This is a genomic window from Phyllobacterium myrsinacearum (assembly GCF_002980555.1).
GTDB classification, from domain to species: Bacteria; Pseudomonadota; Alphaproteobacteria; order Rhizobiales; family Rhizobiaceae; genus Phyllobacterium; species Phyllobacterium myrsinacearum.
Window position 1 is genome coordinate 453,636 of sequence record NZ_PVBT01000003.1, and the last position, 328,685, is coordinate 782,320.

A 328,685-nucleotide genomic window follows, 5' to 3' on the forward strand; every position below is an offset into this window, starting at 1 on the left:
CGAGGTCGAGGTCTATACGACACGGCCCGATACACTGTTCGGTGCCTCGTTCCTGGCTATTGCTGCGGATCATCCACTGGCGAAAAAAGCGGCGGAGAACAATCCTGCCCTGGCTGAATTCAACGATGAATGCCGCCGGGCGGGTACATCTCTGGCTGCGCTGGAAACGGCGGAGAAGCGGGGTTTCGACACGGGCCTGCGCGTCAAGCATCCTCTCGACGAGACCTGGACCCTGCCGGTCTATGTCGCCAATTTCGTGTTGATGGACTACGGCACGGGCGCGATTTTCGGCTGTCCGTCCGGCGATCAGCGCGATCTGGATTTTGCCAACAAGTATGGCCTGCCTGTCGTGGCTGTTGTCATGCCGGAAGATGGCGATGCGGCCACATTCCAGATCACCGAAACCGCTTACGTCGATGACGGCGTGATGATCAATTCCCGCTTCCTCGATGGGCTGTCCCCGGCAGCGGCCTTTGACGAGGTTGCCAAGCGGCTGGAAAGCCAGTCGATCGGCGGGCGCCCGCAGGGCGAACGCAAGGTGAATTTCCGCTTGCGTGACTGGGGCATCTCGCGCCAGCGTTACTGGGGCTGTCCGATCCCGATGATCCATTGCGATGATTGCGGCGTCGTTCCGGTTCCCAAGGCGGACCTGCCGGTGAAGCTGCCGGATGACGTCGAATTCGATCGTCCCGGCAATCCGCTCGACCGGCATCCCACGTGGCGGCATGTCAATTGCCCGCAATGCGGCAAGGCTGCCCGGCGTGAAACCGACACGATGGATACATTCGTCGATTCGTCCTGGTATTTTGCCCGTTTCACGGCGCCGTGGGAGAACGAGCCGACCGATCCGAAAGTGGCCAATCACTGGCTGCCGGTCGACCAGTATATCGGTGGTATCGAGCATGCGATCCTGCATCTGCTCTATTCGCGCTTCTTCACCCGCGCGATGAAAGTTGTCGGGCATCTCGATATCAGTGAACCGTTCAAGGGACTGTTCACCCAGGGCATGGTCGTGCACGAGACCTACCGGCTTGGCACGGGGGCCAATGGCAGCTGGGTCACGCCGGCCGAAGTCCGGCTGGAGGAAAGCGACGGCAAGCGCCGGGCGGTTCTGATTGCAACCGGCGACGAGGTTGAAATCGGCTCGATCGAGAAAATGTCGAAGTCGAAGAAGAACGTCGTCGACCCCGATGACATCATCGCGTCCTACGGCGCCGATACCGCACGCTGGTTCATGCTGTCGGATTCGCCGCCCGAGCGCGACGTGATCTGGACGGAAGCAGGAGCCGAGGGCGCGCACCGTTTTGTCCAGCGTGTCTGGCGTCTGATTTCCGAAGCAGCGCCCGTCCTGCAGGGGGCGACGGCTGCTCCTGCCTTCGACGGCGATGCGGCGGCAATTTCCAAGGCGGCCCACCGGACGGTCAAGGCCGTTGGCGAAGACATCGAGAAGCTCGCTTTCAACAAGGCTGTTGCGCGCCTCTACGAACTCGTCAATGTGCTGGCTGCTCCCTTGCAGAAGATCGGCGAAGCCGATGCGGCAACCATCGCTGCCTGCCGGGAAGCAACGGATATGCTGATTGCCATGATCGCGCCGATGATGCCGCATCTGGCCGAGGAGTGCTGGAAGGCCCTCAAAGGCAGCGGTTTCATTGCTGACAAGGCCTGGCCGCACTACAACGACGCCCTGATCGTCGAGAACACCGTCACGATGCCGGTACAGATAAACGGCAAGAAGCGGGGTGATTTGACAATTGCCCGCGATGCGGATCAATTGACGGTCGAAAAGGCCGCTCTCGAACTTGATTTTGTCAAGGTGGTGTTGAACGGTAATCCGCCGAAGAAAGTCATTATCGTACCGCAGAGGATCATCAATGTCGTTGCCTGATCGTTTCCAGCCGATGTCCGGCTCCAAGCGTTTGCTGTCCGCGTGCGTTCTCGGCATGGCTCTGATCGCTGGCGGCTGCCAGGTTCGCCCGCTCTATTCCGATCCGGGTCCGGTCGCCGGAGCAGGCGCTGGCGTAAGCGGCAGCGTGCAGTCGAAACTTGCCACCATCGCCATTGCGGAAGTGGGCACGCGCGAAGCACAGCAGGTGCGCAACAATCTGATCTTCATGTTCAATCATGGAGCCGGGCAGCCTGCGAATGCCGCCTATACGCTGCAACTCGGTGTCAGCTACCAGGATCTGTCGCTTGCACTTATCCAGAACGCAACCAACGACAAATCCGGTCAGCCGACCGCCGGTTCGATGCGCATGACAGGCAGCTATACGCTGACGCGTATTGCGGACGGCAAGGTCGTTGGCAAGGGCACCCGTCTTGTGACGGCCGACTACGATGCACCCAGACAGCGCTACGCCGTTCTGCGGGCGCAGCGCGATGCGATCAACCGGGCGGCACGGGAAGTTGCAGAGGCGTTGAATCTCAGCGTCGCACAGGACATGTCCAAGCTCTAAGGACATGACGGGGCGGTCCCCATGCGTCTGATTTCCCTCTCGGCGGCCGGTTACCGGTCGCTGCAATCGATCCGGCTGGATATGCGCCAGCTTGCCGTGTTCGTTGGCGAGAACGGTGTCGGAAAATCCAACCTTTACCGCGCCATGCAGATGATCAAGGCGGCGGCTGAGGGGACACTCTCCTATGAAATAGCCCGTGAAGGCGGCATGCAATCGGCATTGTGGACCGGCAAGCGCAAACCCGGTCCGGTGCGCATGGTTTTCAGCGCCTCTTTTGACGATGACGAGGAAGCGATTCGGACCGGGCATGCGGTGCGCACGGGATTTGCGCCAACTTACAGCATCGAGATCGGATTGCGGCCTCCGGTTGCGGCAGGCTTTGCCTTTGAACCGCAGATCAAGGAAGAAAGTCTGACAATCGATTCCGGCCGCCGGCCGGTCGAGATGATGGGCCGCAAGGGCCCGGCGGTTTTTGCCCGCGATGATAGCGGCCGGCGAATTGAGCATCCGGTGCGCTTGCTTGATTCGGAAACCGCTTTGGCGGCGCTCGGCAATGCGGGGCGATATCCCGAAATCGGAGATTTGCGCGCCACGATTATGGGATGGCGGTTCTATCACGGCTTCCGCACGGACCGCGATTCGCCGGTCAGGCAGCCTGCTCTCGCAATTACCGCGCCGATGCTGGACGAAGACGGCCGGAATCTGGCTGCCGTTTTCGCCACACTGGTGCATATCCGCGGGGATACCGTTGATCTCGACCATTGCATCGCATCGGCCCTCGGCGGTGCGGTGCTTGATGTGCCGGTTCCCGGTGAAACCGCGACATTCGGCTTGCGGCTGCCGGAATTCCCGCAGCGGATCTTCCGGCCCGAAGAGCTTTCGGACGGGCAGATCCGGTTTCTCGCTCTGGCAGGCGCGCTGTTGTCCTACCGCCTGCCACGGCTTATCGCGCTGAATGAGCCGGAGACCAGCCTGCACCCGTCCATGCTTCCCGCCCTGGCGGAAATGATTGCCAATGCGGCGGAACGGACGCAGGTCTGGGTGGTCACCCATTCACGTATCCTTGCCGACGAGATAGAGGCGCGGACCGGGGCGCGGGCATTGACGGTGGTGCGAGACCACGGCGCAACGGTCATCAAGGGAATGCGCCTGTCCGGCAGCTATGCCGATGATGACGATTGAACTTCGTCCGCTCCCGCTTTCCGCGTGGATGCGCTGCCGGAAGAAATAATTTTCTCCGGCGGGCGGAAACTTGGCAGATCGTAACTCTACAATTCGAGTAGAGATGACCAGAGTTGGAACAGGATTGTTTCAACAGGTCAGGATCACCGATGTTCACCCGCCGTCATTTCCTTGCTGCAACCACTGTTCTTTTCAGTCTCGGGGCGTTTGCTTCCGCCCGCGCGGAGGATCTGAAGATCACCATCGGCTATCAAACGGTGGTCGAGCCGTCCAAGGTGCCACAGGCGGATGGTGCCTATGAAAAGGCCACCTCTGCCAAAATCGACTGGCGGAAATTCGATTCCGGCGCGGACGTTATTGCCGCCGTTGCTTCGGGTTCGGTTGATATCGGCTATGTCGGGTCTAGTCCGCTCGCCGCCGCTGCCAGCCGCGAGCTGCCGATCCAGACCATTCTCGTTGTCGGTCTCATCGGCGAATCGGAAGCGCTGGTCGCCCGCAATGGCTCCAATGTCGATACCATCGCTGATCTGGCCGGAAAGAAAGTCGCCGTTCCCTTTGTGTCGACGACGCATTACAGCCTGCTTGCCGCTTTGAAGCATGAAGGCGTCGATTCAAAGTCAGTCAACATTCTCAACCTGCGTCCGCCGGAGATCGCCGCGGCCTGGGAGCGCGGTGATACCGATGCGGCCTATGTGTGGGATCCGGCGCTTGGCCAGATCAGGACCAGCGGAAAAATCATCGTGGATTCCTCGAAGGTGGCGCAGTGGGGTGCGCCGACATTTGACGCATGGATCGTCCGCACGGAATTTGCCGAAAAACATCCGGACGCCGTCCGCGATTTCGTCAAGGTGACCGGGGCGGCCTATGCCGATTATCTGGCAAAGCCGGATGCGTGGTCCGCATCGTCGCCGCAGGCCGGAAAGATCAGCCGCCTGACGGGAGCAAAGGCCGATGACGTGCCGCTTCTGTTGAAGGGGTATGTTTTCCCGGCGCTGAGCGAACAGGCATCCTCCAGGTTCCTCGGCGGCGATACGGTCAAGGCCATCGCGGCCACATCGCAATTTCTGAAGGAGCAGGGAAAGATCGACGCTGTCCTTCCCGACTACTCGAAATATGCAACGGCAAAATTCGTGGAGGCGGCGCTCGCATCGAACTGAGTTCGTAACCTTGTAATGCGGGGGTGTTCATGTGTTCTTTCCGGTCTTCGGGGTTCCCTCTCCCCCGGAGGCCGGGAAGACCGTGAACGCCGCCGTTCAACCGGTGGATTTATGGCACATCTCTTTCTCGATCATGTCTCTGTGCACTATGACGGTCAGGCGCAGCCTGCAGTCACCCAGACCAGCATTTCCGTCAGATCAGGCGATTTCGTTGTTCTGGTTGGCCGGTCCGGCTGCGGCAAGACCACCTTGCTCAACGCCGCGGCCGGATTGGTGCCGCCAACCGGAGGAACGGTGACCGTGGATGGAAAGACCATCACGGCGCCCGGTGCCGATCGGGCTGTGGTCTTCCAGAACGACGCGCTGTTTCCCTGGTTGAACGTGCGGGACAATGTCAGCTTCGCCCTGACGCTGCGCGGTGTGCCTTTACGGGAAAGAGACGCTGCTGCGGTCCGCCTGCTGGAGCGCGTCAAGCTGGATGGCATCGGCGGCAAGGCGATCTGGGAATTGTCGGGCGGCATGCGCCAGCGGATTGGCCTTGCCCGGGCGCTTGCGGCGGAACCGGATTTCCTGTTGATGGATGAGCCGCTGGGTGCGCTCGACGCCTTGACGCGCGAGCGCATGCAGACCCTGCTTCTCGATATCTGGGCCGCCAACGCCGTCGGTGTTCTCATGGTAACCCATGGCATTGACGAAGCACTGCTGCTGGCGACGCGCATCGTCGTGCTGGCGCCGGGTCCGGGCCGGGTTGTCAGGGAGATCGAGGCTGGTTTTGGCCGCCGCTATGCCGGCGGTGAGCCGGTCCGGTCGATCAAGGCTGACCCGGCATTCAATCAAGCCCGTGCCGAGCTCGAAGATTCCATTCTTGAAGGGGAGGCGGCATGACACTCTCTGTTGAGATCAGCCGGGATGTTGCCGTTGAAAACGCCGCGGAGCGGCCCGGCGGCAAAAGGGCAAAGCCTTCAGCGAAACAGCTGGCCCGTATTGCCAGTGCGCTAACCATTGCCGGCCTGCTGCTTGTCTGGATTGCCGCGGCGCATTTCAAACTGGTTTCTCCGGTTTTTCTGCCCGCACCCTCGGCGGTGCTGTGGAAGTTCTATTCCGTCGCAACCAATGGCTTTGTCGACGCCACGCTGTGGCAGCACCTGCTCGCGAGCCTGCTGCGCGTGTTCGCGGCCCTGCTGCTTGCGCTCATTGTCGCTGTTCCCGCTGGCATTGCCATTGGTGTCAGTGCCATAGGACGCGGTATTTTCGATCCCATCATCGAATTTATCCGGCCCATCCCGCCGCTGGCCTATCTGCCGCTGGTCATTATCTGGTTCGGTATAGGCGAGCCATCCAAGATACTGGTGATTGCCATTGCCATGCTGGCGCCGATTGCCATTTCTACCGCTGCCGGTGTGAAAGGCGCTTCGCTTGACCGGATCAATGCGGCGCGCGCCCTCGGCGCCACGCGTGCGCAGGTCGTCCGCCACGTGATTCTGCCAAGTGCACTTCCCTCCATCCTGACCGGCTTGCGCATTGCGCTTGGAGCGGGATGGTCGACGCTGGTTGCGGCGGAACTGGTGGCTGCCACGCGCGGTCTCGGCTTCATGATCCAGTCGGCGGCGCAGTTCCTGGTAACGGATGTCGTCATCATGGGCATTTTCATCATCGCCATCGTCGCATTCATCCTGGAAATCGGGATCAGGCGGCTGGAGCGTATGGTGGTGCCCTGGGCCGGGCGGGAATAGACAACGTCTGCAGCTCGATGGTCTTGCGGCGGGGAATCGCCCGGCCTTTGCTTCCGCCTGCGCAACGCCGAGAAAACCAATCCGCATGCGGTCTGTTATACGAAATATATTTTCTCTATAGAAATAGTCGAGTTGAATAGCATTGGGGCCATTCCCGATCACGGGAGGGCCCCAATGCTATTCCGGTGACGCTCTCCCAAACCACAGAATTGCGAGAGCCCATGCCTAACCTGACGCGCAGACTATTTGCTGCTCTTGTCCTTGCAGCAACGGCTGTTGCGGCAACGGCTTCCTACGCCGCCGAGCCGCTGCAGGAGTACAAGATCGGCTTCCAGAAGACGAGCCTACCGGTCATTGCCCAGCAGCAGAAGGTGATTGAAAAGGTCCTGGAACCCAAGGGTATCAAGGTCAAATGGGTCGAGTTTACAGCCGGACCGCCCCTGGTCGAGGCGCTGAATGTCGGCAGCATCGATGTCGGATGGGTCGGCGATGCCCCACCGATTTTCGGGCAGTCCGCGGGTTCGGCCATTGTCTATGTCGCCGCCCTGCCATCCAACGGCAAAGGCGAGGCGATTTTTGTCAAGCCGGGTTCCGCCGTCCAGTCATTGGCCGATCTGAAGGGCAGGAAAGTCGGCGTCGGCAAGGGAACCAGCGCGCATAATCTGCTGGTCGCTGCGCTTGAGAAAGCCCATATCGGCTATGACGAGATTACCCCGGTTTATCTGAGCCCGGCGGATGCCGCAGCGGCTTTTGCCAGCGACAAGATCGACGCATGGGCGGTCTGGGATCCGTTCTTTGCCATTGCCGAGACGCGCTATCAGCCGCGCATCCTCGCGCGCTCCAGCGACGTGCTGGACGTCAACACCTATTTTCTGGCCAATCGCGGCTTCGCCGCTGCGCATCCGGATGTGGTGACAACAACCATCGATGCCTTGAAGCAAGCGGCCGCATGGGCCGAGGCGAACAAGGACAAGGTGGCAGCGGCACTGCATGAGGTCACCGGCGTTCCGCTCGAGGCGCAGACCATTGCCGCCAACCGGTCGGTGTTCGGCATCTTCCCGATCACACCAGAGATCGTCGCGCATCAGCAGGAGACGGCGGACAGGTTCTTCAAGCTGAAGCTGATCCCCAAAGCCATCAGGATTTCCGATGCCGTCTGGACGGCCCCCGGCAACTGAACGGAACAACCGGAATGCGGAGATCGACCCGCACCATGGAAAGAACTGGAACCACACCATGACGCAGCCAGCAAATGCCACGCAAGCCCCGCTTGATTTCTTCTGGTTCATTCCCACCCATGGGGACGGAACCTATCTCGGTTCGGAAACACAGCAGCGGCCGCCTGAATTTGCCTATTTCAAGGAGATTGCCCAGGCCGTCGACCGGTTGGGTTTTCCCGGCGTGCTGCTGCCGACGGGCCAAAGCTGCGAGGATTCCTGGATTACCGCGACCGGTCTTGCCGCCCATACGGAACGGCTGAAGTTTCTGGTGGCGCTGCGTCCCGGCATCGTTTCTCCGGTCTTTGCCGCCCGGCAGACAGCCGCGCTCGACCGGCTCAGCAATGGGCGCCTGCTGCTCAATGTCGTGGTCGGCGGCAACCCGACGGAACTTGCAGGCGATGGCGTCTTCCTGCCGCACGATCAGCGCTACGAACAGGCAGCCGAGTTCCTGAAAATCTGGCAGGGTTTGGTGACGGGCGAGACCGTCGATTTTGAAGGCAGGCATTACCGGGTTCAGGGCGGGCGGCTCGATCTGCTGCCGGTGCAGACGCCGCCTCCGCTTTACTTTGGCGGTTCGTCCGATGCTGGTCAGGATCTGGCTGCCGAGCAGGTGGACATGTACCTCACCTGGGGCGAGCCGGTGGCGCAGGTCGCCGAGAAGATCGAGCGGGCGCGCAAGAAGGCAGCGCTCAAGGGCCGCACGCTGCGGTTCGGCATAAGGCTGCATTTCATCGTCCGCGAAACCGAAGACGAGGCCTGGGCCGCGGCGGACAGGCTGATCAGCCGTGTGACCGACGCGCAGATCGAGATCGCACAGCAGCGCTTCCTCAAGGAAATGGATTCCGTCGGCCAGCGCCGCATGGCAGAGCTGCATGGCGGACGCCGTGACAGGCTGCTTGTCGGCCCCAATCTGTGGGCGGGCGTCGGACTGGTTCGCGGCGGGGCGGGCACCGCCCTTGTCGGCAGTCCGGAAAGCATTGCTGCACGCATCCGCGAATATCAGGACGTGGGTATCGATACGGTGATCGGTTCCGGTTATCCGCATCTTGAAGAGGCCTACCGCGTTGCCGAATTGCTGTTTCCGCAGCTGGGACTGGGCGGACGGAAGAATACGCTCCGCCAGGAGATCGCCAACGAGTTTGCCGTTGGTTTCCACGGCGCCAAACGGCTGCAGGCGTCCTCGTGAGCAGGGCGCTTCAATCCATTGGCCGCAGCGCCATAGGCTGGCTGCTTCCGGCCCTGCTGCTTGTCGGGTGGGAGATTGCGTCGCGCGCCGGTGTCATCTCGGCCAATGTCCTGCCAGCGCCCTCTGCCGTGGGGGCGGCTTTCTGGAAACTGCTTCTGTCAGGCGAACTTTTGGAAAATATCCGCATATCGACACTGCGTGCGTTGAGCGGCTTCGTTGTGGGCGGCGCCATCGGTTTTGGTCTTGGTCTTGCCAATGGCCTCTCCGCGCTCAGCCGCGGCCTCACCGATACCACCATCCAGATGATCCGCAATATCCCGCATCTGGCCCTCATCCCGCTGGTGATCCTGTGGTTCGGCATCGATGAGGAAGCAAAACTGTTTCTGGTGGCGCTCGGGGTTTTCTTCCCGATCTACATCAACACGCTCCTCGGCATTCAGGGTGTCGATCCGCAGTTGGTCGAAATGGGCCGCATCTACGGCATGTCCCGCTCGCAATTGTTCACGCGGGTTATCCTGCCGGGCGCCCTGCCATCGATTTTCGTCGGGCTGCGCTATGCGCTGGGGATCATGTGGCTGACGCTGATCGTGGCCGAGACGATCTCCGCCTCCTCCGGCCTTGGCTATATGGCCATGCAGGCGCGGGAGTTCCTGCTGATCGATGTGGTTGTCCTGTCAATTCTCATCTATGCGCTTCTTGGAAAACTCGCCGATGCCCTGGCGCGTTCGCTTGAGCGGCTTTCCCTGCAATGGCATCCCGCCTTTCAAAACGTGTGAGGAACGACGATGACCGCAGCAACCGTCACCGCCCGCCAATCCTTTGTTGAAACCACGGCCCGCGCAACCGTAACGGCACGCAAGATTGCGTTTTCGTTCCGTAACGTTACCAAACGATTCGGCGACAAGACCGTGTTGCAGGGCATCGACCTTGACGTGCATGACGGCCAGTTCGTTGCCGTTATCGGCAAGAGCGGCTGCGGAAAGAGCACATTGCTGCGGCTTTTGGCCGGGCTCGACAGGCCGACATCCGGCGAACTCGTTCACGCCGGCGAAACCGGGGATCAGAAGCGCACGCGCATCATGTTCCAAGAGCCGCGCCTCCTGCCGTGGGCGCGGGTAGGTGCCAATGTGGATGTCGGGTTGACCGGCATCGCCAGAGGGGCCGAGGTCCGGCAGAAGAGCCTCGATATCCTTGCGGAGGTGGGACTTGCCGATCGCAGCGAAGAGTGGCCTTCAGTGCTGTCGGGCGGGCAGCGTCAACGCGTGGCCCTGGCCCGGGCGCTGGTCGGGCATCCCCGCATTCTGGCGTTGGATGAGCCGCTTGGGGCGCTGGATGCCCTGACCCGCATTGAAATGCAGCAATTGCTGGAACGCATCTGGCTCGACAAGAAATTCACAGCGGTGCTGGTGACGCACGATGTGGCGGAAGCCGTTGCGCTGGCGGACCGTGTTGTCGTGATCGACAGCGGCCGGATTGCACTTGATCTGGCCATTCCAATGGAGCGGCCGCGGCGGCATGCCTCGCCGGAGCTTGCCTTTTTCGAGCGCCAGATCCTGGACCAGCTTTATCAGCAAAAAACACCTTGAAGTTGAATGCACCGGGATAGACAATCCGGTTGCATAGGGAGACCCTGGCTATGAGCGCCTTACCCAAAACCGATACGCTGCCGACCCTCGACTTCCGGCGGTATCACGATCCTGCGGAGCAGGAAGCGTTCTTTGAGGACTTGCGCCATGCGGCACGAACCTATGGCTTTTTCTATCTGAGCGGTCACGGCGTTTCCGAGCAGCTGCAAAGGGATATCGTTGCTGTTTCCAAGCGGTTCTTTGCCTTGCCGGAGGCGGACAAGGTCGCCGTTGACATGGCCAACTCCCCGCATTTTCGCGGCTACACCCGCGCCGGCTGGGAACGGACCAGGGGAGAGGCGGACTGGCGTGAACAATTTGACGTGGGCGCGGAGCGGGCCGTCATCCGGCAGGATGCGACAACGCCGCCGTGGTCGCGGCTGCAGGGCCCCAATCAATGGCCGGATAGCCTGCCCGGCCTCAAATCCACCGTGCTGGAATGGCAGGGCGAACTGACGCGCATTGCCATCGAGCTGCTGCAGGCCTTTGCCATTGCGCTCGGGCAGGACAAGGATGTTTTCGGGCCGATCTACGAAAAGGCGCCCAATCAGCACCTGAAGATCATCCGCTATCCCGGCCGCGATGCCACCGGCAGCGATCAAGGGGTTGGTGCGCACAAGGACAGCGGCTTTCTGACCCTGCTGCTGCAGGATGTGCAGGGCGGTTTGCAGGTGGAAAGGGATGGCGGCTGGATCGATGCCACACCGGTTCCGGGAACCTTCACCATCAATATCGGTGAAATCCTGGAACTGGCGTCGAATGGCTATCTCAAGGCGACCGTGCACCGCGTCGTCTCGCCGCCGTCGGGCAAGGACAGGCTGTCGGTGGCGTTCTTCTTCGGCGCCGATCTCAATGCCAACGTGCCATTGCTGACACTGCCGGATGATCTTGCGCATGAGGCGGGCGGTGCCGATGCAGACCCCGACAATCCGCTGTTCCGGGAAGTCGGGCGCAATTATCTGAAAGGCCGCCTGCGCTCGCATCCGGATGTTGCGCAGCGCCATCACGCCGATCTGCTTTGAGGCAGCCTCAAAAGCAGATCGCCCGCTGGTGTTAAGTCAGCGGGCGATTTTGTAAATATGATCCAACCGGATCAGGCGATCTTCTGACCGGTCTTGGCCCAGTCGGCGAGGAAGGTCTCGAGGCCCTTGTCGGTCAGCGGATGCTTGACCAGCGCCTTCAATGTTGCCGGCGGGATGGTGGCAACGTCAGCACCGATCAGTGCGGCTTCCTTGACGTGGTTGATCGTGCGGATTGAAGCCGCCAGGATTTCCGTCTTGTAGTCGTAATTGTCATAGATCGTGCGGATTTCGGCGATCAGGTCCATGCCGTTGATGCCGATATCATCGATGCGGCCGATGAACGGCGAGATGAATGTCGCACCGGCCTTGGCGGCGAGCAGCGCCTGGGTGGCGGAGAAGCACAGCGTGACATTGACCATATGGCCATCGGAGGTGAGCGCCTTACAGGCCTTCAGGCCGTCGAGTGTCAGCGGAACCTTGATGCAGATATTCTTGGCGATCTTGGAAAGAACCGCCGCTTCCTTCATCATCTGCTCATATTCGACAGCGGCAACCTCTGCGGAAACCGGGCCGTCAACGATGCTGCAGATTTCCTTGGTAACGTCCAGGATACTGCGACCGGATTTAAGGATCAGCGATGGGTTGGTGGTCACGCCGTCGAGCAATCCGAGATCATTCAGTTCGCGGATATCCTTAACATCGGCAGTATCGACAAAAAATTTCATTGGAGCAGTCCTCCTTAAATGGGGCTAAAGGGATGGTGTCCCGGAAAAGTGGCTTTTCTTTAAACGAAAGCCGCGCCAAGGTCACGAGGTTATGAAGCAAGATTCGCCTTCCGCGCAAAAAATTGTTCCAGTGCTCGTGCCCTTGCCGGCAGCGAAACCTTACAGCTATTCCGTGCCTGATGGAATGGATGTGAAAGCCGGCTCAATTGTTCGTGTTCCCCTTGGTCCCCGCGAGGTTGCAGGCATTGTAACCGAAGGCGCGACCGATTCGGTCGACGCGAAAAAGCTGCGGCCGATCTCGGAGCTTTTCGATTGTCCGCCGGTCGACAACGGCATGATGCGCTTCATGCGCTGGGCCGCCGATTACACGATCTCGCCGCCGGGCATGGTGGCCCGGATGATCCTGCGCGTGCCCGCAGCCTTCGATCCCGAGCCGCCGGTGCCGGGGTTGCGGTTTTCCGGCCAGCAGCCCGAACGGATGACCGGTGCGCGCTCGCGCGTGCTTGAACTGGCCGGGGATGGTCTTGCCTGGACACGCACCGGCCTTGCCCACGCGGCAGGTGTTTCGGCAACGGTGATCGATGGGCTTTCGGCGCAGGGCGTGTTCGAGGAGGTGATGATCCCGGCGCGGCCTGTCGTTGCGCCGCCGGATCCGGACTATGCGCCGGCCGAGCTCTCCGGCGACCAGGCCGATGCGGCAAGACAGCTCGTGGACGCAGTTGCGTCGCGCGGGTTCTCCGTGTCCCTGCTGGATGGTGTGACGGGTTCGGGCAAGACGGAAGTCTATTTCGAAGCGGTGGCCACGGCGATCGAGCAGGGAAAGCAAGTGCTGATCCTTTTGCCGGAAATTGCCCTGACACAGCAGTTCCTCGAGCGTTTCCACGATCGTTTCGGCTCAAAGCCGGCGGAATGGCATTCCGATCTCGCCCCGAAGACGCGCGAGCGTGTCTGGCGGCAGGTGATGGAAGGCCAGGTGCGGGTTGTTGCGGGTGCGCGCTCGGCGCTGTTCCTGCCGTTTCAGGATCTGGGTCTGATCATTGTGGATGAGGAGCATGATCCGGCCTACAAGCAGGAGGACCGCGTTTTCTACAACGCCCGCGACATGGCGGTGGTTCGCGGCCATATCGGCGGCTTTCCCGTCATCCTGGCTTCCGCCACGCCGTCAGTCGAAAGCCAGGTCAATGCCCTGCAGGGACGCTATACCCGCATCCGTCTGACCGGGCGTTATGCGGAAGCGGCAATGCCGGACCTGAAAGCCATCGACATGCGCCGTTCGCCGCCGCGCCCCGGCGGCTTCTTGTCGCCGGCTCTGGTCGAGGCGATGAACCAGACCTTGCAGCGCAAGGAACAGTCGCTGCTGTTTCTCAACCGCCGCGGTTATGCGCCCCTGACCCTGTGCCGGGTGTGCGGCCATCGTTTTCAATGCCCCTGCTGTTCCAGCTGGCTGGTCGAGCACCGGTTCCGCGGCCAGCTCGTCTGCCATCAATGCGGCCATCATGAACCGCGGCCGGAGGCCTGCCCATCCTGTGGCACGCTGGATCACCTCGTTGCCTGCGGCCCGGGTGTCGAGCGCATAGCCGAGGAGGTGGAAAAAACCTTTCCCGATGCGCGGATCATTGTCCTGTCATCCGATCTGATGGGTGTGAAACGGTTGCGCCTGGAACTGGATGCCATTGCACGCGGCGAGGCGGATATCGTTATCGGCACGCAGCTCGTCGCCAAGGGGCACAATTTCCCCAATATGACGCTGGTGGGCGTTGTCGATGCGGATCTGGGGCTCGCCAATGGCGACCCGCGGGCGGCGGAGCGGACATTCCAGCTGCTGAGCCAGGTGACGGGCCGTGCGGGCCGCACCGGCAAGAAAAGCGTGGGCCTGCTGCAAACCTATCAGCCGGATCACCCTGTCATGCGCGCCATTGTTTCCGGCGATGCGGAGGCCTTCTATACGCGCGAAATCGAGGAGCGGGAACGATCCGGCCTGCCGCCCTATGGCAGGCTCGGCGCGCTTATTATTTCAGCGGGAACACGAGCGGAAGCGGAAAACCATGCGCGTGCATTGCGCCGTGCGGCGCCGCATTCATCCGAGATCAATGTTCTGGGTCCTGCCGAGGCGCCGCTTGCCCTTATCCGCGGGCGCCATCGTTTCCGGCTGCTGATCCATGGAACGCGCAAGGCCGATATCCAGAATTTCATTCGCGCCATTTTAAGCGCCGGACCAAAAGAGCGTGGATCAGTGCGCGTGCAGATTGATATCGACCCGCAAAGCTTTCTATAAGCAAACAGCGGAAATGGTTAACGCAGCGGGGACGCGAAAATGATGGAATTGTATTGGCCAGCCAGCCAGGGCGAATGGATCGCCTGGAGTTCTGCCGCCGTTACGGTTGTCTTCGGCCTGATCATGTTTTTTGCGCCCCGCATAGCCTTCCGGATTCTGCGCCTGCAAACCGTGCAGGCGCATCCCGAAGCGCTGTCGGAATCACGGGCAACCATGGCGGGCTTCTATCTGGGGCTTGGTCTTTGCGCCCTTGTCTTTGCGCAGCCCTTCCTCTGGATCGCGCTGGGCGTGTCCTGGGGGTTCACGGTTTTCGGCCGTCTGATTTCGATGATGTCGGACCGCGGCAATACGCTTTACAACTGGATTTCCGTTCTCATCGAACTGGCGCTGGCAGCCGGTCCCTTGCTTTTTGCCTTCGGCTTTATCACCTAGTTCGCGCGCCTAATAGTTGAGTAGTCTATTCATAAAATAGCGGCTGCGGCAATTCTGACGCCAGTTTTCGCGGATTCGCGTGTTGCGACTCCTGCTTCTCTATGCTAGACGGCATTCAAATCTCGTCGGGGGCAGTTTCAGGGTTGTTTCCAGGGCGATAAAAAAATCAATAATGCCAAAGATTTGACCGAAAATTCCTTTTGGTTTCCCGATTTTTGGCTTCAACGCAGAGAGCTTGTCGTTCGTGGCAGAAACTTCGTCGCTCATATCCGGTGTTGCCCAGCGTTATGCGGGTTCGCTGTTCGACCTCGCGCTGGAAGCAAAATCAGTCGCTGATGTAGAAAAGAATCTGGGCCAGTTTGAGGCTCTCGTCAATGGCAGCGCCGATTTGAGGCGTCTGATCGAGAGCCCGGTTTTCTCCGCGGAAGATCAGGTCAAGGCCATTTCGGCGATTCTCGCCAAGGCCAAGATCGGCGGCCTCGTCGCCAACTTCCTGCGCGTCGTGGCAACGAACCGCCGTCTGTTCGCGGTGCCTTCCATGATCCAGGCATTCCGCAACATCGCTGCCGAGAATCGCGGCGAGGTTTCGGCCGATGTTACTTCTGCGCACGCCCTGACGGCAGCGCAGCAAACTGAATTGAAGGCCACGCTGAAAAGCGTCGCCGGCAAGGACGTGACAATCAATGTCACTGTTGATCCGTCGATCCTTGGTGGTCTCATCGTCAAGTTGGGGTCCCGCCAGATCGACACTTCACTTCGCACAAAACTTTCTTCGCTTAAGCTTGCACTGAAAGAGGTCGGCTGATGGACATCCGCGCCGCGGAAATTTCCGCAATCCTGAAAGAGCAAATCAAGAATTTCGGCAAGGAGGCAGAAGTCTCCGAAGTCGGTCAGGTTCTGTCCGTCGGTGACGGTATTGCTCGTGTATATGGTCTGGACAATGTTCAGGCTGGTGAAATGGTCGAGTTCCCGGACGGTACCCGTGGCATGGCCCTGAACCTGGAAAGCGACAACGTTGGTGTCGTTATTTTCGGTTCGGACCGTGACATCAAGGAAGGCGACATCGTCAAGCGCACAGGCGCTATCGTTGACGTTCCTGTCGGCAAGGAATTGCTCGGCCGCGTCGTTGACGCGCTCGGCAATCCGATTGACGGCAAGGGCCCGATCAAGGCGAAGCAGCGTTCGCGCGTTGACGTCAAGGCGCCCGGCATCATCCCGCGCAAGTCGGTGCATGAGCCGATGTCGACAGGCCTCAAGGCCATCGATGCCCTGATCCCGGTTGGCCGCGGCCAGCGCGAGCTGGTGATCGGCGATCGTCAGACCGGCAAGACCGCGATCATTCTCGATACGTTCCTCAACCAGAAGCCTGCACACGATGCGGGCAATGAAAAGGATCGTCTGTATTGCGTTTACGTTGCTATCGGTCAGAAGCGTTCGACCGTTGCACAGTTCGTGAAGATCCTTGAAGAGCGCGGCGCGCTTGAATATTCGATCGTTGTTGCTGCCACCGCTTCCGATCCCGCACCGATGCAGTATCTTGCACCGTTTGCCGGTTGCGCGATGGGTGAATATTTCCGCGACAACGGCATGCACGCGCTGATCGGCTATGACGATCTGTCCAAGCAGGCTGTGGCTTACCGCCAGATGTCGCTGCTGCTGCGCCGCCCGCCAGGCCGTGAAGCTTATCCCGGCGACGTTTTCTACCTGCACTCCCGCCTTCTCGAGCGTTCGGCCAAGCTGAACGACGAAAACGGCGCTGGCTCGCTGACCGCATTGCCGGTCATCGAAACTCAGGCAAACGACGTTTCCGCCTATATTCCGACCAACGTGATTTCGATCACCGACGGCCAGATTTTCCTCGAAACCAACCTGTTCTATCAGGGTATCCGTCCGGCTGTTAACGTCGGTCTGTCGGTGTCCCGCGTTGGTTCGTCCGCGCAGATCAAGGCGATGAAGCAGGTTGCCGGTTCGATCAAGGGCGAGCTGTCGCAGTACCGCGAAATGGCGGCTTTTGCGCAGTTCGGTTCCGATCTCGATGCGTCGACACAGCGTCTTCTCAACCGCGGTGCACGTCTGACCGAACTTCTGAAGCAGCCGCAGTTCTCGCCGCTGAAGACCGAAGAGCAGGTCGCCGTGATTTTCGCTGGCGTCAATGGTTATCTCGACAAGCTTGCGGTCAATCAGGTTGGCAAGTTCGAACAGGGTCTGCTGACCTGGATGCGCACCGAGAACAAGGATGTTCTCGATGTCATCGCCAAGGAAAAGCAGATCAGCGACGATACCAAGGGCAAGCTGAAAGCTGCAATTGACGCTTTCGCCAAGTCTTTCGCATAACCACTGACGGGATGAACGGATGCCTTCGTTAAAGGATCTGAGAAACCGGATCGCCTCGGTTAAGGCGACGCAGAAGATCACCAAAGCGATGCAGATGGTCGCTGCGGCGAAGCTGCGTCGCGCGCAGGAAGCTGCGGAAGCCGCGCGTCCCTACTCGCAGCGCATGGCTGCGGTACTGGCCAACATCGCCGCCAATGTGGATGGCGATGATGCGCCCGTGCTGATGAGCGGAACCGGCAAGGACGATGTGCATCTGCTCATCGTCTGCACGTCCGAGCGCGGCCTTTGCGGTGGTTTCAATTCGCAGATCGCCCGCCTGGCCCGCGAACATGCGCGCCGCCTGCTGGCGGACGGCAAGACAGTGAAGATCATTACTGTCGGCAAGAAGGGTGCGGATATCCTGCGCCGCGATCTTGGCAAGCACATCATCGAGCATGTTGACCTGCGTGAAGTCAAACAGGTCGGGTTTGTCAATGCGGACGCGATCGGCCACAGGATCATCGCTCTTTACAACGAAGGCGCGTTTGACGTCGCCACGCTGTTCTATTCGGAATTCAAGTCGGTGATTTCGCAGATTCCGACTGCCCAGCAGCTGATTCCCGCAACCGCCATCGGCGATGCCGAACCGGAAACGGCCGGCGATGCGGTTTATGAATATGAGCCGGATCCGGCATCCATTCTTGGTGACCTGATCCCGCGCAATATTTCCGTCCAGGTTTTCCGCGCTCTCCTCGAAAACGCGGCATCGGAACAGGGTGCGCGCATGTCCGCCATGGACAACGCAACCCGCAATGCCGGTGACATGATCAACAAGCTGACAATGTCGTACAACCGCCAGCGTCAGGCTCAGATCACCAAAGAACTGATCGAAATCATTTCGGGCGCGGAAGCGCTCTAATCGCGAAGGTAAGGATCGATGGCAAAAGCAGCGACCCCGAAAACACCCGCAGCCGCCAAGGCAGCTGCACCCAAGGCAGCGGCTGCCAAAGCCGCCGCTCCGAAGGCTGAGGCAAAGGCTGCTGCTCCTGCAGCAAAGACCGCCAAGGCAGCGGCAACGCCCAAGACGACCCTGAAGGCAACCGGTGCAGCCGGTCACGTCAGCCAGGTCATCGGCGCCGTTGTCGACGTTCATTTCGAAGGCGAGCTGCCAAAGATCCTGAACGCGCTGGAAACCGACAATCTTGGCAATCGCCTTGTTCTGGAAGTTGCCCAGCATCTCGGTGAAAACACTGTCCGCACGATCGCCATGGACTCGACCGAAGGTCTGGTTCGCGGTCAGCCCGTGTACGACACCGGTTCTGCGATCATGGTTCCGGTCGGCGAAGCAACGCTCGGCCGTATCATGAACGTTATCGGTGAGCCGGTTGACGAAGCCGGCCCGATCAAGACGAAGCTGACCCGCGCTATCCACCAGGAGGCTCCGGCATATGTCGAGCAGTCGACGGAAGCCCAGATCCTGGTGACCGGCATCAAGGTTATCGATCTGCTCGCGCCTTATGCGCGCGGCGGCAAGATCGGCCTGTTCGGCGGCGCCGGCGTCGGCAAGACGGTTCTGATCATGGAACTGATCAACAACGTGGCCAAGGCGCACGGCGGTTACTCGGTGTTTGCCGGCGTGGGTGAACGTACCCGCGAAGGCAACGACCTCTATCACGAAATGATCGAATCCGGCGTGAACAAGGCCGGTGGCGGTGAAGGCTCCAAGGCCGCACTGGTTTACGGTCAGATGAACGAGCCGCCAGGTGCCCGCGCCCGCGTTGCGCTTTCCGGTCTGACGGTTGCGGAGCATTTCCGCGATGAAGGCCAGGACGTTCTGTTCTTCGTGGACAACATTTTCCGCTTCACGCAGGCCGGTTCGGAACTGTCGGCTCTCTTGGGCCGTATCCCGTCCGCCGTGGGTTATCAGCCGACGCTGGCGACTGACATGGGCGCGATGCAGGAACGCATCACCACGACGCACAAGGGCTCGATCACATCCGTGCAGGCCATTTACGTGCCCGCCGACGATTTGACCGACCCGGCGCCAGCGACATCCTTCGCGCATCTGGATGCGACGACGAACCTCAACCGTGCGATCTCTGAAAAGGGTATTTATCCGGCTGTGGATCCGCTCGACTCGACATCGCGCATGCTCGATCCGCTGATCGTCGGCGACGAACATTACCAGATTGCCCGTCAGGTTCAGTCGATCCTGCAGCGCTACAAGTCCCTGCAGGACATCATCGCCATTCTCGGCATGGACGAACTGTCGGAAGAAGACAAGATCACGGTCGCCCGCGCCCGCAAGATCGAACGCTTCCTGTCGCAGCCGTTCTTCGTTGCTGAAATCTTCACCGGTTCGCCGGGTAAGCTGGTCGATCTGGCTGACACCATCAAGGGCTTTAAGGGCCTTTGCAATGGTGACTACGATCACCTGCCGGAAGCAGCGTTCTACATGGTCGGCTCGATTGACGAGGCGATTGAAAAGGCACAGCGTCTGGCAGCGGAAGCTGCCTGATCTGAAACATAATGGCGGGCTCCGGCCCGCCCTTTCTTGTCAAGGCCATCCCTTCTATCAGGTCAATGACCGCAGGAATTGAGTGAATATCATGGCAGAAGCCTTCCATTTTGAACTCGTGTCACCAGAGCGTCTGCTCCTCTCGGAACAAGTCACCGAAGTTGTGGTTCCGGGTACGGAAGGCTACATGACCGTGATGGCCCACCACGCGCCGCTGATGGCGACCGTCAAGCCGGGCGTCGTGACGGTCAAGACGCCGGATGGCAAGCCGGACAGCTATGTCGTGTTCGGCGGTTTCGTCGATGTGACGCCGGAAGGCTGCACGCTCCTCGCGGAATCGGCGGTACATGTCACCGATATAAAGGCTGATGAACTTCAGAACCGCATCAAGGACGCCCGCGAAGATTTCGAAGACGCCACGACACGGGAACAGAAGGCCAAGGCCGAAGATCTTCTCGGCCAGCTGACGACGCTGCAGGAAGCCATCAAGGCAGCCTGACCGGTTTCAAATCATTGATACTGACGAAAGCGGGCCTTTGGTCCGCTTTTTTGTTGTTGCGTGTGCACTTGATCAGCAGATCAGCCCGCCAGATGCTTGAATGCGGCGACAACCTGCTCATAGACGTTGCGCTTGAACGGCACGATAAGGTCCGGCAGCTCGGCCATCGGCTTCCATGCCCACGCGTCGAATTCAGCGGTGTGGCCGCCGGGAGGCGGGTTGATCGCAATCTCGCTTTCATCGCCGGTAAATTCATAGGCGAACCACTTTTGCGTCTGGCCGCGATACTTTCCCTTCAGGGCAATTCCGACGAGTGCGGGCGGCAGGTCATAATTGATCCAGTTCGGCGCCTCAGCCAGCAGGGATACGGTTTTCATGCCCGTTTCCTCGTAGAGCTCGCGCCGTGCTGCGATTTGCGCATCTTCGCCCTTGTCGATGCCACCCTGGGGCATTTGCCATAGCTGGGTTGAACCCTCCATTTCATCATTGGGGATGACGATGCGATGGCCCGCCCAGACGAGTTTATCGGCGTTGAGCACCATGATGCCGACGCAGGGCCGGTAGGGGAGTGTCTCGGGGTCGACATGTTTCTTGCTCATGCGAATACTCCGCTGGATGAGGGGATGCTGGTGGTGCCTAACCCTTTTCAGGATCGCGGACAAGAGCGGAAACCGGCACGATCTCGATGCCGCGGGTCTTGGCCTCGTTGGTCCAGGCGGCCACGGCATCCACGGTCACGCTGAAGGCCGAACCGGTGCCGATCGCCGTGCCTTTGGCCCGGGCAATCCGCTCCAGCTCATCCAGCTTCTTGAGGATGCTGCCCCGGTCCTGCGTGCCGTCAATCAGCACATCGGCGGCGGCAAAGGGCGTTCCCTGCTGGCTGGCGATGGTGTCGGCCTGGCTGCGGGCAGAACTGCCGTCATCGAGATAGAGCAGCCCGCGTTTCGCGATGTCCTGCATGACAGGCGTCATGGCCTTGGCATCGGCGGTGAAGCGGGCTCCCATGTAATTTATGATGCCGGTATAATTGGTGATGCGGCCCATGGCCTTGTGCAGATTATCCAGTGTCTCTGTAGCGGGCGCATCGACCGTCAAGGTGTTGCGGCCGGGATTGACCCGCGGGTAGTCGAAGGGCTCAAGCGGCACCTGCATCAGCAATTCATGGCCATTCTGGCGGGCTGTCTGCATCCAGCGGATCAGGCTGTTGCCTTCGGGAGCAAAAGCCAGCGTCACTTCCGCAGGGAGCGCCGCGATTGCCTGTTGCGTGCCGGTCTGGGACATGCCGAGCCCGCCAATGACGAGAGCGATCCGCGCGCCGCGGGCGCCCGACCATGACCGGGCATAGACATCGAGCGGCCGCCGTCCGTCCGGCCCGATGACCGGCAGGGAGCCCAGCGCAGTTGTCTCAAGCAGATCCCGGTCGGGGATGTGGGCGGTCAGCGGATTCTGGGTCACCCTGGCGGGATCGCCCACGACGATGATTTTCGGGCCGCCGGGACTGGTGATGACATTGCCCTGCGTAACGCCGCTTGCCGGTGTCTTGGCTGCTGGCAGTGCCGTCTCGACCGGTGGGGGCGGAGCCAGGGCGGCCTGTTTGGGCTTCTCCATCTCCGGAGGCGGATTGCGAAATCCATGGTTGCTGGTCCATGAGATCAGCAGAGCAGCGGCGCCGACGCCCAGCACGGCACCGGCGGGCAGAAGCCAGCCCGCACCAGTCTTCGGTTTTTCCTTGGGCCGTTTGCTGTTCTGTCCCAGCGGCCTGTTGATGTCGGAATTCACGCGCTTTGGCCGATGAGAAGAATGAAACGGACGGGATAGCCGGTGTGGAATGAAAGGGGGACCAGGTGTGTAAGCGCCAGCCTGATCCCCCTTGTCATCTCAGTTCGGTACGCCCTTGGACGGATCTGCCGGGAATGCCGCATTGGCCTGTTCGCCGCGCAGCAGTTTCAGGGCTTCGATCAGCTGCAGGTCGTCCTTCGGATCCGGCGGGACATAGGCGATCGAGCCCGATCCTTCCGCATCCTCCTGAACGCCCTTGATATGGCCCTTCAGGCTGGATTCGCTCATCGGCTCGGCCCGGCCCTTCAGATCGTCCGGCAGCGGCTGTTCGACCGCGATATCCGGCACGATGCCCTTGCCCTGGATCGACTTGCCTGCCGGGGTGTAATACAGCGCCGTCGTCAGCCGCAGCGCGCCGTTCTCGCCCAGCGGAATGATCGTCTGCACCGAGCCCTTGCCGAAGGACCGCGTGCCCAGCACCGTCGCCCGGCGATGGTCCTGCAATGCGCCGGCGACAATCTCCGATGCGCTGGCGGAACCGCCATTGATCATGACGATCATCGGCTTGCCATTGATCAGATCGCCCGGACGGGCATCGAAGCGGGTGATGTCCTGCGGATCGCGGCCGCGGGTCGAGACGATCTCGCCCTTGTCGAGGAAGGCGTCGGAGACGGCAACCGCTTGGTCCAGCAGGCCGCCGGGGTTAAGGCGCAGATCGAGCACAAAGCCCTTGAGCTTGTCGGCGGGAACCTTGCTCTGAATGTCCTTGATCGCCTTCTGCAGGTCTTCGAAGGTCTGTTCGGTGAAGGAAATGACCCTGACATAACCGACATCGTTCTCGACGCGGTATTTGACGGCCTTTACCTTGACGACATCGCGCACGATGGTCAGCTTGATCGGCTTGTCGGCGCCCTGGCGGATCAGGGTCAGCTCGATGGGAGTGTTGACATCGCCGCGCATCTTGTCGACGGCATCGTTCAGCGTCAGGCCGCGAACCTCGGTCCCGTCGATCTGCGAGATGTAGTCGCCAGCCAGAACACCCGCCTTGGAGGCAGGGGTGTCTTCGATGGGGGCAATGACTTTCACAAGCTCATTTTCCATGGTGACTTCAATGCCGAGGCCGCCAAACTCGCCCTTGGTCTGCACACGCATGTCCTGGGCCTGGTCGGCATTCATGTAGGACGAATGCGGATCGAGCGATGTCAGCATGCCGTTGATGGCGCTTTCGATCAGCTTCTTGTCATCCGGCGGCGTGACATACTGGTTGCGCACGCGCTCGAAAATGTCGCCGAAAATCGACAACTGCTTGTATGTGTCACTGCCCGCAGCTTCTGCAACGGTTGTGGGCAGTGCACCCTGCACAACCACCATTGCCGTCGCGCCCAACAGGGCTCCGGCCATGAGAAGCGTTAACCTACGTATCATTTGTGGTCCTTCCAGCGAGCCTATCCGCCCACCAGGGAGCGGGATTAACAGGTTTTGTATCTTTTCGGAACTCAATGTAAAGCATTGGCGCTCCATTTCCCAACTGAACGGTGCCGGTACTCGCTACGAGTTGCTCGTTCATCACACCGACCGGCTCTCCCGCCAAAACAAACTGATTCTGCGAAACATTGATTCTCTTCATTCCCGCCAACACAACATGATAGCCATTGCCGGCATCGAGGATCAAGAGTTGGCCATAGGAGCGAAAGGCGCCGGCATAGAGCACCACGGCGTCCGTCGGCGCGGTAATTGTCGCGCCCGCCGGAGTTTCCAGCGTGTCGCCCTGCAGCACTCCGCCCAGTCCGTCATCGTCGCCAAAATGCCGGACCAGTTTTCCGGCGCCCGGCATGGGCAGATGCCCCTTCAGCGAGGCAAAGTTCACCTTGGCCGACAGGCGTTCCTGGTTGGAGGCAAAATTGTCGGCCCGCTCCTTGCTGGCTGCAAGCTTCTGTTCTTCCTGCTGATTTGCGGCGCTGGCGGCTTTGCGCGCCTCTTCCATGTCCTGTTCCATGGAGGCGATCAATTCGCGCAGCGATGTCGCGCGCCGGGCCAGATCTTCCGCCCGCTGCTGTTCGGCCTTGCGTGTTTCCTCGGATGTTGTCTGCAGTTTCTGCTTCTCGGCCAGAAGCAGATCGAGGCGCTTCTTTTCCTCCGCTTGTCCTGACAGGGAGGCGGTCAGGCGGGTTTGTTCATCGCCAATCGATGTCCTGATCCGCGAGAGTTCCTTGAGGTCGGCAATCAGGACCTCCGTCTGCTCGCGCATTTCCGGAACAACAGCGCCCAGCAGGACGGCGCTGCGCACCGACGCAAGGGCATCGTCGGGGCGAACGAGGATGGCGGGGGGTGGGTTGAGCCCCATGCGCTGCAAGGCGGCAAGGACCTCGGCGAGCGCCGCGCGCCGTCCTTTGAGAGAGAGCTTTATTCCGTCTTCCCGCTCGCGCAGATCGGTGAGCTTGTCGCCGATGGCAGCTATATCTTCCGTCAGTTTTTTCTCGGTCTTGGCCGACTGGATCAGCGCAGCCGTCAGGGTGGTCTGATCCTTCTTCAGATCGGCAATTTCCTTGTCGAGGGAAGCCACCTTATCAGCGGACAGGCCTATCTGGCCCGTGAGTTCGTCGAGCTGCCGGATGGTGTCAGCGCGTTTTGCATCGACCGCTTCCTGCGCATGTACCGGCGAAGCGCAGGCAACCATCAGAACAAGCAGGCCGGTGCGCATGCCGGAACACTTGTTTGGACGAATGGTTGCACCTGAAAGCCGAAAACGCATATGCGGACCGAAATGAATTAAGATTAGAGCCCGACAATAGGAAGACTTCGATTAATGAACTATTAACCATAGGGCATCCATGCGGGATATTCGCGCGATGCTATCATTTTAGTGCCAATCGGGATGGCGGAATTACGACCTCAGCTTCACTCTTGCGTGAAATCGCGGCAGGAACAGCCTGCATCGGGTGACGTGGCTTCGGTTTGGCGCGAACATTTGTTTTGCTTTCTCCTTTTGAGTGCTATGGGAACGGGCAGAGAACGTATCGAACGTCCTGACGCGTTGCGCAGATGCAATGATATTTCGAAGCTGACCGGAATGACCGGATTCAGATCGCAATGCGGCAGGTTCACCTTGGTTTCTGGATTTTTCAAATGACCGATCTGTCAGTCGTAATTCCTGCCTATAATGAATCCGGAAACATCGGCGCCCTTGTCACCGAGATCAATCAGGCCCTCTTGGGCACTGCCAGCTATGAGATACTGATCATCGATGACGGCTCGAGCGACGGCTCGGCCGAAGAAGCGCTGAATGCCGGCCGCCACGTTCGCGTGCTGCGGCATGAGAAGCGTACCGGTAAATCCAGGGCGCTGATCAGCGGCTTTCAGGCCGCGAGGGGGCAATGGATTGCGACGCTGGACGGTGACGGGCAGAACAACCCGCTGGACCTGGCGCGCCTTTGGCCGCGCATTGCGCAATCCCAGCCTGTGCTGTTTGCCGGGGTCCGGAAGCGCCGCAATGACGGGGTCGTGAAGCTGCTGACGTCGAAATCCGCCAATTTCATCCGCAGGCGTCTTCTCAGGGACAATTGCCGGGATGCGGGATGCGGCTTCAAAGTCCTGCCTGCGTCCGTGGCAAGAGGATTGCCCTACTTCGACAACATGCACCGTTTTCTTCCGGCTCTCTCGATCCGGGCCGGTCTGACCGTCGTCGAAGTCGATGTGGAGGACCGTCCGCGGCTGGCCGGCGTCTCCAAATACGGGTTCTTTGATCGCGCTGCGGTTGCGTTTCTCGACACTGTCGGTGTTTTCTGGCTTATCCGCCGGTACTCTGATCCGGCAGGGGTAAGCGAGATGAATAACGCTGAAAGCTGAACGTCCTTATCTGGCCGTTGAAATTTCTCATTGGGCTGTCGACCCGGGTCATGGGGCCGGTTGCCGTCGCGTCCAGGGGCAGGAGTTCGAGCGCTTCTTTGTCCGGAGCATCGCCTCCCTCCCAGACAAGGACGATATCATCGGCCTTGCCGTTTGCCGGCGGCCAATGGAGCTGCACGGCGATGTTGGCGGCATCATCCTGCCGCTTGGACGCCAACCGTGCCGGGGCCGCGTTCTGCGCGCGAATGGCATTGGCAACCGCATCGAATGGTATTGACAGGCGATCGTCACCGAACAGCAGCACGATAGCGAAGGCAAGGGGCGCCAAGACGTAGAATCCGGCGGATATGATCAGCAGGTTTCGCGCGCCATGCTTTTGCGGGAAGTAAAGCGCCAGCAAAATGGCGGTCGGCGCCAGAATGGGCGCCATGTAACGCTCCGCCACCGAATGGTAGTCGGCAAAAAAGACAATCAAGCCGAAGGCCGTCAAGCCAAGCACGACAGTGCGGAACAGGACTTTCCTGACATCCGTGTCGCCATCCGGAACCGGCTTCGGAGCGTCCTGCAGGCGGCCAATCAGGAAAATCACAAGAGCCGGGCCTGACCAGAGGAAGGTCGAGATGAAGAGGCTGAGAAGGCCGTCCACTCCAAACCAGGGAATATCAAACGGCTGAAGCATCGGGATCAGATGATTGAGTTTGGCCATCCGTCCGGCGGTTGCAGCCAAAGGCGCGTTCAACGAGGCCCAGGCCACGGGTGCCATGGCAAGAATGAAAATGCCAAGGGATATCAAGGCGGGCTTGCAGAAAATCTGGCGGCGAATGGCCCTGTTGAGGGCGCACGCAATCAGGAAGCTGAACAGGAACATGAAGAAGTTGTACTTTGCCAGCCCGCCAATGGCGGCCCATATGCCAAGCCAGACATAGGCGCTGTATCCCCGTCCCGACCGGATGAGGGCCAAGGCATGGATCGTCCCGATGGATGCGACAATCACCAAAAGCGTGTGTGCCGTTGTCTGGATCGACATCCAGACAATCTGTGGCAGAAGAGCGGATGCCGCCAAGGCCAACACACCGGCCCGGTCGCCGCCCAGCCGGCGTGCCGTGTCGAATGAAAGCCAGTGATAGAGGCCGAGCAGGCACAGGCGGACCAGAACCGTGGCAACCAGCCAGTTCCAGCCGGTAAGTTCAAGCGCCACCCGCACCAGCCAATTGTAAAGCGGCGGATGCGAGTTGCCGTAAATCCAGGAAAAATCAACCAATCCGACGAACTGGGCTTCATCGATGTCGAGAAAGGGCGACAGGGCCAGCCTGAGCGCGATCAGGGCCAGCGTATAGCAGAGTATTGCAAGGGGGATTCGCCGGGCGAGATAGGTCCAGTTGATCATCGGGCCGTCCAGTTTCAACGCTGCATGGAATCGAGAGTTGGATGCAACCTGAGCGTCAATTTCACATGTGTCGTATCCCACTACAACCAAGTGCCCGTTGCCGCAATGCTACAAATTTCCAATGGGGAATCGCGCCAATGAATAAGGCCGCCGGGTTGATGCCGGCGGCCTTTCACGCATTCAAATTGTTGTGACTACGCCCTGCGAAGCAGGCCTGCGATCAGGGAAATGACCAGGAGCGCGAGGAACACAAAGAAAATAATCTTGGCTATCCCGACCGAAGCCCCGGCTATTCCGCCAAAGCCAAGTGCACCTGCCACAAGGGCAATAATGAGAAACACAACCGCATAGTATAACATTCTATTCTCCCTATCCTGTTGCATTCACAACGATCTGGGAGTGCCTTTGTTCCCTGCGGAAACCGGAATGAATGCTTTGCCGGCTCTTATGCCTTCGCCTTGCTGCTTTCCTTGAAGAACAGCGCCTGCGTGATCAGGGCTTTCACCATGTCAGGGTTGAAGGGCTTGGTGACAAGGAATGTCGGTTCAGGCCGTTCGCCGGTCAGGAGCCGCTCGGGAAACGCCGTAATGAAGATCACGGGAACCGCATCCTGGCTCAGGATGTTGTTGACCGCATCGATGCCGGAACTGCCATCGGCGAGCTGAATATCGGCAAGAATCATGCTCGGATGTGTTTCTGCGTAGAGTTTGACGGCCTCGTCGCGGGTACGCGCGATACCGACAACCCGATGACCCAGGCTTTCCACCATGTGTTCAATGTCCATGGCGATCAGCGGCTCATCCTCGATGATCATGATATCGGTGGCGATCTGCTTGGAAATGCCGACAGAAGCCTCGTCGAGAAGGGTATAAAGCTCCTGCTCGTCTATATCGAGAATATCGAGGGTTTCAGCCTGGCTGAAGCCTTCAAGGCTGATGAGAAGGAAGGCCTGGCGCGCGCGGGGGGCGATGGCGGTCAGGTTTGCCGCCGCATGCTTTTCCCAGCCAAATTCCGATTGCAGCTCAAGCGGGCGGACATTGACCGAATTGAAGTGCTTGATCAGCAGTTTGTAGAGGCTGACGCGGTCAGATGTGGTTTCAGGAAAAAGGGAGACATCGCTGATGAGGATTTCGAGCGTCGCGGCTACATAAGCATCGCCTGACGATTGCGACCCGGTAATGGCGCGGGCAAAGCGGCGAAGATAGGGCAGATGTGGAGCGATCCGAGTGGACAATGACATTATGGTGATTTCCCGTTCCCGTTTGGGCATTGAAGACAAGTGGTCCGATTCTGACATTTGCATCGCTTTGATACAGACCATTCAGGCAAATGTCAGAATCAAAGGACCACCAGTTAGTTTATGTTTCTAGTGGAACTTTGAATTTGACATTCGCGTGCCCTACGTCATGTCAAATGGGATGCGAATGTCAAATTCGTTCCACTAGTACGAACCAAAACACTTTGGCGAAAAAAAAGTTCCCTGGCATGGAACTTTTCCTTCTCTAAAGGATTATCGACATTAATGTGCCTGCCAAAAGCTTTTGCGACGACCGACCAGCAAAGATAGTAGTAATGAACGCCAACAAAAGTCTCTCAGACGGCTCCGAAAAGGGTCGTGTCCGCCGCCGCGACGTCAGAAACGCGGAATCAGAAATCGGTTTGAAGCTGCGTGCGCTCTATGCCTCCGTACAGGAGGAGGAAATCCCGGCGCGTTTCCTGGACCTTCTGGAAAAGCTCGACGAAGCTGAACGCAACCATGCTCAGTCGTCAAAATAACAGGCGGTCGAATGGTACATGAATCCCCTGACTTCAAGAGAAATCTGATTGCGTCCCTGCCGAAGCTGCGCGCATTCGCAGTATCGCTGATCGGCAATCCTGACCGTGCGGATGATCTCGTTCAGGACACGATCATGAAAGCCTGGGCCAAACAGGATTCATTTGAAGCCGGCACCAACATAAAGGCCTGGCTGTTTACGATCCTGCGCAATGAGTTTTACAGCCAGATGCGCAAGCGCGGGCGCGAAGTGCAGGATTCGGACGGCATTTTCACCGAACAGCTGTCGGTGCATCCCTCGCAATACGGCTCGCTCGATCTGCAGGATTTCCGCAAGGCCCTGGAAAAGCTGCCGGACGACCAGCGCGAGGCCATCATTCTCGTCGGTGCGTCCGGGTTTTCCTACGAAGAGGCCGCCGATATCTGTGGATGCGCCGTTGGAACGATCAAGAGCCGCGTCAGCCGGGCAAGAACGCGATTGCAGGAACTCCTCGATGTCCAGGGCGAGGTCGATTACGGCCCCGACTCGATTGCCACGCAGGTAACGTCAAACAAATTCGCCTGATGCACCATCTTCTTTTGCCGGCGGCATCCTCTGCGCCATCCTGGCCGATGCAGCGGCGACGGCCTGCAGGATATGAGTCTTGCCATAGGGTTTCAAAACCACGGGAACATCGGCGAAGCCGGCAATGCCGCTCCTTTGCTGATCATAGGCGGTGGCAAAGACAACCGGAATGCCCCGCTGCAGCAAAAGATTTGCGGCGTCCAGCGATGACGCGCCCCGCGCCTTGACTTCGAGAATGGCGATATCGCATGGCGGCTGGCTCTCAATCCAGAATAGAAGTTCGGCAACGGTTGAGACGAGGTGGACGGATTTCGCACCGCATTCCTCGGCAATGCGTTCCAACTCCAGCCCGATCAGATATTCGTCCTCCAGAACCAGAAGTCGCTTGCCGGTCAATTCCATATCAACTGCTCCCAAAAGCAGTGCTTATGCGCTGAACGGAATTGGGTGTCATTTAACTATGACATGTCGAATGCGAAGAATTGTCGGGTATTTCAACCGTGCCATGCTAGCGTGTTCAACAACTCACAATTGAGAAATCAGATGAAAACAACGACGGCATCAGCGGTACGGCAGTTTCCCTGTGAGAAATGTCCCTTGCAGGAGTTTGCGCATTTCCAGCGGCACGAGAAGGACGAACTGGAGTTTTTGTCCGGTTTCAAGACGGGCGAACTGGTTGCCGATGCCGGCACCACATTCCTGGTTGAAGGCGCCAACAGTGCGCATCTTTTCACGGTCCTGTCCGGTTGGGCGTTTCGCTACAAGACGCTGGAAGACGGCCGCCGGCAAATTCTCAACTACGTGCTGCCGGGGGACCTCATCGGATTGCAGGGATCGCTGATGAAGGAGATGCAGCACTCGATCGAAGCCATGTCACCGGTCATCCTGTGTGTTTTCCAGCGCGACAAGCTTCCCAATCTCTTCCGTACCTTTCCCAGTCTTGCCTATGACATCACCTGGCTGGCTTCCCGCGAGGAACAGATGCTGGACGAAATCCTGCTCAGTGTCGGGCGCCGAACGGCGCTGGAACGTGCGGCCTATCTGTTTGCCTTCATCTTTCAGCGTGCCAAGTCAGTCGGCATGGTCAAGGACGACAAACTGTTCGTTCCGCTCAAGCAACAGCACGTTGCCGATACGCTTGGCCTGTCCATCGTGCATACGAACAAGACGCTCAAGAAACTTGCAGCACGCGGTGCGTTGCGCTGGGTCGACCGGGGATGCGAAGTTCTCGATGAAGCAGTCCTTCTGGATATATCGGGATGGCAAGGTTTGCCGAAGGTGCCAAGACCCTTTATCTAATTTCTATATGTCGGGCCGAGCAGAAGAGGCCCGTTGTGGCAGGAGCGGTGCAGTTGGTGCAGTGGCGTAGAATTTTGGCGGGTTTTTCGGAGAGACCTGGGCGCGGGCTGGCCATCATCATTTCGCTTGCGCTGATCATCACTGCCGCGATGTCGACGGTCATCCTGACCCGCGGCTTCAACAATCAAATGGACGATGTCGTCGCCACCTACCGCGTCCGGGAGCAGGCGGATGGTACGCTCGCGCTGCTGAACGAAGCGCATACGAGCCAACGCGGGTATCTCCTGACGCAAAACCCGGCCTTCCTTGATCTCTACCACGCGGCGGCGTCCCATCTGGCGGAATCGCTGAATACGCTGAACGAGATGACGAGAGGCAATCCCCGCCAGCAGGCCATCGTCAGCCAAATTCAGGATTTGGCGAAGCAGAAGCAGCAAAAAGTCGAAGCCGCCATATCGATGTCCCTTGCCGGAAACAACAGCGACGCTCTGGCTTCTCTCGGTCCTGATTTCGGCATCGGCCAGATGGACGAAATCAAAAAGACCATCAACAGTTTCCTGGGTGAAGAGGACCGCCGGCTGATTGCGCGCAACATTGCCATGGACAAGTTGCGCTTCTGGCTGACTATCGCCTCGATCTTCTCGCTCGCAGGCGCGCTGATCCTTGCCTATATCCTTGCCAGCCGCACCAAGCGCTATGTGCGCAAGCTGACGGAAGGCCAATCGACGTTGCTTTCTGAAAAATCGCAGTTGGAAGAGATGGTTCAATTGCGCACCGCCGAACTTGAAAAGGCCATGCTGGTCGCCAAGCGGGAGAGGGCACGCGTGGAAACGCTCCTGCAGGATTCCGATCACCGCATCGGCAATTCACTGGCGACCGTGTCATCGCTTCTTGGTATCCAGATGCGCGGCGTTTCGTCAGATGAAATCCGGGTGGCTCTCGGTGCCGCCCGTGATCGAATTCAGACGATTTCGTCGGCGCACCGCCGCCTCCGGCTGGGAAAGGACCATGAAACCGTTCGGGCTGATGAGTATTTGCCGGAGATTATCGCCGACATCAAGGAATCCCACCTTCATGACCGGAATATCCGGATCGAAGCGCATTTCGAGCCGATTGATCTGAGCTCCCGGGATGCCACAACCCTTGGTATCATCATCGGCGAGTTGACCATGAACGCGATCAAGCACGCCTTTCCGCATAATCGTGCCGGGCTCATTGAAATAAGCCTCCTGCACGATGCCAATGGTGTCATTGCCCTCACCATTGCGGATGATGGAATTGGTATCCAGAAAAAACTCCACAAGCGGGCATCGGGTCTGGGTTCGATGATCGTCGCGCAGCTCTGTCAGCAATTTGGCGGCGCAGTGGCCTATGCCGCCAAAGATGGCGGCGGCACGGTCGTAACGGTGACGTTCCCCTCCCTCCAAAGCGCCGCTGCGGCGGAAAATGCGAAGGCGGAAAACGAATGAGCCGCAGTCAGAGTGTTGCCGCCCCGGTTTCCGGCATGTCGGCATTCAGCTGTTCCAGCGCAAGTTCGATGTCGCGCAAATTCCGGGTGAAACCGTCCTCGTTGTCCATCCCGCCTTCCGTCGCCGCGCGTTGCAATCCCCTGGCTTCGCTGAGCAGGTCGCGGAGTTTTTCGATTTTCGCGGGTCTGTCCAGACTATTGTCCGATAGAATGTCCTTCGCTTCACGCATAGACTTCTCCTTTGCATTCTTCACGCAACAGAAACGGCGAGGGCTATTAAATGTTCCAGATGGGGAACAAAGGGGTATGCGTTGCGTTGATAATCGAAGCTGTTTTAACGTTCAGAGTAAGGACGGCTCGATGAGGGGCGTCATGCGACTATGAAGTCAGACCACATTTCAGAAAACATGTCAGAATTTCTGTCGGAACCGGCTCGCCTGGATGCCCTGTCAGCGGTAAGCAATCTTGAAATACACTCGGATGGCGAGCTTCAGGGATTGGCCTCTCTGGCGTTGTCGTTTTCGAACGCCGATGTTGCGGTGATTGTGGCGGTTGGCGAGACGCAGGGACGGATACTGGCGCAGGCCGGAAACGCGCCGGGGGGAATGTCCGATTTCTGGGTATTCGGCGCGGAAGCGCTGGTTCTGCCGGCGGGGGATGTGTTGGTCGTTCCCGATGTGATGGCCGACAAGCGCTTCTCCGGGCAGGCGGCAGGTTTGGCCGGGAACACTGTGCGGTTTGTTGCGGCCGTGCCCGTCGACATCGGCGGCGCGCGCGTTGCTGCGCTTGTCATCGCCGCGGCAGCGCCCGGGCCAACGGCAGGAGAACTGCTGCAATCACAGTTGAAACAGGTGGCCAGGCTTGCCGGGTCTTTCCTTAAACTGCAGTGTGATGCGCAAAGCCATGTTCGGTCCATTGAAACCCTCAACAGGGATGAACTGCGCAACGACATGGCGCTGGAGGTCGGCAATGTCGGCAGCTGGGTCTGGGACCTGAAGACAGGAAAATTCACCGGCAACAAGATGGCCTATTCCATGCTCGGCCTGAGCGATGACAAGCCGATAAGCGGCGAAGATGTTTTCCGTGCCATGCATCCGGATGATTTTCCGCTGATGAAATCGGCATTCACCCGCGCCTTGGCACACGATCAGGACTATGTCGGCGAATTTCGCGCCGCGTCTTCCGGCCAATGGCTGCTGGGGCGCGGCCGTATTTTCGAGCGGGATGCCGCCGGCAAGCCGCTCGTCGCTGTTGGCGTCAACATCGATATCACCAGCACGCGAAATGCGGCCGAGAAAACCCGCCTGTTGCTGCGGGAATTGAATCACCGGGTCAAGAATACGCTGGCCATGCTGCAATCGCTGGCGCGGCAGACATTGAACCGGACCTCCGATCCGGCGGAATTCATGGAGGCTTTCTCCGGCCGGCTGCGGGCGATCTCCGAAGCGCATACGCTTTTGTCCGATCGTGAATGGAGCGGCATCAGTCTCGTTGACCTGATCACCAAGCAGGTCGAGCCCTATGCGATCTATGATCCGGCCCAGGTCGTGCTGGAAGGCGAGGACATGATTCTGCCGCCCGATCACGCCTTGGGACTCGGCATCGCCTTGCACGAACTTGCCACCAATGCGGCCAAGCACGGTGCGCTGTCCTCCGCGCGCGGGAGGGTCCGCGTGTCATGGCAGACGGAAACCGGGCTCGATGAATCGCGGGTGGTCATTCACTGGGTGGAATCCGATGGCCCCCGTGTCACGCCTCCTGCCGCCCGCGGGCTTGGAGAACGGCTGATCGAGCGCAGCCTGGACAAGGTTCTGTCGAGCAGCGTCCGTTTGAGTTATCCCGAAACCGGCATGGAAGTGCTGATTTCGATGCCGATCAAGGAAGGGTCAGCCGCCGTCGTTGGATGAAGGCTTCTTCCTGGTGAGCAGCGAAAGCCCGGCAAAGGCGATGACCGGCACGGCGAGCATCAGCAATCCGCGCGATTTCAGGACGGTTGGCGCGGCGGCAAGTGCGGCAACGGTCAGCAGGGTCGATGTGTCGACCTTTGACCGCTCGCGCTGCCGTTTGTGGGCGACCGTTTCAGAAATTTTCATGGCGATATAGGCCAGAAGCGCAAGGACGATGGCGCCGCCGGCCAGGATCAGGGCCGCGTGCAGGCTGCCGATATGCTGCGCGAGCGCGATGTAGCCCGCGACAAGCAGGAAGACGCCGGCGATCGCCAGCAGAATACCGATCAGCGCAACGAAGACCGCACGGCGCTTTGCCCGGCTCACAGCGGAACCGAGCTCTCCAGAAACGGCACTGGACAGAAGGGGGGCCAGCAGTTTCAGCATGTCAACGGCGGGCGATCAGAGCCAGAAGAAATCCTACACCCGCAGCCACGGCAACGGTTGTCAGGGGATTTTCGCGTACGGTCTCCGTCAGCTGATCCTCAAGCGCCTTGGCCTGAGACCGGATTTCGTCCAGGGCGTCTTCGCCGCGTGCCCTGGCATGTTCAAAGGTCGAGGATGCGTTGCTGCTTGCCTCCTTGGCCGAGGTCTTGCCAATCTTGGCGAGTGTCGCCGCAATGTTCGCAATGTCCTCTTTCAAAGCGGCAACCTGCGCTTGCAGATCCGGGTTGGATTCCGTTGCATCGTCCACGGCTTTGCGAACTTTCGAAGAAACTGACGCCATTAAAGCAACTCCTTGAGAAATATAAGTTTCATAGCAATGGAAACGCCCGGCATGCGGTTTGGTTCCACCGGAAGGTGCAGACCGCTGCCCCTGCAGCAGCCTCTCCCGATATTGGGCTGCAAACGCCGTTATTCGGCACTGCCGCGCAGCAGGATTTTCTCGCTGTCGGCCTTGTAGGCTTCCTCGCTATAGGCGGGGTGGGCTTGCAGCTGCTGTTTCGTAAAGGGTGTGTAGACGGCGATCTTGCCATCCTTGTCAGACAGAAGATCAAGATTCTCGATTGAAATGGCGATGGGTTTCTTGCCCAGTCCCAGGAAGCCGCCCACGTCCACGACGAACGCTTCCACCTGTCCATCGGGGGTCATCAATGCGTCACCCACGGACCCAAGTGTCTCATCGTCCGAACCATAGACGGTCGTGCCGATCAGCTTCTCCGCGCTGACGGCGGTGGCCGGTACCGCTTTCAACCCGTCACGCGCGCCCGCCGTGGCCTCAGGTGCTGGCTTTGCGGGCACGGGAGCCGGCTTCAGAACATCCGACGCTGTATTCCGGTTGAGCAAAACCGACCCGTCAAAGGCAGGCGCCTTTTCCAGCTCGTCCTTGCTGGCGGCGATCACCAGCCAACGCGTACCGTCTGCGCGGTCTGCCCAGGCGAGGTCATGCAATCCAACCGCCACATCTTTCTCACCGATACCGACAAATCCGCCGACGCCGATGATTGCCGCCTCGGCCGTGCCATTGGTGTCAAGCACCAGATCCTTGACATTGCCGATCGAAACGGAATCGTCCTTGGCCCCGTTGTAGACTTTCTGGCCGATCAGTCCGGAAGCCAGGATTTGCCCGGACGCGGATTTGAGATAGCGCTCGGCATTGGCTGCCGGCTTTACCGCGTCGTGGAAGATGCCGTGCGTTGCCGTTGAACCCGGTTCCTGGGCCTGAGCAAAGGTGGATGCCGCAAGGACAGTGATCAAAGCGGTGGCTATCAAGAGACGTTTGGTCATGCGAATATGATTCCTGTACAATATTGTGATGTGAAAACAGTGCCTTGAACATTCCCAGCTAGGAGAGATAGCCGAGGAACCAGAGAATGAGGATGATCGGTATTGGCAGGCCGATAAGCCAAAGCAAGACTCCACGCAGCATAGTGTGTTGATCCTTTCGTCGGGTCTGATGCAAGCAATCAGAGTTCAAATTGTTCCATTAGATGCGGCCCAGAAGCAGCAGAATGAGCAGAATCGCCAAGACAATTCCCAGCAAACCTGAGGGGCCATAACCCCATGCCCGCGAGTGGGGCCAGCTCGGAAAAACGCCGATCAGCGCCAGTATCAGAATAATGATCAGGATGGTGGTCACCGGCATTCTCTGCTTGTCTCCTTTGAGCGGTCCGATGCATTGAAAACTTCCGATATCGATTTTTGTTCCGGCCACTGCGGCGTTTCCGTGCCGCGCGATGCAGCGGGAAGGGACAGGGCGCCTTGCGTTCACCGGTCCCGCCAGGCCGCATGCAACCAAATTCAGCCGGCTTCGTTTCAGTGCGTGACTGAACGGAGAGGGACTTTGATGAATTTGAAGAAGCGGACTTGCCATGCCTTCTGAGACTGTGAGGGAGGTGTCGCCGCGCGCCGTCGAGCGCGTCAGTCAAAAATCAATTTATGCGCCTGCGCCCGCCGATGACGGGCGAATGCAGTTCCCGCCCATCATTGTGGCCATTGCGGTCGTCGCAGCGCTTTACTTTGCCCGGGATATTTTTGTTCCGCTCGCGCTTGCGCTGCTTTTGACCTTTGCCTTGTCGCCGCTGGTCACGCAGCTTCACCGCTTTGGTGTGCCGAAGATTCTGTCGGTTGTCAGCGTGGTGCTCACCGCCTTTATCGCCATATTCCTGTTTGCCACCATTGTGGTCGGTCAGTTGACGGTTCTGGCGCAGAACCTGCCGAGCTATCAGTACAACATTGAGGCCAAGATCAGGACGATCAAGGATGCACAGTCCGGCAACGGTATTTTTGACCGTGGCGCGCGCATGTTCAAACGGCTCAACGAAGAAATCGGCCGTTCCGATGAAGTGGAGCGGTTTCCCGCACGAGACGGCGCAGAGGCGCAGGCGCAACACCCTCCAGAAAACGTCGCGCCGGACAATCAGGCAGGAAGCCCGTCACCCTTGGGCAAAGACAATCCGGACAAGCCTGTTCCGGTTGAAATCCGCAATCCGGCGCCTGATCCCCTGCAAGTGCTGCAAACCGTTGCCGCGCCTTTAATCCAGCCGTTGGCAACGATTGGCATTGTCGTGGTGTTTGTCATCTTCATGCTGCTGCGGCGCGAAGATCTGCGCGACCGTTTCATCCGGCTTGTCGGCGCCAGCGATATTCACCGCACCACCACGGCCTTGCACGATGCGGGAAAGCGGGTCGGGCAGTACCTCCTGATGCAGCTGGTGATCAATATCTGCTTTGGTGTTCCGATCGGCATCGGTCTTTGGCTGATTGGTATTCCCAACCCGATGCTGTGGGGCCTTCTGGCCATTGCCCTGCGTTTTGTCCCCTATATCGGACCATTCATTGCCGCATCTTTCCCGCTCATGCTGGCGCTGGCGGTCGATCCCGGCTGGATGCTGTTGCTGTGGACCGCGGCCTTGTTCATTGTTCTCGAACTGATCAGCAACAATGTCATGGAGCCGGTGCTTTATGGCTCGAGGACGGGCCTCTCGCCGGTTGCCATCCTGCTTGCGGCCATTGTCTGGACCTGGATATGGGGGCCCATCGGGCTGCTGCTTTCCACGCCGCTGACGGTCTGCCTTGTCGTGCTCGGGCGTCACGTGCCGCGCTTCGAATTCCTGGATGTGCTGCTCGGCAACGAACCCGTCTTGTCGCCGCAGCAACAGCTTTACCAGCGGCTGCTGTCGGGCGACCCTGATGAAGCGACGGAAAAAGCGGAAGACTATCTGCAGTCGTCGGCAATCGCTGACTACTACGCATCGGTTGCTGTTCCTGCCCTGTCTCTCGCCGAGCATGACCGGGGGCGCGGTGTGCTGGATGCTCCGCGTCGCAGCCGGGTGGCGCAGAGCATGATGCGCCTTGTGGAAAATCTCTCGGAACATCAGGACGTGGAAGGGGAGGACGGTGAAGATCAGGTTGAACCGGCAAAGAGCAAGCGCAGCAAGAGCGAAGGGCCAAGGACGATCATTTCCGCGGGCGGGCGGGGCGATCTCGACGACGCGGCGGCGGTGATCATTGGCGATATCCTGGAGCGGCGTGACTTCGAGGTTCGCGACATCACGCATGACGAACTGGAAGCTGTGAATATCGCCAAGCTCGATCTCGCGGATGCGGATGCGATCTATATCAGCTATCTCAACATGTCCTCGGTGGCCCATGCGCGCTATCTCGTGCGCCGCATTCGCAGGCGGAATGCGCGCATCAAGATCATCGTCGGATTCTGGGCCGACGATGCGGGCGGCATCGATGGTGAAAAGATCGTTGGATCAAGCCGGAACTGTCATTTCGCCTCAACCGTCGAGGCGGCGATCAAACATGTCGCCGGGTGACATCTGCGCCATCCGGGAAAGCTTTTCCATTGGCGGGAACCAAGACGACTCTGTCACGTTTCACAAAAGCTGGCCACACGTTGACCGGCACGTTCAGAACCCGGTGCCTGTTCCCCCGTGGGCACCGGGTTTTCGCTTGGATTCACAAAATTATCCTTTTAATTCAATATTTTGAATTTATCCGGTTTCACGGGAACCGTAGATGTCATCGGCCGTTTACCTCGGGTGAGTGAACTTTGAAGGAGTGTACCGATGGGTAGCACAGGTGACAAGATTTCCGGGCTCGCCAACAAGGCGGCGGGCAATATCAAGCAGGCTGCCGGCAAGGCAACGGGTTCCCGGAAGCTGCAGGCTGAAGGCAAGGCCCAGGAACTGAAGGGCGATGCCCAGCAGATGAAGGGCAAGGCCAAGGATGCGGTGAAGAAGGTGGTTGACCGCGCCTGATTGTGTTCCATGGCTGAAATTGGGACCGGCTCGTCATCGAGCCGGTTGCTTTTTGGGCCATGACCGGTGGTTCCGGACTGCAATCCAAATTCGTGGTTTGGGCCAAAGGAGTGGTGTGATATCTTGTTTTTTCGCAACCTTCTCCGCCGCCAGCAGTTTTGACTGGTGATATACAGGAGGAAAGCATGAGCCAACGTGCGATTGATTTCGTCAACCACTGGATAGAGGCCAATGTTCATGCCACGCGTCCGGCGGACATGGCCCATCATGATCCAAGGCCCAAGCAACTGGTCGGCAAATGCACCGCTGCAGCGGAAGCCGCCGGTATTTCAAGGGAAGAGATTCTGGACGGATTGGGCGACCTGGAAATTTGCATGATCGCCGCCATCGACCGGGCTGCCCTGGCCGCAGAGCGCAAACGCGCCTAGGCAGGATAGGCTCTAATGAAAATCCCGGGATTTTGGCAGAATCCGGACCTTGCGCGGATGACGGGCTCTCGGCTGATCGGGGACCGGATGGACCACTTCATCGGCATGCGATACCGGCATGGGCGGCAATTGTTCCGAAAGACGATAGAGATCGGCCGTGCGGTCAATCAGTTTGCGGGCAACGATATGCGTGACATTATCGCTGCTCTGGACCGTTCCCTCGATCAGGATAAGGCGGGAACTCATCACTTCCTTGCGGTACGCCGCCATTGTCTTCGACCAGACGATGATATTGGCAATGCCGGTTTCATCCTCGATCGTCATGAAGACAACGCCTTTGGCGCTGCCCGGCCTTTGGCGGACCGTGACCACGCCGGCAAGCTTGACGCGCCTGTTGCTGGCCAGCGCTGTGGCTTGCCTGCAGGTTAAGGCACCTTCGCCGGCCAGCATGTCCCGCAAAAACTGCAGGGGATGGCCCTTGAGCGAAAGCCGGAGGGATTCATAGTCGGCAATGACATGTTCTGCCATCTGCATAGGCGGCAGCCGTGTCTCCGCTTCCATCGCAAGCTCGTTGGTTTCAGCAATCTGGAAGAGTGGCAAGGTTGTATTGTCGGGAAATCTGCGCACGGCCCACAATGCTTCGCGCCGGTCAATGGCGAGGGAACGAAACGCATCCGCATCGGCGAGCAGGACAAAGGCGCGGCGCTCCAGTCGCGTCAGGCGGCGAACCTCTTCAATGTCCGCATAGGGTTTTTTCCGCTTTGCGCAAATTTCGTCGGCCCAGGCTTTCGAAAAGCCGTCGACCTGCCGAAAGCCCATGCGCATGGCAGGATTTCCGTGGCTTTTCTTTTCCAGCGTGTTGTCCCATTCGCTGAAATTGACATCGACAGGACGCACGTCGACATCGTGCTCGCGTGCGTCGCGGATGATCTGGGCCGGGGCATAAAAACCCATGGGCTGCGAATTGAGGAGGGCAGCAGCAAACACTTCCGGATGGTGGTATTTGATCCAGGAGGAAACGTAGACGAGAATGGCAAAACTCGCCGCATGGCTCTCCGGAAAACCATATTCCCCGAAACCTTTGATCTGGTTGAAGCAGTTTTCGGCAAAGCTGCGCTCATAGCCGCGGCGCACCATGCCCTCGACCATCTGCTCCTGCATCTTGTGAATGGTACCGCGATTGCGGAAGGTTGCCATGGCACTGCGAAGTTTGTTGGCCTCATCGGGGGTGAAACCCGCCGCTTCAATGGCAATGCGCATGGCCTGTTCCTGAAACAGGGGAACGCCCAATGTTTTAATCAGAACATTTTTCAGTTCATCCTTGTCGCCATATTTGGGAGAAGGCGATGGGTAATCGACATTCTCGATGCCTTTGCGCCGCCGCAAATAGGGATGCACCATGTCACCTTGTATCGGCCCTGGGCGCACGATGGCGACCTCGATGACCAGGTCGTAAAACTCCTGCGGGCGCAGGCGTGGCAGCATGTTCATCTGGGCACGGCTTTCCACCTGAAACACCCCAAGGGAGTCCGCCGCGCACAGCATGTCGTAGACCTTCAGATCGCCTTGCGGGACAGTCGCAAGTTCTAAGCGCTCGCCCTCCTTATGCAGATGAATGAGATCAAAAGCCTTGCGGATGCATGTCAGCATGCCGAGTGACAGCACATCGACCTTCATGATCCGCAGCGTATCGATATCGTCCTTGTCCCATTCGATGAAGGAACGGTCCTCCATGGCCGCAGGTCCGATGGGAACGGTTTCGTCAAGCCGCTCCCGTGTCAGGACGAAGCCGCCGACATGCTGCGAGAGATGGCGCGGAAAACCGAGCAGTTCCGTCGCCAGTTTGACGGCGCGGCGGATCATGATGTTGTCGGGGTCAAGACCCGCCTGCCGCACATGCTGCCGGTCAACGGTGGAGCCCCAGCTGCCCCAGACCGTGTTGGCAAGCGCAGCCGTCACATCTTCGGTCAGCCCCAGGGCCTTGCCAACATCGCGGATGGCGCTGCGCGGGCGGTAGCTGATCACGGTCGCGACGATGGCCGCACGGTCGCGGCCGTAGCGGCCGTAAACCCATTGCATGATTTCCTCGCGCCGTTCGTGCTCGAAATCGACATCGATATCGGGCGGTTCCTTGCGCTCGGCCGAGAGAAAGCGTTCGAACAGCGCATTGCCGTTCGTCGGATCGACAGCGGTGATGTGCAGGCAATAGCAGACGGCAGAGTTGGCGGATGAACCCCGGCCCTGGCACAGGATGTTCTGCGACCGCGCATAGGTGACGATATCATGCACCGTCAGGAAATACGGCGCATATCCCAAAGTTCCGATCAGCGTCAGTTCCTTGTTCAGAAGGTCGCGAACCATTTCAGGAATGCCGTCGGGATACCGTTTCGCCGCCCCCTTCCATGTCTCGTCGGCGAGGTGCTGCTGCGGGGTCTTGCCGGGGGGCACCGGCTCATCGGGATAATGGTATTGCAGTTCACCAAGGGAGAAGGTGACGGGCGCGGTGAAACAGCGGATTTCCGCAAGGGCGGATGGAAAATGCCGGAAAAGATGCTGCATTTCTTCAGCCGATTTCAGATGCCTTTCCGCGTTCTTCTCCAGTCTGCGCCCAGCCGTATCAATGGTGACATGGTCGCGGATGCAGGTCAGCACATCCTGCAGCGGACGGCGGGAGGCGGTGTGGTAGAGCACATTGTTGATCGCCAGCAGCGGAACACCGGCCGTGGCGGCGATGCGCTCCAGCTTTTCGCCATGGCGCCGGTCAGCGCCGTCATAGGACATGGCAAGACCAAGCCAGATGCAATCAGGTGCAACGACGCCTAGTTTTTTCAGTACAGGTCCGAGATTTTCATCCGGCTGTCCTGATGGCATGACCACCGTCTGGAAATCCTTGGCGCGGAAAAGGAAATCCTCCAGCACCAGATGGCACTCGCCCTTGATCCCCGCCCGCGTCTTCCCCTCGCTCAAAAGGCGGCACAGCTGCCCGTAGGCCGGGCGGTCGCGCGGATAGACGACCAGATCGGGCGTGCCGTCGATGAACATCAGCCGGCAGCCGATAAAGAGATTGAGCTTTATCCCCTGCTCCTGCGTCAGTTCCTGATGCGCCTTATAGGCCCGCACCACCCCGGCAAGCGTGTTGCGGTCGGCGATGCCTATGCCCTCAAGGCCGAGCAATGCCGCTGCCTGCACCAATTCCTCCGGCTGCGAAGCGCCTTCGAGAAAGGAGAAATTGCTGGTGACGGCAAGTTCCGTATAGCCGGGCATCAGGCAAAAAGCCCATGCAGGTACCAGCGCGGCGTGGTCTGGCCGCGCTCATACAGGCCTTCGCGAAAGACCCAGAAACGGTGCCCCCGGTTGTCTTCGAGGCGGTAATAATCCCGTGTCAGGGCCCCGGCATGTTCCCGCCACCATTCCGGCGCGATGCGCTCCGGCCCTTCGGCGAGGACGATAGTGTGCCGGACCCGCCGCCAGACGAATTGTGCCGGGGCGCCATCGGGAATTCCCGCCGTCGTTTCAATCTGTTCCGGCGGCTGGAACAGCCGGACCGGACGCTCGGGCGGCTCGCCCGGGTGCTGAACGGGCGCCCATTCGACCGGCGGATTTGCGGCGGTGTGAACAGCCGGTTCCAATGAAACGGCGCGCTCGGGAATATGTGTGTCGACGGGATGCGGGCGCAGGACCCGCCCTGTCCCGAGACGGATCGACAGGCGGTCAATCAGCCCGCCAATCTCCTCGGTTTCCTGAACCGTGCTGTCGAGGCTTTTCTGGATGGTTTGGGTTCGCTCGGCCCGCACTGCCGCAAGACGGATGATGTCAAAACCGTAACCGGCATCAAGCGGTTCGGCGAGTGTGGAAAGCCGCTCCTTCAACAGCCTGAACAGGGTTTTGGTGTCGGTCAGCGGCCGTCCGGCCTGAATGCCGATCCGCCTGACCTCGCCATCGACACGGAAGAACGAAGCCTCGACTTCCCGCGCGCCCTCGACACGCTGCTGCAATTGCCGGAAAAGTTCGTCGCCAAGTGCATGCAGCACCCGCTCAACGCTGTCCATGACAATCAAGGGTTCGGCCATGCGCCGCTCGACCATGCAGGCGGGTACGACGCACCGGGGGGAGATCGGGTGGTGCGCATATCCGAAAAGAGCGTCGAGGCGCTCGACCAGCCCGGCGCCGAAACGCGCGGCAAGGGCCGCACGGGGAAGCACTTCGACATCGCCGATGGTGCGCAGCCCGGCTCTCTTCAATCCGGCCAGATGAACATCTTCGATCTCGAGGCTGACGAGACGCAAGCGGCGCAGTTTTTGTGTGAGCGCGGAATCCTCGATCACGTCTCCCGCCGAATGACGTGCGAAAGCATGGGCCGCCGCCGCATTGCCTGTAATGGCCGAGCGGACCACCACGCCATGCTGGCTCAGGCGCTGGTGGATATCCCGGCGCAACTGATGCTCGTCACCGAAGAGATGCACGCAGCCGGTGATGTCGAGCATAAGCCCGTCGGCACCGTCAAGCGCGACCAGCGGCGTATAGCGGTCGCACCAGTCGGCCAGTTTTTCCAAAAGGGCGGCGTCCTTGCGCGGAGACGCGAAGGCGATGTCGAGATTTTCGAACTGCGCCCGGGCGTCGGTCAAGGCCATGGTCTTGAACAGGCCGGCCTTGGCGGCGCGTTCGTCAAGGGCTGTCAGGCGCAAGGCATTGGCAACCTTGTCAACGACAATCAGAAACTGGCCGGACTCAGCCCGTTGCGGATTTTCGCGTTTGAGGCGGTCGGTGGGCAGGTGTGGAAACCACAGCGCCAGAAACCGGTTCGATCTGTCTGAAAACATGATTGTCACTCTCCCATTGCAGGATCCAATGGCCCGTCATGCCCTGCCTGTTGCGTATAAGGGTGGCGTCAAACACCGGGTGACCCGGCGCATTGGCGCCGCTCGACCGCGACGCGTTCGAGCGGATCATCCAGCGGGTCACAGCGGAATTGTCGATTGGAATGGCGCCGAGCCGCAGCAGGAAGGCGGGCACGCCCGTCTGCTGGGCGGTCAGCAGCAATTTGCGCGTGGCTGTCAGGTCAAGGCATTTCGGATTGCTCCACGGTGCTATGATGACGGCGCCCGTTCCGCGGATGCCAAGGCTGTCTGAGGCAGCTTTCAGCACATCCTGCGGCGACGAACAGCGCACGATGACGAGCCGCTGCGGATCAAGACCGAGATGGTTCAGCCCCGGCGCATAGGGAAAACCATGTTCCTGCGCGGCAAAATCCTCTTCGAGCCAGACAATGGGGCTCTGGTCACTGGACGAACGCAAGGCTAAGGCGATGACGAAGCCGGTCGCTGCGCCCGCATCGTGCATTTGCGCTGCAAAGACCTCATGCAGCGCGCCGCGCTGTAGTCCCTTGCCCAGCACCTTGTCGATGCTTCTGTCGCCGAAACCAAAAGCACTGCGCGGCGCCTGCGCTTCCAGCGCATTCCGCTCGCTTAAAGACGCGATATCGCGCCGCAACGCCGTAAGGTTGACGGTTGTCACCACGGTTTCCCCTGAATGTTCATGATATGTTCTATTATGGAATCCATTCGGCCAAAGAGTCAAGCGGAGTCCGAAGAGGGACGTATTGGGGGTCAGCGGTCGATGCGCGTGGAGAGGATGATGGACGAAATGGTGCGCTCCACGCCTTCCAGGGCACCGATCCGGTCCAGCAATGTGTCAAGTTCGTTGATGGACGGCGCTTCCAGGATGACGATCATGTCGTATTGCCCGCTGACAGAATGCAGGGTCCGCACCCAGGCGATTTCGCGCAATGCCGCTTCGACCCGCTTGGCAAATTTCGGCAGGGCCGTGACCAGCACATGCGCCTTGACCAGATCCCGCTCATATTCGGGGGAAAGCAGCACGCTGTAGCCGCGAATCATGCCGCGCTTTTCCAGCCGCTCGATACGGCTTTGCACGGTGGTGCGCGACACGCCGAGCTTGCGGGCGAGGTCGGCGGTCGAGGCGCGGGCGTTCTCGCGCAGCAGGGAAAGCAGGGCGTGGTCGGCATCTGTCAGCATAATGTCAAACTCATACGGCATATTGTAAAAAAATGGTCGTAATATCGTCAGTTTACACGCTTCATTTCGACGAGCAAGCCTGCGAAAATCTTTATAACTTTTTTATATCCAAGGGGAATCACATGAAAGAGATCGTCATCGTCGGTGCAGGCAAAATCGGCGGAACAATCGCCAACCTGCTCGCAAACACCGGAGATTACCGCGTAACGGTCGTCGACCGCGCCCAGGCACAGCTTGATGCCCTGGATGTTTCCCCGCTCGTCGTTACCCGCTGCATCGAGATTGCTGAAGAAGGCGCGCTTGAAAAGGTTCTCGCCGGCAAATTCGCCGTGCTCAGCGCCGCTCCCTTCCACCTGACAACGCGCATTGCACAAGCCGCTGCGTCGTCGGGCGTGCATTATCTCGACCTGACCGAGGATGTTGCCAGCACCCGTATCGTCAAGCAGCTTGCGGCCACGGCAAAGACGGCCTTCATTCCCCAGTGCGGTCTGGCCCCGGGCTTCATCTCGATTGTCGCCAATGATCTGGCCAAGCGCTTCGATACGCTGGAAAGCGTGCGCATGCGCGTCGGTGCGTTGCCGCAGTACCCGTCCAATGCGCTCAACTACAACCTGACCTGGAGCACGGACGGTGTCATCAACGAATATTGCGAGCCTTGCGAAGCCATTGTCGACGGCGAACTGACGGAAGTGCCGCCGCTGGAAGAGCGCGAGGAATTCTCGCTCGACGGCGTAACCTACGAGGCTTTCAACACCTCGGGCGGTCTCGGCACCCTGTGCGAAACGCTGCTCGGCAAGGTCCGCACACTGAACTACCGCACGATCCGCTATCCCGGCCATGCCGCCATCATGAAGGCCCTGCTCAATGATCTTGGCCTGCGGGACCGCCGCGATGTGTTCAAGGACATCCTGGAAAACGCCCTGCCTTCGACCATGCAGGACGTCGTGGTGATTTTCGTCACGGTCAGCGGCCGCAAGAAGGGCCGCCTCTTGCAGGAAACCTATGCCAACAAGGTCTATAGCGGCCATATCGGCGACGTGCTGTACAGCGGCATCCAGATCACCACGGCATCGGCCATCTGCGCCGTTCTCGACATGCTGGCCAATGGCGACCTGCCGCAGCAGGGCTTCCTCAAACAGGAGGATATCGCGCTTGATGCCTTCCTCGCCAACCGTTTCGGCAAGGCCTATGCCCAGAGCGAAACAGCGGGACGCCTCGTCGCCTGATCGTTCCGCTCGTCGGCTAACCGTTAAAACAACGCGCCGGATCCCGTATCCGGCGCGTTTTTGTTGCAGGTTTCGTCCATTTCCTTGCCTTGCGCTTCCGGAATCCGGGTGGTAGCGTTTTGAAAACATGTGAAAACAGTGAACATCACGCGGCTCACCAGGGCGTTTCTATGTCTTGCTGAACGGGAGGTGATGCCGGGAGGATGACAATGGAACGGCGTGAATTTCTGGTGGGCGCAGCCGCCCTGTCGGTGCTGGCGGCATCGAACACGGGACTGATGGCACAGACAGGCGGAGCGCTGGAAAAGACCAGCCTGACGCTGGGTGTCGGCGGAAAACCGCTCCTCTATTATCTCCCGCTGACCATTGCCGAGCGCCGCGGCTTTTTCAAGGATGCCGGTCTGGATGTGACGATCAACGATTTCGGCGGCGGGGCAAAATCCCTGCAGGCGCTGGTGGGCGGCTCCGTCGACGTGGTAACCGGTGCCTACGAGCACACGATCCGCATGCAGGCGAAGGGGCAGGATGTGCGTGCGCTGTGCGAACTCGGGCGTTTCCCGGCCATCGTCATTGCCGTGCGCAAGGAACTGGCCGACAAGGTCAAATCTCCCGCCGATTTCACCGGCCTGAAACTTGGCGTCACGGCTCCCGGTTCATCGACGGCCCTGACGATCCAATACGCCATGGTAAAGGCGGGTCTGAAGGCCAGCGATGCGCCGCTGATCGGCATTGGCGGCGGTGCCAGCGCTGTCGCTGCGATCAAGCAGGGCCAGGTGGATGTGATTGCGCATCTCGATCCCGTCATTGCCAAGCTCGAGGCCGATGGCGATATCAAAATCCTCATCGATACGCGCACCGAGGAAGGTACGCGCGCCCTGTTCGGCGGCTCCAATCCGGCGGCGGTGCTCTATGTGAAGAAGGACTTTGCCGACGCGAACCCCAACACCTCAAAGGCGCTGGTGGGTGTTTTCGTCAAAACACTGAAATGGCTGCACAGCGCCACGCCGGAAGAGATCGCCGACAGTGTTCCCGCCGAGTATCAGCTAGGTGACAAGCCGCTGTACATCAAGGCCATTGCCAATTCGCTGCCGACCTATTCGCTGGACGGTGTCCTGCCCATGGAAGGCATGCAGTCCGTTCTCAACACGCTGAAAATCCTCGATCCCGAATTCGCCAATGCGACGATTGACCTTGCCGCGACCTATGATGACCGTTTCATCAAGGGGTGAGGCATAAGGGCCAATGATCATTGCACGGAAGACCACACGGGACCTGAACGAGGCCGAGGATGTCAACGCCGTTGAGCTGAGCGGCATCCATATTGCGTTCCCCCTGCAGGGCGGCGGCACCTATGAGGCGGTCGGTGAAACGAATCTCGTGGTCAGCGACCGGGAGTTCGTGGCGATTGTCGGTCCCACCGGCTGCGGGAAATCGACACTGCTCAATGCGACGGCGGGTCTTCTCAAGCCGGCGCAGGGACAGGTCCGCACGTTTGCCAAGCCGCTGTCGGGCTTGAACAAGCATGCGGGCTATCTCTTCCAGCAGGATTCGCTCATGCCCTGGAAGACCGCGATCGACAATGTGGCCATCGGGCTGGAGGTGGCGGGCACGCCGCGCCGCGACGCCCTGGAGCAGGCGCGTGTCTGGCTCGGTAAAGTGGGACTGGCGGCCTTCGCCGACCGCTATCCGCACATGCTGTCGGGCGGCCAGCGCAAGCGCGTCGGACTGGCGCAGGTGCTGATCCGTCATCCCAAAATATTGCTCATGGATGAGCCGTTCGGGCCGCTCGATGCCCAGACACGGCTGATCATGGGCGATCTCCTGCTCGATCTGTGGTCGGCGGACCGCAAGGCGGTGATGTTCGTCACCCACGATCTCGATGAGGCCATCGGTCTTGCCGACCGGGTGATCATCATGTCGGCGGGGCCGTCATCCCGTATCATCGGCAATTACACGATCCCGCTGGCGCGGCCGCGCAACATGGCCGACATCAAGTCCGAACCGCAGTTCCATGACGTGCACCGGGAAATCTGGAATGCCCTGAAAGAGGAAGTCCTGAAGGGTTACCGGCAGTCCGAAGAGGTTCGGCCATGAACCGACTAACGCTCATCAGCCTTCAGATTCTCGTGGCGGTTGTCACTCTGGTCTTCTGGCACATCGCCTCGACGACAACCCTGATCGGCAATCCGAAAACCATCAGCTTTTTCTTTGCCGAACCTCTCGCAGTCGGCAAGCGCATGGTCCAGTGGTTCATGGAAGGATCGATCTGGTACCACCTCGGCATCACGCTGACCGAGGCGGCGCTTGCCTTCATCATCGGTTCGCTGGGCGGCGTGATCATCGGGTTCTGGTTTGCCCGCAAGCCCTTGCTCGCCGCGGTGTTCGATCCCTATGTCAAGGCGGCCAATGCCCTGCCGCGCGTCGTGCTCGCGCCGATCTTTGCGCTTTGGCTGGGGCTTGGCATCTGGTCCAAGGTGGCGCTGGGCGTGACGCTGGTGTTCTTCATCGTCTTCTTCAATGTCTATCAGGGCGTCAAGGAAGTCAGTCCCGCGGTTCTTTCCAACGCCCGCATGCTCGGCATGAACGAGCGGCAGCTCTTGCGGCACGTCTACATGCCGTCGGCCCTCTCATGGATGTTCTCGTCGCTGCACACATCGGTGGGTTTCGCCGTGGTCGGTGCGGTGGTGGGCGAATATCTGGGCTCGGCCGCCGGGCTCGGCTACCTCATCCACGAGGCCGAGAGCGTGTTCGATGTCACCGGTGTTTTTGCCGGCATGTTCGTGCTGATGGGCTTTGTCATTCTCGTGGACTGGCTGGTGACGCTGGTCGAAAACAGGCTGCTCGTCTGGCGGCCCAGGACCTCGGTTATTTCAAGCAGATAGGCGGCCGCCACCGGCATTCCGGCGGCGGTCTCCGCATTCAGATGGCCGTCAGATCCGCTCCGCGCGTCTCCTTCGACAGAAGCACGCAGATAATGCCCGGAATGACCATGACTGCCGCGTAGATGATGACCGCATGCGGCGTGCCGGTTGCGTTGAGGAGCAGCGTCGCAATCAGCGGCGCAACAGAGCCACCGACCACCGAGGCGACCTGATAGCTGATGGACATGGCGGAATAGCGCACATGGGTCGGAAACAGCTCCGTAAAGAACGGCGCCATGCTGCCGACGATAATGCCGTGGAATGTCAGGGTGAGCAGGGTTGCCTGCAGGACCAGACGCGGATCGGCGCCGTGCGGCAGGCTGAACAGATAGGCACCTGCGCCAAGGCCGCCAACCAGTCCCAGCAGCATCAATGGCTTGCGGCCAAACCGATCCGAGGCATAGGCTGCGGCCATGATGACGATGACTTCAAGGATCGAGCCCCAGAACAGAGCGCCCACGCCGACGGACCGCGCCAGCCCGAGGAACTGGACGGTGAGAACGAGAAAGAAGGTCGTGAACAGATAGAACAGGGTGTTTTCGGCTGTTTTGACCAGAAACACCTGACCCATCGGCTTGCTGAAATGTTTGAAGGCTTCCGACAGGGGCGCGGCTGGCACGGCTTTGCGCTTTTCGACCAGCTCGATGAAGGCTGGGGATTCCTCCACTTTGCGGCGCATCCAGAAGCCAAGGACAACCAGAACGATCGAGAACAGGAACGGCAGGCGCCATGCCCAGTCGACAAACGCCTGCTCGCCGAAGCGCAGGGTCAGGAAGCTGATCGTGGCTGCGGCGAGCACGTTGGCCGCAGGGCCGCCGATCATCGGGAAACTGGTCCAGAAGCCACGCTGCTTGCCCGGCATGGACTCGGCGACGATGAGCAGTGCTCCCGTGGCTTCGCCGCCGACGGCAATCCCCTGGAAAATGCGCAGCAGCACCAGCAAGGCGGGTGCCAGAACGCCAACCGAGGCATAGGTCGGCAACAGGCCCATGGCAAAGGTCGACCCGCCCATCATGGCGAGGCTGACCACAAGCGCATTCTTGCGGCCGATACGGTCACCTAGCACGCCGAAAATGATGCCGCCAAGCGGGCGGGCAATAAAACCGATGGCAAAGGTGCTCAGGCCCAGCAGAATGCCGATTGCCGGATCCGCGGTCGGGAAAAACGCCTTGTCGAAAACCAGCACCGCGCAGGTGGCGAAAACAAAGAAGTCGTACCACTCGATGATGGTGCCCACCGCGCTGGCGAAAAGCAGCCGCGCGCGTTTTGCGAATCCGTCCTGAGCCATGAATTTTCCTCCCATTGGCATGATTGACCCCGGGAGGCGTTCTACTGGCTCATTTTGTAACCATCAACGCATGCGTTTCAGCTGTCTCAGGCCCATTCTCCCCGGCGCATGACCGGAACTGTACTGCCGTCTGCATGGACGCCATCCACATCGATCTCGCCCGATCCGATCATCCAGTCGATATGAATGAGGCTCTTGTTGCCGCCGCGTGCCGCAACCTCCTCGGCCGACAGCTTGTCGCCATTGACGAAGCATTTGGAATAGCACTGGCCGAGCGCGATATGGCTCGCGGCATTTTCATCAAACAGGGTGTTGAAGAAGAGAAGGCCCGATGCCGAGATTGGCGAGGAATGCGGCACCAGCGCCACTTCGCCCAGACGCCGTGCCCCGTCATCGGTGTTCAGCACCTTGTTGAACACCTCTTCGCCGCGAGAAGCCTTGGCCTCGACGATCCTGCCGCCTTCGAAACGCACCGAGATATCCTCGATCAGCGTGCCCTGATGGGACAGAGGCTTTGTGCTGGAGACATGGCCGTCCACACGCAGGGCGTGCGGCGTGGTGAACACCTCTTCCGTCGGAATGTTCGGGTTGCAGGTGATGCCGTTCTTGGCGGTCGAGGCGCCACCCTGCCACCGGTGCTCGTCGGCAAGACCGACAACCAGATCGGTGCCGGGGCCCTTGAAGTGCAGGGAGGCGAAGTTGAGGCCATTCAGCCATTCGCGGCGTTTGGCAAGCACGGCATTGTGTTCCCGCCATGCGGTGACGGGATCGTCAATGTCCACGCGCGACGCGGCAAAGATGGCGTCTGCCAATTTGGCAACCGCTGCGTCTTCGGAAAGATCCGGGAAAACCTGCTTCGCCCAGGATGGATTCGGATACGAAACGATGTTCCAGTTGACGTCGAAACCGGCAATTTTCTCCAGTGCCGGCTGATAGGCCTTGGAGGTTGCCCGGTTGGCGCGGGCCACCTTTTCCGGGTCTTCCGCCGAAAGCAGCATCGGATTGTCACCGGCAATGGCAAGCCGCGCGGTGTTGGATGAAAAAGCCTTGGCCATTCCCTCGAAGAGCCATGTGGCGGCATGGTCGAAACTCTCCAGCGGCGCATGACGATAGCGCGCCAGTGTTGCTTCTTCGTCCGCATAGAAGGAGGTGACCAGACCGGCACCCGCCTTGTAGGCGTGCTCGGTGATGCGGCGTACCAGCGGCAGTGCGGCCAGCGGTGCTGTTATCAGGAGGTCCTGCCCCGCTTGCAGCTGCAGGCCGATTTTGACGGCAACTTCAGCCAGGCGGTCAAGCTTGACGGGATCAACGATATTGGTCTTTGCGGATGTGGTCATGGCGGTTCCAGAGTGACAACGGAATGGAGAACGGGAGATAAGGCGGGGTCGCGCAATAGTCTGCTTCCCCGCCTGCCGGATCAATCCTCGTGGATCAGGCTGTGGTCACGGCTGTCACGCATCTTGATGTAGACGATCAGCGACAGGCCGATCATGATGGTGACATACCAGAAGAACCAGGTTTCGTGGCCCATCTGCTTGAACTTCAACGCCACCCATTCGGCAGTGCCGCCGAAGATCGTGTTGGCAAGCGCATAGGGCAGGGCAACACCGAGCGCCCGGATATGCGCGGGGAAAAGCTCGGCCTTCACCACGGCGTTGATGGAGGTGTAGCCGGTGACGATCAGGAGACCGGCCAGCGACAGAGCAAAGGCGACGTAGGGGCTGGTGGTGACGGCCAGCGTGGAGAAGATGAGGTATGTGAAGAGGACGCCGAGAATGCCGAAGCCGACCATCAGCGGCTTGCGGCCGATCCTGTCCGAGAGAGCCCCGGCAATGGGCTGGCACAGCATGAAGATCAGCAGGGCGAGTGCGGTGATTTCGCTCGACGATTCCTTGCTGAAGCCGGAGGTGTTGACGAGGAATTTCTGCAGGTATGTGGTGTAGGCATAGAAGGCGAGCGTACCGCCGGATGTCAGTGCCAGAACGGTGAAGGCTTCTTTCGGATAGTGCCGGAACAGGGCAAAGCCGCTGGATTTCGGCTTGTCATCATTCTTGGCATTGTGAAAGGACTGGGTTTCGGCAAGGCCGCGGCGAATGTAGAAAACCGCGATGGCCAGGAAACCGCCAATGGCGAAAGGAATGCGCCAGCCCCATGCGCCGAGCTGCTCGGGCGTGAGAATGCGCTGCAGGATAAGCAGGACCACAAGGGCAACGAGCTGTCCGGAAATCAGCGTCACGTACTGGAAGCTCGAATAGAAACCGCGACGGTTCTTGCCGGCCATCTCGCTCAGATAGGTTGCGCTGGCGCCATATTCGCCGCCGACACTCAGGCCCTGCAGCAGGCGTGCGATGACCAGAAGCGTCGGTGCCAGCAGGCCGATTGTCGCGTAACCCGGTGTGATGGCGATCAGCAGGGAGCCAAGGCACATCAGCGTTACGGACAGGGTAAGGCCCGCCTTGCGGCCCTTGCGATCGGCATAGATGCCCATGACCCAGGCCCCGATCGGGCGCATCAGGAAGCCGACGGCGAAGACGGCTGCGGCGCTCAGGAGCTCGGCGGTCTGGTTGCCGGAAGGGAAAAAGACAGGCGCAAAGTAAAGCGTGAAAGCGGCATAGACATACCAGTCATACCACTCGACAAGATTGCCCGCCGATCCGCCGATGATGGATTTCAGTCGGGTTTTAACGTCGGGTGCAACGGCAATGGGTGCGGTTTCGGCAATATCGCTCATGAAAATTCCTACCTATGATTGTGGCTGACCGTCTGCGCGGCGCTGATTTCCGGCATGGCGTTTCTTCGGTGTGAAACAGGGACTCCCTGCCTCCAAGTCTTAGGGCAGCCCCGGCCAGAATTCAAATCCTTATCTGCCCGGCCGATTTTGACGCGATCCGCTGACGTGCACCTGCACCAAAGCGTGATCGAAACGAGCGGAAAATTGCCATGATCCGGGAACTCCCTCGGGGCAGTGCCGTTTTCATGGTGGGAAAGGCGCAATGCATCACAGGTTTTGCGCGCATTCCGTCATTTGCCCGCAACAATCCTCAGGAGAAGAAGATGGATCTCAACAGACGCGATATGCTCGTCCTTTCGGGCACCGTGGCAGCCGCAACCCTCTTTGCCCCGGCCATTCAGGCGCATGCCGCCGCCCCTTTCAAGCTGCCGGAACTGCCCTATGCCGAAGACGCCCTGGCGCCTGTCATCTCCGCGCGCACCGTCGGGCTGCATTATGACAAGCACCATGCGGGTTATTTCAAGAAGCTGAACACCCTGGTGGAAAAGACGCCCTATGCCGACCTTTCCCTTGAAGAGGTGGTGGTGCGGGCGAAGAAAGACGGCAATGCGCCGGTCTTCAACAATGCGGCGCAGGCCTGGAATCACAATCTGTACTGGCAGCAATTCCAGGGCGGCTCCGCGCCAGCCAAGGGTGCCTTCGCCGCAGCCGCAGAAAGCGGTTTTGGCGGGATCGATGGCTTGAAGAAGAAGATTGTTGCCGAAGCAGACAATGTGTTCGGGACAGGCTGGGTCTGGCTGGTCAGGGATGGTGACAAGATTGCCGTGACGGGCATGAAAGACGCCGGCGATCCGCTGGCCGAAGGCGGGAAGGCCGTGCTTGGCATCGATGTGTGGGAGCACGCCTATTATCTCGACTATGAAAACCGCCGCGCCGAACATGTGGCGGCGGTTCTCGACAAGCTGGTTAACTGGCAGTTCGTTTCCGACCGGTTCGACGCCTGATCCGGCTGTTTGCCGCGATGGCGCGGAGCCTAGCCGAAATTCGGCACGCGGATGTAATGTTCGAGCGGGCTGATGCGCCCTTGCGGTTCGCCGTCCTGCCCGTCGTCATCCGCCGTTTCCTGCGCCAGCGCCGCATCCTTCTCCAGGCGCGCCTCGCGGATTTCCTTCTCCGAGCTTTCGCCCATGCACAGGGCGCCAAGCAGGATCATGCGTGCCTTGCTGGCGAGGCCGGAATGGTCTTCATCCAGGGCGATATCGAGAATAACCCGGCTGAAATCGGTTGGCTCCAGCGCCTCTTCGGCGGTGGGGCGGATGCGATCGCGCCGCTGATTTTCCGCATCGATGAGCCTGTAGAGTTTTTCGCGCAGGTCCGCACCGACGTTTTCATATTGGGCTGCAAGGCCCGGCGCGGCCGCGGCAAGCTTCTGCTTTTGCCGTTCCCGGTGCCGTTTCTGTCTCTCTGCGTTGGATAGTGCCATGGGTATGTCTGTGCCGTAACGAACGCGAATCACTCGCATGAACTTGATAGGGGTGTGTGCCCCAACGGGCAACATTATGGTCACGTAACACACAGACTGTGGATAACAATCGTTACGATGGCGTGGGTTACGTAACGCGGCGGCGTTACGGCGGCGGCCCAATGCCGTAACGCCCGTGCCGGAACCGCAAGAACATGGTGGCGTTCTGTAACGTGCGGGGTTAGGGATATTGCACGATAAGGTTGCAGACCTGTCGGCCTGAATGAATGGAATTGTGAATGGAAACCAAGGCCAATTATCTTGTGGTCAGTATTTTCACCCTGCTGGTGAGTGCGCTGGCCTTTGGCTTTGTCTATTGGATCGAGCGCTTGGGCGACACGCGGCCCACGGCAATGCTGGAGATCCGCATTCCCGGTTCCGTCACGGGGCTGGCCGTGAAAAGCCAGGTCCTGTTCAATGGCTTGAAGGTTGGCGAGGTGACCCGGCTTTTCATCGATGCGAGCAATCCCGATGTAGTGATCGCCCAGACGCAGATCGATGCAACCACGCCGATCACGCGCTCGACCCAGGCGGAACTGGCTTTCGTCCTTTTGACCGGACAGGCCTATATCGAGCTGAAGGGCGGCAAGAGCTACGAACCGAAGCTGCTCGAAGAAGCCGAAAAGGAAGATACGGTCGCGCGGATCGATATCGACCCGTCATCCCTGAAAACCCTTGTCCAGACCGTACAGGATGTATTGCAGCGCGTGGATCGCGCCATGGATGCCACCGAAAATTATCTGGACGAGATGAAAGGGCCGGCGCTCGACCGGGCGCACGAAGCCAAGGCGTTCACCCAGCAGCTTGCCGACAGCACCGATATGATCAACCGTTACGGACAGCGGGCGCAGGATGTGCAAGCCGTCATAAAGGATGCGCGCGAAACCATGTCGCGGATCAACGAGGCCTCCGTCAAGGTTGACGATGCGCTGACGAAACTGAACAGGGAACTCTCCGACGACAAGGGCAGCACGGTCGCCAATATCCGCGAACAGCTGCAATCCTATCGCGATACGGCCGACAGCTTGCAGGCCCGGCTGGCGCCGATCCTGAAAACGCTGGGAACCTATACCGGTGAGAAACTGCGCAATGCGCAAAAATTCATTTCCGACAGCCGCCGCTCGGTCGAGACCATCGAACGGGCGATTTCCACCTTCGACAGCAATCCGCGGGAAACGTTGTTCGGCGGGGAGAGCAAGGTTCCGGAATATAGCGGACGGCGCTGACCCCTTGGCCGCCACCGGCCAGGCGCCCAAGGTAGTGCTCGACACACCGGCATTCGATGGATAGCGTTGCAACCCTGTAGGGGGACATGATGCGGTTGAGTGTGATCGGTACAGGACTTGTGATTGCGGCGCTTGCAGGCTGCACAACGCCATCCGGCGGTAGGGGCGGCGATACCGGGCTTGTGGCGGATGTCAGGTAACTCGTGACAACCTCTTATCAATGCCAGAATGCGCTTGGCCGCGAGCCGCATTACTCCGCCATCGAAAGCAGCGAGACCATCCTCAAGGCGCTCGGCCGTTCGCCTGAAGAGGCTGACCGGACCGTTCGCGGCTGGCTGAAGGGGCTGATCGCATCGCCCAAACAGCCAACGGATATGGATCGCAAATCATGCAAGGATACATTGCTGAAGCTGGCGGAAAAAGTCAGGGTTGAATTCGAGGCGCGCAAAGCTGGGGGATGACGCATGGGGGAACCGGAACCGCAGCAATCCGGGGCGCTGTCTCCGGTACAGTTTGTTCTGGTGCTTGTGTTTGCCGCCGGTGTGAGTTCGGTTCTGTTTTACCCGGCAATGTTTCTGCTGGGCCGCATCATTGGCCTGTTCCGGGCGGCGGGTTAACCGCCCCCATGCCAAAACGGTCTTGACGCGCTGCGGACATCTTCGCGTAATCCCCATAGTGTATGGTGCCGTGCCTATGGAGGCTTCATAATGGCTCGCATGTCCGGCATGTTTTTAATTGTTTTGTTTTTCATTGCGCTCGTTTCATTCGAAATTCTCAAGAAGGAGCAGATCGCCGGTTCGGGGCATGTCGTTGCCAAGACCATCGATATCGAGACATTCGATGGGATTACCCTGCAAGGCATCGGCAATGTCCAGGTGAAGCAGGGGGATGTCGAGGCGCTCATTGTCACGACGGATGACAATATCCTGCCTTTGCTTGATATCGGCGTGAAAGGCGACGATCTCGTGCTTGGCATCCGCGGCAGGATCGAAATCGTGCCGTCGAAGACGGTTACCTACGACATTACGGTCAAGGACCTCAGCCGGGTCACATTGTCCGGTTCGGGCAGCATCCACGCCGGCGCATTCAAGGGCAGCATGGTGAAAATCGATCTCTCCGGCTCAGGCGATATCCATTTTGACGCGCTGAGCGCCGATCAGATTCTGCCCCGGGTGACCGGTTCGGGCAGCGTGAAACTGGACAATATAGCGGCCGGCAATGTCGATGCCGCGATCACCGGTTCGGGGCAGATCAGCCTTGGCGGCAAGGCACAGATACAGGATCTCGATCTGGATGGTTCAGGTGCCTATAACAATGGCGATCTGGCCACCGATGCAACCAAGGTGGATATTTCAGGCAGCGGCAGCGCCCTGGTCCAGGCGAAGAACACGCTGGATATTTCCGTGAACGGCAGCGGCAAGGTGGAGTATTACGGCCAGCCGGCGGTCAAACAGCGCGGCCATGGCTCAATGCGCGTCACGCCGCTCGGGGAGAGGTAGGCATTTCGACGTTTGCGTGGATGTGGTTGATTTGTCCGGCGATACCGATGGCACTGAAGTCGGAGACCGGTTTCCGGGAAAGTAATGGCGGAGAGGGAGGGATTTGAACCCCCGATGGAGTTGCCCCCATGCCGCATTTCGAGTGCGGTGCTTTCAACCACTCAGCCACCTCTCCGCGTAAAAGCCCCCGTCATGAACAGAGACCTGATAAAGCCGGGATGTTCTCCCAGCCGGTGCCGCGATGTCCCGAAGGACTTGGCTTGAGCGTGCGACGCGCTAGATAGCGGGCAAAGCGCAAGGATACAAGAGCAATTTTGCGTTAAATTTCTTGACTCTCGCATAATCCTCACCTTATAAGCGCCCGACGACTGGCGTGGGGGATTCTCCGCGCCGTTTGTTTTTGAGTCCGGGTGCCCATATCCGCAAGGGGTTGCAGGCATCTTTCGATTAATATGTCACGACTGACAAAAAGACGGTTAGCGCCCTTCAAACGGCAAAAAACCGAACCGAACGCCGAAAGGGCATAAAATGTTCGCAGTCATCAAGACCGGTGGTAAGCAGTATCGCGTTGCCGCCAATGACCTCCTGAAGGTCGAAAAAGTTGCCGGCAATGCTGGCGACATCGTTGAATTTGCCGAAGTTCTGATGGTTGGCGTCGGTGCAGACGCTACGATCGGTGCTCCGACCGTTGGCGGCGCGCTGGTCACAGCCGAAGTCGTCGAGCAGGGCCGGGCACGCAAGGTCATCGCTTTCAAGAAGCGTCGTCGCCAGAACTCCAAGCGTACACGCGGTCATCGTCAGGAACTGACGACGATCCGGATCGCCGAGATCCTGACGGGTGGTGCCAAGCCTTCGAAGACTGCCGCTGAAAAGCCGGTCAACAAGAAGCCTGCTCCGAAGGCGGAAGCTGCCGCTGCGGAAGCAACCGAGACTAAAGCCGCACCGAAAGCCAAAGCTGCGCCGAAGAAGGCCGCTGCCAAGGCCGAAAAGCCCGCTTCGGGCGAGTAAGAACAGGTTTAAAGGAGCAATCCCATGGCACACAAAAAAGCTGGTGGTTCGTCGCGCAACGGTCGTGATTCCGAATCAAAGCGCCTTGGCGTGAAGAAGTTTGGCGGCGAGCGCGTGCTTGCTGGCAACATCCTCGTGCGTCAACGCGGCACCAAATGGCATGCGGGCGTCAATGTTGGCGTTGGCAAGGATCATACCCTCTTCGCACTTGAAGCCGGTGTTGTATCTTTCCGTACCAAAGCCAACGGCCGTAGTTTCGTGTCGATCGTGAACCCGATCGCCGAAGCAGCAGAATAGCTGGTCCTGCTTGAAGCACCGGCGTCCCCATCGGACCCGGTGACTGGCATCCAAGCCAAGAGATCAAAGGGGAGATGGGGTTTCACCCATCTCCCTTTTCGCATCTGGAGGATAGCAAAATGGTTGCCGAATTACTGGAAGACGATGAAGACAGGCTGGATCTGATAGACTGTCCGGTCCTCGTGACCGAACGCCTGGTCCTGCGCGCGCCGCACACCGAGGACGTTGACGCAATTGCCCGTCTCGCCGACAATCCCCGTGTGGCGGAAATGCTGTCCCGCATGCCCCATCCCTACACGCAGGATCATGCGGTGGACTTCGTGCGCCGCGCCAATGCGGGCGAGATCGGCAAATGCGTCTACGCGATTACCCTTGCACAATCCGGCACCTTCATCGGCTGCTGCGGCATCAATTACCGCCGCAGCCAGGATGTGCGGATGAGCGAGCCCCGCAAGGATGAGCTGGAAATCGGCTATTGGCTGGGCGAACCCTATTGGGGCAAGGGCTATGCAACGGAAACCGCGCATGCGCTGGTGGATCTTGTGTTCCGCGCCACGCAGGTGGAAAAGCTGCACGCGTCGTGCCGCGTCTCCAACATCGGTTCGCGCCGCGTGCTTTACAAGAGCGGATTCCAGTATGCCAATACCGGCATGATGGATTCGCTTGCCGCAGGCAATGTGCCGGTCGAGCGCTATATGCTGGATCGGCGGACATGGATCGGGCTTCGCAGCTGGAACGCCTAGGCGGCCCTATGCCAATCCACCCTGGTGGTCATCTGATGCGGTTTGCTGCGCTTCCGGTGCTCATGGACGAAAATGTCCACTGCGCTCCGGTTCTCGTAAACCGCATCATCTGCCTCACCAGGATGAATTCTCAAAAGGCCGCTGATGTCGATCTGGCCAGTTTTCTTCCCGCGCATTTTCCTGTAATGGCTCGGGGCATCAAAAAGGACTGAACTTCCATGAAATTTCTCGATCAGGCGAAAGTCTATATCCGCTCCGGCGATGGTGGTGCCGGCTCGGTATCGTTCCGCCGCGAAAAATTTCTGGAATTCGGCGGTCCCGATGGCGGCGATGGCGGGCGCGGCGGCGATGTCTGGGCCGAGGCCGTGGACGGTCTCAACACGCTGATCGACTATCGCTACCAGCAGCATTTCAAGGCCAAGACCGGCATGCACGGCATGGGCCGCAACATGACGGGCGGCAAGGGTGCCGACGTCGTGCTCAAGGTTCCCGTGGGAACGCAGATTTTCGAAGACGACAACGAAACCCTGATTTACGATTTTACTGCCGTCGGCCAGCGCTACCGTCTTGCCAAGGGGGGCAATGGCGGTTTCGGCAATCTGCACTTCAAGACATCGACCAACCAGGCGCCGCGCCGTGCCAATCCGGGGCTGGAGGGCGAAGAGCGCAATCTGTGGCTGCGGCTGAAACTGATTGCCGATGCCGGACTTTTGGGCAAGCCGAATGCCGGCAAGTCGACTTTTCTCGCCAGCGTGACGGCGGCCAAGCCGAAAATCGCCGATTATCCCTTTACGACCCTGCATCCGAATCTGGGTGTTGCCCGCGTCGATGCGCGCGAATTCGTCATTGCCGATATTCCGGGATTGATTGAAGGGGCGCATGAAGGCGTCGGTATCGGTGACCGGTTCCTTGGCCATGTCGAGCGCACGCGGGTTCTCCTGCATCTGGTTTCGGCGCAGGAAGAAAATGTGGCCGAGGCCTACAAGACCGTGCGCACGGAGCTTGAAGCCTATGGCCACGGGCTCGCCGACAAGCTGGAGATCGTCGCGCTGAGCCAGATCGATACGCTGGATGCGGCGGCGCGCAAAAAGAAGGTGACCGCACTGAAAAAGGCTGCGGGCCGCGAACCGATGCTCTTGTCTTCGGTCAGCCGCGAGGGTGTCGAGCAGGTGCTGCGGGCCTTGTCTGCGATTATCCTTGAATCGCGCCAGTCAGAGGCCCCGGTAGAGGTCGATACCCGCTTCAAATATTGAGTGCATCATGTCCGTGCAGAATGAGTTTGAATTTTTCACCCCCCTCTGTCCTGCCGGACATCTCCCCCACAAGGGGGGAGATCAGCTTTCATTACTGCCTCGATCCGTTCTGCGGCACTGCAAAGCAAGCGAGAATGTTGATGCCGATGTGATCTCCCCCCTTGTGGGGGAGATGGGCGGCAGCCCAGAGGGGGGTATATGAACAATACTCTCAAACTCTCCGCCTATCGGCGGATCGTGGTCAAGATCGGTTCGGCGTTGCTGGTGGACCGCTCCAAGGGGCTGAAGCGCGACTGGCTGGAAAGCCTCGGTGCCGACGTGGCGCGGCTTGTGCAGGCGGGTGTCGAGGTGATGATCGTCTCCTCCGGCGCCATCGCCCTCGGGCGGACGGTGCTCGGATTGCCGAAAGGCGCGCTGCGGCTGGAGGAAAGCCAGGCTGCGGCTGCGGCGGGCCAGATCGAGCTTGCCAAAGCCTATTCCGAGGTGCTGGGCGGGCATCAGCTGCGTGCTGGCCAGATCCTGCTTACCCTGTCCGACACCGAGGAACGCCGTCGCTATCTCAATGCCCGCGCCACGGTTGGCACCCTGCTGCGGCTCAAGGCTGTGCCCGTCATCAATGAGAATGACACCGTGGCGACCACGGAAATCCGCTATGGTGACAATGACCGGCTTGCCGCGCGGGTGGCGACAATGATGGGAGCGGATCTTCTGATTCTTCTGTCCGACATTGACGGGCTCTATACCGCCCCGCCGCATCAGAACCCCGATGCGCTGTTCCTGCCGGTTGTCGACGCCATCACCCCCGACATCGAAGCCATGGCCGGTGCGGCTGCGTCGGAATATTCGCGCGGCGGCATGAAGACCAAGCTCGATGCCGGCAAGATTGCCAATGCGGCGGGCACGGCGATGATCATTGCTTCCGGCACGCGCATGCATCCGCTTGCTGCCATCGATGCGGGTGAACGGTCGACGCTGTTCAGGCCGAGCCTCAATCCGGTGAATGCATGGAAGACCTGGATTTCGGGCAATCTCGAGCCAGCCGGGCGGCTGGTGATCGACGAGGGTGCGCTGACGGCGCTCAAATCCGGCAAATCGCTTCTGGCTGCCGGTGTCCGTGACGTGGCCGGCCAGTTCACCCGCGGCGATACGGTTGCAGTGGTCGGCCCGGATGGACGCGAAGCCGCGCGCGGCCTTGTTGCCTATGATGCCGCAGATGCCGTAAGAATTGCAGGGCGCAAGACCAATGAGATTGCCGCGATCCTCGGTTACGATGCCCGGTCGGCGATGATTCACCGGGATGATCTGGTTGTACGCGCAGCAAAACGTGCTGCGAAGGAGTGAGAAATGCTGGGACGGGTCGAACCGATTGACGACATTGCTGAATTGATGGCCGGAATCGGCCGCAAAGCCCGTGCCGCAGCCCAGCCCCTGTCCATCGCTTCGCCGGAACAGAAAATGATCGCACTGATCGCCATGGCGGATGCGGTGGATCGCCGTGCTGCGGAGATTCTGGAGGCCAACCGGCAGGATATGGCCGATGGCGAAAAGGCCGGGATGGCCGCCTCCCTGCTCGACCGGCTGAAACTCGATACCGGCCGTATTGCCGCGATCTCGGAAAGCATCCGCACCATTGCCGCCCTCAAGGACCCGGTCGGCGACATCATTGCGGAATGGGACCGCCCCAACGGCCTGCATATTGAGCGCGTGCGTACGCCGCTCGGTGTTATCGGCGTGATTTACGAAAGCCGCCCGAACGTAACAGCCGATGCGGGTGCCCTTTGCCTGAAGTCGGGCAATGCCGTCATCCTGCGCGGCGGTTCGGATTCCGCCCACTCCTCCCGCGCCATCCATGCGGCGCTGGCCGAAGGGCTCGAAGCGGCGGATTTGCCTGCGGACGCCATCCAGCTCATCCCGGTGACGGACCGTGCCGCGGTCGGCGAAATGCTGAAGGGGCTGGACGGCAATCTCGACGTCATTATTCCGCGCGGCGGCAAGAGCCTTGTGGCCCGGGTGCAGGCGGAAGCGCGCGTGCCGGTCTTTGCCCATCTCGAAGGCCTCTGCCATGTCTATGTCGACGCCTCCGCTGATCTCGACATGGCGCGCCGGATTATCGTCAATGCCAAGATGCGCCGGACCGGCGTCTGCGGTTCGGCCGAGACACTGCTGCTCGACCGGCTGATCGCCCCTGCGCGTCTTTTGCCGCTGCTTGAGGATCTGCATGCGGCAGGCTGCGAAATTCGCGGTGATGCTTCGGTCGTCCAGCTGTTTGTCGCGGCAAAACCGGCGACGGAGGAAGACTGGTCGACGGAATATCTCGATGCCATCATATCCGTGAAGTTGGTTGACGGCATTGGCGACGCGATCGCGCATATCAATCGCTATTCGTCCCACCATACGGAAGCGGTGATTGCCGAGGACGTGCATGTGGTCGAGCGGTTCTTCAATGAGATCGACTCTGCCATCCTCTTGCACAATGCCTCGACGCAGTTTGCCGATGGCGGCGAATTCGGCATGGGCGCGGAAATCGGCATCGCGACGGGCAAGATGCACGCGCGAGGCCCCGTGGGGGTGGAGCAATTGACATCCTTCAAATACCGCGTTCGCGGCAATGGCCAGACCCGCCCGTGACATCCATCGATGCGTTACGTCACGATTTTCCCGGCGTGAGCGATGCGCATCTGCGCATGCCTTTCGTTGAAAAGGGCATGACCGTCGGGCTGTTTGGCGGATCGTTCAATCCGCCCCATGCCGGCCACGCGCTGGTGGCGGAAATCTCGCTGCGCCGGCTGCAGCTCGACCAGCTCTGGTGGATTGTCACGCCGGGTAATCCGTTGAAGGACACACGCCATCTGGCGCCTCTGGCGGAACGGCTGAAATTGTGCGAACAGCAAGTGCATGACCCGCGCATCAAGGTAACGGCGTTTGAAGCCGCCTATAATGTGCGGTATACCGCCGATACGCTGGCTTTGATCAAGGCACGCAATCCGGGTGTGCATTTTGTCTGGATCATGGGGGCGGACAATCTTGCCGATTTTCACCGCTGGCAGCGCTGGCAGAAGATTGCCATGACGTTTCCCATCGCGGTGATCGACCGGCCCGGTTCGACCCTGGCATTTCTCTCGTCGCGCATGGCTAAGACGTTTGACTATGCCCGCTTCGACGAGGATGACGCGCCGCTGCTGGCACGGGCACCCGCGCCAGCCTGGACGTTCATCCATGGCCCGCGCTCATCGCTGTCATCGACGGCGATACGCAACGGAGCCGTAAAACGGCAGAAATGAAAACGTGAACAAAGGCCGTGCCGCGACGTCTTGAAAGTGTCATGCGACTCTGCCTATCTTAATAACGTGCAGCAAGATTAAAGGCTGCGGCGCGTTGTTCTTATTGGAAAGGAAATACACTGAGAACAGCAATTCAGAAGAAGGATGCCTTGGCACCTTCAACGGCGGAGATGAACGGTGCGACTTCCGTTTCTCTTGCCCTCCAGACAGTCCTTGCCAGTCTCGACGACTCCAAGGCTGAAAAAATTGTCCCCATCGATCTTCGCGGAAAATCTGTCATCGGCGACCATATGGTCATCGCATCGGGCCGCTCACACCGTCACGTAACGGCGGTGGCCGATCAGCTCCTGCGTGCGCTGAAGGAAAGCGGTCACGGAAACAATGCGAAGGTTGAAGGTCTTTCCAGCGGTGACTGGGTGCTGATCGACACGGGCGATATCATCATCCATATTTTCCGTCCTGAAGTGCGTGAGTTCTACAACATCGAAAAGATGTGGCAGTCTCCCGAACTTGACGGGGAAACCGTACACTAGAGCAAGGTGTGCCGTTACGGCACACGGAGCCTGGTGTAAGAAAGTTCTGACGGATCGGAGTATCCCGGCATAACGCCAGCGGGATGCTTCGGGCGGCTGGCTGATATGGACCGGTCAAGCGCCGGAGAGTGCTCTTCGCGCCGGGTGACAAAGGACTGGACGTGCCATGCGTATCACCGTTTTTGCCGTGGGCCGGATGAAATCTGGCCCCGAACGGGAACTGGCAGACCGCTATTTCGACCGGTTGAAGAAAACCGGTTCGCCGCTTGGTCTCGAATTCAACGCCGTCACCGAAATCACCGAAAGCCGCGCCCAGCAGCCGGACCTGCGCAAACAGGAAGAGTCCGCCAAAGTGCTGGAAGCGCTGGATCAGGGCGGTGTGCTCGTTCTTCTCGACGAGCGCGGCAAGACCATGCCATCGGAAGACTTCGCCCATGCAATCGCGCGGTTTCGTGACGATGGCAAGCGCCAGCTGCTCCTGGCAATCGGCGGGCCTGACGGCCACGATGCTGATTTAAGAAAGCGCGCCGATCTCGTGCTGGCGCTTGGCGCCATGACCTGGCCGCACCAGATTGTCCGGATTCTCGTGGCGGAACAGCTTTACCGCGCGACTACGATCCTTTCCGGGCACCCGTATCACCGGGTGTGAGGTGTTTTCGCCACCTCCGGCCGGAGATGGCGAAAAACGGGACCCTTAATGCCGATCAATAATCGTCCGGCTGGTAGTAGCGGTCATCGCGGTATTCACGCCGGTAGTCGCGGCGGGGATAGCGGTCATCCCGCCAGCGCGGACGGTCGTCGCGGTCCCGCCAGCGCGGACGCTCGGCACTGTCGGCAAAGACCGCCGAGCAGCCCTTGTCCACCCAGATGGTGCCGCGGCTGAAGCCCCAGCTCTGGCCGGGAATGCAGGCCGAACCCGAAAGCTGCCTGATGATCCGCGGCCGGCGCATGTCGGTCTCGCATTCATTGTAACGGAAGCTGCGCGATTCGCATCTGATGGGCCGTTCCTGCGCCTGTGCGGCTGGAACCGTTACGAACTGCATACCCCCCAGGGTTACAGCCATGGCTAGTATATATCGGTACATTTTCCCTCTCCGATATGATGACAACACGCTGAAAGCGCATGTGTTCAAGGCGCAATTGTGGTGTTTGTTCCGCGCCCGTCAATCACATTTCCACCATTGCCTGTTATGCTTTGTCAGGTGAATCGTCCAGTCTCGCCGTTGACGAGATCGGAGATGAAGCTGGAGACCGCCGTGATGCGGCGCAGGGTGCGCACCGATTCATGATAGGCAAGCCAATAGGACCGGTGAATTGTGCGTTCCGGCAGGACCGGCACGAGGTCGGGATACTCCCGTGCGATGAATGTATGCAGGATACCAATGCCCGCCCCCGCCTTCACCGCTTCCACCTGTCCGATGGCACTGGAAATCTCGAAAGCGGGACGCCATTCGCGGGTGATTTCGGGCGCATAGTTCAGCGAAGGGCTGATGACCAGATCGTCGACATAACCGACCAGCCGGTGTTTCGGCAGATCGTCGATACTGCGCGGTGCCGCGCGTTCAGCGAGATAGGACCGGCTGGCGTAGAGGCAAAGGGTGTAGTCAACGAGCTTTTTCGCCACGAGACGCCCCTGATCGGGCCGGTCGACCGTAATGGCTATGTCAGCCTCGCGCCGCGACAGCGAGAAGGAACGGGGGACCGGAACAAGCTGAATCTTGAGGTCGGGATAGCGGGCGGTGAGGGTGGCAAGGCGCGGCGCGAGGAAGGAGACGCCGAAACCGTCCGGCGCGCCAATGCGCACCGAGCCGGAAATGGACACATCGGCGTCGCCAAGCGAGGAGCGGATCGACAGCATTTCAGCCTCCATGCGCTCGGCCGACAGGAGGAATTCTTCACCGGCATGGGTCAGCTCGCAGCCATTGGTGCGGCGGGTCAGCAGCTTGGTGTTGATGTCATTCTCCAGCGCCGTCAGACGGCGCGCCACGGTCGCGTGATTGACGCCAAGCCGCTTGGCTGCGCCGAGTATTTGACCCGAACGCGCCACAGCCAGAAAAATCCGCACATCGTCCCAGTTCATTCGTTGGCCTCCTCCCCGATTCGTACTTCAATTTTTGCACAACGGATACGCTTTTGCTCGGCTTGCAATAAAAAATTTGAAGCGTGATGATGGGGTAACGAAATTCAGTCAATCCCAGGGAGGTTGCTCGCAATGCGTGAAGTCGGACATTTTATCGGTGGCAAGCATGTCGCCGGAACAAGCGGTCGCACGGCCGAAATTTTCCAGCCCATGGACGGCACCGTTCAGGGCCGCGTGGCGCTGGCAACCCCCAATGAAGTGCGCGCAGCCATTGCCAATGCCAAGGCGGCACAGCCGGCCTGGGCTGCAACCAACCCGCAGCGCCGTGCGCGCGTCTTGCGCAAGTTCCTTGATCTCGTCGAAGCCGAATACGACTCGCTTGCCGAACTTCTGGCGCGCGAGCACGGCAAGACCATTCCCGATGCCAAGGGCGATATCCAGCGCGGTCTGGAAGTGGTCGAGGTTTGCCTCGGCTCGGCCCACATGCTCAAGGGCGAGTTCACCGACAATGCCGGTACGGGCATTGATGTTTACTCCATGCGCCAGCCGCTCGGCGTCGTTGCCGGTATCACCCCGTTCAATTTCCCGGCGATGATCCCGCTGTGGAAGGCCGGTCCGGCGATTGCGTCGGGCAATGCCTTCATTCTGAAGCCATCCGAGCGCGATCCGGGCGTGCCGATGCGTCTGGCCGAACTCTTCATCGAAGCCGGCCTGCCGGCAGGCATCTTCAACGTCGTCAATGGCGACAAGGAAGCTGTCGACACCATTCTGGATGATCCGGATATCAAGGCTGTCGGCTTCGTCGGTTCGACACCGATTGCCCAGTACATCTATTCGCGCGCCACGGCCAACGGCAAGCGTGCCCAGTGCTTCGGCGGTGCCAAGAACCACATGATCATCATGCCCGATGCCGACATGGACCAGACGGTCGACGCCCTGATCGGCGCCGGTTACGGTTCGGCCGGCGAGCGCTGCATGGCGATCTCCGTTGCCGTTCCCGTCGGCAAGGACACCGCAGACCGTCTCGTCGAGCGCCTGATCCCGCGGGTTGAAAGCCTCAAGGTTGGCCCGTCCACCGATATGACGGCGGATTACGGTCCCGTGGTGACCCAGCAGGCACTGGATCGCATCAAGGGCTATGTCGATCTCGGCGTGAAGGAAGGCGCGAAGCTCGTCGTCGATGGCCGCGGCTTCAAGATGCAGGGCTATGAGAATGGCTACTACATGGGGGGCTGCCTGTTCGATCACGTCACCCCTGACATGCGCATCTACAAGGAAGAAATTTTTGGTCCGGTTCTCGGCATTGTCCGCGCCGACACCTATGAGGATGCGATCCGTCTGCCGAACGAACACGAATACGGCAATGGCGTTGCGATCTTCACCCGTGACGGCGATGCTGCCCGGGATTTTGCCTCGCGCGTTCAGGTTGGCATGGTTGGCATCAATGTGCCCATTCCGGTGCCGATCGCCTATTACACCTTCGGCGGCTGGAAGGGCTCCGGCTTCGGCGATCTGAACCAGCATGGCCCGGATGCCTTCCGCTTCTACACCAAGACCAAGACCGTCACCTCGCGCTGGCCGTCGGGCGTCAAGAACGGGGCCGAGTTCGTCATTCCGACGATGAAGTAAATCGCTTTGAGCTTTGAAATCGCCGTCCGGTTCCGCACCGGGCGGCGATTTTCTTTTGGGCCGAACGGGCTTACGGAGCCATTGTCCTGAGATAGCCGATCAGCCGGGTTGCCTCGTCGGCGGCTTTGCCGGGTTCGCGGGCGATGATCGCCTTGATCAGCGCCGTATGCGCCCCGGCCGATTGCTCCAGGCTGCCGGGCCGCTGCAGCCGGAACCAGAAGCGGCGACTATGGGTTTGCAGCGGGGAGGCGAGACGGGCGGCGTAGGGGTTTTCCGCCGCCTGCCCGAGCACCGTATCGAAAATCTTGTCGGCGTTGAGAAAGCCGATCACATCGTTGCCGGAGCGTGCAGCCATCATCGCATCGGAGGCTGCCTTCAATCGCTCATGGTGCAGGGATGCACCATAGAGCGCCGCATCGCGCGCAAGAACCCGCTCGACACCCTCGCGCGCGTCGAGAACCCTGGAAAAATCCTGGGGATTGAGCGCGGCAATGGCAATGCCGGAACGGGGACGGATTTCCATCAAGCCTTCCCAGGCCAGCTTCTGCACCGCTTCGCGCACCGGCGTGCGGCCCATATTGGTCACATCGGTGAGGGTGCGCTCATTGACGACCGCGCCAGGCTCAAGCTTCAGCGTGACGATCATCTCTTCGATCTGGCGATAGGCCAGCTCCGCGAGACTTTCGCCCGTCTGGGCCATGGTGTGGACTGCGGTTTGATCCATCAGACAAACTTTCTATTCAAGGCAATTGACAGCCACACGCTCTACAGATATATTTCTGATATATCAAGAAGGAGAAGAGACATGTGGTCAGGCGTTTTCCCTGCTGTTACAACCAAATTCACTGAAGATGATAAACTCGATCACACGGAAATGGAACGTTGCTTCTCGCTCCTGATGGATGCGGGTTGCGATGGTTTGATTGTTGCAGGTTCGCTCGGCGAAGGCCCGATGCTGAGCCACGAGGAAAAACTCGCAGTGCTGAAGACGGCGCAGGGCGTTGCCAAGGGCAAGCCCGTGCTTCTGACCATCAATGAAGCGGCAACCCGCGATGGCGCTGCGCTCGCGCAGCAAGCTGCCAAGGCTGGCGCTGATGGCCTGATGCTGGTTCCAAGCCCGATCTATCACACGGATCCGGAAGAAACGGTCACCACCCTGAAGGCCGTTGCCGCTGCCGGCGATCTGCCCGTCATGATCTATTCGAACCGCATCGCCTATCGCGTCGATGTGACCAGCGAAATCCTGGCGGAACTTGCATCCGACAAGCACTTTGTGGCGATCAAGGAGTCGTCCGACGATGTGCGCCGCACCACCGATATCATCAATACTTTCGGCAAGCGTTACGACCTCTTCACCGGCGTCGACAACCTCGCCTTCGAAGCATTGACCGCCGGTGCCATCGGCTGGGTCGCCGGGCTGGTCACGGCCTTCCCGAAAGAGACGGTTGCGATCTACAAGCTCATCGGTGCCGGCCGCTATGCCGAAGCGCTGGATATCTATCGCTGGTTCCGCCCCTTGCTTGACCTCGATGTCTCCACCTATCTTGTGCAGAACATCAAACTGGCGGAAGTCCATGAAATCGGAACCAATGATCGCGTGCGCCTGCCGCGCCAGCCATTGCGCGGCGACCGCCGGGCGGCTGTCGACAAGATCGTCAGGGATGCCATGGCATCGCGGCCGAAACTGCCTGTTCTCTGAGGCTGCGCCATGAGTGCCGGTCCGGAAAAGCATGATGTTGTCATTGTCGGCGCCGGTATCATTGGCGTCGCCATCGCGGCTTTTCTGGGCGAAGCCGGGCGCAGGGTTCTGGTAATCGATCACCAGGGCATCTGCGAAGGAACGAGCTCCGGCAATGCCGGGGCCCTGGCTTTTTCCGACATATTGCCGATGGCCTCGAAAGGGGTCATGGCCAAGGTTCCGGGCTGGCTGATGGACCCGCTCGGGCCGTTCACCATCCGGCCGTCCTACCTTCCCAGGCTGGCGCCGTGGCTTTACCGGTTCTGGCGCGCCAGCCGGCCGGACGTGCTGGAACACACCACGGTGGCGCAGGGCGCGATGATGCGCCTCGCCGAGCCGGAAATGCTGGATCTGATGCAGCGTGCCGGTATCCGCCACATGGTGCGCGAGGATGGTTCGCTGGAACTTTACGAGAGCGAGCATGAGCTCAATCTCGGCCTGCCCGGCTGGGCGGCGCGGGAGAGGGCGGGCATTGCCTTCGAACATTTGCGCGGCGACGCGCTGGCTGCCTGTCAGCCAGGCCTCGCCCGCCGCTTTGTCGCCGGAACCTTCGTTCCGGGATGGAAGACGGTCAGCGATCCCAAACATGTGGGCAAAGGGCTGTGGGCCCATGCGGAAAAACTGGGGGCCCGCTTCGAACGTGCAGAGGTTGTTTCCGTTGGCGCGAACGATATGGGCGGTACAGTCAGGCTTGCGGATGGGCGGACACTCGACACCGGCAAGCTCATTCTCGCTGCGGGCGCCTGGTCACACCGTCTGGCGCTGCATCTCGGTGACCGCATCCCGCTGGATACGGAGCGCGGCTACAACACCACCTTGCCCGCCGGGGCCTTTGATCTGAAACGCCAGCTGATTTTCTCCGGTTATGGATTTGTTGTAACGCCGCTCGAAACCGGCGTGCGCGTCGGCGGAGCCGTCGAACTGGGCGGTCTCGACTTGCCCCCCAATTTCAAGCGTTCGGACGTCATGCTGCAGAAAGCCAAGACCTTCCTGCCGGACCTTGATATTTTAGGCGGGAAGCAATGGATGGGGTATCGTCCGTCGATGCCCGATTCGCTGCCGGTTATCGGCTATTCCCGGCAAAGCAAAAATGTTCTCTATGCCTTTGGCCATGGACATCTGGGCTTGACCCAGTCCGCCGCCACGGGCCGGCTGATCTGCGATCTCATCGAGGGCCGGCGGCCATCGATCCCGATCGATCCCTTCAATCCGCAACGCTTTTAGGACCCTGTAACATCATGGCGCGTCATTCCTTCTTCTGTGTCGACGGTCACACCTGTGGCAATCCGGTACGCCTCGTGGCGGGGGGAGGGCCAAACCTCACCGGCTCGACCATGATGGAAAAACGCGCGCATTTCCTGCGCGAATTCGACTGGATCCGCACCGGCCTGATGTTCGAGCCGCGCGGCCACGACATGATGTCCGGTTCCATTCTCTATCCGCCGACCCGCGCGGATTGCGATGTGGCGGTGCTGTTCATCGAAACGTCGGGCTGTCTGCCCATGTGCGGCCACGGCACCATCGGCACCGTGACGATGGCGATTGAACACGGCCTGATAACCCCGAAGACACCAGGCATATTGAGGCTTGATACCCCGGCCGGTCTGGTGGTCGCGGAGTACACGCAGGAAGGCCAGTATGTCACCAGCGTGCGCATCACCAATGTTCCGGCGTTTCTCTATGCGGAAGGGCTGGAAGTGGAATGCCCGGATCTCGGGACACTGCATGTGGATGTTGCCTATGGCGGCAATTTCTACGCAATCGTCGATCCGCAGAAGAATTTCCGGGATATGGCGGACTACCGGGCGCTCGATCTTATTGGCTGGAGCCCGGTTCTGCGCGAACGTCTGAATGAACGCTATACGTTCCAGCACCCGGAAAAGCCCGATATCAACATACTCAGCCATATCCTGTGGACCGGAGCGCCAACCAAGCCGGAAGCACATGCGCGCAATGCCGTGTTCTACGGTGACAAGGCGATTGACCGCTCCCCCTGTGGAACGGGTACATCGGCCCGCATGGCGCAACTGACGGCAAAGGGAGAATTGAAGCCCGGAGACGACTTCGTGCATGAATCCATCATCGGCTCGCTGTTCCATGGCCGGGTGGAATCAGCCACCCATGTCGGGGACCGCGATGCAATAATACCCTCGGTTGCAGGGTGGGCGCGGATGACCGGTTACAGCACGATCTTCATCGATGACCGCGATCCCTTCGCTCACGGATTTGTGGTCAAGTGAGCCGCGCCTGGCTTGTTCCGACAATAAGGCGAAGATAGGCAATTCGGTTAAATCAGCGGCATTTGCCGTAAATTTCGTCAAGAATTGACGAAAATTTGGTGAAAAAATTCGCACGGAGTATGCAAGCAAATGTGATGCCGCTGTTTGTGCTAAAAAAGCTGTTGCTTTCTTTAACGCAGACGTTACGTGTAAAGAAGTTGGGGTAAACGGGAACCGGATAAAAAAACCGGATAAGAAACTTCCCAATGAAAATGAGGGGTATCGTTGCGATGGAGTACTTCATCCAGCAATCGATCAACGGTCTGACACTCGGTTCAATCTACGGACTGATCGCAATCGGCTATACGATGGTCTACGGGATCATCGGCATGATCAACTTCGCCCATGGCGACGTTTTCATGCTTGGCGCGTTCATGGCGATGATCGTTTTTCTTGCTTTAACCACATTTATCGGCGGTGTGCCTGTTGTGCTGGCGCTGCTTCTGATGATGCTTGTCGCCATGCTGCTGACCGGGCTTTGGAGCTGGACAATCGAACGGCTTGCCTACCGGCCGCTGCGCGGATCGTTCCGCCTTGCGCCGTTGATCACGGCGATCGGCATGTCGATTGCGCTGTCCAATTTCGTGCAGGTCACACAGGGCCCGCGCAACAAGCCGATCCCGCCGCTCGTCAATGGCGGTGTGACAATCTACGGCACGGGCATCACCATTGCCTACAAGCAGATGGTGATCGTTATCGTCACCGCGATCCTGCTTGCCGCATTCTGGTATCTGGTCAACCGTACCACGCTCGGGCGTGCCCAGCGTTCCTGTGAGCAGGACCGCAAGATGGCCGCGCTTCTCGGCATCGACGTGGACAAGACGATTTCCATGACCTTCGTCATGGGCGCCATGCTCGCCGCGGTCGCCGGAACGCTCTACCTCATGTTCTATGGCGTCATCTCCTTCACCGATGGTTTTACGCCCGGGGTCAAGGCGTTTACGGCCGCGGTGCTCGGGGGTATCGGCTCATTGCCCGGTGCGGTGGTCGGCGGTCTGCTGATCGGGCTGATCGAGGCCCTGTGGTCGGCCTATTTCTCCATCGATTACAAGGATGTGGCTGCATTTTCGATCCTCGCAATCGTTCTGATCTTCCTGCCCTCCGGCATTCTTGGTCGGCCCGAAGTCGAAAAGGTTTGAGCTTATGGCTGATATCCAATCTTCAGGACAGGATTCCGTCTACGCCAAAGCCGCCAAGGAAGCGGTGTTTGCCGGAATCATCGCGTTCGGCCTGTTCTTTCTCGTCGTTGGTTTCCGCACCGACCAGAACATCAACAATGAGCTGGTTCTCGTTCAGCGCTGGGGCCTGCTGGCGATCTTCGTGGCGGTGGCTGCCATCGGACGCTTCATCTTTGCAGCCTTCATAACGCCGTCGCGGGAACAGGCGAAGCTGGCCAAGAGCAAGGCGCCAGCCGCGGCCAAGGTTGACCGCCGTTCGCTCAAGGCAGCGGTATCGCGGTTCGGTCTTGCCCTGCTTTTCATCTACCCCTTCGTCGTCATCCTGATCCTGGCGCTGATCCAGTTCGCGGTAACCGGGCAATGGTCGTTCCAGAGCGGCGTGCAGGGCTCGCTCAAATATGTCGACAATTTCGGCATCCAGATCCTGATCTATGTCATGCTGGCATGGGGCCTGAACATCGTCGTGGGGCTCGCCGGCCTGCTTGATCTTGGCTATGTCGCCTTCTATGCGGTCGGTGCCTATTCCTACGCGCTGCTTTCCGCCCATTTCGGCCTGTCGTTCTGGCTGCTCCTGCCGATGGCCGGCATCTTTGCTGCCATGTGGGGCATTGTGCTGGGCTTTCCGGTCCTGCGGCTGCGGGGCGACTATCTTGCCATCGTCACGCTGGCTTTTGGTGAGATCATCCGTCTCGTGCTGATCAACTGGACCGTGGTGACCAAGGGCACGTTCGGTATCTCCGGTATTGCCAAGGCGACCCTGTTCGGCATTCCGTTCACGCCGGGTCCCACCGGTTTTGCCGCCATGTTCGGCCTGCCGAACTCCGGCGTCTACTACAAGATTTTCCTCTATTATCTCATTCTGTTCCTGGCTCTGCTGACGGCCTGGGTGACGATCCGCCTGCGCCGCATGCCGATTGGCCGCGCCTGGGAAGCGCTGCGCGAGGATGAGATTGCCTGCCGGTCCCTGGGCATCAACACGACGACCACCAAGCTGACGGCTTTTGCCACCGGCGCGATGTTCGGCGGGTTTGCCGGATCGTTCTTTGCCGCCCGCCAGGGTTTTGTCAGTCCCGAGTCCTTCGTGTTCCTCGAATCGGCAATCATTCTTGCCATCGTCGTGCTCGGCGGCATGGGCTCGCTCATCGGTATCGCCATCGCGGCGGCCGTGATGATCGGCGGCACGGAACTCCTGCGCGAGCTGGAATTCCTCAAGCTGATCTTTGGCAATGACTTCACGCCGGAGCTCTATCGCATGCTGCTGTTCGGTCTGGCCATGATCGTCGTCATGGTGTGGAAGCCGCGCGGATTTGTCGGCAACCGGGAACCGAGCGCCTTCCTGCACGAGCGCAAGATGATCTCCAGCGAGTTTACGAAAGAAGGGCACGGCTGATGGTTTCGGAAGTGCGTAACAATCCCAGCCCCGTGCTGCGCGTTGAACATCTGTCGATGAAGTTCGGTGGTCTCGTTGCCATCAACGACCTCAACTTCGAGGCCAAGCGCGGGGCGATTACCGCCCTGATCGGCCCGAACGGCGCCGGCAAGACCACGGTGTTCAACTGCATCACCGGCTTCTACAAGCCGACCGAAGGCATGCTGACCATGACCCGCCAGAATGGCGAGGAGTATCTACTGGAGCGCATGGCCGACTTCGTCATCACCAAGAAGGCGAAGGTGGCGCGCACGTTCCAGAACATCCGGCTGTTCTCGGGGCTGACCGTTCTGGAAAACCTGCTGGTTGCCCAGCACAATCCCCTGATGCTGTCGTCGGGCTATACGATCCTCGGTCTTCTCGGCTTTCCGACCTATAAGAAGGCGGCTGCCGACGCGATCGAAAAAGCCCGTTTCTGGCTGCAGAAGATCAACCTCGTCGAGCGCGCCGACGATCCCGCCGGCGATCTGCCCTACGGCGCCCAGCGGCGTCTCGAGATTGCCCGTGCGATGTGCACCGATCCGGAGCTTCTGTGCCTGGACGAACCTGCCGCCGGTCTCAACGCGCGTGAATCGGCGGAGCTGAACCAGCTGCTGCTCAGCATCCGCGAAGAGACGGGAACGTCCATCATCCTGATCGAGCATGACATGTCCGTGGTGATGGAAATCTCCGACCACGTCATTGTTCTTGAATACGGCACCAAGATTTCCGACGGAACGCCGGAGACGGTAAAGAATGATCCCAAGGTCATTGCCGCCTATCTCGGTGTCGAGGACGAAGAGGTGGTCGAGCTGATCGAGCATGCTGCCGCCACCGGCAGTGACGATATCACGGCGGCGGTTGACCTTCTGTCCACCGAAGCCATCCAGGAAATCACCGAGACGCAGGCGGAAGTGCCGGTCGCAGCGAAGGCCAAAACAGCGGCAAAGCCCGCAGCTCCGGCGATCAAGGCGGGCGCAACCGCCAATGCACTTGCCGCGCCGCGCGAGGGCGAGTCCGACGATCTGACCCTGATCAAGGGGATTGGCCCGGTCAACGCGCGCAGGCTCAACGAACACGGTATTTTCCATTTCGATCAGATCGCGGCCTGGAAGAAGGCGGACGTGACGGCCGCCGAAGCCTATCTGGCGTTTGACGGGCGTATTGCACGCGAAGACTGGATCGGCCAGGCCAAAAAGCTGGCGAAAGAGAGCCAGGGCAAACCGGCTGCAAAGAAGACCGGAGGGGCGAAGTAATGTCGGAAACACAAACTCTTCCGAAGACCGGAGCCCTTCTCAGTGTCGAGAATGTTGAGACCTATTACGGCAATATCCGCGCGCTCAGCGGTGTCAGCGTGCATGCGGATGCCGGTGAAATCGTCACGCTGATCGGTGCCAACGGCGCCGGCAAGTCGACGCTGATGATGACCATTTTCGGCATGCCGCGGGCCCGCAAGGGCCGGGTGGTGTTTGCCGGCCAGGACATCACGCAATTGCCGACCCACGAGATCGCCCGCCTGCGTATCGCCCAATCGCCGGAAGGCCGCCGGATATTCCCGCGTATGACGGTGCAGGAAAACCTGCAGATGGGCGCCAGCCTCGACAATCTGGAGTTCTATGACGAAGACGTGCGCAAGGTTTTCGACCTGTTTCCACGCCTGAAGGAGCGCATCAACCAGCGCGGCGGCACCCTGTCGGGCGGCGAGCAGCAGATGCTGGCCATCGGCCGCGCATTGATGGCGCGCCCGCGCCTGCTGCTTCTCGACGAGCCGTCGCTGGGCTTGGCTCCCCTGATCATCAAGCATATTTTCGAGGCGATCAAGGAACTGAACAAGTCCACGGGCTTGACCGTGTTTCTGGTCGAACAGAATGCCTTTGGCGCGCTGAAACTGGCCGATCGCGGCTATGTGATGGTCAATGGCATCGTGACGATGAGCGGATCGAGCAAGGATCTTCTCGCCAATCCGGAAGTGCGCGCCGCCTATCTTGAGGGCGGGCGTCACTGACAAAAATAGGGCCGGCTTTCCAGCGGGTCTGGAATGTCCGGTGCCGCAAGGGGAATACTGCCATGCAAGGCATTTTGTACGAAGAACCCTCATTCTGGCTGTTTGTGCTGGTAACCTGCATCATGGGCGGCTGGGCCGCATGGATGGCGGGCCGCGCCTGTGCCAAGACATGGCGGTCCTATACAATTCTGATCTTCTACATGCTGCTTCTCGGCATCGGCGTCCGCTTCATCCACTTTGCCCTGTTTGAAGGCACGATGGTGACGCTGCACTACTATGTGATCGACACCATCGTGCTGATCATCATCGGCACATTGGGCTACCGTTACACCCGGACAAACCAGATGGTTCAGCAGTATCACTGGCTCTATGAAAAAGTTTCTCCCTTCTCGTTCAAGGAAAGAAAAGGGGCCTAAGCAATCTCGCTGACGCGAAACGAATCAGCGTGACAACCGCCGGAAAATCGGCAAATGTGGTCTTCAAGCGATGGGAAGAATTCATCGTTAGGGGTTTCGTAAGTACCTAGAAAATGGGAGTTTTCAAATGAAGAAGTCACTATTCTCGGGTGTTGCTGTTGCAGCGATGCTCGCTTTGGGCGGTCACGCCTATGCTGATCTTCTGGTCGGTATTGGTGCTCCGCTGACCGGCCCCAACGCCGCTTACGGCGCGCAGATTCAGAAGGGTGCCGAAGCGGCCGCCGAGGTGGTCAATGCGGCTGGCGGCGTGAATGGCGAAAAGATCAAATTCGTTCTGGGCGATGACGTTTCCGATGCCAAGCAGGGCGTTTCGGTTGCCAACAAGTTTGTTGCTGATGGCGTGAAATTCGTCGTCGGCCATTTCAACTCCGGCGTGTCCATCCCGGCATCCGAAGTGTACGCGGAAAACGGCATTGTCGAAGTAACGCCAGCTGCGACAAATCCCGTCTTCACCGAACGCGGCCTGTGGAACACATTCCGCACCTGCGGCCGCGATGACCAGCAGGGTGCCATTGCCGGCGCCTACATCGCCGAGCATTACAAGGATGCCAAGATCGCCGTCATCCATGACAAGACGCCATATGGCCAGGGTCTTGCCGATGAAACCAAGAAGACAATCGAGGCAAAGGGCCTGAAGCCGGTTCTTTATGAAGGCGTCAATGTCGGCGACAAGGACTTCTCCGCGCTGATCGCCAAGGCCAAGCAGGCCGGCGTCAATGTTCTCTATTGGGGCGGTTTGCATACGGAAGCCGGTCTCATCATCCGCCAGCTGGCTGATCAGGGCCTGAAGGTCAAGTTCATCTCCGGCGACGGCATTGTCACCAACGAGCTCGCTGCGATTGCCGGCGACGCCGTGGTCGGCACGCTCAACACTTTCGGTCCCGATCCGCGCAACAATCCGGCCAACAAGGATCTGGTCGAGAAGTTCCGCAAGGCCGGTTTTGAGCCGGAAGCCTACACCCTCTACTCCTATGCAGCCGTGCAGGCCATCGTCGGAGCAGCGACCGCTGCAAAGTCGAACGATCCTGAAACCGTTGCCAAGGCCCTGAAGGAAAAGGGCCCATTCAAGTCGGTTCTCGGCGATATCTCCTTTGACGAAAAGGGCGATCCGAAGCTTCCAGGTTACGTCATGTACGAATGGAAGAAGGACAAGGACGGCAAGTACACATACGTCCAGCAGTAAGCCTTTCCGCTTTCTGTCTCATTGCGAAATGCCCGGCTCTCATGCCGGGCATTTTGCCGTTGGACATTTTCCTGTCTTGTGATCAATATGCCTTGTTTGCAGTGCAGCAATCATCCCGCCAATAGGGTTTTACCGCTCATACCGCCTCTATGAGATTTCGGAGTTTTCGCCTTGCCTATCAAGAAAATCCTTGTCGCCAACCGATCAGAAATCGCCATCCGGGTTTTCCGCGCCGCCAACGAGCTTGGCATGAAAACCGTGGCGATATGGGCCGAGGAAGACAAGCTGGCGCTGCACCGTTTCAAGGCGGATGAGTCCTATCAGGTCGGGCGCGGGCCGCATCTGGCCAGGGATATGGGGCCGATCGAAAGCTATCTGTCGATCGAGGAAATCATCCGCGTGGCAAAGCTGTCGGGTGCCGACGCCATCCACCCGGGTTATGGCCTTTTGTCCGAAAGTCCGGAGTTTGCCGAAGCCTGCGGCGAAGCCGGGATCATCTTCATCGGGCCGAAGCCCGAAACCATGCGCCGTCTCGGCAACAAGGTCGCCGCCCGCAATCTCGCCATCGAGATCGGTGTTCCCGTCGTCCCGGCAACCGACCCGCTGCCCGACGACATGGACGAGGTGAAGACGCTTGCCGAGAAGATCGGCTATCCCGTCATGCTGAAGGCGTCCTGGGGCGGCGGCGGGCGCGGCATGCGCGCCATCTTCTCGCCGGATGACATTGCCCGCGAGGTCACCGAGGGCAAGCGTGAAGCCAAGGCTGCCTTCGGCAAGGATGAGGTTTACCTTGAAAAGCTGGTGCAGCGTGCGCGCCATGTCGAGGTGCAGATTCTGGGCGATACGCACGGCAATGCGGTGCATCTGTTCGAGCGCGATTGTTCGATCCAGCGCCGCAACCAGAAGGTTGTCGAGCGCGCGCCAGCGCCTTACCTCAATGAGGCTCAGCGCAAGGAGATTGCCGATTACGGTCTGAAGATCGCCGCGGAAACCGCCTATATCGGCGCCGGCACCATCGAATTCCTGATGGATGCCGATACGAATCAGTTCTATTTCATCGAGGTCAATCCGCGTATTCAGGTGGAGCACACGGTGACCGAGGAAGTCACCGGCATTGATATCGTCAAGGCGCAGATCCGCATTCTGGAAGGCGCGGCGATCGGCACACCGGAATCCGGCGTGCCCGCGCAGAAAGACATCAAGCTGAACGGCCACGCGCTGCAGTGCCGCATCACCACGGAAGATCCCGAACAGAACTTCATTCCCGATTACGGCCGCATCACCGCCTATCGCGGTGCAACCGGCTTTGGTATCCGGCTTGACGGCGGTACCGCCTATTCGGGCGCGGTCATTACCCGCTACTACGATCCGCTGCTGGAAAAGATCACCGCCTGGTCACCGACCGCGGGCGAGACGATCCAGCGCATGCACCGTGCCCTGCGCGAGTTCCGCATCCGCGGCGTTGCCACCAATCTGACCTTCCTTGAAGCCATCATCACCCATCCGAAGTTTGCCGATAACAGCTACACCACGAAGTTCATCGACACGACGCCGGAGCTGTTCGAACAGGTGAAGCGCCAGGATCGCGCCACCAAGCTTCTGACCTATCTGGCCGACGTCACCGTCAATGGCCATCCGGAAACCAAGGGCCGTGCCACGCCGCCGGCCGAAGCGGCGCTGCCGCGGGTGCCGTTCATTGAAACGCCGATCCCGGATGGCACCAAGCAGTTGCTTGACCAGCTGGGGCCGAAGAAGTTCGGCGAATGGATGCGCAATGAAAAGCGCGCGCTCTTTACCGATACGACCATGCGCGACGGCCACCAGTCCCTGCTGGCAACGCGGATGCGCACCTTCGATATCGCCCGGGTGGCGGGCACCTACGCACGTGCCTTGCCGCAGCTGTTCTCGCTGGAGTGCTGGGGCGGGGCGACGTTCGATGTCGCCATGCGCTTCCTGACGGAAGATCCATGGGAGCGTCTTGCAGATGTGCGCGAAGCGGCGCCGAACATCCTGTTGCAGATGCTTTTGCGCGGTGCCAACGGCGTCGGCTACAAGAGCTATCCTGACAATGTGGTCCGCTATTTCGTGCAGCAGGCCGCCCGCAACGGCGTCGATGTGTTCCGCGTGTTCGACAGCCTCAACTGGGTGGAGAACATGCGCGTCACCATGGATGCGGTGCTGGAGGAGGACAAGCTGTGTGAAGCGGCCATTTGCTACACCGGCGATATCCTGAATTCCGCCCGGCCGAAATACGACCTGAAATATTATGTCGATCTGGCGCAGGAAGTGGAGAAGGCAGGCGCGCATATCATTGCGGTCAAGGACATGGCCGGGCTCCTCAAGCCGGGTGCCGCCAAGGTGCTGTTCAAGGCGCTGCGCGAGGCGACAGACCTACCGCTGCATTTCCACACGCATGACACGTCAGGCATTTCCGCGGCCACGGTGCTTGCCGCCGTGGATGCGGGCGTCGACGTGGTCGATGCTGCCATGGATGCTCTTTCCGGCAATACGTCGCAGCCCTGTCTCGGTTCGATCGTCGAAGCCCTCAAGGGCACGGAGCGCGATCCCGGGCTTGATCCGGAATGGATCCGCCGCATCTCGTTCTACTGGGAGGCGGTCCGCACCCAATATGCGGCATTCGAAAGCGATCTGAAGGGACCGGCGTCGGAAGTCTATCTGCACGAGATGCCGGGCGGCCAGTTCACCAACCTGAAGGAACAGGCGCGCTCGCTCGGCCTTGAAACGCGCTGGCACGAAGTTGCTCAGGCCTATGCCGACGTCAATCAGATGTTTGGCGATATCGTCAAGGTCACACCGTCATCCAAGGTTGTGGGCGACATGGCACTGATGATGGTCAGTCAGGATTTGTCCGTCGCCGACGTGAAAAACCCGGACAAGGATATTTCCTTCCCGGATTCGGTGGTTTCGATGATGCGCGGGGATCTCGGCCAACCGCCGAAGGGCTGGCCCAAAGATATCCAGAAGAAGATTTTGAAGGACGAAAAGCCCTTCACCGAGCGGCCCGGCTCGCTCCTGGCGCCGGCCGATCTCGTGGCCGAGCGCAAGGACATCGAGGAAAAGCTGGAGCGCAAGGTCAGCGATCAGGAATTTGCCTCCTATCTGATGTATCCGAAAGTGTTCACCGATTTTGCCGTGACACACGGCACCTACGGTCCGACGAGTGTCCTGCCGACGCATGTCTACTTCTATGGTCTGGCGCAGGAAGAGGAAGTCTTCCTCGATATCGAGCGCGGCAAGACGCTGGTAGTGCGCAATCAGGCAGTGGGCGAGCCGGATGACAAGGGCATGGTCACCGTGTTCTTCGAAATGAACGGCCAGCCGCGCCGCGTGAAGGTGCCTGATCGCACCCGGGCGGGCAGCGCCGGGGTCCGCCGCAAGGCAGAGCTTGGCAATGACAAGCATGTCGGTGCGCCGATGCCCGGCATTGTGTCCACCGTGGGTGTTGCAGTCGGCCAGAGGGTCAATGCGGGTGACGTACTCCTTTCCATCGAGGCGATGAAGATGGAAACGGCGCTGCGCGCCGAGCGGGACGGGACGCTGGCTGAAATTCTGGTTCGCGCCGGCGACCAGATCGATGCCAAGGATCTGCTCGCCGTCTACGAGTAAGGCCATCTGGCCATTGCCTGATGGAGCATATCCGTGCCTGTTTATGCGCATATCGGCATAAACAGGCATTGAACAATGCGCATATGCGAAGTATGGTCGGGTCCTGAGGTCCGCAGCCGATGCGGATTGTGAGCGCGCATGTGCAGGATATGTCCATAATGAGCAAAGACCTGTCGCCGGACGAACGCAAGGACATGATCCTCAAACGGGTCAATGAATCCGGCCGCATCCTGGCGAATGCCGTCGCGGCGGAATTCGGGGTGTCGGAAGATTCCATACGCCGGGATTTGCGCGAGTTGTCCGAAGCAGGGCTTGTCCAGCGCTTTCACGGCGGTGCAGCGCGCAGCAGTTCGAGCTTTCGCAGCTTTCAGCAGCGCGCCAGGGATGAAACGGCCGGTAAAAAGGCGGTGGCCGCCGTTGCCGCCGAACGAATTGCCCCGAATTCCACCATGCTTCTCGATTCGAGCACGACGGTGCTCGAGTTTGTCCGCGCCCTTCCGGTCAACCTGCAAATGCGCATTATCACGAGTTCGCCGGATATTGCCTCGGCCGCTCTCGACCATCCCCTATGCGAGGTTATTCTCCTCGGCGGCACGCTGAACCGCTTCACCCGCAGCGTCATCGGGCAGTCGCCCCTTGCCGAAGTGCAGCTCATGCATGTCGATTACTGCGTGCTCGGCGCCTGCGCCATCGATGAGAGTCTGACACTGCGCGCCGAGAACTACGAGGATGCGCACCTGAAACTGGCCATGAGCAAGGCAAGCAATGAAGTAATGCTGCTTGCCACGGCTGAAAAGCTGCTGAAGCAGGCGCCCTTTGCCATCGCACCCATCTCGGCCATATCCACGCTGATTACCGACAGAACCGCCGATCCGTCGATCGTGGAGCGGATTCGCGGCGCGGGGGTCGAAGTCGTCATTGCCGATGGACATGCCGCGTGATGTCCATCCTGTCCGAAATTCAAGCTGGTGATAAAATTATGGATGCCTCGCTCTACAGGAAGAAAGCCGTCTATGGCCGCTGGGCGGTTGCCAGCGCCTTCTTCTTCAATGGTTTTCTCGTCGGCAGCTGGGCGCCGCAGATCCCCGTGTTCATGACCCGCCTGCACATCAGCGAATTCACGCTCGGCCTGATGATCCTGGTCTTCGGCCTTGGTGCCCTGGCAGCCATGCCCTGGTGCGGCTACCTGATTGGCCGGTATGGCTCGCGGGCGGTGGTCAAGGGTTTTGCCATCTTCTGCAGCTTTTCCCTGCTCCTGGTGGCGCTGGCTCCGAATGTCTACATTGCTGCGCCTGCGCTTTTCCTCTTCGGTGCCGTCATCGGCGGCATGGATGTGGCCATGAATGCCAATGCCGTGGAGGTGGAGAAAAAACTGTCGCGCGCCGTCATGTCGTCCTCGCACGGCTTCTGGAGCCTTGGCGGCTTTGCCGGGGGCGCGCTTGGCGGTCTGCTGATCGAAGCGCAGGGTCATCTTGTTCATGCAACGGTGGTCACCGCCATTGCCGTTGTTCTCGGGCTTGCCGCATTCCGCTTCATGATCACCGAAGATGCGCCGGTGGTGCACGAGAAGAAGGGCAAGCTGGCTTTCCCGACCAACCCGCTGATTTACCTCATCGGCATCATGGCGCTTTTCTCCATGGTTCCCGAAGGCTCCGTGCTTGACTGGGCGGCCCTCTATCTCAAGCAGGAGCGCGGTGCCGATATTGCCACGGCCGGATTTGCCTTCGCGGCATTTTCGGGAACGATGTCCGTCATGCGCTTTTTGGGTGATGGCGTGCGCAACCGCTTCGGTGCGGTAAAGACATTGCGGATTTCCGCACTGATCGGCGCGTCGGGCATGCTGGTTGCAAGCCTGGCGCCAAGCCCCTGGATCGCTATTCTCGCCTTTGCATTTGCGGGGCTGGGTATTGCCAACATGGTGCCCATCGCCTTCTCGGCTGCGGGCAACCAGAAGGGAACGTCTTCGGGCGTTGCCCTCAGCCTCGTCACGCTGATGGGTTATTCCGGCATTCTGGTCGCGCCCTCGGCAATCGGCTTTGTCGGCGGGCGCACGGGTTTCGCTCCGGTCTATATGGTGCTCGCCTGCCTGCTCATCGTGGTCTTCCTGATGGCCAATCTTGCCGCCAGCGCCGACCGCAACGAAAATCCGGACAGCTGATTTATGCCCGGCGCCGCGCCGCGATAGCAGGTTTCTTGCGCTGCAGGAGGAAGTCGGTTACCCGCCGCCCGGCCTTGTGGGCTTTCAGCCCGACATTCATCTCGGGAGAAAGCTCACCGGAGAGATCGAGTGTCGCGTTTTCGCCCACCGCATCGAAATGCTCTTCCAGCCAGTCATCGGCCGCGGCCTGGCCGAGGTCGCGCAGATATTCAAGAAAAGCCCATTCCGCATTGATCTTCGACGAGGCCGCCAGGCCGGCCAGCGCCACATCGGCATCGATCCGGTGCATGCGGATATGCTTGTATTCGCCATGTTCGATCCGCCCCGCATCGATCAGCGAATTGACGAAGGCAATCGAACGGAATTCGCGCAGGAGTGCTGCGTTGAAGGTGATCTCGTCGATACGGTCGGTGATTTCGCGGGCCGTCTTCGGCGCGCCGCGCCGTTCGATCGGGTTGATCTGGATAAGCAGCAGATCTTCGCTCTTGGTCGAATAGAAGAAGGGATAGAGCGCCGGATTGCCGCCATAGCCGCCATCCCAGTAAGGCTCGCCTTCAATCTCCACCGCCTGGAAAATATAGGGCAGGCAGGCAGATGCCATCACCACGTCGGCGTTGAGTTCCGACTGCGAGAAGACCCGCAGGCGGCCGCTTTCCACATTGGTGGCGGAAATGAACAGCTTGAGCGCCGAACAGGCTTTCACCCGGTCGAAATCAATCTCGCGCTCGACCACATCCCGCAGCGGGTTGAGGTTGAACGGATTGAACTCATAGGGCGAAAACATACGCGAGAACTGTTCGAACAGATTGTACCCGACGCCATTCTCGACGGACCAGTTGCCGAAGAAGCGATCCCACGGCGTGCGCTGAACCGGGCTAAACTGCCCGGTGCGGCCCACCGCCCGCCAGAACTCATAGAGTTTTTCGCGGGCACCGTCGGGACCGTTGCGGCTCCAGCCATCAGCCAGCGCGACGGCATTCATGGCACCGGCGCTGGTGCCGGATATGCCCTCGATGGTCAGGCGGCCATCTTCGAGAATGCGGTCGAGAACGCCCCAGGTGAAAGCGCCATGCGAGCCGCCGCCCTGCAGTGCGATGTTGATGACTTTGGGTTTGTGATTCATCACTGCGCCGTCCAGCCGCCATCGACGGAAATGGATGTGCCGGTGATCTGCGCCGCCGCATCGCTGGCGAGGAACACCACCGTTGCGCCGATCTGGTCGACCGTGGCGAATTCCTTGGTTGCCTGCCTGTCCAGCATGACTTCGCGGATGACCGTTTCGCGGTCCATGTTGTGCGCCTTCATCTGGTCGGGGATCTGGGCTTCGACGAGCGGCGTCAGGACATAGCCGGGGCAGATGGCATTGCTGGTGATGTGTTTTTCCGCCACCTCAAGCGCGACGGTTTTGGTCAGTCCGAGAATGCCGTGCTTGGCTGCCACATAGGCCGATTTGAACGGCGATGCGCGCAGACCATGGGCCGAGGCGATATTGATGATACGGCCCCATCCGGCCTTCTTCATATAGGGAAGCGCGGCAGCGGTGGTATGGAACGCCGAGGTCAGGTTGATGGCGATGATCGCATCCCATTTTTCCGCCGGGAATTCGTCGACCGGCGCGACAAACTGGATGCCGGCATTGTTGACCAGCACATCGACGCTGCCGAATGTCGCGGCGGCCTGGTCGATCAGGGCGCGGCATTCATCCCCCTTGGACATGTCGGCCTTGATATAGGCAACGCCCGTGGCATGCTGTGCGGCGATCTGCTTGGCAAGATCGTGGTCTTCCGGACGGTCGGTGAAGGAATTGATCACCACATTGTAACCCGCCGCTGCGAGCGCGTGGGCGGAACCCAGTCCGATGCCGGAGTTGGAACCTGTGACGACTGCGGTCTTCTTGGCCATGAGAAACTTCCTTTGGTTTAACAACCGTGTTGAAGGCGTGTGGAATATATTGCATTGCAGCAAGATTACCAGCTTTGGAACGTGAACACTTTGTCATACGCTTCACTGTGCCGTGATCGGGAAGCGCATTTGCTTTGAATTTGCCGCGTTCATGTCACATGGTGTTGACACAAGGCGTTCCCTGCGCCACGTGAAGGGAATATCTGGAGTTTGACAATGTCTGACTATTATTCGCAGCCCTTTGCCCGCCGCGCCTCCGTTGGCGTCGATGTGGGCGGGGTCATGGTTGGCGGAAGCGCGCCTGTCGTCGTGCAGTCGATGACCAACACGGATACGGCCGATGTGGACGGCACCGTGGCGCAGGTCGCCGCCCTTTTCCATGCCGGGTCGCAGATCGTCCGTATCACCGTTGACCGGGATGAATCCGCCGCTGCCGTGCCGAAAATCCGCGAGAGACTGGACCGGCTTGGCCTGAACGTGCCGCTGGTCGGCGATTTCCACTATATCGGTCACAAGCTGCTGGCCGACCACCCGGCCTGCGCCGAAGCGCTGGCGAAATACCGCATCAACCCTGGTAATGTCGGCTTCAAGGACAAGAAGGATGCCCAGTTCGGTGCCATCATCGAAATGGCGATCCGCTACGACAAGCCGGTGCGTATCGGCGTCAACTGGGGTTCGCTCGATCAGGAACTGTTGACGGCGCTGATGGACCAGAACCATGCGGCCGGCGCGCCCCTGACGGCGGAACAGGTGACGCGCGAGGCCATTGTCCAGTCCGCGCTGATTTCCGCGCAATTGGCCGAAGAAATCGGCCTGCCACGCTCCAAGATCATCCTTTCAGCCAAGGTCAGCCAGGTGCAGGATTTGATTGCGGTTTATGCGGAGCTGGCGCGGCGCTGCGATCATGCGCTGCATCTCGGCCTTACCGAAGCCGGCATGGGCTCCAAGGGCATCGTTGCCTCCTCGGCGGCGCTCGGCATTCTCCTGCAGCAGGGTATCGGCGATACGATCCGCATATCGCTGACACCGGAACCGAACGGTGACCGGACGCGCGAAGTGCAGGTGGCGCAGGAATTGCTGCAGACCATGGGCTTTCGCCAGTTCATCCCGATTGTCGCGGCCTGTCCGGGTTGCGGGCGGACCACGTCGACGGTGTTTCAGGAACTGGCGCAGTCGATCCAGAGCGATATTCGCGACAACATGCCGGTCTGGCGCGAGAAATATCCCGGCGTTGAAGCGCTCAATGTTGCGGTGATGGGTTGCATCGTCAACGGGCCGGGTGAATCCAAGATGGCCGATATCGGCATTTCACTGCCGGGAACCGGAGAAACGCCGACGGCCCCGGTCTTTGTCGACGGCAAGAAAGTGGCGACCCTGCGCGGTGCAGGCATCGCCAAGGAATTCCAGAAGATGGTTGCCGATTATATCGAAAACCGCTTCGGCCAGGGCGCAGGCTCGCACGCAGCCGAATAGAGTCTAGCTCTGCCGCTCGGCGATGAACCGTGCGGCCTGCTTGAGCAGGGCAGCTTTTTCGCCGAAAGGCGCAAGCAGTTCCTCGGCCTGTGCCACCAGTCCGCTCAACTGGCGTTTCGTCCAGTCGATCCCGTGCAGCGAAACCAGCGTGGCCTTGCCCGCTGCCGCATCCTTGCCGGTGGCTTTGCCCATATGGGCGGCATCGGCGGTGACATCGAGCAGATCGTCGGCCAGCTGAAAGGCCAGGCCAATGGCCGAACCATATTCCGCCAGCCGTTCGCGATCCTCAGGGTTGGCATTGCCGATCATGGCACCGGCTTCGCAGGCGAAACGGATCAGCGCGCCGGTTTTCATGGCCTGCAGGCGGATGATGCCGGCCTCGTCGGGCTTGACCTTTTCCGCTTCCAGATCAAGCGCCTGGCCGCCGGTCATGCCGCCGATGCCGGCAGCGCGTGCCAGAGCCGTTACCAATGCAACCTTGGCGCCGGGATCAAGCTCCGTTGCCTCGGCTGCAATCAGTTCGAAGGCATAGGTCAGGAGGCTGTCCCCCGCGAGGATTGCCGCTGCCTCGTCGAACTTGCGATGCACCGTCGGCTGGCCGCGGCGCATATCGTCATTGTCCATGGCCGGAAGATCGTCATGCACGAGCGAATAGCTGTGGATGCATTCGAGCGCTGCTGCTACCCGCAATGCCGCAGGGGTGCCGGCGCCGAAGAGGGCTGCGCTTTCCATGACGAGGAAGGGGCGCAGGCGCTTGCCGCCATTGAGAACGCCGTGCCGCATGGCTGCCATGAGGCGCGGCGGACGGCTGATCTCGCCATCTTGCGGCTGATCCGAGAGCAGGTCTGTCAGCAGCGCTTCCACCGCGGCGGCGCGATGCAGCAATGTCATTTGAAACAGGGAAGTGTCTTGATCGGTCATCATGATCTGGCAATGAGCGAAAAATCGCCGTCCGGTCAATGATTAGATGTGCTGCTTTTGCATTTTTGCCTTGTTGTCATTGTGAACATGGCCGCAAAGACATGGAAATGGTTCCCTTTGGCGGATCGTTGCTCTATGTCCATGATGGGTTTTCAACGCAGGCGGCGGGTGTGACACGGGTTCTGGTCAGAAACAAAAAAGGCGGAGGCTATCTGGTCAGTCCGGGCGGCTCGCCTTTGGGGCGCATCGTGCGCTACCTGATCCTGGCGGGCATCATCCTGATGATGATCCCGATCATCCTGCTCAGCCTGTACCGGCTGCCATTCGTGCATCCGGTTTCCACCTTGATGGTGAAGGACCTCGTGACCTTTTCCGGTTATGACCGGCGCTGGGTGTCCTTGGACGAGATTTCCCCGGTACTGGTGCATTCCGTCATGATGTCGGAGGATGCGCGGTTCTGCTTTCACTCCGGCGTCGACTGGGATGCGATGAACCTGGTCATGTCCGATGCCATGGATGGCGAGCAGACGCGCGGCGCGTCGACGATCACCATGCAGACCGCCAAGAACCTGTTCCTGTGGAACAGCCGGTCCTTCATCCGCAAGGGCCTGGAAATGCCGCTGGCGATGATGACCGATCTGATCCTGACCAAACGGCGGGTGATGGAAATCTACCTGAATATTGCCGAGTGGGGGCCAGGCATCTACGGCATCGAGGCGGCGGCGCAGCATCATTTCAAAGTCAGTGCGGCAAGGCTGACGCCGCGCCAGGCGGCGTTTCTGGCGGTAACCCTGCCTAACCCGATCGCACGCAATCCGGCGCGGCCGGGCCGGGGTTTGCAGACACTGGCAAGGCTCAATGAACGGCGTGCGCGCGGCGCCGGTGCGTATATTGGTTGTGTCAAATAGACCCTCTCGCGGCGCAAATCCCGGCATATCGGCATTTGCGACAAAAAATATGCGACTCATGCTGGTCAAAAGCTCTCAAGACGTGTATAGCCCCAGCCGAACTTTCCGGAATTTTGTCCATTGTGACAGGCTCGATCGGGCCAGCGCCGGATTTTGACTGATTACTGGAGCAGGAACAATGGCTGTACCTAAAAGAAAAACTTCTCCGTCGAAGCGCGGCATGCGCCGCTCCGCCGACGCGCTGAAGGCCCCGACTTATGTCGAAGACAAGAATTCAGGCGAACTGCGCCGTCCGCACCATGTCGATCTGAAGACCGGCATGTATCGCGGCCGTCAGGTTCTGACGCCGAAAGAAGGCTGATCCCTTCCTGGATTTCGTGATAAAGAGGACCGGCCTTGTGCCGGTCTTTTTTGTTTATGACATGCTGATGGGAGACAGATGCCGTGATTTCCAATATTCCATTGATGATCGTGCCGCTTGTTGTGTTCAATCTAGTGGTTGCCGGATTGACGGGTATTGGCGGCGCCGATCCGTGGGCCACGCAGCTCTATTCCATGCAGATGCTGTCGGGCGGCGTATGGCGGATGACACTGGGCGATCTGATGATCGTGCTGTCGCTGGCGCTGCTGTTCTTCGAGATCATGAAGTCGACGCGCACAAGCAATGCCTCGGTGGTTGACCATCTCCTGTCGACCTTCGTCTTCGTGGCATTCCTGGTGGAATTCCTTCTGGTTCCCAGTGCCTCGCATTCACTGTTCTTCATTCTGATGGCAATGGCCTTCTTCGATATTCTCGCCGGTTTCACCGTTTCGCTGCGCTCTGCCGGGCGCGACGTCAACTTTCGCTGATACCATGCAAAAACCCCGGCAGATGAGCCATCTGCCGGGGTTTGATGTGGGCGGGCCGGTCAGGCGGCGATGGCTGCCTTGTCCGGTATGCGCATGACGATGAAGATGGCGAGCGCCGTCACAAGGGTGATCTGCGCCAGAATCTGCAGGAGCTGGCCGAAGGCTTCGCCATAGGTCTGCAATATGGCTTGCGGGCTGACCGGACCCAACAGGCCCATGGCTGAGGCGATATTGCCGGTTGCCAGCGTCTGGGCGGCCTGCGCGACATCAGGGCCCGTGCCCAATTTCCAGTTGAGAAGCGCGGTAAGCAGGGCGCTGACAATGGCAAGGGCAATGCCTTCGCCGGCAATGCGCGTGGTGCTGAAAATACCCGTTGCCATGCCGGCCCGCTCCTTAGGGACGACGCTGACGGCGAGGCCATCCATCAATCCCCAGGGCAGGCTGATGCCAAAGCCGATCAGGACCAATGCCGGAAGTGTCAGTTCCACCGGCTGGCCCGGCATGCAGCGGCTGAGCCAGAACAGTCCGCCTGCCGAGAGGAGAAGACCGGCACTGCACAGGATCGCGGCGGAGAACCAGCGCGTGAGCAGCGCTGCCAGAAACGGCACGATGAGCAGCGGCCCCGACAGGGCAATCATCATCTGCCCGGTCTGAACCTCGCTGAAGCCCTCCACGCCGATATAGCGGATGGGCAGGAGAATCAGCAGGACGACGAAGGAATAGGCGGGAGCCGCCGCGAGGATCTGCACGCCGACAAAACGCGGGTAGCGAAACAGGCTGAGGTCCAGCATCGGCCGTGCCGCGCGCTGTTCGATAATCGCGAAGAGACCGAACACGATGAGGGCGGCGGCGAGCATGCCGATGACGAGCGGGTGCCCCCAGCCGATATCCGGCGCCTGCAATATGCCGCATGTGAGCAGCGTCAGCGCCAGCGTGAAGCTGATGGCGCCCGGCCAGTCGATGCCCCTTGCGTCGGGGTCGCGCGATTCCCGCAGCCGGAAAACACCAAGGCCAAACGCAACAAGGGTGATCGGCAGCGTGACGAGGATTGCCGCCTGCCAGCCGAAATGGCTGATCAGCGTTCCCGAGAGAATCGGTCCGAAGGACAGGCCAATGCCGAATGTGATGCCGATCATGCTGAAGGCGCGCGTGCGTTCCTGTCCGTCGAACTCCTGGGCGAGCGCGGCCATGCCGCCGGAAAAGGCGAGGGCACTCGAAAGCCCCTGTGCGGCACGCATGATGTCGAACCAGACAAGGCTGGTGACAAGCGACAGCGCCAGCGAGAAAACGGCAAAAAGCGCAAGGCCTGTCAGGAAGACGCGTTTGCGCCCGTAATTGTCGGCGAGCGCGCCCGCCGCCATCAGGCTGCTGCCGAAGGCCAGCATGAAGCCATTGGTAACCCAGTTGAGTTCGACCGGGCTGCCGCCCAGGGCGCGGGCAATGGCGGGAAGTGCGACGGCAGGGCCGGTAAAGCTGACGGGCATGGCGAGAGCCGCCAGGCAGACAGCGGTCAGAATCATCAGCTTCTCCGCTGTACCGTGCGGATGTGTGTGGGCAGTCATTTTTCACCTGCGGTATTTAAATGTGGGAGGGAATGGTTGAATTCATGATACACAGGCTTTAATCATTGAAAATTGCGCCATACATCCCGACATAGCGGACAATATTTCTCTAATAGAGTGGCCATGGATAATCTGAATGGTTTGTTCGCTTTCGTGCGGTCCGCGGAAACGCTGAGTTTCGTTGCGGCTGGCCGGTCGCTGGGTATTTCGGCTTCGGCGGTTGGAAAAACGATTGCCCGGCTGGAGCAGAACCTGGATGTGCGCCTGTTCCAGCGCAGCACGCGCCGCATCAGCCTCACCGAAGAGGGGCAGCTGTTCTATGAGCGCTGCCGCCGCATCATCGATGATCTCAATGATGCGGAATCCATGCTGTCGCGCACCAAGGAAGCGCCGCGCGGGCGCTTGCGTGTGAGCCTGCCGACGATCGGCTACCGTTTCCTGCTGCCGCACCTGCCCGAATTCGAACAGCTCTATCCGGAAATCGAGCTTGATCTCGATTTCAACGACCAGATCGTCAATGTGATCGAAGAAGGGTTCGATGCCGTCATTCGCAGTGGAGATTTGCCGGATTCATCGCTGATGGCGCGCCGGCTCGGCCCGTTCCGGCAGGTGCTTGCCGCGTCGTCAGCCTATCTGCAGAGGCGCGGCAGACCGAGGGAATTGCGCGACCTGCAGCATCACGCCTGTCTGCGCTACCGTTTTCCGACAAGCGGCAAGTTGCAGGACTGGGTCATGGGAGGAGCAGCCCCGGACATTGACCTGCATCTGCCCCCGGCGCTGGTATGCAACAATATGGAAGCGCTTTATGGCGCGACGGTCCGCGGCCTCGGCATTGCCTATATGCCGGACTTCCTGGTGGCCGATGCGGTGAAGGCGGGTGAACTGCACACGCTGCTTGACGAATGTCTGGTGCAGACAGGCCAGTTCTGGGTGCTCTGGCCTTCAAACCGGCATCTGTCGCCGAAGCTGCGGGTGTTCGTTGATTTCATTGCGCCCCGGCTGTTCGCCGGGACACGCCTGTAGCGCCGCTGCGCTGTTCCAGAACGGGGCTAGCGGTCAGCCCTGGCCGCCGTCGGCGATGAAACCGGCCGCCTGAATCCCGGCGACAGCGGCAATCTCGTCATTGTCGGATGTATCGCCGGTGATGCCGACCGCGCCGAGAATCTCTCCCTTGGCGTTCTTGATGAGAACGCCGCCTGCCACCGGGATGACGCGTCCGCCCGATGCTGCCACCAGCCCCTCGACGAAATGCGGGCGTTCCTTGGCGAATTTTTCAACGGTGCGCGAGCCGGTGCCGATGGACAGGCCGCCAAATGCCTTGCCGAAAGCGATCTCGAAGCGCAGCAGCGAGGCGCCGTCCTGCTTCTGGAAGGCCTTGAGGTGGCCGCCGGCATCGAGCACGGCAACGGAGAGCGGACGCATGCCTGCCTCGGTGGCCTTGGCAAGCGCTGCCTTGATGATGGTGTTGGCTTTGGAAAGTGAGAGTTGAGCCATGGTATCCTCTTGGGTTCGTATGGTCATAAAATAGGAAAAGCCGATCCGCCGTGCGAGCCGGATGCTCAGTCAAAACGGATCTGGCCTGGATTATTTGTCGAGGGAATCGAGCTTGCGCTGCATGGCGGCGATCTGTTCTTTCAGTTCGTCCAGCCCGGTGTCCTTCTTGGCGGTTTCGGCGGCGGGTGTTTCGTCGGCCTCGGCCGCTCCGGCCGTTTTGTTGAGCGGGAACGGCGTGAACATCCGCATGGCATGCTGCAGCATTTCGGTGTTGCGGCGAACCTGCTCCTCGACGAGCTTGACCGGCGCACTGATATTCATCATGTCGATCGGCGATTTGCCGAAAGCGGCGGAAAGCTGCTCACGCATGCGTTCCTGTTCCTTGGCAAAGGCGCTCATGGACTGTTCGAGGAATGTCGGCAGCACCACCTGCATCTGGTCGCCGTAATAGGCGATGAGCTGGCGCAGGAACGGAATCGGCAGCATGTTCTGCCCATCCTTGTTTTCCAGTTCGAAGATGATCTGGGTCAGGACGGAATGGGTGATGTCTTCGCCGGTCTTGGCGTCCTGAACGGTGAAATCCTCATTGCGCTTTACCATCTCGGCGAGGTCTTCCAGCGTCACATAGGTGCTCGTGCCGGTATTATAGAGGCGCCGGTTGGCATATTTTTTAATGACGACGTCGCCGGTTTTTGCTGCCATCAGAGAACTCCCCAACTCATGTCATCAGACTCAACTGGTCTGAATTTGCGTGCCCGCTTACTGATATGCCAGCGAGGATAGGGGGAAAGCGGCACAAATCAAAGTGATTTGTGCGCCGCATCCATCGCGCAGATCATTCCAGCCTTTCTCGGCCCTGCGGGCGATAAATTTGGCTTCGCGGCGAATGCCCCTTGTCAAACTGCCGCAGGGAGGGAATTCTGTTCGGGAAGCCAAGCTGAATGAATTCAGCATCTCAATGACAAGGAGACGTCCATGACCCAATCCATCGTTATCGCCAGTGCAGCGCGAACCCCCGTGGGTTCGTTCAACGGTGCTTTTGCCAACGTCCCGGCCCATGAACTCGGCGCTGCGGTGATCAAGGAAGTGCTGAGCCGCGCCGGTGTCGATGGTGCCGATGTCGATGAAGTGATCATGGGCCAGGTGCTCGGCGCCGGCGAAGGGCAGAACCCGGCCCGTCAGGCGGCCATGGAGGCCGGCATTCCGCAGGAGGCGACGGCCTGGGGGCTCAACCAGCTCTGCGGTTCCGGCCTGCGCGCCGTGGCGCTCGGCATGCAGCAGATCGCGACCGGCGATGCCGACATCATCGTGGCGGGCGGACAGGAGTCCATGTCGATGGCGCCGCATTGCGCGCATCTGCGCGGCGGCGTGAAGATGGGCGATTTCAAGATGATCGATACGATGATCAAGGATGGCCTGACCGACGCTTTCCACGGTTACCACATGGGCAATACCGCCGAGAACATCGCCCGCAAGTGGCAGTTCACCCGCGAAGACCAGGACAAGTTCGCCCTTGGCTCCCAGAACAAGGCGGAAGCCGCGCAGAAGGCGGGCAAGTTCAAGGATGAAATCGTGCCGTTCACGGTCAAGACCCGCAAGGGCGACGTGGTCGTTGCCGATGACGAATATATCCGCCACGGCGCGACGCTTGACTCTCTCACCAAGCTGAAGCCCGCTTTCGACAAGGAAGGCACCGTTACCGCAGGCAATGCTTCGGGCCTCAATGACGGCGCGGCGGCCGTGGTGCTCATGAGCGAGGACGAGGCCAAGCGCCGCAACGTCAAGCCGCTGGCGCGCATCGTCTCCTGGGCAACGGCCGGTGTCGACCCTGCCATCATGGGGACAGGTCCAATCCCGGCCTCGCGCAAGGCATTGGAAAAAGCCGGGTGGAAGGTGGAGGACCTTGATCTGGTCGAAGCCAATGAAGCCTTCGCGGCGCAGGCGCTTTCCGTCAACAAGGATCTCGGGCTCAATCCCGATATCGTCAATGTCAATGGCGGTGCCATTGCCATCGGTCATCCGATCGGCGCTTCCGGTGCCCGAGTGCTCAACACGCTGCTTTATGAATTGAAGCGCCGCAACGGCACGAAAGGCCTTGCCACGCTGTGCATTGGCGGCGGCATGGGCATTGCCCTGTGCGTTGAGCGCGTCAAGGACTGATCTTGCAAGAATGAACACGGGTCCGGCGTTTGCCGGACCCGTGCTCTGGCAGCACTAAATTTCCAGGCTGCTGCCACGTCTCTTTTTCAACAACACTAACTTTGATCCAACATGAATTAGGGAGGGGAAATATGACCAAAACGGCAATCGTCACGGGTGGAACACGGGGTATCGGCGCAGCCATTTCCGTGGCCCTGAAAGCGGCGGGGTACAAGGTCGCGGCAAATTACGCCGGCAATGATGATGCGGCGAAGAAATTCACGGAAAAAACCGGCATTGCCACCTACAAGTGGGATGTTTCCAACTATGAAGAATGCGCTGCCGGTATTGCCAGGATTGAGGCTGATCACGGCCCCGTCGCCGTACTGGTCAACAATGCGGGCATCACCCGCGACGCCATGTTTCACAAGATGACCCCAGGTCAATGGGGCGAAGTGATCAACACCAATCTGACCGGCCTGTTCAACATGACCCATCCGGTATGGACGGGCATGCGCGACCGCAAATTCGGCCGCGTCATCAATATTTCCTCGATCAACGGGCAAAAGGGCCAGGCCGGACAAGCCAACTATTCCGCGGCCAAGGCCGGGGATATCGGCTTTACCAAGGCATTGGCGCAGGAAGGCGCGCGTGCGGGGATTACGGTCAATGCCATCTGCCCCGGTTATATCGGAACGGAAATGGTGCGGGCCATCGACGAGAAGGTGCTCAACGAGCGCATCATTCCGCAAATCCCGGTCGGACGTCTGGGGGAGCCGGAGGAAATCGCGCGCTGCGTCGTGTTCCTCGCATCGGATGATGCCGGTTTCATCACCGGTTCGACGCTGACCGCCAATGGCGGGCAATATTTCAGCTGATCGGAAGCAAATCAGACGCCGCCGCGGGCCGGAAACGGTCGGCGGCGTTTTGTTTTGTGCGGCGGCGATTCCCGATACTCGCGGCCAAAGGTTAACGGCGCTGCCTGAATCTTGTCCTATTTCCTTCCCGTGCGTTCGGTGATTGGTGCGGCTCCCGCGCCTTCAGCACAAGATGTAGCCGTGAACAAAACGGGAAAGAATGCAAAGCGCTGATTCGTCGCTGATTCGTTCTTCCTTTGATCGAAGTGTTAATGGAACGGGACGCGCGGAGCCCGGATTCCTTAACTAACTATAAGGAAATATTACGATTTCCTTAACCGGGCAAAAAACCGGTTGACGCTGGAACGCCGGTTTTCGCACCGGCAAGCCAAAGGTTAATGCGGATGAACGGATTCAATGAAATCCTGCCCTTGACGATTCAGCATCTTGTGCGACTCATACCACGGAAAGCTAGATGTGGCCGTGAACAAAGCAGGAATCTGGTCCTATAGCTGATTCGTCGCTGATTCGTTCTGCTCGCGTTCTATTTCTTAATGGAACACTCCGTGAATCGGTTCGCAATTGTTTATCTTGAGGTCGCCGCATACTTTCTGTCTGATACCGATAGTGCTATCGGATAGAGCATGCCCGGCATGCCTTGCTGGTTCTGGTAAGGCCGTCGTGCCGGTGTTGGATATTTTTGATGAACCTTATGCCTACTCCCGAACTTCCCTTGATCCTGAGCGGCCGTGACGTCACCGCCGTTCTGGGGCCGACGAATACGGGGAAGACTCATCTCGCCATTGAACGGATGCTGGCGCACCAGACCGGCATGATCGGCCTGCCGCTGCGCCTGCTGGCGCGCGAAGTCTATAACCGCGTTGCCGAACGGGTGGGGCTTGCCAATGTCGCGCTGATCACGGGCGAAGAAAAGATATCGCCGCCTGGCGCACGCTATGCGGTCTGCACCGTCGAAGCGATGCCGCGCCAGACCGACATGGATTTCGTCGCCATCGACGAGGTCCAGCTCGCCAATGATCTGGAGCGCGGCCATATCTTCACAGACCGTATCCTGCACTTGCGGGGGCGCCAGGAAACATTGCTGCTGGGTGCGGCCACCATGCGCGGCATACTGGAGAAGCTGCTGCGCGGCATTTCGGTCGTCACGCGTCCGCGCCTGTCCAACCTGACCTATGCCGGCTCGAAGAAGATCACGCGCCTGCCGCCGCGCACCGCAATCGTCGCCTTCGCTGCGGAGGAGGTCTATTCCATCGCCGAACTGATCCGCCGCCAGAATGGCGGCGCCGCCGTGGTCATGGGTGCCCTGAGCCCGCGCACCCGCAATGCCCAGGTGGATCTCTATCAGTCGGGCGATGTGGATTATCTCGTCGCCACCGACGCCATCGGCATGGGGCTCAACCTTGATGTCGATCACGTGGCCTTCGCCCAGGACCGCAAGTTTGACGGCTATCAGTTCCGCGACCTGTCGCCGGGCGAAATCGGCCAGATTGCCGGGCGCGCGGGACGGCACCTGCGTGACGGTACATTTGGTGTCACCGGGCAGATCTCGGGTTTTTCCGAGGAACTGGTGCAGCGGGTGGAATCGCATGCCTTCGATTCCGTCAAGATTTTGCAATGGCGCACCGCCCGGTTCGATTTCTCCAGCCTTGACGCGTTGAAGCGGTCGATCGACACGCCCGCGCCGGTGGAGGGATTGACCCGGGCACTGCCCGCGGTGGATCAGCAGGCACTCGACTATCTGTCGAAAGACCCGGATATCGCGCCGCTGGCCGATACGCCGGAACGGGTGGCGCTGCTGTGGGATGCCTGTGCCTTGCCGGACTACCGCAAAATTGCGCCGGCGCAGCATGCGGATATTATTGCATCGATCTATACAGATCTCGTCGAACATGGTCATGTTAACGAAACGTACATGGGCGAACAGGTGCACCGGGCTGATACGACCGACGGCGATATCGATGCTTTGTCGCGGCGGATTGCCCAGATCAGAACTTGGACTTTTGTGTCGCATCGGCCGGGATGGCTGGCAGATCAGGCACATTGGCAAGAAAAGACGCGTGAAATTGAGGACAGATTATCAGATGCACTGCATGAACGGTTGACGAAACGCTTCGTAGACCGCAGGACAAGCGTGCTTATGAGGCGCCTGAGAGAGAATACAATGCTAGAAGCCGAAATTAGCCCTGCCGGGGACGTTGTTGTCGAAGGGCACCATGTTGGACGTTTGGATGGATTCCGTTTCACTACGGACAGCCAGATCGATGGAACCGATGCAAAAGCCGTGAAGGCTGCCGCACAAAAAGCCTTGGCGACAGAGTTCGACAATCGCGCCGAGCGTTTTGCCGCTTCCGCGAATGGCGACTTCGCCCTGGGATCGGACGGGACGCTGCGCTGGATTGGCGCTCCGGTCGCCTCGGTCGTCTCGGGCGAGCAGCCGCTGAAGCCCCGCGCGGTGCTTCTGGCCGACGAGCAGCTGACGGGACCGGCGCGCGACAAGGTCGCCGCGCGGGTTGACCGCTTCCTCGCCCATCATGTGGATACGGTGCTCAAGCCGCTGGTCGATCTTGCCAATGCCGATGCGCTGGTCGGGATCACCCGCGGACTGGCGTTCCAGCTGGTCGAAAATTTCGGCGTGCTGCAGCGCCGGGATGTGGCGGAAGATGTGCGCGGCCTCGATCAGGATTCGCGCGCTGCCCTGCGCCGCCTCGGTGTGCGCTTTGGCGCCTATCACGTCTTCCTGCCCGCATTGCTCAAACCGGCGCCTGCGGGTCTGCTGACGCTGCTGTGGGCGCTCAAGGAAGATGCCAGGGATCGCCCCGGCTATGGCGATGTGGTGCAGGTGCTGTCCGCAGGCCGCACATCGGTTGTCACCGATCCCGCTTTCGATCCGGCCTTCTATCGCCTCGGCGGCTACCGGCTGCTCGGCCGGCGGGCCGTGCGCATCGATATTCTCGAGCGTCTGGCCGATCTCATCCGTCCGGCGCTGGCCTGGAAGCCGGGAAGCGGAACGCGGCCTGACGGTGCCTATGACGGCACGCGTTTCGTCGTCACGCCGGCGATGATGTCCATTCTCGGCGCCACTGCCGATGACATGGAAGAAATCCTCAAGAATCTCGGCTACCGCTCGGAAGCAACCGACGCTGCCGTTGTGTCGGCCAAGGTTGCCGAACTCGATCCCGTCGCCCAGGCGCCTGCGCCGCAGGCCACCGCGCGGGAAGGCACCAAATCAGTCCCGGCGGCCGAACCGGTTGGTGACCCGATCGTCAAGCCGGTTGTCGAGGCTGCGGCGCCCGTTGCGGTTGCAGAGGAAGCGCCTGCAGCCATTGCTGAAACCGCCGCCGCTCCGGCAGCAGAAGACGCACCCAAGCCGGTGCTGCTCTGGCGCCAGGCACCGCGTTTCGAGGGCCGCAACAACAACCGCCGTCCCCAGGGCGGACGCGAGCAGCAGGCCCGCGGCGGTGACAGCCAGGGCGAGGAGCGTCAAAACCGGCAAAGCCGTCCGAACCGCAATGCCGGTCCGCAGGGTGAGCGCGGCGAGCGCAAGGAGTTCCGCGGCAAGGGCGGCAAGCCCGGCGGTGGCGAGCGCTTCCGGCAGGAAGGCGGCAAGCCTTCCGGCAAGCCCCAGCATCACGGCAAGCGCCCGGAGCGCGAAGAACGTCCGGTCAAGATCGACATGGACTCCCCCTTCGCCAAATTGCTGGCGTTGAAGGAACAGATGAAGAAGTGAGGGTCTGACCCCAGATGACGGGAACCGACAGGCAGCGCATCGACAAGTGGCTGTTTTTCGCGCGGGTGGTCAAATCCCGTTCCCTCGCTGCAAAACTGGCATCGGGCGGCAACGTCCGTGTCAACAAGGACAAGATCGACCAGCCATCACACGGGGTCAAACCCGGTGATGTGCTGACGATTACGCTGGACCGGCGCATTCTCATTTACAAAGTCCTGTCCGGCGGTACCCGGCGCGGGCCCGCCGAGGAGGCGCGCGCGCTGTACGAGGACATTTCTCCGCCGCCGCCGCCAAAGGATGCCGTGAGCCGCCTTGACATGCTGCCCAGGCGCGACGCGTGCAGCGGCCGGCCCACGAAGCGCGAGCGGCGGGATGTCGACCGGCTGATGAAGGGCCGGCCTGACGGCTCCGAAGATTAGTTTGCGATGAAAAACATGGAAATATCGAAATTATCTCCAAAATGGTCGGCCGGGCTAAAATATTATTTCCGGAATGCCTATATTGGGAGATGATGGTTGCTTGTCGGCGGACCATCGCGATGCGATGAATGGCACGCTGCGGACTTGGACAATGGCTCGGTCCTGATGTGATGAAGACAATCCCTTTGCACGTCGAGATTTTCCGGGCCGCGTTCTGGTGCCGCAGTCCGTTTTCCCCTCTTGTCAGGCCGGTGCCAAATCGTTACCTCAACCGCTGACACGCTGACTATGGTGTCTTCAGGAGCCAGTAAATGACATATGTTGTGACCGACAATTGCATCCGCTGCAAATATATGGATTGCGTTGAGGTCTGTCCGGTCGATTGTTTTTACGAAGGTGAGAACATGCTCGTCATCCATCCGGATGAGTGCATCGATTGCGGCGTGTGCGAACCCGAATGCCCTGCGGAGGCCATCAAGCCGGATACCGAGCCGGGTCTTGACAGCTGGCTGCAGCTGAACTCGGAATATGCGGAAAAATGGCCGAATATTTCGGCGAAGAAAGATGCGCCCAGCGATGCCAAGGAAATGGACGGCGTCACCGGTAAGCTCGAGAAGTACTTCTCACCGGAACCGGGCGAAGGCGACTAAACTTATTCGCGTGCCACAAGACTGATTTGCCCTGAAAATCAAGTCTTGCAATGCGTTTAGTTTGCGCTTGTGCAGCAAAAAGTTGATTCTGATCACTTTTCGTGTTATGGTGCCGCGATATGTTGATCATTGGACGTCAATTTCGTGGCGCTAAAGCATAAATCACCAATCGGCTAGATTTTTTCCGGACTTAACAGTTCAGGTTGAGGTTCTTTGATTGTGACCCGTCCTGCTGTTTGGTCCGGATTGCTTTGCGTGAAAATATTGACGGCCGACAAACCGGGTTCCGGTTTCCAGTGATTGGTTTAACCGGTGCGTTTTGCCGGGCGCAGCAGGGAGTAATGAAGCGCATGACAGCAGTTCCGCAGAAGAAGACCGCCCAGCGTATCGGATTCAAGACGGGTGAGTTTATTGTATATCCGGCTCACGGCGTAGGCCAGATCGTCAATATCGAAGAGCAGGAAGTTGCGGGCCACAAGCTCGAGCTTTTCGTGATTGACTTTCAGAAGGACAAGATGCGCTTGAAGGTACCGGTTGCCAAGGCAACCGCCATTGGTATGCGCAAACTCTCAGAAACAGATTATGTCGACCGTGCCCTGAAGGTTGTTCAGGGACGTGCCCGCATCAAGCGCACCATGTGGTCCCGCCGGGCGCAGGAATATGATGCAAAGATCAATTCGGGCGACCTGATTTCCATTTCGGAAGTTGTCCGCGATCTTTTCCGTGCCGACAATCAGCCTGAGCAGTCCTATTCCGAACGCCAGCTCTATGAAGCAGCGCTCGACCGCATGGCCCGTGAAATTTCCGCCGTCAACAAGATGTCGGAAACGGAAGCCGTCCGCCTGATCGAAGTCAATCTCGCCAAAGGTCCCAAGCGCGGCGCGAAGACTGAAGAAGCTGAAGCTGATGCGGACATGTCCGTTGAAGACGAGCAGGAAGAAGCTGCATAATAGCGGGTTCATCCCTTTCAACAAAAAGCCCGGTTTTACCGGGCTTTTTTGTTATTCGCTGATGATTTTCACCTTGTCGCCGACGGAAACCGTGCCGCCGGGCGGCAGGGCGTTGATCAGCCGGAAGAGATCCAGCTTGCGGTCCGTACCCATGATCTGGCTGGAGAGGCTGGCAAGCGTATCGCCCGGCTTGACCGTGACAACGCGGATCCGCAGCGGCTTGATGTTGGCCTTTTCCTGCGCCGTCAGCAGATGGAAGCTCTGCGTCACCGTCTGCGCCGCCGGCATCAATGCCGTGCTGCCCGTGGGTGCGGCGGTCAGGAAGCGATAGATGCGGTCGCCGGAATTCACGACGAAGATATCGAACTCCCAGCGGTCTGCCTTGGCCTTTGCCGTTGCGGCGGGCATGCCGTTGAATGTCGTCGCCTTGACGCTGGCATCGTCAAGCCCGGTCACCCAGCCGCTGCGCATATAGTCGACCATCGACGTCTTGCCGGAAATCTGGGTTCCGTCGAAGCGGATCGCGACTTCGCCGGGGCCGGTTGCCATGACGGCTGCGGCTGAGTTGTCGATGACAAAGCCGTCCGGCACGGTGAAACTGACGCCGAGCAGCGGGTGCACGAAGGTGCGGCCACGGACATAGCCTTCTTCCGGCGTGTCGCCATAGAGCAGTCCGTCAACGCCCTGCAGGAAGGAATCGCGGTCCGTCGTGCCGACGCCGGGCGCACCGATCTTGCGGGCATGGCCGCGCGCCAGCTCGATGCGCTGCGGCGCGGAGGGATGGCTGGCGAGGAAGTCAAGGCTCGCATCGGTCGCGCCGGAGACATTGCGGAAATCCGCATAGGCCGCCATCGACTGCAGGAAGCGGGCCGCGGCAAAGGGGTCGTATCCGGCTTCGCCGATCATCTTGATGCCGATGGCATCCGCCTGCAATTCCTGATTGCGCGAGAACTGCGCCATGCGCAGCTTGCCGCGAATGAGCGCCTCGCGGCCCGCCTGGTCGTCCTGCAGGACCTCCGAGACGACGCGGCCGGCGATGACGGCTTCCGCCTCGCGCTGCTGGCGTTCGATGCCGTGATTGGCGATCACATGGCCCATTTCATGGGCGATGACGGCGGCAAGTTCCGCGCTGTCATTGGCCAGAGCGAGCAGGCCGCGGGTCACATAGAGATAGCCGCCCGGCAGCGCGAAGGCATTGATGTTGGGCGAATTGAGGATGGTGATGCGGTAGGTATGGGTCGGATTGTCCGATACGGTGGTCAGATTGCCGACGACCTTGGCAACCATGCGTTCGAGCTTCGCATCCTTGTACTCGCCGCCATAGGTGGCAAGGATGCGGGGATGCTGTTCGGCACTCAGCTTGGCCAGCCGGTCATTCTTCGAAACATTGTCGACGATGACTGGGCTTGATGACGGGCCGAGCGCATCTTCCTTGGTGACGTTGAGCACCTGGCAACCCGACAGGAAGGCGAGCAGCAGCGTTGTCGAAATCACGGTCGTGCTTCGTACTGCCGGATGAAACCGTCGATTGCTGATGGGGAAAATGTGCGAGCCCAGAATCATGTCCTCATGTCGTGCGGCGCCGGTGCCAACGCTAAAACCAAGTTCTCACTCGTCTTTTGCCTGCGGAATCGGTGTGCTTACTTTCTAGCTAGCCCGTTGAGCAGGCCGGGGCAAGAATTACATTGATTTCTTATGAGGCCCATTGAGTACAAAATATGTCAAAGTGATAACTCTTGCGAGCCGAGATATTTTCGCAACAGGGAAGGGCCTTTGGCCGCGAGCAATTCTCCGGCGGGACCCGATGCTGCCACGTGGCCATTTTCCAGAAAGAACAGTGTCGATGGTATACGCAAAGCATCGTCCGGATGATGGGTGACCATCACAATGGTCATCCCAGTATCTTTTTGCAGTTGTCCGACCAGATCAAGCATTTCATGGCGCAATGCTGGGCCGAGAGAAGCAAAGGCTTCGTCGAGCAACAGTACAGGCCGGTTGCGCACCAGCGCCCGGGCAATGGCCACGCGCTGGCGTTCCCCGCCCGACAGTGCCGCCGGTTTGCGCGGCTCCTTGCCCGCGAGCCCGACCTTGGCGATGGCGTCGTGGACCGCCTGCCGATCCGCCGCGTCGAGGCGCAGACCCGGCCGGCGGCCAAGACCGACATTGGCGGCAACGTCGAGATGGGCAAAAAGATTGTTGTCCTGAAACACCATGGAAACCGGGCGCCGGGACGGTTCGGCATGCGTGACATCGGCACCGCCGATCAGCACGCGGCCGGAGAGGGGCGTCTCGAAACCGGCAATGAGGTTGAGAACCGTGGATTTACCCGCACCGCTCGGCCCGATGATGGCGGCGATCGACGACGCTTCGATGGCAAGGTCGAAACGCATGGCCATATCGCCATAATCGAAACGAACGGCATCCAGCCGGATCGCGGCGCCGCCGGTTGTGGTCTTTTCCGTTTGCTCAACCATCTCTTGCATTGTCCTGTCGGGCGAGGCTGGCCGCACCGCGGTCGGCTGCAACCATCAAGAGCAGGCACAGGGCACCCAGGATCAGGGCCAGTCCTGCCGCATCCTGTGTGCGATAACTTCCCATGCGCTGCAAGAGCAGGAACGGCAGGGTCTGGATGGAATCACTGCCGAACAGCGCGATGGTGCCAAGATCGCCGAGCGACAGGGCCATGGCAAAGGCGAAGGCGACACCGATGGGCAGGCGCAAGGCCGGCCAGTCGATCAGGCGCAGCCGGTCCCAGCCGGTGATGCCGAGCTGGAGGCAAAGCCGGTTGTGGCGGCTTGCCGCCGTATCCCAGGCCGGGCGCAGGATGCGGAAGGCAAAGGGCACGGCCATGGCGGCATTGACGCCGATGACCATGACGGGCGCAAGGCTGAACGGATCGAGCGCATGGCGCGAGAGGATGAACCAGCCGGCGCCGATGACAATGGGCGGCACCACCATGATCAGGCTTGCCCCCAGATCCAGTGACCGTTCGAACAGGCGAGGCGCAACCGTTCGCCGCCGGCTTTGCTGATATTCCCGGGCCATCACCAGCGACAGCGATATGGCGAGGGAGAGCAGGGCCGCGGCCGCGCCAAGCACGATGCTTGTCGCAATGGCGCGCCAGACCGTGGCTTCGCTCAAGAGACGCGCCAGGTCGGCGCCAAGCCCGGCGACAACGGTTCCGCCCATGGGCAGGCCGACGAAGAGCAGTCCGAGCAGAATGATGGCTGTGTTGGCGCATTGCGCTGCACGGCTTGGCTGCTCGAAGCGCCGCGTGGCCGTCTGGAGACTGAAGCCTTCCTCCGCCGGTTTGCCTGTCAGGCCGAGCAGCAGCAGGACGGCGATGGTCAGGCCCAGCTGCAGCAGGGTGAGCGAGACGGCGCGGGCAATATCGAAGTCGAAATGCAGGGACTGGTAGATCGCCACTTCCAGCGTGGTGGCGCGGGGGCCGCCGCCCAGGGTCAGCACGATCGTGAACGAGGTGATGCAGAGCATGAAGATCAGCCCGGCAATACCGGACAGATTGCGGCGGATGACCGGCCATTCGATCAGGCGAAAGCGGGCCCAGCCGCCCATGCCGAGCTGCGCCGAGAGCTTCCAGTAATCCGGCGGAATGGAATCAAGGCTTGCCAGCACGAGCCGTGTTGCCAGCGGCAGGTTGAAAAAGACGTGGGCGAGAAGGATGCCGGGAAGCCCGTAAATATTGGGTGGGGTGTCCAGGCCGAGGCTGCTGAAAGCAAAGGCCAGCAGGCCGTTGCGGCCATAGATGCTGGTGATGCCGAGCACCGCGACAAGCGCGGGCAAGGCCAGGGGCAGGGCAAACAGGCGCAGAATCAGCGCGCGGCCGGGAAAGGCGGGATGTTCATGCAGGGCACGCGCGAGCGGAATGGCAAAGGCAACCGCAAGCAGCATGGACAGGAGCGCCTGCAGCAGCGTGAACCGGGCCACGCGCCACAGATAGCTGTCGAATGCGGCAAAACCGTCCACGCCGCCGCGCAGCGCTTCGGATGCGAGACTGAGCAGTGCGCCACCCGCGAGTGCGGCCAGAAAGGCGAGGGCAAGCGCCCCCGCCCATGGTCTGAAACTGCCGGTGGCAATCACAATGCTACAGGCTCATGGCCGCGAGCCATTCATCGATCCAGGCTTTACGGTTCTTGGCGACTTCCTCGGACGGGAAGGCCAAGGTCTTGACGGGTTGAACCAGGGTTTCGAAGGCCGGGTTCAGCGCGTCGGTGGTCTTGGCGGCCGGATACATCCAGTTGTTTTCAGGAATGGCATCCTGGAACGCCGGGCTGGTCATGAAGGTGAGAAACTGCGCCGATAGCGGATTTTTGGCCCCGTTGACGGTCTGGGCGGCGACTTCGACCTGCAGGTAGTGGCCTTCGCCGAACGAAATGGCCTTGTAGCGGTCCACACGCTCGGCGATCAGGTGATAGGCCGGGGATGTGGTGTAGGACAGCACCAGCGGTGCCTCGCCCTTGGTGAAGAGGCCGTAGGCTTCCGACCAGCCGGGCGTGACGGTCAGCACCCGGTCCTTCAGTTTTGCCCAGGCCTCTCCCGCCTTGTCGCCATAGACCGACTTGACCCAGAGCAGCAGGCCAAGGCCGGGCGTCGAGGTGCGGGGATCTTCGATGACGATCTTCTGCTTCGGGTCGCCTTCGACCAGTTCCTTCAGGCTTTCCGGCGGGGTCTTCAGCGTCTCGGAATCATAGATGACGGCGAAATAGCCATAGTCATAGGGAACAAAAATATCATCGGTGTAGCCGCCGGGGATGTTCACGGCTGAGGTGTCGATGCCATGCGGAGCAAACAGGCCGGTTTGCCGGGCCTCGTAGGTCAGATTGGTGTCGAGGCCGAGCACCACATCCGCCTTGGTTGACTCGCCTTCCAGCTTGATCCGGTTGAGCAGGGCGACACCATCGGCAACCGCCACGAATTCGACCGTGCAGGCGCATTGCTTTTCGAAGGCTTGCTTGACCTTCGGGCCCGGACCCCATTCGGCGGTGAAACTGTCATAGGTATAGATGGTCAGCTTGCCTTCGGCCTGTGCCGTGCCAAGGGGAATAAGGGCGAACAGAGCGGTCACGACGGCCGCTGTCTTTACAATAGTCTCGAATGGCCGCATCGGCGCCTCCTATCAGCAGTGTTCAAAAGGATTGGTGCGCCGGCAAATCTGCCGCGTCTAATCCCTCCGCCGGTACAAACCGGATCAGGTTCCGCGGGTTGGCAGGGTTTCCCCTTGCGCCTCTCAGCCGGTCGATCGGACCGGCACCCCGTTAGAGCATGACAAGGATAGAGCTTCGGCCAGAGCCGTGCAAGCGGTCGATGCTTATGAAATCTTTATGTTTTGCCGGTTCTGCCAAATCGAAAGCTGATGCTGGCGCGCCTATTGTCCCCAGCGAAAACATCCCGTGCGGCTGTTTTCCGATGGAAAGGGTCAATCATGTTTCGTGGTCACGGTTTTTATCATTCCCATGTCAGGGTGCAGCACAATCCCGGCGTGCAGAGTGCGCCCCGCAAGGCGATCCTCCTGCGCCGGCGCCGGCAGAAATTCATCCCGGAGCTTTATCCGAGCCTGTTTCTGGCCATTGGTGTGGCGATTGCCGGCATGGCCGCGATTGCGCTCGGGCGCTTCGTTTAACCGCGAATCACGGATGCCCTGTGCGGCCGGCTTTTGCCATGCTATGGCCGGTGCATGAGCAAATTCGTTCTTCTTCTTGGCGGAACCGTTCACGTCACCGACCGTCTGCGCCATCTCATTGCCGGAGCACGCGTTCTGGCTGCCGATGGCGGCATCGCCCATGCACAGGCACTGGGCCTCGAACCGGAATTGTGGCTGGGCGATTTCGATTCGACATCGCCCGCGCTGGCCGAACGCTATGCGCATGTGCCGCGTTCGGTGTTTCCGGCAGCCAAGGACATGACCGATGGCGAACTGGCGCTCAATGAGGCCTACCGGCTGGGTGCCACCGAGGTGATTCTGTGCGGCGCCTTTGGCGGTGAACGCACCGACCACACTTTGCTGCACCTGACCATGGCCACCCGCCATGCGGCGGAAGGCCGGAAGATCATACTCTCCAGCGGAAGCGAGGAGGCGCATCCCCTGGTTGCAGGCGATTATGCGTTCGATTTTGCCGACGGTACAGTATTCAGCATTGTGGCCTTTACGTCCCTGCGCGGATTATTTATCCATGGTGCGCGATGGCCGCTGGAAAATATGGAACTTTCTTTCGGTTCATCGCTTACAGTGTCGAATGCCGTGTGTGGAAATCTCCACGTATCGCTTCGTTCAGGCAATGCCGTCCTGATTGCTGCACCGTAAAATTGCGAAACGCTTGTAAAACAACGCGGAAAGTGCAATTCTTGCGGCACAGCATTGGGGACGCAAGCTGGTTAGTTTAGTTTTGAAACGGGAGAGGTCTTCCATGTTGAAAAGTTTGTCGACAGTCGCAGTTGCCGCGCTTCTGGCATTTTCGGTAGCCGGTTGCACAACAAGTGAACAGCGTACAGCGGGTTATGGCGTTGGCGGTGCAGCACTTGGTGCTTTGGCTGGTGGTGCAATCGGTGGTGGCCGTGGCGCACTGGCCGGCGCTGCCATTGGTGGTGTTGGTGGTGTCGCTGTTGGCGCTGCAACGGCCAATAATGACGGCGGCGGCCGCCGTTACTGCACATACGAAAACCGTTACGGCGAACGCTATCGCGCGCCTTGCCGCGGTTACTAATCGTTCCCCATCAGGGAAAGCGGAACAGGCCGGGAAACCGGCCTGTTTTTGTTTGCCGGGTTCATGGGCTGATCTTTGTTCTGCCGCATTAAGCCCGCACGATATGGCCGCTATATTCATGTTGAGAGGATTTACGATGAGTTTTCGTTTGACCGCCATTGCGGTTTCCGCGCTCCTGGCCATGTCACTGGCCGGCTGCGAAACGAGCGAACAGAACCAGCGGGCCGGGACGGGCGCGTTGATCGGCGGCGGTGTCGGCGCACTCGCCGGACAGGCACTCGGACACAACACCAAGAGCACCGTGATCGGTGCGGCCGGCGGCGCGCTTCTCGGTGCGGCAGTCGGTACGGCAACGACGCCAAGCGGCAGCGGCAATGGCAATCAGAACCTGTGCCGGTACCAGCGGCCCGATGGCAGCATCTACAATGCCCCTTGCGAAGGCAATGGCGGCCGTGGTGCCCCCTATGGCGGCTATAACAACAACGGATACAACAACGGCGGCTACTGAGCGGCGCGCTGCTGAACGGATGCAGACAGGCCGGTTTTCCGGCCTGTTCTGTTTTATGCGATAAAGATATTTGACAGCGGCACCAATCTCGCCGACAAGCGCCCGTCGGCACTGATGTCCGGCGATTGCGCTCCTTTTCCAGAACTGAAAAACGCCATGGCTCCACCCCTTCTTCGTCTTGACCGGATTGCACTGACGTTTGGCGGTACGCCGCTCCTCAGCGATGCGGCGATTTCCGTCAGCGAGGGCGATCGCATTGCCCTTGTCGGCCGCAATGGCTCCGGCAAGTCGACACTGCTCAAGATCGCGGCGGGCTTCATCACCCCGACCGACGGCGAAGTGTTCCGCCATCCCGGCGTCACCGTCCGCTATCTCGCCCAGGCACCCGACATGGAAGGATTTGCCAATGTCCGCGACTATGTCGAGGCGGGCCTTGGACCGGCAGACGATCTTTACCGCGTCAGCTACATTCTTGAGCATCTCGGCCTGACCGGCGAGGAAAAGCCGGATAATCTGTCGGGCGGCGAGGCGCGGCGTGCGGCGCTGGCCAAGGTTCTCGCCCCCCAGCCCGACATTCTGCTTCTCGACGAGCCGACCAACCACCTCGACCTGACGACCATTGAATGGCTGGAAGGCGAGTTGCGGCAGATCCGCTCCAGCATCGTCGTTATCTCGCATGACAGGCGGTTTCTGGAAAATATCAGCCGGTCGACGGTCTGGCTTGACCGCGGCGTTACGAAACGGCTCGACCAGGGCTTTGGCGCCTTCGAGGAATGGCGCGACAAGGTGCTGGAGGAAGAAGAGCGCGATCTGCACAAGCTCGGCCGCCAGATCGTGCGCGAGGAGCATTGGTTACGTTACGGCGTTACGGCACGGCGCAAGCGCAACATGCGGCGTCTCGGCGAACTCCAGAGCATGCGCGGGGAATTCCGCAATCATCGCCGCGCGCAGGGAACCGCCGTCTTGAAGGCCAGCGACGCCAGGGAATCCGGCAAGCTGGTCATCGAGGCAGAACACCTGGTCAAGGCCTATGGCGAACGCGTGCTGGTCAAGGATTTCTCCACACGCATCCAGCGCGGCAACTGCGTCGGCTTTGTCGGTCCGAATGGTGTCGGCAAGACCACGCTTCTCTCCATGCTGACCGGCCTGCTCGCGCCGGACAGCGGTTTCGTGCGTCTTGGCACCAATCTTGAAATTGCCGTGCTGGACCAGAAGCGCGACAGTCTCAACCTCGACCAGACACTATCGGACTACCTGACCGACGGGCGCGGCGAGAATGTCATCGTCAATGGCGAACAGCGCCATGTGGCGTCGTACATGAAGGACTTCCTGTTCCAGCCCGAGCAGTTGCGCACGCCGATCCGCGAATTGTCGGGCGGTGAGCGGGCGCGGCTGATGCTGGCGCGCGTCCTCGCGCGCCCGGCCAATCTGCTGGTGCTCGACGAGCCGACCAACGATCTCGACATGGAAACGCTCGACCTCCTGCAGGAACTGGTGTCCGGTTTTGCCGGAACCGTTCTCCTGGTCAGCCACGACCGCGATTTCCTCGACCGTACCGTAACGTCGGTGATTGCGCCGGAAGGCGACGGGCGCTGGCTCGAATATGCCGGCGGCTATACGGACATGCTGGCGCAGCGCAGGGAAGCGCTGGCGACACGCAAGGAGCTGAAGACGGCCAAATCAGCAGCGCCCGCCGAAGCCGGCGGGGAAAAACCGGCGGTGCAGCGCGAGGAAAAGCGCAAACTGTCCTACAAGCAGAAATTCGCGCTGGAAAACCTGCCGGGCAAGATGGAGGCGCTGCATGCGGACATCCACAAGCTCGAAGCCAAACTCGCCGATCCCGAGCTTTTTGCCAAAAACCCGCAGGTGTTCAACAAGACCGTCGAGGAGATCGGCAAGAAGCGGCACGATCTCGAGCGCTTCGAGGAAGAGTGGCTGGAGCTGGAAATGCTGCGCGAGGAAATCGAGGGCTAGGGCCTCGCTTGTCCCGCCGATCCGGCAGATCAGCTCGCCTTGGGCGCGATCTTGGCCGCGAGGTTTTCGATCCGCGTGGTGACTTCGGACAGAACGCCGGTGATGGCCGTGTCGTTCTTGTCTGCCCGCTGCAGAGCTTCATCGCGGCTCTTGCGCAGGGCGTCGGCCTCGTTTTCAAGTCCTTTGACCCGCATCTGCAATTCATGCAGCTCGTCCGTGATCATGATGCCGGCCATGACAGTCAGGCGCAAATCGCCGATTTCACCGAAGGACGATTTGAGGTGCGTCACGTAACGGTCGAACCGCTCGGCAAGGCCGGTCAGGTGCTGTTCCTGGCCCTCGTCGCAGGCCATCCGGTAGGCTTTGCCGTCAATCGTAACTGTTACAGTGGCCATGGGCGTCTCTTTCAGCTGATAGCGGTATTACCGGTCCAGAACGGTGCGAATGGATTCCATCGCCGTTACGAGACGGCGGGAGACTTCCTTGTTGGCGGCTTCCAGGCGTTCCGCACGCCCTTCCGACGCGTCCAGCTCCTGGGCCAGCCTGCGCCGGTCCATGTTCATGCGCTGGACCTCTTCCTCCGCTTCGGCAAAATCACCCTCCTGCTCAAGACGCAGATCAACCGCGTCCTCGAGGTGAGCCAAGGCTTTTGCCAATCGTTCCAGAACCTGCTTGAGGGTGGCTTCCGGTGCCATTTTCGCGTTTCCCCTGTGTGTCGCTCTTTTACGCGAATCGCAAAAAGAAGAACAGCTTATGCGCCGAAGTCTAGAGGGCACATCAACGTCGCGTCAATCAATCCGCGTTGTCACAGTCCAGTCATGCACCGATAATCGAGTATCGGGTGCCCTTGTTCCCGCCCGTGCGACGAAAGAGCCCGCTTTCCGAATGCCTCAATTTGACTTAGGTTTTATTGACTCCCTGATGACACCTGCTATGTGTCGCGTGCCTTTTGGATTTTGTCTGAACCGGCGTCCAGAAACGGCATTTCCTATCCTCTTCGAAAGACGGTACACATGACCAATTCTGAAAAATCCAACCAAATGGCCAATGCAATCCGCTTTCTGTCGGCAGATGCAGTGGAGAAGGCCAATTCCGGCCATCCCGGCCTTCCCATGGGCGCAGCTGATATTGCGACCGTTCTTTATACCCGTTTCCTCAAGCACGATCCGAAGGCGCCGCATTGGCCCGACCGCGATCGCTTTGTCCTTTCCGCCGGACATGGCTCGATGCTGCTCTATTCGGTGCTTTATCTCTCCGGTTACGAAGATATCACCATCGATCAGATCAAGAATTTCCGCCAGCTTGGCTCGCGCACGGCCGGTCATCCCGAATATGGTCACGCCGCCGGCATCGAAACCACCACAGGCCCGCTCGGCCAGGGTCTGGCCAATTCCGTTGGCATGGCGCTGTCCGAGCGCATCCTGAATGCCCATTTTGGTGATGATCTCGTCAACCACCATACCTATGTGATCGCCGGTGATGGCTGCCTCATGGAAGGCATCAGCCAGGAAGCCATTGCGCTTGCCGGTCATCTCAAGCTGAACAAGCTCATCGTTTTCTGGGACCACAACAACATTTCCATCGACGGTCCGGTTTCGCTCGCCGACAATACGGATCAGTGCGCCCGCTTCGAAGCGTCCGGCTGGAACTCGATCAATGTCGATGGCCACGACCAGGATGCGATTGCCGCGGCGATCGAAAAGGCCCACAAGTCCGACAAGCCGACCCTGATCGCCTGCAAGACGACCATCGGTTTTGGTGCGCCCACCAAGGCCGGCACCAACAAGGTGCATGGCTCGCCGCTCGGTGCGGAAGAACTGGCCGGCGCCCGCAAGGCCCTCGGCTGGACATCCGAGCCATTCGTCGTTCCCGCTGATATTCTCGACACATGGCGCGCCTCCGGTCTGCGCTCCGCCAAGGAGCATGCCGCATGGGAACAGCGTCTGGCTGCGACCAATGCCGAGACCCGCGCCGAGTTCGACCGCCGCATGCGCGGCGACCTGCCTGCCAATTTCGATGCCACCATCGTCGCCTACAAGAAGAAGCTTTCGCAAGACAAGCCGAAGGTCGCGACCCGCAAGGCATCGGAAATGGCGCTTGAAGTCATCAACGCTGTTGTTCCCGAAACCATTGGCGGCTCTGCCGACCTGACCGGTTCCAACAACACCAAGACCAGCCAGACCCAGAACATCACCCCTGACGATTATGGTCAGCGTTACGTGCATTACGGCATCCGCGAGCACGGCATGGCTGCTGCCATGAACGGTATCGCGCTGCATGGCGGGCTTATTCCCTATTCCGGCACGTTCCTGACTTTCTCGGATTATGCACGCGGTGCGATGCGTCTTTCCAGCCTGATGGGCATCCGCGTCATCTATGTCATGACGCATGATTCCATCGGCCTGGGCGAAGATGGTCCGACGCACCAGCCGGTCGAACATCTGGCAGCACTGCGCGCCATTCCGAACAATTATGTGTTCCGCCCCGCCGACGTTGTTGAAACGGCCGAATGCTGGCAGCTGGCACTGGAGTCCCGCAAGACTCCATCGACACTGGCACTGACACGCCAGAACCTGCCGACGGTCCGGACCGACCATTCCGATGAAAACAAATGCGCCTACGGTGCCTATGAACTGGCCCCGGCCAGCGGCAAGGCTGAAGTGACGATTTTCGCGACCGGTTCGGAAGTCGAAATTGCGCTCGCCGCCCGTGCGCAGCTGGAAAAGGATGGCCATCCCGCGCGCGTCGTTTCCGTGCCCTGCTTCGAACTCTTCGAACAGCAGAGCGAAGACTACAAGCGCGCTCTGATCGGCGAAGCCCCGGTCAAGGTTGCGGTGGAAGCTGCCATCCGCCTCGGCTGGGACCGTTTCATCGGCCTCGACGGCATCTTTGTCGGCATGACCGGCTTTGGCGCCAGCGGTCCGATCGAAGAGCTCTACAAGCATTTCGGCATCACCGCGGAAGCCATCGTCGCGGCGGCGGAAGGCAAGTTGAAATAATCGGCGGGTCTACCGCTTCACACCATTCATCAAGGGCTCCTCACTACCCCCAAGGAGAAACTAAAAAATGACAGTTCGCGTTGCAATCAACGGGTTTGGCCGCATTGGCCGCAATGTTCTTCGCGCCATTATCGAATCCGGCCGCACCGACATCAAGGTTGTCGGCATCAACGATCTGGGTCCGGTCGAGACCAATGCGCATCTGATGCGCTATGATTCCGTGCATGGCCGCTTCCCCGGCACGGTAACGGTTTCCGGCGATACCATCGACGTCGGCCAGGGCCCGATCAAGGTCACTGCCGTGCGCAATCCGGCAGAATTGCCGTGGAAAGAGCTTAACGTTGATATTGCGCTGGAATGCACCGGCATTTTCACGGCGCGCGACAAGGCGGCCGCCCATCTTGAAGCCGGCGCCAAGCGCGTCATCGTGTCGGCGCCTGCTGACGGTGCCGACCTGACGGTTGTGTTCGGTGTGAACCATCACAAGCTGACCAAGGAACACCTGGTCATTTCCAATGCGTCCTGCACCACCAACTGCCTTGCCCCGGTTGCATTTGTGCTCAACGAAGCTGTCGGCATCGATCATGGTTTCATGACCACGATCCACAGCTATACCGGCGACCAGCCGACGCTCGATACCATGCACAAGGATCTCTATCGCGGCCGTGCGGCTGCCCTGTCGATGATCCCGACATCGACCGGCGCTGCCAAGGCTGTCGGTCTCGTCCTGCCGGAACTCAACGGCAAGCTCGACGGCAGCTCGATCCGCGTTCCGACGCCCAATGTCTCGGTCGTGGACTTCAAGTTCGTTGCCAAGCGTGCGACCACGGTTGCCGAGATCAACGATGCCATCAAGTCCGCCGCCAACGGCAAGCTGAAGGGTATCCTCGGCTATACCGATGCGCCGAATGTCTCGATCGATTTCAACCATGACCCGCATTCATCCGTGTTCCATCTTGACCAGACCAAGGTGATGGAAGGAACATTCGTGCGCGTCCTGTCGTGGTACGACAATGAATGGGGCTTCTCGAACCGCATGGCCGACACGGCTGTCGCGTTCAGCAAGGTCATCTGAGACGCTTGCTCCGGTATGAGTTGAACGGCAGGCGTTTACATCCCCCTCAGTCCTGCCGGACATCTCCCCCACAAGGGGGGAGATCAGCTTTCAGATTTGTTGAAGCACATTATCGAATGTGACGATGAGCGATAACACCAATGCCAATGTGATCTCCCCCCTTGTGGGGGAGATGGGCGGTAGCCCAGAGGGGGGTGCTGGCAAATTCAAATGAGGGGTAATCACCATGCCAGCTTTCAAGACACTCGATGATGCCGATGTTGTGGGAAAACGCGTTCTTCTGCGCGTCGACCTCAATGTGCCGGTTGCCAACGGCCACGTAACCGACGCCACCCGGATCGAGCGTGTCGCTCCCACCATCCTTGAATTGTCGAAAAAGGGCGCCAAGGTCATTCTGCTTGCGCATTTCGGCCGCCCGAAGGATGGACCGACGCCGGAATTCAGCCTCAAGCCCATCGCGCATGCGGTTGCCAAGGTGATTGGCCAGAACGTGCATTTCGCCGAGGACAGTATCGGCGACAAGGCGGCAGAAGCCGTCGCCAAGCTCGCGAACGGCGATATACTGCTTCTGGAAAACACCCGTTTCCACAAGGGCGAGGAAAAGAACGATCCGGCCTATGTCAAGGCATTGGCCGCCAATGGCGATATCTACGTCAACGACGCGTTTTCCGCCGCGCACCGCGCCCATGCCTCGACCGAAGGTCTGGCGCATGTGCTGCCGGCCTATGCGGGCCGCACCATGCAGGCCGAGCTTGAAGCACTGGAAAGCGGCCTCGGCAATCCGAAGCGCCCTGTGGTGGCCGTTGTCGGCGGCGCCAAGGTGTCGTCCAAGCTCGATCTCCTCGGCAATCTCGTCGAGAAGGTCGACGCGCTGGTGATCGGCGGCGGCATGGCCAATACATTCCTGGCGGCGCAGGGCGTCAAGGTCGGCAAATCGCTGTGCGAGCACGACCTGGCCGACACGGCCCGCGAGATCATGGCCAAGGCACAGGCGGCCAACTGCACCATCATCCTGCCGGTTGACGCCATCGTTGCCTGGCATTTTGAAGCCAATGCGCCGTTCCACGCCTATGGTCTGGATGCCATTCCCGAGGATGGCATGATCCTCGATGTCGGGCCGCAGTCGATCGAGCGCATCAAGGGTGCCATCGATGATGCGGCAACGCTGGTGTGGAACGGTCCTCTCGGCGCTTTCGAGCTGACACCGTTCGACAAGGCAACCGTTGCCGCGGCGCGGCATGTGGCCGAGCGCACCAAGTCCGGCCATCTCGTCTCGGTTGCCGGTGGCGGCGACACGGTGGCGGCGCTCAACCATGCCGGTATCGCCGATGATCTGACCTATGTGTCGACCGCGGGCGGCGCCTTCCTTGAATGGATGGAAGGCAAGCCGCTTCCGGGTGTCGATGTCCTCAAGCGCTGATGGCCTGTTGAAGGCGTGATCCGGGGTCTGCCAAGGCCCCGGATTAACGAAGAACAGAAAATGTTATCCTGTTAAATCGGTTGAAAAAATTTCAATCGTTTCAAAGGCTTGAACTGCCATTTCGTTTGATATGAGCTTCTGGTATGGGCCAGACCACTAGAAACGGAGTGCATGATCTATGAGCGAACGCCTGGAAGATATCGCGATTGCAATGGTTGCCAGCGGCAAGGGCCTGCTTGCTGCGGATGAAAGTACCGCAACAATCAAGAAGCGGTTCGATACGATTGGGCTGGAATCGACAGCCGATAGCCGCCGCGACTATCGCGAAATGCTGTTCCGCTCGGACGATGCCATGAAGAACTACATCTCCGGCGTCATTCTCTATGATGAAACCCTGCGTCAGAACGCCAAGGACGGCACGCCCTTCGTGCAGATCCTGAAAGCGGCCGGCAGCATTGCGGGCATCAAGGTCGATGCCGGTGCCAAGAGCCTCGCCGGGTTTGCCGACGAGACCATCACGGAAGGCCTCGACGGCCTGCGCGAGCGGCTGGCCGAATATTACAAGCTGGGTGCGCGCTTTGCCAAATGGCGCGGTGTCATCAACATTTCGGACGCTCTGCCAACATGGGGTGCTGTCAAGCAGAACGCACAGGCTCTCGCCCGTTATGCCGCCCTTTGCCAGGAAGCCGGCATCGTGCCGATCGTCGAACCGGAAGTGCTGATGGACGGCAAGCCGGGTACCCACACGATCGAGCGCTGCTACGACGTGACCGAATGGGTATTGAAGACCGTTTTCACTGAACTTTACGATGCCCGCGTCGTGCTGGAAGGCATGCTTCTCAAGCCGAACATGGTCATCGACGGCAAGAATGCCCGCAAGGCTTCGGTCGAACAGGTGGCCGAGCAGACCCTGCGTGTCCTGAAGGCGACGGTTCCATCCGCCGTGCCCGGCATTGCCTTCCTGTCCGGCGGCCAGTCGGATGAAGAGGCAACGGCGCATCTCTCGGCCATGAATGCTGCGCACGATCTGCCGTGGAAGCTGACATTCTCCTATGGCCGCGCCCTGCAGGCCGCTGCCCTGAGCGCCTGGAACGGCAAGCCGGAAAACGTTGCAGCCGGTCAGCGCGCCTTCGCGCACCGCGCCAAAATGAACAGCCTTGCCGCAACCGGCGGCTGGAAAAAGGACCTGGAAGAGGCCGCTTAAGCGTTTCTTATCCAAAAACAGCTCTCATAGAGCCCGGGCCTGATTGAGGTCCGGGCTTTTTTGTGTGCTGTGAGGACTGTTTGACCAAACCATCGGCTTTCCATCCGCTTGTCAGCTGGCTGCTGTTTCCGGTCTATGCGTGGCAGGGCATTGCCGTGCGCCTGAAGACCGAGCGCATGCTGCCGCCGCCAGCCTTTCCCGTGGGCGAGATCGCGGGCAAGGAGCCGGCCATCCGCCTGCTGGTGCTGGGCGATTCCTCGGCCGCCGGCGTTGGGGTGAGCGATGTCTGGCAAAGCCTCTGCGTGCGGCTTGCCGTGCACCTGCAGGGCCGGACGGGACGCAAGATCATCTGGCGCGCCGCCGGATTCAATTCGGCGACATCGGGCCAGCTGCGCGATCACGTGGTGCCCAATATCGAGCGGGGCATGTGGACCCATATCGTTCTGACTGCTGGCACCAACGACACCAAGAACTTTCATTCGGTTGCCCGCTTTAAGAAGGAATTCGGCGGGCTGCTCTATGCGCTGAAAGCAAAGTGGCCGGAGACCTCGGTCGTCTGGTCGCCGGTCATTGATTTCCGCGACGTGCCCGCCATGCCGCCGCTGCTCGGGCGCATTCTGGAAGGGCGGGCCGGTGCCATCAACGCCATGGGTGAGCGGCTCTGCCGAGAACGCATGGCAATACCGGCGCCGCGCCTGCCGGTGGAAGGTCCCGAAGGCTTTTCCAGCGATGGTTTCCATGCCTCCGCACTCGGCTACGATGCCTGGGCGAAACATCTCGTGCCCTATGTGCTTAATCTCACCGTGAGGGAAGCTACCGCGCGCGAAGGCGAAGCAAACTCATAACCCGCTGTGGCTCAGCACCACGACCACCAGCATGGCAAATATCGCTCCGGCGGCGATTTTCCAGAAATCCCCGCGCTTCTTCATGCCGGGCCAGCCCAATGGCTTGATCAGGTGCAGCGCCATCAGGACGATCAGCAGCAGCGGCAGAATCTTGAGCATCGTCGTTACAAAGCCTGCCGCCTGAGGGAAGGGGTGGATGGGGATCCGACAAGTGTGTGATCCCGCGCCAATTGTCAAATCCGCCTTTGACTCCGGGACGCACATTGGGGAAGGTACGTCATCTGGGAGGATATTCATGACATCACGCTATGCACAGGTCTACCGGGACTGGCAGTCCGATCCGGAGGGATTTTGGGCCAGGGCCGCCGAGGCCATCGACTGGTCGCGGCCGTGGGAACAGGTCTTCGATGCCACGCATCAGCCTTATGGCCGCTGGTATCCGGGAGCGGAGTGCAACACCTGCTACAACGCCGTCGACCGTCACGTGGAGCGCGGCCGGGGCGATCAGGCCGCCCTGATCTATGACAGCGCGGTGACCGGCACGGGCCGCAAGATCACCTATGCCGCCTTGCTTGACGAGGTGAACGCGCTGGCGGCGGTGCTGACCGATCGGGGTGTCGCCCGGGGCGACCGCGTCATCATCTATATGGCGATGGTGCCCGAAGCGGTGGTGGCCATGCTGGCCTGCGCGCGCATCGGCGCGGTGCATTCGGTTGTTTTCGGCGGGTTTGCCGCGCACGAGCTGGCCACGCGCATCGACGATGCCAAGCCGGTGATGATCATCGCCACCTCCTGCGGCCTTGAGCCGGGCCGGGTGGTGGCCTACAAGCCGATGCTGGACAAGGCCATCGAACAGGCGGCGCACAAGGTTTCCTCCTGTCTCATTCTCGTGCGCCCGCAACAGCCGCACGAACTGGTTGCCGGGCGTGATATCGACTATGCCGCGGCCGTTGCTGCCGCCAGCGGACGAAAGGTGCCCTGCGCGAACGTGAAGGCAACCGATCCGCTCTATATCCTCTATACCTCGGGCACCACGGGCCAGCCGAAGGGCGTGGTGCGCGACAATGGCGGCCATCTCGTCGCGCTGGCGTGGTCGATGGGCGCGGTCTATGACACGGCTGCGGGCGACGTGTTCTGGGCCGCCTCCGATATCGGCTGGGCGGTCGGCCACTCCTACATCGCCTATGCGCCGCTGTTCATCGGCGCGACAAGCGTCCTGTTCGAAGGCAAGCCGGTGGGAACGCCCGATGCCGGCACATTCTGGCGGGTGATCGCCGAGCACAAGGTCAAGGTGCTGTTCACCGCGCCGACAGCGTTCCGCGCCATCAAGAAGGAAGACCCGAAAGGCACGTTCATCGGCACATATGACCTGTCCTCGCTGCAATATCTGTTTCTGGCGGGCGAGCGGGCGGATACGGACACGATCAAATGGGCCGAGGAAAAGCTGGGCGTTCCCGTCATCGACCATTGGTGGCAGACGGAGAGCGGCTGGGCCATGGCGGCCAATCCGGCGGGTCTGGGCATGCTGCCGGTCAAATACGGGTCGCCGGCCGTGCCCATGCCCGGTTATGACGTGCAGGTGCTCGATGACGCCGGACACCCGGTCAAGCGGGGTGAACTGGGCAATATCGTGGTCAAGCTGCCCCTGCCGCCCGCCTGCCTGCCGACGCTGTGGAACGCCGACCAGCGGTTCCGCGACGCCTATATGGCGGAATTCCCCGGCTATTACAAAACCGCCGATGCCGGGATCATCGATGAGGACGGTTACATCTACATCATGAGCCGTACCGACGACATCATCAATGTCGCCGGGCATCGCCTGTCGACGGGGTCGATGGAGGAGGTGCTGTCAAGCCATCCCGACGTGGCGGAATGCGCTGTCATCGGCATTGCTGACCATCTGAAGGGCCAGGTTCCCTGCGGTTTTATCGTGCTCAAATCGGGGGTCACCCGCGCGGCGGCGGATATCGAGCAGGAATGCGTCGCCCTGGTCCGCGAGCGGATCGGCCCTGTTGCGGCCTTCAAGATCGCGGTGACGGCCAAGCGGCTGCCGAAAACCCGGTCCGGCAAGATCCTGCGCGGCACGATGCAGAAGATTGCCGATCAGGAGCCATGGAACATGCCGGCCACCATTGACGATCCCGCCATCCTCGACGAGATCAAGGCCGTGCTCAACGCCAGGGGCATCGGCATTCCCGCCGGTTGACCGCCCGCGCGATCATCCTGTCCCCGTCAAATCCGGGCCGCATCTTTCCTGCCCCTGCTGACAGGCTCCTGACAGAAGGTTGTCAGGAGGGGTGTGCGATAGTGTCTCCGTAAGCAAAGGAGACAGGGTCATGAATATGGTTGATTTTGGAATCGTCGGAACAGTCAGGCGCCTGTGGTCACATTATGCACATGTGCGTGACGAAATGCGGACTGAACGCTCCGTCAGCGCACTCCCGGACTATCTGCTGAAGGATATCGGCTGGCCGGATGCCTATGCGGAACGTCTGGCACGCCGCAATTCAATGAAGGAAATCGCCGGCAATGACAATGCCGGCGCTGTCCGCCCATCCGCCCGTTCACGGCGTCCGGCCCATACGGCAACCGGAAAAACAAGCCAGAACGGACATTTCAAGCTAGAATACTGATCAGCAGCGCCGGAAGGGAGCAACAGCAATGGACCAGAAAAAGACAATCGGCCTTGTATTCATCGATGCGTTTGCCGATTGGGAGTTCGGTCTGCTTTCAGGATCGGCCGTCGAATGGTTCGGTGCGCGGGTGGTTGCCCTGGCGCCGGCGGCCGGTCCCCTCAGGTCCATTGGCGGATTGCATCTCGTGCCGGATCGCGGGCTCGATCCGCTGGACAATACCGATCTGGACGCGGTTGCGGTGATCGGCGCCAACACCTGGCCGTCGGAGGATGCTCCTGACATTGCGCCGCTGCTGCATTCGGTTCTGTCGCGCGGCGGCATTGTCGGCGGCATCTGCGGCGGGACGCTGGCTCTTGCCCGCGCGGGTGTTTTCGAAGGCCGCAGACACACCAGCAACGGCGCAGGCTGGATACAATCCCAGATCGGAGACTATGCCGGTTCCTCCCTGTATCAGGATGTGCCCCATGCGGTGCGTGACGCGCATATTGTCAGCGCCGCCGGATCGGCACCGGGCACTTTTGCCACGGAATTTCTCGAAGCGTTCCTGCCGGAGCAGGCGGGACAGATTGCCGAGATGCGCAGCTTTATTGCGCGCGAGTATCAGGCAGTGTGAAGGATTAGCAGGATGCGCCGTGCAGACCGTCTCTTTCAGATCGTACAGAAACTTCGGGGCGGGCGGCTGGTTACCGCACGCCAGCTGGCGGAAAAGCTCGAAGTGTCTGAACGCACCATCTATCGCGATATTGCCGACCTCCAGTCCACCGGCGTGCCGATCGACGGCGAGGCGGGGGTCGGCTATATCCTGCGGGAAGGCTTTGACCTGCCGCCGCTGATGTTCACGCGCGACGAGGTGGTCGCGCTGGTTGCCGGCGCCCGGCTGATAACCGCCTGGGGCGGCGCTTCCATGGCGCGCGCGGCGGAAGAAGCCATCATCAAGATCGGGGCTGTCCTGCCCAAGGATGACCGCCCGCGCATTGCCAATACGCATATTCATTCGTCGGGAACCAATATCAGCAGCCATGACCGGGCGATGATCGATCTTGCCGAGAACGCCGCCGACCAGTGCCAGGTGCTGTCGGTGGCCTATAAGGACATGGACGGCAAGGAAAGCATACGGGACATCAGGCCGCTCGGTCTGTGGTTCTGGGGCAAGGTCTGGACCGTGATCAGCTGGTGCGAATTGCGCAATGATTTCCGTACATTCCGCATCGACCGGATCACCCGGGCCGAGAAGGCGCAACGCATCTTCCGGCAGGAGCGCGGCAAGACGCTGGCCGATTTCTACCGGCGGATGGAACTCAGCGAAGCGCCCGATGCCAAGAAGGCATCCTAGAAGGCTGCGCGCGCGGCGGCAAAATCCTCCCGGCTCATGGCAAAGCACCGGTATGGGATGCCATCGGCGGCGGCCTTGAGGCCAATCTTCTGCGCCACATGGATAGAGGCGGCATTCTCGGGATGGATCGCAGCGATGATGCGTTCGACGCCGACCTGCTCGAACGCATGCACGACGAGCGGCCGCGCCGCTTCCGTGGCATAGCCCTTGCCCCAGGCGTGGCGATTGAGCCGCCAGCCGATTTCGATATCCGGCCCCACCGCATCGTCCGGGATCAGCAGCACCCAGCCGAGGAACAGGTCCGGCTGCTCTCTGGCGAAGATCGACCAGTAGCCGAGGCCGGGGCCGAAATCGGCCTCCATGCGCGCGGTGACGAAACGGCGGTGCGCCTCGGGGTCCTGCCAGGGCCCCGGCAGATATTTCGTCACCTCCGGGTCGCGGTCCATGGCCATGCAGGCTTCGATATCAGCTGCGGTGCGCGGGCGCAGGAAAAGGCGGTCTGTCTCGAATACCGGCAGCAAGGCTGTACCTCCCGTAAAAGAAAAAAGCTCCACCGGAGGCGGAGCTTTCTCGATTCCAGGACTGCCCGTCAAGGCAATCGTCGGGCTTATTCGTCTTCGTCTTCGTCCGCATTGCGGCCCTTGAGCGAGGACAGCTTGGCGAAAACCTTGTCCGCATCGAGCTCTTCGTCCTCTTCGCGGACGGCTGGCTGGATGTCGAGGTTTTCCGTGGCCGATGCCGGCAGCAATGTATCGCCGCCTTCGCCGGGCTGGACCGGACGGTTGCGGGAAGAACGCTCGACCTCAAGGTCGAGATCGATCTGCGAGCACAGGCCGAGGGTCACCGGGTCCATCGGCTGGAGATTGTTGGAATTCCAGTGGGTGCGGTTGCGGATCTGCTCGATGGTCGACTTCGTCGTGCCGATGAGGCGCGAAACCTGCGCATCCTTCAGTTCAGGATGGTTGCGCACCAGCCACAGGATGGCGTTCGGGCGATCCTGGCGCTTGGACAGCGGCGTGTAGCGCGGTCCCTTGCGCTTGGCTTCCGGCACACGCACCTTCGGCTCGAGAATCTTCAACTTGTGATTGATGTCGGCTTCACCCCTGGCGATTTCCTCGCGCGAGAGCTGGCCGGTCATCAGCGGATCCAGCCCCTTGATGCCCTGGGCGGATTCACCGTCGGCAATCGCCTTCACCTCGAGCGGGTGCAGTTTGCAGAAGGCGGCAATCTGGTCAAAAGACAGAGCGGTATTGTCGACAAGCCAGACGGCCGTTGCCTTTGGCATGAGAAGCTGGGTGGCCATTGAATATAGTCCTCTCGTTCGTCCGCTCCGGTGAGGCGGGACGTGGGTTCAACCACAATTTCCGGGAATTCGAGGCGTTATATAGCGGTAAATTCCCGATTGAGCAAGAATCGGTTTTAGCAGCAACCGAATGCAATTACTGGTTTCATCAAACTGTCATGAAATTGTCATGCCGCTGCAACGCCCGCGGGCAAGTGATCCCTTGTAAACAAGAGGAGATTCAACAATGCCGCGCAAGACCCTTTGCATCGGACTGTGGACCGCTCTGGCCGCTTCCGTTGCCCTGCCAGCCGCTGCCGAACCGGTTTTCAACCGGATTGCCAGCTTCCCGGTTGCTGACAACCTGCCCAAGGATGCAGACAAGTCCAAGCCGACGTCTTCGGAAATCATCACGGCCTCGGAAGACGGCAAGACGCTGATCTATTCGGACAGCCCCTACGGCGCCATCGGCTTCATCGATATCACCGACGCTGCCAAACCCAAGGCGGGCGGCCTGCTGAAGGTCGAAGGCGAGCCGACGTCCGTCGCGGTCGCCGGCGCCATGGTGCTGGCTGCGGTCAACACCTCCAAGGACCACAAGAATCCCTCCGGCCGGCTTGACGTGATCGACCTTGCGGCGCGCAAGGTGCTGACGAGCTGTGATCTCGGCGGTCAGCCGGATTCGGTCGCCGTCTCGCCCGACAGGACCTTTGCTGCCGTTGCCATCGAAAACGAGCGCGACGAAAAGCTCAATGATGGCGAGCTGCCGCAGCTTCCCTCCGGCGATCTCAAGATTTTCTCGCTGAAGAATGGCGCGCCCGATTGCACGAGCATGAAGACGGTCACTCTGACCGGTCTCGCCGACATCGCCCCGGAGGATGCCGAACCGGAATTCGTATCGATCAACGCGAACAACCAGATCGCCGTCACCCTGCAGGAAAACAACCACATCGCGATCATCGATGCGGCCAGCGGCAAGATCACCTCGCATTTCTCCGCCGGTACGGTCGACCTCGACAAGATCGACGTCAAGAACGACGGCGCGCTGAAATTCGACGGCAGCATGAAGGGCGTCCTGCGCGAGCCGGATACCGTGAAATGGCTGGGGAATGACCGCATTCTCGTGGCCAATGAAGGCGACTACAAGGGCGGTTCGCGCAGCTTCACGATCTTCTCCACCGATGGCAAGGTTCTCTACGAATCCGGGCCCTCGCTGGAGCACAGGATTGCGGCGGCCGGCCATTATCCCGACAAGCGCAACAAGAAGGGCGTCGAACTTGAAGGTGCCGAAGTCGCCCAATATGGCGACACGAACTACATCTTCGTTGCCAGCGAGCGCGCCTCTGTCGTCGGCGTCTACAAGGATACCGGCAAGGACCCGGAATTCGTGCAGCTGCTGCCATCGGGCATCGCCCCGGAAGGCATTCTTGCCATTCCCTCGCGCAATCTGTTCGTCACCGCCAATGAATCCGATCTGGTCGCGGATGGCGGCGCGCGTTCCCATGTCATGATCTATGAGCTGAAAGACCAGGAACCGGCCTATCCGAAAATCGTGTCGGCATCGAAGGATGACGGTACGCCGCTGGGCTGGGGTGCGCTGTCGGGCCTGGTTGCAGACCTGAAGGAGGCGGGCAAGCTCTATGCGGTCTCGGACTCGTTCTATTCCGCTGCGCCCGCCATCTACACCATCGATGCCAAGCAGACACCGGCGAAGATCACCCGGGCACTGGTGGTCACGCGCGGCGGCCAGCCGGCCCAGAAGCTCGATCTGGAGGGCATCACCACCGATGGCGCGGGCGGCTTCTGGCTTGCCAATGAGGGCGACCAGTCCAAGCTGGTGCCGCATGCGATCTTCAACGTCAACGAGAAGGGCGAGATCAAGAAGGAAATCGCACTTCCCGAAGAGCTGCTGCCGCATCAGACCCGTTTCGGGCTGGAAGGGATCACCCGCGTCGGCGAAGGCGATGCCACCGTTCTGTGGATGGCTGTGCAGCGGGAATGGAAGGATGATGAAAAAGGCTTCGTCAAGCTCCTGAGCTACAACGTCAAGGACAAGAGCTGGGGTGCCGTCTCCTATCCGCTGGACAAGAAGAGCGGCGACGGCTGGGTTGGTCTTTCCGAAATCACCGCCCATGACGGCCAGCTCTACATTGTCGAACGCGACAATCTGATTGGCGACAAGGCGGTCAACAAGAAGCTTTATCGCGTGGCGCTGGACGGGCTGAAACCGGCAAAGCTCGGCGAAAAGCTGCCGGTTGCCGAGAAGACGCTGGCACGCGACTTCATCGCCGACCTGAAGAGCACGAATGGCTATATCGTCGACAAGCTGGAAGGCTTTACCGTCGATGTCGCCGGCAACGGCTATGCGGTCACCGACAATGACGGCGTCGACGGCTCATCCGGCGAAACGCTGTTCTTCGGCATCGGCAAGGTCAGCGCGGCAAACTGAGCCGTCCGCAACGCTTGCAGGAGGCCGCGCTTGCTGCGCGGCCTTTTGCTTGAGGCATGTCAGCTGACGTCGAGAACGATCTTGCCGACATGCTTGCCTTCCTCCATGCGTTCATGCGCGCGCCACGCCTCGTGGAATGGATAGACCATGTCGATGACCGGTGCGACGCGGCGCTGCACCAGCAGGGGCCAGACCTTCAGCTCCAGTTCCCGTGCAATGCCGGCCTTGAACTCGACCGGGCGTGCCCGCAGGGTCGATCCCGTGTGGGTCAGCCGCTTGATCATGATTTTGGACACATCGACGGTGGCCTTGGCGCCATTGAGATGGGCAATCTGCACGATCCGCCCGTCGACGGCGGCAGCGTCGTAATTGCGCTCGGTATAATCGCCGCCGACCATATCGAGCGTCAGGTTGACGCCCTTGCCGCCGGTGGCTTCCTTCACCGCATCGACAAAATCATGCGTGCGGTAGTTGACGGCCCGGTCGGCGCCAAGCTTCAGGCAGGCTTCGCATTTGTCATCGGAACCGGCCGTGGTGATGACATAGGCGCCGAACGCGCTGGCAAGCTGGATCGCCGTGGTGCCGATGCCGGATGTGCCGCCATGCACGAGGAATGTCTCGCCGCTCTTCAGGCCGCCCCGTTCGAAGACATTGTGCCAGACGGTGAAAAAGGTTTCGGGCAGGGCGGCGGCTTCGATGAAACCGTATCCCGCCGGGATCGGCAGGGCCGTGGTCTCGTGCACGGTGCAGTACTGGGCATAGCCGCCGTCCGCCACCAGTGCCGTCACCCGGTCGCCGGGGCGGAAGCGCGTGACGGCGCTGCCCACGGCGACCACGTCACCGGCAATTTCAAGGCCAGGAATGTCCGATGCGCCGGGCGGCGGCGGATAATGACCCTGGCGCTGCAGCACGTCAGGCCGGTTGACGCCAGCCGCATGCACCTGAACCAGAAGTTCATTCGGCCCTGCTTCCGGAACGCCGCGCTTTCCCGGCTTGAGGACCAGCGGACCGCCCGGCTGGGTGATCTCGATCGCGGTCATCGTCGTCGGAATTTTACTGGCCATGGACATGCTCTCCTTCAGTTGATTCGCTTGAATGATTTGCAATTCGAAGCGTGGGGACTGTATCCTTTCAGCATAAAGCGGCAAGTGGAGGACATGATGTCACTTTTCGACGAGGAACCGAAACGCAGGGTTGCCCACGAGATCGGGCAGGAACTTTCTCTGCTTTCCGTCGCCGAGCTGGACGAGCGCATCGGCATCCTGCGGGCGGAAATCACCCGGCTTGAGGAAGAGCGCACGCGCAAGGGCAGCAGCAAGCTGGCGGCGGAAGCACTTTTTCGCTGAAACGGAACGTAAATGATGCGGATGTCATGATGTCTCCGCATTGCTGATCGAGACGGGCCTGTACCGGCTTGTTTGCCGGCATCCGTCCAAGCATTGGGGTATCGCTGTGTTCCGTTCGTTCGTTCAGGTCTTCGCCCTCTTGTGTGGCACGTCATTCCTGGTCATGGCCTCGGGCCTGCACGGGCTCCTGCTGCCGTTGCGCGGCGGGGCGGAGGGTTTTTCCACCACATCGCTCGGTCTTCTCGGTACCGCCTGGGCCGGCGGGTTCATTACCGCCTGCCTGCTGGCGCCGCGCCTGGTGCGCCGCGTCGGCCACGTCCGGGCATTCAGCGCCTTTGCCGCCATTGCCGCCATTGTTGCGCTGATGACCGGTATCCTCGTGCAGGCCACCGCCTGGATCGCGCTGCGGGCGCTGACCGGCTTTGCCATGGCCGGCGCCTATATGGTGATCGAAAGCTGGCTGAACGAGCGGGCGACCAATGCCAACCGCGGTCAGATCTTCGGCCTCTACATGGTGGTGAACTTTGCCTCCATCACGGCGGGCCAGATGATGATCGGCTTCGGCGACGTGCACAACGGCACCTTTTTCATGCTGACGGGGGTCCTGTTCTGCCTGGCGCTGATTCCGACGGCCATTTCCACCGCCAGCAGCCCGAAACCGCTGACGGAAGTGCAGCTTGACCTCAAGGCGCTCTACCGCAATTCGCCGGTTGCCTTTGTCGGCTGCATGCTGATCGGCGTTGCCAACGGCGCCTTCGGCACGCTGGGCGCCGTCTATGGCGCGGCGACGGGCATCACCACCACGGAAATCGCCCTGATGATGAGCGCCTCGGTGATGGGCGGCGCTTTGATGCAGATCCCGGTCGGGCGCATGTCCGACCGCACCGACCGGCGCTATGTCCTGGCTTTCGTCGCCGGTGCGGCGGCGATCATCGGCATCCTGATCTTCCTGATCGGCTCGCGTCAGGCAACGGTCATCCTGTTCATGACGGCGATCTATGGCGGACTGGCCTATACGCTCTATCCGGTGGCCGTGGCCCATGCCAACGACTATTCGGACTCGCAGAATTTCGTCAAGGTGACCGGCGGCCTGCTGCTGCTCTATGGCTTCGGCACCATGGTCGGTCCGATCCTCGGCGCCTGGGCCATGGAATATGTTGCGCCCGAGGGCCTGTTTGCGATCACCGCGCTGGCACATGTCTCGATCATGACCCATGCCATCATCCGCTCGCGCATGCGGGCGGCCATGCCGATTGCGATGCGGGACAATTTCCAGACCGTGCCGTCGGAACGGGCAACGCCCGAGGGCATCAAGCTCGATCCCAGGGCGGAAGCCCAGCCGGACTGATGTTCCGGCGTTTTTCGTACAAAATGCGTTGACATTGCCGGCAGTTTAAAACGACTATTCGGCATGGCCGAAACCGACGCATTTGCAGCCATTTCCGATCCGAACCGCCGCTATCTGCTGGAAGAGTTACGGCGCGGTCCCAAGACCGTGAATGAACTGGCGCTTGGTCTGCCCATTTCGCGTCCTGCGGTATCCCAGCACCTGAAGGCGCTGCTGGATGCGCAACTGGTCAAGGTCAAGGCCGAGGGGACACGCCGGATTTATGCCGTCGACGACAGCGGCTTCTTTCACCTGAATTTATGGCTGGACCAGTTCTGGAGCGAATGATGGCCGCGTGTCGTACGGCCAATAAAAAACCCGGTCTCTGACCGGGTTTTTGTTTTAGTGCCAGCCCCGTTGCCTCTCCGGCAACCGGCTGAAATTCTTCGTCTGTCGGCCAAAGGCTCTAATGGCGCGTGGCGGTCGATCTCAGTTTTTCGATTTGCTCTTTCAGCATGAGCTTGCGGCGTTTCATATCGGTGATCTTCAAATCGTCGGTGGCAGGACTTGCCAGCGCTTCGGAGATTTCCTTCTCGAGTGCACCATGCTTACGTTCAAGCGTTTCAAGATGAGACTCAATGGCCATCCGGCTTCTCCCTTGGTTGGTTTCCTACTCGTTCATGCTCCGCCTGCCAAAGGGCGAGATTATGACAGAGCCGTGACACTCTGCCACCACTTGAAGCAATTGTCGAATTTGTTTCGTAGGATTTTCTTGTCATGTAAAATATGGTATTGCCACGTGCTGATCCGGTATTCTCGAACGCCGGACCAGACATTGGATTCTTCTAGAACAAAATACCGGGAATCACTGCATGTCCGACCAGGATCAGGCTGACATTCGATTGGCAGTCGCACGATTGAAACAGGAGCATCTGGATTTTGATGCCGCCATACAAGCGATGATCCAGGTTGGTTGCGACCAGCTTCGAATCCAGCGGATGAAAAAGAAGAAGCTCATCATCAAGGACAAGCTCATCGAGCTTGAAGACAAGATCATCCCAGACATTATTGCCTGATTTTCAACAGGTCATGACCGGCGGGCTGCCGATAACTTGCAGCGTCTCCGCTTTTCCGTTAATCCCTGCACGCTCCGCTGATCAGAGGATGTTCAATGGCCGATAAACGCGCTGACGTCGCAATCATCATGGGTAGCCAGTCCGATTGGGCAACCATGCGCCACGCCGCCGAGACACTTGATGCGCTCGGTATTTCTCACGATGACCGCATCGTTTCCGCCCACCGCACGCCGGACCGCCTGGTTGCCTTTGCCAAGGGCGCCCGCGATGCCGGTTTCAAGGTCGTGATTGCCGGTGCGGGCGGTGCCGCCCATCTGCCGGGAATGGCCGCTTCGATGACGCCGCTGCCGGTGTTCGGCGTGCCGGTGGAATCAAAAGCCCTTTCCGGGCAGGATTCGCTTCTGTCCATTGTCCAGATGCCCGCCGGCATTCCCGTCGGCACCCTGGCGATCGGCCGTGCCGGTGCGGTCAATGCCGCCCTTTTGGCTGCGGCTGTTCTGGCGCTGAACGATGCCGCACTGGCAAAACGGCTGGACGGCTGGCGCACGGCGCAGAGCGAAAAGGTCGCCGAACGGCCATCTGACGAGGCATGAGATGATTGCAGCAGGATCGACTATCGGCATTATCGGCGGAGGACAGCTCGGCCGCATGCTCGCCATGGCAGCGGCGCGTCTGGGCTATCGCACCGTCATTCTCGAACCGCAGGCGGATTGTCCGGCCGCGCAGGTCGCCAATGAGCAGATCGTTGCGGCCTATGATGATCCCGATGCGCTGGAGCGCCTGGCTGAGCTGAGCGATGTCATCACCTATGAATTTGAAAACGTGCCGGTTGATGCGGCCGAGACACTGAATGAAACCACGCCGGTCTTTCCGCCGCCCGAGGCATTGAAAGTGTCGCAGGACCGCGTGACCGAGAAACGTTTCCTCAACAAGGCCGGCATCCCGACGGCGCAATGGCGTATTGTCGAGAATGAGGGCGATCTGGAAGCGGCGCTTCTCGCCTTCGAGGGCAAGGGCATCCTCAAGACCCGCCGCTTTGGCTATGACGGCAAGGGCCAGGTCAAGTTTTCCGGCGCCAAGGGCGAAGACGCCAAGGCGGGTTTTGCCGCCATCGGCAGCGTTCCCTCCATTCTGGAAGGGCTGGTCGATTTCACCCGCGAGATTTCGGTGATCGCGGCGCGCGACGCGGCGGGCAATATCCGCATCTACGACATTGCCGAGAACGTGCACAGGGACGGCATTCTGGCGACCTCGACCGTGCCGGCGTCCGTGTCGTCGACCATCGCCGGGCTCGCGGCCGATTCGGCACACAAGCTGCTCGCGGCGCTCAACTATGTCGGCGTCCTCGGCATGGAGTTCTTCGTGCTGGCCAACGGGACGCTTTTGGCCAATGAATTTGCGCCGCGCGTGCACAATTCGGGCCATTGGACGGAAGCCGCCTGCGCGGTCTCGCAGTTCGAGCAGCATATCCGTGCGGTTGCCGGGCTGCCGCTCGGCGATACACGGCGCCATTCCGATTGCGTGATGGAAAATCTCATTGGCGACGATGTGGCGAAACTGCCGGCGATTCTGGCGGAAAGCGGGGCCGTCGTGCATCTCTATGGCAAGGCCGATGCACGTCCCGGCCGCAAGATGGGCCACGTCACGCGCATTACAAAGCGGCTCTAGAGCGGTTTGCGACCATATTGAATCGTTCTGCCGGGGGGAATTTGGTTCAAGGTCGAGGGGTTTGGCGAGACCGATGTTTATCCATCGGGCGAAGCCGAAGCCCGATGGAATTGGGCCAAATTCACCCGGCCCTTCGGGTTTCCGGCTGGCGGACACCCACTTTGTCAGGCAGCGTCGTCCGATGGATAAACATCGGCCTCGCTACCTTCCGCGTGGATTGTCTCGCCATCCGGGAAACAGAACTGATCCAATATGGCCGCAAACCGCTCTAGGGACAAATAAATTCAATCCCGATGCATGAATCGCCATATGAATCATGAGTCGGGAGTTGACAATCGGGGCAATCCTTGGCTATTTCCCCGCAACGTGTTTCCGGCGCGCTCCAGAGGCGCGCTTTATTATTGGTGCCCGGTTTCGGGCGTAAAGATACCGGTGCTGAAATGAAGATCAAGAATTCGCTCAAGGCTCTCAAAGGCCGTCATCGTGACAATCAGCTGGTGCGCCGCAAGGGCCGCATCTACATCATCAACAAGACTGCGCCGCGTTTCAAAGCGCGCCAGGGCTGATTTACCGTTTCACGGTTATTTGCATTTGACGTTTCGCTGATACGGGCTACGATCCGTATCATGCGGAACGTTTTTGCATTTTTTATCGGATCTTTCCTGATGATGTCGCCGGCGCTGGCACTGGCGCAGGAAACATCCGGGACGGACGTCCCAGCGGCTGCGCCACAGGCGGCCTCGCTGCCCGGCAAGACCCTGGCGGAAAAGCGCTCTGCCCGCCTCGATGAATTGTTCTTTGCCCTGAAGCGCGAGCACAATGAAGCCAAGGCCACCCGCATCGCCGAACAGATCCAGACGCAATGGCAGAATTCCGGCAGCGCGACCGTCGATCTGATGATGCAGTGGGCGGCCCTCGCCATGACGGAAAAGAAATATGCCGTCGCGCTGGATTTTCTCGATCAGGTCACCGTGATGAAGCCGGATTTTGCCGAAGGCTGGAACCGGCGCGCTACGGTCAATTTCCTGATGAATGATTACGGGCGGTCGATGGCCGATATCCAGAAGACGCTGTCGCTGGAGCCGCGTCATTTCGGGGCACTGGCGGGGCTGGCGGCCATCCTCAAGGATACCGGCAACAAGGAAGGCGCCCTGCATGCCTTCGAGCAGGTTCTTGCAGTCTATCCGATGATGCGCGAAGCGCAGAAGCAGGCGGGCCAACTGGCCGAGGAACTGACGGGTCAGCGTACCTGATTTTCGGGTTTTCAGACCGGCGGCCTGTCGCCGCCAGTCCGAATGATGGTTTTTAGATCCCTGTCAGCCCATCCGAGCCGATATAGGCAATGCGCAGCATATTGGTCGAGCCGGGCGTGCGCAGCGGCACACCGGCCGAGATGATGATGCGGTCGCCGGGATTGCCGAACTCTTCCTGATAGGCGATGTGGCAGGCGCGGTCGACCATGTCGTCAAGATCGGTGGCATCTTCCGTGACAACGCAGTGCAGGCCCCAGACGAGCGAGAGCTTGCGCGCCGTCTCGACAACCGGCGACAGGGCGATGATCGGCAGCAATGGCCGTTCACGCGCCGCGCGCAGGCCCGTGGTGCCGGATGCCGTATAGGTGACGATGGCGGACAGGTTCAGCGTTTCGGCGATCTGCCGTGCGGCAAGCGAGATGGCGTCCGCACCGGTTGCATTCGGCTCGGGGCGCTGCGCATGGATGATGCCGGGATAGTTCGGGTCGCGCTCGACCTCTTCGGCGATGCGGGCCATGGTGGAGACCGCTTCGACCGGGTAGTCGCCGGCCGCCGATTCGGCCGACAGCATCACGGCATCGGCGCCTTCGAACACGGCCGTTGCCACGTCGGACACTTCGGCGCGGGTCGGGACCGGCGCAGTGATCATCGATTCCAGCATCTGCGTGGCGACGACGACCGGCTTGCCGGCGCGGCGGCAGGCGCGGATGATCTGTTTCTGGATGCCGGGAACGGCTTCCAGCGGCATTTCAACGCCAAGATCGCCACGGGCGACCATCAGCGCATCGGAAAGCTCGATGATCTCCGCAAGGCGGGTGACGGCCTGCGGCTTCTCGATCTTCGAGAGCAGGGCAACGCGGCCGCGCGAGATCTTGCGCACTTCGGCAAGATCCTCCGGCCGCTGAATAAACGACAGGGCCACCCAGTCGACCTCTTCCTGCAGCACGGCATCGAGATCGCGGCGGTCCTTTTCCGTCAGGGCGCCGACGCCCAGCGTCGTGTCGGGCAGGCTGACGCCCTTCTTGTCTGATATCTTGGTGCCGGAAACCACGCGGCAGGTGATCGACTTGCCATCGGATGCCTCGGCGACCAGCGCCAGCTTGCCGTCGTCGATCAGCAGGCGGTGGCCGGCTTCGACGGCTTCGAGGATTTCCGGATGCGGCAGGAAGACGCGCGTGTTGTCGCCCAGCGCTTCATTGTTGTCGAGCGTGAAGATCTGGCCGGGAACGAGGTCGACCTTGCCCTCGGCGAACTTGCCGACGCGCAGCTTCGGCCCCTGCAGATCGGCGAGAATGCCGATCGGGCGGCCCACTTCCTTTTCGACATTGCGCAGGCGGCGCACCAGTTCCCGCATGAGTTCATGGCTGGCATGGCTCATGTTGATGCGGAACACGTCGGCACCGGCTTCGAACAATTTGCGAATCATCGCTTCGTCGGATGAAGCGGGACCCAGTGTGGCGAGGATTTTGACCTTACGGCGGCGTCTCATCGAGGAGGGGTATCCGTTACAATTGGAGCTGAGGGAGGATTTTCTTCCGTAAGCTGGACCATCCAGCTTGATTGTTCGCCGGTATCATACTCCTGAAATCCCGCCCGCTGAAACCCGCGCGCAAAACAGTCATTGATACCGGTAATCTTGAATTGGTTTTCCGCCACGCACATGTTGACCTTGCCATCCCAGCGGCCGCCGCTCTGGGCGTCCTCGGCATAGAGGTAGTAATAGCGCGAGGTCAGCGGGCCGACGACCAGCGTGGTGCAGGAGGATGCGTTGACATGCCACCAGCCCTCGGTGATCCAGCCGGTCTTCGCCCGGTAGCCGAGCGCGACACCGACGAGATTCTGCGTGGTGTTGCACACGCGGAAATCCGCATGGGCCTCCTCCGGCGCAAAGACACTGCCTGCTGCGAAAATGAATAAAAAAGCCGCTAGAAAGCTGCTCCATCGCGTCCGCTGATGCTGGTCAGCGCGGAAAATGATGCCCCTGCGCAATATTGCCTCCGTCCGTCTTAGACTCCTTTTCCGCAGTTTCACGTGCATTGTCAACGCGCTAATGGGCGGAACATGCCGTTCCTGCTGACCTGTGACAAAAGATTGATGGTTGCATTCCCGATCAGGGCATGAAACACAAAAAATTCTCCCGAATAATCGCGCAAGAGAACGTTCCCATGCCGTTTTCCCCCTTTCATCTCGTCCCTGGCAGCAATGACAAAGGACTGGTGCTTCTGGCCGATCACGCCCGCCGGGATCTGCCGGAGGAATACGGCTCGCTCGGCCTGCCGCCGCAGCAGTTCGAGCGGCACATCGCCTATGATATCGGTGTCGAGCCGTTGACGCGCAAACTGGCTGAAATGCTTGATGTTCCGGCTGTCCTGGGCGGGTTTTCCCGGTTGCTGATCGATCCGAACCGCGGCGAAGACGATCCCACGCTGATCATGCGCCTGTCCGACGGGGCGGTCATTCCAGGGAATAACCCGATGCCGGCGGCCGAGCATCAAAAACGCGTGACTGATTTCTACCGCCCGTACCACGCGGCCGTCTCGGCCATGATCGACAGGGTTGCCGGGGCGAGCGGCAAGGCACCGCTGGTCATTTCCATCCACTCCTTCACCGCTTTCTGGAAAACGGCGCCTCGGCCATGGCATGCGGGCATTCTCTGGGACAGCGATCCGCGCGCGGTCATGCCGCTGATCGCGGCGCTGCAGGCCGACCCGCAGCTGGTGGTTGGAGACAATGAGCCCTATGACGGCGCGCTGCGCAACGATACGATGTTCAAGCATTGCATCGTGCCGGGCCTTGCCCATGCGCTGATCGAAGTGCGGCAGGACCTGATCGCCGATGAGGCCGGGGTCGAGGAGTGGGCAGGCCGGCTTGCCCCGATCCTTGACGCCATCAACGCCGATCCCGATATACATGTTATCAGGCAATACGGCTCGCGCACCGGCCCACTGGAAGAGGTTTGATCATGAGCAATGTCAGCGAAGAACAGCGTATCACGCTGGAAGCGGCCGCGTTCCGGCGGCTGTTGGAGCATCTGCGCGCGCGCAGCGACGTGCAGAACATCGACCTGATGAATCTGGCCGGTTTCTGCCGCAACTGCCTGTCCAACTGGTATCGGGAAGCGGCGGATGCGGCGGGCGTGCCCCTGTCAAAGGATGAATCGCGTGAGATCATCTATGGCGAACCCTATGGGCAATGGCAGGCCAAGCACCAGCGCGAGGCCAGCGATGCGCAGAAGGCTGCCTTTGAGGTCAACAAACCTTCGCATTGACGAACCACGCCGCAGCGGCGGTCGAAACCGCCTTCATCCCGACTCTATTGTCTTGACTCATTGCGCTGTGGTCGGGCATCGGAACCGCAGAGGCGGCGTTTGCGAGTCGCACAATCAATTTTTACGGAGCAAGATATGAGCATGGATGATGTAGCGCCGCAGGGCGGTGTCGAGGGTGTTGCGGCTGCGGAATTGCGGCAGTTCATCGAGCGCATCGAGCGCCTTGAGGAAGAAAAGACCACACTTCAGGACGACATCAAGGAAGTGATGGCGGAAGCCAAGGGCCGCGGCTACGACACCAAGATCATCCGCACGATCGTCCGCCTGCGCAAGAAGGATGCGAACGAGCGCAAGGAAGAAGAGGCGATCCTCGAACTGTACATGAACGCCCTCGGCATGGTCTGACCCTTTAAAGACGAACGGCAGCTGAAACGGGATTGGATGTGCAGACAGTGCTGCACCCTATCCAATCCCGTATGATCAGCTGCTCGCTCGAGACTACCCCGGCGAAGTCCTGCCCGCGGGATTTTCCCCCAGAAGATATGCAAGCAGTTCAAGCATGCTCGCCCGGACATCGGCGAGGTCTTGCGATGCCAGAATTTCCAGGCCGATCAGCGCGCCGTAGAGAATCCGGGCATTTGTCCCGCTCCGGTCTGCGGACTGGCCGCACTTCCGGAAAAGCTGCACGAGATAGGCCAGGCGCCGCTCATCCACCGATTTGAGGATTGCCGCGGTCGTGGCGTCATGGCGGGCCCATTCGCGGATGGCGCTTTCCGTCCGGTCGCCGCCATAGGCCGAACTTGGCACGCCGGTTGCCTCGATCACCAGTGCCTGCAACTGCGCAAGGGGCGTTGTCCCGATGGCTTCGACATTTCTGATGATGGCATCGGTGGCCAGATGCTGCCAGTGCGCCAGCATCCGTGCCTTCAGCGCCGGTACATCCCTGAAATGCCAGTAGAACGATCCCTTGCTGACCTTGAGGTCGCGGGCAATCGCCTCGGCCCGGATCGCCTGCACGCCGCCCTCGCCCAGGGCGCGGAAGGCGGCGCTGATCCAGTCTTCGGCGGAGAGTGTCTTTCGGGTTGGCATCGCTATTCCATACGCTGGCGTATTGACGAGGGCAAGCGCCAATGTTTATATACGCCACCGTATGGTCGACTGGATTGAAGGACGTATCATGAGCAAATGGATTGCAGCCGCTGCATTCGTATCCCTGGTCACGATGGTTATCCACGTCCGGGCGGGAGGGCCGGAGGTTCACGACGCGCTGCTTGCGGCTGATATACCGGTTATCCTCAAGACCTACGTGTCGGTGATCTGGCATGTCTCGACGGCCGTCCTGCTCGTCAACAGTGCCGCGCTCGCTGTTGCAGCCGTGAGCGCGCCCATGCGCCGCCCGCTCGTATGGGTCGTTGTCCTTCAATATCTGGCCTATGCCGCCCTGTTCGTTGCCTATCCGCTCGTCAATCTTGGAACGCTGTCCGACATGCCGCAGTGGCTTGTCTTCATTGCGATATCGGCGCTGGCCCTCATGGGAACAGCCGGCAGCCCCGTCGCCGCATGTGCGGGGGCCCGCAGATCATGACGCACGTTCTGGCATGGCTTGTTTTCATCGTGCTGACCATTGTCGCGGCCCTGCATCTCTATTGGGGCTTCGGCGGCCTGTGGCCGGCACGCGATCCGCTGTCCCTGGCCCGGACGGTGGTCGGGTCGAAGGGAATTGCCAGAATGCCGTCGCGCGGGGTGACGGTTGTCGTTGCCGTCCTGATCTTCTCTGCCGGTGCTCTCGCTCTCATGCGGATGTCCATCATTCCGGCGCTGTTGCCGACAGGGCTGCTCCGTTTCGGCATACTGGTGCTGACGGTCATATTCCTTGCGCGCGGCAGCCTCAGCTTCACGGCGTTTTTCCGCAACCGGCAGGCCGAGGAGCCTTTCCTGACGCTGGATCGCCGCTATTACGGCCCGCTGTGCCTTGTCATCGGGGCGGGTTTCGCCGTGCTGCTGTTCGCCTGAATGCGCCGCGCTTTTTTGCCTTTGAACGTTTGAAGGGCGCTGCGCGATATTAAACTTCACATGAAGCATTGCGAATGGCTTTAAATTTCTTGAACTGGCGGGGTGACGGGTATAATCGTCTCGCTGCCCATCTATCTTTTCATGATCCATTTCTCTTCCGACTGATGTGATCTGCCGGCATTCGCGCTGGGGCAGCCGCCTCAGCCGTCAGGGAGTAAAATCAATGTCCGTAACCACAGCGCAGCTGTCCATGAAGGCGCCCGCCAATTCGCGGTCCCGTGTCATCCTGGCCAGCCTGATTGGCACCACCATCGAATTCTACGATTTCTACGTCTATGCGACCGCCGCGGTGCTGGTCTTCCCGCATCTGTTCTTTCCGCCCGGCAACGAAACGACGGCCCTTCTGTCCTCCTTCGCCATTTTCGGCGCGGCCATGGTGGCGCGTCCGCTCGGCGCGATCTTCTTCGGCCACCTCGGCGACAAGCGCGGCCGCAAGATCACGCTGGTCGGCGCGCTTCTGACCATGGGTATCGCTACCTTCCTCATCGGCGTTCTGCCGACTTTTGCAACGGTCGGCTGGTTTGCCCCGGCCCTGCTGGTCGTGCTGCGGCTGGCGCAGGGGTTTGCGCTCGGCGGTGAATGGAGCGGTGCGGCCCTGGTCGCCACCGAAAATGCCCCTGAGGGCAAGCGCGCGATCTTCGGCACGTTTCCGCAACTGGGCGCACCCATCGGCTTCATCATTGCCAATGGCCTGTTCCTGATCATCGCGGCCATCCTGCCGTCGGATGATCCGTCGCGGCCATCGCTTGCATTTCTCGACTGGGGCTGGCGGATTCCGTTCCTGTTTTCTGCCGTCATGGTGATCGTCGGCCTGTGGGTCCGGCTCAACCTGGTCGAAAGCACCGCCTTCGAGAAAACCGTCAGCAAAGGCGAGATCAAGAAGGTGCCGCTGGTTTCCGTGTTCCAGTCGCACTCGAAGGAGCTGGTGCTCGGCACGTTCTACATGCTTGCCACCTATGTACTGTTCTATCTGATGACCACATTCTCGCTCAGCTATGGCCGCGCCGCGACGGCCGGGCCCATTGCCGGTCTTGGCTATGATTACACGACCTTCGTCCTGATGATGATCGTCGGCGTGGTGTTCTTCGGCATTTTCACCATGGTCTCCGGACCATGGGCGGATCGCTGGGGCCGCCGCAAGACACTGATCTGCGTCACGCTTGCCATTATCGTGTTCGGCCTGTTGTGGGTGCCGATGCTGTCTCTGGGCAACGTCGGCGTCATGGCCTGGCTGATCCTCGGCTTCGCCCTGATGGGAATGACTTTCGGCCCGATGGGCGCGCTGCTGCCGGAATTGTTCCCGGTGAGCATGCGCTATACGGGATCCGGCATTTCCTACAATGTCTCATCGATCCTCGGTGCTGCGGTTGCCCCGTTCATCGCGATTGCCTTGTGGAAGCTCGGCGGCGGCAGCCCGTTCTGGGTCGGCGTCTACCTTTCGGCCATGGCCGTGCTGACGCTGATCGCATTGCTGATCGGCAAGGAAACCAAGGACGTCGATATCGAGGCTTGAGATTTCCGGTCGCTGAATGAAAAAGGCGCGGCCCGCTGAAGAGCAGGCCGCGCCTTGTTTTTGCGATGAACAATTCAGTAGTTCGGATCGTAGACCAGGCGGTCGCGGTTTGCCGGGCGGTCATAGACCGGTGCGCGGTTCTGATTCTGCTTGGCAAGCGATCCGATGATCACGGCCCCGAGCGCCAGTCCGGCAACACCGGCGATAATGGCCGTGTCGCGGTTCTTGCGGCGGTCCGAACGCTCGGACCGGTAGTCCCGGTTGCGGTAGTAGTCCCGTTCACGATAGTAGTCATCGCCGCGATCACGGTAGTAGCTGTCGCGATAGGAGCGCCCGCCGGACCAGCCGCCATCATCGTAGGAAGAATAGTAGTCGCCGGCCTGGGCCGGAGCCGATGGCAGGCTGATTGCGCTGATCGAAACGGCAGCAACCAGAAGAGCAGCGAGTATCTTTTTCATCATGCGGTCCTCAACGTTAATTCGTTGAGCACAGATATAGAGCCCGCCGGCTGAACCGGTGATGAATGCTGCCGTTAGCTGCCGTTCACAGGGTGATGGTCCGGGCCTGCACCTGCAGGGCACGGCCGGCACCCCAGCCGAAAATGGCAACGCCAATGCCGAGCAGCACGAACAGGATGGCGGTTGCCGCATAGCTTTCGGTGACGCTGTGGATCAGGCCGACAAGCAGCGGGCCGACAGCGGCAAGCATGTAGCCGACGCATTGGGCCATGCCGGAGAGATGCGAGGCGACATGCGAGTCGGGCGAGCGCAGCACGATCATCGTCATGGCAATGGCGATGAGCCCGCCCTGGCCGATGCCCTGGACGACAGCCCACAGCCAGACCGTGGAGAGCGGCGCAAACAGCAGGCCGAGCAGACCGGCAACGGCAATCGTGACCAGCGCCACATTGATCAGGCTCTGATTGCGGCAACGCACGGCAATCGACGGCACGAGCAGGCAGGTGAAGACCTGCGCCATGACCGACACGGAAACCACGACACCGGCGGTCGTCCCGTCAAGGCCGCGATCGCGCAGGATGGGTGCCAGCCAGCCGAAGACGCAATAGGCGAGTGCCGACTGCAGGCCCATGAACAGGGTGACCTGCCAGGCCAGGCGGTCACGCCAGAGGCCAACCACCTTGAAGCCTGCATGTTTGGTGCGGACCTTGCGGGCGAGGGCCTGCGGCAGCCAGATCGTGGTGACAACCAGCGCCGGCACGGCCCAGGCACTGAGCGCCAGCGACCATGATCCACCCAGCAGCTTCTGGACCGGCAGGGTCAGGCCGGCCGCACTGGCCGCGCCCGCGCACAGCGCCATGGTGTAAAGGCCGGTCATCATGCCGGTGCGGCTGGCGAAATCGCGCTTCACCAGGCCGGGCAGCAGGACATTGCCGATGGCGATGCAGCCGCCCGCCAGCGCCGTGCCGATGAACAGCAGGGGCAGGGATTGAAGCCCGCGCAGGGCAGTGCCGAGCGCCAGCAGGAGGAGAACGCCGAGCAGTGTGCGCTCAGCGCCAATCCGCTGGGCAAGACGCGGCGCCAGCGGGGCAAACAGGCCAAGGCAGAGCACCGGCAGCGTGGTGAGCACGCCCGCGCCGAAGGATGACAGTCCGGTCTGGGCGATGATCTCGGGCAAAAGCGCCGATGCGCTGGAGAAGACCGGGCGCAGATTGTAGGCGATGAGAACGAGGCTGAGGCCGAACAGGATCTGCGCGCCGGGGGTTTTGAAATCCGGCACGCGCGGCTGGGGGACGCTGTCCACCTCGGCATCGACAAGCTGCTTGGCGGCAATGTCGAGATCCGCTGTGAGGCGGCTGGAATGTTCAGGCGGAAGATGCTGGTTCATGATGCGAGCAACCGGTCAAGTTCGATGAGAAGGGGAGCCATGAAAGCGCGGGCGGTGGATGCCGCCTTGTCCGGGTCGCCGGTCTCAATCGCGTCGATGATGGCAGCATGGGCGGCCATGTCGGGTTCGGGCAGTTCGCCCGTGACCGTGGCCCGGATGACTTCCTGGGTGGAAACAGAGAAGAATTCATAGACCTCGATGAGGGCCAGATTGTTTGATGCGGCCACCACCGCCTTGTGGAAGGCGAGATCGTGCTGGACATAGTGATCGTGCCGGGCAGTGTCGTATTCGCCGCGATCGGCCAGCAGCTGGCGCAGGTCGGCGACGACCTCCGGAGTGTGGCGCAGGGCGGCCAGCCGCGCCGCTTCGACCTCCAGGGCGCAGCGCGCCTCGACCTGGTCGCGCAGGCCGGTGCGCCTGATCCGCAGCAGGCTTTCATCCGGATTGATGATCGAGCGGACATAGGTGCCGGAGCCCTGCTTGGTCTCCAGAAACCCTTGCGCAACGAGAACCCGCACCGCTTCACGCACGGTTCCGCGGCTGACGCCGAGCATGTCGGCAAGGGCAGCCTCGTTGGGGATACGGTCGCCGACCGGCCAGCGATTGCCAGTGATTTCGGCGCGTATATTGTCAATCGCCGTATCGGCCAGATTGGTGCGGGCGGCAGGCTGCATGATATGGAAGTCCCAAAGTCATCTGATGACTTGATAATTATGGGACTGCCGGGCGCCTGTCAAGGCGCCCCAGATGGATAGAGACTGGCGAGGTCCGGTGTCTTAGCGGTAGATCACGATCGGCCGGCGATGAACGATGATGGGAGCCGGACGCTCGATGATCACGGTTCTTGGCCCGAATGCTTCCAGCGGGAACCAGTAGCCGCGATAGAAGCGGTAGCCCGGCCGGTAATAGCCGTAGCCGCGGTGGCCGTTGTAGTAATAGCCGTCGTGCCAGCCGTAATAGCCGTGCCGCCAGTAGACGGGCTCGGCCTGGGATTGCAGGTGTTCGCCCTGCACCGGCAGGAGCGGCAGGGCGCTGGCGCTCTGTGCTCCGGCAAGCGTGGCAATGGCGACAAGACCGCCGGTAATCATGCTCAGGATGGTTCTCATGATAGCCTCTTCAAAGGGTTGGTTGGTGGTTCACGTTCTGATCAGCCCCTGCAGGGACCGGTCAAAGGGACGGTCCGGAAAGAGCGTTTGCATGGTGCGCTCGGGTTCGAGACCAAAGGTTTCCGCGGCAAGCGCCGCGATCAGCGCGTCGAGATCCATGGTGGGTTTCAGGTCGCGGTTTTCGTAAAGTGCATTCGGAGCAAGGCCCGGCCAGTCGGCCAGGATGCGGCCGCCATTGACGGCGCCGCCGAGGATGAGCGCGGTTGTCGCCGTGCCATGATCGGTCCCGCCGGTGCCGTTGGCGGCGGCGGTGCGGCCGAATTCGGTTGCCACGAGAACGGTGGTCTGCTGCCAGACGTCGCCAAGCCCGTCGCGCATGGCATCGATCATGGCATCAAGCGCCTTGAGCTGGTTGGCGAGCCGGTTCTCCTGGCCGCTATGGGTATCCCAGCCGCTGGTTTCGATCATGGCAATGCGCGGACCATCGGGCAGGACAAGCGCCTCGGCGGCGGTTCTGCCGGCGGTGGCGGGATTCTGGCGGGTTTCCATGTCGTGGAACAAGCCGCGCGCTTCCATCGCCGCACTCCAGACCGGATGAAACTGCTGGTCCCGGTCGTAGAGCTGCGCCACCCGCAGCAGGAGGTCATCGGATGCTTCCGGCAGGTTCGACGGCGCATAGGAGGTTACATCAGCCGCGCCGCGCAGGGCAGCCGGTATGGTCGGAGCGAAGGCAATGGCCTTGTCGGCCGATTTCGGCAGCAGCGTCACCAGCCGGTTCAGCCAGCCATCGCGGATCTGGTAGGGGCTGGTGCCGCCGGTCTCCAGGACATTCTGGCCGTCGAAATGCGAGCGCTCCCGGTAGGGCGAGGCGACGGCATGCACGAACAGCGCCTGCCGGTTGCCATAGAGTGTACCCATGCCAGCGAGCGCAGGATGCAGGGCGAACATGCCGTCCAGCTTGATGGCGTCGGCCGTCTGGATGGCGAGGCTGCCGCGCAGTTGCGCATAGGCGGGGTCGGCATAGGGCACGACGATGTTGAGGCCATCGGCGGCGCCGCGCTGGATGATGAAGACGAAGCGGCGGTCGCTCGCCACATTGGCAAAGACGATACGCGGCGCCACGAGCATCGATCCCGCCCCGATGGCGGCCAGACGCAGAAAATCCCGGCGGTTGGTCATGCTCATCTCCGTTGAAAATCAGGTGAAACAAGCAGAAGGGCGATGCCCGTCTGGACGGATTCGGCACGGTTGATTTCCATAGCCGTGCTGCCGGTCAGCGTGTCTGCGAGCAGGTTGCGCGCCAGCTCTTCCGGTTTCAGCGACCGGTCCGCTTTTGCAGCCAGCCGTTGTGAAACCTCGACGCGCCGCACCAGCGCATCGGGCGCCAGCCAGCTCGCCGCGATATCGTCATAGCCGGCGGGTGAGCGCGGCAGCCAGACCGGCTGTCCCAGCTGGCTCAACAGGTTGGCGGCGTTGGCTTTGCCAAGGTCGGGATAATCCAGCCCGCGCATGGCCGAAACCAGCCATTCCCAGGGGGTCTTGATCTTGGCAGCCTGTACCGCCCATGCCTCCGGTGCGTCGACGAGGGCTTGATACACCGCGGGCAAATCGCCACCGGAGGCAAGAAACGCCTTGCTGACCCGCTTCACGGCGCTTTGGGGCGGGGTGTCGGCGATGAAATGACGGCAGAGCTTTGTGGCGATGTGGTTCGCCGTTGCCGGATCACTGGCGAGATCCTTCAGGACGGCGCCCGCCTGATCCTCGCCGGATGCGCCGTAGACGCGGTGGCGGATCAGCCGGCTTCCCGGCTGGTGCAGGCCGGGGCGATACTGAAAGACACCGGCCTGACTGGTATCCGCCTTGCCGCCCATGCGCCCGGCTGACCAGCCGGTGAGGGCAAGGGCGAACTCCGTCACGTCCTTCTGCGTATAGCCCGACCCGACGCCGACCGTGTGCAGTTCCATGATCTCGCGGGCCAGATTCTCGTTGATTCCCGGCAGCTTGCCGGCATTGCGCCGCTTGGCGCGCGTGGCGAGAGGGCTGTCGGGACCCGCCGAGCGGACCTGATCGAGATAGATCAGCATGGCCGGATGCTGTTCGACGGCCAGCAGCAGATCGGTAAAGCGCCCGGTGACATGGGGGCGGATTGCTTCCCGCTCGAAAGCGCCCGCAAGGCTCAGCATTGCGGGATTGTCGGCCGATACGGCAAAATGGTTCGACCAGAAATGCACGAGCGCTTCCAGGAAGGGCGCGGGTGTCGCAAGGGCATTGAGGCTGCGCGCGTCGATCTCGCTGCGGTAAAGCAGGCGGGCGGCCTTGTTCAGTTCCTTGCGCAGGGCGATTTTCTCGTCGCCGTCGAGTGCCTGCAGTTTTTGCCGGTCACTGGCATACTGTGCTGCGATTTCGGGTGTGGTCTGGAGCTGGGCAAAGGCTGCCGGGCGCGGATCGTAGCGGCCGATCTGATCGAGCAGCCAGCGCCTGGGGTCGGCTGGAAGCGGCTCGCTTGCCCGCTTTCCCAAACCGAAGCGATTGACCGCAATGACCGCCGTCGCATCTGTTGCCGTTGTAACCATGGTCTTCTCCGTTCGCAGCCTGTCTGGCATTGACAGTCATTGAACGGGGGCGCCGGAAAATTCCGTCGCGGGCACTCATTGTTTTTTTGCCGGCGTCTGCCTGAGGATGACGTTGCGCTTTTTCAAACCCTCGACAAGCGTCTTGCGGTCCTCCGGCGACAGACTTTCGGCGAAGGCGACGATGGTCTGCTCGATGCGCGTCCGCAGGGCGAAATCGGCCTCGCGCGCCCTGGTCAGTTCCGCATTGACCGCAGCGGGATCGATGACATCCTGTGCCAGAAGCCGGGCAATCTCGGCACGGCTTGCCCGTCCGGCATCGGCCAGCGGTATGTTGTCCTTGCGCGCCGCCGCCAGATTTTGCCGCAGGGCCTTCTGTTGCTCCGGCGTGAGATACTCGGCGGCAAAGCGCACGCCGCGCCGGTTTTCCTTGGTCCAGGAATAGCCGAATGTATGCCAGATATAACCGCCGCCGATCACCCCGCCCGCAATGAAGACATTCAGGGCAAGCGAAGCGACAAGAAGAATGTTGCGTGACCGTTCACTCATTTACTCGTCCAGTTCATCAGAGATGTTGAAGGCGGTGACCGCATAGGCCTGGTCCTCATATCCGCGCGATTCGGCGGAATGAATGACGCCGATGAGCAGGGCGCCAGTGATTGCGCCCGCCAGTCCAATGCCGGCGAACCCGGTGCCCTGCCACCAGAGGCGGGCGCGTTTCCAGCCGGACCAGGACTTGCCGGAGGAGGCAATGATGCGCTCGCGCAGCGCGGCCTGCGCCGGGGCGATCCGGTACTGCGCCAGCATGCCGTCGAGTTCAGCCGCCAGCCTGAGGGCCGGCTGGGCAATATCGGGATGCTCCCGGATGAAAGCGACGGCGCCAGCCTGTTCGGGCGGCGGCCAACGCCGCACCTCGCCACCATAGATCTCGGTCAGTTCCTGAAAGCGTTGCGGGGTCATTTGGCCTTCTCCTGTTGGGCAGTCTCTTCCAGGGCTGTCCGCAAATTGCGCCGGGCACGGGCCAGAAGGCTCTCCAGGGCTTCAATGCTGATATCCATGATCTGCGCTGCCTCGATATTGCTGAACTCCTGATAATATTGAAGCACGATGGCCTCCCTCTGCCGGTCGGGCAGGGAGGCGAGGGCCCGTTTGATCCGGTCGCTTTCGTCCCGGTTTGAAAGCGACTGTTCCGGATCGGGGGCCGGGTCCGCGCTTTCGGGTGTCTCGGCCACCGGCTGTTCCCGGTGCCGGCGCAGGCGGTCGTAGCAGAGATTGAGCGTGACCCGGTGCAGCCATGTGTCGAAGGTCGCCCGGCCGCTCTGCCAGCTGCCTGCCTGCCGCCACAGCCGGATAAAGGCCTCCTGGGCGACATCCTCGGCTTCATTGCGGTCGCCAAGCATCCGCGCCGCCAGGGCGAGCAGGCGCGGCAGCTTGCGTGTCACCATGGTTCGGACGGCCGCATCGTCATGCTGGCCGATCTTCACCAGCAGTTCTTCATCCGTGTTGCGATTGTCCAAGGCTTTGCACGCTTGCCGTTACTCCCGTGAATTGCCGGTGGCACACCTTCCGGTGCCCGCGGCATTCCTCTTTGCTACAGTATCGATTTCCGCCACATCGATGAAGCCGTCATGATGTGTATCGATGCGGGCAGCGGCACCATGGCGGGAAGAACCGCCACACCGGGCAATTTCATCGGGCTTTTCCTTTCAGCAGACTGTCATTTGTCGCGCATTAAACGGCGCAAGCGGGACAATCCGTCGCTCACGCAGAATTTTTTTGAAACCGCATCGGGGGGACGCTATTGTCCCCCTGCGGCACGGAGCAGCGTTGCTTGCGCGGGTGTCGCAATTGCGCGTCATGAACCTACTGGAATCGTTGAGCTTATCTTCACTGTGCCAAGCTGTGCAAAGTCCATAGACGGTTAACTTGATGGTTTTAGAAGGAATTTTGATTCCGCCGCGGGCGCGGCTCATGCACAGGCCGCGCTACAGAACTGTAACAATAGTGTCATATGACTGTTATATTGGTTCTATAGACGGCAGACGACGTCGGAGGCGTCACACAGTTAATCCAACAGGAGCTGCTCCTATGAACAAGCTTATTTCCACCACTGCTCTGATTGCGATCTCCGTGATTGCCACGACAGTTGGCGCATCCGCTCGTGACCAGATTCAGGTCAGCGGTTCATCCACAGTGCTGCCATATGCCAAGATCGTCGCCGAAGCTTTTGGCGAAACGTTCCCCAAGTTCAAGACCCCGGTTGTTGAATCCGGCGGTTCGGGTGCAGGCATCAAGGAATTCTGCAAGGGCGTTGGTGAAAACACGATCGATATCGCCAATTCCTCGCGTCCGATCAAGGACACCGAGTTGAAGTCCTGCGTTGACGCTGGCGTCAAAGACGTTGAAGAAATCCGCATCGGTTATGACGGCATCGTGTTCGCGACCGATATCAAGGGCCCCGACTGGGCGCTGGAGCCAAAGGACGTCTATACCGCTCTTGCTGCGCAGGTCGTTGTCGACGGCAAGCTGGTTGCCAATCCGAACACCAAGTGGAACCAGGTTAACCCGAAGCTGCCCGATTGGGACATCGCTGCCTACATCCCTGGCGAAAAGCACGGCACACGTGAAGTTTTCGAAGAAAAGCTGATGACTGGCGGTTGCAAGGCCACCGGTGCAGCCGATGCGATCAAGGCTGCCGGTCTTGACGAAAAGGCAGCCGCTGCCGCCTGTATCGCCGTGCGCAAGGACGGCAAGGCTATCGACATCGATGGCGACTATCCGGAAACGCTGGCTCGTATCGATGCCAACAAGACCGGCGTTGGCGTCTTCGGTCTGGCCTTCTACGAAAACAATGCGGACAAGCTGAAGGTTGCAACCGTCAATGGCATCAAGCCAAGCACGGAAACCATTGCCACCGGCAAGTATCCGGTATCGCGTCCGCTGTTCTTCTACGTCAAGAAGGCGCATCTCGGCGTCATCCCCGGCCTGAAGGAATATGTCGACTTCTTCCTTGCTGACCAGATGGTCGGTCCGGAAAGCCCGCTGGTAGAATACGGCCTGGTTGCTGCGCCGGATGCAGAGCGTGAAGCTCAGCGCGCCGCATTCACCGCCGGCAAGACCATGGCTGGCAAGTAACTCCAATAGCCGGCACGGGCAGGGTTCTGTCCGTGCCGGCTGTTTTTCGGGGCCTATGCTCTCGTTACAGGACGGATCGGGGAAGCGTTGATGTCCAGCATGTTGGTTATAGTAATTGTCGTTGCCATTGGTATCGTCGGGTTCTTTCTCGGACGCCAGCGTGCCGTCAGCAAAGATGACAGAAGTGTCAAAGCCCATTCCTTGCCGCATTATCACGGCTGGTGGGTTTTTCTGGTTTCGGTGCTGCCAGCAATCATCTTCATCATGGTGTGGGCCATCGGCTCGGGTTTTTATATCGAACGCCAGGCCGTCAACAGCCTGCCGGTCCACAACAGCGAGAGCGTCATTGCCAGCCAGAGCCTCGAGCTTGGCATGGTCTCCGGCATTGCGCGCGGTCTCGACAAGCTGACGGACCAGGAACGGGCAAACCTTCCAACCACCTTCTCCGAATTGCGGCCGCTGCTGTCGAGCAAGGGCGTGGCGCTTGCGACGGAAGGCCAGGACTTCATGATTCCCGTTGCCGTGCAATGGAACAAGAGCACGGCGCGCGCGCATAATATCGGTGCGGTGGTCGCCATTGTTCTTGCTCTCGCCGGTGCCGTCTTCGGCCTGTCGGGTGTCAATGTCCGCACACGGGCCCGCAACAATGTCGAGCGGATCATCCTGTGGGGCCTGCTCGCAGCCTCGACCATTGCCATCCTGACGACGGTCGGCATCGTCCTGTCGATGCTGTTCCAGACCATCACCTTCTTCCAGTCCGTAACGCCGTCGAGCTTCTTCTTCGGCACGGTATGGGATCCCCGCTTCTCCGCCGCCGGCGGCAATGGCGCGCAGGGCCAGTTCGGCCTCATCCCGCTGCTTGCCGGCACGCTCTATATCGCGCTGGTCGCCATGCTGTTTGCCGTGCCGGTCGGCCTGTTCGCCGCCATCTACATGGCCGAATATGCCAGCCGCAGCGTGCGGTCGGTGGTCAAGCCGCTGCTTGAAGTGCTGGCGGGCATCCCGACGATCGTCTACGGCTTCTTTGCCCTTGTCACCGTCGGGCCGTTCCTGCGCGACCTCAGTGCAGCTATCTCGGGCGGTTATCCCTTCATCATGGCGCAGAGCGTGCTCACAGCCGGTATCGTCATGGGCGTCATGCTGATCCCGTTCGTCTCGTCCCTGTCCGACGATATCATCACGGCCGTGCCGCGCTCGCTGCGCGACGGCTCGCTCGGCCTCGGTTCGACCAAATCGGAAACCGTGCGCCGCGTGGTGCTGCCCGCCGCCCTGCCGGGTATTGTCGGTGCGCTGCTGCTCACCGCATCGCGCGCCATCGGCGAAACCATGATCGTGGTTCTGGCGGCCGGTGTTGCGGCGAACCTCAACATCAATCCGTTCGACGCCATGACGACCATCACCGTGAAGATCGTCAATCAGCTGACCGGCGATCTTGAATTCAATTCACCGCAGACGCTGGTGGCATTCGCCCTTGGCCTCACCCTTTTCTTCATCACGCTGGCGATGAACATTTTCGCGCTTTACATCGTGCGTAAGTACCGGGAGCAGTACGAATGACCGACACAACACTCAATCCTGCTGCAGTTGCTCCGGCAAAGGTCGTTCGGCGCGACATCGGTCTGAAGCGCCGCTATGCGGCCGAGCGCCGGTTCAAGATTTACGGCATCACCGCGATTGCCATCGGCCTGTTCTTCCTGGTTGCGCTGCTCTATTCGGTGATATCCAACGGCTACACGGCATTCTGGCAGACGGAAGTGAGCCTTTCGGTCAAGCTCGACGAGAAGGTGATCGATCCCACGAACAAGCGCGCGACCGATCCGACCGTTCTGCTCACCGCGAACTATCCGATCCTGGTGCGCAATGCCCTTGCCGAAAAGCTGGGCGTCAGCCTTGACGACAAGCCGGCGATCCGCGAACTGAGCAAGCTTGTCTCCGACGGCTCGCGCAGCCAGCTGCGTGAACTGGTTGCGGGAAACCCGGCATTGATCGGCACGACGCAGACCCTCTGGGTGCTGACCGGCGGCGACATCGACTCTGCCTTCAAGGGGCAGATCGACCTGAGTGTCGATCAGGCCAACCGCAAGGTGTCGGACCGTCAGGTTGCCTGGATGAACACGCTGGCCAAGGAAGGCGCCATGGCACAGCGCTTCAACAGCGGCCTGTTCACCTTCGGCGCATCGAGCCGTCCGGAAACGTCGGGCCTTGGCGTTGCGCTCATCGGCTCGCTCTACATGATGCTGATTGTGCTCTGCCTGTCCCTGCCCATCGGCGTGGCCGCATCGATCTATCTGGAAGAATACGCCAAGAAGAGCCGCCTGACCGATATCATCGAGGTCAACATCAACAATCTGGCCGCGGTGCCGTCCATCGTCTTCGGTCTGCTCGGACTGGCCGTGTTCATCAATTTCTTCGGCCTGCCGCGCTCCGCATCGCTGGTCGGCGGCCTGGTCCTCACGCTGATGACACTGCCGACGATCATCATCGCCACCCGCGCGGCCCTGCGCGCCGTGCCGCCGTCGATCCGCTCGGCGGCGCTGGGCATCGGCGCCTCGAAGACGCAGATGGTGTTTCACCATGTGCTGCCGCTGGCCGCGCCCGGCATCCTGACCGGCACGATCATCGGCCTTGCCCATGCGCTGGGCGAGACCGCACCGCTGCTGCTGATCGGCATGGTCGCTTTCGTCGCCAATTATCCGGTCACGCCGCTTGATCCGTCCACAGCGCTACCGGTGCAGATCTACATGTGGGCGAATGAAGCGGAGCGGGCCTTTGTCGAGCGCACGTCAGGCGCTATCATCGTGCTGCTTCTGTTTCTTGCAGTCATGAACATCGGAGCCATCATTCTGCGTCGCCGCTTCGAGCGGCGCTGGTAGGTAAACGGGAGCGAATTATGAATCTCATGACAGAACGATCTCTCGAAAAAGCGGTAAACGACAAAATGAGTGCACAGGTCAATACGATCAAAATGCAGGGCAAGGATGTCACCGTTCACTATGGTGAAAAGCAGGCCCTGTTCGGTGTCAGCCTCGACGTGCCGGAAAAGATGGTGACGGCGCTGATCGGCCCGTCCGGTTGCGGCAAGTCCACCTTCCTGCGCTCGCTCAACCGCATGAACGATACGATCGAAGGCTGCAAGATCGGCGGCAAGATCACGCTCGACGACGAGGATATCTACAATCCGAAGATCGACGTGGTCGAGCTGCGCGCCCGCGTCGGCATGGTTTTCCAGAAGCCCAATCCGTTCCCGAAGTCCATTTTCGAGAACGTCGCCTATGGCCCGCGCATCCATGGCCTCGCCAAGAACCGGCATGAGCTGGAGGAAATCGTCGAGAAGAGCCTGCGCCGCGCCAGCCTGTTCGACGAGGTCAAGGACCGCCTGCACGAAGCCGGCACCGGTCTTTCCGGCGGCCAGCAGCAGCGCCTGTGCATCGCCCGCGCCATTGCCGTCAGTCCGGAAGTCATCCTGATGGACGAACCCTGCTCGGCGCTCGATCCGATCGCCACGGCAAAGGTCGAGGAACTGATCGACGAACTGCGCCAGAACTACACCATCGTCATCGTTACCCATTCGATGCAGCAGGCGGCCCGCGTTTCGCAGCGCACTGCCATGTTCCATCTCGGAAACCTCGTCGAGGTGGGCGATACGGAAATGATGTTCACCAATCCGACGGAAAAGCGCACGCAGGACTACATCACCGGACGCTTCGGCTAATCACGGGAAACAGGGATAAGAATATGACCGAGTCGCAGCATACCGTCCGTTCCTATGACGACGAACTGAAGTTCCTGACGCACAAGATCGCCGAAATGGGCGGCCATGCCGAACGCATGGTCGAACAGGCCGTCACCGCCATGGTGAACTCCGACAACGCGCTGGCCCAGCGCGTCATTTCGGACGATCTCATCCTCGATGCCGGACAGCGCGAGATCGATGAGAAGGCCATCACCATCATCGGCAAGCGCCAGCCCATGGCGATCGATCTGCGTGAAATCATCGGCGCCATCCGCATTTCCTCCGACCTCGAACGGGTCGGCGACCTTGGCAAAAACATTGCCAAGCGCGTTGTCGCCGTCACCGATACGCGCCAGACGCTGTCGGTCTATCGCGGTCTGCAGACCATCGCGGAACTCGCCCTGACGCAGCTCAAGGACGTGCTCGATGCCTATGCGACGCGCTCCGTGCAGCAGGTCAACATCGTGCGCGAGCGCGATGACGAAATCGATGCGCTTTATACCTCGCTGTTCCGCGAACTCCTGACCTACATGATGGAAGATCCGCGCAACATTTCCGCCTGCACGCACCTTCTCTTCTGCGCCAAGAACATCGAGCGCATCGGAGACCATGCGACGAACATTGCTGAAACGGTCTACTACATCGTGACGGGTGCCCAGCTTCCGGCCGAACGGCCCAAGGAAGACCAGACCCACAGCATCATCGTCGATGAAGCCAGACAGCCTTAAACAGAATCAGGATCCCAGCAATGGCGATAGCTCCCAAAATCACTGTTGTCGAAGACGAGGAAGCGCTCAGCGTCCTTCTCCGGTACAATCTTGAAGCCGAAGGCTATGTCGTCGAGACAATCGCACGCGGTGACGAGGCCGAAATTGCGCTGCGTGAAAAAGTACCGGATCTGCTCATTCTCGACTGGATGCTGCCGGGCCTTTCCGGCATTGAACTCTGCCGCCGCCTGCGGGCGCGGCGCGAGACCGAAATCCTGCCGATCATCATGCTGACGGCGCGCGGCGAAGAGAGCGAGCGGGTGCGCGGCCTTGCCACCGGCGCCGATGACTACATGGTCAAGCCGTTCTCCACCCCGGAACTGCTTGCCCGCATCAAGGCCATGCTGCGCCGGGTCAATCCAAGCCTGCTGTCGCATGTGCTCAGCTTCGGCGACCTGAAGCTCGACCGCGAGCAGCACCGCGTGTTCCGCAAGGAGCGCGAGTTGAAGCTCGGGCCGACCGAGTTCCGCCTGCTGGAATTCCTGATGCAGTCCCCCGGCCGGGTGTTCTCGCGCGGCCAGCTCCTCGACAATGTCTGGGGCGCCGACATCTATGTGGACGACCGCACCGTCGACGTGCATGTGGGGCGGCTGCGCAAGGCCATCAATATCGGCCGCTCGATCGATCCGATCCGCACCGTGCGCGGTGCGGGGTATTCGTTCGGGTAATCAGTGCCGGCGCGAGAGTTCGCGCGTCGCCCCCTCGATGCCCGCCAGGGTCATGGGATACATGCGATGCGCGAAAATCTTGCGGATCATCGCCGTCGAGGCGGTGTAGTCCCAGTACTGTTCCTTTGACGGATTAAGCCAGGCGGCGTTCTTCCAGTGGTCGAGCACCCGGCCAAGCCAGACTGCGCCTGCCTCCGCGTTCCAGTGTTCGACCGATCCACCGGCGTGGGAAACCTCGTAGGGCGCCATGGCGGCATCGCCGACGAAGATGACCTTGTAGTCCGCTCCGTATTTATGGATGAGGTCGAGTGTCGGTATTGTCTCCGCATGGCGGCGGCGGTTGTCCTTCCACACCCCCTCATAGAGGCAATTGTGGAAGTAGAAATATTCCATGTGCTTGAATTCCGAGCGCACGGCAGAGAACAGTTCCTCGGCGATCCGGATGTGCTCGTCCATGGAGCCGCCGACATCGAAGAACATCAGCAGCTTGACGTGATTGCGCCGTTCGGGCCGGGTCTGCACATCGAGATAGCCGTGTTCGGCGGTTGACCTGATGGTGCCCGACAGGTCGAGCTCGTCATCGGCGCCTTCGCGCACCCAGCGGCGCAGCCGTTTGAGCGCAACCTTGATGTTGCGGGTGCCCAGCTCGACACTGTCGTCAAAATTCCTGAACTCGCGCTTGTCCCACACCTTGACCGCACGGCGGTTGCGGCTTTCGTCCTGGCCGATGCGCACGCCTTCCGGATTATAGCCATAGGCGCCGAAGGGCGAGGTTCCGGCGGTGCCGATCCATTTCGATCCGCCCTGATGCCGGCCCTTCTGCTCCTCAAGCCGCTGGCGCAGGGTTTCCATCAGTTTTTCAAAACCGCCCAGCGCTTCAATCAGTTTCTTTTCCTCGTCGGTGAGGTGTTTTTCGGCGAGCCGCCGCAACCATTCTTCGGGCAGATTGGCAACGTCGATACCATTGTCGCCGCCCGGCAGTTCCAGCCCCTTGAACACATGGCCGAAGACCCGGTCGAAGCGGTCCATGTGGCGCTCGTCCTTCACCAGGGTTGAGCGGGCGAGATAATAGAACCCCTCGACATCATAGGTTACCAGCCCTGCGTCCAACCCTTCAAGCAGCGTCAGATATTCCCGCAGCGATACGGGAATCTTGGCCGCCTTGAGTTCGAGGAAGAAGGGAAGGAACATGGCTAGACCCTTTATTGCATGCGATGAACGATGCCGGTTCTCTTGATGGAGAGGGTCATCCCTGCCTCCTCGCCATGAAGGCCAGCCGCTCGAACAGATGCACGTCCTGCTCGTTCTTCAGCAGGGCGCCATGCAGTTTCGGCAAGGCATTCTTCGGGTCAGCGCGCAAGTCTTCCGGCGCGATATCGTCGGCAACCAGCAGGCGGATCCAGTCCAGCGCTTCGGAGGTCGACGGCTTCTTCTTCAGGCCAGGCACATCGCGGATTTCATAGAACTGGGTAAGCGCGGCGCGCACGAGGTTCTGCTTGATGCCGGGATAATGCACCGCGACGATTTTCGTCAGCGTGTCGACATCGGGAAAGCGGATATAGTGGAAGAAACAGCGGCGCAGAAACGCATCGGGCAGCTCCTTTTCATTGTTGGAGGTGATGATGACGATCGGCCGGTGCACGGCGCGGATCGTCTCGCCTGTTTCGTAGACGTGAAATTCGTTGCGGTCGAGCTCCTGCAGGAGATCGTTGGGGAATTCGATATCCGCCTTGTCGATCTCGTCGATCAGCAGCACGACTTTGCGGTCCGTCGTGAAGGCATGCCACAGCTTGCCGGGCTTGATGTAGTTGGCGATGTCGTTGAATTTCGCATCGCCGAGCTGCGAATCGCGCAGGCGGCTGACGGCATCATATTCGTAGAGGCCCTGCTGCGCCTTGGTGGTGGATTTGACGTTCCATTCGACCAGTTCCAGATCGAGCGCCGCCGCAATCTGCCGCGCAAGCTCGGTCTTGCCGGTGCCGGGCTCGCCCTTGACCAGCAGCGGCCGTTCAAGCGCAATCGCCGCATTGACCGCCACCATCAGATCCTTGTCGGCCACATAGGCCGCTGTACCTTCAAACCGCATCGCATTCCCTTTCGTGATCGTGGAAGATTAGGGGGCGTGCGGGAGGAGGGCAAGAGGCGCCGGGGATGGGGGAATACGGTTTCCCCGTTGCCACGCCCGCTTTTGCGTCTGGCTGTTGAGAGAGGAGAATGACGGGCGGTCCTTGGAACGCGGGTCTTGGGGTAGTCTGTATGCGATGCTTGCGATCCAAGGACCACCCGCCCCGGCGTTTTTTGAGGTTTTTGCCCGATGTTTCACCACCGAGCCAAACCTCCCCGGCCGCACGAGGTTTTCCTCCCTGCATGGCCGAAGCGCCGATCCTTTCCCGACTTTCGAAGGTTTCCGGAAGCATTCCCGCCGGAAAGGACAGGAATGAGAATAAGCGAGGATGGGAGAACGTGGATAAGTTTCACCCCAATTATTTTTCACCCCCCTCTGGGCTGCCGCCTAGAGCGGGTGACCCAAGCATCCACAATCATTATGCGACAAAGATTGTGCGGGGAGGGAAAATCGGTTGCCGCGCACTGGTGCAATGCCGGCATCCGTCCTATATTCAGATCGGCGCTCTGCGCTTCTCGACAGGAGAGACATATTCCCCGGGGCCTTAATGATCCCTTAGGGAGCTGTCCCTGAGGAGGCCCGTGGGCTTCTTCACACGGCACCCACCTACTTTGTAGGTTCCCGGGATCGACTTCTCCATCGGTTGTGTGGACGCCACTTTTGTTTCATCCCGAGCCGGTTCGCGTGCCGGCGCCTCATGAAATCAAGCCCGTGCAGCACCACTCCCCCATCAAGGAACTGAAGAAGAAACTGCGCCTGGAGGCTCTTGGCCGCCGCGATGCGCTGACAGCGGAATTCCGCATCGAAGCCTCGATGCGCATTGCCGATTTCGGCCTGGCGGCGCTGGCCATCGATGCGGGCACGATTGTCTCGGGGTTCTGGCCGATCCGCTCGGAGGTGGATCTGCGCCCGCTGCTTTTCGGTCTGCGCGAGCGCGGTGCACGGCTCTGCCTGCCCGCCATCATCGACAAGCAGACGATCCTTTTCCGCGAACTGGTGCGCGGTGCGCCGATGATCGATACGGGCTTCGGTACGGCGGGGCCGCCGGAAGATGCCGCCGTACTCGACCCGTCGCTCATGCTGGTGCCGCTGGCGGCTTTCGACGTCAGGGGGCACCGCATCGGCTATGGCGCGGGCTATTACGACCGGGCCATCGCGCATCTGCAGGTCAAGGGTGTGAACCCGCGCCTGATCGGGGTGGCGTTTGATTGCCAGCAGGTTGAAACCGTGCCCGATGAGCCGCATGATGTGCCGCTGGAGGCGATCCTGACGGAAAGCGGGTTGCGCCGCTTCCGCTAGACGGATAAATCGATCATTTCAGGCTCTGGCAAGGACCGGGGCTCTCTTTCAGGATGTGCGCGTGAGATTACTGTTTCTTGGGGATATGGTGGGGCGTTCGGGCCGGACGGCGGTCTACGAGCGGCTGCCGGGGCTGATATCTGATCTCAAGCTCGATTTCGTCATCGTCAACGGCGAGAACGCGGCTGGCGGCTTCGGCATCACCGAGGAAATCTTTCACGACACGATCAATGCCGGGGCCGATGTGATCACGACGGGCAATCACGTCTGGGACCAGCGGGAAGCACTGGTTTTCGCCTCCCGCGAGCAGCGTTTCCTGCGCCCGGCGAATTTCCCGCTCGGCACGGCCGGCAAGGGATCTGGGGTGTTTCTTGCCAAGAACGGCGCGCGCGTGCTGGTTTCCAACATCATGGGCCGCGTCTTCATGCATCCGGACCTGCATGACCCCTTCACCATCGGCGAGGAGATTCTCGCCGCCTGTCCGCTCGGCGAACAGGCCGATGCCGTGGTGTTCGACTTCCATGCGGAAGCCACCAGCGAAAAGCAGTGTTTTGGTCATTTCGTCGATGGCCGCGCCAGCCTCGTCGTCGGCACGCACACCCACGTGCCGACTGCCGATGCGCAGATCCTCAATGGCGGAACGGCCTATATGTCCGACGCCGGCATGTGCGGCGATTACGATTCATCGCTCGGCATGGACAAGGAAGAGCCGCTGAACCGCTTTCTGTCGAAGGTGCCGAAGGGCCGGTTTGAAGCCGCGAGCGGCAAGGCGACGATCTGCGGTGTCGGTGTGGATATTTCCGACCGCACCGGGCTTGCCGAAAGGATTTCACCGTTGCGGATCGGTCCGCGGCTGGAGGAAACCATTCCCGCATTCTGGAAATAGATGAATACAACCCGGCGCAACCCATCGCGCCGGGTCACCTGCCTGCACTGCTGCCATCCGGTCTCGACCCTAGGAACGGCCCCATGGAAACGCTCATCTCCCACTTCGACTTCATCTATCAGCCATCCGGTCTCATAGCGCTGGTCACGCTGGTGGTCATGGAGGTCGTGCTCGGCATCGACAACCTGATTTTCATCTCCATCCTGACCAACAAGCTGCCGCAGGAGCAGCAGGCCCGAGCCCGCCGCATTGGTATCGGCGCTGCACTGATCCTGCGCCTCATCCTGTTGTTCACCATCTCGATCATCGTACAGCTGACGGAACCGGTGTTCGAGGCTTTCGGCCGCGGCTTCTCGTGGCGCGATCTCATCCTGATCGCCGGTGGCCTGTTTCTGGTGTGGAAGGCAACGAAGGAAATCCACCACACGGTCGACCCGGAGGATGCCAAGGAGGATATGATCGGCAAGGCGGTGACGCTCGGCCTGGGCGCGGCGGTGTTCCAGATCCTGCTGCTCGACATGGTCTTCTCGGTCGATTCCATCATCACTGCGGTTGGCATGACCGACGAGATCGCCATCATGGTCATTGCCGTCATCGCCGCAGTCACGGTCATGCTGCTGGCCGCCGAGCCGCTGTCGAAATTCATCGCAGCCAACCCGACGATTGTCATGCTGGCCCTCGGTTTCCTCCTGATGATCGGCATGACGCTGATTGCCGATGGCTTCGGTTTTCATGTGCCCAAAGGCTATATTTACGCGGCTATGGGCTTCTCGGCGCTGGTCGAAGCGCTTAACATGCTGGCACGCAAGGCTAGAAAAAAGCGTTGAAGCCAACCGCGCCCGTTTCTGTAACATACGTTTGAGGATAGAACTTCCATGACCCAGACCACTTTCCCCGCCGCTTTCGTCCCGCTGAGGCTGGCGGAACGCTCCATTGCCTTCAAGGCTCTGGCCGTTCTGATCGGCACGGCCTTCCTTGCCGTCAGCTCGTGGATCGAAGTGCCGATGTTTCCCGTGCCCGTCACCATGCAGACCTTTGCCGTAACGATGGTCGGCGCGCTTTACGGCTGGCGTCTGGGTGGCCTGACCGTGCTTGCCTGGCTGGGCGAAGCGATGATCGGCATGCCGGTTCTGGCCGGCGGCGCTGGCAGCCTGCTTTATTTTGCCGGGCCGACCGCCGGTTATCTCGCGGCCTTCCCGGTCGTTGCCGCCGCCGTCGGCTTCCTGGCTGAACGCGGCCTGACCCGCAACCCGTTCGTATCGGCTGCGGTCATGCTGGCCGGCAACCTGCTCTGCCTCGCCCTTGGCGCTTCGTGGCTGGCGCATCTCTTCGGCATCGACGCCGCCTGGGCTTCCGGCGTTGCTCCGTTCCTGATCGGTGCCGTGCTGAAGTCGGCGCTGGCTGCGGCGGCAATCGAAATGCTCCGCCGCTCGGGCATCGCCGCGCGCCTGTTTTAACCATCGGCCGGCATGCGCGTCATCTTGCGTGCATGCCGGCTATGGCGATACGCGGTTGCAACTTCCCCCATTGTGATCGCGCGGGTGCTGGACGAGACGCCGGTTTTTACCTATAAGGGCGCCATTCCAGACGCCTGTTTCCGCCAGAACAGCCTGCAGACTTGGTTCGCAGGCTTCCAAGGGAAACGGCAGAACCATATCTAAGCACGCAGGGGTGCCATGGCAGGCCATTCACAGTTTAAAAACATTATGCACCGCAAAGGGCGTCAGGACGCCGTTCGGTCGAAGATTTTCTCCAAGCTCGGACGCGAAATCACCGTGGCCGCCAAACAGGGATTGCCCGACCCGGCAATGAACCCGCGCCTGCGCCTTGCGGTGCAGAACGCGCGCGCCCAGTCGATGCCGAAGGACAACATCGAACGCGCCATCAAGAAGGCAGCGGGCGGCGACGGCGATAACTACGAAGAAGTGCGCTATGAAGGCTACGGTCCGGGCGGCGTCGCTGTCATCGTCGAGGCGCTGACGGATAACCGCAACCGCACCGCATCGAATGTGCGCGCTGCGTTCACCAAATCAGGCGGTGCGCTGGGCGAAACCGGTTCGGTCGGCTTCATGTTCAGCCGTGTCGGCGAAATCACCTACAAGCCGGAAGCCGGCAGCGCCGACAAGATCATGGATGCGGCGATCGAGGCCGGTGCGGATGACGCGCAGACCGATGAAGACGGCCACACCATCCTTTGCGCATTCGAAGACATTGGCGATGTGTCCAAGGCGCTGGAAAGCGCGCTCGGCGAAGCCGAGTCCATCAAGGCCATCTGGAAGCCGCAGACCACGGCGCCGGTCGATGAGGAAAAGGCCCAGTCTGTTCTGCGCCTGATCGCAACGCTTGACGATGACGACGACGTGCAGAACGTCTATGCCAATTTTGAAGTCAGCGACGAAGTTCTGGCCAAGCTCAGCGCCGCCTGATTGTCTGACGAGGTTTACAAGAAAGCCCGCTGGTCTCAGACCAGCGGGCTTTTATGCGCGCTCAAGGGGGGATGCGGCGGAAGGGTTCAGGCGTAGCGGGGGATGGGTTTGCGCATATGCACGGCAATACCGCCCAAAAACGGCTCTTCGCGGTCGATGGTGTAACCAAGCTTGAGATAAAGCGCGATGTTTTCGGCAAACATCTTGTTGGTGTAAAGCCGTATTTCGCGCAAACCGAGCGAACCGGCCAGAGCCTCCGCGTGGGTCAGGAGCAGCCTGCCATAGCCGCGGCCTTGAAAGGCTGGCGCGACAGCGACATTCTCGATCAGGAGACAACCGGTTTCCCGGATCATCTCGATGAGGCCCGCCAGTTCGCCATCGGCATAGAGCAGATCGACAAGATGGTGCTGGACCGCATGTTCGTAGTCAGCGCCCATCGGCTTGGGTTCACGGCCAATCACCGGTATCCATTTGGCATAGGCCGAGCGGACGAGGCTGCGCACGGCATCTGCATCGCCCATGGTGGCCCGTACGAGTTTTTCGTGTCCCTTCCGCATGGTTTCCTCCGCGCTTCACGATCCCCTCACAAAGCAAAACGGCCCCGCGTGAGCAGAGCCGTTTTGAAATCCGGTATGCCGAAGGGATTAAATACCCAGATTGGCGAAACGGCTCTTAAACTTGGAAACGCGGCCGCCACGGTCGGTGAGCTGCTGCGAACCGCCGGTCCATGCCGGATGCGTGGTCGGATCGATATCGAGGTTCATCGTATCGCCTTCCTTGCCCCATGTGGAACGGGTTGTGTATTCGGTGCCGTCTGTCATCACAACCTTGATGGTGTGGTAGTCTGGATGAATATTGGCTCTCATCTGTCTTATCCTGAACTTAAGGGGCACAAAACCAGAGCCACACAGGGTGCGGAGGGCCGGTTCGGAGCCGATTGGTAGAGATGAAGCCAAACGTCACAGAAACGTGGGCTTCCAAAACTGTTGGCGAGCCTATACATCAGCCTTAAAACAATAACAAGGCCATCCGGCAGCAAAGTCACGATGCGATACAGGAAGACTTGAAAAATATGGCCGACACGGCTTACGCAGAAGCAGAAAAGAAGCGGCGCTCGCTCAAGCCGCTGCAGCGCATCTTCCCCTATATGTCCCGTTACAGGGGGATGGTGATCGGCGCCCTGATCTCGCTGAGCATTGCAGCGGTGACCACGCTCATCCTTCCGCTGGCAGTGCGCCGGATGATCGATCACGGCTTTTCCGGTTCGAACGGCGCCTTTATTGACAATTATTTCGGCATGCTGATTGTTCTGGCCGCTGCGCTCGCCGTCGCATCCGCCGGGCGCTATTATTTCGTCATTACGCTCGGCGAGCGCATTGTCTCGGATCTGCGCCGCGATGTTTTCGCGCACCTCACCACATTGTCACCCGCGTTTTTCGACAGCACGCAGTCGGGTGAAATCGTTTCGCGGCTGACGGCCGATACCACGCAGATCAAATCGGCGGTGGGTGCCACTGCCTCCATTGCCCTGCGCAATCTCATTCTGGCCTTCGGCGCGATCGTCATGATGGTCATCACCAGCGCCAAACTGTCCGGACTGGTGATTGCCGCCATTCCCGTGATCATCATTCCACTGGTCGCCTTCGGCCGGTCGGTGCGGCGCCGCTCGCGCAATGCCCAGGACACGCTGGCCAATGCCACGGCCTATGCCAGCGAATCCATCATCTCCGTGCGCACCCTGCAGGCCTTCACCAACGAAGCGCTGGCGACGGGGCGGTTCGGTTCCGCCGTCGAGGATGCCTTTGCCGCGGCCCGTTCCTCGGTCAAGGCGCGCGCCGTGTTGACCGCCTTTGCGATTTTCATGATCTTTTCCAGTGTGGTGGCCGTGCTCTGGTTCGGCTCGCGCGACGTTTTGGCCGGAACCATCACGCCGGGCACGCTCGGTCAGTTCCTGCTCTATGCGGTGTTTGCCGCCGGGGCGCTCGGGGCGCTGTCGGAAGTCTGGGGCGAGCTGTCGCAGGCATCCGGAGCGGCAGAACGGCTGATGGAGATCATGGCGGAAAAGCCCGCCATTGCTACGCCGCTCAACCCCGTTTCGCTGCCGGAACCGCCTGTTGGCTCCGTTGTTTTCAGGGATGTCCACTTCAATTATCCGACGCGGCCCGATGCACCGGCATTGCGCGGCCTCGATTTCGAGATCAAGCCGGGCGAAACCGTCGCCATTGTCGGTCCCTCCGGCGCTGGCAAGAGCACCGTGTTTTCGCTGCTGCTGCGCTATTACGATCCCGTGTCGGGCAGCATCCGGGTGGATGGCGTCGACCTGCGCGATGCCGATCCTGCAGCGGTCCGGGCGCGCCTTGCCATCGTGCCGCAGGATACCACCATCTTTGCCGCGACAGCGCGCGAGAATATCGGCTTCGGCCGGCCCGGTGCCAGCACCGCGGACATCGAGGCGGCGGCCAGGGCGGCGCTCGCCCACGATTTCATCGAGGCACTCGACCATGGCTATGAGACGCAGGTCGGCGAACGCGGCGTGACGCTGTCCGGCGGCCAGCGCCAGCGCATCGCCATTGCGCGGGCGATCCTGCGCGATGCACCGGTCCTGCTGCTCGATGAGGCCACGTCGGCGCTCGATGCGGAAAGTGAAATTCTGGTGCAGAAGGGTCTCGAACACCTGATGCAGGGGCGTACGACACTGGTCATCGCGCACCGGCTGGCGACGGTCCTCAAGGCGGACCGCATCCTTGTCATGAATGACGGCCGCATCGTCGAGGAAGGCACGCACCAGAGCCTCGTCAAGAAGAACGGGATCTACGCGAACCTTGCCAAGCTGCAGTTCGAAGCGGGCGCGGACGCCTTCAAGGGCGCGGCCGAGTAGGGTTCAGCCCCTGCCTGCGGCCGCCCGACCGGCGGACCGTCCGGAAAAGATGCAGCCGCCGAGGAAGGTGCCTTCCAGCGCGTTGTAGCCCTGATAGCCGCCGCCGCCGAAACCGGCGGCTTCGCCTGCCGCATAGAGGCCGGGAACAGGCACGCCCGCCGCATCCAGGACCTGCGATTTCAGGTTGGTGTGCAATCCGCCCAGCGTCTTGCGGGTCAGGATATTGAGCCGCACGGCAATCAGCGGGCCAGCCTTCGGATCGAGAATCCGGTGCGGCTTGGCAATGCGGGTCAGCCGGTCGCCGATATAATTCTGTGCGCCGCGCATCGCGGTGATCTGGGCATCCTTCGAATATTTGTTGCCGATCTCGCGGTCGCGCGCCTCGATCTGGTATCGGAGATGGTCGTGGTCGATCAGATTGTCGCCGGTCAGCGCGTTCATGCCCTTGACCAGATCCTGCAGGTTGTCACGCACCACGAAATCCTCGCCGTGCTGTTTGAAGGCCTCCACCGGCGGCGGCGCCCCCTTGCCGAGGCGGTTCTTCAGGAGCAGTTTCCAGTCCTTGCCGGTCATGTCGGGGTTCTGCTCGGAACCGGACAGGGCAAATTCCTTCTCGATGATCTTCTGCGTCAGCACGAACCAGGAATAGCCGTATCCGGTCGACAGGATGTGCTTGAGCGTTCCCAGCGTATCGAAGCCCGGAAAGTAAGGCGCCGGGAAGCGATTGCCTTTGGCGTCAAACCACAGCGACGAAGGACCGGGTAGAATGCGGATGCCGTGGTTCGGCCAGATGGGATTCCAGTTCTTCAGGCCCTCGGTATAGTGCCACATGCGATCCGCATTGATGACGCTGCCGCCGGCTTTCACCGTGATATCGATCATGCGGCCATCCACGTGGTGGGGAACGCCCACGACCATATTTTCGGGCGGATTGCCAAGCCTGTCGCGCGGCCAGTTGCGCTTGACCAGTTCGGGATTGCCGCCGATGCCGCCTGAGGTGACGATCACGGCCGGCGCGGACAGCTCGAAACCGCCCGCCGCCTCGCGTCCCGACTGCTGGCCGCGCTCCACCTTCGATGGTTCCAGTATATCGCCGCTGACCCCCGTCACGGCGCCATTGGTTGTCGTCAGGGCATTGACGCGGTGGCGGCATTTGAGCGTGATCAGGCCTTTGGCAATAGCCTCACGCAGCAGGCGTTCGAAGGGTGCGACCACACCGGGGCCCGTGCCCCAGGTCAGATGAAAGCGCGGGACGGAATTGCCATGACCGCTTGCCAGCGCGCCGCCGCGCTCGGCCCAGCCGACAACCGGGAACCAGCGCATGCCGAGCGAATGCAGCCAGCTGCGCTTTTCACCGGCGGCAAACTGCAGATAGGCGTCGGCCCATTGTTTCGGCCAGTGGTCCTCGGCACGGTCGAACTGCGCCGAACCCAGCCAGTCCTGCCGGGCGAGTTCGAAGGAATCCCTGATGCCGAGCCTGCGCTGTTCGGGGCTGTCGATGAAAAACAGGCCGCCAAGCGACCAGAAGGCCTGCCCGCCGACGGAATTCTCGCCCTCCTGTTCGAGGAGAATGACTTTCTTGCCCGCCTGAGCCAATTCGTTTGCGGCGACAAGCCCCGATAACCCGGCCCCAACGATGATCGCATCGGCATCCATTGCCATTCGCCCCTCCCAATGGTCTGTTAGCGGCATGATTGCGCGGCTAAGGTTGGCACGCAAGGGTGGAAATTGGGACAGCAAGGGGTGAAAAGGGGACAGGGATGATTGCGAACATTCTCATCGGGCTGGTTGCCCTGCTGCATGTCTATTTCATGTATCTGGAAATGGTGGTGTGGGATAAGCCGCTGGGGCTGAAAACCTTCCGGTTGACGCCGGAATTCGCCGCCGCATCCAAAGCGCTGGCGCTCAACCAGGGCCTCTATAATGGCTTTCTGGTTGCCGGATTGGCCTGGGGGCTGTGGCTCGGCCAAGCGGGCTTTGCCATCAAGGTCTTCTTTCTCGGCTGCGTTGCTGTCGCCGGGATCGTCGGCGCGCTCACGGTCAACCGCCGCATCTTCTTCGTGCAGGGCCTGCCGGCGATCGTCGCGCTGGCGGCCCTCATCCTTCTTTAGGGATCAGCGTTCGGTCAGCTTGAGCTCGATACGGCGGTTGCGCGAGCGCACTTCCGGCGTATCGCCCGGCTCCAGCGGCTGGAATTCACCGAAGCCCGCCGCCACGAGGCGGTTGGCGGAAACGCCGTTGGCGATGAGGAATTTGACCACGGAAATGGCGCGCGCGGCGGAAAGGTCCCAATTGTCCTTGAACTGGCCGGTGCCCGAAAGCGCCACAGTGTCCGTGTGGCCGTCGACGCGCAGAACCCAGTTGATGTCGTCGGGAATTTCCTTCTGCAGATCGATCAAGGCCAAGGCCAGCTTCTTCATTTCCTCGCTGCCCGCTTCGTTCAGCACCGCCTGACCCGAGGGGAACAGCACTTCGGACTGGAAGACGAAGCGGTCGCCGACGATGCGGATATTTTCGCGGTCGGAGAGGATTTCACGCAGGCGGCCGAAAAAGTCGGAGCGGTAACGGTTGAGCTCCTGCACGCGCTGGGCGAGGGCAACGTTCAGCCGCTTGCCGAGATCGGCAATCTTGGCATTGGATTCCTTGTCGCGGGATTCCGAAGCGTTGAGGGCTTCCTCCAGCGCGCCGATCTGCTTGCGCAATGCCAGGATCTGCTGGTTGAGAATTTCCACCTGGGACAGGGCGCGCGCGCTCAGCTGTTTTTCGTTTTCAAGACCGGCGGTGAGGTCGCTGATCTTGCCTTCCGCGGCTGCTCCGGCGCCCGCACCCTGCGACAGCATCGATTGCAGCCGCGATTGCTCGCTCTGCGCCTTGGTCAGCGATGCCTGCAGGTTGGCGATGGTGTCTTCCAGATCCTGCTTGTTGCCCTGTTCGAGCGACAGCATCTGCGTCAATTCGTTGATCTGCGAGTTCAGGCGGTTGAGCACGGCATCCTTGCCGGTGATTTCCTGGCTGAGCAGGAACTGCGCCAGAACGAAAACCGACAGGAGAAACATGATCGCCAGCAGCAATGTCGACAGGGCGTCGACGAAGCCCGGCCAGTAGTCCACATGGCGGATGGCGCGGCGGGTGCGACCGAGCGCCATTCTCAGTTGTCCCTGCGGCGGGCGACGTTATCGCTAAGCCTGGCGAGCGTTTCACGCATGGATTTCTGTTCTTCGGCCTGTTTTTCCACCCAGTCGCGCATCATCTGCTGTTCGGAGCGCATGTTCTTGACCAGACCCTGGATGCCTTCGGCCAGGCTTGCGAGCGCTGCGGTCGTGCGCTGGCTGGAGCCGCCCGTTTCCTGGATGTTCTGCAGCCGTTCGGAGAGCGAGCGCAGCTCGTCCGTGGTGCCGCTGTTAAGACCATCGAGCGCATGCAGGTCCGATCCAAGATCGGTGACGCTGGACAGCCAGTTTTCCAGCTCGGTGTAGAAGCGGTTCTGGGCGCGGCCCGCCTGCAGATCGAGAAAACCGAGGACAAGCGAACCGGAAAGGCCGAACAGCGACGACGAGAATGCCGTGCCCATGCCCTTGAGCGGCGATTGCAGGCCGGCCTTGAGCGCATCGAGAACACCATTCGCATCGCCCGCACGCGGATCGAGCGACTGGATGGTCTGGCCGATGGAGCCGATGGTTTCCAGAAGACCCCAGAACGTGCCGAGCAGGCCGAGGAACACCAGGAGGCCGATGAGATAGCGCGAGACATCGCGCGTTTCATCGAGCCGCGTGGCGATGGAGTCGAGCATGGAGCGCATGGCATTGGTCGACAGCGCCATGGACTGGCGCCGTCCGATCAGGGCACGCATGGGAGCAAGCATGACCGGCTTGGTGTTGGGATCGGAATTGCCGCGGCGGAAGGAATTGACCCAGCGCACCTCGGGAAAGAGCCGGATGACCTGACCGAAGGCGAGGAGAATGCCGACGACCAAAACGCCGATGATCAGGCCGTTGAGGCCGGGATTTGTGGTGAAGAACACGGAAATCTGGCGAAAGAGAATAGCGGCGAGAAAGGCGACGATGGCCAGGAAGATCGCCATCGACAAAAGCACAAGCCGCGGGCTGGAAAGCCGGTACGGGTCATAATCGTCACCGTCCATGACCCGGCGGGTTGAACTGAAATCAGCCATTGCATCGTCTCCGCATTCGCCACGCGCCAAGCAACCTCGTTCGCGTCAGTGGACGAACGGAAATCGCACAAACCCAAATCGGTTTGTGCGACCCTAACCGAAATCAAGGTAAAAATGGAAGGTACAATGCGGCCGGAGGGCCGGATATTGTTCAGATCGGCTTCTTCAATGTCTTCAGCAGCGCCCGCTGGATGGCTTCATTGCCGGCAACGATCGATTTGCTTTCGACCACATCCTGGCTGCCATCGAAATCGGTGACAAAACCGCCGGCTTCGCGCACCATGATGATGCCCGCACCCGTATCCCAGGGGGACAGGCCGTCTTCCCAGAAGCCGTCAAAGCGGCCCGCCGCGACAGCGGCCAGATCAAGCGCTGCGGCACCCATGCGGCGGATGCCGGAGACTTCGCCCATGACATTGCGCAGCTGCACGAGATAATCGCCGTGATGGCCGCGGCCGAGATGCGGCACGCCGGTGCCGATGACGGAATCGACCAGCTTGATGCGGCCGGAGACGCGCAGACGGCGGTCATTGAGAAAGGCGCCGCCGCCGCGTTCAGCGGTGTAAAGCTCATCCATGGCAGGATTGAAGATCACGCCGGCAACGATCTGGCCCTGGCGTTCGAGCGCGATGGAAACCGCAAACAGTGGAATGCCGTGCAGGAAGTTGGTGGTGCCGTCGAGCGGATCAACCAGCCAGCGGTGCTGGCTGTCGCTGCCCTCGACCGCGCCGGTTTCTTCCATCAGGAAACTGTAGTCGGGACGGGCCCGGCGCAGTTCCGCATAGATGATTTCCTCGGCCTTGCGGTCGGCCTGGCTGACATAGTCGCCGGGACCCTTGAGCGAGACCTGCAGATTCTGCACTTCGCCGAAATCGCGCGCCAGGGAGCGGCCGGCCTTCATAGCAGCCTGCACCATTACATTGAGGATCGCTGAACGCGCCATTTCAGGTCATTCTCCGTCTGAATTCGTTGATGCGGGCGCTGGCCGATGCAGCGCCCGGTAATGCCGGCTTAGTCAGCGCGGCGGACGTATGTCAGTTCGTTGGTGTCGACGATGATGCGTTCGCCCGACGAAATGAACGGCGGAACCAGAACGCGAATGCCGTTTTCAAGCACGGCCGGCTTGTAGGACGACGCCGCCGTCTGACCCTTGACGACCGGGTCTGCCTCGGTGATGGCGAGCGTGACATAGTCAGGCAGGGAAATGCCGATCGGACGTTCGTCGTAGAGTTCAACGGTTACCATCATGCCGTCCTGCAGGAACGCGGCACGGTCGCCGACGAAATCCTTCTGCAGCTCAAGCTGCTCGTAGCTGGCGGTGTCCATGAATATAAGCGCGTCGCCCTGTTCGTAGAGGAAGGAGAAATCCTTCTGTTCGAGGCGGACCTTTTCGACGGTTTCAGCGGCGCGGAAGCGCTCGTTGAGCTTGGTGCCGTTGATGAGGTTCTTCAGTTCGACCTGATTGTAGGCGCCGCCCTTGCCGGGCTTGACCGCGTTCGTCCTGACGGCCACCCACAGGCCGCCATCATGTTCGATCACATTGCCAGGACGGATTTCATTGCCGTTGATTTTCATTTGTTTATCCGGATTGGTGTTGGAAACCGGGCGCCGACGTCTCGGCGGCAGCCGATATTGGCGCCTCCAAGACCACAAAATCGCGCGATAGGCAAGAGAAAGCGCAAAAAGAGCCGGTTGCGGCCCTTTTCGCGGCTAAGCCTCGGGAACTAAGCGGCGAGCGCCGTTTCCGCCACGGAAACCCAATAGCTGATGCCGTAGGGAATGGCATCGTCATTGAAATCATAGGCCGAATTGTGCAGGGCCGCCGTGTCGCCATTGCCAAGGAATATGAAGGCGCCGGGGCGCTTTTCCAGCATGTAGGAAAAATCCTCGGCACCCATGACTGGCGGCATGTTGGTGTTCACGGCGCTGTCGCCGGCAATCAGCTGTGCGACGCCCGTGGCAAAATCCGTCTCGCGGTCATGGTTGAACGTCACCGGATAGCCCTGATCATATTTGACTTCGGCGCGCGCACCGAAAATGGCAGCCGTCGCTTCGGCCACTTCGGTCACGCGCTTGCGGGCGAAGTCGCGCACTTCCGGCATCAGCGTGCGCACCGTACCCGAAAGCGTCACGGCGTTGGGAATGACATTGGTCGCATCGCCGCCGTGAATCATCGCCACCGAGATGACCAGCGATTTGAGCGGGTCGGTTTCCCGCGACACCAATGACTGCAGGGCGAGAACCGTATGGGCGGAGACGACCACGGGGTCGATTGTGGTATGCGGCTTGGCGGCATGTCCGCCGCGGCCGATGACCTTGATCTCGAATTCGTCGGTCGCCGCCATGATGGAGCCCTTGCGCAGGGCGAACTGGCCAACGGGCAGGCCCGGCGCATTGTGCATGCCATAGACTTCCTTGATCGAGAACCGGTCCATCAGGCCGTCATTGATCATGGCCAGCGCTCCGGCGCCGCCTTCTTCGGCCGGCTGGAAAATGACCGCGACCGAGCCTTTGAAATTGCGGGTTTCGGCAAGATACTGCGCCGCGCCGAGCAGCATGGCGGTATGGCCGTCATGGCCGCAGGCATGCATCTTGCCCTTGGTCTTCGAGGCCCATGGCTTGCCGCTGGCTTCAAGGATGGGCAAGGCATCCATGTCGGCACGCAGGCCGATCACCGGCCCGTCGCCATGGCGGCCGCGGATGATCCCGACCACGCCGGTCTGGCCGATGCCGGTCTCGACACTGTCGCAGCCGAAGGAGCGCAGTTTCTCCGCGACAAAGCGGGAGGTCTCATGCACGTCGTAGAGGATTTCCGGATTCTCATGCAGATGCCGGCGCCATTCGGCGACATCAGGTTGCATTTCATGAACTCGGTTGATCAACGGCATGGTGAAGTTCCCTTTCTGATCGTGTGGCGCACTAAAAGCCCGGCTGCCGGTCAGCGCATTTTATTGGCTTCGGTCAGGGCAGCCTTTATCTGGTCGTCGTCAAGGCCGTCCATGAAAGAGTCAAGTTCGGGATCGGTCAATCCGGCGCGTCTGGCAACCATGTACCAGGCGGCTGCCTTGACGCTGTCACCTTCCACGCCGAGGCCTTGATAGTAAAGCTTTGCCAGCTGTGCCTGTGCTGCGACATTACCGCCTACGGCAGCGCGCAGGGTCCAGCCGAAACCCGACACATAATCGCGCGGGCCGCCGCGTCCCTCGACCAGCCAGCGGCCGAGATCGAGCTGCGCCGTGTCGTATCCGCGGTTTGCCGCCTTGGCGAGATATTCGCGGGCCCTGGCGTCGTCGCGCGGAACGGCGAGCGTACCGTTGGCCAGAATCTGGCTGACCGCATAGCTGCCATCGGGCAAACCCTGTGCCGCCGCCTTCAGGAACCAGGGATAGGCACTGTCGAGACCGGTGGAGCCGGGATGCTCCTGCATCAGTATCTGGCCGTAATTGAACTGGGCCATGGCATTGCCGCCATCGGCGGCTGCCTTCATGAGCGTCTTGGCCCTGGCCGGGTCCTTGGGCGCATACTTGCCCTGGAGCAGGATCGCGCCGTAGCGGAACTGGGCTTCCGGAACGCCCTGATCGGCGGCCTTGCCGTACCATTTGGCCGATTCGGGCAGGTTGACCGGTATGCCGAGACCACGGGCAAGCATATCGGCAACCAGCACCTGGGCAGCGCCATCGCCATTTTCGGCGCGGGGCAGGGCGAGATTATAGGCAGTCTTGTAGAGGCCGCGCTGGTAGGCGCCGAATGCCTCGTCCACCGCTCCCTTGCCAAAGCGCGTCGGGTTGACGATGTCGGCGGCGGGATCGCTGGCAAGTTTCGGCCGGTCCTGCTTGGGCGTTGTCTGCGGCGTTTCCAGATGCTGGGGCGCGTCGGTCGGCGCGGATGTTACCGATGGCGCCTGGCTTGTTGCCGGGGCGGGGGGAACCGGCGATTCCTGGGCTGCCGGTGCCGTCTGGGCTGTCGCGCCCTGCATGAGGAGCGGGAAGGCTGCAAGCACGGCCGCGACGGCGCAAACGAGGTTTGCGGATTTTGCTCCCATGGGCCTATTCCTCAAATCGCGGCGCGTGCTCGTCGAGCAGCCGGTTCGCTTCCCTGATGGCATCCGCCGGTTTGTCGTTGCCGAAAACCGCGGCGCCGAGGGCGATGAACTCCGCACCGGTGGCGGCCGCATCGGCGATGCTTTCCAGCGTGTTGCCCGCCTGGACGATGCAGGGAATCTCGATCATCGATGCCCACCAGTCCGCCAGCTCGACATTGCGCGGATGGGCTTCGGGTGTCGTGTCCGCGCCGATCTTGCCGAACAGGACATAATCCGGCTGGGCTTCGCCGATTTCGAGCGCCGTGTGACGGTTCTTGATATTGCCGGTCCCGACAATCAATTTGGGCGAAAAGCGCTCGACATTGGCGGCAAGGTCGGCGGCTGGCCCTTCAAGATGCAGGCCGTCGGCCTTGACCCGTCCGGCAATCTGCGTGTTGCCGACAATGATGGCGGCAGCGCCCGCATTCTGAATGACCGGAACCGCAGCTTCGGCCATGCTCTGGAACAGGGTTTCGTCCGTCTCATAGGCAGGCAGCAGCACCGAGGCGACATCGCCGCCCGACAAGGCTTCGCTGAGTTTCCCGGCCAGTTCGTCGGCAGTCGCGGCCGGAGGCGCGATCAGAACGATACGGCAGCGTTGGGGTGTTTGTTCGTTGTTCATGAGCTGCAACCTTACAATCGTTCTCTATAGAATGGGCAATCGTGATGGAATTCGGGCATAGAGGATGGCCGTTCATTTGAACAGTCTTTTCAATGCCGCGCCCATCACACCCTGTTGCATATTAGTCTTACGACGTAATTACTTAGTAGCAAACAGGTGGTTGTCCGCAAAAAGCATTTTTCAAGTGCCGATGGCATCGGGTAAGGATGAGCGACCCTCCTTGCGGATTTCCATCATGCACGATCTCCTGTTGAACCCGTGGTTCTATGCTGCTGCCATTCCGGCCACGATCCTGATCGGGCTGTCGAAGGGCGGCCTTGGCGGGGCCATGGGGCAGGTGGGCGTGCCGTTGATGGCGCTGGTGATGCCGCCGGTGCAGGCGGCCGCCATCATGCTGCCAATCCTCATCATCATGGATGTCGCCAGCCTGTGGAGCTGGCGCGGCTATCGTGATGCCAAAACCCTCAAGCTGATGCTGCCGGGCGCCTTCCTCGGCATTGGCATAGGCTGGCTGACCGCATCCGTGGTGACCGACGACATGGTCAAGCTCATTGTCGGCGCTGTCGCGATCATCTTTTTCGCCCGCTATTTCTTCGCAAGCGCGGCCAAGCGTGCAGCCGCACAGCCGCACAACGCGGCGGCGGCGACCTTCTGGTCGACCATCGCCGGGTTCACAAGTTTCGTCGCGCATGCGGGCGGCCCGCCCTATCAGGTCTATGCCCTGCCGCTGCGCCAGGACCCGAAGGTTTATAATGGCACGAGCGTGATTTTCTTCGCGATCGTCAACGCCGTGAAGGTCATCCCGTATTTTGCGCTGGGGCAGTTCGATGCCGAAAACCTCAAGGCGGCGGCGGTTCTGGTGCCCATCGCACCGCTGGCCACCTTCGCCGGCGCGTGGATCGTCAAACGCATGCGGCCGGAGGTGTTCTATCCCTTCATGTACATCATGATCCTGTTGATGGGATTGAAGCTTTCCTACGATGGATTAGCCGCCTTGTTATAATTATGAACGAAAGTTGATCAGCCGAATCGCAACTTTCGGACTATGTAAACATTATCAACTGCAACCGTCGGACGTACCGCTCCCTCACGAGGCCGGGAGTGCTGTGATTGAATATTGCATGACAGGAATGGGTGAACGCTATGACACAGACGCAGCTCAAACAGCGGGATACCCGCATTGATGTCTTCCGGGCTTTGGCACTGCTGACCATCTTCATCAATCACGTGCCGGGAACCGTTTTCGAGCATCTCACCCACAGGAATTTCGGGTTTTCCGATTCGGCTGAGGCCTTTGTGCTGATCTCCGGCATTTCCGTCGGTCTTGCCTATGGGGCCAAATTTGAACCGGGCAGCCGCTTCCTGATCACGCTGAAGGCATGGCGCCGGGCGGCGACGCTGTACAGCGCCCATATCCTCACGACGGTCGCCACGCTGGCGATTTTCTGCGCCGCAGGGCTTTATCTCAACCGCCCGGAATTCATGTCCTTCATCAATATCGGACCGTTGATGGACAGTCCGGCTGAGGCGCTCATTGGCCTTGCGACGATGGGGCATCAGCTCGGCTACAACAATATCCTGTCCATGTACGGCGTGCTGCTGCTCATGCTGCCGCTGTTCCTGTTTCTTGCCAATATCAACCTGTCGTTGATGGTTGGGGTGTCCGGGCTCCTGTGGCTGGTGTCGGGTGTCTACCGGATCGCACCGCCGAATTACCCGACCGAAGGCGTCTGGTTCCTCAACCCGTTGTCATGGCAGTTCCTGTTCGTCATCGGCATTGCCGGTGTGATGCATATGCGCCGCGGCGGGCAAATCCCGTTCAACAAATACCTGTTCGGCGTTGCGGCCGGCTATATCCTGCTGGCATTGATCTGGGTGCGGGTGCCGCTGTGGGGCGTCAATACATCGATGGGATTGCCCATGGTGATCACCGGTTTCGACAAGACCTTCCTGTCGCTGACCCGCCTGGCGCATATCCTGGCGATCGCCTATGTCATCGTCTCTGTACCGGCCATTTCCAACCTGGCGCGGACACCGGAAGATCACCCGCTTGCCATTCTCGGCAAGCATTCACTGCCCGTATTTGTTGCCGGAACGATCCTTGCCATGGTCGCGCAGATCGTCAAGGTGATGAACCCCGGCGACGAGCTGGATGACACGCTGCTGATCGCCAGCGGAATCATGGCGCAGTTTGCCCTGGCGCATTATCTGGAATGGCTGCCGAGCATCGGATGGGGCAACAAGCGTCCCGCCCTGCAACAGGCACAGCCGGCGAAATCGAAGCTGGTGATTGCCGGCCGGCCGGTCAATGCCGCCGCGATGAGTTCAGGCATGAAACCGGGAGCCGCCAAGTCGGCGGTCTCCTGACCGCCCGCCCCGGCTTTTGCCGGGCGGTCCGGAAAAACCGATAGCCATCTTTTGCCGCGTTGGTCTAAGCTTTGCGCAAGCGAAGCGTTGGGAGGCGTGCATGGGTGGAATCTTCGATCGTGATCTTGAGCGCAATGCGGCCAATTACCAGCCGCTGACGCCGCTGACCTACCTGGAGCGGGCGGCGCGGGTCTATCCGTCGAGAACGGCGATCATCCACGGTGCGCAGCGCTTTGACTACGGCACGTTTTACCGGCGCACCCGGCAGCTGGCATCGGCACTGTCGCGCCGCGGCATCGGCAAGGGTGATACGGTCACGGTGATGCTCTCCAACACGCCGCCCATGCTGGAGGCGCATTTCGGCGTGCCCATGACGAAAGCGGTGCTGCATTCGATCAACACGCGCCTCGACGCGGCGGTTATCGCCTTCCAGCTCGATCATGCGGAAACCAGGATCGCCATTGTCGATACGGAATTTTCCGGCGTCTTCCGCGAGGCGCTGGCGCTCGCCAGGGTCAAGCCGCTGGTCATTGATTTCGCCGACACGCAATATCCCGCCGATGCACCCTATCCGCAGGGCGAACCGTTCGGCGCGGTGGACTACGAAGCCTTCCTTGCCAGCGGCGACCCGGATTATGCCTGGGCGATGCCCGACGACGAGTGGGATTCCATCACGCTCAATTATACCTCGGGAACGACGGGCGATCCAAAGGGGGTTGTCTATCATCATCGCGGCGCGGCACTGATGGGGTATGGCAATGTGGTCGCCTCCGGCATGGGGCGCTATCCCGTCTATCTGTGGACGTTGCCGATGTTTCACTGCAACGGCTGGTGTTTTCCGTGGACGCTGGCCCTGCAGTTTGGCACCCATGTCTGCCTGCGCTGGGTGCGGGCAAAACAGATCTACGATGCCATAGCCGATCTTGGCGTTACGCATCTGTGCGGGGCGCCGATCGTCATGTCGGTGCTGATCAATGCGGCTGACAGGGACAAGCGCGATTTCCCGCAGATGGTGACGTTCAACACCGCTGCCGCACCGCCGCCGGAATCCGTCCTGGCCGGCATGGCCGAGGCCGGGTTTGCCGTCACGCATCTCTACGGTTTGACGGAGACCTACGGTCCCGCCGTCGTCAATGAATGGCAGGATGAATGGGATGCGCTGGAGGCATCCTCGCGCACCGCCAAGAAGGCGCGGCAGGGGGTGCGCTATGCGGCGCTTGAAGACCTGACGGTGCTCGATCCCGAAACCATGCAGCCCGTGCCGGCCGATGGCGAGACCATCGGCGAGGTGATGTTCCGCGGCAATATCGTCATGAAGGGGTACCTGAAAAACCGCCCGGCCAGCGATGCGGCCTTTTCAGGCGGCTGGTTTCACTCCGGCGATCTCGGCGTCATGTATCCGGACGGCTATATCCAGCTGAAGGACCGTTCGAAGGACATCATCATTTCCGGCGGCGAAAACATTTCATCCATCGAGGTGGAAGATGCGCTCTACAAGTTCCCGGCCGTGAGCGCCTGCGCGGTGGTCGCACGGCCGGACGACAAATGGGGCGAGACGCCGCTCGCCTTCGTCGAGCTGAAGCCGGGCCAGGCGGCGACGGAAGAGGAACTCATCGCCCATTGCCGCACCCTGCTCGCCCGTTTCAAGGTGCCGCGGCACGTGCTGTTCGAAGACATACCGAAGACCTCAACGGGAAAAATCCAGAAGTTCGAGCTGCGCAAACGCGCCAGGCTGATGGGGGATTGAGGCCATGCGGGGCGGATTGATTGCAACTGTACTGTCGGCATTAACCATTCGTTAAGCATTACAAGCTATAAATTGATCATCCAGTTTTCTGGATTCTTACCAAGTGGTTTGGCCACTTTGTTTGACGCCTCCCTGTTAGACTCCTGAGAGCCGCCACGTTTTGCGGCTCTTTTTTTATGTTCATATCTCTGCGGCGGCCCTGACGTTAACCCTTTATTAAGGATAAACTTGCGCTCATGTGTGCATACGGGCAGGTTGATGGGGAATACAGTCCGTTGGCCGTTGTGGTGATCCGCTTGCTGTCCCAGTAAGAGAGCGCTGCTTTGAGAATCAGCGGATTTTTAATGACAGGGCATGACATGGTTGAACAGGAATACCACGCTGACAATACAATCCGGCTGGCCGACCGCATGGTCCGCTCGGAAACGTTCAATCATATCTATGATGAAGGCATGGGCCTGGTCGAGGAGGCGGCTGCCTATCTCGATGGCGAGGGCCGGGCGGAAGCCAAGCGGCTGAGCCGGGTTGCCGCCACGCTCTATGCGGCCGAATCCATGCGGCTGACCACGCGTCTCATGCAGGTCGCCTCGTGGCTATTGTTGCAGCGGGCATCGCGCAGCGGAGAAATGACCCAGGAACAGGTTCTGTCCGAAAAGGCGAAAGTGCGGCTCGATACGGATTCCGCCCCGGAAACCGTCGAAGGCTGGGACGAGATTCCCTTTGATTACTGCGATCTGGTGCACCGTTCATTGCGCCTGCAGGCCCGTGTCCGCCAGATGGATGACGAGATTTACAACGAAGGCGCCAGCAGCAGCCAGAGGCGGATGCTGACGACCAATCCGGTCTCGGATCAGATCAGCCTGCTGGCCACAGCCTTCGCCCATCGCTGATGACTGCGCGATAATCGTGCACAACGGCGTGTTTTGTTTCTCTTTTGTTCACCTTTCTGCTGTCAAGTTCCCTGACAGCTCGATAAGGTCCCGACATGAAAGAAGCGATTCGCATCATTGGCATTGATCCCGGCCTGCGCCGCACGGGCTGGGGCATCATTGAAACGCTCGGCAATTCGTTGCGCTTTGTCGCTTCGGGTACGATCCTTTCCGACGCCAAGCTTGATCTCGCCTCGCGCCTTTGCCAGCTGCATGACGGCCTTGCCGGAATCATTCATGGCCAGATGCCGCACGAGGCAGCGGTCGAACACACCTTCGTCAACAAGGATGCCACGGCGACGCTGAAACTCGGCCAAGCGCGCGGTATCGCCCTGCTTGTTCCCGCGCTGGCGGGATTGCCCGTTGCCGAATATGCGCCCAATGCGGTCAAGAAAGCGGTGATCGGCGTCGGGCACGGGGAAAAGAAACAGATTCACATGATGGTCAAGGTGCTGATGCCCAAGGCAACGTTCGATACGGATGATGCGGCGGATGCGCTGGCAGTTGCCATCTGTCACGCGCATCACCGGCAAAGCGCCATCGGCCGCATTGCCATCGAACGGAAACTGGCGGCACAGCTATGATCGGAAAACTCAAGGGTACTGTCGATGAAATCGCCGAGGATCACGTGATCCTCGATGTGCACGGCGTCGGTTATGTCGCCTATTGCTCGGCGCGGACGCTGTCGAACATGCCGGGGCCGGGGGAAGCCGCGGTGCTGCTGATCGAAACCTATGTGCGGGAAGACCTGATCCGCCTGTTCGGCTTCGGCACGGCGCTGGAACGCGAATGGTTCCGCCTGCTCCAGAGCGTGCAGGGCATTGGTGCCAAGGTGGCGCTGAGCGTTCTGGGAACCCTGTCGCCCTCCGATCTCGCCAATGCGATTGCGCTGCGTGATATCGCCATGGTCAGCCGGGCGCCGGGCGTCGGCAAGAAGGTGGCGGAACGCATCGTCATCGAACTGAAGAACAAGGCGCCCGCCTTTGCCGGCGAGGCGATGGGCACCATCGGCCTCAAGCAGGAACTGGGCGAGGGCGTCGCCCCGGCGCCGGTGGCCGATGCCGTGTCGGCGCTGACCAATCTCGGCTATTCGCGCGACCAGGCGGCCAATGCCATTGCCGCTGCGCTGCGCGATGCGGGCGAGGAGGCCGATTCCGCCAAGCTGATCCGGCTCGGCCTGAAGGAGCTTTCCCGGTGATCCGGTTGCCTGATGCCGCACACTGTGCGAGGACATCCGCATGAGTGATGTCAGCCGATTGATAACCCCCGACAAACGCGGCGAAGACGCCGACACGTCGCTGCGCCCGCAGACGCTGAACGATTTCGTCGGGCAGGCGGCGGCGCGCGCCAATCTGAAGGTCTTCATCGAAGCCGCCAAGTCACGCGGCGAGGCGCTGGACCATGTGCTCTTTGTCGGGCCGCCCGGCCTCGGCAAGACGACGCTGGCGCAGATCATGGCCAAGGAACTCGGCGTCAATTTCCGCTCGACGTCGGGGCCGGTGATTGCCAAGGCGGGCGATCTGGCTGCGCTGTTGACCAATCTGGAAGAAAACGACGTTCTTTTCATCGACGAAATCCATCGTCTCAATCCGGCGGTGGAGGAAATCCTCTATCCGGCCATGGAAGACTATCAGCTCGACCTGATCATCGGCGAGGGGCCGGCGGCACGCTCGGTCAAGATCGATCTGGCCAAGTTCACGCTGGTGGCGGCGACGACGCGCCTCGGGCTTCTGACAACGCCGCTGCGGGACCGTTTCGGTATTCCCGTCCGGCTCAATTTCTATACGGTCGAGGAGCTTGAGCATATCGTCCGGCGCGGCGCGCGCATCATGGGCATCGGCATGACCGATGATGGCGCGCTTGAGGTGGCACGGCGCGCCCGCGGCACACCGCGCATTGCCGGGCGGCTTCTGCGCCGGGTGCGCGACTTTGCCATTGTCGACGGCAAGGATTCCATCGACCGCCAGACGGCGGATTCCGCGCTCTTGCGTCTTGAGGTGGATGCGCTGGGGCTCGACCAGCTCGACCGGCGCTACCTCTCGATGATTGCGCACAATTTCGGCGGCGGCCCCGTTGGTATCGAAACCATCGCTGCCGGGCTTTCCGAACCGCGCGATGCGATCGAGGATATTATCGAACCCTACCTGATCCAGCAGGGCTTTATCCAGCGCACGCCGCGCGGACGCGTTTTGACCGCCAATGCCTGGAAACATCTGGGTCTCAACGCACCGGCCGACATCATCCAGCAGATCAGCCTGTTTCAGGAAGACGAGGATTAGGGCAGGTTTTGCTTGTCATCACACTGGACAAAACACTGGCTGTACCGGCAAAAGGAGGGATCATGAGCGAAAACAATCCTTCCCTGCCGCCTACTGGCGGCCTTGCCGGTGAACTCACTGCCTTCGGCCACCGTCTTCTGGCGCGGGTGTATTATGCCGATACGGATTTCTCCGGCATTGTCTATCATGGGCGCTATCTGGAATTTCTCGAGCGCGGCCGCACCGATTATCTGCGCCTGCTGGGGGTTCACCACTCGGAACTCGCCGACGGCAAGCATGGCGAAAGCATTGTCTGGGTGGTGCGGCGCATGGAAATCGACTTCCGGGGCGCTGCCCGCATCGACGACGTGCTGACCATCGAAACCCGCACGGCGGAAATCTCCGGTGCGCGGGTCAAGATGGCCCAGACCATCAGGCGGGGCGATGATCTCCTGATTTCAGCCACTGTCGAAGCGGCGCTGATCAACAATGCCGGACGACCGCGCCGCTTTCCCGCGGAATGGATCAAGCTGTTTCAGCCGGAATCTTGATGTCATGGCGTTTAAATGACGCACAGGCGCTGAATCATAACGGATCCTTAACCATAACAAACCATGAATAAGGCCATGAAACGGGGCGTTTTGCGTTAACGCCTTCGTTTTACCAAAATTAACCGTGAGAAGCCGCGGTATGAATACTGGAAAAAGTCCGGTCTCAGAACGTGGCTTTCGAAATTTAGTGAGCGACGATGGATGCCGGTCAGGCGTTCGGCCGGGTTCCAAAGAAATAAAGTGGCGCGTGGTCGTATTGCCGGACCATTTATACTTCGGTGGACCAAGCACGGGTATGAGAGACGATTGCAGCCCGGTTGAAATACCGGGTTTTCGGATTCGAGGGTAGTGGATATGGAAAATTTAGCGGTTGCTGTTCAGACATCGGACGTCTCCCTCTGGGGATTGTTCTGGCAGGCCGGATTCATCGTCAAGCTGGTCATGATCGGCCTTCTGGGTGCTTCCATCTGGACCTGGGCGATCATCATCGACAAGGTTCTCGGCTACGGCCGCGCCAAGCGCGCCTTTGACCGTTTCGAGCAGGTTTTCTGGTCCGGCCAGTCGCTGGAAGAGCTTTACCGCAACCTGGGCGAAAAGCGTACGACCGGCATGGGCTCGATTTTCATCGCCGCCATGCGCGAATGGAAAAAGTCCTTCGAAAAGGGCGCCCGTTCCCCCATCGCCCTGCAGATGCGTATCGACAAGGCGATGGATGTCGCCCTTTCACGCGAAAGTGATATTCTCGCCGCCCGCCTCGGCTTTCTGGCGACCATCGGTTCGGCCGGCCCCTTCATCGGCCTGTTCGGCACGGTCATCGGCATCATGACATCGTTCATGGGCATTGCCGGTTCGAAGTCCACCAGCCTTGCGGTTGTCGCACCCGGTATCGCCGAAGCGCTGCTGGCGACGGCCATTGGTCTCGTTGCCGCCATCCCGGCGGTTATCGCCTACAACAAACTGTCAAGCGATGCGGGCAAACTGACGGCACGCATGGAAGGCTTTGCGGACGAGTTCTCCGCCATACTCTCGCGGCAAATCGATGAGAAGCTGGCGCCGCGTTCTTAAGCAACTGATTTTACAAGTGCGGGATTGAATGCCATGGGCATGTCTGTTGGTAACAAGGGTTCAGGGGGACGCGGCCGGCGCGGCCGTGCCAGCAAGGCGTTGATGAGTGAAATCAACGTGACGCCGCTGGTCGACGTCATGCTCGTGCTCCTGATCATTTTCATGGTGACGGCACCGATGATGACGGTGGGCGTGCCCATCGACATGCCGGAAACCCAGGCCAAGGCGCTGAACAGCGAAACCAACCCGATCTATGTGACGATCAACCAGAAGGGTCAGGTCTTCCTGCAGGAAACCGAAATCCCGATCGAGGAAATCGTCCCGAAACTCCAGGCGATCGCCAAGACCGGCTATGAAGAGCGCATTTTCGTCAAAGGCGACAAGGCTGCCGACTACGGCACGATCATGAAGGTCATGGCGCGCATTTCCGGTTCCGGATTCAAAAATATCGGTCTTGTCAGCCTTCCGGAAGGCAGCTGATACGTCATGAGGGCGAGCGTTACATCCTCCGCCATTATCCACGCCGTTATCCTCGGCTGGGGGCTGTTGACCTTTTCTGCGCCAAAACCGATGGATTTGGCCAATTCCGAATCGCTGCCGATCGAAATCATCTCCGATACAAGCCAGTTGCAGAAGGGTGACGTCAAGGCACCGAAGGCCGAAAAGGCCACGCCAAAGCCGACGGAAAAGCCGCAGACCAAACCGGATGCGCAGATCATTGGCGACGCTGAAACAGATGTCGAGACCAAGCCAGTCCCCTCGACCAAACCAAAGGTCGTGGAGTCGGCGGAGGCACCGAAGCAATCGGACCTACCTGTTGCCAAACCGGATCCGAAGCCGGAGGTGAAGCCGGAAACGAAGCCGGTTCCGGTCCCGGCGACGGAAGTGGCGCCCGAGGCAAAGCCGAAGCAGGACGTCACGCCGGATCCGATCACCGCCGCGATCAATGATTCCAAGCCGGCGCCGACACCCGATGCGCCGAAGGTCGAGCCAACGCCGCAGGCGGAAAAGCCGGCCGAAGAAGCTTTCAAGCTGCCGCAGAACGTGGCGAAGCCCGAGGACAAGCCCAAGCCGGCGCAGGCACAGACTGCGACGACGCCGGAGCGCAAGGAAACCAAGGAAACGCCGAAACCCACCAAGACCGCGCCGACGCCGTCCAAAGACAAGAGCGGGATTGCCGATCAGGTCGCCGAATTGCTGAACCACGAGAAACCTTCCGGCGGCGGCGCCAAGCGTTCGACGGAGCAGGCATCGCTCGGCGCCACCAAATCAACGGGCGGTGCCAAGCTTAGCCAGAACGAGATGGACGCGTTGCGCGGGCTTATCTCGAAGAACTGGATCAAGCCGGTTGGTGCGCCTGACTTCCCGGACATGGTCGTGGTGGTCAAATTCCGCCTCACCAAGACCGGTGAAATTGACGGCACGCCAACGGTGACCGGCAGCGGCGGCGATGCTGCGGTACTGAGTGCGGCAAAGAGCAGTGCGTTGCGGGCGGTGATGCGCACCGCTCCCTATAATTTGCCGCAAGATAAATATGTAGGTGGCTGGGATGTTGTCGAACTGACGTTCCATCCCGCTGTAGATGACTAATAGGCCAGCCAAAAGAGGGCCCTGAACTTATGCTGAAAATTACCCGGACTATTTTCCCAATCTTCGTGACGCTTGTGGCGACATTGGCAATCGCGATACTGCCAGCACGGGCTGAGCTTAAACTCGATATCACCAAGGGTGTTGTCGAGCCGATGCCCATCGCCATCACGGATTTCCTTTCCGGCGATCAGCTCGGCGCCAATATTACGGGCGTCATTGCAGCCGATCTGGAACGGTCCGGCCTTTTCGCTCCGATCGACAAGGGCGCGTTCATCGAGAAGATTTCCAATCCCGATGCCGCTCCGCGTTTCGAGGACTGGAAAGTCATCAATGCGCAGGCACTTGTCACCGGCCGTGTCACCAAGCAGCCGGATGGCAGGCTCAAGGCGGAATTCCGCCTGTGGGATACGTTCGCCGGCCAGCAGCTTGACGGGCAGCAGTTCTTCACCTCTCCCGACAGCTGGCGCCGCGTCGCCCATATCATTGCCGATGCCATCTACCAGAAGTTGACGGGTGAAAAGGGCTACTTCGACACGCGCGTCGTGTTCGTCGATGAATCCGGCACACGGGAAAAGCGCGTCAAACGTCTGGCCATCATGGATCAGGACGGTGCCAATGTGCGCTATCTGACCAATGGCAAGGACCTGGTGCTGACACCGCGCTTTTCGCCGAGCCGCCAGGAAATCACCTATATGTCGTTCGAAGGCGCCAAGCCGCAGGTCTATCTCCTGCAGCTGGAGACCGGACAGCGTGAACTCGTCGGCAATTTCCCCGGCATGACGATTGCGCCGCGCTTTTCCTCCGACGGGCAGAAAGTGGCCATGAGCCTTCTGCAGGATGATGGCAGCGCCAATATCTATGCCATGGATGTGCGCAGCCGCACGACAACCCGCCTGACCAGCACCAGCGCCATCGATACCGGTGCATCCTACTCGCCCGATAATGCGCAGGTTGTGTTCGGATCCGACCGTGGCGGCCGGCCGCAGATCTACAAGATGGGCGCGGATGGTTCGAACCCGCAGCGCATCTCGTTCGGCGACGGTTCCTATTCCACCCCGGTCTGGTCGCCGCGCGGCGATCTCATCGCCTTTACCAAGCAGTCGGGGGGACAGTTCTCCATCGGCGTCATGAAGACGGACGGTTCGGGTGAGCGCATCCTGACCAGCGGCTACCACGATGAAGGCCCGACCTGGGCTCCGAACGGCCGTGTCCTGATGTTCTACCGCTTCCCTCCCGGATCGAACAGCCCGCATTTGTTCACGATCGATCTGACGGGCCGCAACCTGCGCCAGATCCAGACACCCAATCTGGCATCCGATCCGGCATGGTCACCGCTGCTTGAGTGACCGCAGCCTGATCAATCGATGATTTAAGACCATTCGCGGCGATGTTATCTCAACATTGCCGCGAATGTCGTTTTTCCGCCGCATTGTTTGCATTAAGGATGCAAGACATTCACTGATTTCGCTGTTAATCCTGGTGTTAAGAGTGGATTAACCCTGTTTCTTGAACCGGCCTTAACCTCGATATGGTTACTGCTTGTTCACCGAAACAATTCAATTCTTAAGGAGTCCAGGCTATGCGCCGCTTCGAAATGATCGCCCGCAGTCCAGTTGTCGTCGCCCTTTTCATGGCTCTTGCCATTGCGGGCTGTGCCAAGAAACCCATCAACAGTGCCGGTGATCTCGGTCTGAACGGTGCCGGCAGTGCCCGTCCGGGTTCGACCCAGGACTTCACGGTCAATGTTGGCGATCGCATTTTCTTCGATGTCGACTCCTCCGTCATCCGTGCGGATGCCCAGCAGACGCTCTCCAAGCAGGCCCAGTGGCTGCAGCGCTACCCCAACTACACCATCACCGTTGAAGGCCATGCGGACGAACGCGGCACACGCGAATACAATCTGGCTCTCGGCCAGCGCCGCGCCGCTGCAGCGCGCAACTTCCTTGCCTCGCGCGGCCTGCCGGCTGCCCGCATCAAGACGGTCTCCTATGGTAACGAACGTCCGGTTGCCGTTTGCGATGCCGACTCCTGCTGGTCGCAGAATCGCCGTGCCGTTACGGTTCTCGGCGGCGCCGGCAGCTAAGCCATACCGCAATGATCTGATTGCAGAAAAGCGGCCTTCGGGCCGCTTTTTTTGTCTCACCCCTGATCACAACAAAATTTGGCCGAAGTCGCGTTGCTCGTGTTAGATAGGTTCGCCGTAAATCGTTGCGGTGGTTAAATTCCCATATCAGGGGCGGTAAAGGAATGAACAAACGACTGAAAAGATTGGTTATGGCTGTGGCGGTGCTGCCTTTTCTGGCAACCGGCGCCAGCCATGCCTCGAACCTTGATGGCAGCTTTTTTCCGGCTGCGCCGAAGGCAAATGTCGGGAAAAGTGACGCGCCGATCCTTATGGCTCAGGCAGGCGATCCGCGTGTCAGCCAGCTGGAAGAGCAGATCAGGCAGCTGACAGGCAAGATCGAAGACCTTAATTTCCAGTTGCTGCAAATGCAGGAGCAGATGCGCAAGGTTCAGGAAGACAACGAGTTCCGTTTTCAGGAACTGGAAAAGAAGGGCGGCGGCAAGAAAACCGATGCCGGCGGCAGGGGCGACCGGACGGTCGCCGGTGCTGCGCCTTCTCGGACAACGGGGGAGGCATCGCCAGATGCCTCCGCTTACCCTGCGGCGCCGTCGCAGACATCCCCATCCGACAGCACCGATTCCGCTGCTATTGACCCTCAGCCCAACGCTCCGCAGTCTCCGCAGGTCGGCGAACCGCCGCGCGCGCTCGGGCAGATTGAGTTCGATGCCAATGGCAACGTAATCGGTGAAACCAAGAACGACAGTCCGGCTCCGGCCGCCAATCCCAGCCTTGCTTCTCTGCCGCAGACGGATGATCCCAATGCGCTGTACCGGCAGGCCTATCAATTGTTCCTGTCCGGCGATTACCGCAATGCCGAAGCTGCCTTCCGCAGCCATATCGAGCGGTTCCCGAAAGACCCTTCCGATCCCGATGCGCGCTACTGGCTCGGTGAATCGCTGTACGGCCAGGAACGCTATCAGGAAGCCGCATCGGTCTTCATCGACAATCACAAGCAGTTTCCCGATTCCAAGAAAAGCCCGGAAAATCTGCTCAAGCTTGGCATGACGCTGGCGAAGATGAAGGACCATGACGTTGCCTGCGCCACCTTTGCAACGGTGAGCTCACGCTATCCCAATCTCTCGGTCGCGCTCAAAGAGCGCGTGAAGAATGAACGTGCCGCCAACAAATGCTGATCATCGCCTCGATCCGGAAGAGATTTTCGCTGGAATCGATTTTGACCGGCTGACGGCGGTCGTCGTCGCCGTTTCCGGCGGCAGCGATTCTCTCGCGCTGCTTTTCCTGCTCGACGATCTGCGCAAAAGCCGGGCGGTTTTCCCGCATATTGTTGCCGTCACCATCGACCATGGGCTACGGGCGGAATCAGCGGAGGAAGCCTTGTATGTCGCCGGCCTCTGCAAGACGGCGGGCCTTGGCCACCGCATTGTCAACTGGACCGGAGCCAAGCCCGCCACAGGGCTGTCCGCCAAGGCGCGCGAGGCTCGTTACCGGCTGCTTCGCGACGCCGCCGGAGAAGCGGCAACCGATGTGATCCTGACCGGGCATACGCTGGACGATCAGAACGAGACCTTCATGATGCGCGCCGCGCGCGGCGGCGAACGCGGCCTTGCCGCTATGGCCCCGGTTACCCTGCTTGAGCGGGAGATATGGCTGGTCAGGCCGCTGCTTGGCATCCGGCGCGAGGAATTGCGCGCCTATCTGCGCATGCGGGGGATCGCCTGGCGCGACGATCCCTCCAATGCCAATCCGCAATCCGAACGGGTGCAGGTGAGGACGGCGCTGCAGGAACAGGGCAGCGGCGATATTCCGGCGCGTATTGCCCGCAAAGGCGCGCAGCGGCTTACCGTCAACAGCGAGGCGGCTTCGCTCTTGCTGGATCATGTCGTGGTGACGGACGGCATCAGGGCCGAGTTGAATGCCGCAGGTTTCAGTTCCTCCGGTGATGATGGCCAGCGTCTTGCCATGGGGGTTCTGCTCGCCGTCATGGGCGGGTTGCCGTTCCTGCCGTCCATGCAGGAGTGCGGCACGGCCGTGCGGCATCTCACCGGCACGGACGGCCCCCGGCGCATGAGCCTTGGCCGCTGCATCATTCAGCGGGTTAAGACAGGCGTAACCATATACCGTGAAATGCGTTCGATTCCCGATGCCGCGGTGGCGCCTGGAACCGGCATTGTCTGGGACGGGCGCTACCGCGTGTCGAATGGCGCGCCGGTGCCGCTGCGGATCAGGGCTGCGGGCGATGACGGGGTGGCATTCCTGCAGGCAGGCGGCTGCGGGGATGGAATCCACCGGGCTTCGGTCAGATCCAGCCCCGCTCTCCTGGTCGAGGGCCGGATTGCTGCCGTTCCGGCATTGTCGCATCCGGGGCCGCATCACGCGAATGTGCCTGCGGGGGTTGCGGTGACGAGGCACGCCGCCCTGTTCGATCATATCCTTTCAGGCTATGATGAAATACTTGCCGCCAGCGTGGCAAAATTGTTTGGTTTGCAGGATTACAAGCGATTTTCTGTAAACCAGATTGATAAGAATTGATCTCAGTTTGATTGCCAGCCTTGGCAAGGCCACGCTTCGAACCTATGTTACGTGTAAATTCCGCGTCCTTGCGGTTGTGATTGATGGGACCCGATAATGAATCCTAACTACCGGAACTTCGCACTGTGGGCGATTATCGCTTTGCTGCTGATCGCGTTGTTCAACCTTTTTCAAAGCCCTTCCCAGCGTTCGGCATCCAGTGATGTGCCTTATTCGACGTTTATCAACGATGTGAATAATGGCCGCGTGAAAACCGTCACCATTGCCGGCAACCGCATCACCGGCACCTATGCCGACAACAATGCGACATTCCAGACCTATTCGCCTGGGGACGCTGGCCTTGTCGGCCGCCTCGAGAGCAAGAATGTCCAGATTGCCGCCCGGCCCGAGACCGATGGCTCGACGTCGTTTGTCGGCATGCTGATCAACTGGCTGCCGATGATCCTGATCGTCGGCGTGTGGATTTTCTTCATGCGCCAGATGCAGGGCGGCTCGCGCGGCGCCATGGGTTTCGGCAAGTCGAAGGCCAAGCTTCTCACCGAGGCGCACGGCCGCGTGACGTTCCAGGATGTGGCGGGCGTTGACGAAGCCAAGGAAGATCTGGAGGAAATCGTCGAGTTCCTGCGCGATGCGCAGAAATTCCAGCGGCTTGGCGGACGCATTCCGCGCGGCGTGCTGCTCGTCGGCCCTCCCGGTACCGGTAAGACGCTTCTGGCGCGCGCCATCGCCGGCGAAGCCAATGTGCCGTTCTTCACCATCTCCGGTTCGGACTTCGTGGAAATGTTCGTCGGTGTCGGCGCATCGCGTGTGCGTGACATGTTCGAACAGGCGAAGAAGAATGCACCCTGCATCATCTTCATCGACGAAATCGATGCGGTCGGCCGTCATCGCGGCGCTGGTCTGGGCGGCGGCAATGACGAACGCGAGCAGACGCTCAACCAGCTGCTGGTCGAGATGGATGGTTTCGAGGCCAATGAAGGCGTCATCCTGATTGCCGCAACGAACCGTCCCGATGTTCTCGATCCTGCGCTGCTGCGTCCGGGCCGTTTCGACCGTCAGGTCGTCGTGCCCAACCCGGATGTTACCGGCCGCGAAAAGATCCTGAAGGTTCATGCCCGCAATGTTCCGCTCGCCCCCAATGTCGATCTGAAGATTCTGGCCCGCGGCACACCCGGTTTCTCCGGTGCCGATCTGATGAACCTGGTCAACGAAGCCGCCCTGATGGCCGCGCGCCGCAACAAGCGCCTCGTCACCATGCTCGAATTCGAAGACGCCAAGGACAAGATCATGATGGGTGCCGAGCGCCGCTCGACAGCCATGACCCAGGCGGAAAAGGAACTGACAGCCTATCACGAAGCCGGTCACGCCATCGTGGCGCTGAACGTGGCGATGGCCGATCCGCTGCACAAGGCGACGATCATTCCGCGCGGCCGCGCGCTTGGCATGGTCATGCAGCTGCCGGAAGCTGACCGCTATTCCATGAGCTATAAGTGGATGATCTCGCGTCTGGCGATCATGATGGGCGGCCGTATCGCCGAAGAACTGAAATTCGGCAAGGAGAACATCACCTCGGGCGCATCGTCGGATATCGAGCAGGCCACCAAGCTTGCCCGGGCGATGGTGACCCGCTGGGGCTTCTCCGACAAGCTCGGCCAGGTTGCCTATGGCGAAAACCAGGAGGAAGTGTTCCTCGGCCACTCCGTTGCCCGGACGCAGAATGTGTCCGAGGAAACGGCGCAGCTGATCGATGCGGAAGTGCGCAAGCTGATCGACGATGCCTATACGCAGGCGCGCACCATTCTGACGAAGAAGAAGAAGGAATGGATCGCCATTGCCGAAGGTCTGCTCGAATACGAGACGCTGACCGGCGAAGAGATCAAGGCTCTCATGGCTGGTGACAAGCCCGCCCGCGATCTCGGCGATGATACGCCGCCGTCGCGCGGTTCGGCCGTTCCGAAAGCCGGTTCGGCCAAGAAGCCGCGCAAGGGCGATGAGCCGGACAAGGGGCTTGAACCCCAGCCGCAGTCCTGATTGCGGCACCCGCCAACAAGCAACGGCCGGTATTCACCGGCCGTTTTTGCACGGATTGTTCATGGATTGAATGATAGTATAATCGCCACATAATTTGTGAAATGCGCAAGGAAAGGTCTTCTGCAATAAGCAGGAAGATCAGGCACAAGCAAAACAGGCTGAACTCCGGTGCCGCCGGACAAGAGTTGGCCGCACAATTTGGATAGACAATATGGCTCGAAAATATTTCGGCACCGATGGTATCCGCGGACAGGCGAATGCCTACCCCATGACACCGGATATCGCCATGAAGGTCGGCATGGCCGTCGGCCTCGCTTTCAAGCGCGGCAATCATCGCAACCGGGTGGTGATCGGCAAGGATACCCGTCTTTCCGGCTACATGATCGAGAACGCGCTGGTCGCCGGTTTCACCTCCACCGGCATGGATGTTTTTCTGCTCGGACCGATACCGACGCCCGCAGTCGCCATGCTGTGCCGCTCGCTGCGTGCCGATATCGGCGTGATGATTTCCGCCTCGCACAATCCCTACCACGACAACGGCATCAAGCTTTTCGGCCCGGATGGTTTCAAGCTCTCCGACGAGATCGAGCTTGAGATCGAAAGGCTGATGGATGAGGACCTGTCGGGGCGGCTGTCGAGTTTTGAAGCGCTCGGCCGGGCCAAGCGCGTCGATGGCGATATCTATCGCTACATCGAGTTCGCCAAGCGGACGATGCCGAAGAACATCTCGCTCTCCGGTTTGAGGATCGTGGTGGATTGCGCCAATGGCGCAGCCTACAAGGTCGCGCCCGCTGCCCTGTGGGAGCTTGGCGCCGACGTCGTGACGATCAATGACAAGCCGAACGGCACCAACATCAACGAGGATTGCGGCTCGACGCATCCGTTGAGTCTGATCAAGAAGGTGCACGAGGTACGGGCGGATATCGGCATTGCGCTGGATGGCGATGCGGACCGTGTGCTCATCGTCGATGAAAAGGGCTCGATCATTGATGGTGATCAACTGATGGCGGTGATTGCGCAGTCCTGGCAGGAATCCCACCGGCTTATCGGCGGCGGCGTTGTCGCAACCGTCATGTCCAATCTCGGCTTTGAACGTTTTCTCGGCGATCGCGGCCTGACCCTGGCCCGCACCAATGTCGGTGACCGCTACGTGGTGGAACACATGCGCAATCACGGCTTCAATATTGGCGGCGAGCAGTCCGGCCATATCGTCATTTCCGATTTCTCGACCACTGGTGACGGGCTTGTTTCTGCGCTGCAGATCCTGGCCGTCGTCCAGGAGGAGGGGAAACCGGTGAGCGAGGTCTGCCGCAAATTCGAGCCGGTACCCCAGGTGCTCAAGAACATCCGCACGGCGGGCGGCAAGCCGCTCGAGGACAAGAAGGTCAAGACGGCCATCGACGATGCCCGCGACCGCCTCGGTAAATCCGGCCGTCTGGTTATCCGTCCGTCGGGAACGGAACCCCTGATCCGCGTCATGGCGGAAGGGGACGACAGCCAGTTGGTTGATACCGTCGTCAACGACATCATTTCGGTGATCTCGTCGGTCAAATCGGCGGCGTGATTGCCGCCAGCCGGAACGATCTGAATGGGCCCCTTGCGGGCCCATTTTCACATCCGCCCGGCTGTTGGGGATTTGTTAACGTTAATGATCATGGTGAATAAACACGGTTAAGCGGGATTTAACTTTTTCCCTCCATATTGCCCTCTAGAACCTTAGTAGCATTCGCTGCGTTTCGATTTTTGGGCCTGACGAGGGATATGGAATGGGCATTCTCAACAAATATGCTGCAGCTAGTGCAGCTCTACTGTGCCTGGGGGCAATACCGGCTCACGCTGCGGATCTTGTGGAAGCACCTGTAGTCGAGGTGCAGCAGTTCGGCGGATGGTATCTGCGCGGCGATATCGGCATGAGCAACCAGCGCCTCGGCAAGCTCGATTATTTCGATTTTGCCAATGCGCAGCAACACGGCTTTCTGGACGATGGCGATTTCTCTTCGGGGATCACCGGCCAGATCGGTGTCGGCTACCAGTTCAATGATTGGCTGCGCGCCGACGTGACCGGCCAGTATCGCGGCAAAACCGATTTCAGCGCGTTGGACTACTATTCGAATCCGTCGTTGGGTCAGTATGGAACGAACGACTATCATGCCAAGAAGTCCGAATGGCTGTTCCTGGCCAACGCCTATGCGGATCTCGGCACATTCAGCGGCATCACACCCTATGTCGGTGCTGGTATCGGTGCATCGCGCAACACGATCTCCAATTTCCGGGATGACAATATCCTGAATGCTGGCGGCGGCTATGCGGGTGAGGCCTCGAAATGGAACTTTGCCTGGGCATTGCATGCCGGTGTCGGCATCAAGGCGACAGACCGCATGACCATCGATCTGGGATACAGCTATGTTGACCTCGGCGATGCAGAAACAGGCCCGGCCTACAATCTGAACGGCTCGACACGCAACCAGCCGTTCAAATTCAAGGACATCACCTCGCATGATTTCAAGGTTGGCGTACGCTACGCTTTCTGATTGAAACGACTTGGTTTTTCGGACGGCAGGAGCATTGCTCCTGCCGTTTTCGTTTGTGTTTCAATCCGTCGGCTCCGGCGGAATTAATGTCGCACGCAAACATATTTCTTGACTGTGAACGACATTTCTCCTAGTTCCCGGAGTGGGCCACCTCTCCCCAACGAGAGGCGTGCTATCTGTGAGGATAGGAGAAAACATGACGACGCTTGTAAAGCCGGCGCAGCGCCCGGCTAACCCGAATTTTTCATCAGGTCCCTGTGCAAAACGTCCCGGATGGTCGCTTCAAGCGCTTTCCGACGCACCGCTTGGCCGCTCGCATCGCGCCAAGGTCGGCAAGACGAAGCTCAAACAGGCAATCGATCTGACCCGCGACATCCTGCAAGTTCCCGCCGATTACCGCATCGGCATTGTTCCGGCGTCCGATACCGGCGCTGTCGAGATGGCCCTGTGGTCGCTGCTCGGCGAGCGCGGTGTTGATATGGTTGCCTGGGAAAGCTTTGGCGCGGGCTGGATCACCGACGTGGTCAAGCAGCTGAAGCTTGGCGATGCCAGGACCATCGAGGCCGGTTACGGCGAACTGCCCGACCTTGCCAAGGTCGATTTTGACCGCGACGTCGTCTTCACCTGGAACGGCACAACCTCGGGCGTGCGCGTGCCCAATGGCGATTTCATTCCGGCTGGACGCAAGGGTCTGACCATCTGCGACGCCACCTCGGCGGCGTTTGCCCAGCGTCTCGACTTCGACAAGCTCGATGTCGTCACCTTCTCCTGGCAGAAAGTGCTTGGCGGCGAGGGTGCCCATGGCATGCTGATCCTCAGCCCGCGTGCCGTTGAGCGGCTGGAAAGCTACAAGCCCGCCTGGCCGCTGCCGAAGATTTTCCGCCTGACCTCCGGCGGCAAGCTGATCGAAGGCATCTTTGCCGGTGAAACCATCAACACCCCGTCGATGCTCTGCGTCGAGGATTATCTCGATGCGTTGAACTGGGCAAAGTCGCTCGGCGGCCTGGATGGACTTGCCGGCCGCGCCGACCGCAACTTTGCCGCACTGGATGCGTTCGTCGAGCGCACGCCGTGGATTGCCAACCTGGCAAAGGTTCCGGCCACCCGGTCCAACACATCCGTGTGTCTGACCATCGTTGATCCCGAGATCACGGCGCTCGACAAGGACGCTCAGGCCAGTTTTGCCAAGAACCTTGTTGCGGTTCTGGAGAAGGAAGGCGTCGCCTATGACATCGGCGCCTATCGCGATGCGCCGTCGGGCCTGCGCATCTGGGCCGGAGCAACGGTTGAAACCGCCGATCTCGAAGCGCTGACGCTGTGGCTCGACTGGGCGTTCCAGTCGCAAAAGGCCGCGCTGAAACAGGCTGCCTGATTTTTCCGGCTTGATGTGACCGCATCCGCTGCGGTCACCCCCATTCAAAAATTCACCGATTCAACGATGGAGGCCATGATGGCACCGCGCGTACTCGTATCCGATAAACTCTCCCCCACCGCCGTTCAGATCTTCAAGGATCGCGGCGTGGAGGTCGACTACCTGCCTGATCTCGGCAAGGACAAGGACAAACTGCTCGAAGTGATCGCCCAGTATGATGGTCTTGCCATCCGCTCGGCCACCAAGGTCACGGAAAAGCTGATTGCCGCAGCGACCAATCTGAAGGTCATCGGCCGCGCCGGCATCGGCGTCGACAATGTCGATATCCCTGCTGCGTCCCGCCGGGGTATCATCGTGATGAACACGCCGTTCGGCAATTCGATCACCACGGCCGAACATGCCATCGGGCTGATGTTCGCGGTTGCCCGCGAACTGCCGGAAGCCGATGCTTCGACCCGCGCCGGCAAGTGGGAAAAGAACCGCTTCATGGGTGTGGAAATCACCGGCAAGACGCTGGGCGTGATCGGCTGCGGCAATATCGGTTCGATTGTCGCCACGCGTGGCGTCGGCCTCAAGATGCATGTCATCGCCTTCGATCCGTTCCTGTCGGAAGGCCGGGCCGAGGAGCTTGGTGTCGAGAAGGTCGAGCTTGACGAGCTGCTGGCACGGGCCGATTTCATCAGCCTGCACACGCCAATGACCGACAAGACCCGCGGCATCATCAATGCGGAAACCATCGCCAAGATGAAGGACGGCGTGCGCATCATCAATTGCGCCCGCGGCGGCCTGATCGTCGAGAAGGATCTCGTTGCCGCCCTGAAAGCGGGCAAGGTTGCCGGTGCCGGCATCGACGTGTTCGAGGTGGAACCTGCGACGGAGAACGAACTTTTCCACCTGCCGAACGTCGTCTGCACGCCGCATCTTGGCGCGTCGACAAGCGAAGCGCAGGAAAATGTTGCGCTGCAGGTTGCCGAGCAGATGGCGGACTACCTGATCAAGGGGGCGGTTTCCAACGCGATCAACATGCCGTCGATCACGGCGGAGGAAGCGCCGCGCCTGAAGCCGTTCGTCAAGCTGGCGGAAGTGCTGGGCGCCTTCGTCGGCCAGGTCACCGATGAACCGATCCAGGAAGTGGAAGTGTTGTTTGACGGCTCCACCGCCGGGATGAACACCCGGGCGCTGGTCAGCGCGGCCCTCGCCGGGCTGATCCGCCCGCAGGTGGCGGATGTGAACATGGTATCGGCACCGGTCATGGTGAAGGAGCGGGGCATTATTCTCTCCGAAGTGCGGCGCGACAAGTCGGGCGTGTTCGACGGTTATATCAAGCTGACGGTCAAATCCGCGTCCTTGACCCGCTCGATTGCCGGCACCTGTTTTTCCGACGGCAAGCCGCGCTTCATCCAGATCAAGGGCATCAATCTCGACGCCGAAGTGGGCCAGCACATGCTGTACACGACCAATAACGACACACCAGGCATGATCGGCATGCTCGGCACGATCTGCGGCAAGAACGGCGTCAACATCGCCAACTTCTCGCTGGGCCGTGACAATCCCGGCGGCAACGCCATTGCCATGCTCTATCTCGATGAGCGGATTCCGGATCATGTTCTGGAAGAACTGCGGGTGAACAAGGCGATTGTTTCAGCCAAACCGCTGGAATTTGACATCGGCTGATTGTAGGGATGGCGTATGTCGACATCCCCTACGCACACATTGAACTGGCGCCGGATGGAAGCGGGGGACCTCGCTTCCGTCATCGCCATGGCCGCTGTCATCCACACGGACTTTTTCGAGGATGATGCGATCTATCTGGAACGCATGCGCCTTTACGGCAAAGGTTGCTTTGTCCTGGAAGGGCAGGACGGCAGCATGTTCGGCTATGCGATCACGCATCCGTGGCAGCTTTTTGCCACACCGGCCTTGAACAGCCTGCTCGAGCGCCTGCCGGATCATCCGACGACCTATTATCTGCACGATATCGCGCTGATGCCCGCATCGCGCGGCAGCGGCGCGGCGCCGCGCATTGTGTCGATCCTTGCCGATCAGGCCCGGGCCGAGGGGCTCGAAACCATGTCGCTGGTTTCGGTCAACAATTCCGCCGGCTTCTGGCAGAAACAGGGCTTTGCGGTGGAGCACCGGCCCGAACTCGACACAAAACTCAAATCCTATTCGGACGATGCCTGTTTCATGCTGCGCAGGCTTGCCTGATCAGGCGGCCGCGTGCTTGCGCCCGCTGATTTCAGCAATGCCGATGCCGCCGAGAACCAGCACCAGCGCGACGGCATGGTAGAGGTGAAATGCCTCGCCCAGCAACATCACGGCCAGCAAGGTGCCGAAGATGGGCACGGCATTGATGAACAGACCGGCGCGATTGGCGCCGATATATTCGACCCCTTTGATGAACAGCACCTGCGCGGCAAGCGACGGCAACAGTGCGGTGTAAAGCACGACCATCACGCCGGTGACATCGGGCGCAACCAGCGCGCCGTCCAGCCATTCCCAGATCGTGAACGGGATGGCGGTGACAAAGGCAAAGAAGGTCATGACCGTCATCAGGCTTTGCCAGTGAATGGCCGGGCGGAGCCGCAATGCCACGGTATAGCCGCTGTAGAACAGCACGGCGAGCAGCATCAGTGCATCGCCCTGATTGACCTCGAGTTCCGCCAGCTTGAGAAAGCTGCCATGTCCGGCGGTCAAGGCCACGCCGACGAGCGACAGGCTGAAGCCGAAGATCTGGCCGGGGCGCACGGCCATGCCGAACAGCAGCAGGTTGGCAACGAAGATCACCATGGGCATGCCTGCCTGTTCGATGGTGACGTTGATGGCCGAGGTATAGTTCAAGGCGCTGTAGAGGGCCATGTTGAAGAAGGTGAAGCCGAACCCGCCCAGGGCGGCGAGCAGCGGCAGATGGGCGCGCAGCACTTTCCAGTCCCGCCTGACCTGGCTGCCGCTGAATACGGCGACGACCGCGAAGGCGATAAGCCAGCGCAGCATGGTCAAAAGCATTGGCGAGATATGGCCGACCGCGAGCTTGCCTGCCACGGCATTGCCGCCCCACAGGAGTGCGGTCACGAGCAGAAAGATGTATGCGGTGCGATTCACGGCGGGCTGCTTATACTTTGGCGGGGGAAGTGTTGCGGTGTCGCCAGAACAATAGGTTTATTCGTTTAATAATGGCAAATTGGCCACGCTTCAGCCGAAAGAATTGTCGCGCTTTTATGAACCAGCCTGTATAGAAGCACCGCATTTAGCAAAAAATGCATGACGAGGTTATGACTCGAGGAGTTTTGAATGGCAAATGTTGTGGTGATCGGCTCCCAGTGGGGTGACGAGGGCAAGGGCAAGATTGTCGATTGGCTTTCCGAACGGGCCGATATCATTGTCCGCTTCCAGGGCGGGCACAATGCCGGCCATACGCTGGTTGTCGATGGTGTCACCTACAAGCTGTCGCTGTTGCCATCGGGCGTGGTGCGCAAGGGTAAGCTCTCGATCATCGGCAACGGTGTTGTCTTCGATCCGCATGCATTCATTGCCGAGAAGAAAAAGCTTGAGGCGCAGGGCGTTGTCATCACGCCTGAAACACTGAAGATCGCCGAGAACACGACGCTGATCCTGTCGATCCATGGTGAGCTTGACCGCCGCCGCGAGGCTTCCAATTCCGGCACCAAGATCGGCACGACCGGCCGTGGCATCGGCCCGGCCTATGAGGACAAGGTCGGCCGCCGTGCCATTCACGTGCTTGATCTCGCCGATCCCGACACGCTTCCGGCGAAGATCGAGCGGCTGCTTGCGCATCACAATCCGCTGCGCCGCGGTCTTGGCATCGAGGAAGTCGATGGCGCGAAGCTGTTGGCCGAGCTGCTTGAGGCTGCGCCGCACATTATCCCGTTCATGGACCGCGTCTGGTATGTTCTCGACCAGAAGAAGCGGGCCGGCGAGCGCATCCTGTTCGAAGGCGCGCAGGGCACCCTGCTCGACATCGACCATGGCACCTATCCGTTCGTGACCTCGTCGAACACCGTGGCCGGTCAGGCATCCGCCGGTTCCGGTATCGGACCTGGCTCGCTGCATTACGTCCTCGGCATCACCAAGGCCTATACAACCCGCGTTGGGGAAGGCCCGTTCCCGACCGAACAGCAGAACGAAATCGGCGAGTTTCTTGGCCAGCGCGGCCATGAATTTGGTGTTGTTACCGGGCGCAAGCGCCGGTGCGGCTGGTTCGATGCGGTATTGGTGCGCCAGGCCGTTGCCAATAACGGCATCAGCGGTATCGCGCTGACCAAGCTCGACGTGCTCGACGGCCTCGACGAGATCAAGGTCTGCACCAGCTATGAACTCGATGGCGAGATCATCGATTACCTTCCGGCCAGCCAGGGCGCGCAGGCGCGCGTCAAGCCGATCTACGTGACGCTGGAAGGTTGGAAAGAGACAACGGCCGGTGCGCGCAGCTGGAGTGAACTGCCTGCGCAGGCGGTAAAATATGCCCGCTACCTGGAAGAGCTGATCGGTGCGCCGATTGCGCTGCTTTCGACCAGCCCGGAACGGGACGACACAATACTTGTTACCGACCCGTTTCATGATTAGAGTCGCAAACAGGTTTCGATGTTAATCTCACAACAAAACCATAGGTTTGGGTGAATGGCTGATTTCGTTGCAGTATTGAGAAAGACAATTGACGGGCTCGCGGATCCAACGCCGGAGCTTCGCCAACGTGTGTATGCAAAGGCTCGCGCAACGATTGAGCAAAAGCTTGCGACGCTGAATGCGCCGGAAGCCGTGGCCGTTCGCCAGAAGCAGGCGCTGGAAGATGCAATCAGCGAGGTCGAATCGGATTTCGCGCCTGCGCTCGAAGACCTGATGCATGTGCCGGACCCGGTTCCGGTGGCTCCACCCGTTGCGCCGCCGCCCCCGGTCGTCCCGGCACCGGTCGTGGCAAAGCCGGAGCCTGCTCCGGTGATGCCGCCAAAGCCGGCACCCGTGGCACCGCCCCCGGTTGTCCCCGCGCCATCCTTTACCAAGCCCATCGCCCAGTCCGATGCGCTTGAGGATTTCCTGACGACCCACACGCCGAGCGGTGCCAAGCCGATCGAGCCGCGGGAGGAGGGGTTCCGCAATGAACGGACGGACGAACGCCCGCTGGCCGGATCTTCTTCCGGTGCCGCCGGCAATCTGAAGTCCGGCCGCGGACCGGAAGAGGAGTTTGACGACGAACCGGAATTCAAACCGGAGGATCGCGGCTCCAGCGATTACGGCGTTTACTCGCGCGGGCCGCTGAAGCAGCCGAAGCAGAAGCGTTCGCTGGTTCCCCTTCTCGGGCTTCTCGGCCTGCTCATCCTCATTGGCGGCGGTGCCTATGCGGGCTGGACCTACAAGGACCAGATTGCCGCGCGTGCCGCGTCGGTCAAAACCTACCTTGCCAGCCTGACAGGCGGCGGCGACAAAGCCCCGGCGAAACCGGCCGAGACTGCCGCCAACCCGCCGGCAACGCCACCGGCGAAGACGGAGCAGCCCGCGCAACCTGCCGCGCCCACGGCGCAGCCTGCGACGCCGACGGCACCGGCCGGAGAAGCAAAGCCCGAACCGAAATTGACGCAGCGGCTCCTGCCGGACGGACAGGAAATCAATCCGGGTCCGGCCAACGACACGCCGTCGCTGGGCGAGGGAACGTCGGTTGCCGCATCGACACCGGATCAGCAGCCGGCGACACAACCGCCAGCGCAGGGACAGCAAACGCCTCCCGCGGGGCAAACAACACCGCCGCCAGCGGCGCTGCCGATCGGCCAGAAGGCGTTTTTCTATGAGGAGCGCTCCGGCCAGGATGCCGGTACGGCCGATGCGGGTGGTGTCGTCTGGTCCGTCGTGCAGGAATCGCCCGGCAACGACCTGCCGCCTGAACCGGCAATCCGCGCCGAGGTGACGATTCCTGACCGCGGCATCAAGCTGCGCATGGTTATCCGCCGCAACGGTGACAAGACGCTGCCAGCCAGCCACTTGGTCGAAATGATCTTCACGGTTCCCGACAAGTTTCCGGGCGGATCGATCGATGCGGTGTCGCGCATGACGCTGAAGGATACCGAACAGGCACCCGGCAGCCCGCTCGTCGGCATCCCGGCGAAGATCGCCGACAACTTCTTCATCATCGCGATGAACGATGCCAAAACTGCGGTCGATACGAACATGTCGCTGCTGCGCCGCCAGTCGTGGATCGATGTGCCGATTGCCTACAAGACCGGACGCCGCGCGCTGCTGACCCTGGAAAAAGGCCTGCCGGGGGAAAAGGTCTTTGACGAAGTGCTGAAGGCCTGGGCCGCAAAAGCGGGCGGCTGATCTGCCCGCACGCTCATATGAATGAAAAAGGCTCCGTGAAAACGGAGCCTTTTGTTTATCGCAACTGCTTTTCCATGGGTTGCCCGCCCGCTTGCGGCGCGCGCACGTAGTAGACATCCCATTCGTCCTCGCCCGTCTGCATGAAGCCGTGGCGTGCATAAAAGCGCCCGGCATCGCTTTGCTGGAGCACGCTCAGGCGGATCGGCAATGCGGCGGCATCGGCTTCGGCGAGCAACTGCCGCAGCACGGCGCTGCCCAGGCCTTTTCCCTGCTGTTCGGGCGCGATGTAGAAATGCTCAAGCCGCAGATCTCCGTCTGCCGGTCCCATCGCCACGCATCCGGCCAGTTCGCCCTGGGGCTGCATGATGAGCCTTGTGTAATGCGGGCGGTATGAGTTGCGAAAGCGGTCATAGGCGCGCCATTCGTCAAACCGGCCGATGCGCTCCAGGCTTTCGCGCATGCAGCGGAGGCGCAATTGCAGAAGCCGGTCGAAATCTTCTACGGTGGCGGGTTCAAAGGTGAACATGGAAAGCTGCCTGTGGTGACTCGTTTGCCTACAGGCTGGTTTTACCGGAAATCTTTGTCAATATTGTCATAGCCGGCATGAACGTTTGGAGGAGACCGGGATGATTGGTTACACGATGATAGGAACGAATGACCTGATCAAGTCGCTGCGTTTCTATGATCCGCTCATGGCGGCAATGGACCTCGATCAATGCTGGCGCGACGGCCAGTCGGTCTCCTGGGGCAAACGCGCGGATGAGACCACCCCCCGGTTCTTTGTCGGCTATCCTTTCGACGGCAAGGCTGCAACGGCCGGCAATGGCGGTATGACGGCCTTCCTGTTTGACAATGCCGCGATTGTCGACAGGCTCCATGCGTTGGCGATGCAGAATGGCGGAAGCGATGAGGGTGCGCCGGGGCCAAGGCCGCATTACGGCGCGGGGTTTTACGGTGCCTATGTGCGCGATCCCGACGGCAACAAGCTGGCTTTCGTCTGTTATGCCGCCGGATGAGACGGACGCCGCAGCGGCTGAAAATGCAAAAGGCCCCGGATGACCGGGGCCTTTTGTCTCGTCTGCAATGCGCTGGTCAGCGCGCGTCGGAACCGGTGGAAACCAGCGCCTTCTGCTGCTTGATGGCCGCGGCCTTCACGGCATCCTGCACCTTCTCAAAGGCACGCACTTCGATCTGGCGCACCCGTTCACGGCTGATGCCGAACTCCGTCGACAGATCCTCGAGCGTTACCGGGTCATCGGCCAGGCGGCGGGCCTGGAAAATACGCCGTTCACGGTCATTGAGCGATGACATCGCGCCGGAGAGCATTTCGCGCCGGTTCTCCAGCTCGTCCTGCTCGATCAGCATGTCTTCGGCACTGTCGTGATCATCGACCAGCCAGTCCTGCCAGTCACCGCCAGCTTCGCCGTCGGCCGAGCGGATCGGGGCGTTGAGCGATGCATCGCCGGACAGCCGGCGGTTCATCGATACGACCTCGTCCTCGGATACGCTGAGGCGGGTGGCGATTTCCTTGACCTGTTCCGGGTTGAGGTCGCCGTCATCCAGCGCCTGAATCTTGCTCTTCACCTTGCGCAGGTTGAAGAACAGGCGCTTCTGGTTGGCTGTCGTGCCCATCTTGACCAGGCTCCACGAGCGCAGGACATATTCCTGGATCGAGGCCTTGATCCACCACATGGCATAGGTTGCCAAGCGGAAGCCGCGCTCCGGCTCAAAACGCTTGACCGCCTGCATCAGGCCGACATTGCCTTCGGAAATGACTTCGCCGATCGGCAGGCCGTAGCCGCGATAGCCCATGGCAATCTTGGCGACGAGACGCAGATGGCTGGTCACGAGTCTATGGGCCGCTTTCGGATCGGCATGCTCCAGATACCGCTTGGCGAGCATGTACTCTTCCTGCGGTTCGAGCATGGGAAAACGGCGAATCTCTTCGAGATAACGGGTCAGTCCCCCGTCACCGGCAACAATACTTGGAAGATTTTGGGCCACTGAGCACCCCTCCTCATTGTGAGATGAACCCCCATTATCGGCGGGTTCGCAGCAACCGGCCGCCCGCATTGCGCGGCACGACCGGACCAGTGCTATCCATATATAGGTAGCATTTTGTCAAAAACACGATGCATTAAGAACCGAAACAATTTGTCACATAAACGTGAACAAAACAGTCAGGATTTCCGCCTGCGTTCTATAACGTACGGTATGAAATAAAGTTCCGCAAGTGTTTTCGATTTTTTCTGCGGCGATCCCTAAAGCGGAGTTGTCCGGAATGCGGTCAGCAATACCGCCATATCCTCCGGCACATCCGCTTCAAAGCGCATGATCTCGCCGGTGGACGGGTGTTCGAATGCCAGCACCTGCGCATGCAGCGCCTGCCGTGAAAAGCCCTTGACCACGCTCTGCAGCGGTTCTGCCAGCTTGTTGGCCTTGGTCTTGTAAGCGCTGCCATATTCCACGTCGCCCACCAGGGGGTGGCCGATATGGGCCATGTGCACGCGGATCTGATGGGTCCGTCCGGTTTCAAGACGGCATTCGATCAGCGAGGCGACGGCCGTCGAATCCTCTTTGGCGCCAAAGCGTTCCTGCACGTCGAAATGCGTCACCGCATGGCGGGCATCGTCGCGCTCCTCATGCACGACCGCCTGCTTGGTGCGGTCGCGGTGCGAGCGGCCGAGCGGCGCGTCGATGGTGCCGGTCTTGCGGTCAGGCGTGCCCCAGACAAGCGCGAGATAGGCGCGTTCCAGATCGCCGGTGCGGCCGTGATCGGCAAACTGGGCGCTGAGATGGCGATGGGCAAGGTCGTTCTTGGCCACGACCATGACGCCGCTGGTTTCCTTGTCGAGACGGTGCACGATGCCCGGACGTTTGACGCCGCCAACGCCGGACAGCGTATCGCCGCAATGGTGGATCAGCGCATTGACCAGCGTGCCGGTCCAGTTGCCGTTGCCGGGATGCACCACGAGACCGGCGGGCTTGTTGATGACGATCAGGTCGGCATCCTCGTAGAGAATGTCGAGCGCGATATCTTCGCCGGCGGGCGTCGCATCTTCCGGTTCGGGGATTTCCACGGTGATGCTGATGCCTTCGCGCAGCTTGTGTTTGGTCTCGCGCACGACCTTGCCGTCGACGCTGACCTGTCCGTCGCCGATGAGCGCCTGGATGCGGTTGCGGGACAGATCCGGTGCCAGTTGCGCCGAGAGCCATGCGTCAAGCCGCTTGCCCGTTGCCTCACTATCGGTAATTAGCTCTTTCAAAGACCGCGTCCCTTCGTTACAGAGGCTTGGTTTCGAAACCTCGGAGAATGCCATACATGGCCAATATCAATGCTGAAGCGGAAACGGAAGAGCAGCCGCTCGATCCGGCAATGGAACGGGTGCGCCGCAAGATGATCCGGCTCCTGGCTGTTTCCATCGGCATCATGGTGATTGGTCTTATGGCGGTGCTTGCGGCCATTGTCTACAAGATTAACCAGCCGGTGGGCGGCGCGGCCAAGCCGGCGGCGGCCCGTTCCGAGGCGCCAGCCCAGCCGATCGGCGATACGCTGGCGGGTGAAGCCATCACGCTTGATCCCGGCACGCGCGTCCTGTCCCACAATCTGTCGGGATCGATGCTGTCGCTGGAAACGCGGCTGGCAAACGGCACGCGGCAGATTCTCGTCTATGACGTGGCGACAAAACGCGTCGTGGCGCGCATTTCGGAAGCGGCCAATTAAGTCTTGCAGATCGCTACAATGACCATTCTCTTGCAAATGGTCATTGCACTTTTCGATTTGCTTGATTATACCCGCGCAATCGACTGCGCGCCCATCGTCTAGCGGTCAGGACGGCGCCCTCTCACGGCGCAAACAGGGGTTCGATTCCCCTTGGGCGTACCAATCCTCCAAATCCGAAGAAGAATGTCTGGCCGGTCTGCACCGGCCATTGATGGTATCAGGCACGCTTTTTCCTGGGCGCGGCCGCGCGCGGCTTGGTTTCGAGGCCGCTCTTGTAAAGATTGTTGCGGTCGAGATTCTTCACGTCGCGCTCGCCGCACAGCGCCATGGTGACGTCAAGCTCGTTGCGGATGATCTCCAGAGCTTGCGTGACGCCCTGCTTGCCGCCCGCACCCAGCCCGTAGAGGAAAGCGCGGCCGATGAAGGTGCCCCTGGCGCCGATGGCAAGTGCCTTCAACACATCCTGACCCGAACGGATGCCGCCATCGAACAGAACTTCGATCTTGTCGCCGACCGCATCGACGATATCGGCAAGCGCCGAGATGGAGGAGGGGGCGCCGTCCAGCTGGCGGCCGCCGTGATTCGACACGATGATGGCGTCGGCACCGGTCGAGACGGCCATGCGCGCATCCTCGACATCGAGAATGCCCTTGAGGATGAGCTTGCCGCCCCAGCGTTCCTTGATCCAGGCGACGTCGTTCCAGGACAGGCGCGGATCGAACTGCTCATCCGTCCATGTGCCGAGCGAAGAGAGGTCGCCGACACCCTTGGCATGGCCGACGATGTTGCGGAATGTGCGGCGCTCGGTCTTGAGCATGCCGAGGCACCATTGCGGGCGGGTGGCCATCTGCCAGATATGCTTGGCGGTGAATTTCGGCGGGGCGGACAGCCCGTTGCGCACATCCTTGTGGCGCTGGCCGAGAATCTGCAGATCGAGCGTCAGCACCAGAGCCGAACACTTGGCCGCCTTGGCGCGGTCGATCAGGTTGTAGATGAATTCCCGGTCGCGCATGACGTAGAGCTGGAACCAGAATGGCTTCTTCGTCACCGAGGCGACGTCCTCGATGGAGCAGATGCTCATGGTCGACAGGGTGAAGGGCACGCCGAATTCCTCGGCGGCCTGCGCCGCCAGCATTTCGCCGTCCGCATGCTGCATGCCGGTCAGGCCGGTCGGGGCAAGGGCAACCGGCATGGAGACCGCCTGGCCCGCCATGGTGCTTGCCAGCGTCCGGTCGCTCATGTCGACGGCAACACGCTGGCGCAGCTGGATCTTGCGGAAATCCTCCTCGTTGGCGCGGTAGGTGCTTTCCGTCCAGGCGCCGGAATCCGCATAATCGAAAAACATCTTCGGCACGCGGCGCTGGGCAATTCGCTTCAAATCGGCAATTTCAACGGTCTTGGGCATGGTTCCGTCCGGAGGTTTCTGTTTTTGGTTTTTGACAATAGCAAGGTTGACACGACAAGCACGAGAATTGTCTGACGTTGCCAGAAAAGTCATATACGATGAATTTCTTTACAGGTAAATTCTTATTGGGGTTTGGCATAAGCCCGGCGATCTGGCTATGATCGTGTTCCTGCCTCGATGTTTTCCGAAGGATATCCATTCATGACAAAACAACCGGTTCTCGTGCTCGGTCCCCTCATGCCCTATCTGCTGGCGGAGCTAGAGAAAAGATATGCGGTGGAGAAACTCTATGCGGAAAAGGATGCGCTGAAATTCCTGCAGGAGAATGCCGGGCGTTTTCGCGCTGCGGTGACCAGCACATTCACCGGGATCACCGCCGATATGATCGACCTTTTGCCGCAGGTGGAAATCATTTCGTCCTTTGGTGTCGGAACCGATTCGCTGGATGTCGCCTATGCCAATTCAAGGGGAATCAGGGTCGCCAATACGCCCGATGTGCTGAATGAAGACACCGCCAACATGGCGCTGCTGCTGCTCTTGGCCGCAACCCGCGATCTGGTGAAGAACGACCGTTTCGTGCGGGAAGGGCGCTGGGCCAGGGGCGAAAGCGCACCGCTGGCCTCGGGCATCGAAGGCAAGCGGGTCGGCCTTGTCGGGCTCGGGCGTATCGGCAGCGTCATCGCCCAGAAGCTTCTGGCATTCGGCTGCGACGTCGCCTACCACACCCGCAGCAGGAAGCCCGACGCGCCCTACACCTATTACGACAATCTCGTTGATCTCGCCCGCGACAGTGCGGCGCTCATTGCCATCCTGCCGGGCGGCGAGGCAACACGGGGTGTCATTTCCCGCGAAGTCCTGCAGGCGCTCGGACCGGATGGAACCTTCGTCAATGTGGCGCGCGGCACGGTGGTCGACGAGGCGGCGCTGGTGGAACTCCTGCAATCGGGCGAACTTGGCCGCGCCGGGCTTGATGTGTTCGCCGATGAGCCAAACGTGCCGGAAGCCCTGTTCAAGCTCGACAATGTCGTGCTGCAGCCGCATATGGGCAGCGCCACGCTGGAGACGCGCCGCGCCATGGCGGATCGCGTCGTCACCAATCTGGAAGATTATTTCGCGGAAAAGCCCTGAACTGGAAACGGGCTTGTCAGGTTCTGACCGGCAAGCCCATTCCTGGCGATTTATCCGAACACCACGGTCTTGTGGCCATTGAGCATGACGCGGGATTCGAGGTGCTTCTTGACGGCGCGGGCGAGCACCCGGCTCTCGATGTCGCGGCCGGTGGCAACGAAATCCTCCGCGCTCATGGCATGGCTGACCCGCTCGGTCTCCTGCTCGATGATCGGGCCCTCGTCGAGATCGGGCGTGACATAATGCGCCGTCGCCCCGATCAGCTTCACCCCGCGCTCGAATGCCTGGTGATAGGGCTTTGCCCCCTTGAAGCTCGGCAGGAAGGAGTGGTGGATGTTGATCACCTTGCCGAACAGCCGCTTGGACAGGGTGTCTGACAGCACCTGCATGTAGCGGGCGAGGATGACCAGATCGGCGCCGGTGTCCTTGACGATCTTCAGCAGCGCCTCCTCCTGCGCCGTCTTGTTGTCCTTGGACACGGGCAGCACATGGTAGGGGATGCCCTCATGCTCGGCAAAGCGGCGGCTGTCCTCGTGGTTGGAGACGATGGCGGCGACCTCGGCATCGAGCCAGCCGACCTTGATCTGGTAGATCAGGTGCAGGAGCGCATGGTCGAACTTCGACACCATGATGACGATCTTCGGCTTCTTGGCCTGGTCGATGAGCGTGGTCTTCATGCCGAAGCGCTCGATGGCGGGCTTCAAGGCCCGCTCGACATCGTCCTTGGCGGTTTCTTCCGAGGCGGCAAAGGCAATGCGCATGAAGAAGCGGTTGGTCTGGCGGTCCCAGAACTGGTTGCTCTCGGCGATATTGGCATCCAGCCCCGCAAGCTCCGTCGTCACCGATGCCACGATCCCCGGCTTGTCTTCGCACGACAGGGTGAGGACATAGTTCTTGTTTGGCATGGGAAACTCCAGTGATACGGGCGACAATGGACGGGGATCATAGTGACGGCGGCTGAAGCGCGTCGACACAAATGCGAAGCGCTCAGTCCTTTTTCCGGCATTCATCCATACGGTCAAATGATCTTTCTTCACCGGGCGATGAGAAATCGCTCAACCGGCGGGCTTGGTTCCGTACCAGCGTGGGGTATAGACCCATTTGCCGCCGTCTATCCGGTCAAAACTTTGGGTAAGCGACGATCCCACGAGAATGACCGTGCGCATGTCCACCTGCTCGGGCGAAAGCTCCGCCAGGGTGATGACGCGCAGGGTTTCCGCCGGACGGCCGATGTCGCGGCCAAGCACGATGGGCGTTTGCGGCGTCCGGTGCTGGCGCAGGATTTCGATGGCCCGCGGCAATTGCCAGGGGCGCGGTTTGGAGATCGGATTGTAAAAGGCCATGGCGAAATCCGCTTCGGCCGCCAGCGCGATACGTTTTTCGATGATGTCCCATGGTTTCAGATTGTCGGACAGCGACAGGATGCAGAAATCATGGCCGAGTGGTGCGCCGCTGCGGCTGGCGGCGGCCATCGCGGCGGAGACACCGGGAACGATCTGCAGATCGACGCCATGCCATGCGGGATTATCGGATTCGTGCAGGGCTTCGACCACGGCGGCAGCCATGGCGAACACGCCGGGATCACCCGACGAAATCATCACGACCGAGCGGCCTGACGCGGCAAGATCGAAGGCGTGGCGGGCCCGCTGCATTTCTTCGCGATTGTCGGTCATGTGAATGATTTGGTCGGGGCGGAAAGACCCGGCCATGCGCACATAGGTTTCATAGCCGAGAACGTCCTCGGCCCGCTGCAGTTCGTGTTTCACCGCTGGAATCATGAAGTCGGGGTCACCCGGTCCAAGGCCGATGACCGCAAGGCGGCCGCGGGGATGCCCGGCCAATGTCACGTCATCCGGTGTGGCCGCGATGGCGATGGCAAGTTTTTCGCCGCCGCTTTGGCTGAGCGGCTTTTTGATGAAAGCCGAAACGATATCCCGCGCGCTGCGTCCGTTTGCCGGAAGCAGCCGCAGCGGCAGGCCAAGCTCAGCCGCGAGATGATGCAGCGATGCGTTTGCACTGTGTTCTTCACTGGCGGCGAGGCAGACGATGGAAGCAAGCGCGATGTTTTCCGCTGCCAGCGCGGCCCGCACCTCTTCAGCGCCGATATCACCCGCAATGCCGGCAACCGCTACCTTGGGGTGGAAGACCAGTTCGTTTTTCTGCGGGGCAATGTCCGACGGCGTGATGCGGATATGCATCGTGCCGTTGTCGTCGACCGGCAGGCGTGCCTCCTCCAGCCAGGGCGCCGGACCGTCGATCTGCACCGTCTCGCCGGCCAGAAGATCGGCAATGAAACGCTTGCCGTCCTCGGGGTTTTTCAAATGGAATTCCGCTGGCGGATTGAGCAGGCAGGTGCCGAAGCGCAATTCGCCCGATGTGGTGATTGCAGGTGATACGCCGAGAATTGCGGCGAGCTGCCGTGCCAGCACGTTGACGCCGGTGGTTCCGCCAAGAAGCGGCACCACGGCGCTGCCGTCGTCGGCAATGGCCAGCACCGGCGGTTCGCCGCCCTTGTTCTCCAGAAGTGGTGCCAGCGCGCGGATGGTAATGCCGGCGGAGCACAAGGCGGCAATGGCGTTGCCGCTGCGGTAATGCGCGCGCAGCGTTTCGCCGAAATTGCTGTAGGTCTGGTCGGCACCCTGCACGCGGCCTTCCAGTCCATGAATGACCGCTTCGGGATGGCCAGCTTTTATGCGCAGAGCCGTCTCCATGCCCTGCGCGCTCAAAACCATCAGGACAAGCGGGGTTGTCATTCGCCGCCACCCTGCCATTTCTCGCCGGGCACGAGAATGAGCGAGAAATAGGGTGAGGACTCCGGATCGACATCGCGCAGGGGGACGATGCGCTGCGCATCCATGGTGGCGCGCTCGACGTAGAGGGCACGGTCCATCAGCCCGAGTTCGGCGATGATATCGCGCACCTTTGCCAGATTCTTGCCGAGTTTCATGATGGCGGCCGCTTCCGTCGCGGCGAGGCGGGTTTTCAGCTCATGGGCCGGAAGCACGCCGGAGAGCACCGTCAATGTCTGGTTGCGGTAGACGAGCGGCGCGCCGAGCACGGCCGCGCCACCCAGAATGGAGCAGACGCCAGGCACGACTTCCGTCTCATACTGTCCGGCCAGCCGGTCATGGATATACATGAAGGAGCCGTAGAAGAACGGGTCGCCCTCGGCAATGACGGCGACGTCCTTGCCCGCATCCAGATGCGTTTTGAGACGTTCGGTGATCTCGCCATAGAAATCGCTGACAATGGCTTCATAGTTCATGTGCGCCGGCAGCTTTTCCGTGGTGACCGGATAGATCAGCGGCACCAGCAATTGGCTGTCGTTGAGATAGGTCTCGACGATGGTCAGCGCATTACCCTTCTTGCCCTTGGCCGCGTGATAGGCAACGACGGGCGCCGCCTGCAGCAGCCGCAGGGCCTTGAGTGTGATGAGTTCGGGATCGCCGGGACCAACGCCCAGTCCGAAAAGCCGTCCAGGCTGCGGCATTATTCTTTCTCCGAAGCAAGTGCGTTGATCGCAGCCGCGGCCATGGCGCTGCCGCCCCGCCGTCCGTGCACGACGACGAAGGGAACGCCGCGGCTGTTTTCGGCCAGCGCCGCCTTCGATTCCATCGCCCCGACGAAGCCGACGGGAAAGCCGAGGATCAGCGCCGGTTTCGGTGCGCCCTCGTCGAGCATTTCGAGGAGACGGAACAGGGCGGTCGGCGCGTTGCCGAAGGCCACCACGGCACCGGCGAGATGCGGACGCCACAGTTCGAGCGCCGCCGCCGAACGGGTATTGCCCATGTCGCGGGCGAGAGCGGCGACGGACGGGTCCGAGAGCGTGCAGATGACGTCATTGTTGGCGGGCAGGCGCGCGCGCGTCACCCCTTCGAGCACCATGCGGGCATCGCACAGGATGGGTGCGCCCCTGGCGAGGGCGGCAACACCCGCTGCGCCAGCGCCTTCGGAAAAAGCGAGGTCCCCGATCACATCAACCATGCCGCAGGCATGGGCGACGCGCACGGCCAGCTTTTCCAGATCGGCGGGAATGCGGCTAAGATCGGCCTCGGAGCGGATGATGGCGAAGGAGCGATCATAGATCGCCTGACCGTCGCGGATATAGTCAAGCATGCGGTGGCCCCCCAGAGCCGGAAGTGAGCGGCCTTTGGGTCGATGGCCGGGAATTCAACGGAAGGTTGCCGATCCAGTCGGCAGCTTCCTCGATAGTGACATGTGCAGCCAATAGCTTGCCAAAACGCGACGGTCCATTGGTCGCACGCAGAAATATGTCGTAGTACCCCGGTTCGCGCGCAACCAGCGTGACCGGTTTGGCCGAGGGCGAGGCGCAGGATTTGGCGCAGCCGGTCAAGTGAACCGCCAGTTCGGGAGCCTTGCCGTGGAGCAGCGCGCCGAGCTTCAATCCGTCGGCCTGCGTTGCGCCGAGGGCCGAACCGCATCCTGCCGAGCCGGAACAGCTGATCATGGTTGCAAACGGATCGTCCGGCCGGGCGGCGAAACCGAGTGCTTCAAGTTCGCGCATGGTTTGCGCTGTCACGGGCTCGGCAACCTCAGGCAGCAACAGGCTCTGCCACGGGGTGACCCGCAGCTTTCCCTTGCTGTTCTTTGCCGCCAGAACGGCGACGGCGTCCAGCCTGTCCGGGTCAAGCCGCCCGAGCGGCGGCATGGCGCCGATGAGGCGGCAATTTGCGCCGCGTTCCGCCAGTAGGCCGAGATGTCCATGCGCACGGGGTAACGTTCTGCGCCATGCATTGGCGTTCTCGTCACGCACCGGGACATTCAGGCGTGCTTCCAGACGCGAGGTGAAGGTGTCGCGCCCGATGGCCGCGATCATATGGCGGAGGCGCGACGCCGCCGGATTGGCGGCATTCCAGTCAATGAACACATCGAGAATCGCTGTGATCAGATGCATGGCCCGGGACGCGCCGGCGCTGCCGAGGGCGGGCATATCATCCGCTCGCGTCGGCGGCATGCCGGCAACGCCCAGGGCAAACCGGGGGCTGTCTGCGCCGATGGCGCTGAGCCAGATGTCATGGGGATGCTCCACCATGGCAACGCTTTCGCCGCCGTCGACGAGAATGGAGAATTTCGGCGACAGGCGCTGGTAGGAGGCATTGGTCTGCAGGATTTCGAGCAGTTGCAAGGCGAGCGGCCGCACGTCGAATCGGCCCGGCACGACACCGGCGATCGGGCTGACCATGACGTTGCGCACATCGTCGCCCCGGTCGGTCAAAGGGCCAAGCCCGGCAGCCAGCAGCGCTGCGATCAACGGATTTTCCGTATCGGGCCGCACGCCGCGAATCTGCAGATTGGCGCGGTTGGTGATTTCGATGACGCCGTTGCCGAACTGCCGGGCTGCATCGGCAATGCGGTGCGCCTGTTCGGCGCTGAGGCTGCCGAACGTCAATTTGACGCGGCATATCGCGCCGTCAAGCGCCCTGGCCATGCGGAACAATCCGGGGCAGGCGGACCGCCGGTCTTCAATTCTGCTCGGGACTGCGTCCATGGTGCTTAACTGGCTCATCGGATCAGGGTTTTACAGGATGGGCGCCGGGGAGGAAAGACATATGATCCGCAAGTGCGACGGGCCGCGCCGCGTGAGCTTCGTTGACCCTTCCGGCGCTTTCGGGCATGCATAGCCTCTGCAATCAACGGGACATGACATGACGCCTTGGCTGACGATTATCGGGATTGGTGAGGACGGCTATGGCGGGCTTGGCACCAATGCCCGCGCGGCGCTGCAACAGGCCACGATGGTTTTTGGCGGCAAGCGGCACCTCGACTTCCTGCCGGAAACAGTTGCAGCAAAGCGGATCGCATGGCCGACGCCTTTTTCCGATGTCTATCCCAGCCTGACGGCCTTGCGCGGCACTGATGTGGTGGTGCTCGCCAGCGGCGATCCCATGCATTTCGGCATGGGAGCAACGCTGACGCGGTTCGTGGACCGGAGTGAAATGCGCATTCTGCCCGCGCCATCGTCGTTTTCCCTTGCGGCGGCAGCCATGGGCTGGCCGGTGCAGCATGTCCAATTGCTCAGTGTGCACGGGCGGCCGGTGGAAACGCTGTTCAGATCATTCACATCAGGGGCAAAGCTGCTGATCCTCAGCAATGATGGCGGCACACCGGCGCAGGTGGCGCAGATGCTGGTGGCCAATGGTTTTGGTTCGGCCCGGCTGACGGTGCTCGAACATATGGGCGGGGCGGCGGAGCGCCGTGTCGAGGGGGCGGCCAAGGGCTGGCTTTATCCGCGCGGTGCCGATCTCAACGTTCTCGCGGTGGATTGCGGACAGGCTGAACCGGAAGCGCGGTCCTATTCCATCCTTTCGGGCCTGCCTGACGAGGCCTATGAGAATGACGGCCAGTTGACCAAGCGGGATGTCCGCGCTGTCACCCTGGCGCGGCTCGGGCCGCGTCCGGGAGAGCTGTTGTGGGATGTGGGGGCCGGATGCGGCTCCATCGGCATCGAGTGGATGCGCAGCGATCCTTCCTGCCGGACAATCGCCGTGGAGGCCAATGAGCAGCGGCAAGGCGTCATCGAGCGCAATGCGCGGGCACTGGGTGTTCCGGATCTGCAGCTTGTCCGGGGTGAGGCCCCCGCAGCGCTTTCCGGCCTGGCCGCGCCCGACGCCATTTTCATCGGCGGCGGCGTCACGGATGACGGCGTGATGGACGCCTGCTGGAACGCGCTGAAACCGGGCGGGCGGCTTGTGGCCAATGCCGTGACCCTGCAGAGCGAGGCGGCGCTGATCGGCTGGTGCGGCAGGTTTGGCGGCGAGCTGACGAAACTCTCCGTTGCCCAGGCGCAGCCGCTCGGTTCCTTCGATGCGTGGCGTTCCGCCCTGCCCGTCGTGATCTATTCCGTCCGCAAACCCGTGGATTGACAGCCGGCGCGGCTGCGCGACAGGATTGCGACAGGATTATGCAGTCTAAGGGGAGCGGGTGATTGCTATTGCGCGCGAATTCATATTCAACCGGTCCATCAGTTCCGATCTCTCGGTCGTGACCGCCGTTTTGATTTCCGGCCCCGATAGCAATCTGGGAGACTCTAGCAGGAATTAAATATGGCAACTTACAAGTACTTCACCTGGCCGTTTCTGTTCACGGCGGTTGGACTGGCGCTCGGCGCGTGGATAGGCTTCATCTATTCAGGGACGGTTGAAGGCACATTATCCGTCCTCTTCATCTGTGCGGTGCTGGGCATTCTTGAAATTTCGCTGTCGTTTGACAATGCGATTGTGAACGCCAGAATTCTTCGGGACATGACGCCGGTCTGGCAGCGCCGGTTTCTGACATGGGGCATCATCATTGCGGTGTTCGGCATGCGGATCATTTTCCCGCTGGCGATTGTCGCGATTGCCGCATGGATCGATCCGCTTTCGGCGCTGAAGCTGGCCATTTCAAATCCGGAGCAATATGCGCGGATCATGCAGGATGCCCATGTCGGCATTTCCGCTTTCGGCGGCACATTCCTCCTGATGGTCGGCCTCAAATTCTTCTTCGACCATGAGAAGGACGTGCACTGGATCCGCGTCGTTGAAAGCCGCGCATCCCGCTTCGCCTCGGTGCAGGGCATCGAGGTCGGCGTTGTCCTGGCATTGATCATCTTCTTCTCCAGGCAGCTCGAGGGTGCGGAATCGGTGACGTTCCTGACATCGGCCATCTACGGCCTGCTGACCTTCCTCGTGGTGGAAGGGCTCGGCGCGCTTCTCGATGCCTCGCAGGAACAGATGGACACGGTGCACAAGGGCGGGCTGGGCGCGTTCCTTTATCTGGAAGTGCTCGATGCAAGTTTTTCGTTCGACGGCGTCATCGGCGCATTCGCGCTGTCGACCAATCTGTTTGTCATTGCGATCGGTCTCGGCATCGGCGCGTTCTACGTGCGCGCGCTGACCATCATGATGGTGGAGAAGCAGACGCTCGGCCAGTACCGCTATCTCGAGCACGGGGCATTCTATGCGATCCTCGTCCTTGCGGTGATCATGTACTGCCAGACCCTGGTCCATATTCCCGAAGTGGTCACCGGTCTGATCGGTGCGACACTCATCATCTTCTCGCTCTGGTCGTCGATCCGCTACCGGCGCCGGCATCCGGATGAGGCGGAGCACGCCTGATCCAAGCACAGACCCCGGCTTTTTCTGTAGTCAGTTCTGGCTGAGCCGGTCGAGATGCATGCGGATGTGGGCGGCTTCAGCCGGTGTATTGGCAAGGGCTATCGCGCGGTCGAAGGCAATGCGTGCCTCCCGGCTGCGGCCAAGTTGCATCAGCAGGCCGCCCTTGACGCCGAAAAAGTGAAAATAGCCGGACAGCCTGTCTTCCAGCGGCTCGATCAGCAGCAGCGCCGCCTCGGGGCCATGCACCTTTGCCACGGCGATGGAGCGGTTCAGCGTGATAACCGGTGAAGGGGTCAGCCTTTCAAGCGTGGCGTAGAGCAGATCGATTTCCAGCCAGTCCGTATCCTGCGGGCGCATGGCCCGCGCATGCAGGGCGGCAATGGCCGCCTGTATCTGATAGGCGCCCGGCTGCCGGTGGCGCATGGCCTTGTCGATCAGGGCGAGGCCTTCGGCAATCATCGTGCGGTTCCACAGGCTGCGATCCTGATCGTCGAGGAGAACGACGGCGCCTTCCGCGTCGAATCGGGCCTTGGCGCGGGCGTGCTGCAGCAGCAAAAGGGCGGTCAGGCCCATGATCTCCGGTTCCGCCGGGAAGATGCGCAGGAGCAGCCGCGCCAGCCGGATCGCCTCGTCGCAGAGCGGAAACCGTGCCTCCACTTCGGTGCTGCCGGCGGAGTAACCCTCGTTGAAGATCAGGTAGATCATGGCACTCACGGCCGAAAGCCGTTCGGCCCGCTCGAAGGCATCGGGCGTCTCGAACGGGATTTCACCGGAGGAAATACGGCCCTTGGCACGGGTGATGCGCTGTTCCATTGCGCTTTCACCCACAAGGAACGCCCGGGCGATCTGGCGGACCGAAAGTCCTGAAACGATGCGCAGCGCCAGAGCGATCTGCTGCGTGGCCGGAAGATCGGGGTGGCAGCAGATGAACAGCAGCCGGAGGATGTCATCGCGATAGTCGGCACTGTCGATCTTCTCGGTGATGGCTGTTTCGGCATCCCCAAGGTCGGACAGCAGGTCTTCCGGCGGCAGCGGCTGCTGCTTGGCCTGCCGCCGCACGGTATCGATGGCGCTGTTGCGCCCAACGAAGATCAGCCACGCTGTGGGATCGCGCGGCGGGCCGTTCTTCGGCCAGTGCTTGAGCGCGCGCAGGCAGGCCTCCTGGAAGGCTTCTTCCGCCGTATCGAGATTGCGGAAATAGCGCAGCAGGGCACCCACGGCCTGCGGGCGTGCGGCGGCCAGCGCGCCATCGATCCAGGAGGGGTCCGTCATTGGGAACCCGATCCGGGTCTGAACAAGGCGATCGGACGGATCTCGTAGGAACCCTGTCCGGGGTTGGCCTGCGCCAGATCGCGGGCGAAGGCGAGCGCCTCGTCCAGCGATTCGCAATCAACGACGTAGAAACCGAGAAACTGTTCCTTCGTCTCGGCGAATGGGCCGTCGACGACCAGGGGCTCGCCGCGGGATTTGCGCAGCGTTGTCGCGGCTGTTGTGGGCAGCAGCCGGGCAACGGGTCCCAGCTTGCCTGATTTGGCGAGCTTGTCCTGCACGGCGCCAAGCCGTTCCATCACGAGGTCGTCTTCCTCCTTTGTCCAGGAACCGACAACGTCTTCCATATTGTAGCAAAGCACGGCGTATAGCATCCGGATGCACTCCTTCTTCCTCAAGACGAACCACTATGGCCGATCCCGACAGGAGATCGAGAAAAATTGCAAGCGTGCATCGCGTTGCTTTGCGGGGCGTTACTTCGGCGCCGGTGACCGCAGCTGCTTGACGGTGGCGCGCACCACGTAGCGCGCACGGCCCAGCGTGTTGCTGCGCAACCGCCGCAGTTTCCACCGCATGCCAAGATCGGTTTTGATCTTCTTGGCATTGAAACTCATCTTCATCGCCGAAGCGTCCCGCGCCGTTTTGACGGGATCGGCGTAAAACTCACCGATTTTCGCCTTGGACATGCCGGCACTCTTGAACCAGCGCGGAATATAGGTGTTGCACAGCCGGTCCACGTCGGTGAGGGCCTTTTCGATACCCGTACCGGTGATCGGACAGACAACGCAGAAGGCGTCGCCGATGAGAACGACGCCATCCTGTTTGTGATTGCGCACTTGCACGAGATCGATGGGGCGGGCGATGACCGGGCCGGTAATGGTGAGTTCGCCGAAGGTCTTTTCCAGTCCCGGCATCAAGGCGCGCAGGCCCTGCTCGGGCTGATCGCGGAATGAGCGGGTCCATTCCTCCGATGACTTCCGGTAGACGAAGAAGTTGGCGCGGATTTTATCCCCTATGGGAAAGAGCGTGAGGTAGGACACGCGATCATTGAATTTAGCCCCGTTCCAGACCAGAGATGGAAAGGGAAAGTGCGATGGCGGCTGTACCAGGTCGAAACCGCAGCACAGCGAATGCTGCGGGCTTATGATGTCGCGCTCGATGCCGAGTTTCTTGCGGATCGTATCGCCAAGGCCGGTGGCAACGATCAGGAGCCGCGCGGTGAATTTTCTGCCATCGGACAATGTCACGTCCTGCAGGTTTTCGCTGGTCGCGATGTCATCGACCCGGCCGACAAGGGAGCGCACGCCCGAAGGGATGGCGCGGCGCAAGGTATTGACCAGATCGGAATAATCGCCGCCATATTCGCGCGTTGTGGTCCGCTCGAACCGGCCGAACCTGTAGAGCCATACGCCGTCAAAGGCGGTCACTTCGGCCCGCACGACATCGCCGAGACCGATGCGCTCGAACAGGTCCATCTGGGTTTGCGCGACTTTCTCGGCGCGAAAGTCCGGCGGATGACGGTCATGGCTGCTGATCAGGGTGACGTCGTAGCCTTGACGGAACAGGGCGGTGGCGGCGCTGGCCCCTGCCAGCCCGCCTCCGATGATCACCACGTCGGTCTGGATGGGCTGTGCCTCCGTCCCTTGAATTGCCAATTCCCGTTCAACCATGCATGCTCCGCAGACCTGTAGACCGCTCGATCAGTCTACGTGAAGCCGGATAATACAGCGTAAATAAGATGTATGTTAAACAATCGATTATGCTGGTTGTGGATACAGTGTTCACGTCTGCGTGTGTCTTGAAGAGGTAAGCGTTTGTGATTCCAGACTATGATATCCGGGTTTACAGCCATCCCGATCAGCTCTCGCCCCAATGGCCGGCGGCCGGAGCGGTCACGGATGCCCGGCAGTATATTTTCCAGACAACCACATTCCTGCGGACCTGGCTGGCATCCTACGGTACCCGGCCGGGCAACCGGCTTTGCCTGGTCGAAGTCTGGGATCTCTCCGGAAATCCGCTGTGCTTTCTGCCGCTCGGCATCTCGTCGCGGCATGGCGGGCGCATCCTTACCTTCGTCGATGATGGCGTGGCCGATTACAATGCACCAATCCTCTTCCCCAACGGCGATGAGTGGACGCGGACAGCGGCGGAACGGCTGTGGAGCCGGATTGCAGAGGCCCTGCCGCCGTTTGACATGGCGATCTTCGATAAAATGCCGGAGCAAATCCGCGACCGCACGAATCCGCTGTTCCTGCTGGCCGGCGAGATGAACGGCGAGTCGTGCCATCTGACGAACCTCAAGCGCAGCTGGCCGGAGATTGATCAGTCGCAGCCGGGGTCGAAAAACCTGAGGAACCGGCATCGGGCGCTGGAACGGCTGGGCGAATGCCGGCTGCTGATTGCGGCGACGGCGGAAGAACGCGCCTTTGTGCTTGAGACGCTGCTTGCCCAGAAACAGCGCCGTTTTGAAGAAACGCAGGTGCCGGGTTTCGACAAGGAGCCGGAAAAACAGAGCTTTTTTACACTGGGAACGGACAATTTCGCCGCAGCAAATGCGCTGCACCTGTCCGCGCTTGTGGTGAACGGCCAGGTTATCGCGGCGATGTGGGGATTGGTTGAAGGCAGGCACTATTACGGGCTCGTCTTCACATTCGAATCCGGCGAATGGTCGAAATATTCTCCGGGGCGGGTGCTGCATTACCTGCTGCTGCGCCATTTGCTCGATGGCGGCTATGATTGCCTGGATCTTGGCATCGGCGACGAGCCGTGGAAGCTGAACTGTTGTGACGTCACCATCGACCTGAAAAAGATGACGCTTGTCCGCACCGCGCGCGGGCGGGTCATCGCAACGCGGTTGCGCGTGATGGAGAGGCTGCGTGCGACGCCCCTGTGGCAGAAACTCAGGCCGCTCAAGTGGACGGTCTTACGCGCGTTGCGCTGATGCCATAAGAGATAACATATTGAATGCGCCATTGCGGGATGGCGGTGCATTGTAGCGGTTTCCAGACTGGGGCAGGACTTGATTGATGGCCGTATCGATTATCATGAAAACGCTGAACGAAGAAAAACGCATTGCAGCGGCGATTGAAAGCGCATTGCAGGCCCTGCCGGGCGGCACGGTCGAAGTCATCGTGGCCGATAGCGGTTCCACCGACCGGACGGTCGAAATCGCCATGCAGTATCCGGTGACCGTGGCGCAGATCGTTAATCCGGCCAAACCCAGCTGCGGCATCGGTCCGCAACTGGGCTTCCAGTACAGTCATCACGATCTCGTCTGCCTCATGGATGGTGACATGCTGCTCGACAAGGATTTCCTTGGCGCGGCCATCGCGTTTCTCGATGCCAATCCCCGGGTTGCGGGGGTGACGGGACATGTGGTGGAAATGAATGTCGACAATCTCGAATTCACCCGCCGGGTGCGCCGCGTGTCGCCGGAAAACCGGACGGGATCGATTGACCGCATGAATGGCGGTGGCCTTTACCGCCGTGCTGCCATTGCGGAGGCCGGCTATTTCTCCGACCGCAATCTGCACGGCTATGAGGAATTCGACCTGGGCGTGCGTCTGCGGTCGCTCGGGTGGGAGCTGCACCGGCTTGACCGCCGTTTCGTCGCGCATTTCGGCCATTCCATCAATGCCTACACCTTGCTGGTGCGGCGCTGGCGCTCGAAATATCTGCGGGGCGTCGGCGAATTGCTGCGCGCCGCGCTTGGCCGTCCCCATTGGAACAAGCTGGTGCACGAGCTGCCGGAACTTCGCCTGTGGGCCGGGGTGTATCTGTGGTGGCTGGTGATGATCGGGCTTCTGGTTTTCCTGCCCGACAAGACGATAGCCCTATTGATCGATGCGGTCCTGATCATCCTCGTCATTGCCGCGATGAGCCTGAAGCAGCGCAGCCTGTCGCTGGGCGTCTATGCCGTTGTCGCCTGGTGTTTCCATGCCGCCGCCCTGCCGCTCGGCTTTTTCCATCCCCGCCGCCAGCCCGATGACTGGATCGAGAGCCAGGTCGTTTCCAAGGACAACTAGGCTGCCCTCAAAGACACAGGAATGCACCGCATCATGCTGAGACTGGCTGCCCTTGCTCTCGCTTTCCTGCTGCTTACCGGGGCGTCCCGGGCTGACGATGTCTGGTTGCCGGTGCGCGAGGTCTCGCTCGAGCTGCAAAGCGGCAGCCCGCTCGATTTTTCGGCGCTGCTGCCCAATCCGCCGATCAACGAGCAGAGCCGGATCGTCATCAACGCAGCCGGACGCCTGGCCCGTGCGGACGCGCCGGCCAATCCCCAGCGCTTCCTGTGCGCGTCGCTGGGCTGGAGCCCGGCTTCCGGCGGCTTTCCCGACCATGACGGGGCCGACCGTTATGCCCGGCAACTGAAAATGCATGGATACAACATCGCGCGTTTTCATTTTGTCGATGCCGCGCTGATGTTCGGCCGTACCGCCGATTTCGATTTCGATCCGGAAACCATGGACCGGTTCCGCTACCTGATGGCGGCGTTGAAGCGCAACGGCATTTACTGGATGATGGACGGTCTCAGTTCCACCCGCGGCGCCTATGGCGGCTATGACGATCGCTGGAATCTCGCCGGTGAGATGAAGCTTGAGGTCCAGATCGACGAAAAGACCTTTCAGCATTGGCTGAAATTCCAGCAACTGGTGCTGGCAACGGTCAATCCCTATACGGGGATCGCGCCGATTCGCGATCCGGCTCTGGTGGCGATCATCCCGTTCAACGAAAACAGCATCGAGTTTGACAGTGTCCTGCATCAACGCGAGGGCCAGCCGCAATATTCCAGGCTTTTGCAACCGGTGTTCAATACATGGTTGCAAAAGCGCTATGGGACCACGGCGGAGCTGTCCAAGGCGTGGGGTGGGGTCGCGGCGGGCGAGCGGCTGGAGGACGCAACGATCGGCCTGCCGGCGAGTCGTTATGAAAAGACGCCGCGCATGCGCGACCTGCAGGCCTTTTTCATCGACGTGGAAACACGTTCCGCCGAACGCATGACGGCAGCGCTTCGCGCCCTCGGTTTCAGGGGCGTGGTGGCGCCCTACAACAACTGGCCGGGTGTCCAGACGAGCCTGTCGCGGTCGGGACAGCAGGCGGTGGCGATGAACACCTATCAGGACTGGATCGGCGGGTATGAGCCGGGCCGTTCGCTTGAGCAGAAGAGTTCGCTTGCCGACGCGGCGGCCTATATGCGGATGCTGGCTGGGGCCCGCTGGCTGGGCCGTCCGTTCATGGTCACGGAGTACGACCATCTTTTCTGGAGCCATTACCGCTACGAAGCCGGCATTGTCATGCCTGCCTACGCGGCATTGCAGAACTGGGACCTGCTGTGCCGCCATGGGCACGGACCCATCGTGCTGGCCTATGGCGAGGATTTTGCCCATAAACGCCAGATGCTGCCCTATGCCATTGCGCTCGATCCGGTTGCGCGGGCGGGCGAAACCCTGGCCGCCCTCTTGTACCGGCGCGGCGATGTGCTGGGCTCACCGGCGTCCATTCCCTTCCGCATGCGCGGAGTGGAGGATTTGACGCAGAACATGTATGAGCGGGAACCCGATGCATTGACCGCGCTTGCCCTGCTGGCGGCAATCGGGTTGCAGAAGGATGCACCATCGGCCCCGGCCAGTGCGCTGACGGTGGCATCGCCCCGCGATCCCGCGGCCGCTGCCACGATCCTCTCCGCTCTGCGCGACAGCAAGCTGCTCGACCCGGAAAACGGCACGGACGCGGGCAAGGGCATTTTTGAGAGCGTCACGAATGAGATCAGCCTTGACCGGAACAGGCTGCGCATGACGGTGAAAACCGGGCGGACGGAGGCGATTGCCTTTGCCGATCTCACCGATACGGTCACGCTCGCCAATCTGACCGTGGGCAATGCCGTGGGCAGGGGCCTGTTTGCCGTTTCAGCGCTGGATGACCAGCCGGTCGGCAGCAGCCGCCGCCTGCTGGTGATCTACGCGACCGATGCGCAAAACACCGCCATGCGGTTTTCGGACAGGGAAGAACGGGTTATCGCCGATTATGGCCGCTTGCCCGTCCGGATCAAGGCGGGCAGTGTCGACTTCTCCCTGCCGGGGAAAGGGCGTTGGACCATCTCGCCGGTCGGATTGGACGGCAGGGTGCAGCCAGCGGTTGCCCGGGGCAGCGGTGCCGTCGCAACACGGCTTTCCAACGCCGGGCCCAAGGGACCCACCACCTATTTTCTCATCGAGCGGCAATAGTATCAGAAGAAGTCCGACACAAGCCGGCTCCAGGATTCGCCCGCCAGTCCGCCGACATATATATCGTTGCGGTTGATGGCGTTGAGCACACCGGGATGGCGTGTGCTGACGCAGGTGTGGGCGCGGTGCCTGTAAACCATCGCTCTTTGGCGGGACAGGGCATCGAGTTGCCCGGGCTGCACATGGCCGCGTGCGGCAACAAGCCCGGACTGTTCCAGATGATACATCATGCGGTTGATCACAACCGCCTCCTCCCCCTTGCGGGAAAAGACGTTCAACACCTGGGCAATCATTCCGGGGCGCCCGAAATAGATGAAGCAGCCGATCAACTCGGCATTCCGGTTCCAGACCGAACGGATATTCAGGTCTCCGAGGCCCGTATTCTGTCTGGCAATATCCAGAATCCAGTTCAATTCAGCCGGTGACCAGACGGGGCGAACCGGGTAGGCGGACAGAAAGTCTTGAACGGTGGACACGAACAGGTCCGTGGACATCGCCTCGTCATGTATTCCCGTGCCGGGCTCGACATGCAGCGCCGGTGTCATGCGTCTGACGATATGGTCGAGCGGGCGGGCTATCGGCAGGCGTGCAGCATAGCGGCCAAGGGTTGACCGTCTGGCGGCCAGCTGGGCAAAAAACGCGGCAGGCTGAAAAATCCGGCACCAGTCCAGGCCGTGGACCGGCAACAGCGCCGCGCGTGCCGCCTTGAACGCTCCGGCGCTGGCGGGAGATGCGCTGTCGGTAAAACAGAGGTCCTGATTGCGCGGCCGCAGGATCAGCGCCAGCTCGGCAGCGCCATGGCAGCGCATGTCGGGATCGGTCATGAAAGCGCAGAGGAGACGTGCCGTTATAATCTCGCCGTCGACCACATACTGCATCGGCACGGCCGAGATGACGCTGCTTATCTGGCCGGACGGTGTCTCGTGAACAATGCTGCCATGTTGCTGCTGGTAGATCGGGCTGCCGAAAAACAGCTGTTCAAAGTAATCGTTGAAAGCGTTGCTTGAACTGATGGTGCGCTTGCGGAAGATTTTATAGAACAGCCGTCCGACCTGAGGAATATCGTCCACCGTCATCGGACGTATCTGTCTTCCCCGTTCCATCCCCATCCCCATGCAGATTATTGTTGCGACTAACAGTCCGCACTATCTCGATGATCGAAGCCCTTAGTCAATGCAACCAAGCCGCGATTTTTCAATTCTGACGGGAAGAAATTTTACGTGGTAAACGATCTCTCCTGTGCGGCAATACGGCTGTTGCGCGCCAGACGAAGAAGAACGAGCCATGCGGCGATCATGATGGCGATTTCGATGACATAAATCGAGATGAAGGTTCCGAGCGGCGGCGCGACCCAGGTGGCCCAGGCGATCAGTCCCGCACCAAGCGCATTGGCGGTGTTGAGAATCGCCGCCCGGGGGCCGTGATATCCCGCCGCCCCAAGCGCATCGACAGCGACCGACCAGATGGCAACGAAGACCACCGTTCCGCTCAAAATCCGGCAGAACGAGACCAATGACACATATTCGCTGCCGAAGAGGATGGGCAGGAACGGGGCAATAATGAAGATTGCAAGAGCCGAGCCGATGCCGATACCGAGGGCGGCCAGCAATATTTTCTTGGTCCGTCCGATCGCGTTGTGAATGCCGTCGACGCTCAGGCGGGCAAGACCCGGATAGACGAGGCGGTTCATGGCATCGATGGAGAGATAGCTGCTGTCAACGATACGGCGCACGACGCCGTAGCTGCCGACGACCTCGGGATTGGCCATGATGCCGAGCATGAGAAGGTCGACGTTCTGGCGGATGGCGCGGAAGATGAAGGGCGTGGCAAACAGAATGCCGAGGCGGATTTCCTCGCGCACGATCCGGTATTGCGGCCGGCCGAGTTTGCGCAGTGACCACATATAGGCGATGAGGACCAGCACATGGGCCGTGAATTGCCATATGGCCCAGTCAACCAGGCTGGTCACGCCGAATACCAGACAGGCAAGCGCCGCAGCAGCGGTCCGGGCAAAGGCGAAGCCGACCACGGAGCGGTTGGCGGCGGCAAATTGCGAATGGCCGATGAAAATCTGTTCGGTCAGGAGGATGATGCGGACCAGGATGACGTTGGTGATGAGGATCAGCAGGATCGCGATGACATTCTCGACAGGATCGGGCGAAAGCTTCATCCAGAAGGGCAGGATGGCGATCCCCAGCAGCACCAAAACGACGCCGCTCGTCAGCGTCAGGATGAGGTTGTGCCCCATCATGACGGGATACATCGCGTGGTCGCGCGCCACCCGCCGCACCAGGCATTCCGAGGCGCCGAGGCCGCACAGATGCACGGCAATGCTGGTGACCGCCGTCACGGAAACGAAGACACCGAATTCGACGGCGCCAAAGGAGCGTGCAAGAATGGCGAATGTCACCAGCTGCGCCGCATTGGCGATCAGCAGGCTGCCGCTCGACGCCGCATAGGACATGATCATCGGCAGGAGCCGCGGCAATCCGCCGATGATCTGCGCAGCATTCAACTTCTTCATGTTCTGAAACCTGGGCGGAGGGCTGACATTTTCATCTTTATTGTTCAGCGGACCAAAAGGAGATAGCCATTTATTAACCAAAATTTGCAATCTATCGTTTAGATATACATTACCATTAAACCGTTACGGTTTGATTGATGCTTACAGAGTATTGCTGAATGTACAAACTGCGTGACGCGACGGGCAAACTGCAGCCGGCAGCTCCTATCAAGGGACCTGTCGTCGAACCTCCCGTGCGTGACGCGCGCAAACCAGCCCCTGCCACTTCCTTCTCTCTGCCGCACATCGACGTAAGCTTGCTGATTTCCTGGCTGCTTGCCCGGTGGTACTGGGTTTTGATCGGGGCTGTCGTCGGTGCGCTGATCGGCATCGGTTACGGGATGGGCGCGAAGCCGCGTTATACCGTCTATACGGACCTGCTCGTGCCGCCGGCCAATCTCCAGGTCCTGCCGAACGACATCTACGTGCAGAACCAGCAGGGCGACACGCAGCTGCTTGACGTTGAAAGCAAGATGCTGGTGCTGACCTCCGGCAATGTGCTGCGGCGCGTTGTCAGCGAGCTTGGCCTTGCCAGCGATCCGGAATTTGTCGGCACCGACGGTCCCGGCCTCAGTCTCGGGTCGCTGTTCGGCGGCAAGCCGGCGGTTGCCGACAAGACGCTGGCGGCCATGCGCAGCCTGTCCGAGAGAATAACCGCCCGCCGCCAGGAGCGTTCCTACATGGTCACCATCGCGGCCTGGGCCAACAATCCCGATATGGCGGTCCGTATTGCCAATGCCCTGGCGAAAGCTTTTCAGGAGGAAGTCGCCCAGGCGGAGGCGGATGGCGCCGGACGCGCGGCCTCGGCGCTCACCGACCGCCTGGCGGAGCTGAAACAGAGTGCGTCCGATGCGGAAGCCAAGGTGGCCGAATTCAAGCGCGATCACGGTCTCCAGACCAGCGCCGGCGAACTGATCAGCTCGCAGTCCATGGCACAGATCAACGTGAAGCTGGTGGATGCCAATGCCCGGCTGGTCGAAGCACAGTCGCGCTACAATGAACTGACGGCCTCGACACCCAGCCAGACAAGCCCGTCGGCGACATTGCAGTCGCCCACGCTCGCCAGCCTGCGCGCCCAATATGCGACGGTCAAGCAGACGGTCGATTCCATGTCGATCACCTACGGGCCGCGTTATCCCGGACTGATCCGCGCCAGATCGCAGCTGGGTGGACTTGAGCAGCAGATATCGCAGGAAACCGGGCGCATCCTGCGGGCCGCCCAGGTCGATCTGGATCAGGCAAAATCCGTCGTCGATGCGCTGAAGCAGCAGGCGGCAAGTGCGCGCTCCTCCGTTTCCATGGACAATGACGCACAGGTGCGGCTGAACGATCTGGAGCGCGATATGGCGACGAAAATCGCCATCTACCAGACCTTCCTGACCCGGGCCGGCGAAACGACGGAGCGCCAGCAGCTCAACAGCACCAATATCCGGGTGATCTCGTCCGCCATACCGCCGCTGCGCCGCAGCTGGCCGCCGCGCACGGCGCTGCTTGCCGGTGGCGGAGCATTCGCCGGATTGGGCCTGGGCGCTTTCCTTGCCGTGGCTACCGGCCTGCTTGGGGTCATGCGCGCCGAGCGCAAGGCAAAGAACAGGTAAGCAGGATACGTTCTTTTATGGGAACAATCGAAACCAGAGCTGCGCCCACGACCACTGCTGCGGGTGGTGTCGGCGCGTTGCTGTTTGTGGCGATTTTTCTGTTTTTCTGGATTACCACAACGCCCTATGTCGATCTGACGGGTGACGCTTCCGTCGATCCGAGCGCTGGAAACTCCAATCTGGTCAATCAGCTTGTCACGCTGGTTCTCTCGGCAGGCTTGATCGGCTATGGGCTCAGCAGCCCGATGCGCCGGACGATCATGCAGCCGCGCGCGCTGATCGTTCTGCTGTTCGCCTGGTTCATTCTGGTCTCCGCACTGTCCGCGCATCCGGATATCGCCCTCAAGCGCATCGTCCTTGCCATTCTGGTGTGCGTGAACGCCAGCATCTTCCTGCTGTTGCCGCAGTCCGACCGGCATTTTGCCAAGCTGCTCGGCCTTGCGACGCTCATCATGCTGGGCTTTGCCTATTTTGGCGTCATCGCCCTTCCCACACGGGCCATTCACCAGGCATCGGAAATCCGCGAGCCGATGAATGCGGGTTTCTGGCGCGGTCAATTTCCCCACAAAAATGTTGCGGCGGCTGTCATGGTGATGGCGGTGTTCTTCGGACTGTTTGTCCACAGCGCGGGCCAGAGACTGGCGGGTATTGCCATCATCGTCCTCTCGGTGATGTTTCTGCTGCACACCGGCGGCAAGACATCCACTGCCGCATTGCCGGGTGTTCTCATCCTTGCCTGGATATTCGAGCGCTGGAAGTGGACCCGGGCGCTGATCGGTATTGGCGGGATTGCCGTGTTCAATATTCTTGCCGTCGGATCGGCGGTGTTTGAACCGATACGGTCTCTCATCACCGCTGCCGGCATAGACGCGACTTTTACCAACCGGACGGACATCTGGCGTTTTGCCTTTTCCGCCATCGCCCAAAAGCCCTTTACGGGGTATGGATTCCAGTCGTTCTGGCAGACCGAGGAACTGGTCTACAGTGGCGGCAAGCTCGAGACATGGGCCGTTGCCGCCTATAATGGCCATAACGGCTATCTGGATACACTTTTGACAACCGGGATACCGGGGCTGGTTCTCACGCTTATATGGTTGCTTTTCCTGCCGCTGCGCGACATAGGCAGGGCGGATGCGACATCCAACAATTCGGCCCTCACACGGCTTTTTGTTCGCATCTGGCTTTACGGGATCTATACGGCCTGCGTGGAAAGCATGTTCTTCCAGAGTGGCAGCCCGTTATGGTTTGCATTCCTCTTCGCCGTGTTCGGCCTGCGCCTGCAAGCCAATGCGAACATTGTCAGCCCACCATCCTCGCAAGGTAAATTGACGGTCGCCCATGCCTGACATTCTGAAAAAGCTGGACTATTGGTCGGACCGGATCACCGACAGGCTGATGCGCCGGATGCCGGGGCCGCGCCTGCACATACCCGTGTCGCGCCCGGTCGTGTCCTTTACCTTCGATGATGTGCCTGACACGGCGCTGACCAACGGCGCACGGATATTGGAAGGCCATGGCGTGCGCGGCACGTTCTACATCGCCGGGTCGCTGGAAGGACAGATTGAACCCGGGCGCAGGCTCATTTCCCGCGACGGATGCCGGGCCCTGGCGCAGCAGGGGCATGAGATCGGCTGCCACACATTTTCCCACACGAAGGTGTCTCATATGGGCAACCGGCGGCTTGCCGCCGATCTGCAGCGCAACAAGGCCTATCTCGACGGCCTTGCGCCGCAGGAGCATCGCCGCAATTTCGCCTATCCCTACAATGCCGGCTCGTTCCGGGGGCGCGGCATTTTCGGCAGCCGTTTTGAAACCTGCCGCGCCGGCGGCGAACGCATCAATCGCGGCGCCGTCAATCCGGCCTTTCTCTGGGGCGTGGAAATCCGCCAGCCGGAAAGCCATGCGCTCGGTTTGACCCATTGGATCGATACTTTGATCGCGGAGCCTGGCTGGCTCATCTTTTTCACGCATGATATCGCGCCGCAGCCGACGCCGTTTGGCTGCACGGCGGACACATTCGAACGCCTCGTTGCCTATACGCTGGCGCGCGGCTGCACGGTCCTGCCGGTACGCGACGCGCTGGAACAGTTCAGCGCGGAAAGGCATTCGTCGTGAAAGCATCCGCCCATACGAAGCGCCTGCTGGCGATCAACAACTATTTCTACCGGCGCGGCGGTGCCGAAGCGATCTTTCTCGAGCACATGCAGCTCTTTTCCGAGATCGGCTGGGAGGTCATTCCCTTTGCCATGCAGCATCCGGACAATGACGCCTCGCCGTGGTCGGAGCATTTTGTCTCTGAAATCGAATATGGGCGGGAAAGCAGCCTTTTGACCAAGGTCGCCCAGGCCGGCAAGATCATCTACTCCTTTGAAGCGCAGCGCAGCATCGAAGCGCTGATCGGGCAGGCCCGGCCCGACATCGCCCACGCCCACAATGTCTATCATCATCTTTCGCCCTCGATCTTTGCCACGCTGAAAAAGGCGGGTATCCCGACCGTGATGACCGTGCATGACCTGAAGCTCGCCTGTCCCGCCTACAAGATGCTGGTTGACGGCCATGTCTGCGAGGAGTGCCGCGGCGGCCGGGTCTATAATGTCGTCCGGCACCGCTGCATCAAGGGCTCGCTTGCCCTCAGCGGCCTGGTCTTCCTGGAGACCATCGTGCATCGCGGGCTGGGGCTTTACCGGAACAAGGTGGACAGGTTCGTTGTACCGAGCCGGTTCTACCGTGAGAAGCTGATCGAATGGGGCTGGCCGGCGGAACAGCTCGTCTACATCCCGAACTTTGTCGATACGCAGGAATTCGCCACCGGCTGGAACGAGGGCGACTATTTCGTCTTTGCCGGGCGCCTTGCGCCGGAGAAGGGACTGGTTACGCTGATCCGCGCTGCGGCACTGGCAAAGCAGCGGCTGGTGATTGCGGGAACCGGCCCGGACGAGGCCATGCTCAAGGCCCTTGTTGCGGAACTGGGCGCGGATGTCATGTTCGCCGGATATGTTTCGGGTGAGAATCTGCGCCGCCTGATCGGCGAAGCCAAGGCACTGGTCCTGCCTTCCGAATGGTATGAAAACGCACCCGTCAGCATCCTGGAAGCCTATGCGCTGGGCCGGCCGGTGATTGGCGCGGCCATCGGCGGCATTCCGGAAATGATCCGCGAGGGCGAAACGGGCATGACCGCCATTGCCGGCGATGCGGACGATCTGGCGCGCGCCATCGCCGTTATGGCTGGACTGACGCCGGCGGCGCGTTCGCGCATGGGCATGAATGGCCGCGACTGGATCGCCCGCGACTTCTCGGCGGCTGCCTATCGCGACCGTATGGCCGGGCTCTATGCCACGCTTGGAGTATCGTGATGGCGGATGGACGCGGGGCAGCAAGGCAGCCCACGGTGATGATGCTCGGCCTGCGCGGCATCCCGGAGGTGCAGGGCGGCGTGGAAAAACATGTCGAGGAACTCAGCCGGCATTTTGTCGACAAGGGCTGGGATGTCACGGTTCTCGGCCGCAGGCGCTATCTGCTGACACCCGATCCCTATACGTGGAAGCGGGTAAAAGTGCATCCGCTGTGGTCGCCCGGCTCGGTGAAATTCGAGGCAATCGCCCATACGGCGCTTGGCGTGCTGTTTGCCGCCTATCATCGGCCGGATATTCTGCATATCCATGCCATCGGCCCGGCGCTGCTGACGCCGCTGGCGCGCCTCCTTGGCCTGAAGGTCGTCGTTACCCATCATGGTTATGACTACGACCGGCAGAAGTGGGGCGGCCTTGCCAAGCTCATGCTGAAACTGGGCGAGAAGGCCGGCATGCGCTTTGCCAGCGGACGCATTGCCGTGTCCAACGATATCGCGCGGACAATGGAAAGCCGTTACGGCGTGCCGGTTCAATATGTGCCCAATGGCGTGACGATCCGCCGGAGCCAGGCTGATACGGGCATTCTTGGGAAACTTGGGCTGACGCCGCGGCGCTATATCATGCTGGTTGCCCGCATCGTGCCGGAAAAACGCCAGCACGATCTCATTGCGGCATTTGCCAAACTGGCCGATCCCACGGTCAGGCTGGTTCTGGTCGGCTCGGCCGAATATATGGCGCAGTATTCGCAGGACATCGAAACACGTGCCGCTGATGTTCCCGGTGTGATCCTTGCCGGCATGCAGACGGGCGACGATCTTTCCATCCTCTATGAGAATGCCGGGTTGTTCGTGCTGCCTTCCAGCCATGAAGGCATGCCGATTGCTTTGCTCGAAGCCATGGGCGCGGGACTGCCGGTGCTTGCCAGCGACATCACGGCCAATCTGGAAATCGGCCTGCCCGCGCAGGACTATTTCCCGCTTGGCGACATCGAGCAATTGGCTGCGGCCATGCGGTCAAAGCTCGCCGTGCCGTTCGATCCGCGCAAAGCGGCGGAGCAGGGCGCTCTTGTGGCGGAGCAATATGGCTGGATGAACATTGCGGACCAGACGCTTGACGTTTACAACGCGGTTTTGAAACGCAAGATGCCGAAAGTGCAGGGCTGAATGGGGATGCAAGGGGACATGGAAACGCAACAACGATCTGCCGATCTCCGCGGCGCCAGGTGGCTTTTTCCTGTGATTTCCATGCTGGTTCTTTATCTATCGGCGCCATCTCTCTTTCAGGACCCGCGTTTCTGGGCAGAAGAGGGAAGTGTTTACTATCAGAAGGCTGTCGTTTCGGACTGGAGCTTCCTGTTCACATTCGTTGCTCAAGGCAATTATCAGTTTCTTGCCAATCTATTCGTCTATCTCTCCACCTTTGTCGACATTAAGGCTGCGCCTGTCGTAACAACATATCTTGCAATTGCGACCTTTGGTCTTGTCGCGATGCAACTTGAAACGATTGCGAAACAATACAAGATACCTTTTGAGTTATCGATTTTGTCGCTGTTGGCATTTTGCCTTTCACCAGCAATGACCGAGATATTTGCTACCTCTACCAATGTTCAATGGGTAGCCGCGCTTTCCGTTCTGTTGATGACTATCACGTCATATTCGCAAGCTCGCCCGAGCTGGCGCATCTTGATTTACATTTGGATCGCGGCATGCGGTTTGACCGGTGTTCCGTCCGTATTGCTGGCGCCATTTTTCTTCTTACAAGCCTATCTGAGCAAATCACGTCCGCATTTCATCATGGGCTGTATTCTTGTTCTCTGTGTCGCCATTCAGGCCTTGGTGATCCTTGACCACAATCACCCGGACCGGCAAATCGTGCTTTCGCCAACTCTTCTGTTGGCGCCGTTTCTACTCCAAACGGTATTCACTCAATTCTCGGGGGCAAATCTAACGAATGCTCTCGGCGCATTGATCCTTGAAAATCGCATCTATCTCATTCTGATTATGATTGCGAGCGGCGGTTTGATCGGTTCCTGCCTCTATTTGTCGAGGGATAAGCAGGTAAGAAATGCCGCTGTCATTTTGACCCTTGTGTGTGTGTGCGTGTCGATCGCACAAACTGCCGGGGCCATAGGAACCCTCGAAGATAAAATCAATATGCTGTCTGCCGCCACTGGGGCGCGATATTTCGCTACGGGAATTCTATCGTTGTTGATTTTGGTATCTTTTGCCGGAAGGTTCAATGCCAGACCGTTCGTAGCGCTGGGACTTATCGTAATAGTGGCAAATGGAGCCATGTTTTCTTCCGAGATCCAGAAACAGAGAGCGACGAATTTTCCTTCTTGGAAAGATCAGGTGAAGGCCTGCCAGTTCCCTTGTACGGTTAAAATATGGCCAAACACATGGACTGTAGTCTTGCAGCGCTGACGTGGCCATTTGTTTATCTAGTATGATAGACTAGGGTAGGGTTCCTTAAGACGGTGGAAATAGCGTGTTAAGTGGCGACGAGAGACGTGTGCAACTCGATATTTAAATATGGTCTTTTCGTCCGGCGCCATCGCTGCAAAGGCTCGACATTGAACCACATTGCCATCGTCATTGCTCCTCCTATCAGACAGGTTAAAGCACCAAGATATTAATCGGGTTCTGTTGTGTCGGATTGACCCAGATTCGACGCCGTGCTTGAACACTTCGGATAGCGGAGGATTACCCTTATGGATTTGCGTCATACAGCGTTAAATGGGTTAAATCTAAAGGGAAAAGCGATTTTGGAGATCGGCCCGCTGAATAGGCCGCTTGTTCCCCGTAGTGTTGGGAAGGTCTATTACGCGGATCACTGTTCAACTGAAGATCTCAAGAAGAAGTATCACGGCAATCCTGATGTACCTGAACAGGACATATGTAGCGTCGATATCAATCTTTTGGAAAGGACCTTACCCGATGCGGGTAAGGATTTCGGTCCCTTCGACTTTGTCGTCGCGAGTCATGTCATAGAACACGTTCCCAATCTTGTCGGATGGCTTCGAGATATTCACGCTGTTTTGCAGAACGGTGGCGTTCTCGCGCTCGTTATTCCCGATAAGCGGTATACTTTTGATTTCTTTCGGCGCGATACTGAGGCTTGGATGATTGATGAGGCGGAGGCGGAGCAGCGATGGAGACCCAGCCTCAGGCAGGTCATCGATCATTTTACCAATATAGTTCATGCCGATTGCGGGGCACTATGGTCCAATGTTGGAGCGTCTTCAAATTTTCGGCCACAGATTGCTGCTGAAGCAATTGAGGGCCTTATAGCGCAATACCAAGCAGGCAAATATATCGACACTCATTGTTGGATGTTCCGCCCCGACAGCTTCAAGCCTTTGCTGGAAGAAGTGTTCCGCCGTTATCAAATAGGCTTTAAGGTCGGTAGAATAGTCCCTACTCCGTTTAATCAGTTGGAATTCTACTCACAACTGACAAAAATCTGATTTCCGTTTGGTGATGGTATTCAATGTGAGATGACAGACAATGCCGTGGTTCACACGGTATGCTCAATATGGTTAATTGCGCATCGCCAGTCAAAGATCGACTAGGGAACGCCCAAGCAGGAACGCGTGAGGAACATGTTACTGCCTAAATTGTAGATTTATGGTGATCCCGACTGGATTCGAACCAGTGGCCTACAGATTAGGAATCTGTCGCTCTATCCTACTGAGCTACGGGACCATGCGGCCAGACATACTGTTTTTCCGCGGCAACGCCAAGTCTGAAGATGCGCGAAATGCACGCATCTTCAGGGGCCGCGCCTCAAAATGTCAGGATGCGGCGGGAAGGGCGCTTTCGGCCAGTTGCACCCAATAGCTGATGCCGTGGGGAATGGCGTCGTCATTGAAGTCATAGGCCGGGTTGTGCAGCGAGGCGCTCTCGCCATTGCCGATGAACATGAAGGCGCCGGGGCGCGCTTCCAGCATGTAGGAGAAATCTTCCCCCGCCATCATCGGGGCGACCTCCAGATTGACGGCATTGCTGCCGGCAACGCTCTGCGCCGTGCGCGCGGCAAATTCCGTCTCCTGGTCGTGATTGAAGGTGACGGGGTAATTGCGGTCGTAGTCAATCCCCGCGACAGCGCCGAGAGCCGTCGCCACGCCCTCGGCCACTTCGCGCAGGCGCTTCTCGGCAAAATCGCGCATTTCGGAGCGCAGCGTGCGCACCGTGCCTGCCAGCTCGGCCTTCTGCGGGATGATGTTGTGTGCATCGCCCGCATGGAATTTGGTGACGGACAAAACAACCGAATCCAGCGGATCGGTGCCGCGCGAGACGATGGTCTGCAGCGCGTTGACAAGCTGGGCGCCGATGACAACCGGGTCGATCGTGCGGTGCGGCTGCGCCGCGTGGCCGCCGCGGCCTTCGATGGTGATGTTGAATTCGTCGGTTGCCGCCATGATCGGCCCCTTGCGGATGGCGAACTGGCCGACGGGCAGGCCCGGCGTGTTGTGCATGCCGTAGACTTCGGAGATCGAGAAGCGCTCCATCATGCCCTCCTTGACCATCTCGCGGCCGCCGCCGCCGCCTTCCTCCGCCGGCTGGAAGATCACCGCGACCGAGCCCTTGAAATTGCGGGTTTCGGCGAGGTACTGCGCCGCGCCGAGCAACATGGCCGTATGGCCGTCATGGCCGCAGGCATGCATCTTGCCGGGGGTTTTCGATGCATAGGGCTTGCCGGTGATTTCATGCAAGGGCAGCGCATCCATGTCGGAGCGCAGGCCAACCGTCTGTCCTTCGCCATGGCGTCCGCGAATGATGCCGACAACGCCGGTCCGGCCGATGCCGGTGGCAACCTCGTCGACGCCGAAGCTCCGCAGCTTGTCCGCGACAAATTTCGCGGTCTCGTGGACATCGAACATCAGTTCCGGATTCTCATGCAGATGGCGGCGCCACCGGGAGACTTCTTCCTGCATTTCGATGGCGCGGTTGAGCAAGGGCATAGTGTTGAAACTCCAAACGTGCGAACTACATCTGACAATTCAGTGAACAGTTCAAAGGTGTTTTGCCTTTTGCCTGCCACATAGGATAGATAAGGCCATTGCGACCCGGCGGGAAGCCCGGCAATGAAATCACAAGGCCATTTCCCTGGTTCTTTATACAGACAGGCTGGATATCTGGAATGCGGAAAACTGTAGCACTCTTTCTCTCGGGCTGCGTGGTGTCAACCACTGCGGGTCTGGCAACGGCGGCACTTGCGGGTCCGAACATCACTGTGGATGTGGGTACCGGCGAGATTTTGTCGCAGGAAGATGCGTTCCAGCGCTGGTATCCGGCGTCCCTCACCAAGCTGGTGACGGCCTATGTGGCCTTCCGCATGATCGAATCAGGCCAGGTCACACTGGACACGCCCATCAAGATGACGGCCCGTGCGGCAAAGGAGCCGCCGAGCAAAATGGGCTACAAGCCCGGCTCGCAGCTGACGCTGGATAACGCGTTCAAGATTATCATGGTCAAATCGGCCAATGACGTGGCGATGGCGATTGGCGAGACCCTCGGCGGCTCATCGGAAAAATTCGCCGTGCTGATGAATGCCGAAGCCAAGCGCCTGGGCATGTACGGCTCGCATTTCGTCAATCCCAATGGCTTGCATTCGGACGATCACTATACGACAGCGCGCGACCTGGCGATCCTGACGGTGCAGATGCGGCGTGAATTCCCGCAATACATGCATTATTTCGATATTGAGGCGATCGATTCCGGCAACAAGATCCAGGCCAATTTCAATGCGCTGATTGGCCGGTTCCAGGGCGCAAACGGTATGAAGACCGGCTTTGTCTGCCCGTCCGGTTTCAATCTCGTCGGCTCGGCCACCCGCGATGGCCGCAACATCATCACCGTCGTTCTGGGCGAGTTGAAGCAGCAGGGGCGCGCGACGAAGGCGGCCGAGCTGCTGGCAAAGGGGTTTGAGACCCGCGGAACCGGCAAGACACTGGAGGCCCTGCAGCCCTATGGCCCGGCCGCGCGCGATGTCGCCGTCAACATGCGTCCGACCGTCTGCTCCAAGGAGGCGGCCGCCTCCGACAGCTGGGACGGCAAGGACGCAGAAGGCCATATCATCCAGGGCTCGCCCTACATGTACCGGATGGATCATCAACCGCAGGCGGAACTCGTTGCCCTGCTTCCCTCCAAGACCAATGCGAAGGGCAAGGATATGAGCCGCATCCCGATCCCGATTCCGCGGCCCGACCGCGCCTCGATCACCGATGCGGCCAACACGGCAAAAGCAGTGAATTAACAACAACGCACGATAGGATGTCATCATGAGTGGCCTCAACGCCCCCATTCCGGTTTCTGTACTCACGGGATTTCTGGGGTCGGGCAAGACCACCTTGCTGAACCGCCTGCTGAAAGATCCGGCGCTGGCCGACACGGCCGTCATCATCAATGAATTCGGCGATGTCGGCATCGACCATCTCCTGGTGGAGACGGCGAGCGAAGGCGTCATCGAGCTTTCCTACGGCTGCCTGTGCTGCACGGTCCGCGGCGAACTCGTCGATACGCTGGCCGACCTGATCGACCGTCTGCAGACCGGCCAGTTGAAGCGGCTCAAGCGGGTCATCATCGAAACGACCGGGCTGGCCGACCCTGCGCCCGTCCTGCATGCGATCATGGGGCATCCCGTGCTGCTGCAGGCGTTCCGGGTGGACGGGGTGATCACGACGGTCGATGCGGTCAACGGCATGGCAACGCTCGATGCGCATGAGGAAGCGGTCAAGCAGGCGGCGGTCGCCGACCGGATCGTCGTGACCAAGACCGACATGCCGCAAGCGGCGCAGGGTCTGCCGGCGCTGCGGGCCCGGCTGGCCGCGCTTAATCCCGGTGCCGATATCATCGATGTCGGCGATGCGCGCACCGGCTATGCCGCGCTGTTCGAGTGCGGTGTCTACAATCCCGGGACCAAAACCATCGATGTGCAGCGCTGGCTGAAGGCGGAAGCCTATCGCGATCGTGAGCATGAACGGGAGGAAGCCGAGCATCATGCGCATCATCATCATGGCCATGACGGGCATGATGATCACGACCATGACCACCATGACCACCATCACCACCATCACCACGATGTGAACCGCCATGATGCGGCGATACGGTCGTTTTCCCTCACGCATGATGCGCCGGTACCGCGCGCCGGTTTCGAGATGTTTCTCGATCTGCTGCGTTCGGCCCATGGCGAAAAACTCCTGCGCATGAAAGGCATCGTGCAGCTGGCCGATGATCCGGAGCGTCCGCTGGTCATTCACGGCGTGCAGCAGATTTTTCATCCGCCAGCGCGGCTTGCCGCATGGCCGGAAGGGCGGCGCGAGACGCGGCTGGTTCTGATCGTCAAGGATCTGCCGGAAAGCTATGTGACACAGCTGTTCAGCGCCTTCCTCAACGAACCGAAGGTCGATACGCCGGACCGTGCGGCGCTGTTCGACAATCCGCTGGCAATCCCGGGATTGAAAGTCTAGCCGCGCTCGATGTGGAAGCGGTGGCCGCCCTCGATGGTCACCGTCTCGATCAGCCGGTGGCCGTCGGTCAGGCAGAAATTCGGCATGTCGATGACGGCGAGGGGGTCGCTGGTTTCAACCCAGAGGCGGCTGCCTCCGGGCATGGTTTCCAGACGTTTGCGGGTTTTCAATACCGGCAGCGGGCAATTCAGGCCACGCAGATCATAGATATCAGCCGACATGGCGGGCCCTCCAGGCAGGAAAACAAGCACGGCTCAATTGCCGATGATTTTCCACCAGGCCTTTTTCGCCGGCTGTTCCGCCACCGTGGCGGTCACGTCCTGTGGTGCCTGGACGGGCGCTGCTGCCGACGCGGGTACCGGAGCGGTTGTCTGCCGGGCCGGGGCAACGACATTGGCGGCGACCTGGTTGGCGGTGGAAGCCGGTGCCGTCGCCGGGATGGAAGCAACCGTCATGCGGTGCCGTTTGCCGGCCTCACGCTCGTCGCGGGCCTTGTCGGCGGCGACAGCGGATGCAAGGCGGACCATGACCTGCGGCTTCAGCGCGGCGTCCTTGTCCTGCGGCGACAGGGACGGCGGCTCCTGGGTCACGCGTTCACCGCGGGCGCGGCGGGCGCTCCATTCGGCGATGATCTTGGCTTCGTTGAGGCCCTGGATGGAACGGCTCGGCGCCTGGATGCTGCCCTTGCCGACCATGGAGGAGAATGCGGCCTCGTAATTGGTCTGATAGCTCTGATAGGCCATCTTCAGCGTTTCAGGCTGCTGCATGGGCGGGCATGTGGCGGTGGCGGCAATCGGAGCGTTCGGGTCGGTGGTGTTGTTGAAGACATATTTCTTCTCGCACACGTCGACCTTGGGCGGGACCTTGGTGATCTCGAAGTGATCGTAGCCTTCCTTCAGGTTTTTCCAGAACGGATAGTTCGGATCATCCTTGTAGCGCGCCATGTTGGCTGCGGTCATGCGGAATGGAAAGGCCTGGAGCTGGATCGAGTCCTGGCCACCCTTGAACGCGTCGCGGGCAAAGGCGTAGATTTCCTGAACCTGGGCATCGGTCATCGAATAGCAGCCGGACGACGAGCAGGCGCCGTGCACCATCAGATTGGCGCCCGTGCGGCCAAGCGCCCGGTCAAGCGCGTTGGGAAAGCCGGTGTTGAAGGACAGGTAATAGCTGGAATTCGGGTTCATCTGCGCCGGGCGGACGGCATAGAAGCCTTCCGGTGCCTGGCGGTCGCCCTCGATGAATTTCGGGCCGAGCTTGCCGGACCATTTGCAGATCTGGTAGCTCGTGACGATATCGTAGCGGCCGTTGTCCTTGCGCTTCCAGACTTCAAGAACGCTCTCTTCCTTGAAGATGCGAACCATGATCGGCGCGGTCATGGTCATGCCCTTGGTCTTCATCAGCTTGACCAGTTTTTCGGACAATTGCTTTTCGGATTTTGGCGCAAGGTCGGACACCGACGCGCCCTGGCAACCCGCCAGAAACAGGGTCAGCAATAACGGAGCAAGGATATGTGTCGGTATTTTCATCTTCGCAGCTGGTACCAGTTCGCTTCGCCGAAATTGTGTGGATTGGTATCCACAACCCCCTATTTGCACCCGGTATAGTTGATAAAGCCTTACTGCAATGAGTCAAATTGCTCAATCATGCAATTGTCACCTGCAATGAAGACAGGGCGGATTTATGGCGAAATACACTGTTTTCCAAAGATGATCCATCCGTTGCAACACGTACTTGCCCTGTCATACGCCATTGACAGGAAGCAAGCGTCCTCATCAATTGTTGGTGTTCGGCCCCTGAGCGGCCGCGTTGCGTGCCCGTTTCATCAGCCATGCATGGAGGAACACAATGGCAGTTGCACCCTTTTTGACGCTCAAACGCCATTTGAAGGCGCCGCCACGGCTGGTGTGGGCCGCCTGGACCGATCCTTCAATGATCGTGCGCTGGTGGGGGCCGGCAGGGGCCAAAACATTGAGGGCCGAAGCCGATCCGCGCCTTGGCGGCAGGTATCATGTCGTCTTCGTCACCCCGGACGGCGAGCAGCATGATGTCAGCGGCGTCTATTGCGAGGTGGTGGTTGAAGAGCGCCTTGCCTTCACCTGGGTCTGGATTACCCTGCCGGACCGGGAGTCGCTGGTAACGCTGGTGCTGGAGCGGGTGGATGACGGCACATTGCTGACACTCATCCATGAGAAGTTCTACGACGAGGCAGCGCGGGATCGTCACAGGCAGGGCTGGAGCGGTGCTCTCGACAGTCTCGAAAACTTTATCAATCAACAGGCGGTGAACCATCGTGACTGACCATTCCGCAATCACCTTCCGTCCGGCGTCGCTGTCCTATCTGCCATTGATGGCGAAGTGGCTGATGATGCCGCATATGCGCGATTCCTACCAGCCGGACCCGATAAGCCCGGGGGAGGTGGCGGAGGAGTACGGGCCATTGTTTAGCGGCGAGACGCCGGATATTTGTCACATCGCCTATTATGGCGAGCTGCCTTTCGGCTATCTGCAGAGCTACCGCAATGCGGACTATGAGGACGAGCTGCCGGCGCTTGACCACGGCATCAGCGTCGATCTGTTCATCGGTGAGCCGGACTATATCGGGCGCGGCCTCGGTTCGCTGATGCTGAGGGAATATCTTGCGCAGATCGCCTTCCCGCATTTTTCCGATGAACGGTTCGCCTATATCACCCACGAGGCGGGCGATCTCGATGCGATCAGGGCCTCGGAAGCGGCAGGCTTTCGGCCGGTTGACGAATTTGAAGAGGATGGCGACAGCGTTATTCTTTTCCGGTTCGAGCGCGGCAGCAACGACAATAAAAAAGGCGGCGCCTGAGCACCGCCTTTTGTGAAATCAGCACAAACGGCAATTAGCCGTTGAGGGCGTCCTTCAGAGCCTTTGCAGGCTGGAAGGCAACCTTCTTGGAGGCTGCGATCTTGATCGTTGCGCCAGTTGCAGGGTTACGGCCTTCGCGAGCAGCGCGCGACTGTACCTTGAACTTGCCGAAGCCTGGCAGCGAAACTTCGTCGCCTGCGACGACGGCATCGGTGATGCCCTTAAGAACGCTATCAACAATCGCCTTGGACTGAACCTTTGTAAGACCCTGATCAGCGACGAGCTTCTCGATAAGATCGGACGTATTCATGTTGGCGGTTTCCTCAGTATATTCGTTGATCGAAGGCGTCTGTATGGCATGCGTTGCCGCCTCTGTCATCAGGAATAGAGCGCATTTTCGGGGTTTATACCCAGTGTTTACAGGGTTTTTTGCAAAACCGGCTATGATTTTTCCGATCGGAGCCGGATGACGCCCGCAAATTCAGCCGGGTGATTCGGCCCGTGATTCCATCGCTTCACGCCCGCCGCTCTGCAGAGCGTCAGGCATCTGCCAGATCGGAGGGTCGCCGATGTGGCGCGCGACGTGGTCGATAAAGGCGCGCACCTTGGCCGAGACATGCCGGGTCGGCGGGTAGACCGCATAGATCCTGTAGGGCAACGGCCTCGCCTCCGGCAAGACCTTGATGAGCGTGCCGCGCCGCAGCGCTTCGGCGGCGATGAACATGGGCAGGAGCACCAGCCCCAGTCCGGCGATGGCCATGTCGCGCATGGCTTCGCCATTGTTGGCCACGATGCGCCCGTGCATGGCAACCGAAATGGGTTCGCCGGAGGCTGCCGGGTTTTCGAACTGCCAGAGCTGGCTGGTGTTGACGTTGGAGTAGTCGATGCACGCGTAGGAGCCGAGTTCGCCGAGGTTTTGCGGCAGGCCGTTGGCCGCGGCAAAAGCCGGGCTGCAGCATATGACGCGCGGATCGGTGCACAGTTTGCGCGCGATCAGGCTGGAATCCTTGAGAATGCCGATGCGGATGCCGGCATCGAAGCCGCCCTTGACGAGATCGACCATCCGGTCGTCGAGTTCCACGGCGATTTCAAGATCGGGATATTGCCGGGCGAAATCGGCAATCAGGCGGCTCAGGTAAAACGTGCCGAAGGTCATCGGCGCCGTGATGCGCAAGGTGCCGCGAATGGCGCTGTAGCGCTCGCCGACCGTGTCGGCTGCCTCGATGATCTCACGCACGAGCGGCCGGACGCGTTCGACAAAGGCGCGGGCATTGTCCGAGGCGAGCAGTTTGCGCGGCGAGCGCTGGAACAGCTGCGTGCCGAGTGCCGCTTCCAGATCGGTGATGCGCTTGCTCACCACGGATTTCGACAGGTTGAGCCGGGCGGCAGTCATGGTGATGCTGCCGGTCTCCATCACGTCGAGAAAAGTCACAAGGTCATCGAAACGCCATTTCATGGTTCTCTTATAGAGGACAATATGCCGATGAAGAAGACGTTTCGGGAGAAATCGTTCTGTTTTAACGAACATGGGTTGCATCGAAGCGGGCTTTATATCGGCGGCGGCAGCGCAGATATTCACCCCAACGGCGCATGAGCGCCAGGCAACATCATTCAGGAGGCTTTCATGTCCCTACAATTGACAGGTATCCATCATCTGACCGCCATCACGGCGAATGCCCCGGAAAACCTGCGTTTCTACACGCAGACCCTCGGTTTGCGGCTCGTCAAGAAGACGGTCAACCAGGACGATACCAGCGCCTATCACCTTTTCTACGCCGATGGCGAGGCAACGCCCGGCACCGATCTGACCTTCTTCGACTGGCCAGTCGGCCCGGAACGGCGCGGCACGCACAGCATTGCGCGCACGGGTCTGCGCGTCGGCAGCAAGGCCAGCCTTGTCTGGTGGAAGGCACGCTTCGACGAACTCGGTGTCACGTCGGGCGAAATCAGCGAAACCGGCGGGCGTGAGTCGCTCGATTTCGAGGATGGCGAAGGCCAGCGGTTCCGTCTGATCGATGATGGCGGCGCAGGCCCGTCACATCCCTGGGACAGGAGCCCGGTTCCGGCCGAACACCAGATCCGCGGTCTTGGCCCGATCACGATCAGCGTGCCTGACATCACCAACACGGAAGCCATTCTCCTGCATGTGATGAACATGCGCCAGACCAGCACCTATCCGTCTCCCGACGGCGCCGGTCATGTCCATGTCTTTTCCATGGGCGAGGGCGGACCGGCTGCCGAACTGCACGTCGCGGTCCAGCCGGACCTTCCGGTGGCCCGTCAGGGGGCAGGCGCCGTGCATCACGTGGCTTTCCGGGCGCCGGATGTACAGCAGCTGCACGAATGGACGGAACGGCTGAAAAGTTTCCGCATGCCGTCCAGCGGCGAGGTCGAGCGCTATTACTTCCGCTCGCTCTATTTCCGCGAACCCAATGGCATCCTGTTCGAGATCGCCACGGATGGTCCCGGCTTCACCGTTGACGAACCGCTGGAAACGCTGGGCGAAGGATTGTCACTGCCGCCATTCCTCGAGGGCAAGCGGGCGTCGATCGAAGCAAACCTGAAGCCTCTGGTCTAACCGGAATGAAGAAGGCCCGGCGCACAAGCGCTGGGCCTTCCTGCATGTCAAACCGTGCGGGGAAGATTGGCCTCAATCCATTGCCTGATGGCCTCGATATCGTGCGGCCCGGTTTCATGCCCGGCATGAACACGATCGACGGCAAGCTCAGCCCCAGCCTGCCGCAGCAACGCCTCGAGATCGGGCGTCCTGGCGCCGAACAGGTCGTGTTCACCATTGACCATCAGAATTTTCACATGGCTCAAATCCGCGTGCGGTGCCTCCTCAAGAACATTCATTGCGCGCAGGAGAATCGCATTCCTGACAAGGCCGGGGTGCAGCAGCATGGTTGCCACCAGCATGTTGGCGCCGTTGGAATAGCCGAGAAACACCGTGCGCTCGAGATCAAGGCGATAGGCCTCGGCGGCCCCTTCGATGAACGCAGCCAGCGCTTCGGCTTCCGAGCGGATGTCCTGCTGGTCGAAACTCAGGGGGCCGAAGCGGCGGAACCAGCGGCCGATGCCCTCCTCATTGCTGCGCCCGCGTAAACCGATGAGGGTGGCATGCGGCGCGGCATTGGCGGCAAGCGGCAGCAGCGTGGTCTCATTGCCGTCGGAGCCATGCAAAAGCACAAGCGTCAGGCCATCGGCATGTTCGGGCGTATAGACACGATGCACGAAAGGCAGCTCGCGGTAGAGGAACCGCTCCTCGCCGGGCAGGCCGAACTGCGGCAGCATCACTGTGAGATTGCCGGCTTCTTCAGCAAAATGCGGCGGAATGAACAGGTGCGTTCCGAGTGTTTCCAGCGTCTCGTCCACAAGCATGCCAGGACCGTCGGTCGCCATCTCGAACAGGGTGCCGCCGGGCTCGCGCACATAGATCGAATGGAAATACTTGCGGTCATGCATGGCGGTCGCGTCCGACCCGTCCCTGATCAGGCTGTCATAGGTCGCCTGGGCATGGGCGATATCGGGCGCACGGAAGGCGATGTGATCGATCGTTCCCGTGCCGGGTGCGGAACTCCAGAAGCCGCTGGCATCGCGCACATCGACGCAATCGCCGGAGGCCGAAACCATCCGCACGATCGTGTCGGTGCGCTCGCCGGCGTGAAAGCCGAAATAGGTTTCGAGAAAGGCGCAGGTGGCTTGCGGCTGTTCGGTGAGGACCGTGGCGCTGCGGATGCGCCGGATGGCATCAGCTTCGGCAATGCCCTTGACGGTCCACGGCGCGGCACCCGTGACCCCGGATGTTCCAACGAGTTTCACGATCACGCCGTCGGGGTCTTTCAGCCGCAGGACGGTTTCGCCGAATTCCTGTGCGGGGCCGGTGACGGCAATATTGTGCTGGAGGGCGCGGGTCAGCCAGAAACCGATGGCCTCCGGGGCAATGGCCAGGGCAATTTCGCTTGGCTGGCCGTAACCGACCCGGCCGAGCGATCCGTCTTCCCAGACGAGAAAGGTGATCAACGAACCGGGGGTTGCCGCGGCATCGCCATAGAAGAGGTGAAGCTGGGTCGCGTCTTCATAGCCGCCGGTGCGTTTGACCAGGCGAAGACCGAGAAAACCGGCGTAGAAGTCCACATTCGCCTGAACGCTGCGGGTGATCAGGGTGATGTGATGGATACCACTTGTCATGAAGTTCCTCCGCCTGTGGATCGTGCAACCAAGAGGAAGCGACCAATACGGGGAAAGCCGGCGGGCGGCAATCAGGCAGGGCCTGAAAAAACAACACCCACCGCGGGAGGAGGTGCGGTGGGTGCTATTTGTAAAGGCCGGCTGGGAGGAGGAGTGCCGGCCTTCGAACGTTCGGAACCTGGGAGGAGGTCATCCCGAACGTCAACTTTGAATTCGATTAGCGCGCAGCTGCGGCCTTCTTGGCAACGAAGGCGATATCGCCACGGGAGATGCCGAGGTCGTTCAGTTCACGTGCGGACAGGCGGTTCAGTTCGGTGACAGTGTCACGATAACGGCGCCAGTTGTTGTAAGAGCGGATCAGGTTCATTTCACTCACCTTGGTAACTTATTGTTTGTTGGATCATTTCTTGATCGTGAGCTGCATATAGTCGATGCCCGGTCAAACTTGCAGTGACAAGAATGCATAGCTGCTTTGCAGGAACTGCGGAGTGGATGGCCAAATTGGGGCGGGTGGAATCACGTCAATCAGAACGGCCGGGAAGAGGTGCAAAAACCCGCTTCTTTCAGCCATTGTCCGGCTTATCACGGCCGCTGATTGCGGACCCTTTGAACCACGTGTCGCAGCGGCTGGGTCATCCGCCAGGAGGTGCTTGATCGGATCGCGCTCAGTTCCCCCTGCAGCCGCAGGATGATCTGATCCTGTTCGCGTGATTTTTGCTCAAGCGCGCTCCGGTCCTGATTGCCCTTGTCCATGGCTGCGGCGTGAAGAAGCCTCACCTTCTTGATCTCGCGCCGCAGGGCAATGTTGTCGAGCTGCTCGAGCGACGGAAAATCATCCGATGTCGCCGCCGGGAGTCTTGGCAGGGTTTGAACGGCAATTTCCGATTCCACCCGGACTTTCTCAGGTTCTATCAGGCTGTGGTGCAGCGCCTGAATGGATGAGAGGTTTGCCGACGCGGGCAGGCATCCCCTGAGCGTGGAAAAGAGGTATTCCGGATCCTGGGTGAAACGCGGAAAGGCAACGAGGTAAATCGGTATCCCCGCCCGTGTCAGCCGCTCGACGAGATGATGAAATCCCACGGCCAGCAGCCGGGCCTGATCGACGGGATCGAGCGCGTACACGGCGCCTCCGGGCGTTTCTCCCCAGTGGTCCCAGGTCCTTGCCTCGTCAGCCATCCATTCCTGGGTGTGATGGAGCCGCTGCAGTTCGAGAATGATCCGGCTGCTTGCCGCTTCCGCCAGATTGCGTATGGGAATGATGACGCCGTCAATCGTAATGTCGGCGCGCTTGAGCACCTCGTCGATGAACTGGTACAGCCATGGAGATTTGACGACGTAGGGAAGGTTCTCGCCGCCATGGAGAATCAGATCCTCCAAACCGGCATTGGCGTCCTCGATCAGATGGGTCTGTCCATTGGACCTGGTGATGTGCGTGGTCAGTCCCAAGGCATTGAGATAGCGGACGAGAAGGCTCGTTCCGGCCCGGCCTGTACCCGCGATGAGGAGGTGATTTGCCATGCGTGTCTCACGTTATCTGGCAAACGGATACACCCGGTTTTGAGTGGAATACAGTTACAAGTTGTTAAGTTTGTTGATCGCGAAAAAGCCCATTTTCTGGGCTGGGGACGCCGCCTGCTGGCAGACTTTTCGGCGCCGCGGCGGCAACGGCAAATCGAAATCCCCGATTGAAGCTGCATTGAGCATGGCCTTGCTGTCGGTTCGCCGGGCCTTGGGTCAAGATCGGGCTCCTGAATCCCACGCGAGAACGAAGCCGTGTACGACGAGTATGACGACAAACAGCACCTGCATTATACGACACCGGTCTGGGTGCACCTGCTGGCCTTCGGTGTCGTCGTCGGGATCGCCGTGCTGATCTGCGAAGTCTGCCATTCCCTGGCCTAGAATCAGGGGCTCAGTTTCTGTCCTGTCATCTGGCGCAAATGTGCATGGGATTGCCGCGTCATCGGCCAAGGCCGGCCGCGCAAACAGGGATATCGATTTTGTCGGGAAGGAATGGCGCGCCCGAAAGGATTCGAACCTCTGACCCCCAGATTCGTAGTCTGGTGCTCTATCCAGCTGAGCTACGGGCGCGTGCCACATCTGCGCGTTCGTCTGCGCAGGCCGGTTCGTAATCGGTTGGGCTGTGAATTGCAAGCAGCTTTGGCAAAAAAACCGCAACAATTTTTTGCCGGAACGTCGCACCCCGGTTTATTCGGCGGCTTAGTGCCTTTCCCGCCGTGCGTATGCGCGGCATTCCGGCGGAAATGAAAAGGCCCGGAGGATGTCCGGGCCTTTGACGTGTCTTAGAGATTGCGCCCGATGGCGAGGAACTTGTCACGCCGGTCTTTTTTCAGCGCTTCGCCGTCCATCGATGCCATGGATTTCAGGGCGACGTTGATGATGTTGCCCGTCGCTTCGATCACCGCATCCTTGCCGCGATGGGCGCCGCCCGTGGGTTCGGGAATAATGCCGTCGATGATTTTCAGCTCGTACAAATCCTGCGCCGTGATGCGCATATTGGTTGCCGCATCCTTGGCGCGGGTGGAATCGTGCCAGAGGATCGATGCCGCGCCTTCCGGCGAGATCACCGAATAAATCGCATGTTCGAGCATGTAGACCCGATTCGCCGTGGCAATGGCGATGGCGCCGCCGGAACCGCCTTCGCCGATGATGACGGAAACCATCGGCACTTTCAGGTTCAGCGATGCCGCGGTGGACCGGGCGATGGCTTCCGCCTGTCCGCGCTCTTCCGCCGCGATGCCCGGAAAGGCACCGGCCGTATCGACGAGCGTGATCACCGGAAGGTTGAACCGGTCGGCCAGGTCCATGACGCGCACGGCCTTGCGGTAGCCTTCGGGCATGGCCATGCCAAAATTGTGCTTGAGGCGGGACTTCGTGTCGTTGCCCTTTTCCTGGCCGATGACGGCGACGGCCTGGCCGTTGAAACGGGCAAGACCGGCCTGGATGGCTTCGTCCTCGGCAAAGTTGCGGTCACCGGCGAGCGGCGTGAAATCGGTGAACAGCCTGCCGATGTAATCGATGCAGTGCGGACGGTCCGGATGGCGGGCGATCTGTGCCTTCTGCCAGGGGGTCAGCTTGCGGTAGAGATCACGCAGCGCTTCGGCCGACCGCTTTTCCAGGCGGGCGATCTCGTCATTGGTATCGAGTGCGCCGCCTTCTTCCGCAAGCTTCTTCAGTTCGAGAATCTTGCCATCGAGATCAGCGACCGGCTTTTCGAAATCGAGATAGTTGTACATGGACGACGTGTCTGCCTGCATAACGGTGGATTTTTCACGACCTAACTGGCTGTTGCGGACGCTCATGTCAAGGAAGCATGGCCGACAAGGCGCGTTCATGGCGCCACTTATAGGGATAATTCCGGCGAAGGTGTGGTGGAAAGCCGTGGATAAGAGCCAAGCTCGGGACCTTGTCCCGTGGCGCGTTTGGTGAAAGCGTGGCGGCCTGCGGCCTATGCATCCGGCTTCTTGGCCGGTGCGCGGGGCTTGGCCGGTGCCGTCTTGCGTTTCGGTGCCGCCTTCTTCGCCGGTCTCGCCCGCTTGGCGGGTTTTGGGCGCTGCCAGCCGATCCACTCGCCTTCGCCCTCGTAATAGTGAAAACCCTGCGATGCATTGTTCAGGCCCTTGCGCAGCTCGGCGATGTCAAGACCGGGCATGTTTTGCAGAAGGGCGGGCGGAAGATGGTCGATGTTCAGCCAGTCCGCATGGAAATAGATGTGTTCGGGTGCGCTTTGGTTGTCAACGATGATGAACCATTCGCTCTCCATATAGTCGCCGAACCAGGGATCGGGAAACATGGCCTGTTTGAACGAGAAGCCGAAACCGTCGATCTCGCCCCAGTCCCAATGTTCGCGCCAGCCCATGGAGCGGATCAGCTGGCTGGACCGCGTGAACCCGGTTTCGTCGAAGCGCATCACTTCGCCATCGGCTTCGACTGGCGCCGGTTCTGGTCTCGAAAACAGCTTTTTCAACAGCCGCCACATAGAGAGTCTCGTCAAGTCCGTGGTCCCGCCTGTTTCGCGGGGGGATGGGTTCAGTCTGCCAGAGGGTGGTGCTCCGTGACAAGGCGGTGCAGCCGCTCCTCCATGACGTGGGTATAAATCTGGGTCGTTGAAATATCCGAATGACCCAGCAATTGTTGAACCGCCCGCAGGTCCGCGCCATTCTGCAGGAGATGGCTGGCGAAGGCATGCCGTAACACGTGGGGCGAGATTGCAGAAGTCACAAGTCCGGCACGGGCGGCCAGCCCCTTTAGTTCGCGCGCGAAAACCTGCCGCGCCAGAAAACCCGTTTCGGAGATGGCCGGGAAAAGCCAGGGATTGCCGGCAAGGTTGGGCAATGCGTCGCGCACGGCGAGATAAGTTGTCATGGCCGCGCGGGCCTTGCCGGAGAGCGGAACCATGCGGTCTTTCGAGCCCTTGCCGCGCACCATCAGAAAGCGGTGATCGGACCGGGCAACCGTCACCGGCAGGCCGACCAGCTCGGAAACGCGCAACCCCGTCGCATAGAGAATTTCCAGCAGCGCATGCAGGCGCAGGGCGCGCAGATGGTCGCCCGCCGGGGCCGTGGTGTCCAGGGTTTCCAGTTCGGCACGTCCCAGCAGTTTCTCGACATCCGCCTCGCTGAGGATTTTTGGCAGAGAGCGGTCCTTCCGCGGCGCATCCAGCGTGCCCGTCGGGTCGTCGGTGCGGATATTTTCCGTGTAGAGGAAGCGGAAGAACTGGCGCAGCGCCGAGAGCCGCCGTGCCTGCGAGGTTGCGGCATAGCCGCGTCCGGCGATATCGTCGAGATAGGCGCGGATCGTTGCGGGCTCGGCCATGGTCAGCTGCACGCCGGCGGCGCTGGCAAAACCCGCCGCATCCTCAAGGTCGCGGCGATAGGACTCAAGCGTGTTCTGCGCCGCGCCGCGTTCGGCGCTCATCATCTCAAGAAATGTCTCTATCGCTGCTGCTGTGCGCATGGCTCTACTTTGGATTGCCGGGTTTGGGATTGAGCTTTTCGGATGGTATGCGGATGGTCAGTTCCGTCTGTGTCGGGTGCACGAAGGTCACGAGCGCCAGCATCCCCGTGTAGACGAGCCCGGCGAGAACCGCGAGGGTGATGATCAATCGGGTCAGTGTGGGCATCAAATCGACTTTGCAAGCTGGCTTTCCATGTTCCATAATCTTGCAACGGAAACTCTTATGAATTGATGAAGGCCAGACACAAGGACAAGCCCACACTTTGCTTGACGAAAGCCCGGTTTTCCTGTCGAAACGCATTTATGAACAGCATTGACGATATTCTTGGCACAGCCCAGGTTCCGGAGTTGGCCCGATCCATCCGGGAGCGCCTGGGGCACCGGTCTATTGTGCTCGTCGGTTTGATGGGCGCAGGCAAATCCACCGTGGGTAAAAAACTGGCTTCGCTGGTCGAATTGCCGTTTTTCGACGCCGACAACGAGATTGAAAAAGTCTCGACCATGACCATTCCGGAACTGTTCGAAGCCTATGGTGAAGCGGAGTTCCGTGATCTGGAACGCCGGGTTATCGCGCGCATGCTCGAAGATGGGCCCATCGTTCTGGCCACCGGCGGCGGTGCCTATATGAACGCGCAGACGCGCGGAGCGATTGCGTCCGAAGGCATATCGATCTGGCTCAATGCCGAACTCGACGTGCTGATGAACCGTGTCGTGCGCAAGCAGAACCGGCCGCTTCTCAAAAGCGACAATCCGCGCGCCGTCATGGAGCGGTTGATGAGCGAGCGCTATCCCGTCTATGCGCAGGCGGATCTGACCATTCTCTCGCGCGAGGAAAAGAAAGAGATCATCGCGCTTGAAGCGATGCAGGCGGTGTCGCAGCATCTGGACAACAAGGAATCCCCGCGATGAGCGAGCAGACGACAGTTCCGGTCAAACTCGGAGACCGTTCCTACGACATCCTCATCGGCGCGGGCCTGATCGAGCGTGCGGGGCAGGAGATTGCGGGGCGCACCGGCGCAGGACGGGTGGCCATCGTCACCGACGAGAATGTTGCCGCGCTGCATCTGCAGCGCCTGGCGGACAGCCTGAAGGCTGGCGGCATCGAATCGACACCGGTTCTCGTTGCCCCCGGTGAAAAGTCGAAAGGTTTTGCCACGCTCGAAACCGTCACCAACGCCATCCTGGCCGCCCGGCTGGAGCGGGGCGATATCGTTATCGCCTTCGGCGGCGGCGTGATCGGCGATCTCGCCGGCTTTGCCGCCAGCATTGCCCGGCGCGGCATGGGCTTCGTACAGATACCGACCTCGCTGCTGGCCCAGGTGGATTCGTCCGTTGGCGGCAAGACCGGCATCAACACGGCGCATGGCAAGAACCTCGTCGGTGCCTTCTATCAGCCGCAACTGGTGCTGGCCGACACGGATGTGCTCGACACGCTCAGCCCGCGCGAATTTCGCGCCGGCTATGCGGAAGTCGCCAAATACGGGCTGATCGACCGGCCGGACTTTTTTGCCTGGCTGGAGACGAACTGGCAGGGCATTTTCACCGGCGGGCCGGAGCGCACCCGCGCCATTGCCGTCTCCTGCCAGTCAAAGGCCGATGTCGTGGCGCGCGACGAGCGTGAAACCGGCGACCGGGCGCTGCTCAATCTCGGCCACACATTCGGCCACGCGCTGGAGACGGCCACACACTACGATTCCGCCCGGCTCGTGCACGGAGAGGGCGTTGCCATCGGCATGGTTCTCGCCCACCAGTTTTCGGTCCGGATGAATCTGGCGAGCGCCGACGATGCCGCACGGGTTGAAGCGCATCTGCGGCAGGTCGGGCTGCCGGTTTCCATCGGCGACATTCCCGGTGCATTGCCGCCAGCGGAGGCGCTGATGGAGTATATTGCCCAGGATAAGAAAGTGACGCGCGGCGCGCTGACCTTCATTCTCACCCGCGGTATCGGCCGGTCCTTTATCGCCAGGGATGTGCCGCCATCGGCGGTTCTCAGCTTTTTGCAGGAGAAACACCCAAAATGAACCTGGAACTCTGGATCTTTTGCGGAATCATTTTCCTTCTGATCCTGATGTCTGGTCTCTTTTCAGGATCCGAAACCGCGCTGACGGCCGTGTCGCGCGCCCGGATGCACCGGCTTTCCAAACGCGGCGACGACCGTGCGACGGTGGTCGAAGGTCTCATCGAAAAACGCGACCGTCTGATCGGCGTCATGCTGATCGGCAACAATCTGATCAATATCCTCGCCTCCTCCCTGACCACGAGCATGCTGCTCAATCTGTTCGGCCAGGCGGGCGTGGCCTATGCCACGGCGATCATGACGGTACTTCTGGTGATTTTTGCCGAGGTGCTGCCGAAATCCTGGGCGATTTCGAGCCCCGACCGCAATGCGCTGGCGCTGGTGCGGTTCGCACAGGTGGCCGTGTTCATCTTCGGACCGCTGTCGGACCTTATCAACTGGATTGTGCGGCGTATCCTTAGCCTGTTCGGCATCGATCTCGGTTCGGTGACATCCATGCTGTCGGCGCAGGAGGAATTGCGCGGTGCCGTCGATCTCCTGCACCGGGAGGGCTCGGTGGTGAAGCGCGACCGCGACCAGATCGGCGGCCTGCTCGATCTGCGCGAGCTTGAAGTCTATGACGTCATGATCCACCGGACGGATATGGATTCGATCAACGCCGATGATCCGATCGAGGAGATCATTGGCCAGATTCTGGCGAGCCACCACACCCGCATTCCCGTCTGGCGCGGCGACAATGACAATATTGTCGGTGTCGTGCATGCCAAGGACCTGGTGCGGGCCATCCGCGATTCCAACCGGGACTTTTCCAAGATCAACATCATGAAGGTGGCGACCAAGCCCTGGTTCGTGCCCGATACGACGACCCTGCAGGACCAGCTCAATGCCTTCCTGCGCCGCAAGGCGCATATCGCCATTGTCGTGGATGAGTATGGCGACGTGCAGGGGCTGATCACGCTCGAAGACATTCTGGAAGAGATTGTCGGTGATATCGCCGACGAGCACGACATTGACGTTCAGGGCTGCCGCCCCCAGCCGGATGGGTCGGTGCTGGTCGATGGCTCCGTGCCGATTCGCGACCTCAACCGGGCGCTCGACTGGAACCTGCCGGATGCGGAGGCCACAACCATTGCCGGTCTCGTCATCCATGAAACCCAGAGCATCCCGACGGAAAAACAGGCATTCACCTTCCACGGCAAGCGCTTCACCGTGCTGAAGCGGGAAAAAAACCGCATTACCCGGCTGCGTATTCGACCTTTGGAGGATGACGAAAAGGGCAAAACCGGTTAAGCTGCCGTCACTGGTTCGATAATTTTAAGATATTGTTTTTTCAGACGCTTTCCTGCGCCTAAGCTCGAGGCCGCATGCATATTGTCATTGCCATTTTAAGTGGAATTGCCGCGATTTTTTATTGGATGTTCCGGCTGCAATGGGCGGCTCGTTCCATTCGGGATCTGGACAGAAATACGCCTCTTCTGAGAAACAGGAGCAAGCGGGCGTTCGACCGTCTCGTCGGTTCGCGCCATAGCCGGATCCGTGATCCGCGGCTGGCGGCGACCGTGCTGATGATTCAGCTTGTGCGCACCGGTGCGCCGCTGACCCAGGACGAAAGACAGCAGATCATCGCGCTGGTCGGCGGTCCGCTGGGGATCGGCGACCCGGATGCGATGTTCCGCAAAGCCTGGCGCTATACCAGACGCCGGGGTTCGTTCCCAGCGATGGCTGACGACATGGTGCCGATGCTGCGGGCACGCCTGAGCGTGGACGAGCGTTTTCAGCTGATCGGCATGCTGCGGCAGACGGCCGGCGCCTATGGCGGGGAGAGCGAGCTGCAGGCGCTGATGATCGGCCGCCTGCAACGGCAATTGATGCAAGGCGAGGATGGTTAGGCCGGACCTTAGCGGCGCGTCGCTTCGCCCGGTGCTGCCGGTTCCAGCGCAAGGGCGTGGACGCTGCCCGCCAGCTCGTCCTTCAGGACCTCGTTGATCGCCCTGTGGCGAGCAACGCGCGACAGGCCCGCAAAAGCTTCTGCGACAATGCGCACGCGAAAATGCGTTTCACCCGAACCGTCAAATGTGGCATGATGTCCGTCGTCTTCATGATGGTGGCCGGCATGAAGATGACTCTCGTTGATGACGGTCAATGAAACAGGATGAAAAGCCTGCGTCAGTTTGTTTTCGATCGCTGACTGAGTGGACATTTCGTTCTCCTGCGCCCATATGGTAGTTTCATTTGGCAAATCCGTACATGATCACAAATTTACCGCCATTTCAGGCGTTAGGTTGATCCATGGGCAATTGTCAATTCTTGTCTTGTAAACCAATCCGTTGATAATCGTACGCAATGACCTCAAATTCGAAATATTTTGACAGCATCCGCATCCGCCCGAAAAAGGTGGAAGAGGAGAAATCGCGCATTCCCGTGTGCCAGTGGGATGGCTGCGACAAGCCGGGTCCGCACCGTGCGCCGGTTGGACGCATGAAGGAAGGCGAGTTCTTTCATTTCTGCATCGATCATGTCCGTGAATACAACAAAGGTTACAATTATTTTTCCGGTCTCTCCGACGCGGAAGTCGCGCGCTATCAGAAGGAAGCCCTGACCGGCGACCGGCCGACCTGGACCGTCGCGGGCCTTCCGGGCAGCGGCGCTGGCGCCAGTGCCGCGGCTGCCGCATCCGGCGGTGCCAAGACGTCGCCGGACTTTTCCAAGCTGCGCTCGGGCCGGGCCGCCTATCAGAACCGCTTCCGTGATCCGAACAGCGTGTTCGGGGATGCACGGCCGAGTGCGCGCCTGCGCAAGGCCAAGCCTTTGGAGGCAAAAGCGCTGGATACTCTCGGTCTTGATGTAAAAGCCACTGGCGAAGACATCAAGTCGCGCTATAAAGAACTGGTGAAGCGCCATCATCCCGATGCAAACGGCGGTGATCGGGCTTCCGAGGATCGTTTCCGCGACGTTATCCAGGCTTATCAATTGCTCAAACAGGCTGGTTTTTGCTAAGGACCATGTTTGGCTGAATTCGAAGCCTCCCGTCGAGGCTTCATGGGTGTGACTATCTTATTGCGTCTGCGCGTGCAGTCGCGCTGGAGGCATGATGAATAAGGTTGATCGCGATATTGCGAATTTGCCGGATACTACGGTTTCTGCCGCAAAGCTGTTCGGATTTGATACCGACATGATGGTCCCTGCCTACAAGGCGGGCGATGCATATGTGCCGGAGACCGATCCGGATTATCTGTTCGACAAGCAGACCACGCTGGCCATTCTGGCCGGGTTTGCCTTCAACCGGCGCGTCATGGTGTCCGGCTATCACGGAACAGGTAAATCAACCCACATCGAACAGGTCGCCGCCCGCCTTAACTGGCCGTGCGTGCGCGTCAATCTCGACAGCCATGTCAGCCGTATCGATCTCGTCGGCAAGGATGCCATCGTCGTCAAGGAAGGCATGCAGATCACCGAATTCCGCGACGGTATCCTGCCATGGGCCTATCAGCACAATGTGGCGCTGGTGTTCGACGAGTATGATGCCGGCCGTCCGGATGTGATGTTCGTCATCCAGCGCGTGCTTGAATCGTCCGGCCGCCTGACGCTGCTCGACCAGAGCCGCGTGATCCGCCCGCACCCGGCGTTCCGCCTGTTTGCAACGGCCAACACTGTCGGTCTCGGCGATACAACCGGCCTCTACCATGGCACGCAGCAGATCAACCAGGCGCAGATGGACCGCTGGTCCATCGTGACGACGCTCAATTATCTGCCGCATGACAATGAAGCCGCCATCGTTGCGGCCAAGGCCAAGCACTACCAGAACAAGGAAGGCAAGGAGATCGTCTCGAAGATGGTCCGCGTTGCCGACATGACCCGTGCCGCCTTCATCAATGGCGACCTCTCCACGGTGATGAGCCCGCGTACGGTCATCACCTGGGCCGAAAATGCCGATATCTTCAAGGATGTCGGTTTTGCCTTCCGCCTGACCTTCCTCAACAAGTGCGATGAACTGGAACGTCCGATCGTTGCCGAGTTCTATCAGCGTGCGTTCGGCAAGGAACTGCCGGAGTCGACGGCCAATGTGGTCATAGGCTGAGCGTCATCAGAGCATGGCGGGACCGGGAGACAATTCACGCACAAATCCGAAAGGCCCGGTTGATTCCGAGCCTTTCAAGCGCGCGGTTACGGCCTGCATGCGGGCCATTGCCGGCGATCATGAAATGGAAGTCGGGTTTGGCAATGACCGCCCGGCCCTGACGGGACATCGGGCGCGTCTGCCCGATCTGCCGAAACGCCCGACGGCCACCGATATCGCGGTTACCCGCGGCATTGGCGATTCCATGGCCTTGCGCAAGGCATGCCACAATGACCGCATCCATGCGACGCTGGCGCCGGAGGGCAAGCAGGCGCGTGCGATTTTCGATGCGGTCGAACAGGCTCGTGTCGAGGCGATCGGTGCCCTGCGCATGGACGGCATGGCCGAGAACCTCAGCTCGATGCTGTCGGACAAATATTCCCGCGCCAATTTCCCAGCCATCACCGACAAGGCCGAAGCGCCGCTGGAAGAAGCCGTCGCATTGATGGTGCGCGAGAAGCTGACCGGCCGCAAGGCGCCCGAATCCGCCGGCAATGTCGTCGACCTCTGGCGTGACTGGATCGAGGAAAAGGCGGCCGCCGACCTCAAGCATCTCGGCGAGAAGATCAACGACCAGAACGCCTTCGCCCGCGTTGTCCGCGAAATGCTGGCTTCCATGGAGATGGCCGAAGAGCTGTCGCAGGAGAGCGAGCAGGACGAGGACCAGGAAAACAACGAGGACGCGCCGGAGCCCGAAGAGAACAACGAAGGCGGGTCCGACGAAGACCAGGACAGCGATGCATCCGAGGATGATGATTCGGAAAGCTCCAGCGACGACAGCCAGTCGGGCGAGACCGAAGCGGCCGATGCCTCCTCTGACGAGATCGATGACGATGCGGATACGGATGCGGAAATGCCCGGCGAAGCACGCCGTCCGAACCAGCCGTTTTCCAATCTCGGCAGCGAAAGCGGCTATAAGGTCTTCACCCAGGAATTCGACGAAACCACCGATGCGGAAGAGCTGTGCGACGATGCGGAGCTGGAGCGCCTCAGGGCCTTCCTCGACAAGCAGCTTGCCAATCTTTCCGGTGTCGTCGGCCGTCTGGCCAACCGCCTGCAGCGGCGCCTGATGGCGCAGCAGAACCGCTCGTGGGATTTTGACCTGGAAGAAGGTTATCTCGATTCGGCGCGTCTCGTGCGCGTGGTCATCGATCCGACGCAGCCCCTGTCCTACAAGCAGGAGCGTGATACGGATTTCCGCGACACAATCGTTACCCTGCTGATCGACAATTCCGGCTCGATGCGCGGCCGTCCGATCACGGTCGCGGCGACCTGCGCCGACATTCTGGCGCGCACGCTTGAGCGCTGCGGCGTGAAGGTCGAGATTCTCGGCTTCACCACCAAGGCATGGAAGGGCGGGCAGGCGCGCGAGGCGTGGCTGGAGCGCGGCAAGCCTGCCAATCCCGGCCGCCTCAACGATCTGCGCCACATCGTCTACAAGCGTGCCGATGCCCCGTGGCGCCGTTCTAGGCGCAATCTCGGGCTGATGATGCGCGAAGGGCTGCTGAAGGAAAACATCGATGGCGAAGCCTTGATCTGGGCGCATCAGCGTCTGCTGGGGCGGCCGGAGCAGCGCAAGATCCTGATGATGATTTCCGACGGTGCGCCGGTCGACGATTCCACCCTGTCGGTGAACCCGGGCAACTATCTCGAACGGCATCTGCGCGCCGTGATCGAAGAGATCGAGACGCGCTCGCCCGTTGAGCTGATCGCCATCGGTATCGGCCATGACGTGACGCGCTATTACCGGCGTGCGGTGACCATTGTCGATGCCGAAGAACTGGCGGGCGCCATGACCGAGCAGCTGGCATCGCTGTTTGAAGAACAGGAACAACGCCGCGCCGCGGGCAAATCTGCCGCCCGGAAACACTGACATGAACCGTATGGCGCTGCTTGTTTGGCGCATACGGTTCATTTTCCTTCTGGCTCTGTTCCCTGTGCCGCCTGCCCAGGCGCAGACCGATGGCGTTGCGCCAGCGGTCATTACTGCGCGGCTTGTTTCACATTTCCGCATAGGTTCCACCCAGACCCGGTTCGGCAGCCTCGAATTTGTCGGGGGGCTGGAATTGCGCTCCAGAAATCCGGATTTCGGCGGCATGTCGGCGTTCCGCTATCTCGATGCCGGCCAGAGCTTTCTCGGCATAACCGATACCGGCTTCTGGTATGCCGGGGTCATGCGGCGGGATATCAAGGGCGTGCCGGTATCGGTCGGCAATTTCCGGCTGGCACCGATCCAGGATGCGGACGGCAACGCCGTCCAAGGCAAGCGCAATGCGGATGCGGAAGGGATGGCCGTGGCGGGCGGGACGGTCACGGTGTCCTTCGAGCGGGTCCATCGCATTGCCGAGTTCGACCTTGACCTGAAGAGCTTTGCGTCGCGGCCGCGGGAATTGCCGCTGCCGGTGCCGAAAAGCGAATTGCGCAACAATCGCGGCTTTGAGACGCTGGCCTATGCGCCTGCAACAAGCCCGTTGAAGGGTGCGCGGGTTGCGGTGACGGAGAAAAGCATCAACAGGGCGGGCGATATCTACGCCGCTGTGCTGGAGGGGCCGGGCAAGGGCATCTTCTTCGTCAAGCGGCTGGACAGTTTCGACATCAGCGATGGCGCTTTTCTGCCCGATGGCGATCTCCTGCTGCTGGAGCGGCGTTTCAGCCTTGCCAGCGGCATCAGGTTACGCATCCGCCGGATCGCGGCTGGCGATATCAAGCCGGGCGCGACAGTCGACGGCCCGTTCATCCTCGAGGCGGATATGCGCGATCAGATCGACAATATGGAAGGGCTGGATGTCTGGCAGGCCGAGGATGGTTCAACCCGCATCTCGATGATATCGGATGACAACAACTCAATCCTGCAGAGAAATCTCTATCTGGAATTCCGGTTGGCCGAATAGATCGCCGGCGCGAAGATGGCGAGAATGGCGCCATAGGGCACCAGCATCACCACGGCCATGACAATCTTCACCATCAGGTCGCCGAAGCCGAGCGACATCCACAGCGGGATATCCTTGCCGAGGAAAGGCACCAGCATGGCGAGGGATGAGTCGGCACGCCCGGTTGCCAGATCGATCCAGGCAAACTGCGCGGCAAAGGCGATGGAGAAAAACAGCAGCGTATCCAGCAGCGAACCGAACACGGCGGACGCGAACGGCGCCTTCCACCAGGTCAGCTGGCGCAGCTTGCCGAAGACGGTAACATCCAGCAGCTGGGCGCAGAGAAAGGCCGAGCCCGAGGCGATGGCGATGCGCGGGGTTGCCAGCCAGACTGACAGAATAACCGCGATGACGAACCCGGCATAGACGACCTTGCGTGCGAATTGCGGTCCGAAACGGCGGTTCGACAGGTCATTGACGAGGAAGGCGACGGGGTAGGTGAAGGCGCCGTAGGTCAGGATTTCGCCCAGTCCGAGATGGTTGAACGGGTACTGCACCAGGATATTGGACGCAGCCACGACCAGGCACATGGCGAGGACGGGGAAAATGAAATCCGACAGGGAATAGGCGCGCGAAAGCGGCATTTTTTTATCCTGGGTAATGGAACCAGCAACAATAAGGCCAGCATGCGCTGGCCTCAAGCGATTAGGATGTCAGAACCGTGCTGGCCGGTCAGGCAGCAACAGGGGCTTCAGCCGACTTCTTGGCAATCTGGCGCTTCAGGAGACGGGCGCGCTGCGACAGCTCCTTCTCGTCAGCCTTGGCCAGGAATGCATCCAGGCCACCGCGATGTTCAACGGTGCGCAGGGCATGGGCCGAAACGCGCAGACGGAAGCTCTGACCGAGAGCTTCGGAGATCAGCGTAACGTGGCAGAGGTTCGGCAGGAAGCGGCGGCGCGTTCTGTTGTTCGCGTGGCTCACATTGTTGCCGTACTGTACCGATTTAGCGGTCAATTCACATGTGCGGGACATTGGGTCTCACCTTCAAAATTCATTACCTATAGCCCGAATGTTCTTGTTACCATCACACGTCGCCGTGCAGCGGCGCGCATATCGGACAGGCGGCCTATTGGGAAGTCGCGTTTCTATAGTGATATGAGCCGCGCGCGTCAAGTGTGCTTCTGCTCCGGTTTTGTGTATTTAACGGACTTGTCGCAATGTTTAACACAACTTTGCCTGCTTTGTACGGTCTCACCACAGGCAATTCACACATGCGTGATGCAATTTGAAGGAGCGGGACATGACTGGTCTCATTCGGCGGCCCGGCTGCGGATATGCTGCGATTGCCGCAGGGATATTGCTCGTTGCCGGTGCGCTCCCGGCGCGCGCCGAGGAAATCTACAAATCCGATTACCGGGTTTCGCTGCTCGGACTGACGATTGCCAAGGCGAATTTTTCAACCAGTGTCTCGGGCGGCGCCTATACGGTGACCGGCGGCCTGAGAAGCTCCGGGCTCGTGACCGTCTTTGACGACACCAAGGGCAATATCGACGTCAAGGGCCAGTTCGGCAAAACCGGCGCGCTGCCGAACTCCTATCTCGTCAAGTACCGGCACGGCAAGAAGGACAAAAGCACCTCGATTGCCTTTGCCAACGGCAATGTGACGGATACGACCAATGTCCCGCCGGTCCGCAAGAAGGACAAATGGGTGGAGCTTGAGCCCGCAGCGCTGCAGGGCGTGACGGATCCGATCTCCGGCGTCATGGTTGCGGCGGACAGCATCGGACAGGTCTGCACGCAGACCCTGCATCTCTACGACGGACAGACCCGGGCGGACCTTCAGCTCTCGCCATCCGGGAGCCCAAAGCCATTTTCCACCAAGGGTTTCAAGGGCGACACGATCACCTGTTCGGTCAAGTTCATTCCGGTCGGCGGCTATCAGGCGGGGCGCGACGCGATCGAATATCTGAAAAACAAGAGCAAGATCAGTCTCACCTTTGCATCCCTCGGCAAGTCCGGTATCTATTCGCCGGTGCAGGCGAAGATCGGCACGCAGATCGGAACGGTGACCGTTTACGCGACCCGTTTTGAAAAGATGCAATAGAAGCGGCAGGGGCGCCGCTCTTTTTAAATGGGGGCGGCGCGTGGCTACATCTGTCGGGTTTCTTGCTGTTATCATGTGGGCGATGCTCGCGCTGTTCACCGACGTGTCGGGCAAGGTGCCGCCGTTTCAGCTGACGGCCATGACCTTCGCCATCGGCGCCTGTCTTGGCCTGTTGTCCTGGCTCTGGCGACCGGGCGCGGCACAGCATCTGCGCCAGCCGGCAAAGGTCTGGCTTCTCGGCGTTGTCGGCCTGTTCGGCTATCACTTCCTGTACTTCACCGCCCTGCGCAACGCCCCGGCCGTTGATGCCAGCCTCATCGCCTATCTCTGGCCGCTGTTCATCGTGGTCGGCTCGGCGCTGATGCCGGGCGAGCGCCTGCGCTGGTTCCACGTGCTGGGAACGCTTTTGGGGCTGGCGGGCACGGTGCTGATCGTTACCAAGGGCGGCAGTGTCGGCTTCGAGGCGCAATATGCCTTCGGCTACGCCATGGCCGGGCTCTGCGCCCTGACCTGGTCCGCCTATTCGCTGCTGTCGCGGCGTTTTGCCAGCGTGCCGACCGATGCGGTGACCGGCTTTTGCGTGGCGACATCGGTTCTGTCGCTGATTTCGCATCTGGCGCTGGAGCAGACCGTCTGGCCCGAATCGCTGACGCAGTGGCTGGCGGTGCTGGGGCTCGGTCTTTTCCCGGTGGGCGCGGCCTTCTATGCCTGGGATTTTGGCGTCAAGCGCGGCAACATTCAGGTTCTTGGAGCGTCGAGCTATGCGGCCCCGCTGCTGTCGACGCTTGTGCTGATTGCGGCAGGCGCGGCCGAACCGACGGTGCGTGTCCTGCTGGCCTGCCTGCTGATCACCCTTGGCGCTGTGCTTGCCGCCAAGGAAATGATTTTCCGGAAAAGGGTTTAGGGCTCCCAGCCCGGTGCGGCCAGTTCGAACTGGGCAAAGTCGAAACCCGGCGCAACCGTACAGCCGACCAGCGTCCAGTCGCCAAGCGATTTGGCTGTCTGCCAATGGCCGGCGGGGACAATGCCCTGCGGCCGCTCGCCTGCCATGATATCCATGCCGAGCCGGTGGACCTCATGCGGCGCGCCTTCGGTGGCCATGGTCAGTTGCAGCGGCGCACCGCCATACCAGTGCCAGACCTCGGCCGCGTCTTTCACCCGGTGCCAGGCGGAAACCTCGCCTTTTTCAAGGAGGAAATAGATGGCCGTGGAATGGCCGCGCCCGCCCACCGGCCAGCCGCTCTGGTTGTCGCGAAACATCTGGATATAGGCGCCGCCCTCGGGGTGCGGCTGCAGCCCCAGCTCCCTGCGGATATCATCTGCGGTCAATGTCATCAGAAATTGTCCTTGCGCTTGCGGATTTCGGTAAACACGGCCTCGTCGCTGGCGTTCTCCAGCTTCAGGTTGCGGCGTATTGCCGGGTCATGCCAGCGCAGGAACGGGTTGGTTGCCATTTCGCGCAGCAAAGTGGTGGGCAATGTCGGCAGGCCAGCCTCGCGCAGGGCAAAGATTTCCCTGGCCCGTTCCTTCAGCGCCGAATTATCCGGATCGATCGACAGGGCAAAGCGCGCATTGCTTTCGGTATACTCGTGTCCGCAATAGATCTGCGTGTCGACGGGCAGCTTGATCAGGTGGTTGAGCGACCGGAACATGGTTGCCGGTGTTCCCTCGAACAGCCGTCCGCATCCGAGCGAAAACAGCGTATCGCCGGTGAAAACAACCTTGGCCTCGGGGATGTGATAGGAAATCTCGCCTGCAGTATGGCCGGGCGTTGAGATGACAAACACGTCGAAATTGCCGAAGCGGAAGCGGTCGCCATGTTTCAGCGTGCGGTCAATGCCGGGTATATTGGCCTTTTCCGCGTCCGGGCCGAGGATTTCGAGCTTGAACCGCTTCTTCAGCGCAAGGTTGGCGCCGACATGATCATTGTGGTGATGGGTCGAGAAAATATGGGTCAACGTCCAGCCGCGGCGCTTGAGCGCGTCAAGCACCGGCCTTTCCTCCGGGGCATCGATGGAGGCGGTGAGGTTGGCGTCGGGGTCGTGGATCAGCACGCCGAAATTGTCGCTGAGCGCGGTGAACTGTTCTATCTGCAGATTTGACATGGGGCCTGTCCGGTTTGAACTTTGCCGTCAGGATAGCCAGCTGCCGGACAGGCGCAACCCGTCTCCAAGCCATTTTCTTGATGTTATGATTTGCCGTGTTAGGTTGAATGCATGCATCTCGATATCATCGACCTTCGTGCCTTTTATGCTTCCACCCTCGGCCACCTGACCGAGCGGGCGATTTCCATGGCGCTTGCGCCGATCTGGCCGAAACTGCCGGGCGAGAGGCTTGTCGGGCTTGGCTATGTCGTGCCCTATCTCGACCGGTTTCGCGGCGATACCGAGCGGACATTCGCCTTCATGCCTGCCGGGCAGGGCGCGGCGAGCTGGCCGCCGGCGGAAGCCTCGGCGACGGCGCTGGTGTTCGAGGAAGACCTGCCGCTGCCGGATTCGGCGGTGGACCGCATCTTGATGGTGCATGCGCTGGAACATGCGGAAGACCCGCGCGAGACCCTCAAGGAAATGTGGCGGGCTCTGGCTCCCAACGGGAGGCTCGTCATCGTCGTCCCCAACCGGCGCGGCCTGTGGGCGCGCTTCGAGCATACCCCCTTCGGCAGCGGACGGCCTTACAGCCGCGGACAATTGATCCGGCTCTTGCGTGAAACCAATTTCACGCCGGGACCATGGGCCGAAGCGCTGTTTTTCCCGCCATCGTCACGGCGCTGGATCATGCGCCCGTCCAGCCTGTTCGAACGGGTGGGCCGGCGTTTCTGGCCGGTTTTCTCCGGCGTGCTCATCGTGGAGGCGCAAAAGCGCATTTATCAGGGGCTGCCGGTTGCCCAGCGGTCATCGCGGCGTGTTTTCGTGCCTGTGCTCTCGCCGCAGGGCACGGCCATGCGGCGGGACGGCCCGGACGGGAATTGAAGTCAGCGCCGCAGCAGGAACACCGCCTGCTGGCCGAAAAGGTTCCAGAAACCCCAGGGCATGTTGAAGCCGATTCGCTGGCCGAAGGCATTGAGCGCCACGGCGGTTTCCACCTGCGCGCCGATTTCCCTGGTCATGTCGACAAAGTCGTTGATGGTGCAGAAATGGATGTTGGGCGTATCGTACCAGCTGTAGGGCAGTTCTTCCGTCACCGGCATGCGGCCGTTGACGAGCAGCGAGGCGCGCATGCGCCAATGGCCGAAGTTCGGGAAGGAGACGATGGCCTTTTCGCCGATGCGCAGGAGTTCGGTCAGGACATTCTTCGGGTTGCGCGTGGCCTGCAGCGTCTGCGACAGGATCACATAGTCAAAGCCCGCATCGGGATAATATTTCAGGTCGCTGTCCGCATCGCCCTGGATGACCGAGAGACCGCGCGCCACGGATTCGTTGACGCCTTTCTGCGACAGCTCGACACCGCGTCCATCGACATTCTTGGTGTTCTGCAGGAGTTCGAGCAGTTCACCATCGCCGCAGCCGACGTCGAGTACCCGCGCACCGGGATTGACCAGTGAGGCGATGACATCGAAGTCGACGCGCGAAGCGGTATTCAGGCTCATGGCTGCACAAGTCCCCTGGCACGGGCCGCCGAGCGGATGAAACCGTTGATGGCCGAGAACATTTCCGGCTCGTCGAGCAGGAAGGCGTCATGGCCCCGGTCCGTCTCGATCTCGACAAAGGAGACGGAGGCGCCTGCGGCATTCAGCGCATGGGCAACGGTGCGGCTTTCACTGGTTGGAAACAGCCAGTCGCTGGTGAAGGAGACAATGCAGAACCGTGTCTTCGATCCGGCGAAGGCATCGGCCAGCCGCCCCTCATGCTCCGCTGCCAGATCGAAATAATCCATGGCGCGGGTCATGTAGAGATAGGAGTTGGGGTCGAAGCGCTCGACGAACGACATGCCCTGATGGCGCAGATAGCTTTCGATCTGGAAATCCGCGTCGAAGCCGAAGGTCACATTCTGCCGGTCCTGCAGGTTGCGCCCGAATTTGCGGTGCAGGGCGGTTTCCGAGAGATAGGTGATATGCGCCGCCATGCGGGCCACGGACAGGCCCTTGCGCGGGATGGTGCCTTCTTCCAGATAACGGCCCTCCCGCCACTCAGGGTCCGCCATGACGGCCTGGCGGCCCACTTCGTGGAAGGCGATGTTCTGCGAGGAGTGGCGCGCGCCCGTGGCGATGGCAACGGCGGCAAAAACCCGGCCGGAATGGCTGGATGCCCATTCCAGAACCTGCATGCCGCCCATGGAGCCGCCGACGACGGCAAAGAGCTGATCGATGCCGAAATGATCGACCAGCATGGCCTGCGCCCGCACCATGTCGGCGATGGTGATGATCGACAGGTCGAGCGCGTAGGGCTTGCCGGTTTCGGGATTGATCGAAGCCGGGCCGGTCGAGCCGAGGCAGCCACCCAGCACATTGGAACACAGGACGAAGAAGCGGTTGGTATCAATGGGTTTGCCCGGACCGACCAGGGTTTCCCACCAGCCGTTCTTGCCGGTTACCGGATGGACATTGGCAACGTGCTGGTCGCCGGTCAGCGCATGGCAGATCAGGATGGCATTCGACTTGTCGGCATTGAGCGTGCCGTAGCTCTGATAGGCGATGCGGAACGGGGAAAGCACGACACCGCTGTCGAGACGCAATGGTTTGCCGGCGCCAAACTCCACCACGGGGCTGTGGGGATTTGTCGCTTCCTGGCTTCTTTGATCGGGACTGGCGGACGGGCTGCTGAATGTCGTCATTTTCGCGCGATTTTAGCTTTGTGGGCGGTAGCTATGGTCGCGCAACCGGCAAAGTCAATGGTTTCTTTGATTTTCCGGGCCTTGCGCCGCAAGTTTGGCTCGACATCGCGCCTGTTGGCAGCTATGCCCCGTGGCTTGAGCCATTGCCTGCGATGACCATCGATTTCAACGATGTTACGGATCTTGTGAATCATGACAACGACATTGAAAGACACGCGCCCCACCCCAAAACCCGGTGTTCTCGACATTGCCGCCTATGTCCCCGGAAAGGAATCGGCGCCCGGTGTTGCCAAGGTCTACAAGCTCTCTTCCAATGAAACCCCTCTGGGCGCGAGCAAGCACGCGACCGAGGCCTATCATGCCGCATCCGCACGCCTTGAAATCTATCCGGACGGCCAGGCCACCCAGCTCAAGCAGGCGATTGCCGAGGTGCATGGATTGAACGCCGACAACCTTCTGTGCGGCAATGGTTCGGACGAACTGCTCGGCCTGTTGTGCCAGACTTACCTGTCACCCGGCGATGAGGCTGTTTACACCGAGCACGGGTTCATGGTGTACAAGATTTACATCATGGCGGCCGGTGCGACGCCTGTCGTGGCCAGGGAAAAGAATGAGCAGGCGGAAGTCGATGCCATTCTCGCCGCCGTCACGCCGCGGACCAAAATCGTGTTTCTGGCCAACCCGAACAATCCGACCGGCACCTACATTCCCTTCGAGGAAGTGCGCCGCCTGCATGCGGGCCTGCCGAAGAACGTCCTGCTGGTTCTCGACGCCGCCTATGCGGAATATGTGCGCCGCAACGATTACGAAGCCGGTGTCGAACTTGTCTCGTCGTTCGAAAACGTCGTGATGACCCGCACCTTCTCGAAAATCCACGGCCTTGCCGCTCTGCGGATCGGCTGGATGTTCGCGCCGGCGCATGTCATCGACGCGGTCAACCGCATCCGCGGACCGTTCAACCTGAACTCCGCCGCCATTGCAGCCGGTGCTGCCGCCATCCGCGACCGTGCGCATGTCGACAAGGCTGTCGCCTTCAACGACACATGGCTGCCGTGGCTGACAGAGCAGCTGTCGGCGCTGGGCCTGCGCGTCACGCCGTCCGTCGGCAATTTCCTGCTCGTGCATTTCCCGGACGATGCGGCGAAATCGGCCGACAAGGCGGACGTCTATCTGACCGGCAGGGGCTATATTTTGCGCCGTGTTGCGGGCTACGGATTCCCCAACGCGTTGCGCCTTACCATTGGATCCGAGGAAGCCAATCGCGGCGTAGTCGCTGCACTCTCCGAATTCTTGAAGTAAACAATGTCCAAAATCCATTTCGAAACCATTGCGCTGATCGGCATTGGCCTGATCGGTTCATCGCTGGCGCGCGTCATCAAACGCGAAGGCCTGGCAGATCACATCGTTATCTCGACCCGCAGCGAAAGCACGCTGAAACGTGCCGAAGCGCTGGGGCTGGGCGACAGCTATGTCCTCGACAGTGCGGAAGCGGTCAAAAATGCTGATCTGGTGATCATCTCGGTGCCCGTCGGCTCGTCCGGCGATGTTGCCCGGCACATTGCCGGATCGCTGAAAGCCGGTGCCATCGTCACCGATGTCGGCTCGACCAAGGGGTCGGTCATCGCGCAGATGCAGCCGGAACTGCCCGCCCACGTGCATTTCATTCCGGGCCATCCGCTCGCCGGTACGGAATATTCAGGGCCCGATGCGGGCTTCGCCGAGCTTTTTGCCAATCGCTGGTGCATTCTGACGCCGCTTGATGGCACGGACCCCGCCGCCCTCGACCGGCTGACAAAATTCTGGGAGGCCTGCGGCTCGCGGCTCGATACGATGGACCCGGTGCATCATGACCGGGTGCTCGCCATCGTCTCGCATCTGCCGCACATCATCGCCTACAACATTGTCGGCACGGCCAGCGACCTGGAAGAAGTGACCAATTCGGAAGTGATCAAATATTCCGCCTCCGGTTTTCGCGACTTCACCCGCCTTGCCGCGTCGGACCCAACGATGTGGCGCGATGTCTGCCTGCACAACAAGGATGCGATCCTTGAAATGCTGGCGCGGTTTTCCGAGGATCTCGCCTCGCTGCAGCGGTCAATCCGCTGGGGCGATGGCGATGCGCTGTTTGACCTGTTCACCCGCACCCGTGCCGTCCGGCGCGGAATCATCGATGCGGGTCAGGAAGTGGATGCCCCCGATTTCGGACGCCAGAAGGCGGGTGCCAAGAGCGCCTGACAGCACTGCGCTGGCTGTATCTGCCCTCACAGGGACGGCAGGCGGCCAATGCTGATAAAGCCGACCGACATCTTGCCGTTCTTGACCGAGACGGGAAGTGTCGGCGCGCCGCTGGCATCCTTCGGCACGAAGGCCATGGCCTGCACGACGGATGAAATGATCTTGTCCTGACCGGGGAAGATGCTCTTTGCCGTATTGGCAACGCCTTCCGGGTTGCGCAGGGTGATCTTGAAATCGCCGCTGATGCGTCCGTCGTCAGCCACCGAGAAAGGCCCCGATATCGCGATGCCGCTGCCATCGGGCAGGGCGAGATCGACATTGCGCAGCAGGCCGGACTGGCCGCGCAGGACGCTCAGATCGCGTTCCGTCTTGCCGATCAGCGCAAAGCCGTTTGCCATCTGGATATCGGCGGCGCCGGTCAGTTCGGGCAGCGGCTTGTCGTAGACCGTGTTGTCGGCAATCTTCAGGCTGCTGAAGGACAGCGCAATATCCATGACCGGCTCCATGGCGCGGAAATGCAGCTGGCCGTCCTTCAGGGTGGCAAACGGCGCGCCGGCACCGGACGGGTTATGCTGGGTGACGACGATATTGCGGCCCTGCACCGACAGGCGCTGCGGAATGGGCTTGTCGAGCCGCATGCTGGATTTCAGGTTGTCCCAGTTCAGATCGAGCGGCGGCATGCCGGGCACGCTGACGGCGGCCGGACCGTCGATCTCGCTGACGATGTGGAAAGGTGCATAGACCTGCGCGGCGGAGCGGAAGGCACCGGCATTGACGGAAACATTTTTGGCCTGATCAACCCACGATACTTTGGAGCAGTTGAGGCCGAGGCGGAACGGGTAGCCGCTGGCCGCCGCATTGTCGCAGGCGGCGTTGATGCCCTTGGCCTGCAGGCCGGCGATATTCGCCGCGACCCGCGTTTCCAGCATGTTGGCCACGTAATACCACCCGCCCGTATAGAGCAGGCCGACGAGGACGATACCGGCGGCCAGAAAGCGGATACGCCGTCCGGCATTGTAAGGTTTGTCGGCAGTGCTTGACGTCATGGTCCGGGTCTCGCTATCGGTCAGGGAAGAAGCTTGGCATTGCAGTACAGCTATCAGGACGGATATGGGCGATTTTTGGGTCTTTGGCTACGGTTCTCTGATGTGGAAGCCAGGCTTTGCACATGTTGAAACCATGCATGCGCGCCTGCACGGCTACCGGCGGGCGCTGTGCGTGCATTCCTACGTGCATCGCGGCACGCCGCAACGGCCGGGGCTTGTCCTCGGTCTCGATCATGGCGGTTCGTGCCTCGGCCTGGCCTTCCGGGTTCCCGGCGAGCTTGAAGACGAGGTCGTTGCCTATCTGCGTGAGCGGGAACTGGTCACCAATGTCTATCTGGAAAAGCGGCTGGCCGTCCGCCTGCGGGATGGCCGCAGGGTGGAAGCGCTGACCTATGTGGTCGACCGCAGGCACGTGCAATATGCGGGGGGCCTGACCGTTGAACAGGCTGCCGCGACCGTGCGCGGCTCGGTCGGCCAGTCGGGCCGCAACGAGGATTACGTGCACAATACGCTGGAGCACATGCGCAAGATGAATATCCGCGACCACTGGTTTGAGACCCTGGTCGCCGCCATCGACCGCAATCCCGGCTAGGGATCAGACCGTTACCCCCAGTTCCTTCAGCCGCTGCACCGCCGTTGGCGGCAGGGGCGGCGGGTTTTTTGACCGGGCCGCTTCGATCAGCAGCTCATCGCAGGCGGCTTCCGTCACTTCCTGCAATTTTTTCAGGAATGTCTCGGCGTCGAGGCCCGGCTGGATCGGCGGCAGGATGCGGCAGCGGATCGTGCCGGGAAAGCGGCGGAACTTGCGGCGCGGCCAGTACAGACCGGCGACATGGGCGATCGGCAGGACCGGCACGCCAAGCTCGGTATAGATATGCGCCACGCCGTATTTGTAGGCGGGCGGCGCACCCGGCGCGGTGCGGGTGCCTTCCGGATAGATCATGAGCTGGCGGCCCTGGGAAACGGCATCCCGCGCTCCGCGGATCGCCGTCTTCATGGCAACAGAGCGTTTGCCCCGGTCGATCGGCACCATCTTCATCTTGAGAATGTACCAGCCGAACAAGGGAATCCACATCAGCTCGCGCTTGAGAATATAGACGGGATCGGCGATCTGCGGCAGGAAGGCATAGGCATCCCAGAACGATTGATGTTTGGGCGCGCAGATATAGGGGCCATCGGGGATGTTCTCGATCCCCTCGATCACATGATCCGTCCCGGCCAGAACCTTCTGCAACCAATGGTTGGACCTCGCCCAGTTCTTCGGCACGCTCCAGGCATTCTTGCGGGAGCTGAGGAAGTAATAGGGTGTGAAGATGATCATCTGAATGATCAGGTTGAGATAGAAGGCGATATTGAAGACAATGGATCGGATGATCGTCATCGGGGTCCCGGTCATGGCGGTTGGTCAGGCCTTCGTTATACCAACTTGCCCGCGGCGTGAACTCCCAATCAGCCGCCCCTGATCCATCGAACGAATGTTTGTGTTCCCGCCGAAAGGCTGTCGGGCAGGGCCGAGCGTATGACGGCACCCAGATATTTCACATATTCGACGACAAGCACGCGCACCACCTGGCCGCGCGCCAGCCAGTCACCATTGCGCAGGTCGCTGTTGACGATGGGATAGGGGATGAACTCGATCTCCTGCGAGGCGCGCCGCAATTCAACCAGTGTCCGCGGCATGTGGTAATTGTTGGTGACGACGATGACGCGCGTGTAATGGTTGGCCTTGGCCCACTTGATGCTTTCGGAGGCGTTGCCGATCGTGTCCAGCGCCGAGCGGTCAATATCGACGCAGCATTCAAACAGCGTGGCATCGCCGCGCGTCACGCGCTGCAGTTCGCCGCGCTTGGTCGAGGGATGGACCCCGCTGATGAAGAGCCGTTCGCCGCGCTTGTTCTTCAGCAGGTCGAGCGCGCCCTCGATGCGGGAATAACCGCCCGTCAGGACGACGATGCCGTCAGCCGGTTCCACCAGATCCGGTGTCTGCATGGTGCTGACATGATCGCTGAAGACAATGAAGCCGCCGAGAAAGAGACCAAGCGCCAGAACCCCGAGCAGAAAGAACGGCCGGGCAACGCGCTTGCGCAGCGCAGACACAAGTCCGCGCGGGCGGGCTTCGGGGCCTGCCGGCGGTTGGTTGCTGCTGTCGTCCGTGCCGTCCATTTTCGGATCACGCGTTGCCTTGTTCGAGAGTAGGGTCACCGGGAGTGTATAAGCCTTGCCGGCAAACCTCCCGTGAATTTTATGGCGTCAAATTGAATCGAAATTGCTCAGGCATCATGGCTGTCGCCTGCGCGCCCGTCGACCTGGCGCAAATGCGCTATGACTGTCATTCGTGTTGTAATCATGGTCAAAACACTGACTGCGAGGATGATCAGTACGACGCCGGTATAGCCGCCTGACCCGATGGAAAAATTGCCGAACAGGGCGGTGGCCTGATCGGCTTCCGGCGTTGCCAGATTGCGTGACGACCACCAGCCGATGATCAGAAAGATCAGGATGGCCAGCGCGCCGCCGCACAATGCGCCTTTCAGGGCGGTCCAGAAAAAGTGCCGCTCGAACTGCCGGGCGACGAATTTCTGTTCCGCGCCGATAAAATGCAGCACTTCGATGATGTGACCATTACCGGCCATGGCGCCGCGCGTGGCAAAAATCACCGTGAGAATCGTCGCGGCGATCACCAGTCCGAGCACCGTCATGCCGATCAGTACGGTGGACCGGGCCATGGACACGAGCCGGTCGACCCAGGTGCGGTGGTCGTCGAAGCTGGCCCCCGGGATATTTTTCACCAGTTCGCTGCGCAGCAGGGCGAAATCCGGCGGGGAGGCTTCGTCGAGCGTAACGACGACCAGCCGCGGCACCGGCAATTCATCGATGTTCAGCCCGGTACCGAGCCACGGTTCCAGCAGCCGGGCCGTGGCTGCCCGGTCGATGACGCGGGTGGATTTGACCCCGGCAAAGCCCTGCGCGAGCTTGCCCGCCTGAACAAGCAGCGCTTCCATGTCCTGGCCCTCGACGGGGCGGATCTGGATGGTGGCTTCGGTCGAAATCTGGCTCTGCCATGTGGCGGCGGTCGACTGCACGAGACTGACCGCGCCGATGGTCAGGCAGGCGAGAAAGGTCATGATGGCGATCACGATCATCAGGGCGTGGCCGACGACATTGCCGGCTGGCACGATGGGTGCCTGTCCGCTCCGGCCGCGCACGAGCTGGATGGCGCGATCGGTCAGATCCGCGGCCAGTTCCCTGAGGCGGGCGGCGTCAATCATAGATGTCGAGCCTCCCCTGATCGAGAATCATGCGGCGGGCATTGACCTGATCCATCAGGGTAAGATCGTGGGTGGCGATAACCACGGCGGTCCCGGAGCGGTTCAGCTCGCCGAACAGGCGCAGCAAACGCCGGGCAAGGGGCGGATCGACATTGCCCGTCGGCTCGTCGGCCAAAAGGATTTCCGGCTGGTCGATCAGGGCGCGCGCAATCGCGGCGCGCTGTTTCTCGCCGCCTGACAGCACCGGCGGCAGCACGTGCATGCGCTCGCCGAGGCCAACCCAGTGCAACAGTTCCTCGACTTCCGCGCGATAGGTGGCTTCCTCCTTGCCGCGTACCCGCAACGGCAGGGCCACGTTCTGGTAGGTCGTCATGTGGTCGAGCAGGCGGAAATCCTGGAACACCACGCCGATGCGGCGGCGCAGCAGCGGCATTTCCTTGGACGAGATCGTCGCAATATCCTTGCCGAAAACCGTGATAAGGCCGCGCGTCGGCTTCAATGTCATGAACAGCAGGCGCAGCAGCGATGTCTTGCCTGCGCCCGACGGGCCGGTCAAAAACTGGAACGAACGGGGTGAAATATGGAGGCTGACATCACGCAGAACCTCCGGGCCCATCCCGTATCGCAAACCGACATTCTCAAAACGAATCAAGCGTGACTTTCCAAGTTTCTCGTGCAGGCGTGTTTTATTCAGCGCGGACGGATTTGACCACCCATCAATCGCCGCATCCGTTCGCCGAAACATTAATTATTAAGCGATAGGTTGCCATAATGAGTCGGAGGATCATGACTGCAACATGGCAGAACGGCCGGAAAACGCGTGATTGCACGGTTTAAAACAATGAGCGGCGAAACTGTTTCGCATATCGGCCCTGCGCTCCACTTCGACAAGGGCGGAGCGGAAGACGCAATCTATGAATCCATGTCACCCCCGTCCTCCCATCCCAATCTGGACGCACACTTCCCTGTAAACGCGCGCATGACAATTCTCCAAAAGTCGCAGGAGGCACAGGCCCGCATGCCGGGCTTTGCCTATTGGCTGCTGGTGCTCCTCGTGGCGGCGTCGACGTTCTGGATCTGCGGCGGGCATGTGCTTTTCAGCCCGCGGCATGCGGCCGGTCCTCATGTTCCGGGCGCGAGCGTGTCCGCGCCCGGGGAACAGCGCGATCCGTTGACCGGGCGCTGATTGCCGGGCGGGAAATGCCTGGGCTTTGCTTTTCGGGCCGATATCGGGCTATAGAGCCTTTCAAACAGGAAAGGCTCCGGGAGCCTTGCTTACCGGAAAATCAGGAAGAGTTGCATGCCGAAAGTTGGCGAGAAGAATATCGATGTTCTGTTCAGCGCGCAGGAGATCGCCAAGCGCAATCTGGAACTGGCGCAGGACATTGTCGCAAAGCGGTTCGACAATCTGCTGGTTATCTCGATCCTCAAGGGGTCATTCATCTTCGCGGCGGACCTGATCCGCGCCATGCACGATGCGGGCGCCGAGCCTGATGTGGAATTCATCACCGTGTCCAGCTATGGCAAGGGCACCGAGAGTAAGGAAGTGCGGCTGCTGCGCGACATCGACAGCGACGTGCACGGCCGCGACGTGCTGTTGATCGACGATATACTGGAATCGGGCAAGACGCTGAAATTCACGCGTGAACTGATGCTGGAGCGCGGCGCGCGCAGCGTCTCCATCGCCGTATTGCTGGACAAGAGCGTGAAGCGCAAAACCGATATCGAAGCGGATTTCAAGGGGTTCGAATGCCCCGACTATTTCGTCGTCGGGTATGGCATGGATGTCGGGCATTCCTTCCGGCAGCTGCCCTATGTCGGTGTCGTCCGGGACTGATTCTCTCGCCTCAGTTGAATTTCAGCAGCCGTTCCAGATAGTCCTTTTCCATCTGCGGGCTCAGCGCATTGCCGAGCCGCTCGCGGATGGCATCGAGGATCTGCCGGGCGCGCTGGATATCGGCTTCCCCGGGCAGCATGTTGCGGTCCGGCCCGAAATTGTTGCCGTTGTTGGATTTGGACGGCCGTCCCAGGGGATCGCGGTCAGTCTGCTGCGGACCGCCCGGCTTGCCGGCCCGGCCCATGGCCTGCATCTGTTTCATCATGTCCTGTCCGCCCTTGCGCAGGGAATCCAGGGCATTGCTCTGCTGGTCAAGCGCCTGTCCGCCATCGGCCTCGCCAAGGGATTTGCGGGCGTCTCCCATGGATTTTCCGGCGTCGCCGAAATCCTTGTTGGGGGTAATGCCCTGGCCGTTCAGATCATCCATCAGCTGCTGCAGGTCGGATTGCAGCTTGCCCTGGCCCTCCTGCAGGCCCTTCAGCGCCTTGGCGACATCCTCCTCTGACATCTGGCCCTGCTGGCCGTCCTGTCCCGTCTGGCCGCCGAATTGGCCATTGTCCTGCATCATGCCATTCTGGCGCTGCTGTTCCAGCCGGTGGGTCTCGTTCATCATTTTCTGCTGGCGCCGCATCAGGTCGCCCAGCTTGTCCATCTGCTGTTTCATCTGGTCGCCCTGGCCATTCTTGCCCTGGGCCTGGCGCATCTGCAGATTGTTCAGCATGTCGTTGAGCTGGGAAAGCAGCTGCTGGGCCTGCTCTTTCGAACCCTGCTTGGCCAGTTCCTCGATCTGCTTGAGGATGCGGTCGATATCCTCCTGCCGCAATTCGCGGGCATTGGGATCGGGCGCCTGCGCCATGTTGGGATTGCGCTGGGCCTGCTGGGCAAGCTCGCGCATATATTTGTTCATGGCCTTGCGCAGGTCGGCCATGCGCTTGTCGATTTCTTCGGGGCTGGCATTCTGCTCGATCGCTTGGCGCAGCGCCTCCTGGGCCTCGCGCAGGCTGCGTTCGGCATCGGACAGGGCGCCGTCTTCGATGCCCCGCGCCACCTGCCACATATAGGCGACGACATCGCGCAGCTGGTCATCGCTCTTCGCAAGGTTCAGCCGGGAACGGATGCTGCGCAGACCCAGATAATGGGCGGGATTCCGGATCGTCTCCTCCGGCCACAGGGTGATGGCATCCAGCATGTTCAGCACATCCGGCTTGGCATTGGCGTTCAGCGCCAGCATGCGCCGCTGCTCGACTACGGCACGCGCCAGCGGATTGGCGAAGGGGCGTTCCGGCATGACGAGGGTCTTGGTCTCGCTCCGGCCTTCCTGCCCGGCATCGTCAACCGCAACAAGGGTCATGCGGATTTCCGACCCGGCCCAGACGTGCTCGGTCAGGTCCCGCGTCGTTTTCGTTTCGCCGCCGTCCGCGCCGCGTTTTGGCAGGCTGAGGGGGATTTCCGGGGCATCGAACAGCGGCCTCGCATCCTTTGCCGGCGGCTGGATCTGCTCGACCTTCGCCTGCGCGCTGGCTGCGCCGTAATCATCTTTGATTTCATAGGCCAGCTCCATCGTGCCGTTGACGGCACTCGACGGTTCCCTGGTGAAGCGGATGGTGGGCGGCTGGTCCGGCAACACGGCAAAGGCCCATTCGGAATGCACGGTGCCACTGTCGATCAGCCCGACCGTGGCGCTGGTATCGAGGGTCAGTTCGAAATTGCGCGGCTGGTCTTTCGCCGGGGCTGCGTCCGCCGCCTTCGCCTCTTCCTTGACCGGGATATCGGCGGGCTTGCCATCCGGCGGGGTCCGCGTCACCCGTTCGGTTCCGTTGCCGCCGATGATGCGGATGGTCAGCGTGCTGTTCTGTGGGACGGTGAACTGTTTTTCCTGGTCATTGGCCGCCGAGGTGAGGAAGACCGGCGGGCGGCCCGTATAACGCGGCGGTGTCACCCAGGCATCGATGCGGGGCGGCAGCGCATTGCTGCTGCTATGGCTCCGGAATGCATCGCCGAGATGTCCGCCGAGCGGACTGCCGGAAAAGGCGAAGGCGATGACGAGAAAGAGACCGACCACGGCCCGCAGGCCCCATGGATCGATTTCCGGGATGTTTGTCCGGGGCAGGCCGCTCTTCAGGCCCCTGATGCGCTCGGCCATGCGCTTGCGGTGTTCGTCCCACAGGGCCTGCGCGAAGGGATCATCCGTGCTGGTCGCCAAAATTTCCGACTGCACGGCAATCGGCTGGTGATCGAGCGTGTTGACGTCTTCGAGACGGCGGCTGACATCGGCGTGTTCCGGCAGGCGGAATCTCAGCAGGGTATAGAGGCACGCCGGAAGCGACAGGACAAACAGTGTCAGCAGGCCGAGCCGGGCAAGATCCGGCATCATGCGGAACAGGCCGAACCAGGCGAAAATCACGAACAGGGCACAGACCAGCAGAAGCGGCAGGGTCCGGGGCCACAGCCGCTCGAATGCGAGGGTCAGCCATGCGGACAAGCGGAGGCGATCGATACTCTTGAAAATATCGAACCTGACCCTTTCAGCGTCCCGCTCATCGGGGTGTTGACCGGTCATCCCTGCTCCATCTCGTCAAGCCTGCGATTCCATCATGACCGCATTGACGCCGGTCAAGAATACCACTCATCGTGGCAAAGGCGAGGCCTTGGCGCAAAAAGCCGTTCACCGTTCTGTGTGCCGGCCCCGTTCAGAGCCAGTCCGGTATGGAATCAAGACCGATCAGTTCGTCATAGGTCGTGCGCGGGCGCACCACATGGAAGCGGTCGCCGCTGACGAGCACTTCCGGCACCAGGAGGCGCGTGTTGTAGGTTCCCGACTGAACCGCGCCATAGGCACCGGCCGTGCCGATGGCGAGGAGGTCGCCGGGGGCCGGGCGCGGCAGGTCGCGGTCAAGACCGAGATAGTCGCCGGTCTCGCAGACGGGACCGACGACATCGCCGCGAATGCGCGGATGCGATGCCGACGGCTCCTTGACCGGGCGGATCGTGTGGAAGGCGTCGTAGAGCGTCGGGCGGATGAGGTCATTCATCGCCGCGTCGACGATGATGAAATTGCGCGCGTCGCCTTCCTTGACGAAAATGACTTCGCTGACCAGGATGCCGGCATTGCCGACGATCAGGCGGCCCGGCTCGAAAATGGTCTTGAGCCCGAGCGGCTTGATATGCTTGGCGACAATCGCCGCATAGGCATCGGGCAGCGGCGGCGGATTGTTGTCGAAATGGTAGGGAATGCCGAGGCCGCCGCCGAGATCGACATGCTTGATGTCGTGGCCGTCGGCCTTGAGGTCGCCGACGAGCTTGGCGAGCAGGGCGAAGGCATCGTCAAACGGTTCCAGATCGGTGATCTGGCTGCCGATATGCATGTCGATGCCGGCGACCTTCAGGCCGGGCAGGCGCGCCGCATGGGCATAGACGGACCGTGCCCTGGCCAGCGGAATGCCGAACTTGTTCTCGGACTTTCCCGTCGAAATCTTCTTGTGGGTCTTGGCATCGACATCGGGATTGATGCGCAGGGACACCGGCGCAATCTTGCCCGCTGCGACGGCACGGCTGGAGAGAAGCTCCAGTTCCGGCTCGGATTCGACGTTGAAGCAGTGAATGCCCGCTGCCAGTGCAAAGTCCATTTCGCCCGGCTTCTTGCCCACGCCGGAAAAGACGATCCTGCTCGCGGGAATTCCAGCCGCCAGGGCGCGGCGCAGCTCGCCTTCCGACACCACATCGGCACCGGAGCCGAGACGCGCCAGGGTTTTCAGGACGGCCTGGTTGGAATTGGCTTTCAAGGCATAGCAGACCAGCGCGTCCATTTCGGCAAAGGCTGCGGCAAAGACCTTGTAATGCCGTTCGATCGTTGCCGTCGAATAGCAGTAGAAGGGGGTGCCGACCGCCCTGGCGATATCGGGAATGCTGACGTCCTCGGCATGGAGAACGCCGTCCTTGTAATCGAAATGGTTCACGAAAAATCAGCCTAGATGATTGAGTCGAGGAAAAAGCGCTTGTCTTGAACGGGTGGCCGTGCCGGTTTCGGCTCGCCGGGTGCCGGTGTGGTCACCGACGCGGGCGGCAGTTCGAGCGGGCCCTTGCGGCCGCAGGCCGACACGGCGCTGACGATGGCAACCGCCATCAGAATTGTCGTGAGGTAGGAACGGCTTGTCATAGATTTTGATCCTGTCGTCCGAAAGTATGTTGTCCTGTCTAACGCATGGAGGAACGCTTTGCATCCCCCATCGTCGGACTTACGATTTCGTGATGCGTTTTTGCCAGAACTTGATCTGCCTGCGCACCTGTTCCGGGGCCGTGCCGCCATAGGATTTGCGGCTGCGCACGGATTTGTCCACGGTAAGGTAACCGAAGATGGCATCGGTGATCCCCGGATGAATGCTCTTGAGGTCATCCAGCGTCAGCTTGCCGAGTTCGCTCTTCTTTTCTTCCGCCAGCGCGACGGCGCGGCCGGTGACATGGTGGGCCTCGCGGAAGGGCAGGCCAAGTTCGCGCACCAGCCAGTCCGCCAGATCGGTGGCGGTGGAATAGCCGGAACCGGCGGCCTTCTTCATGGCTGCGGTGTTGACGGTCATGTCGCCGACCATGCCGGTCATGGCGGCCAGGGCGAGTTCAAGGGTTTCAGCCGCGTCGAACACGGCTTCCTTGTCTTCCTGCATGTCCTTGGAATAGGTCAGCGGCAGGCCCTTCATGACGGTCAGCAGGCCGACGAGCGAGCCGGTGATGCGGCCGGTCTTGGCGCGCACCAGTTCGGCGGCATCGGGGTTCTTCTTCTGCGGCATGATCGACGAGCCGGTGGAGAAGGAATCGGACAGGCGCACGAAGCCGAATTGCGGCGTCGACCAGATGACGATTTCTTCGGCCAGCCGGGAAAGATGCGTGGCGGCAATGGCGGCCATCGACAGGAATTCCAGGGCGTAGTCGCGGTCGGAGACACTGTCGAGCGAATTGCGGGTGGGTTCGCGGAAGCCGAGTTCCTTCGCCGTCATGTGCCGGTCGATGGGGAAGCCGGTTCCGGCGAGCGCGGCGGCGCCGAGCGGCGATTCATCCATGCGCTCGATGGCGTCCTTCACCCGGCTGAGGTCGCGGCCGAACATTTCCACATAGGCCATGCAGTGATGGCCGAAGGTGACGGGCTGCGCGGTCTGCAGATGGGTGAAGCCGGGCATGAGGGTCGCGGCGTGTTCCTCGGCGCGCTTCAGGAAAGCCTCGATCAGCTTTTTGAGCGCGGTTGCCGTGCGCTGGAATTCTTCCTTGACCCACAGGCGGAAATCGACGGCAACCTGATCGTTGCGCGAGCGCGCCGTGTGCAGGCGGCCGGCCGGTGCGCCGATGAGTTCGGCAAGGCGCGACTCGACGTTCATGTGAATGTCTTCAAGTTTGCGTGAGAAAACGAACTTTCCGCTTTCGATCTCTGACAATATCGTGTTCAGGCCCTTTGCGATCTTGTCGTGGTCGTCCGCCGCGATTATGCCGGTTTTCGCAAGCATGGCAGCATGGGCAAGTGAACCGCGAATGTCCTGGGCATAGAGTTTCTGGTCAAACCCGATGGAAGCGTTGATTTCTTCCATGATGGCGGCCGGACCTGAGGCGAAACGGCCTCCCCACATTTCGTTGCTGTTTTTCTTGTCGGACATTGTAAGCCTTGGGTGAACCGGGGTGGATAGACGGAAAGTGTAAGATATGGACAACGGCAACGAAACACAGAAAACCACTTCAGGCGGCAGCAGGAAAATTATTGTTCTTGCCGCGCTTGCAGGCATAGTCGCCGGTGCGGTTGGGGTATACGTGATGGAGCGGCCTTCTGGCAATATTGTTGCCGGAACAAACACGTCCGATCAATGCACCGCCAAGACCGATACGGCGAGGAAGATCGACGCCGCCGCCACCGGCGCCGTGGCGGCCATGCGCGGCGCCGAGAAACCGCAATCCATGTCCGCGCTTTCCTTCACCGGTCCCGATGGCAAGCCGATGCGGCTGGCGGATTTCAAGGGCAAGACCGTCCTCGTCAATCTCTGGGCGACATGGTGCGCGCCCTGCCGTGAAGAAATGCCGGCGCTCGATGCACTGCAGACCAAGAAGGGCGGCGACAATTTCCAGGTCGTGGCGATCAATATCGACACGGGCGACGACCAGAAGCCGAAGGGCTTCCTGGCGGATATCGGGGTGAAATCATTGGCGCTCTATCGCGACCCGACCATGGGCGTGTTCAACGACCTGAAACGCAAGAACCTGGCCTTCGGCCTGCCCGTGACGATGATCGTCGACAAGGAGGGCTGCCAGATCGCTGCCATGAACGGTCCAGCCCCGTGGGAAAGCGATGATGCCGCTCGCCTCATCGATGCGGCCATAGCGGCGCAGTAATTTTTGAAATGCGGCGGGTCGTTGCCACGCCCGCTTTCGCGTCTGGCTGTTGAGAATGTGGGAAAGACGGGCGGTCCATCGGGAGCGCGGGAGTCTTTGGTTGGTGTTGCGGTTGTTGCGATCCCCTGGACCACCCGCCCGGCATCGGTTTTGCCCAATAGTGGATGATTGGACTGAACCTCTCCGGCCCGACAGGTTTTCCTCCCCGTGAAGCTGAAGCGCCGGCCCTTTCCCGACTTTCGAAAGTTTCCGGAAGCATTCCCGCCGGAAAGGACAGGAATGAGAATAAGCGAGGTTGGGAGAACGTGGATAAGTTTTATCCAAATGACATTTCACCCCCCTCTGGGCTGCCGCCCATCTCCCCCACAAGGGGGGAGATCACATCGGCATGAACGCTTTTGCGTTGTTTTCAATGTTGAAGACTGGCTGAAACAGCAATGACAGCTGATCTCCCCCCTTGTGGGGGAGATGTCCGGCAGGACAGAGGGGGGTGTGGCAATATTCTTGCCAAAAAACAAAACCCGCCGGGATTTTCATCCGCGGCGGGTTTTTATGTTAAGAATCAAGAGACCGGATTATTCCGCCTGACCGGCAGCGGCCTTGCGGGCCTTCTTGGCCTTGTACTTGTCGAAACCGGAGGGATCGCCGGGCTTGCGCTCCTTGGGCTTCTTGACCTTTTCCGGCTTTTCCGCGGTCCAGCCTTCCGGCTTGGCCTTGGCGGGCTTGGCCGCCCAGTCGGATCGTGGCTTGTCGTCACGGTCGCGCGGCGGCTTGCGGTCATCCCATTCGCGCTTCTCGCCAAAGTTTTTCTTCGGCTTGAAATCGCTGCGCGGGGAAGAAAAGCCCGCAGCCTCGCTGCGGGTGATGTTCACGCCCTTTTCGCCGGTGCCGTACTGCTTGATGCGGGCCATAAATGCGTCGGCCTTGCTCGCGGTGATCTCGAAGCGGGTTTCGGTTTCGAGAATCTTGATCGAGCCGACATCGGTCTTGGTGATGTCACCGGCCTTGCAGATCAGCGGCAGCAGCCAGCGCGGTTCGGCGCGCTGCTTGCGGCCGACGCTGAGCGAGAACCAGGCGCCGCTTTCGAATTGTTCGAAACGGTCAGAACGCGGCGCGCGCTCGGCGCGGTCACCCCGGCCGGGCCGGTCGTCATAGCTGCCCTTGCGAATGGGCTCGAGAACGTGGGCCGGTGTGTTCGACAGCTCTTCCGGTGCAGGGCGTGCGGCCATCTGCTGGCGCAGATAGGCGGCGGCAATCTGCTCGGCGGAATGCAGGCCGAGAAGCTCGCGCACATGTTCGCCTTCCTCCTCTGTCATCACTTCGGTCAGCGACGGGTCATTGAGGATGCGGTCGTGGTTGCGCTTGTTGATGGCAGCGGCGTCCGGCGGCGGCACCATCGTGGTGCTGAGCTTTGCCATCTGCAGCAGCCGCTCGGCCGAACGGCGGCGTGAAGCCGGCACGATCAGCACGCAGATGCCCTTGCGGCCCGCGCGGCCCGTGCGGCCGCTGCGATGCAGCAGCGTGTCCGGATTGGTCGGCAGGTCGGCATGGATGACGAGATCGAGATTGGGCAGGTCAATACCGCGTGCGGCGACGTCGGTGGCCACGCAGACGCGGGCACGGCCGTCACGCATGGCCTGCAGCGCATTGGTGCGTTCGGCCTGGCTGAGTTCGCCGGAGAGCGAAACAACGGAAAAGCCGCGATTGGACAGGCGGCTGGTCAGATGCTTGACCGCTTCGCGCGTCGCACCGAACACGATGGTGTTCTGGGCATCGTAAAACAGCAGCGCATTGATGATCGCATTTTCGCGCTCACGCGGCGCTACCGGCATGATGTGATATTCAATATCGCTGTGCTGGGACTTTTCGCTGGTTGCGGTGATGCGCACGGCATCGTTCTGGAACTGCTTTGCCAGCTGGGCAATGGGTTTTGGCACCGTGGCCGAGAACATCAGCGTGCGGCGGTCCTTCGGCGCTTCGCCGAGGATGAATTCGAGGTCTTCGCGAAAACCGAGGTCGAGCATTTCATCGGCTTCGTCGAGCACCACGGCGCGCAGTTCGGTCATGTCGAGCGAGCCGCGGGTGATATGGTCGCGCAGACGGCCGGGCGTGCCGACAACGATATGGGCACCGCCCTGCAATGCGCGGCGCTCCTTGGTCATGTCCATGCCGCCGACGCAGGAGGCAATGCGGGCGCCGGTCTTCTCATAGAGCCATTCCAGCTCGCGGCGCACCTGCAGGGCAAGCTCGCGGGTCGGGGCAATCACCAGCGCGTAGGGTGCGCCGATGGAGGTGAAACGGTCTTCGCCTTCAAGCAGCGTCGGCGCAATGGCAATACCGAAGGCAACTGTCTTGCCGGAGCCGGTCTGGGCGGAGACGAGAAGGTCCGCGCCGTTCGCTTCCGGAGCAAGTACGGCTGTCTGCACAGGCGTCAGGGTCTCGTAACCACGGGCCGCCAATGCACCGGACAGCGCCGGGGCGATAGAATCGAAAATAGTCATTAATGAACTTTCAAGTACGTGTTTGGGCTGGTGTTTTCGGCTCGGCATATGTTGGGGCACGAGCGGCACGCATATAGCTTTGTTGCGCTCTCGTAGAGGTTATCGCTCATTTCGTCAATGGCAGGGCGTGGGAAGCCGGTGCAGGGGAGCCTTGCAAATTCGTTGTGGGTAGGCCCGGCAATGACGTATCCCGCCTGCGCCCAAACGATGTCAGACAGCAAACCCTGCCCGTTTCAGGCGGACGATGGCAAGGTCCAGCGCTGACAGGAAGCTGGAGCGGTCTTTGGGCGAAAACGGCCGCGGGCCGCCCGTGATCTGGCCGGCCGAGCGCAGTTCGTCCATCAGGTTGCGCGTGGCCAGCGTGTTGCCGATGGAGGCCTCGGTGAAAGCGCGGCCCGTCGGCGAGATCGCATCGGCGCCGGCCTTCACGCAGCGGCTGGCCAGCGGAATGTCGGCGGTCACCACCACGTCGCCGCGCGATACCCGTTCAGCGATCCAGTCATCGGCAGCGTCGAAACCGTCACTGACGATGACGCGCTCGATCATCGGATCGCGCGGAATGGCCATGAAGGCGTTGGCGACGACATAGACCTTGACGCCGTAGCGTTCGGCAACGCGGTAGATCTCGGCTTTCACCGGACAGGCGTCGGCGTCGACATAGATGGCGATGGTTTTCTGCTCGTTCATGCTCAACCGAAGATGTGAAGGGCGGCAAGGCCGACGGAAGCGGCCAGGCCGATGGCAAAGCCGATGGCGAGTGCAGCCACCAGGAAGCCGGTGCCAAGCCATACGCCATCCTGTTCGCCAAGGCCAATGCTGAGCAGGATAATGCTGAGCGCAGGCAGCTGGTTGATCAGCGGGACGGGGAGAACGACGATGAGCGCCATGACCAGCGCGGCCACGCTGACGATCCGCTCCATGATGATTTGCGGCAGCAGCCAATAGCGCGGGCGGGCCAGCCGTTCGAAGCGGATGAGCAGCGGCTCGAGTTTTCCGACAAAACGGCGGTAGGTTGCCGTGCTGAGGGACTTCCTGCGCAGGAAGGCCGGAAACCACGGATTTTCCAGGCCGATCAGCATTTGCAGGGACAGAAGGATGAGGGGAATGCCGAAGATCGTCGAAGACCCCGGCGGCAGCGGCACCAGGTTGAGCGCCGCAAACAGGATCAGCAGCGCGCCAAAGCTGCGTTCGGAAAGCGCGGACAGGATATCGTCAAACGACACCCTGTCCGCATCCGTTTCGCCGATCTGGACCAGAATGCTGGACAGGCGCCGTTCTGCGGGGTCACCCGAAGGGTCCCAGGGATACGGTTTTCCGTCAGCGTTCATACAGGTCCTCCATCGATGCAACTATGCTTTCGTTGTTGTCTCGGCGACAGACGGGGCCGCAGCGGCCTTTCCATCCATCGTTGGTTCAGTGTGCGGTTCGTCGTTGCGGGTTTTCCAGAGAGAGCTGAAAATACCGGCCGCAAGGATGCCGAGCGTGATCGAGAGTGACCACATCGGCGGTATCTTAGCCAGTCCCAAAGCGTCGGCCACGAAAATCTTTCCGCCAATGAACACAAGCACGAGAGACAGCGCATATTTCAGGTAGACGAAGCGATGGATGAGGCTTGCAAGGGCGAAATACAGCGCCCGCAGGCCAAGGATCGCGAAGATATTCGAGGTGAAGACGATATAGGGATCGGTGGTGATGGCAAAAATCGCCGGGATGGAATCCACCGCGAAGATCACATCCGCCAGCTCCACCATGACGAGTGCAAGGAGCAGCGGGGTAATCCAGGTCTTCGACTTGCCCGTGTGCGGGTCGGTGCGCCGGATCATGAATTTCTGGCCGTGCAGTTCCTCGGTAACGCGAAAGCGCTTGCGCATGAACTTGAAGACCGGATTGGCCGAGACATCGAACTCGTCGTCGCCGGCCATCAGCATGCGGATGCCGGTGATGATCAGGAACGCGGCAAAGAGATAGAGGACCCACTCATATTGTTCGACAATGGCCGCACCCGCCGCGATCATGATGCCGCGAAGGATGACAACGCCGAGAATACCGTAGACGAGCACCCGGTGCTGATATTGCTTGGGAATGGCGAAATAGCCAAAAATCATGGCGATGACGAAAATATTGTCCATCGCCAGGCTCTTCTCGACAACGAAGCCGGTGAGGTACTGCATGCCGGACTCGCTGCCCAGCTCCCACCAGATGAAGCCGCCGAAGGCGACGCCGAGACTGATGTAGAACGCCGAGAGCAAAAGGCTCTGGCGCATGCCTATATCGTGATTTTTTCGGTTGAGAACGCCCAGATCAAGGACGAGAAGAACAAGAACAAGGGCAAAAAAGCCAAGCCACATCCATAGGGGCTTGCCCATGGCATCAACAAACAGAAGCTCCATGTGAAAAATGATCCGCCGGCATCGGTTCCAGATTACAGCTCCGACATCACGAGAGAGCCGGTAACTCTCGCCAGAGGGGCCCGGTGCTGCAATTCTGCCTCAATTGGGGAGGGGCAGGGATCAATGCAAGGGTTTGACGGAAATAAATAATCTGCGGCCGCCGGATCGAACGGCCTCTTGCCCCCGTCAGCGGGTCGGAACCGGGTTCTCGCCGCGATAGTCGTAGAAGCCGCGCCCGGCCTTGCGTCCCAGCCAGCCGGCTTCGACATATTTGACCAGCAGCGGGCAGGGGCGGTATTTCGAATCCGCCAGGCCGTCATGCAACACCTGCATGATCGACAGGCAGGTGTCGAGGCCGATGAAATCGGCAAGCTGCAACGGGCCCATCGGGTGATTGGCGCCCAGTTTCATCGCCGTATCGATGGCTTCGACCGAGCCCACACCCTCATAGAGCACGTAGATGGCTTCGTTGATCATCGGCAGCAGGATGCGGTTGACGATGAAGGCCGGGAAATCTTCGGAAACTGTCAGCGTCTTGTCGAGGCTGGTGACGAATTCGCGCGCGATCTCGAAGGTGACGTTTTCCGTGGCGATGCCGCGGATCAGTTCGACCAGTTTCATCACCGGAACGGGATTCATGAAGTGGATGCCGATGAAGCGTTCCGGCCGGTCCGTGGTGGCGGCAAGCCGCGTGATCGAGATGGAGGAGGTATTGGTTGCAAGAATCGCTTCCGGATTGAGATTGGGGCAGAGCTGGGCAAAAATCTTGCGTTTGACCGTCTCATCTTCCGTTGCCGCCTCGATGGCCAGATCGACACCGGCGAGGTCTTCCATGCGCAGGGCCGGGCGGATGCGTGACATGCCCTTGACGCGCTCGGCTTCCTCAAGCTTGCCGTGGGAAACCTGCCGGGCCATGTTGCCGTTGACGGTGGCGATGGCCTTTTCCAGCTGGTCGGCGGACTGGTCATGGATCAAAACATCATATCCGGCCAGTGCACAGACGTGAGCAATGCCTCCGCCCATTTGTCCCGCGCCAACAATGCCTACAGTTTTGATCGAGCCAGCCATGTTTCCATCCGTTTCTTTTCTTTGCAGCACCAAACTAAATGGCCGGGGTAGCGTTCGTCTACCCCGGCCATGCAGATTCATTTCAATCTTGCGATGAAATTCAAAGCGCTTTTTCGAGTTCCGGCAGGATGACGAAGAGATCGCCGACCAGGCCGTAATCGGCAACCTGGAAAATCGGTGCTTCCTCGTCCTTGTTGATGGCAACGATGACCTTGGAGTCCTTCATGCCGGCCAGATGCTGGATCGCGCCGGAGATGCCGACGGCGATGTAGAGATCAGGGGCAACCACCTTGCCCGTCTGGCCGACCTGCCAGTCATTTGGTGCATAGCCCGCATCGACGGCGGCGCGCGAAGCACCAACCGCAGCGCCGAGCTTGTCGGCCACGGGAAGGATGACTTCCTTGAACTTCTCATTGGAGCCGAGGGCACGGCCGCCGGAGATGATGATCTTGGCCGAGGTCAGTTCCGGACGGTCGCCGCCGGACAGCTTGGCTTCGATGAAGGTGGACAGGCCCGGATTGGCAGCAGCCGAGACCGTCTCGACGGGAGCCAAACCGCCTTCGCCGGCCGCCGCAAAGGTGGCGGTGCGCACGGTGATGACACGCTTGGCATCGGTCGCCTGGACGGTCTGCAGGGCATTGCCCGCATAGATCGGACGCTTGAACGTATCGGGCGCGATGACCTCGATGATATCAGACACCTGCATGACGTCGAGCAGGGCAGCCACGCGCGGCAGGATGTTCTTGCCGTTGGTGGTTGCAGCGGCAATGATCGTGTCATAATTGCCGGCGATCGAAACGATCAGCGCCGCGGTGGCTTCCGCCAGGCGGTTGGCCAGATCGTCGCTGTCGGCAAGCAGGACTTTCTTGACACCGGCAAGCTTGGCGGCCTGGTCGGCAACGCCCTTGGCGCCTTTGCCGGCAACCAGGACATGCACGTCGGAACCGATGGCGAGCGCTGCGGTGAGCGCCTTGGCGGTCTGGTCGGAAAGGGTCTCGTTATCGTGTTCGGCAAAAAGAAGAATAGCCATGGTAAATTCCTTTCCTGATCCTTAGAGAACGCCGGCTTCGTTCTTCAGCTTGCTGACGAGTTCGGCAACGTCCTTGACCTTGACACCCGCCTTGCGGCCGCCCGGCTCCTCGGTCTTCAGGACCTTGAGGCGCGGCTTGGTGTCGACGCCGTAATCGGCTGCGGTCTTTTCATCCAGCGGCTTCTTCTTTGCCTTCATGATGTTCGGCAGGGAAGCGTAGCGCGGCTGGTTGAGGCGCAGGTCCGTCGTGACGATGGCCGGCAGCTTGATTTCGATGGTCTGCAGACCACCGTCGACTTCGCGCGTAACCTTGGCGGCATCACCGCCGAGCTCGACCTTCGAGGCGAAAGTGCCCTGGCTCCAGCCGAGCAAAGCGGACAGCATCTGGCCGGTCTGGTTGGCGTCGTCGTCGATGGCCTGCTTGCCGAGAATGACCAGCTGCGGCTGTTCTGCTTCGACAATGCCCTTGAGGATCTTGGCTACGGCAAGCGGCTCGACGATGTCGTCGACCTTGACCAGAATGCCGCGGTCGGCACCCATGGCGAGCGCCGTGCGGATGGTTTCCTGCGCCTGCGCAGGTCCGATGGAGACAACGACCACTTCCTCGACCTTGCCAGCCTCTTTCAGGCGCAAGGCTTCCTCGACCGCGATTTCGTCGAACGGGTTCATCGACATCTTCACGTTGGCAAGCTCAACGCCCGAACCGTCGCCCTTAACCCTGATCTTCACATTGTAATCGACTACCCGCTTTACCGGTACGAGGACTTTCATGGGGACTCCCTCTCATAAGAACTGCAGACAGATTTAACTGCCGGGCAATGGCACCCGCTTGCCGGATGCCGACATTGAGGTAAAAAAAACGACACGCTGACGTCGTGCGGGACCGTAAATATGAGTAACGTAAAGGTCAATCATTGAGATTGCGCTTATCCGATCTTAAACGATTGAAACTTGCGCGTTCAGCGGCCCCACGGGGGTGAGGGCGGTTCGGGTGGTGTTTGCGGCGGCTGCTTGTCGACGATAACGGCGCGCGGCGAGACAATCGCCCGGTCAAACAGCGGCACGCTGCGGCGTTTGAACGGGACAAGGAGCAGGGCGCCGGCAATGATACCGCCGACATGGCCGGCCCAGGAAATGCGGTCTTCGCCATGGGTGACGAGCATCACGAACTGGAGCCCGATCCAGAGGACGAGCGGATAGAGCGCGGGGATGCGCAGGGGTATCCGGCCGAAAGCCAGCACCCAGACCCGCACACGCGGATGCAGCATCAGATAGGCGGTGATCACGCCGGCAATGGCGGCGGATGCGCCGATCAGCGGCCCTTCGGAAGACGGGTCGAGCGTCCCGTGCAGGAAGGCGCCGGCGGCGGCACAGAGCAGGTAGAAAATCAGGAACTTGATATGGCCCATGGCGTCTTCGACATTGTCGCCGAAGACCCAGAGGAACAGCATGTTGCCACCCAGGTGGAAGATATCGGCATGGAGGAAGGCATAGGTGACATAGGTGAAAGCGGGCGGCACGAAATCATATTGCGGCGGCAGGACTGACATGTGGTGTGCCACGGACGGGATGTAACCGAAGCCGATGGAGGCGGTCTTTGCGTCCGCACCGGCAAGGCTCGTCAGGCCGAAGATCAGCAGGTTGAGCGCGATCAGCGCCAGGGTGACATATTGCAGCTTGATGTATTTGAGGCTGTTGGCGTCGTAGAGTGGAATGAACATCGGCGCCGTTCCCCCGTTCAGCGGTTCTTACCGGGCACCCATAACACGTCCTTCGCGCCGTTGTCATTGACGGCCCGTGCTGCGACGAAGAGAAAATCGGAAACGCGGTTGATGTATTTGAGCGCGGCTGGTGTGACGGCCTCATCCGGCCTTTGCGCCAGCGCCACCATGTGCCGTTCGGCACGCCTTGCCACGGTGCGCGCCAGATGCAGGGCAGCGGAGGCTGCCGATCCGCCCGGCAGGACGAAGGAGCGCAGCGGCGCAAGTTTTTGGTTCAGGCGATCGATGTCCGCTTCGATGCGTGCAACCTGGCTGTCAATGATGCGCAGCGGCTCGTATTCCAGCTTTTCACCGGTATCGGGCGTGGCCAGATCAGCGCCGAGATCAAAGAGATCGTTCTGGATGCGAGCGAGCATCGCGTCGATTTCCGGAAACTCCTCCACCGTATGCAGCCGCGCCAGCCCCACGCAGGCATTGGCTTCGTCGACCGTGCCATAGGCTTCGACGCGCAGGTCATGCTTGAGGCGGCGCTCGCCGCTGCCGAGCCCGGTGGTGCCGTCATCGCCGGTCTTCGTGTAAATCCTGTTGAGCTTGACCATGGCCTACCCCCGCGATCAGCTGGCGGCGCGGTGAAAGTAAATCGCGCCGACGATGAGAATGATCGCCACCAGTTGCAGGAAAATGCGCAGCTGCATCATCTTGTTGGAAAAATTGGCATCGCCGCCCTTCATCATGTTGCGCAGGCCGATCAGAAGCACGACGGTGACGGCGGCAATGGCAACGACTGCCAGGAACTTGAAGATGATATCCATGGTTTTTCCTTTTCTAGCCGGAGCGCTTTCAGGACTGGCCGGCAAGCATGCGGTATAGCGCACGCGATGACAGAAATCTGCGGGCAAAAACCGCAAATTTCGCGGGTCGCGTGACGAGGTAATGCGGTTTGGGACGTGGGTTTTCCAGCGCGTCCTTCAGCACGGTATAGACCGCTTCCGGGCCAAGCTTGGAACGGGACTTGGTGCCGCCCTGCGACAGGCGGGCGATCTGCTTCTGGTAGTCGGCGCGATGCACCGAGTTCTCGACGTCGATATATTTCCCGATCTGCTGCAGCGCATTATGGGTGAAGCGCGAGGCAATCGGTCCCGGCTCGATCAGGGAGACATGAATGCCAGAGCCTTCAAGTTCCATGCGCTGGACCAGCATCAGGCCTTCCAGCGCGAATTTCGACGCGACATAGGCACCGCGCCATTTCATCGGCACGAGCCCGAGAATTGACGAGCAATGCACGATCCGCCCGTGGCCCTGGCGGCGCATGACGGGGACGATGTGCCGGGTCAGTTCATGCCAGCCGAAGAAATTGGCATCGAATTGTTCGCGCAAGCCTTCGATCGGCAGGTCTTCCACGGCACCCGGCAGCGCGTAGGCGCCATTGTTGTAAAGCGCATCGAGCGTGCCGCCGGTCGCGGCAAGCACATCGTCAACCAGCGCCTTGATGGAATCCGGCTCGCGATAATCGAGATAATGGGCGGACAGGCCATCGGCTTTCAGGGCGGCGATATCTTCGTTTCGCCGCGCGGTTGCAAAGACCTGCCAGCCATCCGCCTTGAGCGCGCGGGCGCAGTGCGCGCCGATGCCGCTGGAACATCCTGTGATCAAAATCGTTCTGGAACTGGTCATTCTTTTCCGATTGCTGCAAACCGAACGGGACATCAAAAAAAGACTTCACATATTCGCCTGTGCCTTGCAATGTCACGAGCCAAAGGGGCAAACCATTTTCGATGCGTAGAGTATATGTTTTTCTCCGGCGGGTGACCTTCGATACATTGAGGCATTTCAGCACGGATGACGGCTGGGCTCTGGCCAGCCACGTGGCGCTTTCGGGCATCCTGGCGCTGTTTCCCTTCCTGATTTTCGCCACTTCCCTTGCCAGCTTTCTCGGTGCCAGCGCCTTTACCGATACGGCGGTGCATGTGGTGTTCGACACCTGGCCGGAGGTCATCGCCCGGCCGATCGCGCAGGAGGTGCGCAATGTTCTCAACGTCCAGCGCGGCGGACTTCTGACCATCAGCGTGATCGCCGCCGCCTACTTTGCCTCCAACGGCATCGAAGCGCTGCGCATCGCGCTCAACCGTGCCTACCGGGTGGTGGATACACGTTCGATCATCTATTGCCGTTTGCAGAGCCTCGGCTACGTGATTGTGGCTACCATCGGCATCATGGCCATCAGTTTTCTCCTGGTGCTGGCGCCGCTGGCGGTGCGCATCGCCAGCAAATGGGTTCCCGAGCTTGACGTTCTGTCCGGTACCATCGGCTTCTGGCGCTACTGCATTGCCTCAGCCGTGCTGATCGTCGGGTTGCTGGTGGCGCATCTATGGCTGCCGGCGGGACGGCGCAAACTCATCGATATCCTGCCGGGCATCCTCGTGACCCTGCTGGCATGGATCGTTGGTGCATCGATTTTCGCGAGCTATCTCGAGACGTTCGCATCCTACGTGTCGACCTATGCGGGGCTGGCCTCGATCATGGCGGCGATCGTCTTCCTCTATATCATCGCCGCGATTTTCATCATCGGTGCCGAGGTCAATGCCGCCATCATCCACTACCGCGAGGGCAGGGTCGCCAAGCGCTTCTGACCGGTTGACAGCGCGACGCCAAGCGTTGCCACCACCATGCCGCACAGCTGGAACAGTGTCAGCGTTTCGCCGAAAAGCATATAGGCCATCAGCGCGGTCACGCCGGGCACGAGATAGAACAGCGAAGCAACCTTCGACACGGCGCCCTGATTGATCAGCACCATCAGCAGCAGCACCGCGCCGATCGACAGCACGAAGACCAGCCAGAACAGCGCGAAGCCGAGAGGCGCGGCCCAGATCACCGTGTGGGTCTCGAACAGCAGCGAAAAGAGACCGGTCAGCACCCCGGCGCCGATATATTGCAGGGTTGTGCCGGCCTTCAGGTCAATGGTGCCGACAAAGCGTTTCTGCCAAACGGTTCCGGCGCTGATGGCGAGGACCGAAAGGATCGACGCGCCGACCGTTGCCGGCGTGATGCCATCGGCGGCAATCGACAGTTTGGGCCAGAGCACCATGGCGACGCCGATAAAGCCGACCGCCAGTCCGGCCCAGTGACGCGGCTGGATTTTCTCGCCGAGAACCACTCCGGCAATCAGTGCCGTGATCAGCGGCTGCAGGCCGACCACCAGTGCCGACATGCCCGCAGGCAGGCCGCGATGAATGGCCCAGAACACGGCGCCGAGATAGACACCGTGGATCAGGCAGCCGGCGATGATGGCGTGCATGGCGCCGCGCCCGCTCGGCCAATGGTTGCCGGCCACGACGACCCATGTGCCGAGAATGGCCGCGGCAATGGCGAACCGGACGGTGAGGAACAGGAACGGTTCCATATAAGGCATGGCATAGCGGGCGCCGATGAAGCCGGTGGCCCACAGGAGGACGAACAGGGCGGGAAAGTAACGGACGGGCATGATGGGTGACCGGATCACGGGACGAGTTGTGATGCAGGTTTATACGAACACCGGTCTTGCAGCCAGATGTTGTTTTAAGGTTGTGGCGTCAATCCGACCAGGCTGACGACGCCGTCGCGGGTCATCCCTGCCGCACGCAGGGAACGCAGCGAGGTATCCCGGCGGCTTTTGGACAGCTTTTGGCCGTCGTGATCGAGGATCAACCTGTGATGGTTATAGACCGGCGGTTGCAGCCCGAGAATATGCTGCAGAAGGCGGTGGATGCCGGTGGCATGAAACAGATCCCTGCCGCGCACCACATGGCTGATGCCCTGCAGCGCATCATCGATGACGACGGAGAGGTGATAGCTGGTCGGCATGTCCTTGCGGGCGATGATGACATCGCCCCAATCCTGTGGCCGGGCTGCGATATCAGACCCGCCATCCGCGGTTTCGTGCCAGAACAGCGGCTCCCCCGCCTGTTCAAGCGCGCGGTCCATGTGGAGCCGCCATGAAAATGGCTGTCCGCCGTCCATCCGCCGCTGGCGCTCCCGTTTGGAAATCGTACGGTCGATTGCCGGATAAAGCGCCGCGCCATCCGGATCGTGCGGCCATATCAGCCCCTTGGCGGTGGCCTTCTGCATTTCCCGTTTGATGTCGCCGCGGCTAAGGAAGGCGGGGTATACGAGGTCCATGCGGATCAGGCGGTCGAGCACATCGCGGTAGACGCCGAAATGCTCGGACTGGCGGCGCACCGGCGTTTCCCAGTCAAGCCCCAGCCAGTGCAAATCCTCCTGCATGGCGGTTTCAAGTTCGGGTGTGCAGCGCTCGCGGTCGATATCCTCCATGCGCAGCAGAAGCCGCCCGCCTGACGCCCGCGCCATCTGCCGGTTGAGCAGGGCGGAATAGGCATGGCCGAGATGCAGATGGCCATTGGGACTGGGAGCAAAGCGGAAAACCGGGACAGTCATGAACTGGGATTCTTGCGTGAGGACCTTGTCGATTGATACGGTGTTTGTCTTGAGATGAAAAGTGAACGGTTCCATGCGCAGAATAGACACGCTTGATGATGTTGCGGAAGGGCTGACGGCCCTCCTTGCGGCGCACCCCGAACTGGCGGCCATTGCCGAGCGGGCCGGGCCCTTGCCGCTGCGGCGGCAGGCGCCCGGTTTTGCGAGCCTCGCCTCGGTCATCGTCTCGCAGCAGGTATCGAAGGCCAGCGCCGATTCGATCTGGAAGCGGCTGATCCAGCACGTCGATCCGCTGACCCCGGAAAATTATATGAGGGCAGGAGAGGAGGCCTGGCGCCTGGCGGGCCTGTCGCGCGCCAAGCAGGCGACGCTCGCCCGGATCAGCGAAGCGATCATCGCCCGGGAACTGGACCTCTTCGACCTGTGCGACCGGCCGGTCGACGAGGCCATGGCTGTGATGACCAATGTGAAGGGGATCGGTCCGTGGACCGCAGAGGTCTATCTCCTGTTTTCGGCCGGACATGCGGATGTCTTCCCGTCGGGCGACGTTGCCCTGCAGCACGCCTATGCCCATGCCTATGCCGAATCAGTGAAACCTGATTCGAAATCCCTGCGCCTTTTGGCGGAGCGCTGGTCGCCGTGGAGGGGTGTCGCAGCCCGGCTTTTCTGGGCTTATTACGCCGCAACCCGTGGCCGGGATGGCACACCGGTTGGATGAAGCTGAAATAACGGCGTTTTTCGCAGCCTGCGATGCAATGCCGCTTCACATTCCTGTCACCTCAAGCTTACAATAATAGGGCCTGATGGTTGGACTAGGAGGTGATTCCTTGACAATAGCCGTCTCGCCGGACGGGTTACCGGCCCTGGTACTCAATGCGGACTATCGTCCGCTCAGTTATTATCCCTTGTCGCTGTGGTCCTGGCAGGACGCGATCAAGGCGGTCTTTCTTGACCGTGTGAATATCGTTGCCGAATACGAGCATGAGGTTTCCTCTCCCTCGTTCGCAATGCGGGTACCGAGCGTCGTTTCCCTCAAAACCTATATCAAGCCATCGCGCACCCCTGCCTTTACGCGATTCAATGTTTTCCTGCGCGACCGGTTCGAATGCCAGTATTGCGGGTCGGAGGATGATCTGACCTTCGATCACGTGGTTCCGCGCTGCGCCGGTGGCGCCACGATCTGGGAAAATGTCGTTGCGGCCTGTTCACCCTGCAATCTGCGCAAGGGCGGGTTGATGCCGGACAAAGCCAAGATGTGGCCGCGGCAGAAGCCCTATGCGCCGACGGTGCATGATCTGCACAACAATGGCAGGCTGTTCCCGCCGAACCATCTGCATGAAAGCTGGATGGATTATCTCTACTGGGATGTCGAACTGGAGCCATAAGACCCCAGTTCCGGATGGTTTGCAAAGGCGGCTTCAGGCCGCCTTTTTTGCACCGCGAAAAGCGATGAGCGCGAGGATCAGGCTGGCAATCGCATTCCAGCCGGCGAAGGACAGGCCAAGAACGCGCAGGGCCGCTGTATCGCATGCGGGCGGATGGATCGCATTCATGTCATTCAAGAGATTGCCGGCATTGGTGGTGATCGACATGCTAACCGCCGTGCAATCGGTCGGTCCCGGCCAGAACTTCCATTCGACACCGGCGTGGAACACCGCAAGGCCCAGCCCGATCAGCATCAGGATGCCGCCGAGCGCCAGAAGTGTGCGTGTAAGCGCAGCGGGCCAGCGAAACGCCGACGCAAGCACGGCCAGTGCCATCAGCGGTATGCCCGCATAATAGGGAAAGCGCTGTTCCAGGCACAATTTGCACGGCAGATAGCCGCCGATATACTGGAAACCAAGCGCCGAGCCCACGGTGACGATCATGGCAAGGAGCAGGAAAACAGCTGTCTTGAGATGCGGCGAAGGGCGGGTCGTCGTCATGATGGGTCTGACATCCTCATTCGGGTTGAATCGTTCAGGAGCTGTAATAGTGCAGTATGGCGTAAAGCAGGATCAGAACGGCGGCGGCCGCCGCGGCGATCAGGCCAAGACGCTTTTCGATGAAATGGCGGATCGGCTCGCCGTAACGGCGCAACAGCCAGGCGAGAAAGAAGAAGCGGGCGCCGCGCGTGATCACGGCGGAAACGATGAACAGCCAGATGTTCACGTTGGCCGCGCCGGACAGGATCGTTACGATCTTCATCGGCGGCAGGTGCGCCAGGCCCGATGTGATCAGCAGCAGGAGGATCATGTCGGCGCTGGTCGATCCGCGCATCTGCTCGAAGGCATCGAGCTTGCCGTAGAATTCGAGCACGGGCTTGGCCAGGGCTTCATAGGCGTAGTGGCCGAGAAACCATCCGGCGATGCCGCCCAGTACCGAAAAGATCGTGGCGACGAGGGCATAGCGATAGGCGCGTTCAGGCCGGGCCAGCGCCATGGGCAGGTAGAGCACGTCAGCGGGAACGACGAAGACCGAACTTTCGACAAAGGCAATGAACGCCAGCCAGACCTCAGCCGATTTGCGCGCGGCCAGTGACATTGTCCAATCATAAAGTCTTCGCAGCATGGGTGATTCCTGTGGGTGTCGGTTCGATAAAGCTGGCGATCCTTACCCCATGACCGGGAAAAACGGAATCGTTTCTGTGGAATTTGTGTGCGGTTGGCAATCTGACATGCTGCGGCCGGGCTTTCCAAGGCTGCAAATCCGGCTGTAGCGGGCGGTGCCGGCCTTCGCAACACACAGAGATGTTATCCCGGCAGAAAGTGCTGGAATGGAGTTGACCGGCGTGGGGACTGCCTGTATTTGGCTTTGACGGCTGTGGTTCGCCCGCGGCCGCTGCACATTGTGCGCCCCCTTGGCGGAATTGGTAGACGCGCCTGACTCAAAATCAGGTTCCGAGAGGAGTGCTGGTTCGATTCCGGCAGGGGGCACCATCCCAAAAATCACCTATTGTTTTTACCGCGCTTTTGAGCTGGGCTTTTGGAAGCCTCGGTTTGCTCCAGCATAAGCCGTGCATCTGCTTTCCTACGAGCAAGGGTTGTTTGCCTGAATTCCATGAGGCTGACGAACGAATTTCGATAGCAGGCCATACGTAGTCATACGCATAGAAAACGTGCGATTTCCGTGGTTATCTTGAGTGGCCGCATCATATTTCTTCATACCCAGGGACATATAGTATCAGCCCGCGCGAGGGTGTTGCAGCAAACATGGGTAAAGGTGGCTGAACACCTTCCGGCTTTACCCGAAAGGTTCAGTTGATTGAAATTCATCGGGCTTGATATGAAATTCAACGTCGTGAAAATAACCTGCGAGGCGGCGAGTATTATTTGCTATATTTTGTTAATATTACTATTTGGCGGAACGTGGCAAACAATAATATTTAAGATAATCATGTTGCCTCTATGCGTTATGTCCGGATTGTATTTACAGTATTTTAAAAGATTGCCACATTATTCCAATATTTATTATATGGTAAAATCGATTTTAAATTCACTTTTAGCTACATGTGCACTTTGTATTTTTATCTGGAATCCGAGTATGTCTATTAGTGATATTCTTATCATAACATCTATGTCACTCGCGATTTGTTTTACATTATCAATGATATTTCAAATTGACATGATGAAAAAGTGATCAGTCCGGCGATGGTTGTTCCAACGATTATCCATCCGTTGAAAGAAGCAGCCGGGACAATCGAAGGGTATTGCATGCAGGAACCACCCGTCGAGAAAAGGGATAACGAGAAACAAAATCGTGTAATCGATGGAATTGGTGGGGGCGTAGGTGCACTGGCGGGCAGCTTAAGCGCATCCTTCATTTTTCATAATCTGATGATTGGCATCGCAGCAGGCGTCCTGGTGGGCTGCTGCGCCGGTGTCGTTCTTAATTGGATATGGCGTAGATAGATAACGACAATGCGCTGGCAGGTGGCGGTTCTCAACGTGTCAACCGAAACAAAAAGACGACTAATAGCTTCTGCAGGGGCAGGCATTGGTTCAGGGGCCGGGAACATCATGGGTCGCGTTGGTTACGGGTATCCCACCATCATGGTGGTCGCCGTCATAACTGCGGCCATTGCCTATTTCCTCCTGTCAGTATTGATCCCTCAAAAATAGCACATATGGCTGCTCCGGTTCTGTAGATTGACCGGAGCAGAGGATAAGTCTCATGGTCAAAATCACTGACATGGCATGTCTGCGTCCCGCCGCTTCATCGACATAAATACAAAGTGAAGCGTCACGGAATTGTTGCACCCGGCGGAATATGGTTAGGTCAGCAGGCGTCGACCGGACGTTGAACTTTGGCTCGGCGTGCCATTTTTGATTGCTTTTTGAATCAAGGGAGAACGCTGATGACACAGACTCCGACAATCATTCTCGTGCATGGATTTTGGGGTGGGGCCGCCCACTGGAGCAAAGTCATTGTAGAACTGAAGCGGCTTGGCCATACATCGCTGAAAGCAGTTGAATTGCCGTTGACGTCCCTGGCTGATGATGCCGAGCGCACCCGCAAGATGATCGCGCAGGAAAGAGGTCCGGTGCTGCTGGTGGGCCATTCCTATGGCGGGGCTGTCATTACGGAAGCCGGCAACCATCCGAATGTGGCAGGTCTGGTCTATATCGCCGCCTTTGCGCCGGATGCCGGCGAGAGCCCCGGCGGGATCACCCAGAAGAATCCGCCGCTCGCTGCCGCCAATCTCGCCCCCGACAGCGATGGCTATCTCTGGGTCAAGCAGGACAAGTTCCATGAAAGTTTCTGCCAGGACCTGACGGCGGATGAGGGGCTGGTGATGGGCGTGACCCAGAAGGCGCCGCTCGCCAGCACGTTCGGCAACGAGATCACCAATCCGGCGTGGAAGGCGAAGCACAGCTGGTACCAGATTTCGAGCGACGACCACATGATTCATCCCGCCAACCAGGAGTGGATGTCCGGCCGTCTCGGTGCAAAGAAGGTGATCACGCTCAAGGCAAGCCATGCATCGCTGGCGTCGAAGCCGGTCGAGGTTGCGGCCTTCATCAACGAAGCTGCCACCTATCAATAGCCGGTATTCTCATGCCCGGGAGCCTTCGCATCCCCGTGGGAATGCGGGGGCTTTTTTGCATTCTATGCATGGCTGTTCTAACCCCTTATAATCCATGCATAGACGAACCACATAAGCCTTGACGTTCCGATCTGGCAGCCTTGCCATGGTGCCTTCATTCCAGGTCGTGTGCAGACGTGATCATGACGGGGTGTTGCAATGCAATCTTTGGTAAATTTGAAAGTGGCCTCGCCCGGTACGGGCGGCGGCGTATGGCCGGCCCAACGCAGCGAACTGCTTGACTGGCTGATGATCGAGACGCGCAACCAGCGTTTCATCGACAATATCCTGGTCGAGATGGGTGAACGGCTTGTGGATGCGGGGGTGCCCGTTGCCCGGGTGTCGCTCCACCTGAGGATACAGCACCCGCAATGGCGCGGCGCCCGCATCCTGTGGAGGCGCGGTGCCGCTGAGGCGGAAATCCGCACATTCGAGTATGGCGCGGAGCAGACTGCCGAATATCTCAACAGTCCGCTCAACGACATTTCCGAAGGGGCCGACGAAGTCCGGCTGCATTTTGACGAGACGAGTGACGCCGGACCGGAATATTCGGTGGTGGGCGAGCTGCGCGCCGAGGGGCTGACGGATTACGTCGCCTGGCCACTGGAACACACCCTTGGCAAGCGGCATGTGGTGACCTTCGCCACGGACCGGCCGGGCGGCTTCAGCGACGGCCATATGGCTGTTCTGGCGGATCTGCTGCCGGCCCTGGCCCTGGTCAGCGAGATCAGGCTCAAGAACCGTTTCGCCCGCACGCTGCTGGAAACCTATGTCGGACCGCATGCGAGCGAGCAGATTCTTGCCGGTGCCACCACCCGCGGCAGCGGCGTGACCGTGGGCGCAGCGATCCTGATCTGCGATCTGCGCGATTTCACCGCCATCTCGGATGCCTGGCCGCGCGACAATGTCATCGAGCTGCTCAACGGCTATTTCGATGCGATGTCCGAACCCATTGAAAAATACGGCGGCGAAATCCTCAAATTCATGGGCGATGGCCTCCTGGCCATCTTCCCGCTGAGCAACCCCAAAGCCTGCAGCGATCTGCTGCATGCCATCGCCGAGGCGCAGGCGGCCATGACCGCGTTGAATGCCAACCATATCAAGGAAGGCCGCAAACCGCTGGGGTATGGCATTGGCGTTCACGTCGGCGATGTCATGTACGGCAATATAGGCTCACGCAAGCGGCTGGACTTTACTGTCATTGGGCCCGCCGTGAACATTGCCTCCCGGCTGGAAAGCCTGACCAAACAGGTCCACCGGCCGGTTCTTTTGTCAAAGGCCTTCGTCGATCTGGCCGGGGTTGAATGCAATATGGAGAATCTCGGCTCCTATACGCTTCGCGGGCTCGATGAGCCCATTGATGTCTTTGCCTTCTCCGGCGATTGCCTTACTGTGGCTGAGATTCCAGCCTGACGTGGTGATTGGACATAACGAGGAGAATTCACATGGCCAATCCCCCGCGCCGGCCGGTAAACCCGATGGCAGCCGCCGAAGCACTGTTCAAGCCGGTTGCCAAAAAAATTGTTCTCCCTGTGCGTGAGACACCGGCCGTGCCCCATGCCAAGGAGCTCGTTTCCATCCGGATCGATCGCGCCGTGCTGGAGCATTTTCAGGCGGACGGCCCCGGATGGCAGGATCGCATCAATGATGTCTTGAGGGCTGCCGTTCAAAAGAAAACCTGAAACCGGCACGCGGTACACGCCATTTGCCAAACCGGATATCAAGGTGTGATGATGAATGATTTTTACATTGGCCAGAAGGTCGTTTGCATTGATGACAAATTCAAGAATGTCAGCATCGATCAGCTGATCCGCAAGGGTCAGATTTACACGGTGCGCTGGGTCGGCATGTACAAGCACTATGTCGATGGTGAGTTTGTCGGCATCAAGGTGGAGGAAATCCACCGCGGCAATGATGATGGCCCGGAGGGCTATGGCGCGGCTGACATGCCCTATCGCGCGACGCGCTTCCGTCCGCTGGTCAAGGACAAGATCGGTTCCCTGCGCAAGCTGCTGGCCCCCAAGCCGGATGCGCCGGTCGAGCCGGAAAAGCCTGCACCGGTGAAAAAGAAGGAAAAGGTGTAAGCCTCGCGCAGGCTTGCATCATTTCCGGCCGGTCAATCCGCGCAAACGTTCGCGGACGATGCGCGCGATGTTCTGGGTGCGCCGGTAAAGATGGATCTGCGAGGCGGCCTGCCGGGCCGCCCGGTCCGATGCCGGGGTGAGGCCGATCACCAGCGTGCCGACGCTTTCGCGCTCCTGAAACAGGCGGGATGCGATGGGATGGTCGGGAACGGCGCAGGAATCCGTGCGTTGGATGTTCGGATCGTCCAGATGGTTCTTCAGCATCTCGATCATCAGGAGAGCGCCCGGCGAATAGGCGGCAAGACTTTCATCATAGGCGGTTTTCCACGTCCATGCCTGTCCGGCCTCGACAAAGACCACCAGAACGGCAATCGTCCGGCCGTCCAGCTCAAGCGTGTGAATGCGGGCGAGATCGCGGCCCGCGAGATTGTTGACGGCTTCGCGGGCAAATGCCGCGCGGAACCGGTCGACCGCCATGGCCGAACCGCGCTGGCCTTTCCAGCCGCTGGCTTCCACGGCGAGGAAATCCTCCAGCCGCGCGCGGATGTCGTCCTCGGTACGGCTGACCGTGTAGGTCAGTTTGCCCTGTTCCGACAGGCGCCGCCACAGCCGCCTGTATTCTTTGGCGTGCCGCGTTCCCAGCGCTTCACGCAGATAGACCTCACCGTCCTGCGTGCTCTCCAGAAATGGCCGTTCCACGGTGCCGATGGTGGTCGTGGGCAGGTTGCGGTCAAGTGCGACCGCCCGGAACAGCTGGGCGACGGGACGGTTCAGCAGAAGATCGGGCAGGACCAGAACGTCCGGAAACTTGAGATGCTTGCGCGCGAGCATATCGAAGAGATCGTTGAGGACGCCGACGGGATCATCGCGGTCGATCAGCGGGGTGCCTTGCGGCCCGAACGGCGTGGCCCAGGCGCGCAGAATCGATGCGGAGAAGGTGAAGCCGGGCCGTTCGACCGTATAGGGCATCAGGAAGCGCAGGCGGCTCTTGACGTCATTCTCGTCGCGCACAACCATGAAGCGCACCTGACGGTCGTCGAGGCGGGGCATGGCCGGTGCAAGGAAACGCGGATTGAAGAAGACGTTCGGTTCGATGGTCCGGTAGGCGAGATATTCCAGCTCTTCGGAAAGATCAAATCCGGCGGAAGCGGAATAGACCGACAGCTTGCGCGGCACGCCGCGGCTTCCCAGGGTTTCCTCGATCTGCTTGGCGGCATCGCGCGATTCAAAGCCTGCGAGCTGCGAAATGATCTGCGAGGACGGGCCGCCAGCCAGTTCTTCGAGTAGCGGTATTGCAGCCATCAGATCTCTTCCTTGGCAGGGCTCCTGCCGGCGAAAACAAACATTGTGATGTTGAGACGATTGTAAACGGTCAACGCCAGAACAAGCGCTTCAAACACCATCGAGGCGGCCGTGGCGCAGGCAGCGCCCGCGAGGCCGTATAGTGGTATCATGAGAATGCTGAGGCAAATATTAACGGCCAAAGTGATGGCGTAAACGATGGCGCAGATTTTCTGTTTGCCGGCCATGTTCAAAAGACTTTCGGCCGGTCCGACCGAAGCGCGCGCCACCACGCCGATCACCATGATGAACAGCAGCGGATAACCGTCGGTGAACTGCGCCCCGAACAGCCATAGCAACGGCTTGCCTAGAACCAGCAGGATGATGGCCATGGTCAGGGACGGCCAGAAAGTCCAGCGCGCCGTGTCCCGGGCGAACTGTTCAAGCCGGGCATGGTCGAAATTCTGCATCAGCTCGGCGTAGCGCTGGGCTGCACCCGCTTTCACCGAGAAGTAGACGAAATGCACCAGGGCGAGCAGCTTGACGGTGGCGTAGTAGGTGGCGACCTTGTCCGGGTCCATGTAACGCCCGACCATCAGCACGTCGGCATTGGTCAAAAGAAAAAAGAAACCCTCGACCAGAAAAATCGGCAGGGAGACTGCAAGCCAGTCGCGGAAATGGATGGCGCGCGGGCCGGGCGGCACGACGCCGCTGAAACGCTTGCGCACGGCAAAGAACTGCAGAACCGATGTCACATAGGTCGCAATAACAGCGGAGCCGAGGGCCGTCATGGCCGTCGGCGCCAGGCCGCTGATATGGGCGATGCTCATGACCACGAGGGTAAGGACAGGACGGATGATATAGGTCGGGGTGAGGGCAACCAGCACCCAGGAGCGCGAGCGCGCCGTTCCGTCAAGCGTATCGCCGAGAGCAATCATGGGCAGGCATATCAGCCCGACAAGGAATGGCGCGACGTAATAGGTCTCGATCAGGTCGCGCGAGGCGTAGATGAGTGCGGCGCCGGCCAGGGCAATGCAGGTGGTCATCCCGACCGCGAATGTCTTGCTGGTGAACAGAATCCCGCGCAAAAGGTCATATTGCCTGCGCTCCAGATATTCCGGCACGAAGCGGATGACGGTGGTCTGGAAGCCAAGGCAGGACAGGTTCCCGAGGATGACGACCGTCACCCAGACGAGAACGAAGATGCCATATTCGAAGGGCCCCATCCAGCGGGCAAAGATCACCTGGGAAATCAGCGCCAGGCCCGCGCTGATCACGCGGACGAGGAAGGCAATCAGCGAAACGCGCTGGGCAACGGCGTGTTCGTTCGAGCCGTCAAGCAACTGATCCAGGCGTGACAACCAGGGACGAAGACGCAGTGACAGCTTTTCCGGTAAAATTCGGTCTGCAGTCGTTACCGCAGAAAATCGCACGCGCAGCTCCACCTGTTGGCATTCCAAGGACATATAGTCCGTAAACGTTTAAAAACGGTTCGGCCAGACGGAGAGTTGCTGCAGGTTGGAAAAAAGCAAAGGGCCGCATCGTTGAACGCGGCCCTTGTCCGGGTGTCAGGCGAAGGAGCCGTGACAATGTTTGTATTTTTTGCCCGATCCGCAGGGGCAGGCCTCGTTGCGGCCGATCTTGCCCCAGGTCTTCGGATTGTTCGGATCGCGTTCCTCCGGGCTCACGACGCGCAGGTCCTCGAGCACGGCCGTATCACCGAAATCATCTTCGCCGGTCAGGCCGTCAAAGTGATGGACTTCCATGGGCGGCAGTTCCGGCGACGGTGCTTCGGCAGCCTCGCGAACGATCTCGACACGCATCAGCTGCGTCGTCACGTTCTGGCGAAGATTGGTCAGCATGGTCTGGAAGAGTTCAAAACCTTCAGTCTTGTACTCGTTGAGCGGATCGCGCTGCGCATAGCCGCGGAAACCGACCACCGAGCGCAGGTGGTCGAGATTGACCAGATGCTCGCGCCACAGCGCATCCATGGTCTGCAGGATGACCGACTTCTCGACATAGGCCATGATTTCAGGGCCGAAACGCTCGGCACGGTCGCCAGCAGCTTTTTCAACGGCTTCAAACAGCCGTTCGCGCAGATCTTCCGGGGCAATATTGTCTTCGTTCGCCCATTCAGTGACCGGCAGGTCGAGGTTGAGGATGGTGCGCACATCCTCGTCCAACTGCTTCACGGTCCACTGTTCGGCATAGGCGCCTTCCGGGGCGTGGCGCTGGATGAGGTCGTCGACCACGTCTTCGCGCATTTCCGCGGTGGTCTGGCTCAGATCCGTCCCGTCCATGAGCTCGAGACGCTGTTCGAAGATCACCTTGCGCTGATCATTCATCACGTCGTCATATTTCAGCAGGTTCTTGCGGATGTCGAAGTTACGGGCTTCGACCTTCTTCTGCGCCTTTTCCAGGGCCTTGTTGATCCAGGGATGGACGATGGCTTCGTCTTCCTTGAGGCCCAGCTTCTGCAGCATGCCGTCCATGCGCTCGGAGCCGAAAATGCGCATGAGATCGTCCTGCAGCGACAGGAAGAATTTTGACCGGCCCGGATCACCCTGACGGCCGGAACGGCCGCGCAGCTGATTGTCGATACGGCGGCTTTCATGGCGCTCGGTGGCCAGAACGTAGAGACCGCCGGCGGCAAGCGCCTTTTCCTTCAGGCGGGCGATGTCGTCGCGGATGGCCGCTTCCTTGGACTTGCGTTCTTCGCCTTCGGGCATGTCGGCAAGCTCATGCTTGACACGCATCTCGAAATTGCCGCCGAGCTGAATGTCCGTACCGCGGCCAGCCATGTTGGTGGCAATGGTGATGGCGCCGGGGACACCGGCCTGGGCGACGATATAGGCTTCCTGCTCGTGGTAGCGGGCGTTGAGGACCTGGAAGTCCTTGAAGCCTTCCTTGCGCAGGCGCTCGGCCAGCTGCTCCGATTTCTCGATCGACGTGGTGCCGACAAGAACCGGCTGGCCCTTGGCGCGCGCTTCGTGGATGTCGCGAACGATCGCCTTGTATTTTTCCTCGACCGTCCGGTAGACCTCATCATCCTCGTCAATACGCTTGACCGGATTGTTGGTCGGGATTTCCGTGACCTCGAGGCCGTAGATATTGCCGAATTCCTCGGCTTCCGTCGATGCCGTGCCGGTCATGCCGGCCAGCTTCTTGTACATGCGGAAATAGTTCTGGAAGGTGATCGAGGCCAGCGTCTGGTTTTCCGGCTGGATCGTCACATGTTCCTTGGCTTCCAGCGCCTGGTGCAGGCCTTCCGAGAAGCGGCGGCCCGGCATCATGCGGCCGGTGAATTCATCGATAATGACGATTTCGTCATTGCGGACGATATAGTCCTTGTCACGCTGGAACAGCTTGTGGGCGCGCAGGGCATTGTTGACGTGGTGAACCACGGCAACGTTCTCGATGTCGTAGAGACCTTCGCCCTTCAGATGGCCGGCAGCCTTCAGAAGGTTTTCCAGCTTTTCCGTGCCTTCTTCGGTGAAGATCGCGGTTTTCTGCTTCTCGTCGATTTCATAGTCGGCCGGCTCAAGCGGCAGAATGAACGTGTCGATGAGATTGTAGAAATCCGAACGGTCATCAAGCGGGCCGGAAATGATCAGCGGTGTGCGGGCTTCGTCGACCAGGATCGAGTCCACTTCGTCGACGATCGCGTAGTTATGACCGCGCTGCACCATCTGCGCGCGTTCATATTTCATGTTGTCGCGCAGATAATCGAAGCCGAGTTCGTTGTTGGTCGCATAGGTGATGTCGGCGGCGTAGGCGACGCTGCGCTCTTCGTCATCGAGGCCATGCACAATGATGCCGTAGCTGAGGCCGAGGAAGTTGTAGAGCTGGCCCATCCACTGGGCGTCGCGGCTGGCGAGATAGTCGTTGACCGTGACGACATGAACGCCCTTGCCCTCAAGCGCATTGAGGTAGACCGGCAGAGTTGCAACCAGCGTCTTGCCTTCGCCGGTGCGCATTTCCGAGATGCCGCCACCGTGCAGGACCATGCCGCCGATGAGCTGCACGTCAAAGGGGCGCATGCCCAGAACGCGCTTGGCCGCTTCACGCACAACCGCAAAGGCCGGCACGAGCAGATCGTCAAGCTTGGTTCCGCTGGCAAGGCTTGCACGGAATTCAACCGTCTTTGCCTTCAATTCTTCGTCAGTGAGTGACGACATTTCAGCTTCGAGCGCATTGATCTGTTCAACGCGCGGCTTGAAGCCTTTGACACGACGCTCATTGGAAGAGCCGAAAATCTTGCGGGCGAGGCCGCCGAAACTGACCATCCCTGGTCCTCTCTTGTTCGTTTCGCTAGGAAAACCTAGCTTTTAGGGTCCGAAGCCCGGCATGGAGAATGCCTGATACAATACGGACACTGAGTCAAATGTATAAGCCTATCTGTTGCCAAGCTATCTGGACGCAAAGCCGATGGACAGATAAGAGGGGGCTCGAATGATGTCAATGTTGAAGCAGCACGCAGTTGATCGCTTCGTCAAGGCAAAATTCCGCCGTAATCATAGCCCGTACCGGTCCTCCTAAGGAGAAATTGACCTATGAACCAATTGCGTAAAACCCTTTCATTCATGACTGCTGCTGTGTTTTTGACCGGTATTTCCTCCGTGGCCATGGCCCAGGACACCGGCAAAGCCGGGGCTGCAAAGCCGGACGCCGCCAAGGCGGATGCGGTCAAGGCCGATCCGGACAAGGTGCTTGCCACGATCAACGGCGCCAAGATCACCTCCAAGGATGTTGACCAGATTTCCGCCGATCTCGATCCGCAGTTTGCCCGTCTTCCGGACGAACAGCGTCGTTTGGCCGCTCTGGCCGCCATCATCGACATCAAGGCCCTGGCCGCCAAGGCGGAAGCCGAGAAGCTGGATGCCACGCCGGAATTCAAGGCACGCATGCAGTTCCTGAAGGACCGCGCCCTGCACAATGATTTCTTCAAGCAGCAGGTTGTCGACAAGATCACCGATGCCGATGTGCGCGCCCGCTATGACAAGGAAATGGCAGCAATGCCGCCGCAGAACGAAGTTCGCGCCCGTCATATCCTGGTCAAGACCAAGGAAGAAGCCGAAGCGATCATCAAGCAGCTCGACGGCGGCGCTTCCTTCGAAGACGTTGCCAAGGCAAAGTCGACCGACGGATCGGCAGCACAGGGCGGCGACCTCGGCTATTTCTCCGCCGGACAGATGGTCCCGGAATTCGAAAAGGCGGCCATGGCGCTGGATGTCGGCAAATACACCAAGGAACCGGTCCAGACACAGTTCGGCTTCCACGTCATCAAGCTCGAAGACAAGCGCGTGCAGCAGCCGCCGGCATTCGATCAGGTCAAGGATCAGGTGAAGTCGATCCTCATCCGTGAGCGTTATGTCGAACTGGTCAAGAAGGAACGCGCCGATCTGAAGATCCAGTACACCGATCCGGAAACCGAAAAGGCCATGAAGGCCGCGACGGACGCCCAGGAACAGTAATATCCCAGTGGTCCGATTCTGACATTTGCATCCCGTCGATACAGGCGTTCAGGCAAATGTCAGAATCAAAGGACCACTAGCCCGGGATTTCGGTCCCGGGCCTGTTTCTTCCTTTTGGAATATGCCCGCACTGAACCTTGTCAAACACCTTTTCGAGGTACCCGATGTCCACGTCTGTCTCTCCCCTGGCTCCCAAACATGTCCCGGCCATGCCCGAAATCCGCGGCGTCAGGATCGCAACCGCTGAAGCCGGGATCAAATATAAGGGCCGAACAGACGTTCTCCTGATCGTATTCGACAAACCGGTGGCGGTAGCCGGTGTGTTCACCCGGTCCAAATGCCCGTCGGCGGCGGTGGATTTCTGCCGTGACAGCCTGAGTGGCGGCAAGGCCCGCGCGGTTGTCGTCAACTCCGGCAATGCCAACGCCTTCACCGGCAAGAAGGGCCGCGAATCGACCAAGGCGACGGCCGCCGCTGCCGCCAAGGCAATCGGCTGCAAGCCCGGCGAAGTGTTTCTCGCCTCCACCGGTGTCATCGGCGAACCGCTGGATGCCGGCAAGTTCAGCCACCTGCTCGGCGATATGGCCAAGAGCGCCACATCCGAGCGCTGGCAGGACGCGGCCAGCGCCATCATGACAACCGATACATTCCCTAAGGTTGCAACCGAAACCGTCCTGCTTGGCGGTGTGCCCGTGACCATCAACGGGATCGCCAAGGGTGCGGGCATGATCGCCCCCGACATGGCGACAATGCTGTCCTTCGTGGCCACCGATGCGCCGATCGCCTCCGATATCCTGCAGAAACTCCTGTCCAAATCGGTCGGCAAGAGCTTCAATTCCGTGACGGTCGACAGCGACACCTCCACATCCGATACATTGCTGCTGTTCGCAACGGGTACTGCTGCCGAACGTGGGGCGGAACCGGTGACGAAGGAAAAGGACAAACGCCTGAAAGCCTTTGCCAAGGCGCTCGACCGCGTCTTGAAAAACCTCGCCCTGCAGGTCGTGCGCGACGGCGAGGGCGCGCGCAAGATGCTCGAGATCACCGTGACGGGCGCGACATCGTCGCGGTCGGCCAAGCGTATTGCCCTGTCGATTGCCAATTCGCCGCTGGTCAAGACAGCGGCGGCGGGCGAGGACGCTAATTGGGGCCGCATCGTCATGGCGGTCGGCAAGGCCGGCGAGCCGGCGGATCGCGACCGTCTCGCCATCTGGTTCGGTGACATCCGCGTTGCCCGCCATGGTGAGCGCGACCCGGATTATTCGGAAGCAGCGACCTCGGCCTACATGAAGAACGAAGACATCGCCGTGAAGGTCGATATCGGGCTTGGCAAGGGCAAGGCGACGGTCTGGACCTGCGACCTCACCAAGGAATATGTGACGATCAACGGCGATTACCGCAGCTGATGGACCTGGATCGGAGCACGATGCCGCTGGCCCAGATCCGGCAGATCGAGGCTGTCGGGTTCAGGGCCTGGCCCGCCGCGTCGGTTCATTACGACGGCAGCTGGGCGATCCGCATGACGGCATGCCACCCGTCCAAGCGCCTGAACTCGGTCAATCCGCTCGATCCGGGCGATACGGACAATATGGAAGAGCGCGTTGCCCGGGCTGTTCAGCGTTTGCGCGCCTATGGCAGACCGCCGGTGTTCCGCCTGTCGCCGCTCGCGCCCGAGGCGCTGGACGCCTATCTCGATGCAGCGGGCTGGTCGCGCTTTGACGAGTCACTCGTCATGGTGGCGGATTTGGCAAGCATCGATCTGTCCGATGCCATCGACCAGATTCCCCTGCGCGATACCGGCCGGTATGTCGATGCCGCCGTTACGGTGCAGCAGGACAATCCGGCCTTGAAGCCCGGCCTGGTCGAGGTCATCGACGCCATTCGTCCGGCCAAGGGCCTGTTCGTCATCGAGGACGGCGGCGCGCCGGTTTCGACGGCCATCTGCGTGCAGGATGGTCTGCTGGCGGGCCTGTTCAACATCGGCACGCTGGTGGCCAGCCGCCGCAAGGGGCATGGGCGGATGATCGTCAAATCTGCCATCAAATGGGCCGTGCAGCACGGCGCCAAGCGAGGCTGGCTGCAGGTGGAAGCCGGTAATGCCGGTGCCATCGCGCTCTATGAAAAGATCGGTTTTACCGAGGCATACCGTTACGCCTACCGGCAGGCGCCAGACGCATGAGCGGCACACCCAAACACCCCCTCCTGCTTGTAACGGCCTGTGCACTCGTCGATGCCGACGGGCGTGTGTTGCTGACCCAGCGGCCGGAGGGCAAGTCGCTGGCCGGCCTGTGGGAGTTTCCCGGCGGCAAGGTGGAGCCCGGCGAAACGCCGGAGGAAAGCCTGATCCGCGAACTGCAGGAGGAACTGGGGATCACCGTCAAGCCGGCATGCCTGGCGCCGCTGACCTTTGCCAGTTTCACCTATGAGACGTTCCATCTGCTCATGCCGTTGTTCATCTGCCGCCGCTATGAGGGCATTCCGCGCTCCATGGAAGGCCAGACGCTGAAATGGGTGCGGCCGAAAGACATGCGCGATTATCCCATGCCGCCAGCCGATATCCCGCTGATCCCGTTCCTGATCGATCTTCTCTGACGGCAAATCGTGGTTAAGATTTCATCACCGTCAAATTAACCCAAATCGTTAATCGATCCTTCACGCGAATGGGCGACTTTTAATCAAAGACGGATCAACTTTTCCAGGTGGCGCATGGGTTATAAATTCGACAATCTCGACGAGGCTGCTGCGCAGACCAGGACATTCCTGGGTGCGGGAACTGGTATCTTGCGCATAACCCTTTTGTTCGGTTCTGCTGCAATCGCCCTCGCACTGGTTGTTGCACCGCTGGCCGACCGCAAGTCGAAATCCGTTGTGGACTACGCCTCGAGCCGATCCATCGACACGATGTCGACAGGCTCGATCAAGAAGGCAGCGCCGTCCGAATACACGATCCGCCGCAGTGTCTTGCAGAAGTCTCCCGATTCGGTCTGCATCCTCAATGCCAACGGCACCAAAAGCGGCGACTGCTGAGTCTGCCGGCTATTTCTTTTCCAGGGTTTCGACATCTTTGAGGAAATCGGCGAGCGATGCCTTGGCGGAGCCGGGCTTCAATGGCTTCTGCTGCGATTCATGCGCCGCCCAGCCCGACATCCAGATAAATGAGAAGGTTGCCCTGATCCGCCCATCCGGATCGCTGAAGCGTTCCGCATAGAGTTCAGCCGCCCGCAGGAAGAAGCGGCGGGTCACCGGCTTGCGCGACCGCCCGAAGAGAATGTTCTGCATGCCCATGGCGCGCAGATCGCGCATGAGTGCGAACAGGGAATCGTAGCGCACGGTGTAGGTTTCGATATCGGTCACCGGCAGGGTAAAGCCCGCCCGCTGCAACAGGCCGCCGACATCGCGCACATCGGCAAAGGGTGCGACGCGCGGCGAGGCGCCACCGCTGATTTCGCTTTCGGCGGCCAGCAAAACCTCGCGCAGCTCCGACAGGGTGGCCTCGCCGGCCATGGCGCCGAGGAACAGGCCATCCGGCTTGAGCGCGCGCCTGATCTGCAGCAGCGTGCCGGGGGTATCGTTGGTCAGGTGCAGCGACAACAGAGAAACGATCAGTCCGGCACCCGCTGGTTTCAGGGGAAGCATTTCCTCATCGGCAACGATGGATGGAAACGCCGCATCGAGAAAACGGGCATCCTGTTCAACCCGGACAATTGTATCGGCCTTGCCGGAGCGTTCGATTGCCCTTGCCGCCAGCCCGGTGTGGCTGGCAAGGTCGATGGCGACGTCGAAACGGCGTTCGACGGCGGACAGGCGCTCTTCCAGATCGTCCGCGGCCCGGGCAAGCAGGAAATCGCCTGTCATCCCGTGCTGGCGCAGCGCGCGCAAGCGCCTGTGCCGCAGCAAATTCCGATCGAAGATCCTGTGCTGGTCCATTCCGAATTTCTCTGATCAATGTATAGTTCTTCCCGCTAAATGCGTTGCCCCGGATGGAATTGCAATGGAAACCGCCCGCGCTTTTGCGCGCATCGTGACAACTCGCCTGTTCATGCTGCTGTTCCCGCCGGTTTGTGCGGAATGCCAGAGCCTTGTCTGCGAGCCGGGCAGCCTTTGCGCGGCCTGCTGGTCAAAAGTCCGCTTTATCGAAAAGCCCTATTGTCCGGTGCTCGGCATTCCCTTCAGCCATGATCTCGGCGCGGAAATCCTCTCGGCCGAAGCGATCGCCGATCCGCCGCCGTTCCGCCGGGCCCGTTCCGTTGCCGTCCATGAGGGGGCGATCAGCACCATGGTGCACCGGCTGAAATACAGCGACCGAACCGACCTTGGCCCGTGGATGGCGCGGTGGATGGCGCGGGCCGGCAGCGAATTGCTGGCCGAATGCGAGGTCATCGTGCCCGTGCCCCTGCATGCGCGGCGGTTCTGGCTGCGCCGGTTCAACCAGTCCGCCGAACTCGCCCGCCATCTCAGCGGGATCAGCGGCAAGCCGTTCGAGCCCGGCGCCCTGAAGCGGGTCAAACCGACCCGGCAGCAGGTCGGGCTTGGCGCCCTGGAGCGCGCGGCGAATGTCAGGGGGGCGTTCAAGGTGCCGGAAAACCAGGATATCAAGGTGCGTGGACGCCGGGTGCTCCTGATCGATGATGTCTATACAACCGGCGCAACCGTGAAGGCTGCAACCCGCGCCTTGCTGCGCGGCGGTGCGTCCAGCGTCGATGTCTTGACCTTCGGGCGGGCTCTGTCGAAAGAATTATCTGTCTAATGGTTGTTTTGCGGAAAAAACGGGTCTTTGCGCTTTGATTGCCGGTGCTTATATAGACCCATAAGTGGAGTATGATGATGGTTGATGTTACAATCTATACGCGCAATGGCTGCAGCTATTGCACGGCTGCCAAGGGCCTTCTGGACAAGAAGGGTGTGGCTTTCGTCGAGCACAATGCGACGGCGGAACCCGAAGCGCGGCAGGCCATGCTGGCGCGCGCCAACGGGCGCACGACCTTTCCGCAGATTTTCATAGGCACCGTGCATGTCGGCGGTTGCGATGACCTTTATGCGCTTGAACAGCAGGGTCGTCTCGACCCGCTGCTAAAGACCGGCGCACTGGCATAGGGAACAGATTATGAGCTCATTTCGTGCAGCAGCCATCCAGATGCGCTCCGGCGTCGATCCCCAGCGCAATGCTGCCGATCTTGCCGGTTATGTGGCTGAAGCCGTCAGCAAGGGCGCGATTTATGTGCAGACGCCCGAGATGACGGGTGCGCTGCAGCGCGACCGCAAGGCGCTCGCCGATGTCCTGCGGGCGGAAGAAGACGATATCATCGTGCGTACCGCTTCGGAGCTGGCGGCAGAACACGGCATTCACCTGCATATCGGCTCGACCGCCATTGCCCGCGAAGACGGCAAGATCGCCAACCGCGCCTTTCTGTTCGGACCGGATGGCAAGATCATCACCCGCTATGACAAAATCCACATGTTCGACGTCGATCTCGACAATGGCGAGAGCTGGCGCGAGTCGGCCGTTTACGCACCAGGTTCGGATTCCGTTGTCGCCGCACTCCCCTTTGCACGGCTGGGTCTTGCCATCTGCTACGATGTGCGCTTCCCGCAGCTGTTCCGCGCGCAGGCTGTGGCCGGCGCCTCCGTTCTGACGGCTCCTGCCGCCTTCACGCGCCAGACCGGCGAGGCACACTGGCACATTCTGCAGCGCGCCCGCGCCATCGAGAACGGCGCTTTTGTCATTTCGGCGGCACAGGGCGGTGTGCACGAGGATGGCCGCGAAACCTTCGGTCACTCGATCATCGTTGCGCCCTGGGGCGAGATTCTGGCGGAAGCTGGCCACGCGGATCCGGCGGTGATCGTCGCCGATATCGATCCATCCCTGAGTGCGGCGGCCCGGTCGAAGGTCCCCAATCTTAAAAATGCCCGCCCGTTTGGTCTGGTCATTCAGTCGGATGACGGCCAGAGCGAGAGGCAATCGGCTGCATCATGATCCGTTTCTCTCTTCACTGCGCGCAGGACCACGAATTCGAGGGGTGGTTCCGCAGCAATGACGATTTCGACGCCCAGTCGAAGAAGCGGCTGGTCACGTGTCCGGTCTGCGGTTCGCACAAGGTGGAAAAGGCATTGATGGCTCCTTCCGTGACCACGGCACGGCAGAAGGAGAAGACGGCCGTTGCCATGAGTAAAATGGTGAGCGAACTGAAGGAAGTCGTCCGGAAGGTGCGCGAGAACGCCGATTATGTCGGCGCTGATTTTGCCGAGGAAGCCCGCAAAATCCATTTCGGCGAAGCGGAACAGCGCGGGATTTACGGCGAAGCCTCGGGTGACGAGGTGCAGTCGCTGCTGGAAGACGGCGTCGACATCATGCCGTTGCCGACCTTTCCCGACGACCACAATTGATCTTGCCGGAAAAGGCTCTAAGGTGCGGCAGTCCTAACTGTCCTGCCGGGTCGCCTTCATGCCATTTCTGAATTCTGCTCCAGCGCTGCTCGTCCTGACCGGCGCCTTCCTCGGATTGACGCTGCCGTTCGGCAAGCTGGCTTTTGGCGCCGGAATAACCCCGGCGGTCTGGGCCTTCGTGATTTCGACGGGTGCTGGCGTCGTGCTCCTGCTGGCGTTTCTGGCCATGGGCAAGCGGCCGCTGCTCAATGGGCGCATGGCCCGGTATTATCTGGTCACGGCGCTGATTTCCTACGCCATTCCCAACCTGATGACGCTGTCGGCCATTCCGCATCTCGGGTCAGGCTTCACCGGCATCATGTATACGCTCTCGCCTGTCTTCACCCTGCTGCTGTCGATGCTCTTCAAGATCAAGCGGCCGAATATGCTGGGGCTGCTCGGTATCTTCACGGGATTTGCCGGGGCGGTGCTTGTCGGCTTCACCCGGGGGCAGGTGGGGCAGCCGGCCGAACCCTTCTGGGTTGTCGTCGGCCTGCTCATTCCGGTCCTGCTGGCGCTTGGCAATGTCTACCGCACCGTCGATTGGCCGCAAGGCGCCGATCCGACCGAGCTTGCCGCAGGCAGCCACCTGACGACAGCCCTGTTGCTGATTCCGGTTATTTTCTACGCCAGCGGCAGTTTTGCGGTGGAGCCGCTTGGCAACGTGCCATGGCTGGTCGTGGCGCAGGTCCTCGCTTCCACCTGCATGTTCGCCCTGTATTTCCGTCTGCAGGCGGTTGGCGGTCCGGTTTATCTCAGCCAGATCGGTTATGTCGGCGCGGCAGTGGCGCTGATCGCCGGAACGCTGTTTCTCGGCGAGAGCTACCAGCTGGCGACATGGGCCGGTGCTGTCATCATCACCATCGGCGTGCTGATGACCACCAAGGCACAGCGCATGGCGGCAAAGGTCACGGCCTGATTGCCAGCACCATGTAGTTGACGTCGGTATCGCTCGAACGGTTCCAGCTGTCGGCAAGCGGATTGTAGGTGACGCCGACCTTCTCCGTGATTTCGAGCCCGGCCTGTGTCAATGGGCCCTCGAGCTCTTCCGGGCGCACAAGCTTTTCGTACTGGTGGGTGCCGCGCGGCAACCAGCGCAAGACATATTCGGCGCCGAAAATGGCAAGGCCGAGCGCTTTCAATGTCCGGTTGATGGTGGCGACGAAGGTCACGCCGCCCGGCTTGACCATCTGCGCGCAGGCGGTGAGGTAAAGCTCCACATCGGCGACGTGTTCGACCACTTCCATGTTGAGGACGATATCGAACTGCTCCCCGGCCGCTGCCAGCGCTTCGGCTGTGGTGGCACGGTAATCGATAGCGAGCCCGCTTTGAACAGCGTGAATTTTGGCCACCTCGATATTGGTTTCGCTGGCATCGGCGCCGACAACGGCAGCACCGAGGCGCGCCATCGGCTCGCACAAAAGGCCGCCGCCGCAACCGATATCGAGCAGGCGCAGACCGGCAAACGGCCGCGGGCTGTTCGGATCGATGCCGTAATGGGCACAGACCTTTTCCTTGATGTAGGCAAGGCGCGTCGGATTGAACTTGTGCAGGGGGCGGAACTTGCCCTGCGGATTCCACCATTCGGCCGCCATGCGCGAAAAACGGTCTACTTCGGCGGCATCGATCGTGCTGCGTTGGGCTTCGGTCATGGCAACGTCCTTTTTGCTGCCTCTGGAGTGGCCCCTTCCGGCAAAAAATGTCAAGACGCAAATCGTCTCGCGTTCTTGCAGTTGCGTCATAATTTCGTTATGGGAAACCGCGCTCCGCTTTCGACAGGGCGGATCGTTTTCGATCCCATTTTCAGGCCTTTCCAGAACGGTATTTCCCATGGCACGCATTGTGATGAAATTCGGCGGCACTTCGGTGGCCGATATCGACCGCATCCGTAATGTGGCCCGGCATGTCAAACGTGAAGTTGATGCAGGGCACGAAGTCGCAGTCGTCGTCTCCGCAATGGCAGGGAAAACCAATGAACTCGTCGCCTGGACCCGTCAGACCTCGCCGATGCACGATGCCCGCGAATATGATGCCATCGTCGCCTCCGGCGAGCAGGTGACTGCCGGACTGCTTGCGGTTGCCCTGCAGCACATGGGCGTGCATGCACGGTCCTGGCAGGGCTGGCAAATCCCGATCAAGACCGACAATGCCCATGGCGCGGCGCGCATTGTCGATATCGATGGTTCTTTCCTGATCGAACGGTTCAGGGAAGGCCAGGTTGCCGTTATCGCCGGTTTCCAGGGCATTGGCCCGGACAATCGCATTTCGACGCTCGGCCGTGGCGGCTCGGATACGAGCGCCGTGGCGATTGCAGCATCGGTCAAGGCCGATCGCTGCGACATCTACACGGATGTCGACGGTGTCTACACCACCGATCCCCGCGTGGAACCGAAAGCCCGCAGACTGTCACGCATTTCATTTGAAGAAATGCTCGAGATGGCGTCCCTAGGGGCGAAAGTTCTGCAGGTGCGGTCCGTCGAGCTTGCGATGGTGCACAAAGTACGCACATTTGTGCGATCCAGTTTCGAAGACCCCGATGCGCCGGGCATGGGTGATCTGATCAATCCGCCCGGTACACTTATTTGCGACGAGGAAGAAATCGTGGAACAGCAGGTTGTCACAGGAATTGCCTACGCCAAGGACGAAGCCCAGATTTCCTTGCGCCGTGTTGCAGACCGTCCCGGTATTTCCGCCGGCATTTTCGGCCCGCTGGCCGAAGCCCACATCAATGTCGACATGATCGTGCAGAACATCTCCGAGGACGGGTCGAAGACCGACATGACCTTTACGGTTCCCTCGGGCGATCTCGACAAGGCGCTGGTCGTCCTGGAAAAGGTCAAGGCCGATATCGGTTTCGACGTGATCCAGTCGGAAGCCGGCATGGTCAAAGTCTCGGTGATCGGCATCGGTATGCGAAGCCACGCGGGCGTTGCGGCAACGGCATTCCGCGCGCTGGCGGACAAGGGCATCAACATTCGCGCCATCACCACGTCGGAGATCAAGATTTCCATTCTGATCGATGGCCCCTATGCGGAACTTGCGGTTCGGACTTTGCATTCTGTCTACGGTCTGGATAAGCATTAATTTACGATCTAAGACAGAGATTCTGTTTGTCGGTGAACGTCTCGACTGACATGATGAATCAAAGAGTTGATTGGCAAGACCATTCCGGTCTTGCCAATAATAATATGGAGCAGATGGGTGCCCACGCGCGAGCAGATATCAGGTCCTCGTGTCATGCTGAAGCGCCTCCGCGAATTGATGGCGGAGGCTCTTGAGCCGCAGGAGAGGCTTGACCGGATCGTTCGCGAGATCGCGCAGAACATGGTCGCGGAAGTGTGCTCGTTTTACGTCCTGCGCTCGGACGGCGTTCTCGAACTCTATGCAACCGAAGGTTTGAATCCGTCCGCGGTTCACCTGGCGCAGTTGCGGCTTGGCCAGGGCCTTGTCGGGACGATTGCCTCCAGCGCCCGGCCGCTCAACCTGACGGATGCCCAGACCCACCCCGCCTTCGCCTACCTGCCGGAAACGGGCGAAGAAATCTACAACTCCTTCCTCGGCGTGCCGATCCTGCGGGCCGGGCGCACGCTCGGCGTGCTCGTCGTGCAGAACCGGACCAAGCGCGTCTATCGCGAAGATGAGGTCGAAGCGCTGGAAACCACGGCGATGGTGCTGGCGGAAATGGTCGCCGCGGGCAGCTTGACCCGACTGGCGCGGCCGGGTGTCGAGCTTGATCTCGGCAAGCCGATGAGCTTTTCCGGCAGCGCCTTCAATGATGGCGTCGGTCTTGGCCATGTCGTGCTGCACGAGCCGCGCATCGTCGTCACCAATCTTTTCAACGAAAACATCGATACGGAAATCGACCGGCTGGAGAGTTCGCTCGGGTCGCTGCGTATTTCCATCGATGACATGCTGTCGCGCCGTGATGTGGCGTTCGAGGGCGAGCACCGTGAAGTGCTGGAAGCCTATCGCATGTTCGCGCATGACACCGGCTGGGTGCGGCGCCTTGAAGAAGCAATCCGTAACGGCCTGACGGCGGAAGCGGCCGTGGAGAAGGTGCAGAGCGACACCCGCGCGCGGATGATGCATCTGACCGATCCCTATATGCGCGAGCGCCTCAGCGATTTCGATGATCTTGCCAACCGGTTGTTGCGTCAGCTGATGGGCCGCGACGTGAAGACGATGGCCGGTTCGCTGGCCAAGGATGCCATCATCATTGCCCGGTCCATGGGGGCTGCCGAACTTCTGGATTATCCGCGCGAACGCCTGCGCGGCCTGGTTCTTGAAGACGGCGCGGCGACCAGCCATGTGGTGATCGTGGCCCGCGCCATGGGTATTCCCGTGGCGGGACAGGTCAAGGGCGTGGTGTCCATGGCTGAAAACAATGATGCGGTCATTGTCGATGGCGATGATGGCCGGGTGCATTTGCGCCCGCAGGCGGATGTCGAGGCGGCCTATTCGGAAAAGGTCCGCTTCCGCGCCAAGCGGCAGGCGCTTTACCGCGAATTGCGCGACAAGCCTTCGGTGACCAAGGACGGTGTGGCGATTTCGCTGCTGATGAATGCCGGGCTGCTCGTGGACTTGCCGCAGCTGGCGGAAGCCGGGGCGGCGGGCATTGGCCTGTTCCGCACTGAACTGCAATTCATGGTGGCGTCGACCTTCCCGCGGGCCGAGCAGCAGGAGCGGCTCTACCGTTCGGTGCTCGATGCGGCGGGCGACCGGCCGGTGACATTTCGCACGCTCGATATCGGCGGCGACAAGGTTCTCCCCTATTTCCGCAGCAATGTGAATGAGGAAAACCCGGCCATGGGCTGGCGGGCGATCCGCCTGACGCTCGACCGTCCGGGACTGCTGCGCACGCAGGTGCGCGCTCTGCTGAAAGCCGCTGGCGGGCGCGAATTGCGGCTGATGATCCCGATGGTCACGGAAGTGGCTGAGGTGCGCAAGGCGAGCGAGTTGATCAATCGTGAAGTGCAGCACCTCTCGCGCTTTGCCCACAACCTGCCGACGCGGGTGAAGATCGGCGCGATGGTCGAAGTGCCGTCGCTGCTCTGGCAGCTCGATGAGCTGATGTCGGTGGTGGATTTCGTTTCGGTCGGGTCCAACGACCTGTTCCAGTTCGTCATGGCGGTTGATCGCGGCAACTCGATGATCACCGACCGGTTTGACAATCTGTCGGTGCCGTTCCTGCGGGTGCTGCGCCAGATCGCGCAGGCCGGTGTGCGCAACAATACCGACGTGACTTTGTGCGGGGAAATGGCAGGCAAGCCACTTTCGGCCATGGCCCTGATCGCGCTGGGTTTCCGCTCCATTTCCATGTCGCCGGCGTCCATTGGCCCGATCAAGGCGATGCTGGGCACACTCGATGTCGGGGAACTGCATGCGCAATTGACCGATGCCATCGACAATCACGGCGATACCGGTTCGCTGCGGCATGTCCTGAACAAGTTCGCAGAGCGTACAGGCGTTGCGCTGTGAAATCTGCAGAGGTAGCACACTGAAATGATGTCCATTCCGCAGGATCGTATGGATCAGCTGCTGAAGCGCTTTTCCATGATTGAAACGCAAATGGCGAGCAATCCGGATTCCGATACCTATGTGAAGCTCGCGTCGGAATATTCGGAGCTGGAGCCGGTGGTTGCCAAGATTCGCGATCTCGTGGCATCGCGCAGCGAAGCTGGCGATCTGAAAACCATGCTCAACGATGCGGCGACCGACAAGGATATGCGCGATCTCGCCGAGGCGGAGCTGCCTGATATCAACGAGCGCATCGAAGCGCTGGAACAGGACATTCAGGTCCTGCTCCTGCCGAAGGATGTTGCCGACGAGCGCAATGCCATTCTGGAAATCCGCGCGGGAACGGGCGGCTCGGAAGCCGCACTGTTTGGCGGCGACCTGTTCCGCATGTATGAGCGTTACGCATCGGCCAATGGCTGGCGGGTCGAGCTGATCTCGGCCAGCGACGGTGAAGCCGGCGGCTACAAGGAAGTCATCGCCATGGTTTCGGGCAGGGGCGTTTTTGCCAAGCTGAAATTCGAGTCGGGTGTGCACCGGGTACAGCGTGTGCCGGATACGGAAGCGAGCGGCCGCATCCATACCTCCGCCGCCACCGTTGCCGTTCTGCCGGAAGCCGAAGAAATCGATATCGATATCCGTCCCGAAGACATCCGCATCGACACGATGCGTGCCTCGGGTTCGGGCGGCCAGCACGTCAATACGACGGACTCGGCGGTGCGCATCACCCACATACCCTCGGGCATCGTCGTGGTGCAGGCGGAAAAATCGCAGCACCAGAACCGCGCCCGCGCCATGCAGGTGCTGCGGTCACGGCTGTTTGACATGCAGCGGCAGAAGGCCGACAGCGAGCGTTCGGAAGCGCGGCGCAGCCAGGTTGGCTCCGGCGACCGTTCGGAGCGAATCCGCACCTATAATTTCCCGCAGGGCCGCGTTACGGACCATCGCATCAACCTGACGCTGTACAAGCTCGACCGCATCATGGAGGGCGATCTGGACGAACTGATCGGCGCGCTGATTTCCGATTACCAGACAGCTCTTCTGGCCCAGATGAATGACGGGTACTGATTGTAATGGCTGAGGCCCGTCTCGCTGACGTCCACCGTCATGCGCGCTCCCTGCTGACCACAGCCGGGATTGAAAATGCAGAGCTGGATGCGCGGCTTCTGGTGGAGTGGGTCACCGGGTTTGACCGGCTTGAAACGATCCGCAATCCGCATAGCGGCGTCGCGGCAGATGTCCTGGCCCGGCTCGATGCGGTGCTTAACCGGCGAATCAACGGCGAATCAGTGCACCGGATCATTGGGCGGCGCGCTTTTTTCGGGCTGGAGTTCTCGCTTTCCGCCGATACGCTGGAGCCCCGGCCGGACACGGAAGCGCTGGTCGAACTTGCGCTGCCGTTCCTGCAGCAACGGGTGGCGGAGAACGGGGTTGCCGATCTCATTGATCTGGGAACAGGCACAGGCGCCATTGCCATTGCCTTGCTGGGCCAGGTCAGGCATCTGCGTGCCGTCGGGGTGGATATTGCACCCGGTGCCCTTGTAACGGCACGTGACAATGCCCATCTTAATGGCGTGTCCAATCGGTTCGCCGCGCTGCATTCCAGCTGGTTTGCGGAGGTAACTGGCGGATTTGACATGATAATTTCCAATCCGCCCTATATCCGGTCGAACGATATCGCGAACTTGCAGCCTGAAGTGGCGATGCATGATCCGGTTCTGGCGCTGGATGGCGGCGCGGATGGCCTTGAGCCCTACCGCATCATCGCGGCACAGGCGGAGAGTTACCTGCGCGCAAATGGTGCAGTTGCCGTGGAAATCGGTTTTGATCAGCGCATAGATGTCGAGACGATTTTCGCAAAATCAGGCTTCGCCTTGAAGGGTCTGCAGAAGGATATCGGTGGACACGAAAGAGCAATGTTGTTCATGAAGCTGTAAAATTATTGAAAAAAGGCTTGGAATTTGTCGCGAAGGCGGCTAGTTTCCAGTCACCGCTCTAAACCGAACAAGTCTGGTTTTGCCTATCAAGAGATTGATACGGAATTTTCCGGGTGTTTGATTTCTCCTCGGAATTGTTCTTGGAGGAATGGGTTTAGCGGAAGCACAAAAGTTTTATGAACTTTGGATGCGATTGAAGCGCGGGGCGCGCTTCAGGTCGACACTTGAGAAGCGAAGCTTTTTGACTCAAATGGTGAGCAAATGAGCGCCCCTGATTTTCTGAAAAGAGATAAGTATGAGGCCAGTACAGCAGAATAGGCGCATGCGCGGACGCGGTAACAACAACCGCAAAGGTCCCAACCCACTTTCCCGTAATTACGAGAGCAACGGTCCCGACGTTAAAATCCGGGGAAATGCTCAGCACATCGCCGAAAAATACACCACTCTTGCCCGTGACGCGCAGAGCAGTGGTGATCGCGTGATGGCAGAAAACTATCTTCAGCACGCCGAACATTACAATCGAATCATTCTTGCTGCTCAGGCTCAGGCTCCCGTTCAGTATCAGCGCGATGACCGCGATGACCAGGACGATGATGGCGTTTACGACGATGACGGCAATGAACAGCAGCAGGACCGTCCGGTCCAGCACCAGCAGATCAATGGCAGCGGACCGCAGCCGGTGATCGAAGGAACGCCGGCGGAAGTTGCCTACGGTGAAGAGCCAGTCAGCCAGCGGCAGCCGCATCAGCAGCGCCGGCAGTATGACCAGGCGACCGCCGCTGAAGAGAACGCCTCCGGCAATGACGATGAAGCGGCAGCGGAAGCCGGGGAATCCCAGGAAGCCGCCGAAGCAAAGCCGGCGCGCCGCGCCCCGCGCGGCCGCAGGCCTGCCCGTCCGCGTGAACCGCGCACGACCGAGGAAAATGCGGCACCTGCTGCGGCAGCTGCCGATACAGCCAATGACCTTTCCCCGGCCAGCATCGTGGCGGAAGTGAAGAAACGCCGGGCAGCGGTCGAATCCGACGTCTGACCCCGGTCAAAGCATCCGATCTTGCAAACGGCGCGGAACGATTTCCGCGCCGTTTTCTTTTTTCAAATTCCGGCTTTGGGAGTATCTTGCGGGAGCAGGAATGCAATCCCATATGAGCCTTGATCGTATGGATCTGCCTCTTGCAGGGGGTCCGTCACCAGAAGACTCCAGAATGCCGCTTTCAGGGTTCTGGGGAAAAGGAGACAAAGAATGAATCTTGAAAAATACACCGAGCGGGTTCGCGGCTTCATCCAGTCTGCACAGACTTTTGCACTTTCCTCCAACAATCAGCAGTTTGCACCGGAGCATTTGCTCAAGGTTCTCGTTGATGACGAGGAAGGCCTTGCCGCATCGCTGATCGAGCGGGCGGGCGGGCGTATCGCCGATGTGCGCCTGGGATTGCAGGCTGCGCTCAATGCGCTGCCGAAGGTCACCGGCGGTAATGAGCAGCTGTATCTCGCACAGCCGCTGGCCAAGGTTTTCGCCACGGCCGAAGAGCTTGCCAAGAAGGCCGGCGACAGTTTTGTCACGGTTGAACGGCTGCTGACGGCGCTGGCCATCGAGAAATCGGCAAAGACATCGGAAATTCTGAGCCGCGCGGGTGTGACCGCCGCGGGCCTCAACGCGGTTATCAACGATATCCGCAAGGGGCGGACTGCCGATTCGGCTTCCGCTGAAAATACCTATGACGCCCTGAAGAAATATGCGCGCGATCTCACCGCCGATGCACGGTCGGGCAAGCTCGACCCGGTTATCGGCCGGGACGACGAAATCCGCCGGACGATCCAGGTCCTGTCGCGCCGCACCAAGAACAATCCGGTTCTCATCGGTGAACCCGGCGTCGGCAAGACGGCGATTGCCGAAGGGCTGGCGCTGCGTATCGTCAATGGCGACGTGCCGGAGTCCCTGAAGGACAAGCAGCTGATGGCGCTCGACATGGGCGCGCTGATTGCCGGTGCGAAATACCGCGGCGAGTTCGAAGAGCGCCTGAAAGGGGTGCTTTCCGAAGTGCAGTCGGCCGATGGCAACATCATCCTCTTCATCGATGAGATGCACACGCTGGTTGGCGCGGGCAAGGGTGAAGGGTCGATGGATGCGTCGAACCTGCTGAAGCCTGCCCTGGCACGCGGCGAGCTGCATTGCGTTGGCGCGACAACGCTCGACGAGTACCGCAAACACGTGGAAAAGGACCCGGCATTGGCCCGGCGGTTCCAGCCGGTGTTTGTCGATGAGCCGTCGGTCGAGGATACGATTTCGATCCTGCGCGGATTGAAGGAGAAATACGAACAGCATCACAAGGTTCGCATTTCCGATTCGGCCCTGGTTGCCGCCGCAACGCTGTCGAACCGTTACATCACCGACCGCTTTCTGCCGGACAAGGCGATCGACCTGATTGACGAAGGCGCGGCGCGCCTGCGGATGCAGGTGGATTCCAAGCCGGAAGAGCTCGACGAAATCGACCGCCGCATCATGCAGCTGAAGATTGAACGCGAGGCTTTGAAGGTCGAGAAGGACGATGCGTCGAAAGACCGTCTGGAGCGGCTGGAAAAGGAACTGGCCGAACTGGAGGAACAGTCCACGGCCCTGACCAACACCTGGCAGTCGGAAAAGCAGAAGCTCGGGCATGCGGCCGACCTGAAAGGTCAGCTCGACGATGCGCGCAATGCACTTGCCGCGGCCCAGCGCAATGGTGAATTCCAGAAAGCGGGCGAGCTGGCCTATGGCACGATCCCGCAGCTGGAAAAGCAGCTTGCCCAGGCCGAGCAGCAGGATGGATCGACCTCGATGGTCGAGGAAATCGTCACGCCGGATCATATCGCGCAGGTTGTGTCCCGCTGGACCGGCATCCCGGTTGACCGGATGCTGGAAGGCGAGCGTGAAAAGCTGTTGCGCATGGAAGACGAACTGGCCAAGCGGGTCATCGGACAGGGCGAGGCGGTTCAGGCCGTTTCCAAAGCCGTGCGCCGTGCCCGTGCCGGTCTGCAGGATCCGAACCGGCCGATTGGCTCGTTCATTTTCCTCGGACCAACCGGTGTCGGCAAGACGGAGCTCACCAAGGCTTTGGCTGCGTTCCTGTTCAGCGACGAGACCGCCATGGTTCGCATCGACATGTCCGAATATATGGAGAAGCATTCGGTCGCGCGTCTGATCGGTGCGCCTCCCGGCTATGTCGGTTACGAGGAAGGCGGAGCGCTGACGGAAGCGGTCCGGCGCAGGCCTTATCAGGTTGTCCTGTTCGATGAGATCGAAAAGGCGCATCCGGATGTCTTCAACGTGCTGTTGCAGGTGCTCGATGACGGACGTTTGACCGATGGTCAGGGCCGGACGGTGGATTTCCGCAATACGCTGATCATCATGACGTCCAACCTTGGGGCGGAATATCTGACCGCGCTGCGCGAAGACCAGGATGTGGAAAGTGCCCGCGAGGATGTCATGAACGTGGTCAAGGCCTCGTTCAGGCCGGAATTCCTCAACCGCGTCGATGAGATCATCCTGTTCCACCGCCTGAAGCGGAAGGAAATGGGTGCGATCGTGGCCATCCAGATGCAGCGTCTGCAGGCCTTGCTGGCGGATCGCAAGATCACCATCAAGATCGACGAGGATGCAACCAACTGGCTGGCCGACAAGGGGTATGACCCTGCCTATGGTGCACGGCCTTTGAAGCGCGTGATCCAGAAGCAGGTGCAGGACCCGCTGGCGGAGAAGATACTGCTCGGTGAAATTCTCGACGGCTCCACCGTCAAGATCACCGCGGGTTCCGACCGGCTCAATTTCAGGTCGGTCAAATCCGCGCCTGATCGGGACAAGAGCGAAGCCGCCTGAGTACCGCACCGGCAAGGAAGCGAAGAAATGGAATGGCCGCCGCATGGCGGCCATTTTCATGTCCGCTTCATGCGGTAGATGCGACGAGAGAACAGCCGCATTAACCATAAAGACAGGAAAGTCGGTCATTTATGCTTAAGAGTGCGTTAGCGGAAACCGGAAGTTGAAAATATGGCGTTTCGTCATTTGATTGTGTTTGCATCGCTTTTTGCCGCCATTCTGGCGGTTTTGGCGCCTGTCCCCCCCGCGCAGGCGGCAAGCCCTGCGGCAAGCGCCCAGGCGAATCAGACGCCCTATACCGTTGCGCAATTGTTCGAATCGGACCGGCGTGCGCGCCGCAGCGACTACCGGGTTTACTTCGACGAATATGGCCGCCGGGTGACGGTGGATCGCCGCGGCCGGGTGGTTTCAGTCGAAGAGCCGCGCAACGATGCCAATGACGGCCGTGGCATCGACTATTTTCCCGATGCACCGCGAGATCCCTACGACACCGGATCGATTCCCGAAGATCCCTATGCGAATAGCCCGAATGATCCGTATCAGGGCCAGAGAGCACAGCCGTCCGAACGTGATTACCGCACGGTCGAACGCGCGCCGTTGCCGCCAGCCAACAATCAGCCTGATATGGCGCCGGCCTCGCCCGGTCTGATCGATCCGGAAATGCCGGGTGAAAATCTGGCAACGCCGCCGGCGCAGGAGGCCATCCCGGCGCATCCCAATCCCGCACCGGCTGTGCAATTGCCCAAGGGGCAGGGCGCCAAGACCAAGATCGCCGCCATCCAGGTGCTCCTCGACCGGGTCGGGGTTTCACCCGGCGTCATCGATGGGCGCAAGGGCGGCAATGTCGACAAGGCCGTGGCGGCCTTCGAGGAAATGACCGGCCAGAAATTCGATCCGCTCAACGAGGCGGGAATCAATGCCTCGCTCGAACAAACGGGCGGCCCCGCCTTCGTTGCCTATACGATCACATCGGAAGATGCCGCCTATCCGTTCGTTGCCTCGATCCCCGAGGATTACAGCCACAAGGCCCAGCTCGAGCGCATGGCGTTCACTTCCGTTCCCGAGATGCTGGGCGAGCGCTTTCACATGGACGAGGCTTACCTGAAGGAAATCAATCCGGGTGCGGATTTCAATCGTCCCGGCACGGTGATCCAGGTTGCCAATCCCGGCCAGAATGTCGGCGGATCGGTGACCAAGATCATCGCCGACAAGGGCCGCAAGCAGGTGCGCGGCTACAATGCGGAGGGGCGGCTCATCGTGGCTTATCCCGCGACCATCGGCTCGACCGACACGCCTTCGCCGTCGGGGATCGTGCAGGTGGAGCGCATCGCGATCAATCCCAACTACACCTATAATCCCAAGCTGAACTTCAAGCAGGGGGAAAACAACAAGGTGCTGACCATCCCGCCCGGTCCCAACGGGCCCGTCGGCACGGTGTGGATTGCGCTGTCAAAGCCGACCTATGGCATCCACGGCACGCCGGAACCGTCAAAGATCGGCAAGACCAACAGCCATGGCTGTGTCCGCCTGACCAATTGGGATGCGACGGAATTGTCGAAGCTGGTGCAGAAGGGTGTGACCGTGGAGTTTCAGGAGTAAAACCCGGTCCTGGGATCAGCCGCTGGCGGCAACCTTGGGCGCGTTGCCATTGTCGTCCTTCAAGAGCTGGTCGATGCGCTCGCGCTCACGCTTGAAGGCGGTGAGGTCATCGCCGCCAAGGGCCCGTCCGCCGGGCAGGCGGATGCGCATCGGGTCCACCTTCGACCCGTTGACGATCACCTCATAGTGCAGATGTGGACCGGTCGACAGGCCGGTCGAGCCGAGATAGCCGATCACCTGACCCTGCCGGACCTTGGCGCCGGGCGTTACCCCCGCCGCGATGGCATTCTGGTGTGAATAGCTGCTTTCATAGCCGTTGGAATGCCGCAGGACCGTCTGGTTGCCATAACCGTTGGTCCAGCCGGCGCGCTCGACCACGCCATTGCCGGCCGCGATGATCGGCGTGCCGCGCGGTGCGGACCAGTCGACGCCCGTATGCATGCGGGAATAACCGAGAATGGGGTGGCGGCGCATGCCGAAGGGCGAGCGGAACACGCCGTTGGGCACGGGATTGCGCAGCAGGAACTGTTTTGAGCTGCGGCCGTTCTCGTCATAATAATCCGTTGAGCCGTCGGCGGAATGGAACCGGTAGAATTTGCGCAGGTTGCCGCCGAAATTGGCTGCGACATACAGGATTTCCGATTCGTCTCCCGCCCTTTCCGAATCGGCCGGCAGCGAGAAGAACGCTTCCAGCTGATCGGTCGACGCGAGCTGCGCCTGGAAATCCACATCCGACGCCAGCATGCGGATCAGCTGCTGGATCATCGTATCGGTCATGCCGTAGGCGATGCCCGCACGATAAATACCGTCATAGACCGTGGGAAGATCGCCGGGCTGGCGCGAAGCGGGCGGGTTGTCGTCAAAGGCAAGCTGCAGTCCCGGTGTCATCTCCGGTTCATCCGCCGGCACATACTGATCCTTGTCATTGAGGGCGATGGTCAGGATGTGCGTCGTGCCGTTATAGACGCTGGCGCGCATGATCCGGTCAACACTGTCATGTGACTCAATCCCCAGACGCAGGACACTGCCGCCCTTGAGGCGCGGCGAGTTGAGCAGTTTGGCGATCGCTTCGGACATGCCGGTGGCGTCCTCGTCCTCGTAGCCCGCTTCATTGAAGGCGCCGAGGATGTCCTTGTCGTTGCGGAAGGGAATCAGCTCTTCCGAGTAGCCATGACTCTCGGCATCGTCGCTTATCCGGGGCGCGACGCTGACATTCTCCTGGATGATCTTGACCGCCAGCGGATTGCGCAGGTTGAAAGGGTCTTCATCCGCGCCGAAGCGCAGCGGATCCACATAATGCAGCGAGGCGACCTGGACTGCGCCATCGGTGAGCAGGGCGCCGGTGTTGCGGACGACCTCTTCCACCTCGTCGGCACTCAGATCATCGGAAGGATCGAATTGCGCGGTGGCCAGGGGAAAGTCAACGGTGCGCAGGCTGACTTCGCTTTCCACCTTGGCGCCATAGATCAGGCCGGTCTTGGGCGTGGGATCGGTTCCCTCGTTCGCCTCGGCAAACACGTCCAGCGGATTGAAGCCGGGATATTTGCGGTTGCTGTTGTGAACCGAGGCCAGCGCTATGCGGACATATTCGAACGGCGTGGAGCGGATGACATCCCGTTCACCCTCTTTGAATACGGTTGAGACATCGAGGCGCCGGCGGTCGCGGTTGCGGCGGATCGGCGTTGTCGCGGCCACGCGCGTGCCCTTGGCGACAGTGCTGTTGTCCTTGGCGGCGGGGGCGATGGTGCGGGCCATCAGTTCCGGCGGCGTTGCCAGCTGTTCGCGGCCGTCGAGCGCTGCAAACAGGGCGACGCCCATCAGGACACTGGAGGTAATGCCGGTCAGAAAGGTGCCGGCCAGCCATCGCGCCGATATTTCGCGGCGGTCGGGCGGGCCGCGACGCCCGTCTGTAATCAGCGGCGGTTCGTTGCCCGGATCGATGGATGAGTGCCCCTCGTACTCTTTCATGCTTCTCAGTGTCGATCCTGTCGCCGTTATTGATGCAGGCTTATTTGATTTTTCGGCGCGTGCCGACCAGCCATTTACTGGTACGAAGTCAACAAGGCCGCAGTTTTGCCCTCGCAGCTTCCATCTGTCAACGCGCCGATCGTGAAGAGTGCCTATATAGAGAGATACCCGTCATGATCCCCGGAAATGAACCCGCGCATGCGAGCCAGCGCTAGGGTTTGAATCCGGCATGTTTGTGGCCGCAGCCATCACAATACACTTCGGCGGCTTATTTGCCGGCGTTTCGCCCAGCAAATACGGGGCTGTGGATAAATCGTGTCACATTTTTGATAAAAAACGCAAAAGGCGTGTTGACAGTTTTGGTTGGTGGGGTCTATATACCGACACAACGAGGGCGGGGCGCCGCTGGCGGTTGCTGAATGCGCCCTAAAGGAAGCTCTGGTTTGAGATTTCGGATTGTTGCGCGAG

The 328,685-nt window shown here is 60.4% G+C and carries 329 protein-coding genes, 5 tRNA genes, 1 other RNA gene and 1 riboswitch (1 of these 336 only partly in view); of the genes, 201 read left to right on the forward strand and 134 right to left on the reverse strand.

Going from position 1 to position 328,685, the window contains the following annotated elements:
• The 11 genes from leuS to C5750_RS12960 all read left to right on the forward strand — a co-directional run.
• A protein-coding gene (gene leuS / locus C5750_RS12910; protein ID WP_105734290.1) for a leucine--tRNA ligase crosses the window boundary here: on the forward strand, nt 1-1,885 show its 3' portion. 740 nt of this gene lie to the left of the window's left edge; the window shows 1,885 of its 2,625 coding nt (coding positions 741-2,625); its start codon lies beyond the left edge, outside the window; the stop codon is at nt 1,883-1,885.
• Nucleotides 1,872-2,453, forward strand: coding sequence for an LPS assembly lipoprotein LptE (gene lptE, locus C5750_RS12915; protein WP_105734291.1), 582 nt, complete (start codon nt 1,872-1,874; stop codon nt 2,451-2,453). The genes leuS and lptE overlap by 14 nt, the downstream gene beginning before the upstream one ends.
• Nucleotides 2,454-2,474: 21 nt before the next feature.
• A complete protein-coding gene (locus C5750_RS12920; protein WP_105734292.1) occupies nt 2,475-3,635 on the forward strand; it encodes an AAA family ATPase in 1,161 nt (386 codons plus the stop codon).
• A gap of 149 nt (nt 3,636-3,784) precedes the next feature.
• A complete protein-coding gene (tauA, locus tag C5750_RS12925; RefSeq protein ID WP_105734293.1) occupies nt 3,785-4,792 on the forward strand; it encodes a taurine ABC transporter substrate-binding protein in 1,008 nt (335 codons plus the stop codon).
• Between the two features lie 111 nt (nt 4,793-4,903).
• Nucleotides 4,904-5,677 (forward strand): taurine ABC transporter ATP-binding protein, encoded by a 774-nt coding sequence (locus C5750_RS12930; RefSeq protein ID WP_105734294.1) that lies wholly within the window; start codon nt 4,904-4,906, stop codon nt 5,675-5,677.
• Entirely contained in the window at nt 5,674-6,525 is an 852-nt protein-coding gene (locus tag C5750_RS12935) for an ABC transporter permease subunit (RefSeq protein WP_105734295.1), read from the forward strand. The genes C5750_RS12930 and C5750_RS12935 overlap by 4 nt, the downstream gene beginning before the upstream one ends.
• A gap of 221 nt (nt 6,526-6,746) precedes the next feature.
• On the forward strand, nt 6,747-7,703 hold the full coding sequence (locus C5750_RS12940) for a sulfonate ABC transporter substrate-binding protein (protein ID WP_105734296.1): 957 nt from the start codon (nt 6,747-6,749) through the stop codon (nt 7,701-7,703).
• A gap of 58 nt (nt 7,704-7,761) precedes the next feature.
• Entirely contained in the window at nt 7,762-8,931 is a 1,170-nt protein-coding gene (ssuD, locus tag C5750_RS12945) for an FMNH2-dependent alkanesulfonate monooxygenase (protein WP_105734297.1), read from the forward strand.
• Nucleotides 8,928-9,707: an ABC transporter permease subunit gene (locus C5750_RS12950; RefSeq protein ID WP_105734298.1), complete on the forward strand. Its 780-nt coding sequence runs from the start codon at nt 8,928-8,930 to the stop codon at nt 9,705-9,707. The genes ssuD and C5750_RS12950 overlap by 4 nt, the downstream gene beginning before the upstream one ends.
• Nucleotides 9,708-9,716: 9 nt before the next feature.
• Nucleotides 9,717-10,517: an ATP-binding cassette domain-containing protein gene (locus C5750_RS12955; RefSeq protein ID WP_105734299.1), complete on the forward strand. Its 801-nt coding sequence runs from the start codon at nt 9,717-9,719 to the stop codon at nt 10,515-10,517.
• A 50-nt stretch (nt 10,518-10,567) separates the two neighbouring features.
• Entirely contained in the window at nt 10,568-11,578 is a 1,011-nt protein-coding gene (locus C5750_RS12960) for an isopenicillin N synthase family dioxygenase (RefSeq protein WP_105734300.1), read from the forward strand.
• Nucleotides 11,579-11,649: 71 nt separating this feature from the next.
• Here C5750_RS12960 and fsa read toward each other — a convergent pair whose 3' ends face one another.
• Complete coding sequence (fsa, locus tag C5750_RS12965) at nt 11,650-12,303, reverse strand: fructose-6-phosphate aldolase (protein WP_105734301.1); 654 nt, start codon at nt 12,301-12,303, stop codon at nt 11,650-11,652.
• Nucleotides 12,304-12,394: 91 nt separating this feature from the next.
• Here fsa and C5750_RS12970 point away from each other — a divergent pair, with 91 nt between their 5' ends.
• The 7 genes from C5750_RS12970 to C5750_RS13000 all read left to right on the forward strand — a co-directional run bounded on the left by C5750_RS12970 (nt 12,395) and on the right by C5750_RS13000 (nt 20,340).
• Entirely contained in the window at nt 12,395-14,578 is a 2,184-nt protein-coding gene (locus C5750_RS12970) for a primosomal protein N' (protein WP_105734302.1), read from the forward strand.
• A 42-nt stretch (nt 14,579-14,620) separates the two neighbouring features.
• Complete coding sequence (locus tag C5750_RS12975; RefSeq protein WP_105734625.1) at nt 14,621-15,010, forward strand: AGROH133_08824 family phage infection protein; 390 nt, start codon at nt 14,621-14,623, stop codon at nt 15,008-15,010.
• Nucleotides 15,011-15,254: 244 nt separating this feature from the next.
• Entirely contained in the window at nt 15,255-15,815 is a 561-nt protein-coding gene (locus C5750_RS12980) for a F0F1 ATP synthase subunit delta (protein WP_105734626.1), read from the forward strand.
• Nucleotides 15,815-17,344 carry a F0F1 ATP synthase subunit alpha gene (atpA, locus tag C5750_RS12985; protein ID WP_105734303.1) on the forward strand — a complete coding sequence of 510 codons (1,530 nt, stop codon included), beginning with the start codon at nt 15,815-15,817 and terminating at the stop codon, nt 17,342-17,344. The genes C5750_RS12980 and atpA overlap by 1 nt, the downstream gene beginning before the upstream one ends.
• Before the next feature lie 19 nt (nt 17,345-17,363).
• The gene (locus C5750_RS12990) at nt 17,364-18,242 is read left to right on the forward strand and encodes a F0F1 ATP synthase subunit gamma (protein ID WP_105734304.1); all 879 of its coding nucleotides are present in this window, start codon (nt 17,364-17,366) and stop codon (nt 18,240-18,242) included.
• Nucleotides 18,243-18,260: 18 nt separating this feature from the next.
• Nucleotides 18,261-19,841, forward strand: coding sequence for a F0F1 ATP synthase subunit beta (gene atpD / locus C5750_RS12995; protein ID WP_105734305.1), 1,581 nt, complete (start codon nt 18,261-18,263; stop codon nt 19,839-19,841).
• 91 nt (nt 19,842-19,932) lie between these two features.
• Nucleotides 19,933-20,340, forward strand: a complete 408-nt coding sequence (locus C5750_RS13000) for a F0F1 ATP synthase subunit epsilon (protein WP_105734306.1) — start codon at nt 19,933-19,935, stop codon at nt 20,338-20,340.
• An 80-nt stretch (nt 20,341-20,420) separates the two neighbouring features.
• Here the strand turns inward: C5750_RS13000 and C5750_RS13005 are convergent, their stop codons facing one another.
• From C5750_RS13005 to C5750_RS13020, 4 genes are all read right to left on the reverse strand, one after another.
• Entirely contained in the window at nt 20,421-20,939 is a 519-nt protein-coding gene (locus C5750_RS13005) for an RNA pyrophosphohydrolase (RefSeq protein ID WP_105734307.1), read from the reverse strand.
• Between the two features lie 37 nt (nt 20,940-20,976).
• Nucleotides 20,977-22,119, reverse strand: a complete 1,143-nt coding sequence (locus C5750_RS13010; RefSeq protein WP_165403432.1) for a divergent polysaccharide deacetylase family protein — start codon at nt 22,117-22,119, stop codon at nt 20,977-20,979.
• A gap of 99 nt (nt 22,120-22,218) precedes the next feature.
• Complete coding sequence (locus C5750_RS13015) at nt 22,219-23,544, reverse strand: S41 family peptidase (protein WP_105734308.1); 1,326 nt, start codon at nt 23,542-23,544, stop codon at nt 22,219-22,221.
• A complete protein-coding gene (locus tag C5750_RS13020) occupies nt 23,534-24,820 on the reverse strand; it encodes a murein hydrolase activator EnvC family protein (RefSeq protein WP_245421093.1) in 1,287 nt (428 codons plus the stop codon). Before C5750_RS13020 ends, C5750_RS13015 begins: the two co-directional genes overlap by 11 nt.
• 425 nt (nt 24,821-25,245) lie before the next feature.
• On the opposite strand from C5750_RS13020, the gene C5750_RS13025 reads away from it, so the two are divergent.
• Nucleotides 25,246-25,965: a glycosyltransferase family 2 protein gene (locus C5750_RS13025; RefSeq protein WP_105734628.1), complete on the forward strand. Its 720-nt coding sequence runs from the start codon at nt 25,246-25,248 to the stop codon at nt 25,963-25,965.
• Here C5750_RS13025 and C5750_RS13030 read toward each other — a convergent pair.
• The 3 genes from C5750_RS13030 to C5750_RS13040 form a co-directional block, all read right to left on the reverse strand.
• Entirely contained in the window at nt 25,907-27,352 is a 1,446-nt protein-coding gene (locus tag C5750_RS13030; protein WP_105734310.1) for a glycosyltransferase family 39 protein, read from the reverse strand. The genes C5750_RS13025 and C5750_RS13030 overlap by 59 nt on opposite strands.
• Before the next feature lie 194 nt (nt 27,353-27,546).
• Nucleotides 27,547-27,711, reverse strand: coding sequence for a DUF1328 domain-containing protein (locus C5750_RS13035; RefSeq protein WP_105734311.1), 165 nt, complete (start codon nt 27,709-27,711; stop codon nt 27,547-27,549).
• Between the two features lie 86 nt (nt 27,712-27,797).
• Nucleotides 27,798-28,592: a response regulator gene (locus C5750_RS13040; protein ID WP_105734312.1), complete on the reverse strand. Its 795-nt coding sequence runs from the start codon at nt 28,590-28,592 to the stop codon at nt 27,798-27,800.
• 332 nt (nt 28,593-28,924) lie between these two features.
• On the opposite strand from C5750_RS13040, the gene C5750_RS13045 reads away from it, so the two are divergent.
• A complete protein-coding gene (locus tag C5750_RS13045; RefSeq protein ID WP_105734313.1) occupies nt 28,925-29,128 on the forward strand; it encodes a NepR family anti-sigma factor in 204 nt (67 codons plus the stop codon).
• Nucleotides 29,129-29,139: 11 nt separating this feature from the next.
• Complete coding sequence (locus C5750_RS13050; RefSeq protein ID WP_105734314.1) at nt 29,140-29,691, forward strand: RNA polymerase sigma factor; 552 nt, start codon at nt 29,140-29,142, stop codon at nt 29,689-29,691.
• On the opposite strand, the gene C5750_RS13055 is transcribed toward C5750_RS13050, so the two are convergent.
• Nucleotides 29,674-30,093: a response regulator gene (locus C5750_RS13055; RefSeq protein WP_105734315.1), complete on the reverse strand. Its 420-nt coding sequence runs from the start codon at nt 30,091-30,093 to the stop codon at nt 29,674-29,676. The two genes, C5750_RS13050 and C5750_RS13055, sit on opposite strands and share 18 nt — an antisense overlap.
• A 141-nt stretch (nt 30,094-30,234) precedes the next feature.
• Here C5750_RS13055 and C5750_RS13060 point away from each other — a divergent pair, with 141 nt between their 5' ends.
• Nucleotides 30,235-30,990: a Crp/Fnr family transcriptional regulator gene (locus C5750_RS13060; RefSeq protein ID WP_105734316.1), complete on the forward strand. Its 756-nt coding sequence runs from the start codon at nt 30,235-30,237 to the stop codon at nt 30,988-30,990.
• A gap of 74 nt (nt 30,991-31,064) precedes the next feature.
• Nucleotides 31,065-32,459 (forward strand): sensor histidine kinase, encoded by a 1,395-nt coding sequence (locus C5750_RS13065; protein WP_165403433.1) that lies wholly within the window; start codon nt 31,065-31,067, stop codon nt 32,457-32,459.
• A gap of 7 nt (nt 32,460-32,466) precedes the next feature.
• Here C5750_RS13065 and C5750_RS13070 read toward each other — a convergent pair whose 3' ends face one another.
• Nucleotides 32,467-32,688, reverse strand: a complete 222-nt coding sequence (locus tag C5750_RS13070; RefSeq protein WP_105734318.1) for a hypothetical protein — start codon at nt 32,686-32,688, stop codon at nt 32,467-32,469.
• Nucleotides 32,689-32,865: 177 nt separating this feature from the next.
• Between C5750_RS13070 and C5750_RS13075 the strand changes: the two genes are divergently transcribed.
• Complete coding sequence (locus C5750_RS13075; protein ID WP_158531328.1) at nt 32,866-34,365, forward strand: sensor histidine kinase; 1,500 nt, start codon at nt 32,866-32,868, stop codon at nt 34,363-34,365.
• Here C5750_RS13075 and C5750_RS13080 read toward each other — a convergent pair.
• From C5750_RS13080 to C5750_RS13095, 4 genes are all read right to left on the reverse strand, one after another.
• Nucleotides 34,345-34,731 (reverse strand): hypothetical protein, encoded by a 387-nt coding sequence (locus C5750_RS13080; protein ID WP_130502082.1) that lies wholly within the window; start codon nt 34,729-34,731, stop codon nt 34,345-34,347. The two genes, C5750_RS13075 and C5750_RS13080, sit on opposite strands and share 21 nt — an antisense overlap.
• A 61-nt stretch (nt 34,732-34,792) precedes the next feature.
• Nucleotides 34,793-35,131, reverse strand: coding sequence for an ElaB/YgaM/YqjD family protein (locus tag C5750_RS13085; RefSeq protein ID WP_105734321.1), 339 nt, complete (start codon nt 35,129-35,131; stop codon nt 34,793-34,795).
• 128 nt (nt 35,132-35,259) lie between these two features.
• On the reverse strand, nt 35,260-36,132 hold the full coding sequence (locus C5750_RS13090) for a PRC-barrel domain-containing protein (RefSeq protein WP_105734322.1): 873 nt from the start codon (nt 36,130-36,132) through the stop codon (nt 35,260-35,262).
• 199 nt (nt 36,133-36,331) lie between these two features.
• Complete coding sequence (locus C5750_RS13095; protein ID WP_105734629.1) at nt 36,332-36,490, reverse strand: DUF3309 family protein; 159 nt, start codon at nt 36,488-36,490, stop codon at nt 36,332-36,334.
• Between the two features lie 226 nt (nt 36,491-36,716).
• Between C5750_RS13095 and C5750_RS13100 the strand changes: the two genes are divergently transcribed.
• From C5750_RS13100 to C5750_RS13110, 3 genes are all read left to right on the forward strand, one after another.
• Nucleotides 36,717-38,669, forward strand: coding sequence for an AI-2E family transporter (locus C5750_RS13100; RefSeq protein WP_105734323.1), 1,953 nt, complete (start codon nt 36,717-36,719; stop codon nt 38,667-38,669).
• 252 nt (nt 38,670-38,921) lie between these two features.
• The gene (locus C5750_RS13105; RefSeq protein ID WP_105734324.1) at nt 38,922-39,113 is read left to right on the forward strand and encodes a CsbD family protein; all 192 of its coding nucleotides are present in this window, start codon (nt 38,922-38,924) and stop codon (nt 39,111-39,113) included.
• Between the two features lie 185 nt (nt 39,114-39,298).
• Complete coding sequence (locus tag C5750_RS13110; RefSeq protein ID WP_105734325.1) at nt 39,299-39,541, forward strand: DUF768 domain-containing protein; 243 nt, start codon at nt 39,299-39,301, stop codon at nt 39,539-39,541.
• A 12-nt stretch (nt 39,542-39,553) separates the two neighbouring features.
• On the opposite strand, the gene C5750_RS13115 is transcribed toward C5750_RS13110, so the two are convergent.
• The 4 genes from C5750_RS13115 to C5750_RS13130 all read right to left on the reverse strand — a co-directional run bounded on the left by C5750_RS13115 (nt 39,554) and on the right by C5750_RS13130 (nt 45,576).
• Nucleotides 39,554-42,805: an error-prone DNA polymerase gene (locus C5750_RS13115; protein ID WP_105734326.1), complete on the reverse strand. Its 3,252-nt coding sequence runs from the start codon at nt 42,803-42,805 to the stop codon at nt 39,554-39,556.
• Nucleotides 42,805-44,361, reverse strand: a complete 1,557-nt coding sequence (locus C5750_RS13120; RefSeq protein ID WP_105734327.1) for a Y-family DNA polymerase — start codon at nt 44,359-44,361, stop codon at nt 42,805-42,807. Before C5750_RS13120 ends, C5750_RS13115 begins: the two co-directional genes overlap by 1 nt.
• Nucleotides 44,270-45,055 (reverse strand): ImuA family protein, encoded by a 786-nt coding sequence (locus C5750_RS13125; RefSeq protein ID WP_105734328.1) that lies wholly within the window; start codon nt 45,053-45,055, stop codon nt 44,270-44,272. The genes C5750_RS13120 and C5750_RS13125 overlap by 92 nt, the downstream gene beginning before the upstream one ends.
• Before the next feature lie 92 nt (nt 45,056-45,147).
• Nucleotides 45,148-45,576, reverse strand: a complete 429-nt coding sequence (locus C5750_RS13130; protein WP_105734329.1) for an Lrp/AsnC family transcriptional regulator — start codon at nt 45,574-45,576, stop codon at nt 45,148-45,150.
• A 122-nt stretch (nt 45,577-45,698) separates the two neighbouring features.
• Between C5750_RS13130 and C5750_RS13135 the strand changes: the two genes are divergently transcribed.
• The 4 genes from C5750_RS13135 to C5750_RS13150 all read left to right on the forward strand — a co-directional run bounded on the left by C5750_RS13135 (nt 45,699) and on the right by C5750_RS13150 (nt 49,684).
• Complete coding sequence (locus C5750_RS13135) at nt 45,699-46,802, forward strand: saccharopine dehydrogenase family protein (protein WP_105734330.1); 1,104 nt, start codon at nt 45,699-45,701, stop codon at nt 46,800-46,802.
• A 209-nt stretch (nt 46,803-47,011) separates the two neighbouring features.
• Nucleotides 47,012-48,031 (forward strand): ABC transporter substrate-binding protein, encoded by a 1,020-nt coding sequence (locus C5750_RS13140; protein WP_105734331.1) that lies wholly within the window; start codon nt 47,012-47,014, stop codon nt 48,029-48,031.
• A gap of 13 nt (nt 48,032-48,044) precedes the next feature.
• Entirely contained in the window at nt 48,045-48,896 is an 852-nt protein-coding gene (locus tag C5750_RS13145; RefSeq protein ID WP_105734332.1) for an ABC transporter ATP-binding protein, read from the forward strand.
• Entirely contained in the window at nt 48,893-49,684 is a 792-nt protein-coding gene (locus tag C5750_RS13150; RefSeq protein WP_105734333.1) for an ABC transporter permease, read from the forward strand. Before C5750_RS13145 ends, C5750_RS13150 begins: the two co-directional genes overlap by 4 nt.
• Before the next feature lie 37 nt (nt 49,685-49,721).
• Here C5750_RS13150 and C5750_RS13155 read toward each other — a convergent pair whose 3' ends face one another.
• From C5750_RS13155 to C5750_RS13165, 3 genes are all read right to left on the reverse strand, one after another.
• Nucleotides 49,722-51,011: an MFS transporter gene (locus tag C5750_RS13155; protein WP_105734334.1), complete on the reverse strand. Its 1,290-nt coding sequence runs from the start codon at nt 51,009-51,011 to the stop codon at nt 49,722-49,724.
• An 86-nt stretch (nt 51,012-51,097) separates the two neighbouring features.
• Complete coding sequence (locus tag C5750_RS13160) at nt 51,098-52,348, reverse strand: aminopeptidase (protein WP_105734335.1); 1,251 nt, start codon at nt 52,346-52,348, stop codon at nt 51,098-51,100.
• A gap of 80 nt (nt 52,349-52,428) precedes the next feature.
• Nucleotides 52,429-53,742 (reverse strand): MFS transporter, encoded by a 1,314-nt coding sequence (locus C5750_RS13165; protein ID WP_105734336.1) that lies wholly within the window; start codon nt 53,740-53,742, stop codon nt 52,429-52,431.
• Between the two features lie 323 nt (nt 53,743-54,065).
• Between C5750_RS13165 and C5750_RS13170 the strand changes: the two genes are divergently transcribed.
• Nucleotides 54,066-54,746 (forward strand): superoxide dismutase, encoded by a 681-nt coding sequence (locus C5750_RS13170; protein WP_105734630.1) that lies wholly within the window; start codon nt 54,066-54,068, stop codon nt 54,744-54,746.
• A gap of 29 nt (nt 54,747-54,775) precedes the next feature.
• Here the strand turns inward: C5750_RS13170 and C5750_RS13175 are convergent, their stop codons facing one another.
• On the reverse strand, nt 54,776-55,225 hold the full coding sequence (locus tag C5750_RS13175; protein ID WP_105734337.1) for a hypothetical protein: 450 nt from the start codon (nt 55,223-55,225) through the stop codon (nt 54,776-54,778).
• 278 nt (nt 55,226-55,503) lie between these two features.
• Between C5750_RS13175 and C5750_RS13180 the strand changes: the two genes are divergently transcribed.
• The 4 genes from C5750_RS13180 to C5750_RS13190 all read left to right on the forward strand — a co-directional run bounded on the left by C5750_RS13180 (nt 55,504) and on the right by C5750_RS13190 (nt 57,989).
• Entirely contained in the window at nt 55,504-56,490 is a 987-nt protein-coding gene (locus tag C5750_RS13180) for an MlaD family protein (RefSeq protein ID WP_105734338.1), read from the forward strand.
• A 203-nt stretch (nt 56,491-56,693) separates the two neighbouring features.
• Complete coding sequence (locus tag C5750_RS13185; RefSeq protein WP_105734339.1) at nt 56,694-56,951, forward strand: hypothetical protein; 258 nt, start codon at nt 56,694-56,696, stop codon at nt 56,949-56,951.
• Between the two features lie 3 nt (nt 56,952-56,954).
• Nucleotides 56,955-57,107 (forward strand): hypothetical protein, encoded by a 153-nt coding sequence (locus C5750_RS26550; protein ID WP_158531329.1) that lies wholly within the window; start codon nt 56,955-56,957, stop codon nt 57,105-57,107.
• Nucleotides 57,108-57,197: 90 nt separating this feature from the next.
• Nucleotides 57,198-57,989: a head GIN domain-containing protein gene (locus C5750_RS13190; RefSeq protein ID WP_105734340.1), complete on the forward strand. Its 792-nt coding sequence runs from the start codon at nt 57,198-57,200 to the stop codon at nt 57,987-57,989.
• An 85-nt stretch (nt 57,990-58,074) separates the two neighbouring features.
• Here the strand turns inward: C5750_RS13190 and C5750_RS13195 are convergent.
• Nucleotides 58,075-58,164: transfer RNA gene (locus tag C5750_RS13195), tRNA-Ser, on the reverse strand.
• A 353-nt stretch (nt 58,165-58,517) separates the two neighbouring features.
• Between C5750_RS13195 and rplU the strand changes: the two genes are divergently transcribed.
• From rplU to rlmH, 10 genes are all read left to right on the forward strand, one after another.
• A complete protein-coding gene (gene rplU, locus C5750_RS13200) occupies nt 58,518-58,997 on the forward strand; it encodes a 50S ribosomal protein L21 (RefSeq protein ID WP_105734341.1) in 480 nt (159 codons plus the stop codon).
• 24 nt (nt 58,998-59,021) lie between these two features.
• Nucleotides 59,022-59,294: a 50S ribosomal protein L27 gene (gene rpmA, locus C5750_RS13205; RefSeq protein WP_105734342.1), complete on the forward strand. Its 273-nt coding sequence runs from the start codon at nt 59,022-59,024 to the stop codon at nt 59,292-59,294.
• 119 nt (nt 59,295-59,413) lie between these two features.
• Nucleotides 59,414-60,037 carry a GNAT family N-acetyltransferase gene (locus C5750_RS13210; RefSeq protein ID WP_105734343.1) on the forward strand — a complete coding sequence of 208 codons (624 nt, stop codon included), beginning with the start codon at nt 59,414-59,416 and terminating at the stop codon, nt 60,035-60,037.
• A 35-nt stretch (nt 60,038-60,072) separates the two neighbouring features.
• Nucleotides 60,073-60,249 carry a hypothetical protein gene (locus tag C5750_RS26555; RefSeq protein ID WP_158531330.1) on the forward strand — a complete coding sequence of 59 codons (177 nt, stop codon included), beginning with the start codon at nt 60,073-60,075 and terminating at the stop codon, nt 60,247-60,249.
• A gap of 6 nt (nt 60,250-60,255) precedes the next feature.
• Entirely contained in the window at nt 60,256-61,290 is a 1,035-nt protein-coding gene (gene obgE, locus C5750_RS13220) for a GTPase ObgE (RefSeq protein ID WP_105734345.1), read from the forward strand.
• Between the two features lie 198 nt (nt 61,291-61,488).
• The gene (proB, locus tag C5750_RS13230) at nt 61,489-62,631 is read left to right on the forward strand and encodes a glutamate 5-kinase (protein ID WP_105734347.1); all 1,143 of its coding nucleotides are present in this window, start codon (nt 61,489-61,491) and stop codon (nt 62,629-62,631) included.
• A gap of 3 nt (nt 62,632-62,634) precedes the next feature.
• The gene (locus C5750_RS13235; protein ID WP_105734348.1) at nt 62,635-63,918 is read left to right on the forward strand and encodes a glutamate-5-semialdehyde dehydrogenase; all 1,284 of its coding nucleotides are present in this window, start codon (nt 62,635-62,637) and stop codon (nt 63,916-63,918) included.
• Nucleotides 63,919-63,974: 56 nt separating this feature from the next.
• The gene (locus tag C5750_RS13240) at nt 63,975-64,571 is read left to right on the forward strand and encodes a nicotinate-nucleotide adenylyltransferase (RefSeq protein ID WP_105734631.1); all 597 of its coding nucleotides are present in this window, start codon (nt 63,975-63,977) and stop codon (nt 64,569-64,571) included.
• A gap of 149 nt (nt 64,572-64,720) precedes the next feature.
• Nucleotides 64,721-65,104: a ribosome silencing factor gene (gene rsfS, locus C5750_RS13245; protein WP_245421094.1), complete on the forward strand. Its 384-nt coding sequence runs from the start codon at nt 64,721-64,723 to the stop codon at nt 65,102-65,104.
• 166 nt (nt 65,105-65,270) lie between these two features.
• Nucleotides 65,271-65,753 (forward strand): 23S rRNA (pseudouridine(1915)-N(3))-methyltransferase RlmH, encoded by a 483-nt coding sequence (gene rlmH / locus C5750_RS13250; RefSeq protein ID WP_105734350.1) that lies wholly within the window; start codon nt 65,271-65,273, stop codon nt 65,751-65,753.
• A 55-nt stretch (nt 65,754-65,808) separates the two neighbouring features.
• On the opposite strand, the gene C5750_RS13255 is transcribed toward rlmH, so the two are convergent.
• A complete protein-coding gene (locus C5750_RS13255; RefSeq protein ID WP_105734351.1) occupies nt 65,809-66,189 on the reverse strand; it encodes a DUF3011 domain-containing protein in 381 nt (126 codons plus the stop codon).
• A 113-nt stretch (nt 66,190-66,302) separates the two neighbouring features.
• Nucleotides 66,303-67,184: a LysR family transcriptional regulator gene (locus C5750_RS13260; protein ID WP_105734352.1), complete on the reverse strand. Its 882-nt coding sequence runs from the start codon at nt 67,182-67,184 to the stop codon at nt 66,303-66,305.
• A gap of 132 nt (nt 67,185-67,316) precedes the next feature.
• Between C5750_RS13260 and C5750_RS13265 the strand changes: the two genes are divergently transcribed.
• The gene (locus tag C5750_RS13265) at nt 67,317-68,813 is read left to right on the forward strand and encodes a CoA-acylating methylmalonate-semialdehyde dehydrogenase (protein WP_105734353.1); all 1,497 of its coding nucleotides are present in this window, start codon (nt 67,317-67,319) and stop codon (nt 68,811-68,813) included.
• A 70-nt stretch (nt 68,814-68,883) separates the two neighbouring features.
• Here C5750_RS13265 and C5750_RS13270 read toward each other — a convergent pair whose 3' ends face one another.
• Nucleotides 68,884-69,537, reverse strand: coding sequence for a GntR family transcriptional regulator (locus C5750_RS13270; protein ID WP_105734354.1), 654 nt, complete (start codon nt 69,535-69,537; stop codon nt 68,884-68,886).
• A gap of 81 nt (nt 69,538-69,618) precedes the next feature.
• Between C5750_RS13270 and C5750_RS13275 the strand changes: the two genes are divergently transcribed.
• The 12 genes from C5750_RS13275 (at nt 69,619) to C5750_RS13330 (ending at nt 84,865) form a co-directional block, all read left to right on the forward strand.
• Nucleotides 69,619-70,512 (forward strand): dihydrodipicolinate synthase family protein, encoded by an 894-nt coding sequence (locus C5750_RS13275; RefSeq protein WP_105734355.1) that lies wholly within the window; start codon nt 69,619-69,621, stop codon nt 70,510-70,512.
• 9 nt (nt 70,513-70,521) lie between these two features.
• Nucleotides 70,522-71,775: an NAD(P)/FAD-dependent oxidoreductase gene (locus C5750_RS13280; RefSeq protein WP_105734356.1), complete on the forward strand. Its 1,254-nt coding sequence runs from the start codon at nt 70,522-70,524 to the stop codon at nt 71,773-71,775.
• 14 nt (nt 71,776-71,789) lie between these two features.
• Nucleotides 71,790-72,791 carry a 4-hydroxyproline epimerase gene (locus C5750_RS13285; RefSeq protein ID WP_105734357.1) on the forward strand — a complete coding sequence of 334 codons (1,002 nt, stop codon included), beginning with the start codon at nt 71,790-71,792 and terminating at the stop codon, nt 72,789-72,791.
• 269 nt (nt 72,792-73,060) lie between these two features.
• Nucleotides 73,061-73,969, forward strand: a complete 909-nt coding sequence (locus C5750_RS13290) for a branched-chain amino acid ABC transporter permease (RefSeq protein ID WP_105734358.1) — start codon at nt 73,061-73,063, stop codon at nt 73,967-73,969.
• Between the two features lie 4 nt (nt 73,970-73,973).
• On the forward strand, nt 73,974-75,398 hold the full coding sequence (gene livM, locus C5750_RS13295; RefSeq protein ID WP_105734359.1) for a high-affinity branched-chain amino acid ABC transporter permease LivM: 1,425 nt from the start codon (nt 73,974-73,976) through the stop codon (nt 75,396-75,398).
• Nucleotides 75,398-76,672: an ATP-binding cassette domain-containing protein gene (locus C5750_RS13300; protein ID WP_105734360.1), complete on the forward strand. Its 1,275-nt coding sequence runs from the start codon at nt 75,398-75,400 to the stop codon at nt 76,670-76,672. The genes livM and C5750_RS13300 overlap by 1 nt, the downstream gene beginning before the upstream one ends.
• On the forward strand, nt 76,672-77,421 hold the full coding sequence (locus C5750_RS13305) for an ABC transporter ATP-binding protein (protein ID WP_105734361.1): 750 nt from the start codon (nt 76,672-76,674) through the stop codon (nt 77,419-77,421). Before C5750_RS13300 ends, C5750_RS13305 begins: the two co-directional genes overlap by 1 nt.
• A 62-nt stretch (nt 77,422-77,483) precedes the next feature.
• Nucleotides 77,484-77,837 (forward strand): DUF6867 family protein, encoded by a 354-nt coding sequence (locus tag C5750_RS13310; RefSeq protein ID WP_105734362.1) that lies wholly within the window; start codon nt 77,484-77,486, stop codon nt 77,835-77,837.
• Nucleotides 77,838-77,964: 127 nt separating this feature from the next.
• On the forward strand, nt 77,965-79,080 hold the full coding sequence (locus C5750_RS13315; RefSeq protein WP_105734363.1) for a branched-chain amino acid ABC transporter substrate-binding protein: 1,116 nt from the start codon (nt 77,965-77,967) through the stop codon (nt 79,078-79,080).
• A 171-nt stretch (nt 79,081-79,251) separates the two neighbouring features.
• A complete protein-coding gene (gene pyc, locus C5750_RS13320) occupies nt 79,252-82,707 on the forward strand; it encodes a pyruvate carboxylase (RefSeq protein ID WP_105734364.1) in 3,456 nt (1,151 codons plus the stop codon).
• A gap of 158 nt (nt 82,708-82,865) precedes the next feature.
• Nucleotides 82,866-83,648 carry a DeoR/GlpR family DNA-binding transcription regulator gene (locus C5750_RS13325; protein ID WP_245421095.1) on the forward strand — a complete coding sequence of 261 codons (783 nt, stop codon included), beginning with the start codon at nt 82,866-82,868 and terminating at the stop codon, nt 83,646-83,648.
• A 38-nt stretch (nt 83,649-83,686) separates the two neighbouring features.
• Nucleotides 83,687-84,865, forward strand: a complete 1,179-nt coding sequence (locus C5750_RS13330) for an MFS transporter (RefSeq protein WP_105734633.1) — start codon at nt 83,687-83,689, stop codon at nt 84,863-84,865.
• Nucleotide 84,866: 1 nt separating this feature from the next.
• On the opposite strand, the gene C5750_RS13335 is transcribed toward C5750_RS13330, so the two are convergent.
• Both C5750_RS13335 and C5750_RS13340 read right to left on the reverse strand, forming a co-directional pair.
• The gene (locus C5750_RS13335; RefSeq protein ID WP_105734365.1) at nt 84,867-85,988 is read right to left on the reverse strand and encodes a patatin-like phospholipase family protein; all 1,122 of its coding nucleotides are present in this window, start codon (nt 85,986-85,988) and stop codon (nt 84,867-84,869) included.
• Complete coding sequence (locus tag C5750_RS13340) at nt 85,988-86,767, reverse strand: 3-hydroxybutyrate dehydrogenase (RefSeq protein WP_105734366.1); 780 nt, start codon at nt 86,765-86,767, stop codon at nt 85,988-85,990. Before C5750_RS13340 ends, C5750_RS13335 begins: the two co-directional genes overlap by 1 nt.
• 216 nt (nt 86,768-86,983) lie before the next feature.
• Here C5750_RS13340 and ispG point away from each other — a divergent pair, with 216 nt between their 5' ends.
• Nucleotides 86,984-88,240, forward strand: a complete 1,257-nt coding sequence (gene ispG, locus C5750_RS13345; RefSeq protein WP_105734367.1) for a flavodoxin-dependent (E)-4-hydroxy-3-methylbut-2-enyl-diphosphate synthase — start codon at nt 86,984-86,986, stop codon at nt 88,238-88,240.
• A 3-nt stretch (nt 88,241-88,243) separates the two neighbouring features.
• On the opposite strand, the gene C5750_RS13350 is transcribed toward ispG, so the two are convergent.
• Nucleotides 88,244-89,161 (reverse strand): polyprenyl synthetase family protein, encoded by a 918-nt coding sequence (locus tag C5750_RS13350; RefSeq protein WP_105734634.1) that lies wholly within the window; start codon nt 89,159-89,161, stop codon nt 88,244-88,246.
• 170 nt (nt 89,162-89,331) lie between these two features.
• Between C5750_RS13350 and mtgA the strand changes: the two genes are divergently transcribed.
• The 3 genes from mtgA to C5750_RS13365 all read left to right on the forward strand — a co-directional run bounded on the left by mtgA (nt 89,332) and on the right by C5750_RS13365 (nt 90,918).
• Complete coding sequence (mtgA, locus tag C5750_RS13355; protein WP_245421110.1) at nt 89,332-90,069, forward strand: monofunctional biosynthetic peptidoglycan transglycosylase; 738 nt, start codon at nt 89,332-89,334, stop codon at nt 90,067-90,069.
• Nucleotides 90,070-90,247: 178 nt separating this feature from the next.
• Nucleotides 90,248-90,430 carry a 50S ribosomal protein L32 gene (gene rpmF / locus C5750_RS13360; protein ID WP_008121851.1) on the forward strand — a complete coding sequence of 61 codons (183 nt, stop codon included), beginning with the start codon at nt 90,248-90,250 and terminating at the stop codon, nt 90,428-90,430.
• Nucleotides 90,431-90,513: 83 nt separating this feature from the next.
• Nucleotides 90,514-90,918, forward strand: coding sequence for a hypothetical protein (locus C5750_RS13365; RefSeq protein WP_105734368.1), 405 nt, complete (start codon nt 90,514-90,516; stop codon nt 90,916-90,918).
• Nucleotides 90,919-90,977: 59 nt separating this feature from the next.
• Here the strand turns inward: C5750_RS13365 and C5750_RS13370 are convergent, their stop codons facing one another.
• Nucleotides 90,978-92,438 (reverse strand): MFS transporter, encoded by a 1,461-nt coding sequence (locus tag C5750_RS13370; RefSeq protein WP_245421096.1) that lies wholly within the window; start codon nt 92,436-92,438, stop codon nt 90,978-90,980.
• A gap of 165 nt (nt 92,439-92,603) precedes the next feature.
• Here C5750_RS13370 and C5750_RS13375 point away from each other — a divergent pair, with 165 nt between their 5' ends.
• Nucleotides 92,604-93,503, forward strand: a complete 900-nt coding sequence (locus tag C5750_RS13375; protein WP_105734370.1) for a LysR family transcriptional regulator — start codon at nt 92,604-92,606, stop codon at nt 93,501-93,503.
• A gap of 33 nt (nt 93,504-93,536) precedes the next feature.
• Here C5750_RS13375 and C5750_RS13380 read toward each other — a convergent pair whose 3' ends face one another.
• Nucleotides 93,537-93,974, reverse strand: coding sequence for a GlcG/HbpS family heme-binding protein (locus C5750_RS13380; RefSeq protein WP_105734371.1), 438 nt, complete (start codon nt 93,972-93,974; stop codon nt 93,537-93,539).
• Nucleotides 93,975-94,064: 90 nt separating this feature from the next.
• Nucleotides 94,065-94,676, reverse strand: a complete 612-nt coding sequence (gene phaR / locus C5750_RS13385) for a polyhydroxyalkanoate synthesis repressor PhaR (RefSeq protein ID WP_105734372.1) — start codon at nt 94,674-94,676, stop codon at nt 94,065-94,067.
• Nucleotides 94,677-94,949: 273 nt separating this feature from the next.
• On the opposite strand from phaR, the gene C5750_RS13390 reads away from it, so the two are divergent.
• The 6 genes from C5750_RS13390 to C5750_RS13415 all read left to right on the forward strand — a co-directional run bounded on the left by C5750_RS13390 (nt 94,950) and on the right by C5750_RS13415 (nt 102,737).
• The gene (locus C5750_RS13390) at nt 94,950-96,134 is read left to right on the forward strand and encodes an acetyl-CoA C-acetyltransferase (RefSeq protein ID WP_105734373.1); all 1,185 of its coding nucleotides are present in this window, start codon (nt 94,950-94,952) and stop codon (nt 96,132-96,134) included.
• A 131-nt stretch (nt 96,135-96,265) separates the two neighbouring features.
• Entirely contained in the window at nt 96,266-96,991 is a 726-nt protein-coding gene (phbB, locus tag C5750_RS13395) for an acetoacetyl-CoA reductase (protein ID WP_105734374.1), read from the forward strand.
• 682 nt (nt 96,992-97,673) lie between these two features.
• A complete protein-coding gene (locus C5750_RS13400; protein WP_105734375.1) occupies nt 97,674-100,718 on the forward strand; it encodes a helicase-related protein in 3,045 nt (1,014 codons plus the stop codon).
• 14 nt (nt 100,719-100,732) lie between these two features.
• Nucleotides 100,733-101,137: an RNA-binding S4 domain-containing protein gene (locus tag C5750_RS13405; RefSeq protein WP_105734376.1), complete on the forward strand. Its 405-nt coding sequence runs from the start codon at nt 100,733-100,735 to the stop codon at nt 101,135-101,137.
• A 311-nt stretch (nt 101,138-101,448) separates the two neighbouring features.
• Complete coding sequence (fdxA, locus tag C5750_RS13410) at nt 101,449-101,787, forward strand: ferredoxin FdxA (protein WP_105734377.1); 339 nt, start codon at nt 101,449-101,451, stop codon at nt 101,785-101,787.
• Between the two features lie 341 nt (nt 101,788-102,128).
• Nucleotides 102,129-102,737: a CarD family transcriptional regulator gene (locus C5750_RS13415; RefSeq protein ID WP_199538056.1), complete on the forward strand. Its 609-nt coding sequence runs from the start codon at nt 102,129-102,131 to the stop codon at nt 102,735-102,737.
• 51 nt (nt 102,738-102,788) lie between these two features.
• Here C5750_RS13415 and C5750_RS13420 read toward each other — a convergent pair whose 3' ends face one another.
• The 4 genes from C5750_RS13420 to thiB all read right to left on the reverse strand — a co-directional run bounded on the left by C5750_RS13420 (nt 102,789) and on the right by thiB (nt 107,862).
• The gene (locus tag C5750_RS13420; protein WP_245421111.1) at nt 102,789-104,216 is read right to left on the reverse strand and encodes a M48 family metalloprotease; all 1,428 of its coding nucleotides are present in this window, start codon (nt 104,214-104,216) and stop codon (nt 102,789-102,791) included.
• Nucleotides 104,217-104,458: 242 nt separating this feature from the next.
• Complete coding sequence (gene thiQ, locus C5750_RS13425) at nt 104,459-105,211, reverse strand: thiamine ABC transporter ATP-binding protein (RefSeq protein ID WP_105734379.1); 753 nt, start codon at nt 105,209-105,211, stop codon at nt 104,459-104,461.
• Entirely contained in the window at nt 105,204-106,838 is a 1,635-nt protein-coding gene (gene thiP / locus C5750_RS13430) for a thiamine/thiamine pyrophosphate ABC transporter permease (RefSeq protein WP_425350451.1), read from the reverse strand. Before thiP ends, thiQ begins: the two co-directional genes overlap by 8 nt.
• 4 nt (nt 106,839-106,842) lie before the next feature.
• The gene (gene thiB / locus C5750_RS13435; protein ID WP_105734381.1) at nt 106,843-107,862 is read right to left on the reverse strand and encodes a thiamine ABC transporter substrate binding subunit; all 1,020 of its coding nucleotides are present in this window, start codon (nt 107,860-107,862) and stop codon (nt 106,843-106,845) included.
• 44 nt (nt 107,863-107,906) lie between these two features.
• Nucleotides 107,907-108,023: riboswitch (TPP riboswitch) on the reverse strand.
• 157 nt (nt 108,024-108,180) lie between these two features.
• Here thiB and C5750_RS13440 point away from each other — a divergent pair.
• From C5750_RS13440 to C5750_RS13460, 5 genes are all read left to right on the forward strand, one after another.
• On the forward strand, nt 108,181-108,378 hold the full coding sequence (locus tag C5750_RS13440) for a hypothetical protein (RefSeq protein ID WP_105734382.1): 198 nt from the start codon (nt 108,181-108,183) through the stop codon (nt 108,376-108,378).
• A gap of 54 nt (nt 108,379-108,432) precedes the next feature.
• Complete coding sequence (locus C5750_RS13445; RefSeq protein WP_105734383.1) at nt 108,433-109,059, forward strand: thiamine diphosphokinase; 627 nt, start codon at nt 108,433-108,435, stop codon at nt 109,057-109,059.
• A 103-nt stretch (nt 109,060-109,162) separates the two neighbouring features.
• Nucleotides 109,163-109,459, forward strand: a complete 297-nt coding sequence (locus tag C5750_RS13450) for a hypothetical protein (RefSeq protein WP_105734384.1) — start codon at nt 109,163-109,165, stop codon at nt 109,457-109,459.
• Nucleotides 109,460-109,595: 136 nt separating this feature from the next.
• A complete protein-coding gene (locus C5750_RS13455) occupies nt 109,596-109,967 on the forward strand; it encodes a YMGG-like glycine zipper-containing protein (RefSeq protein WP_110003324.1) in 372 nt (123 codons plus the stop codon).
• Nucleotides 109,968-110,123: 156 nt separating this feature from the next.
• Nucleotides 110,124-111,941 carry an ABC-F family ATP-binding cassette domain-containing protein gene (locus tag C5750_RS13460; protein WP_105734385.1) on the forward strand — a complete coding sequence of 606 codons (1,818 nt, stop codon included), beginning with the start codon at nt 110,124-110,126 and terminating at the stop codon, nt 111,939-111,941.
• A gap of 29 nt (nt 111,942-111,970) precedes the next feature.
• On the opposite strand, the gene C5750_RS13465 is transcribed toward C5750_RS13460, so the two are convergent.
• Both C5750_RS13465 and C5750_RS13470 read right to left on the reverse strand, forming a co-directional pair.
• Nucleotides 111,971-112,336 (reverse strand): cell division protein ZapA, encoded by a 366-nt coding sequence (locus tag C5750_RS13465; protein WP_105734386.1) that lies wholly within the window; start codon nt 112,334-112,336, stop codon nt 111,971-111,973.
• A gap of 27 nt (nt 112,337-112,363) precedes the next feature.
• Complete coding sequence (locus C5750_RS13470) at nt 112,364-112,636, reverse strand: DUF4164 domain-containing protein (protein ID WP_105734387.1); 273 nt, start codon at nt 112,634-112,636, stop codon at nt 112,364-112,366.
• A gap of 318 nt (nt 112,637-112,954) precedes the next feature.
• Here C5750_RS13470 and tkt point away from each other — a divergent pair, with 318 nt between their 5' ends.
• The 5 genes from tkt to C5750_RS13495 all read left to right on the forward strand — a co-directional run bounded on the left by tkt (nt 112,955) and on the right by C5750_RS13495 (nt 119,484).
• Complete coding sequence (gene tkt, locus C5750_RS13475; protein ID WP_105734388.1) at nt 112,955-114,940, forward strand: transketolase; 1,986 nt, start codon at nt 112,955-112,957, stop codon at nt 114,938-114,940.
• 67 nt (nt 114,941-115,007) lie between these two features.
• Nucleotides 115,008-116,015 (forward strand): type I glyceraldehyde-3-phosphate dehydrogenase, encoded by a 1,008-nt coding sequence (gene gap, locus C5750_RS13480; RefSeq protein WP_105734389.1) that lies wholly within the window; start codon nt 115,008-115,010, stop codon nt 116,013-116,015.
• A gap of 226 nt (nt 116,016-116,241) precedes the next feature.
• Nucleotides 116,242-117,435: a phosphoglycerate kinase gene (locus C5750_RS13485; protein ID WP_105734390.1), complete on the forward strand. Its 1,194-nt coding sequence runs from the start codon at nt 116,242-116,244 to the stop codon at nt 117,433-117,435.
• Nucleotides 117,436-117,613: 178 nt separating this feature from the next.
• Nucleotides 117,614-118,639 carry a class I fructose-bisphosphate aldolase gene (locus C5750_RS13490; protein WP_105734391.1) on the forward strand — a complete coding sequence of 342 codons (1,026 nt, stop codon included), beginning with the start codon at nt 117,614-117,616 and terminating at the stop codon, nt 118,637-118,639.
• A gap of 80 nt (nt 118,640-118,719) precedes the next feature.
• On the forward strand, nt 118,720-119,484 hold the full coding sequence (locus C5750_RS13495) for an SGNH/GDSL hydrolase family protein (RefSeq protein ID WP_105734392.1): 765 nt from the start codon (nt 118,720-118,722) through the stop codon (nt 119,482-119,484).
• On the opposite strand, the gene C5750_RS26560 is transcribed toward C5750_RS13495, so the two are convergent.
• The gene (locus C5750_RS26560; RefSeq protein ID WP_165401873.1) at nt 119,479-119,643 is read right to left on the reverse strand and encodes a hypothetical protein; all 165 of its coding nucleotides are present in this window, start codon (nt 119,641-119,643) and stop codon (nt 119,479-119,481) included. The two genes, C5750_RS13495 and C5750_RS26560, sit on opposite strands and share 6 nt — an antisense overlap.
• Nucleotides 119,644-119,779: 136 nt before the next feature.
• Between C5750_RS26560 and C5750_RS13500 the strand changes: the two genes are divergently transcribed.
• From C5750_RS13500 to C5750_RS13515, 4 genes are all read left to right on the forward strand, one after another.
• Nucleotides 119,780-121,690, forward strand: a complete 1,911-nt coding sequence (locus C5750_RS13500) for a propionyl-CoA synthetase (protein ID WP_105734393.1) — start codon at nt 119,780-119,782, stop codon at nt 121,688-121,690.
• 130 nt (nt 121,691-121,820) lie between these two features.
• On the forward strand, nt 121,821-122,117 hold the full coding sequence (locus C5750_RS13505) for a DUF1127 domain-containing protein (RefSeq protein WP_105734394.1): 297 nt from the start codon (nt 121,821-121,823) through the stop codon (nt 122,115-122,117).
• Between the two features lie 28 nt (nt 122,118-122,145).
• A complete protein-coding gene (locus C5750_RS13510; protein ID WP_105734395.1) occupies nt 122,146-122,733 on the forward strand; it encodes a DJ-1/PfpI family protein in 588 nt (195 codons plus the stop codon).
• Between the two features lie 12 nt (nt 122,734-122,745).
• Nucleotides 122,746-123,453: a helix-turn-helix transcriptional regulator gene (locus C5750_RS13515; RefSeq protein ID WP_105734396.1), complete on the forward strand. Its 708-nt coding sequence runs from the start codon at nt 122,746-122,748 to the stop codon at nt 123,451-123,453.
• On the opposite strand, the gene C5750_RS13520 is transcribed toward C5750_RS13515, so the two are convergent.
• Both C5750_RS13520 and C5750_RS13525 read right to left on the reverse strand, forming a co-directional pair.
• Entirely contained in the window at nt 123,450-123,974 is a 525-nt protein-coding gene (locus tag C5750_RS13520; RefSeq protein ID WP_105734397.1) for a GNAT family N-acetyltransferase, read from the reverse strand. The genes C5750_RS13515 and C5750_RS13520 overlap by 4 nt on opposite strands.
• 86 nt (nt 123,975-124,060) lie before the next feature.
• Complete coding sequence (locus C5750_RS13525; protein WP_105734398.1) at nt 124,061-124,756, reverse strand: DUF1013 domain-containing protein; 696 nt, start codon at nt 124,754-124,756, stop codon at nt 124,061-124,063.
• Nucleotides 124,757-124,982: 226 nt separating this feature from the next.
• Here C5750_RS13525 and C5750_RS13530 point away from each other — a divergent pair, with 226 nt between their 5' ends.
• Nucleotides 124,983-127,184 carry an esterase-like activity of phytase family protein gene (locus C5750_RS13530; RefSeq protein WP_105734399.1) on the forward strand — a complete coding sequence of 734 codons (2,202 nt, stop codon included), beginning with the start codon at nt 124,983-124,985 and terminating at the stop codon, nt 127,182-127,184.
• 59 nt (nt 127,185-127,243) lie between these two features.
• On the opposite strand, the gene C5750_RS13535 is transcribed toward C5750_RS13530, so the two are convergent.
• Nucleotides 127,244-128,248: an NAD(P)H-quinone oxidoreductase gene (locus tag C5750_RS13535; protein WP_105734637.1), complete on the reverse strand. Its 1,005-nt coding sequence runs from the start codon at nt 128,246-128,248 to the stop codon at nt 127,244-127,246.
• Nucleotides 128,249-128,344: 96 nt separating this feature from the next.
• Here C5750_RS13535 and C5750_RS13540 point away from each other — a divergent pair, with 96 nt between their 5' ends.
• The 3 genes from C5750_RS13540 to C5750_RS13550 all read left to right on the forward strand — a co-directional run bounded on the left by C5750_RS13540 (nt 128,345) and on the right by C5750_RS13550 (nt 130,205).
• Nucleotides 128,345-128,530: a DUF1192 domain-containing protein gene (locus C5750_RS13540; protein WP_105734400.1), complete on the forward strand. Its 186-nt coding sequence runs from the start codon at nt 128,345-128,347 to the stop codon at nt 128,528-128,530.
• A 106-nt stretch (nt 128,531-128,636) separates the two neighbouring features.
• Entirely contained in the window at nt 128,637-129,878 is a 1,242-nt protein-coding gene (locus C5750_RS13545) for an MFS transporter (protein WP_105734638.1), read from the forward strand.
• Nucleotides 129,879-129,941: 63 nt separating this feature from the next.
• Nucleotides 129,942-130,205 (forward strand): ArsR/SmtB family transcription factor, encoded by a 264-nt coding sequence (locus tag C5750_RS13550; protein ID WP_105734401.1) that lies wholly within the window; start codon nt 129,942-129,944, stop codon nt 130,203-130,205.
• Nucleotides 130,206-130,323: 118 nt separating this feature from the next.
• On the opposite strand, the gene C5750_RS13555 is transcribed toward C5750_RS13550, so the two are convergent.
• On the reverse strand, nt 130,324-130,503 hold the full coding sequence (locus C5750_RS13555; protein WP_105734402.1) for a YdcH family protein: 180 nt from the start codon (nt 130,501-130,503) through the stop codon (nt 130,324-130,326).
• A gap of 226 nt (nt 130,504-130,729) precedes the next feature.
• On the opposite strand from C5750_RS13555, the gene C5750_RS13560 reads away from it, so the two are divergent.
• The 5 genes from C5750_RS13560 to C5750_RS13580 all read left to right on the forward strand — a co-directional run bounded on the left by C5750_RS13560 (nt 130,730) and on the right by C5750_RS13580 (nt 133,854).
• Entirely contained in the window at nt 130,730-130,933 is a 204-nt protein-coding gene (locus C5750_RS13560) for a YdcH family protein (RefSeq protein WP_008128260.1), read from the forward strand.
• A gap of 95 nt (nt 130,934-131,028) precedes the next feature.
• Nucleotides 131,029-131,526, forward strand: a complete 498-nt coding sequence (gene purE, locus C5750_RS13565; RefSeq protein ID WP_105734403.1) for a 5-(carboxyamino)imidazole ribonucleotide mutase — start codon at nt 131,029-131,031, stop codon at nt 131,524-131,526.
• A 1-nt stretch (nt 131,527) separates the two neighbouring features.
• A complete protein-coding gene (locus tag C5750_RS13570) occupies nt 131,528-132,601 on the forward strand; it encodes a 5-(carboxyamino)imidazole ribonucleotide synthase (protein WP_105734404.1) in 1,074 nt (357 codons plus the stop codon).
• A 440-nt stretch (nt 132,602-133,041) separates the two neighbouring features.
• On the forward strand, nt 133,042-133,167 hold the full coding sequence (gene ykgO, locus C5750_RS13575) for a type B 50S ribosomal protein L36 (protein WP_091880250.1): 126 nt from the start codon (nt 133,042-133,044) through the stop codon (nt 133,165-133,167).
• A gap of 60 nt (nt 133,168-133,227) precedes the next feature.
• Nucleotides 133,228-133,854, forward strand: coding sequence for a tetratricopeptide repeat protein (locus C5750_RS13580; RefSeq protein WP_162800131.1), 627 nt, complete (start codon nt 133,228-133,230; stop codon nt 133,852-133,854).
• Nucleotides 133,855-133,906: 52 nt separating this feature from the next.
• On the opposite strand, the gene pyk is transcribed toward C5750_RS13580, so the two are convergent.
• Both pyk and C5750_RS13590 read right to left on the reverse strand, forming a co-directional pair.
• Nucleotides 133,907-135,343 (reverse strand): pyruvate kinase, encoded by a 1,437-nt coding sequence (pyk, locus tag C5750_RS13585; protein WP_105734406.1) that lies wholly within the window; start codon nt 135,341-135,343, stop codon nt 133,907-133,909.
• A complete protein-coding gene (locus C5750_RS13590; protein WP_425350453.1) occupies nt 135,340-135,843 on the reverse strand; it encodes a DUF1036 domain-containing protein in 504 nt (167 codons plus the stop codon). Before C5750_RS13590 ends, pyk begins: the two co-directional genes overlap by 4 nt.
• A gap of 176 nt (nt 135,844-136,019) precedes the next feature.
• On the opposite strand from C5750_RS13590, the gene C5750_RS13595 reads away from it, so the two are divergent.
• From C5750_RS13595 to C5750_RS13605, 3 genes are all read left to right on the forward strand, one after another.
• Nucleotides 136,020-136,814 (forward strand): N-formylglutamate amidohydrolase, encoded by a 795-nt coding sequence (locus C5750_RS13595; protein WP_105734407.1) that lies wholly within the window; start codon nt 136,020-136,022, stop codon nt 136,812-136,814.
• Between the two features lie 2 nt (nt 136,815-136,816).
• On the forward strand, nt 136,817-137,122 hold the full coding sequence (locus C5750_RS13600) for a DUF1244 domain-containing protein (RefSeq protein WP_105734408.1): 306 nt from the start codon (nt 136,817-136,819) through the stop codon (nt 137,120-137,122).
• A gap of 135 nt (nt 137,123-137,257) precedes the next feature.
• Nucleotides 137,258-137,527, forward strand: coding sequence for a DUF2312 domain-containing protein (locus C5750_RS13605; RefSeq protein WP_175540565.1), 270 nt, complete (start codon nt 137,258-137,260; stop codon nt 137,525-137,527).
• Nucleotides 137,528-137,620: 93 nt separating this feature from the next.
• Here the strand turns inward: C5750_RS13605 and C5750_RS13610 are convergent, their stop codons facing one another.
• A complete protein-coding gene (locus C5750_RS13610; protein ID WP_105734409.1) occupies nt 137,621-138,211 on the reverse strand; it encodes a TetR/AcrR family transcriptional regulator in 591 nt (196 codons plus the stop codon).
• An 88-nt stretch (nt 138,212-138,299) separates the two neighbouring features.
• On the opposite strand from C5750_RS13610, the gene C5750_RS26565 reads away from it, so the two are divergent.
• The 3 genes from C5750_RS26565 to C5750_RS13620 all read left to right on the forward strand — a co-directional run bounded on the left by C5750_RS26565 (nt 138,300) and on the right by C5750_RS13620 (nt 140,708).
• Nucleotides 138,300-138,707 carry a hypothetical protein gene (locus tag C5750_RS26565; protein WP_158531331.1) on the forward strand — a complete coding sequence of 136 codons (408 nt, stop codon included), beginning with the start codon at nt 138,300-138,302 and terminating at the stop codon, nt 138,705-138,707.
• Nucleotides 138,704-139,135 carry a DUF3995 domain-containing protein gene (locus C5750_RS13615; RefSeq protein ID WP_158531332.1) on the forward strand — a complete coding sequence of 144 codons (432 nt, stop codon included), beginning with the start codon at nt 138,704-138,706 and terminating at the stop codon, nt 139,133-139,135. Before C5750_RS26565 ends, C5750_RS13615 begins: the two co-directional genes overlap by 4 nt.
• 223 nt (nt 139,136-139,358) lie before the next feature.
• Nucleotides 139,359-140,708: an MFS transporter gene (locus tag C5750_RS13620; protein ID WP_105734411.1), complete on the forward strand. Its 1,350-nt coding sequence runs from the start codon at nt 139,359-139,361 to the stop codon at nt 140,706-140,708.
• A 74-nt stretch (nt 140,709-140,782) separates the two neighbouring features.
• Here the strand turns inward: C5750_RS13620 and C5750_RS13625 are convergent, their stop codons facing one another.
• The 9 genes from C5750_RS13625 to C5750_RS13665 all read right to left on the reverse strand — a co-directional run bounded on the left by C5750_RS13625 (nt 140,783) and on the right by C5750_RS13665 (nt 147,746).
• On the reverse strand, nt 140,783-141,169 hold the full coding sequence (locus C5750_RS13625; RefSeq protein ID WP_105734412.1) for a hypothetical protein: 387 nt from the start codon (nt 141,167-141,169) through the stop codon (nt 140,783-140,785).
• 82 nt (nt 141,170-141,251) lie between these two features.
• On the reverse strand, nt 141,252-142,553 hold the full coding sequence (locus C5750_RS13630) for a CynX/NimT family MFS transporter (protein ID WP_105734413.1): 1,302 nt from the start codon (nt 142,551-142,553) through the stop codon (nt 141,252-141,254).
• The gene (locus C5750_RS13635; protein WP_105734414.1) at nt 142,550-143,227 is read right to left on the reverse strand and encodes a FadR/GntR family transcriptional regulator; all 678 of its coding nucleotides are present in this window, start codon (nt 143,225-143,227) and stop codon (nt 142,550-142,552) included. The genes C5750_RS13630 and C5750_RS13635 overlap by 4 nt, the downstream gene beginning before the upstream one ends.
• Nucleotides 143,228-143,329: 102 nt before the next feature.
• Nucleotides 143,330-143,659, reverse strand: a complete 330-nt coding sequence (locus tag C5750_RS26570; protein WP_162800130.1) for a hypothetical protein — start codon at nt 143,657-143,659, stop codon at nt 143,330-143,332.
• Between the two features lie 30 nt (nt 143,660-143,689).
• Entirely contained in the window at nt 143,690-144,838 is a 1,149-nt protein-coding gene (locus tag C5750_RS13645) for a DUF1501 domain-containing protein (RefSeq protein ID WP_105734415.1), read from the reverse strand.
• A 2-nt stretch (nt 144,839-144,840) separates the two neighbouring features.
• Nucleotides 144,841-146,232 (reverse strand): DUF1800 domain-containing protein, encoded by a 1,392-nt coding sequence (locus tag C5750_RS13650; protein ID WP_105734416.1) that lies wholly within the window; start codon nt 146,230-146,232, stop codon nt 144,841-144,843.
• 75 nt (nt 146,233-146,307) lie between these two features.
• Entirely contained in the window at nt 146,308-146,778 is a 471-nt protein-coding gene (locus tag C5750_RS13655) for a periplasmic heavy metal sensor (RefSeq protein ID WP_105734417.1), read from the reverse strand.
• A complete protein-coding gene (locus C5750_RS13660) occupies nt 146,779-147,189 on the reverse strand; it encodes a hypothetical protein (protein ID WP_105734418.1) in 411 nt (136 codons plus the stop codon).
• The gene (locus C5750_RS13665; protein WP_105734419.1) at nt 147,186-147,746 is read right to left on the reverse strand and encodes an RNA polymerase sigma factor; all 561 of its coding nucleotides are present in this window, start codon (nt 147,744-147,746) and stop codon (nt 147,186-147,188) included. The genes C5750_RS13660 and C5750_RS13665 overlap by 4 nt, the downstream gene beginning before the upstream one ends.
• Nucleotides 147,747-148,317: 571 nt before the next feature.
• Here C5750_RS13665 and C5750_RS13670 point away from each other — a divergent pair.
• The 6 genes from C5750_RS13670 to phoB all read left to right on the forward strand — a co-directional run bounded on the left by C5750_RS13670 (nt 148,318) and on the right by phoB (nt 154,532).
• Nucleotides 148,318-149,364, forward strand: a complete 1,047-nt coding sequence (locus C5750_RS13670; RefSeq protein ID WP_105734420.1) for a substrate-binding domain-containing protein — start codon at nt 148,318-148,320, stop codon at nt 149,362-149,364.
• Between the two features lie 90 nt (nt 149,365-149,454).
• Nucleotides 149,455-150,921: a phosphate ABC transporter permease subunit PstC gene (pstC, locus tag C5750_RS13675; protein ID WP_105734421.1), complete on the forward strand. Its 1,467-nt coding sequence runs from the start codon at nt 149,455-149,457 to the stop codon at nt 150,919-150,921.
• Entirely contained in the window at nt 150,918-152,237 is a 1,320-nt protein-coding gene (gene pstA, locus C5750_RS13680) for a phosphate ABC transporter permease PstA (RefSeq protein WP_105734422.1), read from the forward strand. The genes pstC and pstA overlap by 4 nt, the downstream gene beginning before the upstream one ends.
• A 17-nt stretch (nt 152,238-152,254) precedes the next feature.
• Entirely contained in the window at nt 152,255-153,076 is an 822-nt protein-coding gene (gene pstB / locus C5750_RS13685; protein ID WP_105734423.1) for a phosphate ABC transporter ATP-binding protein PstB, read from the forward strand.
• Nucleotides 153,077-153,099: 23 nt separating this feature from the next.
• Nucleotides 153,100-153,825, forward strand: a complete 726-nt coding sequence (gene phoU / locus C5750_RS13690; protein WP_105734424.1) for a phosphate signaling complex protein PhoU — start codon at nt 153,100-153,102, stop codon at nt 153,823-153,825.
• Nucleotides 153,826-153,845: 20 nt separating this feature from the next.
• Entirely contained in the window at nt 153,846-154,532 is a 687-nt protein-coding gene (phoB, locus tag C5750_RS13695; RefSeq protein WP_162700294.1) for a phosphate regulon transcriptional regulator PhoB, read from the forward strand.
• Here the strand turns inward: phoB and C5750_RS13700 are convergent, their stop codons facing one another.
• The gene (locus tag C5750_RS13700; RefSeq protein ID WP_105734425.1) at nt 154,533-155,723 is read right to left on the reverse strand and encodes a vWA domain-containing protein; all 1,191 of its coding nucleotides are present in this window, start codon (nt 155,721-155,723) and stop codon (nt 154,533-154,535) included.
• A 55-nt stretch (nt 155,724-155,778) separates the two neighbouring features.
• Entirely contained in the window at nt 155,779-156,618 is an 840-nt protein-coding gene (locus C5750_RS13705; RefSeq protein ID WP_105734426.1) for an AAA family ATPase, read from the reverse strand.
• Between the two features lie 539 nt (nt 156,619-157,157).
• On the opposite strand from C5750_RS13705, the gene ssrS reads away from it, so the two are divergent.
• The 6 genes from ssrS to C5750_RS13735 all read left to right on the forward strand — a co-directional run bounded on the left by ssrS (nt 157,158) and on the right by C5750_RS13735 (nt 161,268).
• A non-coding RNA gene (gene ssrS, locus C5750_RS13710) (6S RNA) lies at nt 157,158-157,314 on the forward strand.
• A 54-nt stretch (nt 157,315-157,368) separates the two neighbouring features.
• Nucleotides 157,369-157,956, forward strand: coding sequence for a 5-formyltetrahydrofolate cyclo-ligase (locus C5750_RS13715; protein WP_245421097.1), 588 nt, complete (start codon nt 157,369-157,371; stop codon nt 157,954-157,956).
• A 61-nt stretch (nt 157,957-158,017) separates the two neighbouring features.
• Nucleotides 158,018-158,842: a TIGR00282 family metallophosphoesterase gene (locus tag C5750_RS13720; RefSeq protein ID WP_105734427.1), complete on the forward strand. Its 825-nt coding sequence runs from the start codon at nt 158,018-158,020 to the stop codon at nt 158,840-158,842.
• A gap of 83 nt (nt 158,843-158,925) precedes the next feature.
• Nucleotides 158,926-159,669: a TerC family protein gene (locus tag C5750_RS13725; RefSeq protein ID WP_105734428.1), complete on the forward strand. Its 744-nt coding sequence runs from the start codon at nt 158,926-158,928 to the stop codon at nt 159,667-159,669.
• Nucleotides 159,670-159,717: 48 nt separating this feature from the next.
• A complete protein-coding gene (locus tag C5750_RS13730; RefSeq protein WP_105734429.1) occupies nt 159,718-160,299 on the forward strand; it encodes a biotin transporter BioY in 582 nt (193 codons plus the stop codon).
• 219 nt (nt 160,300-160,518) lie between these two features.
• Nucleotides 160,519-161,268 carry a YebC/PmpR family DNA-binding transcriptional regulator gene (locus tag C5750_RS13735; RefSeq protein WP_105734430.1) on the forward strand — a complete coding sequence of 250 codons (750 nt, stop codon included), beginning with the start codon at nt 160,519-160,521 and terminating at the stop codon, nt 161,266-161,268.
• Between the two features lie 86 nt (nt 161,269-161,354).
• On the opposite strand, the gene C5750_RS13740 is transcribed toward C5750_RS13735, so the two are convergent.
• Nucleotides 161,355-161,825 carry a GNAT family N-acetyltransferase gene (locus tag C5750_RS13740; protein WP_105734431.1) on the reverse strand — a complete coding sequence of 157 codons (471 nt, stop codon included), beginning with the start codon at nt 161,823-161,825 and terminating at the stop codon, nt 161,355-161,357.
• Nucleotides 161,826-161,912: 87 nt separating this feature from the next.
• Nucleotides 161,913-162,134: a 50S ribosomal protein L31 gene (gene rpmE / locus C5750_RS13745; RefSeq protein ID WP_105734432.1), complete on the reverse strand. Its 222-nt coding sequence runs from the start codon at nt 162,132-162,134 to the stop codon at nt 161,913-161,915.
• 206 nt (nt 162,135-162,340) lie between these two features.
• Between rpmE and C5750_RS13750 the strand changes: the two genes are divergently transcribed.
• Nucleotides 162,341-164,146, forward strand: coding sequence for an ABC transporter transmembrane domain-containing protein (locus C5750_RS13750; protein ID WP_105734433.1), 1,806 nt, complete (start codon nt 162,341-162,343; stop codon nt 164,144-164,146).
• 3 nt (nt 164,147-164,149) lie between these two features.
• Here the strand turns inward: C5750_RS13750 and C5750_RS13755 are convergent, their stop codons facing one another.
• A complete protein-coding gene (locus C5750_RS13755; RefSeq protein WP_105734434.1) occupies nt 164,150-165,808 on the reverse strand; it encodes an FAD-binding dehydrogenase in 1,659 nt (552 codons plus the stop codon).
• 98 nt (nt 165,809-165,906) lie between these two features.
• Here C5750_RS13755 and C5750_RS13760 point away from each other — a divergent pair, with 98 nt between their 5' ends.
• Entirely contained in the window at nt 165,907-166,257 is a 351-nt protein-coding gene (locus tag C5750_RS13760; protein WP_105734435.1) for a DUF1304 domain-containing protein, read from the forward strand.
• Nucleotides 166,258-166,260: 3 nt separating this feature from the next.
• Here the strand turns inward: C5750_RS13760 and C5750_RS13765 are convergent, their stop codons facing one another.
• The 7 genes from C5750_RS13765 to C5750_RS13795 all read right to left on the reverse strand — a co-directional run bounded on the left by C5750_RS13765 (nt 166,261) and on the right by C5750_RS13795 (nt 173,020).
• A complete protein-coding gene (locus tag C5750_RS13765) occupies nt 166,261-167,292 on the reverse strand; it encodes a peptidoglycan -binding protein (RefSeq protein WP_105734436.1) in 1,032 nt (343 codons plus the stop codon).
• Between the two features lie 2 nt (nt 167,293-167,294).
• On the reverse strand, nt 167,295-168,317 hold the full coding sequence (locus C5750_RS13770; RefSeq protein WP_105734437.1) for a MotA/TolQ/ExbB proton channel family protein: 1,023 nt from the start codon (nt 168,315-168,317) through the stop codon (nt 167,295-167,297).
• A 151-nt stretch (nt 168,318-168,468) separates the two neighbouring features.
• On the reverse strand, nt 168,469-169,260 hold the full coding sequence (locus C5750_RS13775) for an inositol monophosphatase family protein (RefSeq protein ID WP_105734438.1): 792 nt from the start codon (nt 169,258-169,260) through the stop codon (nt 168,469-168,471).
• Nucleotides 169,261-169,328: 68 nt separating this feature from the next.
• Nucleotides 169,329-169,892, reverse strand: a complete 564-nt coding sequence (efp, locus tag C5750_RS13780; protein WP_105734439.1) for an elongation factor P — start codon at nt 169,890-169,892, stop codon at nt 169,329-169,331.
• A 149-nt stretch (nt 169,893-170,041) separates the two neighbouring features.
• Nucleotides 170,042-171,205, reverse strand: coding sequence for a M20 aminoacylase family protein (locus tag C5750_RS13785; RefSeq protein ID WP_105734440.1), 1,164 nt, complete (start codon nt 171,203-171,205; stop codon nt 170,042-170,044).
• Nucleotides 171,206-171,255: 50 nt separating this feature from the next.
• Nucleotides 171,256-172,293, reverse strand: coding sequence for an SEL1-like repeat protein (locus C5750_RS13790; RefSeq protein ID WP_105734641.1), 1,038 nt, complete (start codon nt 172,291-172,293; stop codon nt 171,256-171,258).
• A 70-nt stretch (nt 172,294-172,363) separates the two neighbouring features.
• Nucleotides 172,364-173,020, reverse strand: a complete 657-nt coding sequence (locus C5750_RS13795) for a thiamine phosphate synthase (RefSeq protein ID WP_105734441.1) — start codon at nt 173,018-173,020, stop codon at nt 172,364-172,366.
• 235 nt (nt 173,021-173,255) lie between these two features.
• Here C5750_RS13795 and C5750_RS13800 point away from each other — a divergent pair, with 235 nt between their 5' ends.
• The 21 genes from C5750_RS13800 to C5750_RS13900 all read left to right on the forward strand — a co-directional run bounded on the left by C5750_RS13800 (nt 173,256) and on the right by C5750_RS13900 (nt 196,284).
• Nucleotides 173,256-174,023, forward strand: a complete 768-nt coding sequence (locus C5750_RS13800; RefSeq protein ID WP_105734642.1) for a sulfite exporter TauE/SafE family protein — start codon at nt 173,256-173,258, stop codon at nt 174,021-174,023.
• 140 nt (nt 174,024-174,163) lie between these two features.
• Nucleotides 174,164-175,387, forward strand: coding sequence for an OpgC family protein (locus tag C5750_RS13805; protein ID WP_105734442.1), 1,224 nt, complete (start codon nt 174,164-174,166; stop codon nt 175,385-175,387).
• A gap of 100 nt (nt 175,388-175,487) precedes the next feature.
• Nucleotides 175,488-177,134 (forward strand): acyl-CoA synthetase, encoded by a 1,647-nt coding sequence (locus C5750_RS13810; RefSeq protein ID WP_105734443.1) that lies wholly within the window; start codon nt 175,488-175,490, stop codon nt 177,132-177,134.
• A 359-nt stretch (nt 177,135-177,493) separates the two neighbouring features.
• A complete protein-coding gene (gene rcdA / locus C5750_RS13815; protein WP_105734444.1) occupies nt 177,494-178,024 on the forward strand; it encodes a protease adaptor protein RcdA in 531 nt (176 codons plus the stop codon).
• 95 nt (nt 178,025-178,119) lie between these two features.
• Nucleotides 178,120-178,647 carry a crossover junction endodeoxyribonuclease RuvC gene (gene ruvC, locus C5750_RS13820; protein ID WP_105734445.1) on the forward strand — a complete coding sequence of 176 codons (528 nt, stop codon included), beginning with the start codon at nt 178,120-178,122 and terminating at the stop codon, nt 178,645-178,647.
• On the forward strand, nt 178,644-179,261 hold the full coding sequence (gene ruvA, locus C5750_RS13825) for a Holliday junction branch migration protein RuvA (protein ID WP_105734446.1): 618 nt from the start codon (nt 178,644-178,646) through the stop codon (nt 179,259-179,261). The genes ruvC and ruvA overlap by 4 nt, the downstream gene beginning before the upstream one ends.
• Nucleotides 179,262-179,301: 40 nt before the next feature.
• Nucleotides 179,302-180,342 carry a Holliday junction branch migration DNA helicase RuvB gene (gene ruvB, locus C5750_RS13830; RefSeq protein ID WP_105734447.1) on the forward strand — a complete coding sequence of 347 codons (1,041 nt, stop codon included), beginning with the start codon at nt 179,302-179,304 and terminating at the stop codon, nt 180,340-180,342.
• Nucleotides 180,343-180,404: 62 nt separating this feature from the next.
• A complete protein-coding gene (ybgC, locus tag C5750_RS13835; protein ID WP_105734643.1) occupies nt 180,405-180,872 on the forward strand; it encodes a tol-pal system-associated acyl-CoA thioesterase in 468 nt (155 codons plus the stop codon).
• A 354-nt stretch (nt 180,873-181,226) separates the two neighbouring features.
• Nucleotides 181,227-181,937: a protein TolQ gene (tolQ, locus tag C5750_RS13840; protein ID WP_105734448.1), complete on the forward strand. Its 711-nt coding sequence runs from the start codon at nt 181,227-181,229 to the stop codon at nt 181,935-181,937.
• Nucleotides 181,938-181,970: 33 nt separating this feature from the next.
• The gene (gene tolR / locus C5750_RS13845; protein ID WP_105734449.1) at nt 181,971-182,417 is read left to right on the forward strand and encodes a protein TolR; all 447 of its coding nucleotides are present in this window, start codon (nt 181,971-181,973) and stop codon (nt 182,415-182,417) included.
• Nucleotides 182,418-182,423: 6 nt separating this feature from the next.
• Nucleotides 182,424-183,527, forward strand: coding sequence for a cell envelope integrity TolA family protein (locus tag C5750_RS13850; RefSeq protein ID WP_105734450.1), 1,104 nt, complete (start codon nt 182,424-182,426; stop codon nt 183,525-183,527).
• A 29-nt stretch (nt 183,528-183,556) separates the two neighbouring features.
• Complete coding sequence (gene tolB, locus C5750_RS13855) at nt 183,557-184,873, forward strand: Tol-Pal system beta propeller repeat protein TolB (RefSeq protein ID WP_105734451.1); 1,317 nt, start codon at nt 183,557-183,559, stop codon at nt 184,871-184,873.
• 233 nt (nt 184,874-185,106) lie between these two features.
• Nucleotides 185,107-185,610: a peptidoglycan-associated lipoprotein Pal gene (gene pal, locus C5750_RS13860; protein WP_105734452.1), complete on the forward strand. Its 504-nt coding sequence runs from the start codon at nt 185,107-185,109 to the stop codon at nt 185,608-185,610.
• 164 nt (nt 185,611-185,774) lie between these two features.
• Nucleotides 185,775-186,785: a tol-pal system protein YbgF gene (ybgF, locus tag C5750_RS13865; protein WP_105734453.1), complete on the forward strand. Its 1,011-nt coding sequence runs from the start codon at nt 185,775-185,777 to the stop codon at nt 186,783-186,785.
• Nucleotides 186,766-188,142, forward strand: a complete 1,377-nt coding sequence (gene tilS, locus C5750_RS13870) for a tRNA lysidine(34) synthetase TilS (RefSeq protein ID WP_158531333.1) — start codon at nt 186,766-186,768, stop codon at nt 188,140-188,142. The genes ybgF and tilS overlap by 20 nt, the downstream gene beginning before the upstream one ends.
• Before the next feature lie 96 nt (nt 188,143-188,238).
• A complete protein-coding gene (gene ftsH, locus C5750_RS13875) occupies nt 188,239-190,173 on the forward strand; it encodes an ATP-dependent zinc metalloprotease FtsH (protein ID WP_105734455.1) in 1,935 nt (644 codons plus the stop codon).
• Between the two features lie 211 nt (nt 190,174-190,384).
• The gene (gene glmM / locus C5750_RS13880; RefSeq protein WP_105734456.1) at nt 190,385-191,737 is read left to right on the forward strand and encodes a phosphoglucosamine mutase; all 1,353 of its coding nucleotides are present in this window, start codon (nt 190,385-190,387) and stop codon (nt 191,735-191,737) included.
• 202 nt (nt 191,738-191,939) lie between these two features.
• Nucleotides 191,940-192,704 (forward strand): outer membrane protein, encoded by a 765-nt coding sequence (locus C5750_RS13885; RefSeq protein WP_105734457.1) that lies wholly within the window; start codon nt 191,940-191,942, stop codon nt 192,702-192,704.
• A gap of 196 nt (nt 192,705-192,900) precedes the next feature.
• On the forward strand, nt 192,901-194,076 hold the full coding sequence (locus C5750_RS13890) for a phosphoserine transaminase (RefSeq protein ID WP_105734458.1): 1,176 nt from the start codon (nt 192,901-192,903) through the stop codon (nt 194,074-194,076).
• A gap of 78 nt (nt 194,077-194,154) precedes the next feature.
• A complete protein-coding gene (gene serA / locus C5750_RS13895) occupies nt 194,155-195,750 on the forward strand; it encodes a phosphoglycerate dehydrogenase (protein ID WP_105734644.1) in 1,596 nt (531 codons plus the stop codon).
• 15 nt (nt 195,751-195,765) lie between these two features.
• Nucleotides 195,766-196,284 carry a GNAT family N-acetyltransferase gene (locus C5750_RS13900; RefSeq protein ID WP_105734459.1) on the forward strand — a complete coding sequence of 173 codons (519 nt, stop codon included), beginning with the start codon at nt 195,766-195,768 and terminating at the stop codon, nt 196,282-196,284.
• On the opposite strand, the gene C5750_RS13905 is transcribed toward C5750_RS13900, so the two are convergent.
• The gene (locus C5750_RS13905) at nt 196,285-197,178 is read right to left on the reverse strand and encodes a DMT family transporter (protein ID WP_105734460.1); all 894 of its coding nucleotides are present in this window, start codon (nt 197,176-197,178) and stop codon (nt 196,285-196,287) included.
• Nucleotides 197,179-197,367: 189 nt separating this feature from the next.
• On the opposite strand from C5750_RS13905, the gene C5750_RS13910 reads away from it, so the two are divergent.
• Nucleotides 197,368-198,660: an adenylosuccinate synthase gene (locus tag C5750_RS13910; RefSeq protein ID WP_105734461.1), complete on the forward strand. Its 1,293-nt coding sequence runs from the start codon at nt 197,368-197,370 to the stop codon at nt 198,658-198,660.
• A 54-nt stretch (nt 198,661-198,714) separates the two neighbouring features.
• A complete protein-coding gene (locus C5750_RS26980; RefSeq protein ID WP_105734462.1) occupies nt 198,715-200,403 on the forward strand; it encodes a hypothetical protein in 1,689 nt (562 codons plus the stop codon).
• A 55-nt stretch (nt 200,404-200,458) separates the two neighbouring features.
• On the opposite strand, the gene C5750_RS13920 is transcribed toward C5750_RS26980, so the two are convergent.
• On the reverse strand, nt 200,459-200,929 hold the full coding sequence (locus C5750_RS13920; protein ID WP_105734463.1) for a GNAT family N-acetyltransferase: 471 nt from the start codon (nt 200,927-200,929) through the stop codon (nt 200,459-200,461).
• Nucleotides 200,930-201,029: 100 nt separating this feature from the next.
• Here C5750_RS13920 and C5750_RS13925 point away from each other — a divergent pair, with 100 nt between their 5' ends.
• Nucleotides 201,030-201,419, forward strand: a complete 390-nt coding sequence (locus C5750_RS13925) for a VOC family protein (RefSeq protein WP_105734464.1) — start codon at nt 201,030-201,032, stop codon at nt 201,417-201,419.
• A gap of 76 nt (nt 201,420-201,495) precedes the next feature.
• On the opposite strand, the gene rpoH is transcribed toward C5750_RS13925, so the two are convergent.
• Nucleotides 201,496-202,407, reverse strand: coding sequence for an RNA polymerase sigma factor RpoH (gene rpoH / locus C5750_RS13930; RefSeq protein ID WP_105734465.1), 912 nt, complete (start codon nt 202,405-202,407; stop codon nt 201,496-201,498).
• A gap of 257 nt (nt 202,408-202,664) precedes the next feature.
• Nucleotides 202,665-203,723 (reverse strand): RluA family pseudouridine synthase, encoded by a 1,059-nt coding sequence (locus C5750_RS13935; protein ID WP_199538059.1) that lies wholly within the window; start codon nt 203,721-203,723, stop codon nt 202,665-202,667.
• 2 nt (nt 203,724-203,725) lie between these two features.
• Between C5750_RS13935 and C5750_RS13940 the strand changes: the two genes are divergently transcribed.
• Nucleotides 203,726-204,127, forward strand: coding sequence for a fimbrial protein (locus C5750_RS13940; protein WP_105734466.1), 402 nt, complete (start codon nt 203,726-203,728; stop codon nt 204,125-204,127).
• Between the two features lie 87 nt (nt 204,128-204,214).
• Nucleotides 204,215-204,289, forward strand: a tRNA-Glu gene (locus tag C5750_RS13945).
• 55 nt (nt 204,290-204,344) lie between these two features.
• Here C5750_RS13945 and C5750_RS13950 read toward each other — a convergent pair.
• Nucleotides 204,345-205,532 (reverse strand): alpha-hydroxy acid oxidase, encoded by a 1,188-nt coding sequence (locus C5750_RS13950; protein ID WP_105734467.1) that lies wholly within the window; start codon nt 205,530-205,532, stop codon nt 204,345-204,347.
• Nucleotides 205,533-205,733: 201 nt separating this feature from the next.
• Here C5750_RS13950 and C5750_RS13955 point away from each other — a divergent pair, with 201 nt between their 5' ends.
• On the forward strand, nt 205,734-206,660 hold the full coding sequence (locus C5750_RS13955) for a 2-hydroxyacid dehydrogenase (RefSeq protein WP_105734646.1): 927 nt from the start codon (nt 205,734-205,736) through the stop codon (nt 206,658-206,660).
• Between the two features lie 50 nt (nt 206,661-206,710).
• On the opposite strand, the gene purU is transcribed toward C5750_RS13955, so the two are convergent.
• The 5 genes from purU to cobG form a co-directional block, all read right to left on the reverse strand.
• Complete coding sequence (gene purU, locus C5750_RS13960; protein WP_105734647.1) at nt 206,711-207,565, reverse strand: formyltetrahydrofolate deformylase; 855 nt, start codon at nt 207,563-207,565, stop codon at nt 206,711-206,713.
• 150 nt (nt 207,566-207,715) lie between these two features.
• Complete coding sequence (gene cobJ, locus C5750_RS13965) at nt 207,716-209,413, reverse strand: precorrin-3B C(17)-methyltransferase (RefSeq protein ID WP_105734468.1); 1,698 nt, start codon at nt 209,411-209,413, stop codon at nt 207,716-207,718.
• On the reverse strand, nt 209,410-210,150 hold the full coding sequence (locus C5750_RS13970) for a precorrin-2 C(20)-methyltransferase (protein WP_105734469.1): 741 nt from the start codon (nt 210,148-210,150) through the stop codon (nt 209,410-209,412). Before C5750_RS13970 ends, cobJ begins: the two co-directional genes overlap by 4 nt.
• Nucleotides 210,150-210,776: a precorrin-8X methylmutase gene (locus C5750_RS13975; protein ID WP_105734470.1), complete on the reverse strand. Its 627-nt coding sequence runs from the start codon at nt 210,774-210,776 to the stop codon at nt 210,150-210,152. Before C5750_RS13975 ends, C5750_RS13970 begins: the two co-directional genes overlap by 1 nt.
• Complete coding sequence (gene cobG, locus C5750_RS13980) at nt 210,769-212,187, reverse strand: precorrin-3B synthase (protein WP_105734471.1); 1,419 nt, start codon at nt 212,185-212,187, stop codon at nt 210,769-210,771. Before cobG ends, C5750_RS13975 begins: the two co-directional genes overlap by 8 nt.
• A gap of 139 nt (nt 212,188-212,326) precedes the next feature.
• Between cobG and cbiE the strand changes: the two genes are divergently transcribed.
• A complete protein-coding gene (gene cbiE / locus C5750_RS13985) occupies nt 212,327-213,544 on the forward strand; it encodes a precorrin-6y C5,15-methyltransferase (decarboxylating) subunit CbiE (protein ID WP_105734472.1) in 1,218 nt (405 codons plus the stop codon).
• A 180-nt stretch (nt 213,545-213,724) separates the two neighbouring features.
• A complete protein-coding gene (locus tag C5750_RS13990; protein WP_105734473.1) occupies nt 213,725-214,774 on the forward strand; it encodes a DUF475 domain-containing protein in 1,050 nt (349 codons plus the stop codon).
• Nucleotides 214,775-214,804: 30 nt separating this feature from the next.
• Here the strand turns inward: C5750_RS13990 and C5750_RS13995 are convergent, their stop codons facing one another.
• The 3 genes from C5750_RS13995 to C5750_RS14005 all read right to left on the reverse strand — a co-directional run bounded on the left by C5750_RS13995 (nt 214,805) and on the right by C5750_RS14005 (nt 217,713).
• Nucleotides 214,805-216,046, reverse strand: a complete 1,242-nt coding sequence (locus C5750_RS13995; protein WP_105734474.1) for an RNA polymerase sigma factor — start codon at nt 216,044-216,046, stop codon at nt 214,805-214,807.
• Nucleotides 216,043-216,417, reverse strand: coding sequence for a YciI family protein (locus tag C5750_RS14000; protein ID WP_105734475.1), 375 nt, complete (start codon nt 216,415-216,417; stop codon nt 216,043-216,045). The genes C5750_RS13995 and C5750_RS14000 overlap by 4 nt, the downstream gene beginning before the upstream one ends.
• Before the next feature lie 99 nt (nt 216,418-216,516).
• Nucleotides 216,517-217,713 (reverse strand): FAD-dependent oxidoreductase, encoded by a 1,197-nt coding sequence (locus C5750_RS14005; RefSeq protein WP_105734476.1) that lies wholly within the window; start codon nt 217,711-217,713, stop codon nt 216,517-216,519.
• Between the two features lie 146 nt (nt 217,714-217,859).
• On the opposite strand from C5750_RS14005, the gene C5750_RS14010 reads away from it, so the two are divergent.
• The 3 genes from C5750_RS14010 to C5750_RS14020 all read left to right on the forward strand — a co-directional run bounded on the left by C5750_RS14010 (nt 217,860) and on the right by C5750_RS14020 (nt 222,267).
• Nucleotides 217,860-218,984, forward strand: coding sequence for a GNAT family N-acetyltransferase (locus C5750_RS14010; protein ID WP_105734477.1), 1,125 nt, complete (start codon nt 217,860-217,862; stop codon nt 218,982-218,984).
• Nucleotides 218,985-219,069: 85 nt separating this feature from the next.
• Entirely contained in the window at nt 219,070-220,068 is a 999-nt protein-coding gene (locus tag C5750_RS14015; RefSeq protein ID WP_105734478.1) for a glycosyltransferase family 2 protein, read from the forward strand.
• A 33-nt stretch (nt 220,069-220,101) separates the two neighbouring features.
• Nucleotides 220,102-222,267, forward strand: a complete 2,166-nt coding sequence (locus tag C5750_RS14020; RefSeq protein ID WP_105734648.1) for a glycoside hydrolase — start codon at nt 220,102-220,104, stop codon at nt 222,265-222,267.
• Between the two features lie 2 nt (nt 222,268-222,269).
• On the opposite strand, the gene C5750_RS14025 is transcribed toward C5750_RS14020, so the two are convergent.
• Both C5750_RS14025 and C5750_RS14030 read right to left on the reverse strand, forming a co-directional pair.
• Nucleotides 222,270-223,370 (reverse strand): GNAT family protein, encoded by a 1,101-nt coding sequence (locus tag C5750_RS14025; RefSeq protein WP_158531336.1) that lies wholly within the window; start codon nt 223,368-223,370, stop codon nt 222,270-222,272.
• A 113-nt stretch (nt 223,371-223,483) separates the two neighbouring features.
• Nucleotides 223,484-224,791 carry a lipopolysaccharide biosynthesis protein gene (locus C5750_RS14030; protein WP_105734480.1) on the reverse strand — a complete coding sequence of 436 codons (1,308 nt, stop codon included), beginning with the start codon at nt 224,789-224,791 and terminating at the stop codon, nt 223,484-223,486.
• 158 nt (nt 224,792-224,949) lie between these two features.
• Between C5750_RS14030 and C5750_RS14035 the strand changes: the two genes are divergently transcribed.
• From C5750_RS14035 to C5750_RS14065, 7 genes are all read left to right on the forward strand, one after another.
• On the forward strand, nt 224,950-226,428 hold the full coding sequence (locus C5750_RS14035; protein WP_105734481.1) for a GumC family protein: 1,479 nt from the start codon (nt 224,950-224,952) through the stop codon (nt 226,426-226,428).
• A gap of 17 nt (nt 226,429-226,445) precedes the next feature.
• Nucleotides 226,446-227,774: an O-antigen ligase family protein gene (locus C5750_RS14040; RefSeq protein ID WP_105734482.1), complete on the forward strand. Its 1,329-nt coding sequence runs from the start codon at nt 226,446-226,448 to the stop codon at nt 227,772-227,774.
• Nucleotides 227,767-228,543, forward strand: coding sequence for a polysaccharide deacetylase family protein (locus C5750_RS14045; protein WP_105734483.1), 777 nt, complete (start codon nt 227,767-227,769; stop codon nt 228,541-228,543). Before C5750_RS14040 ends, C5750_RS14045 begins: the two co-directional genes overlap by 8 nt.
• On the forward strand, nt 228,540-229,781 hold the full coding sequence (locus tag C5750_RS14050; protein WP_245421100.1) for a glycosyltransferase family 4 protein: 1,242 nt from the start codon (nt 228,540-228,542) through the stop codon (nt 229,779-229,781). Before C5750_RS14045 ends, C5750_RS14050 begins: the two co-directional genes overlap by 4 nt.
• Nucleotides 229,781-230,941, forward strand: a complete 1,161-nt coding sequence (locus C5750_RS14055; protein WP_105734485.1) for a glycosyltransferase family 4 protein — start codon at nt 229,781-229,783, stop codon at nt 230,939-230,941. The genes C5750_RS14050 and C5750_RS14055 overlap by 1 nt, the downstream gene beginning before the upstream one ends.
• Before the next feature lie 18 nt (nt 230,942-230,959).
• Nucleotides 230,960-232,201 (forward strand): hypothetical protein, encoded by a 1,242-nt coding sequence (locus C5750_RS14060; protein ID WP_130502084.1) that lies wholly within the window; start codon nt 230,960-230,962, stop codon nt 232,199-232,201.
• Nucleotides 232,202-232,488: 287 nt separating this feature from the next.
• Nucleotides 232,489-233,244: a methyltransferase domain-containing protein gene (locus C5750_RS14065; protein WP_105734487.1), complete on the forward strand. Its 756-nt coding sequence runs from the start codon at nt 232,489-232,491 to the stop codon at nt 233,242-233,244.
• A 161-nt stretch (nt 233,245-233,405) separates the two neighbouring features.
• Here the strand turns inward: C5750_RS14065 and C5750_RS14070 are convergent.
• Both C5750_RS14070 and C5750_RS14075 read right to left on the reverse strand, forming a co-directional pair.
• Nucleotides 233,406-233,482 (reverse strand) — tRNA-Arg (locus tag C5750_RS14070).
• Nucleotides 233,483-233,571: 89 nt separating this feature from the next.
• Nucleotides 233,572-234,741 (reverse strand): M20 aminoacylase family protein, encoded by a 1,170-nt coding sequence (locus tag C5750_RS14075; protein ID WP_105734488.1) that lies wholly within the window; start codon nt 234,739-234,741, stop codon nt 233,572-233,574.
• A gap of 179 nt (nt 234,742-234,920) precedes the next feature.
• Here C5750_RS14075 and C5750_RS14080 point away from each other — a divergent pair, with 179 nt between their 5' ends.
• Both C5750_RS14080 and C5750_RS14085 read left to right on the forward strand, forming a co-directional pair.
• Nucleotides 234,921-236,036 carry a D-alanyl-D-alanine carboxypeptidase family protein gene (locus C5750_RS14080; RefSeq protein WP_105734489.1) on the forward strand — a complete coding sequence of 372 codons (1,116 nt, stop codon included), beginning with the start codon at nt 234,921-234,923 and terminating at the stop codon, nt 236,034-236,036.
• A 25-nt stretch (nt 236,037-236,061) separates the two neighbouring features.
• Nucleotides 236,062-237,249, forward strand: a complete 1,188-nt coding sequence (locus C5750_RS14085; RefSeq protein WP_105734490.1) for a CobW family GTP-binding protein — start codon at nt 236,062-236,064, stop codon at nt 237,247-237,249.
• Here C5750_RS14085 and C5750_RS14090 read toward each other — a convergent pair.
• Both C5750_RS14090 and C5750_RS14095 read right to left on the reverse strand, forming a co-directional pair.
• A complete protein-coding gene (locus tag C5750_RS14090) occupies nt 237,246-237,470 on the reverse strand; it encodes a sulfurtransferase TusA family protein (RefSeq protein WP_105734491.1) in 225 nt (74 codons plus the stop codon). The two genes, C5750_RS14085 and C5750_RS14090, sit on opposite strands and share 4 nt — an antisense overlap.
• Before the next feature lie 33 nt (nt 237,471-237,503).
• The gene (locus C5750_RS14095; RefSeq protein ID WP_105734492.1) at nt 237,504-238,775 is read right to left on the reverse strand and encodes a L,D-transpeptidase family protein; all 1,272 of its coding nucleotides are present in this window, start codon (nt 238,773-238,775) and stop codon (nt 237,504-237,506) included.
• Between the two features lie 319 nt (nt 238,776-239,094).
• Between C5750_RS14095 and C5750_RS14100 the strand changes: the two genes are divergently transcribed.
• Complete coding sequence (locus tag C5750_RS14100; protein WP_105734493.1) at nt 239,095-239,547, forward strand: SRPBCC family protein; 453 nt, start codon at nt 239,095-239,097, stop codon at nt 239,545-239,547.
• Entirely contained in the window at nt 239,540-240,082 is a 543-nt protein-coding gene (locus tag C5750_RS14105; RefSeq protein WP_105734494.1) for a GNAT family N-acetyltransferase, read from the forward strand. The genes C5750_RS14100 and C5750_RS14105 overlap by 8 nt, the downstream gene beginning before the upstream one ends.
• A 34-nt stretch (nt 240,083-240,116) precedes the next feature.
• Here C5750_RS14105 and C5750_RS14110 read toward each other — a convergent pair whose 3' ends face one another.
• Both C5750_RS14110 and C5750_RS14115 read right to left on the reverse strand, forming a co-directional pair.
• Nucleotides 240,117-240,392: an HU family DNA-binding protein gene (locus tag C5750_RS14110; RefSeq protein ID WP_091880272.1), complete on the reverse strand. Its 276-nt coding sequence runs from the start codon at nt 240,390-240,392 to the stop codon at nt 240,117-240,119.
• A gap of 171 nt (nt 240,393-240,563) precedes the next feature.
• The gene (locus tag C5750_RS14115; RefSeq protein WP_105734495.1) at nt 240,564-241,538 is read right to left on the reverse strand and encodes a LysR family transcriptional regulator; all 975 of its coding nucleotides are present in this window, start codon (nt 241,536-241,538) and stop codon (nt 240,564-240,566) included.
• A gap of 168 nt (nt 241,539-241,706) precedes the next feature.
• Between C5750_RS14115 and C5750_RS14120 the strand changes: the two genes are divergently transcribed.
• A complete protein-coding gene (locus C5750_RS14120) occupies nt 241,707-242,660 on the forward strand; it encodes a ring-cleaving dioxygenase (protein ID WP_105734496.1) in 954 nt (317 codons plus the stop codon).
• 47 nt (nt 242,661-242,707) lie between these two features.
• On the opposite strand, the gene C5750_RS14125 is transcribed toward C5750_RS14120, so the two are convergent.
• From C5750_RS14125 to C5750_RS14135, 3 genes are all read right to left on the reverse strand, one after another.
• A complete protein-coding gene (locus C5750_RS14125) occupies nt 242,708-244,273 on the reverse strand; it encodes a VOC family protein (RefSeq protein WP_105734497.1) in 1,566 nt (521 codons plus the stop codon).
• Between the two features lie 217 nt (nt 244,274-244,490).
• A complete protein-coding gene (locus tag C5750_RS14130; RefSeq protein ID WP_091879951.1) occupies nt 244,491-244,640 on the reverse strand; it encodes a DUF1127 domain-containing protein in 150 nt (49 codons plus the stop codon).
• Nucleotides 244,641-244,855: 215 nt separating this feature from the next.
• Entirely contained in the window at nt 244,856-245,791 is a 936-nt protein-coding gene (locus C5750_RS14135) for a hypothetical protein (RefSeq protein WP_105734498.1), read from the reverse strand.
• Between the two features lie 255 nt (nt 245,792-246,046).
• Here C5750_RS14135 and C5750_RS26925 point away from each other — a divergent pair, with 255 nt between their 5' ends.
• Complete coding sequence (locus tag C5750_RS26925) at nt 246,047-246,175, forward strand: hypothetical protein (RefSeq protein ID WP_280952408.1); 129 nt, start codon at nt 246,047-246,049, stop codon at nt 246,173-246,175.
• A 112-nt stretch (nt 246,176-246,287) separates the two neighbouring features.
• On the opposite strand, the gene C5750_RS14140 is transcribed toward C5750_RS26925, so the two are convergent.
• From C5750_RS14140 to C5750_RS14160, 5 genes are all read right to left on the reverse strand, one after another.
• Nucleotides 246,288-246,364, reverse strand: a tRNA-Arg gene (locus C5750_RS14140).
• 212 nt (nt 246,365-246,576) lie between these two features.
• The gene (locus C5750_RS14145; RefSeq protein WP_105734499.1) at nt 246,577-247,530 is read right to left on the reverse strand and encodes an acetyl-CoA carboxylase carboxyltransferase subunit alpha; all 954 of its coding nucleotides are present in this window, start codon (nt 247,528-247,530) and stop codon (nt 246,577-246,579) included.
• A gap of 212 nt (nt 247,531-247,742) precedes the next feature.
• Nucleotides 247,743-248,288 (reverse strand): hypothetical protein, encoded by a 546-nt coding sequence (locus tag C5750_RS14150; RefSeq protein WP_199538065.1) that lies wholly within the window; start codon nt 248,286-248,288, stop codon nt 247,743-247,745.
• Between the two features lie 35 nt (nt 248,289-248,323).
• A complete protein-coding gene (locus C5750_RS14155) occupies nt 248,324-249,250 on the reverse strand; it encodes a site-specific tyrosine recombinase XerD (protein WP_105734500.1) in 927 nt (308 codons plus the stop codon).
• 4 nt (nt 249,251-249,254) lie between these two features.
• Nucleotides 249,255-249,416: a histidine kinase gene (locus tag C5750_RS14160; RefSeq protein WP_105734501.1), complete on the reverse strand. Its 162-nt coding sequence runs from the start codon at nt 249,414-249,416 to the stop codon at nt 249,255-249,257.
• Between the two features lie 155 nt (nt 249,417-249,571).
• On the opposite strand from C5750_RS14160, the gene C5750_RS14165 reads away from it, so the two are divergent.
• From C5750_RS14165 to C5750_RS14180, 4 genes are all read left to right on the forward strand, one after another.
• Nucleotides 249,572-250,159, forward strand: a complete 588-nt coding sequence (locus C5750_RS14165) for a shikimate kinase (RefSeq protein WP_425350463.1) — start codon at nt 249,572-249,574, stop codon at nt 250,157-250,159.
• Nucleotides 250,156-251,271 carry a 3-dehydroquinate synthase gene (gene aroB / locus C5750_RS14170; protein ID WP_105734503.1) on the forward strand — a complete coding sequence of 372 codons (1,116 nt, stop codon included), beginning with the start codon at nt 250,156-250,158 and terminating at the stop codon, nt 251,269-251,271. Before C5750_RS14165 ends, aroB begins: the two co-directional genes overlap by 4 nt.
• Nucleotides 251,268-252,557 (forward strand): HlyC/CorC family transporter, encoded by a 1,290-nt coding sequence (locus C5750_RS14175; protein ID WP_105734504.1) that lies wholly within the window; start codon nt 251,268-251,270, stop codon nt 252,555-252,557. Before aroB ends, C5750_RS14175 begins: the two co-directional genes overlap by 4 nt.
• Before the next feature lie 74 nt (nt 252,558-252,631).
• Nucleotides 252,632-253,156 (forward strand): tellurite resistance TerB family protein, encoded by a 525-nt coding sequence (locus C5750_RS14180; protein ID WP_105734505.1) that lies wholly within the window; start codon nt 252,632-252,634, stop codon nt 253,154-253,156.
• A gap of 8 nt (nt 253,157-253,164) precedes the next feature.
• On the opposite strand, the gene C5750_RS14185 is transcribed toward C5750_RS14180, so the two are convergent.
• Nucleotides 253,165-253,467 carry a BolA family protein gene (locus C5750_RS14185; RefSeq protein WP_105734506.1) on the reverse strand — a complete coding sequence of 101 codons (303 nt, stop codon included), beginning with the start codon at nt 253,465-253,467 and terminating at the stop codon, nt 253,165-253,167.
• Nucleotides 253,468-253,610: 143 nt separating this feature from the next.
• On the opposite strand from C5750_RS14185, the gene C5750_RS14190 reads away from it, so the two are divergent.
• From C5750_RS14190 to C5750_RS14205, 4 genes are all read left to right on the forward strand, one after another.
• The gene (locus tag C5750_RS14190; protein WP_105734507.1) at nt 253,611-254,264 is read left to right on the forward strand and encodes a J domain-containing protein; all 654 of its coding nucleotides are present in this window, start codon (nt 253,611-253,613) and stop codon (nt 254,262-254,264) included.
• A 94-nt stretch (nt 254,265-254,358) separates the two neighbouring features.
• A complete protein-coding gene (gene cobS / locus C5750_RS14195; RefSeq protein ID WP_105734508.1) occupies nt 254,359-255,345 on the forward strand; it encodes a cobaltochelatase subunit CobS in 987 nt (328 codons plus the stop codon).
• Nucleotides 255,346-255,358: 13 nt separating this feature from the next.
• Nucleotides 255,359-257,257 (forward strand): cobaltochelatase subunit CobT, encoded by a 1,899-nt coding sequence (cobT, locus tag C5750_RS14200; protein ID WP_105734509.1) that lies wholly within the window; start codon nt 255,359-255,361, stop codon nt 257,255-257,257.
• 1 nt (nt 257,258) lies between these two features.
• Nucleotides 257,259-258,275, forward strand: coding sequence for an esterase-like activity of phytase family protein (locus C5750_RS14205; RefSeq protein WP_105734510.1), 1,017 nt, complete (start codon nt 257,259-257,261; stop codon nt 258,273-258,275).
• Here the strand turns inward: C5750_RS14205 and C5750_RS14210 are convergent.
• Together C5750_RS14210 and rpmB are read right to left on the reverse strand one after the other, a co-directional pair.
• Nucleotides 258,248-258,898 (reverse strand): VUT family protein, encoded by a 651-nt coding sequence (locus tag C5750_RS14210; RefSeq protein WP_105734511.1) that lies wholly within the window; start codon nt 258,896-258,898, stop codon nt 258,248-258,250. The two genes, C5750_RS14205 and C5750_RS14210, sit on opposite strands and share 28 nt — an antisense overlap.
• Nucleotides 258,899-258,986: 88 nt before the next feature.
• Entirely contained in the window at nt 258,987-259,286 is a 300-nt protein-coding gene (gene rpmB / locus C5750_RS14215; protein WP_105734512.1) for a 50S ribosomal protein L28, read from the reverse strand.
• 268 nt (nt 259,287-259,554) lie between these two features.
• Here rpmB and C5750_RS14220 point away from each other — a divergent pair, with 268 nt between their 5' ends.
• Entirely contained in the window at nt 259,555-260,358 is an 804-nt protein-coding gene (locus tag C5750_RS14220) for a DUF3108 domain-containing protein (protein ID WP_105734513.1), read from the forward strand.
• 73 nt (nt 260,359-260,431) lie between these two features.
• Nucleotides 260,432-261,262: an aromatic amino acid exporter YddG gene (gene yddG, locus C5750_RS14225; protein ID WP_226904679.1), complete on the forward strand. Its 831-nt coding sequence runs from the start codon at nt 260,432-260,434 to the stop codon at nt 261,260-261,262.
• Here the strand turns inward: yddG and C5750_RS14230 are convergent.
• Both C5750_RS14230 and gloB read right to left on the reverse strand, forming a co-directional pair.
• A complete protein-coding gene (locus C5750_RS14230) occupies nt 261,259-261,693 on the reverse strand; it encodes a cupin domain-containing protein (protein WP_105734515.1) in 435 nt (144 codons plus the stop codon). The two genes, yddG and C5750_RS14230, sit on opposite strands and share 4 nt — an antisense overlap.
• Nucleotides 261,693-262,463 carry a hydroxyacylglutathione hydrolase gene (gloB, locus tag C5750_RS14235; RefSeq protein WP_105734516.1) on the reverse strand — a complete coding sequence of 257 codons (771 nt, stop codon included), beginning with the start codon at nt 262,461-262,463 and terminating at the stop codon, nt 261,693-261,695. The genes C5750_RS14230 and gloB overlap by 1 nt, the downstream gene beginning before the upstream one ends.
• Before the next feature lie 111 nt (nt 262,464-262,574).
• On the opposite strand from gloB, the gene C5750_RS14240 reads away from it, so the two are divergent.
• On the forward strand, nt 262,575-263,327 hold the full coding sequence (locus C5750_RS14240; RefSeq protein WP_105734517.1) for a class I SAM-dependent methyltransferase: 753 nt from the start codon (nt 262,575-262,577) through the stop codon (nt 263,325-263,327).
• Nucleotides 263,328-263,329: 2 nt separating this feature from the next.
• Here the strand turns inward: C5750_RS14240 and metW are convergent, their stop codons facing one another.
• From metW to C5750_RS14255, 3 genes are read right to left on the reverse strand one after another with little or no spacing between them, the layout of a single operon-like run.
• Nucleotides 263,330-263,944 (reverse strand): methionine biosynthesis protein MetW, encoded by a 615-nt coding sequence (metW, locus tag C5750_RS14245; RefSeq protein ID WP_105734518.1) that lies wholly within the window; start codon nt 263,942-263,944, stop codon nt 263,330-263,332.
• Nucleotides 263,941-265,128, reverse strand: coding sequence for a homoserine O-acetyltransferase MetX (metX, locus tag C5750_RS14250; RefSeq protein WP_162800221.1), 1,188 nt, complete (start codon nt 265,126-265,128; stop codon nt 263,941-263,943). Before metX ends, metW begins: the two co-directional genes overlap by 4 nt.
• Nucleotides 265,125-265,322, reverse strand: coding sequence for a hypothetical protein (locus C5750_RS14255; RefSeq protein ID WP_105734520.1), 198 nt, complete (start codon nt 265,320-265,322; stop codon nt 265,125-265,127). Before C5750_RS14255 ends, metX begins: the two co-directional genes overlap by 4 nt.
• On the opposite strand from C5750_RS14255, the gene hisC reads away from it, so the two are divergent.
• Complete coding sequence (gene hisC / locus C5750_RS14260) at nt 265,321-266,427, forward strand: histidinol-phosphate transaminase (protein ID WP_105734521.1); 1,107 nt, start codon at nt 265,321-265,323, stop codon at nt 266,425-266,427. The genes C5750_RS14255 and hisC overlap by 2 nt on opposite strands.
• 3 nt (nt 266,428-266,430) lie before the next feature.
• Entirely contained in the window at nt 266,431-267,363 is a 933-nt protein-coding gene (locus C5750_RS14265; RefSeq protein WP_105734522.1) for a prephenate/arogenate dehydrogenase family protein, read from the forward strand.
• A gap of 26 nt (nt 267,364-267,389) precedes the next feature.
• Here the strand turns inward: C5750_RS14265 and C5750_RS14270 are convergent, their stop codons facing one another.
• Nucleotides 267,390-268,409, reverse strand: a complete 1,020-nt coding sequence (locus tag C5750_RS14270) for a DUF2125 domain-containing protein (protein ID WP_105734523.1) — start codon at nt 268,407-268,409, stop codon at nt 267,390-267,392.
• A 64-nt stretch (nt 268,410-268,473) separates the two neighbouring features.
• Between C5750_RS14270 and C5750_RS14275 the strand changes: the two genes are divergently transcribed.
• Nucleotides 268,474-269,001 carry a gamma-glutamylcyclotransferase gene (locus C5750_RS14275; RefSeq protein WP_105734524.1) on the forward strand — a complete coding sequence of 176 codons (528 nt, stop codon included), beginning with the start codon at nt 268,474-268,476 and terminating at the stop codon, nt 268,999-269,001.
• Nucleotides 269,002-269,004: 3 nt separating this feature from the next.
• Here C5750_RS14275 and C5750_RS14280 read toward each other — a convergent pair whose 3' ends face one another.
• The 4 genes from C5750_RS14280 to ftsE all read right to left on the reverse strand — a co-directional run bounded on the left by C5750_RS14280 (nt 269,005) and on the right by ftsE (nt 272,294).
• The gene (locus C5750_RS14280; protein ID WP_105734649.1) at nt 269,005-269,790 is read right to left on the reverse strand and encodes a lysophospholipid acyltransferase family protein; all 786 of its coding nucleotides are present in this window, start codon (nt 269,788-269,790) and stop codon (nt 269,005-269,007) included.
• A gap of 68 nt (nt 269,791-269,858) precedes the next feature.
• On the reverse strand, nt 269,859-270,611 hold the full coding sequence (locus C5750_RS14285; protein ID WP_245421101.1) for a YdcF family protein: 753 nt from the start codon (nt 270,609-270,611) through the stop codon (nt 269,859-269,861).
• Between the two features lie 68 nt (nt 270,612-270,679).
• Nucleotides 270,680-271,678: a cell division protein FtsX gene (locus C5750_RS14290; protein WP_105734526.1), complete on the reverse strand. Its 999-nt coding sequence runs from the start codon at nt 271,676-271,678 to the stop codon at nt 270,680-270,682.
• On the reverse strand, nt 271,671-272,294 hold the full coding sequence (gene ftsE / locus C5750_RS14295) for a cell division ATP-binding protein FtsE (RefSeq protein ID WP_245421113.1): 624 nt from the start codon (nt 272,292-272,294) through the stop codon (nt 271,671-271,673). The genes C5750_RS14290 and ftsE overlap by 8 nt, the downstream gene beginning before the upstream one ends.
• Before the next feature lie 225 nt (nt 272,295-272,519).
• Here ftsE and C5750_RS14300 point away from each other — a divergent pair, with 225 nt between their 5' ends.
• Both C5750_RS14300 and hpt read left to right on the forward strand, forming a co-directional pair.
• On the forward strand, nt 272,520-272,864 hold the full coding sequence (locus C5750_RS14300) for a hypothetical protein (RefSeq protein WP_105734528.1): 345 nt from the start codon (nt 272,520-272,522) through the stop codon (nt 272,862-272,864).
• A gap of 114 nt (nt 272,865-272,978) precedes the next feature.
• The gene (hpt, locus tag C5750_RS14305) at nt 272,979-273,515 is read left to right on the forward strand and encodes a hypoxanthine phosphoribosyltransferase (RefSeq protein ID WP_105734529.1); all 537 of its coding nucleotides are present in this window, start codon (nt 272,979-272,981) and stop codon (nt 273,513-273,515) included.
• 10 nt (nt 273,516-273,525) lie between these two features.
• Here hpt and C5750_RS14310 read toward each other — a convergent pair whose 3' ends face one another.
• The 4 genes from C5750_RS14310 to argH all read right to left on the reverse strand — a co-directional run bounded on the left by C5750_RS14310 (nt 273,526) and on the right by argH (nt 279,151).
• A complete protein-coding gene (locus tag C5750_RS14310) occupies nt 273,526-276,075 on the reverse strand; it encodes a TIGR02302 family protein (protein WP_105734530.1) in 2,550 nt (849 codons plus the stop codon).
• Between the two features lie 130 nt (nt 276,076-276,205).
• A complete protein-coding gene (gene lysA, locus C5750_RS14315) occupies nt 276,206-277,471 on the reverse strand; it encodes a diaminopimelate decarboxylase (protein WP_105734531.1) in 1,266 nt (421 codons plus the stop codon).
• An 11-nt stretch (nt 277,472-277,482) separates the two neighbouring features.
• On the reverse strand, nt 277,483-277,671 hold the full coding sequence (lptM, locus tag C5750_RS26575) for an LPS translocon maturation chaperone LptM (RefSeq protein ID WP_158531337.1): 189 nt from the start codon (nt 277,669-277,671) through the stop codon (nt 277,483-277,485).
• Nucleotides 277,672-277,750: 79 nt separating this feature from the next.
• Entirely contained in the window at nt 277,751-279,151 is a 1,401-nt protein-coding gene (gene argH, locus C5750_RS14325; RefSeq protein WP_105734533.1) for an argininosuccinate lyase, read from the reverse strand.
• 46 nt (nt 279,152-279,197) lie between these two features.
• On the opposite strand from argH, the gene tlpA reads away from it, so the two are divergent.
• Nucleotides 279,198-279,878 (forward strand): thiol:disulfide interchange protein TlpA, encoded by a 681-nt coding sequence (tlpA, locus tag C5750_RS14330; protein ID WP_105734534.1) that lies wholly within the window; start codon nt 279,198-279,200, stop codon nt 279,876-279,878.
• A 575-nt stretch (nt 279,879-280,453) separates the two neighbouring features.
• On the opposite strand, the gene C5750_RS14340 is transcribed toward tlpA, so the two are convergent.
• From C5750_RS14340 to C5750_RS14390, 11 genes are all read right to left on the reverse strand, one after another.
• Nucleotides 280,454-282,379, reverse strand: a complete 1,926-nt coding sequence (locus C5750_RS14340) for a DEAD/DEAH box helicase (RefSeq protein ID WP_105734535.1) — start codon at nt 282,377-282,379, stop codon at nt 280,454-280,456.
• A gap of 210 nt (nt 282,380-282,589) precedes the next feature.
• Complete coding sequence (locus C5750_RS14345) at nt 282,590-283,066, reverse strand: YaiI/YqxD family protein (protein ID WP_105734536.1); 477 nt, start codon at nt 283,064-283,066, stop codon at nt 282,590-282,592.
• Nucleotides 283,067-283,068: 2 nt separating this feature from the next.
• Entirely contained in the window at nt 283,069-283,707 is a 639-nt protein-coding gene (locus tag C5750_RS14350; protein WP_105734537.1) for an exopolysaccharide biosynthesis protein, read from the reverse strand.
• Nucleotides 283,708-283,728: 21 nt separating this feature from the next.
• Complete coding sequence (locus tag C5750_RS14355) at nt 283,729-284,769, reverse strand: TerC family protein (RefSeq protein WP_105734538.1); 1,041 nt, start codon at nt 284,767-284,769, stop codon at nt 283,729-283,731.
• A 186-nt stretch (nt 284,770-284,955) separates the two neighbouring features.
• Complete coding sequence (locus tag C5750_RS14360) at nt 284,956-285,837, reverse strand: 3-hydroxybutyryl-CoA dehydrogenase (protein ID WP_105734539.1); 882 nt, start codon at nt 285,835-285,837, stop codon at nt 284,956-284,958.
• 100 nt (nt 285,838-285,937) lie between these two features.
• Entirely contained in the window at nt 285,938-286,867 is a 930-nt protein-coding gene (locus C5750_RS14365) for an electron transfer flavoprotein subunit alpha/FixB family protein (protein WP_105734540.1), read from the reverse strand.
• 21 nt (nt 286,868-286,888) lie between these two features.
• Entirely contained in the window at nt 286,889-287,638 is a 750-nt protein-coding gene (locus C5750_RS14370; RefSeq protein ID WP_105734541.1) for an electron transfer flavoprotein subunit beta/FixA family protein, read from the reverse strand.
• Between the two features lie 188 nt (nt 287,639-287,826).
• The gene (locus C5750_RS14375; RefSeq protein WP_105734542.1) at nt 287,827-288,588 is read right to left on the reverse strand and encodes a rhomboid family intramembrane serine protease; all 762 of its coding nucleotides are present in this window, start codon (nt 288,586-288,588) and stop codon (nt 287,827-287,829) included.
• Nucleotides 288,589-288,605: 17 nt separating this feature from the next.
• Complete coding sequence (locus tag C5750_RS14380) at nt 288,606-289,187, reverse strand: cob(I)yrinic acid a,c-diamide adenosyltransferase (RefSeq protein ID WP_105734543.1); 582 nt, start codon at nt 289,185-289,187, stop codon at nt 288,606-288,608.
• A 15-nt stretch (nt 289,188-289,202) separates the two neighbouring features.
• Nucleotides 289,203-289,400 carry a twin transmembrane helix small protein gene (locus tag C5750_RS14385; protein WP_105734544.1) on the reverse strand — a complete coding sequence of 66 codons (198 nt, stop codon included), beginning with the start codon at nt 289,398-289,400 and terminating at the stop codon, nt 289,203-289,205.
• Nucleotides 289,401-289,428: 28 nt separating this feature from the next.
• Nucleotides 289,429-290,262 (reverse strand): SDR family oxidoreductase, encoded by an 834-nt coding sequence (locus C5750_RS14390; protein ID WP_105734545.1) that lies wholly within the window; start codon nt 290,260-290,262, stop codon nt 289,429-289,431.
• Between the two features lie 101 nt (nt 290,263-290,363).
• Here C5750_RS14390 and C5750_RS14395 point away from each other — a divergent pair, with 101 nt between their 5' ends.
• Nucleotides 290,364-291,218, forward strand: a complete 855-nt coding sequence (locus C5750_RS14395) for a YihY/virulence factor BrkB family protein (protein ID WP_105734546.1) — start codon at nt 290,364-290,366, stop codon at nt 291,216-291,218.
• Here the strand turns inward: C5750_RS14395 and C5750_RS14400 are convergent.
• Both C5750_RS14400 and gluQRS read right to left on the reverse strand, forming a co-directional pair.
• The gene (locus C5750_RS14400; RefSeq protein ID WP_105734547.1) at nt 291,185-292,069 is read right to left on the reverse strand and encodes a DMT family transporter; all 885 of its coding nucleotides are present in this window, start codon (nt 292,067-292,069) and stop codon (nt 291,185-291,187) included. The genes C5750_RS14395 and C5750_RS14400 overlap by 34 nt on opposite strands.
• A gap of 74 nt (nt 292,070-292,143) precedes the next feature.
• Nucleotides 292,144-293,019: a tRNA glutamyl-Q(34) synthetase GluQRS gene (gluQRS, locus tag C5750_RS14405; RefSeq protein WP_105734650.1), complete on the reverse strand. Its 876-nt coding sequence runs from the start codon at nt 293,017-293,019 to the stop codon at nt 292,144-292,146.
• A 73-nt stretch (nt 293,020-293,092) separates the two neighbouring features.
• Between gluQRS and C5750_RS14410 the strand changes: the two genes are divergently transcribed.
• The gene (locus C5750_RS14410; protein WP_105734548.1) at nt 293,093-293,737 is read left to right on the forward strand and encodes a DNA-3-methyladenine glycosylase family protein; all 645 of its coding nucleotides are present in this window, start codon (nt 293,093-293,095) and stop codon (nt 293,735-293,737) included.
• 109 nt (nt 293,738-293,846) lie between these two features.
• On the forward strand, nt 293,847-294,404 hold the full coding sequence (locus tag C5750_RS14415) for an HNH endonuclease (RefSeq protein WP_105734549.1): 558 nt from the start codon (nt 293,847-293,849) through the stop codon (nt 294,402-294,404).
• 33 nt (nt 294,405-294,437) lie between these two features.
• On the opposite strand, the gene C5750_RS14420 is transcribed toward C5750_RS14415, so the two are convergent.
• Nucleotides 294,438-294,944, reverse strand: a complete 507-nt coding sequence (locus C5750_RS14420) for a disulfide bond formation protein B (RefSeq protein WP_105734550.1) — start codon at nt 294,942-294,944, stop codon at nt 294,438-294,440.
• A gap of 34 nt (nt 294,945-294,978) precedes the next feature.
• Nucleotides 294,979-295,569, reverse strand: coding sequence for a YqaA family protein (locus C5750_RS14425; RefSeq protein ID WP_105734551.1), 591 nt, complete (start codon nt 295,567-295,569; stop codon nt 294,979-294,981).
• A 283-nt stretch (nt 295,570-295,852) separates the two neighbouring features.
• Here C5750_RS14425 and C5750_RS14430 point away from each other — a divergent pair.
• From C5750_RS14430 to C5750_RS14455, 6 genes are all read left to right on the forward strand, one after another.
• Nucleotides 295,853-295,937 (forward strand) — tRNA-Leu (locus C5750_RS14430).
• A 696-nt stretch (nt 295,938-296,633) separates the two neighbouring features.
• A complete protein-coding gene (locus C5750_RS14435) occupies nt 296,634-296,909 on the forward strand; it encodes a hypothetical protein (protein WP_130502085.1) in 276 nt (91 codons plus the stop codon).
• Nucleotides 296,910-297,355: 446 nt separating this feature from the next.
• On the forward strand, nt 297,356-298,045 hold the full coding sequence (locus tag C5750_RS14440) for an alpha/beta hydrolase (protein WP_105734553.1): 690 nt from the start codon (nt 297,356-297,358) through the stop codon (nt 298,043-298,045).
• Between the two features lie 198 nt (nt 298,046-298,243).
• On the forward strand, nt 298,244-299,497 hold the full coding sequence (locus C5750_RS14445; RefSeq protein WP_105734554.1) for an adenylate/guanylate cyclase domain-containing protein: 1,254 nt from the start codon (nt 298,244-298,246) through the stop codon (nt 299,495-299,497).
• A 32-nt stretch (nt 299,498-299,529) separates the two neighbouring features.
• Complete coding sequence (locus C5750_RS14450; protein ID WP_105734555.1) at nt 299,530-299,766, forward strand: BrnA antitoxin family protein; 237 nt, start codon at nt 299,530-299,532, stop codon at nt 299,764-299,766.
• Nucleotides 299,767-299,814: 48 nt separating this feature from the next.
• Nucleotides 299,815-300,168, forward strand: coding sequence for a CAP-Gly domain protein (locus C5750_RS14455; protein ID WP_105734556.1), 354 nt, complete (start codon nt 299,815-299,817; stop codon nt 300,166-300,168).
• Between the two features lie 18 nt (nt 300,169-300,186).
• Here the strand turns inward: C5750_RS14455 and bspF are convergent, their stop codons facing one another.
• From bspF to secA, 3 genes are all read right to left on the reverse strand, one after another.
• A complete protein-coding gene (bspF, locus tag C5750_RS14460) occupies nt 300,187-301,470 on the reverse strand; it encodes a type IV secretion system effector crotonyl transferase BspF (RefSeq protein ID WP_105734557.1) in 1,284 nt (427 codons plus the stop codon).
• The gene (locus tag C5750_RS14465) at nt 301,470-302,882 is read right to left on the reverse strand and encodes a lipopolysaccharide biosynthesis protein (protein ID WP_105734651.1); all 1,413 of its coding nucleotides are present in this window, start codon (nt 302,880-302,882) and stop codon (nt 301,470-301,472) included. Before C5750_RS14465 ends, bspF begins: the two co-directional genes overlap by 1 nt.
• A 135-nt stretch (nt 302,883-303,017) precedes the next feature.
• The gene (gene secA / locus C5750_RS14470) at nt 303,018-305,735 is read right to left on the reverse strand and encodes a preprotein translocase subunit SecA (protein WP_105734558.1); all 2,718 of its coding nucleotides are present in this window, start codon (nt 305,733-305,735) and stop codon (nt 303,018-303,020) included.
• Nucleotides 305,736-306,002: 267 nt separating this feature from the next.
• On the opposite strand from secA, the gene C5750_RS14475 reads away from it, so the two are divergent.
• From C5750_RS14475 to C5750_RS14495, 5 genes are all read left to right on the forward strand, one after another.
• The gene (locus C5750_RS14475) at nt 306,003-306,923 is read left to right on the forward strand and encodes a peptidylprolyl isomerase (RefSeq protein WP_105734559.1); all 921 of its coding nucleotides are present in this window, start codon (nt 306,003-306,005) and stop codon (nt 306,921-306,923) included.
• A gap of 164 nt (nt 306,924-307,087) precedes the next feature.
• Nucleotides 307,088-308,329 carry a bifunctional glutamate N-acetyltransferase/amino-acid acetyltransferase ArgJ gene (gene argJ, locus C5750_RS14480; protein WP_105734560.1) on the forward strand — a complete coding sequence of 414 codons (1,242 nt, stop codon included), beginning with the start codon at nt 307,088-307,090 and terminating at the stop codon, nt 308,327-308,329.
• Nucleotides 308,330-308,349: 20 nt separating this feature from the next.
• Nucleotides 308,350-309,102, forward strand: a complete 753-nt coding sequence (locus tag C5750_RS14485) for a GNAT family N-acetyltransferase (protein WP_105734652.1) — start codon at nt 308,350-308,352, stop codon at nt 309,100-309,102.
• Nucleotides 309,099-309,515 (forward strand): 8-oxo-dGTP diphosphatase MutT, encoded by a 417-nt coding sequence (mutT, locus tag C5750_RS14490; RefSeq protein WP_105734561.1) that lies wholly within the window; start codon nt 309,099-309,101, stop codon nt 309,513-309,515. The genes C5750_RS14485 and mutT overlap by 4 nt, the downstream gene beginning before the upstream one ends.
• A gap of 114 nt (nt 309,516-309,629) precedes the next feature.
• Nucleotides 309,630-309,950 (forward strand): hypothetical protein, encoded by a 321-nt coding sequence (locus tag C5750_RS14495; protein ID WP_105734562.1) that lies wholly within the window; start codon nt 309,630-309,632, stop codon nt 309,948-309,950.
• 9 nt (nt 309,951-309,959) lie between these two features.
• Here the strand turns inward: C5750_RS14495 and C5750_RS14500 are convergent, their stop codons facing one another.
• Nucleotides 309,960-310,850, reverse strand: coding sequence for a methyltransferase domain-containing protein (locus tag C5750_RS14500; protein WP_105734563.1), 891 nt, complete (start codon nt 310,848-310,850; stop codon nt 309,960-309,962).
• 64 nt (nt 310,851-310,914) lie between these two features.
• Between C5750_RS14500 and C5750_RS14505 the strand changes: the two genes are divergently transcribed.
• The 5 genes from C5750_RS14505 (at nt 310,915) to C5750_RS14525 (ending at nt 314,265) form a co-directional block, all read left to right on the forward strand.
• A complete protein-coding gene (locus C5750_RS14505) occupies nt 310,915-311,670 on the forward strand; it encodes a ComF family protein (protein WP_105734564.1) in 756 nt (251 codons plus the stop codon).
• A gap of 77 nt (nt 311,671-311,747) precedes the next feature.
• Nucleotides 311,748-312,017, forward strand: coding sequence for a glutaredoxin 3 (grxC, locus tag C5750_RS14510; RefSeq protein WP_105734565.1), 270 nt, complete (start codon nt 311,748-311,750; stop codon nt 312,015-312,017).
• Nucleotides 312,018-312,027: 10 nt separating this feature from the next.
• On the forward strand, nt 312,028-312,897 hold the full coding sequence (locus C5750_RS14515; protein WP_105734566.1) for a carbon-nitrogen hydrolase family protein: 870 nt from the start codon (nt 312,028-312,030) through the stop codon (nt 312,895-312,897).
• Complete coding sequence (locus tag C5750_RS14520) at nt 312,894-313,307, forward strand: DUF1178 family protein (RefSeq protein ID WP_105734567.1); 414 nt, start codon at nt 312,894-312,896, stop codon at nt 313,305-313,307. Before C5750_RS14515 ends, C5750_RS14520 begins: the two co-directional genes overlap by 4 nt.
• A gap of 58 nt (nt 313,308-313,365) precedes the next feature.
• Nucleotides 313,366-314,265, forward strand: coding sequence for a DMT family transporter (locus tag C5750_RS14525; RefSeq protein ID WP_105734568.1), 900 nt, complete (start codon nt 313,366-313,368; stop codon nt 314,263-314,265).
• Here the strand turns inward: C5750_RS14525 and ubiG are convergent.
• Entirely contained in the window at nt 314,255-314,998 is a 744-nt protein-coding gene (gene ubiG / locus C5750_RS14530) for a bifunctional 2-polyprenyl-6-hydroxyphenol methylase/3-demethylubiquinol 3-O-methyltransferase UbiG (protein WP_105734653.1), read from the reverse strand. The two genes, C5750_RS14525 and ubiG, sit on opposite strands and share 11 nt — an antisense overlap.
• A 178-nt stretch (nt 314,999-315,176) precedes the next feature.
• On the opposite strand from ubiG, the gene C5750_RS14535 reads away from it, so the two are divergent.
• The 7 genes from C5750_RS14535 to C5750_RS14565 all read left to right on the forward strand — a co-directional run bounded on the left by C5750_RS14535 (nt 315,177) and on the right by C5750_RS14565 (nt 326,249).
• On the forward strand, nt 315,177-316,430 hold the full coding sequence (locus tag C5750_RS14535; protein ID WP_105734569.1) for an aspartate kinase: 1,254 nt from the start codon (nt 315,177-315,179) through the stop codon (nt 316,428-316,430).
• Nucleotides 316,431-316,583: 153 nt separating this feature from the next.
• Nucleotides 316,584-318,824 carry a phosphoenolpyruvate--protein phosphotransferase gene (ptsP, locus tag C5750_RS14540; protein WP_105734570.1) on the forward strand — a complete coding sequence of 747 codons (2,241 nt, stop codon included), beginning with the start codon at nt 316,584-316,586 and terminating at the stop codon, nt 318,822-318,824.
• A gap of 24 nt (nt 318,825-318,848) precedes the next feature.
• Nucleotides 318,849-319,928: a peptide chain release factor 1 gene (prfA, locus tag C5750_RS14545; RefSeq protein ID WP_105734571.1), complete on the forward strand. Its 1,080-nt coding sequence runs from the start codon at nt 318,849-318,851 to the stop codon at nt 319,926-319,928.
• A 5-nt stretch (nt 319,929-319,933) separates the two neighbouring features.
• On the forward strand, nt 319,934-320,797 hold the full coding sequence (gene prmC / locus C5750_RS14550; protein WP_105734572.1) for a peptide chain release factor N(5)-glutamine methyltransferase: 864 nt from the start codon (nt 319,934-319,936) through the stop codon (nt 320,795-320,797).
• A 295-nt stretch (nt 320,798-321,092) separates the two neighbouring features.
• Nucleotides 321,093-321,827 (forward strand): DUF4167 domain-containing protein, encoded by a 735-nt coding sequence (locus tag C5750_RS14555; RefSeq protein ID WP_105734573.1) that lies wholly within the window; start codon nt 321,093-321,095, stop codon nt 321,825-321,827.
• A gap of 210 nt (nt 321,828-322,037) precedes the next feature.
• Nucleotides 322,038-324,650, forward strand: a complete 2,613-nt coding sequence (gene clpB / locus C5750_RS14560) for an ATP-dependent chaperone ClpB (RefSeq protein WP_105734574.1) — start codon at nt 322,038-322,040, stop codon at nt 324,648-324,650.
• Between the two features lie 171 nt (nt 324,651-324,821).
• On the forward strand, nt 324,822-326,249 hold the full coding sequence (locus tag C5750_RS14565; RefSeq protein ID WP_105734575.1) for a L,D-transpeptidase: 1,428 nt from the start codon (nt 324,822-324,824) through the stop codon (nt 326,247-326,249).
• 15 nt (nt 326,250-326,264) lie between these two features.
• Here C5750_RS14565 and C5750_RS14570 read toward each other — a convergent pair whose 3' ends face one another.
• Nucleotides 326,265-328,217 (reverse strand): M23 family metallopeptidase, encoded by a 1,953-nt coding sequence (locus tag C5750_RS14570; protein ID WP_105734576.1) that lies wholly within the window; start codon nt 328,215-328,217, stop codon nt 326,265-326,267.
• Nucleotides 328,218-328,685 lie beyond the last annotated feature (468 nt).

Excerpts from the sequence above, each read along its gene's own strand:
- lptE (WP_105734291.1), top strand. The coding sequence starts at position 1,872 with ATGTCGTTGCCTGATCGTTTCCAGCCGATGTCCGGCTCCAAGCGTTTG.
- C5750_RS12920 (WP_105734292.1), top strand. The coding sequence starts at position 2,475 with ATGCGTCTGATTTCCCTCTCGGCGGCCGGTTACCGGTCGCTGCAATCG.
- tauA (WP_105734293.1), top strand. The coding sequence starts at position 3,785 with ATGTTCACCCGCCGTCATTTCCTTGCTGCAACCACTGTTCTTTTCAGT.
- C5750_RS12930 (WP_105734294.1), top strand. The coding sequence starts at position 4,904 with ATGGCACATCTCTTTCTCGATCATGTCTCTGTGCACTATGACGGTCAG.
- C5750_RS12935 (WP_105734295.1), top strand. The coding sequence starts at position 5,674 with ATGACACTCTCTGTTGAGATCAGCCGGGATGTTGCCGTTGAAAACGCC.
- C5750_RS12940 (WP_105734296.1), top strand. The coding sequence starts at position 6,747 with ATGCCTAACCTGACGCGCAGACTATTTGCTGCTCTTGTCCTTGCAGCA.
- ssuD (WP_105734297.1), top strand. The coding sequence starts at position 7,762 with ATGACGCAGCCAGCAAATGCCACGCAAGCCCCGCTTGATTTCTTCTGG.
- C5750_RS12955 (WP_105734299.1), top strand. The coding sequence starts at position 9,717 with ATGACCGCAGCAACCGTCACCGCCCGCCAATCCTTTGTTGAAACCACG.
- C5750_RS12960 (WP_105734300.1), top strand. The coding sequence starts at position 10,568 with ATGAGCGCCTTACCCAAAACCGATACGCTGCCGACCCTCGACTTCCGG.
- fsa (WP_105734301.1), bottom strand. The coding sequence starts at position 12,303 with ATGAAATTTTTTGTCGATACTGCCGATGTTAAGGATATCCGCGAACTG.
- C5750_RS12970 (WP_105734302.1), top strand. The coding sequence starts at position 12,395 with ATGAAGCAAGATTCGCCTTCCGCGCAAAAAATTGTTCCAGTGCTCGTG.
- C5750_RS12975 (WP_105734625.1), top strand. The coding sequence starts at position 14,621 with ATGGAATTGTATTGGCCAGCCAGCCAGGGCGAATGGATCGCCTGGAGT.
- atpA (WP_105734303.1), top strand. The coding sequence starts at position 15,815 with ATGGACATCCGCGCCGCGGAAATTTCCGCAATCCTGAAAGAGCAAATC.
- C5750_RS12990 (WP_105734304.1), top strand. The coding sequence starts at position 17,364 with ATGCCTTCGTTAAAGGATCTGAGAAACCGGATCGCCTCGGTTAAGGCG.
- atpD (WP_105734305.1), top strand. The coding sequence starts at position 18,261 with ATGGCAAAAGCAGCGACCCCGAAAACACCCGCAGCCGCCAAGGCAGCT.
- C5750_RS13000 (WP_105734306.1), top strand. The coding sequence starts at position 19,933 with ATGGCAGAAGCCTTCCATTTTGAACTCGTGTCACCAGAGCGTCTGCTC.
- C5750_RS13005 (WP_105734307.1), bottom strand. The coding sequence starts at position 20,939 with ATGAGCAAGAAACATGTCGACCCCGAGACACTCCCCTACCGGCCCTGC.
- C5750_RS13015 (WP_105734308.1), bottom strand. The coding sequence starts at position 23,544 with ATGATACGTAGGTTAACGCTTCTCATGGCCGGAGCCCTGTTGGGCGCG.
- C5750_RS13020 (WP_245421093.1), bottom strand. The coding sequence starts at position 24,820 with ATGCGCACCGGCCTGCTTGTTCTGATGGTTGCCTGCGCTTCGCCGGTA.
- C5750_RS13025 (WP_105734628.1), top strand. The coding sequence starts at position 25,246 with ATGACCGATCTGTCAGTCGTAATTCCTGCCTATAATGAATCCGGAAAC.
- C5750_RS13030 (WP_105734310.1), bottom strand. The coding sequence starts at position 27,352 with ATGATCAACTGGACCTATCTCGCCCGGCGAATCCCCCTTGCAATACTC.
- C5750_RS13035 (WP_105734311.1), bottom strand. The coding sequence starts at position 27,711 with ATGTTATACTATGCGGTTGTGTTTCTCATTATTGCCCTTGTGGCAGGT.
- C5750_RS13040 (WP_105734312.1), bottom strand. The coding sequence starts at position 28,592 with ATGTCATTGTCCACTCGGATCGCTCCACATCTGCCCTATCTTCGCCGC.
- C5750_RS13045 (WP_105734313.1), top strand. The coding sequence starts at position 28,925 with ATGAACGCCAACAAAAGTCTCTCAGACGGCTCCGAAAAGGGTCGTGTC.
- C5750_RS13050 (WP_105734314.1), top strand. The coding sequence starts at position 29,140 with ATGGTACATGAATCCCCTGACTTCAAGAGAAATCTGATTGCGTCCCTG.
- C5750_RS13055 (WP_105734315.1), bottom strand. The coding sequence starts at position 30,093 with ATGGAATTGACCGGCAAGCGACTTCTGGTTCTGGAGGACGAATATCTG.
- C5750_RS13060 (WP_105734316.1), top strand. The coding sequence starts at position 30,235 with ATGAAAACAACGACGGCATCAGCGGTACGGCAGTTTCCCTGTGAGAAA.
- C5750_RS13070 (WP_105734318.1), bottom strand. The coding sequence starts at position 32,688 with ATGCGTGAAGCGAAGGACATTCTATCGGACAATAGTCTGGACAGACCC.
- C5750_RS13075 (WP_158531328.1), top strand. The coding sequence starts at position 32,866 with ATGTCAGAATTTCTGTCGGAACCGGCTCGCCTGGATGCCCTGTCAGCG.
- C5750_RS13085 (WP_105734321.1), bottom strand. The coding sequence starts at position 35,131 with ATGGCGTCAGTTTCTTCGAAAGTTCGCAAAGCCGTGGACGATGCAACG.
- C5750_RS13090 (WP_105734322.1), bottom strand. The coding sequence starts at position 36,132 with ATGACCAAACGTCTCTTGATAGCCACCGCTTTGATCACTGTCCTTGCG.
- C5750_RS13095 (WP_105734629.1), bottom strand. The coding sequence starts at position 36,490 with ATGCCGGTGACCACCATCCTGATCATTATTCTGATACTGGCGCTGATC.
- C5750_RS13100 (WP_105734323.1), top strand. The coding sequence starts at position 36,717 with ATGCCTTCTGAGACTGTGAGGGAGGTGTCGCCGCGCGCCGTCGAGCGC.
- C5750_RS13105 (WP_105734324.1), top strand. The coding sequence starts at position 38,922 with ATGGGTAGCACAGGTGACAAGATTTCCGGGCTCGCCAACAAGGCGGCG.
- C5750_RS13110 (WP_105734325.1), top strand. The coding sequence starts at position 39,299 with ATGAGCCAACGTGCGATTGATTTCGTCAACCACTGGATAGAGGCCAAT.
- C5750_RS13115 (WP_105734326.1), bottom strand. The coding sequence starts at position 42,805 with ATGCCCGGCTATACGGAACTTGCCGTCACCAGCAATTTCTCCTTTCTC.
- C5750_RS13120 (WP_105734327.1), bottom strand. The coding sequence starts at position 44,361 with ATGTTTTCAGACAGATCGAACCGGTTTCTGGCGCTGTGGTTTCCACAC.
- C5750_RS13130 (WP_105734329.1), bottom strand. The coding sequence starts at position 45,576 with ATGCTGACAGATGCCGACCACGCCCTGCTTTCCCTGCTGCGCGAGAAC.
- C5750_RS13135 (WP_105734330.1), top strand. The coding sequence starts at position 45,699 with ATGAAAGAGATCGTCATCGTCGGTGCAGGCAAAATCGGCGGAACAATC.
- C5750_RS13140 (WP_105734331.1), top strand. The coding sequence starts at position 47,012 with ATGGAACGGCGTGAATTTCTGGTGGGCGCAGCCGCCCTGTCGGTGCTG.
- C5750_RS13145 (WP_105734332.1), top strand. The coding sequence starts at position 48,045 with ATGATCATTGCACGGAAGACCACACGGGACCTGAACGAGGCCGAGGAT.
- C5750_RS13150 (WP_105734333.1), top strand. The coding sequence starts at position 48,893 with ATGAACCGACTAACGCTCATCAGCCTTCAGATTCTCGTGGCGGTTGTC.
- C5750_RS13155 (WP_105734334.1), bottom strand. The coding sequence starts at position 51,011 with ATGGCTCAGGACGGATTCGCAAAACGCGCGCGGCTGCTTTTCGCCAGC.
- C5750_RS13160 (WP_105734335.1), bottom strand. The coding sequence starts at position 52,348 with ATGACCACATCCGCAAAGACCAATATCGTTGATCCCGTCAAGCTTGAC.
- C5750_RS13165 (WP_105734336.1), bottom strand. The coding sequence starts at position 53,742 with ATGAGCGATATTGCCGAAACCGCACCCATTGCCGTTGCACCCGACGTT.
- C5750_RS13170 (WP_105734630.1), top strand. The coding sequence starts at position 54,066 with ATGGATCTCAACAGACGCGATATGCTCGTCCTTTCGGGCACCGTGGCA.
- C5750_RS13175 (WP_105734337.1), bottom strand. The coding sequence starts at position 55,225 with ATGGCACTATCCAACGCAGAGAGACAGAAACGGCACCGGGAACGGCAA.
- C5750_RS13180 (WP_105734338.1), top strand. The coding sequence starts at position 55,504 with ATGGAAACCAAGGCCAATTATCTTGTGGTCAGTATTTTCACCCTGCTG.
- C5750_RS26550 (WP_158531329.1), top strand. The coding sequence starts at position 56,955 with ATGGGGGAACCGGAACCGCAGCAATCCGGGGCGCTGTCTCCGGTACAG.
- C5750_RS13190 (WP_105734340.1), top strand. The coding sequence starts at position 57,198 with ATGGCTCGCATGTCCGGCATGTTTTTAATTGTTTTGTTTTTCATTGCG.
- rplU (WP_105734341.1), top strand. The coding sequence starts at position 58,518 with ATGTTCGCAGTCATCAAGACCGGTGGTAAGCAGTATCGCGTTGCCGCC.
- rpmA (WP_105734342.1), top strand. The coding sequence starts at position 59,022 with ATGGCACACAAAAAAGCTGGTGGTTCGTCGCGCAACGGTCGTGATTCC.
- C5750_RS13210 (WP_105734343.1), top strand. The coding sequence starts at position 59,414 with ATGGTTGCCGAATTACTGGAAGACGATGAAGACAGGCTGGATCTGATA.
- C5750_RS26555 (WP_158531330.1), top strand. The coding sequence starts at position 60,073 with ATGCGGTTTGCTGCGCTTCCGGTGCTCATGGACGAAAATGTCCACTGC.
- obgE (WP_105734345.1), top strand. The coding sequence starts at position 60,256 with ATGAAATTTCTCGATCAGGCGAAAGTCTATATCCGCTCCGGCGATGGT.
- proB (WP_105734347.1), top strand. The coding sequence starts at position 61,489 with ATGAACAATACTCTCAAACTCTCCGCCTATCGGCGGATCGTGGTCAAG.
- C5750_RS13235 (WP_105734348.1), top strand. The coding sequence starts at position 62,635 with ATGCTGGGACGGGTCGAACCGATTGACGACATTGCTGAATTGATGGCC.
- C5750_RS13240 (WP_105734631.1), top strand. The coding sequence starts at position 63,975 with ATGCCTTTCGTTGAAAAGGGCATGACCGTCGGGCTGTTTGGCGGATCG.
- rlmH (WP_105734350.1), top strand. The coding sequence starts at position 65,271 with ATGCGTATCACCGTTTTTGCCGTGGGCCGGATGAAATCTGGCCCCGAA.
- C5750_RS13255 (WP_105734351.1), bottom strand. The coding sequence starts at position 66,189 with ATGTACCGATATATACTAGCCATGGCTGTAACCCTGGGGGGTATGCAG.
- C5750_RS13260 (WP_105734352.1), bottom strand. The coding sequence starts at position 67,184 with ATGAACTGGGACGATGTGCGGATTTTTCTGGCTGTGGCGCGTTCGGGT.
- C5750_RS13265 (WP_105734353.1), top strand. The coding sequence starts at position 67,317 with ATGCGTGAAGTCGGACATTTTATCGGTGGCAAGCATGTCGCCGGAACA.
- C5750_RS13270 (WP_105734354.1), bottom strand. The coding sequence starts at position 69,537 with ATGGATCAAACCGCAGTCCACACCATGGCCCAGACGGGCGAAAGTCTC.
- C5750_RS13275 (WP_105734355.1), top strand. The coding sequence starts at position 69,619 with ATGTGGTCAGGCGTTTTCCCTGCTGTTACAACCAAATTCACTGAAGAT.
- C5750_RS13280 (WP_105734356.1), top strand. The coding sequence starts at position 70,522 with ATGAGTGCCGGTCCGGAAAAGCATGATGTTGTCATTGTCGGCGCCGGT.
- C5750_RS13285 (WP_105734357.1), top strand. The coding sequence starts at position 71,790 with ATGGCGCGTCATTCCTTCTTCTGTGTCGACGGTCACACCTGTGGCAAT.
- C5750_RS13290 (WP_105734358.1), top strand. The coding sequence starts at position 73,061 with ATGGAGTACTTCATCCAGCAATCGATCAACGGTCTGACACTCGGTTCA.
- livM (WP_105734359.1), top strand. The coding sequence starts at position 73,974 with ATGGCTGATATCCAATCTTCAGGACAGGATTCCGTCTACGCCAAAGCC.
- C5750_RS13300 (WP_105734360.1), top strand. The coding sequence starts at position 75,398 with ATGGTTTCGGAAGTGCGTAACAATCCCAGCCCCGTGCTGCGCGTTGAA.
- C5750_RS13305 (WP_105734361.1), top strand. The coding sequence starts at position 76,672 with ATGTCGGAAACACAAACTCTTCCGAAGACCGGAGCCCTTCTCAGTGTC.
- C5750_RS13310 (WP_105734362.1), top strand. The coding sequence starts at position 77,484 with ATGCAAGGCATTTTGTACGAAGAACCCTCATTCTGGCTGTTTGTGCTG.
- C5750_RS13315 (WP_105734363.1), top strand. The coding sequence starts at position 77,965 with ATGAAGAAGTCACTATTCTCGGGTGTTGCTGTTGCAGCGATGCTCGCT.
- C5750_RS13325 (WP_245421095.1), top strand. The coding sequence starts at position 82,866 with ATGAGCAAAGACCTGTCGCCGGACGAACGCAAGGACATGATCCTCAAA.
- C5750_RS13330 (WP_105734633.1), top strand. The coding sequence starts at position 83,687 with ATGGATGCCTCGCTCTACAGGAAGAAAGCCGTCTATGGCCGCTGGGCG.
- C5750_RS13335 (WP_105734365.1), bottom strand. The coding sequence starts at position 85,988 with ATGAATCACAAACCCAAAGTCATCAACATCGCACTGCAGGGCGGCGGC.
- C5750_RS13340 (WP_105734366.1), bottom strand. The coding sequence starts at position 86,767 with ATGGCCAAGAAGACCGCAGTCGTCACAGGTTCCAACTCCGGCATCGGA.
- ispG (WP_105734367.1), top strand. The coding sequence starts at position 86,984 with ATGTCTGACTATTATTCGCAGCCCTTTGCCCGCCGCGCCTCCGTTGGC.
- C5750_RS13350 (WP_105734634.1), bottom strand. The coding sequence starts at position 89,161 with ATGACCGATCAAGACACTTCCCTGTTTCAAATGACATTGCTGCATCGC.
- rpmF (WP_008121851.1), top strand. The coding sequence starts at position 90,248 with ATGGCTGTACCTAAAAGAAAAACTTCTCCGTCGAAGCGCGGCATGCGC.
- C5750_RS13370 (WP_245421096.1), bottom strand. The coding sequence starts at position 92,438 with ATGATTCTGACCGCTGTCTGCCTGGCGGCTCTCGCCATGCCCGTCAGC.
- C5750_RS13375 (WP_105734370.1), top strand. The coding sequence starts at position 92,604 with ATGGATAATCTGAATGGTTTGTTCGCTTTCGTGCGGTCCGCGGAAACG.
- C5750_RS13380 (WP_105734371.1), bottom strand. The coding sequence starts at position 93,974 with ATGGCTCAACTCTCACTTTCCAAAGCCAACACCATCATCAAGGCAGCG.
- phaR (WP_105734372.1), bottom strand. The coding sequence starts at position 94,676 with ATGGCAGCAAAAACCGGCGACGTCGTCATTAAAAAATATGCCAACCGG.
- C5750_RS13390 (WP_105734373.1), top strand. The coding sequence starts at position 94,950 with ATGACCCAATCCATCGTTATCGCCAGTGCAGCGCGAACCCCCGTGGGT.
- phbB (WP_105734374.1), top strand. The coding sequence starts at position 96,266 with ATGACCAAAACGGCAATCGTCACGGGTGGAACACGGGGTATCGGCGCA.
- C5750_RS13400 (WP_105734375.1), top strand. The coding sequence starts at position 97,674 with ATGAACCTTATGCCTACTCCCGAACTTCCCTTGATCCTGAGCGGCCGT.
- C5750_RS13405 (WP_105734376.1), top strand. The coding sequence starts at position 100,733 with ATGACGGGAACCGACAGGCAGCGCATCGACAAGTGGCTGTTTTTCGCG.
- fdxA (WP_105734377.1), top strand. The coding sequence starts at position 101,449 with ATGACATATGTTGTGACCGACAATTGCATCCGCTGCAAATATATGGAT.
- C5750_RS13415 (WP_199538056.1), top strand. The coding sequence starts at position 102,129 with ATGAAGCGCATGACAGCAGTTCCGCAGAAGAAGACCGCCCAGCGTATC.
- thiQ (WP_105734379.1), bottom strand. The coding sequence starts at position 105,211 with ATGGTTGAGCAAACGGAAAAGACCACAACCGGCGGCGCCGCGATCCGG.
- thiB (WP_105734381.1), bottom strand. The coding sequence starts at position 107,862 with ATGCGGCCATTCGAGACTATTGTAAAGACAGCGGCCGTCGTGACCGCT.
- C5750_RS13440 (WP_105734382.1), top strand. The coding sequence starts at position 108,181 with ATGTTTCGTGGTCACGGTTTTTATCATTCCCATGTCAGGGTGCAGCAC.
- C5750_RS13445 (WP_105734383.1), top strand. The coding sequence starts at position 108,433 with ATGAGCAAATTCGTTCTTCTTCTTGGCGGAACCGTTCACGTCACCGAC.
- C5750_RS13450 (WP_105734384.1), top strand. The coding sequence starts at position 109,163 with ATGTTGAAAAGTTTGTCGACAGTCGCAGTTGCCGCGCTTCTGGCATTT.
- C5750_RS13455 (WP_110003324.1), top strand. The coding sequence starts at position 109,596 with ATGAGTTTTCGTTTGACCGCCATTGCGGTTTCCGCGCTCCTGGCCATG.
- C5750_RS13460 (WP_105734385.1), top strand. The coding sequence starts at position 110,124 with ATGGCTCCACCCCTTCTTCGTCTTGACCGGATTGCACTGACGTTTGGC.
- C5750_RS13465 (WP_105734386.1), bottom strand. The coding sequence starts at position 112,336 with ATGGCCACTGTAACAGTTACGATTGACGGCAAAGCCTACCGGATGGCC.
- C5750_RS13470 (WP_105734387.1), bottom strand. The coding sequence starts at position 112,636 with ATGGCACCGGAAGCCACCCTCAAGCAGGTTCTGGAACGATTGGCAAAA.
- tkt (WP_105734388.1), top strand. The coding sequence starts at position 112,955 with ATGACCAATTCTGAAAAATCCAACCAAATGGCCAATGCAATCCGCTTT.
- gap (WP_105734389.1), top strand. The coding sequence starts at position 115,008 with ATGACAGTTCGCGTTGCAATCAACGGGTTTGGCCGCATTGGCCGCAAT.
- C5750_RS13485 (WP_105734390.1), top strand. The coding sequence starts at position 116,242 with ATGCCAGCTTTCAAGACACTCGATGATGCCGATGTTGTGGGAAAACGC.
- C5750_RS13490 (WP_105734391.1), top strand. The coding sequence starts at position 117,614 with ATGAGCGAACGCCTGGAAGATATCGCGATTGCAATGGTTGCCAGCGGC.
- C5750_RS26560 (WP_165401873.1), bottom strand. The coding sequence starts at position 119,643 with ATGCTCAAGATTCTGCCGCTGCTGCTGATCGTCCTGATGGCGCTGCAC.
- C5750_RS13500 (WP_105734393.1), top strand. The coding sequence starts at position 119,780 with ATGACATCACGCTATGCACAGGTCTACCGGGACTGGCAGTCCGATCCG.
- C5750_RS13505 (WP_105734394.1), top strand. The coding sequence starts at position 121,821 with ATGAATATGGTTGATTTTGGAATCGTCGGAACAGTCAGGCGCCTGTGG.
- C5750_RS13510 (WP_105734395.1), top strand. The coding sequence starts at position 122,146 with ATGGACCAGAAAAAGACAATCGGCCTTGTATTCATCGATGCGTTTGCC.
- C5750_RS13515 (WP_105734396.1), top strand. The coding sequence starts at position 122,746 with ATGCGCCGTGCAGACCGTCTCTTTCAGATCGTACAGAAACTTCGGGGC.
- C5750_RS13525 (WP_105734398.1), bottom strand. The coding sequence starts at position 124,756 with ATGGCCACCCAGCTTCTCATGCCAAAGGCAACGGCCGTCTGGCTTGTC.
- C5750_RS13530 (WP_105734399.1), top strand. The coding sequence starts at position 124,983 with ATGCCGCGCAAGACCCTTTGCATCGGACTGTGGACCGCTCTGGCCGCT.
- C5750_RS13535 (WP_105734637.1), bottom strand. The coding sequence starts at position 128,248 with ATGGCCAGTAAAATTCCGACGACGATGACCGCGATCGAGATCACCCAG.
- C5750_RS13540 (WP_105734400.1), top strand. The coding sequence starts at position 128,345 with ATGTCACTTTTCGACGAGGAACCGAAACGCAGGGTTGCCCACGAGATC.
- C5750_RS13550 (WP_105734401.1), top strand. The coding sequence starts at position 129,942 with ATGGCCGAAACCGACGCATTTGCAGCCATTTCCGATCCGAACCGCCGC.
- C5750_RS13555 (WP_105734402.1), bottom strand. The coding sequence starts at position 130,503 with ATGGCCATTGAGTCTCATCTTGAAACGCTTGAACGTAAGCATGGTGCA.
- C5750_RS13560 (WP_008128260.1), top strand. The coding sequence starts at position 130,730 with ATGTCCGACCAGGATCAGGCTGACATTCGATTGGCAGTCGCACGATTG.
- purE (WP_105734403.1), top strand. The coding sequence starts at position 131,029 with ATGGCCGATAAACGCGCTGACGTCGCAATCATCATGGGTAGCCAGTCC.
- C5750_RS13570 (WP_105734404.1), top strand. The coding sequence starts at position 131,528 with ATGATTGCAGCAGGATCGACTATCGGCATTATCGGCGGAGGACAGCTC.
- ykgO (WP_091880250.1), top strand. The coding sequence starts at position 133,042 with ATGAAGATCAAGAATTCGCTCAAGGCTCTCAAAGGCCGTCATCGTGAC.
- C5750_RS13580 (WP_162800131.1), top strand. The coding sequence starts at position 133,228 with ATGCGGAACGTTTTTGCATTTTTTATCGGATCTTTCCTGATGATGTCG.
- pyk (WP_105734406.1), bottom strand. The coding sequence starts at position 135,343 with ATGAGACGCCGCCGTAAGGTCAAAATCCTCGCCACACTGGGTCCCGCT.
- C5750_RS13595 (WP_105734407.1), top strand. The coding sequence starts at position 136,020 with ATGCCGTTTTCCCCCTTTCATCTCGTCCCTGGCAGCAATGACAAAGGA.
- C5750_RS13600 (WP_105734408.1), top strand. The coding sequence starts at position 136,817 with ATGAGCAATGTCAGCGAAGAACAGCGTATCACGCTGGAAGCGGCCGCG.
- C5750_RS13605 (WP_175540565.1), top strand. The coding sequence starts at position 137,258 with ATGAGCATGGATGATGTAGCGCCGCAGGGCGGTGTCGAGGGTGTTGCG.
- C5750_RS13610 (WP_105734409.1), bottom strand. The coding sequence starts at position 138,211 with ATGCCAACCCGAAAGACACTCTCCGCCGAAGACTGGATCAGCGCCGCC.
- C5750_RS26565 (WP_158531331.1), top strand. The coding sequence starts at position 138,300 with ATGAGCAAATGGATTGCAGCCGCTGCATTCGTATCCCTGGTCACGATG.
- C5750_RS13615 (WP_158531332.1), top strand. The coding sequence starts at position 138,704 with ATGACGCACGTTCTGGCATGGCTTGTTTTCATCGTGCTGACCATTGTC.
- C5750_RS13620 (WP_105734411.1), top strand. The coding sequence starts at position 139,359 with ATGTCCGTAACCACAGCGCAGCTGTCCATGAAGGCGCCCGCCAATTCG.
- C5750_RS13625 (WP_105734412.1), bottom strand. The coding sequence starts at position 141,169 with ATGATGAAAAAGATACTCGCTGCTCTTCTGGTTGCTGCCGTTTCGATC.
- C5750_RS13630 (WP_105734413.1), bottom strand. The coding sequence starts at position 142,553 with ATGAACCAGCATCTTCCGCCTGAACATTCCAGCCGCCTCACAGCGGAT.
- C5750_RS13635 (WP_105734414.1), bottom strand. The coding sequence starts at position 143,227 with ATGCAGCCTGCCGCCCGCACCAATCTGGCCGATACGGCGATTGACAAT.
- C5750_RS26570 (WP_162800130.1), bottom strand. The coding sequence starts at position 143,659 with ATGAGAACCATCCTGAGCATGATTACCGGCGGTCTTGTCGCCATTGCC.
- C5750_RS13645 (WP_105734415.1), bottom strand. The coding sequence starts at position 144,838 with ATGACCAACCGCCGGGATTTTCTGCGTCTGGCCGCCATCGGGGCGGGA.
- C5750_RS13650 (WP_105734416.1), bottom strand. The coding sequence starts at position 146,232 with ATGGTTACAACGGCAACAGATGCGACGGCGGTCATTGCGGTCAATCGC.
- C5750_RS13655 (WP_105734417.1), bottom strand. The coding sequence starts at position 146,778 with ATGAGTGAACGGTCACGCAACATTCTTCTTGTCGCTTCGCTTGCCCTG.
- C5750_RS13660 (WP_105734418.1), bottom strand. The coding sequence starts at position 147,189 with ATGACCCCGCAACGCTTTCAGGAACTGACCGAGATCTATGGTGGCGAG.
- C5750_RS13670 (WP_105734420.1), top strand. The coding sequence starts at position 148,318 with ATGAACAAGCTTATTTCCACCACTGCTCTGATTGCGATCTCCGTGATT.
- pstC (WP_105734421.1), top strand. The coding sequence starts at position 149,455 with ATGTCCAGCATGTTGGTTATAGTAATTGTCGTTGCCATTGGTATCGTC.
- pstA (WP_105734422.1), top strand. The coding sequence starts at position 150,918 with ATGACCGACACAACACTCAATCCTGCTGCAGTTGCTCCGGCAAAGGTC.
- pstB (WP_105734423.1), top strand. The coding sequence starts at position 152,255 with ATGAATCTCATGACAGAACGATCTCTCGAAAAAGCGGTAAACGACAAA.
- phoU (WP_105734424.1), top strand. The coding sequence starts at position 153,100 with ATGACCGAGTCGCAGCATACCGTCCGTTCCTATGACGACGAACTGAAG.
- phoB (WP_162700294.1), top strand. The coding sequence starts at position 153,846 with ATGGCGATAGCTCCCAAAATCACTGTTGTCGAAGACGAGGAAGCGCTC.
- C5750_RS13700 (WP_105734425.1), bottom strand. The coding sequence starts at position 155,723 with ATGTTCCTTCCCTTCTTCCTCGAACTCAAGGCGGCCAAGATTCCCGTA.
- C5750_RS13705 (WP_105734426.1), bottom strand. The coding sequence starts at position 156,618 with ATGCGGTTTGAAGGTACAGCGGCCTATGTGGCCGACAAGGATCTGATG.
- C5750_RS13725 (WP_105734428.1), top strand. The coding sequence starts at position 158,926 with ATGGAAACGCTCATCTCCCACTTCGACTTCATCTATCAGCCATCCGGT.
- C5750_RS13730 (WP_105734429.1), top strand. The coding sequence starts at position 159,718 with ATGACCCAGACCACTTTCCCCGCCGCTTTCGTCCCGCTGAGGCTGGCG.
- C5750_RS13735 (WP_105734430.1), top strand. The coding sequence starts at position 160,519 with ATGGCAGGCCATTCACAGTTTAAAAACATTATGCACCGCAAAGGGCGT.
- C5750_RS13740 (WP_105734431.1), bottom strand. The coding sequence starts at position 161,825 with ATGCGGAAGGGACACGAAAAACTCGTACGGGCCACCATGGGCGATGCA.
- rpmE (WP_105734432.1), bottom strand. The coding sequence starts at position 162,134 with ATGAGAGCCAATATTCATCCAGACTACCACACCATCAAGGTTGTGATG.
- C5750_RS13750 (WP_105734433.1), top strand. The coding sequence starts at position 162,341 with ATGGCCGACACGGCTTACGCAGAAGCAGAAAAGAAGCGGCGCTCGCTC.
- C5750_RS13755 (WP_105734434.1), bottom strand. The coding sequence starts at position 165,808 with ATGGCAATGGATGCCGATGCGATCATCGTTGGGGCCGGGTTATCGGGG.
- C5750_RS13760 (WP_105734435.1), top strand. The coding sequence starts at position 165,907 with ATGATTGCGAACATTCTCATCGGGCTGGTTGCCCTGCTGCATGTCTAT.
- C5750_RS13765 (WP_105734436.1), bottom strand. The coding sequence starts at position 167,292 with ATGGCGCTCGGTCGCACCCGCCGCGCCATCCGCCATGTGGACTACTGG.
- C5750_RS13770 (WP_105734437.1), bottom strand. The coding sequence starts at position 168,317 with ATGGCTGATTTCAGTTCAACCCGCCGGGTCATGGACGGTGACGATTAT.
- C5750_RS13775 (WP_105734438.1), bottom strand. The coding sequence starts at position 169,260 with ATGGCGCGTTCAGCGATCCTCAATGTAATGGTGCAGGCTGCTATGAAG.
- efp (WP_105734439.1), bottom strand. The coding sequence starts at position 169,892 with ATGAAAATCAACGGCAATGAAATCCGTCCTGGCAATGTGATCGAACAT.
- C5750_RS13785 (WP_105734440.1), bottom strand. The coding sequence starts at position 171,205 with ATGCCGTTGATCAACCGAGTTCATGAAATGCAACCTGATGTCGCCGAA.
- C5750_RS13790 (WP_105734641.1), bottom strand. The coding sequence starts at position 172,293 with ATGCAGGGCGCGACAGCCCAGACGGCACCGGCAGCCCAGGAATCGCCG.
- C5750_RS13795 (WP_105734441.1), bottom strand. The coding sequence starts at position 173,020 with ATGAACAACGAACAAACACCCCAACGCTGCCGTATCGTTCTGATCGCG.
- C5750_RS13800 (WP_105734642.1), top strand. The coding sequence starts at position 173,256 with ATGCACGATCTCCTGTTGAACCCGTGGTTCTATGCTGCTGCCATTCCG.
- C5750_RS13805 (WP_105734442.1), top strand. The coding sequence starts at position 174,164 with ATGACACAGACGCAGCTCAAACAGCGGGATACCCGCATTGATGTCTTC.
- C5750_RS13810 (WP_105734443.1), top strand. The coding sequence starts at position 175,488 with ATGGGTGGAATCTTCGATCGTGATCTTGAGCGCAATGCGGCCAATTAC.
- rcdA (WP_105734444.1), top strand. The coding sequence starts at position 177,494 with ATGGTTGAACAGGAATACCACGCTGACAATACAATCCGGCTGGCCGAC.
- ruvC (WP_105734445.1), top strand. The coding sequence starts at position 178,120 with ATGAAAGAAGCGATTCGCATCATTGGCATTGATCCCGGCCTGCGCCGC.
- ruvA (WP_105734446.1), top strand. The coding sequence starts at position 178,644 with ATGATCGGAAAACTCAAGGGTACTGTCGATGAAATCGCCGAGGATCAC.
- ruvB (WP_105734447.1), top strand. The coding sequence starts at position 179,302 with ATGAGTGATGTCAGCCGATTGATAACCCCCGACAAACGCGGCGAAGAC.
- ybgC (WP_105734643.1), top strand. The coding sequence starts at position 180,405 with ATGAGCGAAAACAATCCTTCCCTGCCGCCTACTGGCGGCCTTGCCGGT.
- tolQ (WP_105734448.1), top strand. The coding sequence starts at position 181,227 with ATGGAAAATTTAGCGGTTGCTGTTCAGACATCGGACGTCTCCCTCTGG.
- tolR (WP_105734449.1), top strand. The coding sequence starts at position 181,971 with ATGGGCATGTCTGTTGGTAACAAGGGTTCAGGGGGACGCGGCCGGCGC.
- C5750_RS13850 (WP_105734450.1), top strand. The coding sequence starts at position 182,424 with ATGAGGGCGAGCGTTACATCCTCCGCCATTATCCACGCCGTTATCCTC.
- tolB (WP_105734451.1), top strand. The coding sequence starts at position 183,557 with ATGCTGAAAATTACCCGGACTATTTTCCCAATCTTCGTGACGCTTGTG.
- pal (WP_105734452.1), top strand. The coding sequence starts at position 185,107 with ATGCGCCGCTTCGAAATGATCGCCCGCAGTCCAGTTGTCGTCGCCCTT.
- ybgF (WP_105734453.1), top strand. The coding sequence starts at position 185,775 with ATGAACAAACGACTGAAAAGATTGGTTATGGCTGTGGCGGTGCTGCCT.
- ftsH (WP_105734455.1), top strand. The coding sequence starts at position 188,239 with ATGAATCCTAACTACCGGAACTTCGCACTGTGGGCGATTATCGCTTTG.
- glmM (WP_105734456.1), top strand. The coding sequence starts at position 190,385 with ATGGCTCGAAAATATTTCGGCACCGATGGTATCCGCGGACAGGCGAAT.
- C5750_RS13885 (WP_105734457.1), top strand. The coding sequence starts at position 191,940 with ATGGGCATTCTCAACAAATATGCTGCAGCTAGTGCAGCTCTACTGTGC.
- C5750_RS13890 (WP_105734458.1), top strand. The coding sequence starts at position 192,901 with ATGACGACGCTTGTAAAGCCGGCGCAGCGCCCGGCTAACCCGAATTTT.
- serA (WP_105734644.1), top strand. The coding sequence starts at position 194,155 with ATGGCACCGCGCGTACTCGTATCCGATAAACTCTCCCCCACCGCCGTT.
- C5750_RS13900 (WP_105734459.1), top strand. The coding sequence starts at position 195,766 with ATGTCGACATCCCCTACGCACACATTGAACTGGCGCCGGATGGAAGCG.
- C5750_RS13910 (WP_105734461.1), top strand. The coding sequence starts at position 197,368 with ATGGCAAATGTTGTGGTGATCGGCTCCCAGTGGGGTGACGAGGGCAAG.
- C5750_RS26980 (WP_105734462.1), top strand. The coding sequence starts at position 198,715 with ATGGCTGATTTCGTTGCAGTATTGAGAAAGACAATTGACGGGCTCGCG.
- C5750_RS13920 (WP_105734463.1), bottom strand. The coding sequence starts at position 200,929 with ATGTTCACCTTTGAACCCGCCACCGTAGAAGATTTCGACCGGCTTCTG.
- C5750_RS13925 (WP_105734464.1), top strand. The coding sequence starts at position 201,030 with ATGATTGGTTACACGATGATAGGAACGAATGACCTGATCAAGTCGCTG.
- C5750_RS13935 (WP_199538059.1), bottom strand. The coding sequence starts at position 203,723 with ATGGCATTCTCCGAGGTTTCGAAACCAAGCCTCTGTAACGAAGGGACG.
- C5750_RS13940 (WP_105734466.1), top strand. The coding sequence starts at position 203,726 with ATGGCCAATATCAATGCTGAAGCGGAAACGGAAGAGCAGCCGCTCGAT.
- C5750_RS13950 (WP_105734467.1), bottom strand. The coding sequence starts at position 205,532 with ATGCCCAAGACCGTTGAAATTGCCGATTTGAAGCGAATTGCCCAGCGC.
- C5750_RS13955 (WP_105734646.1), top strand. The coding sequence starts at position 205,734 with ATGACAAAACAACCGGTTCTCGTGCTCGGTCCCCTCATGCCCTATCTG.
- purU (WP_105734647.1), bottom strand. The coding sequence starts at position 207,565 with ATGCCAAACAAGAACTATGTCCTCACCCTGTCGTGCGAAGACAAGCCG.
- cobJ (WP_105734468.1), bottom strand. The coding sequence starts at position 209,413 with ATGACAACCCCGCTTGTCCTGATGGTTTTGAGCGCGCAGGGCATGGAG.
- C5750_RS13970 (WP_105734469.1), bottom strand. The coding sequence starts at position 210,150 with ATGCCGCAGCCTGGACGGCTTTTCGGACTGGGCGTTGGTCCCGGCGAT.
- C5750_RS13975 (WP_105734470.1), bottom strand. The coding sequence starts at position 210,776 with ATGCTTGACTATATCCGCGACGGTCAGGCGATCTATGATCGCTCCTTC.
- cobG (WP_105734471.1), bottom strand. The coding sequence starts at position 212,187 with ATGAGCCAGTTAAGCACCATGGACGCAGTCCCGAGCAGAATTGAAGAC.
- cbiE (WP_105734472.1), top strand. The coding sequence starts at position 212,327 with ATGACGCCTTGGCTGACGATTATCGGGATTGGTGAGGACGGCTATGGC.
- C5750_RS13990 (WP_105734473.1), top strand. The coding sequence starts at position 213,725 with ATGGCAACTTACAAGTACTTCACCTGGCCGTTTCTGTTCACGGCGGTT.
- C5750_RS13995 (WP_105734474.1), bottom strand. The coding sequence starts at position 216,046 with ATGACGGACCCCTCCTGGATCGATGGCGCGCTGGCCGCCGCACGCCCG.
- C5750_RS14000 (WP_105734475.1), bottom strand. The coding sequence starts at position 216,417 with ATGCTATACGCCGTGCTTTGCTACAATATGGAAGACGTTGTCGGTTCC.
- C5750_RS14005 (WP_105734476.1), bottom strand. The coding sequence starts at position 217,713 with ATGGTTGAACGGGAATTGGCAATTCAAGGGACGGAGGCACAGCCCATC.
- C5750_RS14015 (WP_105734478.1), top strand. The coding sequence starts at position 219,070 with ATGGCCGTATCGATTATCATGAAAACGCTGAACGAAGAAAAACGCATT.
- C5750_RS14020 (WP_105734648.1), top strand. The coding sequence starts at position 220,102 with ATGCTGAGACTGGCTGCCCTTGCTCTCGCTTTCCTGCTGCTTACCGGG.
- C5750_RS14025 (WP_158531336.1), bottom strand. The coding sequence starts at position 223,370 with ATGGAACGGGGAAGACAGATACGTCCGATGACGGTGGACGATATTCCT.
- C5750_RS14030 (WP_105734480.1), bottom strand. The coding sequence starts at position 224,791 with ATGAAGAAGTTGAATGCTGCGCAGATCATCGGCGGATTGCCGCGGCTC.
- C5750_RS14035 (WP_105734481.1), top strand. The coding sequence starts at position 224,950 with ATGTACAAACTGCGTGACGCGACGGGCAAACTGCAGCCGGCAGCTCCT.
- C5750_RS14040 (WP_105734482.1), top strand. The coding sequence starts at position 226,446 with ATGGGAACAATCGAAACCAGAGCTGCGCCCACGACCACTGCTGCGGGT.
- C5750_RS14045 (WP_105734483.1), top strand. The coding sequence starts at position 227,767 with ATGCCTGACATTCTGAAAAAGCTGGACTATTGGTCGGACCGGATCACC.
- C5750_RS14055 (WP_105734485.1), top strand. The coding sequence starts at position 229,781 with ATGGCGGATGGACGCGGGGCAGCAAGGCAGCCCACGGTGATGATGCTC.
- C5750_RS14060 (WP_130502084.1), top strand. The coding sequence starts at position 230,960 with ATGGAAACGCAACAACGATCTGCCGATCTCCGCGGCGCCAGGTGGCTT.
- C5750_RS14065 (WP_105734487.1), top strand. The coding sequence starts at position 232,489 with ATGGATTTGCGTCATACAGCGTTAAATGGGTTAAATCTAAAGGGAAAA.
- C5750_RS14075 (WP_105734488.1), bottom strand. The coding sequence starts at position 234,741 with ATGCCCTTGCTCAACCGCGCCATCGAAATGCAGGAAGAAGTCTCCCGG.
- C5750_RS14080 (WP_105734489.1), top strand. The coding sequence starts at position 234,921 with ATGCGGAAAACTGTAGCACTCTTTCTCTCGGGCTGCGTGGTGTCAACC.
- C5750_RS14085 (WP_105734490.1), top strand. The coding sequence starts at position 236,062 with ATGAGTGGCCTCAACGCCCCCATTCCGGTTTCTGTACTCACGGGATTT.
- C5750_RS14090 (WP_105734491.1), bottom strand. The coding sequence starts at position 237,470 with ATGTCGGCTGATATCTATGATCTGCGTGGCCTGAATTGCCCGCTGCCG.
- C5750_RS14095 (WP_105734492.1), bottom strand. The coding sequence starts at position 238,775 with ATGAAAATACCGACACATATCCTTGCTCCGTTATTGCTGACCCTGTTT.
- C5750_RS14100 (WP_105734493.1), top strand. The coding sequence starts at position 239,095 with ATGGCAGTTGCACCCTTTTTGACGCTCAAACGCCATTTGAAGGCGCCG.
- C5750_RS14110 (WP_091880272.1), bottom strand. The coding sequence starts at position 240,392 with ATGAATACGTCCGATCTTATCGAGAAGCTCGTCGCTGATCAGGGTCTT.
- C5750_RS14115 (WP_105734495.1), bottom strand. The coding sequence starts at position 241,538 with ATGAAATGGCGTTTCGATGACCTTGTGACTTTTCTCGACGTGATGGAG.
- C5750_RS14120 (WP_105734496.1), top strand. The coding sequence starts at position 241,707 with ATGTCCCTACAATTGACAGGTATCCATCATCTGACCGCCATCACGGCG.
- C5750_RS14125 (WP_105734497.1), bottom strand. The coding sequence starts at position 244,273 with ATGACAAGTGGTATCCATCACATCACCCTGATCACCCGCAGCGTTCAG.
- C5750_RS14130 (WP_091879951.1), bottom strand. The coding sequence starts at position 244,640 with ATGAACCTGATCCGCTCTTACAACAACTGGCGCCGTTATCGTGACACT.
- C5750_RS14135 (WP_105734498.1), bottom strand. The coding sequence starts at position 245,791 with ATGGCAAATCACCTCCTCATCGCGGGTACAGGCCGGGCCGGAACGAGC.
- C5750_RS14145 (WP_105734499.1), bottom strand. The coding sequence starts at position 247,530 with ATGTACAACTATCTCGATTTCGAAAAGCCGGTCGCTGATCTCGATGGC.
- C5750_RS14155 (WP_105734500.1), bottom strand. The coding sequence starts at position 249,250 with ATGCGCACAGCAGCAGCGATAGAGACATTTCTTGAGATGATGAGCGCC.
- C5750_RS14160 (WP_105734501.1), bottom strand. The coding sequence starts at position 249,416 with ATGCCCACACTGACCCGATTGATCATCACCCTCGCGGTTCTCGCCGGG.
- aroB (WP_105734503.1), top strand. The coding sequence starts at position 250,156 with ATGAGCGAGCAGACGACAGTTCCGGTCAAACTCGGAGACCGTTCCTAC.
- C5750_RS14175 (WP_105734504.1), top strand. The coding sequence starts at position 251,268 with ATGAACCTGGAACTCTGGATCTTTTGCGGAATCATTTTCCTTCTGATC.
- C5750_RS14180 (WP_105734505.1), top strand. The coding sequence starts at position 252,632 with ATGCATATTGTCATTGCCATTTTAAGTGGAATTGCCGCGATTTTTTAT.
- C5750_RS14185 (WP_105734506.1), bottom strand. The coding sequence starts at position 253,467 with ATGTCCACTCAGTCAGCGATCGAAAACAAACTGACGCAGGCTTTTCAT.
- C5750_RS14190 (WP_105734507.1), top strand. The coding sequence starts at position 253,611 with ATGACCTCAAATTCGAAATATTTTGACAGCATCCGCATCCGCCCGAAA.
- cobS (WP_105734508.1), top strand. The coding sequence starts at position 254,359 with ATGAATAAGGTTGATCGCGATATTGCGAATTTGCCGGATACTACGGTT.
- cobT (WP_105734509.1), top strand. The coding sequence starts at position 255,359 with ATGGCGGGACCGGGAGACAATTCACGCACAAATCCGAAAGGCCCGGTT.
- C5750_RS14205 (WP_105734510.1), top strand. The coding sequence starts at position 257,259 with ATGAACCGTATGGCGCTGCTTGTTTGGCGCATACGGTTCATTTTCCTT.
- C5750_RS14210 (WP_105734511.1), bottom strand. The coding sequence starts at position 258,898 with ATGCCGCTTTCGCGCGCCTATTCCCTGTCGGATTTCATTTTCCCCGTC.
- rpmB (WP_105734512.1), bottom strand. The coding sequence starts at position 259,286 with ATGTCCCGCACATGTGAATTGACCGCTAAATCGGTACAGTACGGCAAC.
- C5750_RS14220 (WP_105734513.1), top strand. The coding sequence starts at position 259,555 with ATGACTGGTCTCATTCGGCGGCCCGGCTGCGGATATGCTGCGATTGCC.
- yddG (WP_226904679.1), top strand. The coding sequence starts at position 260,432 with ATGTGGGCGATGCTCGCGCTGTTCACCGACGTGTCGGGCAAGGTGCCG.
- C5750_RS14230 (WP_105734515.1), bottom strand. The coding sequence starts at position 261,693 with ATGACATTGACCGCAGATGATATCCGCAGGGAGCTGGGGCTGCAGCCG.
- gloB (WP_105734516.1), bottom strand. The coding sequence starts at position 262,463 with ATGTCAAATCTGCAGATAGAACAGTTCACCGCGCTCAGCGACAATTTC.
- C5750_RS14240 (WP_105734517.1), top strand. The coding sequence starts at position 262,575 with ATGCATCTCGATATCATCGACCTTCGTGCCTTTTATGCTTCCACCCTC.
- metW (WP_105734518.1), bottom strand. The coding sequence starts at position 263,944 with ATGAGCCTGAATACCGCTTCGCGCGTCGACTTCGATGTCATCGCCTCA.
- metX (WP_162800221.1), bottom strand. The coding sequence starts at position 265,128 with ATGACGACATTCAGCAGCCCGTCCGCCAGTCCCGATCAAAGAAGCCAG.
- hisC (WP_105734521.1), top strand. The coding sequence starts at position 265,321 with ATGACAACGACATTGAAAGACACGCGCCCCACCCCAAAACCCGGTGTT.
- C5750_RS14255 (WP_105734520.1), bottom strand. The coding sequence starts at position 265,322 with ATGATTCACAAGATCCGTAACATCGTTGAAATCGATGGTCATCGCAGG.
- C5750_RS14265 (WP_105734522.1), top strand. The coding sequence starts at position 266,431 with ATGTCCAAAATCCATTTCGAAACCATTGCGCTGATCGGCATTGGCCTG.
- C5750_RS14270 (WP_105734523.1), bottom strand. The coding sequence starts at position 268,409 with ATGACGTCAAGCACTGCCGACAAACCTTACAATGCCGGACGGCGTATC.
- C5750_RS14275 (WP_105734524.1), top strand. The coding sequence starts at position 268,474 with ATGGGCGATTTTTGGGTCTTTGGCTACGGTTCTCTGATGTGGAAGCCA.
- C5750_RS14280 (WP_105734649.1), bottom strand. The coding sequence starts at position 269,790 with ATGACGATCATCCGATCCATTGTCTTCAATATCGCCTTCTATCTCAAC.
- C5750_RS14290 (WP_105734526.1), bottom strand. The coding sequence starts at position 271,678 with ATGATTGACGCCGCCCGCCTCAGGGAACTGGCCGCGGATCTGACCGAT.
- ftsE (WP_245421113.1), bottom strand. The coding sequence starts at position 272,294 with ATGGGCCCGGAGGTTCTGCGTGATGTCAGCCTCCATATTTCACCCCGT.
- C5750_RS14300 (WP_105734528.1), top strand. The coding sequence starts at position 272,520 with ATGAGCGGCGAAACTGTTTCGCATATCGGCCCTGCGCTCCACTTCGAC.
- hpt (WP_105734529.1), top strand. The coding sequence starts at position 272,979 with ATGCCGAAAGTTGGCGAGAAGAATATCGATGTTCTGTTCAGCGCGCAG.
- C5750_RS14310 (WP_105734530.1), bottom strand. The coding sequence starts at position 276,075 with ATGACCGGTCAACACCCCGATGAGCGGGACGCTGAAAGGGTCAGGTTC.
- lptM (WP_158531337.1), bottom strand. The coding sequence starts at position 277,671 with ATGACAAGCCGTTCCTACCTCACGACAATTCTGATGGCGGTTGCCATC.
- argH (WP_105734533.1), bottom strand. The coding sequence starts at position 279,151 with ATGTCCGACAAGAAAAACAGCAACGAAATGTGGGGAGGCCGTTTCGCC.
- tlpA (WP_105734534.1), top strand. The coding sequence starts at position 279,198 with ATGGACAACGGCAACGAAACACAGAAAACCACTTCAGGCGGCAGCAGG.
- C5750_RS14340 (WP_105734535.1), bottom strand. The coding sequence starts at position 282,379 with ATGACTATTTTCGATTCTATCGCCCCGGCGCTGTCCGGTGCATTGGCG.
- C5750_RS14345 (WP_105734536.1), bottom strand. The coding sequence starts at position 283,066 with ATGAACGAGCAGAAAACCATCGCCATCTATGTCGACGCCGACGCCTGT.
- C5750_RS14350 (WP_105734537.1), bottom strand. The coding sequence starts at position 283,707 with ATGAACGCTGACGGAAAACCGTATCCCTGGGACCCTTCGGGTGACCCC.
- C5750_RS14355 (WP_105734538.1), bottom strand. The coding sequence starts at position 284,769 with ATGGAGCTTCTGTTTGTTGATGCCATGGGCAAGCCCCTATGGATGTGG.
- C5750_RS14360 (WP_105734539.1), bottom strand. The coding sequence starts at position 285,837 with ATGGCTGGCTCGATCAAAACTGTAGGCATTGTTGGCGCGGGACAAATG.
- C5750_RS14365 (WP_105734540.1), bottom strand. The coding sequence starts at position 286,867 with ATGGCTATTCTTCTTTTTGCCGAACACGATAACGAGACCCTTTCCGAC.
- C5750_RS14370 (WP_105734541.1), bottom strand. The coding sequence starts at position 287,638 with ATGAAAGTCCTCGTACCGGTAAAGCGGGTAGTCGATTACAATGTGAAG.
- C5750_RS14375 (WP_105734542.1), bottom strand. The coding sequence starts at position 288,588 with ATGTTCATTCCACTCTACGACGCCAACAGCCTCAAATACATCAAGCTG.
- C5750_RS14380 (WP_105734543.1), bottom strand. The coding sequence starts at position 289,187 with ATGGTCAAGCTCAACAGGATTTACACGAAGACCGGCGATGACGGCACC.
- C5750_RS14385 (WP_105734544.1), bottom strand. The coding sequence starts at position 289,400 with ATGGATATCATCTTCAAGTTCCTGGCAGTCGTTGCCATTGCCGCCGTC.
- C5750_RS14390 (WP_105734545.1), bottom strand. The coding sequence starts at position 290,262 with ATGACCAGTTCCAGAACGATTTTGATCACAGGATGTTCCAGCGGCATC.
- C5750_RS14395 (WP_105734546.1), top strand. The coding sequence starts at position 290,364 with ATGCGTAGAGTATATGTTTTTCTCCGGCGGGTGACCTTCGATACATTG.
- C5750_RS14400 (WP_105734547.1), bottom strand. The coding sequence starts at position 292,069 with ATGCCCGTCCGTTACTTTCCCGCCCTGTTCGTCCTCCTGTGGGCCACC.
- gluQRS (WP_105734650.1), bottom strand. The coding sequence starts at position 293,019 with ATGACTGTCCCGGTTTTCCGCTTTGCTCCCAGTCCCAATGGCCATCTG.
- C5750_RS14410 (WP_105734548.1), top strand. The coding sequence starts at position 293,093 with ATGCGCAGAATAGACACGCTTGATGATGTTGCGGAAGGGCTGACGGCC.
- C5750_RS14420 (WP_105734550.1), bottom strand. The coding sequence starts at position 294,944 with ATGACGACGACCCGCCCTTCGCCGCATCTCAAGACAGCTGTTTTCCTG.
- C5750_RS14425 (WP_105734551.1), bottom strand. The coding sequence starts at position 295,569 with ATGCTGCGAAGACTTTATGATTGGACAATGTCACTGGCCGCGCGCAAA.
- C5750_RS14440 (WP_105734553.1), top strand. The coding sequence starts at position 297,356 with ATGACACAGACTCCGACAATCATTCTCGTGCATGGATTTTGGGGTGGG.
- C5750_RS14445 (WP_105734554.1), top strand. The coding sequence starts at position 298,244 with ATGCAATCTTTGGTAAATTTGAAAGTGGCCTCGCCCGGTACGGGCGGC.
- C5750_RS14450 (WP_105734555.1), top strand. The coding sequence starts at position 299,530 with ATGGCCAATCCCCCGCGCCGGCCGGTAAACCCGATGGCAGCCGCCGAA.
- C5750_RS14455 (WP_105734556.1), top strand. The coding sequence starts at position 299,815 with ATGATGAATGATTTTTACATTGGCCAGAAGGTCGTTTGCATTGATGAC.
- bspF (WP_105734557.1), bottom strand. The coding sequence starts at position 301,470 with ATGGCTGCAATACCGCTACTCGAAGAACTGGCTGGCGGCCCGTCCTCG.
- secA (WP_105734558.1), bottom strand. The coding sequence starts at position 305,735 with ATGGTCAGTTTCGGCGGCCTCGCCCGCAAGATTTTCGGCTCTTCCAAT.
- C5750_RS14475 (WP_105734559.1), top strand. The coding sequence starts at position 306,003 with ATGAACCAATTGCGTAAAACCCTTTCATTCATGACTGCTGCTGTGTTT.
- argJ (WP_105734560.1), top strand. The coding sequence starts at position 307,088 with ATGTCCACGTCTGTCTCTCCCCTGGCTCCCAAACATGTCCCGGCCATG.
- C5750_RS14485 (WP_105734652.1), top strand. The coding sequence starts at position 308,350 with ATGCCGCTGGCCCAGATCCGGCAGATCGAGGCTGTCGGGTTCAGGGCC.
- mutT (WP_105734561.1), top strand. The coding sequence starts at position 309,099 with ATGAGCGGCACACCCAAACACCCCCTCCTGCTTGTAACGGCCTGTGCA.
- C5750_RS14495 (WP_105734562.1), top strand. The coding sequence starts at position 309,630 with ATGGGTTATAAATTCGACAATCTCGACGAGGCTGCTGCGCAGACCAGG.
- C5750_RS14500 (WP_105734563.1), bottom strand. The coding sequence starts at position 310,850 with ATGGACCAGCACAGGATCTTCGATCGGAATTTGCTGCGGCACAGGCGC.
- C5750_RS14505 (WP_105734564.1), top strand. The coding sequence starts at position 310,915 with ATGGAAACCGCCCGCGCTTTTGCGCGCATCGTGACAACTCGCCTGTTC.
- grxC (WP_105734565.1), top strand. The coding sequence starts at position 311,748 with ATGGTTGATGTTACAATCTATACGCGCAATGGCTGCAGCTATTGCACG.
- C5750_RS14515 (WP_105734566.1), top strand. The coding sequence starts at position 312,028 with ATGAGCTCATTTCGTGCAGCAGCCATCCAGATGCGCTCCGGCGTCGAT.
- C5750_RS14520 (WP_105734567.1), top strand. The coding sequence starts at position 312,894 with ATGATCCGTTTCTCTCTTCACTGCGCGCAGGACCACGAATTCGAGGGG.
- C5750_RS14525 (WP_105734568.1), top strand. The coding sequence starts at position 313,366 with ATGCCATTTCTGAATTCTGCTCCAGCGCTGCTCGTCCTGACCGGCGCC.
- ubiG (WP_105734653.1), bottom strand. The coding sequence starts at position 314,998 with ATGACCGAAGCCCAACGCAGCACGATCGATGCCGCCGAAGTAGACCGT.
- C5750_RS14535 (WP_105734569.1), top strand. The coding sequence starts at position 315,177 with ATGGCACGCATTGTGATGAAATTCGGCGGCACTTCGGTGGCCGATATC.
- ptsP (WP_105734570.1), top strand. The coding sequence starts at position 316,584 with ATGCTGAAGCGCCTCCGCGAATTGATGGCGGAGGCTCTTGAGCCGCAG.
- prfA (WP_105734571.1), top strand. The coding sequence starts at position 318,849 with ATGATGTCCATTCCGCAGGATCGTATGGATCAGCTGCTGAAGCGCTTT.
- prmC (WP_105734572.1), top strand. The coding sequence starts at position 319,934 with ATGGCTGAGGCCCGTCTCGCTGACGTCCACCGTCATGCGCGCTCCCTG.
- C5750_RS14555 (WP_105734573.1), top strand. The coding sequence starts at position 321,093 with ATGAGGCCAGTACAGCAGAATAGGCGCATGCGCGGACGCGGTAACAAC.
- clpB (WP_105734574.1), top strand. The coding sequence starts at position 322,038 with ATGAATCTTGAAAAATACACCGAGCGGGTTCGCGGCTTCATCCAGTCT.
- C5750_RS14565 (WP_105734575.1), top strand. The coding sequence starts at position 324,822 with ATGGCGTTTCGTCATTTGATTGTGTTTGCATCGCTTTTTGCCGCCATT.
- C5750_RS14570 (WP_105734576.1), bottom strand. The coding sequence starts at position 328,217 with ATGAAAGAGTACGAGGGGCACTCATCCATCGATCCGGGCAACGAACCG.